At 63.3% G+C, this 452,341-nt stretch carries 399 protein-coding genes, 5 tRNA genes, 3 rRNA genes, 1 pseudogene and 1 riboswitch (2 of these 409 running past the window's edge); of the genes and pseudogenes, 239 read left to right on the top strand and 169 right to left on the bottom strand.

Translation table 11 applies throughout. The features are described 5' to 3' along the window. Both traD and AC5QPF_RS06480 read left to right on the top strand, forming a co-directional pair. On the top strand, positions 1–1,993 hold the 3' portion of the coding sequence (traD, locus tag AC5QPF_RS06475) for a type IV conjugative transfer system coupling protein TraD (RefSeq protein WP_494962500.1). Its footprint begins 164 nt before the window's first position; 1,993 of the gene's 2,157 nt are visible here — the last part of the coding sequence; its start codon lies off the left edge, out of view; it ends in the stop codon at positions 1,991–1,993. After that, a complete protein-coding gene (locus tag AC5QPF_RS06480; RefSeq protein ID WP_024889612.1) occupies positions 1,990–2,739 on the top strand; it encodes a TIGR03747 family integrating conjugative element membrane protein in 750 nt (249 codons plus the stop codon). The genes traD and AC5QPF_RS06480 overlap by 4 nt, the downstream gene beginning before the upstream one ends. On the opposite strand, the gene AC5QPF_RS06485 is transcribed toward AC5QPF_RS06480, so the two are convergent. The 3 genes from AC5QPF_RS06485 to AC5QPF_RS06495 form a co-directional block, all read right to left on the bottom strand. Further along, positions 2,736–4,154, bottom strand: a complete 1,419-nt coding sequence (locus AC5QPF_RS06485) for a UvrD-helicase domain-containing protein (protein ID WP_024889611.1) — start codon at positions 4,152–4,154, stop codon at positions 2,736–2,738. The genes AC5QPF_RS06480 and AC5QPF_RS06485 overlap by 4 nt on opposite strands. After that, positions 4,141–5,874, bottom strand: a complete 1,734-nt coding sequence (locus AC5QPF_RS06490; RefSeq protein WP_024889610.1) for an ATP-dependent nuclease — start codon at positions 5,872–5,874, stop codon at positions 4,141–4,143. Before AC5QPF_RS06490 ends, AC5QPF_RS06485 begins: the two co-directional genes overlap by 14 nt. Positions 5,875–5,967: 93 nt before the next feature. Further along, positions 5,968–6,327, bottom strand: a complete 360-nt coding sequence (locus AC5QPF_RS06495) for a helix-turn-helix domain-containing protein (RefSeq protein WP_494962501.1) — start codon at positions 6,325–6,327, stop codon at positions 5,968–5,970. Positions 6,328–6,474: 147 nt separating this feature from the next. Here AC5QPF_RS06495 and mads1 point away from each other — a divergent pair, with 147 nt between their 5' ends. The 17 genes from mads1 (at position 6,475) to AC5QPF_RS06580 (ending at position 32,109) form a co-directional block, all read left to right on the top strand. Continuing rightward, positions 6,475–6,681 (top strand): methylation-associated defense system helix-turn-helix domain-containing protein MAD1, encoded by a 207-nt coding sequence (mads1, locus tag AC5QPF_RS06500; RefSeq protein ID WP_024889608.1) that lies wholly within the window; start codon positions 6,475–6,477, stop codon positions 6,679–6,681. A 28-nt stretch (positions 6,682–6,709) separates the two neighbouring features. Further along, positions 6,710–8,713 carry a methylation-associated defense system DNA methyltransferase MAD2 gene (mads2, locus tag AC5QPF_RS06505; RefSeq protein WP_024889607.1) on the top strand — a complete coding sequence of 668 codons (2,004 nt, stop codon included), beginning with the start codon at positions 6,710–6,712 and terminating at the stop codon, positions 8,711–8,713. Further along, a complete protein-coding gene (mads2, locus tag AC5QPF_RS06510) occupies positions 8,710–10,728 on the top strand; it encodes a methylation-associated defense system DNA methyltransferase MAD2 (protein ID WP_494962502.1) in 2,019 nt (672 codons plus the stop codon). Before mads2 (AC5QPF_RS06505) ends, mads2 (AC5QPF_RS06510) begins: the two co-directional genes overlap by 4 nt. Further along, positions 10,725–12,140, top strand: a complete 1,416-nt coding sequence (mads5, locus tag AC5QPF_RS06515; protein WP_494962503.1) for a methylation-associated defense system restriction endonuclease subunit S MAD5 — start codon at positions 10,725–10,727, stop codon at positions 12,138–12,140. The genes mads2 (AC5QPF_RS06510) and mads5 overlap by 4 nt, the downstream gene beginning before the upstream one ends. After that, the gene (mads6, locus tag AC5QPF_RS06520) at positions 12,140–16,297 is read left to right on the top strand and encodes a methylation-associated defense system protein kinase MAD6 (protein WP_494962504.1); all 4,158 of its coding nucleotides are present in this window, start codon (positions 12,140–12,142) and stop codon (positions 16,295–16,297) included. Before mads5 ends, mads6 begins: the two co-directional genes overlap by 1 nt. After that, the gene (gene mads7 / locus AC5QPF_RS06525) at positions 16,281–17,924 is read left to right on the top strand and encodes a methylation-associated defense system protein MAD7 (protein ID WP_134235662.1); all 1,644 of its coding nucleotides are present in this window, start codon (positions 16,281–16,283) and stop codon (positions 17,922–17,924) included. Before mads6 ends, mads7 begins: the two co-directional genes overlap by 17 nt. Next, positions 17,921–23,380, top strand: a complete 5,460-nt coding sequence (mads8, locus tag AC5QPF_RS06530; RefSeq protein ID WP_494962505.1) for a methylation-associated defense system ATP-binding protein MAD8 — start codon at positions 17,921–17,923, stop codon at positions 23,378–23,380. Before mads7 ends, mads8 begins: the two co-directional genes overlap by 4 nt. A gap of 266 nt (positions 23,381–23,646) precedes the next feature. Next, positions 23,647–24,018, top strand: a complete 372-nt coding sequence (locus AC5QPF_RS06535; RefSeq protein WP_494962506.1) for an integrative conjugative element protein, RAQPRD family — start codon at positions 23,647–23,649, stop codon at positions 24,016–24,018. Continuing rightward, positions 24,015–24,248 (top strand): TIGR03758 family integrating conjugative element protein, encoded by a 234-nt coding sequence (locus AC5QPF_RS06540; protein ID WP_095377296.1) that lies wholly within the window; start codon positions 24,015–24,017, stop codon positions 24,246–24,248. Before AC5QPF_RS06535 ends, AC5QPF_RS06540 begins: the two co-directional genes overlap by 4 nt. A 23-nt stretch (positions 24,249–24,271) precedes the next feature. Beyond that, positions 24,272–24,631, top strand: a complete 360-nt coding sequence (locus tag AC5QPF_RS06545) for a TIGR03745 family integrating conjugative element membrane protein (RefSeq protein WP_494962507.1) — start codon at positions 24,272–24,274, stop codon at positions 24,629–24,631. 6 nt (positions 24,632–24,637) lie between these two features. Next, positions 24,638–25,048, top strand: coding sequence for a TIGR03750 family conjugal transfer protein (locus tag AC5QPF_RS06550; protein ID WP_494962508.1), 411 nt, complete (start codon positions 24,638–24,640; stop codon positions 25,046–25,048). Further along, on the top strand, positions 25,045–25,734 hold the full coding sequence (locus AC5QPF_RS06555; RefSeq protein ID WP_210568547.1) for a PFL_4703 family integrating conjugative element protein: 690 nt from the start codon (positions 25,045–25,047) through the stop codon (positions 25,732–25,734). The genes AC5QPF_RS06550 and AC5QPF_RS06555 overlap by 4 nt, the downstream gene beginning before the upstream one ends. Further along, positions 25,731–26,618, top strand: a complete 888-nt coding sequence (locus AC5QPF_RS06560; protein WP_494962509.1) for a TIGR03749 family integrating conjugative element protein — start codon at positions 25,731–25,733, stop codon at positions 26,616–26,618. Before AC5QPF_RS06555 ends, AC5QPF_RS06560 begins: the two co-directional genes overlap by 4 nt. Next, complete coding sequence (locus AC5QPF_RS06565; protein WP_494962510.1) at positions 26,608–28,029, top strand: TIGR03752 family integrating conjugative element protein; 1,422 nt, start codon at positions 26,608–26,610, stop codon at positions 28,027–28,029. Before AC5QPF_RS06560 ends, AC5QPF_RS06565 begins: the two co-directional genes overlap by 11 nt. Beyond that, a complete protein-coding gene (locus AC5QPF_RS06570) occupies positions 28,010–28,441 on the top strand; it encodes a TIGR03751 family conjugal transfer lipoprotein (protein WP_025513280.1) in 432 nt (143 codons plus the stop codon). The genes AC5QPF_RS06565 and AC5QPF_RS06570 overlap by 20 nt, the downstream gene beginning before the upstream one ends. Next, positions 28,441–31,320, top strand: a complete 2,880-nt coding sequence (locus AC5QPF_RS06575; protein ID WP_494962511.1) for a conjugative transfer ATPase — start codon at positions 28,441–28,443, stop codon at positions 31,318–31,320. Before AC5QPF_RS06570 ends, AC5QPF_RS06575 begins: the two co-directional genes overlap by 1 nt. 12 nt (positions 31,321–31,332) lie before the next feature. Then, positions 31,333–32,109 carry a thioredoxin domain-containing protein gene (locus AC5QPF_RS06580; protein ID WP_494962512.1) on the top strand — a complete coding sequence of 259 codons (777 nt, stop codon included), beginning with the start codon at positions 31,333–31,335 and terminating at the stop codon, positions 32,107–32,109. Between the two features lie 39 nt (positions 32,110–32,148). Here AC5QPF_RS06580 and AC5QPF_RS06585 read toward each other — a convergent pair whose 3' ends face one another. From AC5QPF_RS06585 to AC5QPF_RS06600, 4 genes are all read right to left on the bottom strand, one after another. Continuing rightward, the gene (locus AC5QPF_RS06585) at positions 32,149–32,565 is read right to left on the bottom strand and encodes a nuclear transport factor 2 family protein (RefSeq protein WP_494962513.1); all 417 of its coding nucleotides are present in this window, start codon (positions 32,563–32,565) and stop codon (positions 32,149–32,151) included. Positions 32,566–32,596: 31 nt separating this feature from the next. Next, complete coding sequence (locus AC5QPF_RS06590) at positions 32,597–33,190, bottom strand: biotin transporter BioY (RefSeq protein WP_114861715.1); 594 nt, start codon at positions 33,188–33,190, stop codon at positions 32,597–32,599. A gap of 64 nt (positions 33,191–33,254) precedes the next feature. Continuing rightward, complete coding sequence (locus AC5QPF_RS06595; RefSeq protein WP_279870433.1) at positions 33,255–33,713, bottom strand: PaaI family thioesterase; 459 nt, start codon at positions 33,711–33,713, stop codon at positions 33,255–33,257. Between the two features lie 4 nt (positions 33,714–33,717). Beyond that, a complete protein-coding gene (locus AC5QPF_RS06600) occupies positions 33,718–34,512 on the bottom strand; it encodes an enoyl-CoA hydratase/isomerase family protein (protein ID WP_279870432.1) in 795 nt (264 codons plus the stop codon). A gap of 200 nt (positions 34,513–34,712) precedes the next feature. Here AC5QPF_RS06600 and AC5QPF_RS06605 point away from each other — a divergent pair, with 200 nt between their 5' ends. From AC5QPF_RS06605 to AC5QPF_RS06635, 7 genes are all read left to right on the top strand, one after another. Beyond that, entirely contained in the window at positions 34,713–35,024 is a 312-nt protein-coding gene (locus AC5QPF_RS06605; protein ID WP_279870431.1) for a cupin domain-containing protein, read from the top strand. A 143-nt stretch (positions 35,025–35,167) separates the two neighbouring features. Next, on the top strand, positions 35,168–35,761 hold the full coding sequence (locus AC5QPF_RS06610) for a LysE family translocator (RefSeq protein ID WP_320524247.1): 594 nt from the start codon (positions 35,168–35,170) through the stop codon (positions 35,759–35,761). A 4-nt stretch (positions 35,762–35,765) separates the two neighbouring features. Further along, positions 35,766–36,158, top strand: coding sequence for a nuclear transport factor 2 family protein (locus AC5QPF_RS06615; protein WP_279870828.1), 393 nt, complete (start codon positions 35,766–35,768; stop codon positions 36,156–36,158). Continuing rightward, positions 36,155–36,556 (top strand): cupin domain-containing protein, encoded by a 402-nt coding sequence (locus AC5QPF_RS06620; protein ID WP_279870829.1) that lies wholly within the window; start codon positions 36,155–36,157, stop codon positions 36,554–36,556. The genes AC5QPF_RS06615 and AC5QPF_RS06620 overlap by 4 nt, the downstream gene beginning before the upstream one ends. Further along, positions 36,553–36,852: a DUF1330 domain-containing protein gene (locus tag AC5QPF_RS06625; RefSeq protein WP_024889585.1), complete on the top strand. Its 300-nt coding sequence runs from the start codon at positions 36,553–36,555 to the stop codon at positions 36,850–36,852. Before AC5QPF_RS06620 ends, AC5QPF_RS06625 begins: the two co-directional genes overlap by 4 nt. After that, entirely contained in the window at positions 36,845–37,807 is a 963-nt protein-coding gene (locus AC5QPF_RS06630; protein WP_494962514.1) for an alpha/beta fold hydrolase, read from the top strand. Before AC5QPF_RS06625 ends, AC5QPF_RS06630 begins: the two co-directional genes overlap by 8 nt. Next, a complete protein-coding gene (locus AC5QPF_RS06635; RefSeq protein ID WP_494962515.1) occupies positions 37,804–39,048 on the top strand; it encodes an MFS transporter in 1,245 nt (414 codons plus the stop codon). Before AC5QPF_RS06630 ends, AC5QPF_RS06635 begins: the two co-directional genes overlap by 4 nt. A 196-nt stretch (positions 39,049–39,244) precedes the next feature. Here the strand turns inward: AC5QPF_RS06635 and AC5QPF_RS06640 are convergent, their stop codons facing one another. From AC5QPF_RS06640 to AC5QPF_RS06650, 3 genes are read right to left on the bottom strand one after another with little or no spacing between them, the layout of a single operon-like run. Beyond that, positions 39,245–39,814, bottom strand: coding sequence for a peroxiredoxin (locus AC5QPF_RS06640; RefSeq protein ID WP_029578119.1), 570 nt, complete (start codon positions 39,812–39,814; stop codon positions 39,245–39,247). A gap of 4 nt (positions 39,815–39,818) precedes the next feature. Further along, positions 39,819–40,322, bottom strand: coding sequence for a GNAT family N-acetyltransferase (locus AC5QPF_RS06645; protein ID WP_052151668.1), 504 nt, complete (start codon positions 40,320–40,322; stop codon positions 39,819–39,821). A gap of 6 nt (positions 40,323–40,328) precedes the next feature. Further along, positions 40,329–41,243: a LysR substrate-binding domain-containing protein gene (locus tag AC5QPF_RS06650; protein WP_029578117.1), complete on the bottom strand. Its 915-nt coding sequence runs from the start codon at positions 41,241–41,243 to the stop codon at positions 40,329–40,331. Positions 41,244–41,424: 181 nt separating this feature from the next. Between AC5QPF_RS06650 and ilvE the strand changes: the two genes are divergently transcribed. Next, on the top strand, positions 41,425–42,402 hold the full coding sequence (ilvE, locus tag AC5QPF_RS06655) for a branched-chain-amino-acid transaminase (protein ID WP_009463302.1): 978 nt from the start codon (positions 41,425–41,427) through the stop codon (positions 42,400–42,402). Between the two features lie 65 nt (positions 42,403–42,467). On the opposite strand, the gene ptsJ is transcribed toward ilvE, so the two are convergent. After that, positions 42,468–43,769 carry a MocR-like B6 salvage transcription factor PtsJ gene (gene ptsJ / locus AC5QPF_RS06660; RefSeq protein ID WP_270173793.1) on the bottom strand — a complete coding sequence of 434 codons (1,302 nt, stop codon included), beginning with the start codon at positions 43,767–43,769 and terminating at the stop codon, positions 42,468–42,470. 70 nt (positions 43,770–43,839) lie between these two features. On the opposite strand from ptsJ, the gene AC5QPF_RS06665 reads away from it, so the two are divergent. From AC5QPF_RS06665 to AC5QPF_RS06685, 5 genes are read left to right on the top strand one after another with little or no spacing between them, the layout of a single operon-like run. Next, the gene (locus AC5QPF_RS06665) at positions 43,840–44,643 is read left to right on the top strand and encodes a YggS family pyridoxal phosphate-dependent enzyme (RefSeq protein WP_021205431.1); all 804 of its coding nucleotides are present in this window, start codon (positions 43,840–43,842) and stop codon (positions 44,641–44,643) included. Beyond that, positions 44,640–45,356 carry a glutamine amidotransferase gene (locus AC5QPF_RS06670; RefSeq protein WP_270173792.1) on the top strand — a complete coding sequence of 239 codons (717 nt, stop codon included), beginning with the start codon at positions 44,640–44,642 and terminating at the stop codon, positions 45,354–45,356. Before AC5QPF_RS06665 ends, AC5QPF_RS06670 begins: the two co-directional genes overlap by 4 nt. After that, positions 45,353–46,195, top strand: coding sequence for a PfkB family carbohydrate kinase (locus AC5QPF_RS06675; protein WP_494962516.1), 843 nt, complete (start codon positions 45,353–45,355; stop codon positions 46,193–46,195). Before AC5QPF_RS06670 ends, AC5QPF_RS06675 begins: the two co-directional genes overlap by 4 nt. Next, the gene (locus AC5QPF_RS06680; RefSeq protein ID WP_024889575.1) at positions 46,192–46,467 is read left to right on the top strand and encodes a hypothetical protein; all 276 of its coding nucleotides are present in this window, start codon (positions 46,192–46,194) and stop codon (positions 46,465–46,467) included. Before AC5QPF_RS06675 ends, AC5QPF_RS06680 begins: the two co-directional genes overlap by 4 nt. A gap of 37 nt (positions 46,468–46,504) precedes the next feature. Then, on the top strand, positions 46,505–47,413 hold the full coding sequence (locus AC5QPF_RS06685; protein ID WP_029578113.1) for a LysR family transcriptional regulator: 909 nt from the start codon (positions 46,505–46,507) through the stop codon (positions 47,411–47,413). A gap of 103 nt (positions 47,414–47,516) precedes the next feature. Here AC5QPF_RS06685 and AC5QPF_RS06690 read toward each other — a convergent pair whose 3' ends face one another. Further along, complete coding sequence (locus AC5QPF_RS06690) at positions 47,517–48,404, bottom strand: PhzF family phenazine biosynthesis protein (RefSeq protein WP_134552533.1); 888 nt, start codon at positions 48,402–48,404, stop codon at positions 47,517–47,519. A 61-nt stretch (positions 48,405–48,465) separates the two neighbouring features. Continuing rightward, positions 48,466–49,125, bottom strand: a complete 660-nt coding sequence (locus tag AC5QPF_RS06695; RefSeq protein ID WP_020649383.1) for a LysE family translocator — start codon at positions 49,123–49,125, stop codon at positions 48,466–48,468. A gap of 185 nt (positions 49,126–49,310) precedes the next feature. Between AC5QPF_RS06695 and AC5QPF_RS06700 the strand changes: the two genes are divergently transcribed. The 12 genes from AC5QPF_RS06700 to AC5QPF_RS06755 all read left to right on the top strand — a co-directional run bounded on the left by AC5QPF_RS06700 (position 49,311) and on the right by AC5QPF_RS06755 (position 59,869). After that, positions 49,311–49,922, top strand: coding sequence for an RBBP9/YdeN family alpha/beta hydrolase (locus tag AC5QPF_RS06700; RefSeq protein ID WP_134552537.1), 612 nt, complete (start codon positions 49,311–49,313; stop codon positions 49,920–49,922). Continuing rightward, positions 49,919–50,131, top strand: a complete 213-nt coding sequence (locus tag AC5QPF_RS06705; RefSeq protein ID WP_221886791.1) for a DUF1737 domain-containing protein — start codon at positions 49,919–49,921, stop codon at positions 50,129–50,131. Before AC5QPF_RS06700 ends, AC5QPF_RS06705 begins: the two co-directional genes overlap by 4 nt. Positions 50,132–50,144: 13 nt before the next feature. Then, complete coding sequence (locus tag AC5QPF_RS06710) at positions 50,145–50,780, top strand: LysE family translocator (protein WP_024889569.1); 636 nt, start codon at positions 50,145–50,147, stop codon at positions 50,778–50,780. Between the two features lie 12 nt (positions 50,781–50,792). Beyond that, a complete protein-coding gene (locus AC5QPF_RS06715; RefSeq protein WP_134552539.1) occupies positions 50,793–51,551 on the top strand; it encodes a sulfite exporter TauE/SafE family protein in 759 nt (252 codons plus the stop codon). A 214-nt stretch (positions 51,552–51,765) separates the two neighbouring features. After that, entirely contained in the window at positions 51,766–53,142 is a 1,377-nt protein-coding gene (locus AC5QPF_RS06720) for a CoA transferase (protein WP_024889567.1), read from the top strand. Between the two features lie 44 nt (positions 53,143–53,186). Beyond that, positions 53,187–54,407, top strand: a complete 1,221-nt coding sequence (locus tag AC5QPF_RS06725; protein ID WP_081770068.1) for an MFS transporter — start codon at positions 53,187–53,189, stop codon at positions 54,405–54,407. 1 nt (position 54,408) lies between these two features. Beyond that, positions 54,409–54,987, top strand: a complete 579-nt coding sequence (locus tag AC5QPF_RS06730; RefSeq protein ID WP_244239746.1) for an AAA family ATPase — start codon at positions 54,409–54,411, stop codon at positions 54,985–54,987. A 204-nt stretch (positions 54,988–55,191) separates the two neighbouring features. After that, the gene (locus AC5QPF_RS06735; RefSeq protein WP_024889564.1) at positions 55,192–55,629 is read left to right on the top strand and encodes a TIGR03757 family integrating conjugative element protein; all 438 of its coding nucleotides are present in this window, start codon (positions 55,192–55,194) and stop codon (positions 55,627–55,629) included. Beyond that, a complete protein-coding gene (locus AC5QPF_RS06740; RefSeq protein ID WP_024889563.1) occupies positions 55,626–56,576 on the top strand; it encodes a TIGR03756 family integrating conjugative element protein in 951 nt (316 codons plus the stop codon). The genes AC5QPF_RS06735 and AC5QPF_RS06740 overlap by 4 nt, the downstream gene beginning before the upstream one ends. Positions 56,577–56,587: 11 nt before the next feature. Further along, positions 56,588–57,985 (top strand): integrating conjugative element protein, encoded by a 1,398-nt coding sequence (locus AC5QPF_RS06745; RefSeq protein WP_009618111.1) that lies wholly within the window; start codon positions 56,588–56,590, stop codon positions 57,983–57,985. Further along, positions 57,982–58,332: a hypothetical protein gene (locus AC5QPF_RS06750; RefSeq protein ID WP_009618109.1), complete on the top strand. Its 351-nt coding sequence runs from the start codon at positions 57,982–57,984 to the stop codon at positions 58,330–58,332. The genes AC5QPF_RS06745 and AC5QPF_RS06750 overlap by 4 nt, the downstream gene beginning before the upstream one ends. A 13-nt stretch (positions 58,333–58,345) precedes the next feature. Further along, entirely contained in the window at positions 58,346–59,869 is a 1,524-nt protein-coding gene (locus AC5QPF_RS06755) for a conjugal transfer protein TraG N-terminal domain-containing protein (RefSeq protein WP_024889562.1), read from the top strand. Positions 59,870–59,883: 14 nt separating this feature from the next. Here the strand turns inward: AC5QPF_RS06755 and AC5QPF_RS06760 are convergent, their stop codons facing one another. From AC5QPF_RS06760 to AC5QPF_RS06770, 3 genes are read right to left on the bottom strand one after another with little or no spacing between them, the layout of a single operon-like run. Beyond that, positions 59,884–60,255 (bottom strand): DUF3742 family protein, encoded by a 372-nt coding sequence (locus AC5QPF_RS06760; protein WP_024889561.1) that lies wholly within the window; start codon positions 60,253–60,255, stop codon positions 59,884–59,886. Between the two features lie 56 nt (positions 60,256–60,311). Continuing rightward, positions 60,312–60,725, bottom strand: coding sequence for a putative toxin-antitoxin system toxin component, PIN family (locus AC5QPF_RS06765; RefSeq protein WP_020649368.1), 414 nt, complete (start codon positions 60,723–60,725; stop codon positions 60,312–60,314). Continuing rightward, positions 60,725–60,943: an AbrB/MazE/SpoVT family DNA-binding domain-containing protein gene (locus AC5QPF_RS06770; protein ID WP_021205410.1), complete on the bottom strand. Its 219-nt coding sequence runs from the start codon at positions 60,941–60,943 to the stop codon at positions 60,725–60,727. The genes AC5QPF_RS06765 and AC5QPF_RS06770 overlap by 1 nt, the downstream gene beginning before the upstream one ends. A 331-nt stretch (positions 60,944–61,274) precedes the next feature. Between AC5QPF_RS06770 and mobH the strand changes: the two genes are divergently transcribed. After that, positions 61,275–63,071: a MobH family relaxase gene (gene mobH / locus AC5QPF_RS06775; RefSeq protein ID WP_277887644.1), complete on the top strand. Its 1,797-nt coding sequence runs from the start codon at positions 61,275–61,277 to the stop codon at positions 63,069–63,071. 24 nt (positions 63,072–63,095) lie between these two features. Here the strand turns inward: mobH and pdxR are convergent, their stop codons facing one another. Further along, positions 63,096–64,619 (bottom strand): MocR-like pyridoxine biosynthesis transcription factor PdxR, encoded by a 1,524-nt coding sequence (gene pdxR, locus AC5QPF_RS06780; protein ID WP_024889559.1) that lies wholly within the window; start codon positions 64,617–64,619, stop codon positions 63,096–63,098. Positions 64,620–64,721: 102 nt separating this feature from the next. Between pdxR and AC5QPF_RS06785 the strand changes: the two genes are divergently transcribed. The 3 genes from AC5QPF_RS06785 (at position 64,722) to glyA (ending at position 68,575) form a co-directional block, all read left to right on the top strand. Further along, positions 64,722–65,963, top strand: a complete 1,242-nt coding sequence (locus AC5QPF_RS06785; protein ID WP_024889558.1) for a benzoate/H(+) symporter BenE family transporter — start codon at positions 64,722–64,724, stop codon at positions 65,961–65,963. A gap of 65 nt (positions 65,964–66,028) precedes the next feature. Further along, on the top strand, positions 66,029–67,261 hold the full coding sequence (locus AC5QPF_RS06790; RefSeq protein ID WP_494962517.1) for an acetylornithine/succinylornithine family transaminase: 1,233 nt from the start codon (positions 66,029–66,031) through the stop codon (positions 67,259–67,261). A 42-nt stretch (positions 67,262–67,303) separates the two neighbouring features. Continuing rightward, positions 67,304–68,575 carry a serine hydroxymethyltransferase gene (glyA, locus tag AC5QPF_RS06795; protein ID WP_024889556.1) on the top strand — a complete coding sequence of 424 codons (1,272 nt, stop codon included), beginning with the start codon at positions 67,304–67,306 and terminating at the stop codon, positions 68,573–68,575. A 66-nt stretch (positions 68,576–68,641) separates the two neighbouring features. On the opposite strand, the gene AC5QPF_RS06800 is transcribed toward glyA, so the two are convergent. Next, complete coding sequence (locus AC5QPF_RS06800) at positions 68,642–68,857, bottom strand: helix-turn-helix transcriptional regulator (RefSeq protein WP_020649361.1); 216 nt, start codon at positions 68,855–68,857, stop codon at positions 68,642–68,644. A gap of 188 nt (positions 68,858–69,045) precedes the next feature. Here AC5QPF_RS06800 and AC5QPF_RS06805 point away from each other — a divergent pair, with 188 nt between their 5' ends. After that, a complete protein-coding gene (locus AC5QPF_RS06805; RefSeq protein WP_020649360.1) occupies positions 69,046–69,669 on the top strand; it encodes a LysR family substrate-binding domain-containing protein in 624 nt (207 codons plus the stop codon). 27 nt (positions 69,670–69,696) lie between these two features. Here AC5QPF_RS06805 and AC5QPF_RS06810 read toward each other — a convergent pair whose 3' ends face one another. The 6 genes from AC5QPF_RS06810 to AC5QPF_RS06835 form a co-directional block, all read right to left on the bottom strand. Then, positions 69,697–71,625 (bottom strand): tyrosine-type recombinase/integrase, encoded by a 1,929-nt coding sequence (locus AC5QPF_RS06810; protein ID WP_500862557.1) that lies wholly within the window; start codon positions 71,623–71,625, stop codon positions 69,697–69,699. Positions 71,626–71,860: 235 nt separating this feature from the next. After that, a tRNA-Gly gene (locus AC5QPF_RS06815) sits at positions 71,861–71,934 on the bottom strand. A gap of 148 nt (positions 71,935–72,082) precedes the next feature. Further along, on the bottom strand, positions 72,083–72,964 hold the full coding sequence (locus AC5QPF_RS06820; RefSeq protein ID WP_494962518.1) for an alpha/beta fold hydrolase: 882 nt from the start codon (positions 72,962–72,964) through the stop codon (positions 72,083–72,085). Positions 72,965–73,288: 324 nt separating this feature from the next. Then, entirely contained in the window at positions 73,289–73,981 is a 693-nt protein-coding gene (locus AC5QPF_RS06825) for a pseudouridine synthase (RefSeq protein ID WP_494962519.1), read from the bottom strand. A gap of 195 nt (positions 73,982–74,176) precedes the next feature. Continuing rightward, entirely contained in the window at positions 74,177–74,398 is a 222-nt protein-coding gene (locus AC5QPF_RS06830) for a cysteine-rich CWC family protein (RefSeq protein WP_494962520.1), read from the bottom strand. Then, entirely contained in the window at positions 74,391–75,878 is a 1,488-nt protein-coding gene (locus tag AC5QPF_RS06835; protein ID WP_494962521.1) for a diguanylate cyclase, read from the bottom strand. The genes AC5QPF_RS06830 and AC5QPF_RS06835 overlap by 8 nt, the downstream gene beginning before the upstream one ends. Between AC5QPF_RS06835 and AC5QPF_RS06840 the strand changes: the two genes are divergently transcribed. Further along, the gene (locus AC5QPF_RS06840) at positions 75,877–76,014 is read left to right on the top strand and encodes a hypothetical protein (RefSeq protein ID WP_494962522.1); all 138 of its coding nucleotides are present in this window, start codon (positions 75,877–75,879) and stop codon (positions 76,012–76,014) included. The genes AC5QPF_RS06835 and AC5QPF_RS06840 overlap by 2 nt on opposite strands. Before the next feature lie 79 nt (positions 76,015–76,093). Then, a complete protein-coding gene (locus AC5QPF_RS06845; protein WP_494962523.1) occupies positions 76,094–76,531 on the top strand; it encodes a hypothetical protein in 438 nt (145 codons plus the stop codon). Positions 76,532–76,547: 16 nt separating this feature from the next. On the opposite strand, the gene dspII is transcribed toward AC5QPF_RS06845, so the two are convergent. After that, complete coding sequence (gene dspII, locus AC5QPF_RS06850; RefSeq protein ID WP_494962524.1) at positions 76,548–77,654, bottom strand: enoyl-CoA hydratase/isomerase DspII; 1,107 nt, start codon at positions 77,652–77,654, stop codon at positions 76,548–76,550. 129 nt (positions 77,655–77,783) lie between these two features. Between dspII and ung the strand changes: the two genes are divergently transcribed. The 4 genes from ung to AC5QPF_RS06870 all read left to right on the top strand — a co-directional run bounded on the left by ung (position 77,784) and on the right by AC5QPF_RS06870 (position 85,187). After that, entirely contained in the window at positions 77,784–78,476 is a 693-nt protein-coding gene (ung, locus tag AC5QPF_RS06855) for a uracil-DNA glycosylase (RefSeq protein WP_494962525.1), read from the top strand. Between the two features lie 173 nt (positions 78,477–78,649). Then, the gene (locus AC5QPF_RS06860) at positions 78,650–80,572 is read left to right on the top strand and encodes a hypothetical protein (protein WP_494962526.1); all 1,923 of its coding nucleotides are present in this window, start codon (positions 78,650–78,652) and stop codon (positions 80,570–80,572) included. A 215-nt stretch (positions 80,573–80,787) separates the two neighbouring features. Next, positions 80,788–82,713, top strand: a complete 1,926-nt coding sequence (locus tag AC5QPF_RS06865; protein WP_494962527.1) for a hypothetical protein — start codon at positions 80,788–80,790, stop codon at positions 82,711–82,713. Positions 82,714–83,210: 497 nt separating this feature from the next. Next, a complete protein-coding gene (locus AC5QPF_RS06870; protein ID WP_494962528.1) occupies positions 83,211–85,187 on the top strand; it encodes an autotransporter outer membrane beta-barrel domain-containing protein in 1,977 nt (658 codons plus the stop codon). A gap of 58 nt (positions 85,188–85,245) precedes the next feature. Here the strand turns inward: AC5QPF_RS06870 and AC5QPF_RS06875 are convergent, their stop codons facing one another. From AC5QPF_RS06875 to AC5QPF_RS06895, 5 genes are all read right to left on the bottom strand, one after another. Then, positions 85,246–86,292 carry an AbrB family transcriptional regulator gene (locus tag AC5QPF_RS06875; protein WP_494962529.1) on the bottom strand — a complete coding sequence of 349 codons (1,047 nt, stop codon included), beginning with the start codon at positions 86,290–86,292 and terminating at the stop codon, positions 85,246–85,248. Then, positions 86,285–87,799, bottom strand: a complete 1,515-nt coding sequence (locus tag AC5QPF_RS06880) for a tripartite tricarboxylate transporter permease (RefSeq protein WP_494962530.1) — start codon at positions 87,797–87,799, stop codon at positions 86,285–86,287. Before AC5QPF_RS06880 ends, AC5QPF_RS06875 begins: the two co-directional genes overlap by 8 nt. A 1-nt stretch (position 87,800) precedes the next feature. Beyond that, positions 87,801–88,259, bottom strand: coding sequence for a tripartite tricarboxylate transporter TctB family protein (locus AC5QPF_RS06885; RefSeq protein WP_494962531.1), 459 nt, complete (start codon positions 88,257–88,259; stop codon positions 87,801–87,803). A 145-nt stretch (positions 88,260–88,404) separates the two neighbouring features. Further along, positions 88,405–89,391 carry a tripartite tricarboxylate transporter substrate-binding protein gene (locus tag AC5QPF_RS06890; protein ID WP_494964132.1) on the bottom strand — a complete coding sequence of 329 codons (987 nt, stop codon included), beginning with the start codon at positions 89,389–89,391 and terminating at the stop codon, positions 88,405–88,407. A gap of 29 nt (positions 89,392–89,420) precedes the next feature. Then, positions 89,421–90,707 carry an OprD family outer membrane porin gene (locus AC5QPF_RS06895; protein ID WP_494962532.1) on the bottom strand — a complete coding sequence of 429 codons (1,287 nt, stop codon included), beginning with the start codon at positions 90,705–90,707 and terminating at the stop codon, positions 89,421–89,423. Between the two features lie 203 nt (positions 90,708–90,910). On the opposite strand from AC5QPF_RS06895, the gene AC5QPF_RS06900 reads away from it, so the two are divergent. After that, positions 90,911–91,582, top strand: a complete 672-nt coding sequence (locus AC5QPF_RS06900) for a response regulator (protein WP_494962533.1) — start codon at positions 90,911–90,913, stop codon at positions 91,580–91,582. Beyond that, on the top strand, positions 91,575–92,957 hold the full coding sequence (locus AC5QPF_RS06905) for a sensor histidine kinase N-terminal domain-containing protein (protein ID WP_494962534.1): 1,383 nt from the start codon (positions 91,575–91,577) through the stop codon (positions 92,955–92,957). Before AC5QPF_RS06900 ends, AC5QPF_RS06905 begins: the two co-directional genes overlap by 8 nt. Positions 92,958–93,031: 74 nt before the next feature. Here AC5QPF_RS06905 and AC5QPF_RS06910 read toward each other — a convergent pair whose 3' ends face one another. After that, complete coding sequence (locus tag AC5QPF_RS06910) at positions 93,032–93,835, bottom strand: HDOD domain-containing protein (RefSeq protein ID WP_494962535.1); 804 nt, start codon at positions 93,833–93,835, stop codon at positions 93,032–93,034. Between the two features lie 59 nt (positions 93,836–93,894). Beyond that, on the bottom strand, positions 93,895–94,824 hold the full coding sequence (gene ygfZ, locus AC5QPF_RS06915) for a CAF17-like 4Fe-4S cluster assembly/insertion protein YgfZ (RefSeq protein ID WP_494962536.1): 930 nt from the start codon (positions 94,822–94,824) through the stop codon (positions 93,895–93,897). Between the two features lie 144 nt (positions 94,825–94,968). On the opposite strand from ygfZ, the gene AC5QPF_RS06920 reads away from it, so the two are divergent. Together AC5QPF_RS06920 and AC5QPF_RS06925 are read left to right on the top strand one after the other, a co-directional pair. Then, positions 94,969–95,223, top strand: a complete 255-nt coding sequence (locus AC5QPF_RS06920; RefSeq protein ID WP_003252043.1) for an FAD assembly factor SdhE — start codon at positions 94,969–94,971, stop codon at positions 95,221–95,223. Then, positions 95,207–95,659: a protein YgfX gene (locus tag AC5QPF_RS06925; RefSeq protein WP_494962537.1), complete on the top strand. Its 453-nt coding sequence runs from the start codon at positions 95,207–95,209 to the stop codon at positions 95,657–95,659. The genes AC5QPF_RS06920 and AC5QPF_RS06925 overlap by 17 nt, the downstream gene beginning before the upstream one ends. Here the strand turns inward: AC5QPF_RS06925 and nadB are convergent. Next, positions 95,628–97,244, bottom strand: a complete 1,617-nt coding sequence (gene nadB / locus AC5QPF_RS06930; RefSeq protein ID WP_494962538.1) for an L-aspartate oxidase — start codon at positions 97,242–97,244, stop codon at positions 95,628–95,630. The two genes, AC5QPF_RS06925 and nadB, sit on opposite strands and share 32 nt — an antisense overlap. 457 nt (positions 97,245–97,701) lie before the next feature. Between nadB and rpoE the strand changes: the two genes are divergently transcribed. The 15 genes from rpoE (at position 97,702) to pdxJ (ending at position 116,956) form a co-directional block, all read left to right on the top strand. Beyond that, positions 97,702–98,283, top strand: coding sequence for an RNA polymerase sigma factor RpoE/AlgU (rpoE, locus tag AC5QPF_RS06935; RefSeq protein ID WP_003252049.1), 582 nt, complete (start codon positions 97,702–97,704; stop codon positions 98,281–98,283). Between the two features lie 31 nt (positions 98,284–98,314). Beyond that, positions 98,315–98,908 (top strand): RseA family anti-sigma factor, encoded by a 594-nt coding sequence (locus tag AC5QPF_RS06940; RefSeq protein ID WP_494962539.1) that lies wholly within the window; start codon positions 98,315–98,317, stop codon positions 98,906–98,908. 25 nt (positions 98,909–98,933) lie between these two features. Further along, positions 98,934–99,899, top strand: coding sequence for a MucB/RseB C-terminal domain-containing protein (locus AC5QPF_RS06945; protein WP_494962540.1), 966 nt, complete (start codon positions 98,934–98,936; stop codon positions 99,897–99,899). Between the two features lie 316 nt (positions 99,900–100,215). Next, positions 100,216–101,595, top strand: a complete 1,380-nt coding sequence (locus AC5QPF_RS06950) for a Do family serine endopeptidase (protein ID WP_494964133.1) — start codon at positions 100,216–100,218, stop codon at positions 101,593–101,595. A 200-nt stretch (positions 101,596–101,795) separates the two neighbouring features. After that, positions 101,796–105,818, top strand: coding sequence for an RCC1 domain-containing protein (locus tag AC5QPF_RS06955; protein ID WP_494962541.1), 4,023 nt, complete (start codon positions 101,796–101,798; stop codon positions 105,816–105,818). Positions 105,819–105,876: 58 nt separating this feature from the next. Beyond that, a complete protein-coding gene (locus tag AC5QPF_RS06960; RefSeq protein WP_494962542.1) occupies positions 105,877–106,758 on the top strand; it encodes an Ig-like domain-containing protein in 882 nt (293 codons plus the stop codon). 243 nt (positions 106,759–107,001) lie between these two features. Continuing rightward, positions 107,002–108,141, top strand: coding sequence for a hypothetical protein (locus tag AC5QPF_RS06965; RefSeq protein ID WP_494962543.1), 1,140 nt, complete (start codon positions 107,002–107,004; stop codon positions 108,139–108,141). 240 nt (positions 108,142–108,381) lie between these two features. After that, positions 108,382–109,509, top strand: coding sequence for a hypothetical protein (locus AC5QPF_RS06970; RefSeq protein ID WP_494962544.1), 1,128 nt, complete (start codon positions 108,382–108,384; stop codon positions 109,507–109,509). A gap of 16 nt (positions 109,510–109,525) precedes the next feature. Further along, positions 109,526–110,833 carry a hypothetical protein gene (locus AC5QPF_RS06975; RefSeq protein ID WP_494962545.1) on the top strand — a complete coding sequence of 436 codons (1,308 nt, stop codon included), beginning with the start codon at positions 109,526–109,528 and terminating at the stop codon, positions 110,831–110,833. A 174-nt stretch (positions 110,834–111,007) separates the two neighbouring features. Further along, positions 111,008–112,807 (top strand): translation elongation factor 4, encoded by a 1,800-nt coding sequence (lepA, locus tag AC5QPF_RS06980; RefSeq protein ID WP_494962546.1) that lies wholly within the window; start codon positions 111,008–111,010, stop codon positions 112,805–112,807. 6 nt (positions 112,808–112,813) lie between these two features. Next, positions 112,814–113,668, top strand: a complete 855-nt coding sequence (gene lepB, locus AC5QPF_RS06985) for a signal peptidase I (RefSeq protein ID WP_494962547.1) — start codon at positions 112,814–112,816, stop codon at positions 113,666–113,668. 171 nt (positions 113,669–113,839) lie between these two features. Further along, positions 113,840–114,529 carry a ribonuclease III gene (rnc, locus tag AC5QPF_RS06990; protein ID WP_042122669.1) on the top strand — a complete coding sequence of 230 codons (690 nt, stop codon included), beginning with the start codon at positions 113,840–113,842 and terminating at the stop codon, positions 114,527–114,529. Beyond that, entirely contained in the window at positions 114,522–115,427 is a 906-nt protein-coding gene (gene era / locus AC5QPF_RS06995; RefSeq protein ID WP_494962548.1) for a GTPase Era, read from the top strand. Before rnc ends, era begins: the two co-directional genes overlap by 8 nt. A 57-nt stretch (positions 115,428–115,484) precedes the next feature. Next, entirely contained in the window at positions 115,485–116,168 is a 684-nt protein-coding gene (gene recO / locus AC5QPF_RS07000) for a DNA repair protein RecO (RefSeq protein ID WP_494962549.1), read from the top strand. A 44-nt stretch (positions 116,169–116,212) separates the two neighbouring features. Continuing rightward, complete coding sequence (gene pdxJ / locus AC5QPF_RS07005) at positions 116,213–116,956, top strand: pyridoxine 5'-phosphate synthase (RefSeq protein WP_494962550.1); 744 nt, start codon at positions 116,213–116,215, stop codon at positions 116,954–116,956. A 101-nt stretch (positions 116,957–117,057) separates the two neighbouring features. On the opposite strand, the gene AC5QPF_RS07010 is transcribed toward pdxJ, so the two are convergent. The 4 genes from AC5QPF_RS07010 to cmoA all read right to left on the bottom strand — a co-directional run bounded on the left by AC5QPF_RS07010 (position 117,058) and on the right by cmoA (position 121,062). Beyond that, on the bottom strand, positions 117,058–118,437 hold the full coding sequence (locus tag AC5QPF_RS07010; RefSeq protein ID WP_494962551.1) for a heavy metal sensor histidine kinase: 1,380 nt from the start codon (positions 118,435–118,437) through the stop codon (positions 117,058–117,060). Beyond that, complete coding sequence (locus AC5QPF_RS07015) at positions 118,434–119,108, bottom strand: heavy metal response regulator transcription factor (RefSeq protein ID WP_494962552.1); 675 nt, start codon at positions 119,106–119,108, stop codon at positions 118,434–118,436. The genes AC5QPF_RS07010 and AC5QPF_RS07015 overlap by 4 nt, the downstream gene beginning before the upstream one ends. A 257-nt stretch (positions 119,109–119,365) precedes the next feature. After that, on the bottom strand, positions 119,366–120,322 hold the full coding sequence (gene cmoB, locus AC5QPF_RS07020; RefSeq protein ID WP_494962553.1) for a tRNA 5-methoxyuridine(34)/uridine 5-oxyacetic acid(34) synthase CmoB: 957 nt from the start codon (positions 120,320–120,322) through the stop codon (positions 119,366–119,368). Beyond that, the gene (cmoA, locus tag AC5QPF_RS07025) at positions 120,319–121,062 is read right to left on the bottom strand and encodes a carboxy-S-adenosyl-L-methionine synthase CmoA (RefSeq protein ID WP_494962554.1); all 744 of its coding nucleotides are present in this window, start codon (positions 121,060–121,062) and stop codon (positions 120,319–120,321) included. Before cmoA ends, cmoB begins: the two co-directional genes overlap by 4 nt. A gap of 234 nt (positions 121,063–121,296) precedes the next feature. On the opposite strand from cmoA, the gene AC5QPF_RS07030 reads away from it, so the two are divergent. Both AC5QPF_RS07030 and AC5QPF_RS07035 read left to right on the top strand, forming a co-directional pair. Beyond that, positions 121,297–122,508, top strand: a complete 1,212-nt coding sequence (locus AC5QPF_RS07030; protein ID WP_494962555.1) for an alpha-xenorhabdolysin family binary toxin subunit A — start codon at positions 121,297–121,299, stop codon at positions 122,506–122,508. Beyond that, positions 122,505–123,449, top strand: coding sequence for an alpha-xenorhabdolysin family binary toxin subunit B (locus tag AC5QPF_RS07035; protein ID WP_494962556.1), 945 nt, complete (start codon positions 122,505–122,507; stop codon positions 123,447–123,449). The genes AC5QPF_RS07030 and AC5QPF_RS07035 overlap by 4 nt, the downstream gene beginning before the upstream one ends. Here AC5QPF_RS07035 and AC5QPF_RS07040 read toward each other — a convergent pair. Then, complete coding sequence (locus tag AC5QPF_RS07040; RefSeq protein WP_494964134.1) at positions 123,446–123,838, bottom strand: protease inhibitor I42 family protein; 393 nt, start codon at positions 123,836–123,838, stop codon at positions 123,446–123,448. The genes AC5QPF_RS07035 and AC5QPF_RS07040 overlap by 4 nt on opposite strands. Positions 123,839–124,052: 214 nt before the next feature. Then, on the bottom strand, positions 124,053–126,473 hold the full coding sequence (lon, locus tag AC5QPF_RS07045) for an endopeptidase La (RefSeq protein ID WP_494962557.1): 2,421 nt from the start codon (positions 126,471–126,473) through the stop codon (positions 124,053–124,055). A 179-nt stretch (positions 126,474–126,652) separates the two neighbouring features. Here lon and AC5QPF_RS07050 point away from each other — a divergent pair, with 179 nt between their 5' ends. Continuing rightward, complete coding sequence (locus AC5QPF_RS07050) at positions 126,653–127,102, top strand: ubiquitin-conjugating enzyme E2 (protein WP_494962558.1); 450 nt, start codon at positions 126,653–126,655, stop codon at positions 127,100–127,102. 31 nt (positions 127,103–127,133) lie between these two features. On the opposite strand, the gene AC5QPF_RS07055 is transcribed toward AC5QPF_RS07050, so the two are convergent. From AC5QPF_RS07055 to AC5QPF_RS07065, 3 genes are all read right to left on the bottom strand, one after another. Further along, the gene (locus tag AC5QPF_RS07055) at positions 127,134–129,542 is read right to left on the bottom strand and encodes a membrane-bound PQQ-dependent dehydrogenase, glucose/quinate/shikimate family (RefSeq protein ID WP_494962559.1); all 2,409 of its coding nucleotides are present in this window, start codon (positions 129,540–129,542) and stop codon (positions 127,134–127,136) included. Between the two features lie 44 nt (positions 129,543–129,586). After that, positions 129,587–130,924: a carbohydrate porin gene (locus tag AC5QPF_RS07060; RefSeq protein ID WP_494962560.1), complete on the bottom strand. Its 1,338-nt coding sequence runs from the start codon at positions 130,922–130,924 to the stop codon at positions 129,587–129,589. A 240-nt stretch (positions 130,925–131,164) separates the two neighbouring features. Next, positions 131,165–133,168 carry a TonB-dependent receptor domain-containing protein gene (locus AC5QPF_RS07065; protein ID WP_494962561.1) on the bottom strand — a complete coding sequence of 668 codons (2,004 nt, stop codon included), beginning with the start codon at positions 133,166–133,168 and terminating at the stop codon, positions 131,165–131,167. A gap of 153 nt (positions 133,169–133,321) precedes the next feature. Here AC5QPF_RS07065 and AC5QPF_RS07070 point away from each other — a divergent pair, with 153 nt between their 5' ends. Together AC5QPF_RS07070 and AC5QPF_RS07075 are read left to right on the top strand one after the other, a co-directional pair. Next, entirely contained in the window at positions 133,322–133,555 is a 234-nt protein-coding gene (locus AC5QPF_RS07070) for a VF530 family protein (protein ID WP_458975491.1), read from the top strand. After that, positions 133,533–134,186, top strand: a complete 654-nt coding sequence (locus tag AC5QPF_RS07075) for a Pr6Pr family membrane protein (RefSeq protein ID WP_494962562.1) — start codon at positions 133,533–133,535, stop codon at positions 134,184–134,186. The genes AC5QPF_RS07070 and AC5QPF_RS07075 overlap by 23 nt, the downstream gene beginning before the upstream one ends. Positions 134,187–134,195: 9 nt before the next feature. Here AC5QPF_RS07075 and AC5QPF_RS07080 read toward each other — a convergent pair whose 3' ends face one another. The 4 genes from AC5QPF_RS07080 to AC5QPF_RS07095 form a co-directional block, all read right to left on the bottom strand. Then, a complete protein-coding gene (locus AC5QPF_RS07080; protein ID WP_494962563.1) occupies positions 134,196–134,963 on the bottom strand; it encodes a siderophore-interacting protein in 768 nt (255 codons plus the stop codon). Next, complete coding sequence (locus AC5QPF_RS07085) at positions 134,960–135,517, bottom strand: helix-turn-helix transcriptional regulator (RefSeq protein ID WP_494962564.1); 558 nt, start codon at positions 135,515–135,517, stop codon at positions 134,960–134,962. Before AC5QPF_RS07085 ends, AC5QPF_RS07080 begins: the two co-directional genes overlap by 4 nt. A 287-nt stretch (positions 135,518–135,804) precedes the next feature. Beyond that, a complete protein-coding gene (locus tag AC5QPF_RS07090; RefSeq protein ID WP_494960164.1) occupies positions 135,805–136,755 on the bottom strand; it encodes an IS110 family transposase in 951 nt (316 codons plus the stop codon). 263 nt (positions 136,756–137,018) lie between these two features. Next, positions 137,019–140,183, bottom strand: a complete 3,165-nt coding sequence (locus AC5QPF_RS07095) for a transglycosylase domain-containing protein (protein WP_494962565.1) — start codon at positions 140,181–140,183, stop codon at positions 137,019–137,021. 431 nt (positions 140,184–140,614) lie between these two features. Between AC5QPF_RS07095 and AC5QPF_RS07100 the strand changes: the two genes are divergently transcribed. Beyond that, a complete protein-coding gene (locus tag AC5QPF_RS07100; protein WP_494962566.1) occupies positions 140,615–142,036 on the top strand; it encodes an amino acid permease in 1,422 nt (473 codons plus the stop codon). A gap of 68 nt (positions 142,037–142,104) precedes the next feature. Here AC5QPF_RS07100 and AC5QPF_RS07105 read toward each other — a convergent pair whose 3' ends face one another. The 3 genes from AC5QPF_RS07105 to AC5QPF_RS07115 form a co-directional block, all read right to left on the bottom strand. Next, positions 142,105–143,229 (bottom strand): OpgC domain-containing protein, encoded by a 1,125-nt coding sequence (locus tag AC5QPF_RS07105; protein WP_494962567.1) that lies wholly within the window; start codon positions 143,227–143,229, stop codon positions 142,105–142,107. A gap of 143 nt (positions 143,230–143,372) precedes the next feature. After that, positions 143,373–144,989 carry a glutamate synthase-related protein gene (locus AC5QPF_RS07110; protein ID WP_494962568.1) on the bottom strand — a complete coding sequence of 539 codons (1,617 nt, stop codon included), beginning with the start codon at positions 144,987–144,989 and terminating at the stop codon, positions 143,373–143,375. Positions 144,990–145,149: 160 nt separating this feature from the next. Then, complete coding sequence (locus AC5QPF_RS07115) at positions 145,150–149,436, bottom strand: DEAD/DEAH box helicase (protein ID WP_494962569.1); 4,287 nt, start codon at positions 149,434–149,436, stop codon at positions 145,150–145,152. A gap of 89 nt (positions 149,437–149,525) precedes the next feature. On the opposite strand from AC5QPF_RS07115, the gene AC5QPF_RS07120 reads away from it, so the two are divergent. Then, positions 149,526–149,924: an NUDIX domain-containing protein gene (locus AC5QPF_RS07120; RefSeq protein ID WP_494962570.1), complete on the top strand. Its 399-nt coding sequence runs from the start codon at positions 149,526–149,528 to the stop codon at positions 149,922–149,924. Between the two features lie 125 nt (positions 149,925–150,049). After that, on the top strand, positions 150,050–150,688 hold the full coding sequence (locus AC5QPF_RS07125; protein WP_494962571.1) for a LysE family transporter: 639 nt from the start codon (positions 150,050–150,052) through the stop codon (positions 150,686–150,688). A gap of 28 nt (positions 150,689–150,716) precedes the next feature. Here AC5QPF_RS07125 and metR read toward each other — a convergent pair whose 3' ends face one another. Both metR and AC5QPF_RS07135 read right to left on the bottom strand, forming a co-directional pair. Next, positions 150,717–151,634, bottom strand: a complete 918-nt coding sequence (metR, locus tag AC5QPF_RS07130; RefSeq protein WP_494962572.1) for a transcriptional regulator MetR — start codon at positions 151,632–151,634, stop codon at positions 150,717–150,719. Between the two features lie 136 nt (positions 151,635–151,770). After that, entirely contained in the window at positions 151,771–156,948 is a 5,178-nt protein-coding gene (locus AC5QPF_RS07135) for a dermonecrotic toxin domain-containing protein (protein WP_494962573.1), read from the bottom strand. A gap of 231 nt (positions 156,949–157,179) precedes the next feature. Here AC5QPF_RS07135 and AC5QPF_RS07140 point away from each other — a divergent pair, with 231 nt between their 5' ends. Next, positions 157,180–158,175, top strand: coding sequence for an alpha/beta fold hydrolase (locus AC5QPF_RS07140; RefSeq protein WP_494962574.1), 996 nt, complete (start codon positions 157,180–157,182; stop codon positions 158,173–158,175). On the opposite strand, the gene aauR is transcribed toward AC5QPF_RS07140, so the two are convergent. From aauR to AC5QPF_RS07190, 10 genes are all read right to left on the bottom strand, one after another. Further along, positions 158,172–159,449, bottom strand: a complete 1,278-nt coding sequence (aauR, locus tag AC5QPF_RS07145) for a two-component response regulator AauR (RefSeq protein WP_494964135.1) — start codon at positions 159,447–159,449, stop codon at positions 158,172–158,174. The two genes, AC5QPF_RS07140 and aauR, sit on opposite strands and share 4 nt — an antisense overlap. Before the next feature lie 47 nt (positions 159,450–159,496). Then, entirely contained in the window at positions 159,497–161,404 is a 1,908-nt protein-coding gene (gene aauS / locus AC5QPF_RS07150) for a two-component sensor histidine kinase AauS (protein WP_494962575.1), read from the bottom strand. A gap of 63 nt (positions 161,405–161,467) precedes the next feature. Continuing rightward, the gene (locus AC5QPF_RS07155) at positions 161,468–162,202 is read right to left on the bottom strand and encodes an amino acid ABC transporter ATP-binding protein (protein ID WP_458975506.1); all 735 of its coding nucleotides are present in this window, start codon (positions 162,200–162,202) and stop codon (positions 161,468–161,470) included. After that, on the bottom strand, positions 162,199–162,870 hold the full coding sequence (locus AC5QPF_RS07160) for an ABC transporter permease subunit (RefSeq protein ID WP_494962576.1): 672 nt from the start codon (positions 162,868–162,870) through the stop codon (positions 162,199–162,201). Before AC5QPF_RS07160 ends, AC5QPF_RS07155 begins: the two co-directional genes overlap by 4 nt. Further along, positions 162,870–163,616 (bottom strand): ABC transporter permease subunit, encoded by a 747-nt coding sequence (locus AC5QPF_RS07165; protein ID WP_494962577.1) that lies wholly within the window; start codon positions 163,614–163,616, stop codon positions 162,870–162,872. Before AC5QPF_RS07165 ends, AC5QPF_RS07160 begins: the two co-directional genes overlap by 1 nt. A 97-nt stretch (positions 163,617–163,713) precedes the next feature. Beyond that, a complete protein-coding gene (locus AC5QPF_RS07170) occupies positions 163,714–164,634 on the bottom strand; it encodes a glutamate/aspartate ABC transporter substrate-binding protein (RefSeq protein ID WP_494962578.1) in 921 nt (306 codons plus the stop codon). 321 nt (positions 164,635–164,955) lie between these two features. Beyond that, positions 164,956–166,476 (bottom strand): glycerol-3-phosphate dehydrogenase, encoded by a 1,521-nt coding sequence (gene glpD, locus AC5QPF_RS07175; protein WP_494962579.1) that lies wholly within the window; start codon positions 166,474–166,476, stop codon positions 164,956–164,958. Positions 166,477–166,660: 184 nt separating this feature from the next. Next, positions 166,661–167,416, bottom strand: coding sequence for a DeoR/GlpR family transcriptional regulator (locus AC5QPF_RS07180; RefSeq protein ID WP_494962580.1), 756 nt, complete (start codon positions 167,414–167,416; stop codon positions 166,661–166,663). 126 nt (positions 167,417–167,542) lie between these two features. Further along, positions 167,543–169,042 (bottom strand): glycerol kinase GlpK, encoded by a 1,500-nt coding sequence (gene glpK / locus AC5QPF_RS07185; RefSeq protein WP_494962581.1) that lies wholly within the window; start codon positions 169,040–169,042, stop codon positions 167,543–167,545. 57 nt (positions 169,043–169,099) lie between these two features. Next, the gene (locus AC5QPF_RS07190; protein WP_494962582.1) at positions 169,100–169,951 is read right to left on the bottom strand and encodes an MIP family channel protein; all 852 of its coding nucleotides are present in this window, start codon (positions 169,949–169,951) and stop codon (positions 169,100–169,102) included. Between the two features lie 303 nt (positions 169,952–170,254). Here AC5QPF_RS07190 and ybaK point away from each other — a divergent pair, with 303 nt between their 5' ends. Next, entirely contained in the window at positions 170,255–170,725 is a 471-nt protein-coding gene (ybaK, locus tag AC5QPF_RS07195; protein WP_494962583.1) for a Cys-tRNA(Pro) deacylase, read from the top strand. 88 nt (positions 170,726–170,813) lie between these two features. Here ybaK and AC5QPF_RS07200 read toward each other — a convergent pair whose 3' ends face one another. Together AC5QPF_RS07200 and argF are read right to left on the bottom strand one after the other, a co-directional pair. Next, complete coding sequence (locus AC5QPF_RS07200; protein ID WP_494962584.1) at positions 170,814–171,899, bottom strand: ATP-binding cassette domain-containing protein; 1,086 nt, start codon at positions 171,897–171,899, stop codon at positions 170,814–170,816. Continuing rightward, a complete protein-coding gene (argF, locus tag AC5QPF_RS07205; protein ID WP_494962585.1) occupies positions 171,896–172,816 on the bottom strand; it encodes an ornithine carbamoyltransferase in 921 nt (306 codons plus the stop codon). The genes AC5QPF_RS07200 and argF overlap by 4 nt, the downstream gene beginning before the upstream one ends. Positions 172,817–173,261: 445 nt before the next feature. Between argF and AC5QPF_RS07210 the strand changes: the two genes are divergently transcribed. Then, positions 173,262–175,370 carry a molybdopterin-dependent oxidoreductase gene (locus AC5QPF_RS07210; RefSeq protein ID WP_494962586.1) on the top strand — a complete coding sequence of 703 codons (2,109 nt, stop codon included), beginning with the start codon at positions 173,262–173,264 and terminating at the stop codon, positions 175,368–175,370. A gap of 91 nt (positions 175,371–175,461) precedes the next feature. Beyond that, complete coding sequence (gene grxD, locus AC5QPF_RS07215; protein ID WP_494962587.1) at positions 175,462–175,791, top strand: Grx4 family monothiol glutaredoxin; 330 nt, start codon at positions 175,462–175,464, stop codon at positions 175,789–175,791. 823 nt (positions 175,792–176,614) lie between these two features. Here the strand turns inward: grxD and bfr are convergent. After that, entirely contained in the window at positions 176,615–177,091 is a 477-nt protein-coding gene (gene bfr, locus AC5QPF_RS07220; RefSeq protein WP_316919557.1) for a bacterioferritin, read from the bottom strand. A 208-nt stretch (positions 177,092–177,299) separates the two neighbouring features. After that, entirely contained in the window at positions 177,300–177,521 is a 222-nt protein-coding gene (locus tag AC5QPF_RS07225) for a bacterioferritin-associated ferredoxin (protein WP_042122752.1), read from the bottom strand. 231 nt (positions 177,522–177,752) lie between these two features. Between AC5QPF_RS07225 and AC5QPF_RS07230 the strand changes: the two genes are divergently transcribed. Then, on the top strand, positions 177,753–178,355 hold the full coding sequence (locus tag AC5QPF_RS07230) for a peroxiredoxin C (RefSeq protein ID WP_494962588.1): 603 nt from the start codon (positions 177,753–177,755) through the stop codon (positions 178,353–178,355). A gap of 62 nt (positions 178,356–178,417) precedes the next feature. Here AC5QPF_RS07230 and rnt read toward each other — a convergent pair whose 3' ends face one another. Both rnt and pyrC read right to left on the bottom strand, forming a co-directional pair. Further along, positions 178,418–179,092, bottom strand: coding sequence for a ribonuclease T (gene rnt / locus AC5QPF_RS07235; RefSeq protein ID WP_494962589.1), 675 nt, complete (start codon positions 179,090–179,092; stop codon positions 178,418–178,420). Next, complete coding sequence (gene pyrC, locus AC5QPF_RS07240) at positions 179,089–180,135, bottom strand: dihydroorotase (protein WP_494962590.1); 1,047 nt, start codon at positions 180,133–180,135, stop codon at positions 179,089–179,091. The genes rnt and pyrC overlap by 4 nt, the downstream gene beginning before the upstream one ends. Positions 180,136–180,265: 130 nt before the next feature. On the opposite strand from pyrC, the gene AC5QPF_RS07245 reads away from it, so the two are divergent. Together AC5QPF_RS07245 and AC5QPF_RS07250 are read left to right on the top strand one after the other, a co-directional pair. Beyond that, positions 180,266–181,237 (top strand): OmpA family protein, encoded by a 972-nt coding sequence (locus tag AC5QPF_RS07245; protein ID WP_494962591.1) that lies wholly within the window; start codon positions 180,266–180,268, stop codon positions 181,235–181,237. 128 nt (positions 181,238–181,365) lie between these two features. Continuing rightward, a complete protein-coding gene (locus AC5QPF_RS07250; RefSeq protein ID WP_009396513.1) occupies positions 181,366–182,583 on the top strand; it encodes an argininosuccinate synthase in 1,218 nt (405 codons plus the stop codon). A 29-nt stretch (positions 182,584–182,612) separates the two neighbouring features. On the opposite strand, the gene AC5QPF_RS07255 is transcribed toward AC5QPF_RS07250, so the two are convergent. Then, positions 182,613–183,131 carry a hypothetical protein gene (locus tag AC5QPF_RS07255; protein WP_494962592.1) on the bottom strand — a complete coding sequence of 173 codons (519 nt, stop codon included), beginning with the start codon at positions 183,129–183,131 and terminating at the stop codon, positions 182,613–182,615. Between the two features lie 465 nt (positions 183,132–183,596). Between AC5QPF_RS07255 and AC5QPF_RS07260 the strand changes: the two genes are divergently transcribed. Then, positions 183,597–184,223 (top strand): response regulator transcription factor, encoded by a 627-nt coding sequence (locus AC5QPF_RS07260; protein WP_042122760.1) that lies wholly within the window; start codon positions 183,597–183,599, stop codon positions 184,221–184,223. A gap of 65 nt (positions 184,224–184,288) precedes the next feature. On the opposite strand, the gene AC5QPF_RS07265 is transcribed toward AC5QPF_RS07260, so the two are convergent. From AC5QPF_RS07265 to metG, 7 genes are all read right to left on the bottom strand, one after another. Continuing rightward, complete coding sequence (locus tag AC5QPF_RS07265) at positions 184,289–184,468, bottom strand: PA3496 family putative envelope integrity protein (RefSeq protein ID WP_494962593.1); 180 nt, start codon at positions 184,466–184,468, stop codon at positions 184,289–184,291. Positions 184,469–184,572: 104 nt separating this feature from the next. After that, positions 184,573–185,211: an endonuclease III gene (nth, locus tag AC5QPF_RS07270; protein ID WP_494962594.1), complete on the bottom strand. Its 639-nt coding sequence runs from the start codon at positions 185,209–185,211 to the stop codon at positions 184,573–184,575. Between the two features lie 3 nt (positions 185,212–185,214). After that, on the bottom strand, positions 185,215–185,775 hold the full coding sequence (locus AC5QPF_RS07275) for an Rnf-Nqr domain containing protein (protein ID WP_494962595.1): 561 nt from the start codon (positions 185,773–185,775) through the stop codon (positions 185,215–185,217). Beyond that, positions 185,768–186,379: an RnfABCDGE type electron transport complex subunit G gene (locus AC5QPF_RS07280; RefSeq protein WP_494962596.1), complete on the bottom strand. Its 612-nt coding sequence runs from the start codon at positions 186,377–186,379 to the stop codon at positions 185,768–185,770. Before AC5QPF_RS07280 ends, AC5QPF_RS07275 begins: the two co-directional genes overlap by 8 nt. Then, positions 186,376–187,362, bottom strand: a complete 987-nt coding sequence (locus AC5QPF_RS07285) for an RnfABCDGE type electron transport complex subunit D (protein WP_494962597.1) — start codon at positions 187,360–187,362, stop codon at positions 186,376–186,378. The genes AC5QPF_RS07280 and AC5QPF_RS07285 overlap by 4 nt, the downstream gene beginning before the upstream one ends. Beyond that, positions 187,359–187,964: an Rnf-Nqr domain containing protein gene (locus AC5QPF_RS07290; RefSeq protein ID WP_494962598.1), complete on the bottom strand. Its 606-nt coding sequence runs from the start codon at positions 187,962–187,964 to the stop codon at positions 187,359–187,361. Before AC5QPF_RS07290 ends, AC5QPF_RS07285 begins: the two co-directional genes overlap by 4 nt. A 60-nt stretch (positions 187,965–188,024) precedes the next feature. Then, on the bottom strand, positions 188,025–190,061 hold the full coding sequence (gene metG / locus AC5QPF_RS07295; protein ID WP_494962599.1) for a methionine--tRNA ligase: 2,037 nt from the start codon (positions 190,059–190,061) through the stop codon (positions 188,025–188,027). Positions 190,062–190,214: 153 nt separating this feature from the next. On the opposite strand from metG, the gene apbC reads away from it, so the two are divergent. Beyond that, positions 190,215–191,309, top strand: a complete 1,095-nt coding sequence (gene apbC / locus AC5QPF_RS07300) for an iron-sulfur cluster carrier protein ApbC (protein WP_494962600.1) — start codon at positions 190,215–190,217, stop codon at positions 191,307–191,309. Positions 191,310–191,419: 110 nt separating this feature from the next. Here apbC and AC5QPF_RS07305 read toward each other — a convergent pair whose 3' ends face one another. Further along, the gene (locus tag AC5QPF_RS07305; RefSeq protein ID WP_028943495.1) at positions 191,420–191,629 is read right to left on the bottom strand and encodes a cold-shock protein; all 210 of its coding nucleotides are present in this window, start codon (positions 191,627–191,629) and stop codon (positions 191,420–191,422) included. A gap of 11 nt (positions 191,630–191,640) precedes the next feature. Between AC5QPF_RS07305 and AC5QPF_RS07310 the strand changes: the two genes are divergently transcribed. From AC5QPF_RS07310 to AC5QPF_RS07320, 3 genes are all read left to right on the top strand, one after another. Then, positions 191,641–191,835, top strand: coding sequence for a hypothetical protein (locus AC5QPF_RS07310; protein ID WP_494962601.1), 195 nt, complete (start codon positions 191,641–191,643; stop codon positions 191,833–191,835). A gap of 130 nt (positions 191,836–191,965) precedes the next feature. Then, positions 191,966–192,532 carry a dCTP deaminase gene (gene dcd, locus AC5QPF_RS07315; protein WP_042122772.1) on the top strand — a complete coding sequence of 189 codons (567 nt, stop codon included), beginning with the start codon at positions 191,966–191,968 and terminating at the stop codon, positions 192,530–192,532. Between the two features lie 99 nt (positions 192,533–192,631). After that, a complete protein-coding gene (locus AC5QPF_RS07320) occupies positions 192,632–192,856 on the top strand; it encodes a hypothetical protein (protein WP_494962602.1) in 225 nt (74 codons plus the stop codon). Between the two features lies 1 nt (position 192,857). Here the strand turns inward: AC5QPF_RS07320 and pdeM are convergent, their stop codons facing one another. From pdeM to AC5QPF_RS07355, 7 genes are all read right to left on the bottom strand, one after another. Next, positions 192,858–193,517 (bottom strand): ligase-associated DNA damage response endonuclease PdeM, encoded by a 660-nt coding sequence (gene pdeM / locus AC5QPF_RS07325; protein WP_494962603.1) that lies wholly within the window; start codon positions 193,515–193,517, stop codon positions 192,858–192,860. Beyond that, positions 193,501–195,987: a ligase-associated DNA damage response DEXH box helicase gene (locus AC5QPF_RS07330; protein WP_494962604.1), complete on the bottom strand. Its 2,487-nt coding sequence runs from the start codon at positions 195,985–195,987 to the stop codon at positions 193,501–193,503. Before AC5QPF_RS07330 ends, pdeM begins: the two co-directional genes overlap by 17 nt. 60 nt (positions 195,988–196,047) lie before the next feature. After that, the gene (locus tag AC5QPF_RS07335; RefSeq protein WP_494962605.1) at positions 196,048–196,812 is read right to left on the bottom strand and encodes an ATP-binding cassette domain-containing protein; all 765 of its coding nucleotides are present in this window, start codon (positions 196,810–196,812) and stop codon (positions 196,048–196,050) included. A 10-nt stretch (positions 196,813–196,822) separates the two neighbouring features. Beyond that, positions 196,823–197,938: a succinylglutamate desuccinylase/aspartoacylase family protein gene (locus AC5QPF_RS07340; RefSeq protein ID WP_494962606.1), complete on the bottom strand. Its 1,116-nt coding sequence runs from the start codon at positions 197,936–197,938 to the stop codon at positions 196,823–196,825. Positions 197,939–197,946: 8 nt separating this feature from the next. Then, the gene (locus tag AC5QPF_RS07345) at positions 197,947–198,657 is read right to left on the bottom strand and encodes a histidine ABC transporter permease HisM (protein WP_494962607.1); all 711 of its coding nucleotides are present in this window, start codon (positions 198,655–198,657) and stop codon (positions 197,947–197,949) included. Further along, the gene (locus AC5QPF_RS07350) at positions 198,654–199,382 is read right to left on the bottom strand and encodes a histidine ABC transporter permease HisQ (RefSeq protein WP_494962608.1); all 729 of its coding nucleotides are present in this window, start codon (positions 199,380–199,382) and stop codon (positions 198,654–198,656) included. Before AC5QPF_RS07350 ends, AC5QPF_RS07345 begins: the two co-directional genes overlap by 4 nt. Before the next feature lie 63 nt (positions 199,383–199,445). Continuing rightward, the gene (locus AC5QPF_RS07355; protein ID WP_494962609.1) at positions 199,446–200,228 is read right to left on the bottom strand and encodes a transporter substrate-binding domain-containing protein; all 783 of its coding nucleotides are present in this window, start codon (positions 200,226–200,228) and stop codon (positions 199,446–199,448) included. Positions 200,229–200,566: 338 nt separating this feature from the next. Here AC5QPF_RS07355 and AC5QPF_RS07360 point away from each other — a divergent pair, with 338 nt between their 5' ends. The 9 genes from AC5QPF_RS07360 to AC5QPF_RS07400 all read left to right on the top strand — a co-directional run bounded on the left by AC5QPF_RS07360 (position 200,567) and on the right by AC5QPF_RS07400 (position 209,965). Further along, positions 200,567–201,235, top strand: a complete 669-nt coding sequence (locus AC5QPF_RS07360) for a LuxR C-terminal-related transcriptional regulator (RefSeq protein ID WP_494962610.1) — start codon at positions 200,567–200,569, stop codon at positions 201,233–201,235. Positions 201,236–201,289: 54 nt separating this feature from the next. After that, positions 201,290–201,478 carry a hypothetical protein gene (locus AC5QPF_RS07365; protein ID WP_494962611.1) on the top strand — a complete coding sequence of 63 codons (189 nt, stop codon included), beginning with the start codon at positions 201,290–201,292 and terminating at the stop codon, positions 201,476–201,478. A gap of 214 nt (positions 201,479–201,692) precedes the next feature. After that, positions 201,693–203,123 carry an FAD-dependent oxidoreductase gene (locus AC5QPF_RS07370; RefSeq protein ID WP_494962612.1) on the top strand — a complete coding sequence of 477 codons (1,431 nt, stop codon included), beginning with the start codon at positions 201,693–201,695 and terminating at the stop codon, positions 203,121–203,123. Then, on the top strand, positions 203,120–203,965 hold the full coding sequence (locus AC5QPF_RS07375; protein WP_494962613.1) for a methyltransferase: 846 nt from the start codon (positions 203,120–203,122) through the stop codon (positions 203,963–203,965). The genes AC5QPF_RS07370 and AC5QPF_RS07375 overlap by 4 nt, the downstream gene beginning before the upstream one ends. Beyond that, complete coding sequence (locus AC5QPF_RS07380) at positions 203,962–205,230, top strand: aminotransferase class I/II-fold pyridoxal phosphate-dependent enzyme (protein WP_494962614.1); 1,269 nt, start codon at positions 203,962–203,964, stop codon at positions 205,228–205,230. Before AC5QPF_RS07375 ends, AC5QPF_RS07380 begins: the two co-directional genes overlap by 4 nt. Positions 205,231–205,248: 18 nt before the next feature. Beyond that, a complete protein-coding gene (locus AC5QPF_RS07385; RefSeq protein ID WP_494962615.1) occupies positions 205,249–205,584 on the top strand; it encodes a chorismate mutase in 336 nt (111 codons plus the stop codon). A 3-nt stretch (positions 205,585–205,587) separates the two neighbouring features. After that, positions 205,588–207,597: an aminodeoxychorismate synthase component I gene (gene pabB / locus AC5QPF_RS07390; RefSeq protein ID WP_494962616.1), complete on the top strand. Its 2,010-nt coding sequence runs from the start codon at positions 205,588–205,590 to the stop codon at positions 207,595–207,597. Between the two features lie 3 nt (positions 207,598–207,600). Further along, complete coding sequence (locus AC5QPF_RS07395) at positions 207,601–208,587, top strand: prephenate dehydrogenase dimerization domain-containing protein (protein ID WP_494962617.1); 987 nt, start codon at positions 207,601–207,603, stop codon at positions 208,585–208,587. Then, positions 208,487–209,965, top strand: a complete 1,479-nt coding sequence (locus tag AC5QPF_RS07400; protein ID WP_494962618.1) for an MFS transporter — start codon at positions 208,487–208,489, stop codon at positions 209,963–209,965. Before AC5QPF_RS07395 ends, AC5QPF_RS07400 begins: the two co-directional genes overlap by 101 nt. Before the next feature lie 52 nt (positions 209,966–210,017). Here AC5QPF_RS07400 and AC5QPF_RS07405 read toward each other — a convergent pair whose 3' ends face one another. Next, positions 210,018–211,676, bottom strand: a complete 1,659-nt coding sequence (locus AC5QPF_RS07405) for an ATP-dependent DNA ligase (RefSeq protein ID WP_494962619.1) — start codon at positions 211,674–211,676, stop codon at positions 210,018–210,020. Positions 211,677–211,814: 138 nt separating this feature from the next. On the opposite strand from AC5QPF_RS07405, the gene AC5QPF_RS07410 reads away from it, so the two are divergent. Then, on the top strand, positions 211,815–213,425 hold the full coding sequence (locus AC5QPF_RS07410) for a mechanosensitive ion channel domain-containing protein (protein WP_494962620.1): 1,611 nt from the start codon (positions 211,815–211,817) through the stop codon (positions 213,423–213,425). On the opposite strand, the gene AC5QPF_RS07415 is transcribed toward AC5QPF_RS07410, so the two are convergent. From AC5QPF_RS07415 to AC5QPF_RS07445, 7 genes are all read right to left on the bottom strand, one after another. Continuing rightward, complete coding sequence (locus tag AC5QPF_RS07415; protein ID WP_494962621.1) at positions 213,422–214,438, bottom strand: ligase-associated DNA damage response exonuclease; 1,017 nt, start codon at positions 214,436–214,438, stop codon at positions 213,422–213,424. The two genes, AC5QPF_RS07410 and AC5QPF_RS07415, sit on opposite strands and share 4 nt — an antisense overlap. 127 nt (positions 214,439–214,565) lie before the next feature. After that, positions 214,566–216,986, bottom strand: coding sequence for a penicillin acylase family protein (locus tag AC5QPF_RS07420; RefSeq protein ID WP_494962622.1), 2,421 nt, complete (start codon positions 216,984–216,986; stop codon positions 214,566–214,568). 114 nt (positions 216,987–217,100) lie between these two features. Further along, a complete protein-coding gene (locus tag AC5QPF_RS07425; protein WP_494962623.1) occupies positions 217,101–217,742 on the bottom strand; it encodes a glutathione binding-like protein in 642 nt (213 codons plus the stop codon). A 119-nt stretch (positions 217,743–217,861) separates the two neighbouring features. Beyond that, positions 217,862–218,068, bottom strand: coding sequence for an SEC-C metal-binding domain-containing protein (locus AC5QPF_RS07430; protein ID WP_494962624.1), 207 nt, complete (start codon positions 218,066–218,068; stop codon positions 217,862–217,864). Positions 218,069–218,074: 6 nt separating this feature from the next. Further along, positions 218,075–218,548: an LEA type 2 family protein gene (locus AC5QPF_RS07435; protein ID WP_494962625.1), complete on the bottom strand. Its 474-nt coding sequence runs from the start codon at positions 218,546–218,548 to the stop codon at positions 218,075–218,077. A 3-nt stretch (positions 218,549–218,551) separates the two neighbouring features. Further along, positions 218,552–219,028 carry a YchJ family protein gene (locus AC5QPF_RS07440; protein WP_494962626.1) on the bottom strand — a complete coding sequence of 159 codons (477 nt, stop codon included), beginning with the start codon at positions 219,026–219,028 and terminating at the stop codon, positions 218,552–218,554. A 4-nt stretch (positions 219,029–219,032) separates the two neighbouring features. Next, positions 219,033–219,527, bottom strand: coding sequence for a DUF6231 family protein (locus tag AC5QPF_RS07445; protein ID WP_494962627.1), 495 nt, complete (start codon positions 219,525–219,527; stop codon positions 219,033–219,035). A gap of 150 nt (positions 219,528–219,677) precedes the next feature. On the opposite strand from AC5QPF_RS07445, the gene AC5QPF_RS07450 reads away from it, so the two are divergent. The 4 genes from AC5QPF_RS07450 (at position 219,678) to AC5QPF_RS07465 (ending at position 222,304) form a co-directional block, all read left to right on the top strand. After that, the gene (locus tag AC5QPF_RS07450) at positions 219,678–220,379 is read left to right on the top strand and encodes a PA1041 family peptidoglycan-binding anchor lipoprotein (protein ID WP_494962628.1); all 702 of its coding nucleotides are present in this window, start codon (positions 219,678–219,680) and stop codon (positions 220,377–220,379) included. Positions 220,380–220,470: 91 nt separating this feature from the next. Beyond that, on the top strand, positions 220,471–221,193 hold the full coding sequence (locus AC5QPF_RS07455) for a PA1041 family peptidoglycan-binding anchor lipoprotein (RefSeq protein WP_494962629.1): 723 nt from the start codon (positions 220,471–220,473) through the stop codon (positions 221,191–221,193). A gap of 84 nt (positions 221,194–221,277) precedes the next feature. Beyond that, positions 221,278–221,553, top strand: a complete 276-nt coding sequence (locus AC5QPF_RS07460) for a DUF1145 domain-containing protein (RefSeq protein ID WP_494962630.1) — start codon at positions 221,278–221,280, stop codon at positions 221,551–221,553. Next, entirely contained in the window at positions 221,546–222,304 is a 759-nt protein-coding gene (locus AC5QPF_RS07465; RefSeq protein ID WP_494962631.1) for a collagen-like triple helix repeat-containing protein, read from the top strand. Before AC5QPF_RS07460 ends, AC5QPF_RS07465 begins: the two co-directional genes overlap by 8 nt. Before the next feature lie 87 nt (positions 222,305–222,391). Here AC5QPF_RS07465 and AC5QPF_RS07470 read toward each other — a convergent pair whose 3' ends face one another. Next, on the bottom strand, positions 222,392–222,856 hold the full coding sequence (locus tag AC5QPF_RS07470) for a CopD family protein (protein ID WP_494962632.1): 465 nt from the start codon (positions 222,854–222,856) through the stop codon (positions 222,392–222,394). A 99-nt stretch (positions 222,857–222,955) separates the two neighbouring features. Here AC5QPF_RS07470 and dinG point away from each other — a divergent pair, with 99 nt between their 5' ends. The 5 genes from dinG to pdxH all read left to right on the top strand — a co-directional run bounded on the left by dinG (position 222,956) and on the right by pdxH (position 230,478). After that, a complete protein-coding gene (gene dinG, locus AC5QPF_RS07475) occupies positions 222,956–225,100 on the top strand; it encodes an ATP-dependent DNA helicase DinG (protein ID WP_494962633.1) in 2,145 nt (714 codons plus the stop codon). Between the two features lie 98 nt (positions 225,101–225,198). Then, a complete protein-coding gene (locus AC5QPF_RS07480; protein WP_494962634.1) occupies positions 225,199–227,436 on the top strand; it encodes a beta-galactosidase in 2,238 nt (745 codons plus the stop codon). Positions 227,437–227,586: 150 nt separating this feature from the next. Continuing rightward, the gene (locus AC5QPF_RS07485) at positions 227,587–228,732 is read left to right on the top strand and encodes a serine hydrolase (RefSeq protein WP_494962635.1); all 1,146 of its coding nucleotides are present in this window, start codon (positions 227,587–227,589) and stop codon (positions 228,730–228,732) included. A gap of 87 nt (positions 228,733–228,819) precedes the next feature. Continuing rightward, positions 228,820–229,809, top strand: coding sequence for an OmpA family protein (locus AC5QPF_RS07490; RefSeq protein WP_494962636.1), 990 nt, complete (start codon positions 228,820–228,822; stop codon positions 229,807–229,809). 21 nt (positions 229,810–229,830) lie between these two features. Then, positions 229,831–230,478 carry a pyridoxamine 5'-phosphate oxidase gene (pdxH, locus tag AC5QPF_RS07495; protein ID WP_494962637.1) on the top strand — a complete coding sequence of 216 codons (648 nt, stop codon included), beginning with the start codon at positions 229,831–229,833 and terminating at the stop codon, positions 230,476–230,478. On the opposite strand, the gene AC5QPF_RS07500 is transcribed toward pdxH, so the two are convergent. Continuing rightward, positions 230,475–230,708 carry a hypothetical protein gene (locus tag AC5QPF_RS07500; protein WP_494962638.1) on the bottom strand — a complete coding sequence of 78 codons (234 nt, stop codon included), beginning with the start codon at positions 230,706–230,708 and terminating at the stop codon, positions 230,475–230,477. The genes pdxH and AC5QPF_RS07500 overlap by 4 nt on opposite strands. Before the next feature lie 145 nt (positions 230,709–230,853). On the opposite strand from AC5QPF_RS07500, the gene AC5QPF_RS07505 reads away from it, so the two are divergent. Continuing rightward, entirely contained in the window at positions 230,854–231,318 is a 465-nt protein-coding gene (locus AC5QPF_RS07505; protein ID WP_009398593.1) for an outer membrane lipoprotein, read from the top strand. A gap of 67 nt (positions 231,319–231,385) precedes the next feature. Here the strand turns inward: AC5QPF_RS07505 and nhaA are convergent, their stop codons facing one another. Next, positions 231,386–232,567, bottom strand: coding sequence for a Na+/H+ antiporter NhaA (gene nhaA, locus AC5QPF_RS07510; protein ID WP_494962639.1), 1,182 nt, complete (start codon positions 232,565–232,567; stop codon positions 231,386–231,388). A gap of 205 nt (positions 232,568–232,772) precedes the next feature. Between nhaA and AC5QPF_RS07515 the strand changes: the two genes are divergently transcribed. Continuing rightward, positions 232,773–233,867 (top strand): pyridoxal-phosphate dependent enzyme, encoded by a 1,095-nt coding sequence (locus tag AC5QPF_RS07515; protein ID WP_494962640.1) that lies wholly within the window; start codon positions 232,773–232,775, stop codon positions 233,865–233,867. Positions 233,868–233,918: 51 nt separating this feature from the next. Here AC5QPF_RS07515 and AC5QPF_RS07520 read toward each other — a convergent pair whose 3' ends face one another. The 7 genes from AC5QPF_RS07520 to AC5QPF_RS07550 all read right to left on the bottom strand — a co-directional run bounded on the left by AC5QPF_RS07520 (position 233,919) and on the right by AC5QPF_RS07550 (position 241,476). Continuing rightward, entirely contained in the window at positions 233,919–235,535 is a 1,617-nt protein-coding gene (locus AC5QPF_RS07520) for an FAD-dependent protein (RefSeq protein WP_494962641.1), read from the bottom strand. A 105-nt stretch (positions 235,536–235,640) separates the two neighbouring features. Further along, the gene (locus tag AC5QPF_RS07525) at positions 235,641–236,318 is read right to left on the bottom strand and encodes a COG3650 family protein (protein WP_494962642.1); all 678 of its coding nucleotides are present in this window, start codon (positions 236,316–236,318) and stop codon (positions 235,641–235,643) included. A 170-nt stretch (positions 236,319–236,488) separates the two neighbouring features. After that, positions 236,489–237,190: an ATP-binding cassette domain-containing protein gene (locus AC5QPF_RS07530; RefSeq protein ID WP_494962643.1), complete on the bottom strand. Its 702-nt coding sequence runs from the start codon at positions 237,188–237,190 to the stop codon at positions 236,489–236,491. Then, positions 237,191–237,958: a high-affinity branched-chain amino acid ABC transporter ATP-binding protein LivG gene (livG, locus tag AC5QPF_RS07535; RefSeq protein WP_042122838.1), complete on the bottom strand. Its 768-nt coding sequence runs from the start codon at positions 237,956–237,958 to the stop codon at positions 237,191–237,193. Continuing rightward, complete coding sequence (locus AC5QPF_RS07540; protein ID WP_494962644.1) at positions 237,955–239,211, bottom strand: high-affinity branched-chain amino acid ABC transporter permease LivM; 1,257 nt, start codon at positions 239,209–239,211, stop codon at positions 237,955–237,957. Before AC5QPF_RS07540 ends, livG begins: the two co-directional genes overlap by 4 nt. After that, a complete protein-coding gene (gene livH, locus AC5QPF_RS07545) occupies positions 239,208–240,131 on the bottom strand; it encodes a high-affinity branched-chain amino acid ABC transporter permease LivH (protein WP_494962645.1) in 924 nt (307 codons plus the stop codon). The genes AC5QPF_RS07540 and livH overlap by 4 nt, the downstream gene beginning before the upstream one ends. A 229-nt stretch (positions 240,132–240,360) precedes the next feature. Beyond that, entirely contained in the window at positions 240,361–241,476 is a 1,116-nt protein-coding gene (locus AC5QPF_RS07550) for a high-affinity branched-chain amino acid ABC transporter substrate-binding protein (RefSeq protein ID WP_494962646.1), read from the bottom strand. A gap of 364 nt (positions 241,477–241,840) precedes the next feature. On the opposite strand from AC5QPF_RS07550, the gene AC5QPF_RS07555 reads away from it, so the two are divergent. Continuing rightward, positions 241,841–242,146 carry a DUF2288 domain-containing protein gene (locus AC5QPF_RS07555; protein WP_458975571.1) on the top strand — a complete coding sequence of 102 codons (306 nt, stop codon included), beginning with the start codon at positions 241,841–241,843 and terminating at the stop codon, positions 242,144–242,146. 933 nt (positions 242,147–243,079) lie between these two features. Here the strand turns inward: AC5QPF_RS07555 and AC5QPF_RS07560 are convergent. Then, entirely contained in the window at positions 243,080–245,263 is a 2,184-nt protein-coding gene (locus AC5QPF_RS07560; RefSeq protein WP_494962647.1) for a hypothetical protein, read from the bottom strand. A 197-nt stretch (positions 245,264–245,460) separates the two neighbouring features. Between AC5QPF_RS07560 and AC5QPF_RS07565 the strand changes: the two genes are divergently transcribed. Beyond that, positions 245,461–246,351, top strand: coding sequence for an NAD(P)-binding domain-containing protein (locus AC5QPF_RS07565; RefSeq protein WP_494962648.1), 891 nt, complete (start codon positions 245,461–245,463; stop codon positions 246,349–246,351). Here AC5QPF_RS07565 and AC5QPF_RS07570 read toward each other — a convergent pair. Then, complete coding sequence (locus AC5QPF_RS07570) at positions 246,251–248,509, bottom strand: EAL domain-containing protein (RefSeq protein WP_494962649.1); 2,259 nt, start codon at positions 248,507–248,509, stop codon at positions 246,251–246,253. The two genes, AC5QPF_RS07565 and AC5QPF_RS07570, sit on opposite strands and share 101 nt — an antisense overlap. Before the next feature lie 279 nt (positions 248,510–248,788). Between AC5QPF_RS07570 and AC5QPF_RS07575 the strand changes: the two genes are divergently transcribed. Beyond that, positions 248,789–250,144, top strand: coding sequence for an MFS transporter (locus tag AC5QPF_RS07575; protein ID WP_494962650.1), 1,356 nt, complete (start codon positions 248,789–248,791; stop codon positions 250,142–250,144). 71 nt (positions 250,145–250,215) lie between these two features. Here the strand turns inward: AC5QPF_RS07575 and rapA are convergent, their stop codons facing one another. Further along, complete coding sequence (rapA, locus tag AC5QPF_RS07580) at positions 250,216–253,065, bottom strand: RNA polymerase-associated protein RapA (protein ID WP_494962651.1); 2,850 nt, start codon at positions 253,063–253,065, stop codon at positions 250,216–250,218. Between the two features lie 209 nt (positions 253,066–253,274). On the opposite strand from rapA, the gene AC5QPF_RS07585 reads away from it, so the two are divergent. The 3 genes from AC5QPF_RS07585 to ccoM all read left to right on the top strand — a co-directional run bounded on the left by AC5QPF_RS07585 (position 253,275) and on the right by ccoM (position 254,083). Then, positions 253,275–253,616 carry an aspartate-semialdehyde dehydrogenase gene (locus AC5QPF_RS07585; RefSeq protein WP_494962652.1) on the top strand — a complete coding sequence of 114 codons (342 nt, stop codon included), beginning with the start codon at positions 253,275–253,277 and terminating at the stop codon, positions 253,614–253,616. 44 nt (positions 253,617–253,660) lie between these two features. Beyond that, positions 253,661–253,831, top strand: coding sequence for a hypothetical protein (locus tag AC5QPF_RS07590; RefSeq protein WP_494962653.1), 171 nt, complete (start codon positions 253,661–253,663; stop codon positions 253,829–253,831). Positions 253,832–253,966: 135 nt separating this feature from the next. Next, the gene (gene ccoM, locus AC5QPF_RS07595) at positions 253,967–254,083 is read left to right on the top strand and encodes a cytochrome c oxidase subunit CcoM (RefSeq protein WP_489016769.1); all 117 of its coding nucleotides are present in this window, start codon (positions 253,967–253,969) and stop codon (positions 254,081–254,083) included. 111 nt (positions 254,084–254,194) lie between these two features. Here the strand turns inward: ccoM and AC5QPF_RS07600 are convergent, their stop codons facing one another. Next, positions 254,195–254,923 carry an SDR family NAD(P)-dependent oxidoreductase gene (locus tag AC5QPF_RS07600; protein WP_494962654.1) on the bottom strand — a complete coding sequence of 243 codons (729 nt, stop codon included), beginning with the start codon at positions 254,921–254,923 and terminating at the stop codon, positions 254,195–254,197. A gap of 100 nt (positions 254,924–255,023) precedes the next feature. On the opposite strand from AC5QPF_RS07600, the gene AC5QPF_RS07605 reads away from it, so the two are divergent. Beyond that, positions 255,024–255,845, top strand: a complete 822-nt coding sequence (locus AC5QPF_RS07605) for a LysR family transcriptional regulator (protein ID WP_494962655.1) — start codon at positions 255,024–255,026, stop codon at positions 255,843–255,845. On the opposite strand, the gene AC5QPF_RS07610 is transcribed toward AC5QPF_RS07605, so the two are convergent. Then, positions 255,809–256,567 (bottom strand): SDR family oxidoreductase, encoded by a 759-nt coding sequence (locus AC5QPF_RS07610; RefSeq protein WP_494962656.1) that lies wholly within the window; start codon positions 256,565–256,567, stop codon positions 255,809–255,811. The genes AC5QPF_RS07605 and AC5QPF_RS07610 overlap by 37 nt on opposite strands. Before the next feature lie 121 nt (positions 256,568–256,688). On the opposite strand from AC5QPF_RS07610, the gene AC5QPF_RS07615 reads away from it, so the two are divergent. Beyond that, positions 256,689–257,606, top strand: coding sequence for a LysR substrate-binding domain-containing protein (locus AC5QPF_RS07615; protein ID WP_494962657.1), 918 nt, complete (start codon positions 256,689–256,691; stop codon positions 257,604–257,606). Here AC5QPF_RS07615 and AC5QPF_RS07620 read toward each other — a convergent pair. Next, the gene (locus tag AC5QPF_RS07620; protein ID WP_494962658.1) at positions 257,545–258,759 is read right to left on the bottom strand and encodes an ATP-binding protein; all 1,215 of its coding nucleotides are present in this window, start codon (positions 258,757–258,759) and stop codon (positions 257,545–257,547) included. The genes AC5QPF_RS07615 and AC5QPF_RS07620 overlap by 62 nt on opposite strands. Before the next feature lie 201 nt (positions 258,760–258,960). Between AC5QPF_RS07620 and AC5QPF_RS07625 the strand changes: the two genes are divergently transcribed. Then, complete coding sequence (locus tag AC5QPF_RS07625) at positions 258,961–259,284, top strand: DUF2025 family protein (RefSeq protein WP_494962659.1); 324 nt, start codon at positions 258,961–258,963, stop codon at positions 259,282–259,284. Here the strand turns inward: AC5QPF_RS07625 and AC5QPF_RS07630 are convergent. Both AC5QPF_RS07630 and AC5QPF_RS07635 read right to left on the bottom strand, forming a co-directional pair. Further along, positions 259,256–261,844: an EAL domain-containing protein gene (locus tag AC5QPF_RS07630; RefSeq protein ID WP_494962660.1), complete on the bottom strand. Its 2,589-nt coding sequence runs from the start codon at positions 261,842–261,844 to the stop codon at positions 259,256–259,258. The two genes, AC5QPF_RS07625 and AC5QPF_RS07630, sit on opposite strands and share 29 nt — an antisense overlap. Positions 261,845–261,915: 71 nt before the next feature. Beyond that, a complete protein-coding gene (locus tag AC5QPF_RS07635) occupies positions 261,916–262,992 on the bottom strand; it encodes a diguanylate cyclase (protein WP_494962661.1) in 1,077 nt (358 codons plus the stop codon). Between the two features lie 144 nt (positions 262,993–263,136). On the opposite strand from AC5QPF_RS07635, the gene AC5QPF_RS07640 reads away from it, so the two are divergent. From AC5QPF_RS07640 to rrf, 6 genes are all read left to right on the top strand, one after another. Beyond that, complete coding sequence (locus AC5QPF_RS07640; RefSeq protein WP_494962662.1) at positions 263,137–263,307, top strand: hypothetical protein; 171 nt, start codon at positions 263,137–263,139, stop codon at positions 263,305–263,307. Positions 263,308–263,537: 230 nt separating this feature from the next. Further along, positions 263,538–265,074, top strand: a 16S ribosomal RNA gene (locus tag AC5QPF_RS07645). A gap of 77 nt (positions 265,075–265,151) precedes the next feature. Continuing rightward, positions 265,152–265,228, top strand: a tRNA-Ile gene (locus tag AC5QPF_RS07650). A 23-nt stretch (positions 265,229–265,251) separates the two neighbouring features. After that, positions 265,252–265,327 (top strand) — tRNA-Ala (locus AC5QPF_RS07655). Positions 265,328–265,562: 235 nt separating this feature from the next. Beyond that, a 23S ribosomal RNA gene (locus tag AC5QPF_RS07660) occupies positions 265,563–268,453 on the top strand. Between the two features lie 133 nt (positions 268,454–268,586). After that, positions 268,587–268,702 (top strand): 5S ribosomal RNA (gene rrf / locus AC5QPF_RS07665). The 16S, 23S and 5S rRNA genes sit together here with 2 tRNA genes alongside, the layout of an rRNA operon. Positions 268,703–268,804: 102 nt before the next feature. Here rrf and AC5QPF_RS07670 read toward each other — a convergent pair. Continuing rightward, on the bottom strand, positions 268,805–269,098 hold the full coding sequence (locus tag AC5QPF_RS07670) for a hypothetical protein (protein ID WP_494962663.1): 294 nt from the start codon (positions 269,096–269,098) through the stop codon (positions 268,805–268,807). 187 nt (positions 269,099–269,285) lie between these two features. Here AC5QPF_RS07670 and AC5QPF_RS07675 point away from each other — a divergent pair, with 187 nt between their 5' ends. From AC5QPF_RS07675 to AC5QPF_RS07745, 15 genes are all read left to right on the top strand, one after another. Continuing rightward, positions 269,286–269,789 carry a sigma-70 family RNA polymerase sigma factor gene (locus AC5QPF_RS07675; protein WP_494962664.1) on the top strand — a complete coding sequence of 168 codons (504 nt, stop codon included), beginning with the start codon at positions 269,286–269,288 and terminating at the stop codon, positions 269,787–269,789. After that, positions 269,789–270,742: a FecR domain-containing protein gene (locus AC5QPF_RS07680; RefSeq protein ID WP_494962665.1), complete on the top strand. Its 954-nt coding sequence runs from the start codon at positions 269,789–269,791 to the stop codon at positions 270,740–270,742. Before AC5QPF_RS07675 ends, AC5QPF_RS07680 begins: the two co-directional genes overlap by 1 nt. A 94-nt stretch (positions 270,743–270,836) precedes the next feature. Continuing rightward, a complete protein-coding gene (locus tag AC5QPF_RS07685) occupies positions 270,837–273,296 on the top strand; it encodes a TonB-dependent siderophore receptor (RefSeq protein ID WP_494962666.1) in 2,460 nt (819 codons plus the stop codon). Positions 273,297–273,715: 419 nt separating this feature from the next. After that, positions 273,716–274,837: a phosphoribosyltransferase domain-containing protein gene (locus AC5QPF_RS07690; protein ID WP_494962667.1), complete on the top strand. Its 1,122-nt coding sequence runs from the start codon at positions 273,716–273,718 to the stop codon at positions 274,835–274,837. Next, positions 274,827–275,585, top strand: a complete 759-nt coding sequence (locus AC5QPF_RS07695) for an HAD family hydrolase (protein ID WP_494962668.1) — start codon at positions 274,827–274,829, stop codon at positions 275,583–275,585. Before AC5QPF_RS07690 ends, AC5QPF_RS07695 begins: the two co-directional genes overlap by 11 nt. Further along, positions 275,578–276,675: a cysteine protease StiP domain-containing protein gene (locus tag AC5QPF_RS07700; RefSeq protein WP_494962669.1), complete on the top strand. Its 1,098-nt coding sequence runs from the start codon at positions 275,578–275,580 to the stop codon at positions 276,673–276,675. Before AC5QPF_RS07695 ends, AC5QPF_RS07700 begins: the two co-directional genes overlap by 8 nt. After that, the gene (locus tag AC5QPF_RS07705) at positions 276,672–277,652 is read left to right on the top strand and encodes an HpcH/HpaI aldolase/citrate lyase family protein (protein WP_494962670.1); all 981 of its coding nucleotides are present in this window, start codon (positions 276,672–276,674) and stop codon (positions 277,650–277,652) included. Before AC5QPF_RS07700 ends, AC5QPF_RS07705 begins: the two co-directional genes overlap by 4 nt. Before the next feature lie 29 nt (positions 277,653–277,681). After that, positions 277,682–278,272, top strand: coding sequence for a TerD family protein (locus AC5QPF_RS07710; protein WP_494962671.1), 591 nt, complete (start codon positions 277,682–277,684; stop codon positions 278,270–278,272). Next, positions 278,269–279,468, top strand: a complete 1,200-nt coding sequence (locus tag AC5QPF_RS07715; protein ID WP_494962672.1) for a TerD family protein — start codon at positions 278,269–278,271, stop codon at positions 279,466–279,468. The genes AC5QPF_RS07710 and AC5QPF_RS07715 overlap by 4 nt, the downstream gene beginning before the upstream one ends. A 50-nt stretch (positions 279,469–279,518) precedes the next feature. Further along, the gene (locus tag AC5QPF_RS07720; protein WP_494962673.1) at positions 279,519–279,968 is read left to right on the top strand and encodes a TerB family tellurite resistance protein; all 450 of its coding nucleotides are present in this window, start codon (positions 279,519–279,521) and stop codon (positions 279,966–279,968) included. 45 nt (positions 279,969–280,013) lie between these two features. Next, a complete protein-coding gene (locus AC5QPF_RS07725; RefSeq protein ID WP_494964136.1) occupies positions 280,014–281,012 on the top strand; it encodes a TerC/Alx family metal homeostasis membrane protein in 999 nt (332 codons plus the stop codon). Between the two features lie 34 nt (positions 281,013–281,046). Further along, the gene (locus tag AC5QPF_RS07730) at positions 281,047–281,625 is read left to right on the top strand and encodes a TerD family protein (protein WP_494962674.1); all 579 of its coding nucleotides are present in this window, start codon (positions 281,047–281,049) and stop codon (positions 281,623–281,625) included. A gap of 315 nt (positions 281,626–281,940) precedes the next feature. Then, positions 281,941–284,076: a catalase/peroxidase HPI gene (gene katG / locus AC5QPF_RS07735; RefSeq protein ID WP_494962675.1), complete on the top strand. Its 2,136-nt coding sequence runs from the start codon at positions 281,941–281,943 to the stop codon at positions 284,074–284,076. A 117-nt stretch (positions 284,077–284,193) separates the two neighbouring features. Next, positions 284,194–284,937, top strand: a complete 744-nt coding sequence (locus tag AC5QPF_RS07740) for a methyltransferase domain-containing protein (RefSeq protein WP_494962676.1) — start codon at positions 284,194–284,196, stop codon at positions 284,935–284,937. 125 nt (positions 284,938–285,062) lie between these two features. After that, complete coding sequence (locus tag AC5QPF_RS07745; RefSeq protein ID WP_494962677.1) at positions 285,063–285,929, top strand: SPFH domain-containing protein; 867 nt, start codon at positions 285,063–285,065, stop codon at positions 285,927–285,929. 141 nt (positions 285,930–286,070) lie between these two features. On the opposite strand, the gene AC5QPF_RS07750 is transcribed toward AC5QPF_RS07745, so the two are convergent. The 3 genes from AC5QPF_RS07750 to AC5QPF_RS07760 all read right to left on the bottom strand — a co-directional run bounded on the left by AC5QPF_RS07750 (position 286,071) and on the right by AC5QPF_RS07760 (position 288,336). Continuing rightward, on the bottom strand, positions 286,071–287,294 hold the full coding sequence (locus AC5QPF_RS07750) for a HipA domain-containing protein (protein ID WP_494962678.1): 1,224 nt from the start codon (positions 287,292–287,294) through the stop codon (positions 286,071–286,073). Next, positions 287,294–287,599: a helix-turn-helix domain-containing protein gene (locus AC5QPF_RS07755; protein WP_494962679.1), complete on the bottom strand. Its 306-nt coding sequence runs from the start codon at positions 287,597–287,599 to the stop codon at positions 287,294–287,296. Before AC5QPF_RS07755 ends, AC5QPF_RS07750 begins: the two co-directional genes overlap by 1 nt. 245 nt (positions 287,600–287,844) lie before the next feature. Then, on the bottom strand, positions 287,845–288,336 hold the full coding sequence (locus AC5QPF_RS07760) for a BRO family protein (protein ID WP_494962680.1): 492 nt from the start codon (positions 288,334–288,336) through the stop codon (positions 287,845–287,847). Positions 288,337–288,396: 60 nt separating this feature from the next. Between AC5QPF_RS07760 and tnpB the strand changes: the two genes are divergently transcribed. Further along, positions 288,397–288,756, top strand: a complete 360-nt coding sequence (tnpB, locus tag AC5QPF_RS07765; protein WP_256587665.1) for an IS66 family insertion sequence element accessory protein TnpB — start codon at positions 288,397–288,399, stop codon at positions 288,754–288,756. A gap of 18 nt (positions 288,757–288,774) precedes the next feature. Next, positions 288,775–290,307 (top strand): IS66 family transposase, encoded by a 1,533-nt coding sequence (gene tnpC, locus AC5QPF_RS07770; RefSeq protein ID WP_494962681.1) that lies wholly within the window; start codon positions 288,775–288,777, stop codon positions 290,305–290,307. 467 nt (positions 290,308–290,774) lie between these two features. Here the strand turns inward: tnpC and AC5QPF_RS07775 are convergent, their stop codons facing one another. The 3 genes from AC5QPF_RS07775 to AC5QPF_RS07785 all read right to left on the bottom strand — a co-directional run bounded on the left by AC5QPF_RS07775 (position 290,775) and on the right by AC5QPF_RS07785 (position 297,450). Continuing rightward, positions 290,775–292,955 carry a hypothetical protein gene (locus AC5QPF_RS07775; protein WP_494962682.1) on the bottom strand — a complete coding sequence of 727 codons (2,181 nt, stop codon included), beginning with the start codon at positions 292,953–292,955 and terminating at the stop codon, positions 290,775–290,777. A gap of 174 nt (positions 292,956–293,129) precedes the next feature. Continuing rightward, entirely contained in the window at positions 293,130–294,377 is a 1,248-nt protein-coding gene (locus AC5QPF_RS07780; protein WP_330075240.1) for a ribonucleotide-diphosphate reductase subunit beta, read from the bottom strand. A 169-nt stretch (positions 294,378–294,546) separates the two neighbouring features. Next, entirely contained in the window at positions 294,547–297,450 is a 2,904-nt protein-coding gene (locus AC5QPF_RS07785; protein ID WP_494962683.1) for a ribonucleoside-diphosphate reductase subunit alpha, read from the bottom strand. A 768-nt stretch (positions 297,451–298,218) separates the two neighbouring features. On the opposite strand from AC5QPF_RS07785, the gene AC5QPF_RS07790 reads away from it, so the two are divergent. Both AC5QPF_RS07790 and AC5QPF_RS07795 read left to right on the top strand, forming a co-directional pair. Further along, the gene (locus AC5QPF_RS07790; RefSeq protein WP_494962684.1) at positions 298,219–298,944 is read left to right on the top strand and encodes a response regulator; all 726 of its coding nucleotides are present in this window, start codon (positions 298,219–298,221) and stop codon (positions 298,942–298,944) included. Next, positions 298,941–300,551: an ATP-binding protein gene (locus AC5QPF_RS07795; RefSeq protein WP_494962685.1), complete on the top strand. Its 1,611-nt coding sequence runs from the start codon at positions 298,941–298,943 to the stop codon at positions 300,549–300,551. Before AC5QPF_RS07790 ends, AC5QPF_RS07795 begins: the two co-directional genes overlap by 4 nt. A 3-nt stretch (positions 300,552–300,554) precedes the next feature. On the opposite strand, the gene AC5QPF_RS07800 is transcribed toward AC5QPF_RS07795, so the two are convergent. Both AC5QPF_RS07800 and AC5QPF_RS07805 read right to left on the bottom strand, forming a co-directional pair. Next, the gene (locus AC5QPF_RS07800; protein ID WP_494962686.1) at positions 300,555–301,256 is read right to left on the bottom strand and encodes a 4'-phosphopantetheinyl transferase superfamily protein; all 702 of its coding nucleotides are present in this window, start codon (positions 301,254–301,256) and stop codon (positions 300,555–300,557) included. A gap of 114 nt (positions 301,257–301,370) precedes the next feature. Then, positions 301,371–302,159 carry a dienelactone hydrolase family protein gene (locus tag AC5QPF_RS07805; RefSeq protein WP_494962687.1) on the bottom strand — a complete coding sequence of 263 codons (789 nt, stop codon included), beginning with the start codon at positions 302,157–302,159 and terminating at the stop codon, positions 301,371–301,373. 132 nt (positions 302,160–302,291) lie between these two features. On the opposite strand from AC5QPF_RS07805, the gene AC5QPF_RS07810 reads away from it, so the two are divergent. The 4 genes from AC5QPF_RS07810 (at position 302,292) to AC5QPF_RS07825 (ending at position 306,693) form a co-directional block, all read left to right on the top strand. After that, the gene (locus tag AC5QPF_RS07810) at positions 302,292–302,894 is read left to right on the top strand and encodes a hypothetical protein (protein ID WP_494962688.1); all 603 of its coding nucleotides are present in this window, start codon (positions 302,292–302,294) and stop codon (positions 302,892–302,894) included. A gap of 80 nt (positions 302,895–302,974) precedes the next feature. Then, a complete protein-coding gene (locus AC5QPF_RS07815) occupies positions 302,975–303,652 on the top strand; it encodes a response regulator (protein WP_494962689.1) in 678 nt (225 codons plus the stop codon). Beyond that, positions 303,649–304,995 carry an ATP-binding protein gene (locus AC5QPF_RS07820; protein ID WP_494962690.1) on the top strand — a complete coding sequence of 449 codons (1,347 nt, stop codon included), beginning with the start codon at positions 303,649–303,651 and terminating at the stop codon, positions 304,993–304,995. Before AC5QPF_RS07815 ends, AC5QPF_RS07820 begins: the two co-directional genes overlap by 4 nt. A 369-nt stretch (positions 304,996–305,364) precedes the next feature. After that, complete coding sequence (locus AC5QPF_RS07825; protein ID WP_494962691.1) at positions 305,365–306,693, top strand: C4-dicarboxylate transporter DctA; 1,329 nt, start codon at positions 305,365–305,367, stop codon at positions 306,691–306,693. A gap of 91 nt (positions 306,694–306,784) precedes the next feature. Here AC5QPF_RS07825 and AC5QPF_RS07830 read toward each other — a convergent pair whose 3' ends face one another. Together AC5QPF_RS07830 and AC5QPF_RS07835 are read right to left on the bottom strand one after the other, a co-directional pair. Next, on the bottom strand, positions 306,785–307,279 hold the full coding sequence (locus AC5QPF_RS07830; protein ID WP_494962692.1) for a SprT family zinc-dependent metalloprotease: 495 nt from the start codon (positions 307,277–307,279) through the stop codon (positions 306,785–306,787). A gap of 132 nt (positions 307,280–307,411) precedes the next feature. Then, entirely contained in the window at positions 307,412–308,011 is a 600-nt protein-coding gene (locus AC5QPF_RS07835) for a Yip1 family protein (protein ID WP_330075251.1), read from the bottom strand. 270 nt (positions 308,012–308,281) lie between these two features. On the opposite strand from AC5QPF_RS07835, the gene ttcA reads away from it, so the two are divergent. Next, positions 308,282–309,106, top strand: coding sequence for a tRNA 2-thiocytidine(32) synthetase TtcA (ttcA, locus tag AC5QPF_RS07840; protein WP_494962693.1), 825 nt, complete (start codon positions 308,282–308,284; stop codon positions 309,104–309,106). A gap of 3 nt (positions 309,107–309,109) precedes the next feature. Next, entirely contained in the window at positions 309,110–309,781 is a 672-nt protein-coding gene (locus tag AC5QPF_RS07845; RefSeq protein WP_494962694.1) for a DNA-3-methyladenine glycosylase I, read from the top strand. A 51-nt stretch (positions 309,782–309,832) separates the two neighbouring features. Here the strand turns inward: AC5QPF_RS07845 and AC5QPF_RS07850 are convergent, their stop codons facing one another. The 3 genes from AC5QPF_RS07850 to arsC are packed head-to-tail and all read right to left on the bottom strand — an operon-like array spanning position 309,833 to position 311,197. Continuing rightward, a complete protein-coding gene (locus AC5QPF_RS07850; RefSeq protein WP_494962695.1) occupies positions 309,833–310,249 on the bottom strand; it encodes a DUF2069 domain-containing protein in 417 nt (138 codons plus the stop codon). Further along, on the bottom strand, positions 310,242–310,847 hold the full coding sequence (gene wrbA / locus AC5QPF_RS07855; protein WP_494962696.1) for an NAD(P)H:quinone oxidoreductase: 606 nt from the start codon (positions 310,845–310,847) through the stop codon (positions 310,242–310,244). Before wrbA ends, AC5QPF_RS07850 begins: the two co-directional genes overlap by 8 nt. Further along, positions 310,844–311,197, bottom strand: coding sequence for an arsenate reductase (glutaredoxin) (gene arsC, locus AC5QPF_RS07860; protein ID WP_494962697.1), 354 nt, complete (start codon positions 311,195–311,197; stop codon positions 310,844–310,846). The genes wrbA and arsC overlap by 4 nt, the downstream gene beginning before the upstream one ends. A gap of 86 nt (positions 311,198–311,283) precedes the next feature. Here arsC and AC5QPF_RS07865 point away from each other — a divergent pair, with 86 nt between their 5' ends. After that, positions 311,284–311,748 carry a redoxin domain-containing protein gene (locus tag AC5QPF_RS07865; RefSeq protein ID WP_494962698.1) on the top strand — a complete coding sequence of 155 codons (465 nt, stop codon included), beginning with the start codon at positions 311,284–311,286 and terminating at the stop codon, positions 311,746–311,748. Positions 311,749–311,805: 57 nt separating this feature from the next. On the opposite strand, the gene AC5QPF_RS07870 is transcribed toward AC5QPF_RS07865, so the two are convergent. From AC5QPF_RS07870 to AC5QPF_RS07885, 4 genes are all read right to left on the bottom strand, one after another. Continuing rightward, complete coding sequence (locus tag AC5QPF_RS07870) at positions 311,806–312,147, bottom strand: META domain-containing protein (protein WP_494964137.1); 342 nt, start codon at positions 312,145–312,147, stop codon at positions 311,806–311,808. Between the two features lie 59 nt (positions 312,148–312,206). Beyond that, entirely contained in the window at positions 312,207–312,644 is a 438-nt protein-coding gene (locus tag AC5QPF_RS07875) for a hypothetical protein (protein WP_494962699.1), read from the bottom strand. Positions 312,645–312,674: 30 nt separating this feature from the next. Then, positions 312,675–313,664: an NAD(P)-dependent oxidoreductase gene (locus AC5QPF_RS07880; RefSeq protein ID WP_494962700.1), complete on the bottom strand. Its 990-nt coding sequence runs from the start codon at positions 313,662–313,664 to the stop codon at positions 312,675–312,677. Positions 313,665–313,731: 67 nt separating this feature from the next. Beyond that, positions 313,732–316,485, bottom strand: coding sequence for a response regulator (locus tag AC5QPF_RS07885; protein ID WP_494962701.1), 2,754 nt, complete (start codon positions 316,483–316,485; stop codon positions 313,732–313,734). A 172-nt stretch (positions 316,486–316,657) separates the two neighbouring features. On the opposite strand from AC5QPF_RS07885, the gene AC5QPF_RS07890 reads away from it, so the two are divergent. The 7 genes from AC5QPF_RS07890 (at position 316,658) to AC5QPF_RS07920 (ending at position 324,905) form a co-directional block, all read left to right on the top strand. After that, complete coding sequence (locus AC5QPF_RS07890) at positions 316,658–317,371, top strand: response regulator (protein ID WP_494962702.1); 714 nt, start codon at positions 316,658–316,660, stop codon at positions 317,369–317,371. 46 nt (positions 317,372–317,417) lie between these two features. After that, complete coding sequence (locus AC5QPF_RS07895; protein WP_494964138.1) at positions 317,418–318,737, top strand: histidine kinase sensor domain-containing protein; 1,320 nt, start codon at positions 317,418–317,420, stop codon at positions 318,735–318,737. A gap of 94 nt (positions 318,738–318,831) precedes the next feature. Beyond that, positions 318,832–319,734, top strand: a complete 903-nt coding sequence (gene cysM, locus AC5QPF_RS07900) for a cysteine synthase CysM (protein ID WP_494964139.1) — start codon at positions 318,832–318,834, stop codon at positions 319,732–319,734. Beyond that, entirely contained in the window at positions 319,734–321,092 is a 1,359-nt protein-coding gene (gene rlmD / locus AC5QPF_RS07905) for a 23S rRNA (uracil(1939)-C(5))-methyltransferase RlmD (protein ID WP_494962703.1), read from the top strand. The genes cysM and rlmD overlap by 1 nt, the downstream gene beginning before the upstream one ends. Positions 321,093–321,187: 95 nt before the next feature. Continuing rightward, positions 321,188–323,428 carry a GTP diphosphokinase gene (gene relA, locus AC5QPF_RS07910; protein WP_494962704.1) on the top strand — a complete coding sequence of 747 codons (2,241 nt, stop codon included), beginning with the start codon at positions 321,188–321,190 and terminating at the stop codon, positions 323,426–323,428. 79 nt (positions 323,429–323,507) lie between these two features. Beyond that, positions 323,508–324,338: a nucleoside triphosphate pyrophosphohydrolase gene (gene mazG, locus AC5QPF_RS07915; protein WP_494962705.1), complete on the top strand. Its 831-nt coding sequence runs from the start codon at positions 323,508–323,510 to the stop codon at positions 324,336–324,338. Positions 324,339–324,365: 27 nt separating this feature from the next. Next, entirely contained in the window at positions 324,366–324,905 is a 540-nt protein-coding gene (locus tag AC5QPF_RS07920; protein ID WP_494962706.1) for a DUF2058 family protein, read from the top strand. 49 nt (positions 324,906–324,954) lie between these two features. On the opposite strand, the gene AC5QPF_RS07925 is transcribed toward AC5QPF_RS07920, so the two are convergent. The 4 genes from AC5QPF_RS07925 to purM form a co-directional block, all read right to left on the bottom strand. Beyond that, the gene (locus tag AC5QPF_RS07925) at positions 324,955–325,137 is read right to left on the bottom strand and encodes a hypothetical protein (protein WP_494962707.1); all 183 of its coding nucleotides are present in this window, start codon (positions 325,135–325,137) and stop codon (positions 324,955–324,957) included. Between the two features lie 181 nt (positions 325,138–325,318). Beyond that, a complete protein-coding gene (locus AC5QPF_RS07930) occupies positions 325,319–326,029 on the bottom strand; it encodes a DUF3108 domain-containing protein (protein WP_494962708.1) in 711 nt (236 codons plus the stop codon). Positions 326,030–326,037: 8 nt separating this feature from the next. Next, on the bottom strand, positions 326,038–326,691 hold the full coding sequence (gene purN, locus AC5QPF_RS07935) for a phosphoribosylglycinamide formyltransferase (protein WP_494962709.1): 654 nt from the start codon (positions 326,689–326,691) through the stop codon (positions 326,038–326,040). Next, the gene (gene purM / locus AC5QPF_RS07940; protein WP_494962710.1) at positions 326,691–327,749 is read right to left on the bottom strand and encodes a phosphoribosylformylglycinamidine cyclo-ligase; all 1,059 of its coding nucleotides are present in this window, start codon (positions 327,747–327,749) and stop codon (positions 326,691–326,693) included. The genes purN and purM overlap by 1 nt, the downstream gene beginning before the upstream one ends. A gap of 318 nt (positions 327,750–328,067) precedes the next feature. Between purM and AC5QPF_RS07945 the strand changes: the two genes are divergently transcribed. The 5 genes from AC5QPF_RS07945 to AC5QPF_RS07965 all read left to right on the top strand — a co-directional run bounded on the left by AC5QPF_RS07945 (position 328,068) and on the right by AC5QPF_RS07965 (position 332,537). After that, positions 328,068–329,114: a DUF8605 domain-containing protein gene (locus tag AC5QPF_RS07945; protein ID WP_494962711.1), complete on the top strand. Its 1,047-nt coding sequence runs from the start codon at positions 328,068–328,070 to the stop codon at positions 329,112–329,114. Between the two features lie 12 nt (positions 329,115–329,126). Continuing rightward, positions 329,127–330,200: an AI-2E family transporter gene (locus AC5QPF_RS07950; protein WP_494962712.1), complete on the top strand. Its 1,074-nt coding sequence runs from the start codon at positions 329,127–329,129 to the stop codon at positions 330,198–330,200. Positions 330,201–330,404: 204 nt separating this feature from the next. Continuing rightward, the gene (gene hda / locus AC5QPF_RS07955; protein ID WP_494962713.1) at positions 330,405–331,109 is read left to right on the top strand and encodes a DnaA regulatory inactivator Hda; all 705 of its coding nucleotides are present in this window, start codon (positions 330,405–330,407) and stop codon (positions 331,107–331,109) included. A gap of 117 nt (positions 331,110–331,226) precedes the next feature. Further along, positions 331,227–331,862: an NlpC/P60 family protein gene (locus tag AC5QPF_RS07960; RefSeq protein WP_494962714.1), complete on the top strand. Its 636-nt coding sequence runs from the start codon at positions 331,227–331,229 to the stop codon at positions 331,860–331,862. A 138-nt stretch (positions 331,863–332,000) separates the two neighbouring features. Beyond that, the gene (locus tag AC5QPF_RS07965) at positions 332,001–332,537 is read left to right on the top strand and encodes an NlpC/P60 family protein (protein WP_494962715.1); all 537 of its coding nucleotides are present in this window, start codon (positions 332,001–332,003) and stop codon (positions 332,535–332,537) included. Between the two features lie 68 nt (positions 332,538–332,605). On the opposite strand, the gene AC5QPF_RS07970 is transcribed toward AC5QPF_RS07965, so the two are convergent. Both AC5QPF_RS07970 and AC5QPF_RS07975 read right to left on the bottom strand, forming a co-directional pair. Beyond that, the gene (locus AC5QPF_RS07970) at positions 332,606–333,919 is read right to left on the bottom strand and encodes a PQQ-dependent sugar dehydrogenase (RefSeq protein WP_494962716.1); all 1,314 of its coding nucleotides are present in this window, start codon (positions 333,917–333,919) and stop codon (positions 332,606–332,608) included. Between the two features lie 231 nt (positions 333,920–334,150). Further along, positions 334,151–334,729, bottom strand: coding sequence for a hypothetical protein (locus AC5QPF_RS07975; RefSeq protein WP_494962717.1), 579 nt, complete (start codon positions 334,727–334,729; stop codon positions 334,151–334,153). 142 nt (positions 334,730–334,871) lie between these two features. Beyond that, positions 334,872–335,092: riboswitch (cobalamin riboswitch) on the top strand. Between the two features lie 124 nt (positions 335,093–335,216). On the opposite strand from AC5QPF_RS07975, the gene cobO reads away from it, so the two are divergent. From cobO to AC5QPF_RS08045, 14 genes are all read left to right on the top strand, one after another. Beyond that, positions 335,217–335,828: a cob(I)yrinic acid a,c-diamide adenosyltransferase gene (cobO, locus tag AC5QPF_RS07980; RefSeq protein WP_494962718.1), complete on the top strand. Its 612-nt coding sequence runs from the start codon at positions 335,217–335,219 to the stop codon at positions 335,826–335,828. After that, a complete protein-coding gene (locus AC5QPF_RS07985) occupies positions 335,825–337,120 on the top strand; it encodes a cobyrinic acid a,c-diamide synthase CobB (RefSeq protein ID WP_494962719.1) in 1,296 nt (431 codons plus the stop codon). Before cobO ends, AC5QPF_RS07985 begins: the two co-directional genes overlap by 4 nt. Further along, positions 337,117–337,767, top strand: coding sequence for a 5,6-dimethylbenzimidazole synthase (gene bluB, locus AC5QPF_RS07990; RefSeq protein WP_494962720.1), 651 nt, complete (start codon positions 337,117–337,119; stop codon positions 337,765–337,767). Before AC5QPF_RS07985 ends, bluB begins: the two co-directional genes overlap by 4 nt. Further along, positions 337,764–338,672 carry an adenosylcobinamide-phosphate synthase CbiB gene (gene cbiB, locus AC5QPF_RS07995; protein ID WP_494962721.1) on the top strand — a complete coding sequence of 303 codons (909 nt, stop codon included), beginning with the start codon at positions 337,764–337,766 and terminating at the stop codon, positions 338,670–338,672. Before bluB ends, cbiB begins: the two co-directional genes overlap by 4 nt. Then, entirely contained in the window at positions 338,665–339,657 is a 993-nt protein-coding gene (gene cobD, locus AC5QPF_RS08000) for a threonine-phosphate decarboxylase CobD (RefSeq protein ID WP_494962722.1), read from the top strand. The genes cbiB and cobD overlap by 8 nt, the downstream gene beginning before the upstream one ends. Beyond that, entirely contained in the window at positions 339,654–341,108 is a 1,455-nt protein-coding gene (locus AC5QPF_RS08005; protein ID WP_494962723.1) for a cobyric acid synthase, read from the top strand. The genes cobD and AC5QPF_RS08005 overlap by 4 nt, the downstream gene beginning before the upstream one ends. A gap of 2 nt (positions 341,109–341,110) precedes the next feature. Next, entirely contained in the window at positions 341,111–341,632 is a 522-nt protein-coding gene (gene cobU, locus AC5QPF_RS08010) for a bifunctional adenosylcobinamide kinase/adenosylcobinamide-phosphate guanylyltransferase (protein ID WP_494962724.1), read from the top strand. Further along, entirely contained in the window at positions 341,629–342,684 is a 1,056-nt protein-coding gene (gene cobT, locus AC5QPF_RS08015; RefSeq protein WP_494962725.1) for a nicotinate-nucleotide--dimethylbenzimidazole phosphoribosyltransferase, read from the top strand. The genes cobU and cobT overlap by 4 nt, the downstream gene beginning before the upstream one ends. Next, complete coding sequence (gene cobC / locus AC5QPF_RS08020; protein WP_494962726.1) at positions 342,681–343,247, top strand: histidine phosphatase family protein; 567 nt, start codon at positions 342,681–342,683, stop codon at positions 343,245–343,247. The genes cobT and cobC overlap by 4 nt, the downstream gene beginning before the upstream one ends. A gap of 136 nt (positions 343,248–343,383) precedes the next feature. After that, positions 343,384–344,112, top strand: coding sequence for an adenosylcobinamide-GDP ribazoletransferase (locus AC5QPF_RS08025; RefSeq protein ID WP_494962727.1), 729 nt, complete (start codon positions 343,384–343,386; stop codon positions 344,110–344,112). A gap of 55 nt (positions 344,113–344,167) precedes the next feature. Further along, positions 344,168–344,572 carry a MarR family transcriptional regulator gene (locus AC5QPF_RS08030; RefSeq protein ID WP_494962728.1) on the top strand — a complete coding sequence of 135 codons (405 nt, stop codon included), beginning with the start codon at positions 344,168–344,170 and terminating at the stop codon, positions 344,570–344,572. 61 nt (positions 344,573–344,633) lie between these two features. Beyond that, entirely contained in the window at positions 344,634–345,836 is a 1,203-nt protein-coding gene (locus AC5QPF_RS08035) for an MFS transporter (RefSeq protein ID WP_494962729.1), read from the top strand. Then, positions 345,833–345,955, top strand: a complete 123-nt coding sequence (locus tag AC5QPF_RS08040) for a hypothetical protein (RefSeq protein WP_494962730.1) — start codon at positions 345,833–345,835, stop codon at positions 345,953–345,955. Before AC5QPF_RS08035 ends, AC5QPF_RS08040 begins: the two co-directional genes overlap by 4 nt. 39 nt (positions 345,956–345,994) lie before the next feature. Continuing rightward, on the top strand, positions 345,995–346,543 hold the full coding sequence (locus AC5QPF_RS08045; protein WP_494962731.1) for a glutathione peroxidase: 549 nt from the start codon (positions 345,995–345,997) through the stop codon (positions 346,541–346,543). A 1-nt stretch (position 346,544) separates the two neighbouring features. Here AC5QPF_RS08045 and AC5QPF_RS08050 read toward each other — a convergent pair whose 3' ends face one another. Further along, on the bottom strand, positions 346,545–346,805 hold the full coding sequence (locus AC5QPF_RS08050; protein ID WP_494962732.1) for a DUF2798 domain-containing protein: 261 nt from the start codon (positions 346,803–346,805) through the stop codon (positions 346,545–346,547). Positions 346,806–346,923: 118 nt separating this feature from the next. Between AC5QPF_RS08050 and AC5QPF_RS08055 the strand changes: the two genes are divergently transcribed. Beyond that, positions 346,924–347,859 (top strand): LysR substrate-binding domain-containing protein, encoded by a 936-nt coding sequence (locus AC5QPF_RS08055; RefSeq protein WP_494964140.1) that lies wholly within the window; start codon positions 346,924–346,926, stop codon positions 347,857–347,859. A gap of 46 nt (positions 347,860–347,905) precedes the next feature. Here AC5QPF_RS08055 and AC5QPF_RS08060 read toward each other — a convergent pair whose 3' ends face one another. The 3 genes from AC5QPF_RS08060 to AC5QPF_RS08070 all read right to left on the bottom strand — a co-directional run bounded on the left by AC5QPF_RS08060 (position 347,906) and on the right by AC5QPF_RS08070 (position 350,310). After that, complete coding sequence (locus tag AC5QPF_RS08060) at positions 347,906–349,192, bottom strand: outer membrane protein transport protein (RefSeq protein WP_494962733.1); 1,287 nt, start codon at positions 349,190–349,192, stop codon at positions 347,906–347,908. A gap of 148 nt (positions 349,193–349,340) precedes the next feature. Further along, entirely contained in the window at positions 349,341–349,823 is a 483-nt protein-coding gene (locus AC5QPF_RS08065) for a hypothetical protein (protein ID WP_494962734.1), read from the bottom strand. A 262-nt stretch (positions 349,824–350,085) separates the two neighbouring features. Continuing rightward, positions 350,086–350,310, bottom strand: a complete 225-nt coding sequence (locus AC5QPF_RS08070) for a hypothetical protein (RefSeq protein ID WP_494964141.1) — start codon at positions 350,308–350,310, stop codon at positions 350,086–350,088. A 954-nt stretch (positions 350,311–351,264) separates the two neighbouring features. Between AC5QPF_RS08070 and AC5QPF_RS08075 the strand changes: the two genes are divergently transcribed. Both AC5QPF_RS08075 and AC5QPF_RS08080 read left to right on the top strand, forming a co-directional pair. Further along, on the top strand, positions 351,265–351,693 hold the full coding sequence (locus tag AC5QPF_RS08075; RefSeq protein ID WP_494962735.1) for a tetratricopeptide repeat protein: 429 nt from the start codon (positions 351,265–351,267) through the stop codon (positions 351,691–351,693). 200 nt (positions 351,694–351,893) lie between these two features. Continuing rightward, complete coding sequence (locus AC5QPF_RS08080) at positions 351,894–353,285, top strand: DNA recombination protein RmuC (RefSeq protein ID WP_494964142.1); 1,392 nt, start codon at positions 351,894–351,896, stop codon at positions 353,283–353,285. On the opposite strand, the gene AC5QPF_RS08085 is transcribed toward AC5QPF_RS08080, so the two are convergent. Further along, on the bottom strand, positions 353,257–356,733 hold the full coding sequence (locus AC5QPF_RS08085; protein WP_494962736.1) for a NahK/ErcS family hybrid sensor histidine kinase/response regulator: 3,477 nt from the start codon (positions 356,731–356,733) through the stop codon (positions 353,257–353,259). The two genes, AC5QPF_RS08080 and AC5QPF_RS08085, sit on opposite strands and share 29 nt — an antisense overlap. Positions 356,734–356,945: 212 nt before the next feature. Between AC5QPF_RS08085 and AC5QPF_RS08090 the strand changes: the two genes are divergently transcribed. Together AC5QPF_RS08090 and AC5QPF_RS08095 are read left to right on the top strand one after the other, a co-directional pair. Continuing rightward, a complete protein-coding gene (locus AC5QPF_RS08090) occupies positions 356,946–358,088 on the top strand; it encodes an SLAC1 family transporter (protein ID WP_494962737.1) in 1,143 nt (380 codons plus the stop codon). 98 nt (positions 358,089–358,186) lie between these two features. After that, entirely contained in the window at positions 358,187–360,061 is a 1,875-nt protein-coding gene (locus AC5QPF_RS08095; RefSeq protein ID WP_494962738.1) for an MFS transporter, read from the top strand. Positions 360,062–360,071: 10 nt separating this feature from the next. Here the strand turns inward: AC5QPF_RS08095 and sugE are convergent, their stop codons facing one another. Both sugE and rdgC read right to left on the bottom strand, forming a co-directional pair. Further along, positions 360,072–360,389 (bottom strand): quaternary ammonium compound efflux SMR transporter SugE, encoded by a 318-nt coding sequence (gene sugE, locus AC5QPF_RS08100; protein WP_494962739.1) that lies wholly within the window; start codon positions 360,387–360,389, stop codon positions 360,072–360,074. 220 nt (positions 360,390–360,609) lie between these two features. Beyond that, entirely contained in the window at positions 360,610–361,530 is a 921-nt protein-coding gene (gene rdgC, locus AC5QPF_RS08105; RefSeq protein WP_494962740.1) for a recombination-associated protein RdgC, read from the bottom strand. Positions 361,531–361,689: 159 nt separating this feature from the next. On the opposite strand from rdgC, the gene AC5QPF_RS08110 reads away from it, so the two are divergent. The 10 genes from AC5QPF_RS08110 (at position 361,690) to AC5QPF_RS08155 (ending at position 372,839) form a co-directional block, all read left to right on the top strand. Further along, a tRNA-Val gene (locus tag AC5QPF_RS08110) sits at positions 361,690–361,765 on the top strand. Between the two features lie 16 nt (positions 361,766–361,781). Continuing rightward, positions 361,782–361,858, top strand: a tRNA-Asp gene (locus tag AC5QPF_RS08115). Positions 361,859–362,176: 318 nt separating this feature from the next. Beyond that, positions 362,177–366,169, top strand: coding sequence for a molybdopterin-dependent oxidoreductase (locus AC5QPF_RS08120; RefSeq protein WP_494962741.1), 3,993 nt, complete (start codon positions 362,177–362,179; stop codon positions 366,167–366,169). Between the two features lie 271 nt (positions 366,170–366,440). After that, positions 366,441–368,999 (top strand): nitrite reductase large subunit NirB, encoded by a 2,559-nt coding sequence (gene nirB, locus AC5QPF_RS08125; protein WP_494962742.1) that lies wholly within the window; start codon positions 366,441–366,443, stop codon positions 368,997–368,999. After that, a complete protein-coding gene (gene nirD / locus AC5QPF_RS08130; RefSeq protein ID WP_494962743.1) occupies positions 368,999–369,358 on the top strand; it encodes a nitrite reductase small subunit NirD in 360 nt (119 codons plus the stop codon). Before nirB ends, nirD begins: the two co-directional genes overlap by 1 nt. Positions 369,359–369,454: 96 nt before the next feature. Next, positions 369,455–370,387, top strand: a complete 933-nt coding sequence (gene pcaQ / locus AC5QPF_RS08135; RefSeq protein ID WP_494962744.1) for a pca operon transcription factor PcaQ — start codon at positions 369,455–369,457, stop codon at positions 370,385–370,387. Positions 370,388–370,564: 177 nt separating this feature from the next. Next, positions 370,565–371,335: a BamJ family beta-barrel-assembly machinery protein gene (bamJ, locus tag AC5QPF_RS08140; protein WP_494962745.1), complete on the top strand. Its 771-nt coding sequence runs from the start codon at positions 370,565–370,567 to the stop codon at positions 371,333–371,335. Between the two features lie 253 nt (positions 371,336–371,588). Beyond that, positions 371,589–372,029, top strand: a complete 441-nt coding sequence (locus tag AC5QPF_RS08145; protein WP_494962746.1) for a DUF1232 domain-containing protein — start codon at positions 371,589–371,591, stop codon at positions 372,027–372,029. Between the two features lie 100 nt (positions 372,030–372,129). After that, positions 372,130–372,474 (top strand): helix-turn-helix domain-containing protein, encoded by a 345-nt coding sequence (locus AC5QPF_RS08150; protein ID WP_494962747.1) that lies wholly within the window; start codon positions 372,130–372,132, stop codon positions 372,472–372,474. After that, positions 372,471–372,839, top strand: a complete 369-nt coding sequence (locus tag AC5QPF_RS08155; protein WP_494962748.1) for a hypothetical protein — start codon at positions 372,471–372,473, stop codon at positions 372,837–372,839. Before AC5QPF_RS08150 ends, AC5QPF_RS08155 begins: the two co-directional genes overlap by 4 nt. A 43-nt stretch (positions 372,840–372,882) precedes the next feature. Here the strand turns inward: AC5QPF_RS08155 and AC5QPF_RS08160 are convergent, their stop codons facing one another. Together AC5QPF_RS08160 and AC5QPF_RS08165 are read right to left on the bottom strand one after the other, a co-directional pair. Beyond that, positions 372,883–374,640 carry an EAL domain-containing protein gene (locus AC5QPF_RS08160; protein WP_494962749.1) on the bottom strand — a complete coding sequence of 586 codons (1,758 nt, stop codon included), beginning with the start codon at positions 374,638–374,640 and terminating at the stop codon, positions 372,883–372,885. A 134-nt stretch (positions 374,641–374,774) separates the two neighbouring features. Next, on the bottom strand, positions 374,775–376,856 hold the full coding sequence (locus tag AC5QPF_RS08165) for a carboxy terminal-processing peptidase (protein WP_494962750.1): 2,082 nt from the start codon (positions 376,854–376,856) through the stop codon (positions 374,775–374,777). A gap of 140 nt (positions 376,857–376,996) precedes the next feature. Between AC5QPF_RS08165 and AC5QPF_RS08170 the strand changes: the two genes are divergently transcribed. Next, the gene (locus tag AC5QPF_RS08170) at positions 376,997–377,959 is read left to right on the top strand and encodes a zinc-binding dehydrogenase (RefSeq protein WP_494962751.1); all 963 of its coding nucleotides are present in this window, start codon (positions 376,997–376,999) and stop codon (positions 377,957–377,959) included. Positions 377,960–378,051: 92 nt separating this feature from the next. Here AC5QPF_RS08170 and AC5QPF_RS08175 read toward each other — a convergent pair whose 3' ends face one another. The 6 genes from AC5QPF_RS08175 to AC5QPF_RS08200 form a co-directional block, all read right to left on the bottom strand. Then, on the bottom strand, positions 378,052–378,705 hold the full coding sequence (locus AC5QPF_RS08175) for an HAD-IB family hydrolase (protein WP_494962752.1): 654 nt from the start codon (positions 378,703–378,705) through the stop codon (positions 378,052–378,054). A 22-nt stretch (positions 378,706–378,727) separates the two neighbouring features. Further along, positions 378,728–379,717, bottom strand: coding sequence for an ATP-binding cassette domain-containing protein (locus tag AC5QPF_RS08180; protein ID WP_494962753.1), 990 nt, complete (start codon positions 379,715–379,717; stop codon positions 378,728–378,730). A gap of 1 nt (position 379,718) precedes the next feature. After that, a complete protein-coding gene (locus AC5QPF_RS08185; protein WP_494962754.1) occupies positions 379,719–380,516 on the bottom strand; it encodes an ABC transporter permease subunit in 798 nt (265 codons plus the stop codon). Then, positions 380,503–381,345, bottom strand: coding sequence for an ABC transporter permease (locus tag AC5QPF_RS08190; RefSeq protein WP_330075314.1), 843 nt, complete (start codon positions 381,343–381,345; stop codon positions 380,503–380,505). The genes AC5QPF_RS08185 and AC5QPF_RS08190 overlap by 14 nt, the downstream gene beginning before the upstream one ends. Beyond that, positions 381,342–382,148, bottom strand: a complete 807-nt coding sequence (locus AC5QPF_RS08195; protein WP_494962755.1) for an alkaline phosphatase family protein — start codon at positions 382,146–382,148, stop codon at positions 381,342–381,344. Before AC5QPF_RS08195 ends, AC5QPF_RS08190 begins: the two co-directional genes overlap by 4 nt. Before the next feature lie 105 nt (positions 382,149–382,253). Next, positions 382,254–383,318, bottom strand: coding sequence for an ABC transporter substrate-binding protein (locus tag AC5QPF_RS08200; protein ID WP_494962756.1), 1,065 nt, complete (start codon positions 383,316–383,318; stop codon positions 382,254–382,256). A 343-nt stretch (positions 383,319–383,661) separates the two neighbouring features. Between AC5QPF_RS08200 and AC5QPF_RS08205 the strand changes: the two genes are divergently transcribed. Further along, entirely contained in the window at positions 383,662–384,375 is a 714-nt protein-coding gene (locus AC5QPF_RS08205) for a UTRA domain-containing protein (protein ID WP_494962757.1), read from the top strand. On the opposite strand, the gene AC5QPF_RS08210 is transcribed toward AC5QPF_RS08205, so the two are convergent. The 7 genes from AC5QPF_RS08210 to minC form a co-directional block, all read right to left on the bottom strand. Then, complete coding sequence (locus AC5QPF_RS08210) at positions 384,372–386,516, bottom strand: mechanosensitive ion channel domain-containing protein (protein WP_494962758.1); 2,145 nt, start codon at positions 386,514–386,516, stop codon at positions 384,372–384,374. The genes AC5QPF_RS08205 and AC5QPF_RS08210 overlap by 4 nt on opposite strands. 47 nt (positions 386,517–386,563) lie before the next feature. Next, positions 386,564–386,728: a hypothetical protein gene (locus tag AC5QPF_RS08215; protein WP_458975689.1), complete on the bottom strand. Its 165-nt coding sequence runs from the start codon at positions 386,726–386,728 to the stop codon at positions 386,564–386,566. 126 nt (positions 386,729–386,854) lie between these two features. Then, positions 386,855–388,144 (bottom strand): M18 family aminopeptidase, encoded by a 1,290-nt coding sequence (locus AC5QPF_RS08220; RefSeq protein ID WP_494962759.1) that lies wholly within the window; start codon positions 388,142–388,144, stop codon positions 386,855–386,857. A gap of 118 nt (positions 388,145–388,262) precedes the next feature. Beyond that, complete coding sequence (locus AC5QPF_RS08225; protein ID WP_494962760.1) at positions 388,263–388,898, bottom strand: RluA family pseudouridine synthase; 636 nt, start codon at positions 388,896–388,898, stop codon at positions 388,263–388,265. A gap of 92 nt (positions 388,899–388,990) precedes the next feature. Continuing rightward, positions 388,991–389,248 (bottom strand): cell division topological specificity factor MinE, encoded by a 258-nt coding sequence (gene minE, locus AC5QPF_RS08230; RefSeq protein WP_458975692.1) that lies wholly within the window; start codon positions 389,246–389,248, stop codon positions 388,991–388,993. A 3-nt stretch (positions 389,249–389,251) separates the two neighbouring features. Further along, complete coding sequence (minD, locus tag AC5QPF_RS08235) at positions 389,252–390,064, bottom strand: septum site-determining protein MinD (protein ID WP_075803762.1); 813 nt, start codon at positions 390,062–390,064, stop codon at positions 389,252–389,254. Positions 390,065–390,166: 102 nt separating this feature from the next. Then, positions 390,167–390,925 (bottom strand): septum site-determining protein MinC, encoded by a 759-nt coding sequence (gene minC, locus AC5QPF_RS08240; RefSeq protein ID WP_330075323.1) that lies wholly within the window; start codon positions 390,923–390,925, stop codon positions 390,167–390,169. 121 nt (positions 390,926–391,046) lie between these two features. Between minC and AC5QPF_RS08245 the strand changes: the two genes are divergently transcribed. Both AC5QPF_RS08245 and AC5QPF_RS08250 read left to right on the top strand, forming a co-directional pair. After that, on the top strand, positions 391,047–391,973 hold the full coding sequence (locus AC5QPF_RS08245; RefSeq protein ID WP_494962761.1) for a lipid A biosynthesis lauroyl acyltransferase: 927 nt from the start codon (positions 391,047–391,049) through the stop codon (positions 391,971–391,973). Between the two features lie 33 nt (positions 391,974–392,006). Further along, the gene (locus tag AC5QPF_RS08250) at positions 392,007–393,173 is read left to right on the top strand and encodes a patatin-like phospholipase family protein (RefSeq protein ID WP_494962762.1); all 1,167 of its coding nucleotides are present in this window, start codon (positions 392,007–392,009) and stop codon (positions 393,171–393,173) included. Between the two features lie 82 nt (positions 393,174–393,255). On the opposite strand, the gene AC5QPF_RS08255 is transcribed toward AC5QPF_RS08250, so the two are convergent. Both AC5QPF_RS08255 and AC5QPF_RS08260 read right to left on the bottom strand, forming a co-directional pair. Further along, positions 393,256–394,041, bottom strand: a complete 786-nt coding sequence (locus AC5QPF_RS08255; RefSeq protein ID WP_494962763.1) for an MlaA family lipoprotein — start codon at positions 394,039–394,041, stop codon at positions 393,256–393,258. Next, entirely contained in the window at positions 394,034–395,332 is a 1,299-nt protein-coding gene (locus AC5QPF_RS08260) for a serine/threonine protein kinase (RefSeq protein ID WP_494962764.1), read from the bottom strand. The genes AC5QPF_RS08255 and AC5QPF_RS08260 overlap by 8 nt, the downstream gene beginning before the upstream one ends. Before the next feature lie 239 nt (positions 395,333–395,571). On the opposite strand from AC5QPF_RS08260, the gene AC5QPF_RS08265 reads away from it, so the two are divergent. Continuing rightward, positions 395,572–395,931 carry a hypothetical protein gene (locus tag AC5QPF_RS08265; protein ID WP_494962765.1) on the top strand — a complete coding sequence of 120 codons (360 nt, stop codon included), beginning with the start codon at positions 395,572–395,574 and terminating at the stop codon, positions 395,929–395,931. A 106-nt stretch (positions 395,932–396,037) separates the two neighbouring features. Here AC5QPF_RS08265 and AC5QPF_RS08270 read toward each other — a convergent pair whose 3' ends face one another. Then, positions 396,038–397,585: a glycoside hydrolase family 17 protein gene (locus AC5QPF_RS08270; protein WP_494962766.1), complete on the bottom strand. Its 1,548-nt coding sequence runs from the start codon at positions 397,583–397,585 to the stop codon at positions 396,038–396,040. 332 nt (positions 397,586–397,917) lie between these two features. Between AC5QPF_RS08270 and AC5QPF_RS08275 the strand changes: the two genes are divergently transcribed. The 3 genes from AC5QPF_RS08275 to AC5QPF_RS08285 all read left to right on the top strand — a co-directional run bounded on the left by AC5QPF_RS08275 (position 397,918) and on the right by AC5QPF_RS08285 (position 400,926). Then, positions 397,918–398,766, top strand: coding sequence for a glycine betaine ABC transporter substrate-binding protein (locus tag AC5QPF_RS08275; protein ID WP_494962767.1), 849 nt, complete (start codon positions 397,918–397,920; stop codon positions 398,764–398,766). 193 nt (positions 398,767–398,959) lie between these two features. Further along, positions 398,960–399,271: a DUF485 domain-containing protein gene (locus AC5QPF_RS08280; RefSeq protein ID WP_494962768.1), complete on the top strand. Its 312-nt coding sequence runs from the start codon at positions 398,960–398,962 to the stop codon at positions 399,269–399,271. Beyond that, positions 399,268–400,926, top strand: coding sequence for a cation/acetate symporter ActP (locus tag AC5QPF_RS08285; protein WP_494962769.1), 1,659 nt, complete (start codon positions 399,268–399,270; stop codon positions 400,924–400,926). Before AC5QPF_RS08280 ends, AC5QPF_RS08285 begins: the two co-directional genes overlap by 4 nt. 64 nt (positions 400,927–400,990) lie before the next feature. Here AC5QPF_RS08285 and AC5QPF_RS08290 read toward each other — a convergent pair whose 3' ends face one another. After that, complete coding sequence (locus tag AC5QPF_RS08290; RefSeq protein WP_095155470.1) at positions 400,991–401,143, bottom strand: DUF3309 family protein; 153 nt, start codon at positions 401,141–401,143, stop codon at positions 400,991–400,993. Positions 401,144–401,407: 264 nt separating this feature from the next. Between AC5QPF_RS08290 and AC5QPF_RS08295 the strand changes: the two genes are divergently transcribed. The 3 genes from AC5QPF_RS08295 (at position 401,408) to csrA (ending at position 402,922) form a co-directional block, all read left to right on the top strand. Continuing rightward, positions 401,408–402,223, top strand: coding sequence for an SDR family oxidoreductase (locus AC5QPF_RS08295; RefSeq protein ID WP_494962770.1), 816 nt, complete (start codon positions 401,408–401,410; stop codon positions 402,221–402,223). A 48-nt stretch (positions 402,224–402,271) separates the two neighbouring features. Next, positions 402,272–402,607, top strand: a complete 336-nt coding sequence (locus AC5QPF_RS08300; protein ID WP_494962771.1) for a YnfA family protein — start codon at positions 402,272–402,274, stop codon at positions 402,605–402,607. A gap of 129 nt (positions 402,608–402,736) precedes the next feature. After that, positions 402,737–402,922 carry a carbon storage regulator CsrA gene (csrA, locus tag AC5QPF_RS08305; RefSeq protein ID WP_494962772.1) on the top strand — a complete coding sequence of 62 codons (186 nt, stop codon included), beginning with the start codon at positions 402,737–402,739 and terminating at the stop codon, positions 402,920–402,922. Here csrA and AC5QPF_RS08310 read toward each other — a convergent pair whose 3' ends face one another. From AC5QPF_RS08310 to mnmC, 5 genes are all read right to left on the bottom strand, one after another. Next, entirely contained in the window at positions 402,923–403,150 is a 228-nt protein-coding gene (locus tag AC5QPF_RS08310) for a YheU family protein (RefSeq protein ID WP_494962773.1), read from the bottom strand. 62 nt (positions 403,151–403,212) lie between these two features. Then, positions 403,213–404,397 (bottom strand): osmoprotectant NAGGN system M42 family peptidase, encoded by a 1,185-nt coding sequence (locus tag AC5QPF_RS08315; RefSeq protein WP_494962774.1) that lies wholly within the window; start codon positions 404,395–404,397, stop codon positions 403,213–403,215. Positions 404,398–404,411: 14 nt separating this feature from the next. Beyond that, positions 404,412–406,157, bottom strand: a complete 1,746-nt coding sequence (ngg, locus tag AC5QPF_RS08320) for an N-acetylglutaminylglutamine synthetase (RefSeq protein ID WP_494962775.1) — start codon at positions 406,155–406,157, stop codon at positions 404,412–404,414. Positions 406,158–406,160: 3 nt separating this feature from the next. Next, positions 406,161–407,948, bottom strand: a complete 1,788-nt coding sequence (locus AC5QPF_RS08325; RefSeq protein ID WP_494962776.1) for an N-acetylglutaminylglutamine amidotransferase — start codon at positions 407,946–407,948, stop codon at positions 406,161–406,163. Positions 407,949–408,171: 223 nt separating this feature from the next. After that, positions 408,172–410,160 (bottom strand): bifunctional tRNA (5-methylaminomethyl-2-thiouridine)(34)-methyltransferase MnmC2/FAD-dependent 5-carboxymethylaminomethyl-2-thiouridine(34) oxidoreductase MnmC1, encoded by a 1,989-nt coding sequence (mnmC, locus tag AC5QPF_RS08330; protein ID WP_494962777.1) that lies wholly within the window; start codon positions 410,158–410,160, stop codon positions 408,172–408,174. A 125-nt stretch (positions 410,161–410,285) separates the two neighbouring features. Here mnmC and pap point away from each other — a divergent pair, with 125 nt between their 5' ends. Both pap and AC5QPF_RS08340 read left to right on the top strand, forming a co-directional pair. Next, positions 410,286–411,776: a polyphosphate:AMP phosphotransferase gene (pap, locus tag AC5QPF_RS08335; protein WP_494962778.1), complete on the top strand. Its 1,491-nt coding sequence runs from the start codon at positions 410,286–410,288 to the stop codon at positions 411,774–411,776. A 236-nt stretch (positions 411,777–412,012) separates the two neighbouring features. After that, a complete protein-coding gene (locus AC5QPF_RS08340; protein ID WP_494962779.1) occupies positions 412,013–412,969 on the top strand; it encodes an EamA family transporter in 957 nt (318 codons plus the stop codon). A gap of 1 nt (position 412,970) precedes the next feature. Here AC5QPF_RS08340 and AC5QPF_RS08345 read toward each other — a convergent pair. Further along, positions 412,971–414,366, bottom strand: a pseudogene (locus AC5QPF_RS08345) (class II fumarate hydratase). A gap of 161 nt (positions 414,367–414,527) precedes the next feature. On the opposite strand from AC5QPF_RS08345, the gene AC5QPF_RS08350 reads away from it, so the two are divergent. The 7 genes from AC5QPF_RS08350 to AC5QPF_RS08380 all read left to right on the top strand — a co-directional run bounded on the left by AC5QPF_RS08350 (position 414,528) and on the right by AC5QPF_RS08380 (position 422,281). After that, positions 414,528–415,055 (top strand): DUF2059 domain-containing protein, encoded by a 528-nt coding sequence (locus AC5QPF_RS08350; protein ID WP_494962780.1) that lies wholly within the window; start codon positions 414,528–414,530, stop codon positions 415,053–415,055. A 12-nt stretch (positions 415,056–415,067) separates the two neighbouring features. Then, a complete protein-coding gene (locus AC5QPF_RS08355; RefSeq protein ID WP_494962781.1) occupies positions 415,068–415,367 on the top strand; it encodes a BolA/IbaG family iron-sulfur metabolism protein in 300 nt (99 codons plus the stop codon). A gap of 114 nt (positions 415,368–415,481) precedes the next feature. Continuing rightward, entirely contained in the window at positions 415,482–416,417 is a 936-nt protein-coding gene (trhO, locus tag AC5QPF_RS08360) for an oxygen-dependent tRNA uridine(34) hydroxylase TrhO (RefSeq protein ID WP_494962782.1), read from the top strand. A 3-nt stretch (positions 416,418–416,420) separates the two neighbouring features. After that, the gene (locus AC5QPF_RS08365; RefSeq protein ID WP_494962783.1) at positions 416,421–417,053 is read left to right on the top strand and encodes a DsbA family protein; all 633 of its coding nucleotides are present in this window, start codon (positions 416,421–416,423) and stop codon (positions 417,051–417,053) included. After that, on the top strand, positions 417,046–418,878 hold the full coding sequence (locus tag AC5QPF_RS08370) for an ATP-binding cassette domain-containing protein (RefSeq protein ID WP_494962784.1): 1,833 nt from the start codon (positions 417,046–417,048) through the stop codon (positions 418,876–418,878). Before AC5QPF_RS08365 ends, AC5QPF_RS08370 begins: the two co-directional genes overlap by 8 nt. Positions 418,879–418,979: 101 nt before the next feature. Continuing rightward, entirely contained in the window at positions 418,980–421,439 is a 2,460-nt protein-coding gene (locus AC5QPF_RS08375; protein WP_494962785.1) for an EAL domain-containing protein, read from the top strand. Positions 421,440–421,474: 35 nt separating this feature from the next. Next, the gene (locus tag AC5QPF_RS08380; protein ID WP_494962786.1) at positions 421,475–422,281 is read left to right on the top strand and encodes an iron-containing redox enzyme family protein; all 807 of its coding nucleotides are present in this window, start codon (positions 421,475–421,477) and stop codon (positions 422,279–422,281) included. Here the strand turns inward: AC5QPF_RS08380 and AC5QPF_RS08385 are convergent. The 4 genes from AC5QPF_RS08385 to AC5QPF_RS08400 form a co-directional block, all read right to left on the bottom strand. Then, a complete protein-coding gene (locus tag AC5QPF_RS08385) occupies positions 422,268–423,008 on the bottom strand; it encodes a YciK family oxidoreductase (RefSeq protein WP_494962787.1) in 741 nt (246 codons plus the stop codon). The genes AC5QPF_RS08380 and AC5QPF_RS08385 overlap by 14 nt on opposite strands. A gap of 83 nt (positions 423,009–423,091) precedes the next feature. Further along, complete coding sequence (mupP, locus tag AC5QPF_RS08390) at positions 423,092–423,763, bottom strand: N-acetylmuramic acid 6-phosphate phosphatase MupP (protein WP_494962788.1); 672 nt, start codon at positions 423,761–423,763, stop codon at positions 423,092–423,094. Between the two features lie 2 nt (positions 423,764–423,765). Then, positions 423,766–424,464 (bottom strand): bifunctional 2-polyprenyl-6-hydroxyphenol methylase/3-demethylubiquinol 3-O-methyltransferase UbiG, encoded by a 699-nt coding sequence (gene ubiG / locus AC5QPF_RS08395; RefSeq protein ID WP_042122517.1) that lies wholly within the window; start codon positions 424,462–424,464, stop codon positions 423,766–423,768. Between the two features lie 55 nt (positions 424,465–424,519). Then, complete coding sequence (locus AC5QPF_RS08400) at positions 424,520–425,851, bottom strand: TRZ/ATZ family hydrolase (protein WP_494962789.1); 1,332 nt, start codon at positions 425,849–425,851, stop codon at positions 424,520–424,522. A 110-nt stretch (positions 425,852–425,961) separates the two neighbouring features. On the opposite strand from AC5QPF_RS08400, the gene mtnA reads away from it, so the two are divergent. From mtnA to AC5QPF_RS08510, 22 genes are all read left to right on the top strand, one after another. After that, on the top strand, positions 425,962–427,041 hold the full coding sequence (gene mtnA, locus AC5QPF_RS08405; RefSeq protein WP_494962790.1) for an S-methyl-5-thioribose-1-phosphate isomerase: 1,080 nt from the start codon (positions 425,962–425,964) through the stop codon (positions 427,039–427,041). A 260-nt stretch (positions 427,042–427,301) separates the two neighbouring features. Further along, positions 427,302–430,076, top strand: coding sequence for a DNA gyrase subunit A (gene gyrA, locus AC5QPF_RS08410; protein ID WP_494962791.1), 2,775 nt, complete (start codon positions 427,302–427,304; stop codon positions 430,074–430,076). 69 nt (positions 430,077–430,145) lie between these two features. Beyond that, positions 430,146–431,231, top strand: coding sequence for a 3-phosphoserine/phosphohydroxythreonine transaminase (gene serC, locus AC5QPF_RS08415; RefSeq protein WP_494962792.1), 1,086 nt, complete (start codon positions 430,146–430,148; stop codon positions 431,229–431,231). Next, a complete protein-coding gene (gene pheA / locus AC5QPF_RS08420) occupies positions 431,231–432,325 on the top strand; it encodes a prephenate dehydratase (RefSeq protein ID WP_494962793.1) in 1,095 nt (364 codons plus the stop codon). Before serC ends, pheA begins: the two co-directional genes overlap by 1 nt. A gap of 68 nt (positions 432,326–432,393) precedes the next feature. After that, positions 432,394–434,601 (top strand): bifunctional prephenate dehydrogenase/3-phosphoshikimate 1-carboxyvinyltransferase, encoded by a 2,208-nt coding sequence (locus AC5QPF_RS08425; RefSeq protein WP_494964143.1) that lies wholly within the window; start codon positions 432,394–432,396, stop codon positions 434,599–434,601. After that, a complete protein-coding gene (gene cmk / locus AC5QPF_RS08430) occupies positions 434,598–435,287 on the top strand; it encodes a (d)CMP kinase (RefSeq protein ID WP_494962794.1) in 690 nt (229 codons plus the stop codon). The genes AC5QPF_RS08425 and cmk overlap by 4 nt, the downstream gene beginning before the upstream one ends. Before the next feature lie 120 nt (positions 435,288–435,407). Beyond that, entirely contained in the window at positions 435,408–437,081 is a 1,674-nt protein-coding gene (gene rpsA, locus AC5QPF_RS08435; RefSeq protein WP_042122503.1) for a 30S ribosomal protein S1, read from the top strand. Positions 437,082–437,304: 223 nt separating this feature from the next. Next, positions 437,305–437,598 (top strand): integration host factor subunit beta, encoded by a 294-nt coding sequence (ihfB, locus tag AC5QPF_RS08440; protein ID WP_494962795.1) that lies wholly within the window; start codon positions 437,305–437,307, stop codon positions 437,596–437,598. A gap of 20 nt (positions 437,599–437,618) precedes the next feature. Continuing rightward, positions 437,619–437,855, top strand: coding sequence for a DUF1049 domain-containing protein (locus AC5QPF_RS08445; protein WP_494962796.1), 237 nt, complete (start codon positions 437,619–437,621; stop codon positions 437,853–437,855). A 467-nt stretch (positions 437,856–438,322) separates the two neighbouring features. Beyond that, positions 438,323–439,381, top strand: coding sequence for a Wzz/FepE/Etk N-terminal domain-containing protein (locus AC5QPF_RS08450; protein ID WP_494962797.1), 1,059 nt, complete (start codon positions 438,323–438,325; stop codon positions 439,379–439,381). A 496-nt stretch (positions 439,382–439,877) separates the two neighbouring features. After that, entirely contained in the window at positions 439,878–441,176 is a 1,299-nt protein-coding gene (locus AC5QPF_RS08455) for a Wzz/FepE/Etk N-terminal domain-containing protein (RefSeq protein ID WP_494962798.1), read from the top strand. A 197-nt stretch (positions 441,177–441,373) separates the two neighbouring features. Further along, entirely contained in the window at positions 441,374–442,627 is a 1,254-nt protein-coding gene (locus AC5QPF_RS08460) for an oligosaccharide flippase family protein (RefSeq protein WP_494962799.1), read from the top strand. 70 nt (positions 442,628–442,697) lie between these two features. After that, entirely contained in the window at positions 442,698–443,705 is a 1,008-nt protein-coding gene (locus tag AC5QPF_RS08465) for a glycosyltransferase family 2 protein (RefSeq protein ID WP_494962800.1), read from the top strand. Between the two features lies 1 nt (position 443,706). Beyond that, complete coding sequence (locus AC5QPF_RS08470; RefSeq protein ID WP_494962801.1) at positions 443,707–444,717, top strand: EpsG family protein; 1,011 nt, start codon at positions 443,707–443,709, stop codon at positions 444,715–444,717. A gap of 34 nt (positions 444,718–444,751) precedes the next feature. Beyond that, positions 444,752–445,963 (top strand): glycosyltransferase, encoded by a 1,212-nt coding sequence (locus AC5QPF_RS08475; protein WP_494962802.1) that lies wholly within the window; start codon positions 444,752–444,754, stop codon positions 445,961–445,963. Next, positions 445,956–446,990: a polysaccharide biosynthesis protein gene (locus AC5QPF_RS08480; protein WP_494962803.1), complete on the top strand. Its 1,035-nt coding sequence runs from the start codon at positions 445,956–445,958 to the stop codon at positions 446,988–446,990. Before AC5QPF_RS08475 ends, AC5QPF_RS08480 begins: the two co-directional genes overlap by 8 nt. A 2-nt stretch (positions 446,991–446,992) precedes the next feature. Then, positions 446,993–448,111, top strand: a complete 1,119-nt coding sequence (gene wbjC / locus AC5QPF_RS08485) for a UDP-2-acetamido-2,6-beta-L-arabino-hexul-4-ose reductase (RefSeq protein ID WP_494962804.1) — start codon at positions 446,993–446,995, stop codon at positions 448,109–448,111. Between the two features lie 23 nt (positions 448,112–448,134). Continuing rightward, a complete protein-coding gene (wecB, locus tag AC5QPF_RS08490; RefSeq protein WP_494962805.1) occupies positions 448,135–449,265 on the top strand; it encodes a non-hydrolyzing UDP-N-acetylglucosamine 2-epimerase in 1,131 nt (376 codons plus the stop codon). Then, positions 449,250–450,539: a glycosyltransferase gene (locus AC5QPF_RS08495; protein ID WP_494962806.1), complete on the top strand. Its 1,290-nt coding sequence runs from the start codon at positions 449,250–449,252 to the stop codon at positions 450,537–450,539. The genes wecB and AC5QPF_RS08495 overlap by 16 nt, the downstream gene beginning before the upstream one ends. A gap of 48 nt (positions 450,540–450,587) precedes the next feature. Continuing rightward, a complete protein-coding gene (locus AC5QPF_RS08500) occupies positions 450,588–450,827 on the top strand; it encodes a hypothetical protein (RefSeq protein WP_494962807.1) in 240 nt (79 codons plus the stop codon). Next, a complete protein-coding gene (locus AC5QPF_RS08505; protein ID WP_494962808.1) occupies positions 450,824–451,834 on the top strand; it encodes an MraY family glycosyltransferase in 1,011 nt (336 codons plus the stop codon). Before AC5QPF_RS08500 ends, AC5QPF_RS08505 begins: the two co-directional genes overlap by 4 nt. A 59-nt stretch (positions 451,835–451,893) precedes the next feature. Beyond that, positions 451,894–452,341, top strand: the 5' portion of a protein-coding gene (locus tag AC5QPF_RS08510) for a polysaccharide biosynthesis protein (RefSeq protein ID WP_494962809.1). 1,577 nt of this gene lie beyond the right edge of the window; only the first 448 of its 2,025 coding nucleotides appear in the window; it begins with the start codon at positions 451,894–451,896; the stop codon falls past the right edge of the window.

The raw sequence follows: 452,341 nt of genomic DNA on the forward strand, positions 1-452,341 counted from the left end.
CGCGATTCGCCTGCGCGACGCCTGGGCCATCCTGCGGTACCGCCGCCACATCCGTCGTCTGCCTCGCTACGTGATGACGAGCCGTGACGTGCCAGTGAGCCAGTACCGTCTGTTCGTTGGGCGTGGCTTCCGCTGGGAGCAACGACACACCCATCGGCTGACGCAGACCTACAAGCCCGAGTTCCGGCGCTACGCCGAACCGACGACGTTCTACCGCCTGGCGCGCCGCCTGGAGGAGCGGCTGGAGTTCGCGCCGCCGCCGCTGCCTTGGCTGGCGCGGGCACTGGCCTGGGACAACCCGCTCAACCCGGTCCGGCCTTTGCCGCCAGTGGGTGGCATGCCGCGCCTGCATGGCATCGAGCCGCACGAGACCGACGTCACCCTGCCGCTGGGCGAGCGTGTGGGCCACACCCTGGTGCTCGGTACCACGCGCGTGGGCAAGACGCGCCTGGCCGAACTGTTCATCACGCAGGACATCCGCCGCAAGGTCCATGGCGAGCACGAGGTGGTGATCGTCTTCGATCCCAAGGGCGATGCCGATCTGCTCAAGCGCATGTATGTCGAGGCCAGGCGAGCCGGACGCGAGGGCGAAATGTACGTGTTCCACCTGGGCTGGCCCGACATCTCGGCACGCTACAACGCCGTGGGCCGGTTCGGGCGCATCTCGGAGGTCGCCACGCGCGTTGCGGGGCAGCTTTCCGGCGAGGGCAACAGCGCCGCGTTCCGCGAGTTCGCCTGGCGCTTCGTCAACATCATCGCGCGCGCCCTAGTGGAACTGGGGCAGCGGCCAGACTACCTGCTGATCCAGCGCCATGTCGTCAACATCGACGCGCTGTTCATCGAGTACGCCCAGCACTTCTTCGCCCGAACCGAGCCCAAGGCCTGGGAGGTGATCGTCCAGCTCGAAGGACGCCTCAACGACAAGACCATCCCGCGCCACATGGTCGGGCGAGAAAAGCGGGTGGTGGCACTGGAGCAGTACCTGTCGCAGACGCGAACCTATGACGCGGTGCTCGACGGCCTGCGCTCCGCGGTGCGCTACGACCGCACCTACTTCGACAAGATCGTCGCCTCGCTGTTGCCGCTGCTGGAGAAGCTCACCACCGGCAAGATCGCGCAACTGCTCGCGCCGAACTATTCCGACCTGTCCGACCCGCGCCCGATCTTCGACTGGATGCAGATCATCAGGAAGCGGGCCGTGGTCTATGTGGGACTGGATGCGCTGTCCGACGCCGAAGTGGCGGCGGCCGTCGGCAACAGCATGTTCAGCGACCTGGTGTCGGTAGCGGGGCACATCTACAAGCACGGCATCGACGATGGCTTGCCTGGAGCATCGGCCAATGCCAAGGTCGCCATCAATGTCCATGCGGACGAGTTCAACGAACTGATGGGCGATGAGTTCATCCCGCTCATCAACAAGGGTGGCGGTGCAGGCATGCAGGTCACGGCCTATACGCAGACGCTCTCGGACATCGAGGCGCGCATCGGCAATCGCGCCAAGGCCGGCCAGGTCATCGGCAACTTCAACAACCTGTTTATGCTGCGGGTGCGCGAGACCGCCACCGCCGAACTGCTGACACGACAACTGCCGAAGGTGGAGGTCTACACCACCACGCTGGTCAGCGGCGCCACCGACAGTTCCGACATCCACGGTCCGACCGACTTCACCAGCAACGCGCAGGACCGCATCAGCACGTCGAGCGTGCCACTCATCGAGCCTGCGCACGTGGTCGGCCTGCCCAAGGGGCAGTGTTTCGCCCTCATCGAAGGCGGTAACCTGTGGAAGGTCCGCATGCCGTTGCCTGCGCCCGATCCGGACGAAGCCATGCCCCGGGACCTGCAACAACTGGCCGGCTACATGCGCCAGCACTACGCCGAGGCGGGGGAATGGTGGGAGGGCAACGGGCTGCCCCGGTCGCACGACGACGCGTTGCCAGCGGATCTGGCCGAGGAAGTGCAAGAAGGCACGCCGGATGAAGAGGCGCCATCGTGAAAGAGCCCGCCGCGACCGCCGAGCGACAGCAGGCACGCCAGCGCGGCCTGGTCGCCAGCGTGGTCACGCTGCCATGGCGCCTGTTCGGCGTGTTGGTCGCCTCGCTGCTGCTGTCCATCGTCATCGAATGCGTCGGCATGCACCTGTTCTGGCCCGACCAGGGCTGGCGCCACGCGCAGGGCATGCTCGACTACGAACTGAACCAGCTCTCCACCCATTTCACCCGGAGCGCCGTTGTGCAGGAGCCGGGACGCACCGCGCGCTGGCTGGTGGAGAGCACCTACGAGTGGGTTTTCGTGAAGACGGGCTTGTTGGACTGGATGCGCGACGCCTCGGCGCAGGCTAGCGCACCTAGCCGAGGCGTGCACCGGGACTTCCGCTATTACCTCGCCCAGGTCTATGTCTGGACCGAGCGCTATCTGATTGCCGCCGGCTTCACCGTCCTGACATTCATCGTCCGCCTGCTGGTCTTGGTGCTCACGCTGCCGCTGTTCCTGCTCGCGGCCTTCGTCGGCCTGGTCGATGGACTGGTTCGCCGCGACATCCGCAAGTTCGGCGCGGGGCGGGAATCGGGCTTCGTCTACCACCGGGCGAAGGCGGCCTTGATGCCGCTGGCGGTGTTGCCGTGGGTGACCTACCTGGCGTTACCGGTGTCATTGCACCCTTTGATGATTCTGCTGCCTGCAGCGTTTCTGCTGGGACTGGCGGTGAACATCGTGGCGGCGAGCTTCAAGAAGTACATTTAGCCGATTGTTGGACCAGGACTACACACTACGACCTTCATCGACCCACGGGTCATGGCGACGTAAAGGTTCTGTGCGCTCATACCCTCGATATTTAGCAGCACCGCGACTTCGGCTTCCAGCCCCTTGAGCAACAGCGTGCTGCCGACGGCGCGTTTTGGTAGCGGGCGCCCCAACAGCCGGTTCTCTTCCCGCACGCGCCGGGCCGCTTCTGCCAGAGGGACGGCCCCCGACGAGGCTTCCCGGAGCGCCTTAAGCATCCCGTAGAGGATGACCGGCCGATGCACACGTACGTTCGGCAGTGCCCGCAGTTCCGACAACAGCGCGGCGGCCGCAGCGAGAGAGGGCGCGCGCCCGAACGCCAGTGCGCGGCTTTCTGCCTCGTTCGGAGGATTCCTTGCAGTTCCCTTTGCCAACGACTCCAGGCGCCGCGTCAACTCCGCCACGCCCACATTGGTCATAACGCTCTGCGCCAGCGCCAGTAACTGCGCGAGAGCATTCGGTGCCCCCGCATCAAAGTTGCTAGCGAAGGCGATGAGGTCTTGCAGATCGACGGCCTCGACCGTCGAAGCGCCCGGCGTCTGGCTCGCAAAGTTCTGCTGTGCTGCTCGGTTGCGGCTATCGGCGATGATGAGCACGCGCCCGTCAGCGGTTGGCGATGCCGTCCTCGCAGCGGCTAGGCGCTGGGCATGGTCGTTGGGTGGTACGGCCTGCATCCAGGTCACATGCTCCGGTGGCCCACTACGCAGATCCACCGACTGCCCTGCCGCCAACAACCGGCGGGCCTCCAACAACCATTGTCCCAGCGCTTCCGCGCCGGCGTTGCGCCATCGCCAGGGCGTTGCCAGTTCCCCGACGACAGGAAAATGCGCGCACACGTGCTGGTTCCAGTCGGCCAGCGTATTGCCCCGGAACCCGAAGATCGCCTGCATGGGGTCGCCCAGCACGCAGGTCGGCAGGATCAACGAGAGGAAATAGACGATGTAGTGCTGAGGCACCGAACAATCCTGGTACTCATCCACGATCAGATGCGCATACGAGGCTTTCAGCACCTCACTAACGTGCCCGGCCTGCAGGAGCTTCCAGGCGGCGTCGCGGATAGCCGGGTAGTCCCGCGCAGGTGCAGCCAGCCGCAGAATCTCTGGATCGTGGGCGCTGCGGCCCGGAAAGGTCGAGATGAGCCGGATAGCCCAGCCATCGATCGTGCTCAATCGATAGGCGCTGGCTGGCACACCGGCGCGGTCCAGCCGGCCACGCAAGGCCGCGACCCCGGCATTCGTGTGTGTCAGCACGAGAATGGGCTTGTTGCCCCGATGACCGGCAAGCGCGTGGGCAATCAGCTGTGTCTTGCCGCAGCCGGCCGGTGCGGTGACGGTTCCGCGTTGGATTGCACGAAGGTCGATTTCAACGTGGTCCATCAGTGGCCCACCCGAATACCTGGTCCATCAGAGCGCGGAATCCCTGATCGCAAAGATGCAGGTCCGGTGCAACGATGGTCCTCGCCACGTCCTCCATCCACGAGATTTGCTTGAACCAGCCAGCTTTTCGGATGCGCGCCGCCTGACCAAGAATGGCCCTGCGTTCGGCCGACAGGAGGCCGGTGTTCTGGATCTCGTCCCAGATCTGCTGGAAGGTGAGCGTGTTGTTCGAGACAGTGCGCAGGTGTTCGACGATCAGGTCGCCATGCAATTCGTTGGCGTAGCCGATCAGCCTCTGGCAGGCAACCGGCGTGAGACTTCCGAACAGCTCGTCCTCCAGCGCACGGCCCGCGCGGTAGGCGACGACGGTGCCACCGTTCTCGACAAAAGCCTGCTCGACCGCAGGTGTGGGCTTCTTGTCGTCGTCGCGCAGCACCATCACCCGGTAGCCCAGAGACTGGAATGCGGAGGCGCGCGCATACGGTCGATCCGGCTCCCCGCCACCGCAGTCGACGAGCGCCACGCCCAATGCAGCCAGTGACGCATTCCTCTGGTCAAGCCTGTATAAGTCCAGCCCGCGCAGCAGGCCTATCTCGCTGGCTCCCTCGCACACGACCACGGAGCCAGCCAGGAAGGCCTCGGGATAGAGGCGGATCGTGCTCTGGATGTCATTGTCGGCGCCGACCAGGCGAGCCTCATGGCCGAGGGGGCCGCGGCGCAATACGAAGAGCTGGTCGCCCGACAGTTCTCTCAGCGCCACGGGTGAGTGGGTGGTGAGGAACACCTGCAGCGGAGCAGCGGCCTCCTTGGCTCCGAGGGAGCCCAAGAACCTCGCGATGCGGTGCGGCTCCAGCCCGTACTCCAGTTCGTCCGAGAGCACGATTGACGCCTGACCGGCCGCCTTGCGCTGTAGGCCAGCGACAAGCAGACGCGTGGACCCGACGCCCAGGCTGCGAAGCGGGATGCCGCTTTCGTTGTGCAGGGAGATGGTGCCGCCACCGAACGACACCGAATGCGAATCCAGCAGCGCCTTGGCCTTGGCGCCGATGTTGACGCCCAGCTCCTGAGCAGTGGTGGTGACGATCCCCAGCGCTTCTCCCAACTGTTGTTCGGCCTGGTCTCCGAAGCCACTCCGCGCATCTCTGGCGGCCTTGACGAGGGCGGCCGAAGCGTCGGCTCGCTCTTCCGAGATGCGGTTCAGTACCGAGCCGCGCTGCCATCCCAGGTTGAAGTCCGTCAGCGCGCCGATGCGAGTGGGCGCCAGGGCGACGCGATCCTTCCATGCGAGCGTCTTGACGATGCCTTGCTGTGCGGCGCGGTCGGAGACGAGGGTCCACGAGGGCTCCAGGTCACTGGCGACCGTCAGGTTCAGGCAGAGCACAACCTCCGCGCCGGCAGAGGGCTCGTCTTCGACGACGCCAGTGTTGGCGTGGTATCCGCGCAGGAATGCACCAAAGCCCTCCAGCGTCCTCATGCTGTCATCGAGGTCGCCGAGCGTCAGCGTGATGCTGATTGGGGTTGTGATGTCCAGGCCGAAGAAGTCCGCATCCGAGAACTGGACATTGCGTCTGGCCCCCAGACATAGGTCGATCGCGTCCAGCACCGTGGACTTGCCGCTGTCGCCCGGACCGATCAGGCAGTTGATGCCAGGCGTCGGGCACCAGGTCAGCAGCTGGATGCCGCGGAAGTTGGCGATCTGGATTTTTCTGATTCGTGCCATGCGTATCCCCCGCGCATTGAAGCCGCTCCCACTGAAATCGCAACACCTCACTATCCACTCGGGCCGCCTGCTGCAGGCCTCCTGCCCAGTTCTCTACTTGGTAGGGCGAGACAGCGACTCGGCAAGCTCCAACAACTTTGCGACGTCCTCTGCGGGCAATGACGCCTCCTTGAGGTATCGCACTAAAGCCATCGCTTCAGGCTGCGTGTGCAAGTAGTCGACGACTTCAGGGTCAGTCGAAGGCGATAGGCGGAACAACACGTCGGGATCTGCCGCCAGCACCTTCGCTAGAGCTTTGATGACCTCAGGCCTAGGCGGAGACTCCTTACCACGCTCGATACGGCTCAAGTAGGCCGGCGAAATGCCGACTAAGCCTGCCGCCTCGCGTAAGCCAAGGCTCTGTGCCACCCGAAGGTCGCGAATCGTCTCTCCAAAGCTACTCATACTGCGCATCCTACCTCAGGTGTTTAGTGTTGTGCAACACTTAACACGCTTAGTAGACTACTCCATTGTTTGGTAAAGTTTGCTCTTTCCTGCCGATCTTGGGCCAGGACCATGCCGGCCAATCTGCCCACGTCGTCACTTTTCAGGAGCGAACAGATGCTTGGGGAAGAAGTGTTCACGGTTAAAGAGGTCGCCACGCTCTTAAAGGTCGGCGAGAAGACGGTCTACTCCATGGCCCAGGCTGGAGAACTACCTGCGTTCAAGGTGCGAGGTCAGTGGCGATTCGCCCGAAAGGACATCGATACATGGATAGAGCAGCAGAAACACACAACCCATGATTTCGGCGAGGAAGACCAGAAATGACCCCAGCCTCGGTGAGCGGAGTTTTTATATGAGCAGAAAGAAGAACAAGCAGGCCGAGAACACCATCCCAGCTGGATACACGCTCGACTACGTTTCCGGCAGACAGATCAAGGAAACGAAGAAAGAGCTCGTTCGGCAGCGGGTAGTTCGTGCCCTGATCCATGAATACGGATTCTCTCCGGAAGACATGGAGCTGGATTTCTCCATTGGCGGGCGCAAGAAGGTGGATGTGGCCATCTTCCACCACGGCAAGGACCACACAATTGAGAATCTCAGCCGCGCAGTGATTTGCCGCCAAGAACCGAACGTCGGCAAAAATGCCATGCGCATCCGCGATTACGAGCAGGCCGCCAAAGACCTCGAAGAGATCGAAACCATCATGCGCGAGGTCGATGCCGTTCAGTACGGCTTGTGGACCAACGGCCTGGAGTTCTTCTTTGTCGAGAAAGAGCAAAAGCGCTTCGAAACCAAGTGCAACCCCATCGGCGACTGGCCGATGGCCGAAGAGTCGGTCGGCACTAAGGAGGTCATCTCCGATGCCCATACCCGTGTCGCCGACAACGAGATGCTGAAGATCACCTTCCGGCGTTGCCACAACTTCATTCATGGCAACGAGGGCATGCCCAAGGACGCCGCCTTCTGGCAATTCCTGTACCTAATATTCTGCAAGATGCACGACGAGAACCTGCGTGCCAAGCAGCGGCAGGCCTGGCAGCGCCGTTTCTGGGCTGGACCCAAGGAGCAGTTCGAGCCACAAGGGCGCAAAGCCATCCGCGTCCGGATCGAGGAGCTCTTCACCGAGGTCAAGAAGCAGTACAAGAATATTTTCCGAGGCAACGAGGAGATCACTCTCTCCGACCGGGCGCTGGCCTTTATCGTTTCGGAACTGGCCAAGTACGACTTCACCCGAACTGACGTCGATGCCAAGGGCGTGGCCTACCAGGAGCTAGTTGGCGTTAACCTGCGTGGCGACCGGGGCCAGTATTTCACTCCTAGAGGCGTCGTGAAGCTGGTCATTGAGATGCTCGACCCCAAAGAGACCGAGACTCTGCTGGACCCGGCCTGTGGCACGGGCGGCTTCTTGGTCGCGACCCTGGGGCACATGCTGAAGAAGTTCCGCGAAGAGCAAAACATCCAGGCCGGAAACGAGAACACCACCGAGTTCCTGAACATCCACGAACGGCTGAAAGAGTATGCCGCCGCCAATGTCTTCGGCACCGACTTCGACCCGTTCCTGATCCGCGCCGCTCAGATGAACATGGTGCTGGCGGGCGATGGCCGTGGACATATCTACAACATCAACTCATTGGAGTTTCCGCTGGGGCATCTAGCCGACCTGCCCAGCGTCAAGAAGGAGATCCCGCTGGCGTCGGTGGATATCATCGCCACCAACCCTCCCTTCGGCTCCGACATCCCGATTACGGACAAGCACATTCTGGAGCAGTACGAGCTGGCTCATGGCTGGGAGCCGGACGGCGAAGGCGGGTTCCGCAACACCGGCGTCCTCAAGGGCAGCGTTGCCCCCGAAATTCTCTTTATCGAGCGCTGCATCAAGTGGCTCAAGCCGGGAACCGGCCGCATGGGCATCGTTCTTCCCGACGGAGTTCTTGGCAATCCGGCCGCGGAATACATCCGCTGGTGGATCATGCGCGAAACGCAGGTGCTTGCTTCCGTCGACCTGCCGGTAGAAGCCTTCATTGCCGAAGCCAACGTCAACATCCTCACCAGCTTGCTGTTCCTGCGCCGCAAGGACGACCAGGAGAAGCATCGCGAGGCCCTAGGTCGTGCCGAGGAATACCCAGTCTTCATGGCCGTTGCCGACAAGGTTGGCTTCGACCGCCGTGGTAACAAACTCTACAAGCGCACCCCGGACGGCGAAGAGATTGTCGAGCCCAAGCAGCATATCGAGCGCATCCGTATCGGCGGGCGCTTCGTGGAACGGACCCTGACCCGCAGTGAAAAGATCGAGGACAACGATCTGCCGGTCATCGCTGAGAAGTACCGCGAATTTCTCAAGGAGCAGAACGGGTGAGCGATCAAGACGACATCATCGAGACCCCGCAGGATGCTGCCGAAGAGAGCGGCCCGGATAACTTTTTCATCGACATCCTGACCGGCAACAAGGAAAGCGCCTCGGCCAAGAAGCTGCTGGTGCAGAAAGTTCTGCGCCAGCTCATCGAGAGCTATGGCTTTGACCGAAACGATCTGGAGGTCAACTACAACCCGCAGATCCCCGGCCAGGGGCGCAAGCGCATCGACATCGCGATTTTCCGCCCCGATGTCGAGCACAATAACGACAACCTGCAGCGGATCATCGTCTGCAAAAATCAGAAAAAGCGAGACAAGCTCCGCTCCATTGCCGAGGCCGACGCCGACCTGCGCGAGCTCAAGGAGCTGCTGGAACTGATCCCGGGCGCGACGCTGGGCATGTGGACCAACGGTCAAGAAGAGTTCCTGTTCCAGGTCGAGCGCACCCGTTTTGAAGTCCGGCCCAAACCGCTGGGTGTCTGGCCGGTTCCGGGCGAACGCACCTCCGATCTCGATCGCACCGGCGGTGTCATTCAGGTCAGCGCCGAAGCGGAAGATCTGGAAGACGCCCTGATGCGCTGCCGTCAATATCTGAACCGGAATCTTGGTCTCGATCACAAGGATTCCTTCAAGCAGTTGGCCGTGCTGATGCTGGCCAAGATCCATGACGAGACCCTGCCCACCGGTGAGCGCAAGTTCTGGATCAGGGGTGACGAGCCTTTCACCGAGGCGGGCCAACAGGCCATTGCCCAGCGCATCACCGAATCCATTGCCGCCGCCAAGGCCTGGCAACCGAACCTGCTGACCCGTGGCTGGGATCTGACGCTGGAACCCCACGAGACCGCCCGCGTGGTCATGGAGCTGGCCCGTTACTCACTGAGCGAAACCCAGCCACGTTACCGTACCGAGGCCTTCCGTGCGGTTGCCCGCAGCGTGATGGACGGCCGCGAGGGCCGCTACCCTACGCCGCTCAACGTGGCCGAAATGGCGGTGGAGATGCTCGACCCGCAACCCGGCGAACGCATCATGGACTGCTCCAGCGGCACCGGCACCTTCCTGGCCATGACCGCTGCGCACATCTTCAGGAAAAAGCTGGCGGCCGTGGGCACGACGCCTGAAGAGGCCACCAACGAACAGATCCGCCAGGCGCAAAACGAAACCGCCGCCTGGGCGGCCAGCAATGCCCTCGGCTGCGACATTGATCCCTTCCTGGCCGTGGCCAGCCGCATGAACCTGCTGTTCACCACCGGCAATCCCGGTCGTGTGTTCCGCATCGATGCTCGCACCTTCCCGGACGGCGATCTGGATGGCATTGAGGCCGCTCGCCCGGCCATGCCGCTGGGCAGCATGGATATGGTTCTGCTCAACCCCTGGTTCTCGACACAAGACACGGTCAGCGACACCTCCATCCTGGAGCGCTACGACCTGGGCAACAACTGGGAGCGCGACGAAGAAGGTGGATTCCGCAACACCGGCAATCTAAACATCGGCGGTGTGCCGCCCGAGGTGCTATTTATCGAACGCGCCCTGCAATGGGTGAAGCCTGGCACCGGCCGCGTGGGCATCCTGTTGCCCGATGGTTTGCTGGGCAATCCGGGCGATGAGCACGTGCGCTGGTGGATTCTGCGCCACTGCGAGGTCTTGGCCTCGGTTGACCTGCCGGTGGAGCCGTTCAAGGTCACGGTCAAGGAATATGGCCTGACGCCCGCCTTGCCCAGTCTCCTGGTACTGCGCCGCCGCAGCCAGGAAGAGCTCATCAATACCGAACAACCGGAATACAAGGTCTTCATGGCCGTGGTGGACCGGGCTGGTGTCGACGCCCGGGGCAATCTCCTGTTCCAGCGAGCCCCCGATGGAGAGGAACTGGTTTTCGATGAGGAAGTGATCGAGCGGGTTCGAGAAGGCGGTGAAGTAGAAATCCGTCGGACCACACGCCGTAACCGCCGTGTTCATGACGAGCTGCCGCTGGTGGCAGAGAAATACAAGGAATTCCGCGCAACCGGCGAGGTGACGTTATGAGCAGAAAGTTCCAATGTAAGGTTGTGCCAAGTATCTGGATTGAACACAACGGTCGCCGCCTTGACTGTGGGCCTTATGTGTCAGGAGCGATAGAAGCAAAAGAGCTTCTTAGTCAGATGAACACAACTCCGCTGAAGGATTTGACCACTGGGCATAAGGGCGGGATCTACAACGGCTCACCCTTTGTCCGGAACTATGTGGAAGATCCAGATCATGGCGTTCCATTTTTGACCACATCCTCATTGCTTCAGGCTGACCTGACCAATCTTTCGCTGCTGAGCAAGCGAGATGCCCGCTCCAGGCAGCTTAGTTTCCTCGAAATAAAGCCGGATATGACTCTCATTACCTGCTCTGGAAGCATCGGCAGAATGGCCTATGCCAGGTCAGACATGAAGGGAGTTTGGTCAAATCAGGACATCATGAAGGTTGTCCCAAATCCAGAATTAATTAAATCTGGATATCTCTATGCTTACCTATGCAGCAAGTTCGGAGTCCCTCTTATTGCCTCCGGAACATATGGCGCAATTATTCCACATATTGAGCCGCAGCATATCGCCGATCTCCCTGTCCCGCGCCTTGGCATCGTGGAAGATCAGGCTCATGAGCTAATTCAACAAGCCGCAAACAAACGCGTTGAGGCCAGCAGAATCATTGCGAGAGCTATCGCGCAATTAGAAATTGCCGCGGGCTTACAAGAGCTACCTTCCAGTAAGTCAGACGGCATTCCACTCAGCTTGAGTGTCACACCTTCTTCGAACCTGATGAAACGAATGGACGGTGCCTTTCATAGTTTGTTTCATCGTGATGCTGTAAGGGCTCTCGAAACCGCATCGGTTCCGACGACCACTGTAGCGAATAAGGCGGTATCCATAGTCGAGCCAAAACGATTCAAGAGAATCCAGATTGATGATCCAGAGTTTGGTATTCCAATGTTTGGAACATCGGCATTGATGTGGGCGGACCCACAGCCCAGCTATCTCATACCAAAAAACATGAGTGACATTGATGATCTGTTGGTAGATCAGAAGACTGTGCTCGTTCCTCGATCTGGGCAGATATCTGGCATTATCGGCACTGCCGTCCTTCCTTATGGCGCCATAATTGGATCTGCTGTCTCAGAAGATGCAATTAGAATTAATTGCTCGAATGAGATCATTGCCGGATTTCTTTTCATTGTACTTAGGTCCGAGTATGGGCGCCGCCAACTCAAAGCTCGCGCATACGGCTCCTCCATCCCGCATCTAGATGTTAACCAGATCGGGGAAACTCTGGTGCCTGACCTAGATGATGAGGTCATCGAGGAGATTGGTGCAATGGGCCTACAGAGCGCCAAACTTCGACATGAGGCCATTGAACACGAAAGCAAAGCCCGCCGCCTCGTAGAACGTGCAATCGAAGAGGGCGGCCGCTAATGGCAAAAGTCATACCCATCGGGCAGCCCGCGAACGAATCTGAGCGCCAGGCCATCGGTTTCCTTCGGGATCATCTCCCCGAGGGCTGGCTGATCTTCCACAACTTCGAGATGCGCCAAGGCCAGGAGGTGTTCGAAATCGACATCGCCATCCTCGCGCCTCATGCGGTGTATCTGGTGGATGTCAAAGGGACGCGGGGCAACATCGATGTGTATGGCTCCAAGTGGTATCCGCAGGGCCGGCAACCGTTTCACTCGCCCCTCGCGAAGCTTCGTCACCACGCGAAGGTGATGGCCAGCTTCATCCGCGATAGCAATCCCGGACAGATCGAGCTGCGCAAGGCTCATGTCCATGCCGCCGTGTTGCTCACTGCCGATGACGCCACCGTGTTCGATCAGGCGGGCATCGACAGCCCGGACGTGACCGACTTCAAGCACTGCCTTAAATACTTCCGCGACGCGAGCCGCATTCCTGACAACCGGCTGAGTAACATCACCCGCTTCCACTCCCAGATCGCCAAGGCGATCAGCGGCAACGCCAAGCCCAAGAGTGCGGCGCTGGTGTTCCGAGACTGGCAAGTGGAAGAGAAGCTGGGCGGCACCGACCGCTATACCGAGTACCGCGCCAAACACAACCTGTTGGGCAAGAGCGGCGGCATGGCCCGCCTGCGGGTCTACCTGGCCGACCCGTACCAGGACGAGGCTGCCCGCAAGGAAGAGTTCAAGAAGATCAGCAACGCCTATCGCGCCGTGGCGCACATGCCGACGCACGCCAATGTGCTGGCGGTGAAGGATCTGTTTGTCTCCGACGATGAAGACAAGGTGGTGCTGGTCACTGAGGATCTGCCTGTCCAGGCCCTGCGCCTGCACATCAACAAGGTCTCGATGGCGCTGACCTTCGATCAGAAGCTCCAAGTGATGCGCGACGTGCTGTCGGCCCTGGACCATGCGCACCGGCATGAGGTGATCCACCGCAACCTGACCCCGGACGCCATTCTACTGACCAAGGGCGGCCAGGCCCGGATAACCGATTTCGATTTCGCCAGGGTGGGCAAGAACCGCACCTCTACCATCGCCGATCAGGTGGTGGATGATCTGGATGCTGCCTACCAGGCTCCGGAGTGCTTCCAGGACCCGACCCAGGCCAGCATTGCCTCCGACCTCTATGCCGCCGGGCTGATCTTTTTTGAACTGCTGACCGGCGAGCTGCCCTTTGAAAGCGTCGACCAGATGATGGAGGCCGACGGCAAGTTCCCCATCAAGCCCTCGGAGCACAAGCCGGACCTGCCCAAGGGGATCGACGAGTGGTTGCAGAAGTTCTGCGAGTTCGACCCGGAGGAACGGCACACGAGCGCAGCCATCGCTCGCAAGGCCCTGGATGATCTGATTCTGCCAGAGGCCAAGAACGACTCAGGCCCGGATGTGAGCGGCCCGGCCATGGTCGTGCCACAGCTCCCAGATAACCTGATGAACTTGCCGCAGGATTTCATCCTGGCGGATCGCTTCCGCATTCAGAAGAAGTTGGGCAGCGGCGGCTTCGGCGTCGCCTACAAGGTGTTCGACTCCCTGGGCGATGTGGTCCGCGTCATCAAACTGGTGACCAAGGACCGCCGCAGCGTGTACGAACGGCTGCGCCGCGAGTACAAGACCCTGACCAATCTCCCCGAACATCCGCATGTGGTGAAGGTGATCTGGGCGGATCGCATGGCCGATGCTAGGCAGACGCCTTACATTGTCTTTGAGTATGTGGAAGGTTTGGATGTTTCCGATCTGATCGATGCCGAGGCGTTGTCGCTGGATGATGCCGTGCGCATCGTGCGCGAGGCCGCCGAGGGGCTGGCCCATCTCCACAAGCACGGCGTTTACCATCAGGACGTCAAGCCCTCCAATCTGCTTTGGACGGACAAAGGCGTCCGCATCATCGATTTCAACGTCGCGGTCTCCGAGAACGATGAGGTTCAAGGAGGTGGCGGCACGCGCCGTTACCTGCCGCCGGATTACGACTACTCCTCCGAGCCGGATGCTTCGGATCGAATGGATCGTGACCTCTATGCCTTGGGCATCTCCTTCTATGAGTGCCTGACCGGCAAGTATCCATTCGACGATCCCACGCCGCCGATCAAGACTCAGCCCAGGGACCCCAAGCAGTTCAAAGGCTGCGCCGACCTCAGCTCGTCGCTGGTCAATGTGCTGGCGAAAATGATCGCGCCTGAGCGCAAGGACCGTTTTGCGTCGGCGGAGGAGTTCTTGATTGCCCTGGCCGAGGTCAAGCGCCTGCGCTCGGTGCTGACGACCGGTGAGATTGGTGCCGGACCCAAGGTGGTGTCCAAGCTGGGTTTCGAGCCGACCAAGCCAAACACCAACCCCTTTGTCACCCACCTGCTGACGCTCTATAGCCAGAGCCAGGTGTCCAACGCAGGCACCCGTGGCCTCGACGAAGTTGGCAAGGCCACCTACGTGTCGACTTATCTGGACGAAAAGCTCAAGCCCGCGCTGCTCAAGGGCGAGTTCCGCTTGGTCATCATCAGCGGTAACGCCGGCGACGGCAAGACGGCCTTCATTCAGCAGTTCGAGGCCTTTGCCGAGAGCAAGGGCGCACAGATACAGCGCGGCGCGAACGGGGCTGTGTTCCAGCTCAAGGGGCATACCTACCAAAGCAACTACGACGGCAGCCAGGATGAAGGCGACGAGCGCAACGATGCCGTGCTTCAGAAGTTCTTCGCTCCCTTCGCGGGCAAGGATGCCTCCGACTGGCCCGAGAATCAGACCCGCCTAATCGCCATCAACGAGGGACGGCTGGTCGACTTCTTCCTTGAGCATGAAGAAGAGTTCCCGTTGCTTGCCAAGCAGATCCAGCAGGGCTTGGCCGGAGCTGCTCCGGAAGGCGGTATCGCGGTTATCAACCTCAACCTGCGCTCGGTGGTCGCCGAACCCGAGGAAGGTCAGCCTTCGATTCTGGAGCGGCTGATCGCCCGCATGACCCAGCAGGAATACTGGCAGGCATGCGACAAGTGCGATCTCAAGGGCAAATGCTACGCCTATCACAACGCCCGGACCTTCCAGGACCCGGTTGCCGGTCCCAAGGTGATCGAGCGCCTGAAGATGCTCTACACCATTACGCACCTGCGCGGCCGACTGCACATCACCATGCGCGACCTTCGTTCGGCGCTGGCCTTCATGCTGGTAGGCACCCAGGATTGCGACGGCATTCACCACCTCTATCAGAACGGCGGTGAAGAAACCCAGAATCGCATCCTTGACGGTTTCTATTTCAACTCGTGGCTTGGTGGGGCGGAAGGATCCAATGACCGGCTGATTGTCTTGCTGCGCGAAATTGACGTCGCCGAAGTCAGCAATCCCGATCTGGACCGCGAGCTTGGCTTCCTCAATCCCAAGACCAAGGCCATGAGCCGCTTCTCGTTCGCGGAGCGGGCTGGGTACGACGATGAACTTGTGGCGACGCTGTTCCGCAATCTGCCTCGCGATTACTCGTCGAAGAACCGTGCTCGACTGATCGCCAAGCACCGCAATTATTTATCGCATATGCGCCGTCGCCATTTCTTTGAGCGACGCGACACCGGCTGGAAGGAGATGCTGCCATATGGAAGCATCGATCCCTTCCTGGATGCCATTGAGCAGCCGGGAGCAAAAAGCACAGATGAGGTTACGGCCATTCTTCGAGCCATCAACCGAGGCGAAGGTCTGAGCGATCCGGCGCGTTTGGGCAACCAGTTGGCGCTGCGTGTTCGCCAAGTGGATAAGGGCACCATCCGCAGTTACCGTCTCTTTGACGGCGACCATTTCACGCTCCGCACCGCGCAGGAAACAGCGGCTCACCCTTTCCTTGAATACCTGTCTCAGGCGCTGGTGCTGCTTTACGACTCCGGCGACGGGCACAAGGCCAGCCTGCGCATCAACCTTGACATCTATGAAATGCTGATGCGGCTCAACAACGGCTACCGTCCCAGCATCGAGGAGCAGGAAGGTTTCCTGTTAAGTCTGGCGGTATTCAAGAACCTGTTATCTGCTGCACTCTATCAAGAAGTTCTGCTGACGGAAAATGGGCTCCGGTTCTACCAGATAAACAGAAAAGAGGATGGCGTATTGGCATTGGGTGTTTCTGAAAAGGGGGCTGAATATCATGTCAATCAAGGGTAGAGACAAGGAATTCAGAACACCTAAGGTCAGTTATTTGCATTGGCAGCACACAGAAATGGATCGTGTGCTGACCATGCTATTTCCTCGCCTCAAATTCAATGGCTATGGCAGTCGCAAACCGCCACGCGCAAATATTTTGCAGCCAGAAGAATTTGCAGATGAAATGATGCTGTCCGAAGAGGTTAAGCAGTATTTTGAGGGATTTGACGAACATCCCTCCATTGTCCACAAGTGGGTAGAGACCGAACTTCTTGATGTGGTAAATCGGGGCAAGTCGAATCAAGCTGTCGCCTCTCCGCGCCCGCTTCATGGAGAGACCTACAAATTTCGAAATTCGAAGCACTGCCGTGACTATGGGGCAGCCGAGCAGATTTATTGGATGCTCTACTATGCCCGCAAAGGCAAGGGCCAGGCCGCCCGAGACACGCTAAAACGCTTCTTTTTCCCTGGGATTGACCATGTAACCGGTAGGCATGAATCCGGCACGGTCGTCGATGTAGAAACCCAAGCGCTACTTCGCTTCGATTCTCAAGTTACTCAGGACACACAGGACTCCAAGGAGCCCGAGCGCTTTCCACCACTTCTAATCGATCAGGCCGACACCATGGCCGACGACATTCTGCGGCTATTGGCCTATGAGCCCCATATTCCCCGCTCGGTGCTGGTGGATTACCTCAAAACCCTGATGGCATTCCATCTGGCGCTCTACCACCTCAAGCTGTTGCAGATACTGCCCAAGCTGGTGAAGCAGCGCTCGGACAATGCGCTGGCGAGTTCACCTGATCCCGTGGCGCTGGTCGTGGATATGGGGGACGTCAATAATCCGCATATGGTCGAGCTGGCTCGCAAGTCCACTGACCGGCTCTATCGCCAGATTCCTGCCTTTGTGCAGGCCAATTTCGTCGTCAAGAAGCTCGATGAGATGGCGGAATACCTGAGCAAGAAGACGGGCAAGCTGACCGCTCCAGGGGCCGGCGTGTTTACCGTCGGCGATCTGGTTTCTCTACTGAAGCCCGAGCACGACGCCGAGCGGCAAGCCTACTTCAAGTTCCGCCTGGCCAGCCTGATCGAGGAGTCGGCCTCTGGAAACGAGGACATCGATCCGGAGATCCGGGACGTCACCGCCATGGGCCTTGGCGAGTTCGAATCCTTCATAGAAATCCTGATGGCATATCGCGGCAAGTATCACCGCCAGTACATCACTGAGTGCCTGGACTCACTGCTGCTGAAGAACAAGGAGAACGGCCTGTTGGCCCAATCCCGAACCAAGGGAAGTCCTCGGCGGTTTGTGCTGGGAAGCAAGCTTCTTGAGGTGCTCCTTCAGGTGGCTGTGCTCACTCAGGATGACGGGCGTTTCGTGACCCGCGAGGTTCGCATCGAAGAGTTGCTGGCCTTTTTGAGAAGCCGCTACGGCCTTCACATCGACCGGCTGCCGGAAGGAGCACAGGCCAACAGCAGCATCCTCGACAGACGCGCCCTGCGCCTCAACCTCGAAGCCTTCAAGCGTCGCCTGCGTGAAATCGGGTTCTACGAGGACCTGTCGGATGCCTACGTGACCCAGAAGGTATCGCCCCGCTATGCGATTGAGAGAAATGACGGAACAGATAAAAACGGGAGGCACGCATGAGTAATGCGTTCACCAAGCTTTCCCAGGACAAGTTGAATGCGGCGGTCGCTTGTCTGCTGTGCCCCCGTATCGAAGCGATCCTGGGTGACCGTGGCCCAGGCCACTGCATGCGGGTCACCGATCTCGATGACGAGGTAATGGAGTCGGTCTGCAAGGAACTACGTCGGACCCGACCCGACGGAAATATCTTTATCCTCGGCAGCCATGATCAGGAGGGCCAGCCCTTCCGAGTCACTTCCACCAAACTGGTGGAGTTGCGCAACCCGGACGCGAACGGCGAGCTGCGTCAGCCGTTGCTGGTCTTCATACCGACTTCGCTTCGCACCAGCGCCGAGGACTCTTTCGGTGTGGCGACCTTCGAGGAGCTGACCTTCGCCGGTATCTACGAGGACCTTATCGACTCGCTGCTTGATCGGCTCCCTACAACGCTGGTTGGCCATGCTCGCGATCTTCTGGGCATCCTCACCGACGAGGAGTGGCTGTTTGCCGACCATGTTTCCCGCGTGCGGTACCTGCTCACTGCGCTCGAAAACGGGATTGATGGAGAAACCCTCGGGGCCAGCCTGTATGAATTGACGTTGATTCCAGACTTCAAGCTCTTTGCCGATCCCGGCATGGTCAATGGCAAGATTCGCCGTAACCTCGGCAGCGTCCGCAGTCTGATGGCCTCGCACAAGTCGGTTCGTGGTCGTATCGCCGATCTGGGACTCAGCGACAAGGCATTGGAGTCGCGACTATTCACCTATTTTGAAAAATACGAAGTCCAGGAGCCCGAATCCTGGACGCCGCCCATCGCGACCGACAAGAGCTGGTGGAGCATTTCATTCGATAAATGGACGTTCCAGGAAGAGCTTTCGCTGGACAAGGTCCTGCTGACAGTACTGGAGACCGACTTGCCAGTCGTTCAGGAGGATGAGACCGACGACCAACTCTCCGGCCTCATCGGGCAACAGGTTCTGGTGCCGAACGACCGCCGCAAAATGAACGTGGTGTTCGAGGTTAGCCCTCACCCCGGCAAGGTAAGCGGGCTTGATCATTTTACGGTTCAGATCATTTCGCAGAATGACGGCCCGGTTGGAAAATCTAAGAAAGTCAAGGCCTGGACGCCGAACCGTCTGCAATGCACGACCAACTTGGCCAAGCTCAATAAGATCGAATTCGAGGAAGGATGGCATTTCATCCGTGTAATGCCTTGGACGGCCGATGGCGATCCGATTCCGCTGGAAGCGGATTCCGCCTCCGAGGGCGCAAGACGTTCCTACGAGAGCGAACCTTTCTACGTCCTGCCCGGTGGCAACATCGAGGAAGAACCACCGCAACGCGCCATACCCATTGAGCAGAGCCTGGAGCATGCGCGTTTCCGGCTGCAACTGACTGCCCTGGGCGATGAACGCGATCCCGATGATATCGCCATCAGTGGTGTCGCCTGGGCCGAGGGCGGTCGTTCCAAGAAGACCTCTCGCCAGGAAACCCTACACGCAAAATTCGGTCGTGAGGGCGCGGTTCAGATTCCGCTTTCGCGTATGCTCAAAACCATCGAGCAGCGCGTCTTGGCGGAGCCTAAGCACCCGTCAGGCTGGCGAATGCAGATCAATCTGGATACCGCCGAGCCGCCTTCCGAGGTTGGACTCACGCTGCCATCTTCCGCCGCGATGGCTTCCTTCTTGGCTGCCCGCGAAGAGTTTTTTGCAGCAGTGCGCAAAGACACTGCCGAGCTGATCATGCAGGGGCTTTCGTTCCGCGACTCGGAAAGGGAATGCCTCGCGTATGCTGAAAGCTACCTTGACTTGGTCAGGAACCTCATCCGTCAGGCCGAGACGACTTCTGGTGCCGAGCGTCAGCAACACTTGCAAGCGCTCAAAAATGTGCTGGCCGTCGATTCCATTCATGTCATCTTGACCGACTTCGGTGGAAGGCACCGGGAGGCTGTTTTGGTCTCCCCAACCCATCCGCTTCGTGCCTTGTGGCTGAGCAGTTGGGTCGCCCTGGGTAAGGATTGGATTGAGAAGATCAAGTCAGGCGGAAAGGATCACATTCCTCACGTCCGTTCCGCGCTGTTGGATGGCCTTGTGCCCTCTGCCTATCCGGTCGGTATTCCCGTCGAGGATGGCCGCATCTTCACTCCGGTGGACAACCTGAATGCTTTCTGGGCGCTCTACGCCCCGACGACCGAGGAAAATTCCCGTGGTCTGATGGCGGAAATCTGTTCAGCGCTCGGCTTGGCCGAGCCCTCTGCTGCGGGATCAGATATTTCCGGACAAGTCATTGCGGACAAGATCGAGCGCTATCTCTCTCAGCATCCCTATGTTCGAGAGTTATCACTGAACATCTTCAACCCTGGGGCCGGATCGGTGATTGCGGAGGCTCTGCTATCGCTCCAGCAGAAGCGCGAGCATGCCGATTTGCGCTATGACGTGCGGCTCTTTACCACCGATCCCGACTCACCTGTTTTGGGCGAGGCTCTTGAGTCGATGGTCCGTCCCGGAGCCACGGTAAACGAGGCCGCCGACGCATTTGCGACCTCAACGGGCAGCCATCTGTTCTCCAAACTGAACTTGGCCAAGCACCCCCTGAATGAATTCCATGCAAATTCCAAGGAGTTCCCGGCCCACATCAGTGTTCTTCTGGATGTGTTTCCCGCCGAGGAGCTTTCCATTGCAGAGAAGCCGATGGGCGTGACCCCACTGCATGGGCTGATACAGGACTTTGACACTGAATTCGTTGATGACGATTCGGGAACCTTCTGGAACAAGCGGCCGATTGTCGGGCGCTCCCTCGGCGCGGACAACCATGCGGCGTGCTTCGATTTGCTGTCGTCCCTGAGCCGACACCTCTGCTTTGCTACCTCAGCGGTTGCTGCTTCTGGTGCCAGCTTCAAAGCTGTGCCTGTGGTGACCCTTGGCCTCGATGTGGCCCAACGAGAGCTGATCTACGAGGTTCACCAGATCAGCGATTGGGTGTTCACCATCGACCGAAATATGGGGATTGAGTTCTTCGACCATGGCGGCCGGAAGAACAGACCGGACTATCTGATTGACTATGTGCCGGGAGCCAGCTCCCAGGCGACACACAACCTGATCATCTCGTCGCGCTCGAACGATGAACTGGAGGCGATGCTGAAGCCGGTGCTGCTTGAGCATGGCTTGTCCGCCGACGGCGAGCAGTCGGTTCAGATCCTGGCAAATCTGCGGTCGCTGTCCGGTCAACTAGCGCTCAAGCTGATTTCTGCTCGCACACAACAGGCGGAGGCACTTGGTCTGGCTTTGGCTCGGCTCTACCTCGAATATCAGGGCGCATTGAGCAATCAGGTCATTGTGCCGTTGGATGCGCACACGGACCTTTACCGCTCAAGCGGTGAGTCAGACGATGTCAATGATGCAATCAGTCTGCAACGCACCGACTTGGGATTGTTCGACTTGGATTTGAACACCAGAACGATCACTTGCAACCTGGTCGAGGTGAAATGCTATTCGCAAGTGGGCGACTTTGCGGCCTTCAACCAACTGAAGGAACGGATTTCCGCCCAGATCAATCAGAGCGAGCGCATCCTCCAGCGCCACTTTGACCCGGCCTTGAAGAAGCCCGACCGGCCGGATAGGTTGCTCAAGAGCCGGGAGTTGGCTCAGATCCTTCGTTTCTATCTAGAGCGCTCACTACGTTACGGGATCTTTGATGCGACTGCTGCGCAGGAAGCACGAGGGCTACTTGAATCCATCGAGCAGGGCTACTCGCTTCAGTTCAGACGCTGCGCCCTGATCTTCGACTTCGACAAGACCGGAACCGAGGCCCCCGACAACGAGGTTGGCATTGAATTCCACCGCATCGGTAAGGATCTCATTCGCGCCTTACTGGAGAACTGCCGCAAGCCTGTTTCCGTCGAGATTGAGGAAGAACCGACCACGCACCTTCTTAGCGAGCAGTTCATACCGAACGTGCCAAAACTTGAGACAGCGGCCTTTATCGCACCCAAGAGAGCGCGGTCAACGTCCTGGACGGTGGATGAGCTCTGGGACGATGATCCGGAGGTACCAATCACCGCGCCAGCACCCCCGGCCGCAGAGGGAGCACCTGCGCCTGCTCACCAAGAGGCAGAAGAACAGGCGAGCCCTGTCGAGCCAACCCCTCCGTCTTCTATCGCTTCGGAAGTCGAAAAGGATGACGAACAACCTGCCGTGGCTGCCCTACCGGAAGCGCATGCTGAACCAGAGCATGGAGGGCACCCGGCGTCCGAGCCTGTGCCTCAAGCAGAGGCCTGCTATGACATCATGCTCGGCGTCAATGGCGACTCGCCTCAGTACGGATTACTCGGAGAGGTCTCCGGTAGAAAGGTCGCGCTAGATCTCAACCACACCCACACGATCAGTCTCTTTGGGGTTCAAGGCGGCGGCAAGAGCTACACACTTGGAACGGTGATCGAGATGGCCTCCATGCCGTTCCAGCATATCAACGTGCTGCCAAGCCCGCTTGCCACGGTCATCTTCCATTACAGCCCGACGCAGGATTATGCGCCGGAGTTTACCTCGATGATCAATTCGAACTCGGTGGATGAGGAGATTCGCGTCCTTCGCGAACGTTACAAGGCCAACCCAGAAGCGCTGAAAGATGTGCTGATTCTTACCCCTGCGAACAAGGTGGATGATCGCCGGGCCGAATACCCGGATATCGAGGTTAAGCCGATTGCTTTCTCTGCCTCCGAGCTTAAGGCCGCCCACTGGAAATTCCTGATGGGTGCGATTGGCAGCCAGAGCATGTACATGCGCCAGATCAATCTCATAATGAGGGGGCTGCGCGACAACCTGACCTTGGACGCCCTACGAGCAGGCATTGATAACTCTGGCCTGTCCGATCACCTGAAGGAGCTGGCCCAGACGCGCCTGCTGTTCGCCAGTGAATACATCAACGATAACCAACGGCTTCAAGACCTGATTCGTCCGGGCCGCTTGATCATTGTGGATCTGCGTGACGAGTACATTGAAAAGGATGAAGCGCTCGGTCTGTTCGTGGTGATGTTGCAGATTTTCTCGGAAGCCACTTACCAAGGAGGCGCCTTTAACAAGCTCGTGGTATTTGACGAAGCCCACAAGTACATAGAGAACGATGATCTAGTTTCCGGATTGGTTGAAGTGGTTCGGGAAATGCGACATAAAGGCACCAGCATCATGGTCGCGTCCCAAGACCCGCCATCGGTTCCCGTTTCTCTAATTGAGCTGTCCTCACAGATCATCATGCACAAGTTCAACTCACCAGCCTGGCTTAAGCATATCCAGAAGGCCAATGCCGCCCTCGGAGAGTTGACTTCCGAGAAAATGAGTCACCTCGGTGCAGGCGAAGCCTATGTTTGGTCAAGCAAGGCCTCAGATGACTCGTTCACCCGCGGCGCAGTGAGAATCAAATGCCGTCCACGCATCACCCAGCATGGCGGCAGCACAAAGACGGCAGTTGCTAACCAGCAATAGCAATGCGAGCAGGCCTCACCAATCTGAACAAAACGAAGGCGACCTCCACCAAATGAGAACTCCCTTCCTGTGGTAGTGAGTTAGGCACTTCAGCCCCCTCCTGGAACCCATTTACGGACGGGGTGCGGCTCTCCTGCTCCCGCACCCCAACCGCGCCACGCCAACCACGAACGTAAATCCGGGACCCTGCCGATTCCGATTGTTTGCGGCAGGTTCCAGCCGACCACCGCAGCATTCCGCCATCCAGACGACTGCGGAATGGCGTGATGACGACCACAGGCAAACCAACGACCGACTGCCGCCGCGCGCCGGCATTGGCCCTAGTCCTAGCCGTCGCGCTGACCAATGCCACGCCCGCGTCAGCGGGCGATGCCTCCCCAGAGCATGCGCAGTTGGCGACCCTCGCGCGCCAGCTCGATCTGATCGACCGCCTCGCCGAGCACGCCGTCCATACCGCTCCGCAGCAGCGCGCCCGCTACCACTTCGACCATGCCCGCCTGCGCAAGGACCTCCAGCGCGTTCGGGCCGGCATCCAGGACTACCTGACGCCGCCGCGCGCCCAGCCGCGCGATCCGGTCGAGCTGGCCGGCGACTACCGCCAGTCCAGCCCGCCCTCCGACGAGGAGGCACCCCAATGAACGCCGCCCAGGTCAGCGCTTTCCAGGCCAATGGCGGCTTCGCCCCCGCCGCAGTGGCCACGGTGGTGCTCGGCCTGGTGTTCGCCGTCCTGCTCCTGTGGGGCGTGTGGGCGATGCGTACCGCCTACACCGGGTGGGCCGAGCAGCGCCTGTCCCAGCGCCAGTTCCTGGGTGTCGTCGTGCGCTTCGTCGCGACGTACCTGGTGCTGACCTATTTCCTCCTGTCCTGACCACCACGAAAGGCCCGACCGCCATGAAGACCCATACGACTCCCCATCGCGCTGCCACCACCATCCTCGCGCCACTGATGCTGCTCGGCTTGCCGCTTGCGGCCCAAGCGCAGGGCCTGCCGACCATCGAGGACCCCTCGCGCGGCCAGGGCAGCGGCATCATGCAGACGCTGCAGAACTACGGCTACGACATCGTGCTGCTGATCGCGCTCCTCGTGGTCGCCTCGATGTTCGTCGGTGTGTGCTACCACGCCTATTCGCGCTACTCGGAAATTCATACCGGTCGCGCCACGTGGGGCCAGTTCGGTCTCACCGTGGCCGTGGGCGCGATCCTGCTGGTGGTCGGCATCTGGCTGCTGACCAAGGCCACCGGCGTGCTCTGAGCGGCGATGGCTGCCTTGAACGATATCGCGCGTGACGGGCTGGTCACCTTCCTGCCGCACAGGCTGAACCGCCAGCCCGTGGTGGTGAGGGGCCTGACCGCCGACGAACTCTGGATCTGCGCCGGCCTGTCCGCGGCGGTGGGGTTCGTCGCCGGCGTGCCGCTGGCCTGGGCCACGCACAGCGTCGCCATGGTACCGACCCTGATCGTGGCCGGCGTGGCGGCTGGCGTGTTCGGTGGTGGCGGCTTCCTGCGCCGGCAGAAGCGCGGCCGCCCGGACACCTGGCTGTACCGGCAACTGCAGTGGCGCCTGGCGCTGCGCCATCCGCTGGCAGCGTCCTGGCTCGGTGGGCACCGTCTCATCACGCGTTCGGGGTACTGGACCACCCGGCGCTCACGCGGAGCAGCCGCCTCATGAGCCGTTTCAGGAACGAAGTCCATCATTTGCAGGCCCATGTGCGCACGCTGCGCCTGGGCGCCGGTGCGTTGTTCGTGGTGGCGCTGCTGCTCGGTTTTGGCTGGTGGAGTGCGCCGAGGCAACTGACGATCCACGTGCCCCCCGATCTGCGCTCGGGCAGCACCCGCGCCTGGTGGGACGTGCCGCCCGAGAATGTCTATGCATTCGCTTTCTACGTTTGGCAGCAGGTCCAGCGCTGGCCGACGGATGGCGAACAGGACTACCCGCGCAACCTCCACGCGCTGTCGGCGTATTTCACACCGGCCTGCCAGGCCTTCCTGCGCCAGGACTACGAGCACCGGCGCAGCAGTGGCGAACTGCGCCAGCGGGTGCGCGGCATCTACGAGATTCCGGGGCGCGGCTTTGGCGACAACCCCACGATGCGGGTAAAGACGGTTTCCAGCCGCGACTGGATCGTCACACTCGATGTCAGCGCGGACGAGTACTACGGCGCCGAGCAGGTCAAGCGGGCCTTGGTGCGCTATCCGCTGAAAGTGGTGCGGCTGGACGTCGATCCCCAGCACAACCCCTTCGGCCTTGCGCTGGACTGCTATGACGGCGCGCCGCAGCGCATCGAGGCACCGTCGCCGGCAGTGCCTCCGTCTGGCACGCCCGGCGGCGACCCTTCGCAGGGAGGCAATCCATGAAACACCACGTCTTCACCATCGCGGCGAGCCTGGCCCTTGGCTTCGGCCTGGTGCCGGACAGCCATGCCATCGAGATCCTGCGCTGGCAGCGGCTGCCGCTGGCCGTCCCGCTGGTCGTCGGCCAGGAGCGCGTGATGTTCATCGACCGCAACGTGCGTGTCGGCCTGCCCCCGAGCCTGGGCGAGCGGCTGCGCGTGCAGAGCGCGGGTGGAGCCATCTACCTGCGCGCCAGCGAGGCCATCGCGCCGACGCGGCTGCAACTGCAGGACGTGGAATCCGGCGCCATCGTGCTGGTCGACATCGCAGCCACGGACGCGCGGGAAGGCGAGCAGCCGCTGGAGCCTGTACGCATCGTCCTGCAGGACGCCGCCGCGGAGGCCAGCGGTGACACTGCCGCCGGTCCAACCCAAGCAGCGCAACCCGCGGGGAGTCGGCAAACGCCGATAACCGTTGTCCTGACGCGCTACGCGGCGCAGAACCTTTACGCACCGCTGCGCACCGTCGAGCCCGTGACCGGCATCGGGCGCGTGCCGCTGCGGCGCCCGCTCGCGCTGGACACACTGCTGCCAACGCTGCCGCTGAAGGCGCGGGCGCTGGCGGCCTGGCGACTCGAAGACCAGTGGGTCACCGCCGTGCGCCTGACCAACACCTCACCTCACCGTATCGATCTCGATCCAAGGGTGCTGCAAGGTGACTTCGTGGCCGCGACCTTCCAGCATCCCGACCTGGGGCCGGCGGGCGCTTCGACCGACACCACAGTGGTCTATCTGGTCACGCGCGGCCGTGGCCTGGCCGAGTCGCTGATGCCGGTGCTCAGCCCCATCGATGCCGGCACGAACTTGCCGCCGGCCGCCGCTGCGGGGAGGACGTCCGATGAGGAGTAATCCCCTGTTGAAGTGGCTGCTGATTCCGATGGCATTGTTGCTGGTGTTCGTCGGTGCCAGGTTGTTCTCGGGCAGTGACGCTGCGCCTGGCAAGCAGGATGTCCCGGGACAGCTCACTCCCGAAGAAATGAAGGCGCTCGGCATCGCGGGCGACACCCCGCGCGATACCGTCGCCACCCTGGTCGCGCAGGTCAAGCAGCTCCGCACCGAGCTGCAGACCGCGCTGAGCGACAACCGCCAGCACAAGGCGGAGAACGAGCGCCTGCGTACCCGCGAGGGTGCGATCGACCAGCGCATCCAGAACGCCCTCGACAGCGAACGCCGCCGCCTGGAACAGGAGCGAACCCAGGCCGCCAGCGACCGGCAGCAGACGCAAGGGCTGATGCAGGACTTGCAGCGCCGCCTGGACGGACTGTCCGGCAAGGGCGATGCCGCCGACCTGCCGATCGGCCTTGGACTGGACGGGCATGACGGCGGGCCGCTCAAGGATGGTGGCATGCGCTGGATCGAACCGGATGACGCCCGGCCCGATCCTAAGGGCGGTTCGGCCGGCGGCCAGCGCTTGCCGGGATTTCCCTCCAGCTTCGGCCCAGCCTCGCCGGGGCTGACGGCCGCGACGGAGGCCGTCAGCGACAGGCCGGCGCAGACCGTTGCCGGCACCACCCAGGCGGTCTATACGGTGCCCACCAACGCCACGCTGATGGGCTCGGTCGCCATGACCGCGCTGATCGGGCGCATTCCCATCGACGGCACCGTCAACGACCCGTTTCCCTTCAAGGTGCTGATCGGGGCCGACAACCTAGCAGCCAACGGCATCGAGATTCCCGACGTGGCCGGTGCGGTGGTCAGCGGCACGGCCTCGGGCGACTGGACGCTCTCGTGCGTGCGTGGGCAGGTCCGCTCCATCACCTTCGTGTTCAGCGACGGCACCATCCGCACGGTGCCGGAAGACGACGGCAAGCGCAGTCGAAGCCAGAACAGCACCAGTCTGCTGGATGGCCTGGGCTGGATCAGCGATCCCTACGGCATCCCGTGCGTCTCGGGCGAGCGCCGCAGCAATGCCCAGCAGTACCTGGGATCGCAGGCGTTGATCACCGCGGCCGGCGCAGGCGCCGCCTCGCTCATCAAGTCCGACAACGGCAGCGTGGCCGTGGTCGCCAACAACAGCGGTTCGCTGGGCACGGTCGGCATTTCGGGCAACGAGGCCATGGGCCGCATCCTGGCCGGTGGCGTGCGCGACATGGCCGACTGGGTCAACAAGCTCTACGGCCAGGCCTTCGCGGCGGTCTACGTGCAGCCCGGCGCCAGGGTGGCCGTGCACCTGGAGCAGCCGATCGCCATCGACCACGACGCCAAGGGGCGCCGGGTGAATCACCTCATGGGAGAAGCACATGCGTCGGACCTGGATTGACCGCCCCCTTGTCCTGCTCGCCGCCGCCGTTCTCGCAGGTTGTGCCACCAGCTCGGAAAAGCTGCTGCCCCGGGGCGAGCACACCATGCTGGACATCTGGCAGCACGAGACTGGCGGCTACAGCGGCGGCCAGGCCGGCCGCCTGCTGCTCGACGCACGCCAGGACCTGCGCCGTCCGCTGACCGACGCTGACACCCTCGCGGCGTCCGCCCGGAACGCGGCCTACACCCGCACGGCAGCGAACGAGATCCAGCGCCAGTTCCATCGACTGCCGAACCCCGATCTGGTGATGTACGTCTTTCCGCACCTGGCCGGCACCGACCCAGTACCGGTGCCCGGCTACAGCACCGTCTTCCCGCTCTACCAGCGCGTGCAGTACGCGATGCCCGGCGAGCGGCTGGAGGACTACTGATGGGCTGGCGACTGCCGTGGCCGCGTCGTCCGGCCCCCAGGCCAGTCCAGGCCGACATCGAGCCGGACGCCTGGACGCGGCATGTCGACCGCCTCGCTGCGCACGGCATCGACGCACCTGGCGCCGCCCTTGGGTCGAATCATCGGCGACCCGCGACGCGGGCCGACCACGCGGCGCTCTATGACGTGGCGCCGTCTTTCGCCGACCTGCTGCCCTGGGTCGAGTACCTGCCGGCCACGAAGAGCATGCTGCTCGAAGATGGCCAATCGGTGGCGGCGTTCTTCGAGTTGCAGCCGATCGCTACCGAAGGGCGCGAGACCGCCTGGCTGTGGCAGGCCCGCGATGCCTTGGAGAATGCGCTGCAGGACTCCTTCGACGAACTGGACGAGAACCCGTGGGTGGTGCAGCTCTACGCGCAGAACGAAGCCGATTGGGACCACTACCTGCGCACGCTGGGGGCGTACCTGCATCCACGCGCGCAGGGCAGCGCGTTCAGCGAGTTCTATCTGCGCTTCTTCGGGCACCACCTGCGCGCGATCGCGAAGCCGGGCGGCCTGTTCGAGGACACCACGGTCACACGCCTGCCGTGGCGCGGCCAGACCCGGCGCGTGCGCATGGTGGTTTATCGGCGCACCCCGGACGCCGCATCGGCCCGGCGGGGGCAATCGCCCGAGCAGGCCCTGGCGACGATTTGCGACCGCCTGGTCGGCGGCCTGTCGAATGCCGGCGTCAAGGCCCGGCGCCTTGGCGCGGCGGACATTCACGACTGGCTGCTGCGCTGGTTCAACCCGAATCCCGGCGCGCTGGGCAGCACGGCCGAAGACCGGGAACGCTTCTACGCGCTCGCCCGCTACCCGGAGGAACGGGAAGAAGGTGAGATCGAACTGGCCAGCGGCGACTTCGCACAACGCCTGTTCTTCGGTCAGCCGCGCTCGGATGTCGCCCGCGGCCTGTGGTTCTTCGACGGCATGCCGCACCGGGCTGTCGTCATGGACCGCCTGCGCTCGCCGCCCGCGACCGGACACGTGACCGGCGAGACGCGCAAGGGCGGCGATGCGATGAACGCGCTGTTCGACCAGATGCCTGAGGACACGGTGATGTGCCTGACTCTGGTCGCCACGCCGCAGGATGTGCTGGAGGCGCACCTCAACCACCTGGCCCGCAAGGCGGTCGGCGAGACGCTCGCCAGCGAACAGGCGCGCCAGGACGTGCAGCAGGCCCGCGGCCTCATCGGCAGCGCGCACAAGCTGTACCGGGGCACGCTGGCGTTCTACCTGCGCGGCCGCGACATGGCGCAGCTCGACGCCCGCGGCCTGCAACTGGTCAATGTCATGCTCAATGCGGGCTTGCAACCGGTGCGCGAAGAGGACGAGGTGGCCCCGCTCAACACCTACCTGCGCTGGCTGCCCTGTCTGTTCGACCCGGCGGCGGACAAGCGGCAGTGGTACACGCAACTGATGTTCGCGCAGCACGCGGCCAATCTGGCGCCGGTGTGGGGGCGCAGCCAGGGCACCGGCCATCCGGGCATTACCTTCTTCAACCGGGGCGGCGGCACGATCTCCTTCGATCCACTGAACCGGCTCGACCGGCAGATGAACGCCCACCTGTTCCTCTTCGGCCCCACCGGCTCCGGCAAGAGCGCCACGCTGAACAACATCCTCAACCAGGTCACGGCGATCTACCGGCCCAGGTTGTTCATCGTCGAGGCCGGCAACAGCTTTGGCCTGTTCGGTGACTTCGCCGCTCGGCTGGGCCTGAGCGTGCATCGCGTGAAGCTGGCACCCGGCGCGGGCGTGAGCCTGGCGCCATTCGCCGATGCCTGGCGCCTGGTTGATACACCGGGCCAGGTGCAGACGCTGGATGCCGACGCCCTGGACGAGGACGGCGACACCCATCCGGCCGACGACGGGGATGACCAGCGCGACGTGCTCGGCGAACTCGAAATCACCGCCCGGCTGATGATCACCGGCGGCGAGGACAAGGAGGAAGCGCGCATGACGCGCGCCGACCGCAGCCTGATTCGCCAGTGCATCCTGGACGCCGCCCAGCGCTGCGTGGCACAGGCGCGCGCGGTGCTGACCCGCGACGTGCGCGACGCGCTGCGCGAACGCGCCCGCGACGCCAACCTGCCGGATGCCCGGCGCGCGCGGCTGCTGGAGATGGCCGATGCGATGGACATGCTCTGCCAGGGCGCAGACGGCGAGATGTTCGACCGTCCGGGCACGCCCTGGCCCGAGGCGGACATCACCATCGTGGATCTGGCCACCTTCGCGCGCGAGGGCTACAACGCGCAGCTCTCCATTGCCTACATCTCGCTGATCAACACGGTGAACAACATCGCCGAGCGCGACCAGTTCCTGGGCCGGCCGATCATCAACGTCACCGACGAAGGCCACATCATCACCAAGAACCCGCTGCTCGCGCCCTACGTGGTCAAGATCACCAAGATGTGGCGCAAGCTCGGTGCGTGGTACTGGCTGGCGACGCAGAACATCGACGACCTGCCCAAGGCCGCCGAGCCCATGCTCAACATGATCGAGTGGTGGATCTGCCTGTCGATGCCGCCCGACGAGGTGGAGAAGATCGCCCGGTTCCGCGAACTTTCACCCGCACAGAAGGCGCTGATGCTGTCCGCGCGCAAGGAGGCGGGCAAGTTCAGCGAGGGCGTCATCCTGTCCAAGTCGATGGAAGTGCTGTTCCGCGCCGTGCCGCCCAGCCTCTATCTGGCCCTTGCGCAGACCGAACCGGAAGAGAAGGCCGAACGCTACCAGCTCATGCGCCAGTACGGCATCGGCGAACTGGATGCCGCCTTCAAGGTGGCCGAAAAGATCGACCAGGCGCGTGGCATCGCATCGCCGCCGCTGTCCCTGCCGAAATGACCGGAGCGCGTCATGTCCTCGAAGCAAACCACCTTGCCGAGCCGATCCCAGGCTATTCGCAAGCGCGCTGGGCGCCTGCCACGGCTGCCCTGGGTGGTCGCCGGCATCCTTGTAGCCGGCCTGCTGGGCTGGCTCCTGTACCGCACGCCCGGTGCGCCGGCACCACGCGCGGGGCCTGAGGCCGCGCAGGCGCATCCGGCCGGCCCACCCTGGCGTCACGGCCCAGCCGATGCGCGCTTCACGCTGACGCTGTACGCCGACCTGGAGTGTCCGTTTTGCAAGGCTTACTACCCGACCCTGATGGCCTGGATCGATGCCCATCCCGAAGCCAGCCTGCGGTGGCATCACCTGCCGCTGGCGATGCACGATCCCGAGGCGAGTCGGCTGGCCCGCGTGGCCGAGTGCGCAGGCGAAGCGCAAGGCCACGAGGCCTTCTTCGGTGCCATCGCCTGGCTCTACCAAAACACCCGGGGCGATGGCCAGGGGCTGCCCACCGATCAGGCCTGGCCAGGTCTGACGACCGCCATGCGGGCCTGCCTGGACAGCGATCGCCCCGCAGCCATCGTTCGCGCGCAGGCCGACGAGGCTGTGCGTAGCGGCATCAACGCCACGCCCACCGTGCGGCTTGACGACGGCCTGACGGGGAAATCGCTGCTGCTGCACGGTCCGGTCGAGGGCGATGCGCTGCTGTCGGCTCTGGACTTGGTCGCGTCGGAAGAAACTGTTGGACCCAAGGCATCCGAATCACCGAAAAGCGATGCCACTCTGACCGAGAGTCGAGCGAGATAGCATGATTGTCAAGGCGGCAACACTTCCCGCCCTGCCGGTTCATTCGCTGTTCTGCGGCTCGATAGCTGCGGCAATTCTTGCCAGTAGCTCGGAGCGGTCGAAATAGACCTCGTTGCGGCGAATCTTTCCTTGACCGTCCAGTTGCACCAGGCACACGCCAACCACGGTCAACACCTCACCGCCGACCGGGATTTCCGCGCGCCATTTGTTGAGGAAGCCATCCTCCATGGGGATGCCCTCGACCTGCGTCCAGACCCACGCCGGATTGCGCGCCAAAAGGCGCTCGAAATAGCCCAGCAACGCGGGCTTTCCCCGCAGCCCTTGGGGTACGGCAGGGTCGAGATAGAAGGCATCCTCGGAATAGAAGGCAGCCAGCCGCTGGGGATCGTTGCCGGTCCAGGCAGGCAGCCACGCCTGCGCAAAGCGCCGCGCTTGCCCCACATCGAGGGCGTTCATCGTGATGTATCGGGCCGGCCCGAGACGCGCGTCATCGGTGCGCCGCCTTGCGGGTACCGCTGTCGATGGCCTTGAGCAGCGCTGCACCAAGCACCGACTTGAGCACGCCGCCGATGACGAAGGGGGCCACGCCCACGGCGATGGCTTTCTGCACGCCAACCATCGCGGCCAGCCAGGCGCCGCCGAGCAGCAGGCACAGGGCATTGCCGATCAGCATCGCCGCGAAGGCCAGCACGACGCGCTCGCCTTGCCAGCCGCGTTCGACCAGCCAGCCGGTCAGCGCGCCGGCCACGGGAAAGGCCAGCAGGTAGCCACCCGTCGGTCCCAGGAAGCGCGCCAGACCTCCCGTGCCGCCGGCGAACACCGGCAAGCCGAGCGCGCCCTGGGCCAGCCAGACGAGGATCGTCAGGCCACCCAGGCGCCAGCCGTACAGTGCGCCGACCAGCGTAACGGCCAGCGTCTGCATGGTCATTGGCACCGGCACCATGGGCACGCTGACGTGGGACGACGCGGTGAGCACGAGGGTGCCGAACAGCACCGCCAGCACCTTGGTCGCGTTGGACTGTCCACGCAGCCAGCGGGTTGTGTCGAGGGGCCCGAGGGTTTGGGTCGAGGTTGGGGTCATGGGTTCTCCTTCATGAATGGCGGAACTGGCCGCCGAGCGCATCCTTGCGCGGACACCGGAAACGTCATCGATCCTGCTTGCCCTGCAGGCAGATCAGGGTCTGCTGGCCGAGCGCCACCTGGGCTCGTCCCTGTTCGGTGACGCCGAAGACTTCGAGCTGGCAGATGGTCAGGGTGCGTCCGGAGCGCACCACCGTACCGACCGCTTCAAGGTAGTCGCCCTGCGCGGGGGCGAGCAGGTTGATCTTGAACTCGACGGTCAGCACGGAGCTGTCCGGTGGAAACAGCGTGAAGCCCGCGTAGCCGCCGGCCGAGTCGGCGATGGCGCTGGTGCCCCCGGCATGGAAGTAGCCATGCTGCTGGGTGAGGGTTTCGCGGAACGGTAACCGGATGCTAACCCGTCCGCGCGCAACCTCGTGCAGTTCGGCGCCCAGGTGGTGCATCAGGCCCTGGCGGGCGAAGCTGTCGCGGACGATTCGCTCGACCTGGGGATCGAGCGGCAAGGAGGGAGCGGTTTGGTTCATGGCTCTAAGGTTCCTTTGCAGTGGAGAGGGGGTTGAATAGAGGTGGCCGCTTCTCCAGGAATGCCCGCATGCCTTCCTCTCGATCGGACAGCGAAAGGGTGCGGTGGAAGGCGGCCCGCTCGCGGCGCAGTCCTTCGTCCATGGGCAGGCTGGCGCTGGCACGCGCGGCCTGCTTGATCAGGACCAGCACCTCGCCCGACAGCGACGCCATGTCGGCGGCGAGCCGGCGGCCCTCTTCGAGCAGGTGATCGGGGGGCACGATGCGCGAGACCAGCCCGCTGCGTTCGGCCTCGCGGGCGTCCATGCGACGCCCGGTCAGCAGCAGGTCCAGCGCCTTGGCCATGCCGAGCAGGCGCGGCAGGCGCTGCGTGCCGCCCGCGCCGGGCATGGTGCCGACGCGAACCTCCGGGTGGCCGAACACGGCGTTCTCGGCCGCCAGCACGATATCGCACATCTCGACCAGTTCGCAGCCGCCGCCGAGCGCGAAGCCCTGCACCAGCGCCACCACGGGCTTGGGGAACGTGCCCAGCGGCGCGCAGCAACCGGCGAAGTCAGTAGCCCGCGCCTGCTCCGCGCTGATGCCCAGCATTTCCTTGAGATCGGCACCGGCCGCAAAGTGTTCGCCTTCGGCGCGCAGCAGGACCACCCGCACGGCGGCGTCGGCCGCCAGCCTGTCGAGGTGCGCGGCCATCGCATCGGTCAGTGAGCGGCACAGGGCGTTGCGGGCTGCCGGCCGGTCGATGACCAACTCGGCATAGCCGTCTGGGTGCGACGCGCATCGAATGAAATCGGAAGACATGGGTTCTCCTGCGAGGAACCGCCCGAAGTGCCGGGCCGTCATCGATTCGGCAGCGCCGGGCAGTACCCGAGAAGTCTGCTGCGCGATGACGCTTGCGGCCAAACGCGAATATCTCAGGTGGGACTGAAAATTTCTCGCTGGAGCAGTCGCCGACATCTTTGAAGAATGCCGGCCAACACATCGACAACGGAGGCGATTCCATGAAGGTTGTCCGTGGCCGGGAGGTCACCACCAGCAGACCCTGGGGTGCTGTCTCCATTGCCGAACTGTCCGGCCTATCCGTGAAGATTCACTGGACCGACCAGGCCTATCGCTGGCACATCAACGACGGCGAGGAGGTTTTCGTGGTCCTGGACGGCACGGTGGACATGCACCATCGAGTCGATGGGCGGGAGCAGGTGATTGAGCTGGGCGTCGGCGATGTCTTCTTCGCGGAAACGGGATGCGAGCACCGCGCGGTTCCTCGTGGCGAGGCACGCCTCCTGGTCGTGGAAAGGGTGGGCAGTCCGTAGGTGGCGTCGGGCGCCCACAGAAATCTCAACGCCGGCTGAAAAAAACTCGCTGGAGCCAACGCCTTGCCCGTCCCAGAATCGATTCGCGAACGGGCCTCGTCTTTCCCTCAACGCTCAGGTACTCCCCGTCCCAGCGAATTCCCATGGAACACACTGCCTTCGTGGCGCTGATCGTCTACGCCTTCGTCATGTCGATCACGCCCGGTCCCAACAACGTGATGCTGATGTCCTCGGGCCTGCTCTTCGGCCTGGGCCGAACCTGGCCGCACCTGCTGGGCATCCCCGCGGGCGTGATGGTGCAGCTCGGGATCACCGGCGCCGGCCTCGGTGCGGTGTTTGCCCTCGAACCTCGCCTGCAGGTCGCATTGAAGGTCGTGGGCAGCCTCTACCTGCTCTGGCTGGCCGCGCGCCTGTGGCGCGCGGCCGAACTGGAGGAGACCGAAGCCGGCCGGCCCATCGGCTTCATGCAGGCGTTGGCCTTCCAGTTCGTCAATCCGAAGGCCTGGCTGATCTCGGTGACGGTGGTGTCCACCTTCCTGCCGCCGGGCGAAGGCTACGCGCTGCGCCTGCTGGTGGTCAGCCTGGTGTTCGCCGCCATCGGACTGCCCTGCATGCTGGTCTGGGCCGCCTTCGGCGCTGGCCTGCGGCCCTGGCTGCGCGACCGCGCCGTTGCTCGCGCGATCAACCGTGCAATGGCGGCCCTGGCCGCCCTGACCGTTCTTCTCTTCTGGATCTGATGCCATGACGACACTCTCCCATGATCAACTCCGGGCCCATGCGCTGGCCTGGATCGACGACTGGAACCGGCGCGACGTGCCGGCGGTGCTGGCGGCCTATGCCGACGATGCACTGTTCGTGAGCGCGCTGGCGCAGCCCTATACCGGTGGCACGCGGGTACAGGGCAAGGACGCGCTGCGCCGCTACTGGCTGGCCGCGCTCGCCGACAGGCCGGACCTGCGGTTCGAACTCATCTCGGCCATCTGCGATGTCGAGGCGCAGACCGTCGTCGTCCATTACGTGGCGCAGGCCGACGGCAAGCGCACGCGCATGTGCGAGATCATGCGCTTCGAGAGCGGGCGGCAGGTCCATGGCGAGGCCCTGCACGGCGTCCCTGCCGAGGAGGGCACGCCATGACGGCACTGCTGCGCGCCGTCCAGACCGACGACGGCAACCGCTATGACTGGGGCGGGGTCTGCCTGGGCTGGCGACTGCTGGAACTGCAACACATGCAGGTGCGGCAGGAGTGGATGCCCGCAGGCGGCGCCGAAGCACCCCACTGGCACGCCAGGGCGCACCAGTTCTTCTACGTGCTCAGTGGCCACCTGCGCCTGAGCACGCCCGACCAGGACGTGCTGCTGGCAGCCCGTCAAGGCGTGCATGTCCCGGCCGGCACTCGCCACATCGCCGCCAATGGTGGCGACGAGGACGTGAATTTTCTGGTGTTCTCCAGCCCCAGCACGCAGGGCGACCGCATCGAATCGACCTCGGCCGCCGAACCGGATCGCCATCGCGACTCGGAGCCTGCATCATGACCGTTTTCGCCATTGCCCAACTCACCATCCACGACCGGACCGCCTACGACCGCTACCAGGCGCGCTTCATGGAGGTGTTCCGACACCACCGGGGACGTCTGCTGGCCGCGGACGAGCAGCCTCGCACCATCGAAGGCACCTGGCCGCACCAGAAGCTCGTGCTCATGTCCTTTCCCGACGAAGCCGCCTTCCATGACTGGGCGGAATCGGACGAGTACCAACGCATTGCCCAGGATCGCATGGCCGGCGCGCAGGCCGTGGTGCTGCTGGTCCAGGGTCTCGCTGTGAATGACTGAGCCCATCGACATTCGCGCCGCCGACGGCTATGCACTGGGTGGATTCGCCTGGCGCCGCCCCTGCGATCCACGACGCCCGCATCCGGTCGCGGTCATCAACGCTGCCACCTCGGTGCGCTGCCGGTACTACGGGCGCTTTGCCGACTGGCTCCACAGCCACGGATGGGACGTGGTGACCTACGACTACCGCGGCATCGGCGAATCGCGACACCGTGGGCTGCGTCGGCTGCAGGCCGACTGGATCGACTGGGGGCAGCACGATTTCGAGGGTGTGCTGCAGTACCTCGCCTGGCGATTCCCCAGCCAGCCGATCGACGTGGTCGGCCACTCCGCTGGGGGCTTCGTGATCGGGCTGGCCGCGTCCGCACACCGCGTGCGGCGCATCTTCACCATGGGGGCGCAGTACGCCTACTGGCGCGACTATGCGCCCGCCGCACGCCGCGCCATGTTCCTGCGCTGGCACGTGGCCATGCCGCTGCTGGCGCGGGTGCTTGGCTACGTGCCAGCCAAGCGCCTGGGATGGATGGAGGACACGCCCAAGGGCGTGGCACTGGACTGGGCACGCATGGGTCCCCGCTTCGAGGGCACGGTGCGCCGAGGTCGGGAGACACTGGAAGGCGAGCCCGAAGCCGAAATGCTGGCACGGCGCTTCGGCCAGGTGCGCGCACCGATCCTGGCGCTGGGCATCGAGGACGATCCGTTCGGCACGGTCCCGGCGCTGGACCGCCTGCTGGATTACTACACCGGCAGCGAGCGTCATCACCTGCGCTTGGCTCCCGCGGCCATCGAGCAGGCCGAAATCGGCCATTTCGCCTTCTTCCACGAGCGCTTCCGCGAGGCGCTGTGGCCCCTGGCGCTGGACTGGTTGCGTACCGGCGAGCCACCAACCCGCCCCCTCGGCGTACTGAAGCATCGACCTGCGGACGATCCGCAAGCAGCGGGAGCCACGACATGAACACGAACCCCGCCCCCTCGACAGCATCGGCAAACGAGCGCCGATCGCTCTGGATTCCGATCCTGGCCGGCGGACTGATCATGGGTTTGGCCCTCGGTGTACGGCACGTGCAAGGCTTGTTTCTGCTGCCGGTGACGATGGATCGCGGTTGGTCGCGCGAAATGTTCGGTTTCGCGATGGCGGTGCAGAACCTGACCTGGGGTCTCGCCCAACCCTTCACCGGGATGATTGCCGACCGCTACGGTTCGGCCAAGGTCATCGGGGGCGGGCTCGTGTTCTATGCGCTGGGGCTTTTCTTCATGGTTCAGGCGCACAGCCACGTGGCCTTTGTTCTGGGCGCTGGCGTGTGCGTCGGCATCGCGCTGTCGGGCACGGCATTCGGTGCAATCTACGGCGCGCTCAGCCGCCTCGTGCAGGCTGAGCGCCGCAGTTGGGCACTGGGGCTGGCCGGCGCCATCGGTGGCCTCGGGCAGTTCGCCATGGTCCCGGTTGCGCAGGCCTTGATCGGCGGTTGGGCCTGGACGGGTGCACTGCTGATTCTGTCAGTGGTCATGGCGTTGCTGCTGCCGCTGGCGTTCCCGATGCGCGACGCAAGCATCTCGAACGCGGTGGTCGGCACGGAGCTGTCGATGAAGGCGGCGATCGGTGAAGCCTTCCGCCACCGCGGCTTCTGGCTGCTGAACCTGGGCTTCCTGGCCTGTGGCTTCCAACTCGCCTTCATCGCCACGCACCTCCCAGCCTACCTGCTGGACCGGGGCCTGGCCGCCACCGATGCCGTCGCCGCGCTGGCGATCATTGCGCTGACCAATGTGGCCGGCACCTACCTGCTGGGGCTTTGGGGTGGCACGCTGCGCAGGAAGTACCTGCTTGCAGGCCTGTACCTGGCGCGCACGGTGGCGATGGCCCTGTTCGTCCTGCTGCCGCTCAGCACATGGGGCGTTTACCTGTTCGCTGCAGTGATGGGGTTCCTCTGGCTCGGAACGGTTCCGCTGACCAATGGCCTGGTGTCTCAGATCTTCGGCGTGCGCTACATCACCACATTGTTCGGTTTCGTCTTCTTCGGCCACCAGTTGGGATCATTCTTCGGTGTCTGGCTTGGTGGCCGCATGTTCGAGGCTACTGGGTCGTACCTGAGCATCTGGCTGCTGGCGATTGCGCTGGGCCTGCTGGCGACGGTTCTGCACTGGCCGATCGACGACAGGACCATCGTTCGCGCCGATCCACGGTTGGCGACTTCATGAGGCAAGGCCGCGAATGGTTGAAACGTTGGGCACCGCTGGCTGTGCTGCTGGCTGCGGGCGTGCTGGTGTTCCGCGCCTGGCTGTCGATGGAACTGCTGTGGGTGTGGTTGGAGCAGTGGTCCTTCTGCGGGTGAGCGGGACCTGACGAGAACTTCGCACGACCATGAGCGCTGATCGTGTCGCTGACTGGCCAAGGTCAAGTGGCTGGCTGTTGCCTCAACCACGCGACGACATCGTCGGCATTCCGGTCCGGCGGGAACACAGGATAGAACACATGCTCGATCACGCCATCGCGCGCAATCAGGGTCAGTCGCTTGAGCAGCGCCAGGCCTTGCACCTCGAAGACCGGCAGACCGAGCGCGGTTGCGAATGAAAGGCGATGGTCGGACAGCAACGGGAAAGGCAGGTGCAGGCGCGCCACCGCCTCGCATTGGTACGCGGTGTCCTGCGTGGACACGCCGAACAACTGGGCGGCGCCCAAGGACTTCAGTTCGGCGAAATGATCCCTGAAGGCACAGGATTGCGGGGTGCAGCCCCGTGCTCCTGGAATCTCGTCCCAGCCTGGAGGCAGTGCGACATCTGGCCGGCCCGTCATCGGGAAGAGATAAAGCACCGTGCGTCCGCGCAGGCGCGAAGGATCGACACGGCCACCATCCGTCGATGCCAGTTCAAGCGTGGGCAGGCGCATGCCCGTCAGGTGGCGGGCGCCGCCATCATCCTCCGGCTGCGGAAGACGCGACCAATCGACCTGCTGCAGGTTATTCATGGCTTCACCACCGCTCGCTACCGGCCAGCCAAAGCACGTAGCTCTTCCAGCCGGCGGGTTCGGCGAAGCGCGCGTAGGCCCGGATGGCATCGGGGTTGTCCTCGGGGACCAGCCAGCGCAGATGGATCCAGGCGCGTGATCGACCGGTATCGGCGATGGCCGCGATGAGCCGCTGAGCGAGTCGTTTTCCGCGCGCGGCGGGCAGGACGTACAGGTCGTCGAGCTGGCCCGACCGCCCTCCGGAGATCGCCTCGGGCAGATCGAAGAACACTGCGAAGGCGACGAGTTCGTCGCCGAGAAAGCCACCCAGCACTTCCGCGATCGGATCGGCGATCAAGGCATTGGCATGAGCCAGTGCATTCGCCCCGGCGCCTTGCCCGTGGCGCATCTCGTCGCCATAGGCGGCCAGCAGGGAGGCAAGCGCAACGGCTTCATGGGCAACGAGCCGTCGAAGCGTCACATCGTCATCCGGCGGTGCTTTCTGGTCTTTCGGATATGCGGTATTCATACGTGTCTATGCTGTCCGCGCTTCTGGGTTCCGAGTTCCGCTTTCCGACTGACATTGCTCGCGCAGCCAGCCGCGCAGGTTATCCAGCCGTCGATCCTCGGATAGCGCCTCGGGATAGACGAGCCAGAAGCCGACACCCGCGCTCACGGGGTGGTCGAAGACCGAGGCCAGGCGTCCGAGCCGGACGGCACTCTCGGCCAGTTCGCAGACGGCGATCGACACGCCAGCCCCATCGGCGGCCGCCTGCATCGTCAGGCCGCCCGAATCCACGCGGGTCACGACAGCCGGCTCGAACGGCCCGCCGGGCAGGCTGTCCATCCAGCGCTGCCAAGTGAGGCAATGCCGCGAAACGAACAGGTTGGCGCGCGCGACCTGCTTGAGGCGTTCCCGGCGCGAGCCGGTGGCAAAGCCCGGGCGCGCGTACAGATCGATGGTGGCCTCGAACAACAGGTCGGCCTGCAGGCCGGCCCACTGGCCGTCGCCATACCAGATGCCGGCATCGGCCACGCCGGCGGCCAGATCCACGTCGTCCTGCGTGGTGGAGATGTCCAGCGAGAAGCCGCGCCGCTCGAACGGATACAGGCTCAGGCGGGGCGACAGCCAGTTGGTCGCGAAGGTCGGCAGCATGTTCACGCGCAGGGGCCCGTCGCGCCGCTCCTCGCGCAAGCTGCTCACGCCCTCGGCGATCAGGGCGAAACCCTCGTTGAGGCTAGGTGCCAGCCGGCGGCCGGCGCTGGTCAATTCCAGCCGCGTACCGATGCGGCGCAGCAGTTCGACGCCGAGCATGTCCTCCAGCGTGCGCAACTGGTGGCTGACCGCCGAGGGGGTGACCGCCAGTTCCAGGGCCGCGTCCTTGATCGAGAGATGGCGCGCCGCAGCCTCGAAGGCGCGCAAGGCATTCAACGGGACAGGGATGCGCATGGGGGATTCACCCTCCTGGAAGTCATTGGTCGTTCATGGACTCATTAAACCGGAAATCGTCGTCTCCACGCTCGCCGACACGAGGACCAAAACTCAGCATCGTCTGAGATTTGCTCACTCGTGCCGACGGCGAACCGGCCGCACACTGACGCCATCGACAACCTGTACAGCGGTGCGCACCATGCTCAATTCCCTTGACGATCGCGATGGCCTGATCTGGCTCGATGGCGAGCTGCTGCCCTGGCGCGAGGCGCGCCTGCACGTGCTCACGCATGCGCTGCATATGGGCGGGGCCGTCTTCGAGGGCATGCGCGCCTATGGCGGTCATGTCTTCCTCAATGCGCCTCACCTGGAACGCTTCCAGCAGTCCGCCGCGCTGCTGGACTACCACCTGCCGTGGTCGCAAGGCGAACTGACACAGGCCATCGAGGCGGTGCTGTGGGCCAACCAGCTCGACGACGCCTACATCCGCCCGGTGGCCTGGCGCGGCGCGGAGAGTGTTTCCATCGCTTCGCCGCGCGCCCGCATCCACGTGGCGATCGCGGCCTGGGACTGGCCCACGGCGGCGTCCCAGGGCCGCGCCGAGGAAGGCATCCGGCTGCAGCTGGCGAGTTGGCGGCGTCCCCGTCCTGACACCGCACCCACCGCGGCCAAGTGCTCGGGGCTGTACATGATCGGTACCCTTGCGCGCCATGCCGCCGCAGCGGCGGGCTGCGACGACGCACTGCTGCTCGACAGCGAAGGCCGGGTCGCCGAGACCACGGCAACCAACCTGTTGATGGTCCATGACGGGGTGCTGGTGACCCCATTGCCGACCTGCTTCCTCGACGGCATCACCAAGCGGCACGTGATGGGACTGGCGCGCCAGCGCGGGCTGCGGGTCGAGGAGCGGACCGTGACGCTGGACGAACTGCGCGCCGCCTCCGAGGTATTCACCGCCGGCACCTCGGTCGAACTGCAGCCGGTGGTGGCGCTGGTCGAGGATGCGGCGACCACCGAATGGCCCGTGGGGCCGGTGACGCGACAACTGATCCGGGACTTTCGCGCGTCCGTGACCGAGGCGAGCCAGGTCGGCCGGACGCTGCGGGAACGGGAGACCGGCTTGTTGGAACGGCGCCCGTGGCCCGCTCGCGTCGCCTCCGCCTTGCAGGCGCCGTAGCGCGCCATGGACCGGTACGCAGACGGACCCGCGAGAGGACAGGCACGATGCCATGCAGACTGGCTTCATACACGCCCCAGACAGTCGCGCAGTTGCGCGGCAAAGCGCGCCGCGTCCCCGGGTTCGAGCGTCGAGACCGTGACTCGCAGCGCGGGGGCCGCGGGCGCGATCGCGAAGGCATCGCCGGTTCGCACGGCCCAGCCGCAGCGTGCGAGGCTTTGCGCGGTGCGGTGAACGTCACGGTCTTCCGGCAACGGAATCCACACATTGAACCCGTCGCAGGGCTGCCTGGCGGCGATGCCCACGGCGCCGAGTGCATCGATCAGGGCCTTGCGACGCATGGCGTAGGCGGTCTTGGCCGCATGCAGGCGCGCCGTGGCCGCGTCGGATCCGAGCAGGCCGCGCACGGCCGCCTGCAGCAGGTGGCTGACCCAGGTCGTGCCGGGAGCCAGTCGCATGCCGAGCCTTGCGGCGGTCCCCGCATCGGTAGCGATGAAGGCCAGCCGCAGGTCCGGGCCGAAGCCCTTGGACACGGAGCGCACCAGCGCCCGCCGCGTGGTGGCCGCGGGCGCGATAGAGAAGTACGGCGTCTCGGCCAGCAAGGCGAAGTGGTCGTCCTCGATCACCAGCACGTGCGGATGGCGGGCGAGCACGCGGCGCAGTTCGCGGGCGCGCTGCTCGCTCAGGCCGCAGCCGGTGGGGTTTTGCGCCCTTGGTGTGCACAGCACCGCCTGGGCGCCATTGGCCAGCGCCGCTTCCAGCGCCTGCGGGCGCATGCCGTTCGCATCCATGGCCACGGGCACCGCTGCCAGGCCCGTGCTGTGCAGGATGTTGAGGCTGCCGAGGAAGCACGGGTCCTCCACCGCCACCTTGTCGCCGGCGACGAGGTAAGCAGCCAACAGACGCTCGATCGCATCGACCGCACCATGCGCCAGCACCAGACCGTCACCCTCCCGGAGATCCGCTCCGAACCACTGCCGCGCCAGCCGTTCGAGTGCTGGGTCGAGTACAGGCTGGCCATACAGCGCGGGCCGGTAGCCGCTGGCTGCCAGCGCCTGCAATGGATCGGGCAGCCAGGCCGGGTCCGGATTGCCGCTGGCCAGATCCGCCAGCGCCGAGCCGGGCTGCAGGCCCTCCTGCTCACCGAGACGCGCCGCTGGCCGGATCACCGTTCCGTTGCGCCCCAGCGTCTCGGCAATGCCTGCGGCCACCAGCTTCCGGTACGCGGCGGCGACCGTGTTGCGGTTGACGCCCAGTTGATCGGCCATCTCGCGCACGGACGGCAGTGTCTGGCCCGCGGCAAGCTGGCCCGCATGTGCCTCGCGGCGAATGCGCTCAAAGATGTCCGATGCGGTCTTTTCTGCCATTCCCGTTTGTCCCGTGACAATGTATATTTTGTCCTATGACAATGTTAGCAGCACGGAGAACCCCTTGTCCATGAACGCGCAGACGCATCCCTGGCCCACCGCACACAGCGTCGAGGACTTTCGGCGCAATCTGGCGGCGGTGCATCGGCGCATCGCCGATGCCTGCTCCCGCGCGGGACGCGATCCGTCCGATGTGCGCCTGCTGCCGGTTAGCAAGACCGTGCCGGAGGAGCGCATCCGTCTGGCTTACGCCGCCGGCTGCCGCGACCTGGGTGAGAACAAGGTGCAGGAGGCGCAGCGCAAGGCCGAAGCGATGGTGGATCTCGCCGACCTGCGCTGGTCGGTCATCGGCCACCTGCAGACCAACAAGGCCAAGGTCGTGGCACGCTTCGCCAGCGAGTTCCAGGCCCTGGACAGCCTGCGTGTGGCGGAGGCGCTGGACCGTCGCCTGCAAGCCGAAGGGCGCGCACTGGATGTGTTCGTGCAGGTCAACACCTCGGGCGAGGCCAGCAAGTTCGGCTTGCCGCCTTCCGAGGTGGCCGGCTTCGTCCGGGCGCTGCCGGGCTTCTCCACCCTGCGCGTGCGAGGCCTGATGACACTGGCGCTGCTGTCGGCCGATCCGGCGCGGGTCCGTCCCTGCTTCGTGCTGTTGCGCGAACTGCGTGATCGGCTGCGCCAGGAGGCGCCGGCGGGCATCGGCATGGACGAACTGTCGATGGGGATGTCCGGCGACTTCGAGCTGGCCATCGAGGAAGGCGCCACCGTCGTGCGCGTCGGCCAGGCCATCTTTGGCGCTCGCGCGACGCCGGACAGCCATTACTGGCCCGACGACGACCGGGCTGCGACATCGACCGCATCGGAGCAGACCGCATGAAGACCGCCCTGGCCCTGCGCCACATCCATTTCGAAGACCTCGGCACGCTCGAACCGCTGCTGCGCGAGCGTGGATTCGACGTGCGCTACCTCGACCCCACGACGGACGACCTGGCCGGTGAGGAGGCCGCGGCAAGCGATCTTCTCATTGCACTGGGTGGGCCGATCGGCGCCTTCGACGAGCGGGCCTATCCCTTTCTTGCCGACGAACTGCGTCTGCTCGAACGGCGCTTGGCCAGCGGCCGGCCGCTGCTCGGCATTTGTTTGGGCGCGCAATTGATCGCGCGCCTGCTCGGCGCCGCCGTCGCCCCCATGGGCTTCAAGGAGATCGGCTTCGGCGCGCTGACGCTGACGGATGCGGGCCGCCGCTCGGTGCTGGCACCGCTGGCCGGCGTGCCGGTGCTGCATTGGCACGGCGACCGCTTCGAGCTGCCTGAGGGCAGTGAACTGCTGGCGAGCACCGAAAGCTGCGTGCAGCAGGCCTACGCGGTCGGCAACCGGGTGCTGGGTCTGCAGTTCCACCTGGAAGCCGATGCCAGCCGAATCGAACGCTGGCTGGTCGGCCATTGCTGCGAGCTGGGCCAGGCCGGCGTCGATCCGCGCACGCTGCGCGCGGATGCCGAGCGGCATGGGGCAACGCTGAAGGCTGCGGCCCACCGCACGATCGGCGCGTGGCTGGACCGGCAGCAGGACACGGGGGGGCGTCCTGAATGACGGTGACCCAACCTGTGCCCATCGATGTCATCAGCATCCAGTCCCAGGTGGTCTACGGGCGGGTCGGCAACAACGCGGCGATTCCCGCGTTGGAAGCCTGCGGGCTGCTTACGACCGCGGTGCCGACCGCGCTGCTCAGCAACACCCCGCACTATCCCTCGGTCCATGGCGGTGCGGTGCCCGACGCGTGGTTCGCTGGCTGGTTGGATGACCTGGAGGCGCGCGGCATCCCCGCGTGCGCTCGCGTTGTGCAGGTCGGCTTCCTCGGCGCGCCGTCGCAGGCACGGATCCTCGCATCCTGGTGGTCGACGATGCGCGAGCGCCACCCGCAACTGCGCCTGCACCTGGATCCGGTCATTGGCGACTACGACCAAGGCGTGTATGCGGCGGCTGGCATGGCCGAGGCCTGGCGCACGCTGCTGATTCCAGAAGCCCACGGCCTCGTCCCCAATCGGTTCGAGCTGGAACAGGTCACCGGCAGAACGCTGCAGGGTCTGGCGGATTGCCGCGAGGCTGCCCGTGCGCTGTTGCGCGGCCCCACCCAATGGGTGGCGGTGACCAGTGTCCAGGATGATCCTGAAAGCGCCGTCGTCCAGACGCTGCTGGAGACGCGAGAGGGGGTATCGCGCCTCTTCGAGCATCCCCGCGTGCCCTGCGTGGTGAAAGGGGCCGGCGACTACTTCGCCGCGCGCCTGACCGGCCATTGCCTGCTTGGCATAGAGATGCCTCAGGCCGTCGAGCGCGCCTGCGGCGAAACCGCCGAGCAACTGACCCGCACCCGGCGCCTGGGCTGGGAGGAAATGGCCATCCACGCTATGGCCGGGAGCGTCCGGCCATGAATGCCTACCGCCTCGTGATTTCCCGGCATAGCCGGCTGCTGGGTCAGTTCGACAGCGAAACGCCCTGGGCGGGCGACGCGATCCGCGACCTGCTACAGCGACTTCCCGAATGCGATGGCTATCGCACCGAACTGTTCGTCGCGCGCGAAGAGCGCCGATTGCTCGAAAGCGGTCCTGGCGGCCTGAAGGTCCTCGGCCGCGAGCTCTTGTTCCAACCCTTGCCGATCACGGCGCTGCTGTCTGGCACGGCGCCCGAGGAGCCGCTCGCGTGAATCAAGCTCCCGGCCTCATGTACGCGTAGGTGGCGCGATGGAGCTGCGACACCTGCGCTGTTTCGTGGCAGTGGCCGAGGAACTGCACTTCACGCGTGCGGCGGTGCGGCTCCATATCGAGCAGTCTCCGCTGTCGCGCACCATCCGGGAGCTGGAGTCTGACCTCGGCGCCACGCTGTTCGAGCGCAATCGGCGCGGCACCCAGCTCACCTGGGCGGGCCAGGTCCTGCTGGAAGATGCCCGCCGCGTGTTCGCGGTGCTGGAACAGGCACGAACCAACGTCCGGGCCGCCGCCACGGGCTATCGCGGCATGCTGCGCCTCGCGCTGTCGGACGGTATCGCGCAGACACGCCTCGCGGCACTCCTGGCCCTGTGCCGGGAGGAGGAGCCCGATGTGGAAATCCGCCTGTTCGAGACGCCGCTCGCATCGCAAGTGCGCGGGTTGCGCGACGACACTTTCGATGCCGGGTTTGCGCAGTCTGACGAGGCTGGAGAGGGCATCCTGTGCGAGGCGGTCTGGTCCGATCCCATCCTGGTGGCCATTCCGACGCGCCATCCTTTGCTGGCCTTCAGGCAGGTCCCTCTGGATGAACTGCTGCGCTATCCCCTGATCAAGTGCCACCCGGAAACCTGCGAGGGTGCGTACCGGCAGATCAAACGGCTGCTCCGGACGGCCGCCATCCAGCCCCGGATCGCAGAGCGGGTCGCGACACTGGAATTGATGCTGACGCTGGTGGCCGCGGGCTACGGACTGGGTTTCGCCACGGCGGCGCAGATTTCGGTCTGCCGTCATCCCGAGGTCATTGCGCGGCCCCTGTCGGACCCGTCGGCATGCATGACCACCTACTTGTTGCGGCCGGACAGTGAGCCCTCGGAACCGCTGCAGCACTTCATCGAACGCGCCATGCTCTCGCGCGACGACAGTCCCGCCGTCGATCCGATCTAGCCCTGGGCAACCGCGTTCCTCGCAGCGCAGACCTTCGTCGGGGACGCCGCGCAGGTGCCATGGCAAGCCATGGGCGACCGAGCGGCTGAACGTGCCGCCGCGTCTACAGATGCAGGGTGCCGCTGGCGACGGTCACGGCCTGGCCACCGACGCGCACCGTCAATTCGTCGCCGTTTCGGGTCCATTCGACGTGGATCAGGCCATCGCGTCCCATCTCGATGCCTTGCTCCGCAAGGTAGCCACCCTGGAGAGCCGATGCGTGCCGGTGCCTTGCCAGGAATGCCGCGACACACCCGTTTCCAGACCCGCAGACGGGGTCCTCGGCCACGCCTTCGCCTGGCGCAAACGTGCGCAGGCGCAAGCGTACCGGCGCGTCGGCCTCGTGCTCGGCAAAGACGGTCACGCCGACGGCACCCGATGCGCGGCAGCGTTCGGCGATGCGAGGCAGGTTGGGACGCAGCGACGCCAGGGCGGCGACGCTGCGCAGCTCGGCGATCAGCCACGGGATGCCGGTGGAGACGACTTCTACCGGCATCGCGGCCAGCATGTTCGCATCGCAGCCCAGCAGGGCCGACATTTCCCCAGGACCGATGGCCGTGTTGCGGAACTGCGGGCTGGCCTGGGTCATCCAGTAGATCGGCGAGCCCTCGGTCGGAACGACTTCGACAGGCACGATGCCGATGCCGCAGGCCTGCCGCAGCAGACTTGCATCGACCAGATCGCCACGGTGCGCACGCACCGCGCTCGCAGTGGCGATGGTGGGGTGCCCCGCGAACGGCAGCTCGCTGGAGGGCGTGAAGATGCGCACCCGATAGTCGGTGTCGGGCGATTCCGGGGCCAGCACGAAGACCGTCTCGGACAGGTTCATCTCGCGCGCGATCCGCTGCATGGTCCGCGCATCGAGGTCGTCGGCATCGAACACGACGGCAGCCGGGTTGCCCCTGAGCGGCTGGCTCGTGAACACATCGACTTGCAGGAAGGATTTGTTCATCGCTTCTCCAGGTTCGGTCGCACCGCCTGTGCTCGGTTGCGTGCGCGTGGCCGGGAATGAATCACGCGGCCAGGGCCTTGGCGCCGCTCGACGGTCTCCACAAAAGAATCCATGCGGCGAATCCGAGGAAGCCGATGCCCGCCAAGCGCGTGCAGCGCTGGCGCCAGACGGAAGTGCCCAATGCTCCCCGCACCCGGCTTGCAATGGCGGCATAGCCGGTCAAGGTGGCGCCGCTGAGGATCACGAAGATCGCGGTCAGGCCCATGAACTGAGGGATGAGCGCCTGGTCGGCCCGGATGAACTGGGGGAAGAAGGCGGTGAAGAAGAGGATCGACTTCGGATTGGATGTCGCCACCAGGAATCCTTCCTTCGCCAGCGCGAAGGCCTGCACCGGCCCTGCGTCATGGGCACCGGCGTCCGGCGGCCGTGTGTGTCTGCCCTGCACAAGCAGGCGAAGACCGAGGTACGCCAGGTAGGCGGCGCCGGCCAGCCGCAGTGCGGTCATCGCGTGGGCGGATGCAAGCAGGAACAGGCCGACGCCCCACGCGGCCGCCGCGGAAACCACGAGCAACCCCAACATGTTGCCCAGCGTCGACCACAGGCTCGCGACCACGCCCTGGCGAGCGCCATTGCGCATCGCCAGCAGGATGGCCGGGCCGGGCGTAAGGATGGACAGCCAGGCCGCCAGGACGTAGGAAATCAGGAGCGGGATATCGGACATGGCGAACTCGGGGGGCTTCTTCGTCGGTTGTGAAGGAAGTGCACTTCGACGATAGCCAAGGCCATTCCAGCTGACCATTGAGCTTTTCTCGACGCTTGCTGAGACCTTCTCACTCGGCAATTCGACGCATCGGTCTTAAGGTTTCCAGCCAGACAACCTCACCCCGGATATCCGCGCACGCCACCATGAGCCACCTTCAGACCGTTCGCCTCTTGATGCTTCCCGGTATCGGCAATTCCGGGCCGGAGCATTGGCAGACGCGCTGGGCGTCGCGCCAGGAGCATGGCCGGCGATTCCAGCCTGCCGACTGGGACAGGCCGGACCTGGCCGACTGGCTGCAGGCACTCGATGCGGCTATCGACGAGTGCGGTGCGCCCGTCGTCTTGGTCGCACACAGCCTTTCGTGCCTGCTCGTCGCGCACTGGGCATCGCGGCCGGGAATCGGAGAAGACATCCAGCATCGGATCGCCCAGGTCCGGGGCGCCTTCCTGGTTGCCGTCCCTGACCCCGGCGCACCGGCGTTTCCAGGCGAGGCGAGCGAGTTCGGCCCGCCACCGACCGAACCCCTGCCGTTTCCCGCACTGGTGGTCGCCAGCAGCGACGACCCCTATGGCTCGCCGGAGCACGCCCGGCGCATGGCCATGGGTTGGGCAGCGGGATGCTTGGAAGTCGGCGCCCTCGGGCATATCAATGCCGCCAGCGGCGTGGGCGACTGGGACACCGGCTGGCATCTGCTGCAGGCATTCGGAGCGGGGCTGCGCGTCCAGATGCCGGCATCGAATCGACGGGGAGCATGAGCATGCGCGCGTACCGCTACCTGACCGGCATCGACGACGCGGCGTTCTGCCACCGCGTCACCGCGGCCCTGAACAGCGGCTGGGAGCTGTATGGCGCGCCGAGCCTGACCTACGACGCGGCGCGTGGCGCAGTGATCTGCGGCCAGGCCATCGTCAAGACCATCGAATCGACGACGTACAGCGAGTCACTGGACTTGTCTGTGCTCTGACGGAGATCCCCCAATGGATGCATCGACTGCGATCCTGGGCTTCACGCTGACGGCGCTGCTGCTCACCTTGACCCCCGGCCTGGACACGGCGCTGGTACTTCGCACGGCCGCTGTGGAAGGGGGGCGCAAGGCGATGAGGGCGGGCGGCGGCATCGTGACCGGCGTGCTGATCTGGGGGCTGATCGCAGCCCTCGGGCTCGGCGCGGTGCTCGCGGTCTCCCGACTCGCCTACACCCTGCTGCAGATCGCGGGCGCGGCCTATCTGCTCTGGCTCGGCTGGAAGCTGATCTCTGGCGCGCTCAAGAGCCGGCCGACGCTGCCCGCAGACGATCCGCCGCTCGTGCGTGGCGAGCGCTGGTTCCTGCGCGGTCTGCTGACGAATCTGCTCAATCCCAAGGTCGGGGTGTTCTACGTGAGCCTCCTGCCACAGTTCGTTCCCGCCGATGTGCCGGTGGTCGCGTTCAGCGTGCTGTTGGCCGGCATCCACGCCGCGATGGGACTGCTCTGGTTCGCCGCACTGGTGCTGGCCACGCGGCCCCTGGCACGCTGGCTGCGCCGGCCCACGGTGATGCGCTCGCTCGATGCGCTCACCGGCCTGGCACTGATGGGGTTTGGCCTGCGTCTGGCCCTGTCCAGGCCGACGAGCTGAGGTGCGAGCGGCATGGACATCGGAACCTTCCTGCTGCTGGCCGGTGCCGGCATGATCGGCGGCATCTGCAATGCGGTGGCCGGCGGCGGCACATTCTTCACCTTTCCCGCGCTGCTGGCTGCCGGCGTACCACCCGTGGCGGCCAACGCCACCAGCGCGGTGTCGATCTGGCCGGGGCATGCGAGCAGTCTGCTCGGCTATCGCAGCGAACTCGGGCGCCACCGCGCCGCGTTGCGGCGCAGCCTGCCCGTGGTCGGTGCCGGTTCGCTGGTGGGCGCCGCACTGTTGGTGTTCACCGGAGATGCACAGTTCAGCCGTCTGGTGCCGTGGCTGATCCTCGTCGCGACCGTTCTGTTCGCCCTGGGGCCCTGGCTGCGCCAGGCCATCGAGCGGCATGCTCGCGGTCAGGTGCCGCACCTGGTGGCGGCGGGGGCGGAGTTCCTGACCGCACTCTATGGCGGCTACTTCGGCGCCGGCCTGGGCATCATGCTGATGGCGATCCTGACCTTGCTGGGTGTGCGCGATGTCCAGGAGGCCAACGCCGTCAAAAATGCGATGGCTACCGTCGTGACCAGTGCCGCGGTGATGCTCTTCGTCGCCACCGGGTCCATCGCCTGGACGCAAGGCAGTGCGGTCCTGCTGGGCGCGATCGTGGGGGGCTATACCGGCGCGCGGTTGGCGCGCTGGATTCCGCCGCTGGCGCTGCGTTGGACGATCGTGGCGACCGGCCTGGCGCTCTCTGCGTACTTCGGGCTGAAGGCGGGCGCATGATGGATCGCTTGCAGCGGGCGCGCGACGCCCACGCCTGTGCGAATACGGCGCTCCCCGGCATCGCCAATGGCGCGCGATGCTGCTTTCCGCGGTCCGCTGCGTTTGCGGACAACGCGGCGCCGACCCTGCCTCCCGCCTGGATCTGCCAACCCGACTCGGCCGACGGGGTAGCGTGTCGATTTAGTTGGCGAACTTTCTGTGAGGAGTCCATTCGATGAATCCACTCGATGCACTGACTGCGCTCTGGTCGCTGGGCGGGCTGCCGCCGCAGGCGCTGGCCGGGATCGCGCTGACGGGCAGCGACCCGGTGTTCCCCTCGTCCTTCGCCGTCGGCACCGCCGCGCAGACCAGCATTGCCGCGGCTGCGCTCGCCGCCTGCGAACTCGGCCATGAGCGGGGTGCTCCGCGCCAGCGTGTCGCCGTGGACATGGCTCACGCCGCCGCCGAATGCACCGGCTGGTTCACGCTCGACGGCCAGGAGCCCGAGCTGTGGGACCCGTTCGCCGGCCTGTACCGCTGCGCCGATGGCTACGTGCGTGTACACACCAACTTCCCGCACCACCGCGATGGCGCGCTGCGCCTGCTGGGCCTGGACCCCGCAACTGCCACACGCGCCGACGCAGAGCAGGCCCTGCGGGGTTGGAAGGCGCTGGACTTCGAGCAGGCCGCGGCCGACCACGCGCTGGTGGCCACGGCGTTGCGCAGCTTCGCCGAGTGGGATGCCACGCCCCAGGGTCAGGCGGTGGCCTCGCAACCCTTGATGACCATCACCCGAATCGCCGATGCGCCACCGCGCGCACTGCCGCCTCTGGCGGCCGATGAGCGGCCGCTCGCCGGCCTGCGCGTGCTCGACCTCACGCGCATCCTGGCCGGCCCCGTCGGTGGGCGGGCGATGGCGTCGTTCGGCGCGGACGTGATGCTGGTCAACTCACCGAACCTGCCCAACATCGCCGCTATTGCCGAAACCAGCCGCGGCAAGCGCTCGGCGCACATCGACCTGCGCAGCGATGCCGGGCGCGAAGCGCTGTGGCAGCTCCTGGAAGACGCCCACGTGTTCTCGCAGGGGTACCGGCCCGGCGGCCTGGCCGCGCTCGGCTTCTCGCCCGAGGCCCTGGCCGCGCGCCGGCCCGGCATCGTCGCCGTGTCGCTGACCGCCTACGGCACGCAAGGGCCCTGGGCCGACCGGCGCGGTTTCGATTCGCTGGTGCAGACGGCAATGGGCTTCAACCACGCCGAGGGCGAGGCGGCGGGCGACGGCAAGCCGCGCGCGCTGCCGATGCAGATCCTCGACCAGGCCAGCGGCTTCCTGATGGCTTTCGGCGCCGCCGCCGCGCTGTGGCGACAGTCGCGCGAAGGGGGAAGCTGGCACGTGCAGGTGTCGCTGGCGCAGACCGGGCACTGGCTGCGCGGGCTGGGGCGCATCGAAGAGGGTCTGCGGGCCGGCAGGCCGGACCTCAGCCCCTGGCTCGCCGACGAAGTCTCCGGCTTCGGCCTGCTGCGCGCCGTGCGCCCCAGCGCGCAAATGGCGCGAACACCGGCCGGCTATGCGCGACCGTCAGTGCCGCCGGGAACGGATCGCCCGAACTGGTGAGAGCTTGTCCGCAAGCCGAGAGTTGATACGGCCGGACCCCTTGAATGAGCAATATCCCAGGTCACCCCGGCGATGCATCGCGTGCCGCACCGATGCCTGCCACGTCAGCCTTGCCCTCCCATCTGCTGTGGACCATTGCCCTGGCGGCGGGCGCATCCGTGGCCAACAGCTACTACAACCAGCCGCTTCTCGGCGAATTGAGCCGGGAGTTCGCGCTCTCTGCGGGGACCGTGACCTGGCTGCCCGTGCTCACCCAGGCGGGCAATGCCCTGGGCGTGCTGTTCCTGGCACCACTGGGTGACCGCCTGGAGCGCAAGTCGCTCATCCTGCGAACGCTGGCGGCGCTGGTGCTCTCCCTGGTGCTGGCAGCCGCGTCCTCCGGCTTCGTTCAATTGGCACTGGCGAGCCTCGCCGTGGGTTTGTGCGCCACCGTGGCGCAACAACTGGTTCCCTTGGCCATCCACCTGGCACCCTCCCACCGCAAGGGGCAGGTGCTCGGCGTGGTGACGGGCGGCATCCTGATCGGCATCCTGGCGGCCCGTGTGGTGAGCGGCTGGATGACCGAGCTTTGGGGCTGGCGGTCCGTCTTCGGCTTTTCTGCGGCACTGATGCTGGTACTGGGCTTTCGGCTGGCATGGACGCTGCCGGTGGTACCACCGTCCTCCGATCTCGGCTATGGACGATTGCTGCTGTCGATGTGGCATTTGGTGCGCAAGCACGCTTCCTTGCGCCAGGCTGTGGCCGTCCAGTTCCTGCTGTTTGCCAGCATGATCGGCTTCTGGGCAACGTTCGCGCTCTGGCTGGAGCGGCCGCCACTGCAGCTCGGCGCGGTATCCGCCGGCCTGTTCGCGCTGGTCGGCGTGTGCGGCGCGTTGGCTGCACCGGCGGCTGGCCGGTTTGCCGACCGACGCGGACATGACGCAGTCGTTCGTGCAGGCGCGGTGGGAACCGCAACGGCATTTGCCGTGCTGTACCTGGGAGGCTCATCGATCCCCGCACTCGTCCTCGGCATCTTCTTGCTCGACGTGGCCGTGCAGTCGGCCCAGGTGGCGAACCAGACCATGGTCTATGCATTGGATGCGGGTGCGCGCAGCCGGCTGAACACCGTGTTCATGGGCACGATGCTGCTCGGCGGGGCCTTCGGCGCTGCTGCATGCGGGTGGGCCTTCACTGCCCATGGATGGGCCGGGGTCTGCGCCTTTGGCATGCTCAGCACCACCATTGCGTGGGGCCTGTCTCTTCGGCTAACCAATGATGACAAGTGAATTGACAAACCGTCTGCTGGTCGAAGAAAACCCTGACATGACGCCGATGCCACCTCAGGTGGTCATATCGGGGTGCTCCGGCGGCGGCAAGTCGACCCTGCTCGGGGAACTGCGGCGGCGTGGTCATGCGACCGTCGCCGAACCCGGGCGGAGGATCATCGCCGAGCAGATTCGACAGGGCGGCAACGCCCTGCCATGGACCGACATGGCGGCCTTTCTGCGCGAGGCGCTGAGCGTCGCCGCCATGGATCTCGAAGGCGCGGCACGGGACGCTGGTCCGGTTTTCTTCGACCGAGGGCTAATCGACGCAGCCGCAGCGCTTCAGCGACTGTTCGGTGTACCTCTGTCGGAAAGCCTGGGCGAATCCCGCCCCTATGGGCGGCTCGTGTTCCTCGCTCCGCCCTGGCCGGACATCTATTGCGCCGACGAGGCGCGGCGGCACGGCTTTCCCGAGGCTGAGGCGGAATACGCCCACCTGGATGCAACCTACCGGGCACTCGGCTACGAAGTCAGGTTGCTTCCGCGCGCCAGTGTGGCCGAACGGGCCGACTTCGTTCTCCAGGCGATTCATCGCCGCTGAAGGCGAGACCGACTTGTGGCGGCCGCCTTGGCTGTCGATCCGAACGCGGCCTTGTCGCAGGCGCACTCGCAGGCACCGTTTGGGGTGATCACGCGATGACAGGGATGGCGAAAACGGGATGAGGCGGTCTCCGGATTGTTTGTCGTGTCGAAGCCGGATTTCGGTTCGACTGTCACCGGATTGGCTTCCCTCCGGTGTTGTCTCATGGACTCTTGCGCTATTCCTCATGCCACTCGCACCCGCCCAGCATGGCTTGCTCCGGGCATTGCCATCCTGACGTTGGCCACCCGCGCCGCCGCAGCGGAAGTATGGGTCGTTACCGACTCGCATCATCCGGTCCTTGGCCAGGCTGACCGACACCTCATCTTGGACGCGGCCGCGGTGCTCGAAGCGGAGCTGGCCGACAACCTGCCCACCGATCCTGAGCGCGCCAGCGCCATCGTCCAGCAACGCCTGAAGCTGGGCGGTACAGACCTGCAGCGAAGGATCGGCACCGCCTACCAGGGCGTTGCCGATGCCTGGAGCCTTGGCGTCGCCAAGGTTCCGGCCATCGTGGTGGATCGCCGATACGTGGTCTATGGCGAGACGGACGTGGCCCGTGCGGTTTCCCGCATCGACCAATACCGGAGGACGCAGCCATGACGAGGCGTCCGTTCGCACCATCCCGGCGCCAGCGGTTGGCCATCGCAGCGCTGTTGCTGGGGTGTTCCGCATCGTCCTTTGCACTGAACACCGCCACCATCGTGACCTCCACCCTGTCGCCGGATTGCCTGGAGTACCGCGTCACCGGCATCTGCTACTGGCTCTATTGCACCTGGACGGGATGCACCGTGCGCACCTCGGTCAAGGTGCGCCACTACATCCCGGATGCCGTGGTGTCGAGCTACTCGAACACCGGCGAGAACCCTTGGGTCGAGGTGCGGGCGATGAGCCTGCCGAACCCGACCGCGAAGGCCGGCGGCGACGGCACCACCAACGAGGATCACGAGAACAACCTGGCGAAGTTCAAGAACGCCGACGTCATCGGCCATCCCGGTGGCCATGTGTTCAGCCAGTTCGCCAGCGCGTCCGGCTACACCTGCGAGGGCGCAGGCACCGCCTTCATGCCCTATCTGCTGAGCACGCTCGACACGCTGGCATGGCGCTACAACATCCCCGAGGCGCTGTATCCGGAAGCACTGATTCCCGGCCGGCGCGAGATCGGCACGCGCACGGCCATGAATCTCTGGGGCAACGTCTATCCGCGTGGCGGCTTCCTGCACCAGGTGGATGACCACAAGGCCGCAGCCGTGGTCGCCCAGCGCGCGGGTGACATCGTGACGCGCCGCAACCAGATCCACGTCTACCAACCGCTGCTCGCCAGTTCGCGCGATGGCTACTGGCCGGCCGGCGCCCTGATGGAAACCGATGCCGCCACGGGCAAGTGGCAGGAGCTGACCCCCACGCTGTCCAGCAGTTGCGCGGTATTCCCCCACGGCAATGCCAAGGTGCAGGCCCGGCAAGGCGACTACGCCTGGGCATTGTGGCGTCCTTATAGCTGCTGCCAGCGCCGCGGCCAGGTGTTCCTCGGCAGCGTCGATTTCCTGTGAGACCCGATGCCATGACGACTTCATTTCCGAGCGCCCGTCGATTTCTGTACGTCGCATTGGCCGTTGTCGCAGCGTTGTGCTACTCCAGCGCCGGGGCGCAGACCAGCGTCAACGAGTACGGCGTCCAGCATCAAGGCAGCGTGATAGGCGACGACGTGCTCTACAGCATTGGGGGCGGCCGCGCGGTGTCCATGAGCGGTGCGGCCAACATGCACTCCATCGGCGTTGGCGTCGGCTGGAACAGCAACCTGATCTGTGGCGACATGAGCATCACCACCACGCTGCAGAACCAGTTGAACGGCATCACCAATGGCTTCCAGGCCATCATGTCCTCGGTGATCCAGAACGCCACCGCTGCCGTGGCGTCGCTGCCCGCCTTGATCATCCAGCGCGCCGATCCAGGGCTGTACAACCTGTTGACCAATGGGGTGCTGCAAGCCAGGCTGGATTTCGATCGCAGCAAGCTGACCTGCCGTGCCATCGCCAATCGCATGGCCGACATGGCGGGTGGGCAGCTCGGCTGGGACCAGCTCGCCGAAGGCATGGCGCTGAAGCAGGCCGTCGCGAGCACCGATGCGGTCTCAGCGATCGACGACGCCGAGGCGAACCGTGGCAACAATGGCGTGCCGTGGGTCGGCGGAGACAACGCTGGCGGCGCGGGCCAACGTCCGGTGCGTGTGGTCGGCGACGTGACCCGCGCCGGCTACAACCTGCTCAATGGCCGTGGCGTCGGCGATGCCAGTTCGATTCCGCAAGCCAGTTGCAGCGGCAACCTGGCATGCCAGACCTGGAGTTCGCCCGATGCCGCCGCAGCCTGGGCCATTCGCGTGCTGGGCGAGCAGGAGCAGCGCACCTGCGATGCATGCACCAAGACCGTCACCACGCCGGGCGTTGGCCTGACCCCGCTGATTCAGGAGGAATACGAGGACAAGCTGCAGGCCCTGCAGGAGCTGGTCGCCGGCAGCCGTCCGACCACGGCGCAGAACCTGCAGGCTGCGAGTAGCGCGTCGCTGCCCATCACCCGTGGCGTGATCGAGGCGCTGCGCGACGAGACGGACCAGGACATCCTGGCTCGGCGCCTGGCCTCGGAGGTTGCGCTGGCCAGCGTGCTGGAGAAGGCGCTGCTGCTGCAACGCACGCTGCTGACCGGGCGCAAGGAGCCCAACGTGGCCGCCAACGAACTGGCCCAGAAGGCCGTCACCCACGAAAGCGACATCCTCGATCGCGAGATTCACAACCTGAAAGCAGAGCTGGAGCTGCGCCGCGAACTGGCCAGCAATTCGCCGATGGCGATCATCCAGCGCCACAGCACCCGCGCCGCCGGTGCGCGTGGCATCTACGAGGGTGACCCGGTGCGCAATCGGGTCGATGAACTGCAGCGGCCGCCGTCTGGCGGAAGCCATCCATGAATACCGTGGGGCGGTGCCTGCGCTGGCTGTCCAGCCGGCGTGCCATCCTGGTGCTGGTGTGGGCGGTGTCGCTGCTGATCGCCGCGACCGCCGTCAATGTGGTCGGCATCCGCATCGCGGGCGGCATCGAGGGCTGGCAGCGCTGGATGGCGGCGCAATCCGGGGCCTTCCTGGCCTGGCGGTTGTTGCTCTACGCCGCCACCGCCTGGGGTTGGCTCTGGATGCGACGTCGCCTGCGCGCGCGGGAACCGGAGCGCGCTGCCGGGCAACGGCTGCTGCGCGCGGAGGTTGCGGCCATCGTCGCCGTGATCGTGCTGGAAGCCAGCCTGCTGATGCAGGCACGGTAGCGCGAGGTTCGCCATGACGCTGTACACCACCGACTACCTGGAGTACTACCTGACGCTGGTGTCCTGGGTGGTCCACAACGGCATCTGGTCGGTGCTGGTCGCCAGCGGCGTGTTCGCCGTCCCGTTCCTGGCGATCGTCATCCAGGAATGGTTGAAGGCCCGCGCGGAAGGCGCGGACGAAGGCAACAAGGGCGTGCTGTCCTCGGCTCGCATCGAGAACCGCGTCTTCGTCGCCATCGTGGTGATCATGTTCGCGGGCATTCCCTTCATCGACGTCGATTTCAACACCATCAAGTACGACCGTTCGCGTTCGACCCAATGCCAAGTAAATGTCCCAGAGCCGACCGATACGGGCTGGTCGCAATCGTTTAGCACGATCAACAACCAGTCGGCCAAGGTGCCGGTGTGGTGGTTCGCCATGCACGCGATCTCGCGCGCGATCACCGGCGCTTCGGTCGCGGCCATTCCTTGCGGCACCGACCTGCGGCAGATCCGCATGGACATCGACGCGACCCGCATCGACGACCCGGTGCTGGCCCAGGAGATCAGCGACTTCACCCGCGACTGCTACGGCCCCGCCCGCGCCAAGCTGTTCATGACCCGGCCCAGCCTGAGCGAGGAGCAGATGCACGACGTCACCTGGATCGGCTCCAGCTACTTCGTCGGCACCGCCGGCTTCTACGACAGCTACCGCTCCAGGACTCCGCGCGATGCCTGGCCGTTCGACGCCACGCGCGACGCCGGCCTAGCCCAGGTGCCCGGCGGGGGCGGCTACCCGACCTGCCGGCAGTGGTGGTCCGACGGCGACCACGGCCTGCGGGCACGACTGCTGGCCCAGGTCGATCCCAGCCTGCTGACGCGACTGGTCGGCTGGGCGGGCTTCCTGAGCCAGTCCGAGGTCAACGACTCGGTGATCCGCGCCGTCGCAAGCCCTCGCCAGCAGAAGCTCAACCAGGGGGCGGTCTACACGGACTACGGTGGCCAGATCGACATGACGCTGCCCAATATCGTCACCCGCGCCGCCAGCGACGTGGGGCTGACCGTCGGATCACTGGGCTATTTCCCGGCGATGGACGTGGTGCGGCAGGCGCTGCCGATGGTGCTGTCCCTGCTCAAGATGGCGCTGGTCATCTGCATCCCGCTGGTGATGCTGACCGGCACCTATGACCTCAAGACCGTGGTCACGGTGAGCGTGGTGCAGTTCGCGCTGTTCTTCACCGAATTCTGGTTTCAGCTCGCCCGCTGGATCGACTCGACGATCCTCGATGCACTCTACGGCTGGGGGTGGGGCTGGAACCGGCCGCACACGAACTTCGATCCGCTGGTGGGCCTCAACAACACCTTCGGAGACATGCTGCTGAACTTCGTGATGGCCACGATGTTTTTGATCTTGCCCACGTTCTGGGTGGCGGCATTGGCCTGGGCTGGTATCCGTGCAGGCAACGTGCTTCAAGGATTGAGTACTGGCACGCGGGATGCCGGACAAGCCGGTGGCAGGGGCGGCGGCTTGATGATCGGTGCGGCCAAGCAGAAATAGCTCCAACCGCCGGTTCAATCGTCTTCGAATCGTGGATCTGGGTCATCGCTGTAGTTGATGGGGTCGTAGGCAAGGCTTTCGCGATGATCCAGCTCTTCGGCCTTGCGTCCGAGGAAATCATCGTCACCTTGCGGCGCTTGCTCCGCCATCCTGGCTGCCACAGCGAGAGCGACCAGCAACAGCGCCGCCCAGACCGAGACATACAGCAACACGCCGAGGGTCGCCAGCTTGACCCCCCAGATCAGCACCGCTGCACCGCCCGCCGGCAGTCCTTGCGCCATCAGCCATTGATGCACCCGACGCTCCGCGCGCAGGCAACCGCCCCATACACCGCCCAGCCAGCGGCCGAGTCGCGCTGCGGTGGTCATGCGTGCGGTGTGCTTCATGGTTGGCTACCTCATGGTCGTTCCACGGTCGTTGGGCAAGGCCGTGCCGGTTTCCTTCATGCCTGCCGCGCCGCGAATGCTTCGGCGGTCATGATCAAGCCGGGAAAGTCCTCTCGCATGGCGAGAATGTCCGCATCCCCCGTGATCAACGCATCCGCCTTGCCGACATGCGCGAGCACCAGGAACACCTGGTCCTTCTTGTCGCGGCAGACCGGCAGGTCTGGCCATGGCGCAGGCAGTTCCACCACATCGGCGTAGGGCAGAAAGTCCGCCAGCAACTCCTGCTGTTCCGAGGTCGACAGCTTGAACTTGGGATAGGCCAGGACGCGCAGGAGTTCACTGGCCGTCTCCCGGCAGACCAGCGGCTGCAACTGCTGGTGCTGCCAGGCGTGGCGTATCCAGGCCAGGCGTCCGGCACTGAAGATCAGCGCCGACAGCACGATGTTGGTGTCGAGGACGACCCTGCGCATCACTGCCGTGCCCAGGCCACGGCATCCTCAACGTCCTGCTCGGTGATCCCGAGTTGCTCCAGCTTCTCGCGCACAGCCTGTGCCTTCTGGACGCGCACGGGGGTCAGGACGATCCGACCGCCCTCGACGGTGACGTCGAAGTACTCCGCCGCATCCACGCCGGACACGGCCGCCTTGGGCAGCGTGATCTGATTTTTCGATGTGAGCTTGGCAAGCATGGGAGGCCTCCATAAGTTTCAAAGGAAATCTTACTTCCTTACTTCATTCTCGACAAGCATGCCTTCGGGCGCAGGGGTTTCAGGGCCTGCTGCGCTTTCAGCGCCGGTTGAAACGGACTGATCTGGTGAAAACACAGTGCCTGTTCCGCTCGATCCTGGAGCGCACCGGCTCCGCATTGATTGCGGCACACGAAGCCGACTGCCCCTATATCAAAGGGCTTGTCGAAGGCCAAAGGGCTGGGGATGGAGCAAGGGAGTGGCCTCAAGGGGAAAGGCCCTACCCGAAAAGGCCAAAAGGCTCCTCCGGCCAGCCCATCACCAGGATGTCGCCATGCTTTCGCTGTTCCAGCGCAAACGGGTGCCGCTGGCCACCGCCGCCGCGCCACCTCCTGCCGAGCCTGCCAAAGGGCTGACGCCACCGCAGTCGGCCGCAGCGCTGCTGGCGGAGCCGCGCCGGCAGCGGCTGCTGGAACACATCTGGCAGCGCACCTCGCTGTCGCGTCGGCAGTTCCGCTCGCTGTACCTCGCGCCGCTGGAGCGCTACGCCGAGCTGGTCCAGCAGTTCCCGGCCTCGGAGGCGTATCACCATGCATGGCCGGGCGGCATGCTGGACCACGGCCTGGAGATCGTGGCCTACGCGCTCAAACTGAGGCAGTCCCACTTGCTTCCGGCCGGCGCCTCGCCCGAGGCCCAGGCCGCGCAAGCCGAGGCCTGGACCGCCGGGACCGCCTACGCCGCGTTGCTGCACGACATTGGCAAGATCGCGGTCGACCTGCACGTCGAGCAGGCCGATGGCCTGGTCTGGCACCCCTGGCACGGGCCGCTGCGGCAGCCGTACCGCTTTCGTTACCGGACGGATCGCGAGTACCGGCTGCATGGCGCCGCCACGGGACTGCTCTACACCCGTGTGCTCGATGCCGGCATCCTCGACTGGCTGAGCGACTACCAGGACCTGTGGTCGGCGCTGCTGTACGTGCTGGCGGGCCAGTACGAGCATGCCGGCACGCTTGGAGAGCTGGTCGTCAAGGCTGACCAGGCATCGGTGGCCCTGGCGCTCGGCGGTGATCCGGCCAGGGCGATGGCGGCGCCGAAGCATGCGTTGCAGCGCAAGCTGCTGGATGGCCTGCGCTACCTGCTGCGCGAGGAATTCAAGCTGAACCAGCCCGGCGGCCCGTCGGATGGATGGCTGACCCCGGAGGCACTCTGGCTCGTCAGCAAGACGGTCAGCGACAAGCTGCGCGCGCACCTCCTGTCGCAGGGCATCGAAGGCATTCCATCGAACAACACCGCCGTCTTCACGGTGCTCCAGGACCATGGGATCGTGCAGCCCGCCCCGGATGGGAAGGCGATCTGGCGGGCCACCGTCACGAGCGGCACCGGCTGGTCGCACAGCTTTACCTTCCTGCGCCTGTCGCCGGCCTTGATCTGGGAGTCCGGCGAGCGTCCCGCACCGTTCGCCGGCACGGTCACGACGGAAGAGGCCCTCCCTGGCGATGAGGCAGCGCCGGCCTCCGCCGGCATCCCGGCCACCTCACCGTCCCCTGGGGTGGCGGATTCCCCGGCCGGGATCGCGGACCCGGTCTCCGATCTGCTGTCGATGCTTGATGCGTCCGACGCAGCCACCACCAGTGCATCGTCCGCCAGCGCGGAACCGCCATCACCATCCGCCGCCGCAACTGCGGCAGTGACTCATTTGTCGCCGACCAGTCCTGCCACCATGCCGGCTCCCACCAAGGCCACGCCGTCCGGGGAAGACTTCATTGCCTGGCTCAAGCAAGGCATCGAATCGCGCAAGCTCATCATCAACGATGCGAACGCACTGGTGCATACCGTCGATGGCACGGCGTACCTGGTCAGCCCCGGCGTTTTCCAGCGCTACGTGCAGGAACATCCGGAGATCCAGGTGCTGGCCCGGCAGGACAATCTGCACGACTGGCAATGGGTGCAGAAGCGCTTCGAGAAGCTGGGACTGCACCGCAAACAGGACAGCGGCCTGAACATCTGGACCTGCGAAGTCACCGGGCCGCGCAAGTCGCGGCGGTTGCACGGCTATCTGTTGGCGACGCCTTCGACATTGTTCGCGGAAGTCCCGCCGGACAACCCCTACCTGTCCCTGACGCGGAGCTAGCAGCACGAAAGGCGCCAGCGCGCCTCATGGTGATCGGCGACACAGCGCACGCAGCACGCTTGCCAGCTTCTTGACAGCGATCTCCAGTTCATGGGGTGCATGGGCAGCAAATCCCATGAGGAAACCGGCCCCATCCCTGCCCGATGCATGGCGGCGCGATGCATGCAGCGCGGTCAGCCCCAGCAGGTCGATGCCGACCCGCCGTGCCGATTCCACCGCCTCGCGCTCGGGAATGTCGCGGATGAACACGCAAGGCATCTGCATCCCGCCAGCGGGCACCCTGGGCTCCACGAAGTCGGCCAGGTGCTGGCGCACCAGCTGCGCCAGCACATCGCGGCGTTCCGCATAGACGGCCCGCATGGTTCGCACATGGGCTCCGAAATGCCCACCCTCGATGAAGCGAGCCAGGGTGAGCTGCGGGATCGGTGCGCTGTGCCCATCCAGCAGGGTGCGGGCCACGGTCATGGGCGACACCAGAGCCTCCGGCAGCACCATGTAGCCGATGCGCAGGCCGGGGAACAGCGACTTGGTGAAGGTGCCGATGTAGATCGTGCGGCCGTGGGGGTCGAGCCCCTGTACGCATGCGGTGGGCTTGCCTTCGTAGTGGAATTCGCTGTCGTAGTCGTCCTCGATGATCCAAGCCTGGTGCTGGCGGGCCCATTCGATGACGGCCAGGCGCCGGTCCAACGCCAGCGTAGCCCCGGTTGGGAACTGGTGCGAGGGCGTCAGGAACACCACCCGGGCGGCATTGCAAGGGGTCTGCGCCTTTGCCAGCAGGTGCGCTATCTGCATGCCTTGGTCATCCATCGGCACGGGCACGCAATCCAACCCGGCGGCGTCAAATGCCTTGCGCGCCCCGTGGTACACGGGGTCTTCGATGAAGATGCGCTCGCCAGCATCGAGCAGCACGGTGGCGCACAGGGTCATGGCCTGTTGGGAACTGGTCAGCACCAGCACGCGCTCGGGTGTGGCCTGCGCGCCTCGTTCGAGGTTGACGTAGGCGGCAATGGCGCGTCGCAACGGCTCCATGCCCTGCGGTGGGCTGTGCAGCAGCGCCAGGGTGCCGTACTCCTTCAACACCTGCCGCTGCAAGCGCTCCCAGGTTGGCAGCGGAAAGCTGCGCGTCTCCGGCACGCCGGGCGCGAAGGGGCGCGACATCAGGAAGTCGCGCACGCCGCCGCCCTGGAGCATGGCATCGCCGCGCCGGCTCAGGCGCAGGGGTGCGTTGCGATCCACGCTCGTGCGCCGTGGTCTGCCGCGCCCGGGCAGCCACCGGGCCTGCTCGGACACGAAGCTGCCACTGCCGACCCGCCGCTCAATGAAACCTTCGGCGTGCAACTGGCCATAGGCCGACTCCACCGTGTCGCGGGACACCCCCAGCGACTTCGCCAACGCGCGCGACGCGGGCAGGGGGCGGCCTACATCGAGCGCGCCATCCAGGATCAACTGGCGAATGGCCCGCTGTACCCGTGCATGCAGGGGCAAGGCGCCGTGCGCGGGGTCGCCGAGCCAGGCTTTGACGGATTCAAGTTGGGCATGCTTGAACAATTGGTAGGTACTTCATCTGGAAATTGGTAGGGAACATCATGCCATTACAAGTCTATCGTCTCATGGTCATTTCATCCCCATGCCAGGAGCCCAATTCAGATCATGCCGTCGGATCCTTCAGCTTCGCCCGTTCGTTGGAACGATCTCACCCATCCCGTCGTGGCCGGACTGATTTCGGTCATCGTCAACTATGGCGGCACTTTCATCCTGGTGTTCCAGGCAGCCAAGGTCGCGGGCCTGAGCCCGGAGCTGACGGCCTCGTGGGTGTGGTCGATTTCCATTGGCGTGGGCGTGACAGGCATCATTTTGAGCTGGGTATCCCGCGAACCGATCATCACCGCCTGGTCCACGCCGGCAGCGGCGTTTCTGGTCACAGCACTGGCAACCACACCTTATGCCGAGGCCGTCGGGGCATACCTGATCTCGGCTGCCGCCTTTGTGCTGCTGGGCCTGTCGGGTTGGTTCGAGCGCGTTATCCGTTTGATACCGCCAGGCGTGGCTGCCGGGCTGCTGGCCGGCATCCTGCTGCAATTCGGCACTGGCGCCTTCGGCGGCTTGAGCGTCGATCCGCTGCTGGCGGGACTGCTGATCGCCGCCTATCTGGTGTTCAAGCGCTTTTCCGCGCGCTATGCGGTGGTGGGCATCCTGGTGCTGGGATTGGTATTCCTGCTGGCGCAGGGCCGCGTCGATCTGTCGGGACTGAGCCTGAAACTGGCCGCGCCGGTGTTCACCATGCCCGCGTTCTCGCTCAACGCCTTGTTGAGCGTGGCGTTGCCGCTGTTCCTCATTACCCTGACCGGGCAGTACATGCCGGGCATGCTGGTATTGCGCAATGACGGCTTCAAGACCAGCGCCAACCCCATCGTGACCATCACGGGCCTGGGTTCGCTGCTGATGGCGCCGTTCGGTTCGCACGCCTTCAACATCGCGGCGATCACCGCCGCCATCTGCACGGGCCGGGAGGCACACGAAGACCCGTCCAGGCGTTGGATCGCGGGGATGGCCGCTGGGGTGTTCTACGTTCTGATCGGCGTGTTCGGGGTGACGTTGGCCGCGGTCTTCATGGCCTTCCCGGCGACCTTCATCACCACGCTGGCGGGCCTGGCCCTGCTGGGGACGATCGGCGGCAGCCTAGCCACCGCCATGTCCGATGCCAGGACCCGGGAAGCCTCACTGATCACGTTTCTGGCGGCCGCCGCCAACATCACCCTGCTGGGCATTGGCGGGGCGTTCTGGGGGTTGGTGCTAGGGCTGGCGGCGCATGCTGTGCTCAACGGGCGGGTGCTGCTGCGGGTACGTACATCGGTCATTACGCCTACGCCTGCAAACGAGAGGGTGAAGTGATGACCGAGGCTTTCAACACACGGACTGACGGTTGCGCCAACCGTGCCGAATTCGAGGAATCTCCCATGCAGACGACCGGCCCTCACCTGATGCGCGCCTACGCCCGCCAACCTGTCTCTTTCGTGCGCGGTAACGGCGCGCGGCTCTGGGACGATCAGGGTGTGGAGTACCTAGATGCCATTGCCGGTGTCGCGGTTACCAGCCTGGGTCATGCCCACCCGGAAATCGCGGCCGTCATCGCCGAACAGGCCGGGGCGCTGCTGCACACTTCCAACGTGTTCCGCATCGACTGGCAGGAGCAGTTGGGGGAACGCCTGTGTGCGCTGACCGGGATGGAAAGCGCCTTCTTCTGCAACTCGGGTGCGGAAGCCAACGAAACCGCCCTCAAGTTGGCCAGGCTGCATGCCCATCGCAGGCAGGTGGCACGACCGCAGATCCTAGTCATGGGCAACGCCTTCCATGGCCGCACGCTGGCCACGCTCGCCGCCACAGACAACGCGGCCAACCAGCAGGGTTTCGGGCCGTTGCTGCCTGGCTTTCTGCGTGCTCCCTACGGTGATATCAGCGCGGTACGCCAGGCGGCAGAACAATCCCCGGACATCGTGGCGGTGTTGATCGAATCTGTACAGGGCGAGGGCGGCATTCGGGTGGCCAGTGCCGAATACTTGCGCGAACTGCGCGCTTTATGCGACCAGAGGGACTGGTTGCTGATGCTCGACGAGATCCAGGCCGGCATGGGGCGCACCGGCGCGTGGTTCGGATACTCGCACGCGGGCATCTCACCGGATGTGGTGACCCTGGCGAAAGCGCTGGGCAATGGCTTTCCCATCGGCGCGTGCCTGGCGCGCGGTATTGCGGCAGACCTGTTCTCGCCGGGCCAGCACGGCTCGACCTTCGGCGGCAATCCGCTGGCTTGCCGGGTGGCCTGCACCGTCCTCGACATCATGGCCCGTGACAGGATGCCCGAGCGCGCCATGGTGCTGGGCGCTCGCTTGCTGGTGGGCCTGCGCAAGGCGCTGGCAGGTCACCCGCACGTCCTCGCCATTCGCGGCCTGGGACTGATGGTGGGTATCGAACTGGACCGGCCCTGCAAGGAACTAGTTGGGCGCGCGCTGGCTGAGCAGCGCCTGCTCATCACCGTGACCCGAGACACCGTGATCAGGCTATTGCCACCATTCGTTTGCGACGAGCGTCAGATTGACGACATCGTGGTGCGTGTAACGCGCCTGCTTTCATCGGACCTGGTTGATTGCGAGGTTTGGTCTGTTCCGGCTCAGCCGATGGACATCACCGTATGACGTCCAACCCCAACCGCTATCCGCCCGACCAGGACGCACACCATGTATGACACTTCTGTTGCCCTCGCCGATTTCGACCCGGAACTTGCCCTGGCAGTCCACCACGAAGCGCGCCGTCAGGAGGATCATGTCGAACTGATCGCCTCCGAGAACTACGCGAGCCCTTTGGTGATGGCCATCCAGAATTCGGTGTTCACCAACAAGTACGCCGAGGGTTACCCAGGCAAGCGCTACTACAGCGGCTGCGAGCATGTGGACGTGGCCGAACGCTTAGCCATCGAGCGGCTCAAGGTGCTATTCGACTGTGATTGGGCCAACGTCCAGCCCCATGCCGGCGCCCAGGCCAACGCAGCCGTGTTTCTGGCGCTGGCCAACCCCGGCGATACCGTGATGGGCATGAACTTGGCTCAGGGTGGCCACCTGACCCACGGTAACCCATCCAACTTCTCCGGCCGCCATTACAAGATCGTGCCTTATGGACTCGACCCCCTAACCGGGCTGATTGACTACGACGAGATGGAGCGCATCGCGATGCAGGCACGGCCGAAACTGCTGATCGGCGGCTTCTCCGCCTATTCGCGGCACAAGGACTGGGCACGCATGCGCGCCATCGCCGACAGGGCGGGTGCCATCTTCTGGGTGGACATGGCCCATGTCGCCGGCCTGGTGGCGACAGGCGAGTATCCTGACCCGTTGCCCCACGCTCACGTGGTCACCAGCACCACCCATAAGACCCTGCGCGGCCCGCGTGGCGGTATCATTCTCTCGAAAGGGCAGGACGAGGGCCTTTACAGAAAGCTCGACTCCGCCGTATTCCCCGGCGTCCAGGGCGGGCCGCTGATGCATGTTATCGCCGCCAAGGCGGTGGCGTTCAAGGAGGCGCTGCAACCTGCATTCAAGGCCTACCAGCGCCAGGTGGTGGCGAACGCTCGCGCCATGGCCGCCGTGATCCAGCAGCGCGGCCACAAAATCGTTTCGGGCGGTACCGACAATCACCTGATGCTGATCGACCTGTCCGCCAGGCCCTACACCGGTAAGGATGCGGACGCGGCGCTGGCCGATGCCTGGATCACCACCAACAAGAACAGCGTGCCGGGCGACCCGCGTTCGCCGTTTGTGACCTCTGGCGTGCGCATCGGCACGCCCGCCGTGACCACGCGCGGCTTCGGCGTGGCCGAGTGCGAGGAACTGGCCGGCTGGTTGTGCGACGTGCTGGATGCATTGGAAACCGGTGGTGTTGGATTAATTGCCGTGCGGGATCGAGTAAGACAGCAGGTGGCGGATCTGTGCCGTCGCCATCCCGTCTATCGATAGGTAATCACTGACGGCAATGCGGCGCCTGCGTACTACCTCGTTGTAGGTGAGAGGCGAAACGCCGACCTAGACAGCGTCTTCCTGTTTTTCGGACAGTTGCGCCTCGGTCGCAGCCATCAGTGCCGCGGCCGAGCAACCCAGCCCCTTCGCGATCCGCAGGATCAACACTAGCGTGGGCATGTGCTCGCCGCGCTCGATCTTGCCCATGTGCGATCGCGCGATACCCGCCTGTTCCGCCAGCACCTCCTGCGCCAGCGCCTTCGCGGACCGTGCCTCGCGCACGGCAACGCCGAAAGCGCGCGCTGGCTCGCTTTCATAGGTTCTTGTTCCCGCAGGTCTCCCGCGTTGCACTGATCGCTTCTGCATCAACAGAAGCGTCACGTTTCACGCGAATTTAAACCACGTTAAACTTATCTCATTGACCGATGGCACGCGGTTTTTTCCAGTGTCGGCGTTGTGCGGGTGACACGATGATCGCTTCCGATCCTTTGAACATTGCCCTGTCGGACTGCCTGGCCTATCCCAGGTTGTCGGTACCGATGGCGGTACACCGTCGGCGCTATCCGGACAACCCGATTCGTCTTCACGAAGAGCGCTTGGAGGATCAGCATCGAGGACTGCTCGCGGGGGCTTTCGAGGCAGGCCTCTGCCAATCGCCCGCAGCCCCTGAAGGCATCGATGTCCGACCCGTCTGGCGCGATGCGCTGGCATTGGCCGTGTCGGCCCATCACCCCTTGCTGGCCTTTGCGTCAGTGTCCCTGGAGCAGGCGGCCGACCACCATTGGATCGCCCTGGATGGGCGCGACTGTGTCGGCTACTGTGGGCAAATCGACTCACTGCTGACGGCAGCCGGCGTCGTCCCCTCGGCCGTCACGACGGCCACATCGTTCGGGTTGATGATGACCTTGGTGGCCGCCGGCTACGGTGTCTGCTTGGCACCCGCCACCCGCATTGAGGGCCATCGTTCCCTTGGCGTTGTCCAGCGTCCCTTGCAAGAGGGCGCGCTGACGCTCACCACGTACTTCCTGAGCCGTCGAGATACGGGCAGCGCCCGCCTGGAGCCGTTCTTCCACGCGCTCCAGGCAAGCGCCTGACCGAACTTCGGCGCGCCCCTGGCTTGATCAGTCTCCGGGCGCCACTTCGGCGGCATCGGCAGCGACGGCTTCGCGCACCAGCCGCTGCACGCTTTGCCGGACCTGCTCAGGGAACTCTGTCGTCACGACTGGCTCGCTCGCCTGCATGCACTGTGCGGCCACCAGCCGCGCGGCAAGGTGCAGGTTCGTTGGGTTGACGGCTTCGATGGCCGGCCGTGTCCCGAGAGCCTCGTACGAGCGCAGGAGTGCGTGGTAGATGTCCCAGGTGTCGACGCCCCGTGGCAGTTGCTTCAGGACAGACTGGACCAGCCTGCGCTTGAGCGGATCGAGCTGCCAGTCTGGCACGCGCTGCCCGCGGTGCCCCATGTGGATCGACAGCAGGTTGCCGGCCTGGATCTCGTAGGTGATCCAGCGGCGCGACTTGCCCGCGAGCTTGGCGTAGTCCGCCACCGAGAGGTTGTGCGGCGCCTCGAAGGTCTCCAGCACCTGCAGGCGTCCGCGCTGCACCTCCGACAGGCGCGGCCGCGCGTACTCGGGCATGCGCACGGCCGACAGCCGCTGCACCGATGCCGGCGCTTCGGGTTGGTTGGACGTCGGCGCGGTCACGATCAGCTGCGGCGCGGTGAGGTCGACCACCGGCGGCTGCACGGCCGCCTGGCCGGCGATGGTCGGCAGGCCCTGGAGCGTGATGGTCAGATGCCGGCTGGCAACCTCGACCTGGTTCTGCTCGAACAGGTCCAGGCGATCAGCCCAGTCCTGCATCATGACGCGGCGTTGCTCGACGTATTCGGCATGGTTGTAGGTCGCGCTGATCTTGTCTGGATCGGCATGCGATAGCTGGGCATCCACCCATTTCTTCGGGTAGCCGAGTTCGTTCAGCGCCGTCGAGATCGTCGCCCGGATGCCATGCCCCGTGAGCTGGTCCTCGTAGCCCATGCGCTTGAGCGCGGCGTTGAGCGTGTTCTCGCTGATCGGGTTCTTCAGGCACCAGTCGCCTGGGATGAGATGGACCTGGGCAGGCTTGCATTGGTCCAACAGGTGGCGAACGATCTCCTGCGCCTGCACCGACAGCGGCACGATGTAGGGCGGGATGTCGATGAGACGCTTGCGCTTCTTCTTGGTCAGCAGCGCGCGCTGCTTGAGCCTGGCCACCGGGATGACCCACAGGCCCCGGTCGAGGTCGAACTGATCGGGCGTGGCGAAGCGAAGCTCGCCGGTGCGCACACCAGTGAGCATCAGCAGCCGGATGCCCAACTGCGTGTTCAGGCGCCCGCGGTACTTGCGCAGTGTCTGCAGCATAACCGGCAGCTCGTGCATGCGCAGGAACGGGTTGTGTTCGACAGGCGGCAACGGCAGCGCGACCACTTCCAGGTCCCTGGACGGGTTATCGCCCATGTTGGGAATCGCCACCGTGGCGTAGGTGAACAACTGGGTGAACCAGGTCCTCAGCTTCTCGGCCACGGACAGCGAGCCGCGCTTCTCCACCTTGCCGATGATGTCCAGCAGGTGCGCGCGGGTGATTTCGTAGATGGTCAGGTGCCGTAGCGAGGGGAACACATCTTTCTTGAAGACGCGCCCGATCTGTTCCAGGCTGGTCTGCCGTCCTTCCTCCAGCGAGAGCCGGCGATGGGCCAGCCATTGCTCGTAGACGGCCATGAAGGTGTGCTCGCCGGCCAGGACGATCGCGTGCCGCTTGCGCTTGCGTTCGCTGTGGGGATTGACGCCCTTGGCGAGCAGCGAGCGGGCTTCATCGCGAAGTGCACGGGCGTCCTTCAGGGAAAGCGCCGGATAGTTGCCTAGGGTGATGCGCTCACGCTTGCCAAACCACGAATAGCGGAAGTGCCAAGCCTTGGTGCCGATGGCGGAAACGTAGAGATAGAGGCCGTCGAAGTCGGCCAGTGCGTATGGCTTGCCGGTGGACTTGGCCTGCCGGGCCATGAGGTCTGAAAGCATGATCCCAACTCCATGAAAGCGAGTTGAGTGCCATGTTTCCCATCGGACCTCGGCTCCTCCAGCAACAATGCGGCAGGGGAAGTTCGCGCATTGTTTGGGCCACTTTTTGTACCAGTTTGGGCCGGCCGTCAGTGGATTTCGCTGGACGTCACTGGAACGGCTTTTCTGGAAAAGCCGAACCGTGACAATGACTTGCAACACTCCATGGACGTCCTTGGAACACCATGGAAAGCTGAAGTGGAGCGGGTGAAGGGAATCGAACCCTCGTTATCAGCTTGGGAAGCTGGAGTAATGCCATTATACGACACCCGCTTGCAGGGCCACTTTGTACCAGAATCGCGAAACGATTTGAAGCCTTTATCGATCTTGCGTGCGTGCGACCCGTAGCGCCAGGGCGGTGATCTCGTTTGGCCGGGTTAGCCGTCGATCCCGCTGGCCGGGCTACAGGTGCCCGTTTCCTTCAGATGGCCAATGCATGCTGGCCTTGCACGTACTGGTAGCGCGGGCGGTGTTCACGCTGCGGCTTGAGGAAGTCGATCAGCACGTCGCGGGTGTCGCGGCAGGCGGATTTGTTTTCCATGTCCAGGAAGTGCCCGGCACCACGGATCTCGCGAAAGTGCGAATTGCGCACATGACGGGAGAACTGCCGCGCGTCTTCGATGGTGGTGTACTCGTCCAGGTCGCCATTGACGAACAGCACCGGGATATCGATGGCCCTGGCCGCGTGCAGTGCCTTCTCCAGGTCATGGTCGAGCACCTGGTGGATGTGGAAGTGCATCTGCGCGTATTCGTGGTTGTCCAGGCTGCTGACATGCCGGTAGTTGAAACGCTTGAACAGCGGCGGCAGGTACTTGCCGATGGTGTCGTTGACCAGGTTGCCGACCTGGTAGCGATCGCATTCGCTGAGGTACTTCGAGCCGCGCTCGAGGTAGTCGCGCATCGGTTCGTTGATCACCGGCGAGAACGAACTGACCACCGCCCGCTCGATGCGCCGTGGCTTGTGGGCCAGGGCCATGAGGGTGCAGGCGCCGCCCCAGGAGAACGACATGACCTGGTCGGCGGCGAAGTGGTCGATCAGCTCCAGGAGGATCTGCCCCTCGGTTTCCTTGCTCAGCAGGCGCTCATGGTGGTTGTGGGGCTTGGACTTGCCGGCGTACGGCTGGTCGTAGAGCACCACGTTGAATTGCGGATGAAGATTGCGCACCGCCTGGGCGAACGACGCCGTGGTGGCGAGCGAGCCGTTGATCAGGATGATCGTCTTCTCGGCTTCTTGCGAACGGTAGAACTCCGTGTAAACCCGGTACTGCCCCTGTATATCCAGCACAGCGATTTCTGGCCTCATGTCATCGACTCCTGGCGCAAAAAATGGGTATCCGTCCAAGCAAGCTTGCACGTTCTATGTGACAGGTAGGCATACGCCTTAGAGTGAATCGAGGGCCCCTTGTCGATCCGTTCACGCATGGTCGACGGGTATTGTTATAGGCGGGCGATTTCACCGGACGCCCGCGCTTCGAGGTGCGGGTCACCGGCAAAAAGGTGTCTTGGACTGCGGATGTGACCAATGAGTCACATGAAGACCGACGATTCGATTCAAGCAGTCGATCGCGGATGCCGCAAGTGCCGTTCGGGCAATTTGCGCAAATTTTTTACCCGACGGTCGGCGACGTCAGATCGGCAGGATTTCGTCGGAGCGCAGGGCGCGGTACTGGCCGGGGGCAAGCTGCGGGTCCAGTATCAGGGGACCCATGCTTTCACGATGCAGGCGCACGACCTTGTTGTCGTAGTGGCCGAACATGCGCTTCACCTGGTGATAGCGCCCCTCGACGATGCTCAGCCGGGCACTGTGGCTGCCCAGCGGAATCAGTTCAGCGGGCTGCGTGGTCAGGTCTTCGAAGGCGAAATAGAAACCCTCGCGGAAACGCTCGACGTAACCGGCTTCGATCGGCTGTTCGGTCTCGACGTAGTAGACCTTGGGCAGCTTGGTCTGCGGCTGGGTCAGGCGGCGCGACCACTGGCCGTCGTTGGTCAGGATCAGCAGGCCGGTGGTGTTGAAGTCGAGGCGCCCGGCGATATGCAGGTCGTCCTTGTCCGGCTCGTCGATCAGGTCGAGCACCGTCGGGTGCTCGGGGTCGCGGGTGGCGCTGACGCAGCCGGCGGGCTTGTGCAGCATGAAGTAGCGCGCCGGCCGTCCGGCTTGCAGCACCTGGTCATCGACCTCGACGCGGCTGAACACCCGCACCTCGTGCTTCGGATCAGCGACCGCCACGCCATCCACCCGCACGCGGCGTTCCACCAGCAGCAGACGCACTTGCTGGCGATTGAAGCAGGGCAGGTTGGCGAGGAAACGGTCGAGGCGCATGGCGAGGGGCAGAGCTGGAAAAATGGGGGGCAGTCTAGTGTGGTATTTCACAAATAACGACCATAACTCGCGGCGCTTTTTGCGCTCATGCTGCGTTGTCGCTCCTCGCCGTAGCTGGGCTACGACTCGTCGCGCCGCCTTGCCTGAGCGCAAAAATCACTCGCGACTTATTGGTCGTATTTGCAAAACACCACACTAGCGCTTCGGCGCGGTATCGGCAGCCTTCAGTTGCTCTTCGACCCGTGCACAGGACGGGCACAGGCAGGCGGCATTGCGTAGTTCGTCTGGCAGCGCTTCGAGCACCGCCGGATCGATGCTCACGCTGTAGCACCAACAGGCGCGGTCCGCGGTCCGCGGGTCGGCCAGGGTGCACTGGTTGCTGGCGCCACAGGCGGGGCAGCGGCGGGTGTCAGGCATGGGAATGACTCGTGGGTTCGCGGCAGACACGGTTGCGCCCGCTCTGCTTGGCGCGGTACAGCGCCTGGTCGGCGCGGGCGATCAGAGGCTGCAGGGTATCGCCGGGACCGAACGCGCTCAAGCCGATGCTGGCTGTCAGGGAGATCACCTTGCCCTCGTAGCTGAACTGGCGCTCCTCGGTGCGCTGGCGAATCTTCTCGGCGATGCTCAGGCCGCGAGCCGCGTCGGTGTCCTTGAGCAGCACGATGAACTCCTCGCCCCCCCAGCGACAGATGATATCCGCCTGGCGCAGGCTGCTTTCCAGCAGGCGGGCGAACTGGCGCAGGACTTCGTCACCGGCGAGGTGGCCGTGGGTATCGTTGAGTTCCTTGAAGTGGTCGAGGTCGATCAGCAGCGCGGTCAGCGGTTCCGGAGCGCGTTCTGCTTCGAGCAGGGCCTGGGCGGCGAGCAGGTCGAAGGCTCGGCGGTTGTGCAGGCGAGTCAGGCTGTCGAGGGTCGCCAGTTCCTGGATGCCGTCCTGGTGGCGGCGGATCATGCCGTTGATCAGCGTCAGCACCACCGCCGAGATGATCGCGCAGATCGCCAGGTTCAGGTACAGCGAGTGGCGCAGTTCATCAAGGCTGTCGCCGGCGGGCTTCTCGACGAACAGGTACAGGTCCAGTTCGGGAATGAAGCGCACGTTGAGGAAATGGCTTTCGCCGTCACGCTGGTATTCGCGGCTGCCGGTGCTCGGGGTCGGCATGCGCGCGATGAGTCCGGCCAGCGCTGGAACCTCCTGCAGCAAGGTGCCAGCGCGGGCGCCGTCGGGACCACCAGAGGCCCCGGTAAGGACGATTCGCCCGCGTGGATCGACGAAGTACACCGAGCGCTGGTAGCGCAACTGGTAGGTGTCGATCAGCTTGACCACCGCATCCACCGTCAGGCCCACGCCAGCGGCGCCGATGAAGTGCTCGTCGTAGTCGAACACCTTGTAGTTGATGAAGACGGTCAGGCGATCCTGGTTGGCCATGTCCAGGTCGACGTTGATCTCGTAGGGCTCCTGCATCTTGCGCACCCGGGCGTACCAGCGGTCGCGCTCGCTGTCGAGGTCGATGTGCTTGAGGATGCCTTTGGCCTGGTAATAGATGCCGCTGTTTTCCGAGACGAAGAACGCGGTGTAGGCCCGTTGCTGGCGAGCCACTTCGCCGAGGTAGCGGGTGACCTGCTCCGGGTCCCGCTCGCCGGCGATGGCCCAGTCGCGCAGGAAGGTGTTCTGCGCCAGCATCGCCGAGACGGTGATGGGCCGGATCAGGTCCTTCTGGATCTCCGAATAGACGGTATCCGAGGTCAGCGGCAGCTCGGTGTTGACGATGTTGTCGCGGATCGAGCCGAGGGAGGCGTAATAGCTGATCAGCGTGGTCGAAAGGAAGCCGCAGCCGAGTAGAACCAGCAGTGTCAGCAGCAAGGACCGTTGCGAAAACAGGGCGGAACGAAGGGGCATGGCAATCCCGGAGGGCGGCGAACCGATTGCCTCTATTCTAGAGGGGGCGGAAAAAAATAACTGGACGATTTTTAAGGATAAGATGCCTATTACAAATTGTTGCGGCATCGCACTGCACGACCTTTTTATTGTCTGATTCTGTGTCGATCAACGCTTGCCGATCGACGCCGACCAGCGCCGCTGGGAATGGCAGTTTCGCGGTCCAGGAGGCCGCCATGTATCGCCGACTTGCTCTGCTTGCCGTATTGGGTTCGCTGATCACCGCCTGTGTGCCGTATGGAGGGTCCAGCTACTACCGAACCGACGTCTATTCCGTGGACCGTTATTCCTATCCCGCTTATCCGTACAACCGTGGCTACTACGTAGTTCCGTCGCAGCCTCGCTACTACGCGCCGGCACCGCGTTACTACCGTCCCGCCCCGGTGCCGTACTACCGCCCGGCACCACCGGTTCGTGGTGGCTGGGACGCCCGCTACAACGGTCCGGGTCGTCCGGACAACCATGGCTGGGACCGCGGCCACGACCGGGGTGACTACCGTGGCGACAATCGCGGCGGCGACCGTGGTGACAACCGCGGCAATCGCGGCGACTGGCGCGGCCACCAGAACGGGCAGGGCGGCCAGGATGACCGCGGTGGCGGCCGTTATCACTGAGTGACCTCGACACCCCCTAGGCCAGGTCGGCCAGGGGGTGTCTTCCTTCCCATACCTTGCTGAAATGCGCCTCCACCACCGCCGCCGGCACCTGTGCCACTTCCGGCCAGTGCCAGCGCGGGCTGTTGTCCTTGTCCAACAGGCGGGCACGCACGCCCTCGCTGAACTCAGGGTGACGGCAGCAGTTCAGGCTCATCGCGTATTCCATCTGCAAAACCTGGCCAAGTGACAGGTAGCGCGCCCGTTCAAGCTGCTGCCAGACCAGATGGGCGGTCAGCGGGCAGCCCTTGAGCAGGGTGCGCGCGGCGCTGGCGAGCACGGTGTCCTCCTGCTGTGCCAGTTGGCCGATGGCGCGCCAGGCGCAGGCCGGGTCGCTGACGTCGAGGACCCGGTCGATGATCTCCCGGCGCGGCAGCCACTGCGCCGCCGGCAGGCTGTCGCGGGCATCCAGTTCCAGCGCCTTGAGCAGGCTGCCCAGTTGCATGGCGGTCTGTTCCTGCCAGTTCAATTGCAACAGACGGTCGATCATTTCGTCTTGCTGCTCCTCCTTCATGAAGCGATCTGCCAGGCCCAGGTCGAGGGCGTCTCGAGCGTTGATCGGCGCACCGGTCAGGCCGAGGAACAGACCGAGGCGCCCGGGCAGGCGCGAGAGGAACCAGCTACCACCGACATCCGGGTACAGGCCGATACTGATTTCCGGCATTGCCAGCCGGCTCGATGGCGTGACGATGCGTACGCCTGCACCCTGCAGCAGGCCCATACCGCCACCGAGCACATGGCCATGGCCCCAGCACAGCAAGGGTTTCGAATAATGGTGCAGCAAGTAATCGAGACGGTATTCGGCGGCAAAGAAGGTCGCCGCCAGTGCCGGTACTTCGCCGGGATGGGTGCGACAGGCCTCCACCAGCGCACGCACCTCACCCCCGGCGCAGAAGGCCTTGGCGCCGCTGCCGCGCAGCAGCACGCAGACGATCCCCGGATCCAGCGCCCAGGCCCGCAAGTGCGTGCCCAGTTGCTCGATCATCGGCAGCGACAGGGCATTCAGGCTGGCGGGTGCATCCAGGGTGGCGATGGCCAGGCGCGCGCCGTCGACACCGGTAAGCACTTCGAACTGCACGGACATGGACAACCTCGCTCATGAAGACCCGACAAGTATGGTCGCTGGGGCGGATCGTGCAGGTTGCCGGTCGGATCGATTGACAAGCGCGGACAGCTTTCCTAGTGTCCGCCCCATTGTTCAACGGATGGCCCCATGACCGACGACGACCGCATCAAGCTCGAACCCAGCTGGAAGGAAGCGCTGCGCGCCGAATTCGACCAGCCCTACATGCACGAACTGCGCGAATTCCTGCGCCAGGAAAAGGCCGCGGGCAAGGAGATCTATCCGCCGGGACCGCTGATTTTCAACGCCCTTAACACCACGCCACTGGATCAGGTCAAGGTCGTGATCCTTGGCCAGGACCCGTACCACGGGCCGGGCCAGGCCCACGGTCTGTGCTTCTCGGTGCAACCTGGGGTGCCCACGCCGCCGTCGCTGGTCAACATCTACAAGGAACTGCAGCGTGACCTCAACATCGAGATCCCGCGTCACGGCTACCTGCAGTCCTGGGCCGAACAGGGCGTGCTGTTGCTCAACACCACCATGACCGTGGAGCGCGCCAACGCCGCGTCCCATGCCAACAAGGGCTGGCAGTTCTTCACCGACCGGATCATCCAGGTAGTCAGCGAGCACCAGCCCAACACGGTGTTCCTGCTCTGGGGCTCCCATGCGCAGAGCAAGCGCAAGCTGATCGATGCCAGCAAGCACCTGGTACTGACTTCGGTGCACCCTTCGCCGCTGTCGGCCTATCGAGGCTTCCTGGGTTGCGGACATTTCAGTCGGACCAACAAGTTCCTCGAACAGAATGGATTGGCGCCGATTGACTGGCAGGTTCCGCCGATTTGAGGTGTTTTCCGAACACTTGAACGACCCGGCACACGCCGGGTTTTTTTATGCCTACCTGATATTTTTGTCAGTTTCGCAATTCCCGATCCGAGCTTTAAATAACCGAAGTGCTTGTTACCGCGACAGCCAACAGAAGTTGCGTGGTATGCGGATGGACTTCGAGGAACTGCATCATGGCGGGAATTGTGTGTATAGGGTGTTCGGCACGGGTGAACGCATTTCCAGCTCCGGACTTGCCGGACGCTTTGCCGCCGCTGCCTGGGGACACCGCCTGGCTGTTGCCGGTCGATTTCCAGGAGCAGCCGCTGGTGATTCAGGTGACTAGTCCATGGCTGGATTACGACAATGCAGAGACTACCTTCATTGATGTGAAGTTCATCCTGGACGACGATGACGATCCGGTGGCAGTGGTCAGAAAGTTGCCACCCTTCGACGCTTCAAGAGACTTTCCTGTCAGGGTTTCGATTCCCTCCGAAAAGTTCAACACGCCCGGTTTCAAATCGTTGAAGTTCCGCGTGGCCTACGACGACGCCAACGATGTCGAGTCGGCCGAAGTGGTCCTCGAAATCGATCACCGTGCGCCCAACGGCGACAATGCTGGCGCACCGCTGATATTCCCGGCCGATGTGATTCAGAACGGCGTGACCGAGGACTGGCTGGCGGACAATGACGATGAACTGCCAGTGACGGTGCCGCGCTGGCCGGCCATCGAGATTGGCGACAAGGTGCTGTTCTTCTGGGGCACGCCGTTCGAGCACGAGCCGGTGGCGGTGCTGGAGATCACCGCGGCGCACCTGCCAGACGGTGCCCTCATCAGCTTCGCCTACCCTGGCGATGTCCTGCGGGAAAAGGGCAATGGCACGCTGAATGGCTTCTACCGGCTTTCCGATCGTGCCGGCAATCTCAATCCCGAGTCCCCCCCGGTCCCCATTGACGTTATCGACCTGCCGGCCATCCCCGACACCTTCCCGGCGCCGGTCGTGCCGCTGGCCAGCACGGACAGGCTGATTGACCTCGACGACGCGCGCACCGGCGTGACTGTGGAAGTCGGTGAAATCGCCGAGGCTTCGGCCGGCGATACCGTGCAGTGTTTCTGGAATGACCGCCCCCTGCCTCTGGTAACCCTGCCAGCTAGCCCGCAATGGCCGCTGAGCCTGGCGGTGAGCTGGGACATCCTCTCGGGGGATGGTTTTGCCGCACCGGTGGCCTGTGAAGTGAAATACCACTGGCAGCGTGGTGCGGCGCCAGGCAAGGACTCACCCGTTACGCGCTTTACCGTCGATCTTTCTGTGGCTGGTCCCGACCCGGAGCACCCCGATCCGATCAACCCGGCGCTGGACCTGGTAGTGGTGAAAGGGCAGACCGGCGACAACGTCTTGTTGGCGCCGGATCGCGGCCTGGATGCGCGGATAGTGCTCAGGCTCTATGACAACCCGAAAGCCGGCGAAACCCTGGAGCTGCATTGGGGCGATCACCCGACAGTGGTCGACAGCTACCGCGTGATGCCCACCGATCAGCCCGGCCAGCAGATCGAATTCACAGTGTCCTGGGCTGTTATCGGATCGGTCGGCAACGGCCAGGCGGTACCGACCTGGTATTGGGTGTCCAATGGCGTCAACCGTCAGCGTTCCCGCGATACCTTGGTGCGGGTGTCGGTATTGCCGCTGGAGGGGCTGGAGCAGGTGTCGTTCCCGGATGCGTCGATCTACAACTACATCGCCTGTGAGGATGAGCCCTGGAATGGCATCCGCGTGAAGGTCCCAGGCAATGCCAACCTGCTCGAAGCAGGCGATGAAGTGGTGCTCAGCTGGCAACTGAGCCGGGGCACCCTCGGCAATGATCCGATCACCGAGCACGTGCTGTTTGCGCCGCACACCCTGACGGTGGAAGAAGCCCGGGACGGAGTGATCCTGCTGATGGATCGTTTCGTCGATCTTGTCCTGCCACTGCAACTCGAGGATGGCTCGGCCAATGTCACTTATCACTTGACCAAGGCTGACGGCACATCGGGTTTTGCACCGAACAAGGTGCTCAAGATATCCCTGGTCATTCCAGGAAATCCCTTCCCTTGCGACGGGACTAAAAAGACAAGCTAAGGCACTGAATCGCTTGGGGTTAATAGTGTTGAACGGCTTTTTCAAAGGCGGGGAAAGTTTCAGGTTGAAGTTGTAGTTCTTGCTTGAAATAGAAATTGCGCCTGCCTGTTATTTCTATCGGGGTGCATTTTTGACGGGGTGGATAATCGAAATCGAGGCCTGAAGTGAGGGTCTTTAAACTTTGATTCCTCAACTAAAGAATGGGAGTCAGCAATATGAACGATATGCAGAAACCGACTTCGGGCTCGGCCAGGATCGACACGCTTATTGCCAAGCAGGAAAACGCACGGAAAGTTCGTGAGCTCAAGCAGCGCAACCCGAGTGGTCCGCTGGAGGAAATTCCGGCGGTGAGGATCGTCAACGCTCTGCCGAATATCGCTGACGGACAGGTCAACACCTTGACCCTCGCCGAGGTCATGACGGGAAACATCACGGTCGAACTTACTGAATGGCCGAATATGGACGCGGCGTACTGGCTCTGGTTCAGACTCGGCACCGAGGAGGATTGGGGCGTGGAGCATGAGGTTCAGATCGGCTTCGGTTCGGCCGAGTTCGTTCTCCCCCTCGGCAACGCGGCTTTCGTCCATGGCGTCAATTCGGTCCTTTACTACGTCAAATCGCAGGACGACGTTAACGAAAAATACGGCGCACCTGGTGTGTTCTTCGTCGACCTCAGGGACCCCAACGGCGGGCAGCAGCCCGACAAGCCGATCCTGCCAGCGGACATGACCGGTAATGTGGTCAGTCCGGAGTATCTGGACCAGCACGGTGGAGTGACCTTCACCTTGCCGACGCCGCTGGACTCCAAGCCCGAGGATACCTACTGCTTCTATGTCAACGGCACGGAGATCACCACCGACCAACCGGCGGCGGCCCCGTTCGAGGTCACGATCAGCGCCGCGTTCTTCAATGGGTTGCTGGAGGGCGATTACGAGCTGACCTACACCCTCAAGGACCGGGCGGGTAATGAAAGCGTCGAGTCGTTCGATACCCTGATCAGGGTCGTCAAGACCTCGGTGCCGGTGCTGCAGTTGCCCCTTATTCCGGAGGGGCCGGCCATTTCCCTGGACGACGCCCGCGATGGCGTTTGGGTCGAGTGCGACTATGACCCGCAGAAGCCCGGCGATATCGTCACGGTGATCTGGCAAGGGGAGCGTGTCGAGTCGGTGTTGTATCCGGAAAACAGCGTGCTGGTGCCCTTCGACGTCGTCGCCAGGCCGGGGGAGGAATACGCTGGCAAGGTCAAGTATGAGCTGAATCAGGACAAGATCATCTATGAGTCGGGCGAGGTCGATGTCGACGTTGACCTGACGCTGATTGGCCCGCCCAACCCCGAAGGACCGGATAACGTGATCAACCCGGACCTGGAGCTTCTGACCCTGGAAAGCTCGACCCAGGAGGTTGATGCGATCGTGCCGGCGGACAAGGGCCAGCCCGCGACCATCACCGTGCCTCTGTACGACAACGCCAAGGAAGGCGACATGATTGCGATCTACTACGGCAGCCTCGAGGGGCTGGTTGGCAACCCGGTCGGGTTGACGGCGCAGAACGTCACGGACGGCGAAGTCTCGGTGCCGCTCCTCTGGCCCCAGATCTCGGCGATTGGCAACGGCAATATCCCGGCGTTCTATCGCATCTACCCGGAAGACAAGCCAGAGAACTCCCAGCAGTCCCTGGACACGATCATCGTCGTGACGGTCGCCAACATGGAGGATCTGCCGCTCGCGACCTTCCCCGATGCGGACCCGCTGGTGAACGTCATCAACTGTTCTGATCAGCCGTGGATCAGGGGGGTCAACGTGCGCCTGAGCTATCCCTCCTTCGAGGTCGGTGACATGGTCACCGTCCACTGGGTGCTGGACGAGACCTACACCACTCCCGGCGAGACGGAGCCTCCGACCGACGCCCCGCTGGAAGAAACCCGAAAGGACTTCCCGGACCGTGTGGACGTGGCGGATGTCGCGGCGGGCTACATCGACGTCAACGTGCCGTGGGGGCTGTGGCTGAGCGCGCTGATACGCGGGTCGATCGTGGTGTCCTGGACGCTCTTCCGGGATGAAAACACCTCGGGGACGTCGGACTTGAGCTTCGTTCGCTACAGCCTGCTTCTGGCCGGCGGCGGCACTTGCCGACCTGATTGACGATGAACGACCCGGGACGGAGTGTCCCGGGTCGTTCTGGTTTGGGGTGAGGTGGGACATGTCGGAATCCTTGTCGTTATTCCTTCGTGTCTTGTTGAAAATTCCTACATACGTTCTGTAGGACAAAACCTAATCTACGTGCCGCGTTTTTTTTAGAAAAAGTTACTTCTCGGTAAGTATTCTCAACTAGCAGCGTAGGTATATGAGTCATGACCATTCAGTCAGTTTCCATGAAGCGCCGGATCATAGGTGCGCTTCCCTTGCTTGTTGTTCTTCAGGTTTCAATTCAGTCAAGTGATGCCGAGGCCACTACGGTAGTGGATGGCACCCCGTTGAATATTGATTCCTCCACGGCAGTAGATAATTACGAAATCAAGAATGGCGGTGTTTTAAATTCCCAGGGTGCGACGACTAATGACATCGACGTTGCTAACGGGGCCGTGAATTTTTCCGGTGGATCCATTACCGCCCGGGCAGGTGAGACTTTTGCGCTCGATTTGAACGCGTCAACCGCGAGCCTCGATGGCGTCACGGTGCTCAACACCAGTGCTAGCGGGGTCGGTTTAGCGGTGGGTAGCATAGGTAGCAATGGTTCCCAGGCACAGATCGCCAACAGCAGTATCACCGGAGGCCTCTTCGGTGCCATTGTCAGTGGTGAAAGCACCCTCAATCTGGTCAACTCAACACTCACCAGCACGAGTGCCGGCAGCAGTGCCCTGAGCCTGATCTCCGGCACCGCCACCGTGCAGGGCGGCAGCCTGACCGGTGCGGGGGAGGGGATCACCATTCGCAAGGCCACCGATCCCTCCCTGGTTGGCGCCCTGGTGCTCGATGGTACTCAGGTCACCGGTCAGACCGGTTCGGCTATCGAGCTGTTGGCTGGCGCCACTGCCGATATCGACATCCTCAACGGCACTACCCTCACCGGCGGCAACGGCACCATCATCGACGTGTTGCAAGGCTCCACTGCCAACGTGAACGTCGCCCAAAGCACCCTCACCGGCGACCTCAAGGTCTCCGATACCAGCACCGGCCACTTCACATTCGACCAGGCCGGACTGACCGGCGATTTCATCGTCGAGCAGGGCGGTACCGGCACCATCGCGTTGAACAACGGTTCGCTGTTCACCGGACGTATGGAAAACGTCCAGGACGCCAGCATCGACGCCAATTCGCACTGGATGATGACAGGCGACAGCAGCGTCACCAACCTGACCATGAACGGCGGTCGCGTCACCATGGGCGACACCGATTCGTTCTACACCCTCAACCTCGAATCGCTGTCCGGCAACGGCACCTTCGTGATGGGGTCGAACTTTGCGACCAATGTCACCGACTTCCTCAATGTGACGGGCAACGCGACCGGCAACTACGATCTGTTGATCAGCGCCAGCGGCACTGACCCGGCGTCGGGCAACCCGCTGCATGTGGTGCACACTGGCGGCGGCGACGCGGCCTTTAGCCTGGTGGGGGGGCAGGTCGACCTCGGCGCCTATTCCTACAAGCTCAAGCAGGAGGGCACCGACTGGTTCCTCGACCCGGATACCCGCGAAATCAGCCCGGGCACCAAGACCGTCATGGCCCTGTACGGTGTCGCGCCAACCGTGTTCTACGGTGAACTCACCACCCTGCGTACCCGCATGGGCGAGTTGCGCTACAGCGACGGTCGCACCGCGGGTGTCTGGGCCCGTGCCCATGGCAGCCAGTACAACGTTGCCAACGCCTCTTCCGGGGTCGGTTATACGCAGAATCAGCAAGGCATGTCGTTCGGTGCCGATGCTCCGCTTCCCTACGGCGACGGCCAATGGATCGTCGGTGCGCTGGCGGGCTACAGCAAGTCGGACCTGAACCTCGCGCACGGCACCTCGGGCACCATCGACAGCTACTACCTGGGCGGCTATGCCACCTGGCTGGACGCCAAGACCGGCTACTACGTCGATACCGTGATCAAGTACAACCGCTACCAGAACAGTGCCAAGGTCGGCCTGAGCGACGGCACGAAGACCAAGGGCGACTACGACAACCACGGTATCGGTGGTTCGGTGGAAGTGGGTCGCCATATCAAGCTCGACGACGGTTTCTTCGTCGAACCGTTCGGGCAACTGGCTGGCACCGTGATCCAGTCCAAGGACTACAACTTCGACAACGGCATGCACGCCGACGGCGACGCCACCCGTTCGTTGCTGGGCAAGGTCGGTGCCACGGTGGGCAAGACCTACGAACTGGGTGAGGGGCGTATCGTCCAGCCTTACCTGAAGGCCGCGATGGCCCATGAGTTCGTCAACAACAACAAGGTCAAGGTCAACGACAACAGCTTCAACAATGACTTGTCCGGATCCCGGGGAGAACTGGGTGCTGGTGTCGCGCTGTCACTGTCCAAGGACTTCCAGGTCCATGCTGATTTCGAATACAGCAACGGCAAGAACATCGAAATGCCGTACAGCATGAACGTAGGACTGCGTTACCTCTGGTAAGGGATACGTTATGGGGGAGGGAATGAAGGATGCCCTGGCTTGGTCAGGGCATCCTTTTTTATTCGACCGAAGGCCGTTCCGCCTCGGCGTTCCAGTGACGGAACAGCGGTTCGGCGAGGAACAGCACGAACAACAGGCGCATCATCTGCAATGCCGTCACCAGTGGTACGGACAGTTGTAGCGTCTCCGCCGTCAGGCTCATCTCGGCGATCCCGCCGGGCATCATGCCCAGGGTCAGCGAACGCAAGTCGAGGTTGGTCGCCGCGCTCAGGGCCAGGGCGGCAATGCCGGCAATCAGCATGGTCAGCACCGTGGCAGCGAGAGTCCGCGCCAGGAACGACGGCGCGCGCCGGAAGAAGGCGCGGTTGAAGTGGCAACCCAGGCCGCTACCGATCAACCACTGCCCCACCTGGCTGGCGCCATCTGGCAGTCCCAAGTGCAGATTCCAGCCGATACTTGCCACCCCCGCCACCAGCAACGGTCCGAACAGCCAAGGATTGGGCTGCTTCAGGCGCTGCCAGGCCCACGCCACCAGCGCTCCCAAGGGAAACACCACGGCCAGCCAGCCCCAGTTCACCGCGCCTGCATGGCTCAGGGGTACACCCTCGCCGAGCAAATACTTGAACGCGGCCGGAACGCACAGCACCACCACCAGCACCCGCAGGCTCTGGCCGGCAGCGACCCGGCTGAGGTTGGCGCCATTGCGCGCGCCCAGGTTGACCATTTCCCCGGAGCCGCCCGGCATGCTGGAGAAGAACGCGGTAGCGCGGTCCTCGCCGGTACGCCGCAGCAGCCACACGCCAACCACACTGGAAAAACTGGTGATCAGCGCACCCACGAAAATCAAGCCGAAATGACTGGCGACCTGTTCGGCCACATGGGGCGTGAAGTGCAGACCAATGCCGATACCGACAATCCACTGCCCGCATTTGCGGCCCCCAGGTATCTCGGCGAGCTGCCACGGGGTGAGGCAGCGAACCAGGATGATCGCCAGCAGCGAACCGACCATGAACGGCAACGGCCAGCCGATGGCGCTGGCCGCGAACCCGCCGGCCAGGCCGACCAGCGGGGTTGCCCACCATTGCCTGAAGGACGACTCAGACATTGGCCAGGGCGCGGCGCTGCTGAACGCGACGACGCCAGATGCGGATCAGCGGCAGACTCAGCATCAGCGCGGTCAGCACCCATACGCCCAGGCTGATCGGGCTCGACCAGAGGATGTGCAGGTCGCCGTTGGAGATCGACAGCGCGCGGCGCAGGTTCTGTTCCATCAGGCCACCGAGGATGAAGCCCAGCAGGATCGGCGACAGCGGGAAGTCCAGCTTGCGCAGGATGTAGCCCATGATGCCGATGCCGACCATCAGGAACAGGTCGAAGGTGGTGGCGTGCACGGCGTAGACACCGATCGCGGTGATGATCGCGATCACCGGTACCAGCGCCCAGTTCGGTACGGACAGGATGCGGGTGAAGATGCGGATCATCGGGATGTTCAGGATCACCAGCATGATGTTGGCGATGAACAGCGAGGCGATCAGGCCCCAGACGATGTCCGGTTGCTGTTGGAACAGCAGCGGGCCGGGGGTGATGTTGTACAGGGTCAGGGCGCCGATCATCACCGCGGTGGTGCCGGAACCTGGGACGCCGAGGGTCAGCATCGGCACCAGGGCGCCGCAGCAGGAGGCGCCGATGGCGGTTTCCGGCGCGGCCAGGCCACGGGCGTCGCCCTTGCCGAACTTGCCGCTGGCACCGGCGATGCGCTTCTCGGTCATGTAGGCCACGGCGCTGGCCAGGGTCGCGCCGGCACCGGGCAGCACGCCCATGACGAAGCCGAGCAGGCCACAGCGGATGTTGACCACGAACACCGAGGCCGCTTCCTTCAGGTTGAACAGCATGCGTCCGGTGGCTTTCACCGCCTCGTGGCCGTGATGGGTCTTTTCCAGCAGCAGGAGGATTTCGCTGATGGAGAACAGGCCCAGTACCAGCACTACGAACTGGATGCCGTCGGCCAGGTGCACGCTGTCACCGGTGAAGCGGTACACGCCGCTGTTGGCGTCGATGCCGACCGCCGAGAGGAACAGGCCGATCAGCGCGGCAATGAACGTCTTCAGCGGCTTGTCGCCGGCCATGCCGCCGAGGGCGACGATGGCGAAGACCATGAGCACGAAGTACTCCGCCGGTCCGAAGGCGATCGCCCATTTCGCCAAGAGCGGCGCGAACAGGACCATGCCGCAGGTGGCGATCAAGGCGCCGATGAACGAACTCCAGGCTGACAGCGACAGCGCCACGCCGGCCAGGCCCTGGCGGGCCATCGGATAGCCGTCGAGGGTGGTCATCACGGTGGAGGCTTCGCCGGGGATATTCAGCAGGATCGAGCTGATCCGCCCGCCGTATTCGCAGCCCAGGTAGACCGCGGCCAGCAGGATCAGCGCCGACTCCGGCGGCAGGCCGAGGGCGAAGGCGATGGGAATGAGCAGGGCCACGCCGTTGATCGGGCCCAGGCCCGGCAGCAGGCCGACCACGGTGCCGATGAGGGTGCCGCTGAGGGCGGTGACCAGGTTGTACGGGCTGAGGGCCACGCCGAAGCCCTGGCCCAGATAACTCAAGGTATCCATGTCAATTCTCCAGAACGTCGAGCAGGCCGAGGGGCAGGGGTACATCCATGATGCGGTCGAAGAGCACGTACAGGGCGATGCTCATGCCACCGATGATCAGCGCGCTGGGCAGCCAGCGGCCGCCGTACAGGCGGGCCATGGGGACGCCGATGAGGATGCTGCTGACAATGAAACCGAGGGTTTCGAAGGTGGAGGCGAAGACCAGCAGCAGGGCGACGCAGATGCCGATCTTGGTCAGGGTCTCGCGGTCCAGCTCCGGTTCGTCCTCGCCGCGCACGATGGGCGTGGGGCGCAGCGCCAGGTAGAGCAGGGCCAGGCCCATCAGGCCGAGCATCAGCAGGGGGTAGGCGCGCGGGCCCACCGGTTCATAGGAAAACGCGGCCTGGTAGGGCAGGGCCATCACGGCCAGGGCGGCACAGACCGCCAGCAGGGCCAGGGCGAAGATGCGTTGCAGGATCATCAAGAAATCCTCTGGATGAGGGGGAAGTCAGGCACAGGTGTGCTGTCTTGAGGGCCTCATCGCTGGCAGGCCAGCTTCCACAGGTACAGTGCAAAACCCGAGAGCACTGCAATCCTTGTGGGAGCTGGCTTGCCAGCGATAGCGGTTACTGGATCAAGCCGAATTCCCGGGCCAGCGACTTGTAGTCGGCAACCTGCTTCTTGACGTAGGTGTCCAGCTCTTCCCCGGTCATGGCGAACGGGAACAGCTCGCGCTGGTCACGCAGCTTGGCGAAGTCGTCCGAGGCCAGCAGCTTGTCGAACGAGGCTTTCCACCACTGGTAGTCCTCGTCGCTGACCTTCGGCCCGACATAGAACCCGCGCACCACTGGCCAGACGATGTCGTAGCCCTGCTCCTTGGCGGTCGGGATGTCCTTCATCTCCGGCTCGTCCAGGCGCTGTTCGGCGAATACCGCGAGCAGGCGCATGTCGCCGCTCTGGATGTGTGGCATGGAGTCGGAAATGTCGGTACTGCCGACCTGGATGTGTCCACCGAGCAACGCGGTGGCGATCTCGCCGCCGCCTTCCAGGGCCACGTAGCGCAGGTCGCGCGGGTTGATCCCGGCGGCCTTGGCGATCAGCGCGGTCTGCATCCAGTCCTGGCTGCCGACGGTGCCGCCGGAACCGATCACTACCTTGCTCGGATCCTTCTTCAACGCCGCGACCAGATCGTCGAGGGTTTTGTAGGGCGAGTCCTTCTTCACTGCGATGGCACCGTAGCTGGTGCCCACCGCCGCCAGCCAGCGCACGGCGTTCTCGTCGAAGCGACCGAATTTGCCCTGGGCCAGGTTCAGCAGCGAGCCGCTGGACCAGGCCACCAGGGTCCCGGCATCCCCCGGGCGCTGGGCGACCACGGCGTTGTAGGCCACCGCGCCGACACCGCCGGGCATGTAGGTGACGCGCATCGGTTTGCTGAGGATCTTCTCGTTGACCAGGGCGCTTTGCACCAGCTTGCAGGTCAGGTCGAAGCCACCGCCCGGCGAGGCCGGGGCAATGCATTCAGGGCGTTTCGGTTCGGCGGCCAGCACCTGGCCGGCGAACAGCAGGCAGCCGGTGGCAAGGGCGATTCGGCGCAGTGAAAAGGTCATCGTCAGTCTCCGTAGCTTTAGTTGTTATAGGCGGATTACCACAGGGCCACGCTGTAGCTCACCAACAGCCGGACCTCGTCCGCATCGCGGGCGAAGTTCGAGCGATAGGTCGCGTTGCGCAGGCGTACGGCGACGTTTTTCAACGCACCGCTCTGCACCACGTACTTGAGCTCGGTGTTGCGTTCCCATTCTTTGCCTTCACTGCCGTTGGCCAGGCTGACGTTGTCCCCGTTGACGTAACGGGTCATGAAGGTCAGGCCTGGAACGCCCAGTTTGGCGAAGTCGTAGTCATAACGCACTTGCCAGGAGCGCTCGTCGGCGCCGGCGAAGTCGTTGATCTGGACGAAGTTGACCAGGTACGGGTCGCTGCCATCCACGTAGGGGAAGGCGCTGTCACCCGACATGCTCTGGTAGGCGGCGCTGAACTTGTGGCCGTTGAGGCCATAGCTGAGCATGCCGTTGAGCGAGGTGTTGTCGATCTTGCCGCCGCGGGCCTGGCCCTGGTCGTCGCTGAGCGCCAGGCGCAGGTCGGCGCCGAAGGTGCCCGGGCCGAACGGCTGGGTGGCGACCAAACCGGCGAAGTGCTGGCGGTAGACGTCGTCGAGCTGGGCGAAGTGATAGCTGCCGGTGATGCGGTCGGTGAACTTGTAGTCGACGCCGGCAAGGTCGAAGTGGTTGCCGGCCACGGTGCCGAGGAAGCGACCGTTCTTGTTGTTCAGTGCGATGTCTTCCTTGTTGGTGTCATCGCGGTCCTTGGCTTTCTCCAGGCGGCCGCCGGTGAAAGTCAGGTTCTTCAGCTCCTTGGAGGTGACCAGGCCACCTTCGAAGGTCTGCGGCAGGATGCGGCCGTCGTTGGGCTTGAGGGTCGGCAGTTCCGGGATCAGGGTGCCGATCTTCAGCTCGGTGGCAGAGATCTTCACCTTGCCGGTCAGGCCCAGCTTGGAGTATTCGTCGGCGGCGCGGCCGTCGTCGTGGGTCGGCAGCAGGCCGGTGCCGGTGCGGTCGGGGCTGGAGTCGAGCTTGACCCCGAGCATGCCCAGGGCATCGACGCCGAAGCCGACGGTGCCTTCGGTATAGCCGGATTCCAGGTTGAGCATGAAGCCCTGGGCCCATTCGTCGCGCTTGGATTGCTGCGCGCTGGTGCCGTCGCGGAAGTCGCGGTTGAAGTACATGTTGCGGGTTTCGAAGGTCGCCGAACTGTCCTTGATGAAGTCCGCATGGCTGAGCGGCGCGACACTGCAAAGGGCGATGGCACTGGCGATCTGATGGCGAGCGAAAGGACGACGGATAGGCGCGAGCGCCTGAGGCTGTGCTGACAGCATCGTGGAGTAACCCCGTTTATTGTTCTTATCGGTACGAACACTGCGGTTCGTTCATTCGGCTCCCGGAGAGGGCCGTGAAGCGATGCTAGGGGCTCAACCTTTCGCTAACCTTTCAATCGACTTTCATTCCTGCGGCGGCTTCACAGGGGGCTCTTCCTCTGTAAACTCCGCGCCACTGAACGCGATGCGACCGGGAGAAACCGATGCGAGTGCTGCTCGTCGAAGACCATCTGCAGTTGGCCGAAAGCGTGGCCCAGGCTCTGAAAAGCCAGGGCCTGACCGTCGATGTGCTGCACGATGGGGTGGCCGCCGATCTGGCCCTGGCCAGCGAGGACTACGCGGCGGCGGTGCTCGACGTAGGCCTGCCGCGGATGGACGGTTTCGAGGTGCTGGCACGCCTGCGCGCCCGCGGCAAGACCGTGCCGGTGCTGATGCTGACCGCGCGCAGCGACGTCAAGGACCGGGTCCACGGGCTCAATCTGGGCGCCGATGATTACCTGGCCAAGCCGTTCGAGCTGACCGAGCTGGAAGCGCGGGTCAAGGCCTTGTTGCGGCGCAGTGTGCTCGGCGGCGAGCGCCAGCAGCGCTGTGGTCCACTGGTCTACGACCTGGACACCCGGCGCTTCAGCCTGGGCGATGAACTGCTGTCCCTGACCTCCCGCGAGCAAGCGGTGCTGGAAGCGCTGATCGCCCGGCCCGGGCGGGTAATGAGCAAGGAGCAACTGGCCTCGCAGGTGTTCGGCCTCGACGAGGAAGCCAGTCCGGACGCCATCGAGATCTACGTCCACCGCCTGCGCAAGAAACTCGATGGCCATGCTGTGGCCATCGTCACTTTCCGCGGCCTCGGCTACCTGCTGGAACACCGTGATGCGTGATACCGGCAGCCTGCGCGCACGCCTGCTGGGGAACCTGGCGCTGCTGCTGGTGGTGCTGATGATTGCCAGCGGCCTGAGCGCTTACTGGAACGGTCGCGAAGCCGCCGACACCGCCTACGACCGCACCCTGCTGGCCTCGGCGCGGACGATCGCCGCCGGTCTGTCGCAGCGTGACGGCACCCTCAGCGCCGACGTGCCCTACGTTGCCCTGGACACCTTCGCCTACGACAGCGCCGGGCGGATCTACTACCAGGTCAACGACATCCACCAGAAGCTGATTTCCGGTTACGAGAACATCCCCGCGCCGCCGCCTGGCACGCCGCGCACCGACGACTACCCGGCTCTGGCGCGATTCTACGATGCACGCTACCAGGGCCAGGACGTGCGCGTGGTCAGTCTGCTCAAGGCGGTCAGCGAGCCGAACATGAACGGCATGGCCGAGATCCGCGTCGCCGAAACCGAGGAGGCGCGGGTGCGCATGGCTCGGGGCCTGATGGCCGATACCCTGCTGCGCCTGGGCATGCTCGCGCTGGGCGCATTGCTGCTGGTGTGGTTTGCCGTGAGTGCGGCGTTGCGGCCGCTGGAGCGGCTGCGCGGAGCGGTGGAGGAGCGCCAGCCCGATGACCTGCGGCCACTGCCGACCGTCGAGGTGCAGCAGGAACTGGGGCCGCTGGTACGGGCACTGAACCATTTCACCGAACGTCTGCGCGAGCAGTTCGAGCGTCAGGCGCAATTCATCGCCGACGCCGCGCATGAGCTGCGCACGCCGCTGGCGGCGTTGAAGGCGCGGGTCGAGCTGGGCTTGCGGGCGAAGGAGCCGGAAGTCTGGCATGACACCCTGCAGGCCACGGCGCAGAGCACCGACAAGCTGACCCACCTGGCCAACCAGTTGCTGTCCATGGCGCGTGTGGAAAACGGTGCGCGGGCGATTGCCGAAGGCGGTGCGCAACTGCTGGACCTGAGTCAGTTGACCCGCGAACTGGGCATGGCCATGGCGCCGCTGGCCCATGCCCGAGGGATTGCCCTGGCGCTGGAGGCGGAGGCGCCGGTGTGGGTGCGTGGCGAGCCGACCTTGCTCAATGAGCTGCTCAGTAATCTGGTGGACAACGCGCTGGCCCATACGCCCAAGGGTGGCAACGTGATCCTGCGGGTCAGTGCGCCGTGCGAGCTGGAGGTGGAGGACGACGGGCCGGGAATCCCGGCAGAGGAACGCGACAAGGTGTTCGAGCGCTTCTACCGGCGCGGTGCACAGGGGACGGGGTTGGGGTTGGCGATCGTCGGTGAGATCTGTCGCGCGCACCTGGCCGGGATCAGCCTGCATGACGGGGAGAACGGGGGGTTGAAGGTCAGGGTGAGTTTCAATCCTGCCTCCTGACTCCGCAAGGGCGCTGCGAACCCTGTGGGAGCCGGCTCCCACAGGGTTTTGTGTTCAGCTTCGAGATGCGGGATCTATCTGAACATCCGCTGCGCATCCGCCAGATCATCTTCCGAGAACAGCCCACCCTCCGGCACCTTCAAGTGATGGAACGCCGGCACCTCGCGCAACGGCCGCCCCTTGCTCTCGCTCAACGCCCGGGCGATCTGCACGATATCCACGTAGTCGAGCTGCGCCGACTGCCGCTCCAGGTTCTGCACTTCTCCTGGCAGGTTCGCCAGTCGCTCAGGGAACTCCCAGACACTGAGGATCTTGTCCCCCAACACCGGGTGGATCTGCTCGATTACATGGTTCAGGCACACTGGGTCGGACAGCAGTTCGTTGTGCTCTTCGGCATAGGTCAGGATCGGCAGCACGCCGATCTGGTGCACCAGCCCGGCCAGCGCCGCCTGGTCCGGCTTGAGCTCGGTGTAGCGCGAGGCCAGTTCATAGCTGACACCGGCCACCTCCAGGCTTTTCGCCCAGATTTCTCGCATTTTCTGCTCTACGGCTTCCGAGCGGGCATGGAAGATCTGCTCGATCACCAGGCCGATCGCCAGGTTGCAGCTGTAGTTGACCCCGAGGCGGGTAATGGCGGTCTGCAGGTCGGTGACTTCGGTGATCGCGCGCAGGAGCGGGCTGTTGACCACCTTGATCAGGCGTGCGGCCAGGGCCGCGTCGCGGCCGATGACCTTGCTCAGGGTGGCGACGCTGATCTCGGTGTCTTCCGCGGCTTCGCGGATGCTCATGGCGACCTCGGGCAGGGTCGGCAGGACCAGGTCGTCATTGTCGATGGCGCGCAGCAACTGCGTTTGCACCATCTTGGCCAGCGTGTTCATCGTGTCTCTCTCCCGCGTTCAGGGATGGCCCCGTCGGCATGCGGCGGGGCAGGGCGGGCTCAGCGCTGGATCTCGCGGTCGCGGTCCAGTTCGTACGGCAAGGTCAGCAGGTTCAGGCGCGGGCCTTCGAGGCTGCCCAGGTGCAGGTTGCCATCTTCCACGGAATCGGCGGTCAGCACGGCCAGCAACTCGCCACGGGCGGCGATCACTACCTCGCCGACCGACGATGCATGGGTCGGCGAGTAGATCTCGCTGCCCGGCGCCGGCATCTCGGCCTGGTCCAGCGACAGGCGATACAGGCGGCGCTTGAGCTTGCCCAGGTATTGCATGCGCGCGACGATTTCCTGGCCGGTATAGCAGCCTTTCTTGAAGCTCACGCCACCGACCGCCTGCAGGTTGATCATCTGCGGGATGAAGAGTTCGCGGGTCTGTTCCATCACCTGGCCGATCCCGGCGCGGATCTGTCCCAGCAGCCAGTCGTCCAGTTCGCCTTCCGGCAGGTGGGTGGCCAGTTGTGTACGCACGGCGTCGGCTCGTTCGGCGGGCACCCAGAGTTCGGCACGTGCTGGCGAAACGGTGATGGCGATCAGGTCGTCATGGCGCACGGTGGCACCGGCTTCGCCAGGCAGCTCGATGCCCAGCGCGGCCAGGGCGGCGTCGCCCTGATCCAGGCCGAAACGCACCCAGGCGGCGCTTTCGTCGGTCAGCTTGGCCTTGGAGAACACCGCGTATTTCTTCAGGTCCGCCAGTTGCGGTTCGAGCAGTTCGCGGGTCATGGCCAGGAGGAAGCCGTCGCCTTCGGGCAGGATGCGGAAACTCGACTGCATCCGGCCCTTCTGCATGCAGCGGGAGCCGAGACTGGAAGTGTGTTCGTTGAGATAACCGATATGGCAGGTCAGCTGACCTTGCAGGAACTTGCCAGCGTCGGAACCGCGGACGGCAAGGATGCCTTCATGGGACAGGGTGCAGAAAAAAGCGGAATCGGCCATGGTTCATCGCAGGTAATCAAGACTGGCGGCCATCATAGAGCGCCCTCGGCAAAATAGGTAGCAGACTCACAGACCTCTCGACCAACGCCGTGTGCCCATCGCCGGTTCGGTCTGTATACTGGCCGCCTATTCTCGGAGGGCCCCATGGTCGAACAAACTGAACTCAACCGTCTGTTCTGGCACAGCCGTCGCGGCATGCTGGAGCTGGACGTACTGCTGGTACCTTTCACCCAGGAGGTCTACCCGACCCTGAACGAGACGGATCGCGAGCTGTATGTGCGTCTGTTGAGCTGTGAAGACCAGGACATGTTCGGCTGGTTCATGGAGCGCACCGAATCGGAAGATCCAGAGCTGCAACGCATGGTTCGCATCATCCTGGACCGTGTCCAGCCCAAGTGATCGCTTCGAGTGTCGCTGGCAGGGCTCGAAGGTCCTGCTGGCGCTCTACCTTGCCTGTCTGGTACTTGCCCTCTCGGCCTTGGTGCTGCTGGCGGTACCGCTGCTGCTGTCCCTCTTTGGCCTGGCCTTGTGCCTGGTCCACGCCTTCTGGGTCATTCCCCGACACATTCTCCTGACCCACCCCGATGCCATCAGCGGTTTGCGCCGTGATGCCCATGGCTGGCACCTGTGGAGCGCCGCCGGTGGCTGGCATGCGGTGCAACTGCGCCCCGACAGTATGGCGTTGCCAGGGTTGGTCATCTTGCGCTATCGCCGCGCGGGGCAGTTCTTCGCCCGCAGCCAGTGCATCGGCCACGACGCGCTGGAGCCGGTACAGCACCGGCGCCTGCGCGTGCGCCTGAAGTTCAGTCGGAAAAGGTGGGCGGCTGCAGGATAGTATCCAGGGCCTCGGGCAGCAGGTCCGGGTAATCCAGGGTGTAATGCAGGCCGCGGGATTCCTTGCGCTGCATGGCCGAGAGAATCATCAGCTCGGCGACCTGGGCCAGGTTGCGCAGCTCGATCAGGTCGCGGCTGACCTTGTAGTTGCTGTAGAACTCGTCGATCTCGTCCAGCAGCAGGCGCACGCGGTGCTCGGCCCGCTGCAGGCGCTTGCTGGTGCGCACGATACCCACGTAATCCCACATGAATCGCCGTAGTTCGTCCCAGTTGTGCGCAATGATCACGTCTTCGTCGGAGTCGGTGACCTGGCTGGCATCCCAGCAGGGCAGGGCTTGGGGCATGTCCACCTGGTCCAGTTGGGCGAGGATGTCGGCGGCGGCAGACCGGCCATAGACGAAGCATTCCAGCAGTGAGTTGCTGGCCATGCGGTTGGCGCCGTGCAGACCGGTGAAGCTGGTTTCGCCGATGGCGTACAGGCCTGGCACGTCGGTGCGGCCGTCCTGGTCGATCATCACGCCGCCGCAGGTGTAGTGCGCCGCCGGGACCACCGGGATCGGCTGGCGGGTAATGTCGATGCCGAAGGCCAGGCAGCGCTCGTAGACGGTGGGGAAGTGGTTTTTGACGAAGTCCGCCGGTTTGTGGCTGATGTCCAGGTACACGCAATCGACGCCGAGGCGCTTCATCTCGTGGTCGATGGCCCGGGCTACGATATCCCGTGGCGCAAGTTCGGCGCGGGGGTCGAAGCGCTCCATGAAGCGTTCGCCGTTGGGCAGCTTGAGCAGGCCGCCTTCGCCACGCAGGGCCTCGGTGATCAGGAAACTCTTGGCCTGCGGGTGATACAGGCAGGTCGGGTGGAACTGGTTGAACTCCAGGTTGGCCACCCGGCAGCCGGCACGCCAGGCCATGGCGATACCGTCGCCGCAGGCGCCATCCGGGTTGCTGGTATAGAGGTAGACCTTGGCCGCGCCGCCAGTGGCCAGCACGGTGAAACGAGCGCCGTAGGTGTCGACCTCGCCGCTGGCGCGGTTCAGCACGTAGGCGCCGAGGCAGCGTTCGCCGGCCAGGCCCAGGCGGCGCTCGGTGATCAGGTCCACTGCTACCCGCTGCTCCAGCAGCTCGATGTTTGGCCGCTGCCGTGCCTGTTCCAGCAGGGTGGTGAAGATCGCCGCGCCGGTGGCGTCGGCGGCGTGGATGATGCGTCGGTGGCTGTGGCCGCCTTCACGGGTGAGGTGGAACTCGAAGCCGCCGTCGTCGACGCTGGCATGCTCGTCACGGGTAAAGGGCACGCCCTGGTCGATCAGCCACTGGATCGCTTCGCGGCTATGCTCGACGGTGAAGCGCACCGCGTCTTCATGGCAGAGGCCGCCGCCGGCATTGAGGGTGTCCTCGACGTGGGACTGCACGGTATCGGTATCGTCCAGCACCGCGGCGACGCCGCCCTGGGCCCAGAAGGTCGAGCCGTTGGCCAGGTCACCCTTGCTCAGGACGGCGATGCGCAGGTGCGGCGGCAGGTTCAGGGCCAGGCTCAGGCCTGCGGCACCGCTACCGATCACGAGGACGTCATGTTGGAATTGTTGGCTCATGTCTTGGATTTTCCGCGCGGGGCGACCACGTAGGACACTGGAATAAGGGCAGTGGTATCGGCACAATGGTCAAGCGTTTATGGCATTGTGAAACTATCGTGAATCTCGGTGGGCTGCCTTTATATCAGCCCGGACGCCCGGATTTCCATGCCGCGACGTGTACAGGCCTGCCAAGCGTGGGAACTTTCCGGGAATCGTGTGTATCCATAGGAGGTTGCCTTGTGAGTCAGCAGCCGTGGTGGCGGGAGGCAGCGGCCGTTTCGAGCGTTGCCAACGTATAGAAGACTGATTTACTGACGCAGCCGGCCAGCACCGTGCTGCGTTTTTCGTGCGAGCCGATCAAGGGCCGCCGGAAACTTGCCTGGAGGGGAGAACTTTTGCAAAAAGCCCGAGTCTATGGTTGCAAGCCGAAACGATGGCCGATGCGACCCTCCTCCAGGTTCATCGAGGAGTGTTCATGCTAACCCAGGAAGAGGATCAGCAGCTTGTCGAGCGCGTGCAGCGCGGCGACAGGCGAGCGTTCGATCTGTTGGTGCTGAAGTATCAGCACAAGATTCTCGGGTTGATCGTGCGATTCGTGCACGACACCCATGAGGCCCAGGATGTGGCGCAGGAAGCGTTCATCAAGGCCTACCGTGCACTTGGCAATTTTCGTGGTGACAGCGCGTTCTATACCTGGCTGTACCGGATTGCCATCAACACGGCGAAAAACTATCTGGTGTCCCGCGGTCGGCGGCCACCGGACAGCGATGTAAGTTCAGAGGATGCAGAGTTTTACGACGGCGATCATGGCCTCAAGGACCTCGAATCCCCCGAACGCTCGCTGTTGCGCGATGAGATCGAAGGCACTGTGCATCGAACCATCCAGCAACTGCCAGAAGATTTGCGTACGGCGTTAACTTTACGCGAATTCGATGGTCTGAGTTACGAGGACATTGCCAGCGTCATGCAGTGTCCGGTGGGTACCGTGCGCTCTCGGATTTTCCGCGCTCGGGAGGCCATAGACAAAGCCCTGCAGCCGTTGTTGCAGGAAACCTGAGACAGCGGCGACAGCCAAGAGAGGAACCGCCATGAGTCGTGAAGCTTTGCAGGAATCGCTGTCCGCGGTGATGGATAACGAAGCGGACGAACTGGAGTTACGTCGGGTATTGAGTGCCGTCGACGACCCCGAAACCCGTGCCACCTGGTCGCGTTACCAGGTTGCCCGTGCAGCGATGCACAAGGAGCTGCTGATGCCCAGGCTGGACATCGCTTCGGCAGTTTCCGCCGCGCTGGCTGACGAGGCCGCTCCGGCCAAGGTCGCTCGCGGTCCATGGCGCAGCGTAGGTCGCCTGGCGGTTGCCGCATCGGTAACCCTGGCCGTGTTGGCCGGTGTGCGCCTGTACAACCAGGACGACATTGCCGGTGCGCAACTGGCGGCTCAGCAACCGGCCCAGCAAGGCTTGGTGACGCCGCAAGTACAAGGCCCGGCAGTCCTGGCAGGCTATAGTGAAAGTTCCGAGCAAGCGCCTGGCCCGATGGCCAACGGTGTGCTGCAAGGCCAGAGCGGCTGGCAGGACCAGCGTCTGCCCGGCTATCTGCGCCAGCATGCCCAGGACGCTGCCGTGAAAGGCACTGAAAGCGCGCTGCCGTATGCCCGTGCCGCCAGCCTGGAAAACCGCTAAGGCGAAGAACACCTGAAGGAGGATCATGCGCGCGCTACCTCTCATACCGCTCTTGCTCAGCGGCTGCCTGACCTTGCCAGCATACGCTGCCAATTCGTCGACCGAGGCCGCTGACTGGCTCAACCGCATGGCGAAAGTCGAGCAGGAGCAGAGTTACCAAGGCACATTCGTTTACGAACGCAACGGCAGTTTTTCCACCCACGACATCTGGCATCGCGTCCAGAATGGCAAGGTCAGCGAGCGGCTGTTGCAGCTCGATGGCCCGGCCCAGGAAGTCGTACGTGTGAATGGCCAGACCCAATGCGTGAGCGGTGCCCTGGCCTCGGAAGCAGGCAATGCGACGCAATCCTCGGCGCGAGTGCTGGATCCTCTGAAACTGATGAACTGGTATGACCTGAGTGTCGCAGGACACTCCAGGGTGGCGGGGCGCGACGTGGTGATCATCACCATGCGTCCCCGTGACCAGCACCGCTATGCCTTTGAGCTGCATCTGGACCGGGAAACCGCACTGCCGCTGAAATCGTTGCTGATCAATGACAAGGAGCAGTTGCTGGAGCGCTTCCAGTTCACGCGGCTGGACATCCGCGATGTTCCCGACGACAACCAGCTTAAAGCCAGTGACAACTGCCGGCCACTGCCCCAGGCTAGTGTTCAGGCCCACGAAGCGGTGGTTGGCTGGCGTTCGGAATGGCTACCGCCGGGCTTCGAACTGGTCAGCAGCAGCGTGCGCAAGGATGCCGACGGCAAGCACAGCGTCAGCAGCCTGATGTACGACGATGGCCTGGCGCGTTTCTCGGTGTTCCTCGAAGCGCAGGACAACGAGGCGGGTTTCGATACCCGGGCGCAGTTGGGGCCAACGGTCGCAGTATCGCGGCAGTTGAACACGCCCAAAGGTGAAATGATGGTGACGGTGGTCGGGGAAATCCCCATTGGTACTGCCGAACGTGTGGCCTTGTCGATGCGCCCGCAGGACGCCCAGGCAAGCCAGTAATCTAATGGAGTTGCACCCGTACAAGGACGACGAAGGATGAAAGGCATGTCCCAGAGCCGCTGACATGATTGGTAAGCTATCAAGTTTGCAAATCCATCCAGATTTTTCTATAGGTCAGGTCTTTGCGGGTCTGGCCTTTCCTGCTGTTGCAGTATCAAGAAATGCCGATGTTTCAGGCCTGGTCGCAACCTTCCGGTTGTTGCCGGGCCTTTTTCGTTGGCAGGTCCCTAGTGCTTAAACCACGCTCGTTTGTGACGGGAGCCGTATGTCGATACCACGCTTGAAATCCTATCTATCGCTGTTCGCCGCCGTGCTCATGCTCGGCCAGATGGCGACTGCGCAAGCCGAAGCCCTGCCGGACTTCACCACCCTGGTCGAGCAAGCCTCGCCGGCGGTGGTGAACATCAGTACCAAGCAGAAACTGCCGGAACGCAAGTACGCCCAGGGCCAGATGCCAGACCTGGAAGGCCTGCCGCCGATGTTCCGCGAGTTCTTCGAGCGCAGTCTGCCGCAGCAGCCGCGTGCACCCCGTGGCGACCGCCAGCGTGAAGCACAGTCGCTGGGTTCGGGCTTCATCATTTCCGATGATGGCTACGTGTTGACCAACAACCACGTAATTGCAGACGCCGACGAGATCATCGTCCGCCTCTCCGACCGCAGCGAGCTGCAGGCCAAGCTGGTCGGCACCGACCCGCGCACCGACGTGGCCCTGCTCAAGGTCGAGGGCAAGAACCTGCCGACCGTGAAGCTGGGCGACTCGTCGAAACTGAAGGTCGGCGAGTGGGTGCTGGCCATCGGTTCACCGTTCGGCTTCGACCACTCGGTGACCAAAGGTATCGTCAGCGCCAAGGGCCGCACCCTGCCGAACGACACCTACGTGCCGTTCATCCAGACCGACGTGGCGATCAACCCGGGCAACTCCGGTGGCCCGCTGTTCAACATGAATGGTGAGGTCGTGGGTATCAACTCGCAGATATTCACTCGTTCCGGCGGCTTCATGGGCCTGTCGTTCGCCATCCCGATCGACGTGGCTCTGGATGTCTCCAACCAGTTGAAGAAAGATGGCAAGGTCAGCCGCGGCTGGCTCGGCGTGGTGATCCAGGAGGTCAACAAGGACCTGGCTGAATCCTTCGGGCTGGACAAACCGGCCGGTGCCCTGGTGGCCCAGGTCCTGGAAGACGGCCCGGCAGCCAAGGGCGGCCTGCAGGTGGGTGACGTGATCCTCAGCATGAACGGCCAGCCGATCGTCATGTCGGCCGACCTGCCGCACCTGGTCGGTGGCCTGAAGGATGGCGCCAAGGCCAAGCTGGAAATCATCCGCAACGGCAAGCGCCAGAACCTCGACGTCACCATCGGCGCACTGCCGGATGAAGACCAGGAAGTCACCACCAGCGCGAACGGCGCGGTCGAGCGCAGCAGCAATCGTCTTGGCGTGAGCGTCTCGGATCTGACCGCCGAACAGAAGAAGACCCTCGAACTGCAGGGCGGCGTGGTCATCAAGGATGTCCAGGATGGTCCGGCGGCGCTGATCGGCCTGCGTCCGGGCGATGTCATCAGCCACCTGAACAACCAGGCGATCACTTCGGCGAAGGAGTTCACCGAAATCGCCAAGGACCTGCCGAAGAACCGTTCGGTGTCCATGCGCGTGCTGCGTCAGGGCCGTGCCAGCTTCATCACCTTCAAGCTCGCCGAATAACCTTCGGTTCGTAGCAGAAAAAGGGCAGCTTCGGCTGCCCTTTTTCGTGAGCGCGGCAACCCCTTGAATTGCCTGGCTTTGCCCGGGTACCTGTTATTTCTGTCAGTTGTGCCGCCCAGGCACTTGGTTCTTCAATCAGCTCAACCTCATCCGTGCCACACGGCACATCCATCGGGTTCGACATGATTTGGAGAACGCCCATGAGCAGCAGCGAGAACACCTCCGAGCCCTCCGTGCTGGAGGCCAACATCCATCGCTATAACCAGCGCGCTCGCGACCTTGCAGGGGCGAAGGCCGGTGTCCGCAGCGGCGGTGTCCAGTCCATCGATCCGGTCTATATCCCCAACCTGATCACGCCGGTGCAGACAGAGGGGGCGTTCGGTGGCGTCAACAAAAGCATGCTGGATTCCAATGTCTCGGGATTGCTGGTCATCATCCAGCCCTACCAGAACATGCAGCAAGGCGACTGGATCAAGGTGTTCTGGGGCGATGACGGTACCCCGGTGGCGTCCGATGTAGTCTCGCCGGGGCAGGAAGGCGACAACTTCCCCATATTCGTTCCTTCCCGCCTGGTGCCGGAAGGTTTGCATGAACTGTGGTGCTCGGTGACCCGTGCCGGTGGCGGTAACGGCGGTGAGTCGGATCCGATCGGAATCCTGACCCGCACTGACGTTCCGGGTGGTATCGACCCCGAACCCGATGCGCCAGGCCACCAGAATCTCCTGCCACCGGAGGTCGATATTCCGGCCAGCGGTATCATCGACGAAGAAGCCGCCAAGGAAGGCATCACGGTGACCATCCCGGGTTACCCGAACATGCGGATCCATGACCTGATCACCCTGAGCTGGGGTGGTGTCTTGCTCGAGCACCAGGTCACCCAGGCCGAGGTGGGGGCCAGAGAAGCACGGATGCTGGTCACCGAATCGACCATCCTCGAAGCGGGCGACGCCGACGAACTGGTGGTGGTTTACAAGGTCATGGACGAGGTGCAGAACCAGTCCAGCGACTGGTCGATGCGGACCTTCGTGACGGTGGAGGTGGGTGAGGGCCTGTTCGACAGCCCGGTCATCCTCAATCCCGACGATGCTGCCGATCCCTATGACTTGATCGATCTCGACCTGTTGGGCGAAGACGACCTGCAGGTCGAAGTCTATGCCGCACGCGGAGGCGACCTGCAGGTCGGCGACGTGATCGCGGTGAGGTGGGTCGGTACCACCGCCCAAGGGGAGACCGTCATCGTCGAGCCGCCGGAGCAGGAATTTCTGCGGATTCCCATGGGCCTGTATTTCCCGATCCCCAATGCCGAGGTGATCAAGATGGCCCGCGGCCGCTGTGCCGCTTCCTACACAGTGACTCGCGGCGGTAACCCGGCGGGCCTCTCGAAACGCACGTTCGCCAGTTTCCTCGGCACGGAGTACCAACTACCGAAACCGATCGTGGCCGATGCCGTCGGCGGTACGCTCGACCCGACCCTGCCGCAGACCGTCGTCACCATCCCTGGCGGATCGCTGGGGGCGGGCGATCATGTGCTCCTGACCTGGCTTGGGACACGCGCCAACGGCAGCGCGCTGCTGCACAACGACGACCGTGGGGTGAGTGGCGGCAATGCGGGAAAACCGATGAATTTCACTGTCGACGGGACCAATATCGCACCGCTGAACGGTGGCAGCGTCACTGTTTCCTACAAGCTGGACAAGTTCAACGGGCCTTCTCTGGTGTCTGAGCACGAGTTACTGCAAGTGGGCGAAGGTCAGTTCGAATTGCCTGCACCCTTCACCCGTCCACCGGTAGACAGCGGGGTGCTTGACCCTGAAATGCTGCCCGGCGTGCTGGACGTCGTGGTGTCGCCATACCCGGGCATGAAAAGTGGCCAGACTGTGCACCTGGTGTGGAGTGCCAGCAACGGCGAGGGTTTCACCGACTTCATGCCGATTGGCCCGTCAATGGAAGGCAAGGAGGTGGAGTTCACCATCGAGCGCGCCACGGTCGAGGAATACCTGGGCCTGACCATCGAGCTGTCGTACCGGGTGGAAAGCCCCGGCGAGCCGGAGCGCATTTCGGCCATCACCACCTTCAGCGTCGGCGCCGCGCAGGAACACTTGCCGTTGCCGGAGGTGGTAGAGGCGCTGGAGGGCGTGCTCAATCCGGGTGATGTTCCCAATGGCGCGACGGTGCGGATTCCCGTCGAGGCGGGACTGGAAAATGGCGACGATGTCGAGGTGATCTGGCAGGGTAGCAAGCCGGGCGGTGTTACCCGTGTCAGCAGGGGGGTGTTCGAGGGGGACGTGGGCCAACCCTTCGACCTGATCATCGAGTACGAGTTCGTCGAGGCAAACAGCGAAGGCACCGTGGTTGTGTCCTACCAGGTATTCAAACTGAACGGCGAGAAGCCGAAGTCCGACACGATCACCATCAGCGTGCAGCGTTCTCTGCTGCCGCTTCCGGAAATTCTCGAGGCTGAAGGCGATCAGCTCAACCCGGACGACGTACTGCAGGATGCTACCGTGCGAATCGGAGCCGCCGCGCAATTGAAAGACCACGACATCGTGAACGTTATCGTGGCCGGCCGCGCCCCGGGCAGCAGCATCACCATTACCTATACAGTACCGACGGGTGGTGCCGGGCAACCTGTGCAGGTCAAGATTCCCTATGCCGTCATCAATGCCAGCACCGGCACTGACTTCGACCTGGCGTACGAGATTCAGCGGGCAGCGGGTGGGGCGGTGGAGCCCTCCGGCACCGTCACCTACCACGTCAACCGCGAGGTGGGCTCGGGACCGCTGCGGGTCATGGGTGCGCGCTTCAACGGCAATACCTACCGGGCGTCCAGTGCACCACGGATGATCAGCGTCTATCACGACGTCACCCTGCTGCCGATGCTCGCTGAATGGCGCTACGAGGACGAGGACCAGTGGACCGCGCGCTTCCATTGGTTCGACAACAAGCCGTGGCTGAAGCTCTATGTGCGTAGCGACATCCAGACCATCGAACTGCGCCCGTGCAATATTGTCGGTACCGGTCTCGATACCACTGCCAATGGTTCCGCAGCGTTCGCCTGCATGCGCGACGAGGTCAGGGTGGGGGTGGAGGACGAAGTGGACATGCGTGCCTGGGGCAATCCCGCCTTCGGCGGCAAGCTTTCGCCAACCCAGATCACCATCAAGAATGTGGTCGAGATCACTGCCAGCAGCAACGGTTGCGTGGCCCGTCTGCGCGACGGCTATGCGACGCGCTGGGATGCTGCGCCGGCGTTGGATGTCACCAGTGGCTTCACCCAGATCCGTTGTAACGCTCTGGCTTTCGTCGGTCGGTTGAGCGACGGTTCGCTGCACGCCTGGGGGCCTGCCACCCATGGCGTGCCGGTTACCGACGCCGTCAAGGCGCACAAGGATTATGTCGAAGTGATCGGGGCCGCCTCGGCCTTCGCCGCTCGGCGTGCCTCCGGGCATGTGGTGGCCTGGGGCGATCAGGCCATGGGCGGCAAGATGAAAGAAGGCCAGGAAACCTTCGGCAACATCAAGCAGGTGGTTGGCAACTACGGCGCCTTTGCCGCGCTGCGTGACGCGGGCGGTTCGAAGACGGTGATCGCCTGGGGCCACGACAGCTACGGTGGCAATGCCGAGAAAGTTGCCGGGCTGACCAATGTCAAGGCGCTGGGCGGTGCCACTGCCCAGGCCTTCAGCGTGCTGCTCGACGATGGCGGCCTGCAAGCCTGGGGCGCGGCTTCCCATGGTGGTAACCCGGATACCGACATCACGGCAATCAAGGACTACGTCGAGATCACCTGTACCTGGCATGCCATGTGCGCGCGGCGAGCCAACGGTCACGTCGTGGCCTGGGGCAATGCCCAAAACGGCGGTGACGTCGGCGAAGACATTCCCAAGCTATCGGACATTGTCTCGGTAGTCGGCAGCGCCTGGAGCTTCGCCGCGTTGCGGCGCAACGGCGAGGTGGTCGCCTGGGGCGCTCCGGCCACGGGTGGGGATACCTCGGCAGTGGCCTCGGAGTTGGTCAATGTGCGGGCGATCTACGCCAACAGCCATGGTTTCACTGCGCTGACCAGCGATGGCCGGGTAGTGAGCTGGGGTGTGGCGGCAGGTGGTGGCGATAACTCCAGCGTCGTGGCCGACCTCACCGGCAAGCTGACTTACTCCCGCGTGGTTCCGACGCAGGAAGCGGCACTGCTGGACCCCACCGCGCGCAAAGACCTGGGCAACGCCTGACGTTTCCGGCCATCGCGCCCCCGGCATGTGCCGGGGGCGCGGATAGAGGAGCACCTATATGAATTCGATCAGAATGGATCTTGCGGCGCCCAGCGTCGATGGCGTGATCAATGGCGAGCTGGATCCGAACGATGTCCCGGCGGGAGGCGCGCTCGCGCACGTTCTCGAAGTGCCCGCGCAATGGAATGGAGAAACCCTGACCCTGTACCTGCGCGACGAGGGCGGTGCCGTGCTGTTCGAACTCGACAGGCCGATCGGTCCCCATGGTCGTCCGATCAGTGTGCCGATTCCCAAGGCCGTACTGGTGGCCAACACCGGCCAGGACGTGGCGGTGAGCTATAGCGTGACCAACGTCGGCGACTCCTACACCTTTGAATTCACGCTCGGCCAAGGCTTCTCGGGCGTCGTGGAGTTCGACCTGTCACTGCACAACTATCTGGTTGCCTACACCCATTCCGAAGCTCGTCCGCCGGAAGAACTACCCGCCTTCACTCGCATGCAGCGAACACTGCCCGGTGCCACCGGCTACAGCAGCAGCGACGGCAAGGTGGCGACGGTGGACAGCCTCGGCATTGTCACCGCGCTGAGCAATGGCGTGGCCACCATCACCGCATCGGGTGCGCCTTCGGGGCCTGCCAGCTACCAACTGACGGTCAAGGGCATCGACGAGCTGCATGTGCTGAGCAGCTCGGCGACCTGGTCAGGCGCCGACCAGTTGTGCCGGGAAACCGGTCTGACCCTGCCCTCGCTGGCGGACTTCGCCCGTCTGAAGCTGTATTACCCCTTGCCGATCGGTTTCTACCTGAATCTGCCGGACTACCCGGTGTGGGGCACGGTCATCGGCGCGGGTACCGCCAACACCTTCGACCTGAATACCGGTGCGGCAGCAGGCATGGACGTCTCGGCGCTGCTGCAGGTGGTGGGTGTGCTGCATTACTGACGATCGATCTCTATCGCGGGTGCCCGTAATGATCTGACGTTCCGGGATCCGGGAGGCTGGAAAATGAACAGACTCTTGCTGCATTTATGCGGCACGCTAGCGTTTTGCCTGGCGTTTGCCTGCGGCGGGTTGCAAGCCCGCACGCTGACTGGCCCGGAAGTCGTTCAGCAGTTGAATCAGGCCTACGCCAGCACACCTGAACGTTGCGTGGGAAATCGACCGGCGTATTACTGCAGTGGTGTCATGTCCAAGCCGATCCTGAGCGACGATCCACAACCGTTCTGGCGGCACGGACCGGATGCGATTGGCCATGGCGCGGAGCGCTTCGACTTCCTGCGTCGCGATGTACTGCCAGGCAGTACGGTCGGTGAGCACGGCTATTTGTTCTCCAATCGATTCACGGCGATTGGTCAGGGCAAGGATTACCTGGTGGTGGGGGACGACGGCATGAACCGCCCGCCTGAGCTGCGGGTGCGCAACTGGGAAGAGGCGGCACCGTTGCAGTTGCCACTGATTGCCTTGTTTCATCGCCGTACCGCCGCCGGACTGGCGGCTGCGCTGCGCGACCAGCGCAGCTATTTCGAGGCGACGGGGCAGTGGCTGCCGATCGTGCGGTGGTCGCCGGACGACGAAAGCGGGCCGCTGTTCGGGTTCGATGAGCGGGAGCAATCCTACAGCGGCTATCAGGTCGCCGAGCGCCTCAACCAGCGTTATGCCGATACCACCACGACCTGCCGAGACGGGCGTTCGGCGATCTACTGTCGCGGCGTGCTGGTCCGCGGCATCGATTACAGCGAGGACTTTCACTCCTGGGACCCGAGCCCAGGCTCGGTGATTCGCGACGGCATCTCGTTTTCCTACGTAGGTGCGGATATCGGTGTCGACGAGCTTTATCAGAATCAGGGGCTGATCTTCCATGAGCTGGGCAGGCCGAGTGCCTTTGCGGTCAAGTTTCGCTGCGCGTATCCGCACAATGCCCAGACCTCGCTCACTGACTACAGCTGTCGGGCCACCTGTGCATCGGAAAACATCACCTCCGTGGCCGCCTGGCGTGCTTCCCGCTATCCAGCCAACCCTTCCGAAAGCTGTGCGTTCGGTGACACGCCTCAGGAGATCCAGCTCAACGCGGATGTCCGTCATGGCTATTCATGGACCCCAACGCGCAACGAACTGGTGTTCGCTGCCTGGCCTCCAGGCATTCCCAGTGAGTTGCCGATCGAGGCCTTCTATTGGGTGGTCGGCACGTCTGGACTGACCGGGGCCCGTTTCGTCCAGCACGACTACCTCACCGTCACCGGCCGCTTCATGCCCGTCGTGCGGGTCGAACTGACCGCAACAGCGGGATCGAAGTTCGTCTACGACCCCGCTGACCAGAACTACTGAGTGGTAGGCCATCAATCCATTGTGGGCCTGCTGACCGAGTGTCTGGCCCGGGAGGACGACATGTACGGATTTTTGCGGCGCTTGTCTGGTGTGTGTGGGCTTTGCCTGGTCCTTGTTCTCGGCGCGCTCCCGGCCCACGCGCTGACTGGACCGGAAGTGGCCCAGCGCTTGAACCAGGCATTCGTCAGCACGCCCGATCACTGTGTCGGCAAGCGAGCGGCGTATTACTGTAGCGGGATCATGTTCAAGCAGGTTTTGCCCGGTGATCCGGTGCCGTTCTGGAGTCACGGGCCGGATGCGATCGCTCGCGGTGCGGAGCGTTTCGACTACCTGCGCCGCGATATCGCAGCGGGGCCGCTGACCCAGGACAGTGGCTATATCTTCGCTGATCGCTTCACCGCCAAGGGACAGGACAAGGACTACGAGTTGCTGGGTGACGACGGCATGAGCCGTCCGCCGGAACTGTTGGTCGTCAATTGGGGCGCACTGTCGCCCACGCTGCTGCCGGTGCAGGCGCTGTACTACCGCTCCATGCCGGGGTTGAAGCTGGCGCTGCGCAATCAGCTCGACTGGTTCGAGGCCACAGGGGACTGGTTGCCGGTGCTGCGCTTCGATGCGGCTGCGAGTCCTGGCGAGCAATTCGGGTTCGAGCAGCGCGACCAGGTGTACAGCGGCTACCAGGTGGCGGATCGAATCAACCAACGTTTCTCGAATACCGCTTCGACCTGTCCCGACGGGCGTTCGGCCTTGTATTGCAATGGGGTGATCATTCGCGGTACCGGTTACGGCGACGCCTTTCATTCCTGGAATCCCAGTCCGAACTCGGTGGCGCGGGATGGCGTGTCGTTTTCCTATGTGCGCGGCGACGTCGGCACCGTTGGGGTGGTCGGCAATGAAGGGCTGATCTTTCACGAGCTGGGCCGTCCGTCCGCCCACAGCGTGAGGTTTCGCTGTGCCTACCCGGCCAATGCAGGCACTAATATCATTCCCAACAGCTGTCGGTCGACCTGTCGCTCGGAGAACATCACCACGGTGGCGGCCTGGCAGGCGCGCTATGGGGAGAGGCCGGGGGATAGCTGCACCTTTGGCGATACGCCTGCGGAGTTCCAGCTCAATACCGATGTGCGCGCCGGGCAGCCGTGGGCCAAGAACCACAACGAACTGATCATCGGCGCCTGGCCGCAGAACATCCCCTTGGAGTTGCCGATCGAAGCCTTTTTCTGGGAGGGAGGCGTCGGTCTGCCGGGCGCTCGTCATATCCAGAAAGACTTTCTCCAGGAGACCGGGCGTTTCATGCCCATCGTGCGCGTCGATCTGAATGCGTCGGGAAACAAGTTCACCTACGTACCGGCAGATCAGAGCTATTGAGCCAGAGGAGCAGGACATGGGCAGAGTTTTGCGAGAGTGCGTCGTTGCGCTTTGGTTGTGCCTCTGCATGCAGCCGGCACTGGCGCTCAATGGTCCGGAAGTGGCGCAGCGGCTGAACCAGGCCTGGAACAGCACGCCGGATCGTTGCGTGGACAACCACGCCCCCTATTACTGCAGCGGGGTGATGCTCAAGCAGGTGTTGCCCAGCGATCCAGCGCCGTTCTGGAGCCACGGACCCGACGCGATCGCCCGGGGGGCGGAGCGTTTCGACTATCTGCGCCGCGACATCACGCCGGGCCCTCTGGCGCAGATGAGTGGCTACCTGTTCGCCGACCGCTTCACCGCCATCGGCCTGGGCAAGGACTACCAGTTGCTTGGCGACGACGGCATGAATCGCCCGCCGGAATTGCTGGTGCGCAACTGGAACGCCGCGCCGCCCGGGCAACTGCCGATCATCGCCGTGTATCACGATGTCCGCCAGGCCAACGGCCTGGGTGCGGCGCTGCGCAACCAGCGCGCCTGGTTCCAGGCCACCGGTGAATGGCTGCCGGTGCTGCGCCTGGACAGCCGCGACGGTCAGCAGCCGTTCGGTTTCGATTTGCGCGAACAGGTCTACATCGGTTACGAGGTAGCAGCGCGCCTCAACCAGCGCTACCAGGATGACGAAGCGGCCTGTGCCGACGGCAAGGCCTCGCTGTATTGCAACGGCGTGCTGATCCGCGGCACCGTGTCCGGGCCGCCGCCGTCGTGGAATCCCAAGGACAATGCCTATGCCGACAACGGCGTGTCGTTCTCCTATCTGCGTCACGACCTGGGATCACGGCGTATCTTTTATGCCCAAGGCTTCATCGTTCGCGAGCTGAATTATCCCGCTGCCCATCCATTGACCCTTCGTTGCGAGTACGCGGGCGATGCCGGCACCGGCCCGCCCGACCGCTGCCGGGCCGATTGCAGCCTGAAGGGTATTCATACCCTGGCTGACTATCAGCGCCACTACCCCTCGGGTACCTATGCCCGTGATTGCAGTCTGGGGCCCAGTGCCCAGGCGTTTCATCTGAACAACCAGGTGCGCTTCAAGCAGAACTGGACGGCCAACAACTGGAACGAGCTGATCATCACGCCCTGGCCTCTGGACATTCCGTTGCAACTGCCGCTGGAAGCCTTCTTCTATAACTGGGAGCAGCCGGCCGGTCTGGCGGGTGCCCAGTACATCCAGCGCAACTATGCCCAGGTCACCGGCAAGTTCCTGGTCATCGTCCTGATCGATCTCACCAAGCCGCCTGGTGCGGTGTTCTCTTTCGACCTTGCTGCCCAGGCGCTGTAGGCCTGGCGACCGCCGGTCGCGCCGCCTGCCTGGGTGCCTCCCCGGCTTTCGGGCAGGCATCCTGGCGGCACTCGGTCCGGCGAATGGAATCTCCCATAACCCTCCGGCTTCAGGTACAATTCCCGGCTATTTTTCGGCGGGCGTCCGGCCCGCGGCCTTTTTGAGTGTTGATCCGTGAGTGATTTGAGTCATATCCGCAATTTCTCCATCATCGCCCACATTGACCACGGCAAGTCGACCCTGGCTGACCGGTTCATCCAGATGTGCGGTGGCCTGAGCGACCGTGAGATGGAAGCGCAGGTCCTGGACTCCATGGACCTGGAGCGTGAACGCGGGATCACCATCAAGGCCCACAGCGTTACCCTGCATTACAAGGCGGGCGACGGCAAAACCTACCAGCTGAACTTCATCGACACCCCCGGCCATGTCGACTTCACCTATGAAGTCAGCCGCTCCCTGGCCGCCTGCGAAGGCGCGCTGCTGGTGGTGGACGCGGGTCAGGGCGTCGAGGCGCAATCCGTCGCCAACTGCTACACCGCCATCGAACAGGGCCTGGAAGTCATGCCGGTCCTGAACAAGATGGACCTGCCGCAAGCCGATCCGGACCGCGTGAAGGAAGAGATCGAGAAGATCATCGGCATCGACGCTACCGACGCCGTGGCCTGCTCGGCCAAGAGCGGCATGGGCGTGATCGAGGTGCTGGAACGCCTGGTGCACACCATTCCGGCACCGGAAGGCGAGATCGATGCGCCGCTGCAGGCACTGATCATCGACTCGTGGTTCGACAACTACCTGGGCGTCGTGTCCCTGGTTCGCGTGCGCCATGGCCGCGTGAAGAAAGGCGACAAGATCCTGGTCAAGTCCACCGGCAAGGTGCACCTGGTCGACAGCGTCGGCGTGTTCACGCCGAAGCACACCCAGACTGCCGACCTCAAGGCCGGCGAAGTGGGCTTCATCATCGCCAGCATCAAGGACATTCACGGCGCGCCGGTCGGCGACACCCTGACCCTGTCCTCGACCCCTGAAGTCGAAGTGCTGGACGGCTTCAAGAAGATCCAGCCGCAGGTTTATGCCGGCCTGTTCCCGGTCAGTTCCGACGATTTCGAAGATTTTCGTGACGCCTTGCAGAAACTGACCCTGAACGACTCGTCGCTGCAGTACACCCCGGAAAGCTCCGATGCCCTGGGCTTCGGCTTCCGTTGCGGCTTCCTCGGCATGCTGCACATGGAGATCATCCAGGAGCGACTTGAGCGCGAATACGACCTGGACCTGATCACCACCGCGCCGAGCGTAATCTTCGAGGTCAAGCTCAAGACCGGCGAGACCATCTATGTCGACAACCCGTCGAAGCTGCCGGACGTGTCGTCCGTGGAAGACTTCCGCGAGCCGATCGTCGCCGCCACCATCCTCGTGCCGCAGGAGCACCTGGGCAACGTCATCACCCTGTGCATCGAGAAGCGTGGCGTACAGCGCGACATGCAGTTCCTCGGCTCGCAGGTGCAGGTGCGCTACGACCTGCCGATGAACGAAGTGGTGCTGGACTTCTTCGACCGCCTCAAATCCACCAGCCGCGGCTATGCTTCGCTGGATTACCATTTCGACCGTTATCAGTCGGCCAACCTGGTCAAGCTCGACGTACTGATCAACGGCGACAAGGTCGATGCCCTGGCATTGATCGTGCACCGTGACAATGCGCACTACAAAGGTCGCGCGTTGACCGAGAAGATGAAGGAACTGATTCCTCGGCAGATGTTCGATGTGGCGATCCAGGCAGCCATTGGCGGCCAGATCGTTGCCCGGACCACGGTCAAGGCACTCAGAAAGAACGTACTGGCCAAGTGCTACGGTGGCGACGTGAGCCGTAAGCGCAAGCTGTTGGAGAAACAGAAGGCTGGTAAGAAACGCATGAAACAGGTCGGCAACGTGGAGATTCCACAGGAAGCCTTCCTCGCCGTGCTCCGGTTGGATAGCTAGGTCTTTATGTCGCTAAATTTCCCGCTGTTGCTAGTCATCGCTGTCGCTGTCTGTGGCCTGCTGGGCCTCATCGATCTGCTGTTCCTGGCTCCGCGTCGGCGGGCGGCGATCGCCAACTACCAGGGCAGCGTCAGCCAGCCCGAGCTGTCGGTGGTCGAGCAGTTGAACAAGGAACCGTTGCTGGTCGAGTACGGCAAGTCGTTCTTCCCGGTGCTGTTCATCGTGCTGGTGCTGCGTTCGTTCCTGGTCGAGCCGTTCCAGATCCCTTCGGGGTCGATGAAACCGACCCTGGAAGTGGGCGACTTCATCCTGGTGAACAAGTTCTCCTATGGCATTCGCCTGCCGGTGATCGACAAGAAGGTCATCGAGGTCGGTGACCCGCAACGCGGCGATGTAATGGTGTTCCGCTACCCGAGCGACCCGAACGTCAACTACATCAAGCGTGTGGTCGGCCTGCCGGGCGACGTGGTGCGCTATACCAGCGACAAGCGCCTGTACGTCAATGGCCAGCAGGTCGCCGAGCAGCTGATCGGCGCCGAGCCGGGTACCCTGGGCAGCGCCGAGCTGTACAAGGAAAAACTCGGTGAGGCCGAGCACCTGATCCGCAAGGAGATGAGTCGCTACCGCATGCCGCCTGACCAGCAGTGGACGGTGCCTGCCGGGCACTACTTCATGATGGGCGACAACCGCGACAACTCCAACGACAGCCGCTACTGGGATGATCCGTCGATTCCCAAGGAGCTGCTGGGCATGGTTCCGGACCAGAATATCGTCGGCAAGGCCTTTGCCGTATGGATGAGCTGGCCGGAGCCGAAACTCAGCCACTTCCCGAGCCTGTCGCGGGTAGGGCTGATCAAGTAGCACCTTCACGGCGCTGTCCCTCGGGACGGCGCCGAATGCTTTTCTGGCATAGGCTGTATCGAGGGATCCCGCAGCGGGCTCCCGGCCAGCGGGCATGAATCCATATGTCTTTCAGGATCCGCATTTGAACAACGCTTTTCTGAACCACCAAGAACATCGCGTGGGTAAACCGTGAGCCCTTCCCTGAGTCGCCTCGAGCGCAAGCTCGGCTACACCTTCAAGAACCAGGAGCTGATGCTGCTGGCCCTGACCCATCGCAGTTTCGCCGGGCGCAACAACGAGCGCCTGGAGTTTCTCGGCGATGCGATCCTCAACTTCGTCGCCGGCGAAGCCCTGTTCGAACGCTTTCCCCAGGCCCGTGAAGGCCAGCTGTCGCGCCTGCGTGCGCGTCTGGTGAAAGGTGAGACCCTGGCCCTGCTGGCCCGCGGCTTCGAACTCGGCGACTACCTGCGCCTGGGCTCGGGCGAACTGAAAAGCGGCGGTTTCCGCCGTGAATCGATCCTTGCCGACGCCCTGGAGGCCCTGATCGGCGCCATCTACCTCGACGCCGACATGCAGACCGCCCGCGAGCGCGTGCTGTCCTGGCTGGCCGGCGAGTTCGACAGCCTGACCCTGGTCGACACCAACAAGGATCCCAAGACCCGCCTGCAGGAATTCCTCCAGTCCCGGGCCTGTGAACTGCCCCGCTATGAAGTGGTGGATATCCAGGGCGAGCCGCACTGCCGGACGTTTTTCGTCGAGTGCGAAGTGACCCTGTTGACCGAAAAGAGCCGGGGGCAGGGTGTCAGCCGGCGTATCGCCGAGCAGGTGGCAGCCGCCGCGGCACTGATCGCCCTGGGCGTGGAGAATGGCAATGACTGAAGAAATGAACACCACCCGTTGCGGCTACGTCGCCATCGTCGGCCGTCCCAACGTGGGCAAGTCGACGCTGCTCAACCACATCCTCGGGCAGAAGCTGGCGATCACCTCGCGCAAGCCCCAGACTACCCGCCACAACATGCTCGGGATCAAGACCGAGGGTGACGTGCAGGCGATCTACGTCGATACCCCGGGTATGCACAAGAGCAACGAGAAGGCGCTCAACCGCTACATGAACAAGACCGCCTCGGCGGCGTTGAAGGACGTCGACGTGGTGATCTTCGTGGTCGACCGCACCCGCTGGACCGATGAGGACCAGCTTGTTCTCGAACGCGTGCAGTACGTGCAGGGGCCGGTGATTCTGGCGATCAACAAGACCGACCGCATCGAAGAGAAAGCCGACCTGATCCCGCACCTGCAATGGCTGCAGGAGCAACTGCCGAACGCCGAGATCGTGCCGATCTCCGCGCAGCAGGGGCATAACCTCGACGCTCTGGAAGCGCTGATCGCCAAGCACCTGCCGGAGAACGAGCACTTCTTCCCGGAAGACCAGATCACCGACCGCAGCAGCCGCTTCCTCGCTGCCGAACTGGTGCGCGAGAAGATCATGCGCCAGCTCGGCGCCGAGCTGCCGTACCAGATCACCGTGGAAATCGAGGAATTCAAGCAGCAGGGTCATGTCCTGCACATTCATGCGCTGATCCTCGTCGAACGCGACGGCCAGAAGAAGATCATCATTGGCGACAAGGGCGAGCGCATCAAACGCATCGGTTCCGAGGCGCGCAAGGACATGGAAGTGCTGTTCGACGCCAAGGTCATGCTCAACCTCTGGGTCAAGGTCAAGGGCGGCTGGTCCGACGACGAGCGTGCCCTGCGTTCGCTGGGCTACGGCGACCTGTAATCCCTCCCCGGGCCCGATACCGTCCGGTATCGGGCCGACTTTCCTGCGAAGCCGTCCATGGATCAGCCAGAAGCCCTGCCGGCCTACGTCCTGCACAATCGCCCCTACCGCGAGACCAGCGCCTTGGTGGATTTCCTCACCCCGCAGGGCCGGGTCCGCGCGGTCATGCGCCGTGCCCGCGGCAAGGGCGGCAGCCTGGCGCGGCCGTTCGTGCCGCTGGAAGTGGAACTGCGCGGGCGTGGCGAGCTGAAGAACGTCGGACGCCTGGACACCCTTGGCGTGGCCTCGTGGCTCGTGGGGGACGCGTTGTTCAGCGGGCTGTACCTGAACGAGCTGCTGACCCGCCTGCTGCCAGCGGAAGATCCGCACCCCGCGCTGTTCGAGCACTACGCCGCGACCCTGCAGGCCCTGGCCGCCGGGCGCCCGCTGGAACCGCTGCTGCGCAGTTTCGAATGGCGCCTGCTGGATGAACTGGGCTACGCCTTCGCCCTCGACCAGGACATCAATGGCGACACCCTGGTCGCGGATGGATGGTACCGCCTGCAGGTGGATGCCGGGCTTGAGCGGGTCTACCTGCTGCAGCCTGGGCTGTTCAGCGGTCTCGAGCTGGCGGCCATGGCCGAGGCCGACTGGGATGCGCCGGGCGCCCTCGGCGCGGCCAAGCGCCTGATGCGCCAGGCGCTGGCCGTTCATCTGGGCGGACGGCCTCTGGTCAGCCGGGAACTGTTTCGCAAGCGCTGAGCACGTCGTATGCTGTCGGGCTCAACTTCCAGGAGAGCTTCTTCGTGACTCACAGCAACCGCATCCTTCTCGGCGTCAACATCGACCACGTGGCGACTCTGCGCCAGGCCCGTGGCACCCGATACCCCGACCCGGTCAAGGCCGCGCTGGACGCCGAAGAGGCCGGTGCCGACGGCATCACCGTGCACCTGCGCGAAGACCGCCGGCATATCCAGGAGCGTGACGTGCTGGTGCTCAAGGACGTGCTGCAGACCCGCATGAACTTCGAGATGGGTGTCACCGAGGAAATGATGGCGTTCGCCGAGCGTATCCGCCCGGCGCATATCTGCCTGGTGCCGGAAACCCGCCAGGAGCTGACCACCGAAGGCGGTCTTGACGTGGCCGGCCAGGAAGCGCGGATCAAGGCGGCGGTGGAGCGCCTGGCGCGGCTGGGTTCGGAAGTATCCTTGTTCATCGATGCCGACGAGCGGCAGATCGAGGCTTCGCGCCGGGTTGGCGCGCCGGCGATCGAACTGCATACCGGGCGTTATGCCGATGCACACACACCGGCAGAAGAAGCTGACGAACTGAAGCGCATCGCAGACGGCGTGGCGTTCGGTCTGAGCCAGGGCCTGATCGTCAATGCCGGGCATGGCCTGCATTACCACAATGTCGAAGCGGTGGCGGCGATCAAGGGGATCAACGAGCTGAACATCGGTCATGCGCTGGTGGCCCATGCGTTGTTCGTTGGCTTCAAGGGCGCGGTAGCGGAAATGAAGGCGCTGATCCTGGCCGCAAGCCGCGGTTGAATGGTTTTGGGGCCGCTATGCGGCCCTTCGCGAGCAAGCTCTCTCCCACAAAGATGATGTGTGTGCTTGTGGGCGCGAGTGCAAAGCAGGCCAAAAGCCAGTCAACCCGGGAACACCAGACTGAACCGGGTAGGCCCCTGTACCGCGCTGCTCACCTCCACCCGTCCGCCATGCACCTGCATGATCGAACGCACGATCGCCAGCCCCAATCCCGTTCCGCCATCCAGCCGCGACCTGCCACCCCCCACCCGATAGAACCGCTCGAACAGATGGGGCAGATGCTCGTTCGCAATCCCCGGACCATCATTTTCCACCCGGCACTCCAGTCCATCTTCCCGTGCGCCGATAGCGACCCGCACCACGCTGCCCTCCGGCGCATGCCGGATCGCGTTGCTCAACAGGTTCGACAGGGCCCGCTGCACCATCAACCGGTCACCCGGCACCGTGCCCCAGCCACTCACCTGCAACACCACTGCGCGGCTTTCCGCACTGATATCGAACAACTCCGCCACTTTCCGCGCTTCGTCAGCCAGGTTTACCGGAGTGAGCTGCAATTTCACCAGCGGTTGCTCGACCTGGGCGAGGAACAGCATATCGGTGATGATCCGGCTCAACCGCGTCAGTTCCTCGATGCTGTCCTCCAGTGCCAGCTTGTAGTCCTGAGCTGGTCGTTCGCGGCTGAGGGTCACCTGGGCCCGTCCCATCAGGTTACTGATCGGCGTGCGCAGCTCATGGGCCAGGTCATCGGAGAACTGGGAAAGCTGACGCACGCCGTTTTCCAGGCGATCGAGCATGATGTTGATGCTACGCGCCAGAGCTTGCAGTTCCTGTGGCAAGCGGGTTTCCGGCAGGCGATGGCCCAGGTCCTGGGCTGAGACCTGCTCGGCGATGCGGCGGAAACGGCGCAGCGGTGCCAGGCCACCCTGCACCAGTTTCCAGGCACAGACTCCGATCAGCAGCAACAGGAGTGGCAGGGCGAGCAGGGTCGAGCGCAGGTAGGCATGCAGCAACTCGATGTCTTCGCCGCGGTTTACCGTCAGCAGCACCTGGACCGCCGTACCGTCCTGCAAGCGCATGCTGCGGGCCGCAGTGAGCAGTTGATCGCCGCGGCTGTCGGTCCATTCGCTGAACGCCAGTTGCGGCCCGATGACGATGGGCTCGGATGGCGCTTCCAGTGTCGGCCCCAGGCTCAGCCGTGCCGGATGACGAGGGCTGCGTTCGATCACGCTCAGGCTCAGGTTGTCATGGCCCATGACTACGTCGAGCAGCGGATGAGCGCGGACGCTGAGATCGGCCACTTTGAGATCGACATTCAGGCTATGCTCGATCTGGACCATCTTGCGGTCCAGATGGTCGCGGGCACGTTGGTCCAGTTCGCGGTCGAGGGCGAATATCGCCAAGGCCGCCAGCAACAGCACCAGCGCTGCGCCCATGAGGATCACGCTCAGGCCCAGACGCAGCGACAGGCGAGTCGGTTTCATCCGCGTGCTTCCAGGACATAGCCGACACCGCGCAGGGTATGGATCAGCTTGTCTTCGAACGGATCGTCGATCTTTGCCCGCAGACGGCGGATCGAGACTTCCACCACGTTGGTATCGCAGTCGAAGTTCATGTCCCACACCAGCGAGATGATCTGGGTGCGCGACAGCACCTCGCCGCTCTGGCGCATCAGCAGGTGGAGCAGGGCGAATTCCTTCGCGGTCAGGTCGATGCGCTGGCCGGCACGGTAGGCACGGTGGCGGCCGGGATCGAGTTCGAGGTCGGCGACCTTCAGGGTCGAGGGTGCCAGCGCCTGCTCGCTACGCCGCAACAGGCTGCGCACCCGGGCCAGCAGTTCGGGAAACTCGAAGGGCTTGAGCAGGTAGTCGTCGGCGCCGAGGTCGAGGCCCTTGACGCGATCGGACAGGCGCCCGTGTGCGGTCAGCATCATGATTCGCGTGGCCGACTGCGCGCGCAGGCGCTGGAGCACGGTCCAGCCATCCATTTCCGGCAGGTTGACGTCGAGGATGACCAGGTCGTAGGTGTGCTGCAGGGCCAGATGCAAACCATCGGCGCCGGTGCGGGCGCAGTCGACCACGTAACCATTTTCGCTGAGGCCCTGTTGCAGGTAGTCGGCGGTGCGGACTTCGTCCTCGATGACAAGTAGACGCATGGGGAAACTCTGGATGAAGAAAGGCCGCGATTCTCGAGCCTGAAGTAGCTTCAGTGTCAAGCGAGAGGAGGGGTATGGTATGACAGGGTGTTGCGAGAGAGGGGAAGGTTACGGATTTGTAATGTTTCAGCCATTTGCGGGTTAGGTGAGCCTGAGGGCCTCATCGCGGGCAACGCCCGCGATGAGGCCCTCAGGTTTCGTGGCGCATGCGGTCCCTGTGGGAGCGGGCATTGCCCGCGATGGCCCTGAGGACCAACCTATTTCCTGGCCACCAGCACAGCCCGTCGCGGCGCCGGCAAGCCTTCGATGGTTCTGCTGTGATCGTCAGGATCGAGGAAATCACTCAGCGACTGGTACTTCATCCACTCGGTACTGCGCTGTTCCTCGACGCTGGTCACGCTGACATCCACGCACCGTACGTCTCTGAACCCTGCACGCCGCAGCCAGCGCTCCAGCGCCGGCACCGATGGCAGGAACCACACATTGCGCATCTGCGCGTAGCGATCTTCCGGCACCAGCACCTGGTTCTCGTCGCCCTCGATCACCAGGGTCTCCAGCACCAGTTCACCGTCCTTGACCAGGCAGTCCTTGAGCGCCAGCAGGTGCTCGATCGGCGAGCGACGGTGGTAGAACACGCCCATGGAGAACACCGTGTCGAAGCCTTCCAGCGCCGGTGGCAGGTCTTCCAGGGCGAACGGCAGGTGCCAGGCCGGCAGTTCCGGCAGGTAGCGCTGCACCGCCTGGAACTGGCAGAAGAACAGCCAGTTCGGGTCGATGCCGACCACGCTGTCGGCCCCGGCGCCAAGCATGCGCCACTGGTAGTAGCCATTGCCGCAGCCGACATCCAGCACGCGCTTTCCACGCAGGTCCAGATGCTGTGACACCCGCGACCATTTCCAGTCCGAGCGCCATTCGGTGTCGACATGCACGCCGAACAGGTCGAACGGACCCTTGCGCCATGGGGACAGGCCCATCAGCGCGGCACGCGCCTGCTCGCGGGTGGCGTCGTCGCAGGCGAAGTCCAGGCGCAGGCCGTTGACCAGGTCGACCTCGCTCGGGGTCAGCGTCGGCAGGCCATCCAGCGCGCTTTGCCAGCGCTCCAGGTCACCGTGGCCTTTTTCCAGCTTGGCATCGAGTTGGGCTTGCAGGCCTTGCGACCAGGAGGCCAGCGGGGTGCCCGCCAGGCGGCGGACCAGAGGAGACAGATCGATCATGGCAGGGCAATCATGGAAGCGAAGTTCAGGCACTGGAACCACGGCACCACCTTGGAGAAGCCGGCGGCCTTGAGGCGGGCGCGGTGTTCTTCGAGGCTGTCGGGTTTCATCACGTTTTCGATGGCACTGCGTTTCTGGGCGATTTCCAGTTCGCTGTAGCCGTTGGCGCGCTTGAAGGCGACATGCAGGTCGGTGAGCAGGGCATGCTCGCCTTCGTCTTCGAAGCGCAGTTTTTCCGAGAGGATCAGCGCACCGCCCGGCACCAGTGCCTGGCGGATACGCGTGAGCAAGGCCAGGCGTGCCGCCGGCTCGATGAACTGCAGGGTGAAATTCATCGCCACCACCGAGGCCGGCTGCAACTCAAGGGTGGTGATGTCGGCTTCCACCACCTGCACCGGGAGCAGCTCCTGGTACATGGCGTCCTGGGCCTTCAGGTATTCGCCGCAGCGCTCGACCATGGCCGCCGAGTTGTCCACCGCCAGCACCCGGCAGCCATCGCTGCGCACATGGCGGCGAAGGGCCTGGGTGACCGCGCCCAGGGAACTGCCGAGGTCGTAGAGCAGGGTGTCCGGACGGGCGAACTGCGCGGCGAGCACGCCGATGTTCTCGACGATGGTCGGGTAGCCGGGCACCGAACGCTTGATCATGTCGGGGAATACCCGCACGACATCTTCGTTGAAGGTGAAGTCGGGTACCTGGTCCAGCGCGGCGGCGAATAGGCGGTCGGGTTCTTGGCTCACGGTTTGGTCACGGGATGGTCGAAACGGGGCGCCATTCTAGCCAAGTGGGGAAGGGATGCCTATGTGTTGCCGGACGGACGCCCGGCTTCCACCGGTCTTGCCGGAGACGTCCGGCCTTGCACTGCGAAATGCGGCGACTTCGCGGGCCGGTCGCGGGGCTTAGGGTGGTTCGCCTGCCATGCCCGGCATGGTAGCGATCAGGTCCGGGAAGGGCCTTTTGACGAGGACTCAGCAATGACCACCCAAGAACAGAACTCATCGTTGCAGACGCTGGACGCGCAGCAGCGGGCCGAGTTCGTCCCGAAACAGTATTTCGATGTGATTTCCAACCGCGCCGACAACAACCGCATGCAACCGGCGCTGATCTTCACCGCAGACAACCTGAAGAGCATCAAGCGCTATGCGCACCATGTGGTGCGCTTGCCCAAGAGTGTCGAAGAAATCAGCGGCGCCCACGATTTTTCCCTGTTGGGCATCGATGTCACCCATGTCGATCGCCTCTACACCAACCTGCGGACCCACGTCGGCGCCTGGGAGGTGCTGGAGCGTGAGACCAAGACCCTCGGCACCCGCCTGGACCTGTTCGCCGGAACTTTTCTGGGCGAAGGCGAGCAGTTGCTCGACAAGCTTCGGGAGACGGAGGCTTTCCGTTCGTTGCGCGCGCGCTTGAGCGACGTGATCGACGAGGTCTCGCTGGCGCGGACGGGGTTCAGTGAAGTGGGCGAGAGCGATCGCCAGCAGATTGCCAACCTGGGTACTTACCTCAGCCTGATCCGCGAGGATATCGACGAAGTCAAGCTGCGCATCGGCGCGATCAAGGAGCGTGCGCAATGGTTCGCCGACGCTGTGGTCAAGCAGTTGCGCCCGGAGATCGATGCGTTGATGCGGCAGATCAAGGAGGTGAATCCGGAAAAGACCATCGACGAGTTGCGTGAGCAGATCGGGCCGCTGGACCGGGAAATCGAGCAGATGAATGCCGCCTACGACAAGTTGGTGGGCCTGGCTTTCACCGGCCTGGTGTTCGGCCCGATCGGCGTAGCCATCACCGGCGGCGTCTTCGGTGCCCAGGCCGAAGCGGTGCGCGCCACGCATCGGGAACTGAGCCAGCAGCGCGACCTGCTGGCGCGTCAGGTCGCTTCGATCAACCCGATGATCGGCGTCTTCGAAACCACCTCGGCGCAGATCGCCGACCTCAAGTTCCGTCTGACCGAAGTGCAGACAGCGGCGAAGAACCTGGAAGACGTGTGGAACATGCTGGGCGTGTATGTCGAGCAGTCCGGGGAGGACCTGGAGCAGATCGCCACGGATGTGCAATTGGCCACCTTCATCCTGCGTTTCGAGCGGGTGGTGCGCCCCTGGAAGAGCATTCGCGACATCTCTTCGCAGTTGTCGAAGATCTTCAACGAGACCATAGACGAGATCATCAAGCAAGGAGCGAACTCATGAGCCAGACCAGCCTGCGGACATTGCCGGACATCGGCAGGATGCACGATCTGAAGGAAGACTTTCTCAAGCAGTTGTACGGCACCACCCACGCCTTGCTGCCGGCACTTCGCGAGCAACTGAACGGGTTGTCCGAGCGGCTGCTCAACACCGACCGGTTGATGTCCGACCAGGTGCTCAGCGCGTTGGTGCTGATCGGTAACCACAAGTGGGATGCCTTGGGTACGGCGCCGGTGGAAACCTATCAGGAACTCGAACAGGACGCGCTGCGCGATACCCAGCGTCTGGAAGGCAAGGGGCGCGAAATCGCCGATGCCTTGAGCGCACTGGATCGGGTTCGGTTACCGGCGGTGGACGAACGCCTCGACAGCCTGAACGAGCAGAAAGCCACGTTGAGCCAGGCCATCGCCAACCAGCAGGCGCGCATCGGTGCGCTGGATGAGCAGATCACGGCCATGGCCGAGGTGATCAACGCCTTCGAGGCGCCTGATCTGCAGGCTCTCTTCAACCGCATGATTCCTACCGAGGCCGAGCTGGCGCTGATCCAGCAGACGCTGCTCAAGGGTGTCAGTCCGCAGATGCTGATCGCAGCGGCGCGGACCTTCGTCGAGAAACTCTCCGGCATCGTTGAAGGCCGCAAGTTCAGCGAAGTGGTCGCCACCCGTAGCCGCAAGGTGATCGAGCGTGGCGCCCTGGAGGATGAACTGTGTGCCTGGGAGAACCGTCGTCTTGGCATCGACCGCGAGTTAGGGCAATTGCCCAAGGTCGCAGTGATTGGCGGGGTTCGCGATCAGTGGCTGGAGCTGGCGCGAGGGCTGTCCGGTGACTGGGCAGAGCAGGTCGAAGCGATCAGGACGCAGACCACGTTGAAGGACATGGCCCAGGCCCTGTGCGAGATGGAAGGCTACCTGCTGGCAGTCAGGCGGCTCTATGAGGAGATCTAGCGCACTGTGATCGCACAGTCGAAGGTGCGTGCCGGCGGTTCCTCGGGGGCCCAGGGTTGCTGGTAGACCAGCACCAGATGGCCTTCGCCGGCGGTCCTGGCCTTGAAGCGCCAGGTCGACTGGCCGGCGCTGCCGACTACACCGTCACTGTCGTGGCTGCTGTAGACCTCCGGGCTGAGGACGCCGAGCACGGCGTTCGCCGGGTTCTGCAGCAGCCAGCGGTAGCCGGTGGTGGGGTTGCTTGGCAGGGTCAGGGTCAGAGCCTGGTCGACCGTCAGGTGGACCGGGCATTGGCTTTGTTTTTCCACCAGCACGGGTTCGTGGCGGCTGGCGTCATGGGAACAGGCGGCCAGCAGGCCGAAGCCCAGCAGCAGGGCGGGACGGCGGATCTTCATGCTTACTCCGGGTCGCAGCGTTGGATGCGGCTGGAGCTTAAACCGGATTCGGGGTGGGGTTCTAGCGCTGTGAGCGCTGCGTTGTCGTGCAGAGAACATAGGCCGAGAGCTCGACGCGGACCCTGTGGGAGCGGGTTCACCCGCGATTGCGATAGTGAATTCACCGACGCAATCGCGGGTGAACCCGCTCCCACAGGGACGGTGTGCCTCAGTTGAACAAGACCTTGGCCACATCCCCGAAGCGTTTGGCAAAGTGCACTGTCAGCCCCTGCTTCAGGTAATCCGGCAACTCCAGGAAATCACCGCGGTTCGCCTCCGGCAGGATCAGTTCGAAGATCTTCTGCCGCCGCGCCGCGATCACCTTCTCGCGTACCCCGCCAATCGGCAATACATGACCGGTCAGGGTCATTTCCCCGGTCATCGCCACGCCTTTCTTCGGCACCTGGTCCCGGGCCAGGGACAGCAGGGCGCTGGCCATGGTGATGCCGGCGCTGGGGCCGTCCTTCGGCGTGGCACCTTCAGGCACATGCAGATGGACGAAGGCCTCGTTGAAGAAGGTCGGGTCGCCGCCGTACTGCTTCAGGTGCGAGCTGACATAGCTGTAGGCGATCTCCGCCGATTCCTTCATCACGTCACCCAGTTGCCCGGTGAGCTTGAAGCCGCGGTTCAGCGTGTGGATGCGCGTCGCCTCGATCGGCAGAGTGGCACCGCCCATGCTGGTCCAGGCCAGGCCAGTGATCACACCCTTGCCGGCCAACACCTGCTCGCTGCGGAATACTGGCATGCCCAGGGCCGCTTCGAGGTCCTTGGGGCCGATCTTGATGGTCGCGTCCGGCTCGTCGAGCAGGCGTACCACGGCCTTGCGTACCAGTTTGCCGAGCTGTTTCTCCAACTGGCGCACCCCGGACTCGCGAGCATAGCCCTCGATCACCGTACGCAACGCGGCGTCGCTGATGCTCAGGCTGGTCTTGGCCACGCCGGCCTTTTGCAACTGCTTGGGCCACAGGTGGCGCTTGGCGATGGCCAGTTTTTCCTCGGTGATGTAGCCGGACAGGCGAATCACTTCCATGCGGTCGAGCAGCGGCCCGGGAATGGAGTCGAGGGTGTTGGCGGTACACACGAACAGCACCTTGGACAGGTCCAGGCGCAGGTCCAGGTAATGGTCGAGGAAGTCGACGTTCTGCTCCGGATCCAGGGTCTCCAGCAGCGCCGAGGCGGGGTCGCCCTGGTAGCTCTGGCCCATCTTGTCGATCTCGTCGAGCATGATCACCGGGTTCATGACCTCGACGTCCTTCAGCGCCTGCACCAGCTTGCCCGGCTGGGCGCCGATGTAGGTGCGGCGGTGACCCTTGATCTCCGCTTCGTCACGCATGCCACCGACGCTGAAGCGGTAGAACGGCCGGCCAAGGGATTCAGCAATGGACTTGCCGATGCTGGTCTTGCCCACCCCGGGCGGGCCCACCAGCAGGACGATGGAACCGCTGATCTCGCCCTTGTAGGCGCCAACCGCGAGAAATTCGAGGATGCGGTCCTTGACGTCATCGAGCCCGGAGTGGTGCTGGTCGAGGACCTTGCGCGCATGCTGGAGGCTGAGCTTGTCGTTGCCGTACACGCCCCAGGGCAGAGCGGTGGCCCATTCCAGGTAGTTGCGGGTGACGGCGTACTCCGGCGAGCCGGTCTCGAGGATCGCCAGCTTGCCCATCTCTTCGTCGATGCGCTTCTGCGCGGCAGCCGGCAGGGTCTTGCCCTCCAGGCGTTGTTTGAACTGTTCGAGGTCGGCGCTGCGGTCGTCCTTGGTCAGGCCCAGTTCCTGCTGGATGACCTTGAGCTGTTCCTTGAGGAAAAACTCGCGCTGATGCTCGCCGATCTGTCGGTTCACCTCGGCGGAAATCTCGTTCTGCAGGCGCGCGACTTCCACTTCCTTGCGCAGCATCGGCAGGACTTTTTCCATGCGCTTGAGCATTGGCACGCAGTCCAGTACTTCCTGGAGCTGGGTACCGGTGGCCGAGGTCAGCGCGGCGGCGAAGTCGGTGAGAGGTGACGGGTCGTTGGGACTGAAGCGGTTGAGGTAGTTCTTCAGCTCTTCGCTGTACAGCGGGTTGAGCGGCAGCAGTTCCTTGATCGCATTGATCAGCGCCATGCCGTAGGCCTTCACCTCGTCGGTGGGCTCGGGGCTCTGGTGTGGGTATTCGACTTCCACCAGGTACGGCGGGCGATGATGTTTCAGCCAGGTACGGATGCGCACCCGGGTCAGGCCCTGGGCGACGAACTGCAGCTTGCCGTTCTCGCGGCTGGCGTGGTGCACCTTGACCAGGGTGCCGTACAGCGGCAGGGCCGAGGTGTCGAAATGGCGGTGGTCTTGCGCCGGCTCGTCCATGAAGAACAGGGCCAGGGTGTGGTGGTCGGTCTTGGCCACCATGTCCAGGGTTTCCGCCCAGGGTTCCTCGTTGACGATTACCGGCAGCACCTGCGCCGGGAAGAATGGACGGTTGTGGATCGGTATCACATAGACCTTGTCCGGCAACTGCTGCCCCGGCAGCGCCAGGTGGCGGCCGGTGGGGTCATCGTCGAGATGCTCGACTTCGGCGTAGTCGTCGGGATGTTCCGGAAGATCCTGCTGGTCGCTCATGGGGCACCTGCGTGAATGACTATGGTGCTTAGATGGGGCGGTAGGAAGGTGGTTTCAATGCCTGACGGCTTTTGTCGGGAAGGCGTGTACTAAGCCGCGTTGATCCAGCGTAGTGCAAGGTCGCGGAGGATGATTGCCAAATGCTACTGTGGCGACTTCATCTGCGCAGGGAGTCACCCATGCCGTCGGCATTGAAACGCATTCAACTGGAACTGCAGGACTTCACCAAGCAACCGCCGCAAAATTGCAGCGCCGGGCCCATTCGCGATGACCTGTTCGACTGGCAGGCGACGATCATCGGGCCGGACCGTACGCCCTATGAGGGTGGAGTGTTTTTCCTTGAGGTGCATTTCCCCCAGGATTATCCGTTCAAGCCGCCGATGGTGAAGTTCGTCACGCGCATTCTTCACCCCAACATCGGTGAGGATGGCGAGATCGGGCTGGAGATTCTGCATGACAACTGGTCGCCGGCACTGACCCTGGCCAAGGTGCTGTTGAGCGTCACCGCGTTGCTGGCGGAGCCGGAGGCACGGGAGGCGTTGCGGCCGGAGGTGGCGGAGGAATTCTTGCGGGCGCGGGCGGAGTTCGAGAAGCGGGCGCGGGAGTGGACGGAGCGGTACGCGAAATGATCGGGGGCCGCAAAGCGGCCCCCGGTTCACCTCAATTCGGCAGCTTGTAGGCGATGATGTAGTCGCCCATCTTCGTCCCCAGCGAGCCATGCCCACCGGCGGTGACCAGCACGTACTGCTTGCCATCCTTGCCGGTGTAGGTCATTGGCGTCGCTTGTCCGCCGGCCGGCAGGCGCGACTTCCATAGTTCCTTGCCGGTATTGACGTCATACGCCCGCAGGTACTGATCCAGGGTGCCGCTGAGGAAGCCCAGGCCGCTGGCGGTGACGATCGATCCCCCCATGCTCGGTACACCGATCGGCAGGCCGATGGGGATCGGCGAGCTGTCGCGGCTGGTGCCGTTCTTGTGCTTCCACACCACCTTGTTGCTCAGCAGGTCGATGCCGGCGACATAGCCCCAGGCCGGCGCCTGGCACGGCACGCCCAGCGGCGACATGAACGGGTGCATGATCACCGCGTACGGCGCGCCAGTGTTCGGCTGCACGCCCGCGGTCTCGCTCTCGCGCTTCGCACCCTCGGCCACTTCGGCACGCGGCACCATCTTCGAGACGAAGGCCATGTAGTTCGGGCTGGTGAACAGCAATTGGCGCACCGGGTCCACCGAGACGCTGCCCCAGTTGAACACGCCGACGTTACCCGGGTAGACCAGCGAACCCTGCACCGACGGCGGGGTGTACTGGCCTTCGTAGCGCAACTCGCGGAACTGGATGCGGCAGAGCATCTGGTCGAACGGGCTGGCGCCCCACATGGCCTGTTCGGTGAGATCCGGGCCGAGCAGGTTGAGGTCGGAACGGGCCTGGGTCGGCGCGGTATGGTCGCCTTCCACCGCGCCTTGCGGCGCCGGGATCTCGCGGATCGGCACGATGGCGCTACCGTCGCGACGATCGAGCACGTACAGGCTGCCTTGCTTGGTCGGCGCGATCAGCGCCGGCTTGACGCCGTCGGCGGTCTTCAGGTCGAGCAGGGTCGGCTGGCTGCCGACGTCCATGTCCCACAGGTCGTGGTGGGTGAACTGGTAGTTCCAGCGCACCTTGCCGGTAGCGAGATCCAGGGCGACGATGCCGGCGCTGAATTTCTCCGCACCCGGGGTGCGGTCGGCGCCCCACTGGTCCGGGGTCTGGTTGCCCAGGGGCAGATAGATCATGCCGAGTTTTTCATCGACGCTGGCCAGCGACCACATGTTCGCCGAGTTGCGGCTGTAGGTCTTGCCCGGGGCCAGTGGCTTGGTGTCGTCCGGGTTGTTGCTGTCCCAGTTCCACACCAGGCGACCGTCATGCACGTCGTAGGCGCGGATCACGCCGGACGGCTCGTTGGTCGATTCGTTGTCGGTGACATGGCCGCCGATGATCACCAGGCCTCGGGTGATCGCCGCCGGCGAGGTGGAGTAGTAGCCACCGGCGGTGAACGGGCCGATGCCCTGGGTCAGGTCGATGGTGCCCTGGTTGGCGAAACCGTCGCAGACCTTGCCGTTGTCGGCGTTGAGCACGATCAGGCGGGCGTCGGCGGTGGGCAGGTAGAGACGCCGCGGGCAACTGCGGGCTACGGCCTGGCCGGCCTCGGAGATCTTCGGCGCGGGGCTGCCGTCGGTGTTCAGGTAGTTGTTTTCGTCATAGTAGGAAACGCCGCGGCAGGTCATGTGGGCGAAGCCCTTGAAGCTGCCGACAGGGCTCTTGATCTGCGGGTCGAAGCGCCAGATTTCCGCGCCGGTGTCCGGGTCCAGGGCCAGTACCTTGCTGTGGGCGGTGCAGGCGTAGAGCTTGCCGTTGACCTTGAGCGGGGTGTTCTGGTTGGTCAGCTCCACCGGGTCGTCGGCGCTGGGCATGTCGCCGGTGCGGATGCGCCAGGCTTCTTCCAGCTGGTAGATGTTGGTCGGGGTGATCTGGCGCAGCGGCGAGTAGCGGTCGCCGTACTCGGTGCGGCCGTAGGCCTGCCACTCGCCGTCGGGCATGTCCGGGGCGGTGTTGAACAGGGTAGTGGTGTCACGACCCAGCTCGCCCTTGATCTCGCCCGGGTGGGTGAACTGGCTGCCGATGGCGCTGGCGCCGGAGGCGAGCACGGCCACGCCGAGGATCGCCAGGTTGATGCGCGCCGGCTGGCCGGCCAGGCCGCGCAGCGGGCGGCGGGTCCAGGGCAGGAGGAGGATCACGCCGAGGGCGAACCACAGGGACAGGCGCGGCACCAGTTGCCACCAGTCCAGGCCCACTTCCCACAGCGCCCACGCGGTGCTGCCGAGCAGCACCAGGCCGTACAGGCCCAAGGCATGCTTGCGCAGGGCCAGCAACAGGACGCCGGACACGGCGAACCCGAACCCTGCGATCAGGTAATACAGCGACCCTCCGAGGTTCATCAGCTTGATGCCCCCGGCCACCAGGGCCATGCCCATCAGCAACAGCAGGACACCGAGCAGTCTCGGCAGCCAGCGGGTTCCTTCAGTGCGCATTGAATGTTCTCCGTCAGGTTGAAAGCGTCAGGCCCGCGGGCCGGTTAAAAGTGACTCTGGAGCTTGATGCCGCCGACCAGCGCGTCATCCACCTTGCCGACCCCGCCCGGATGGCGGATGTACTGCAGGTTCGGACGCACGGTGAGCCAGTCGGCCAGATGGAGGCCGTAGTACAGCTCGGCGCTGTACTCGGTGTCCTGGACCGGCAGGAAGGCGGGATCGTCGAAATCGTCGGTGCCGGCGGCACGGTTGTACGCTTCGGCATTCTTGCGGTAGGCGGGATTGACGTGCACGCGGGCGAGGGCGAAACCGATATCGTCCTTGCTCCGGACATCGAAGGGCCCCCGGTACACCACCCCTGCCTGAACATAGTTGTCGATGACATTGGTCTTCTTGTCGTGCAGCGTGGCATTGGCGAACAGGCTCAAACCACGGGAATGGTCGCTGGCCAACGATGTCACCTGCTGCTGTGCCCCCAGCCAGAAACCGTGCTTGCTTGAACGGCTGCGGTAGTCCTGGCCGCTCAGCGCGGCGGACTGGCCGTCGTCGTCGCGGTAAACATCCTTGGCATTGGCATTACTGTAGTAGTAGCCCGCTCGATATTCCCCTTTCAGGCCTCTGATTGCCGGGTTCCAGACCAGTTCAATCGGAAACATCGCGCCCTGGGTGCCGCTGCCGCTGAGCTTGAAGCCGTTCTGCCGCTCGAGGTTCGACGGGTTCTGCTCGAACGCGCCGGCCTGGGCATACAGCTCGGGCGTGAGGTTGTAGCGCACCCGCGCCGCCCACTGGCTGACCGGCCAGTTGTACCAGCTGTCGCCGACCCAGTTGCCCACCTGCGAGCCACAGAAGGCCAGGTTCTGGAAGTCGCAGGGGAAGCTGTTGAAGTCCTCGCCCTCGCCGAAGCGACCCAGTTTCACGTCCAGAGCGCCATCGAAATATTTCTGCTTGACCCACAACTGCGTCAGCCGCCAGGTCTGGCCACGGCCCCAGACTTCCTGGGCCGAGGTGAAGCCGCCGACCCGCGGGTCGTTGATGCGATCGTTGCTGATGTTGTTGCCGTGGCGCTCGGTGATGGTCAGCTGGAACTCGGTGTCGTGCCAGCCGAGGATCTTGTCCAGGTCCAGATGGCTGCCGAAGGCGAACTGGTCGCTGTAGCGCGCGGTGCGGTCGTGGTCATGCCCGCCGTGCAGGTTGCTGCCCATTTCGCCGGTGTAGTCGAGGCTGAAATCGTAGCCGCGTTCGGCCAGTTCGCTGCGGGTACCGTTCCAGTCGCCGAGCATCCACGGGGAGTCGGATTCGAAGGGGGCGGCGCCATGGGCGGAGGCAGTGAAGGCGCATAGCAGTGGCGCGGTGAAATGGCGAAGGGCAGGGAAACGTGGCATGAGATAGCGCTATCTTTTGATTGTGTGAGAAAACGGCAAATCTCCCGGCGTCGGGATGGCTCGCCAGGATGGGATGGATGGTTTGGGTAAGTGAAGCGTTTCAGCTTGCGGCGCGGAGGATACAGGGGGAAGGCGGGGAGGGGAAGGTTGGGTGTGGTGAGGGAGTGTTGTCGGATGGGTAATAATCGCTGGTCTTGAGGGGCCTCATCGCTGGCTTGCCAGCGATGGGCTTCACTCAGGTCAGAAGGTCGTGCGCAGACCAACCTCCACGCTACGACCCGGTGCCGGGGCGATATCCCGCAGGATCGAACTGGCATAACGCACGGTCTGGTCCGTCAGGTTCTCGCCGCGGACGAACGCCAGCCACTGGCTTTCACCGACATTGAAGTTGTAACCAACGCTCGCCCCCAGGGTGGTATAGCCATCGGTACTGGTCTCGTTGGCCGGCTTGCGGTGCTGCGACGCCGCATGCTGCACATCGATGCGCGCCTGCCACTTGTCCAGGTTCCACAACAGCCCGCTGTTCAGGCGCAGCGGTGCGATGCGCGGCAGGTCCTCGCCGTTGTCGAGGTTCTTCGCCCGGGTGTAGTCGCCGGACAGTTCCAGGGCCAGGTTGCCGTAAGGACTCTCCAGCAGTTTCCAGTGATCCTGCGCCTCTACCCCGTAGAAGCGCGCACGCACGCCGCTGTAGAGGAATTCAGGGATATCGCCGTCCTCACCGTCGCGCATCTCGCCACTGGCCAGCAGGCCGATGTAGTTTCGGAAGTGGCTGTAGAACACGCCGACGCTGCCCTTGTGGGTGTCATTGTCGAAGCGCAGGGCCAGGTCGCCGGACAGCGCCTTTTCCTTGGACAGGTTCGGATCACCCACTTCATAGCTGCCGGTGGCGACGTGGGCACCGTTGGCATAGAGCTCGTAGAAGGTCGGTGCCCGTTCGGTGTAGCCGAAGTTGGCGGCCAGCGACCAGACCGGCGTCAGTTGGTAGATGGCGCCGGAAGACAGGCTGGCGGCATTGAAGGTACTGGTGCCGCCGAGGTCGGCGAAGCGCTCGTTGTCCTTGCCGTCCGGATCGACCTTGGTGTGCTCCATACGCGCGCCGAGGCTCAGGTTCAGGCGTTCGGTAGCCTGCCATTGCTCCAGCAGGAACAGGGAGATGCTATCGGTATCGGTTTGCGGCACGAAGGCCTCTTCGCCCAGTGCCGAGAATTCGCTGCGGTTGACCTGCGCGCCGATCACCCCTTCCACCGGCCCCAGCGGCTGGTGGCGAGCTTCGATGCGGGCCTCGTAGCCCTTGTTCTTGAAGGTGGTGCCGACTTCGCCACCCTCCAGCTCACGGTGCTTGTACTCGGTGTAGCCGAGGTCGACCTTCACCGAACTGAACGGGCCTTCCAGGTCGCGGATTTCCGAAGCGAAGCCGTACTGGTCCTGCTGCATGTCGATGCGAACGTCAGGCTCGGCCACAGAGCCGTAGTTGGAGTCGTAACGGCTGTAGGACAGCCCGGTATAGCCGTGCTCCCAGGTGTAGGAGCCGCCGATGGCGCCGCCGTCCTGGCGCCCGTCGCTGTTTTCCAGGCGATGGCGGCTGCCGGGTTCGTCGGCATCGCGGACCTTGGTGCTTTGCGCGTAACCGGGAATGCGCAGGTCGTTGAACTGGCGGCTGTTGGCGTCCAGGTGCAGGGCGAAGGTACCGTCGCCGGCTTCCAGCTTGCCGGCGCTGCTGCGGGTGGTGTCGGCGCCGCCGTAGCGCAGTTCGCCGGCACCGTGGATGCCTTCGATGGCTTCGGTGGGGATACGGTTGTCGAAGGTGTTGACCACCCCGCCGATGGCGCTGCCGCCGTAGAGCAGGGCGGCCGGGCCGCGGACGATTTCCACGCGGTCGACGTTCACCGGATCCAGCGGTACGGCGTGGTCATAGGACAGCGACGAAGCGTCAAGCGCACCCACGCCGTTGCGCAGCATGCGGATACGGTCGCCATCCAGGCCGCGAATGATCGGCCGGCTGGCGCCCGGGCCGAACCAGGTGGAGGACACGCCCGGCTGGCTGTTGAGGGTCTCGCCGAGGCTGCCTTTCTGTTCCAGGGTCAGTTGGTCGCCTTCGAGCACGCTGCTCGGTGCTGCCAACTGTGCATTGCCCAGCGGGTTGGCGGTGATCACCTGGGGCTGCAATTCCACCGCGTGGCTCGGCGCGGACGCCAGCCACAGGGCGACGGCAAGGGGAGAAAGGGGAAGGGGCAGGTAACGCATGGAGGGTCCTTGGCAGATGTCATGTTTGGTTACACTATAACATTGCGATGAAGTCAAAATGCAATCCTCTCTCCGCGCAAGCCGCCGACTAGACTGCTGACAGCACCTGGCCACTGGGCTAAGGTGCGCACCTTCGTTTGGCTGGAGACAGGCATGAGTGCCGCTGACAAGAACCCGCTGCATGGCGTGACCCTGGAACAGATCGTCACCGCGCTGGTGGCTCACTACCAATGGGACGGACTGGCGCAACGCATCGATATCCGCTGCTTCAAGAGCGACCCGAGCATCAAGTCGAGCCTGACCTTCCTGCGCAAGACGCCCTGGGCCCGGGAAAAGGTCGAGGGCCTGTATCTGAAGATGCTGCGTGATCTCAAGCGCGCGCAGTAAGGCGCTGACTGGCGCCGCAGCCGTGCTTGGCTGGTTCGCCCTGGCGGTGCAGCTGTACCTGATCCTTATCGCGCGCTGGCAGGACCAGGCCAGCCTGCTGGGCGGGCTGGTGAACTTCTTCGGTTTCTTCACCGTGCTGAGCAATATGCTGGTGGCCACGGTGCTGAGCCAGGCGGCCTTTGGCCGGGAGTCGCGGGCGCGACGTTTCTGGCTGGAGCCGTGGGTGGCGGGCGGCGTGCTGGCGAGCATCCTTTTCGTCGCGATTGCCTACAGCCTGCTGCTGCGCCATCTCTGGCAACCCCAGGGCTGGCAATGGCTGGCGGACGGTTTGCTGCACGACGTGATGCCGGTGCTGTTCGCCGGGTACTGGTGGCTGCGGGTGGAGAAGGGCAGCCTGCGGCTCGGGCACCTGCTGGCCTGGTCGCTGTATCCGCTGGCTTACTTCGGCTATGCGCTGCTGCGTGGGGAGTGGATAGGTTTCTATCCCTATCCGTTCATCGATGTCACCGCGCTGGGCTATGCCCGGGTGCTGGGCAATGCGCTGGTGATGCTGGTGGCGTTCCTGCTGCTGGGCCTGGGCGTCATCGGCCTCGACCGTTGGCAGGGCCGGCGCCTGGCGTGCCGGCCCTGAACCCCCGGGTCATTCGTCGTCGTTCGGATCGAGACGCCAGTAGGCGGCGGCCTTGATACGGTCGTCGGCGATGCCTTTCTCTTCCAGCAGCAGCGCCTTGGCCTTGCGGGTCAGGGCCTTTTCCAGGGCGACCCAGGCGTACAGCTCGCCGCCCGGCAGGCTGATGTCGGCCAGCACTTTGAGCAGGTCCTGGCGATGCCGCTGGATCCAGATCACTTCGACATCGGCCTTGCTCGGCAGCGGCTGGCGTTCTTCTTCGTCCTCGATTTCGATCAGCGCCAGGACCTTGCGTCCGGCCGGCAGTTCTTCAAGACGGCGGCCGATGGCCGGGATCGCGGTTTCGTCACCCACCAGCAGGTAGCTGTCGAAAATATCCGGCACCACCAGCGAGCCGCGCGGACCGGCGATGTTCAGCGTGTGGCCGGGTTGGGCCTGGGCCGCCCAGGTCGACGCAGGGCCGTCGCCGTGGAGGACGAAGTCGAGGTCCAGCTCGTTGGCGACCAGGTCGATGCGCCGCGGCGTGTACTCGCGCATGGTCGGCTTGACGCCCTCTTTGGGCAGGTCGAGGGCGTCCATGGCGGCCTGTTCCTCGGCGTTGTTGGCGAACAGCAGTTTCACGTGATCGTCGCTGCCCAGGCTGATGAAGCCTTGCAGTTGCACCCCGCCGAGGGTGATGCGGCGCATGCGCGGGGTCAGGTCGATGACCCGCAGCACGCTCAGCTGGCGATGCTTGATCTGGTGCATCACGCGGTGAATGGTGTTTTCGCTAGCAGTCATTCGGATGGCTCCTGGGAAGGTTGATTTGCCGGGCCGGCAACGATGGCTTTCGCGGTTTCGTTGAGCAGGTTGCGCACCCGCTCTATTTCTTGTGGGGTCCAGCGCCCGCTGTGCATCTGCAGGGCATGGCGCAGGTTGTGGACGGCTTCGTGGATCTCCGGCGGACGGTCATGACCGCGCAGCGAGCGCTTGCTCACTTCGATGCGAGTACGCACGCCGTCGAGGGCCACGGCCTGTTCCTTGAGGAATTCACGACCGGCGTCGGTGGCCTGGTAGCGCTTCTTGCTGCCATGGGTTTCGCCGCAGATCAGTTCGCTTTCTTCGAGGAAGGTCAGGGTCGGGTAGATGACCCCGGGGCTTGGGCTGTAGTTGCCGTCGAACAGGGTTTCGATCTGGCGGATCAGGTCGTAGCCGTGACAAGGCTGGTCGGCCAGCATCGCCAGCAGGAGCAGCTTCAGGTCGCCCGGGGCGAACACCCGCGGACCGCGGTCGCCGCGTTCGCGACGGCGTTCGAAACCTTCGATTTCCCGGTGGCCGTGGTGGTGGTCGCGCATGGGGTGTCTCCTGGGTTACTTGCGATATGTCTCAAGATATTACTCAAGATATATCTTATTGCAAGTCGCAGAGATGACCAGGTCGGGTTGGTGTGGTGTTTTTGCGGGCCTCATCGTGGGCAACGCCCGCTCCCACAAAGACAGCGTGCACCGCCGCCGAACCTTGTGGGAGCAACTGTCTTTGAGGATTTATTTTCAAATGATCCCTTCAGACACGGCTTCGCCAGCGATACCGCGTAGCGGTGTCGCTGGCGAAGCCCGCTTTAAAAAATGGTCCTCGGTTTCTATCAGGCCGCGGATGCCTGAGCTTCCTGTTCTCTCCACTCCTTACCGTCTCTCAACATCGCATTGAGACGCACCAGGAGCTTGCGCATACATGCCACAACAGCGACCTTGGGAAGCTTTCCTCGCGCTCTCAAAGCCTGATACTCAGCTTTGACTTCCGGATCATGCCGGACCATCGACCAGGTCGACATATAGGTCGCGCCGCGGACTGCATAGCGTCCACCCTCGATCGATCTGGGGCCGTTCTTCTTGCCGCTGTCGTTGTTGTAGGGCGCCAATCCAGCCAAGGCCGCGATCTTGCGTCCCGTCACGGTTCCGAGTTCTGGCAGAAGCGCCATGAGCGTGCCGCACATGATGACCCCGATCCCTTTAACCGATCTCAAGCGCCTGGCTTTTTCCTTGTCCAGCACGTTCGAGGCATTTTCAATCGCCTTGTCCAAGGCCTTGATCTGGCCGTTAAGGTAAGCGATGTGATCGGTGTAAGTGGATACGGCTGTAGCGCAAGTGGTCTGTTTGATCCGGCGTTTGTCGCTGTCCCGACTCTTGACCAGGCTGCCTCGCAGCTTGATCAGTTCCCCCAACTCATCTCGGTCCTTGTTGGGCTCAACCTGGGGCACGTCCTCGAAATCTCTGGCAAACTTCGCCAGCATTTGAGCGTCGATCTTGTCGGTCTTGGCAATCCTGCCCATGGATTTCGCAAAGTCACGAGCGCGTTTGGGATTGACGCGGACTGCGTTCAGCCCGCCCAGCCGCAAGGCCCTGAATAGAGCCCTTTCATAACCGCCGGTGGCCTCAAGCAATACCCGCTCGACCTCAAGCTCATTCAAACAAGCGATCAACTGAGCGAAGCCTGCAGGGTCATTGCTGACTCGAAACTGTGAGATATTCGCGGGAAAGAAGCCCACGTCTACAGTCGCTTTCGAAACATCGAGACCAACACAGTAGGAAATCATTGCCAAGCCCTCTTACACTCAAGAAGTGAGAGCACTCTGACCTATCCCTAGCTTGTGATTTCGAGTTTCGTGGCTCATCCAACTGTTCGGGCTTCTGGTCAGAGTGAGAGGTGGATGGCGACTTGGCTCCCACTCGTGCTTTAGGCACCGCTGGCATTCAGTCTGCCATCCACTGCTCTCACCCCTTTGAGTTTAAGAGGACTTGAAGACACAAGCGGGCGTTGCCCGCGATGAGGCCCCTGAGGGCGATACAGAATCCGGAATCAATGCGCCTGGGTCACGCTCGACCCAGGCTCCGCCGTCAGCGGCACTGCGCACTGGGTGTTGCCACCCGGCTTGAGATACGGCAACAGCAGCGGTGCCATGCCCTTGAGCACCTGCACCGGCAGCGCCGAGGTGAACTTGAACGACTCCGCCGCACGCCCCGGTACGAAGGCAGTAAGGGTGCCGAAGTGGTTGTCGCCCAGGTAGAACACGAAGGTGGCGGTGCGGTTCAGCGAGCGCGAACCGATCAGGCGGCCACCGGCGCCGAAGCTTTCGATACGGTTGTCACCGGTCCCGGTCTTGCCGCCCATGGTGAGCACGGTACCGTCATCCAGCTTGAAGGTCCCGGCCACGCGCCGCGCGGTACCGGCGTCCACCACCTGCGACATCGCCCCGCGCAGCGCCCGTGCCACTTCCACGGTAAGCACCCGTTCGCCGCGATCCGGATCGCCGGCCAGGTTCACCTCATAGGGTGTGCCAGCGGCGAAATGCAAGGTGTCGATCCGCAATACCGGCAGACGCACGCCATCGTTCTGGATGATCCCGACCAGTTCGGCGAGGGCCGCCGGACGGTCGCCGGAACTGCCGATGGCGGTAGCCAGCGACGGCACCAGGTGGTCGAACGGATACCCCACGCGTTTCCAGCGCGCATGGATATCGAGGAACGCCTCCACCTCCACCAGGGTGCGGATACGGCTATCGCGGGCGCCCTGGTGCTTGCTCTTGAACAGCCAGCCATAGACTTCCTGGCGCTCGAAATGGCTGGCCAGCGTCGCCTCCTGGAAGCTGGCGCTGGGGTGCTTGAGCAGGTAGCCGAGCAGCCACAGGTCCAGCGGGTGGGCCTTGGCGATGAAGCCCTGGTCGGGCAGGTCGTACTTGCCCGGGCCGTAGGCGTAGTAGAGGGCGTCCAGGCGTTCGTCGCTGAGCGGATCCTTCTTGCCGCTGACCGGCTTGCCCACCAGCCCCTCTTTCTTCATGTGGGCACGGACGAAGGCGTTGAAGGTGGCCTGGTCGGCTTCCGGGAACAGGTAGCGGTGCACCGCGGCCAGGCGGATCGGCGTGACGCGCATGCCGTCGAGGAAGGTATCGAGGCGTTCCTGAGAGGTCTTGCGCTGGTACTTCTTCCAGAAGCGGCGGAGGAAGTCGGTGCCCTCGCGGTCGGCGAAACGGGCCAGGTATTCCTGGCGCCGCGGCTCGGCATCGTCCTTGAGCAGGGCGGCGCTGTTGCCCGGGGCCTGGTAGGTGCTGTAGCGCACCAGGTCGCGCATCAGGCGAATGAACGGCAGGTTGATGGATTCGCGCAGGGCGTCCTTCAGGCTAGGGATGCGGCCGTTGTCTTCTTTGCGGAAGTTGTTGAACACATGCAGCCCGCCACCGGTGAAGAAGGCCTCACCGGGACTGGCGGAGTACTTGCGCTCCAGCGCCGCGTCGAGCATCGCGTTGATGTCGCGGTCCTTGCTCTGGATCATCCAGTCGATGGCCCAGCGGGTGATGAAGTCCAGCTCGGCTACCGGGACTTTCTTCAGTTCCGGCACCGACATGTTGCCGTAGCGGTCGTGCAGTTCGTTGATGATCTCCAGGTAGCTGGTCAGCACCCGCAGCTTGGCGGTGGAGCCGAGTTCCAGCTTGCTGCCCTCGTTGATGTCGAACGGCTGGTCGGTGCTGTCGGTCTGCACCCGCACCCGCGAGCCGTCCGGGGTGCGTTCCATCAGGGTGAAGCTGTAGCGCACCTGGGTGGTGCTGGTAGGGGTCAGCAGGCGTTCGCCGAACAGGCCCATCTTCGACGCGAATTCCGGGTCGGCGAGGTGCTTGAGGTAGTCGCTGATCTGGTTCTGCAGATCCGACTGCAGGGTACTGGTGGCCGACAGGTCGAGGCGGTCGAGGTCGTACAGCGGCCGGTTGAGCATGCTCGACAGGCGACTGCGGGCCACGCTGATGCCCTTGTTGGTGACGATCGGCACGATGGTCGGTTGCGCCACCCAGTCGCGGTAGATGGCCTTGCTGGCCAGGGCGGCGTCGGCCAGCGGCTTGTCGATGATGTTGTTGGCGGCGAGCAGGCGTACATGACTGTCGGTCAAGTCGGCCAGTTCGTTGCGGCCCTTGGCCAGGAAGTGCGAGGGACGGCGCTGGGCGATCATCAGCGAGAGCACCTGGCGCAGGGCAAGACCGCGGGCGGCGAGGGTCTCTGGGTCGGTGGCAGTGGACGCCAGCAGGCGGTTGACCTCGGCGAAGTCGGCGCCGTACCAGACCCGCAGGCCCTCGGCCATGCCATGCACCTCACCATGTCCGGGCACTGCCGACAGCGGTACGCTGTTGAGGTAGTCGCGGACGATTCGCTGGCGTGCTTCCAGGGTTTGCGGGCCGTCCTGGTAGGCGCGCACGCTGGCGGAAATCATCTGGCGGATCTTCTCTGCGCCAGACACGGTAAGGCCGTCCGGTGAGTGGCGGTATTTTTCCAGTTGGGTGGCCAGGGTGCTGCCCCCCGCCGACTGGCCGGGCAGCGCCAGGTACTTGGCGACCTGGGTGTAGGCGGCCTTGGCGAAGCGTGGCCAGTCCACCGCCGGGTTGGCGTTGGGGTCGTTGGGGTCGAGCAGGTCGCGGTTCTCGATGAACAGCAGGCTGTGCACGATCACCGGCGGGATCGAGGTGAAGTCCGGGTACAGGTGCTGCGGATACTGGTACTGGTAGAGCGCGCCGCCGCTGCAGTCCGTAATGCTCAGGCCGCTCTGGATCTTCTCGGTGTAGGGTACGAAAAAGCCATGGTCGACGTAGTTCATCAGCGCCGGGGAAAAGCGTGTCTGGTTGACCACCACGTAGTCGCGTTTGAGCAGGCGCGGGATGAACTCGCCCAGCGCGCTGTAGCCCAGGCGCTTGTCGAACGGCCCTTCGCCGGGATAGACGATGGCGTCGCTCGGGCCCTTGTCCAGCGAGTAGGTGAGGGTCTTCGCCAGTTTGCTGAACTCGCGGGACTGCACGGCCGAGCTCTGCATCTCTTGATAGGCGGCATAGCTGAGCAGCGCCAGGGTGGCGAGCACGATCAGGACGATCAGCCACCACAGGTAGCGCAATGGCGAGCGGCGACGGGGTGTTGACGGCGACGGTTGTTCCGATGGCTCAGCGGGGGCCAGATTTTTTTCGTGATCCGAGTGCCACTGTGCGCCCATAGTCTTAAGCCTGATTTCGTTATTTCTCTTGCTTTGTCTGAAGCTTAGACGCTGGTCGGAAGTGATGAAAAAATTGTTGGAAGCTGCCAGTTATTTCATAAAACGATGTAGGAAGAGGCCGGATTTACCCTGTTTGCATGAGCGCCCCGATTGGGTGCTCGCGCCCCCGTAACGATTAGCTTTATGGGAAATGCCACTCCGCAAAAGGCATTTATGCCGGGACTTCTCGCCAAATATCCGCACTTTTATAGTGAAAATTCCTGCATCCGCCTCCCTATACTGCACGCCCTTCGCTCTGCTGGCACCTTGACTGCCTGCAGACGGATTCACCCACAAGGTCGAGTCCGGCGAGGTGCCGCGTCCTGCCTATCGGCGATGCGTGCGCCTGCGTGAATGCTCATATCCAATAACAAAATCTGAGGTTGTAGCTCATGCCAGTCGGCAATCCCTCCACTCACGACGGGACCGTTCAGGGCGGCCCGCTCAAACGTGAACTCGGCGAACGGCACATTCGTCTCATGGCCCTTGGCGCCTGCATCGGTGTCGGTTTGTTCCTCGGTTCGGCCAAGGCCATCGAAATGGCCGGTCCGGCCATCATGCTCTCCTATATCATCGGCGGCCTGGCGATCCTGGTGATCATGCGCGCCCTCGGCGAAATGGCCGTGCACAACCCGGTGGCCGGTTCCTTCAGCCGCTATGCCCAGGATTACCTTGGCCCGTTGGCGGGCTTCCTCACCGGCTGGAACTACTGGTTCCTGTGGCTGGTGACCTGTGTCGCGGAGATCACCGCAGTGGCCATCTACATGGGCATCTGGTTCCCCGATGTACCGCGCTGGATCTGGGCCCTGGCGGCGCTGGGCAGCATGGGCGCGGTGAACCTGGTCGCGGTCAAGGCGTTCGGTGAGTTCGAGTTCTGGTTTGCCCTGATCAAGATCGTCACCATCATCGCCATGGTCATCGGCGGCATTGGCGTGATCGCCTTCGGCTTCGGCAACGACGGTGTCGCGCTGGGGATTTCAAACCTGTGGAGCAACGGCGGCTTCATGCCCAATGGCGTGACCGGTGTGCTGATGTCGCTGCAGATGGTGATGTTCGCCTACCTCGGCGTGGAAATGATCGGCCTCACCGCCGGTGAAGCGCGCAATCCGCAGAAGACCATCCCGCACGCGATCGGTTCGGTGTTCTGGCGCATCCTGCTGTTCTACGTCGGCGCGCTGTTCGTGATCCTGTCGATCTACCCGTGGAATGGCATCGGCAGCGCCGGCAGCCCGTTCGTCATGACTTTCGAGCGCCTGGGCATCAAGACTGCCGCGGGCATCATCAACTTCGTGGTCATCACCGCGGCGCTGTCGTCGTGCAACGGCGGCATCTTCAGCACCGGGCGCATGCTCTACAGCCTGGCGCAGAACGGCCAGGCCCCGGCGATGTTCGCTCGCACCTCGGGCAATGGCGTGCCGCGCAATGCCCTTCTGCTGTCGATCGGTGCGCTGTTGCTGGGCGTGCTGGCCAACTACCTGGTACCGGAAAAGGTGTTCGTCTGGGTGACTTCGATCGCCACCTTCGGCGCGATCTGGACCTGGGCGATGATCCTGCTGGCACAGCTGAAATTCCGCGCCGGGCTGAGCACCGCCGAGCGTGATCGCCTGCAGTTCCGCATGTGGCTGTGGCCGCTGAGTTCGTACCTGGCGCTGGCCTTCCTGATCCTGGTGGTGGGCCTGATGGCGTACTTCGAGGACACCCGCGTGGCGCTGTATGTCGGGCCGGCGTTCCTGGTGTTGCTGACGGCCCTGTACTACGGGCTGAAGCTGGCGCCGAAGGATGAGGCTGCCGGGGTGGTGCGTTCCGCTTCCTGATCTTGTGTTGATCTTTCGGGCCCTATCGCTGTCTTGCCAGCGATGAGGCCCGGAAGAACATCACCAGTCTAGGCAGCCTGCACCGCCACCACCCGATTCAACCGCTTGTTCCAGTCCAGCCACAACGCCAGCCCCATCATCAGCCCGACCCCCGCCAGCGCCGTCAGCACCTGCATCGGCCACTGGTCGTCCCCCAGCGCATTGGCCATGTCCGCCAGCGGCGCCAGCAGCACGCCAAGACAGAACACCTCCAGCGAATAGCGCCCCATCCGGCAACTCTGCCGCGCCAGCCAGCTTTGCACCCACGGCCCGTTCGGCAACAGCCGCGCCGTGCAGTAGGCGAGGGCGAGGAAATGCAGCAACCGCGCCGGCGACAGGTTGGTCTTGCTGATGGGATACAACCACTCCGCCAGCACCTTGGGCATCAGCGCGTCATGCACCTCGGGCCAGCGCCACGACAGGGCGATCGCCGCACACACCAGCAGATACCCCGCCGCCAGCATGAACAGCGGCTGTCGCCACACCGGCCGCAGCTCCGGCACCTGTTCGCGCTGGGAGTGGATCGCCACCGCGCCGCCGAGGATGAACAGCAATTGCCAGGCCAGCGGATTGAAGAACCACACCCCGCCTTCCTGTGCCGCCAGGTTCCACTGGAACATCGGTGCCATCAGGTACAGCGCCACGGAAAAGCCCACCACGTACTCGGCCCGGCGCAGCATCAACGGCAGCACCAGCGGCAGGCCGAGCAGCAGGAGGATGTACAGCGGCAGTGGGTCCATCAGGTTGGGCTTGAAGCGCAGCAGCAGCTCGTCCACCAACGCCTGCTGCGGGTTGCCGAGGAAATAGTAGAGGCCCATTTCCTGGATCATGTCCCGGGTTTCCACATGGCTGTTGGCGACGAAGACAATACCCATCAGCAACACCAGCAGGAAGATGTGCACCACGTACAACACCCATGCCCGACGCAGGATGCGTACGCAGGCCACCACCCAGCCACCACGCTGCGCCACCTTGCCGTAGGCCAGCACCGCCGCGTAGCCGGCAAGGAAGACGAAGATTTCCGCGGCATCGCTGAAGCCGAAGTTGCGCACGGTGACGTTGGCCAGCGGGTTGCCGGGAATGTGGTCCCAGAAGATGAACACCAGTGCCAGCCCCCGGAAGAAGTCGATTCGATGGTCGCGGGCGTTGGTCATGGCGAAGGCTCTTGCAAAGGGTATTTCAGTAGAGAATCGAAGTCGGCGAGTGGGTTCCGCGCCGCTGGTCATTACCGATCAGTGGCGCGGAGGGTGGGGAGTTTTGCCGGATATTGCAAAGTGACGATGTTACTGGATGTCTCTCAAGCGGCCTCGTCCTGTGGCTCGAAGCTATCGGCCCGCGCCATGGCCCACATGCGCTGGTAGAACTCGCCGCTGACCTCGCCGCTGAGCAGTTCACCCGGCTTGAGGAACACATGGGTCTGGGAGAACAGTTTGATCTCGGTGGCCGACATGCGCCGCACCAGGTGCTTGGCCTCCAGTTGCGACGGATGTTGCAGGCCGGCGGCGGCGAGCATTTCGGCCAGGGCCTTGAGGGTGTTGCGGTGGAAGTTGTAGACCCGCTGGGCCTTGTCCGGAACCACCAGGGCGCGCTGGCGCAGGCCGTCCTGGGTGGCGACGCCGGTTGGGCACTTGTTGGTGTGGCAGCTCTGCGACTGGATGCAGCCGATGGCGAACATGAAGCCCCGCGCCGCGTTGGCCCAATCCGCGCCGATGGCCAGGACGCTGGCGATATCGAAGGCGCTGACGATCTTTCCGCTGGCCCCCAGCCTGATCTTGTCCCGCAGGTTCAGACCGACCAGGGTGTTGTGCACGAACAGCAGGCCCTCGCGCATCGGTACGCCGATATGGTCGGTGAACTCCACCGGCGCCGCGCCGGTGCCGCCCTCCTTGCCGTCGATGACGATAAAGTCGGGCAGGATGCCGGTCTCCAGCATGGCCTTGGCGATGCCCATGAATTCCCACGGATGGCCCAGGCACAGCTTGAAGCCCACCGGCTTGCCGCCGGACAGCTCACGCAGCTGCGCGATGAAGCGCATCATCTCGATCGGCGTGGTGAACGCGGTATGCGCCGACGGCGACACACAGTCCTCGCCCATGCTCACGCCACGGGTCTCGGCGATCTCGTGGGTGACCTTGTCCTTGGGCAGGATGCCGCCGTGGCCGGGCTTGGCGCCCTGGCTCATCTTGATTTCGATCATCCGTACCTGCGGGCTGCGCGCCTGCTCGGCGAAGCGTTGCGGATCGAAATGGCCGTCGGCGGTACGGCAGCCGAAATAGCCGCTACCCAGCTCCCAGGTCAGGTCGCCGCCGTGCTCGCGGTGGTAGGGGCTGATGCTGCCTTCGCCGGTGTCATGGGCAAAGTTGCCCAGCTTGGCGCCCAGGTTGAGGGCGCGAATGGCGTTGGCGCTGAGGGAGCCGAAGCTCATGGCCGAAATGTTGAACACCGAGGCCGAGTACGGCTGGGTGCATTGCGGGCCGCCGACGGTGATGCGGAACGAGTCGGGATCGCTCTTCGGTGCCGGGCGCATGGAATGGCCGATGAACTCGAAGCCGGACTGGTAGACATCGATCAGCGTGCCGAAGGGCTTGTCCGACTGCTCGTTTTTCGCCCGGGCGTAGACCAGCGAGCGCTGGGCGCGGGAGAAGGGCAGGGCGTCGCTGTCGGCTTCCAGCAAGTATTGGCGGATCTCCGGGCGGATGCCTTCCACCAGGTAGCGGATATTGCCGAGGATCGGGTAGTTGCGCCGTACCGCGTGGCGAGTCTGCAGCAGGTCGAAGAGGCCGATCAGGCTGAGTACCGCGGTGAGGACCGTGAAAGGCCACAGCCAGTCGTAACGCAGGAAAGGCAGGCTGGCGAGGGTGAACAGGACGCAGGCGACGAAGAAGGCGTAGCGGCTCAGGAGTGACAGGCTCATACGGATTCCTTGGTGGAGACGTCGGGCAAGCCGTTAACCATATAGCGGATGGGGGAATCAGGCCAGTCAGTTGCCCCGGACTATCTGCACAACTCTTGAAAGCTGTCGGTAAACCTTGTGGGAGCGAGCAAGCTCGCTCCCACAAGGTTTTGCGTCGACCCTACGCTCGGATCAGGCGCTCGCGCAGCACGGGTTCATCGTTCTCCGCCACCTCGGGCCAGAACTGCGCCGTCCCTGCCACCAGCGCCGCCACTGGCAAGCCGTCGCGATACAGCAGGCGATTGCCCGCCAGCGCCGGCACCTTGGCTCCGGGCAGCAGGCTGCCGCTGAGGTTGAGCGGATCGCTGCCGCTGACCAGCACCAGGTTGCCATCCAGTGGCCGACGTCTTACGCCGCGCAACACGGCGATGGCCTCGGGCAGGGCGAACTGCTCGCCGGCCAGGCCGCTGACGAAACGCCCGCCGCGAATCTCGCCCCGAGCCTCAAGCCGGTGGAAGGTGCGCAGCAGTTCGCGCCAGCTCGGCAGCCAGTCGGCCTCGCGCTCCAGCAGGCGCCAGAACACCACGCCATAGCGGCGCAGCAGGGTGCGGGCGATATGTTCGTAAAGCGCCTCGCGGTCTTCATTGCCGGCGGAACGACGCAACAGCGCCCAGCGCCCGGCATCGTCCATGCCGCCGAACAGCGGCCCGCGCCCGCGCCGGCTGTTGTGAGCCTGGCGCTTGCTCGTCGGGGTGATCAGGGCGCGCAGGCCGGCGAAGCTGTCGGCGCTGACCAGCCCGGCGGCCACCAGCTCCTGCAAGGCGTTCTCCAGTTCGGTGGGCAGCAGGCGAGCCTCGTCGCGCAGTTCATCGAAGAACAGCGCACCGTGCTGGCTCAGCGCGGCGTGGACCTTCTGTGCTCGGGGCGACAGCGCTTCGATAGCGAACGGCTGTCCCAGCCCCTGCCACAAGCCCAGGCGACTGCGCGGCAGCAGCACCAGCGGCGTGCTGCGCAGGGTGCTGGCGGCGGCCTTGCCGGACGGCGCCAGGCGCGCCCAGGCGAACTTGCCGGCGCGGCAGGCTTCGTCCAGCCAGCGCGGGCTGTAGTCGCCCAGCCGCGCGGGCAGCAGGTCGCTTTCCCAGGCGCTGGCGGCCGCGGCGTAGCCTTCGAACTGTTCCAGCACCTCGCCGAGGGCGGCATTGCCTTGCAGGCGACCGGCGCTGGACAGGTGCTGCCAGTCGAACAGGAAACGCATGAAGTCCTGCAGGCTGACCGGCTCGATTTCCCGGCGCAGGCGCTTGATGGTGTAGCGATGGATGCGCGCAAGCAGATGGCGTTCGCACCACTGCACCTTCATCTCGTCAGGATGGAACTGACCGCGCAGCACATAGCCCTCGCTTTCGAGGCGGGCCAGGGCCTGGTCGATCAGGGCAGTGCGCAATTGCAGCGGTGCAGCGATCTGTTGCGGCGTCGAAGGACCGAAACCGCCGAGGCGGGCGCGGATCAGTTCCAGTACCGCATCGTCTTCCCCAAGGCGTTCATCGAAGCCCGGCAATGGCGCCAGGTCCGGTTGCAGCGGGGCCTGCGGATAGACCGCGCGCAACAGGTTCAGTCGCTCCCGCGCCAGCCACAGACCGCTCTCGGCCAGTTGCAGGCGACAGGCGCGGCCACCCTTGGCCAGCGACGCGAGCCACTCGTACCAGCCCGGATTGGCTGCCACCTCGGCATCGGTGATCGTCGCCAGGGTCATCAGGGCCTCGTGCATCTCGTCGCTGCTGCCCGGCGTCGGCCAGGCTTCGGCGGCTACCGCCGCAATGGCATCGCGATCCAGGGCACCCAGCTCGTCGCCGCTCTGCGGCTCGCTCCAGCGCCGGTTGAGCACGGCCTGGGTGCGCCGTTCCTCCAGCGGTGCGTCATCGAGGAAGGCATAGGGCCGGGCATTGAGGATTGCCGCAGCCAGCGGCGAAGGCGCCGGCAGGTCGCGACAGATCAGGCGGATCCCGCCGCTTTCGATGCGCCGCAGCAAGGCCAGCCAGCCCTCGGCATCCATGGCCTCGTGCAGGCAGTCGTCGAGGGTCTGTTCCACCAACGGGTGGTCCGGCACTTCGCGCTCGCCGACGATATTTTCCAGGCAGGCCAGCTGGTCGGGGAATACGGCGGCGGTCAGGTCCTCGCTGCGCATGCGCTGGATCTGCGGGGCGATGCGCTTGCCGCCGGCGAAGCGCGGCAGGGCCAGGGCGACCCCGGCGTTCCAGCGCCAGCGCACGCCGAACAGCGGGGCGTCGAGCACCGCCTGGATCAGGATGTGCTCGGCCGTGGCGCTGGGCAGGTAGCGCCATACCTCTTCCAGGGGAAAGCTGTGGCCGGCGGACAGCGACAGGATGATCGCGTCCTCGCTGGCCGCCGCCTGCAGTTCGAAGTTGAAGGTGCGGCAGAAGCGCTTGCGCAGGGCCAGGCCCCAGGCGCGGTTGATGCGGCTACCGAACGGCGAATGAATGATGAGTTGGGTGCCGCCGGATTCGTCGAAGAAACGCTCCATCACCAAGGTGTCCTGGGAGGGCAGGGCGCCGAGGACCTGGCGGCTGCGGCCGAGATAATCCAGCAATTGCTCGGCGCTGTCCGGGCCAAGGCCCAGGGTTTCGGCCAGCCACTTCAGCAGCGGTCGTTCGCGGCCCTCGCTGTCTTGCAGGCGCTGGTCGATCTCGGCCTGAAGGCGTGCGACGGCGCGGGACAGGTCGTCGCTGCGACCGGGCGCCTCGCCGAGCCAGAACGGAATAGTGGGCGGCAAGCCCTGGGCATCCTCGACCCGCACCCGGCCTGGCTCGACCCGGAGGATGCGGTAGGACGCATTGCCAAGCTGGAAAATATCACCGGCGATGCTCTCCACCGCGAAGTCCTCGTTGACGCTGCCGATGTTCAGCGCCTGCGGCTCCAGCAGCACGGCGTAGTCAGCGTTGTCGGGAATGGTTCCGCCGCTGGTCAGGGCGGTCAGCTGGCTGCCACGGCGACCGCGCAGTTCGCCGCTGACCGCGTCGCGGTGCAGGTAGGCGCCGCGTACGCCCTGACGGCCGCTGTAGCCCTCGGCGAGCATGCGCAGCAGGGCCTGGTAGTGTTTTTCGTCGAGCCCGGCGTAGGGCTGGGCACGACGGAAAAGGTCGAGCAGGGCCTGTTCCGGCCAGGGCTGGCAACTGACTTCGGCGATGATCTGCTGGGCCAGCACGTCCAGCGGTGCTCGGGGAATCTGCACTTCGTCCAGCTCGCCGCGGCGCACGCAGTCGAGCAGGGCGACGCACTCGATCAGGTCGTCGCGGCTGGTGGGGAACAGGCGGCCCTTGGGCGTGCCTTCGATCTGGTGTCCAGAACGACCGACCCGTTGCAGGAAGGCGGCGATGGAGCCCGGTGAGGCGATCTGGCAGACCAGTTCCACCTCGCCGATATCGATGCCCAGTTCCAGCGAGGCGGTGGCCACCAGCACCTGCAGTTCGCCGCGCTTGAGCCGCTGTTCCGCGTCCAGCCGGGCTTCCTTGGCCAGGCTGCCGTGGTGCGCCGCCACCGCGTCACGGCCAAGGCGTTCGCTGAGATAGCGAGCCATGCGCTCTGCCAGGCGCCGGGTGTTGACGAAGATCAGCGTGGTGCGGTGTTCGCGGGCGAGCACGGCGAGGCGGTCGTAGACCCGCTCCCAGACATCGTTGGCCATCACCGCGCCCAGCGGTTGCGGGGGTACTTCGATGCCCAGGTCGCGGTGTCGGGCATGGCCGATATCGACGATGGCGCAAGCCCGTCCGGTACCAACCAGAAAACCCGCCACGCGCTCCAGCGGACGCTGCGTCGCCGACAGGCCGATACGCCGCAACGGCTTGCCGCACAGGGCTTCGAGGCGTTCCAGGGTCAGGCTCAGGTGACTGCCGCGCTTGTTGCCAGCCAGGGCGTGGATCTCGTCGACGATCACCGTGTGCACCGTCGCCAGGCCCTTGCGCCCGGACGCGGAGCCCAGCAGCACGTACAGCGATTCCGGCGTGGTCACCAGGATATGCGGTGCTTGCCGGCGCATGGCTGTGCGTTCTTTCTGCGGCGTATCGCCGGTGCGCACGGCGGTGCGGATGCGCGGCACCGGCAGGCCTTGCTGTTCCAGTTCGGCGCTGATCCCGGCCAGCGGATTCTGCAGGTTGATCTGGATATCGTTGGACAGCGCCTTGAGCGGCGAGACGTAGACCACCAGGGTTTCGTCCGGCAACTGGCCGTCGTTCGCCAGACCCTGTTCGAACAGTTCGTCGAGCACGGCGAGGAAGGCGGTGAGGGTCTTGCCGGAGCCGGTAGGCGCGGCCACCAGCAGCGATTCGCCCCTGTGGATCAGCGGCCAGGCCCGGGCCTGGGCCGCGGTGACCGTGGCGAAGCTGCGGCGGAACCAGGCGCGGATGGCGGGGTGGAAGGCGTCCAGTACCGGATGATCGAGGGCAGGGAGGTTCATGGACTGTTTATGCGTCCGTGCGCCGATGGTTGCAAGAGGCCACTGGTCAGGTGATGCTTGCCCGTCTTTTTTCGTTACGAGTCGCGTCCATGAGCAAGACCATCCGAATCGCCGCCGCCCTGTTGATCGACCCGCGTGGCCAGACCCTGCTGGTGCGTAAGCGCGGCACCCTGGCGTTCATGCAGCCGGGGGGCAAGATCGAGGCGGACGAACTGCCGGTGACGGCCCTGGCGCGGGAGCTGTTCGAGGAGCTGGGGTTGCGTATCGATGAGGACGAGGCGCAGTACCTTGGCAACTTCAGCGCGCCGGCGGCGAACGAGCCGGGGTTCGAGGTAGTGTGCGAGCTGTTTCGGGTGCAGACCGATGCGGCAGTAGTGCCGGCTGCCGAGATCGAGGAAGCGGTGTGGGTGGATGGCGATGCTGCGCTTGAGCTGGAGCTGGCGCCGTTGACTCGGGACAGTATCCTGCCGATCTATCGCGGTGCCTGATCCATCTATCGCGGGTAAACCCGCTCCCACAAGGATCGCGTACACCGCTAACCCTGTGGGAGCGGGTTTACCCGCGATGAGGCCCTCAATAACAACAAACAAATCACTGCAAAGGAGTGCCCCTGATGATCCCTCTCAACGACTGGCTGCTGTTTACCGGCGCCGCTTTATTGATGGTCCTCACCCCCGGACCGAACATGATCTACCTGATTTCCCGCTCCATCTGCCAGGGCCGCATGGCGGGAGTCACGTCGCTGCTGGGCGTGGTCGCCGGCTTTCTGGTGCACATGACTGCTGCGGCTGTCGGCCTCACCGCCCTGTTCATGGCCGTGCCCCTGGGCTACGACCTGCTGCGCTGGGCCGGTGCCGGGTACCTGCTGTGGATGGCCTGGCAGGCCGTGAAACCCGGCGCTCGCTCGCCCTTCGAACCCCGCGACCTGACCCCGGATTCGCCGCGCAAGCTGGTGCTGATGGGCTTTCTCACCAGCCTGCTGAACCCCAAGGTGGCGATGTTCTACCTGTCGATCCTGCCCCAGTTCATCACCCCGGAGCATGGCTCGGTCCTCGCCCAGAGCCTGATCCTCGGCGTTACCCAGATCAGCGTGAGCTTCACCGTCAACCTGCTGATCGCGCTGTTCGCCGCCGGGATTTCCGCCTGGTTCATGCGCTATCCGCTGTGGCTGATGCTGCAACGCTACGTGATGGGCTTTGTCCTCGCTGCCCTGGCGCTGCGCCTGGTACAGGAGCAGCGCAAGCTGGCCTGAACTGTCGGCCACGCTCCGAGAAGCAACGTCAGCGCACAGCGCTGACACCGTCGAGGGTGGAGAACGAAGTGTCCTTGGCCGTAAGCAGGAAGTCGCGCATGTACGGCGCATCCAGCATATCGGTGCGCACTGCGGCGTAGAGCGTGGCGAACAGGCCTTTCTCGCCGAGGCGCTTGGCCTTCACGTAGCCCCGCGAGCTGTACTCGTGCAGCGCCCAGTGCGGCATGCCGCAGACTCCGCGGCCGCTGGCCACCAGTTGCATCATCATCACCGTCAGTTCCGCCGTGCGCACCTGCGCCGGCTCGACGTCGGCCGGTTCGAGGAAGCGGGTGAAGATATCCAGGCGGTCGCGCTCCACCGGGTAGGTGATCAGGGTTTCCGTGGCCAGGTCGGTCGGCACCACATAGGGCTTGCCCGCCAGCGCATGCTGGTTGGCCACGGCAAGCATAGCCTCGTAGGTGAACAGCGGAACGTAGGTGATCCCGGCCAGTTCCACCGGATCCGAGGTCACCACCAGGTCGAGGTCGCCACGGGCCAGCGCCGGCAGTGGGGCGAAGGCGAAGCCGGAGGCCAGGTCCAGCTCGACTTCCGGCCAGGCATCGCGGAACTGATCGATGGTCGGCATCAGCCACTGGAAGCAGCTATGGCACTCGATGGCCATGTGCAGGCGCCCGGCAGTGCCGCCCACCAGCCGGGCGATATCCCGCTCGGCGCCGCGCAGTAGCGGCAGGGTCGCATCGGCCAGTTGCAGCAGGCGCAGGCCGGCGCTGGTGAAGCGGATCGGCTTGGTCTTGCGCACGAACAGCGGCATGCCCAGGCGTTCTTCCAGTTCCTTGAACTGGTGGGACAGAGCGGACTGCGTCAGATGCAGGCGCTCGGCGGCCTCGACCAGGCTGTCGGCCTCGCGCAGGGCGTGCAGGGTTTTCAGGTGGCGGATTTCGAGCACCTGGATTCTCCATGAGAGTAATTTGACGAAAACGGAATGTTGTTGAGTTTGTCTCATGCTGTGCGAGCTGTCGACTGCCGCGCACGCAGTAGAAGCCCGTGTCGCCGGATGCATCTGGCGACACGGGAGAGGACTGTCAGCTTTCGCCTGGCTGGCGGAAGAGGTCGGCGAAGTGCTTTTTCGCCAGCGGCTTGCCCAGGTCGCCACGCCAGATGCGTTCGGCAGTTTCCCCTTGTGCCAGTTGCCATTGCAGGCCAAGGCGGCGTTGCTCGGCAGACTTCAGGTGGGCCTTGGTAAAGCGGTCGAAGCCAGGCGTTGGACTCGGGTAATGGAAGTGCGCATACCAGCGAACAAACGGTGCGCCCTGGGTCAGGTCGCGGATTTCGTATTCGAGGAGGTAGTCCGCGCGTCCGTCGATACGCTTCGGCAGCTTGTTCAGCGTGCCGATCTTGCGGATATCCACGGCACCCTGCTCGATCAGGTAGTCCAGCATGCCTTCGTTGGGCGTACGGCTGGCTAGCGACTGGCGGATGCGCAGACTGCGCCCGCTGGCAATCAGTTCATCGGCCTTGCGCCGTAGCGCGGCGACCAGTTCCGCCTGTGGGGCCTGCTCGGCAATGCGCTCGGCGCGCACCCGCAGTTCGTTGGCCTCGCTGGCCAGCAAATGCTCCAGGTTACGCGGCAGCATGTCATGGCGAGCGTAGCCCTCGACCTTTTCCTGATAGGCGGGCAGCCTGTCCAGGCGCGCCCTGGCTTCTTGCAGCAGGCGCTCGATATCCACCGGCGTGGGGGCTACCGGGGTGGCGGGCTCCTTCAGGCGCCAGCGGCCGTTCTTGCCCGGTACATAGACCTCGGTACCGTTGTTGACACGGTTGATGGTGATGCGTCGCTGCGGACCGCCGGCATCCTGCTCGACACCGATAAAGAACTGGTTGTCTTCGGTTTCGAACAGTTTCCTGTCCACGGACGGACCCCGTTGGTTGACCGGCTTTACCGCCGACTCGGGAATCTTCTGTTTCCAGCGTTCGGCCAGGTCGCTGATCGACTCCAGGTGTTCCAGCAACGGCTCGACGAAGTCATGATCGAAGCAATGGGCGTAGCTGGCGGACCAGGCCCGCAAGTTGTAGCCGTAGCGTTCGAAGGTATCGATACAGGCTTCCAGCATGCGCTTGCGCTGCTCGGCGTTGCTGCGCACCTGGGGCAGGTGGAACAGGTTGTTGAGGCTGCGATCCACCTCGACTCGTGCCTTGCACACCGGAATTTGCAGGTAGAACCAGGATTCATCGGTCGCGGTTTCGTAGCGGTTGATCACTTCCAGGTAGTTGCGCACCTTGAGGATGTCGCACGTAGCCTGGTTGAAGTTGCGCCGGGCGAATTCGATGTCGGCGCTGACCTTTGATTTCTGCGTGGCGTTGGTGATGCGTTTGCCCCACCTCTCGATGGCATGGGTGTAGTTGGCGACCGCCTGGAGCTTGCCGATCACTTGCACCCGCAGGACCTTGCGCCGTTGCATGATCTCCAGGTGCCTGGTCACTTCGGTGGCCGGCGTGCTGGCGGTCTTCTCCACCAGGATGTCGATCTGGTCGAGTATTTCCGTGGCCCCGCGCTTGAGTCCGTTGAGCTCGTTGCTCAGGCGGTTGACCTGCAGCCATGCCACCCGGCTCATCAAGTCCTTGGCGCGGGTGCGGTTGTTGCCGGCACTCAGTTGTGCCAGTTCTTCCAGTTCCGGGTAGATCCTGTCGGCGAGTTGTCGTTCGTAGGCGAAATGGTTGGCCAGTTTCTCCGCCTGGCGGTAGCGCTGTTGCTCGTCGCTGATGCGGTTGAATGCGCGTTGTTCGATGGCAGTCTGCCGATTCAGCCGGTCCAGTTCGCGCAGTTGATAGTCGGTGCTGCTGCGCAGTGCACGCAGCCGGCGCAAACCCGGGTCGGTCCACCAGCGCGGCAGGCGCTCGCGAATCGCCGCCGGCCACAAGGGATCCAGGCCATCGGCGAGCACGCCGAGGACGCCGCCGCCGCCGCTGACCGGACTGATTATGTTGACGCCGTAGATCGCTCCGTGAGTATCCCACTGGCCGCTGTCGTCCAGCGCGATTGGCTGGCGGTAGCCGTTGCCACGACCGACCAGACGCCAGGTATGCCGGGCCTCGTCGAAGCTGACCTGGTAAAGGCGATCGTGAGCAAGGATGAAATCGCCTTCGGCGAGGCGGTAGACGTTGCGATGGATGCCCGTGCTACCGGGCATCACGCCCGCGAGGGAGAGGTTTGCGGTGTATTCATAGCCGCTGAAGCGCTGCTGCGCGGTGCGCTTGCTTCCCTGCACCGGCAGGCTGGCGAGTCGGCGCAACTGCCGCTGGTGGATGGCCTGGCGCAGTGCGGCCGGGTTGAGTCCGATGCCCGGCAGGATATCCATCATTGCGTCGATCACGCACATCAGCACCGACTCCAGGTGCTCCAGCGCCTCGGCGGGTTCACCGCGCTGCAGCGCATCTGCCACGCGATTGCTGGCGAGCCAGCCGTCGAACACGGCGATGGCGGCACCTACGAAGGGAATCGCGCCCAGGGCCATCTTGATGTAGTTGAACACCATGCCGCTCTCCAGAGCTCGACGCTCCATGAACAGGTCGTAGGCGCAGCGCGAGGAGGAGCGGTGCGCCACGATCAGTCGACCTTTGTGCGCGTCGCACAGGTGGCGGGCCAGCGAGGTGGTCGCCGGCCAGGCCAGTCCGACCCCGATGATGCCGTCGAACTGGCGGACACAGGCTTGCTCGATGCGACTGACGTGGGCGGCGACCTCACCCTCCAGCGCCAGGCGCCCCAGATACTCGGTCATCTGGCTGTCGAAGCAGAGGCGGAACAGTCCTTTGCGCGCGCTTTCCAGGTCATCGTATTGGCGCAGGAAATGGCCGTCCGGGCTATCCGGCAAATAGAGCAGGGTGACGTTGATGGCTGCCGAATGAATCAGGACGACCCCTGACAGTCCGCTACTGTGGCCTTCGGTGTCGTCGCCACCGCTGGTCAGCAACACGGGCAAGAGGCTGACCGCCAGGGCGTGGCGGTTGTATTGCTGGCTCGAACTCGCGTCGATGGCGAGGTCCAGCATGGCCCGGCCCTGTTCATCGATGCGCTGTTGCTGCAGGGCTGCCTCGCCCTGCATGCGCAGCATCAGGCGCAACGGTTCGAGCAGGCATTCTTCGCGGTATTCGGCGCTAAAGCGCGACTCGCCGGCGCGGCCCATGAAGGCTTCGATGATGCACTGCTCGTAGCGACCGGCCAGGTTCAGGTCGCTTGTCATCTCACGTAGCCAGGGCAGGGTCACGCCTGCCAGTACCCGGGGATGTTCGGCATTGTCGCCGCCGCTGACCAGGACCTGCATGAACACCAGGCGCTGATCCAGCTCGTCGTCGATCTGTTGCAGGGCCAGGTCTTCCAGGGGCATGCGGCTGCGTTCGACGCTGGGAACCAGCACGGCCTTGACCGGTGTGCCGGGGGCGCCTGAGCCAGGAATGATGTCGCGACTGCGGCGCACGGTGTCCGGCAGTTCGAGATGTACCTGCACATCGCTCTCCAGGGCGAACGCCTGGCGCAAGCGCAGCGCTACCTGTTGGCGAGCGAACACGGCGCGGGCGGGTAACGCCCCGCTCAGATATCGGCGGGAGCGCTGCATGGCGCTGCAGTACGCTTCGATCAATCGTTGGAAACGCCGCTGCTTCTGGCTGTCGAGGCGGCTCAACCAGGCTGGGGCTTGTTGCGCGGCTTGCAGGCCGTCCTGCTGTTCGCGCCATTGTCGATGGGCGAGGTCGCGGGCAGCGTGGACCGGCACCTGCAGGCGCTCGCGGGTGTCCTCGCGCAGTGCGGCCTCGTGTGCTTCCAGCGTCGGCCCGGCGTGTTGCTGGCGCAGCGCGCGCAGCCCGGCTTCGTACACCGATAATTGCCGGGCCAGGCTGTGGTCGAAGGCATCTTCGTCCAGTACAAGCAGGTGCAGGCTGCTCTTGCCGGGGGCGGCCTTGAAGAATGCCTGCTCCAGCGCCTGAAGCGAGGCGAAGCCTTGCAGGCCACCGCTCGTGCCCGGCCAGTAGAGCAGCAGCGGCTGGCGAGGCGCGAGGTCGCCCTCGCTGTCGCTGTGGCCGATCAACAGGATCCCGTCCAACTCATGCGCGTCTTCACCGGACAGCAGGTGCAGGGTGGCGACGCTGACGGGATCGTCGCGCTGTTGCGCCTTGGGTGCTTGCAAGACCGCGTCGAGCAGGGCGCGGTGTGGTGTATCCAGCAGGCCCAGGGCGTGCTGGATGTCCGCTTCGGCGCGCAGGCCGGCGATACGCGCCTGACGCAAGGTCTCGTAGTGGGTGCTGGTCCGGTCGGGAACTGCGCTGGCGAGCAGGGCGCAGGCCGCGGCAATGCTCTCGACCTGAGCATTGGCCAGGGCGTCGAGTGTCACCTGCAGAGTGTCGGGCAGTTGTCCCTGCGTGGCGCTGGCTTCGAAGGCGGCGAGTTGCTGACGAACCTTGTTCACCCGTGTGCTGAGCGGCAGGTCGCGGTACAGGCCGCCAAAGCCCTCCTCTGGTGTCCCCTCGTCATCGAGCCTTGCGGCCGCCGGAGCCTCGGCCAGCAAGGGCGTATGGGCACGCCAATGGTCGAATCCGGCGGCTTCATCCAGGCGCCGAATGCGCAGGGCGTTCATCAAGCGTTTGCCGGCGCTGTCCAGCGCAGCAGAGACGGCTTCGTAGTCGATACCGATACAGCCGGGGAGCAGTTCCTGATGCTGTAGCAGGTACTGCTCCAGGTCGGTCTGGCTGGAGAATGCCTGCAAGACCGGAGCGTGATTTGGCAGATACAGCAGGTGACAGTCGTCCTGGTCGATGACCAGAGCCCCGGGCAGCGCTTGCTGGCTGCCGGAGGGAAGGCGTCCGTGGGGAATGCGCGCGTGGTCGCGGTCTTCTTCGCTGAGCAGCCGGTGCAAGGCCTGGCGTTGCGCGATAGTCAACTGGCCCATGGCACAGGCCCACTGACAGGCGGCCTGGAAATGCAGGCGGTACTGCTGCAGGGCATCGGCCTGGCGTGACAACGCGGTACCGGGGGCACGGGCGGCCCAGTAGGCCAGCCATTCCTGATCGAGTTGCTCGCGCAGGCCAGGATCTGTGCTGTCGCGGGTCGCTGGCGCTTCGCGCACCAGCTCGAACAGGCGCTGGCGGCTCTGTTGCCAGGTGTGAATGGCGCTGAGGAAGAGGTTTTCATCTGCGGGGAGGAGGGCGTCGAGCGGGTGGGCGAGGTCGAAATCGACCACGTCCATGAGGGCTTCATCCGGAGTATCGAGCATTCGGCTTGTCCTTGCTGAGCGCGGCGGGGCGCCGCGGTGGGCGGATTTGAGGACAAGCGTCAAAGGGTGGGGCGGTAGATATCGCTGGGATCGAACATCGCTGTGACCAGCCGAGAATACTCAGTCCACTCAGCGGGGTTCACGAAATTGTCACTGAACTGTGGCAGCGCGACGGCACAAACATCATCACACTCGCGCTCTACTGGGGATTTCGTTTTCGGTGTTTCGTCCATGCGGTTCTATTTCTTTCTTTTCGCGCTGTTTTGCGCGTTTCCGTCGTTCGCCGCTGGGCGTTGCGACGTCCATGCGCCTGTCGAGCAGGCACAACTGAAGCAGGTCAGCCTGGCTTACCAGAGCGTTGGACGCAGCACTGATCCGGCGCTGTTGTTGGTCATGGGGCTGGGCGGTCAACTGATCCATTGGCCGGACGAGGTGGTCGAGGCCTTGTGTCGCCAAGGCTTCCGGGTGATCCGTTACGACAACCGCGATGTTGGTCTGTCGCGCTGGAACCAGCCTCCGGCGGACGCCAGCCTGACCTATGAACTGGTGCGCTATCGCCTCGGTCTTTCGGTGAGCGCGCCCTACACCCTTGAAGATATGGCCGAGGACGGCCTGGAACTGATGAACTACCTCGGCGAGACCCGCTTCCATGTGCTCGGCGTGAGCATGGGGGGGATGATCGCCCAGCATGTGGCGGCGATGGCGCCGGAGCGCGTCGAGAGCCTGACCCTGATCATGTCCAGCTCCGGCGCTCAAGGCCTGCCGGCACCGAGCCCGGCGTTGATCAGCCAGTTGGCCCGGCGCAGCGCGCCGAACCGTGAAGTGGCCATCGAGCAGCAGGCCGATTTGCTGGCCGCACTGGGCAGCCCGCAGGTGCACGACGATCGTCAGGTACTGCTGCAGCAGGCGGCGGTGTCCTACGATCGGGCGTTCAATCCGGATGGCGTGAAGCGGCAGATCATGGCGATCCTCGCCGAACCTAGCCGGGTCGAACTGCTCAATCGCCTGCGGGTACCGACGCTGGTGGTGCATGGCACTGCCGATCCACTGTTGCCGGTGATGCACGGCGTACATCTGGCGGCGCACATCCAGGGTAGTCAGCTGAAGCTGATCCCCGGCCTGGCCCATCGTTTCCAGGAACCGTTCAAGGCGGCACTGTTGGCGGCGGTGCTACCGTACCTGCAAGAGCACCGCGCCGACGATATCGGCCATATCGCTCAACGTTAACCCAGCCCGTATTTCTTCACCTTGTCGAACAGGGTGGTCTTGGCCATGCCCAGCTCCTGGCTGGCCTGGCTGAGGTTGCCGCCGGTGCGTTGCAGCGCGTCGCTCAGCAGGTTGCGCTCGAAGGCTTCCACCGCTTCGGCGAAACCGACGCCCTGCGAGGGAGCGCTGGCTCCGGCCTTCTTGAAAGCCGGCAGGCCGAGGGCAAAGCGTTCGGCGACATTGCGCAGCTCGCGCACGTTGCCCGGCCAGTCGTGGCTCATCAGCCGTGACAGGGTCTGGCTATCCAGTTGCGGTGCCTCACGGTCGAAGCGCAGCGACGACTGCTGGAGGAAGTACTCGAACAGTTGCAGGATGTCCTCGCGCCGCTCGCGCAGCGGCGGCAGTTCCAGGGTCACCACGTTGAGCCGGTAGTACAGGTCGCTGCGGAACTGGCCGCTCTGGCCGAGGGACTCCAGGTCGGATTTGGTCGCCGCGATCACCCGGCAATCCACCGGAATGCTCTGGTTCGAGCCGAGGCGCTCCAGGGTGCGCTCCTGCAAGACCCGCAGCAGCTTGATCTGCAGGTTGATCGGCATGCTCTCGATCTCGTCGAGGAACAACGTGCCGCCGTTGGCGTGCTCGATCTTGCCGATGCGGCGCTTGCCAGCACCAGTAAAGGCGTTCGCCTCATGGCCGAATATCTCGCTTTCGAACAGGTTTTCCGGCAGGCCCCCGCAGTTCAGGGCGACGAAAGGCTGGCCCTGGCGCCGGCTGAAATCGTGCAGGCAGCGCGCGACCAGCTCCTTGCCGGTGCCGGTCTCGCCCTCGATCAGCACGTTGGCTGAGGTATCGGCGACGTTGGCGATCAGCTCGCGCAGGCTCTGCATCGCCGGCGAGCGGCCGATGATGCGCCCTTCCAGGGTGCTGCGCTCGGCCAGTTGGCGGCGCAGGGAAAACACTTCCCGGGCCAGGCCACGCTGTTCCAGGGCGCGGCGCACCACGTCCACCAGGCGTTCGGGGGAGAAGGGCTTTTCCATGAAATCGTAGGCGCCGTTGCGCATGGCGCCGACCGCCATGTCGATATCGCCGTGACCAGTGATCAGCACCACCGGCAGGCTGCTGTCGCGGGCCTTGAGGCGGCTCAGCAATTCCAGACCGTCGATGCCGGGCAGGCGGATGTCGCTGACCACGATCCCGGCGAAGTCATCGCCGATCCGCTCCAGCGCTTGTTCGGCGCTGCTCACGCCTTCGCTGGCGATGTCTTCCAGGGCGAGCGCCTGCTGGCAGCCGAGCAGCACATGCGGGTCGTCTTCGACGATCAGGACGGTCAGGGGCGATGTGTTCATAGGGACTCGGCAGGTTCAGTAGGGGCGGGGGACCGCGGCAAGCTGATGACGAACGCGGTACCGCCGCTGGCGGGGTGTTCGACGCCCAGGCTGCCACCGGCGGCGGCGGCGAGGCTGGCGGACAGGGTCAGGCCGAGGCCCAGGCCATGTTCGCCCGGTTTGGTGGTGAAGAAGGGTTCGAACAGGTGCTTGCGCGCCTCGTCGTCAATGCCGTGACCGTTGTCGCGCACCCTCAGGCGGTACTTGTTCTCCTGGATTTCGCCTTCCAGCCACAGTTCTGGCAGCGGCACCGCGGCCATGGCGTCGAGGGCATTGCCGATCAGATTGACCAGGATCTGCTCCAGGCGGGTCTGGTCGATGGCCAGGGTCTGCTCGCTGTAGTTGCTGTGCAGCTTCAGGTGGCAGCCGTCGATGCGCGCGGCGAGCACTTGCAGTGCCGCGTCTATGGCTTTGCCCAGCGAGGCCTGGCCGCGGTCGTCGCCGCGTCGGGCGAAGGAGCGCAGGCTGGCGGTGATGCGGCCCATGCGGTCGATCAGGTCGTTCATGGTCAGCAGGTTGGCGCTGGCGATCTCCAGCGAGCCGCGTTCGAGGAAGCGCACGGTGTTGCCGGACAGGGTGCGCAGCGCCGCCAGCGGCTGGTTCAGTTCATGGGCAATGCTGGTGGACATCTGCCCGATGGCCGCCAGCTTTCCGGCCTGGACCAGTTCGTCCTGGGCATGGCGCAGGGTCTGCTCGGCCTGGCGTCGTTCGCGGATCTGCGCCTTGAGGCGTTCGTTGCTGGCGCGCAGGTCGGCGGTGCGCTCGGCGATCTTGCGTTCCAGCTGGTTGTTGGCTTCTTCCAGCGCCTCGCGGGCGGCCAGGCGCGTGGCGATCACCTTGCGCCGCTCGTTCCAGGCGATGGCGAGGATGGTCAGCAGGGCGAAGGCTACGGCCACCAGCACGCCCTGGATGATCGACTCGCGGCGCAGGTCCTGCAGCGGGGTGAGCAGGGTGAAGTGCCAGGGGGTGTCGTTCAGGCGCCGGGTCTGGGCCAGGTAGGCCACCTCGTGGGTGCCGTCGTCGAGCCGGGCGTTGGCCGGGAAGGTGAGTTTCTCCAGGCTGTCGCCGAGCTTTTCCCGCCCGAGCGGTTGCAGTTCGTTGAGCGAGAACCAGTAGTACTGCAGGCTGCGGGCCAGGCGCTCCTTGGTCTCCGGGGTCAGCGGCCGCACGGACTTCAGGCGCCGCGCCGGGTCGCTGGAGAGAATGATGATGCCGTTCTCGTCGCTGACGAAGGCTTCAAGGCGCGCGCGCTGCCAGCGTTCCTCGAGGTTTTCCAGGCGAACCTTGATCACCGCCACGCCAATGATCTTGCCGTGTTCTTCAAGCCCGTGGGCCAGGTAGTAGCCCGGCTCGCCGGTGGTGCTGCCGATGCCGTAGAAACGCCCTGGCTGGCCGCGCACGGCGTCCTGGAAATAGGCACGGAACGACAGGTCTTCGCCGAGGAAACTGTCGGCATCGCGCCAGTTGCTGGTGGCCTGGACCCGGCCGGTGGTATCGAGGACGAAGATCGCCCGGCTGCGGCTGCGTCGGTTCAGGCCCTCGAGGTATTCGTTGACCGCCTGGCGATAGTCGCCATCGGGTTCGGTGAGCAGCTTGGACACACTGTCTTCCAGCTCCAGCAGGCTGGGCAGGTAGGTGTACTTGCTGATTTCGCTCTCCACCGTGCGCGCGTGCAGTTCGAGCTGGCGCTCGCCGTTGTCGCTCAAGGTGCGGATGCCGTTGTGCTCGCTGACCATGAACCCGGCGACACCCAGGCCGATCGTCAGCAGCAGGATCAGTGGCGGGATGAGCAGTTGGCGGATCAGACGGGGTTTCACGGCAAGGGCAGGCTTGGCTGGGTGAAGGAGCGTGGGGTCGCATTTCATCACAGAGGCCTTGTAACGACCAGCGCCCTCCGCCCGACGAGGCGGGAGGAGGGCGCCAGTGGCTTAGTGTTGCAGGATCTTGCTGAGGAAGTGCTGGGTGCGCTCGTGGCGGGCCGACGGGTCGCCGAAGAAGTCTTCCTTCTGGCAGTCCTCGATGATGCTGCCCTTGTCCATGAAGATCACCCGGTTGGCGACCTTGCGGGCGAAGCCCATTTCATGGGTGACGCACATCATGGTCATGCCTTCGTGGGCCAGTTCGACCATCACGTCCAGTACTTCGTTGACCATTTCCGGGTCCAGTGCCGAGGTCGGTTCGTCGAACAGCATGACGATCGGGTCCATCGACAGTGCACGGGCGATCGCCACGCGCTGCTGCTGGCCGCCGGAAAGCTGGCCGGGATGTTTCTTGGCATGGGCGCCAAGACCAACGCGGTCGAGCAGGGCCAGGCCCTTCTTGGTCGCTTCCGCCTCGCTGCGGCCGAGGACCTTGCGCTGGGCGATGGTCAGGTTCTCGGTGATGCTCAGGTGCGGGAACAGCTCGAAGTGCTGGAACACCATGCCGACCCGGGAACGCAGCTTGGGCAGGTTGGTCTTCGGATCGGCGATCGAGGTGCCGTCGACGATGATGTCGCCCTTCTGGAAGGGCTCCAGGGCGTTGACGCACTTGATCAGGGTGGACTTGCCCGAGCCGGACGGGCCGCAGACCACCACCACTTCACCCTTCTTGACCTCGGTGTTGCAGTCGGTCAGTACCTGGAAGTCGCCGTACCACTTGTTGACGTTCTTGATGGAAATCATACGGTTATCCTTTTCTGCAGACGCTTGACCAGGAAGGAAGCGGAGAAGCTGATGACGAAGTAGACGGCGCCGGCGAAGACCAGGAACTCGTTGGAGCGTCCGATGATGTCGCCGCTGGCGCGGGCCGAGTTGAGGAAGTCCACCAGGCCGACGGTGTACACCAGCGAGGTGTCCTGGAACAGGATGATGCTCTGCTGCAGCAGCAGCGGGGTCATCTTGCGGAACGCCTGGGGCAGGATGATCAGGCGCATGGTCTGGCCGTAGGTCATGCCCAGGGCCTGTGCCGCGCCCATCTGGCCTTTGGAGATCGACTGCACGCCAGCCCGGACGATTTCGCAGAAGTAGGCTGCCTCGAACATCATGAAGGCCACGACGCAGGAGGTGAAGGCCCCGATCGGGGTGTCCTCGCCAGTGATCCAGCGCAGCACGAAGGGGACCGCCAGGTAGAACCAGGTGATCACCAGCAGCAGCGGGATGGAGCGGAAGTAGTTGACGTAGGCGCCGGCCACTCGTGCCAGGAGCTTGCTCGACGACAGGCGCATCAGGGCCAGGACGGTGCCCAGCGCGATACCGCCAATGACGCCCATGACCATCAGCTTGAGGGTCATGAGCATTCCGTTCCACAGGCCTGGCAGGGCGGGGGTGATGCCGCTGAAGTCCAGTTCCATCACTTACCTCCCACGGAAATCAGGCCCGGTACCGAGACCTTCTTCTCGACCATGCGCATGAGCAGCATCAGGCCCATGTTCAGGGTGAAGTAGATCAGCGTCGCCAGGGTGAAGGCTTCGAACAGGTTGGCGGAGAACTCGGCGGTCTGCTTGGTCTGCGCGAGCAGTTCCATCAGGCCGATCAGCGAGGCCACGGACGAGTTCTTGAAGACGTTGAGGAATTCCGAGGTCAGCGGCGGAATGATGATCCGGTAGGCCTGGGGCAGCAGTACGTTGCTGTAGATCTGCGGCAGGCTGAAGCCCATGGCGCGGGCGGCGGCTTCCTGGCCGCGGGGCAGGGCCTGGATGCCGGTGCGCACCTGCTCGCAGACGCGGGCGGCGGTGAACAGGCCAAGGCAGATGATTACGCTGATCAGCGCCGAGGTAGTCGGGTTGAGGTCTTGCTTGAACCATACCTGCAGGCCTTCGGGCAAAAGGTCGGGAACCAGGAAGTACCAGATGAACAGTTGCACCAGCAGCGGTACGTTACGGAAGAGTTCCACGTAGCAGGTGGCGATACCCGATACCACGCGGTTCGGCACGGTGCGCATCACGCCGAGCACGGAGCCCAGCAGCAAGGCGATGATCCAGGCGGCGATGGCGATGGCGATGGTCCAGCCCAGGCCGGTGATGTACCAGTCCAGATAGGTTTCGTCGCCTACGCCGGTGGACTTGAAGAATACGCCCCAGTCCCAGTTGTAATTCATCGGGGTCTCCCCTCGGATTGTCGTTTCACGGGCACCTTCGAGCATCCGGGGGCGCGAACGCCCTCGGATGAAAGGTTAGACACTAACTAGGTGGGGTTCAGGACTTCTTTTCGTCCGCAGCCTTGTCGGTCGGCTCGGCGATCAGCTTCTTCAGTTCGTCGCTCATCTTGAACTGCAGGTTCAGGCCTTTTGGCGGGATCGGCTGCATGAACCACTTGTCGTAGATCTTGTTGATCTCTCCGGACTTGTACAGGGCAACGATGGCGTCATCCACGGCCTTCTTGAACGCCGGGTCATCCTTGCGCACCATGCAGCCGTAGATCTCATAGGACTGTGGGGTACCGGTGATGACCCAGTCGGACGGCTTCTTGGCCTTGGCCATTTCGCCGGCGAGCAGGGCATCGTCCATCATGAAGGCCACGGCACGGCCGGATTCGAGCATCTGGAAGGATTCGCCGTGGTCCTTGGCGGAGATCACGTTCATTTTCATCTGCTTGTCGGCGTTCATCGCCTTGAGCAGGCGCTCGGAGGTGGTACCGGCGGTGGTCACCACGTTTTTTTCGGCCAGGTCCGGGAAGTCCTTGATGGGAGGCTGGCCGTTGGCCTTGGTCAGCAGGCGGGTGCCGACTTCGAAGATGCCCACCGAGAAGGCCACCTGTTGCTGGCGCTCGACGTTGTTGGTGGTGGAACCGCATTCCAGGTCGACGGTGCCGTTCTGCACCAGCGGGATACGGGTCTGGGAAGTGACGAGGTTGTACTTGGCATTCAGGTTCGGCAGGGACAGGTCCTTTTTCAGGGCCTCGACGACTGCCAGCTGGATGTCGTGGGAATAGCCGACCGGTTTGCCCGATGCGTCGGCAAAGTAGGAAAACGGAATGGAAGAGTCACGGTGGCCCAGGGTGATGGTGCCCGATTCCTTGATCTTCTTCAGGGTGCCGGTCAGTTCTTCGGCCATTGCCGGGGAAGTGATCACGGCAGCCGCGATGGCGGCGCCCAACAGATGACGAACGATACGCATCGAATGTTCCTCGTGGTTTGCTTGTTTTTTTTATGAGGCCGTTGGTCGGCCGTTCGTTCAGCGAGCCCGTGCTTTTCGGCACTGGCGCATCCGGGTTCTGAGTGTAGAGCATGAGTCGTGCCAGGCTGTGATTTCGATCACGAATGCCCGTAGTACAGGGGTAGCAGAGGTTTTTGACGGGGGGATGAAGGGGAGGTTCAGTCGGATGGCCGAATAGTGGCATTACCGGGTGTTCGGAAAACCGAATGAATAATCAGTGCCTGCTTTGCTTTCCCGCTCCCATCCCTGGCAAGCCAGCAATGGGAGCGACTCGGTTTAGGATCAGGCCGCGCGACTCAGTTCCCTGCGTTGCAGATAGACCTGCAGCACCTGCTGCTCCGCCTCGCTGAGGAACAGCCCCAGCTTGCTCCGCCGCCACAGGATGTCGTCCGCCGACACCGCCCACTCCTCGCGGCACAGGTAATCCACTTCACGGCTGAACAACCCGCCGCCAATGGCCTCGCCCAGGTCTTCCGGGCCCTGCACGCCCTCCAACAGGCGCCAGGTCCGGCTGCCATAGGTCAGCGCCCAGCGCTTGGCCAGCGCGCTTGGCAGCCAGCCATGGCGGGCGAGGATTTCGTCGCCCAGGGCTTGTGCCGTGCTCATGCCTTCACCACCCGGCAGCGGCGCGCTGGCGGTCCAACTGCCGGTCATCTGGGTGAACCACGGCGCCAGTTCGGTCATGGCCGACTCGGCCAGCTTGCGGTAAGTGGTCAGCTTGCCGCCGAACACTGACAGCAGCGGCGCCTGGCCGTCTTCCGAGGACAGCGCCAGGGTGTAGTCACGGGTCACCGCCGAGGGGTTGTCCGACTCGTCGTTGCACAGCGGGCGCACGCCGGAATAGGTGTGCAGGATGTCGGCACGGCTCAGTTGGTGATTGAAGTGCTGGTTGACCACGTTCAGCAGGTAGTCGGTTTCCGTCTCGGTGATCGCCACCTGGGCCGGGTCGCCGCTGTATTCGCGGTCGGTGGTGCCGATCAGGGTGAAACGCTCCAGGTACGGGATGCAGAAGACGATGCGCTGGTCTTCGTTCTGCAGGATATAGGCGTGCTCGCCTTCGTACAGCTTCGGCACGATCAGGTGGCTGCCCTGGATCAGGCGGATGCCGTAGGGCGCGTCGAGCTTGAGGTCGTCCTTGATGAATTTCGCTACCCAAGGACCGGCGGCATTGACCAGGGAGCGGGCCTGGATGCTGTGCTGGCTACCGTCGGCGCGTTCGACTTGCACATCCCACAGCTTGCCGTTGCGCCGGGCGCTGATACAGCGGGTACGGGTGAGGATATGCGCGCCACGCTCACGGGCGGCCATGGCGTTGAGCACCACCAGGCGTGCGTCGTCCACCGCACAGTCGGCATATTCGAAGCCGCGGCTGATTGCCGGCTTCAGCGGGTTGCCGGGGCCGAAGCGCAGGCTGCGCGAGGCACCGAGCTGCTTGCGCTTGCCGAGGTTGTCGTAAAGGAACAGGCCGGCACGGATCATCCACGCAGGGCGCAGGTGCGGGCGGTGCGGCAGGACGAAACGCATCGGTTTGACGATATGCGGGGCCTTGGCCAGCAGCACTTCGCGCTCGGCCAGGGCTTCGCGGACCAGGCGGAACTCATAGTGTTCGAGATAGCGCAGGCCGCCGTGGATCAGCTTGCTGCTGGCCGACGAGGTATGGCTGGCGAGGTCGTCCTTTTCGCAAAGGAACACCGACAGGCCACGTCCGGCCGCATCGGCGGCGATACCGACACCATTGATGCCGCCACCGATGACGGCGACGTCATAGACCTCGGCAAGGATGGGAGCGCTGGATTGGGACACGGCAAGGCCTCTCGAAAGTCGTTTTGATATCTTTTGTGAACATCTATGTTCGTATTCGAAAATGTTAGCCCAATGGAATGGCGACGACCAGTGACTTCTCATAGAAAATACTGATCGGATTACAAACAAATGAAAAAATACGAACATTCGCGCCGCCAGCCTTGCGCTGGCGGCGGACACGCGGTCAGACGACTTCGAGGCGAATCTTGTACTGGTTGAGCAACTGGGTGAGGGCGCTGACCGGCGCCTGGTCAGTCACCAGGCAGTCGATCAGGCTGATCGAGCCCAGGCGCACCATGGCGTTGCGCCCGAACTTGCTGGAGTCGGCGGCGAGGATCACCTGGCGCGCGTTGGCGATGATCGCCTGGGACACCCGCACTTCCTGGTAGTCGAAGTCCAGCAGGCTGCCGTCTTCGTCGATGCCGCTGATGCCGACCAGGGCGAAGTCGACCTTGAACTGGTTGATGAAGTCGACACTGGCCTGGCCCACCACGCCGCCGTCGCGACGCACGTTGCCGCCAGCCAGTTGCACCTCGAAATCGTCCTTGGCGCTGAGGATCGAGGCCACGTGCAGGTTGTTGGTGATGATCTTCAGGTGGTTGTGGTTGAGCAGGGCGCGAGCGATGGATTCGGTGGTGGTGCCGATATTGATGAACAGCGACGCATGGTCGGGGATCTGCCGGGCCACGGCTTCGGCGATGCGCTGTTTTTCGTCGCGCATCTGGTCGGCGCGCATGGCGTAGGCGGTGTTCTCGATGCTCGAGTCGTAGGCGGCGCCACCGTGATAACGGCGCAGCAGGTTGACCTCTGCGAGCTGGTTGATGTCGCGGCGGATGGTTTGCGGGGTGACGACGAACAACTGCGCCATTTCCTCGATACTGACGTAGCCACGCTCACGGACCAGTTCGAGAATTTGTTGTTGGCGGGGAGGCAGATTCATGGGCGTCCTATGGGGCGGCCGAAAAATGCTGCAATGATGCCGGAGGAAGGGGCGTCGGGCCAGTCTGAGGGCGGCATGGACGTAGCGCGGGACGCAGGCTGGAGGCCGCGCCCCTGAGCTGAAACGTTACTCCTCGTGAGGTTCCCAGTCGCGGGTGCGGTCGACGGCCTTGAGCCAGCCGCTGTACAGCTTCTCTTTCGCCGCTTCGTCGAGCTGCGGGGTGAACTCGCGCTCGATCAGCGCCTTGCCGCGCAGCTCGTCCAGGCCACTCCAGAAACCGCAGGCCAGGCCCGCCAGGTAGGCGGCGCCGAGGGCGGTAGTCTCGCGCATCTGCGGGCGTTCGACGCAGGTGCCGAGGATGTCCGCCTGGAACTGCATGAGGAAGTTGTTGGCCACCGCGCCACCGTCCACGCGCAGGGCGCTGAGGCGCTGGCCGCAGTCCTGCTGCATGGCGTCGAGGACGTCGCGGGTCTGGTAGGCGATGGATTCCAGGGCTGCACGGATGATGTGGTCGACCTTGACCCCGCGGGTCAGGCCGAACAGCGCGCCACGGGCATACGGGTCCCAGTAGGGCGCGCCGAGACCGGTGAAGGCCGGCACCAGGTACACGCCGTTGCTGTCCTTGACCTTGCTGGCGAAGTACTCGGTGTCGTGGGCATCGTTGACGATCTTCAGTTCGTCACGCAGCCACTGCACGGTGGAGCCACCGTTGAACACCGCACCTTCCAGGGCGTAGGCCACTTCGCCGCGGGGGCCGCAGGCGATGGTGGTGAGCAGGCCGTGGGACGACTGCACCGCCTTGTCGCCGGTGTTCATCAGCAGGAAGCAGCCGGTGCCGTAGGTGTTCTTGGCCTGGCCCGGTTCCACGCACATCTGGCCGAACAGGGCGGCCTGCTGGTCGCCGGCGATACCGGCGATGGCGATGTTGCTCTTGGTATGGCCGTAGATTTCCGAGGACGGACGTACCGGCGGCAGCATGGCTTTCGGAATGCCCAGGACCTCGAGCATCTTGTCATCCCATTGCAGGGTATGGATGTTGAACAGCATGGTCCGCGAGGCGTTGGTGTAGTCGGTGACATGGACCTTGCCGCCGGAGAACTTCCAGATCAGCCAGGTATCGATGGTGCCGAACAGCAGTTCGCCACGTTCGGCGCGCTCGCGCACGCCATCGACGTTGTCGAGGATCCACTTCAGTTTGGTCCCGGAGAAGTACGGGTCGGTGACCAGGCCGGTGGTCTCGCGGATGTAGTCCTGCAGGCCGTCGCGCTTGAGCTGCTCGCAGATCTCGGTGCTGCGCCGGCACTGCCAGACGATGGCGTTGTACACCGGGCGTCCGGTTTCCTTGTCCCACACCACCGTGGTTTCACGCTGGTTGGTGATGCCGATGGCGGCGACCTGGTCGTGGCTGATACCGGCCTGGGCCAGGGCTTCGACCATGGTCGCGCTCTGGGTGGCGAAGATTTCCATCGGGTCGTGCTCGACCCAGCCGGCTTGCGGGTAGTGCTGGGCGAACTCGCGCTGGGAGGTACCGACAACGTTTGCGTCACGGTCGAAGATGATGGCCCGCGAACTGGTCGTACCCTGGTCGAGGGCGATGATGTAGTTCTTGTTCTGACGGTCTGTCATGTCGTTGGCCTTGCAATGAAAGAGGTTGAGGTCAGGGCTCGGCGATCCGCGTGCGGATCAGGAGGTCTGGGTCTTGCCCTGAGCGGTGTCGTCGGTTTGTGCGCTGGTCGTAGCGGCATTGGGCAGGCTGCGGGCGAAGACGCCACGGTACAGGGCGGCACCGATGCTGGCTCCCATGATCGGCGCGAAAACCGGAACGAGGAAGTAGGGAATGTCACGTCCACCGGTAAAGGCAACTTCGCCCCAGCCGGCCAGGAAGGTCATCAGCTTGGGCCCGAAATCCCGTGCCGGGTTCATCGCGAAGCCGGTCAGCGGACCCATGGCGCTGCCGATCACGGCGATCAGCAGGCCGATCAGCAGCGGTGCCAGCGGGCCACGGGGCAGGCCGTTGTTGTCGTCGGTCAGGGCCATGATTACCGCCATGAGGATGGCGGTAATGATCACCTCCACCAGGAACGCCTGGCCGGTGGACAGCGCGGGGTGAGGGTAGGTGGAGAACACCGAGGCCAGTTCCAGGCTGGCCTGGCTGCCGCGAACCATGGCGTGAGTCTGTTCGTAATCGAAGAACAGGTTGCTGTACAGCGCGTAGACGAGCGCGGCGCCGCAGAACGCGCCGGCGACCTGGGCGAGGATATAGAAGGGCAGCTTGCCTTTCTCGAAGCCGGCGAAGATGCACAGGGCGATGCTCACGGCCGGGTTCAGGTGTGCGCCGGAGATCCCGGCGGTGAGATAGATCGCCATGCTCACGCCGACCCCCCAGATGATACTGATTTCCCACAGGCCGAAGCTGGCACCCGCGACCTTGAGCGCGGCGACGCAACCCGTGCCGAAGAAGATCAGCAGGGCGGTGCCGAAGAATTCGGCCATGCATTGGCTGGACAACGTCGGTTGTTGTAGAGCGTTTGTCATTCGATTACCTCGGTTCTTGTTGTTGTGAGGCGCTGTCAGCGCTCGACAGAAACCCGGCAGAAATCCCCATTTCGGCCAGGCGGACGGTGTGGGTGCACCTTATAAGGGCACCGCTATATTCAGATTCGAAAAAATATAGACAAGAAACGCTTATGTCAAAGGTCGAAAGCGAACCATCATTCACAAATTGACCAATGGCCCACACGCGGTCCCTCCTTGTCCGACAAGGCAATGGTTGCGGACTAGGATTTGCCCTACAGTAGCCAGCGAACGGAAACCGAACACAGTTGTTGGAGCCCCCGCATGACCCCTGCCTTGGATCTGTTGAAGAAAGTTCGCGCCGAACATCGCATCCACAGTTATGAACACGACCCCAAAGCCGCGTCCTATGGCCTTGAAGCTGCGGAAAAGCTCAACCTGAATCCAAGACAGGTGTTCAAGACCCTGCTGGCGGTGACGGAGAAGGGGGAGTTGCTGGTGGCGGTGGTGCCGGTGGTGGGGACGTTGGATCTGAAGGCGCTGGCCCAGGCGGCAGGGGCGAAGAAGTGCGAGATGGCGGATCCGGCAGCGGCGCAGCGTTCCACTGGCTACCTGGTTGGTGGAATTAGCCCACTTGGTCAGAAGAAACGTCTGAGGACATTTATCGATCAATCCTCACAGGCGTTCGAGACGATTCACGTCAGTGCCGGGCGGCGGGGGTTGGAAGTGGAGTTGGCGGCGGGGGTGTTGGCGGAGCATACCCAAGGGAAATTTGCCGCTATAGGAAAAGAGTAAGGCAAGAGCGACACGGTCCCACAGGGTCCGTGGTGTCTGGATGACCATTGAAAAAAAAGGCCGTCATGGATGTGACGGCCTTTCTATTTCAGGGGGCAGCGCTGTGCGGCAACCTTGCCTCGACGCTACCCGACGCCGCAAACAGCACCAGATGATCCGCCGCCACCGCGATCCCCACATCCTCCCCGACCGGGTAATCCAGATGACTCGGGAAGATCGCCTCAAGCTGCGAGCCGGTCGCCAGCTGCAGGCGATACAGGGTCGAAGCCCCCTGGAAGCTCTTGCCGCTGACCCGTGCAGTCAGCGCGCTGCCGGCGGCATGCACGATATCGTCCGGGCGCAGCAGCACATCCACCGCACCACCCACCGGCAAGCTGTAGGCACGATTGCCGCGCAGCTCACCAAGCTCGGTCTGCACCGACTCCGGGCTGAGCAACTGGCCGCGGATGAAGTATCCCTGGCCGATGAAGCTGGCCACGAAGGGCGTGGCCGGCTCGTGATAGAGGTTATAGGGGGTGTCCCACTGCTCCAGGCGGCCTTCCTTGAACACGCCGACATGGTCGCTGACGGCGAAGGCTTCTTCCTGGTCGTGAGTGACCAGGATCGCGCTGGTGCCGCGGCTCTTCAGGATGTCGCGGACCTCATGGCTGAGGCGTCGGCGCAGTTCCACGTCGAGGTTGGAGAAGGGTTCGTCGAGCAGCAGCAATTGCGGTTCAGGGGCCAGGGCGCGGGCCAGGGCCACGCGCTGCTGCTGGCCGCCGGACAGCTCGTGCGGGTAGCGCCCGCCAAGGCCGTCGAGCTTGACCAGCTCCAGCATGTCCTTGACCACATCCTGCTTGCGCGGGTGCTTGCCGAGGCCGAAGGCGATGTTTTCCGCCACGGTCAGGTGGGGAAACAGCGCGTAGTCCTGGAACACCATGCCGATCCGGCGCTTTTCCGGAGCAAGGGTGAACCCGGCTTTCGAAATGACCTCGCCGGCCAGCAGGATCTCGCCGTCATGCACCGGCTCGAAGCCGGCGATGGCGCGCAGGGTGGTGGTCTTGCCGCAGCCTGACGACCCCAGCAGGCAACCGATGTCGCCGGCATTGAGATGCAGGTTGAGGTTCTGGACGATGCGCGCCTCGCCATAGCCGCAGGCGAGGTTGCGCAGGTTGAGCAGCAGGGAATGACTCATGCGTGGTGGTAGGCCGGTTCAACAAGGAATTCGAGAAGTGCCTTCTGCGCGTGCAGGCGGTTTTCTGCCTGATCCCAAGCGACCGAACGTGGGTCGTCGAGCAGGTCCATGCTGATCTCCTCGCCGCGGTGGGCGGGCAGGCAGTGCATGAACAGGGCGTCAGGGGCGGCCAGGTCGAGCAGCTCGCGGGTCACCTGATAAGGCGCGAAACGCTCCAGGCGCCGCGCGGTTTCCTCTTCCTGGCCCATGGAGGTCCAGACGTCGGTGCTGATCAGGTGGGCGTCGCGTACGGCGTCCTTCGGATCACGGACGATCTGCACGCGGTCACCGGCCAGGGCGACGAACTTCGCGTTCGGCTCATAGCCCTCAGGGCAGGCGACGCGCAACTGGAAGTCGAACTGGATGGCCGCTTCTATATAGCTGTTGCACATGTTGTTACCGTCGCCGATCCAGGCCACGGTCTTGCCCTGGATCGGGCCGCGGTGCTCGAGGAAGGTCTGCATGTCGGCCAGCAACTGGCAGGGGTGCAGGTCGTCGGACAGGCCGTTGATCACCGGCACGCGGGAATTGGCTGCGAACTCGGTCAGGGTGCTGTGGGCGAAGGTACGGATCATCACTGCATCGAGCATGCGCGACATGACGATGGCGCAGTCACCGATCGGCTCGCCACGGCCCAACTGGGTGTCGCGCGGGGATAGGAAGATCGCCTGGCCGCCGAGCTGGATCATGCCGGCCTCGAAGGACAGCCGGGTACGGGTCGAGGACTTCTCGAAGATCATGCCCAGCACGCGATTCTTCAGGGGCTCGAAGAGTACGCCGCGGTTACGCAGGTCTTTCAGCTCGATCCCTCGGCGGATCACACTGACCAGTTCTTCGGCGGTGAAATCCATCAGGGAGAGAAAGTGCCTAGCGCTCATCATTGACTACCTTTTTGCAACAGACCGCAGATCAGCAACAACCGGTTTTCGGAAACACGGATGAGACCTGCGGCGTAAGCCGCACGGGGGCGACGAAATAGGGGAAGGCGCAATACTATAATTAAATGTCGCGTCTTACCAAGTGGGGTTGCGCCGTGACGCCGCTGGCGCAATGGAGGTCGCTTTGCGATCTCTTGGTGGCAAAGCCAGTGCCTACGGCGCACGCAGCGTGCCATTGGTCTGCTTTTTTCGCAGAGCAAGCGACCTTTGTACACCGCCCGCAAAGGGCTTTGCAATCGACGGGCAGGGCTTTGTCGTTCGATTGGGACCATCGTCCAAGCTAATGCCGGGGAATTCACGCGGCGAAGATCGCTGGCGACAGCGCCGGGTCGCGGCCATAGTCGGGGACGGCACTCCCCCCCGATTCGCAGAACAAGAGGCGGCCATGACCAAGACCGTGCACCACCGAGCCTGTCACCTGTGCGAGGCCATTTGCGGCCTGACCTTCGAGCTCGATACCGACGAGGGTGGCACACCGCGTATCGCCTCGATCAAGGGCGACCCGCAGGACAGTTTCAGCCGTGGCCATATCTGCCCCAAGGCGGTGGCCCTGCAGGATATCCAGAACGATCCCAACCGCCTGCGTGGTCCCGTCGTACGGGTCGGTGAGCAATGGCTGCCGATCTCCTGGGACGAAGCCTTCGAGATGGCGGCGCGCAAGCTGCACGAGATCCAGCAGCGCCACGGGCAGAACGCCGTGGCGGTGTACCAAGGTAATCCCAGCGTGCACAACTATGGGCTGATGACCCACAGCAATTACTTCCTCGGCCTGCTGAAAACCCGCAACCGTTTTTCAGCCACGTCCGTCGACCAGTTGCCCCATCACCTGAGCAGCTACCTGATGTATGGTCACGGCCTGCTGCTGCCGATCCCGGACATCGATCACACCGACTTCATGCTGATCCTCGGCGGTAACCCGCTGGCGTCCAACGGCAGCATCATGACGGTGCCAGACGTGGAGAAACGCCTCAAGGCCCTTCAGGCCCGCGGCGGCAAGCTGGTGGTGGTCGACCCGCGGCGTAGCGAGACCGCAGCCATGGCCGACCAGCACCTGTTCGTGCGTCCGGGTGGAGATGCGGCGCTGCTCTGCGGTGTACTCAATACTCTGTTCGAAGAAGGCCTGACCCGTGCCAGCCATCTGCCGGTCAACGGCCTGGATGAGGTTCGCACGGCGTTGCAGCCCTTCACCGCGGAGGTCATGAGCCTGCTCTGCGGCATCGAAGCGGGACTGATCCGTCAACTGGCGCGGGACTTTTCCGCCGCCGACAAAGCGGTGTGCTATGGGCGCATGGGCGTTTCCACCCAGGCCTTCGGCACGCTTTGCCAGTGGCTGGTACAACTGATCAACCTGGTCAGCGGCAATCTTGATCGCGTCGGCGGTGCGTTGTGCACCGAACCGGCGGTGGACCTGGTGGCGACCACCAGCGGTGGTCACTTCAATGTCTGGCAGAGCCGGGTTTCCGGGTTGCCGGAGTACGGCGGCGAACTGCCGGTGGCGGCCCTGGCCGAGGAAATGCTCGTCGAGGGCGAGGGCCAGGTTCGTGCTTTGGTCACCGTGGCTGGCAACCCGGCGCTTTCGACGCCCAACGGACGACAGCTGGAACAGGCGCTCGATGGCCTGGAGTTCATGCTCAGCGTCGACTTGTACATCAACGAAACCACGCGCTACGCCGACCTGATCCTGCCCTCCACTTCGGCGCTGGAGAACGATCACTACGACACCACCTTCAACCTGTTCGCGGTGCGCAACGTCAGCCGTTTCAACCGCGCCATCCTGCCCAAGCCGCCGGGCGCACTGCATGACTGGGAGATCTTCGTCGGCCTGGCCGAGGCTTTCGCGAAGATCGCCGACAAGCCGCTGAAACCGACCCTTGCGCCGGCGCAGATGATCGACTTGGGCCTGCGCAGCGGCCGCTACGGTGAAGGCTCACCGCTCAACCTGTCGCTCAAGACACTCGACCAGCATCCCCACGGTATCGATCTCGGCCCCTTGCAGCCGAACCTGGCGGCGCGTCTGAAGACCGACAGCATGGCCATCGAGGCGGCGCCGCCTGCACTGCTTGCCGACCTGCAGCGCTTTGCCGCGCAACAGCCGCCGAGCGCTGCGCAATTGCTGCTGATCGGCCGCCGCCACGTGCGCAGCAACAATTCCTGGATGCACAACTTTCACCGTCTGGTGAAGGGCAAGCCGCGCCACCAGTTGTTGATGCACCCGCAAGACCTTGCCGGACGCCAGTTGCAGGACGGCCAGCGGGTGCGGGTGACCTCGCGGGTTGGGAGCGTCGAGGTGGAGGTGCAGGCTAGCAGCGACATGATGCCCGGTGTGGTCAGCCTGCCCCATGGTTTCGGGCATTCCCGTCCGGGCGTGTTGCTGGATATCGCCAGCGCGCAGTCCGGGGTCAGTGCCAACGACCTGACCGACGAGCGCCTGATCGACGCGTTGTCCGGCAATGCGGTGCTCAACGGCGTACCGGTGGAAGTGGTGGCTGCTTGATTGTCGGCAAGGCCGAGCGTCCTGCTCGGCTTTCCGATACAATGCGTCACCGTGCCGACAACCAGGTCGGAAAGTTCAGCCGAGGTGCTTCATGGATATCATTGAAACAATCAAAGAGCAGATCGCCAACAACACCATTCTGCTTTACATGAAAGGTTCGCCGAATGCCCCACAGTGCGGCTTTTCGGCCAAGGCGGCGAAATGCGTGATGGGCTGTGGCGAGAAGTTCGCTTACGTCGACATCCTGCAGAACCCGGAAATTCGCGCCAACCTGCCGAAATACGCCAACTGGCCAACTTTCCCGCAACTGTGGGTAGCGGGCGAGCTGGTCGGCGGCAGTGACATCATGGCCGAGATGTTCGACAACGGTGAACTGCAGACCCTGATCAAGGAAGCTGCGGCCAAGGCTGCTGAAGCCTGATCGCCTGCCTGATACCGAAAAGCCCCGCGAATGCGGGGCTTTTTCATTTCTGCCAGGATCACTGGCTCCTACAGAGTTCGCGTCAGCTCTGGAGAATGGGCAAAAAAAGGTTCATCACGGAATACCGGGAAGCTTTGGGTTTAGTGGCGGTATCGGTATCGCGAGCTTATCCATTGCGGGCGGCGAAGCCACCGGCCCCTTCCGCCTCTACGGCGGGTCCATTTTGTCTTGGCAAAATAGACGAAAACCGCTTGCTCCTGCATCCGGCCCTGCGCTGCGCTCCGGGTCCCCTCCCTCCGGCGCCTGACGTCGCGAGTTACGGGTGACGACACGAAAGATCCATCTTCGAAAACAAGATCGGCATCGATAGCCCAACATAACAAGACGCCGCGCTCTTGCTTTTGCTCTTGGTGCGCGAAGGTTCAGACGCCGCAAATTGCGACCTCAGCCGGCCGAGTGGAGGTGTCTTGCGGAGGCAGGTGCGCAGCACCCTTCGGCGAAGCCGAAGCGCGAGGTGAAGACTTGCGAAGCAAGTCGTAGGCCGCGGGCCCACGCAAGGCGCCGGAAGGAGGGGACCCGGAGCGAAGCGCAGGGCCGGCTGTGGGAGCGGGCGGTTTTCGTCCATTTTGCCGCAACAAAATGGACCCGCCGTAAAGGCGGAAGGGGCCGGTGGCGTCACCGCCCGCAATGGATAAGCTCGCGACACCGACACCGACACCGACACCGACACCGAACATTCAACCCCCAAGTTTCCCGATATACCGTGAAGAACCAAAAAAAAAGCAGCGGCGACTGCCACTGCTTTTTTCTTGTAGCTTGAGGCTTACTCGCCGTCGCCCATCTGCGATTGCAGATAATTCTCCAGGCCGACCTTGTCGATCAGACCTAGTTGGGTCTCCAGCCAGTCGATATGCTCTTCCTCGGACTCGAGGATGTCTTCCAGCAACTCACGGCTGCCGAAGTCGCCAACGGTCTCGCAGTGGGCGATGGCGGCTTTCAGGTCGATCAGGCCTTTCTGCTCGATCTTCAGGTCGCACTCGAGCATTTCCCGAGTGTGCTCGCCGATCAGTAGTTTGCCCAGGTCCTGGACGTTAGGGATGCCTTCGAGGAAGAGGATACGCTTGATCAGTTTGTCAGCGTGCTTCATCTCGTCGATGGATTCTTTGTACTCGTGCTTGCCCAGCTTATCCAGACCCCAGTCCTCGTACATGCGCGCATGGAGGAAGTATTGGTTGATCGCGACCAGCTCGTTTCCGAGGATCTTGTTGAGATGCTGGATGACGCTTACGTCGCCTTTCATGGTGGGGTCCCGCCCTGTGCAGAGTGTCAATGAGCGGAAGTTTGAGCCTGACAACTTTCGCTGTCAAACCTAAGTTGTTGAATAATAAGTGAAAATTAATCGGAATAAGAATGTTTTTAGTCCGCGTTTTATACCTAACTAATTGAATTTCGGGCATAAAAAAACCGGGCACGAGGCCCGGTTCTTCAGAATGGAGGGAATTAATTTTTTACGCGGCGGTAAATTCCACCGGGTAGGGCAGGGCGGCCGCCTGGCTGATCTGGATCTCGGCGAGGGTTTCGCGGACCACCTGCTTGGCGACACACGCACACTTGCCACATTGGCTCGCCACATTGGTGGCAGCGCGGACTTCCTTGTAGCTACAGCATCCTTCATAGATCGCGTCGCGGATCTGTCCGTCGGTTACACCAACACAAAGACACACATACATAGAAGAAAACCATCAGGGCGTTAGGCTCGAATGCAGTGAAGCCTAATGGTAATGAGAATGCTTGTCAAAGGACTTTCTCCAAGGCGCGAGATAGAGCGACCGCCGGTAGGAAAAAGAGTCGATTCGCCATGACTCGGCGTCCCGCGCAGGGCCGTGTATGATGTTCAACCCATGTCAGACGGCTTCGGCCGCCTGCGTAGTCAGTTTCCAAAAACCATCAGGAGAAATCGAATGAGCGTGCTCGTTGGCAAAAAAGCCCCGGACTTCACCGTCGCCGCCGTACTGGGCAATGGCGAAATCGTCGACAGCTTCAACCTGGCTTCGGCTATCAAGGGCAAGTACGGCCTGGTGTTCTTCTACCCGCTGGACTTCACCTTCGTCTGCCCGTCCGAGCTGATCGCCCTGGACCACCGCATTCCTGAGTTCAAGGATCGCAATGTCGAAGTCATCGGCGTCTCGATCGACTCGCACTTCACCCACAACGCCTGGCGCAACACCCCGGTCAACAACGGCGGTATCGGCCCGGTCCAGTACACCTTGGCCGCCGACATCTCCCACGAGATCTGCAAGGCCTATGACGTCGAGTCCGAAGGCGGCGTAGCCTTCCGTGGCGCGTTCCTGATCGACACCAACGGCATCGTCCGTTCGCAGATCGTCAACGACCTGCCGCTGGGCCGTAACATGGACGAGCTGCTGCGTCTGGTCGACGCTCTGCAATTCCACGAAGAGCACGGCGAAGTCTGCCCTGCCAACTGGAAAAAAGGTGACAAGGGCATGACCGCTTCGCCAGAAGGCGTTGCTGCTTACCTGAGCGAGAACGCTGGCAAGCTGTAATTTCGCCAGATACAAAAAAACCGGCCCTGGTGGCCGGTTTTTTTGTGCGTTGAACAACGACCTCAGTCGTCGAAATCGTGCCAGCCGCCCATTTCCTTCCAGCGGTTGACGATGCCGCAGAACAGCTCGGCGGTCTTTTCCGTGTCGTAGCGGGCGGAATGCGCCTCGCGTCCGTCGAAATCGATGTCGGCGCTCTGGCAGGCCCGCGCCAGCACGGTCTGGCCATAGGCCAGGCCCGCCAGGGTCGCGGTGTCGAAGCTGGAGAAGGGGTGGAACGGGTTGCGCTTCAGGTCGTTGCGTGCCACGGCGGCGTTGAGGAAGCCGAGGTCGAAGCTGCTGTTGTGGCCGACCAGGATCGCCCGCTTGCAGCCGTTGGCCTTCAGCGCCTTGCGCACGCCACGGAAGATGTCGGTCAGCGCCGATTCCTCGCTGACGGCCATGCGCAGCGGGTGATCGAGCTTGATCCCGGTGAATTCCAGGGCCGCCTGTTCGATGTTGGCACCTTCGAACGGCTCGACACGGAAGAAGTAGGTGTGTTCCGGGAACAGGAAACCCTTCTCGTCCATGCCGATGGTGACCGCGGCAATTTCCAGCAGGGCGTCGGTGGCGCTGTTGAAACCGCCGGTCTCGACATCCACCACCACCGGCAGGTAACCGCGGAAGCGCGCTGCCATCGGATGACGAGGACCGCCACCGCCAAGACCTTCCTGGTCGTCGTCGAACTGATCGTCACTCACTTGCTTTCCTCCAGCAGGCGCCAGCGCAGTTTTTCACCGGCGCGCAGCGGGACCACGGTGTTGTCGCCGAACGGCAGGCTGTCCGGAGCGGTCCACTCCTCGCGGACCAGGGTGATGGTGTCGGTGTTCGCCGGCAGGTCATAGAAGGCCGGGCCGTGCAGGCTGGCGAAACCTTCCAGCTTGTCCAGGGCGTTGCGTTGCTCGAAAGCCTCGGCGTACAGCTCGATCGCGGCGAAGGCGGTGTAGCAGCCGGCGCAGCCACAGGCGGCCTCCTTGGCGTGGCGGGCATGAGGTGCCGAGTCTGTACCGAGGAAGAACTTGCCGTTGCCGCTGGTGGCGGCGTCGAGCAGGGCGATCTGGTGCGTGTTGCGCTTGAGGATCGGCAGGCAATAGAAGTGCGGGCGAATGCCGCCGACCAGCATGTGGTTGCGGTTGTACAGCAAGTGCTGGGCGGTGATGGTCGCGCCGACATTGGCCGGGGCTTCCTTGACGAACTGCGCGGCATCGGCCGTGGTGATGTGCTCGAACACGATCTTCAGGGTCGGGAAGCGCTCCACCACGCGACGCAGGTGCTCGTCGATGAACAGCTTCTCGCGGTCGAACACGTCGATCTCGCTGCGCGTCACTTCGCCGTGGACCAGCAGGAGCATGCCCACTTCGGCCATGGCTTCCAGGGCCGGGAAGATCTTGTCGATGCTGGTGACGCCGGAGTCCGAGTTGGTGGTCGCGCCGGCCGGGTACAGCTTGGCAGCGTAGACGAAGCCGCTGGCCTTGGCCGCGCGGATGTCTTCCGGCTGGGTACGGTCGGTGAGGTAGAGCACCATCAGCGGCTCGAAACGGCTGCCAGCCGGACGGGCATCGAGGATGCGCTGGCGATAGGCACCGGCTTCGGCGGCATTGCGTACCGGCGGCACCAGGTTGGGCATGATGATGGCGCGGGCGAAGGTGCGCGCCACGTCCCGGACGGTATGAGGCAGCACGGCTCCATCGCGAAGATGAATGTGCCAGTCATCGGGACGCAGGAGGGTCAGGCGATCGGACATTGGGCTTTCCAGGCGGTTCGAACTCTGGGCGAATGCTACCGGAAAAGCCTGTTCCGAGCACTCGCTATCAAGTTTTGCCAATGCTGTCCGATAGCCTGCAGGTAAGTGAGAGAATTTTGTGGAGCCGCCCGTGCGCCAGCGTTATCTAGCCCTGCTCAGTCTGTTCGCCAGCCTTCCCGCCACCGCGCTCACGTTCCAGACGCGCGTGGAAAATATCGAGTGGAAGGTCGAAGGCGATCAGTTCGAGTGTCGACTGATCCAGCCCATCGCCGATTTCGGAAGTGGCGAGTTCGTGCGCCGTGCCGGCGAGCAGGCGACTTTCCGTCTGCGCTCGACCAGCAACATGCTCGGCGCCGGTTCCGCGACCCTGCTGGCGGCCGCCGCGCCGTGGCAGCCGGGAAGGGGCGACATCAACCTCGGGTCGATCCGCATGGCGCGTAGTGGCGTGCTGTTCAATAGCTCCCAGGGCCAGGCCAGCCGCCTGATCAATGGTCTGATGGACGGGCGCAGCACGGTGGTGCGCAACTATGCCGGGGAAGCCGGGCAGACCATGGAAGTCCGCCTGTTACCGGTGAAGTTCAACAAGGCCTACGCTGACTATCAGATCTGCTCGGCCAAGCTGCTGCCGATGAACTTCGACCAGATTCGCCAGACCCGCGTCGGCTTCCCGGGCAATGGCATCGACCTGGATGCCGACGCCCGCGCACGGCTCGACGTACTGCTCGATTTCATCAAGGCTGACCCGTCGGTCAACCATATCGAGCTGGATGGCCACTCCGATAACAGCGGCAACCGCCTGACCAACCGCGACGTATCGCGTCGCCGCGCTCTGGCGGTGCAGGAATACCTCAAGGCTCACGGCGTGCCGGAAGAGAACATCGTCGTGCGATTCCACGGCGAGCGCTATCCGCTGGTGGCCAATAATTCCGCGGCCAACCGCGCGCGCAACCGGCGGGTGAACATCCAGCTTGACCGGGTCACGCCGGTCGAGAAGCCTGCCGCACCTGCCGTGCCAGTCACCCCGGCGCCTGCTGCAACGCCAGCGCCCGCTGCAGCCCCGGCGGCACAGGCCCAGCCAGGCAAGTCCACCGTCAAATCCTGAGTGCGACCGACCGTCGCGCCCACGACAGTTCCTGTCGCTTTGTCGTCACAAGCTGTCGCCCCACTGTAAATTTCACGGCGGGATCGGTAGACTCTACGGTTTTCCGTACAACCCCGTGGAGTGATGGCATGGCGGACGTAAAAAAGGTCGTACTGGCGTATTCCGGCGGCCTTGATACTTCGGTGATTCTCAAGTGGCTGCAAGATACCTATAACTGTGAAGTGGTGACTTTCACCGCCGATCTGGGGCAGGGCGAAGAGGTCGAACCGGCCCGCGCCAAAGCCCAGGCCATGGGCGTCAAAGAGATCTACATCGATGACCTGCGCGAAGAGTTCGTCCGAGACTTCGTGTTCCCGATGTTCCGCGCCAACACCGTCTACGAAGGCGAGTACCTGCTGGGTACTTCCATCGCCCGTCCGCTGATCGCCAAGCGCCTGATCGAGATCGCCAACGAAACCGGCGCCGACGCCATTTCCCATGGCGCTACCGGCAAGGGCAACGACCAGGTTCGCTTCGAGCTGGGCGCCTATGCGCTCAAGCCAGGCGTCAAGGTCATCGCACCATGGCGTGAGTGGGACCTGCTGTCCCGCGAGAAGCTGATGGACTACGCCGAGAAGCACGGCATCCCGATCGAGCGCCACGGCAAGAAGAAGTCGCCGTACTCGATGGACGCCAACCTGCTGCACATCTCCTACGAAGGCGGTGTCCTGGAAGATACCTGGACCGAGCACGAGGAAGACATGTGGCGCTGGAGCGTTTCCCCGGAAAACGCCCCGGACCAGGCTACCTACCTGGAACTGACCTATCGCAACGGTGACATCGTCGCCATCGACGGCGTCGAGATGACCCCGGCCACCGTCCTTGCCGAACTGAACCGCATCGGCGGCGCCAACGGTATTGGTCGCCTGGACATCGTCGAGAACCGTTACGTCGGCATGAAGTCACGCGGCTGCTACGAGACCCCTGGCGGCACCATCATGCTCAAGGCCCACCGTGCCATCGAGTCGATCACTCTGGACCGCGAAGTCGCTCACCTGAAGGATGAGCTGATGCCGAAGTACGCCAGCCTGATCTACACCGGCTACTGGTGGAGCCCGGAGCGTCTGATGCTGCAACAGATGATCGACGCCTCCCAGGTCAACGTGAACGGCGTCGTGCGCCTCAAGCTGTACAAGGGCAACGTCATCGTCACTGGCCGCAAGTCCGACGATTCGCTGTTCGACGCCAACATTGCGACCTTCGAGGAAGATGGCGGCGCGTACAACCAGGCGGATGCCGCCGGCTTCATCAAGCTCAACGCCCTGCGCATGCGCATCGCCGCGAGCAAGGGTCGTTCGCCGCTCTGATACGGCGACGCGACAGGAAAACCCGGCACTCAGTGCCGGGTTTTTTTTTGCTCTTCGGGGGGCGAATGATTCTGCGGAATCTCGGTCACGATGCAAATTCTTGTGCCTTGTTCCAGATTGTGCAGGACTGTCCTGCCGGCGCGGGTGGCCTGTAAGGCGTGACAGGCGACAACTTCCAGCAATGATTGGGAGTTGGGCCCGGAAATGATCACGGTAGATTGTTCTGTAATATGTGAGCAGGGAAGTGCAAGTGGTGGTGAAGTGTGCGAATTGTCACTTGTTTCTGGCAGCGCTGTATGACTCTGACTTGTCTCCGCTAGAGGGGGTTCATTGCCTTGCTCATCCGGGCCGTACAGGCTTTTGGTATTGAAATTCAAGGTAAGAAAGAAGAGCAGTGTAAGAAACGGCGGAAAACCAACCAGGAACCAAGTGTAGATACTTTGGCTGCTTTCATCGAGAAAGGGCAGCGACGCCAATGCAGAGGCTTCGATGATTCCGGCGAAGATGGCGATGATGGTCAGGGGGCTCTTCGGTTCTGGACTGCTCATGGGCGTGGTCTCTGTTCCGCGGTGTCTGGCAGCAGTGCCGCTCGCAGGAAAGGGTAGGGTATGCCGATAGTGTGCGACGTAATGGATCCAATCAGCACAGGGTGATGGCTCTTGATGAGGCGGTGTTTCCTCCATCGAGATTTGACCCTCTGAATATCTGCGAATGCATTCGGACTTATTTCGGGGTTATTAAGGATATTTCCTTCATATAATCAGCCACTATTCGTAGCGATATTTTCGATGTGCACAGCTAGCATCCTGATAGGCCTTATTGAATGAAAATAAGGCGAGCAACGATTTTCACCTGAACAGCCTGTAGGAGTGCTCTGTAGGAGTTTTCCTTTATTCGCGTAGTCCCTGTCTGAGCGTGTAAGTGTTGCTTGCAAGTCTCATGCAATGCTTCGGCTGAGTGGGCTATTGTGCGGGCTTCTAATAAGTCGAATAGTTTAAGAATGGATCTTGCCCATGAATAAAGTGCTGATCGTCGATGACCATCCGGTCATTCGCTTGGCCGTGCGCATGCTGATGGACCGGCATGGTTATGAAGTGATTGGGGAAACGGACAATGGCGTGGATGCCTTGCAACTGGCACGCGAACATCTGCCCGACATCGTTATCCTGGACATCGGGATTCCGAAACTGGATGGGCTGGAAGTGATTGGTCGTCTCACCGCCAACGGCATCGTGATCAAGGTACTGGTCCTGACCTCACAGGCGCCCGGGCATTTCTCCATGCGTTGCATGCAGGCCGGCGCGGCGGGTTATGTCTGCAAGCAGCAGGACCTCACGGAACTGCTCAGCGCGATCAAGGCGGTGTTGTCCGGTTACAGCTACTTCCCCAACCAGGCGCTGCACTCGGTGCGTTCCAACCTGGGCGGCTCCAGCGAGGCGGATATGGTCGGACGTCTGTCGGGGCGGGAAATGATGGTGTTGCAGCAGTTGGCGCGGGGCAAGTCCAACAAGGAAATCGCCGACGGCATGTTTCTCAGCAACAAGACGGTCAGTACCTATAAAACCCGGCTGTTACTCAAACTCAATGCACGCTCCCTGGTCGACCTGATCGAATTGGCACAACGCAACGGCCTGGTCTGAGCAGCACCCGCAACGCAAAAAGCCTCCGATAAAGGAGGCTTTTGTTTTTCCAGGCCCGAGAGATCTCAAAGATCGAAGTCGTAGTCAGCCAGTTGTCTTTGCAGACGACGTTCTTCCAGCAGATTGTCGATGGTCCGACGTTTGCTCAGATTGGTTTTCGCGGCTTCCGCCGGGCTATCCGATACAAATTCTTCGGACGCCGGAGGCTCATCATCGATATCAAGGTCTTCTTTATCAGTGCTCATGTGTCACTCCGTTCCAAGAGGGCCGTTGGCGCCCCTTATATCGATATTCCAGACACTGGTAAAAAAGATTTTTTCAATCAGCGGCGCAGGATTTCCCTATTTCATCAATCGTCAGAGGTCTTGTGCTTGTACTCGCACAAATCCTCGATCCGGCAACTTCCGCAACGGGGTTTTCGTGCCTGGCAAACATAGCGACCGTGCAGGATCAACCAATGGTGTGCATCCAGCAGATAAGCCTTGGGCACGAACTTGAGCAGGGCTTTTTCCACCTCCACGACATTCTTCCCCGGAGCAATACCTGTACGGTTGCTGACCCGGAAGATATGCGTGTCTACCGCCATGGCCAGTTGGCGGAAGGCGGTGTTCAGCACCACGTTGGCGGTCTTACGTCCCACTCCAGGCAGGGCTTCCAGCGCTTCGCGGGTTTCCGGTACCTCGCCGCCGTGCTGCTCGACGAGGATCCGGCAGGTCTCGATGACGTTCTTCGCCTTGCTGTTGTACAGGCCGATAGTCTTGATGTAATCGGACAGTCCTTCCACGCCCAGGGCGTGGATGGCCGCGGGAGTATTGGCTACCGGGAAAAGTTTGGCTGTGGCCTTGTTGACGCCGACATCGGTCGCCTGCGCCGACAGGATCACGGCGATCAGCAGTTCGAAGGGCGAGCTGTAGGCCAGTTCGGTCTTGGGTTCGGGATTATCTTCATGGAACCTGCGAAAAATCTCCAGGCGTTTGGTGGCATTCATCGATCAGCGGTTTCCTTCACGGTCTTGGGTGGCCTGTTTCGGACAGGCTCGTTTGATCAAGGCCAGCAGCAGGCCAAGCAGCAACAGGGCGCCCGGGGCCAGGCTGGCAAGGCGCAGGCCGGTTGTATCCGGCCTGCCAGCGAATGAGAGGTGCAGCGTGCCACTGGCCAGTAGCTCGCGGCTGGCGCCGAGCAGCAGGAACAGGACGCTGTAGCCGCCGAGCAGCAACGCCACCCGACGCCAGTCGGTGGGTTGGCCCAGGCCTCGTTCGAACAGCACGCAGCTTGCCGCGAGCAGTTCCGGGTAGATGCCCAGCGCCTGGTGCAGTTCCAAGGCCCAGCTTTGCAGGGCGAGGGTCTGGCAGGTGACCACGGCGGCGGCCAGCAGCAGGTTGGCGAGTTCTATGGCGGGAGGGCTCAGGCGCCTGCGCAAAGGCGTCATCAGGCCGCGGTGCACCAGCAGTGTCACGACACTGAGCAGCGCCATACTGGCCGCCTGGGCCAGCGTCTGGCTAGCGCCCAGCAGCAGCGCCAGACTGAGGACGGCCAGCGAGGATCTATTCATGGATGCCGTCTCCCTTCAGCCAGAGCTGTGCATGCCCGTCGAAATAGCGCAAGGCATCCTGGATAGCCTGGATCACCGCCCTCGAGGTGATGCTGGCGCCCGCCAATTGGTCGAACTGGCCATTGTCACGCTTCAGCGCCCAGGCGCCTTCCGGGGTATTGCCCTGGCTGCGGCCGTCGAACCGATGCAGCCAGGCTCCGTCCGGCTCCGCCAGGCGTGCGCCCAGCCCTGGGGTTTCCTGTTGTTGCAAGACCCGGCTGGCGATCAACCGACCCTCGCGATCGATGGCCATTAGCAGGTCGATCGGCCCCGCGTAGCCCTGGAAGCGGCTGTGCAGCACCACGGCACTGGGCTGGCCGTGCAGGGTGGCGAGATAGGCGGCCAGCAGGCGGCTGTGGGACAGGTCCGGATCGGGCAAGGCGAGTGGGTGTTGCAGCGGCTGGTTGTCATAGCGTTCCGTCGGCAGCACGCTGAGCCAGGTGCGGGCCTGCTGCTGTTGCTCTGCCTCGGCGATCCGCGGTGCGCAGTAGTGCTGCCAGGCACTGCTGATGCCCAGCGCGAGCACGGCGACAAGTCCCACCAGCACCCACTCGCGCGACCTCATGCTGCCTCCGCCTGACGGCGTTCGGCCCACCGATCCAGGGCGGGGGAGCAGAGATTCATCAGCAACACGGCGAACGCCGCTCCATCGGGATAGTTGCCCCAAGTGCGGACCAGATAGACCAGCACACCCACGGCGGCGCCGAACAGCAGGCGGCCCCAGGGCGTTTTCGCTCCGCTGACCGGCTCGGTGACGATGAAGAAAGCGCAGAGCATGGTCGAGCCGGCCAGCAGGTGCAGCAGCGGCGAACCGTTGGAGTCGGAACCGGAGCCGTTCCAGCACAGCAGGCTGACGACGAACAGGCTGGCCAGCATGGCCACAGGCGCATGCCAGCTGATCACCTTGCGTTGCAGGAGGAACAGGCCACCGGCGAGGAAGGCCAGGCTCGCCCACTCACTGCCGCGGCCGGCGAAATGGCCGAAGCCGGGATGGCTGGTGAACAGTTCTTCGACGGTCAGGCTGCGGTTCTGCCGCAGGGCGTCAAGCACCGTGGCCCCGGCCCAGGCGTCCGGGCGTTCGTCGACGCCGAGCAAGGCGCCGAGGCTTTGGCCGAAGTCCAGGGCCTGCGGTTCCGGCCAATGGGTCATGTGCACGGGGAACGACAGCAGGACCACCGCATAGCCCAGCATTGCCGGGTTGAACGGATTACGTCCGACGCCGCCATAGAGTTGCTTGCCCAAGGCGATGGCGCTGCTCGCGGCGATCATTGGCACCCACCAGGGCAGGTGAGCGGGCAGGGCGATGGCCAGCAGGCAGGCGCTGACCAAGGCGCTGCCATCGTTCAGCGCTGGCAGCACCGGGCGCTGTCGCAGGCACAGCACGGCTGCTTCGGTGAGCAGCGCCGCGATGGCAGTGCATAGCAGGTTGAACAGAACACCCCAGCCAAACACCCAGAAAAGCGTCAGCAAACCCGGCAGGCAGGCCAGCAGCACCAGTTGCATGGCGCTGCGCAGGCGAACGTCGGTTTCCACCGGCACTGGAGTCATGAGCTGAACAATCCGCTGAAACCAAGAAAGGCCATGGCCATGATTCCGGCGCCCATCAGCTCGATGGGCAGGCCGCGAAAGGCCAGGGGAACATCGTCATGCCTGCTGCGCTGGCGCAGGTCGTCGAACAGCACCAGCACCAGCCAGAATCCCAAGCCGCTGCCGAGGCCGATCATGCCGGCATGCAGCAGGCCTTGATGTTCGCCGCTCAATTGCAGGCACAGGCCAAGCAGTGCAGCGTTGCCGGCCAAGAGCGGCTGGAGCCCTGCGAACGGCCAGTCCTTCAGCCAGCGTTGCAGGCCGAGGAGAATAGGTAGCGGAGTCAGTACGCAAAGCGGAAGAAAGACGAACAGGCGCAGGTAGTCGAGTTGCAGGGGATGCAGGGTGTAGTGGTAGAGCAGTTGCCCGAGGATGCTGACCACAAGCATCGCCACCAGCGTCGCCAGGCCGAGGGCATGTACCTGTGGGCGATGCGCGAACCTTGTGGGAGCGGGTTCGCGTCGAGCAGGAGAACGCAGCAGCGGATCGACCGCCAGCGTGTGTAGAAGGGCGATGTTATTGACCAGGGCAGCGCCGATCAGGGCGAGGATCAGTTCGGTCATGGCATCCGGCACCCATGGTGAAAAGAGAACGCCCCGGCGGGTGAGGCCGGGGCGTCGGGCTTACTTGATGCGCTGACCCGGCTTGGCGCCGCTGTCAGGGCTGAGCAGGTAGATCTCTTCACCACCAGGGCCGGCGGCCATGACCATGCCCTCGGAGACGCCGAAGCGCATTTTCCGCGGTTTGAGGTTGGCGATCATCATGGTCAGGCGACCCTCCAGCTTGGCCGGATCCGGGTAGGCCGACTTGATGCCGGAGAACACGTGGCGCTGTTCGTCACCGATGTCCAGGGTCAGGCGCAGCAGCTTGTCGGCACCTTCAACGGCTTCGGCCTTGAGGATCAAGGCGACACGCAGGTCGACCGCAGCGAAGGCATCGAATTCGATTTCCGGTGACAGCGGATCCTTGGCGAGTTCGCCGTTGCCGGCAGGTGCGGCCTGGCTGGCAGCCAGGTCCTCCTTGGACGCTTCGACCATGGCGTCGACCTTGGCTGGCTCGATACGGGTCATCAGCGCCTTGAACGGATTCAGCTTGTGGTTTTCCAGGCGGGTCAGGTGGTCGTTCCAGGTCAGCGGGGCGACGTTGAGGAACGCCTCGGCATCGGCGGCCAGCAGCGGCAGCACCGGCTTGAGGAAGATCACCAGCTGGCGGAACAGGTTGACGCCTTGGGCGCAGATGGCCTGGACTTCGTCCTGCTTGCCTTCCTGCTTGTTCAGCGACCACGGTGCCTTGTCGGCGATCCAGGCGTTGGCACGGTCGGCCAGGGCCATGATCTCGCGCATGGCGCGGGAGAAGTCACGGGCCTCATAGGCTTCGGCGATGCCCGGGGCGGCGGCGAGGAAGGCCTCGGTCAGTTCCGGCGCGGCGTCGCCGGCGACCATCACGCCCTCATTGCCCTTGTGGATGAAGCCGGCGCAGCGACTGGCGATGTTGACCACCTTGCCGACCAGGTCAGAGTTGACCTTCTGCACGAAGTCCTCGAGGTTCAGGTCGAGGTCGTCGACGCCGCGGCCCAGCTTGGAGGCGTAGTAGTAGCGCAAGTATTCCGGCGACAGGTGATCCAGGTAGGTGCGTGCCTTGATGAAGGTGCCGCGGGACTTGGACATCTTCTGGCCGTTGACGGTCAGGTAACCGTGCACGTTGATCGCGGTCGGCTTGCGGAAGCCGGCGCCCTGGAGCATGGCGGGCCAGAACAGGGCGTGGAAGTTGACGATGTCCTTGCCGATGAAGTGGTACAGCTCGGCGGTGGAGTCCTTGTTCCAGAACGCGTCGAAGTCCAGTTCCGGACGGCGCGCGCAGAGGTTCTTGAAACTGGCCATGTAGCCGATCGGTGCGTCCAGCCAGACGTAGAAGTACTTGCCTGGCTCGCCCGGGATCTCGAAGCCGAAGTACGGCGCGTCGCGGGAGATGTCCCATTCCTGCAGGCCGGAATCCAGCCATTCGGCGAGCTTGTTGGCCACGGCGTCCTGCAGGGTGCCGCTGCGGGTCCACTCCTGGAGCATGGCCTGGAAGTCAGGCAGCTTGAAGAAGAAGTGCTGCGAGTCCTTGAGTACCGGGGTGGCACCGGAGATCGCCGATTTCGGGTTCTTCAGCTCCGTAGGGGCGTAGGTGGCGCCGCATTTCTCGCAGTTGTCGCCGTACTGGTCTTCGGCCGCGCATTTCGGGCAGGTACCCTTGATGAAGCGGTCGGCGAGGAACATCTTCTTGTCCGGGTCGAAGTACTGGGTGACCGAACGGGTGGCGATGTGGCCGGCGTCGCGCAGGGCCAGGTAGATCTGGTTGGAGAGCGCGCGGTTTTCTTCTGCGTGGGTCGAGTGGAAGTTGTCGAAGTCGACCAGGAAGTCGGCGAAATCGCCGGCATGTTCCTTCTGCACGCCATCGATCAGCTGTTCCGGGGTGATGCCTTCCTTCTCCGCGCGCAGCATGATCGCCGAGCCGTGGGCGTCGTCAGCGCAGACGTAGATGCACTGGTTGCCACGGTGCTTCTGGAAACGCACCCACATGTCGGTCTGGATGTACTCGAGCATGTGGCCAAGGTGGATGGAACCGTTGGCATAGGGCAGGGCACTGGTAACGAGGATCTGGCGTGGCTCGGACATGGGGGCTCGGCTACTTTATTCGGCTATCAAGGGAAAACGGTGATCGGCCACTATAAAGCGCCGGCAACTATTTTTCACCCCGTGGACGTCCCGGCGCTGACACACGGGTTAGCATAGCGGCCTGTTCCATCCAGTCTTTTATCGGGAGTCTCCATGAGCGCCGTCACTCGCGCAGCGGTTGAAGCCGTCCTTCGTCAATACACCGACCCTTACCTGAACCAGGACCCGGTCAGCGCCGGGTGCGTGCGCGCCATCGTCATCGAGGGCGATCGGGTCGGCGTGCTGTTGCAACTGGGCTATGCCGCCGACCTGTTCAAGAACGGCTGGGCGCAGGTCCTGCAGACCGCCATCGAAGGGCTGGATGGCGTCAGCGCCGCCAAGGTGACCATCGACTGCGTGATCGACGCGCACAAGGCCCAGGCCCAGGTGCCGGGGCTGTCCAACGTGAAGAACATCATCGCCGTGGCCTCCGGCAAGGGCGGCGTGGGCAAGTCCACCACCGCCGCCAACCTGGCCTTGGCCCTGGCCCGCGAGGGCGCGCGGGTCGGCATTCTCGATGCGGACATCTACGGCCCGAGCCAGGGCGTGATGTTCGGCATCCCGGAAGGCACCCGGCCGCAGGTCAAGGAACAGAAGTGGTTCGTGCCGATCAAGGCCCATGGCGTGGAGGTCATGTCCATGGCCCTCCTCACCGATGACAACACGCCGATGGTCTGGCGTGGTCCGATGGTCTCCGGTGCGCTGCTGCAACTGGTGACCCAGACCGCCTGGGACGACCTCGACTACCTGGTGATCGACATGCCGCCGGGCACTGGCGAAATCCAGCTGACCCTGGCGCAGAAAGTCCCGGTGGCGGGCTCGGTGATTGTCACCACGCCGCAGGACCTGGCCCTGCTCGACGCCAAGAAGGGCGTGGAGATGTTCCGCAAGGTCAACATCCCGGTGCTCGGCGTGGTGGAGAACATGGCGGTGCATATCTGCTCGAACTGCGGGCATGCCGAGCATCTGTTCGGTGAAGGTGGCGGTGAGAAGCTGGCGGCGCAGTATGGTGTCGAGCTACTGGCGTCGCTGCCGCTGTCGATGCTGATCCGCGAACAGGCCGACAACGGCAAGCCGACGGCTATCGCCGAGCCGGAAAGCCAGATTGCGATGGTCTACCAGGAACTGGCCCGTTCGGTAGGCGCACGCCTGGTGCTGCAGGAAGCGGCGGCGCCAGCGATGCCGAATATCACCATCAGCGACGATTGAGCCTGTAAGGGCCTTATCGCTGGCTTGCCAGCGATAAGGCAAACCCAGGCATAAAAAAACCCGCCAGAAGGCGGGTTTTTTTGAACGCTATGAAAGCGAATCAGCAGAAGTTAGATAACTTCGACTTCTTCAGCTTGCATGCCTTTCTGACCGCGGGTAGCGATGAAGGAGACCTGCTGGCCTTCTTTCAGGCTCTTGAAGCCGTCAGCCTTGATGGCTTTGAAGTGTACGAACAGGTCGTCACCGGATTGTGGGGTGATGAAGCCGAAGCCTTTCTCATCGTTGAACCACTTGACGGTACCGGTTTGGCGATTGGACATGGTCTGTCTCCTTGGACAAAGTTGTTAACGGCTCAGGAACGCCCTGGCCGGGACTGAGTGCAAAAAGACAGAAAATTCATGGATGGGCGATCGAAATCTTGCATCAAGTAGAGATTCTCAGTGACAACGTGCAGCACAGTGGCGGCACCATAACCCTTTTTTCCCAAGGTGCCAATGGTCTCGACGGCCTTTTGCGCAATTCATGACTGACGGCGCTGCATGCGGCTTCCGTCGGTCCCGCCAGGCAAATGGATACCGGCTAAATCTTTGAAGCCGGCGCGCGTCCCGGTAAGATGCGCGTCACCTTTTTCACCCCGCTATTTCAGGAACCCCGCCATGAGCATCAAATCGGACAAGTGGATTCGCCGCATGGCGCAGGAACACGGCATGATCGAACCCTTCGTCGAGCGTCAGGTGCGCAACGACGGCAACGACAAGCTGATTTCCTTCGGTGTCTCCAGCTATGGCTACGACGTGCGCTGCGCCGACGAATTCAAGGTGTTCACCAACATCAACTCGGCCACCGTCGATCCGAAGAACTTCGACGCCGGCAGCTTCGTCGACGTCAAGAGCGACGTCTGCATCATCCCGCCGAACTCCTTCGCCCTGGCCCGCACCGTCGAGTACTTCCGCATCCCGCGCAACGTGCTGACCATCTGCCTGGGCAAGAGCACCTACGCGCGCTGCGGCATCATCGTCAACGTCACCCCGCTGGAACCGGAATGGGAAGGCCACGTGACCCTGGAGTTCTCCAACACCACCACGCTGCCGGCGAAGATCTACGCCAACGAGGGCGTGGCGCAGATGCTCTTCCTCGAATCCGATGAAGAATGCGAAGTGTCCTACAAGGATCGCGGCGGCAAGTACCAGGGCCAGCGCGGCGTCACCCTGCCACGCACCTGATCCGACGAACCGGGGGGAATTCCCCCGGCTTTCGGCACTCCAACGAGATGAACCGTCCCGACGCGCACGAGGCGCGTCGGCTCTCGTCAGGAGTAGCCAATGAAACTCGACCCCCACATCAGCGCCAAGCTGGCCCTGCTGCAGCCCAACCAGATCGGGTTGCTGGCGTGGTCGTTGCTTGCACACCCGCCCATGCAGGCTGGCGGCGTGCCTGGTCAGCCCGATCCCGACACCCCGCAACCAGCGCAACCGGGTGACACCCCGCCGATGGAACCGGGTGAACCGACTCTTCCCGATGAACCACCACCCGCTCCGGTAGCCTGATTCAGCGCGCCAGCGGCCAGACCTGGCCGTCAGCCGCCAGGTAGAGGCGTGCCGGCGCATCCGGCGCGACCTCCCAGCCACCGGTGAACTCGCCGAAGGCCGGCAGCAGGCTGACCTGCTCGTCGATCACGAAACACGGCAGGCGCAACCGCTGTCGCGCCCGCCCGCGCAGCACGCAGACCGGGTGCACATGACCCGCCAGCACTGGCCGGGTCGCATCCACGGTGGGTTCGTGTTGCAGCGCAAAGGGTTCCAGCTCCCAGGGCTCTTCCCGTACCTCGATACCCAGTTCCGCTGGCGGATCCCCCGCGTGGCGGTCGTGGTTGCCGCGAATCAGGGTGATGCGCAACTTCCCATGACGCTCCCGCCAGGCCTGCAACAGCGCCAGGGTGGCCGGCGCCCGCCCCGAACGGGCATGGATGAAATCCCCGAGCACGATCATTTGCTCGCACGGGTAGGCCGCCAGCAACGCGTCCAGCCGCGCCAGCGTGGCCGCCGTGGTCCCCCGCGGCACCGGCTGGTGCAGGGCGCGGTAGCTGGCGGCCTTGCCGATATGCACGTCGGCCACCAGCAGGGCCTGTCGCGCAGGCCAGAAGATCGCGCGGTCGGCCAGTAGCCAGAGCCGGGTGCCGCACAGCTCGATTTCAACGTGGGCGGGCATGGCGCTCCCCCTTGTCCGCGGCCTTCTCCAGATCGGCGACCATCCGCGCGATGCGGTCGGCGAGCTTTTCCGTGCTCAGGGTCTCGCGCATGCCCTCGACCACCAGGGCGAAGGCCAGCGGGCCGGGGCGGCGCAGGTCGTGCAGGTCGAGTCGGCGACCGTTCATCTTCAGCAACTGGTGCTGCAAGCGCTCGATTTCCAGCTCTTCACGCAGCACTTCATCGCGAGCCTGGCCGAGCAGCAGGTTGTCGGCGTCATGCTTGCGAAACACCTCGAAGAACAGCCCGCTGGAGGCCTGGATCTGCCGGGTGCTCTTCTGCGCCGCCGGATAGCCACCGAACACCAGCCCGGCAATCTGTGCGATCTCGCGAAAGCGCCGCTGGGCCATTTCCCCGGCATTCAGGCTGGCCAGCACATCCTCCAGCAGGTTGTCCGGGCTCAGCGCCGTCGGCAGCAGCCGGGGCCAGTCCACGGCGGTCGGGGTGAGTAGTTCGAAACCGTAGTCGTTGACCGCGATGGATACGCTCAAGGGCTGCTCGCGGCTGGCGCGCCAGGCGATCAGGCTGGCCAGGCCGAGGTTGGCCATGCGCCCGGCAAAGGGGTAGAGGAACAGGTGCCAGCCCTGGCGCGAATGCCAGGTCTCGGCCAGCAGGCTTTCTTGCGTGGGAATCGCCGACCATGCCGCCTGCAGTTCCAGCAGGGGCCGCACCGCCTGCATTTCCGGCCCGCTGAAGCGCCCCGCAGCCGCGGCATCCAGCTGTGCCACCAGGGCATCCGCCAGTTCGCTGGAGAGCGGCATGCGCCCGCCGTTCCAGCGTGCCAGCGCGGCCTTGCGCGAGGTACTGCGACGCACGTAGGCGGTCATGTTCTCCACCCGCACCAGCTCCAGTACCCGGCCGGCGAAGACGAAGGCGTCATCCGGGCGCAGGCGGGCGATGAAAGCTTCCTCGACGCTGCCCAGGTGGGCGCCGCCACCGCCCTTGCTCCAGAACTTCAGCTGGATGCTGGCGTCGCTGACGATGGTGCCGATGCCCATGCGGTGCCGGCGCGCCAGGCGTTCGCTGGCGACCCGCCAGACACCGTCGGTATCGGGTTCGACGCGCTGGTAGTCGGGGTAGGCGGTGAGCGAGCTGCCGCCATGGCGGACGAAGTCCAGCGCCCACTGCCACTGGCTGTCCTGCAGGTCGCGATAGGCCCAGGCTCCACGCACCTCCGCCAGCAGTTCCGCCGGCCGGAAGCCGCTGCCCAGGGCCATGCTGACCAGATGCTGGACCAGCACGTCCAGGCACAGCCTTGGCGACCGGCGCGCCTCGATCTGTCCGTCCGCGAGGGCCTGCCGGGCGGCAGCGGCTTCCACCAGTTCCAGGCTGTGGGTCGGCACCAGGGTGATCCGCGAGGCCCGTCCCGGTGCGTGCCCGGAGCGTCCGGCGCGCTGCATCAGGCGCGCCACGCCCTTGGCCGAGCCGATCTGCAGCACCCGCTCCACCGGCAGGAAATCCACCCCCAGGTCGAGGCTGGAGGTGCAGACCACGGCCTTCAGCCCGCCTTCCTTGAGACTGCGTTCCACCCAGTCCCGGGTGCTGCGGGCCAGCGAGGCATGGTGCAGGGCGATCAGCCCGGCCCAGTCCGGCCGTGCCTCCAGCAGCGCCTGGTACCAGCGCTCGGCCTGGGCCCGTGTATTGGTGAAGACCAGGCAGCTGTGGCAGGCGTCGATCTCGCCCGCCACCTGGTCGAGCTGGCCCAGGCCCATGTGCCCGGCCCAGGGAAAGCGTTCGATGGCCTTGGGCAGCAGGCAGTCCACCAGCAGCCGTTTGTCCTGGCGGCCCTCGATCAGGCGGCCTCCCTGGGGCAGCAGCACGTCGAGGGCATGTGGCAGGTTGCCGAGGGTCGCCGACAGACCCCAGACCACCAGGTTCGGCTGCCAGCGTCGCAGCCGTGCCAGGGCCAGTTGCAACTGCACGCCGCGCTTGTTGCCGAGCAGTTCGTGCCATTCGTCGACCACCACCATGCGCAGGCTGGCGAAGTCGTTCTGCGCCTGGGCACGGGTCAGCAGCAGGGTCAGGCTTTCCGGGGTGGTGATCAGCGTCGAGGGCAGGCGTCGGGCCTGGCGTGCGCGTTCTGCGCTGCCGGTGTCGCCGCTGCGCACGCCGATGCTCCAGTTCAGCTCCAGGTCGTCCAGTGGCGCTTGCAGGGCGCGAGCGGTGTCTGCGGCGAGGGCGCGCATGGGCGTGATCCACAGCACCTGCAACGGCGAGGGCGGTGGGCGCCTGGCGGCGACCGCAACGGGCTTGTTGGCGAAGGCCCGCAGGGCGGCCAGCCACACCGCGTAGGTCTTGCCCGCGCCGGTGCTGGCGTGAAGCAGGCCGGATTCGCCACGGCCCACCGCCGCCCAGACCTGGCGCTGGAAGGCGAACGGCGTCCAGCCGCGGGCGGCGAGCCAGGCATCGGCGAGATTGGGCGTGACAGGCATGCGCGTGACCGGCTCGGTAAGGTCTGTGTCTTCACAGACCACCGGCCACAGGCATTGGTTTTATTTCAGATTGCCGCGCAGGAACTGCTGCAGGCGTTCGCTCTTCGGCTGGCCCAGTATCTCGGCCGGCGGACCCTGTTCTTCCACCAGGCCCTGGTGCAGGAACATCACCTGGCTTGAGACCTGGCGAGCGAAGGCCATCTCGTGGGTGACCATGATCATGGTCCGGCCTTCCTCGGCCAGGCCCTGGATCACCTTGAGCACTTCGCCGACCAGTTCCGGGTCGAGGGCCGAGGTGGGCTCGTCGAACAGCAGCACTTCCGGCTCCATGGCCAGGGCACGGGCGATGGCTACCCGCTGTTGCTGGCCGCCGGAGAGGAATGCCGGGTACTGCTCGGCGACCCGTGGCGCCAGGCCGACCTTGTCCAGATAGCGCCGCGCGCGTTCCTCGGCCTCCTGCTTGCTTACCCCCAGCACCCGACGCGGTGCCATGCAGATGTTCTCCAGCACGCTCAGGTGGCTCCACAGGTTGAAGTGTTGGAACACCATGGCCAGCCGCGTGCGCAGGCGCTGCAACTCGTCGGCGTCGGCCACGTGCATGCCGTGGCGGTCGTGGACCATGCGGATGTCCTTGCCATCCAGGGTCATGCGCCCGTCATCGGGCTGTTCGAGGAAGTTGATGCAGCGCAGGAAGGTACTCTTGCCCGAGCCGCTGGCTCCGATCAGGGCGATCACGTCGCCGCTTTTGGCTTGCAGCGACACGCCCTTGAGCACTTTGTGCTCGCCGTAGCTCTTGTGCAGGTCTTCGATGGTCAGTTTGTACACGCACGTTCCCTCATGGCGACAGCAGATAACCGCTACGGTAGGCCTCGCGCCCGGCGACATGGGCGATGACCATGCCGGCGGTGGCCATGCGCCGCAGCGAACGGGCGTAGAGCAGGCCGGCCTGGACGTTGTGCACCGGCGTGACGCGATCGCTCAGCGGGTCGATGACCTCGGCCACCAGTTGCCCGGCTTCCAGGTACTGGCCGGGGGCGACATGGAACACCAGCAGTCCGCCCAGTGGCGTCGCCACCGGCTCCACTGCGGCCAGCGGCGTGGCCGGGTAGAGCAGTGGCGGCAGCGGCGCCGGTTCGCCCTCGATGGCACCGAAGCGGGTCAGGTATTGCAGGATCGCCGCGCAGTCGGCCTCGGCCAGGGGATGGCTGACATCGCCCTGGCCACGCAGTTCGACGGTCACCGAAAAGCTGCCCATGGGAATCGGGAACTGCTTGCCGAAACGCTGCTGCAACTGCCACCAGACCAGGGTGAAGCACTCGTCGAACGACTGCCCGCCGGAATCGGTGGCGAGCAGGCTGGCCTGTACCCCGAGGTAGCGCGACAGCGGCTCGACCTGAGCCCAGGCTTCCGGCGTGGTGTAGAGGTGTTCCACCGCCTCGAAGTCGCAGTGCAGGTCGAGCACCATGTCGGCGTCGCAGGCCAGGCGTTGCAGGGTCAGGCGCTGGGATTGCAGCGGCGTGTTGGCGGGGTGGGCGTCGAGGCCGCGGCGCAGGTATTCGCGGATCAGTGCCAGGTTGTGCTGCGGGTCCTGGGTCAGGTGGCCTTCGATCTGGTCGCCGATCTGATCGGTCAGGTCGACGAAGCGGCGGTTGAAGTTCTCGCCGCTCTGCAGTTCGTAGCGACCCAGCGGCACGTCCATCAGCACCTGTTCCAGGCCCACCGGGTTGGCCACCGGGACCAGGACGATCTCGCGGCGCAGGCGGCCCTGGGCCTCCAGTTCGGCGAGACGCTGCTTGAGGTGCCAGGCCACCAGCATGCCAGGCAGTTCGTCGGCATGCAGCGAGGCCTGGATGTAGATCTTGCCGCCGGCCCGCGGGCCGAAGTGGAAACTGTGGATCTGGCGGGCGATGCCGGGCACCGGTGCCAGCAGGTCATGGGTCTTGTGGTGCATGTGAAGTCCTAGTGAGCGGGACCGAGGAAGGCCAGCCAGCGCCGTTCGGCGAGGCGGAACAGGCCGACCAGGGTGAAGGTGACGCACAGGTAGATCAGCGCCGCGATGCCGAACGACTGGAACGTGAGGTAGGTGGCCGAGTTGGCGTCCCGGGCCACTTTCAGGATGTCCGGCACAGTGGCGGTGAAAGCCACGGTGGTCGAGTGCAGCATCAGGATCACCTCATTGCTGTAGAACGGCAGCGAACGGCGCAGCGCGGACGGCATGATGATGTAAGCATAGAGCTTCCAGCCGTGCAGCCCATAGGCCTTGGCCGCTTCGATCTCGCCGTGGTTCATGCTGCGGATCGCCCCGGCGAAGATCTCCGTGGTGTAGGCGCAGGTGTTCAGGGCGAAGGCGAGGATGGTGCAGTTCATTGCGTCGCGGAAGAACGCATCGAGCAGCGGTTGCTCGCGTACCGCAGCGATGCTGTAGATGCCGGTGTAGCAGATCAGCAGCTGGATGTAGAGCGGCGTGCCGCGGAACAGGTAGGTGTAGAACTGCACCGGCCAGCGGATCCACGGGCGGCGCGAGACGCGGGCGATGGACAGCGGGATCGAGACGAGGAAGCCGAAGGCCAGCGAGGCGCTGAGCAGCCACATCGTCATGGCCAGGCCGGTGATGTTGGTGCCGTCGGTGTAAAGGAAGGCGCGCCAGTATTCCTGCAGCAGTTCGATCATCGCAGCGCCTCCCGGGTGCCGACGTTATAGCGCCGTTCCAGCCAGCCCAGGACCAGGTTGGAGACGCTGGTGATCACCAGATAGATCAGCGCCGCCACCACCAGGAAGTAGAACAGCTGGTAGGTGCTCTTGCCGGCGTCCTGGGCGGCCTTGACCAGGTCGGCAAGGCCGATGATCGACACCAGCGCGGTGGCCTTGAGCATGACCATCCAGTTATTGCCGATCCCCGGCAGGGCGAAGCGCATCATCTGCGGAAAGACTACGAAGCGGAAGCGCTGCATGCGCTTGAGACCATAGGCCGTGGCCGCTTCGACCTGGCCGCGGGGTACAGCGAGGATGGCGCCGCGGAAGGTCTCGGTGAAATAGGCGCCGTAGATGAAACCGAGGGTGATGACCCCGGCAGCGAACGGGTCGATCTCGATGTATTCCCATTGCATGTAGTCGGTGAAGCTGGTGAGCCAGATTTGCAGGCTGTAGAAGATCAGCAGCATCAGCACCAGGTCCGGGACCCCACGGATCAGTGTGGTGTAGAGCTGGGCCGGCAGGCGCAGCAGGCGGATCGGCGAGAGCTTGGCGCTGGCGCCGATCAGGCCAAGGCCCACGGCCACCAGCAGGGACATGAAGGACAGTTTCACGGTCATCCAGGTGCCCAGCCAGAGCAGCGGGCCGAAACCCTTCAGGCTGAGCGCGGAGAGCCCGAGCAGGGCGAGCAGGTCGTCGAGCATTGACGCGAACCCCAGGCAGGAAAAAGAAGTGCCCGCCGTGAGCGGGCGGGCACTGATTGGCAGTTACTTGCCGCTGTAGAGGTTCAGGTCGCCGAAATGCTTCTTCTGGATTTCGGCGTAGGTGCCGTCGTCGTGTAACGCTTTGATACCTTTGTTCAGGAGGGCCTGCAGCTCGGTGTTACCTTTGCGGATGCCGACCGCAGTCTTCGATGGCAGCAGCTCGCTGTTCACGGGTTCGCTGACTTCGTAGCCGGCGCCTTTCTCCGACTTGAGGAAGCCCAGCTCGGCCTGGAGCATGTCCTGGATCGAGGCGTCGAGACGGCCGGAGAGCAGGTCGGCGTAGACCTGGTCCTGGTTGGCGTAGGCCTGGGTCTTGACCCCGGCCTTGTCCAGCACGGCCTTGGCGTAGGCCTCCTGGATGGTGCCCTGCTCGTAGCCGACGGTCTTGCCTTTGAGCGATGCCGGATCGGCGCTCAGGCCGGAGCCTTTCTTGTACACCAGCGAGGTCGGCCCGGAGAACAGCTCGTTGGAGAAGTCGATCGCCTTCTGCCGTGCCGGGGTGACGGTCATGGACGAGATCACGCCGTCGAACTTGTTGGCCTTGAGGCCTGGAATCATGCCGTCGAAATCGCTCTCGACCCATTTGCAGGTGACTTTCAGCTCCTTGCAGATGGCGTTGCCCAGGTCGATGTCGAAGCCCACCAGGCTGCCGTCGGCGGCCTTGGATTCGAAGGGGGCATAGGAAGGATCGACGCCGAAGCGCAGCTCTTTGTATTCCTTGGCGAAGGTACTGCCGGCAGCCAGACACAGAGCAACAGCGGAAAGCGTCAGCCATGCTTTTTTCATCGTGTAGTCCTTGAGATGCGGCGAAAGATTGGGGTGGCCGTGCACCGTTACCGGTCGCGACCCGACATCACAGTGATAGCAAGTTCCGCACCAGTGTGCCTGGTGAGTTGCAGGGCTTGTGTGGTGCGGGGGGAGGAAGGTGGCGGTGTGCCCTGTCGCAGGGCGGTTGCTGGCGGGGTGTGCGAGATGACGGTGCACCGGGGTCAAATGATGAAACATTTGCTTCAGGGGTATTCTTGCCTGGGGTGGGCTAGGGTCTGTTTTTTGTCGCTCAGCCGCCCTCATCGCGGGCAATGCCCGCTCCCACAGGGTTTGCGGCATACATCAGGACCCAGCCAATGCCACAACCCCTCGATGCCCTGCAATGGTGGCTCGACAGCAACGCCACCTTCGACGACTGCCAGAGCCCGTCCGCACTGATAGAGGCAACCTCCCACCTGGTCCGCCAACTGGGCTTCGACTGCTTCGCCCATGGCCGGCGGCGTCCTGTACCGTTCACTCAGACGCGGATCAGCTTCTCCGGTACCTATCCAGCCGCATGGCGGGAGCAGGTCGACGATCACGGACCGTTACGCCCCGGCGGGTACCTGTGGGCCGGGCAGGAGCCGGTGATCGGCAATCTCCACGACTTCGGCTACGCGAGCGGCGCCACCTGCATTACCCGTAGCGGGGAGGGTGACTGGCATCTGCTATGTGTCGCCCGCCACAAGCGTCCGATCGATGTTGATGAGCGGCTGCCTATGAAACTGCAACTGCGCAGCCTCCTGGACATGCTCGACGAACACCTGCAACGGGTCGAGGGCAGCTATCCGGCGATCGTCCTCAGCGACCGAGAAACCCAGGTATTGCGCTGGCTTGCCGATGGCGAAGGCTCCAAGGGCATTGCCGCGCGGTTGAACCTGTCCGAACACACGGTCAACTTCCATATCAAGAGCATCCTGCGCAAATTCGACTCGCCCAATCGCACCCTGGCGGCGGCCCGGGCGGCGGCGCTGGGTCTGATCTGAACTGAGGTGGGGCTTATACCAGCCCCGACAAGCTCGCTCCCACAGGGTTCTGTCATGCCCTTGATTGATGTGAGGGTACCGTTCGTCGCTGCGGCGGCGCTGGAATCGCGCCTGTTTGGCATTCGCCAGGACGCAGTAAACAGCGCCGTTGAAGGGTTCTCGCAGAAGATCGTGCAAATAGCTTCCCCGATCGCGAAGCGTTATCCGAGATATTTCCTACACGCCTTTCCCTACCCATCCTGAGAGTTGTCCCTCCTTCCCCGACTCCCTAACGTCTTGGCCGTGCTGTCGAGTGGATGAACGGCGAGCGCGGGCAATCCCACCCTTTGCCCGTTCGCCCGCCGTTCCCCGTGACATTTCGGACGGGTTCGAGACAAGTCGGCAGCTTGTCTCCTGGCACTGCCCCCCGCGTGCCAGCCGTCCTGTTTTTTCGGTTTCGCTTTTGCTGGAGACAACCATGATCCATGACGTTGTTGTAGTCGGCAGTGGTGCTGTCGGCGCGTCCATCGCATTCGAACTGGCCAGCCGCGGGCTCAGCGTCTGTCGGGTCGGGGAGACCGCCCGGCGCCATTCGGCCTCGCGGGCCGCCGGGGCCATGAATGGCTGCTTCGGCGAGGTGACCCGCAGCCTGCTGGCCAGCGAGCACGGGCGCCTGAAACTGGCGATGGACATCCAGGCCAAGGGGCTGTGGGCGCAGTGGAACGAGCGCCTGACCCGCGCCAGCGGCAACCCGGCCGGCCTGCTCAGCGCCTGCGGCACCCATGTGATCCTCAACTCCGCCGGCATGGCCGAAGTCGACAGCGTCAACTACGCCGCCATCGAACAGGCGCTGCGTGACTACCAGACCTTCTACACCCCGGTGGCGCCCGACGAGCTGGCTTGGGTCAAGGCCAACGACCTGGTGCGGCCGATGCAGGCCCTGCTGATTCCCGACGAAAACGCCATCGACGCCCACCTGCTGCTGGACAAGCTTGACGCCGCGCTGCTCGGCTGCGGTGGCGAGATCATCGACGGCAATGCTCGCCGGGTCCTCAGTGAGGGCTGGAGCGCCACCGGCGTGGTCCTCGACGACGGTCGCCACCTGCCCGCGCGGCACGTGGTAGTGGCCGCCGGGGTCAACTCCCTGGAGCTGTTCGACGGTCTCGAGGAAATCCAGCGGCATATTCCGCCGCTGTTCGCCGGCTACGGCGTGTCCATCCTGCTGCGCCTGCGCCCCGGGCAGAAACCGCCGCAGACCGTGATCCGCACGCCTAACCGCGCCTTCGCCTGCGGCCTGCACTGCGTGCCGCGCGGCGACGACCTGCTGTACATCGGCGCCACCAACATCCTCAGCGAACAGCCACGGCGCCACGCCCAGGTGTCCGATGTGCAATTCCTCCTCGATTGCGCCGTCGACCAGCTCAGCCTCGATCTGCACGACGCGTCCATCGTCGACATCCAGGTCGGCAACCGGCCGATCGCCGCCGACGGCTTCCCCCTGATCGGCGCCTGCGACTACGACGGTCTTTGGCTTGTGACCGGCACTTACCGCGACGGCCTGCATCAGTCGCCGCTGCTGGCGACGTGGATTGCCGACCGCATCGAAGGCCTCGACAACAGCCTCGACCTGTCCTGCTTCACCCCGCTGCGCGCACCGCTGGCCGGCTTGCCGCGGGACGAGACGGTGGCGGAGACGGTGCGGCAGATGTTCGCCACCGGCTATGAATACCGCTGGAACATCAAGCCGTACTGGATGCCGTTGCTGGACCAGGGCATGAGCGAGAACTACACGCGGCTGATCACCTCGCTGCACCCGCGGCATACCCCGCCACCGGAACTGGTGGCCTTCTCTTGGCTGTACCGCTCGATGTACGAGCGGCTGGCCCGCTACTACGAGGCCTGGTCATGATTCTCAGTGCATTCGAACACCACCAGGCCATGGCCCTGCGCGATCTGAGCGGGGCCGGGCTATGGGATCCGGTCGGCGACCTGCGGGCGCTCACCGACAAGCATTTCAGTAGTGACCGGGCCCTCGATGCACGGCGCCTGGAAGCCTTTCGTGCGGATGTCGCCGAGCGCTGCACGCGCATTCCGCTGGGCCATGTGCTCGGCTACGTCGACTTCGGCGAGCAGCGTCTGCTGGTGGGTAGCGGCACCTTCGTGCCGCGTCGCCAGAGCCTGGCCATGGTCCGCTGGATCGAGCGCAATCTGGCGCTGAACGGCGACTCGACGGTCTACGACCTGTGTGCCGGGGTAGGCGCCATCGGCCTGGCGATCTGGGCCGGCAGCGGCGCGCGCACGGTCTGCGTCGACAGCGATATCACCGCGCAGGCCTACCTGCGGCGCAACATCCAGCGCCATGACGCGCAGCGCGAGGTCAGCCTGTTCGCCGCCGACATCACCCGACCGGAGTGTTTTTCCCCGGCGCGGCGTTGCGTCGATGTCGTGGTGAGCAACCCGCCCTATGTGCCGCCGGGCACCGAGCTGCTGCCGGAATGGAGCCGCCACCATCCGCCGGGTGCGATCTTTGCCCGCGAGCAGGGCGCAGAGCTGATTGCCGCCAGTGCCAGACTCGCCGCGACGCTGCTGCGCCCAGGCGGTGTGCTGCTGGTCGAGCATGGCGAGGCACAGCAGGAACAGGTGGCTGCGGTACTCGACGAGCATCGCTTCGAAGCGATCCGGCACTGCCAGGACGACGACTTCAGCGACGCGACGGGCGCCTCCGTCTTCACCGTAGGGAGAATGCCATGAACGATCAGCCGCACCTGCCGTCGGGCAGCACCAGCAACTGGATGGACCTCCGCCGCCAGCGCACCAGCGGCGTCCTCGACAGTGCCGTGGCCGAAGGCCTCACCGGTTTCGAGGTGGTGGCGCGCAATGGCAAGCAACTCACCTTGCTGGACGGCACCACGTGTACCGAGTTCGTCTCTTGCTCTTACCTGGGTCTGGAAAACCACCCGGCCCTGGTGCTCGCCGCCCAGGTGGCGCTGGAGCGCTTCGGCGTGCACCTGTCCGCCAGTCGCGGGGCCATGAGCCCGGTGTACCTGCGCCAACTGGAGCAACTGCTCGGTGAGATCTATGGCGGCTGCAGCGTCACCGTCTTCAGTTCCACCAGCAATGCCCACCTGGGGGTGTTGCCGCTGCTTGGCAGCGGCGGTATGGACGGCTATCCGACCCGGGAAGGCGGGGTGATGTGGCTGGTGGATCGTACCGCTCATGCTTCGATGCAGGTGCTGCGCGGCGTGCTGGCCCAGTTCGGCACGGTTCGCCGGGTCGATGTCGCGGACCGCGAGGGTCTTGACGAAGTCCTGGCCAGCTGTGACCGCGAGCGCCTGAGTCCGGTGTTGTTGATCGATGGCGTTGGCTCGATGTCCGGCCTGCTGCCGGTTGCCGAGCTCGCCGAACGCCTGCAGCGGCACAATGGTTTTCTCTACGTCGACGACGCCCACGGGATCTCCATTACCGGTCGCTACGGCGCCGGCTACGCCTTCGAAAGCCTCGGCCATCGCCTGCCGGGCAATACCCTGATCGCCGGCTCGCTGAGCAAGGCCTTCGGTGGCGCCGGTGGCTTCATCGTGCTCAAGCCTGGGGCCAACGCCGGGCAGTTACGGGCCCTGGCCAACCCGCTGGTGTTCGGTCACAGCATCCCGCTGCCACTGCAGGCGGCCAATGTCGCCGCCGCGCAGATTCACCTGTCATCGGAGATCCGGCCGTTGCAGCAGGCCTTGTGGCGCAACGTGCGGCGCCTCGATGAGCGGGTCGGGCAAGAGATGATGAATGCCGGCCTGCGCGCTCCCATCCGTGGCGTGCTGTTCGACAACGAGCGCCAGGGAACCCTGGCTGCCAGCGCCTTGCGGGCCTCGGGGCTGGTGGTGTTCCCGGTGTTCTATCCGATCGTGGAGAGCGGCAAGGCCATGCTGCGCTGCGCACTCTCGGCGGCCCACAGCACCGAGCAGGTCGACGAACTGGCGCGCAAGCTCAATCTGCAACTGAGCCGGACCCCCGGCCAGCGCTAAGTCGCGGAGGAACTCGCCATGCCACTCAACGCCAAGCAGGGCACGGTCGGGTGCAGCGATGTGCTGCAGCCCTACCGCGAGCAACTGGACCGGATCAACGAACTGCTGGTCGACCTGCTCGCCGAACGCATGCAGGTGTGCCGGGTCATCGCCCGGGTCAAGTCCGCCGACGGCATCCCGATGATGCAGCCGCTGCGGGTGACCTCCACGCTCGACCAGGTACGTGCCCTGTCCGGGCCCCGGCAATTGCGCGCGGAGTACCTGAGCGAACTGTTTCAACTGATCATCGAGGAAACCTGCGACGAGGAACTGCGGGTCATGGCCAGCCTCCAACCGCCGACCGTGGAGGACTGAGCGATGCGCACGCTGATCGTCGACAACTTCGACTCCTTCACCAACAACATCGCCCAGTACCTTTATGAAGTCTGCGGTGAACAACCTGTGGTGCTGCCCAATACCCGCAGCTTCGAGCAGCTAGACCTGGATCGCTTCGATGCCGTGGTACTGTCGCCGGGGCCGGGCCATCCGACCCGCACGGCGGACTTCGGCGTCTGTCGTGAGGTGCTGGAGCGGGCGCGGATTCCCTTGCTCGGGGTGTGTCTCGGACACCAGGGCATCAACTGCCACTTCGGTGGCAAGGTCGAACATGCGCCGCAGCCGGTGCATGGCTACCGCACGCGCATCCACCATGACGGCAGCGACCTGTTCGCCGGGATCGCCCAGGGTTTTGAAGTGGTGCGCTATCACTCGCTGGTGTGCACCGAGGTGCCGGACTGCCTGATGGTCACCGCACGCTCCGAGTGTGGCCTGGTGATGGGCCTGGCGCACCGCGAGCGGCCGATCTGGGGCGTACAGTTTCACCCCGAGTCCATCGATTCGGAACACGGCCGCCAGGTGCTGCGCAACTTCGTGCGTATGGTCAGCGAGCGGCGTGCCCACCGGCGCCAGATGGAGGTCGCCGAGGCCCTGCGTGCGGCCGGCGGGCCGTTGCGCCTGGGCTTCGACTGCCAGCCGCTGGCGCGCCTGCCTGACCCGCTGGACACCTTCGCCAGCCAGTTCGCCGATGCTGGCGCGGCCTTCTGGCTCGACAGCGAGCTGGCCGACCGCGGCCAGGCGCGCTATTCGCTGATGGGCGGCTGCGCACCCGGGGCGGCGCTGGTGTTCGCCTACGACGTGGAAAACCGGCAGTTGAGCATTGATGGTCCGCAAGGGCGCAGCGTGCTGAAGGGCGATTTCTTCGAGCTGATGGCGTTGGTCATGGCCCGCTTGCGTCCCGCACAGCGTCCCGACGCACCGTTTCCCTTTACCGGCGGTCTGGTGGGCTACCTTGGTTACGAACTCAAGGCCCTGACCGGCACCGACAACATCCACGTCTCGGCGCTGCCCGACGCGTTGTTCTACCTGCCGCAGAACCTGCTGGTGTTCGATCACCTGCGTGGCAAAGCCTGGCAGTGCCACCTGTGGGGCGAGCGGCTGATCCAGAAGCCGGCCCGCGAGGTCACTCGTCATCCGCCGACGCGCTTCTTTCCCGGAGCGGTGGCCGAGGCCGCGTTGGGCCTGGCCGACTGTGCCGCCACCTACCGCGAAAAGGTCGACGTCTGCCTGCGCCAGATCATCGATGGCGAGTCCTACGAGATCTGTCTGACCAACCGCGCCCGGGTGGCCTGCGCAGAGCCGCCGCTGGAGGTCTACCAGCGCATGCGGGCGATCAGCCCGGTGCCCTGCGGCGCGTTCATCGATACCGGTGACTTCGCCATCCTCAGTGCATCGCCGGAAACCTTCCTGCGCATCGACCTGGGTGGGCGCATCCTCTCCCGGCCGATCAAGGGCACCCGTCCGCGGGGCTGCAATACCGAGGTCGACCAGTCGCTGCGCCAGGACCTCGCCGACTCGAGCAAGGACCGCGCAGAGAACCTGATGATCGTCGACCTGGTGCGCCATGACCTCAATGGCATCTGCGTACCCGGCTCGGTGAAGGTGCCCCGTGCCTTCGCCATCGAGAGCTATTCCTCGGTGCATCAGCTGGTATCCACCGTGGAAGGCCAGTTGCGCGCCGACATCACCCCGTTCGCGGCGATCCGCGCCTGTTTTCCCGGCGGCTCGATGACCGGTGCGCCGAAACGCCGGACCATGGAAATCATCGACCGCCTGGAGTCCTCGGCCCGTGGCGTGTACGCCGGAGCCCTGGGCTGGATCGGCGTGGACGGTTACACCGACCTGAGCATCGTCATCCGTACTGCGGTGCTCAAGGACGGAACGGCCAGCTTCGGCATCGGCGGTGCCATCGTCGCTGCATCGGACCCGGCGGAAGAAATGCACGAGACGCTGGTCAAGGCCAGCGTGCCGTTCCACAGCATCAGGAGATAAGCCTTGGACAAGTATCTGATCGTTGGCGGCGCCGGCATCGTCGGGCGCTTTATCGCCGGCCTGCTGGCCGATGCCGGGCACGCCCCCATCATTATCGACCGTGAGCCAGCCGGACGGGCGTTCGACCAGCGGGTGATGGACGCCCTGGACCTGCCGGAGCAGGCGCCGGAACTGTTGCAGAGCGTCACCACCCTGGTGCTGGCGCTGCCCGAGGAGGTCGCCGTGCAGGTGTTGCGGCGCTACGCCCGCCTGATGCCTTCCCTGCGCTTGCTGGTCAACACGTGCTCGGTGCAGCAGCCGTTCCAGGAACATGCGGCGGTGCTACTGACTGGCGTGCCATCGTTGGGCATCAACCCGATGTTCTCGCCGACCCTGGACTGCCGCGCACGCCCGGTGCTGCTCTGCGAACGCAAGCCCGGCGCGGCGGGGGACTGGTTCGCCGTGCTGCTGGAGCGTCACGGTATGCGTGTCACGCGAATGCACCCGGAGGAACATGACCGCACCCTGGCAGTGTGCCAGACACTGCCTCACGCGGCGGTGCTGGCCTTCGCCTTCGCCGTGCAGCGCAGCGAATGCGATCCGGCGGTGCTCGCTGCCCTGGCGCCGCCGCCGATGCAGACCTTGCTCGCTCTGGCCGCACGGATCCTGCACAACCCGCCACAAACCTACTGGGACATCCAGCGTCACAACCGCCATGGCGCCCGCCAGCGTGAATACCTGGCCAGCGGTCTCGACCTGCTGCACCAGTTCTGCCGCCACGACACCCCGGATGCCTTCACCGCCGAGCTGGACGCGGTGCGCGACTGGCTGGGACCCGGCGTGACCACGCACGGGCGTACCTGCGCGCAGCTCTTCAATCTGTTGAACATGTTTCAGGGAGAGATAAACGATGTACGAAGCGGCAAGTCCTCTGTTGTCGATGCTCAAGGACCGCAGCAAGGGGGCGACATTACTGGTGATCATGTTGCCGGTTCTGCTGGTGACCATTGATAACACCATTCTCAACTTTGCTCTGCCGCGCATCGCTGCGGCCCTCAGCCCGTCCGCTGCTGCCCAGCTGTGGATGATCGATGCCTATTCGCTGGTGCTGGCCGGGTTGCTGGTGACCATGGGCGGCTGCGGCGATCGGTTTGGCCACCGGCGCCTGCTGTTCATCGGCTGCGGCGGCTTTGCCGTGGTCTCGCTGTTGCTGGCGCTGTCGCAACAGGACTGGCAACTGATCGCCGGGCGGGCGCTGCTCGGGGTGTTCGGGGCGATGATCCTGCCAGCAACCCTGGCGCTGATCCGCGGCGCCTTCGAGGACCGCGAGGAACGCCGCGTGGCGGTGGCGGTGTGGGCTACCTGCCTGACCCTTGGTTCGGCGCTGGGGCCGTTGCTTGGCGGGGTGTTGCTGCAGTTCTTCGACTGGCCGGCAGTGTTCCTGGTGGCGCTGCCGTTCCTGCTGCCGGTGTTGCTGCTGGCGCCGTCGATCGCCGAGACCGCGCGAGAGCAGGGCGCGACGGTGGATGTCGCCAGCATCCTGCTCAGCCTGGCAGCGATGATCGGCGTGATGCTCGCCCTCAAGCATGCAGCGACCAGTGGCTTCGACGCCCAGGCCGCGCTGTGCCTGTTGGCGGGGATCGCCTGGGGCATGGCGTTCGTGCGTCGGCAACTGCAGTTGGAGCAACCGTTGTTGGACCTGCGCCTGTTCCGGCGACGGGCATTCAGCGTGTCGATCCTGGTCAACCTGGTCAGTCTTGGGTTGTTGATCGGCTTCATCTTCTTCGCCACGCAGTTGCTGCAGTTGGTATTCGGCCTGTCGCCGTTGGCGGCTTGTCTGATCCTGGTGCCGGGACAGGCGCTGGCGATATTCGCCGGGATGGCCATCGTGCCGGTGGCGCAGCGGGTAGCGCCCAACCAGCTGATCAGCGGCTGCCTGCTGCTGGCGGCGGGGGCCTTTGCGCTGATGGCGCTGGTAGAGGCCAGTGTACTGAGCCTGGGGATTGCGTTTTTGCTGCTGAATGTCAGTGTGGCGGCGATTACCACGGTGTCCAACGACCTGGTGCTGAGCAGCGTGCCGGCGCACAAGGCGGGGAGTGCGTCATCGGTCAGCGAGACGGCCTATGAGGTGGGAGTGGTGCTGGGGACGACCTTGATTGGTGGGGCTGTCGCGGCGGTGTATCGGTTGTCGCTGGAGGTGCCGGAGGGGGTGTCCGAGGCGGTGGCGACTTTGGGGGGGGCGCATGCGCTGGCGGGTGGGGAGGCGTTGGTGCAGGCGGTGAATGGCGCGTTCCGGGAAGGGGTAAGCGTGACCAGCGGGGTTGTGGCGGGGTTGGTGGTGGTGTTTGCGCTGTTGGCTTTGCGTGGTTTGCGTGGGGTTCGTGTCTGATTCTGGACCGCTTGCGCGGTGCTCGGTCTTGAGAACGTGCAAGGCCGTCCTCCTAGCTCAACAACGCCTGCAGCGTCGCCAGATCATCCGCTTCCGCCACAGGCTTGTCCTGCCGCCACCTGAGCATCCGTGGAAAGCGCACGGCGATCCCGCTCTTGTGTCGCCTGGACAGGGCGATCCCCTCGAAGGCCAGCTCGAAGACCATGCTCGGCGTCACGCTACGCACGGGCCCGAAGGTCTCGACAGTGGTCTTGCGGATAATCCCGTCGACACTGCGCATCTGGTCGTCGCTCAACCCGGAGTAGGCTTTGGCGAACGGCACCAGGCTGCGTTCCGGGGTACCCGCCGGGGTATCCCACACGGCGAAGGTGTAGTCGCTGTACAAGCTGGCCCGCCGCCCGTGGCCGCGCTGGGCGTAGATCAGCACCGCATCCACGGTGAAAGGATCGATCTTCCACTTCCACCACACCCCCATATCCTTTGTCCGGCCAACCCCGTACAGCGCTTCGCGGGCCTTGAGCATCAAGCCTTCCACGCCTAGGCTGCGGGAGGCCTCGCGCTGGCGGGCGAGGTCGGTCCAGTCGCTGGCCTCCAGTAGAGGCGAAAGCCGCAGTACCGCAACCTCGCAGGCGGCCACCACGACCTCCAGCTGACGCCGTCGCTCGACCTGCGGACGGCTGCGCCAGTCCTCGCCGGCCCATTCCAGCAGGTCGTAGGCCAGCAGGACGACCGGCGCGTCGGCGAGGATCTTCTTGCCCAACGTCTTGCGCCCGATGCGCTGCTGGAGCAGAGCGAACGGCTGCACGGCAATGGCGTCGGTGCGCCCGTCCGGCTTCCACACCAGGATCTCGCCATCCAGCACCGTGCCATCCGGCAGGCTGGCGGCCAGGGCGTGCAGCTCGGGGAAACGCTCGGTCACCAGATCCTCGCCCCGCGACCAGATCCACAACTGGCCCTCGCGCTTGACCAGTTGCGCGCGAATCCCGTCCCACTTCCACTCCGCCTGCCAGTCCTGCACCGGGCCGAGCAATGCTTCGAACTGCTCCACCGGCTGTTGCAGGGCATGGGCGAGGAAGAACGGATAGGGCTGGCCGCCCCGTTGCGCATGCTCCTCGGCGCTGGGGGCGGCGATCAGGGCGCGGTAGTCCTGCGCCGTCGGGCGATGGCCGAGGTCGGTGTAGCCCACCAGGCGCTGCGCCACCTGCTTGGCATCGATTTCGCTCAGTTGGGCGATGGCGCGGGTCACCAGGAGCTTGGATACGCCGACACGGAAGCTGCCGGTGACCAGCTTCATGCACACCAGCAGGCTGTTGCGGTCCAGTTGCGCCCACAGCGGTGGCAGGCGCTCGGCCAGCACCTGCGGGGCCAGGCCGCGCAACGGCAGCAACTGTTCCTCGACCCAGAAGGCCAGGCCGGCATCGCTGCTGTGTTCACTTTCCGGCAACAGCAGGGAAAAGGTCTCGGCGAGGTCGCCCACCGCCTGGTAGCTCTCCTCGAACAACCACTCCGGCAAGCCCGACAGACGTATCGCCAGCTCCCGCAGCAGACGGGTCGGCACCAACTGGCGTGGACGACCGCCGGCGAGGAAATACACGGCCCAGGCGGCATCCTCGGCGGGGGCCGCGCGCAAATAGTCCTGCAGCGCCTGGAGCTTGGCGTTGCTGGAGGTGGTGGCGTCCAGACGCAGGTAGAGCTCGGCGAAGGCCTTCATGTGTGCGCCTCGTGAGGGGAAGTCCTGTTGTTGTGACCGGTGCGTGGCGGAAAAGTCCGATTCGCTTCGCTATGGTTAAGCCAGGCAGCCGTAATGCCGGTCCGGTGTTTGGGTTCGATTGACCAGGGAGCACTCACGATGAAGCGGTTGCCCAGGCTGTTGCTGTGGTTGTGCCTGATCCTGCCGGCACTGGCGCTGGCCGACCAGGCCGCGGAGCCGGTCGCGACGCCGGCCAGCGCCGACCTGCGGATCGCCAACCGTGTCCTCTTCACCTTCCGCGCCACGCTGCTGGGCGAAACCCCGGCAGCCCGGGCGCAGCGCGCCGAAGCGATCATCGAGGAAGCGCTGCACGGTGACGACGAGCCGCAGGTGAGCGTCGATCCGGTAATGAACAGCCAGCTCGTCCTGCTCGGTGGACGCCGTGCCTTCATCGTCTCGACCCACGACCTGGGCCCTACCGACGTCGATACCCGGGCCCTCGCCGAGCAGGCGGCGGGCAAGCTGCGCCAGGTCCTGGCGGAAACCCGCGAGGCGCGCAGCCTGCGCTTCCTCGGCAAGGCCGCGGCGTTCGCCGCGCTGGCCACGCTGGTCTACCTGCTGCTGCTCAAGGCCGCCGGCTACAGCCGGCGCAAGCTGGGCGCGCTGTTGCCGCGACTGATGCATGACCGCGCGCGGCAGATCAAGGTGGGGCAAATGCCGCTGTTCGACCTGCACCAACTGTACCTGCTGATGGACCGCCTGGTGGGGCTGCTCTACGTGCTGCTGCTGGTGCTGTTCACCTACCAGTGGCTGAGCTACGTGCTGTCGCGCTTCCCCTACACCCGGCCATGGGGCGAGAGCCTCAACACCTACCTGCTGGACATGCTGCGCTACCTGCTGCGCGGCATGCTAGACGCAATCCCCGGGCTGGTGGTGGCGCTGATGATCTTCTTCATCGCCCGTGGCATCAGTGGCTTCACCCGGCACCTTCTGGCGCGCTTGTCGCGGCCCGGGACCCTGGGCTGGCTGACCGCGGAAACCCTGCAACCCACCACGCGCCTGACGTCCCTGGCGATCTGGCTGTTCGCCCTGGTCATGGCTTATCCCTATCTGCCGGGTTCCGGCACCGATGCGTTCAAGGGCCTGTCGGTGCTGCTCGGCCTGATGATCTCCCTCGGCGCGTCGAGTGTGGTGGGGCAGGCGGCGGCGGGCCTGATCCTGACCTATTCGCGGACCCTGAAGAGTGGCGAGTACGTGCGGGTTGGCGAGCACGAGGGCACGGTCACCGAAGTGGGCATCTTCAACACCACCATCCGCACCGGCCTGGGCGAGGTGCTGACCCTGCCCAACTCGCTGATCACCGGTTCGGTGACGCGCAACTACTCGCGGGTGGTCAAGGGCGTCGGCTATATCGTCGATACCACGGTGACCATCGGCTACGACACACCGTGGCGCCAGGTCGAGGCCATGCTGATCGAGGCGGCGCGGCGTACCGAAGGTGTGCGCGACGAGCCGCGACCCCAGGTGTTCCAGACCGGCTTGTCGGACTTCTACCCGGAATACCGCCTGGTGGCCCAGGCCGTGCCCAGCGAGCCGCGGCCACGGGCCGAGCTGCTGAGCCTGCTGCACGCCAATATCCAGGACGTGTTCAACGAATACGGGGTGCAGATCATGTCGCCGCATTACTACGACGATCCGGCCAAGGAGAAATGGGTGCCCCGCGAGCAGTGGTTCACCGCGCCGGCGCGGGCGCCGGACAAGGAGCCCTAGACGTCCGCCTCGGTCTCCACGTAGAGGTTTTCATCGCCGGTCTCGGTGACGAAGCCGCGGGCGTCAAGGCCCTGTTCCCTGAGGTAGCGCACCAGTACCTGCACCGAGCCGTGGGTGACCATCACCCGCTCGGCGCCGGTCTGTTCGATGGCCCAGAGCAGGCCGGGCCAGTCGGCGTGGTCGGAGAGTACGAAGCCCCGGTCGACCCCGCGCCGCCGCCGGGTGCCGCGCAGGCGCATCCAGCCGCTGGCGAAGGCATCGCTGTAGTCGCCAAAGCGGCGCATCCAGCTGCTGCCGCCGGCCGACGGTGGGGCGATGACCAGGGCCTGGCGCAGCAGTGGGTCGTTACGCGGGATATCGCCGGCGTATTGGGTGGGCGGGATAGGCACGCCGCCTTCGCGGTAGACCCGGTTCAGCGGCTCCACCGCGCCATGGGCGAGGATCGGGCCGAGGCTGGCATCGATACCGTGGAGGATGCGCTGGGCCTTGCCGAAGGCGTAGCAGAACAGCACGCTGGCCTTGCCCTGGGTCTGGTTGTCGCGCCACCAGGCGTTGATCTGGTTGAAGATCTCGGCCTGGGGTTCCCAGCGATAGATGGGCAGGCCGAAGGTGGATTCGGTGATGAAGGTGTGGCAGCGCACCGGCTCGAAGGGCGTGCAGGTGCCGTCGGGTTCGACTTTGTAGTCGCCGGAGGCGACCCAGATTTCGCCCTGGTGTTCGAGGCGCACCTGGGCCGAGCCGAGCACGTGGCCGGCGGGGTGGAAGCTGAGGGTGACGCCGTGGTGGTCCAGGGTCTGGCCGTAGGGCAGGGTCTGCAGGTCGATGTCGGTGCCGAGGCGGGCGCGGAGGATGCCGGCGCCGGGTTCGGCGCAGAGGTAATGGCGGTTGCCTGGACGGGAGTGATCGCCATGGCCATGGGTGATGACCGCGCGCTCCACCGGACGCCAGGGGTCGATGTAGAAATCGCCGGGCGGGCAGTAGAGACCTTCGGGGCGGGCGATGACGAGGTCCATGGCGAGGGCCGGGGGTGGTGGGCTTGTAGCGGTAGAGCGGTGATTGACTGCAGAAGTTCGAATGACGCCGCGGACCCTGTGGGAGCGGGTCCGCGTCGTGCTTTCAGGGCTGGTCGGGACGGACGAATTACTTTCCGGGCACCAGTGTCAGACGCTTGCTGCCGTAAACGCGCTCATGGTTCTGTCCCTGCAACGGCACGCTCTGGTACTGCCCGCGGAACCAGGCATCCAGCCCGTTGGCGAACTGCGGACTGGCCGGGTTGCCGGACTGGCCGCTGCTGCTCAGCACCTGCAACGGCTCGACCTGGCCGAAATCCACCACCATGCGCTGCGCCGGCGCCAGGCTGGTCTTGAAGTTCTGGCCCCAGGCGAACGGCGAGGCGTTCAGGGTACTGTGGTCACCGCCAGTGGCCTGGGCTCGGCGATCATGCTTGTCGCCGATGCCGAACAGATTGGCCACCGGCCACTGGTACTGGTGCAGACGACCCCACTGCCAGCTGCGCCGGTCCGCGCCCATCTCCTTCTCACCCGCACTGATGGCCGCGGCCAGACTGCGGGCGAGGATGGTCGGCTTGTCTTCCAGCGCAGGCGTGCTGCGGTCATCCCAGAACGGGCTGTCGTCACGCCCCAACAGATGGTCGGCCTGGGCTGAATAGGACAGCCGCGCGTTGGCGACGAAGGCCTGCCACGCCGGTCCGGATTCCGGGCCCAGTTCGTCGAGGAAGGTCAGGCGCGTGCTTTCCTGCAGGAACAACTCGTAGATCGCTGCGTCCGCCGAGGTCTGGCTCAGACGGCCGTCGAAGGCCATCAGCCGCGTGTAGGCCTCGCGGGCCTTGGCCTTCTGCTCGGCTGGCAGGGCCTCGATGGCCTTCTTCAGCGCCTGGGCCATGCCCGGTGCCTCGAACATCGCCTTGAGCTTGCCGGCGAACAGAGTGGTCTGGTCGTTCTGCATGGCGATCAGGCTGCGCGCGTCATGCTTGCCATTGCCGGCCAACTGGGCAAGGCGCTCGGCACGCTCCGGGTAGGACCAACTGTTGGACAACTGCATGCCGTAGCCCCGTGGCGCACTGCGCTGGGCGGCATTGCCCAGCCAGCCTTGCGGCGGGTCCTGGTCGTAGGGGTGGAGCATGGCGTCGGCGTAACCGTCCCAGTCGTAGCGGCTTTCCCAACCCGGCGAGGGTACCAGGCCCTGGCCTTCGCGGCGGTTGGGGTAGCGCCCGGTCAGTTGCCAGCCGACATTGCTGGCATCGGCGAAGACCATGTTCAGCGGTACCGCGCCGATTTCCCGGGCAGCGTCGAAGGCGCGCTCGACGTTACGCGCCCGCGACAGGTCGAAGAATGCATCCAGGCTCTTGTCGCCCTTGAGTTCGGGCATCTTCAGGGCCAGGCCGAGACCGCCCTGGGCGCCGGTGAGCAGGGCGCCGTGGCCGGTTTCGTAGATCACCTCGCGCTGTGCGCCACGGCCCTTGATGAAATAGGTTTCGTTGCGTACCCGCGCATTTTGCCAGCGGCCGTCCACCTCGTACTGCACCTGGCTGCCCTGGCGCCGTAGTTTCTCCAGGTACAGGTCCTGGTTGTCGCCCATGGCAGTGCTGCCGCTCCAGGCCAGGGCGCCGTTGAAGCCGGAAAGGATCATCGGCAGGCCGGGCAGGCTGAAGCCGGCGGCCTGGTACCTGGTCGTGCGGATCTGTACCGGGCTGAGCGCCCAGGCACCCTGGTTGTCGCTGGCCAGCAGGCTCTTGCCACTGCGGCTGCGCTGCGGGGCTATGGCCCAACTGGCCGAATTGGCGCTGCCCAGCACATTGAACGCCGCCAGTTGTTCGCTGACCGCCGCCACTGGCGCCAGGCCAGCGAACTGATTGAGTGCGACGCCTTTGAGCTTGGCCGCCTCGGCCTCGTTGAGCGGTTCGTCCGGGTAGTTCGGCAGCAGCCAGGCGAGCTTGTCGGCACCGACCTTCTGCGCCAGGGTCAGGGCGCCGATCTCTTCCTGCAGGTTGACCGACTGGCTGAAGCTGTACAGGGCGAAGACCAGCGCCGAGTCCTCGGCCTTCCAGTATTCCGGACGGTAGCCGGCCACTGGCGACGGCAACTTGTCGCGGTAGCGGAACAGGTAGGCGTTGACGCCGCGGGCGTACACCTCGAAGAAGCGCTTCAGGCGTGGCGAGGCGTCGGCGTAGAGCTGGTTGGCGCTCTGGCGCAGGTTGGCGGCGCGCATGAAACGGTCGACTTCCAGCGCGTCGGCGCCGGCCATCTCCGACAGGCGCCCCTGGGCCAGCAGGCGCATGCCGAGCATTTGTCCGATGCGGTCGGAGGCGTGCACATAGCCGAGGGTGAACAGGGCGTCATGGAAAGAACTGCTTTCGATCAGCGGCAGGCCCTGAGGACTGCGCCGTACCGAGACGTTCTGCGCCAGGCCCTTGAGCGGCTGCACCCCGACGGTGGGCGGCACGCTGTCGGCGTAGTTGCCGGTCTGGCAACCGGCGAGGCCGAGCGCGGCCGCGGCGACGCCGAGGCGAAGACGGGAAAGGGAAAAGGCTGGCGAGGCCATGGCGAAGCTCCTGCAAGGGGGTGGCGGCGAAAGGCGCTACGTTAGTGAGCGCAATGGCACCACGCAAGCAGGGGCGGGCGCTTTATTTTCAAAGCGCCACACCGGTCGTCGGGCTTATTTCTGCGGCGGATTGATCTTGTCGACCAGCGCGTAGGCACGCTGGGTCGCAGGACGTGCCTGAATACGCTCGAACCAGGCCTTCAGATGGGGGAAATCGTTCAGGTCCTGCTGCTGGAAGCTATGCGGCACGATCCACGGATAGATGGCCATGTCGGCGATGCTGTAGGCCTCGCCGGCGACGAACGGTCGGTCGGCCAGGCGCTTGTCGAGCACGCCGTACAGGCGCGCGGTCTCGTCGACGTAGCGCTTGATCGCGTAGGGCACCTTCTCCGGCGCAAAGCGGTTGAAGTGATGATTCTGCCCGGCCATCGGGCCGAGGCCGCCCATCTGCCAGAACAGCCATTGCAGGGCTTCCTGGCGACCGCGCAGGTCCTGGGGCAGGAACTGTCCGGTCTTTTCGGCGAGGTAGAGCAGGATCGCGCCGGATTCGAACAGCGACAGCGGCTGGCCGTCCGCCGTGTCGTTGTCGACGATGGCCGGAATGCGGTTGTTGGGGGCGATCTTCAGGAAGTCGGCGGCGAACTGTTCGCCCTTGCCGATATTGATGGGGTGGATCCGGTAGGGAAGGCCGGTCTCCTCAAGGAACAGCGTGATCTTGTGGCCGTTGGGGGTGGTCCAGTAATACAGATCGATCATGAGGCGCTCCGTCAGGAGACGGCGGCACGTGTTGGGCCGCCGTCGGTCTGCCGCGCTCGGGCGCAGCGGTCAGCGTAATGGATATCACAAAGCCAGACCGCTGTTACAGGGCGACACACTCAGGCGCCGTGGCACTTCTTGAATTTCTTCTCGCTGCCGCACGGGCACGGATCGTTGCGGCCGACGTCCTTGAGGGCGTTGCGCACCGGCTCCTGGTGGCCGTGGTTGCAGTGCGGGCCATGCACGTGGCCGTGGTCATGGTCGTGGTGGTGATGGTCGTGATCGTGGTTGCAGTCAGGACCGTGGACGTGGGGTTGCTGGCTCATTGCGGGTTACTCCGGGACAAAATCGCCGGGGATTATCTCACCCCTGCGCGACAAGTGCAGGTCGCGGGCAAAGAATAATCCGGTGCGCAGGGTGCCTTCGAGACGGTAGTGCAGCGGTGTGTGCTGACGCAGCAGCCTGGCCAGTGGCTTGAGGTGCTGCCAGAGGTTGGTGCGTACCTCGACCTTGAAGGTACGCTGGTCGTTGGCGTCGACCTGGAACCACTGCTCGCTATCGCCTTCGGCCAGCAGCAGGTTCTCCAGGTGCACCGCGTAACTGAGGCCGCGGACCTGCAGGGTGCTGTCGTTGGGGTTGTCGAGACGGAAATGAAGGATGAAGCGCTGCTGCATCAGGCGCGCCTTGACCGTTTCCACCCGCACCAGATGCAACTGCGGTTCGCGCCAGTCGTCATCGAAGCTGCTGGCACAGCCCGCCAGGCTCAGCACCAGGCTGAGCAGGACAAGGCGCGCCAGCGTTGGCATGGGTCAGGCGCCTACATAGCTCGAACAGCACTTCTTGAATTTCTGCCCGCTGGCGCAGGGGCAGGGGTCGTTGCGGCCAGCCTTGAGGCCCACGGTCGGGTCGATGAAGTACCAGCGGCCCTGGTTCTGCACGAAGGCCGAGCGTTCGCGGTGGCTGTGCTCGCCGTCGAGGTCGTGCCAGCGCGCGGTGAAGGTGACGAAGGCATGTTCGGGCTGGCCACCGAACACTTCCGCCGATTCCACCTCGAGGCCGAGCCAGGTGCTCTGCGCGCTCCAGGCGGCGATGCCCTGGCGGTCGAGGCCGGCCTGTTGCACCGGCAGGGTGGTAGCCACCAGGTAGTCCACCAGGCCCAGCACGTAGGCGCTGTAGCGCGAACGCATCAGGGTCTGGGCGTCCGGGGCCGGATGGCCGGCATGATAATGCCCGCAGCAGGCGTCCAGCAGGTTGCCGCTGCCGCAGGGACAAACCGAAACACTCATCGCGTCACCACCAGTACTTGCCGAAGTTTTGCGGATTGGCCCAGAACTTGGCATTGAGCCAGTCCGGGACCTGTTTGTAGTCGCGCAGATCGTAGGTGTACAGGCCAAGCACCTGGTCCTCGCGCTGGAAACGTTCGTTGGCCTGCAGGGCCAGGGCGTAGAAGTCGGTGTCGCCCCAGCCGCTGGCAGCCAGGTCCGCGAGCACGGCGATCCGGCTGGCATTCAGGTTGCGGATGCCTCCCACCAGTTCCAGGCCGTTGCGCTTGGGCAGGTGCTCCAGGCAATCCACCAGCAGGGCCAGGTCGTAGCGCTTGCTGGCCAGCTCCGCCGGCAGCGGGCCGGGTGCGGCGACGTCGATGCTGGCCTGCGGGTGCGCCGCGGCGAAGGCGTCGAGGGCGGGAAAACGTGCACCCACCAGCAGCAGGCGTTGCGGGGCATGGTGTTCGAGCAGCGCCGCCAGGGCCTGTTGCGGCGTGCGCGAAGAAAAGCTTTCGGTCATCGAAATTCCTCATCTGATCCCGCCAAGACTAGCGGGCAACACGCCCAAGGCAAAGGGGCGTCATGGCTTATTGCTGGCGGAGATGGTTTCACGGGTCTTTACTGCGATTGATCGGTTTCGCACCGAATTCCCCCCATGGAGAAGCAACAGATGAGCATAGTTCGCACAGCTTTACCTCTGGTTCTGCTGACCAGCGTATTGACTGGTTGTGCAGGTTTGCAAAAAACCGACTGGCCGAAGTGTGCAGCCGTCGGGGGCGTCGGCGGCGCCGCGCTGGGCGCGATCGAGAGCAGCAGTTGGGCCGGTTGGGGCGCCGTTGTCGGCGGCACCATGGCCGCAGCGTACTGCTGGGTGCATGGCGACGGCGATGAAGACGGCGATGGTGTGCCGGACAGTCGCGACAAGTGCCCTGGCACTCCGCGTGGCGTCCAGGTCGATGCCACTGGTTGCCCGCTTGCGCCGCCAGCGCCGCCGCCTGTGGTAGAAGAAGTGGTGGTGGTGAAAGAGGAAACCATCGTCATCCGTGACGTGCACTTCCACTTCGATTCGGCCAAGCTGACCAAGAGCGACGAGCAGCGCCTGGACACCATCGCCGAGCGCCTGCGCAAGGAACAGTCCAACGTCCGCCTGACCGTGACCGGGCACACCGACAGCGTCGGTTCCGATGCGTACAACAAACGCCTCTCGGAGAAACGTGCGCATTCCGTTGTCGAGTACCTGATCCACAAAGGTGTGCCACGGGCGGAGTTCGTTTCGGTGACCGGCATGGGTGAAAGCCAGCCTGTGGCCGACAACAAGACGGCCGAAGGGCGTGCGCAGAACCGTCGTACCGAGATCACGATCGAGCGTTGAAAACCTTGCGGCCCGTGGCTTGTGAAGTGCCACGGGCCGGTCTTTACTCCTGTGGGACTGGTACAAGCCGGTAACACAGGAGCATTTCCCAATGACCGTACTTACCAAGGTCGCGCTGCCCATGTTGTTGGCGGCTGGCCTGCTCTCAGGATGTGCAACCCACAGCGACGGCAGTGCGCCGCTCAACCAGCACAACTGGCCGATCTGCAGCCTGCTCGGCGGGCTGGTCGGTGGTGGCCTCGGCGCCATCGAAAGCTCGGCTTGGGCGGGCGGCGGCGCGGCAGCCGGTGTCATCGCCGGTGGGTTGATCTGTTTTGCCCAGGATGGCGACGAGGACGGTGACGGGGTATTCGACCGCCGCGACCACTGCCCGGGTACGCCGAAGGGCACGCCGGTGGAACACAATGGCTGCCCGACGCCACAGTATCCGCCGGTCCAGCCGGTGGCCGAACCGGAGGCGACACCTGCCGAAGTCATTACCCTCAGTGACCAGGGCAACGTGCTGTTTGCCTTCGACTCCGCCGAACTCACCGCAGCCGCCCAGCAGCAGTTGCAGGGGCTCGTGGAAAAACTGAGCAACCCGCAGGTGCGCACCATCCGTGTGGTCGGGCATACCGACAGCAAGGGCACCGATGCCTACAACCAGGGGCTGTCCGAGCGTCGCGCGGCGAGTGTCGCCAAGTACCTGATCAATGCTGGCATCTCGCCGCAGAAGGTCAGCAGCGAGGGTCGCGGCGAGATGGAGCCAGTGGCCGACAACGAAACCGACGAAGGGCGTGCTCAGAACCGCCGGGTCGAGCTGCACCTCAATTGATCGACGGTGCGTCAGCGGCTATGGTGGCGGTCTGTCTCCGGGCGGGCTGCCACGGCTGACGCGAACCATTGAAGAGGTAAGGCAATGAAAGGCTTGCTGGGATTCTTCAAGGCCCTGACCGTGGTGTTCTGGTGGGTGGTGCTGGTCAATCTGCTGATTCCCGCAGAGCGACCCTTCCACCAGATGATCAATCTGGCCGGGGCGGCGTTGCTGGGGCTGCATGTGCTCGAAGTGCTGTTCTACAACGGTCGCCTGCGCGAGCGCAGCCACCGCTGGTTTGACCGCCTGCAGATTCTGCTGGTGGGCATCTTCCATATTCTTTCCATCCCCGCACCCCGCAAGGAAGTACCGCATGCGTAAGCTGATGCTGTTGACCGCGTTGTTCAGCCCGCTGGTGCTGGCCGATTCCCTGAGCGTGGCACCCCATTCGGTGCTGCGCCTGGCGAACAAGGCCAGTGTCGTTCACCTGGAGCAACTGGACGTGGCGGATTCCGCCACCCTGGTGCTGCCGGCCAGCCTGGTGGAACTGAAGGTCGACCAACTGACGCTGGGGCGTGATGCACGGATTTCCGTGGTGTCGGCTGATGATCCGCTGCGCATCGAAGTGGTCCGGGCACAACTGGCCGAGGGTAGCCTGATCACGGCGACCGGTTCGGCGGGCAACTACCAGCGCGCGGCCCGGCCGGGGCGCAGCCTGGACTTGCGTTTGCGTGCGTTGCAGGCGCCGCTGCTGAGCATCGATGCTCGAGGTGGTGCTGGTGCGCCGGGGTATGCCGGCCTGGATGGCGGCAATGGCGAGGCCGGTGGCTGCACCTGGGGTTCGGCCAGCCGCGGCGCCAATGGCGATGATGGTGGCAATGGACATGACGGTGCGGCGGGCGGTCGTGTGCATCTGGCGTTGCCGGCGGATTATCCGGCGGAGCAGATCAAGGTGCGTCTCGATGGCGGCGCGCCGGGTGTGGCGGGAGCGCCTGGCAAGGCGGGGCAGGGTGGGGCGAGCAAGGGCTGCCTGGTGTATCGCACCGAGGCCGGGGCGAATGGCCGGCCTGGGGTGGCGGGACAGCCGGGGATGGCGGGGGCGGCTGGAGAGTTGAGCGTTCAGCGCCTTTGATGGTGTTCTTCAGGGCCTCATCGCTGGCAAGCCAGCTCCCACACGAACCCTGTGGGAGCTGGCTTGCCAGCGATGAGGCCCTGAAGGTCAGAATGAAAGCCTGGAAGCCGCCACCAGCACCACGGCAATCCCCAGCAGCAGGTTGATCCCCACCATCTTGCGGATCCGCCCTAGTGCCGCAGCTCCCGCCGCCCAGTCACCCGCCTCCACCGCCTTGCGCAACTCCGGCAGCAACAGGCTCTGGATGCGCATGAACAGCGCGAACATCGCGATCCCGCCACCGATCATCACCTGTACATGGCGCGGCGCCGTGTCCAGGGTGCCGAAGTGCATATGCAACATGCCGACACCACTCACCGCCAGGACCAGGATCGAGATCCACACCCAGCTGAAAAAACGCGGAAACACTTCCAGCCACAACTGCAGGCGGGCCGGGCCTTCGAGCACCGTGGCGGCCGCCGGGCGCAGGACCATCCAGGCGAAGAACATGCCGCCCACCCACACCAGGGCGGCCAGGACATGCAGGCTATAAGGAAGGGCAAAGGCGGTCATCGGGCACTCCAGTCAGCGCAAAGGACAATTGGCGGGTATGATAGCCGCCTCATCGAAAACACTGAAAATATATCCAGCCCTCCACGGGCGCCCGAGACCATGATCAGCAACGAACTCAAGTCCCAGATTCAGGGCGCCTACTCGCGTTTTCTCGAAGCCAAGAGCCTCAAGCCACGCTATGGCCAGCGCCTGATGATCGCCGAAGTCGCCAAGGTGCTGGGCGACATCGACGTCGATGACGAAGGCCGGCGCAGCGGCGACCCCGCCGTGGTCGCGGTGGAAGCCGGTACCGGTACCGGCAAGACCGTGGCCTACAGCCTGGCCTCGATCCCCGCGGCCAAGGCCGCCGGCAAGCGCCTGGTGATCGCCACCGCCACCGTCGCCCTGCAGGAACAGATCGTGTTCAAGGACCTGCCGGACCTGATGCGCAACAGCGGTCTGAACTTCAGCTTCGCCCTGGCCAAGGGGCGCGGCCGCTACCTGTGCCTGTCCAAGCTCGACCTGCTGCTGCAGGAAGGCCATGCGCAGAGCGCCACGGCGCAGCTGTTCGAGGAAGAAGGCTTCAAGATCGAGGTGGATGAAGCCAGCCAGAAGCTGTTCAACAGCATGATCGAGAAGCTTGCCGGCAACCGCTGGGATGGCGACCGCGACAGCTGGCCCACGGCCCTGGAAGACCAGGACTGGGCGCGGGTGACCACCGACCACAGCCAGTGCACCGGCCGCCACTGCCCCAACTTCGGCCAGTGCACCTTCTACAAGGCCCGCGAAGGCATGGGCAAGGTCGACGTGATCGTCACCAACCACGACATGGTCCTCGCCGACCTGGCCCTGGGCGGCGGCGCCGTGCTGCCGGACCCGCGCGACACCATGTACGTGTTCGACGAAGGCCACCACCTGCCGGACAAGGCCATCGGCCACTTTGCCCACTACAGCCGCCTGCGCTCCACCGCCGACTGGCTGGAAACCACGGCGAAGAACCTGACCAAGCTGCTGGCGCAGAACCCGTTGCCGGGCGACTTGGGCAAGTACATCGAGCAGGTGCCGGAACTGGCCCGCGAGATCAAGAACCACCAGCAATTCATGTTCGCCGCGTGCGAACAGGTAGCCGACTTCCGGCCCGGCGAGGATGCCGAAGGCCGCGAGCGTCCGCGCTACCGCTTCGTCGGCGGGGTGGTGCCGGAGCACATCCGCGAGATCGGCATCGAGCTGAAGAAGGGCTTCGCCCGTCTCAACGACCTGTTCACCCGCCTGGCCGACCTGCTCAAGGAAGGCATGGATGGCGAGAACAACATCGGCATCGCCAGCCACCAGGCCGAGGAGTGGTACCCGCTGTTCGGCACCCTGCTGACCCGTGCCCAGGGCAACTGGGAGCTGTGGACCGCCTTCACCGCCGAGGACCCGGAAGACAGCCCGCCCATGGCGCGCTGGCTGACCCTGGCCGAAAGCGGCGCGCTGTTCGACATCGAGGTCAACGCCAGCCCGATCCTGGCCGCCGAGATGCTGCGGCGCAACCTGTGGAACGTGGCCCACGGCGCCCTCGTCACCTCGGCGACCCTGACCGCGCTGGGCACCTTCGACCGTTTCCGCATGCGCTCCGGCCTGCCCAAGGCGGCGGTCACCGCGGTGGTGCCGAGCCCGTTCCACCACACCGATGCCGGTGTGCTGCGGGTCCCCGACCTGCGCGCCGATCCGCGGGATGCCGCCGCCCACACCGCAGCGATCATCCGCGACCTGCCGGAACTGGTGGAAGGATCGCGCGGTTCGCTGGTGCTGTTCTCCTCGCGCAAGCAGATGCAGGACGTGTTCGACGGCCTTGACCGCGACTGGCGCAAGCAGGTGTTCATCCAGGGCAACCTGTCCAAGCAGGAGACCCTCAACAAGCACAAGGCGCGGGTCGATGGTGGCGATTCCAGCGTGCTGTTCGGCCTCGCCAGCTTCGCCGAGGGTGTCGACCTGCCGGGGGCCTACTGCGAGCACGTGGTGATCGCCAAGATCCCCTTCGCCGTGCCGGATGATCCGGTGGAAGCGGCGCTGGCCGAGTGGATCGAGGCCCGTGGCGGCAACCCGTTCATGGAGATCGCCGTGCCGGATGCCTCGCTCAAGCTGATTCAGGCCTGCGGCCGGCTGCTGCGTACCGAGGAAGACCGCGGCATCATCACCTTGCTGGACCGCCGCGTGGTTACCCAGCGCTATGGCAAGGCTATCCTCAACGCGCTGCCGCCGTTCCGTCGGGAAATTTCCTGAAGGTTCGTGCGCTCCCACATGCACAATCTTTTCCATTTGCTGCTGTCTATCACCGGAACCAAGGGCTTTCAAAGCCCCTCAAGGAGAACTCCAGCCCCATGTTGCGCCGTACCCTTCCTGCCGCCTTCCTGCTGATGCTCAGCCAGCCCCTGCTGGCCGCCCAACAGACGCTGTTCAACTTCGTGCGCCCGGCCTCGGTGGTCAACGTGGCGACCGGGGATGCCAGCCTGCCGCAGTACAACGCGGAGCAGACGGCCGAGGGCGAGGTGCTGCGCCGCGTGGTGTTCAACCCGGCACAGCGTCCCAACCTGCGCATGAGCCCGCAGACCGGCGTGTGGGACTGGTCGGCGCAGAAGGCCCTGACCCTGCGCCTGCAAAGCGGCATGGACTGGGCCCTGACGGTCAACGTCACGATTGAAAGCAGCGATGGCAAGACCCTCACCAGCCGCATCGACCTGCCCGCAGGTCCGGCGCAGACCGTGGTCATCCCGCTGCAGGCCAGTTCGCCGCTGAGCCACGGCATGCGCGCCGGCCCGCCGATGCCCTGGACCCATGAAGGCCAGCGGGTGCTGGTTGCCAGCAGCGGTGGCGAGCTGGACCTGAGCCAGGTCACCTCCGTGACCCTGTCGATGAACCAGCCCAACGTGGCCCAGAGCGTGCTGATCGAGAAGATCAACCTGCAGGACGACGACAACCTGGTGAATGCCGCCTACACCGGGCTGATCGACGGCTATGGCCAGTTCAGCCGCGGGCGCTGGCCGGAAAAGGTCGGCAACGACGAACAGCTGAAAAGTGCCGCCGGCAAGGAACAGCAACAGCTCAAGACCTGGCTGGCCGAGCGCCAGAAGCAACCGCTGGACCGCTTCGGTGGCTGGACCGGTGGACAGACCTTCGATGCCAAGGGCTTCTTCCGCACGGTCAAGCGCGACGGCCGCTGGTACCTGGTGACCCCGGAAGGCCATCCGTTCTATTCCCTCGGCGTCAACGCGGTGAACGACGAGCCCGGCCGCACCTACGTGGCCGGCCGCGAGACCATGTTCAGCGAACTGCCGGCCGCCGATTCGCCATTGGCGGCGTTCTACGGCGAGGGCAACAACAACGACGGCAATGCCTCGTCCAAGGGCCGCGGTTTCAACCAGGGCCGCTGGTTCGACTTCTATGCCGCCAACCTCGAACGCAGCTACGGCACGCCGTGCGCGAAAACCGCGACCGAGCCGTGCCCGGCGGTCAGCATCGATGCCACCCGCTGGCAGACCCACACCCTCGACCGTCTGCAGGCCTGGGGTTTCAATACCCTGGGCAACTGGAGCGAGCCGAGCCTGGAGAAAGCGCAGCGAGTGCCTTACACCCTACCGCTGGCCATCGTCGGTGATTACGCCAGCATCAGCACCGGTATGGACTGGTGGGGCGCCATGCCCGACCCGTTCGATCCGCGTTTCGCCATGGCCACCGAGCGTGCCGTGGCCATCGCCGCCCGCGATCACCGCGACGATCCGTGGCTGATCGGCTACTTCGCCGACAACGAGTTGGCCTGGGCTGCCCCCGGTGATGACCCCAAATCCCGCTATGGCCTGGCCTATGGCACCTTGCGCCTGACCACCGATGTCCCGGCCAAGCGCGCCTTCCTCAAGCAACTGCGTGACAAGTACCGCAACCAGGAAGGCCTGTCCAAGGCCTGGGGCATCCAGCTGAGCGCCTGGGAACTGATGGAAGACCCTGGCTTCGAGCCGCCGCTGCCGAGTCCGGAGCACCCGGAGATCGAGGAAGACTTCAAGCATTTCCAGCGCTCCTTCGCCGATGCCTACTTCAAGACCATCTCCGATGCCTTGAAATGGCACGCGCCGAACCACCTGCTGCTGGGCGGCCGTTTCGCCGTCACCACTCCGGAAGCCGTGGCGGCCTGCGCTCAGTACTGCGATGTGCTGAGTTTCAACTTCTATACGCCCAAACCCCAGGACGGTTACGACTTCGCCCAGTTGCGCGCGCTGGACAAGCCGATCCTGGTCTCCGAGTTCCACTTCGGCTCCCGCGATCGCGGGCCGTTCTGGCCGGGGCCGATGGAAGTCGCCCGCGAGGAAGACCGCGGTCCGGCCTACGCCGCGTTCCTCAAGGCGGCGCTGGCTGAGCCTGCCATCGTCGGCGCGCACTGGTTCCAGTTGTTCGACCAGCCGGCCAGCGGGCGCCTGCTCGATGGCGAGAACGGTCATTTTGGCCTGGTGGGCATCACCGATGTGCCGTACCAGGGCTTCATTGAGCAGGTGCGCAAAGCGAACCTGGCGGTCGAGAAGGAGATCGTCGGGACGGCGCACAAGCCGGAAGGCGAATCACCTGAGTGATCCCTCCTTTTCCTTGTGGGAGCGCAACCTGCGGGAGCCATGCTACCTACATGAATAGTGGTCATTGTCCGACCCGCGTCTGTTCCCAAATCCCTCGCGGGCTGAAACAATGCCCGCCACTTTTCAGACAGGTCGTTCAGGAGTCGCCGGGTGCAGATTCAGGGTCATTTCGAGCTCAAGTTCGAAGCGGTGCGCGAGGCCTTCGCGGCCCTCTTCGACGATCCCCAGGAGCGCGGCGCGGCGTTGTGCATCCAGGTTGGCGGCGAGACGGTGCTGGACCTCTGGGCCGGTACCGCGGACAAGGACGGCCAGGAGGCCTGGCACAGCGACACCATCGCCAACCTGTTCTCCTGCACCAAGCCGTTCGCTGCAGTCACCGCCTTGCAACTGGTGGGCGAGGGCAAGCTGCAACTGGATGCCCCAGTGGCCCGCTACTGGCCCGAGTTCGTCCAGGCTGGCAAGGACAACGTGACCCTGCGCCAACTGCTTTGCCACCAGGCCGGCCTGCCGGCGATCCGCGAGCTGTTGCCCGCCGAAGCGCTGTACGACTGGCAGGCCATGGTCGATGCCCTGGCCGCCGAGGCGCCATGGTGGACGCCCGGCACCGCCCATGGCTACGCAGCGATCACCTATGGCTGGCTGGTTGGCGAGCTGATCCGCCGCGCCGATAGTCGTGGCCCGGGGGAGTCCATCGTCGCCCGCACGGCCAAGCCGTTGGGCCTGGACTTCCATATAGGTCTGGACGATGCCGAATTCCACCGCGTCGCCCATATCGCCCGGGGCAAGGGCAACCTCGGTGATGCTGCGGCGCAGCGCCTGCTCAAGGTCACCATGACCGAGCCCCAGGCCCTCTCGACCCGCGCCTTTACCAATCCGCCGGCGATCCTCACCAGCACCAACAAGCCGGAATGGCGGCGCATGCAGCAGCCCGCAGCGAATGGTCACGGCAATGCCCGCAGTCTTGCCGGCTTCTACGCCGGCCTGCTCGACGGCAGCCTGTTGGAGTCGGACCTGCTCGACGAACTGACCCGCGAACACAGCCTGGGCGAGGACAAGACCTTGCTGACCCAGACCCGATTCGGCCTCGGTTGTATGCTCGACCAGCCTCAGGTGGCCAACGCTACCTTTGGCCTCGGCGCACGCGCCTTCGGTCATCCGGGGGCAGGTGGCTCGGTTGGTTTCGCCGACCCGGAACACGATGTTGCCTTCGGCTTCGTCACCAACACGCTGGGCCCTTACATCCTCATGGACCCCCGCGCGCAGAAACTGGTGCGGGTCCTGGCGACCTGCCTTTGATCGGCTGACCCTGTACTCGGGGCTAGCGTTGGCTATTCTGCAACCACTTCATTCATATTTTTCTTTCATTTTCATGGTGTATCGCTGATGTCTTCACATAAAACCTTAGCTCTTGCCCTGTGCCTGGCCATCACCGGCTGCGCCCAGCATCCCCAGAACGACAGCGCCGACAGCGGTAGCAGCTGGTGGCCATTCGGTTCGGACAAGGTCGCCGACAAGGAAGTGAAGGACGCCGTCAACGAGAAAGTCGCCAAGACCGAGGCCAAGGCAGAAGCCAAGTCCGAGGGCGGTAGCTGGTGGTGGCCTTTTGGTGGTAGCGATGACAAGGCCGGCGAGAAGACCGCCGCGGTGCCGAAGATCGACACCAAAGCCACCCAGGCCTGGCTGGACAGCTACGAACCGAAGCTGCGCGAAGCGATCAAGGACAGCAAGCTGGAGCTGGAGCGCCGCGAAGACGTGCTGGTGGTGACCCTGCCGGTGGACAGCGGCTACAACCCGGACCGCCCGGCGATGCTCCTGCCGATTTCCCTGGCGCCGATCACCCGGGTCGCCAAGCTGGTCGAGACCGACACCAAGACCGCCGTGCTGATCCTCGGCCATGCAGACAGCAGCGGTGCCGCTGCGGCCAATCAGAAGCTCAGCCTGGAGCGCGCGGCATCGGTCTCGGCGATCTTCCGCCTCAGTGGCCTGCAGCGCGACCGTCTGAACCTGCGTGGCATGGGCTCGGTGGCACCGCGTGCCGCCAACGATAGCGCGCAAGGCCGTTCGCTGAACCGTCGTGTGGAAATGATCCTGACCCCGCAAGCGACCATGGTCGCCCTGGTCGCCAAGTACCAGCAGCCGACGCCGAGCCCGGCCGAACTGGTCGCGGTGCAGGACGTCAAGCCGGCTGCGGCAAAACCAGTGGCCAAGGCGGCAGCCAAGGCTCCGGCCAAGGCCGCTACGGCGAAGAAAGCAGCCCCGGCGAAAACCGCCGCGGCCCCGAAAAAAGCGGCTCCAGCCAAACCGGCTGCGAAAAAAGCCGAGCCCGCGGCGAAGAAGGTCGCGGCCAACAACAGCCCTGCGAAGACCAACTGATCCTCTCAAGGAACGCTGTAGATGACTCAATCCCTGGCTGATATGCGCCGTGACTACACCCGTGATGGACTGGCCGAGGCGCAGGCCCCGGCCGAGCCTTTCGGTCTGTTTCACCAATGGTTCGCTGATGCGGTGAAAACCGAACAGGCGCCGGTGGAGGCCAATGCCATGACCCTGGCCACCGTCGACGTGCAGGGCCGGCCGCACTGCCGAGTCCTGCTGCTCAAGGGCCTGGACGAACACGGCTTCACCTTCTTCACCAACTATGAGAGCGCCAAGGGACAGCACCTTGAGGCCAACCCCTACGCTGCCATGACCTTCTTCTGGCCTGCGCTGGAACGTCAGGTACGGATCGAAGGGAAGGTGGTTAAGGTGTCGCCGGAGGAATCCGATGCCTATTACCAGGTGCGCCCGCTCGGCAGCCGCCTGGGCGCCTGGGCATCACCGCAGAGCCGGGTGATCGCCGATCGTGGCGAGTTGGAGGGCTTGCTCAAGGCCACCGAGCAGCGTTTCAGCGACAGCCAGCCACATTGCCCTGAACATTGGGGCGGTTACCGCCTGCTGCCGGAGCGCATCGAGTTCTGGCAGGGGCGTGCCAGCCGTCTGCATGACCGTCTCAATTACCGTCTCGATCAGGGGGCGTGGGTGCGCGAGCGTCTCGCCCCCTAAGTCCTATAGCCTGCGGCCTCGCGTTCCAGCCAGGCCGCCAGCTCCTTCCGTTTGACCTTCTGCGCCCTGGCGGCGTCCAATCGTTGCAGCATGAACGCGCGCTTGCTTTCGTCCTTGCCGGCAAAGGACAAGGCCAGGTCGCGGTCGGTCCAGCGACGGATCCGCACATACAGCCAACCGTGGAAATACAGGCCGGCCACGGTGGTGATGGCGATGATGAAGTAATCCATGTCTATTCTTGTTCCCAAGTCTTCTGAAGGTTCAGGGCCTGCCGCCTGTACTGAAGCTGAATGGAAGCAATTTTTCCCTGGGCGTATCGTGACAGTCGTCAATGCGCGCAGTCTAATGAGCACCTGTCTTTAAGGAGATGATCCTATGCGTAAATCTGTACTGCTGGTTGCATCGTTCACCACGATGTCGTTGCTGCTGGGCGGTTGTGCCTCCAACCTGTCCGGTGATTCCTATTCCCGGGACGAGGCGCGTCGCGTGCAGACCGTGCGCATGGGCACCATCGAATCCCTGCGTCCGGTGAAGATCGAAGGCACCAAGACCCCGATCGGCGGTGGCGCCGGCGCGGTCGTCGGTGGTGTCGCCGGTAGTGCCATCGGTGGCGGTCGCGGCAGTATCGTTGCGGCGGTGATCGGTGCGGTCGCCGGTGGCCTGGCGGGTTCCGCCGCCGAAGAAGGCCTGACCCGTACCCAGGGCGTGGAAATCACCGTGCGTGAAGACGACGGCAGCATGCGCGCCTATGTGCAGCAGGTTCAGGAAAACGAGATTTTCCGGGTCGGTGAGCGCGTGCGCATCATGACCGTCAACGGCACCAGCCGCGTCAGTCACTGAACGCTGGCGGCAACAACGAAAAACCCCGAGTCGGCTCGCGCCGCTCGGGGTTTTTTCTTGTCCGCGATCAGTTGGGTGGCTGTTTCGGGCTGGACATTGCGGTGATGGCGTAGCCGACGATCGCCGCGATGATCGAGCCGGTGAGGATACCCATACGGTCCATGCCGGCGTAATCGCTAACCCCGGGCTCGAAGGCCAGGGAACCGACGAACAGGCTCATGGTGAAGCCGATGCCACAGAGGATCGCCACGCCAAGGATCTGCCCCCAGTTGGCGCCGGCAGGCAGGGCGGCGAGGCCGAGCTTGATGGCCAGCCAGGTCAGGCCGAACACGCCGAGGGTCTTGCCCGCCAGCAGGCCCACGGCAATGCCCATCGGCACGGCATGGGTGAAGCTCTCCAGGGTGACGCCGGCCAGGGACACGCCGGCGTTGGCGAAGGCGAACAGCGGCAGGATGCCGTAGGCCACCCAGGGGTGCAGCGCGTGTTCCAGGCTAAGCAGCGGCGAGGTCTCGGCGTTGCGGGTGCGCAGCGGAATGCACAGGGCCAGGGTGACGCCGGCGAGGGTGGCGTGGACGCCGCTCTTCAGCACGCAGACCCAGAGGATCAGACCGATTACCAGGTACGGCCCGAGCTTGACCACGCCCATCCGGTTCATCGCCACCAGCGCCGCCAGGCACGCCGCCGCCAGCATCAGCGACAGGGGGGAGAGGGCACCGGAGTAGAACAGGGCGATGATGATGATCGCGCCGAGGTCGTCGATGATCGCCAGGGTCATCAGGAACAACTTCAGCGACACCGGCACGCGCTTGCCGAGCAGGGCCAGCACGCCGAGGGCGAAGGCGATATCGGTGGCGGTGGGGATCGCCCAGCCGGCGATGGCGGCGGGGTTGTCACGGTTGAGGAACCAGTAGATCAGCGCCGGCACCAGCATGCCGCCGATGGCGGCCGCGCCAGGCAGTACCACCTGGGACGGCTTGGACAGGTGGCCTTCCACAAGCTCGCGCTTGACCTCAAGGCCAATGAGCAGGAAGAACAGGGCCATCAGGCCGTCGTTGATCCACAACAGCAGCGGCTTGGCGATGCTCAGTGCACCGATCTGCACGGCCACGGGGACCTCGAGCAGGCCGTTGTAGAGCCACGACAGCGGTGAATTGTTGACGATCAGGGCCAGGACCGCGGCGGCGATCAGCAACAGGCCGCTGGCGGCTTCAAGCTGAAAGAATCGGGTGAAAGTGCTACGTAGAGGCAAGGTCGCTCCTCCATCGAATGACAAAAAGGCTGAACACCCTAACCCGAGGTGTTATTCATATAAATAAAAATTATATTCTTTTTTGTTATAAGCTGTTTCAATCTTGTTCGGGCTATCGGCTCCTGCTGGCATTCGCGCAGGTTTTTGCTTGTATGGACGGTAGTCGCTTTCGCAGTCGTTCGCTCCTCTTGCCCGAGAACCGCACATGAATCATCACCGCACCTGGGTCCGTGAAGCCATCCGCATCATCGAGGCCGATTTCCAGCGCAGCGCCGATACCCACCTGATTCCCTTGCCGATGGCCGGTTTTCCTGATGTCGATCTGTATTTCAAGGACGAGTCCAGCCACCCCACTGGCAGCCTCAAGCATCGCCTTGCCCGTTCCCTTTTCCTTTATGCCCTGTGTAATGGCTGGCTGCGTCCCGGTGCACCGGTTATCGAGGCGTCCAGCGGTTCGACGGCGATTTCCGAGGCGTACTTCGCCCGCCTGCTCGGCCTGCCGTTCATTGCGGTGATGCCGGCGACCACTTCGCGGGAGAAGATCGCCCAGATCGAGTTCTACGGCGGCCGCCCGCATCTGGTGCAGGATCCGACGCAGATCTACGCCGAGTCCGAGCGCCTGGCGCGGGAGGGTGGCGGGCATTTCATGGACCAGTTCACCTACGCCGAACGCGCCACCGACTGGCGGGCGAACAACAACATCGCCGAGTCGATCTTCAGCCAGATGCATTTCGAGCGGCATGCCGAGCCGGCCTGGCTGATTTCCAGCCCAGGCACCGGTGGTACCACGGCGACCCTGGGGCGTTACGTGCGCTATCGCCGGCATCCGACCCGGGTGTTGTGTGCCGATGCGGAGCGTTCGGTGTTCTTCGATTGCTATCGCAGCGGTGACCGTGCACTGCGCCTGGACTGTGGGTCGAAGATCGAAGGGATCGGCCGGCCGCGGGTCGAGGCGTCGTTCCTGCCGGCAGTGATCGATGCCATGGTCAAGGTGCCGGACGCGCTGTCGCTGGCGGCCATGCATTATCTGGCGCGGCGTTTGGGACGGCGGGTTGGGGGATCGAGCGGGACCAACCTGGTCGGTGCGTTGCAGGCGGCGCTGCATATGCAGTCGGCGGGGGAGTCGGGGTCGATCGTGGCTATCCTCTGCGACAGCGGCGAGCGTTATGCGACCACCTATTACGACGAGGCATGGCTGAAGGCTCAGGGCTTCGAACTGGAGCCGTTGATTGCGGTGGTGGCGGGCTGTGTAGAGCGGGGTGAGGCGTTGCCGGAGAGCGTATTGCGCGAAGGGATCTGATATCTGCCGTGGCCTCATCGCGGGCGTTGCTCGCGATGAGGCCCTGAAGGCTTACTCGGAAATCCCGAGCATGCTCTTGGCCACGGCCTCGGCGATACGAATGCCATCGACCCCGGCCGACAGGATCCCCCCGGCATAACCCGCCCCTTCACCCGCCGGGAACAATCCCTTCAGGTTCAGGCTCTGCAAGGTCTCGTCACGGGTAATCCGCAGCGGCGACGACGTGCGCGTTTCGATCCCGGTCAGGATCGCATCCGCCAGGCTGTAGCCCTTGATCTGCCGTTCGAAGGCCGGAATCGCCTCGCGCAGCGCCTCGATGGCGAAGTCCGGCAGGCTCGGTGCCAGGTCACCCAGGGTAATGCCCGGCTTGTACGACGGCTCTACGCTGCCCAGCACGGTGGAAGGACGCCCGGCCACGAAGTCACCCACCAACTGTGCCGGCGCCTGGTAGTTGCTGCCACCCAGCACATAGGCATGGGCTTCCAGGCGCTCCTGCAGCTCGATGCCGGCCAACGGACCGCCCGGGTAATCTTGCTCGGGAGTGATGCCGACGACGATGCCGGAGTTGGCATTGCGCTCGTTGCGCGAGTACTGGCTCATGCCGTTGGTGACCACCCGGCCCGGCTCGCTGGTGGCGGCGACCACGGTGCCGCCCGGGCACATGCAGAAGCTGTACACCGAACGACCATTCTTGGCGTGGTGCACCAGCTTGTAGTCGGCGGCGCCGAGTTTCGGGTGGCCGGCGTACTTGCCCAGGCGCGCTTTGTCGATCAGTGACTGCGGGTGCTCGATGCGGAAACCGATGGAGAACGGCTTGGCTTCCATGAACACGCCACGGCTGTGGAGCATGCGGAAGGTGTCGCGGGCACTGTGGCCGAGGGCCAGGACCACATGGCGCGAATGCAGCTCTTCACCGTTGTGCAGGACCACGCCGTTGAGCTGGCCGTCTTCCATCAGCAGGTCGGTGACCTTGTGCTCGAAGCGCACCTCGCCGCCCAGGGCAATGATTTCTTCACGGATGTTCTCGACCATGCCGGTCAGGCGGAAGGTACCGATGTGCGGTTTGCTGACGTAGAGGATCTCGTCCGGCGCGCCGGCCTTGACGAACTCGTGCAGGACCTTGCGGCCGTAGTGCTTCGGGTCCTTGATCTGGCTGTACAGCTTGCCGTCGGAGAACGTCCCGGCGCCGCCTTCGCCGAACTGCACGTTGGACTCGGGATTGAGCACGCTCTTGCGCCACAGGCCCCAGGTGTCCTTGGTGCGCTGGCGTACTTCCTTGCCCCGTTCGAGGACGATCGGACGCAGGCCCGCCTGGGCCAGGATCAGGCCGGCGAAGATGCCGCAGGGGCCGAAGCCGACCACGATCGGGCGCTCGGCCAGGCCACCTTCGGGCGCCACGCCCACCGGCTTGTAGCTGACGTCCGGGGCGACGACGACATTGTGGTCGTCGGCGAACCTGCCCAGCACGGCGGCTTCGTCACGGACCTCGAGGTCGATGGCGTAGATGAACAGCAGTTCGGTGTTCTTCTTCCGCGCGTCGTAGCTGCGCTTGAAGATGGAGAAGTCGAGCAGCTCAGCGTCGTCGATGCCCAGGCGTTGCACGATGGCCTCGCGCAGGGCCTCGTCGGGATGATCCAGCGGCAGCTTCAGTTCGGTGATTCGTAGCATGACAGGGTCCAGTATCCCGGCCATGGAAGGGCCGGCGGCTTTACACAAACCGCCAAGTATAAAGCTTTCGCCGGCCGGGCAGGCAGATTGAATGTGCGCCGGTGGTCAGTCGTTGCGCGAGCCGCCGTAGTAGCCGCAACCCTGCATGGTCTGGCCGTCCACTCGCAGTTGCGCACTCAGGTGGCTGACGCCGCCGGTGGAGACGTCGACGCAGCGTTGCGGGGCCAGCCACAGCTCGACTTTCTGGCCGTTGGCCTCGCTGCTGACACTGATGCCGCCGCCGGGCATCTGTTCTTCAAGGTAGGGCAGGGCCAAGGGTGGCTGTTCCGGGCGATTGAGGACCATGCCCTGGCCGCTGACGTTGAGGTTCCAGAAGGGCTCCTGGCCGTAGGCACGCAGGGTCAGGCGCTTGAAGTTGGGGTCGGTGCAGGCGCCGGCCGAGTGGTCGATGCGATACAACTGGTGCACGTTGAACTGGCCGTCTGTGCCTTTGCCTGGGTTGGCGGACAGGGTGCCGCGCAGGTCGGCGAAGAGGACACCGGGGGTGGCTGCGAGGGTTGCGGCCTCCTGCAGCAGGCCGGTGTTGCCGGCGTCGTTGACGACGAAGCGACGGCTTTCTGTGCACGGCTTGAACAGTAGTTGGCCATTGGCGGCGCTGAGCTCGCCTTGCAGACGGGTCATGCCGGCAGTGGAGACGCTGGTTTCCGGCTGCTCGTCGAGCAGGCTGCAACCGGCGAACAGCGGCAACAGGGCGGCGACGAACAGGGAGGGGGCGATACGCATCGAGGAAAACTCCGGGATCTCTGCCTGAAAAGTTTCCAACGGTATGCAGGGTGGAAGGGGATTACAAGTGAAGTTGCGTCAGGAAAATCTGCTGTTCTTGTAAGGTTCATCGCTGGCAAGCCGGCCCCCACCCTGTGGGAGCTGGCTTGCCAGCGATGAGGTCCGGGAGATCAACCCCCCAGGTAAGCGTCGCGCACTTTAGGATCGGTCAGCAGCGCTTCCCCGGTCCCCTGCATCACCACCCGCCCGTTCTCCAGCACATAGGCCCGGTCGGCGATCTTCAGCGCCTGGTTGGCGTTCTGCTCCACCAGGAACACGGTCACGCCATCACGGCGCAACTGTTCGATGATGTCGAAGATCTGCTGGATGATGATCGGCGCCAGGCCCAGCGACGGCTCGTCGAGCAGCAGCAGCTTGGGCTTGCTCATCAGCGCCCGGCCGATGGCGAGCATCTGCTGCTCGCCGCCGGACATGGTGCCAGCACGCTGAGCAAAGCGTTCCTTCAGTCGCGGGAACAGATGCAGCACCTTTTCCATCAGGTCCGGGATCTCGCGCTTGTCGGTGAAGAAGGCACCCATCGCCAGGTTTTCCTCGACCGTCAGGCGCGAGAACACCCGACGGCCTTCCGGCACCACGGCAATGCTCTTGCGCATGATGTGAGAAGAACTCTGGCCGACCAGCTCTTCACCCAGGTACTTGATGCTGCCGCTGTGGGCCTGCGGCGAACCGCAGAGGGTCATCAGCAGGGTCGACTTGCCGGCACCGTTGGCGCCGATCAGGGTGACGATCTCGCCCTGGCGGATTTCCACGTTGACCGAGTGCAGCGCCTGGATCTTGCCATAGAAGGTGGAAACGTTTTCGAACTGCAGCATTTACGCTTCCCCCAGGTAGGCTTTGATCACATCAGGGTTGTCACGGATCTGTTCCGGCGTGCCATCGGCCAGCGGCGTGCCCTGGTTGATCACGACGATATGGTCGGAAATGCTCATGACCAGCTTCATGTCGTGTTCGATCAGCAGCACGGTGACGTCGTGGGACTCGCGCAGGTAGGCGATCAGTGCCTTGAGGTCCTCGGTTTCCTTGGGGTTCAGGCCTGCCGCCGGCTCGTCGAGCATGATGATCCGCGGTTGGGTCATCATGCAGCGGGCGATTTCCAGGCGGCGCTGCTGACCATAGGCCAGTGTGCCGGCGGTGCGGTTGGCGAATTCGGTCAGGTTGACCTTCTCCAGCCAATACTGCGCCCGCTCCATGGCTTCCTTCTCGCTGCGGCGGAAGGCCGGAGTCTTGAACAGGCCCGCGAGGAAGTTGGTGTTGAGGTGGCGGTGCTGGGCGATCAGCAGGTTTTCCAGTGCGGTCATTTCCTTGAACAGGCGCACGTTCTGGAAGGTCCGCACCACGCCCTTGCGGGCGATCTGGTGACCGGCCAGGCCCTGGATCGGCTGGCCATCGAGGAGGATGGTGCCGCCGCTGGGCTTGTAGAAGCCGGTCAGGCAGTTGAATACGGTGGTCTTGCCGGCGCCGTTCGGGCCGATCAGGGCAACCACCTGTTTTTCCTTGACGGTCAGGGCCACGCCGTTGACCGCCAACAAGCCGCCGAAGCGCATGCTCAGGCCGCTGACTTTCAGAATTTCGCGGCTCATCGACGCAGCTCCATATGTGGACGTTGCATAGGCAGCAGGCCCTGCGGACGCCAGATCATCATCAACACCATCAGGGCGCCGAACATCAGCATGCGGTACTCGCTGAAGTCACGCATCAGTTCGGGCAGCAGGATCATCACGATGGCCGCGAGGATCACGCCGAGCTGGGAGCCCATGCCGCCGAGGACGACGATGGCGAGGATGATCGCCGATTCGATGAAGGTGAAGGATTCCGGGGTCACCAGGCCTTGGCGGGCAGCGAAGAAGCTGCCGGCGAAACCGGCGAAGCAGGCACCCAGGGTGAACGCCGAGAGCTTGATCACGGTAGGGTTCAGGCCCAGCGCGCGGCAGGCGATCTCGTCTTCACGCAGCGCTTCCCAGGCACGCCCGATCGGCATGCGCAGCAGGCGGTTGATGACGAACAGCGCCAGCAGGGCCAGGAGCAGGGCGACCAGGTAGAGGAAGATGACCTTGTTGATCGAGTTGTATTCCAGCCCGAAGAACTCGTGGAAGGTCTGCATCCCCTCGGCGGCCTTGCGTTCGAAGGTCAGGCCGAAGAAGGTCGGTTTCTCGATGTTGCTTATGCCGTTCGGACCGCCGGTGAGGTCGGTCAGGTTGCGCAGGAACAGGCGGATGATCTCGCCGAAGCCGAGGGTCACGATCGCCAGGTAGTCACCCCGCAGGCGCAGCACCGGGAAGCCCAGCAGGAAGCCGAAGGTGGCAGCCATCAGGCCGGCGATCGGCAGGCAGATCCAGAAGCTCAGGCCGAAGTAGTGCGAGAGCATCGCGTAGCTGTAGGCGCCGACGGCGTAGAAGCCGACGTAACCCAGGTCGAGCAGGCCCGCCAGCCCGACCACGATGTTCAGGCCGAGGCCGAGCAGGACGTAGATCAGGATCAGGGTGGCGATGTCGACCGCGCCGCGCGAGCCGAAGAACGGCCAGACCAGGGCGACCACGATGAGGCCGAGGATGATGTAGCGCTGGGTCTTGGGCAGGGTCAGCCAGTTGCTCACCTTCGGTGGCACCAGCGGACCGCGGTCACGGGAGCGCATAACCGAGCTCCACTGCTTGTCGAACAGCACGCGCAGGAACATCAGTACCGAACACAGGGCGATGACGCCGAGGGTGAAAGGCCCTTGGCCGTGCACTTCAAGGTTGATGCCGACGATGCTGAGTTTCAGGCCGAGCACCGGGAAGGCCACGGCCCAGACCAGCAGGGCGCTGAAGAACGCCGCTTTGAGGTGTCTGTTCATACTTTCTCAACCTCCGGACGGCCGAGGATGCCGGTCGGACGGAACAACAGGACGAGAACCAGCAGGCCGAACGCCACGACGTCCTTGTACTGGTCACCGAAGATGTCAGCGCCGAAGGCTTCGGCCACACCCAGCACCAGGCCACCGAGCATGGCGCCCGGAATGCTGCCGATGCCGCCGAGGACTGCCGCGGTGAAGGCTTTCAGGCCCACCAGGAAGCCGGCGTTGGGGTTGATCACGCCGTACTGCATGCTCAGCAGCACCGCGGCCACGGCGGCCAGGGCGGCACCGATGACGAAGGTCAGGGCGATGATGTTGTTGGTGTTGATACCCAGCAGGTTGGCCATCTTGATGTCTTCGGCGCAGGCGCGGCAGGCGCGGCCCAGACGAGAACGGGAGATGAACAGGGTCAGGCCGACCATGGCGATCAGGGTGACCACGAAGACCAGGATCTGCATGTAGGAAATCAGGACTTCCTCCGCACCGCCCGGACCGAAGGAGATGCTCCCCGGCAGCAGGTTGGGAATGGACTTGTCCTTGGAGTCCTGGGAAAGCAGGACAGTGTTCTGCAGGAAAATCGACATGCCGATGGCAGAAATCAGCGGGATCAGGCGGTTGCTGTTACGCAACGGCCGGTAGGCGACCCGTTCGATACTGTAGCCGTAGGCACTGGTAACCAGGATTGTCGCGATGAACGCGGCGGTCATCAGCAGCGGCAGCGAGTGGATACCCATCATGGCCAGTCCGGCAAGGACGATGAAGGCCACGTAGGAACCAATCATGTACACCTCGCCGTGGGCGAAGTTGATCATTCCAATGATGCCGTAAACCATTGTGTAGCCAATGGCTATCAAGGCATAGGTGCTGCCAATGGTCAGGCCATTAACCAGCTGTTGGAAGAAGTGATAGATCTCAGGCATTACAGCGCTCCTAAAAACCTGAATATGCATTTCGCTGGCGGGTGTATCACCCGGCATGGCCTTGCGGTCTTGGGCCACTTTGGCGCATGCGTTGCCAGGGAACCGCTGGTGACGGTTTTAAGATTTTCAGGTGAACCCGATCCCGGATCGCGGGAAACGAGTCCATGAACCTCGTAAAACAAAGCCCACTGCTCGCACAGTGGGCTTTTCGGTCATGTATCAGACGGTGTTACTGAGGGGAAACTTCGGTTTTCGGTTTGCCGAAATGCCATTCGTAGACCACGAACTTGAAGTCCTTCAGGTCGCCTTTGGCGTCGTAGGACAGCTCGCCGGTCGGGGTCTTGAAGGTACCGGCGTGGATGGCTGCGGCCACTTTGTCGGTGTCTTCGCTCTTCGCAGCCTTGATGCCCTGGGCGATCAGCTCGACGGCGGAGTAGGCAGGGAACACGAACGGACCGCTAGGATCCTTGCCGTCGGCCTTGATGGCGTCGACGATCTTCTTGTTCTCAGGATCGGCGTCGAAGGACTTCGGCAGGGTTACCAGCAGGCCTTCGGAAGCGTCCTGGGCGATCTGCGAGATGGAGTCGTTGCCGACGCCTTCCGGACCCATGAACTTGGCGTTCAGGCCTTTCTCTTTGGCCTGGCGCAGGATCAGACCCAGCTCCGGGTGGTAGCCGCCGTAGTAGACGAAGTCGACGTTGTTCTGCTTGAGCTTCTGGATGATGGACGAGAAGTCCTTGTCACCGGCGTTCAGGCCTTCGAAGACGGCAACCTTGGTGCCTTTCTTCTCCAGGGTCGACTTGACCGCGGTGGCGATGCCTTCACCGTACTGTTGCTTGTCGTGCAGGACCGCGACGACCTTCGGCTTGACGTGGTCGGCGATGTAGTTGCCGGCGGCCGGGCCCTGGGCGCTGTCCAGGCCGATGGTGCGGAAGATCAGCTTGTAGCCACGGGAGGTGATTTCCGGGCTGGTGGCAGCCGGGGTGATCATGATCACGCCTTCGTCTTCGTAGATGTCGGACGCTGGCTGGGTGGAGCTGGAGCACAGGTGACCGATCACGAACTTGACGCCGTCGTTGACCACCTTGTTGGCGACTGCCACGGCCTGTTTAGGGTCGCAGGCGTCGTCGTATTCCTTGGCTTCGAGCATCTTGCCATCGACACCGCCTGCAGCGTTGATGTCCTTGATGGCTTGCTTGGCACCGATGAACTGCATGTCACCGTATTGAGTCACCGGGCCGGTTTTCGGGCCGGCGATGCCGATCTTGATGGTATCGGCGGCGAAGGAATGGCTGGCGACGCCGGCCAGGACCATCGCGGCGAACAGCTTGGAAACTTTACTCATAATGCTCCACTCATTCTGTTGTAATTTTTATCGTCCTTGCGCCAGGCAGAGGACCCGACAGACCCGGTACGGCCACGCCGTATCGCAGCCTGACTTGCCGGTATCGCCCCCGGTGAATGCCCTGGCAACTGTACCGGTACAGTGTAGAGCGCCGCTTCATCGATTGAAAAGCGGGCCCGCCGAAGCAAAAACCGAGGGTGTCGCGTGGTCGACATAAAGATACAAAAAAGCGTCTTCACTTCATCCGGACGCGTCCGGAAACGTTTGGCTTCGTTGATCCCGTCGACCAATTACTTATTTGAAACTGGGTTTTTCTGCAAAAATAACGGCCTTCTTTTGAGCCGGACTATTTTTGGTGGAACCCATGACTGATGAACCAAGCACCCTCTATGCCAAATTGCTCGGCGAGACTGCGGTAATCGAGTGGAAGGCCTTGGAGCGTTTTTGGGCCAAGGGTGACCTGATTTGGGTCGACCCGACTCTGGACCTGATCGAAGTCGCACAGGCAATGGCCGAGAATCGCTCGGAAAGCGTGGCCCTGTGGCGTAATGCTGGCACTGTCGGGGCGGTCAGTTCCGAGCAGGCGTTTGACCTGCAGAGCCGCGATCCAGAGATATGGGCGGTGGTGGTGTCGCCGTTCATCGTGATCCAGGAACGGAAATCCGTGTAAGCCGGATCTTATTTGGTGCGCAAAATCGCACAGCCGAGCCATTTTGGTGCGCGAGTGCGTTCAGGAGGGTGACGGTTGGTAACAGGTGCCTGGGCGGGGTAACAGTTACTACGTCTGATGCGGATTTTGTGGGAGCGAATTTACCCGCGTTGACGTTGGTGAATTCACTATCGTAATCGCGGGTGAATCCAGCCTGCACAGGGTCCGTGTCGTGTTTTCGCTCCCAAACAAAAGGTTCATCACGGTATATCGGGAAACTTGGGGGGTGAATGTTCGGTGTCGGTGTCGGTGTCGCGAGCTTATCCATTGCGGGCGGTGACGCCACCGGCCCCTTCCGCCTTTACGGCGGGTCCATTTTGTTGCGGCAAAATGGACGAAAACCGCCCGCTCCCACAGCCGGCCCTGCGCTTCGCTCCGGGTCCCCTCCTTCCGGCGCCTTGCGTGGGCCCGCGGCCTACGACTTGCTCCGCAAGTCTTCACCTCGCGCTTCGGCTTCGCCGAAGGGTGCTGCGCACCTGCCCCCGCAAGACACCTCCACTCGGCCGGCTGAGGTCGCAATTTGCGGCGTCTGAACCTTCGCGCACCAAGAGCAAAAGCAAGAGCGCGGCGTCTTTTTATGTTGGGCTATCGATGCCGATCTTGTTTTCGAAGATGGGTCTTTCGTGTCGTCACCCGTAACTCGCGACGTCAGGCGCCGGAGGGAGGGGACCCGGAGCGCAGCGCAGGGCCGGATGCAGGAGCAAGCGGTTTTCGTCTATTTTGCCAAGACAAAATGGACCCGCCGTAGAGGCGGAAGGGGCCGGTGGCTTCGCCGCCCGCAATGGATAAGCTCGCGATACCGATTCCGCCACTAAACCCAAAGCTTCCCGGTATTCCGTGAAGAACCAAACAAAAGGGCGACCCTCATGGTCGCCCTTTTGTTTGCCATCCTGATCAGTAATCAACCTTCCCGGTATGGCTGTTGAGCGAAATGACCTTGGTCTTGCCAATACGGTGCCGGTAAATCTCGCGCAAGTATTTCACCGCCTTCTTCACACACTCTCGCGACAGGCGAATGTCGTTGATCGAGACGAACTTGCTCTTGTCGTTGATCAGTTCGCGGTATTTCTTCTCGTACATCGGCTTGATCGCATACCAGTTGGTATCGAGGATTTTCGCCGGGTTCTCGAATTCGCTGAGCAGATCGTCAATGCGCTCTTCCTCGAATTCCTCCTGGGTGATGAAGTCGAGAATGGCGTTGTCCAGGGTATCGTCGAACCGGTATGGCGCCCTGGCGAAGCAGCGCTTGATGAACGCCACGATCAACGTCAGGAAGTCGTCCGACAGACACGGACTCTTGGCGATCAGGGTGGTCAGCGACAGGTTGGCCGAGGCACCGATCACCAGGGCGTAGCGCTTCAGGGTGGTGTTGGGGAACAGGCTATTGAGGTGGGTCTTGAGCCGGTTCAGGTCCATGTAGGACAGCTTGTAGTCCTTGGGCAGCGAGACGATGGATACCACCGACGAGCAATTCTTGAAAAAATGCAGGTCATGCAGCGCCGCAGCATCGCAGCCGGAGTTGCGGTACTGCTCCAGTGCCGCGCGATAACGCTTGGACTCGATCGGCAGCAGGCTGATGCCCTCGATGGCTTGGGTGTCCTTGTTGAAGTGCGGCAGATCGATGGAACGGAAGAACAGATCGTCGATGTCCAGCCGCGGCGCCTCCTTCTCGAACACCTTGAAGCCTTTCTCCGAACTCTGCCCAGGGTTTTCCGGCACCACCGATTCGGCATAGGCGATCGCCACCGGGCCGGCCAGGCTCATGAACAGGTCGTTGGCATCCAGGCGGATGGTCTCGCCGATGTCGATGCCGGCACGACGGAAGTAGTTCTGGTCGTAGTCGGTGGTCACCGCCTGGGCGGTGAGGATGTTGAAGATCTGCTGGGAGATGTACTGGTTGGCGTGCTTCTCCATGGCGTTGACGTCGATGTTCTGGATGTTGCCGTCATCGCTTTCTTCGGCGTAGCGCATGATGTCGTTGGAGATCAGCATCATCGCGTTCCACGGGCGGATGCGCCCCATGACGCTGGCTTCGCTGCTGTCTTCATTGTCGAAGTTGTAGGAAAAGTCCCATTCCTCGGACAGGTATTTGCACAGCAGGCGTCCGGCGTTGATGTGCAGGGCTTCGGACATTTCGCTGCGATGGTCGGAGATGTTCGGCAGTACGCAGATGCCGCTGGTGAAGATCGGCTCGAAGACGAACGAATGCCCCGCCTCGCCGTCCTGCTCGTCGGCCGGCTTGGTGTCGAAGGTCTTGTTCATGTACGAGTACTGCTGGGCCAGGCCGAACTCCGAGGCCATGCCCGAACCGGTGCCGCCGCCGGCGCTGAAGATATAGAAGTACAGGCGTGACTGGTTGGCCTTGATCCCGCAGGAGTCGATCAGGTACGAGTGGATCAGCTTCCAGTCGGCGCTGGAGAAGCGGTGGGTTTCTTTGTTGAGGATGATCTTCGCCAGGTACTGGCCGAGGATCGGCGCGTTACCGGCGCCGCCGGCATGGACCTCGGACAGATCCATGATCTTCATCTTGCTGTAGTCGCGCAGGAAGCCGCTTTTTTCGCCCTTGCGCGAGAAACGGATGCGCCCGGCAATGTCCTTGTCCAGGTCGCCGAGCATCACCAGCGGTTCGACCAGGAACACCGGCTTGGCGCTCTTGGCCTGGACCAGGCGCAGGTTGTTGCGGATCCAGCGCGCCGGGTTGTAGCTCGGCTCGTTGCCCGCACGGTCGTCGTTGTTGAACTCGTTGAGGTAGAAGGTCCGGGCGTTGTAGACCAGCTCGGCGACATCCAGGGCGATGTTCGAGCCGCAACGGCCCAGGCCGATCAGGCACACCGAGGGGAACTGCTGGTCCAGGCGCAGCTGGGCATCGTCCTCGACATGCAGGCTCGGAGGAAACACCAGATCGCGCAGACCGTCGAGGTTGTCGAGGATGCGCTGCGTATCGGGCTCGGTGAAGTACAGGTATTGCTGGGGGCTCAGCGTGGGCTGGCTGTAATAACTGCGGGCCCCGTAGGAAGTGGGCGCGGTGGCTGAAAGCAGCTCGGAAATCACGGTGGCAGGAGTATTCTTAGAGGTCATTTTGCGCCATTTGCCTGGTGGGGAGGCCTTGAAACAGTCGATATCATTGAGCCATCCCTGGATAAGTGTCGCGACTGTATCAGCGCGTCTCTGGCACGAGCGATAGGGTTTTCCCTTATAAACCCTAAGGGTTTACCGCCGTGCTGGTTTCTGAATCGTCCAACCCGCCCACTTCTTTAATCTGCCTGGAGCTTTAGATGAGCCATTCACAGCCTTTGTCCCTGGGGTTCGCCGGTGTCGGCCTGATGGGCCTGCCCATGTGTCGCCGGTTGCTGGCGGCCGGCCATGAGTTGACTGTGTGGAACCGTTCGCCGGATAAATGCGCGCCGCTGGTGACCGCCGGTGCCCGCCAGGTCAAAACCCCGGGCGAGTTGTGCGAGGCGGCGGACGTAGTGATGTTGTGCCTGGCCGATACCGCGGTGGTGCGTGACGTGGTGTTCGGCGAGGCAGGTATCGCCAGCAAGGCCAGGACCGGTCAGTTGCTGGTGGACTTCTCCAGCCTGGAACCCACCGCCACGCGGGAAATGGCAGCGCAACTGAAAACCGCCACCGGTATGGGCTGGCTGGATACCCCGGTGTCCGGCGGTACGCCCGGCGCCGAGGCGGGCACCCTGGCAATCATGGTCGGTGGCGAGGCAGCGGACCTGGAACGGGTGCGCCCGGCATTGCTCTCACTCGGCCAGCGAGTCACCCATATGGGTGGGGTGGGCGCGGGGCAGGTAACCAAGGCCTGCAATCAGATGATTGTCGCCTGCAATGCACTGGTGATCGCCGAAGTGGTCGCGCTGGCCGAACAGTCCGGGGTGGATGCCAGCCTGATCGCCGAAGCATTGGCGGGTGGCTTTGCCGACTCGAAGCCGTTGCAGATCCTTGCCCCGCAGATGGCCGAGAGCCGTTTCGAACCGGTGAAATGGCATGTGCGGACCCTGCTCAAGGACCTCGACACCGCGGTTAAATTCTCCCGCGAGCAAGGCTCGGCGACGCCGGTCAGCGGCCTGGCCGCGCAGTTGATGCGTCTGCATGGCAGTCAGGGCTATCTGGAAAAAGATCCAGCGACGCTGATTGATCTGTATCGCAGCAAGCCATGAGGCTTTCCTCACGGTGATTCAGCCGGTTGAGCACTCCACGCAGGTCTTCCAGCGCCACCGGGCGGCTGAGCAGGTAGCCCTGGATGGCATCGCAGCCCAGGTGTTGGAGGAAGTCATATTGTTCTTCGGTCTCCACGCCTTCGGTTATCACCTTCAGGTGCAAGGTGTGGGCCATCACCATGATCGCCTGGACGATGTTGTTGTCCGCCCGCGAGTGGGGCACGTCCTGGATGAATGAGCGATCGATCTTCAGGGTGTCGAGGGGCAGGCGCTTGAGGTAGGCGAGGGAGGAGTAGCCGGTACCGAAGTCGTCGATGGACAGCGACACGCCCTGCTCGCGGATGCGCCGCAGCAGGGCGATGGTGCTGTGGATATTGGCCATCAGCGCGTTCTCGGTCACCTCCAGTTCCAGCCGACACGCTGCCAGCCCGGCATCATGCAGGGCGTCCTCGACTTCCTGGGCCAATTCGTCGCGGCCCAGGGTCAGCGCCGAGCAGTTCACTGTCACCTTGAGGTCACCGAAACCGTGCTCGCTCAGCTCCGCCAGATCGTGGCAGGCGCGACGCAGCACCCACAGGTCGAGGTCGGCGATCAGGCCGTTGGTCTCGGCGATGCCGATGAACCGGTCCGGACTGAGCAGGCCGTGCTGCGGGTGCTGCCAGCGGATCAGCGCTTCCAGCTTGCTCACTTTGCCGCTGACCAGGTCGTAGATCGGTTGGTAATGCAGGCGCAGTCCAAGGTCTTTGTGGAGGGCAACGCGTAGTTCCTCCTCCAGTTGCAGTTCGAGGGTGGCGCGGGTCTTGAGGTTGTCGCTGAAGAAGTTGGCCTTGTTGCGCCCGCTGCCTTTGGACTGGTACAGCGCCAGGTCGGCGTGCTTGAGCAGTTCATCGCAGGTGCTGCCATCGGTGGGGAACAGGCTGATGCCAATGCTGGTCGTCATGACCATGCGCCGCCCGGCCAGGTCGATGGGCTCGCGCACCTTGTGCAGGATGCGGTTGGCCAGGCCACGGGCCTCTTCGGCGTGCTTGAGGTAGAAGAGGATGCAGAATTCGTCGCCGCCCAGTCGCGCTACCACATCCTGAGCGCGGGTTGCCGTGCTGATGAGGTGGGCGATGGACTTGAGCAACTGGTCGCCGGCATCGTGGCCGAGGCTGTCGTTGATGCGCTTGAAGTGGTCGATGTCGAGGAACATCACCCCCAGCATGCCGCCGGCCTGGGCCCGTTCGGCCAGGCGCTCGGCGAATATCTGGTTGAAGCCGCGACGGTTGATCAGGTTGGTCAGGGCATCGTAGTGCGCCGCCTGTTGCAGCGAGACCCGGGCCTGGTCGAGTTGGCTGAGCAGGGTGTTGACCCGGCGCAGGTCCTGTTCCTTGCTTTGCAGCTTCTTGTCCGACAGCGCTGCGCTGATGCAACTGCCGCTGATCAGCAGAGTGATCACGGCGATGGCCAGGCTCAGTTGCAGGCTGTTGTCGGTGACCGGCAATAGCGGCGTGGCACCGTCGGGCAGGGTCAGGGTGAGGGCGCACATGCCGGTGTAGTGGGTGGCGATGATGCCGGCGGCCATGGTCACGGCCGCGCCGTACTTGAACAGTTGCGGCTGGCTGATACGCCCTTGGCGCAGGTGGCGGGCCATCAGCATCGACACGAGCGCCGCGACCAGCGCCACCACGATCGACGCCGTCACCAGGGTTGCGTCGTAGTGTTGCAGCGCGCGGGTGCGCATGGCGGCCATGCCGGTGTAGTGCATGACGCCGACCCCGGCCGCCACGCATAGCGCGGCCATGCCGTAATTCCGGATGGACGGCAACGGCTGGCCGAGAAAGCTCATGGCCAGTAGGGCAGCGAACAGCATGATCAGCAGCGACACGCCGGTGAGGAACATGTCGTAGTGCACTTCCAGTGGTATCTCGAAGGCCAGCATGCCGATGTAGTGCATGGCCCATACGCTGCAGGCCAGGCAGCAGGCACCGAGGACTTTCCAGCGGCGTCGCGCGCTGGCCTGTTCGGCGTCGCCGATGCGCTCGATGATGTCGAGAGTGGCGAAGCTGCCCGCGCAGATCACCAGGTAGGCGAGCAGGATCAGGTAGGGATTGTGGTGAGCCACGAGAGCGAGATGACCCGCCGGGTGTTCGGCGAGCAGCCTGTGGAGCCATTCCATAGCGCGCCTCTCAGTTCAGCCGAGTTTGCACTCGTCCCCCAAACCGCCTGGAGACTCTTTTGGTTTTGAGTATAGAAAGACCGAGTGGTGCCATCAGACTTAGTGGCAGATTGATTTCAATGATTGGATTGCCCCGTTATCGCCAGCGGCTCTAACGGTGCAAATGGTTACAATTACCTGCCATCAATGCCATGGATGATGGAAGACAGTGTCGGGATTGCCCTCTAGATTTTCAGCGGCGTGCAGCGCACTCCAATAAAAACGACGAGGGATCGAACGATGCACAGCCCCACCCAAGCGGCCAATGCCTGGCGCATTCTTTTCCTGCTGTTCCTGGCCAACCTGTTCAACTTCTTCGATCGCACCATTCCCGCCATCGTCATCGAGCCGATCCGCCTGGAATGGCACCTCAGCGATCTGCAGATCGGTCTGATCGGCACCGCGTTCACCCTGGTCTACGCCATCGCCGGCCTGCCGCTGGGACGCCTGGCCGATACCGGCTCGCGACGCAAGGTGATGGGCTGGGGCCTGACCGTGTGGAGCGGGCTGACGGCGGTCAACGGCATGGTTGGCAGCTTCTGGAGTTTCCTGCTGGTGCGCATGGGCGTGGGGATTGGCGAGGCCAGCTATGCGCCAGCGGCCAACTCGCTGATCGGCGACCTGTTCCCTGCCGAGCGCCGTGCCCGGGCCATGGGCATCTTCATGCTCGGCCTGCCGCTGGGGCTGTTGCTCGCGTTCTTCACCATCGGCGCGATGGTCCAGCATTTCGGCAGCTGGCGGGCGCCGTTCTTCATTGCGGCAGTGCCTGGGCTGCTGCTGGCGGTGTTCATGTTCTTCATCCGCGAGCCGGCGCGGGGTGCTGCGGAGGCCGTAGCCTCGTCGCAGGCTCCGCTGGACCGGCCACTGCGCCGGGTGCTGAGCATTCCCACCTTTGGCTGGCTTGTACTGGCGGGGCTGGCCTACAACTTCGCCACCTATGCCTGCAACTCGTTCATGGTGCCGATGCTGCAACGCTACTTTCAGTTGCCGTTGCAGCAGGCGGCGGTGGCCACCGGGGTGATCGTCGGGGTTACCGGGTTGATTGGCCTGACCCTGGGCGGCTTGATCGCGGACAAGATCCACCAGCGCCGGGCCAACGGGCGCCTGCTGTTCGGGGCCTTCAGCATGCTGGTGGCGACTCTCGGTACCGGGCTCGCCCTGGCGGTCGGGCGGGTGGAGATCGGTGTGTTCGTGGCCCTGTTCGGGATTGGCTGGCTGTTCGCCTACAACTTCTATACCTGCGTCTATACCGCGATCCAGGACGTGGTGCAGCCGCGCCTGCGGGCAACGGCGATGGCGTTGTTCTTTGCCGGGTTGTACCTGCTCGGTGGTGGGTTGGGACCGGTGGTGGTGGGCTCGTTGTCGGATCATTACGCCAGGTTAGCGATGGCGGAGGCGGGGGCGGTCGAGATGACCGAGGCGTTCAAGGCGGTGGGCTTGCATGATGCCATGGGGCTGATTCCGGTGGCGTTGCTGCTGACCCTGGTGTTCTTGCTGTTCGCGGCGCGGAGCTTTGTGCGGGATGCGCAGAAGATGAAGGCGGGGATGCTTGAGGAAGGGAGTGTGGAGGCAGGCAAGGCCGCTGAAGCCATTTAGTAAGCTGCGGACCCTGTGGGAGCTGGCAAGCCTCCCACAGGTTTTGTGTCGCTAGGGGAATCGGGCAGGGATCAACCGGCGACCAGGACCCGGATCGCTTCCAGCCGCAGCGCCGCTTTCTCAAGCATCGCCAGTCCATCCTCGCGCAGCTTGCGCAGTGCCACGATCTCGCTGTCACGCACGCTCGGGTTGACTGCCTGCAACGCGGTCAGGCGCGCCAGTTCTTCGTCGGTTTCCGCAGCCAGGCGGCGTTGCGCCTCGGCCACGCGCTCGTCGTGACGTGGCAGGACCTTGGCTTCGCCGGCGTTGATCTTCGGCGCCAGCACATCGCGCTGGGCCTGGATGAACTTGTTGGCGCTGGCCTTGGGCACGCTTTCCAGCTGGTCGGTGATGGTCTCGAAGGACACTCGCGCGGCCAGGTCGTTGCCATTGGCATCCAGCAGGCAGCGCAGCGCCGCCGGCGGCAGGTAGCGACCCAACTGCAGCGAACGCGGGGCGACCACTTCGCTGACATACAGCAACTCCAGCAGCACGGTGCCGGGCTTGAGCGCCTTGTTCTTGATCAGCGCCACCGCGGTGTTGCCCATCGAACCACTCAGCACCAGGTCCATACCGCCCTGCACCATCGGGTGTTCCCAGGTCAGGAACTGCATGTCCTCGCGGGACAGCGCCTGGTCGCGGTCGTAGGTGATGGTCACGCCTTCGTCGTCGCCCAGCGGGAAGCTGGCGTCGAGCATCTTCTCGCTCGGCTTGAGGATCAGGGCGTTTTCCGAATGGTCCTCGCTGTCGATGCCGAAGGCGTCGAACAGGGTTTCCATGTAGATCGGCAGGGCGAACTGGTCGTCCTGTTCGAGGATCGCCTCAACCAGTTCCTGGCCTTCGCCGGCACCGCCGGAGTTGAGCTCCAGCAGGCGGTCACGGCCGCTGTGCAGCTCGGCTTCGAGGCGCTCGCGCTCGCCACGGGCTTCGTCGAGCAGGGCTTGCCATTGCGCGTCGTCGGTGTCTTCCAGCAGCGGCAGCAGGCGCGGGCCGAACTGGTGCTGCAGGGCGTTGCCGGTCGGACAGGTGGCGAGGAAGGCATTCAGGGCCTGGTCGTACCACTGGAACAGGCGTTCCTGCGGGCTGTTCTGCAGGTGCGGCACGTGCAGTTCGATGGTGTGCTTCTGGCCGATCCGGTCGAGACGGCCGATGCGCTGCTCCAGCAGGTCCGGGTGGGCCGGCAGGTCGAACAGCACCAGGTGGTGGGCAAACTGGAAGTTGCGGCCTTCACTGCCGATTTCCGAGCAGATCAGCACCTGGGCGCCGAACTCTTCGTCGGCGAAGTAGGCCGCGGCGCGGTCGCGTTCGAGGATGCTCATGCCTTCGTGGAAGACCGTGGCCGGGATGCCGGAGCGCACGCGCAGGGCGTCTTCCAGGTCCATGGCGGTCTCGGCGTGGGCGCAGATCACCAGGACCTTGACCCGCTTGAGCATCTTCAGGGTGTCGATCAGCCAGTCGACCCGTGGGTCGAAGCGCCACCAGCGATTCTCTTCATCGCCGTCGCCCTGGGCCTGGAAGCTGACTTCCGGGTACAGCTCGGCGCGTTCACCGACCGGCAGTTCCATGTACTGGTCGGGGCACGGCAGCGGATAGGCGTGCAACTGGCGCTGCGGGAAGCCCTGCACGGCGGCGCGGGTGTTGCGGAACAGCACGCGGCCGGTGCCGTGGCGGTCCAGCAGTTCGCGGATCAGGCGGGCGCTGGCCTGGCTGTCGCCGTCGTTGACCGCGGCCAGCAGCGCTTCACCTTCGGCACCCAGGAAGCCCTGGATGGTGGCGTGGGCCTTGGGCGACAGGCGGCCGTTGTCGAGCAGCTCCTGCACCGCTTCGGCCACCGGGCGATAGTGCTCGCTCTCGGCGCGGAAGGCGGCCAGGTCGTGGAAACGGTTCGGGTCGAGCAGGCGCAGGCGCGCGAAGTGGCTGTCCTGGCCCAGCTGTTCCGGGGTGGCGGTGAGCAGCAGGACGCCGGGGATGACTTCGGCGAGCTGTTCCACCAGGGCGTATTCCGGGCTGACCTGGTCTTCATGCCAGACCAGGTGGTGCGCCTCGTCCACCACCAGCAGGTCCCAGCCGGCGGCGAACAGCGCGTCCTGGGCCTTTTCATCCTCGGTCAGCCATTCCAGGGCGACCAGCGCCAGCTGGGCATCCTCGAACGGGTTGCTGGCGTCGCTCTCGATGAAGCGCTCGGCGTCGAACAGGGCGACCTGCAGGTTGAAGCGTCGGCGCATTTCCACCAGCCACTGGTGCTGGAGGTTTTCCGGAACCAGGATCAGCACGCGGTTGGCGCGGCCGGAGAGCAGCTGGCGATGGATCACCAGGCCGGCCTCGATGGTCTTGCCCAGGCCCACCTCGTCCGCCAGCAGGACCCGCGGCGCGATACGGTCGGCCACTTCACGGGCGATGTGCAACTGGTGCGCGATCGGTTGCGCACGCACGCCACCCAGGCCCCACAGCGACGATTGCAACTGACGGCTGGTGTGCTCCAGGGTGTTGTAGCGCAGCGAGAACCACGACAGCGGGTCGATCTGCCCGGCGAACAGACGGTCGCTGGCCAGTCGGAACTGGATGAAGTTGGACAGCTGGGTTTCCGGCAGGGTGCGCGCCTGGTTCTGTGCGTCGAGGCCGTGGTAGACCAGCAGGCCGCCGTCCACCGTCTCGACTTCGCGAACGGTCAGTTTCCAGCCTTCGAAATGGGTGATCTGGTCACCCGGCGAGAAGCGCACCCGGGTCAGCGGGGCGTTGCGCAGGGAATACTGGCGGGTATCGCCAGTGGCCGGGTAGAGCACGGTCAACAAGCGGCCGTCCTGTGCCAGAACGGTACCCAGACCCAGCTCGGCTTCGCTGTCGCTGATCCAGCGTTGTCCCGGTTGATACTGCTGCGCCATACTGCCTGACTCCCGCCATGAAAAAGCTGGCTATCTTAACGGATAGCGACATCCAGGCCAAAGATTACGGCCATTCAACGAACGACCGGGCGTCGGTATCCGTCTGTCGATTCCCCGCAGCGCCCTGCAATATTGTCCGTGGACGCCGGTCCAAGCCTCAAGCATAGAGAGAACGAGCCGATAGAACGGGTGACAGGAGACCGAATGCCATGCTGCCACCGCTGATTCCGCTGAGCGCTGCCCCCATCACGCAGCAAATGGACCCGGTCAAGCCGACCCCGGATATAAAGCCCGTGGTTCCCGCACAACCGTCTTCCAATGAAAATGCCATCGACCTCAAGCACCGCGACCCGGAGCAGGCCGCCTTGCTGCTGCGTGAGGAACAGCGCCGCCGTCAGGGACAGGGGCATGGCCAGCACGCCGACGAGCAGGCGGATGACCCTTGCCAGCCGCTGCCTGGTGATGACCTCAATGCCGACAACACCGTGCCGGTCGCCCCGCTGATGGGGGGCGAGAACCGCCAGGGTCTGCTGGTGGACATCGAAGTCTAGTCGGCTTCATCATTGAGCCTTCGCTGTCCGCTGCCGAGCCCACCATGAGCCAAGACGACAACCTGATCGATTTCGGTGCAGAACGCGCCCGTCGCATCCACGACCTCAACGACAAACGCCTGAACGAAGTGCGCAAGGCCTTCGAGCAGGCCATGCCCATCGGCACGGTGAAGAAGTCGAAGAAAAAGCCCAAGGGCAAACCCGGCAAGCGCTGAAAAACTTGATGCAGGTCAAGCCTGCACCCTCCCTCCGGCGCCTGCTCAGGGCGCCATTGACTTCGGTCAATTTTCCCTCCCGGCTCATTCGCTACTGTTCACTCATCGGACAGGCACAGGCAAATGGAGGCCGACATGTTCTTCGATAATGTGGTTGTCGCTGGCGTCGTCACGGTCGGATTGATGTTTGTTTTCTTCGCCGGTTTCGGAATTTTCATCTGGAAGGACTCGCAGAAGCGCAAAGACCGCTGAACCTTCTCGATACAACGAGCACGCAAGGCATTTAGGGCGACTTCGGTCGCCCATTTTTTTTGCCTGGATTTTATGCACGCTCCCGAGGGCGACGCAGACCCCCGGCCCGAATCAGGGCTGTTGGCGGGTAGCGGCCAGCACGATCTCGCGGATGCACACATGCTGTGGCTGCTGGTAGGCATAGGCGATGGCATTGGCCACATCCTCCGCCGCCAGGACCTGGCCACCCATGTCCTGCTCCTTCCATTGCTGGTAACCCTGCTTGATGCCCTCGTCGGTGGTATGCCCAAGCAGCTCGGTCTCCACCGCACCCGGAGCGATGGTCACCACCCGTACATCGTGGGGCAACAGCTCTTCGCGCAGGTTTTCGGAAATCCCGTGTACGGCGAACTTGGTGCCGACATAGGCCACATGATTGGGGAACGTCTTGCGCCCCGCCACCGAGCTGACGTTGATCAGGGTGCCGTGGCGGCGCTCGATCATGCCGCCCACCAGCAGGTGGATGCCATTGAGCAGGCCCTTAACGTTGATGTCGAGCATGCGCTCCCACTGCTCCGGGTCCTGCTCGTGCATATGCCCGAGCAACATGACCCCGGCGTTGTTGATCAGTGCATCCGCAGGACCGTAGGCGGCCTCGGCTTCGGCCACGGCGGCGGCGAAGGATTCACGGTCGCGGATATCCACGGCACGGCACAGGGTGTTGGGCAGGTTCAGCGCCTCCATGCGCTCCAGGCGCCGGGCCAGCAGCAGGAGCGGGTGGCCGGCGGCGGCGAAAAGGCGGGCGCAGGCTTCGCCGATGCCGGAACTGGCACCGGTGATGATGATCAGGGGCTTGAGCAAAATGACCTCCAAGGCATAATCGATTTGAATGACTGAATTCTATTGAGCGCGAAAAGCCTTGAGAAACGGCTTATTCCGCTGACAGGCATCGGAAAAGACTATGGATATACGACACCTGAAGGCGTTTATCGCCGTCTTCGAGGAGCGCAACATCACTGCCGCGGCCCAGCGCCTGTATGTAGCGCAGCCGTCACTGTCGGTGACCATCCGGCAACTGGAAGACGAGCTTGGAGTCGAACTGTTCCTGCGCCAGGCCCGTGGCGTGGAGGTCAGCGAACAGGCGCGGGTTTTGTATCCGCAAGCGCAGCGTATGGTGGCAGAGGCCGAAGCCTTGAGCGGACAGTTCAGGGAAGGGCGGCAGCAGGTGGCGCTGCAACTGGGGATCGAGGTGGATATCGCGGCCGTGCAGGTGGAGTCTTTTATCCGCATGGTCAGCGCGGCTCTGCCGCAGTTGCAACTGACCTTGCTCGACGGCTGCGCGGGAGACGCGCGGCTGGGGGTGGAGACGCTGTGCTGCGAGGACGAATTGTTCCTGCCGTTGTGGGAAGAACCTTTCGTACTGGCGTTGCCGGCGGTGGGCTCGGTACAGCGCTGGATTACCTGTCCGCAGGACGCATCCCATCAGCGCCTGCTTGGCTTCTACGGTGACGCGGCCCAGGATGCGGCGGGGCAGGCGGCCACCTTGCAGCAGGCGGTCTATCTGGTGGCGGCCGGGCTAGGCCAGGCTTTGTTGCCGCAGTCCCTGGTGGAACACCATCCTGGCGTGCAGTGGCGTCCCTGCCTGGGCGCCGCGCTGAATCGCCGGGTGGGCTTGTGCTACGCAGCACAGGCCCTGCAACTACCGGCACTGGCGCAGTTGCAGGCGGCCCTGGACGAACCGGCTGCTCAGAGGAACATGCCGCCGGACACTTCGATGCGCTGACCAGTGACCCAGCCGGCACCGTCGCTGGCGAGCATGGCGATGGCCGCACCGATATCGTCCGGCAGGCCGACCCGACCCAGGGCGGTGTTGCTGGCGATAAAGGCGTTTACTCCTTCGTTGTCGCGCACCACGCCGCCGCCGAAGTCGGTCTCGATCGCGCCGGGGGCGAGGATGTTCACGCGGATGCCGCGGGCGCCCAGTTCCTTGGCCTGATAGCGGGTCAGCACTTCCATGGCGCCTTTCATCGCCGCGTACGCCGCGTAGCCGGGCAGGGCGAAGCGTGTCAGACCGGTGGAAACGTTGATTACCCGGCCACCGTCGGCGATCAGCGGTAGCAGGCGCTGGGTGAGGAAGAACGGGCCTTTGAGCTGGATATTCGACAACTGGTCGAACTGCGCCTCGCTGGTTTCGGCAAATGGCACGTTGATGCCGATGCCGGCGTTGTTCACCAGCACATCCAGGTGGTCGCGGCCGAACTCCTGCTGCAGGGTGTCCTGCAAGGCCGTGGCGAAGGCTTCGAAGCCGGCGCTGTCGCCCACGTCCAGTTGCAGCATGGCGGCGCGAGCGCCTGCTTGCTGCAGGGTGGTCACCAGGGTCTGCGCTTCGCCGGCCTTGCTATGGTAGGTGCCGATGATGTCGAAGCCCTGCCGGGCAAGGTGCAGGGCAGCGTTCTTGCCCAGGCCGCGGCTGGCGCCGGTGATGAGTGCGATCTTGCGGGACATGCGCTGTACCTCTGCGGGTGGCGTTGACGTTGAGAAAAGTCTATTGGTCGATAGACTTCTGATAAATCCACGGCTTTCGGAAATACTGTTCGTATCAAGCGAACAATGAGGCCATCGCCCCATGCTCAAGCCCGAACTGCTGCGTACCTTCATCCGGGTCAACGAACTGGCCAGCTTCACCCTCGCCGCCGAGCAGTTGGGGCTGCCGCGTTCGACCGTGTCGGAGCAGGTCCGCGCCCTGGAACATCAGCTCGGTGCACGCCTGTTCAATCGCTCGACGCGGCGGGTGCAGGCGACCCAGGACGGCCTGCAGCTCTATGAGCGTAGTAAGGAGTTGCTTTCGCGCCTGGAGGAAATCGAGGGCCTGTTCCGCGCCGATCCCGCCGACGTCGCCGGCTGCCTGCGGGTCGACCTGCCCACCCGCATGGCCCGGCGCATCATCCTGCCGCGCCTGCCGGAATTCCTCGCCCGCTATCCGGGGCTGAGCCTGGAAGTCAGCTGTACCGATCGCCAGGTCGACCTGCTGCGTGAAGGTTTCGATTGCGTACTGCGCATCGGCACCCTCAGCGACCTGGCGGTGGCAGCGCGGCCTCTGGGGCAACTGGCGATGGTCAACTGCGCCAGTCCCGCCTACCTCGAACGTCATGGCACGCCCGCTACCCTGGCGGACCTGGCCGATCATCACCTGGTGCACTACGTGCAGACCCTCGGCACGCGCAGCACGGGTTTCGAGTACCTGGCCGATGGCGAGACCCGTTTCGTGGAGATGGGCGGGGCGATAACCGCGAACAATACCGATGCCTATGAAAGCGCCGCGCTGGCCGGGCTGGGCATCATCCAGGTGCCCTATATAGGCGTGCGCGACTACCTGGCGTCCGGGCGCCTGCGGGCTTTTCTCCCCGGGTACCTGCCGCAGGCCATGCCGATTTCCCTGCTCTACGCCGGCCAGCGCTACCTGCCGCCGCGAGTGCGGCTGTTCATGGACTGGTTGACGCAACTGCTGGCGGCGCAGCTCGATCCAGCGGCAGATAAAGGCTGAAGAGGGTCCCGGCGTCGGCAGTCGAGCGCACTTCCATGCGTCCGCCATGGGCCAGGGCGATCTGCTTGGCGATGTACAGGCCAAGGCCCAGGCCGACTTGCGGGGCCTCCGAGGGCGAGTGGGAAAACGGTTCGAACATCTGCGCCATGATCGGCGCGGCGATGGGCTCGCCGGTGTTGTGCACGCTGAGGACGAACTGCTCGTCGCTGATCCGCGCACGAATGCGGATCGTCCCGTCCTCGTCGCCATGCTGCAAGGCATTGGCGATCAGGTTGGACAGGACCTGGCAGATCCGCTCACGGTCGCAGTTCATGCCGGACAGGTCACCGATATCCAGCTCGATCGACCGCTGCGGGTGAACCCGTTGCAGCTCGGCGGCCACATGCCGCAAGGCCTGGTCGAGGTCCGGGCAGGGCTGGATGTTCAGGGGGATGCCGTCACCGAGGCGACCGCGGGCGAAGTCCAGCACATCGCGTACCAATTGGGTGGCGCGGTGGCCTGAGGTGAGGATGTGTTCGGCGATGGTCCGCGAGCGTTGGTCGGTAAGGCGCTTGGCCAGCAGTTCGGCGCCTGCGGTGATGGCGAACAGTGGATTGCGCAGGTCATGGCCGAGAACGGCGATGAATTTTTCCCGCAAGACCGCGATTTCCCGTTCCTTTTCCAGGGCGATCTCGGTGCGCTGGGCGCTTTCCTCGCTTTCGATCTGGATCGACAGCAGGCGCGCGAAGGCTTCCATCATCGGCTGGATCGCGCTGCCCTTGAGGGCGCGGGGCTGGGGGTCGAGGGCGCAGATGGTGCCGAAGAAGCTGCCGTCGCTGCGAAACACCGGTACCGCGATATAGCTTTCGAATCCGTAGCGGCGCGGGGTCGGGTGGTCGCGGTAGTCGTCGTCCTCGCTGGCCTTGTCGATGACGATGGTGCGCTGCGCGGCGCGGATCTCGTTGCACAGGGTGGTGGAGGCTTCCAGCTCGCCGCCGACGGTCACGCCGAAACCGAAGGTGTCCAGTACCGCCAGGGCCGTCCAGCGCGCTTCGGTTACCCGGGCCACGGCAGCGAAACGCAGGCCGGTGGTCTCGCTGATCACCTGGAGAATGGCCGGGATCACGTTGATCCGGCCAATGGTAGCGCTGTCTGAAAGGGCGGCATTGATCATCTGTGGTTCGAACACCAAAACGCGAACGTGGATTCCTAGTGTAGCGAGCATCCGGGGCTTGGCAGAAAATTCGGCACAAGCGGTAGGCAATTTCCAGTACTCTTGGCGCAGTCGAGCCGTCCCGTCAGAGGACTGCCCATTTTCTTGCGTGCCAATCCCTTTCGACCTGCATCCAGACGGGTGTTTTCAGCGAGGTTTGACATGCACATCACTTCCCAGGACATCTGCGCCGCCGCCGAGCAGCTCAAGGGCTTCGTCGGTTTCCACCGCAAACTCGGCAAACACATCGTGCGCTTCAGCGAAGACTCGTTCGGCATGGACGTGCCCGACGACAGCATCACCCCCAGCAGCGAATTCGTCTGGCAGGCCGGCGAGGGCGAGGTCATGACCCTCAGCCGCGAACTGATCGATGTGCTGCTGGAGCAGAACGTCGACGACCGCCTGAATATCGGCGAGCCGCTGCGGGTCTACCAGCGGCGCCGCGACCTGCCGGAGATCATGGCGCAGCGCCGGCGCCTGGCTTAGCCGACCCGGTGGTACGCAGCAATGCCTCGAAGGCGTCCTGCTCCAGGGGCCGGCTCAGGTAGAAGCCCTGGACTTCGTGGCATTGCTCCATGCCGAGGGCGCGCAGTTGCTGCTCGGTCTCCACGCCTTCGGCGGTTACCGTCAGGCCCATGGCCTTGCCCAGGTTGATGATCGCCTGGACCACCGCCCGGTCGTTGCTGTCGCTGCTCAGGCCGGCGACGAAGCGCTTGTCGATCTTGATGCTGTCGAACGGGTAGGTGCGCAGGTAGCCCAGGGAGGAGTAGCCGGTGCCGAAATCGTCCATGTTCAGCCGTACGCCAAGCTCTTTCAGCGCGTTCATGGTGCCCAGCGCGCCTTCTATATCGTTGAGCATGACGTTCTCGGTGATTTCCAGCTCCAGGCGCTGCGCGGGGAAGCCGGTTTCCACGAGGATGCGGCGAACGTCGGCAACCACGTCGCTGCGGGAGAACTGCGCCGGTGACAGGTTGACCGAGACCAGCAGGGGCGCGGGCCAGTCGCGGGCGATCTCGCAGGCGCTGCGCAAGACCCACAGGCCAAGGGGCACGATCAGTTCGGTCTGCTCGGCCAGGGGAATGAAGGTGTCCGGGCCCAGCAGGCCTTCCACCGGGTGCTGCCAGCGCACCAGGGTTTCCACCGACACGATTTCCAGGGTTTTCAGACGGTAGCGCGGCTGGAAGTGCAGGACGAATTCGTGGTTCTTCACCGCCCGGCGCAGGTCGTTCTCCAGTTGCCGGCGGTACTGGATCTGCTGGTTCATTTCCACCGAGAAGTAGCGCCAGGTGTTCTTGCCCTCGGCCTTGGCCTGGTACAGGGCGATGTCGGCGCAGCGGATCAGCTCGCCCGCGTCGAAACCCTGCAGGCGGGTCTGCGAGATGCCGAGGCTGGCGCCGATGTGCAGTTGCTGGTCCTCGTACAGGATTGGTTGTTGCAGGTGATCGATGAGGCGGGCGCAGAAGCGGTCGACCTCGCTGCGGTTGTCCATGTTGGCAATCACCAGGATGAACTCGTCACCCCCCAGGCGCGCCACCAGGTCGCCATCCCGGGTGCTGTCGCGCAGGCGCGCGGCCACTTCCAGCAGCACCGCATCGCCGGCGGCATGGCCGAGGGAGTCGTTGATCGGCTTGAAGCTGTCGAGGTCGAGCAGGATCAGGGTCAACGGCGCGGCGTCCGGGCCCTTGAGCAGCGCCTGTTCGAGAAAGCGCGCGAGCTTGTTGCGGTTGGCCAGGCCGGTCAGGGCGTCGTGCATCGACAGGTGCTGGATGCGTGCGTGGGCGGCGACTTCGTCGGTGATGTCGCTGGCGGTACCGCGAAAGCCGGTGCGCTTGCCCTGGTGGTGGATCGGCCGCGCCGAGACCCGGCAGAAGCGCAGCAGGTCGTGCCGGTCGCGATAGGCGCAGCGCAGGTGCGAGGCCTGCTGGTCGGCGGGATCGTCGAGGTTGTCGAGCCAGGCGCCGAAGGGCGTGGTATCGCAGGTGAGCAGCAGGTTAAGCGGCTGGCCGAGCCATTCCCCTGTCGGATAGCCGGTGACGTCGACGAAGCGTTGGGACAGATAGGTCAGGCGCTGCTGTCGGTCGGTTTCCCAGATCCAGTCGGACGCGGCCTCGGCGACGGCACGGAAACGCTGCTCGCTGGCCTCCAGGGCCTGGTTGCTGGCGTGCAGCTCGGCCAGGTTGTCATCGATCTGCCGCGAGGTGCGCAGGGCGTAGCGGAAGAACCAGGCCATCAGCAGGCCCAGTACCAGCATGGCGCCGAGCAGGGGCGGCAGCATCGCCCAGAGCAGGCGATCGCCGGGACGTGGCGGGGTCCATTGCAGGGCATAGCCAATCGCGTCGAGGGGCAATGTCGGGGCACTGGCGGACGCATCCGCCTTGATGATGTGGACGCCGCTGAGGCCGGCGTCGTCGCCCAGGCTGTCGAGCTTGGCCTGGGTCAGCTGGTCGATGAACAGCATCACCGAGGTGGATTGCGGGTCGATGCCGAGAACCTCGTCGTCCGGCCGGATCGCCGCCGCGCTGAGCACCGCCGGCCAGCCATTGAACAGGACGTAGCGGCTCAGTTGCCCGCGTTCGGCAGCCAGGGCGCGGGCCTGGGCGATGATCGGCGCCAGCGGGGCATCGAGGTAGGCACTGACCGGGGCGTCGCTGAGCTGCCCCTTGAACAAACCGTACTTGGTGCGCTTATCGTCGACGACGAAGACCCCTTCATAGCCGCTGGCGGTGTACAGCGACTCGCCAACGTTCTTCTCTATATAGGCCCAGCGCTTGTCCACTTCCCCATCCAGGCGTTGGTAGGCGGCATTCCATACCGCGTAGCTTGAGAGAAACTGGCGCGAGGCCGCGAGGCGCTGCTGCAGGGCCTTGTCGGCGTAGAAGGCGCTTTTGTCGCTTTCGGTGCGATCGAGCTGGTGGGCGATCCTGAACAGGGCGCCCAGGGCGATCACGCAGGCGAGGCTGAACAGTATCGCGATGCCGATGATCAGTTTGCGTGCGTGCAGCCTGGGGCGTGAGGCGGGGGAATGGGCGCTGGCGTTCCTGTCCATGACGTGCCGATCCTGTGGAATGCGCCGCGCGGAAAGGGGGCCTGGCGGAAACAGGGCCGCGCGGGTGAGCTTCAATCAGGATAGGCGACTCTCGCGATTGCGCTGTCGGCATCGGCAACGCCGACCTGGTCGCGGCCATTGTTCTTGGCGGTATACAGGGCACGGTCGGCTTCGTTGAGCCAGGCGACGGGGTCGTCGAAGTCGGTGCGGCAGGTGGCCAGGCCTATGCTCAGGCTGATTCGCAGCTCCGTCAGGGACTCGTCGCGGTAGGCGGCGACCCGCTGGCGCAGGCGTTCCATGATGCGTGTGGCCTGCGGCAGGCTGGTTTCGGGAAGGATCACGCAGAATTCGTCGCCACCATAGCGGCCGGCCAGGTCGTCTTCGCGCAGGTTGGCCTTGATCTCCTTGCTCAGGTGACGCAGGACGGCGTCGCCGACCACATGGCCGTAGCTGTCGTTGATGCGCTTGAAGTGGTCGATGTCGATGATTGCGATCACCGCGCTGCGGCGTTGCTGCTGGCAGGTCTGGAACTTGAGTTGCAGCAGGTCTTTCCACGAACCATGGTTGAGCAGGCCGGTGAGGCTGTCGGTGCGGCTCAGGGCGCTGAGGCTGCGCTTGTGCTCGGCGAGCTGGATCGCCAGGCGGTAGCACACCCAGCCGAGGGCCAGGGGGTAGAGGGTCAGCATCGGCAGGCAGGCATAGACCTGCTGGGTGGTACTGACCAGTTGCATGCCTGGGCCGAAGATGGCCAGGCCGACCAGGATGCCGCTGACCTGGGCGAGGAATCCGCGCAGGAATAGGCGCTGGCCACCGGCGGCAACATTGTTCATGGTCATCATCGACAGGATAGTGATGCTCGGCAGCGGGTTGAACTGCATGGCCGCGGCCCAGAAGCCGCCGGTCATGGAGTCGATCAGCAGGCTGCGCTGTTCGGTCTGGTAGGGCGTCTGCGAGCACAGGCCCAGCACGTAGGCGACGTGGGGCCAGGCCAGGCCGTTGAAGAACATGGCGATCCACACCCAGGTCGGCGGGTCGAGAGGTGCCATGCCGGCGTACACACCGAGCAGGCCGATACCCATGCCGATGGTGCGCGGCGCATGGATCCTCCTGACAAATGAAAGTCCCTTGCCTCGTTTGTTGTCCGTCATGGTGTTCGTTTTTTCCGGGGGGCGCCGTTTATCGCATAAAACCGTAAACATTGTTGAACAATCACGCACCGCTCAAGAATGGCCTTGCGAGCCATTTGAAGGGCTGGGCCGTGCGCTCCTCTATATAGATAGGGATTTGTGTGCATGAAGGGTACCGAAACCAGTGTGCTGCAAGTTTCTGAAAATTTTCGAAATATTCCCTTGACGGGTGGTTTTGAATCGGTAGAATGCGCCCCCACAGACAGCGAGTCATCGCCGAAGTGGCTGAAGCAAGTGTTTGAAGTTGAACGAGAAATTCTGAAAACTTCAAAATAAACGCTTGACAGGCTTAGAGGAAAGCGTAGAATGCGCGCCTCGGTTGAAGCGAAACGCTTCACCAACCGCTCTTTAACAATCGAATCAAGCAATTCGTGTGGGTGCTTGTGATAATGGACTGGTAGTCAAAAAGATTATCAGCATCACAAGTGACTATGCGAGAAATCGAAATAGTTCATTTTGAGATTGCTGAGCCAAGTTTAGGGTTTTCTCAAAACCCAAGCAGTATTGAACTGAAGAGTTTGATCATGGCTCAGATTGAACGCTGGCGGCAGGCCTAACACATGCAAGTCGAGCGGATGAGAAGAGCTTGCTCTTCGATTCAGCGGCGGACGGGTGAGTAATGCCTAGGAATCTGCCTGGTAGTGGGGGACAACGTTTCGAAAGGAACGCTAATACCGCATACGTCCTACGGGAGAAAGCAGGGGACCTTCGGGCCTTGCGCTATCAGATGAGCCTAGGTCGGATTAGCTAGTTGGTGAGGTAATGGCTCACCAAGGCGACGATCCGTAACTGGTCTGAGAGGATGATCAGTCACACTGGAACTGAGACACGGTCCAGACTCCTACGGGAGGCAGCAGTGGGGAATATTGGACAATGGGCGAAAGCCTGATCCAGCCATGCCGCGTGTGTGAAGAAGGTCTTCGGATTGTAAAGCACTTTAAGTTGGGAGGAAGGGCAGTAAGTTAATACCTTGCTGTTTTGACGTTACCAACAGAATAAGCACCGGCTAACTCTGTGCCAGCAGCCGCGGTAATACAGAGGGTGCAAGCGTTAATCGGAATTACTGGGCGTAAAGCGCGCGTAGGTGGTTCGTTAAGTTGGATGTGAAAGCCCCGGGCTCAACCTGGGAACTGCATCCAAAACTGGCGAGCTAGAGTAGGGCAGAGGGTGGTGGAATTTCCTGTGTAGCGGTGAAATGCGTAGATATAGGAAGGAACACCAGTGGCGAAGGCGACCACCTGGGCTCATACTGACACTGAGGTGCGAAAGCGTGGGGAGCAAACAGGATTAGATACCCTGGTAGTCCACGCCGTAAACGATGTCAACTAGCCGTTGGAATCCTTGAGATTTTAGTGGCGCAGCTAACGCATTAAGTTGACCGCCTGGGGAGTACGGCCGCAAGGTTAAAACTCAAATGAATTGACGGGGGCCCGCACAAGCGGTGGAGCATGTGGTTTAATTCGAAGCAACGCGAAGAACCTTACCAGGCCTTGACATGCAGAGAACTTTCCAGAGATGGATTGGTGCCTTCGGGAACTCTGACACAGGTGCTGCATGGCTGTCGTCAGCTCGTGTCGTGAGATGTTGGGTTAAGTCCCGTAACGAGCGCAACCCTTGTCCTTAGTTACCAGCACGTAATGGTGGGCACTCTAAGGAGACTGCCGGTGACAAACCGGAGGAAGGTGGGGATGACGTCAAGTCATCATGGCCCTTACGGCCTGGGCTACACACGTGCTACAATGGTCGGTACAGAGGGTTGCCAAGCCGCGAGGTGGAGCTAATCTCACAAAACCGATCGTAGTCCGGATCGCAGTCTGCAACTCGACTGCGTGAAGTCGGAATCGCTAGTAATCGCGAATCAGAATGTCGCGGTGAATACGTTCCCGGGCCTTGTACACACCGCCCGTCACACCATGGGAGTGGGTTGCACCAGAAGTAGCTAGTCTAACCTTCGGGAGGACGGTTACCACGGTGTGATTCATGACTGGGGTGAAGTCGTAACAAGGTAGCCGTAGGGGAACCTGCGGCTGGATCACCTCCTTAATCGACGACATCAGCCGTATCATGAGCTCCCACACGAATTGCTTGATTCATTGAAGAAGACGGAAAAGCAGCTTATTGGGTCTGTAGCTCAGTTGGTTAGAGCGCACCCCTGATAAGGGTGAGGTCGGCAGTTCGAATCTGCCCAGACCCACCAATTAAGTTACACCGCCTCAGTCTGGGGCCATAGCTCAGCTGGGAGAGCGCCTGCCTTGCACGCAGGAGGTCAGCGGTTCGATCCCGCTTGGCTCCACCATAATCTGCATCCTGTTGAAAGCTTAGAAATGAGCATTCGGTTCGAATGTTGATTTCTAGTCTTTATAGACTGGTCCGTTCTTTAAAAATTTGGGTATGTGATAGAAATAGACTGAACGACACTTTCACTGGTGTTGATTCAGGCTAAGGTAAAATTTGTGAGTGACTCTTAAGAGTTTTGCAAATTTTCGGCGAATGTCGTCTTCACAGTATAACCAGATTGCTTGGGGTTATATGGTCAAGTGAAGAAGCGCATACGGTGGATGCCTTGGCAGTCAGAGGCGATGAAAGACGTGGTAGCCTGCGATAAGCTCCGGGGAGTCGGCAAACAGACTTTGATCCGGAGATCTCTGAATGGGGGAACCCACTCAGCACAAGCTGAGTATCTTGCACTGAATACATAGGTGCAAGAGGCGAACCAGGGGAACTGAAACATCTAAGTACCCTGAGGAAAAGAAATCAACCGAGATTCCCTTAGTAGTGGCGAGCGAACGGGGACTAGCCCTTAAGTTGATTTGAGATTAGTGGAAGGCTCTGGAAAGTGCCGCCATAGTGGGTGATAGCCCCGTACACGAAAATCTCTTGTCAATGAAATCGAGTAGGACGGAGCACGAGAAACTTTGTCTGAATATGGGGGGACCATCCTCCAAGGCTAAATACTACTGACTGACCGATAGTGAACCAGTACCGTGAGGGAAAGGCGAAAAGAACCCCGGAGAGGGGAGTGAAATAGAACCTGAAACCGTATGCGTACAAGCAGTGGGAGCCTACTTTGTTAGGTGACTGCGTACCTTTTGTATAATGGGTCAGCGACTTATATTCAGTGGCGAGCTTAACCGAATAGGGGAGGCGTAGCGAAAGCGAGTCTTAATAGGGCGCTTAGTCGCTGGGTATAGACCCGAAACCGGGCGATCTATCCATGGGCAGGTTGAAGGTTAGGTAACACTGACTGGAGGACCGAACCGACTACCGTTGAAAAGTTAGCGGATGACCTGTGGATCGGAGTGAAAGGCTAATCAAGCTCGGAGATAGCTGGTTCTCCTCGAAAGCTATTTAGGTAGCGCCTCATGTATCACTGTAGGGGGTAGAGCACTGTTTCGGCTAGGGGGTCATCCCGACTTACCAAACCGATGCAAACTCCGAATACCTACAAGTGCCGAGCATGGGAGACACACGGCGGGTGCTAACGTCCGTCGTGAAAAGGGAAACAACCCAGACCGTCAGCTAAGGTCCCAAAGTCATGGTTAAGTGGGAAACGATGTGGGAAGGCTTAGACAGCTAGGAGGTTGGCTTAGAAGCAGCCACCCTTTAAAGAAAGCGTAATAGCTCACTAGTCGAGTCGGCCTGCGCGGAAGATGTAACGGGGCTCAAACCATGCACCGAAGCTACGGGTATCACTTAGGTGATGCGGTAGAGGAGCGTTCTGTAAGCCTGTGAAGGTGAGTTGAGAAGCTTGCTGGAGGTATCAGAAGTGCGAATGCTGACATGAGTAACGACAATGGGAGTGAAAAACTCCCACGCCGAAAGACCAAGGTTTCCTGCGCAACGTTAATCGACGCAGGGTTAGTCGGTCCCTAAGGCGAGGCTGAAAAGCGTAGTCGATGGAAAACAGGTTAATATTCCTGTACTTCCGGTTATTGCGATGGAGGGACGGAGAAGGCTAGGCCAGCTTGGCGTTGGTTGTCCAAGTTTAAGGTGGTAGGCTGGAATCTTAGGTAAATCCGGGATTTCAAGGCCGAGAGCTGATGACGAGTTGCCTTTAGGCGACGAAGTGGTTGATGCCATGCTTCCAAGAAAAGCTTCTAAGCTTCAGATAACCGGGAACCGTACCCCAAACCGACACAGGTGGTTGGGTAGAGAATACCAAGGCGCTTGAGAGAACTCGGGTGAAGGAACTAGGCAAAATGGCACCGTAACTTCGGGAGAAGGTGCGCCGGCGAGGGTGAAGGACTTGCTCCGTAAGCCCATGCCGGTCGAAGATACCAGGCCGCTGCGACTGTTTATTAAAAACACAGCACTCTGCAAACACGAAAGTGGACGTATAGGGTGTGACGCCTGCCCGGTGCCGGAAGGTTAATTGATGGGGTTAGCTAACGCGAAGCTCTTGATCGAAGCCCCGGTAAACGGCGGCCGTAACTATAACGGTCCTAAGGTAGCGAAATTCCTTGTCGGGTAAGTTCCGACCTGCACGAATGGCGTAACGATGGCGGCGCTGTCTCCACCCGAGACTCAGTGAAATTGAAATCGCTGTGAAGATGCAGTGTATCCGCGGCTAGACGGAAAGACCCCGTGAACCTTTACTATAGCTTTGCACTGGACTTTGAATTTGCTTGTGTAGGATAGGTGGGAGGCTTTGAAGCGTGGACGCCAGTTCGCGTGGAGCCATCCTTGAAATACCACCCTGGCAACTTTGAGGTTCTAACTCAGGTCCGTTATCCGGATCGAGGACAGTGTATGGTGGGTAGTTTGACTGGGGCGGTCTCCTCCTAAAGAGTAACGGAGGAGTACGAAGGTGCGCTCAGACCGGTCGGAAATCGGTCGTAGAGTATAAAGGCAAAAGCGCGCTTGACTGCGAGACAGACACGTCGAGCAGGTACGAAAGTAGGTCTTAGTGATCCGGTGGTTCTGTATGGAAGGGCCATCGCTCAACGGATAAAAGGTACTCCGGGGATAACAGGCTGATACCGCCCAAGAGTTCATATCGACGGCGGTGTTTGGCACCTCGATGTCGGCTCATCACATCCTGGGGCTGAAGCCGGTCCCAAGGGTATGGCTGTTCGCCATTTAAAGTGGTACGCGAGCTGGGTTTAGAACGTCGTGAGACAGTTCGGTCCCTATCTGCCGTGGACGTTTGAGATTTGAGAGGGGCTGCTCCTAGTACGAGAGGACCGGAGTGGACGAACCTCTGGTGTTCCGGTTGTCACGCCAGTGGCATTGCCGGGTAGCTATGTTCGGAAGAGATAACCGCTGAAAGCATCTAAGCGGGAAACTTGCCTCAAGATGAGATCTCACTGGAGCCTTGAGCTCCCTGAAGGGCCGTCGAAGACTACGACGTTGATAGGTTGGGTGTGTAAGCGCTGTGAGGCGTTGAGCTAACCAATACTAATTGCCCGTGAGGCTTGACCATATAACACCCAAGCAATTTGAGCGGAAGCCAGATTGCGGTGTTGTGAAGATGAAGTAGCCGAAAGTTTGCAGCTCACAAACATCACATACCCGATTTGTCGTAGCGTCGAAAGACGAGACGGCACACAGAATTTCTTGACGACCATAGAGCGTTGGAACCACCTGATCCCATCCCGAACTCAGCAGTGAAACGACGCATCGCCGATGGTAGTGTGGAGCTTCTCCATGTGAGAGTAGGTCATCGTCAAGATTAAATTCCGAAACCCCTATCTGCGTATGCAGATAGGGGTTTTGTCTTTCCCGGGCCGAAAAGATCGATAGAAAATCGCGGGGCCAGGCCCCGCGAACAGGCTTACACGAAGGCCTGGGGTGCAACGCCCCGTGGCAGGCGGCAGCGATCAGGACGGCCCGCCAGGCGTACGCGCCAGCTGGCCTTGAAGCAGAACGGAGCGGCCTTCACCTGGCTCGCCTGGCGCTGCTTGCGCAGTTCTGCCAGCGACGGCGCCTTCTTTACCGGCGCGGTTTCGACCTTGGCCAGCGAACGTTGGCAAGACTTGCAATCCACTTCGGCCTCTACTGCGGAAGTGCTCAGGTTGTTGCCGACGCGACCACAGGCGACGCTGTCGCCGTTCGATGAGTAATGCATTACCAAAACTGTAAATCTCCACTGGTGAACAAAAAGCCGCGTATTTTCTCACAGCTCGGCGACCAGGTGCCGCGTCCCGTCGGTCAGTACTTATCTTGTAGCAATTGCCATCAGTCCTGACGCCCAGATAGAATTGATAGCAATTCTTAATTACATCCAGCCAACAAAGGCCGGTGTCCAGGTCCCTATGTCGTCGACCGATCGCGCACCTCATCTGCATATCGAATCCCTCTACTGTGAACACCATGGCTGGCTGCACGGCTGGCTCAACCGCAAGCTGGGCAACGCCAGCGATGCCGCGGACCTGGCCCACGACACCTTCATCCGCCTGTTGAGCAAGCCGACCCGCAGCTTTGGCAGCGAGCCCCGTGCATTGCTGACCCATATCGCCAAAGGCCTGGTGGTCGACCGCTGGCGGCGCCAGGATGTCGAGCGGGCCTATCTGGAAAGCATCGCCCACCTGCCGGAGCCGGAAGTCCCTTCGCCGGAAACCCGCTGGTTGATCCTCGAAGCCCTGTACCGTATCGACGCCATGCTTCGCGAAATGCCGGCCCGGGTACGCCAGACCTTCCTGCTCTCGCAGATCGATGGCCTGACCTATGCGCAGATCGCCGAGCAACTGGAGGTCTCGCTAATCACCGTCAAGCGCGGCATGCGCGAGGCCTTCCTGGCCTGCCTGAGCGTAGCCTGATGAATGCTCAGATCGATCCGCTGATCCTCGGCGAAGCCGCCGACTGGCTGGTGCAACTGCAGTCCGGTGCAGCCACCGAGGCCGATCATCGTGCCATCCAGCTCTGGCGCAACCGCAGCCCGCAGCATGCGCAAGCCTGGCAGCGTGCGGAGGCCCTGCTGGGCGACCTGCGCGCCGTCCCCGGCAACCTGGCCAGCGACACCTTCCAGCGGCTCGACCGCAGCAAGCGTCTCGGCCGTCGTCAGGCGTTGCATCGTCTTGGCCTGTTCCTGCTGGCCGGGCCGGCAGTGTGGATGGCGTATCGCGAACTGCCCTGGCAGCAGTGGAGCGCCGACCAGCGCACCGCCATTGGCGAGCAGAAGAACCTGACCCTGCCCGATGGCACCCGACTGCTGATCAACACCGGCAGCGCCCTGAACATCGTGTTAAATGCCCAGGAGCGGCGGATAAGACTGCTCGAAGGCGAAGTGCTGATCACTACCGCCAAGGACCCGGCACGCTCGTTCATCGTCGAAACCCGCCACGGCACCGCCCGTGCCCTGGGCACCCGTTTCAGCGTCCGGGTCGGCGAGCAGCGCAGCCAGGTGGCGGTAACCGAAGGTGCGGTGGAAATGCTGCCGCTCCATGGCCGTCAGGGTCTGATTCTCAAGGCCGGGGAGCAGAGCGCGTTCGGCAGCGACCTCACCGCAGCGGTACAACCACTGGACAGCGCGGCCCTGACCTGGGAGCACGGCATGATGGTCGCGCGCAACATGCGCCTGGCCGACCTGCTTTCCGAACTCGGTCGCTACCGCCCTGGCGTGTTGCGTTGCCACGACGCGATCGCCGGCCTGACGGTATCCGGCGCGTTTCCCTTGAACGACACCGACGCCAGCCTGCGCCTTCTGCAGGACACCCTGCCGATCCGCATCAGCAGCCTGACCCGCTACTGGGTCGCCATCGAACCGCGCTGATTTGCAAAAAAACGCGATTCCCCTGATACCTTTTTCCAACTCCTTCGGTGAGGAAGTGAATCCTCACTTTTCTTCGCGCCGACAGGAGCCACGAATGACGTCCAGGCCGTTGCAGTCCGTTTCCCGAATCAGCCCTCCACGCCTTGCCATGCAGACGCTGAGCCTGGCCGTCGCCCTGGCACTGTCGCTGCCGATGCACGCTGCCCTGGCCACCGAGACGGTGCAGAACAGCGCCGCCCGCAGTTACGACATCGCCCCCGGCCCGCTGGGAGACGTGCTCGCCCAGTTCGCGGCGCTGTCCGGCGTGCCGCTGTCGTTCGATGCCAGGCTGCTCAATGATCGCCGCAGCCCGGGACTGCGCGGCAGCAACACGGCGCAAAATGGTTTCGCCGTGTTGCTCCAGGGCAGTGGCTACACCCTGCAGAGCGCAGGTGGCAACGGCTATACCCTGGCGCCGGCGGCCAACGGCGATGCCCTGGAGCTGGGTGCCACCAACATCGACGCCAGCAGCATCGGCGCGGCCGGCGACACCTATGGCGGCGGCCAGGTGGCTCGCACCGCGCGCCTTGGCGTGCTGGGCAACCGCTCGATCACCGACGTGCCTTTCAGCGTCGTCAGCTACACCTCCAAGGCCATTGCCGACCAGCAGGCCCGGACCGTCGGCGATGTGCTGCTGAACGACGCCGCGGTGCGCCAGTCGGCAGGGTTCGGCAACTTCTCCCAGGTGTTCACCATCCGTGGCTTGCCGCTACAGAGCGATGATCTGGCCTTCAACGGCCTGTATGGCATCCTGCCGCGGCAGATCGTAAACACCGAGGCGGTGGAGCGGGTCGAACTGTTCAAGGGGCCCAACGCGTTCCTCAACGGCGTCGCGCCGCAGGGCAGCGGCATTGGTGGCAGCGTCAACCTGGTGCCCAAGCGCGCCGAGGACACTCCGACCCGTAGCGTCACCCTGGATTACGCCAGCGACACCCAGATCGGTGGTCACCTCGACCTCGGCCAGCGCTTCGGCGAGGACAACCGTTTCGGCGCGCGCATCAACCTGGCTCAGCGCGGCGGTGATACCGCCATAGACGACGAGTACAAGCGCACCTCGCTAATCGCCGTCGGCCTGGACTACCGTGGCGAGCGCCTGCGCCTGTCTACCGATCTCGGCTACCAGAAGCAGCGCATCGACAACGGTCGCTCGGTCATCTACCCCAATGGCACCAAGATCCCCAAGCCGCCATCGGCCAAGGACAACTATGCCCAGGACTGGACCTGGTCGGAGCTGGAAGACACCTATGGCATGGTCAGCGGCGAGTACGACCTGAATGACAACTGGACCCTGTATGCCGGCGTCGGAGCCAGGCATACCCGTGAGAACGGCATATATTCCTCACTCTATGTAGGAAGTGACGGCAGCGGTCGTACCGGTTTTCTCTACCCGCCCCATGACGAGGACAACAAGAGCGCCGTGGCCGGTCTGAACGGTCATTTCAACACAGGCGCGGTAACCCACCAGATGAACTTCGGTCTGTCCGGCATGTGGGGCGAGCAGCGTTCGGCGTTCGAGGCGATCCTGTCCGCCAATCGTCCCGTGGGCAACCTGTACGATCCGATCCAGGTAGCGCGTCCGACCAATACCTATTTCGGCAGCGATATCCACGACCCGCGCATCGTCGGCAAGAACCGCATCAAGAGCGTTGCACTGTCCGACACCCTGGGTTTCATTGACGACCGCGTCCTGCTTACCCTCGGCCTGCGTCGCCAGACCATCGAAGTGGATGCCTGGAACACCACCAGTGGCGCGCGTACCGGCAATTACGACGAGTCCATCACCACCCCGGTCTATGGCCTGGTGATCAAACCGTGGAAGCATGTGTCGGTCTACGTCAACCGCATCGAAGGTCTGGCCCAGGGCCCGACAGCACCGCTGACCGGAGTGACTAACCCCGGTGAGGTCTTCGCGCCCAAGCGCAGCAAGCAGACCGAGGCCGGGATCAAGCTGGACTGGGACAGCTTCGGCGCGACCCTCGGGGTCTACCGTATCGAGCAGCCGAACAACTCCACCAGCTACATCCCGGGCGTGGCCCTTGGCACCTTCAATGTCGATGGCGAGCAGATCAACAAGGGCGTCGAATTGAACGTCTTCGGCGAACCACTCGATGGCCTGCGCGTGCTGGCCGGTGCGACCTGGATGGACACCGAGCAGAGGAACACCGCCAACGGTGCTACCGACGGCAATCGAGCCGCCGGCGTGCCACGCTTCCAGTTCAACCTGGGCGGCGAGTGGGATGTGCCAGGCATCGAAGGTGCGGCGCTCAGCGCGCGTATGCTGAGAACCGGGGGTGAGTACGTGAACGCCACCAACACCTTGAACATCCCCGCCTGGACCCGGATCGACCTTGGCGCCCGCTATGGCTTCAAGGCTGACAACAAGTACGTCACCCTGCGCGCTAACGTCGAGAACGTAGCAAACAAGGCGTACTGGGCCTCGGCGTCAACGGCGAACAACTACCTGACCCAAGGGGAACCGCGGGCGCTCAAGGTGTCTGCTACCGTTGATTTCTGATCCAAACTCTCTGACCTTGCGTTGCCTTGCTGAAGCAGGCGAGCCTGCTTCAGCAAGGAAAGCGCAGCCCCCGGGCAGATCTCAGAACCCCGCGCTCAACGAAGCCGGCTCCCTCGCGTAGCTCTCCGAGCCGGTCCATCCCACTGCTTGCATTCAGCGACCTTCGAAGCCGCTCGCGGATCCGTTGCGCAGATGACGGATTACTATCTCGTCCTGAGTCCTTGATGAATTCGGTACCAGGCATCGTGTTGAGTGGACTTTCCCGGTTGCCGAGGAGGCTGTTCCCGAGCAAGTCCTCTTTTCGCTTCCGTATTGCGGAATCGTCCTACGACCGTCCCCAGGGCATACGGCTTACTCTTCCCGGCCCGGATGACGGTGCCGCCGTCGAGTCATTTTTTCGCTCCCTGCCAGGAAGCCGCATGAACACCAAAGCAGTCGCTCCCAGCCAGCGTGTTCGCCTCAAGCGAGGCGTACTGGAGGTCTTCGTCGATAAGGCCGTGCAGTCCCCGGAAGCTTTGTTCGGCTTTGCCGAGCGATGCAATCCGAAGCGCGCTTTCCTGTTCGTTTCCCGGGTGCTGGGCCGGCATGTTCCGGTGCGACCGTCGGTCATGGCTGCCAACTTCGACCGGTTGGCCAGCCTGATTCCATCCGACCTGCCCGGGCCGGTACTGGTCTTCGGCATGGCGGAAACGGCGGTCGGTCTCGGTGCGGGAGTCCATCGCGCCTACAGCGCGGATCGTCAGGATTGCCTCTATCTGGTCAGTACCCGTCATCCTCTGGGCAGCGAACTGCTCACCCGATTCGAAGAAGAGCACAGCCACGCCAGTGCCCATCTGGTCCATCTGCCCTTGGACCCCGAGCTTCGTGACGCGATGTTGTCCGCACGGTCGCTGGTACTGGTGGATGATGAAATCTCTACGGGCAATACCCTGCTCAATCTGCATCGGGCTTTGGTCGGAGCTGGCCTGTCGCGTATCGAACGAATGGTCGCCTGCGTGTTGACGGACTGGTCCGGTGGTGCGCTGGAGGCTGCGATCGGCGCCAGTACCGTATCGTTGGTGAAGGGGACGTGCCGTTTTCACGACGATCCATCGACTGCCCTGCCTGAGATGCCGCCAGTCGGTGCTGTGTCCGCTGGTCGGTGGCGGGTCGACCCGGCCAACGACTGGGGGCGTCTGGGGATCCGCGAGGTCGCGGACAGCCTGGCACCGGACCTGCAAGTGCGTCCAGGAGAAAGGGTAATCGTGGTTGGCACCGGTGAGTTCGTCTGGCGCCCCTTCCTGCTTGCCGAACGCCTCGAACGGGCGGGTGCCGACGTACACTTCGGTGCCACGACACGTTCGCCTATCGCCTTGGGCCATGCCATTGAGCATGCCCTGTCGTTTCCCGACAACCACGGCCTTGGCATTGCCAATTTCCTCTACAACGTGCAACCCGGCCAGTTCGACCGGGTCATCCTTTGCAGCGAGACACCTGAAGAGGCCGTGTCCGCAGAACTGGTAGAACGGCTCGGTGCCGAGGTCGTCATCGATGGTCGTTGAGCGCCCGCTGGTATTCGTCGATCTTGACGACACCCTGTTCCAGACTGCACGCAAGATGTCCGGACACGGCCCCCGCTTTGCCGTCACCCTGGATGGTAGGGGAGAGCCCAATGGCTTCATGAGCCCGGTCCAGAAACAGCTGATCGAATGGCTGCTGGCATCGGCCGACGTAGTGCCGGTCACCGCCCGCAGCATTGAAGCCTACCAGCGTGTCCGACTGCCCTTCAGCCATGGCGCGATCTGTGCCCATGGTGGAGTCATGTTGGATGCTGATGGCAGACTCGATGAGCACTGGCACGAGCAGATGAGCCAGGCCCTGGAGGATTTTCAGGAGCGTCTGCCGGCCCTGAGTGAAGCCATTCTGGATTTCGGTAAGCGATTGGGTCATCCATTGCGTGGCTGGGTTGTGGAAGAGGAAGGCTTGCGCCACTACGTGGTGACCAAGCACAGCGGGAGTGATGACGCTGTGCTTGCCAGAGTGTTGGCAGAGATCCGTCGGCGAGGCCTGCTGCACGGCATGCATGTCCACACTAACGGAAACAACCTGGCGTTCCTGCCTCGGCGCCTGGACAAGTCCTGCGCAGTCGGAGAATGGCTGCGTCGCGATCGTCAGCAGCATGGCGAACGTCCGGTCCTCGGGTTCGGCGACAGCCTTTCCGACCTGGGCTTCATGAGCTTGTGCGACCTGTGGGCGACCCCCGCGCGCAGCCAACTGGCGAAAGCAATGGCGGGCGTGCTCGATGACTGAAACCATCGCCACGCTGGATACCGTCGGCAGCGGCAGCTATCTCCCTGATGACGTGCATTTTCTCCTGCGCCGGGTGCGCATGGATGTCATTGATGTCGAAGAAAAGGAGCGTCTGATCCAGACGAACCGCAGGCACTATTCCGAAATGCTCGGCCGGGAGCACGCCCCGGCAGAAATCCACAAGCAACTCTATGCACGTGCACTTTCCCGCAACGGCAAGCGCATGGCCACCGAGGTTCAGGCCCTGGCCCATGCCTTGGACGAGGCCTGCGCCGGTCCTGCCATCGTTCTGGTTTCCTTGGTTCGTGCGGGCCTGCCTCTCGGTGTACTGCTGCGTCGTGCCCTGCGCGACCTGGGGCGCGAGGTCCATCACTATGGCATCAGCATCGTCCGGGATCGTGGGATCGACCGGGTGGCGCTCGAGGCCATCATCGAGGCTCATGGCGCAGCAAACATCATTTTCGTTGATGGCTGGACCGGCAAGGGTGCGATAGCCACCGAGCTGAAGCACACCCTGGCTGGTGATTCACGCTTCCCTGGAGAGCCCCGTCTGGTGGTGCTCGCGGACCCCTGCGGGCGAGCCTGGCTCTCGGCATCCGCCGACGATTGGCTGATCCCTTCTGGAATCCTCGGCGCGACGGTGTCTGGCCTGGTATCGCGTTCCATCTGGCCTGCTCGGGGAGGTCTGCATGGATGTGTCACGTACGACCACCTGCGCTCTCATGACGAGACTGGCGTGTTCATCGAGCGGATCGAAGCCGAGCGACATGGGTTGGAGAGGGTTGCGTCGGCAGTCCCCTGGACCTGCTCGCAGCGAAGTGCACTTCAGGCTGCCGTCGAGCCTGTATTGCGCCTGTTCGCCGAGCGTAATTCGATCAGAGACCCGAACAGGCTCAAGCCTGGCATCGCCGAAGCGACCCGCGCGGTGTTGCGTCGCTTGCCCGATCAGGTTCTGGTACGCGACCGTACTGACAGCGACGTACAACTGTTGCTGCACCTGAGCAAGCAGGCTGGCGTGGAGGTGGAGGAGGCAGGCGCTGCGCTGGGGCCCTATCGGGCGTTGACCTTGATCCGGAGCGCGGGCCTATGACCGGCCCATCACCTTTCGCCCTCGGCGCCACCCTGTACATGCCGGCCACCCGCGATGACATTCTTGACCTGGCCTGCGGTTCCCGGATTCCCGAGCTGCGCTCCCTGGTAGTGTGCCTGGAGGATGCCGTGGCGGCGACCGATGTCGACAACGCCCTGGTCAATCTCCATGGCTTGCTGGTGCGCCTCGACGCCCGTGGCGGGCGTCCGCGGCGGGCGCCACTGCTGTTCGTTCGTCCGCGAAATGCGCAGATGGCTGCGATGCTCAACGACTGGCCATTGATGAAGCACGTGGATGGTTTCGTCGTGCCCAAGCTGACCCTCGGAACCCTGCCGGCCTGGGCAGCGGCGGTCAGCAATCCTGCACTTGGCCTGATGCCCACGCTGGAGACGGCAGATGTCTTTGATCCAGGGGCGATGGTCGAGCTTGGCCTCGCCCTGAACGCCAGCCTGGCACAACGCGTCATCGCCTTGCGCATCGGCGGCAATGACCTCATGGGGTGCCTCGGCTTGCGCCGGGACCCGGCCCGCACCCTCTACAGCACGCCGATGGCATACGTGATCCCGATGCTCGCCGGAATCATGGGGGCACAGGGTTTCGCCCTCACTGCGCCGGTCTTCGAGCGCCTGGACACCCCTTGTCTGCTCAGGGAGGAGCTGGCGCTAGATCTGGCCCATGGTCTGGTAGGCAAGACCGCGATCCATCCCAGTCAGATCGGCCCGATCCAGGAGGCCTTGCGCGTGTCCCGCGAAGACCTCGACACCGCTCGGCGTATCGCCAGCAATGCGGCACCGGCGGTGTTCCTGCACAACGATGCCATGTGCGAGCCCGCCACCCACCGCAAATGGTCCCTGAACATCCTTGAGCGTGCGCGCTGGCATGGCGTCAGGCCCGGCGAGCCCCGGACTCACGAAAACCTGCCTGACTCAACAACGCTGGAAGCTCGGGACATAAGCCCGCTTCCGGTTTCGATATGAAAACCGATCACCAAGATGGAGCGTGAACAATGGCATTCACCCTGAGCAAGAGTCAGAGCATATCGCTGGAGAAGACAGCGGGTAGCGGTCTCGCTGTCGTCAGCCTGGGGCTGGGTTGGGATCCGGCAAAACCCGCTGGCTTCGTTTCGAAGATGCTTGGCGGCGGCAAACAGATCGACCTCGATGCTTCCTGCATTGTGCTGGACGGCAATCTGCAGAAGATGGATCTGGTGTGGTTCCGCCAATTGAGCTCTCGTGATGGAGCGATCCGCCATTCCGGGGACAATCTGACTGGCGAGGGTGATGGGGACGACGAAGTCATCCACGTCGACCTCCGGCGCCTGCCGGCCAGCGCTCAGCACCTGGTTTTTACCGTCAACAGCTTTCGCAGGCAGACCTTCGACCAGGTCGCGAACGCGTATTGCCGCATTCTCGACACAAACGGAAACCGGGAACTCGCACGCTTCGACCTGGCGGAAAAGGGCGGTCATACCGGTGTGGTGATGGCTTGCCTTAGCCGTGCCGGCAGTGACTGGACTTTCAAGGCCATCGGTCATGCCACTAACGGCCGGACCGCGGATGACCTGACCAGTCTGGCGATCCAGGCGGTGCGCGGATGACCACGCTGGCTCCAGGTGGCAACGCGGCGGTCGCCAGCGGAATACAGCAGGTCGACATTTGCTATATCCCGTTGCCGGGACTCGAGCTCGATGTCTCCGCTTTCGTCCTGACTAGCGCTGGCAAGGTTCGCGGTGATGGCGACATGTGCTTCTACGGACAGACCAGCGTACTTGGCGGTGCGGTTCAACTGATTGCCAGCACGCCCGGGCAGGCGACCTTCCGAATCGATCTCGAGCACATCGACCTTGTCGTGGACAGGATCGCGCTGACCGCGACCCTTCACGACAACAGGGCAAGTTTCGAACGTGTCGCAACCTTGGGCCTGACGGTCAGCGAAGGCATCGAGGCGCAGATCCCGACCCTGGGTATGAACGAGACCGCCTTGATTCTCGGCGAGTTCTACCGGCGCCAGGGCGCCTGGAAATTCCGCTGCGTCGGCCAGGGCTTCGCCGGTGGCCTTGAGCCGCTGGCCCGGCACTTTGGCGTCGATGTGGCCGCACCCGCACCCGCGCCGATACAGGAGTCACCTCCTGCTTCCGTGGCACCCTCGAAGTCGAGCGTCAGCCTGAACAAGATCACTCTCGACAAGACCCGTTCCAGCATCAGCCTCGAAAAGAATGCCGCGGGCTTCGGGGAAATCTGCGTCAACCTGAACTGGAACCAGCGCCGCGACAACGCAGGCGACACCGGTGGTGGTGGCTTCTTCGGCGGGCTGCTGGGGGGCAAGCGCAGCAATGCCATCGACCTTGACCTGGGCTGTCTGTACGAGCTGCAGGACGGCACGAAGGGCGCGATCCAGGCGCTGGGCGAGTGCTTTGGCGACTTGTCCGACGAACCCTACATCCAGCTGATGGGCGACGACCGCACGGGTTCCGTGATGGGGGGCGAGTGGCTGCACATCAACGGGCAGCAATGGAGCCGGATCAAACGGATCCTGATCTTCGCCTACATCTACGACGGCGCACCGAACTGGAAGGCGACCGATGGTGTGGTGACCATCCACGTCCCCGGCCAGCCCGATATCGAAGTGCGCATGAACGAGGAGGGGGGGCGCCACGGCATGTGCGCGATCGCTCTGCTGGAGAACGTTGGTGGGGCGGCCAGGGTGTCGCGTCAGGTCGACTTCCACAAGGGCCACCAGGATCTGGATCACGCCTATGGCTGGGGCATGCGCTGGCGCGCGGGCTCCAAGTAGGCAACTGACCGAGCGGGGCCGCAAGGTTCCGCCGTACCGAGGAAACAGCAATGCTCGAATGGCTCAGGACCAATGCGGTCAAGGCCCGCGAAACCCTGGCGACAGAGGTCGCCAGATACAGGAACCGGACGTTCATGGAGGCGCTCGCCAACGGTTGCGCCCTGATGTCCGCCGCCGATGGCGAGATCACGTTCGAGGAGAAAATGAAGATGGCCGGCTTCATCAACACCTCCACTGAACTCAAGGTATTCGACCTGGACGAGGTGACCCGGGTGTTCAACGACGCCTGCGCCAAGTTCGAGTTCGACTTTCAGATCGGGCGGGCCGAAGCCCTCAAGGCCATTGGCAAGGTCAAGGGCAAGGATGGCGAAGCGCGCCTGCTGGTGCGGGTGGTCTGCGCGGTCGGTGCGGCCGATGGCGACTTCGATGGTAAGGAAAGGTCGGTCGGTCGACTGATCTGCCTGGAGCTGGGGCTGAACCCGGCTGATTTTGAACTGTAAGGAACTCGAACCGTGGAAACGACACTGGGCTTCCCTCCGCTGACCATGGCGGTCTTCGTCGGACTTGCGCTCGCCGCCTTGCTGCTGGACATGGTCACCCACCGCGATGACAAGCCGATCACCCTGACCCGCGCTTCCGTCTGGTCGCTCTTCTGGATTGCCATCTCCCTGGCGTTCGCCGGCTTCCTCTATGTCCAGCATGGCCCGGACGTAGCCAGCCTCTTCGTCACCGGCTACGCCCTGGAGAAGGTGCTGTCGGTCGACAACCTCTTCGTGTTCATGGCCATCTTCGCCTGGTTCAAGGTGCCGGACGGTCTGCGCCATCGCATTCTGTACTGGGGCATCATCGGTGCCATCGTCTTCCGTGGCGTGTTTGTCGCGATCGGTACTGGTCTGCTGGCGTTCGGCCCCTGGGTCGAGATCGTCTTCGCGCTCATCGTGGCCTGGACCGCAGTGATGATGCTCAGAAGCGGCGGTGGTGATGACGTGGAAGAGGACTATTCCAGGCACGTCGCCTATCGCTTCGCGGAAAAACTCTTCCCCGTGTGGCCGAAGTTGCACGGTCAGAGCTTCTTCGTACGGCGCAAGGTGCTTGAAGCAGAACTGCAGAAGCCCGAGAACGCAGGCATGAGACTGGCGACCAAGGGCGGTCTGTTCGCCACGCCGCTGTTCCTCTGCCTGGTGGTGGTGGAATTCTCCGACGTGCTGTTTGCCTTCGATTCGGTCCCGGCGATTATCGCGGTCAGCCGCGAACCACTGATCGTCTACTCGGCGATGCTCTTCGCCATCCTCGGCCTGCGGACCCTGTACTTCGTCCTCGAAGCGCTGAAGCGCTACCTGGTCCACCTCGAAAAGGCAGTGGTCGCCTTGCTGTTCTTCATTGCCGCCAAGCTTGGCCTGAATGCCACTGACCACCTCTTCCACCATGGCGTCGGTATCGATCCGAACACCAGCCTGCTCGTCGTGCTGGTGGTACTGGCCATCGGCATCCTTGCCAGTGTGATCTTCCCGGAAAAGGAAGAAGCGCCAGCCGAACGTCCGTAATCGTACAACCCCACCCTCAACAAGGAAACACAGCATGGCTGTCAGTCTGTCCAAAGGCGGTAACGTCTCCCTTTCCAAAGAAGCCCCAGGCTTGAGCGAAATCATCGTCGGGCTCGGCTGGGATGCCCGGGTCACCGATGGTGCTGAGTTCGACCTCGATGCCTCGGTCTTCGTCACCGGAGAGAGCGGCAAGGTCCTCAGCGACGCAAGCTTCATCTTCTACAACAACAAGCTGTCCGCCGACGGCTCGATCGAACACATGGGCGACAACCGCTCCGGCCAAGGCGAAGGTGACGACGAGCAGGTCAACGTCAAGCTCACTGGCCTGGCCCCCGAGGTGAAGAAGCTGGTGTTCGCCGTCACTATCCACGACGCCGAGGCACGCAAGCAGTCCTTCGGCCAGGTGAGCAATGCCTATATCCGCGTGGTGAACAAGGCGGACGGCAAGGAGATCGCCCGCTACGACCTCTCGGAAGACGCCTCCAGCGAAACCGCGATGATCTTCGGTGAGCTGTACCGTCACAACGACGAGTTCAAGTTCAAGGCGATTGGCCAAGGTTTTGCCGGTGGTCTCAAGCCGCTGGCCGAAGCGCATGGTGTCAACATCGGCTGAACCGCTACACAAGAAAAGCCCCGGAGTAATCCGGGGCTTTTCTTTTTCTTACGGCTTGCAAGTCGCACGCCTGTCGCAACAGATCATCGCCTCTGCTTTACTTTCTTCCCGCACTCCAGCCGCTTGTCGAGTCTTCAGGCGGCAAAATGGAACTTCGGCTCAAGACTCACTTCCTCGCCGAAAGGCAAAGAAGAAAATGTCTATTGATCTAATAATATTCATAAATTTGTTCCATACAGAATGCCGTTTTAGTCTTTACCTATCGTCGGCTGCAATCAAAGGGCCGGTCTGCTGAGGAAAAAGGAGAAAGCAGTAATGTCGAACCAAGGTAAATGCCCGTTCCACAACACCGCCGGTAGCGGCACCAGCAATCGCGACTGGTGGCCCAATACCCTGCGTGTGGATCTGCTCAACCAGCATTCGGACCGTTCGAACCCGCTCGGGGAGAACTTCAACTACCGCGACGAATTCAAGAAACTCGACTATTCCGCCCTCAAGGCCGACCTCAAGGCGCTGCTCACCGATTCCCAGGACTGGTGGCCGGCCGACTGGGGCAGCTACGGCGGCCTGTTCATCCGCATGGCTTGGCACAGCGCCGGGACCTACCGCACCGTCGATGGGCGAGGGGGCGCCGGTCGTGGCCAGCAACGTTTCGCACCACTGAACTCCTGGCCGGACAACGTCAGCCTGGACAAGGCCCGTCGCCTGCTCTGGCCGATCAAGCAGAAATACGGCCAGAAGATTTCCTGGGCCGACCTGATGATCCTCGCTGGTAACGTTGCCCTGGAAGCCTCGGGCTTTCGTACCTTCGGATTCGGTGCCGGTCGTGAAGACGTCTGGGAACCGGACATGGACGTCAACTGGGGCGACGAGAAAGCCTGGCTCACCCACCGTGATCCGGAAACCCTGGCCAAGAATCCGCTGTCGGCTACTGAAATGGGCCTGATCTACGTCAACCCGGAAGGCCCGAACGCCAGTGGCGATCCAGCTTCCGCAGCCGCCGCGATCCGTGCCACCTTCGGCAACATGGCCATGGACGACGAGGAAATCGTTGCCCTGATCGCCGGTGGCCACACCCTCGGCAAGACCCACGGCGCCAGTGCCGCGAGCCATGTCGGTGTCGATCCGGAAGGCGGTGGCATCGAGCTGCAGGGCCTGGGCTGGAAGAGCGGTTATGAAAGCGGTGCCGGCGCCCACGCCATCACTTCCGGCCTGGAAGTGATCTGGTCGCAGACCCCGACCCAGTGGAGCAACAACTTCTTCGAGAACCTGTTCAAGTTCGAATGGACCCAGACCCGCAGTCCGGCGGGTGCCATCCAGTTCGAAGCGCTGGACGCCCCGGAGATCATGCCCGATCCGTTCGATCCGTCGAAGAAACGCCGACCGACCATGCTGGTGACCGACCTGACCATGCGGTTCGACCCCGGCTTCGAGAAGATTTCCCGGAAGTTCCTCAACGACCCGCAGGCGTTCGCCAATGCTTTCGCCCGCGCCTGGTTCAAGCTGACTCACCGCGACATGGGCCCGGTCGCCCGTTACCTCGGCCCGGAAGTGCCGAAGGAAGAACTGATCTGGCAAGATCCGCTGCCGAAGGCGATCCATAACCCGAGCGCCAGCGATATCGCCGACCTCAAGTCGCGCATCGCCGAAGCCGGTCTGTCGGTGGGTGAGCTGGTTTCGGTGGCTTGGGCCTCGGCCTCGACCTTCCGGGGTGGTGACAAGCGCGGCGGTGCCAACGGTGCGCGCCTGGCCTTGGCGCCGCAGAAGGACTGGGCGGTCAACGCCATCGCCGTCGGCACCCTGGATCGCCTCAAGGCGGTGCAGCAGGCGTCCGGCAAGGCATCCCTGGCTGACGTGATCGTGCTGGCCGGTGTTGTCGGTATCGAGCAGGCGGTCAAGGCGGCGGGTGTGAATGTGCATGTGCCGTTCACCCCGGGGCGTGTCGATGCGCGTCAGGACCAGACCGATGTCGAGTCTTTCGACTACCTCGAACCGCTGGCCGACGGCTTCCGCAACTACCGCAACAGCGACAGCCCGGCGACTACCGAGTCGCTGCTGATCGACCGCGCGCAGTTGCTGACCCTGACTGCGCCAGAGCTTACCGCGCTGGTTGGCGGCCTGCGGGTGCTGGGTACCAACTTCGACGGCAGCAAGCACGGCGTGTTTACCGCACACGAAGGTGCGTTGAGCAACGACTTCTTCGTCAACCTGCTGGACATGGGCACCGTGTGGAAAGCGGTGGACGGTTCCAGCGAACTGTTCGAAGGCCGTGATCGCAAGACTGACGAAGTGAAATACACCGCCACCCGCAACGACCTGGTGTTTGGTTCCAACTCGATCTTGCGGGCGTACGCCGAGGTCTATGCCAGCGAAGACGCCAAAGAAAAGTTCGCCCGTGACTTCGTCGCGGCCTGGACCAAGGTCATGAACCTGGACCGTTTCGAGCTGTAATCAGCGGTCGTTTCACGTAGCACCCAAGGCCTGGTGAAGTTCTGCTTCACCGGGCCTTTTTTCGTGGCAACTTCCAGATACAATGCCGCGCCCTCAACTTCCCCTCCCAGGTTTTCCATGTCCGGCAACGCGCTCTATACCGATCTGTCGGGCTATTACGACCTGATGTGCGCCGATATCGACTACCGCGCGCAGAGTCATTGTGTGCAGCGGCTGCAGCAGTTGTTCGGCAATGGCGGCAAGCGCCATCTGGACCTGGCCTGCGGGACCGGACCGCATGTGCGGCATTTCATCGATGCCGGGTTTCAGAGTGCCGGGCTGGACATCAACCAGCCGATGCTGGACAAGGCGGCGCAGCGCTGCCCCGAAGCGCGGTTTTCCCTTGGCGACATGTGCGGTTTCACCGTGGCAGAGCCGCAGGACCTGATCACCTGTTTCCTCTACTCGGTGCACTACAGCGGTACTGTCGAACGGCTCAAGGCCTGTATCGCCAGCGTGCATGCGGCGCTGGCCGAGGGCGGCGTGTTCTGTTTCAACGCGGTGGACAAGCGGCGGATCGACAATGACTCGTTCGTCTCCCATACCGCGGAACAGGACGGCGCCCGCTTCGTTTTTCGCTCCGGCTGGGGTTATCCGGGGGAGGGCGAGCGCCAGGCGCTGCGGTTGAGTATCGAACGTAGCCAGGGCGGTGAAACCCAGGTCTGGCATGACGAACACCCGATGGTGGCGGTGAGCTTCGACGAACTGCTCGGGCTGCTGGAGCTGCACTTCGAAGTGCAAGTGCTGGAGCATGACTACGACAAGCTGCTGACCTGGGATGGGGTCTCGGGCAATGCGCTGCTTGCCTGTGTGAAGCGCTGAAACTGTCGGCCTGAGCGCAAAGATGAGAAAAAGTCTCATCGATCGCGTGACCTGTCTCTTCATTCCATGAGTTACTTCCTCCTGACGCGTTGCCCTGAGCAGCGCGCTTGCACAAGGAAATGAACATGGAAAAGGTAAACCGCCGCTGGATGACGACGGGCGGCGCCGTGGTACTGGGACTGGTTGCGCTGAGCGTGGTGCTTGGCAGTTTCTATACCGTGGATGAAAAGGAGCGCGGGGTGGTCCTGCGCAATGGTGCATTCATCGAAGTGGCAGAGCCGGGGCTGCACTGGAAGCTTCCCTTCTTCGACACCGTCAAGGCGATCTCCATCCAGAACCAGGCCTCCAAGTGGGAAGGTCTGCAGGCCTACAGCCGTGACCAGCAGGCCGCGCAGCTGACGGTCTCCGTTTCCTGGCATGTCACTCCTGGCGAAGTGGCCGACGTCTACAAGGGCTACAGCGACCTCGACGGCCTGCTGTCCCGCGCCATCGCCCGGCAGGTGCCGACCCAGGTCGAGAACGTGTTCGGCCAGTACACCGCCGTCAACGCCGTGCAGAAGCGCGGCGAACTGGTTGCGGCGATTTCCCAGGCGATCAAGGCCAACGTCAGCGGCCCGGTGGTGATCGACAGTGTCCAGGTCGAGAACATCGACTTCAGCGATGCCTATGAGCGCTCCATCGAAGAACGCATGAAGGCCGAGGTCGCGGTGAAGACCCGCGAGCAGCAGTTGGAGACCGAGAAAATCCAGGCCCAGATCAGCGTCACCCAAGCCCAGGCCAAGGCCGATGCAGCGCTGGCGCAGGCCAAGGCCGAAGCCCAGGCGATCGAACTGCGGGGTAACGCCGAGGCAGCGGCCATCGAAGTCCGGGCCAAAGCGCTGGCCAGCAACCAGAACCTTGTCGAACTGACCAAGGCCGAGCGCTGGGACGGCAAGTTGCCGACCACCGTGCTGCCGGGTGGCACGATGCCGTTTATCGACGCGAGGAAGTGAGTTTTCGGGACCTGAACGGGATCGCGAGCGCGCTCCCGCAGGTCCCTGCAGAACATGGATCGAATGCCCTACCCGCTCCCATGCCTGCTTGCTACCACCCGTCTGGGCGAACGACCCGATCTGGTGGCTCCAGATGCCCTGTCATTTCAGCAGCTTGTCAGCACCCATCGCCGCCATTGCCAAGCGCAACTCAGGCTCCAGCAAATGTTCCCGATAATGCTGTTCAAGCTCTGGAGCCCAGCCAGCAACCTCATCGATCACTGCTGCCGCCTCTGCCTCACTAAATCCGAAGTGCTCCACCTGACTCAGCAAATTGCGTCGCGAAAGCTCATGCCCAAACCGGCCAATCCCCATGGCCAGGCGCGAGGGTGGCTGCCCTTCGGTGGTAGGTACCACGTCGTACAGGGGGGATAGGCGCCAACAGCCGTGCTTGAACACCACCGCCGTGTTTTTCGGATGATCGTCGTCATTGCCAACGAGAATGTTGAAGCAGATTCGCTTGAACAGCTCTTGCCGATCCGACTCCGGCACATTACGTCTCGCCATCTCGTTTACCAGGTAGCCGTAGTGCCATTCCTTGCCCCAGCTACCGGGTGAGTTCCAATCGCTGTCCAGCATCGTCAGGCTGCTTAGCATAGGGATGCGAGAGACTCGACCATCGCTTCCAATCTCCCTGTCGAAGCGCTCCACCAAGAGCGTGTTGACGCGTCCGCGATGCAGTTGCATGGCTGCACTGTTCAGTCCTTTCTCCGCTGCAAACGACATGCACGCGTACTCCAGCGCCGGAACGTCATAAGTGTCATGGCGGTCCCTGGGCTTGGCCAGGATCAGGCGTGCCTGATGGATCAAGGTGCATTTCGGGCGCGCGCCACCGAGTGATGAGCGCTGCTGCAGGGTGGCTCTGGTTGCCTTGTCAGCCCCGGGTGGAAAACCGCCTTGCACGCCATCGGCAAACTGAATGAAGTCGTCGAGTTGGGTGATGCTGCCGAGTCCGGCCTGACCGACACCCTCCGGCGGTGCTCGGTGTGTGCCAACCATGAGGTTGCCGGTTCGATCGTGGTTGGGAGACTTCAGCAGAAATCCCACCGCATCCAGTTCGCCACCGAACTCCCTGGTGGCCAGCCGTTCACCCCAACCATCCGGAGCCGCGTCCCGGATGAAGCCCGGGATACCGCGGTTCTTGGTGATGTTGCGATAGGGCTGTGGGTGCAGGGGATAGCGCAAGTCATCCGGCACCCAGCCTTTGACAGCTACCCAGTCAGGGTTGTAGACGAATTCACCGATCCCGTTTTTCACATCGAGGCGACCCAGGGTAATGACTTCGTTCGAACCCGGGGCTTGCATGTAGAGATAGACGGAGGCCATCAGAAGTCCTCTTCGGAAAATTTCTTCAGGCGTACGCGATGCTCCGTGACACGCAGTGCAACGGTGGGAACGCCGGGGTCCTGGAAAGCGTCATCCAGCAAGCCGAGATGCCACAGGGCGATCATGTAGCTGCGCATCTCGACGTTCGGGGCGCCGGATTCGATCTTGCCTAATGTCGCCGTGGACAACCCGGTCTGAGCGGCCAGATCTTTTTGTCGCAATTGCCGTTCAAGACGTCTGGTTTTTACCAGAAGCCCTATTTTCTCTAGCCTGTCGGAGCAGGCGAGGGGAAAAAAGCTCAACATAAGAACTCTTTTAAGCATGCTTAAGTGATTTAAGGCTGACTATAGCAGCTCTTATGAGTTGTACAGTGGCCGCCGACCAACGTGACTTTCATGCGGTGGCCTATCAAAGATCGCAGGAAGCCGCCTTGTGGAGCGGGTTTCCCGGCCAGCCGCAAGATCCAGGTTTGCAGCAGACCTTGTAGGAGCGAAGCTTGCTCGCGAAGGGCCGCAAAGCGGCCCCAAAACCTGATACCCCGAATCCCCGATCAAAACCGCAAAACCCGCTCAACCCACCCACGCCACCGAGCTTCCCGCAGCTCAGGCCCCACCTCGTCCACCACCACCGGCATATCCCGCAACCTCACCCAAGGCTCGCTCTGCCAATACAACAAACTCACCACCCGCTCCCCACCCCAGCGCATCTGGCCCAACCTCGGCCCATCATCCCCAGCCCCTTCCTGCCCATCCCGCAACACCGCCACCACCTCATGGGTCAGCCAATGCCGCAACGACCGATTCTCCGGCACATAGTGATGCGCCAGCAACGTATAGGCCCCGGACTCGCTGACCATCAGCGCCTCCACCTCCCGGCCATAGCGCAACAGCTTCAGGGTGCGCCACTGATCCGGATCGAGCCGGCCGATACAGCGCTCATCCACGAAACGGCCCATCAGACGGCCGAGTTCGCGGGCGCAGAACCAGGCCTGGGATTCGAGCCAGAGGGTGTGGAGAGGGTAACCGCTCCATGAACCCCACATTCAAAGCCCCTGCCTGAACCCGGATGCTGTGCTCCCGATTTCTTTCTGGAGCCCGCAGCCATGATGCGCCCCGACGCCAAAGTCGAAAAAGTCTACCTCTACCCCAAGCCCGTCGACTTTCGAAAATCCATCGATGGCTTGGCCGCCCTGGTCGAACTCGATATCAAGGTGGCGGTATTCGACCCCGTGCTTTTCGTCTTCCTCAACAAACCGCGCAACCGGGTGAAAATACTGTATTGGGAGCGCAACGGCTTCTGTCTTTGGCTTAAGCGCCTGGACTCGGAGCGATTCAAAACATCACCCGATCCTACCGACGAGGCCATCGTCCTGACCGTGCAGGAGCTTAACTGGCTGCTCGACGGTTTTGACCTTTGGCGCAATCGTCCACACCAGGTTTTGACGCCTCGATACGTCGCCTGATTCGGTATAATCCGCGGCATGATTTCCATGCCCGAAAACCTCCCCGACGATCCTGTTTTGCTCAAGCAACTGCTTGAGCAGATGATCAACGAACGCGCGTCTGACAAAGGCAAGATCGTTCATCTCGAAGAGGAAGTTGCGCTGTTGCGCCAGCGCCTGTTCGGACGCAAGTCCGAGCAGACAAACGACTCGGCGACGCCGCAGTTGCCGCTGTTCAATGAAGTGGAGAGTCTGGCCGAACCCGTCGATGAGTCCTCGGACGAAGAAGCTGTTGCACCCACCAAACGTCGTGGCAAACGCAAGCCACTGCCGGCCGATTTGCCACGCATCGAAATCGTCCACGAACTGCTCGAACATGAGATGACCTGTGCGTGTGGCTGCCGCAGACACGCCATTGGCGAAGAAGTTAGCGAGCAGCTCGAAATCGTCCCGATGCAAATCCGCGTCATCAAGCATATTCGCAAGGTATATGGCTGCCGCGATTGCGAGTCGGCGCCGGTAACCGCAGACAAGCCCGCCCAGTTGATCGAAAAAAGCATGGCCAGCCCCAGTGTGCTGGCCATGCTGCTGACCACCAAGTATGTGGATGGCTTGCCACTTCATCGTTTCGAAAAAGTGCTGGGCCGCCATGGTGTCGATATTCCGCGTCAAACCTTGGCGCGCTGGGTGATTCAGTGCGGTGAGCATTTCCAGCCGCTATTGAATTTGATGCGCGAGAACCTGTTGGGCAGTCGCATCATCCACTGCGATGAAACCCGGGTGCAGGTCTTGAAAGAGCCTGGTCGTGAACCCAGCAGCCAGTCCTGGATGTGGGTACAAACCGGCGGACCGCCTGATCGGCCAGTGATCCTTTTCGACTACGCCACCAGCCGAGCGCAGGAGGTGCCGACGCGCCTGCTTGAGGGCTATCGCGGCTACGTCATGACCGACGATTACTCCGGCTATAACGAATTGGCTGCGCAGGAGGGAGTCGAACGTTTGGGTTGCTGGGCGCATGCACGACGTAAGTTCGTTGACGCGCAAAAAGTACAACCCAAGGGCAAGACCGGCCGGGCAGATATCGCGTTGAACCTGATCAACAAGCTCTACCGAATCGAGCGTGATCTGAAGGACGCGAACGATGATGACCGCAAACTGGGCCGCCTGGAGCATAGCCTGCCGGTGTTGGCTCAGTTGAAGATCTGGATGGAGAAGACACAGCCCCAAGTCACCAGCCAGAACGCGTTGGGTAAAGCCATCGGCTACCTGGCGAACAACTGGAGCAAGCTGGAACGCTATGTCGAGCATGGCTACTTGCCGATCGACAACAACGCTGCAGAACGTGCAATCCGCCCGTTTGTGATCGGCAGAAAGAATTGGTTGTTCAGCAGCACGCCCAAAGGCGCAACGGCCAGTGCTCACCTCTACAGCTTGGTCGAGACGGCCAAAGCCAACGGCAGAGAGCCTTATGCGTGGCTGCGCCACGCACTGGAACGCTTGCCCCGAGCGTCCTCAGTGGAAGACTTCGAGGCGCTCCTGCCGTGGAACTGCACGCCGCGATCGCATAGCTGATCGCACTACGATCTTTGGCTTGGTGGGTTTTATGGAGCGCTCACTGGAGAGGACGGTTGTGACGGGTGAAGAGGCTGGGTTCGTGAAGGTCAGTCATGGCTGGCCCCGGGGGTGACAGGGCGGAGGGACGCGCTGGCGAGAGTCTCGCGAATGAGAGTTTCTTTAGACATTTCCATTACCTCTACGTGTTGTCAGCTTCTCAAGGCTGGGTGTCGGGAGCTGAGAAATCCCACGTAGCGGATCGGACGTATTCCCCTTTCGGGTCTTGTATTGGTCCGCTCCCGACATAACACGTATTTTTCGCGAGCAGGAGTAAACCACAGGCAAAAAAAAGCCGCATCTGTCGGGAGCGGATTTGCCGCTACGTGAGGCGTTTCTCAGGCGCCGCTTGGAATTAGAAATGTCGCCACCGAATTAGTCAATTTTTCACTTGTAGGAATTTTCTCTTTTTGGTTTGAGCTAGTGCTTTATTCGCTTCTAGAAAGCAATTTATATTCTTTTTCAGCTTTCGCAAAGTAACTATGAATATCTAGGCCGAATGACTTTATCTGTAGTTCTGACCCCTTGGGTAGTTTTATTGTCTTTACGTAGCCAATCATGCATTCGAATATGTCGTTTAAGTAAGACGATTCTGATAGGTACTTTAATAAATCGCTAATGTCAAAGCGTTCATGTTTCCAGATTGAATACTTCGATTGGTTGATTTCGATAAAGCCATTATTGAGAAGATTTAATAGCTCGTGTGCTTGTCTTACTGGGTGGGCGAGTTTTTGGTAGCCATTAAACAAGCGGTTTGCGGTTACTATGCATGTGTGTATTTTTGTAGTTTCATCCAGACGCCATTTTAGCGGGGTGACTATGTCTTTTCTTGTGTTTTCATTTACAAGCAAAGCCTTTATTCGATCCAGCTGAATCTCTGCTTTTTGGATGTGGTCGTAGCTGTTTCTTAGCTCTTGTGGCGAGCAAGGATGAAAAGCGTTTTTACATTCAATTGCGAATAGATGGCCTTCACGATAAGCTAATATGTCAATTTCAATATGTTGCCCATTGGCTTTTCTATTTATTTCGGATTCAACAAGGAATCCTTTGGATTTTAGTGCATGCTCTACAGCTTTTTGCATTGGGTCTTTTTTGTTTTTTGAGATCAAGCGTCGTTTGTTGTTGTTGTTGTTGTTGTTGTTGTGAAGTGCTCCGCGAACGATGTCGGTGCTTATAAATATTCCCATGGGTAAAACATATGCTTTCCCAACTTTCAGTATTGGCGTGTATTGGATGTCGAAATATTTGTTTTGAGCAGGGTCATGTGTCAGTAACTCAAGTATCGATGTTGTTTGGTCTGTCGTGAAGTATTCATTAAAGAGGGTGGTTAGGTCGGCCTTTTTGAAGACTGGAATTCTTGATCGCATGTCTAAAATATTAGTGTTTTCGGAAGTCTGGTCGAGGGCTTCGAAAAATATTGTTGACCATATTTTAAATATTCTTTGGGTTTGTATTAGGTCTTTAACTGCTATCTCGTGATGGGTTTCACTATTTATTAGGTCTTCTAATTCCGTGAACTCATCTTTTGCCATCTTTTCTAAGTATGTGATTTCTTCTTGGTATAGTTCTTCTTCTTTTATTATTTTTGCAAAAGCCGGGATTAGTGGGATGTTCATGGTGTAACGGTCGAGAGGAAGTCTTTTTCTAATTATTAATTTATCTCCGATTGCATTGTAGAGTCGAATGGCCTGTTTTTTCAGGTTGGTGCGATGCTTGTGAGTTTTAGTCGAGCTAACTTGGTTTACTCGAAACTGTTGTTCACTTTGTATGTAGCCTAGCTGAATTGATTTTTCGAGACTTTCCTCCTTAGGCTCAATTAGAACGCCTTCGGCTGTTTTTCTTGCTCTATAGGGGAAGCAGTCTAACAATATTTCCATCTCTCTTATTTTTATTAGTGTTACGGCTTTGTTGAGCAGATCTTTACATTTTTCTTCTATTATTAGGCTCTCATCTATAGCGTGTGTCATTTCGCTACTCAATCCTATGAGGCCGTGAAGCAATGTCGTTATTAACGATAGTGCCTCCGCATATTGCTCTCTCGTCACGTGATCAGGTGAACCATAGTTTTCTGCGTCGATTTCTGCTTGCGATATGTAATCATTTACAGAAGGTCTAAATTTCCTATCGACGTAAACCATGCAGGACTTGAGTATGGTTTTTTTATGTAGCTTCAGTGTTCGTAGCATTTGTGTGCGTAGTACTGATGCTTCAAAAGCCACTGTCGATAGGTTAAAAATCGAGCTTAGGTATTCTTTGCTCTCATCTGTTAGTGAGAGCTTTTGCTCTTCGGTCCTGAGATTCCTTATTAGTGCTGATATTTTTGATGAGTCGTAGTTGAGTTTCGATGGGCGCAGGCAGCCAGATCTTTTTATCTCTCGAAAGAATTTTTCTTGGTTTAAATATACACCTAGTATGGCTGAAGCTGTTGCTTGTCCTACTCTTCCTTTCTTCAATTCCAATGAGGTTAGTTCTGCTAGCTCGCGGTAGGGTTTCGAAGGGAGTGCTTTTAATTCGCCACTCTCTTTCAGTGAGGTTAGTACTTCATTCCAGTTTGGGGTTGCCTTGATTGCAGATATGATTTTTTTATATGGTGAATTAGCTGTGCTCATTTCCACGTCCTATGTGAAGCGTACTCGCTCAGTTTGAGTTGTAGTGGGTGGTGGTTTCGAAACGCTTACCTATTAAGCGCAATTGTCCGTGGTGCAGGATTGCTTGATTTTTTGCAAAAAAAAGGCCGCCTAACGGCAGCCTTAGATTTTAATAAAGTCGCATGTGAGCTTCTATCAATCCCAGCTCAACGCCCCACCAGTCTGATACTCGATCACCCGAGTCTCGAAGAAGTTCTTCTCCTTCTTCAAGTCCATGATCTCGCTCATCCAAGGGAACGGGTTGGTGGTCCCTGGATACTCTTCCTTCAGACCAATCTGCGACAGACGACGGTTGGCGATGAACTTCAGGTAGTCCTCCATCATCGCCGCGTTCATGCCCAGTACGCCGCGTGGCATGGTGTCACGCGCGTATTCGATCTCCAGCTGGGTACCCTGCAGGATCATCTGCGAGGCTTCTTCCTTCATCTCGGCATCCCACAGGTGCGGGTTTTCGATCTTGATCTGGTTGATCACGTCGATACCGAAGTTCAGGTGCATGGACTCGTCACGCAGGATGTACTGGAACTGCTCGGCCACGCCGGTCATCTTGTTGCGACGACCCATGGACAGGATCTGGGTGAAGCCGCAGTAGAAGAAGATGCCTTCCAGCACGCAGTAGTAGGCGATCAGGTTGCGAAGCAGCTCCTTGTCGGTCTCGACGGTACCGGTGTCGAACTCCGGATCCGAGATCGAACGGGTGTAGCGCAGGCCCCAGGCGGCTTTCTTCGCGACCGACGGGATCTCGTGGTACATGTTGAAGATCTCGCCTTCATCCATGCCCAGCGATTCGATGCAGTACTGGTAGGCGTGGGTGTGGATCGCTTCCTCGAAGGCCTGGCGCAGGATGTACTGGCGGCACTCAGGGTTGGTGATCAGGCGGTACACGGCCAGCGCCAGGTTGTTGGCAACCAGGGAGTCGGCAGTGGAGAAGAAGCCGAGGTTGCGCATGACGATGCGACGCTCGTCGTCGGTCAGGCCTTCCGGGCTCTTCCACAGGGCGATGTCCGCGGTCATGTTGACCTCTTGCGGCATCCAGTGGTTGGCGCAGCCGTCGAGGTACTTTTGCCAGGCCCAGTCGTACTTGAATGGCACCAGCTGGTTGAGATCGGCGCGGCAGTTGATCATGCGCTTTTCGTCGACCGCGACACGGGCGGCAGAGCCTTCCAGCTCGGCCAGACCTTCGGCGATGTCCAGTTCGTCCAGCGCGGCCTTGGCGCGGATCACCGCGGCGGAGTCAGCGGTGGTCACTGCGCGGGCTTCGAGGGCGGCGGCGCCACCGGCGCTGTCCAGCTTGTCGATGCCAGCAGCGGCGGATTGGCCTGCGGTGGCCGGTTTGGCGGCGGCTTCGCCGTCTTCTTTGTCGAATTCGTCCCAGCTCAGCATGGTGGGTCTCCTGCTTGAGGGCCATGTTCAGTATGGCCGGTGGATCTTGGTTGCGTTGCTTGCGTCGGGGTACAGCAGTGCACGCAAAATCTGGAGTGCCGGGGCGGCGTGCGCCCCGGTCTTTTTGTCGGTAAAGCAATGAGGCCCCCGCGGGGACCTCACACTGGCCTTACTGGCAGGCTTCGCAGTCCGGCTCGTCGATCGCGCAGGCCTTCGGCACTGGCGCTGGAGCGGGGGCCGCGGCCGGCTCGGCCTTGGCCTGGACCGGTGTGCTGCTGTCGCCACCACTGGACACGGCGTTGAGCTTGCCGGTGGTGATGGTCGACTTCTCGGTGCTGGTCGCGGCCAGGGCACGGAGGTAGTAGGTGGTCTTCAGACCGCGGTACCAGGCCATGCGGTAGGTCACGTCGAGCTTCTTGCCCGAAGCGCCGGCGATGTACAGGTTCAGCGACTGCGCCTGGTCGATCCACTTCTGGCGACGGCTGGCGGCGTCGACGATCCACTTGGTTTCCACTTCGAAGGCAGTGGCGTACAGGTCTTTCAGCTCTTGCGGGATACGCTCGATCTGCTGCACGGAACCGTCGTAGTACTTCAGGTCGTTGATCATGACCGAGTCCCACAGGCCGCGGGCCTTCAGGTCGCGGACCAGATACGGGTTGATCACGGTGAATTCGCCGGACAGGTTCGATTTCACGTACAGGTTCTGGTAGGTCGGCTCGATGGACTGCGACACGCCGGTGATGTTGGCGATGGTCGCGGTCGGCGCGATGGCCATGATGTTCGAGTTACGGATACCTTTCTGTACGCGCTCGCGCACCGGTGCCCAGTCCAGGGTCTCGTCCAGGTTGACGTCGATGTACTTGGCGCCACGGGCTTCGATCAGGATCTGTTGCGAATCCAGCGGCAGGATGCCCTTGGACCACAGCGAGCCCTGGAAGGTCTCGTAGGCGCCGCGCTCGTCGGCCAGGTCACAGGAAGCCTGGATGGCGAAGTAGCTGACCGCCTCCATGGAACGGTCGGCGAACTCGACGGCAGCGTCGGAACCGTAGGCGATGTGCTGCAGGTACAGCGCGTCCTGGAAGCCCATGATGCCCAGGCCGACCGGACGGTGCTTCATGTTCGAGTTGCGCGCCTGCGGCACGGAGTAGTAGTTGATGTCGATCACGTTATCCAGCATGCGCACGGCGGTGTGCACGGTGCGTTGCAGCTTGGCGTGGTCGAGCTTGCCGTCGACGATGTGGTTCGGCAGGTTGATCGAGCCCAGGTTGCAGACCGCGATCTCGTCCTTGTTGGTGTTCAGGGTGATCTCGGTGCACAGGTTCGAGCTGTGGACCACGCCCACGTGCTGCTGCGGGCTGCGCAGGTTGCACGGGTCCTTGAAGGTCAGCCATGGGTGGCCGGTCTCGAACAGCATCGAGAGCATCTTGCGCCACAGGTCCTTGGCCTGGATGGTCTTGAACACCTTGATCTTGTTGTACTCGGTCAGGGCTTCGTAGTACTCGTAGCGCTCTTCGAAGGCCTTGCCGGTCAGGTCGTGCAGGTCCGGCACTTCCGATGGCGAGAACAGGGTCCACTTGCCGTCTTCGAAGACGCGCTTCATGAACAGGTCCGGGATCCAGTTGGCGGTGTTCATGTCGTGGGTACGACGACGGTCGTCACCGGTGTTCTTGCGCAGCTCGATGAACTCTTCGATATCGAGGTGCCAGGTTTCCAGGTAGGCGCAGACCGCGCCCTTGCGCTTGCCGCCCTGGTTGACCGCGACGGCGGTGTCGTTGACCACTTTCAGGAACGGCACGACGCCTTGCGACTTGCCGTTGGTGCCCTTGATGTAGGAGCCCAGGGCACGCACCGGAGTCCAGTCGTTGCCCAGGCCACCGGCGAATTTCGACAGCATGGCGTTGTCGTGGATCGCGTGGTAGATGCCCGACAGGTCGTCCGGAACGGTGGTCAGGTAGCAGCTCGACAGCTGTGGGCGCAGGGTACCGGCGTTGAACAGGGTCGGGGTCGAGGCCATGTAGTCGAAGGACGACAGCAGGTTGTAGAACTCGATCGCACGGGCTTCACGGTCTTTCTCGCCCAGGGCCAGGCCCATGGCGACGCGCATGAAGAACACCTGCGGCAGTTCGAAGCGCACGCCATCCTTGTGGATGAAGTAGCGGTCGTACAGGGTCTGCAGGCCCAGGTAGGTGAATTGCTGGTCGCGCTCGTGGTCGATGGCAGCGCCCATGCGCTCCAGGTCGAAGCCGGCCAGGGCCGGGTCGAGCAGTTCGAATTCCACGCCCTTGGCGATGTAGGCCGGCAGTGCCTTGGCGTACAGGTCGGCCATCTCGTGGTGGGTGGCGGCATCGGCGACGCCGAGGAAGCCCAGGGCTTCGGCGCGCAGGGTGTCCATCAGCAGGCGGGCGGTGACGAAGGAGTAGTTCGGCTCGCGCTCGACCAGGGTACGGGCGGTCATCACCAGTGCGGTGTTGACGTCCTTGATGGCCACGCCGTCGTACAGGTTCTTCAGGGTTTCACGCTGGATCAGCGCACCGTCGACTTCGGCCAGGTTCTCGCAGGCTTCGGCGACAATGGTGTTCAGGCGGTTCATGTCCAGCGGCGCCAGGCTGCCGTCGGCCAGGGTGATGCGGATGCTCGGATGCGGTTGCACCACGGCGTCAGCGTTGCCACGGGTGGCGCGTTCCTTGGCACGCTGGTCGCGGTAGATCACGTAGTCGCGGGCGACTTTCTGCTCACCGGCACGCATCAGTGCCAGTTCGACCTGGTCCTGGATCTCTTCGATATGGATGGTGCCGCCGGATGGCATGCGGCGCTTGAAGGTGGCGGTGACCTGTTCGGTCAGACGCGCGACGGTGTCGTGGATGCGCGACGAGGCGGCAGCGGTGCCGCCTTCAACTGCGAGGAACGCTTTGGTGATGGCCACGGTGATCTTGTCGTCGGTGTAAGGAACGACAGTGCCGTTACGCTTGATCACGCGCAGTTGGCCAGGGGCGGTAGCTGCCAGATCCTGGTTCGAATCGGCGGCCTGCGGCGCCTTGGCCTGCGGGTTCTCGCGAGTTGTGTCGGTGTGCATGGGTGTCTCCACGTTCTCTATGTTTGTTCAGGCGCCGGGTGGGCGCCCACCGTTCCATCCAAATGTCCGACAGGCACCTGGCACGCGTGGCTCGAAAGCGCTCGCGCCGCGACAGGGCGTGTACCCGACTTCGGGACGGATCAGGAAAAAGGGGCATTCGCATGCCGCTCCCTGGCCGAAGTCAAAAGTCCTGGGTCGACGACCCAAAATCTGTTGCTGTCGGATGCGCGGCACTGGCCTGCTGCATCCATACCCGGAACAAGGCCCTCACAGGGCTTGCAACGGTCGCCTCCGCAGGAGCGGTTTGGCTGCTGAAATCACTTAAAGTTCACGCAAAAAAAACAGCCGCATAAGGGCTTGAGTTTGTTGCCTGACCTGTGCTTGGGTTTTTGATGAAAACCCAACATGTAGTGTTTTGTTGTGATTGAGATACAAGATAATGCGGTATCCACGCTATTGCAAGGCGGCCGCCTGTGGATAACTTGTGTGTAGTTTGTGTGTGAATCGGGACAAAACGCTGTAGGCCCCGTCCTGCCGCGATGGTGCCGCCTGTCATCCTTTTTTCATGTAGGAAAAGGCAACGGAGAGATTTTTGGGGGCGCGAACCCTATCACAAAAAACGCCGTCCACCGAGGCCGCTGGCAGGCAATTTGCCTTGCCCGATCAAGCGGTTGGCAGTCCCCGGGGCGCCACGTAGTATCCGGGGCCGATGTTGCCTTTTGGTGATGGCGGCATCGGGCCTAATAACAACAAGCAGGAGAGGGCACCGTGGAGCAGCAGCGTTGTCAGGTATTGATCGTCGAGGATGACCAGCGGCTCGCCGAGCTGACCCGTGAGTACCTCCAGGCCAACGGCTTCACCGTCGAGGTGGAGGGTGACGGGGCCGCCGCCGCGGCGCGGATCATCAACGAGCAGCCGGATCTGGTGATCCTCGACCTGATGCTGCCCGGCGAGGATGGCCTGAGCATCTGCCGCAAGGTGCGCCAGCGCTACACCGGGCCGATCCTCATGCTCACCGCGCGCAGCGACGACCTCGACCAGGTTCAGGGGCTCGACCTTGGCGCCGACGACTATGTATGCAAGCCGGTACGCCCGCGGGTGCTGCTGGCGCGAATCAACGCCTTGTTGCGCCGCAGCGAGACAGCGGCGGCGCCGGAAGAAGTACGCAGCGTGCAGTTCGGTCCGCTGCGGGTCGACAACACCCTGCGCGAGGCGTGGCTCGACGAGGTCGGCATCGAACTGACCGGCGCTGAGTTCGACCTGCTCTGGCTGCTGATCAGCAATGCCGGGCGCATTCTCTCCCGGGAAGAGATATTCACCTCCCTGCGCGGCGTCGGCTACGACGGCCAGGACCGCTCCATCGACGTGCGCATCTCGCGCATCCGCCCGAAGATCGGTGACGACCCGATTCACCCGCGCATGATCAAGACCATCCGCAGCAAGGGCTACCTGTTCGTCCGCGAAGCCGCTGAAGCCCTGGGCCGCAAGGCATGAATTCGATCTTCCTGCGCATCTACGGCGGCATGTGCGCCGTGCTGGTGCTGGTGGCGGTGCTCGGCGTGCTCAGCCTGCACCTGCTCAACGAGGTGCGCGCCGGCCAGTATCGCGAGCGCCTGGCCCACGGCACCTTCACCCTGATGGCCGACAACCTGGCGCGGATGAACAGCGTCGAACGCACCCGTGCCCTGGCCCTGTGGGAGCGCCTGCTGGGTATTCCGCTGAACGTGCAGAGCAGCGCCGAGGCCCACCTCGACGGCAGCCAGCGCACCCGCCTGCAACGCGGCCAGGTGCTGGTGGAACATCTCGGTCCGCACCGGGCCTGGGTGGTCAGTCAGCTCAAGGGCCGCGACCTGGTGCTGACCGGCGAAGTCCAGCAGATCAGCGAGCAACTGGCCCGTGCCACCATCTACCTGCTGGTAGACGAACTGGTGCGCTTCCCGGTGGCCGAGCAGGCCCGGCGCCTGGCGGAGCTTAAGGAGAGCAAGGGCTTTGGCTTCGACCTGCGCCTGCTGGCGCAGAACGATGCCGATATGGATGATGACCAGCGTCGCCGGGTGGAGGAGGGTGACACGGTAATGGCCCTGGGCAAGGACGGCGACTCGATCCGGGTCTTCGCCGGGATCGCCGGGACGCCCTGGGTCCTGGAAATCGGTCCGCTGTACCAGATGAACCCCTATCCGCCGCAACTGCTGGTGCTGATTGCCGCCCTTGGCCTGAGCCTCATCGGCCTGGTGGTGTACCTGCTGGTGCGGCAACTGGAGCGGCGCCTGTCCACCCTCGAAGCTGCCGCGACACAGATCGCCCAAGGCAGCCTGGATACTCGTGCGGCCGTCGCGGGTGCCGATTCGGTGGGGCGCCTGGCGGAAGCCTTCAACGGCATGGCCGAGCACCTGCAGCGCTCGTTGACCATTCAGCGTGAACTGGTCCGCGCGGTATCCCACGAACTACGCACGCCAGTGGCGCGCCTGCGCTTCGGCCTGGAGATGATTGCCAGCGCCGGCACCGAGCAGGCCCGGGAAAAGTACCTGGCCGGAATGGACAACGATATCCAGGACCTCGACAAGCTGGTCGACGAGATGCTCATGTACGCCCGTCTCGAACAGGGCGCGCCGGCCCTGCATTTCCAGCGGGTCGACCTGGATGCCTTGCTCGATCAGGTGATCGCCGAGCTGGCGCCGTTGCGTCGTGATGTGCAGGTGGTGCGTGGGGTGTCGCAGGTGGGCGGCGAGGGTGCCTGGGTCGAAGCCGAGCCGCGCTACCTGCACCGCGCTCTGCAGAATCTGGTGAGCAACGCCATGCGCCATGCCGAATCGCAGGTGTGCCTGAGCTACCAGTTGGGGCTGCAGCGTTGCCGCATCGATGTCGAGGATGATGGTCCGGGCGTGCCGGAAAGTGCCTGGGATCGCATCTTCACGCCGTTCACACGCCTCGACGACAGCCGCACCCGCTCATCGGGCGGGCATGGCCTGGGCCTGTCCATCGTCCGCCGCATCATCTACTGGCACAACGGTCGTGCGCTGATCGGCAAGAGCCAGCGCCTTGGCGGCGCCTGTTTTAGCCTGAGCTGGCCGCGGGAGCAGCCGGGGCCGAGCGGGGAGTAGGGATCAGACCGCGATCAGGCTCAGCACCTGGTCGCCCATCAGGCTGAACTGCCCTTCCAGCTCGCGGCCGTGGTGCCATTCCGGCGACAGATCGGCCAGCAGACGCAGGCGCGCGGAACCTTCGTCGGACCATTCCAGCACTTGCGCATGCTCGAAATAGAAGCGCTTGCGCACCAGCGGGTAGAGCGCCTTGAACAGGCTTTCCTTGAGGGAGAAGGTCAGGGTGACGGCGAGCGCCTGGCGTGCCGGGTCTAGGCTTTTCAGCTCATCGGGCGTGAGGATTTCCCCGGCCAGGCGCGCCGCGCGGTCGTCATCCAGGAGGTTTTCCTGATCCAGGCCCAGGCCCGCGCAGTCGGTCTTGTGCGCCACCACGGCGGCGGCCCAGCCCTTGCCGTGAGTGATGGAACCGGTGATGTCGGCTGGCCAGATCGGTGCGCGATCGTCGCCGGTGGCGGGTACGTAGTGGCGACCGTCCAGGCGTTGCAGGGCTGCGCGGGCGCAACTGCGGCCGGCCAGATATTCGGCCTGGCGTTTGGCTACCGAGCGTTGCAAGGCAGGCGTCTGCTCGATGGCGGCGCGCTGGAAGTCATCGCTGGCCAGTTGGGCCGGGTCGAAGGCGCAACTGACCAGCACGGCGCCGGGGATCGGGCGGGGCAGGGGCCAGTGGTGCTGGAGGGGGGAGCAGCAGGTGGGGAGTCGGTTCATGGCGGGTATTCTAGGGCCGACGCTGCAAGCCGCAAGCTTCAAGCTGCAAGAGAAAGCGGCGGTGATGCCAGTTGCTCTTTCTTGCCACTTGTTGCTTGAGGCTTGCCGCTGTGATCAAAAGATCTTCTTGAAGAACGCCTGCAGATCCGCCCAGGAGCTTTCATCTGCCGCCTTGTTGTAGCCAATGTCCGGCCCACCATGTTCACCATGGCTCAGGCGATCCGCATCCGGGTTGGTGAACCCGTGCTTGGCTCCCTGGATACTGACAAACTCATAGCTGGCCCCGGCGGCATCCATTTCCTGCTTGAAGTCCTGCACCTGCTGTGGCGTCACCATGCTGTCGGCCGCGCCATGCTCCACCAGGATCTTTGTTTTCACGCTGCCCGGTGTGGCCGGGGTACTGGTCACCAGCGCGCCATGGAAGCTGGCGACCCCGGCCAGCGGCTCACCGCGCCGCGCGGCATCCAGCACCACCTTGCCGCCGAAGCAGTAGCCGATCGCGGCGATGCGTTCCTTGTCGGTCTGCGGTTGCAACTTGAGCAACCCGACCCCGGCATCGAAGCGCTTTGCCGCCGCTTCCGGATCTTTCAGCGTGGCCTGCATGAACGCCATGGCATCCGCCGGGTGCTCGGTGTTCTTGCCGTCGCCATACATGTCGATGGCCAGGGCGCTGTAGCCCAGGGCGGCAAGGTCGCGGGCGCGGCGCTTGGCGTAGTCGTTCAGCCCCCACCATTCATGCACCACCACGACGCCGGGCACCGGGCCCTTTACCGCGTCGTCGTAGGCGTAATAGCCGACCAGACGCTTGCCGTCGGCGTCCTGGTAGGGAATTTCGCGGGTCTGCACCGCGGCCTGGGCCAGTCCGGCGGCGCCAAGCAGGGCGGCGGCTAGTAGAAATCGCATGATCGGTACTCCTGTCGACGAAACATTCGATGCATTCAGCCTGGGTTCAGGCGGGGTTCAGCGGCGGTTCAGGGCCGGCTTCTTAATCTAGCGCCATCAACCCAACCGCGCATCCTTGTGGAGAACATCAGTATGAAAAGCCTCAATACCTTGCTCGCCGCCATGACCTTCCTCGGCGCCAGCATGGCCGCTCAGGCCGCGGACGATACTTTCGCCGGCATCACCTACGGCCAGACCAGCGACAAGGTTCGCAAGTCCGGCCTGCTCGAGCAGAACGTCGGCAACCTCAACACCGACGGCATCGTCGGCAAGGACGATACCTGGGGCGTGCGCCTCGGCCGGATCAACGACAACAGTCGCTACTACGCCACTTACGACAATGTCTCCGGCACCCACAATGGCCTGAAACTGCGTCAGGAAAATCTGCTCGGCAGCTACGACCTGTTCTACCCGCTGGGCAACAGCACCAAGCTCTTCGGCGGCGCCAGCGCCGGTCTGACCAAGCTGACACAGGACTCTCCGGGCGCCAGCCGCGACAGCGACATTGGCTATGCGATCGGTTTCCAGGGTGGCCTGCTCCAGCAAGTCACCGACAACGCCTCGGTCGAGCTGGGCTACCGTTATCTGCGCAGCAACGCCAGTACCGAATTGTCCGAGCACGGCGGCGACAAGCTGGGCGCGCTGCGCCTGAGCAGCAGCGCCCAGACCTACCTGTCGGCCAACTACAGCTTCTGATCCGGCGTGACCTGAACCGGCCCCTGGAACGGGCCGGTTCGCTGTTATTCTGCTTACCTGCATCACATAAGGAGCGTTCGATGAAATTGCTGGTGGTCGAGGATGAAGCGCTGCTGCGCCACCACCTCCAGAGTCGCCTGAGCGAAGGCGGCCACGTGGTCGAAGCCGTGGGCGACGCCGAGGAGGCGTTGTACCAGGCCGAACAGTTCAATCACGACCTGGCGATCATCGACCTGGGCCTGCCCGGCATGAGCGGCCTGGACCTGATCGGCCGCCTGCGCGCCCTCGACAAGACCTTCCCGGTCCTGATCCTCACCGCCCGCGGCAACTGGCAGGACAAGGTCGAGGGGCTGGCCGCCGGGGCAGACGACTATCTGGTCAAGCCGTTCCAGTTCGAGGAGCTGGAAGCGCGCCTCAATGCGCTGCTGCGTCGTTCCAGTGGCTTCACCCAGGCCACCATCACCGCCGGACCGCTGCGCCTGGACCTCAACCGCAAGCAGGCGCTGCTCGACGAACAGCCGCTGGCGCTGACCGCCTACGAGTACCGCATCCTCGAGTACCTGATGCGCCATCACCAGCAGGTGGTGGCCAAGGAGCGCCTGATGGAGCAGTTGTACCCCAACGACGAGGAGCGCGACCCCAACGTCATCGAGGTGCTGGTCGGCCGCCTGCGGCGCAAGCTGGAGGGCGACTGCGGCTTCAAGCCGATCGACACCGTGCGCGGCCTCGGCTACCTGTTCACCGAGCGCTGCCGATGATCCGTTCGTTGCGGGTGCGCCTGATGCTCGCGGCTGCGGTGTTGGCGCTGCTGTTCATGCTGGCGTTGCTGCCAGCTTTGCAGAAGACCTTCAGCCTGGCGCTGCAGGAGTCCATCGAGCAGCGCCTGGCCTCGGACGTGACCACGCTGATTTCCGCAGCCCGCGTGGAAAACAACCGCCTGATGATGCCGGTGCTGCTGCCGGACGAACGCTTCAACCTCCCCGACAGCCGCCTGCTCGGCTACATCTACGACCGCGAGGGCCGGCTGGTCTGGCAATCGCGGGCCACTGCCAACGAGAACATCAACTACCAGCCACGCTACGACGGCCGTGGCAACGAGTTCGCGCGGATCCGCCAGGACAACGGTGAGGAGTTCTTCGTCTATGACGTCGAGGTCAAGCTGCTCGGCGGCAGGAGCGCTGCCTACAGTATCGTCGCCCTGCAACCGCTACGGGAGTACCAGGAAACCCTCAGCGGCCTGCGCGAGAAGCTCTATCTCGGCTTTGGCGCGGCCTTGCTGGTGCTGTTGCTGCTGCTCTGGGCCGGCCTGACCTGGGGCCTGCGCTCGTTGCGGCGGATGACCGTGGAACTGGACGAGATCGAATCCGGTGCCCGCGAAGACCTCAGCGGCGAACACCCGCGAGAACTGTTGCGCCTGACCCGCTCGCTCAACCGCCTGCTGCGCAGCGAGCGCGAGCAGCGCGGGCGCTACCGCGACTCCCTCGGCGACCTCGCCCATAGCTTGAAGACCCCGCTGGCGGTCTTGCAGGGCGTCAGTGAAGGCATGGCGCAGCGTCCGGCAGATCGCGAGCAGGCGTGGGTCCTGCAAAACCAGATCGAGCGGATGAGTCAGCAGATCGACTACCAGTTGCAGCGCGCCAGCCTGCGCAAGAGCGGTCTGGTACGCCATCAGGTGCAGTTGCGCCCGTTGCTGGAAAGCCTGTGCGGGACTCTGGCCAAGGTCTATCGCGACAAGCGGGTCGAGGTCAGCTTCGACATGGCCGCCGAGGCCCGTGTGCCGATGGAGCGGGGCGCCCTGATGGAACTGCTCGGCAACCTGCTGGAGAACGCATGGCGTCTGTGCCTGGGCCGGGTGGGCATCAGCCTGCACCACGTAGGTGGTGTCCTGGAACTGTGTATCGAGGACGATGGCCCCGGCGTGCCGGAGGACCAGCGCGAACGCATTCTCCAGCGCGGCGAACGCCTTGACCGCCAGTATCCGGGGCAGGGCATTGGCCTGGCGGTGGCCAAGGACATTATCGACAGCTATGACGCGAGCCTGACGCTCGGCGATTCGCCACTCGGCGGAGCGGCCTTCCGTATCCGTTTCCCTGTCGACTGACGGGACCGCTTTGCGGTCCTTTCGCGAGCAAGCTCGCTCCCACAAGGTTTCGGGCTGACCCGAGCACCGAGTCAGACTAATTCCTTCCTTTTTGTAGGCGGATATCCGCCAACCTGGTCTGGCGAAATCCCGCCCCGGGCGGAAATCCGCCAACCCCAAGCCCCGCGAATGCCACCGGATTGTGCAGGGAAACCCCGTAAACATGGGGCTTGCACCGCAAAAGCGCAAATTGGCACTGGCCTTGCTATGTCCTGAGCAGAGTTCTGCCACGCAGCTCGACACAACAAATCCCTCCAGTGCAGGAGGGTTCGCGATTCAGGTGCCACGCGTCCTGGGAAGGACCGGCCGGTACCCTTGAGGAACATAGCCATGACGACAACCCGTCAGCCACTGTACAAATCGCTGTATATCCAGGTGTTGGTAGCGATCACCATCGGTATCCTCCTCGGCCACTACTACCCTGAAGTCGGCGTCTCCCTGAAACCCCTGGGTGACGGCTTCGTCAAACTGATCAAGATGGTCATCGCCCCCATCATCTTCTGCACCGTGGTGAGCGGCATCGCCGGCATGCAGAGCATGAAGTCGGTCGGCAAGACCGGTGGCTACGCGCTGCTGTACTTCGAGATCGTCTCCACCATCGCCCTGATCATCGGCCTGGTTGTCGTCAACGTGGTCAAGCCGGGCGCCGGCATGCACATCGACGTCTCCACCCTGAACGCCAGCAGTGTGGCCGCCTACGCCGCCGCCGGCGCACAGCAGACCACCGTCGGCTTCCTGCTCAACATCATCCCGGCCACCGTGGTCGGTGCCTTCGCCAACGGCGATATCCTGCAGGTGCTGATGTTCTCGGTGATCTTCGGCTTCGCCCTGCATCGCCTGGGTTCCTACGGCAAGCCGCTGCTGGAAATGATCGACCGCTTCGCCCATGTCATGTTCAACATCATCAACATGATCATGAAGCTGGCCCCGGTCGGTGCCTTCGGTGCCATGGCCTTCACCATCGGCCAGTACGGCGTCGGTTCGCTGGTGCAACTGGGCTACCTGATGGCCTGCTTCTACATCACCTGCGTGCTGTTCATCCTGGTCATCCTCGGCGGTATCGCCCGCGCCCACGGCTTCAGCGTTCTGAAGCTGATCCGCTACATCCGTGAAGAGCTGATGATCGTGCTAGGTACTTCCTCCTCGGAATCCGCCCTGCCGCGCATGCTGACCAAGATGGAGCGCCTGGGTGCGAAGAAATCCGTGGTTGGCCTGGTGATCCCGACTGGTTACTCGTTCAACCTCGACGGTACCTCGATCTACCTGACCATGGCTGCGGTGTTCATCGCCCAGGCCACCGACACCACCATGGACATCACCCACCAGATCACCCTGTTGCTGGTGCTGCTGGTTGCCTCCAAGGGTGCTGCGGGCGTCACCGGTTCGGGCTTCATCGTTCTGGCCGCGACCCTGTCCGCCGTTGGCCACCTGCCGGTTGCGGGTCTGGCGCTGATCCTCGGTATCGACCGCTTCATGTCCGAAGCCCGTGCCCTGACCAACCTGATCGGCAACGCCGTGGCCACCGTCGTGGTTGCCAAGTGGGTCAAGGAACTGGACGAAGACAAGCTGCACAAGGAGCTGGATTCCGGCGGCTCGCCGCTGGCTGACACCCGTCCGGTCGACGACCTGGGCGTGGCGGAAGGTCCAGCCGTTCGCTAAGCCTTCGCGCTGATGCAAAAAAGCCCATCTTCGGATGGGCTTTTTCATGTCTGCCGGAATGAGCGGCGCAAACCATGTGGGGACGGGACCTCTATTCCTCCCGCACTTCCCCGGTAAACACCAGGGGCTGCCGGCACCGCCGACACAGATACCGCCGCCCCTTGCGCACCAGCCCATGGCGCTGCGCTGAAAACGGGAAATCACTCCCCGCACAGGGACAACGATAGATATAGCGGGTCATCGTCCGCCGATGCACCTCGTAGTTGTGGCAACGGTTCGGCGGCAGCTCGTACACCCCGCGCATGATCAGTTGCCATTCCTCGCCATGGGGCTGGATACGGTCACCGAACAACTGGTGGGCAATCATGTGCGCGACTTCGTGGGCCACGGTCTGGCGCAGGAAATCCTCGGCGTTCTCGCGGTACAGCTGCAGGTTGAAACGCAGCAGGTTCTCGTGCAAATGGGCGACGCCAGCCTTCTGTCCGCGCAGCTTGAAGCTGACGACAGGGCGGGTGAACGGGCGTTTGAAAAAGGTTTCGGCTTGTGTGTAGCAGTCTTCGACGCGGGATTTGAGCAGCTCTGGCATGCGGGACGGTACTCCTCAGAGCGGCCGATTATGCCGCATCCCTCTTGGTGCTGCCGAGACCACTGGTCCGCAAACGGAATCGGGCCGCCTTGCGGCGGCCCGAGGTGTTGCCCCTATGTCGGCATTGTCTTTCTAGTTGGTGTAGACGGGCCCCACGCCCAGTCCCCAGGTGATCACGGTGAAGGCCATGATGGCGACCAGCACCACCAGTCCCACCGCCAGTACCGAACTGGAGAACAGGAAGCCCTCGTCGGACGGAATGTTCATGAAGGTCGGCAAACCGACGTAGAGCAGGTACACCGTGTAGCAGATGGCCGCCGTGCCGACGATCATCCCCAGCCACAGGTGTGGGTACAGTGCCGCGAGACCGCCCACGAACAGCGGGGTGGCGGTGTAGGTGGCGAAGGCGATGCATTGCGCCAGACTCGGGTTGGCGTCGTAGGTACGTGCCATCCAGTGGATGAAGGCGCCCATGACGGCGACGCCGGCGAGCATTGCGAGGTAGGACATGATGGTCATCCACAGGGCGCTCTCCATGGTCAGCATGACCGGAGCGCGCTCGCCGATGACCCAGCCGACCTGGGTGGTGCCGATGAACGCCGAGACTGCGGGAATCGCTGCAAGAATCAGGGTATGGGTGAGGTACATGTGGCTGATGGATTCTTCCTCGCCACGGATTTCCCGCCATTCCTGGTCGGGGTGGGTGAACAGCCCTACAACGTGATGGATCATGCCAATCACTCCTACGTCGTTTCCAATCGCCCCCCGTTGGAGCGCTTGCTAGCCCACAAGGCACGGGCCGGACAGGACAGGCCGCTATGGGTGCGGTCTTATGTCGCAGTATAGGAAGGCGTTCGCCGCACAAAACCGCTTTTTTAGAGCAAATTGCGCTCTAAGCGGGTCGCTTGATTTCCTTGCAGTCTTTATCGGATGGGTCTGTGTCGCGCAGCGGTTTGTGCGTAAAATACGCGCCTTTTGTCACACCTCGCGGATTCAAGCGCCATGGGCACCCTTTCGGTCAACCAGAACAAACTGCAAAAACGCCTGCGCCGCCTCGCCGGCGAAGCCATCACCGACTACAACATGATCGAGGATGGCGACAAGGTCATGGTCTGCCTGTCCGGCGGCAAGGACAGCTACACCATGCTCGACGTTCTGCTGCACCTGCAGAAGGTGGCGCCGATCAAGTTCGAGATCGTCGCGGTGAACATGGACCAGAAGCAGCCCGGCTTCCCCGAGGAAGTGCTGCCGGCCTACCTGGCGACCCTGGGCATCGAGTACCACATCGTCGAGAAGGACACCTACTCGGTGGTCAAGGAACTGGTCCCGGAAGGCAAGACCACCTGCTCGCTGTGCTCGCGCCTGCGCCGTGGCACCCTGTACACCTTCGCCGACGAGATCGGCGCGACCAAGATGGCCCTCGGTCACCACCGCGACGACATCGTCGAGACCTTCTTCCTCAACATGTTCTTCAACGGCACCATGAAGGCCATGCCGCCGAAGCTGCGCGCCGACGATGGCCGCAACGTGGTGATCCGTCCGCTGGCCTACTGCTCCGAGAAGGACATCCAGGCCTACTCCGACATGAAGGAGTTCCCGATCATCCCGTGCAACCTCTGCGGCTCTCAGGAGAACCTGCAGCGTCAGGTGGTCAAGGAGATGCTGGTCGAGTGGGAGCGCAAGTCGCCGGGCCGTACCGACAGCATCTTCCGCAGCCTGCAGAACGTGGTCCCGTCGCAACTGGCCGACCGCAACCTGTTCGACTTCACCAGCCTGCGTATCGACGAGAGCGCCGCCCCGCGTTTCCTCGACGTGCTGAATATCTGACCCATGCGCGACTACCAGTGGCTGCATGAGTACTGCCTGAACCGCTTCGGCTCCGTGGCGGCGCTGGAGGCCTACCTGCCCCAGCCGAAGACCCCGGCGCAGCTGCGCGCCATCGGTGACGACCGCTACCTCTCGACCCTGGCCCTGCGGGTGTTCCGTGCCGGGCTCAAGCACAGCCTGGTGGACGCCAAATGGCCGGCGTTCGAGGAGGTGTTCTTCGGTTTCGATCCGCAGAAGGTGGTGCTGATGGGGGCCGAGCACCTGGAGCGGCTGATGCAGGACACCCGCCTTATCCGCCACCTGGGCAAGCTCAAGAGCGTGCCGCGCAATGCGCAGATGGTGCTGGATGTGGAGAAGGAGAAGGGCAGTTTCGCCGCGTTGATCGCGGACTGGCCGGTGACTGATATCACCGGGCTGTGGAAGTACCTGGCCAAGCACGGCAACCAGTTGGGCGGGTTGTCGGCGCCGAGGTTCCTGCGCATGGTGGGCAAGGATACCTTCATCCCCACTGACGACATGTCAGCGGCGTTGATCGCCCAGGATGTGATCGACAAGAAGCCCACCAGCCAGCGCGACCTGGCGGCGGTGCAGGAGGCATTCAACCAGTGGCATGCCGAGAGTGGCCGGCCGCTGTGCCAGTTGTCGGTGATGCTGGCGCATACCGTCAATCATTGAGGGTGTTCTTGAGGGCCTCATCGCTGGCTTGCCAGCGATGAGGCCCTCAAGTCAAACCGATCCTTCCCCTGCAATCCGCCGGTCGAACTGGAAGCGCCAGCGGATATACAGCAGCGCACTGACGAACAACGTCAGGCTGATCACCACCTCCAGCCAGCCGAACAACGCCCGGCTTGGGTCGAACGCGGCTTCCACCCCGGTGATGAAGTACAGGTTGAGCACGAAGCACATCCAGGCATGGGCACGGGCACTGCCGCCAATCATCCCCGGCGCCACCAGCGCCAGTGGCAGCAATTGCACACCCAGGATTACCCAACTGCGCGCGCCGTGCAGGTCGGTAAAGAACAGCGTGTTCGCCACCAGCAGCACCACCAGGCTGGCGAAGGCCGCCAGGCTTAGAGCGCGGGTCAGGCGCACCCGAGGTTCCAGCCATTGCAGCGGCGGAAGAATCTTCGGCTTCTTAGCCACGCCCGTTCTCCAGCCGCTTCGCGGTGTTCGCCAGGCGCTGGCCCAGAGCGCGGCAGAGGGCGATTTCGTCGGCGTCGAGGTCGCGCTTGCCATCAGCCCCGGCATGGTGGCTGGCGCCATACGGCGTACCGCCGCCCTTGGTCTCGATCAGCGCCGACTCGCTGTAGGGCAGGCCCATGATCAGCATGCCGTGGTGCATCAGCGGCAGCAGCATCGACAATAGGGTCGACTCCTGGCCACCGTGCAGACTGGCAGTGGAGGTGAACGCCGCCGCCGGCTTGCCCACCAGGCCGCCGCTCAGCCACAGGCTGCTGGTGCCGTCGATGAAGTATTTGAGCGGCGCGGCCATGTTGCCGAAGCGGGTCGGGCTGCCCAGGGCCAGACCGGCGCAGTTGCGCAGGTCGTCGAGGGTGGCGTACAAGGCGCCGGTCTCGGGGATCGACGGCGCCACCGCTTCGCATTCGGTGGAGATCGCCGGCACGGTGCGCAGGCGTGCCTCCAGGCCGGCCAGTTCGACGCCGCGGGCGATCTGCCGGGCCATCTCGCTGGTGGAACCGTGGCGGCTGTAATAGAGGATCAGGATGTACGGTTGGCTCACGGCAGGATCTCCAGCACCTTCTCCGGCGGACGACCGATCACCGCTTTGTCACCGACCACCAGGATCGGCCGCTCGATCAGTTTGGGGTGAGCGGCCATGGCGGCGATCAGTTGCTCGTCGCTCAGTGCGGTGTTGGCCAGGTCCAGCTCCTTGTATTCGTCCTCGCCAATGCGCAGCAACTGGCGTGCGCCGATGCCCAGCTTGCCCAGCAAGGCCTTGAGGGTGGCTGCATCCGGCGGGGTTTCCAGGTAGCGCACCACGTCGGGATTGAAGCCGCGTTCTTCGAGCAGTTCCAGCGCACCGCGGGATTTCGAGCAGCGCGGGTTGTGGTAGAGCGTCAGGTCGGTCATGTCAGGGTCGCATCCAGCTGTAAGTGGCGGGTATTCTAACCGCAGCGAATTGGCATTTTGCCTGAATCTTGAAGAAGGATTGACCCATGACAAGGCGTTTGGCAGCAGCCCTGGCCATCAGCATGAGCCTGGTGCTCGGCGGTTGCGGTGCGGACTACGGCCTCGACCAGAACGGCAACGCGGTGAAAGCCGAGCAACTCGACGGGCGCTGGGTGGTGCTCAACTATTGGGCCGAGTGGTGCGGTCCGTGCCGGGTGGAGATTCCCGAGCTGAACAACTTCTCCAAGGAGTTCCAGGCCCAGGGCGTGACCGTGGTGGGGGTGAACTTCGATGGCTTGCAGGGTGAGGAACTGAAGAAATCCACCGAGACCATGGGCATCGGTTTCACCGTGCTGGCCCAGGACCCGGCCGAACATTACGACCTGCCGCGTGCCGAAGGCCTGCCGGTGACCTACATCATCGACGACAAGGGCAAGGTGCGCGAGCAGTTGATGGGCGAGCAGACGGCGGCGGGGCTGGCGGAGAAGATCAAGGCACTGAAAGGCGCTTGAGCCGTTACGCGGACCCTGTGGGGTGAACCCACAGGGTTTTGTGTGGCGTTTGAGAAGTCAGCCTTCTTCGGGCCAGAACCGCAGCGGCTTGCCCTCGGCCGGCCAGAACCTGAACTGCTCGATCGGCGACACATCCCAGCGCTCCACCGTTGCCAGGGCCTTGAAGAAGCGCTGTTCCTGTTCCATCAGCGCCGGCGCGCACATTTTGCGAGTGCTACCGATAGCACCGAAGCTGAGCTTGTCGCCCTGCAGGCTGTACTGGGCGAACCAGTGGTTGCAGCCACCATTGCCATAGGCCCGGCCATCCTCGGCCAGGGTCAGGGTCAGGTGGCTGTAGTCCATCAGCGGACGTTCGCCGATCCACTCAAGCACATAGCCGCGCTCCTTCTGCAGCTTCATCGGCTCGGCCGCGCAGCCCGCCAGGGCCAAGAGCACCGCGCCGCTCACTACCCGCTTTTTCACTGCGCCTGCTCCCGGCATTTCGGGCACAGGTGTTTCTCACCCTTGGTCACCCAGCCCAGTTCGGCAATCCGCGCCACGGCGGCTGGTTGCTGGGCCTTCTTGCCCAGCTTGGCATCCACCGCGAACTCGAAGTCCAGCTCGGCAGCGCAGCCATTGCACTGCACTTGCCACTGGTGGATCGCCAGTTCGCCGAACACCGGGCCAGTGGCCACCGCGACCCATTGGCCGCGGGGATTGATCAGGTGGCGGACGCTGTCCACGGTGAGGCGCATGGACAGCTCCTTGCTGCCCTTGAGGGTGACCAGCAGGACGTCGGCTTTCTGGATCGAGCCGCCGTTGCCGGTGACCTGGTAGCGGCCCGGCACCAGTGCGCGGCATTCGATCAGGGTGTGTTGCGGGTTGAAGAGGGTGTAGCGGAAATCGTGTTCGACCATGGGGCCTCCAAATTTGCCGCGTATCCTACCTCATCCCTCCACCAGATTCTGCGGCTCGCCGACCATCCATCGGGCAATGTTGTCCAGGGTCGTGCCGGCGATGCCGGCTAGCGCCTCGCGAGTCAGGAAGGCCTGGTGGGCGGTGACGATGACGTTGGGGAAGGTCAGCAGCCGCGCCAGCACGTCGTCCTGCAGGGGCTGGTCGGAGCGGTCCTCGAAGAAGATCTGCGCTTCCTCCTCGTACACGTCCAGCCCCAGGTAGCCGAGCTGGCCGCTCTTGAGCGCCTCGATCAACGCCGGGGTGTCCACCAGCGCACCACGGCCAGTGTTGATCAGCATCGCCCCGGGTTGCAGGTCGTTGAGGCTCTGGATGTTGATCAGGTGCCGGGTCTGCGGGGTCAGCGGGCAGTGCAGGCTGATGATCCTGGACTGGCGCAGTAGTTCGTCCAGGGCGAGGTAGCGTGCGCCGAGGGCCAGCACCTCAGGATTGGGATACGGGTCATAGGCCAGTAACTGGCAGCCGAAGCCGGCCATGATGCGGGCGAAGGCCAGGCCGATCTGCCCGGTGCCGACCACGCCGACGGTCTTGCCGTGCAGGTCGAAGCCGGTCAGCCCGTGCAGGCTGAAATCCCCCTCGCGGGTGCGGTTGTAGGCGCGGTGCAGGCGCCGGTTGAGGGCGAGGATCAGCGCCACCGCATGTTCCGCCACGGCATGCGGCGAATAGGCCGGTACCCGCACCACGGTCAGGCCCAGGCGTTTTGCCGCCGCCAGGTCGACATGGTTGTAGCCCGCCGAGCGCAGGGCGATCAGGCGCGTGCCGGCGGCGGCCAGGCGCTCCAGCACCGGGGCCGAGAGGTCGTCGTTGATGAAGGCGCAGACCACTTCGTGGCCGGCGGCGAGGACGGCGGTGTCCTCGTTCAGGCGCGTGGCCAGGAAGTGCAACTCCAGACCGCCCACCGCAGGGGCGGCGCTGAAGCTGTCCTGGTCATAGGACTGGCTGCTGAAAAACAAGGCGCGCATGGTCGGGCTCCCGAACGATCGAAGCGCCAAGTGTAGCCACACCTGGCGCGTTCGGCCTTGCCCCAGGTCAGGCGCTCTGGCGCGCAGCGTGGGTCAGGCGGTCGATGGCCCGTTCCAGGTCATCCAGGGACTGCTGGGCTTGCGGGTCGTCTTGTTTCAGCAGGGTTTCGCTGCGCTGGCAGGCCGCCCGCAATTGCGGCACGCCGCAGTAGCGGGTGGCGCCGTTGAGGCGGTGCACGCGCTCGATGGTCGCGGCGCGGTCGCCGGTGTCGCGGGCCGCGCGGATCGCATGGCGATCGGACTCCAGCGAGGCCAGCAGCATCGCCAGCATGTCCGCAGCCAGGTCCGGCTTACCGGCGGCCAGGCGCAGGCCCTCTTCGGGATCGAGTACCTTCAGTTCGCTACCGCTATGAGGGCTGCTGGAACTGCGGTCGTCACGGGTGACAGTGACTGGCAGGCCGGTCCACTTCTGCACCACCTGAGCCAGTTGCCGGTCGCTGATCGGCTTGGTCAGGTAGTCGTCCATGCCGCTGTGCAGCAGGGCGCGCTTCTCGTTGGCCATGGCATGGGCAGTCAGGGCCACGATGGGCAGGGCCTGGCCGCCCTGGCCGGCTTCCCAGCGACGGATCTGCTCGGTGCATTCGCGACCGTCCATGCCCGGCATCTGCACGTCCATCAGCACCAGGTCGAAACTATCCTGCTGCACCGCCTTGAGCGCGGCCTTGCCGCTGTCCACTGCCAGTACCTCGGCGCCGAGGTCTTCCAACAGGGTCTGTACCAACAGCAGGTTGGCCGGGTTGTCATCGACGCACAGCACTTTCGGCAGACGCTGGCCCGGGGCCGGCTTGAATTCGGTCGGGCTGCGGGGTGGCTGGACCAGCTCCAGCAGCGCCCGGCGCAACTTGCGCGTGCACGCCGGTTTGGCATAGAGCTGACCGTGGGCGTTGGGCAGGTAGGGATGGTAGAGGGTCTGCTCGGTGGTCGGGCAGAGCACCAGCGCCAGGCAGGCGAACTGCTCCAGGCGCTGGATCAGCTGGCCGAGGCGGTCTGGCGGCAGGTCGTGCAGGTTGACCCCGAGTACCGCCAGCTCGAAGGGCTGCCCGGCCAGGTGCGCGGCTTCGACGGCGGTCAGCAGTTGTTCCGGCGAGCCGAAGGTGCTCACCGCCAGGCCGCAATCCTCCAGTTGGTGTTCCAGTGCCTGGCGCGCTAGTTCGTGGTTGTCGGTGATCGCCGTGCGCCGCCCATGCAGGGCCGGCAGCGGCTGGTCCTCGGTGGTGTCGCGGGCCTTGGGCAGGCTCAGGCTGATCCAGAACTGCGAACCTTCGCCCGGGGTGCTGTCGACGCCGATCTCGCCGCCCATCTGCTCGATCAGGCGCTTGGAAATCACCAGGCCCAGGCCAGTGCCGCCGGGCTGGCGCGACAGCGAGTTGTCGGCCTGGCTGAAGGCCTGGAACAGTGCCCGCACATCCTGCGCCGAGAGGCCGATCCCGGTGTCCTGGATGCAGATGCGCAACTGCACCGAGTCCTCGCGTTCGTCTTCGAGCATGGCGCGGGCGACGATGGTGCCTTCGCGGGTGAACTTGATCGCGTTGCTCACCAGGTTGGTGAGAATCTGCTTCAGCCGCAACGGATCGCCGATCAGCGACAACGGCGTGTCGCGGTACACCAGGCTGACCAGTTCGAGCTGCTTGGCGTGGGCCGCCGGGGCGAGGATGGTCAGGGTGTCCTGGATCAGGTCTCGCAGGTTGAACGGGATGCTCTCCAGCACCAGCTTGCCGGCCTCGATCTTGGAGAAGTCGAGGATCTCGTTGATGATCCCCAGCAGGCTGTCGGCGGATTTCTCGATTGTGCCGAGGTAGTCGTGCTGGCGCGGGGTCAACTCGCTTTTCTGCAGCAGGTGGGTGAAGCCGAGGATGCCGTTGAGCGGCGTGCGGATCTCGTGACTCATGTTGGCGAGGAACTCGGACTTGATCCGGCTCGCTTCGATGGCCTCCTTGCGCGCCATGTCCAGCTCGATGTTCTGGATCTCGATGGTTTCCAGGTTCTGCCGCACGTCCTCGGTGGCCTGGTCGATGCTGTGCTGCAGTTCTTCGTGGGCGCTGTGCAAGGTTTCGGCCATGCGGTTGATGCCGGCGGCCAGTTCGTCCAGCTCATAGCTGCCCATGGTCGGCAGGCGCTCTTCGAGGTTGCCGTCCTTGAGCTGGCTCACTGCGTGTTTGATTTGCCCGATCGGGCCGTTGATCGCCCGGCTCATGCGCAGGGCCAGCAAGGTAGTGGCCATCAGCCCGATCAGGATCAGCAGCAGGCTGGCGAACAGGCTGCGGTAGCCGCGCAGCAGGGTGCCGCTGTGGGAAATCTCGATTTCCACCCAGCCCAGCAAGCGTTCGGCCTCCTGCGGCACCGGATCGTCGGTGAGGTCGCGGTGATGACCGAATACCGGCAGCAGGTAGCGCGTGGCGTCGCTGCCGGAGCGTTGCAGCAACTGCGTGCCGCCACCGGCGGGCGGCATGTTGAGCATGCTCGGCCCGGCGTGGGCGAGGCTGGCGCGATCTGGGGCGAGGAAGGACACCGAGCGCACGTCGGCCTGTTCCAGCGTTTGCGCGGCGATCCGTTCCAGTTGCGCGCGGTCCTTGCGCGCCAGGGGCGAGCCGGCCAGTGGTGCCAGGCTTTCGGCGATCATCTGTCCACGTTGCAGCAACTGGCTTTGCAGCTCGTTCTGCTGTAGCCAGGTGAAATAGCCTCCAAGCACCAGGGCCATGGCTGCGGCGGGCACCACGGCGAGCAAGAGCACGCGGGTCCTGATTCCAAATCGATTCAGCACGCCCGGTCTCCTGTATCTGTGCGGCGCTGGGTGGGCAGCACGCTACCGCGACTGTCGCTGTATTGCACTCATTTGTCTCCGTTGCGTGGGGCGGACCTTGTACGCCTGTGCGGTTGCCTGGGGGAGGGTAATGCTCAATAATCGCGCAATTGAGAATTGCTAGCAGACGCCAATGAATCCCGCAGTGATCCGCAATCCCAACATCCTCGCCATCGAAGACGATCCGGTGCTCGGCGCTTACCTGTACGAGCAACTGGAGCGTAGTGGGTTTCTCGTGACCTGGTGCCGCAGCGGTCGCGAAGGCCTGGACCAGGCGCGCCAGCAGCACTTCGACGTGGTGCTGATGGACATCCTGCTGCCGGGCATGACCGGTCTCGATGCCCTGGTGCAATTGCGCGAGCGCAGCGGCACGCCGGTGATCATGATGTCGGCGCTGGGTGCGGAGGCGGACCGCATTACCGGCTTCGAACGCGGTGCCGACGACTACCTGCCCAAGCCGTTCAGCATGGCGGAACTGCGGGTGCGCATCGAGGCCATCCTGCGTCGGGTCGACCTGGAGCGACGTTATTCGCCGGCGAACAAGACGCCAAGCAGCGAGCTGCGCTTCGACGACGAGGCCAGCGATGTCTGTCATGGCGGCCAGTGGGCCGGCCTGACTCCCAGCGAGTACCGCTTGCTCGATACCCTGCAGCGCAGCAACGACGAGGTGCTGAGCAAGCCATTTCTCTACCAGCATGTGCTCCAGCGCGGTTACTCGCGCCATGACCGCAGCCTGGACATGCATATCAGCCAGATCCGCCGCAAGCTCAAGGCTATCGGTTACCACGAGCGTCAGGTCCGCACCGTGTGGGGCCAGGGCTATGTCCTGAGCGCCGGCGAGGATTAGTGAGTTGCCCAATCGTCACTCGCTGTTCTGGAAACTGGCGATCCTCATGGTGGGCTTCTGCCTGCTGCTGATCGGCCTGAGCCTGTCCTGGGGCCGGCACATGGAAGTGCGCAACGCCTACCTTGGGCAACAGGCGCGAGATCTGCTCAAGGGGTATGCCGCCGAGGCCGAGCACGCTCTGGAAAGCGGCGGCGGCGCGGGCATCGACCTGTGGCTGACCGGGATGCGCGATCGCGAAAGTGGCTTCATCAGCGTGATCGGGCCGGACCTGCAGCCCCTCGGCAGCCTGCCCCTGACCGACGCGCAACTGATACGCCTGACCAACCTGCGCAGCGTCGATCGTCCGATCAGTCGCCATTCCAGCACCGTGCCCTGGATGCGCGTGCCTTTTCCCAACGATTCCTCCCTCGGCAGCCTGGTGATCGAGCTGCCGCAACGACTGGTGCCCGACCGCTGGAACCTGATGTTCTGGCGCATGGTCACCAACGGCCTGATTCCCGGGCTGCTGACCCTGCTGTTCTGCGTCGGCCTGTACCGCATGCTGATCCGTCCACTGCACCAGTTGCGTGACCAGGCCAACGCCTGGCGTGCCGAGCGCCTCACCGCGCGGGTGGCCAGCAGTACCACCAGTCGCCAGGACGAATTCGGTGAACTGGGCCGCGCCTTCGACGACATGGCCGAGCGCCTGCAAGGCACCGTGGCGCTGCAGCAGCAACTGTTGCGCGACCTTTCCCATGAATTGCGTACGCCGCTGAGCCGCCTGCAGGTGGCCAGCGATAGTGAGCAAGACCTGAGCTGCTTGCGCGAACGTCTCAGCCGCGAAGTCGAATGCATGCAGCGCCTGGTGGAAGACGCGCTGCAATTGGCGTGGCTGGATGCCGAGCGGGCGCCGTTGCCCAGCGAGCCGATCCAGGTCGTGGCGCTATGGGAAATGCTCTGTGAGGACGCCTGTTTCGAAAGCGGCTGGCCCCGTGCGCAACTGCACTGCGAGCTGGGTGGCGACTGCTGGGTCCGCGGCAACCTCAACAGCCTGGCCCAGGCCCTGGAAAACATACTGCGCAACGCCATTCGCCATTCCCCTGCGGACGGCCAGATCCGCCTTGGCGGCCAGCGCCAGGGCGAGCACTGGCTGATCTGGCTGGAAGATGAAGGTGGCGGTGTGGACGAGGCTGAGTTGGAGCGGATCTTCGCCGCCTTCACCCGCCTCGACGGCTCGCGTCCCGGCGACGGCGGCTTCGGCCTGGGCCTGAGCATCGCCCGCAACGCCGTGCAACGGCAGGGCGGGCGCCTGTGGGCGCAGAACAGCGGACGTGGCCTGCGCCTGAATTTCCATCTGCGGGCGGCACAAGCGACGGTGCAGATATAGCGATCCGCTATAAGTCCCGCATATTGCGTGATATGGAGTGCGACGGTTTGCCGGTATGATAGGCGGCCCCGTGAGTCTGGATTGCGAAAACGCCATGACCGTGCAGTACCCCACCATTGCCGATTGCGTCGGCAACACCCCTCTGGTCCGCCTGCAACGCATGGCCGGCGAGACCAGCAATACCCTCCTGGTGAAACTCGAAGGCAACAACCCGGCGGGTTCGGTCAAGGACCGTCCGGCGCTGTCGATGATCACCCGCGCCGAACTGCGCGGGCAGATCAAGCCAGGTGACACGCTGATCGAGGCGACTTCCGGCAACACCGGGATCGCCCTGGCGATGGCCGCGGCGATCAAGGGCTACAAGATGATCCTGATCATGCCGGACAACTCCAGCGCCGAACGCAAGGCGGCGATGACCGCCTATGGCGCCGAGCTGATCCTGGTCAGCAAGGAAGAAGGCATGGAGGGCGCCCGCGACCTCGCCGAGCGCTTGCGCGACGAAGGCCGCGGCCTGGTCCTCGACCAGTTCGGCAACGGCGACAACCCCGAGGCCCACTACGTCAGTACCGGCCCGGAAATCTGGCGTCAGACCGGCGGCAGCATCACCCATTTCGTCAGCTCCATGGGCACCACCGGCACCATCATGGGCTGTTCGCGCTACCTCAAGGAGCAGAACCCGGCGATCCAGATTGTCGGCCTGCAGCCGATGGAAGGCTCGGCCATTCCGGGCATTCGCCGCTGGCCGCATGAATACCTGCCGTCGATCTTCCAGGCCGAGCGCGTCGATCGCGTGGTCGACATGGCCCAGAGCGAAGCCGAGGAAACCACCCGTCGCCTGGCCCGTGAAGAAGGCATCTTCTGTGGCGTGTCCTCCGGCGGTGCGGTGGCGGCCATGCTGCGCCTGTCCCGCGAAGTGGAGAACGCGACGATGGTCGCGATCATCTGCGACCGCGGCGACCGCTACCTGTCGACCGGCATTTTCGACGCGGATCGCTGATGTCCAAAAGCAAACGTAACGGCGGCTTGCGCTTCCAGCCGGCCGGCGGCAGCCGCGCGCCCCAGGTCCCGGTGGGCAAGAAGCAGCGCCTGGCGATCGAGCGCCTGGCCGGTGATGGTCGCGGCATTGCCTTCATCGAAGGGCGCACCTGGTTCGTCAGCGGTGCGCTGGCCGGTGAAGAGGTCGAGGCGCGGGTGTTGAACGCCCATGGCAAGGTGGTCGAGGCGCGCCTTGAGCGGGTCATCACCGCGAACCCACAGCGCCGTGAAGCGCCGTGTCGGCACTTCGACCGCTGTGGCGGCTGCAACCTGCAGCACATTCCCCATGCCGACCAGCTTGAACTCAAGCAGCGCCTGCTCGCCGAGCAGTTGCAGCGTGTTGCCGGGGTTGCTCCCGAGCAATGGGCGGCCCCTCTCAGCGGGCCGGAATTCGGCTACCGCCGGCGCGCCCGGGTTGCCGTGCGCTGGGACCAGAGGGTGAAGAAGCTGGAGGTCGGTTTCCGCGCCGAAGCCAGCCAGGACATCGTCGCCATCGACGACTGCCCGGTGCTGGTACAGCCCTTGCAGTCGGTGATGCGTCACCTGCCGCTGTTGTTGCAGAGCCTGGCCAGGCCGCAGTTGATCGGGCATGTCGAGCTGTTCAGCGGTACCGCCCTGGCCATGCTGGTGCGCCATACCGGCGCGCTGGGCGAGGCGGACACGGCGAAGCTGAAGGCGTTCTGCGCCGAAGCCCAGGTGCAACTCTGGCTGCAAGGCGAGGGCGCACCGGAGCCGGCCGAGGCAGGCCAGGAACTGGGTTTCGCCCTGGAGCCCTGGAAGCTGACCCTGGCCTATCGCCCGGGGGATTTCGTCCAGGTTAACGCCGGGGTCAATACCGCAATGATCGAGCAGGCCCTCGACTGGTTGGCGCCGAAAACCGACGAGCGCGTGCTGGACCTGTTCTGCGGCCTGGGCAACTTCGCCCTGCCGCTGGCCCAGCGCTCTGCCGAGGTGGTGGCTGTGGAAGGCGTGCAGGCGATGGTGGAACGGGCCGCGGCCAATGCTCGTAGCAATAATTTGAATAATGTTCGCTGTTTTCAGGCGGATTTATCCCAACCCTTGAGTGCGTCCGGATGGGCGGCGGAAGGGTTTTCTGCGGTACTCTTGGACCCACCGCGAGACGGTGCCTACGAGGTCGTCAGAAAAATCGCAGCACTAGGTGCCAAGCGGCTGGTCTACGTGTCGTGCAATCCGGCGACCCTGGCCCGCGATACGCTTGAATTGATCAAGCAGGGTTACCGGTTAAAAAGGGCCGGGATCCTCGACATGTTCCCGCAGACAGCACATGTCGAGGCCATGGCGTTATTCGAGGTGGGCTAGCGTTGCTGGCCGCCCGGTGCGGTTCCGGAACTGGCGGGACCGCACCCGAGTTTTCAAGCGCATCGCGCATGCGCCGTAGGGAAAGGTAAACAAAGATGGTACAGGTGAGAGTGCACCAGCCGGTCAACACCGACGGCAGTATCAATCTCGAAGCATGGCTGGATCACGTGTGCAGCGTCGATGCGGCGCTGAACCGCGAAGCCCTCAAGGTGGCCTGCGAGTTCGCCCAGGAAATCGAGAAGCAGGGCAACCAGGAAAAACATTCCTGGGCTGACGGTACCTCGAGCTTCCAGGCGGGCCTGGAAATCGCCGAGATCCTCGCCGACCTCAAGCTTGACCAGGACTCGCTGGTCGCGGCGATCATCTACCGCGCAGTGCGCGAGGGCAAGGTCACCCTGGCCGAGGTCGCCCAGCGTTTCGGTCCGGTGGTTTCCAAGCTGATCGACGGCGTGCTGCGCATGGCCGCCATCAGCGCCAGTATGAATCCGCGCCAGTCGCTGGTGCTGGGTTCCCAGACGCAGGTGGAGAACCTGCGCAAGATGCTGGTGGCCATGGTCGACGACGTCCGCGTCGCCCTGATCAAGCTGGCCGAGCGGACCTGTGCGATCCGTGCGGTGAAGAGCGCCGACGACGAGAAGCGCAACCGCGTCGCCCGCGAGGTCTTCGACATCTACGCGCCGCTGGCGCACCGCCTGGGTATCGGTCACATCAAGTGGGAGCTGGAAGACCTGTCCTTCCGCTACCTGGAACCCGACCAGTACAAGCAGATCGCCAAGCTCCTGCATGAGCGCCGGCTGGATCGCGAACGCTTCATCAACGACGTCATGGCGCAGTTGCAGAACGAGTTGCTGGCCACCGGCGTGAAGGCCGATATCAGCGGTCGGGCAAAACACATCTATTCCATCTGGCGCAAGATGCAGCGCAAGGGCCTGGAGTTCAGCCAGATCTACGACGTGCGCGCGGTGCGCGTGCTGGTTCCGGAAATGCGCGACTGCTACACCGCGCTGGGTATCGTCCACACCCTGTGGCGGCACATTCCCAAGGAGTTCGACGACTACATCGCCAACCCCAAGGAAAACGGCTACCGCTCGCTGCACACCGCGGTGATCGGCCCCGAGGGCAAGGTCCTGGAGGTGCAGATCCGCACCCACGCCATGCACGAGGAAGCCGAACTCGGCGTTTGCGCGCACTGGCGCTACAAGGGTACCGACGTCAAGTCCGGTTCCAACCACTACGAAGAGAAGATTTCCTGGCTGCGCCAGGTACTGGAGTGGCACGAGGAACTGGGTGACATCGGCGGCCTGGCCGAGCAACTGCGGGTCGATATCGAGCCGGACCGGGTCTATGTGTTCACCCCCGACGGCCATGCCATCGACCTGCCCAAGGGCGCCACGCCGCTGGACTTCGCCTACCGCGTGCACACCGAGATCGGCCACAACTGCCGAGGCGCCAAGATCAACGGGCGTATCGTGCCGCTCAACTACAGCCTGCAGACCGGCGAGCAGGTCGAGATCATCACCAGCAAGCACGGCAACCCGAGCCGTGACTGGCTGAACTCGAACCTGGGCTACGTCACCACCTCGCGGGCGCGGGCGAAGATCGTCCACTGGTTCAAGCTGCAAGCCCGTGACCAGAACGTTGCCGCCGGCAAGACCCTGCTGGAGCGCGAACTGAGCCGCCTCGGTCTGCCCCAGGTGGACTTCGAGCGTCTGGCGGAAAAAGCCAACCTGCGCACTGCCGAGGACATGTTCGCCTCCCTCGGGGCCGGCGATTTGCGCCTGGCCCACCTGGTCAACGCCGCGCAGCAACTGGTCGAGCCGGAGCGGATCGAGGAAATCGACCTGATCACGCGCAAGGCCACTGGCTTCAAGCCGGGCAAGCGCGGTGATATCCAGATCCAGGGCGTGGGCAACCTGCTGACCCAGATGGCCGGCTGTTGTCAGCCGCTGCCGGGCGACGCAATCGTCGGCTACATCACCCAGGGCCGCGGTGTGACCATACACCGCCAGGATTGCGCCTCGGTGCTGCAACTGGCCGGGCGCGAGCCGGAGCGGATGATCCAGGTCAGTTGGGGCCCGGTGCCGGTGCAGACCTATCCGGTGGACATCATGGTCCGCGCCTACGACCGTCCGGGCTTGCTGCGTGACGTCTCCCAGGTCCTGCTCAACGAGCGGATCAACGTGCTGGCGGTGAACACCCGCTCGAACAAGGAAGACAACACCGCACTGATGTCGCTGACCATCGAGATCCCCGGCCTGGACGCCCTCGGGCGCTTGCTCGGGCGCATCTCGCAACTGCCCAACATCATCGAGACCCGGCGCAACCGAACGCCATGACCGAGGCCAGCCCGTCGCCACCTCATGGTGGCGACGGGTCTATCCTGCAACGAACGACGGCCTCTGACGAGAATCCCCGATGTACACCCTGGACGACCTGCTGCACCTCATGGCCCGGCTGCGCGACCCGCAGTATGGCTGCCCCTGGGACCTCAAACAGACCTACGCGACCATCGTCCCGCACACCCTTGAGGAGGCCTACGAGGTGGCCGACGCCATCGAGCGTGGCGACTTCGAGCACCTGCAGGGCGAGCTCGGCGATCTGCTGTTCCAGGTGGTCTACTACAGCCAGTTGGCCCTGGAAGAGGGCCGCTTCGAATTTTCCGGGGTGATCGACAGCATCACCCGCAAGCTGATCCGTCGTCACCCCCATGTGTTCCCCACCGGCGAGCTATACGCGCCGCTGGACACCCCGCGGCTCGACGAAGAACAGGTCAAGCACCGCTGGGAGCAGATCAAGGCCGAGGAACGTGCCGAGAAAAGCACCCCGCAACAGCTGTCGCTGCTCGATGACGTGCCGGCAGCGCTGCCGGCCTTGTCCCGCGCGGCCAAGTTGCAGAAACGTGCGGCCCAGGTCGGTTTCGACTGGCCCGGCCCGCTACCGGTGCTGGACAAGGTCCGCGAAGAGCTGGATGAAGTGCTGGAAGCCATGGCCGACAACGACGCTGCGGCGCTGGCCGATGAGGTCGGTGACCTGCTGTTCGCCACGGTCAACCTGGCCCGGCACTTGAAGATCGACCCGGAGAACGCCCTGCGTGCCGGCAACGCCAAGTTCGAACGACGCTTCCGTTTTATCGAGCAGGCATTGCGCGACAGCGGGCGTCCGATCGAAGATTGCACCCTCGAAGACTTGGACGCGCTCTGGGGCGAAGCCAAGCGTCAGGAAAAGAACCTGCCCAGCTGCGGCTGAGCGTGATGCATAAGTGAGTGAACACCAATGAGCCTTTCCCTTCGCGACCAATTGCTCAAAGCCGGTCTGGTCAACCAGAAGCAGGTCAAGCAGGTCAACAAAGACCAGAAGAAACAGAAGCGCCTGGAGCAAAAAGGCCAGGTCGAGGTGGACGACAGCCAGCAGCGTCTGGCCAAGGAAGCGATGGCCGAGAAGGCCGCGCGCGATCAGGAACTGAACCGTCAGCAGCAGGAAAAGGCCGAGCAGAAGGCCCGTGCCGCGCAGATCAAGCAGTTGATCGAGGTGTCGCGCCTGCCCAAGCTGAATACCGAGGACTACTACAACTTCGTCGACGACAAGAAGGTCAAGCGCATCTCGGTCAACGCCCTGATGCGCAGCAAGCTGAGCAGCGGCTCGCTGGCCATCGTCGCCCATGGCGGCGGCTACGAGATCATCCCGCGAGAAGCCGCAGTGAAGATCCAGGAACGCGATCCCCAGCGCATCCTCCTGCTCAACACCCAGGTGGAAGAGCCGGATGCCGACGACCCGTATGCCGCCTACGTCATTCCTGACGATCTCATGTGGTAACAAACGACAAACCCCGCCTCGGCGGGGTTTGTGCTTTCAGGGCTGCGGCTCAGGACTTGGCCTGGCGGGTCTCCCAGACTTCCAGTTCCATGCGGTAGCGGTGGGCTTCGTGTTCAGTGTGGAACATGCCGACCAATTGGCCCTGCTGGTGCACATCCCAGATGCGTACGCCGGCGGCGACACCTTCGTGGGACAGTTTCGATTCGTCGCGCTCAGTTACTTTGACAGTCATGTGCAAACTCCAAATCCGATTAACTGCGGCACTCTGTCGCAGGCCTCTTTTATAGAGTTTGTTAGCTGGCTAAGTAAATTAAAACAGCGATGAAAGATCTTTCATGGTTGGCCTTGAGGCCCTTGCAGGCAAAAGAAAACCCCGCCGATGCGGGGTTTCTTTTGCTACGCAAAGCAGCGTCTCAATTGCCCTTGACCGACCTGCCATCCACCGTGCCGTCCTGCAGCACGATCACGTATTCCTTGCCATCGGTTTCGACCTGGCGCAGTTGCACCAGCAGGTAGTCCCAGTCCTTGGCAAACCACAGCTCGGTGATGCGCTTGCTCTGGCTCGGGTCGCGTACGCGCTCGACCTTGACCGCATCGACCTGGCCGTTCTTGGTATTGACCTTCTCCGTGCCCAGCACGCGGAAGTCGTAGGTATCGATCTCGTCGCCATCGACCACCTGGTAACTCACGCTTTTCTTTCCGGCAGCGACGTCATGCTGCAGTGCCAGCTGGTAGGTCGATTTGTCCAGCACGCCGCGGTTGAGCGGCAGCTTGACCGCATCGCCCCGGTCGCTGCCGGTGATGACCTTCTGCGTCCAGTCGAAGGCCAGGTCGACCTTCTTCGCCTTGCCCAGGCCGCCGCGCTCGAAATGGTAGGTCTGCGGCAGCAGGGTGTCCTTGTCCAGTTTCAGCGTGCTCTGCTCGGTCAGGCTGGCGATCATCATCGACGCCTTGAAGTTGAGGTTCCAGGTGCCGTTGGCACCTTGTTCCAGGCTGCGCTCGGCGGTGCCGCTCATGGGCAGTTGCTTCCAGTCGGCGGTGTAGCTGGCCGAGAACGGTTTCAGGTCGGCTGCCTGGAGCGGCAGTGCGAGCACGGCAAGAGCGAGAAGCAGGGCGCGACGCATAAAATCTCCTAGGGTCGAATCAAGTGGCCGCTGGCCGCCAATGTCTGGCCATCCAGTAGAGCACCGTGTTCGCCCAGGCGCAAACGGCCTTCGGCGAACCAGCGCACCGCCAGCGGGTAAATCTGGTGTTCCTGGCCGTGAACCCTCTGCGCCAGGCTTTCTGGCGTGTCATCCGGGGCCACCGGAATGATTGCCTGTACGACCAGCGGCCCGCCATCGAGTTCCTCGGTGACGAAGTGCACGCTGCAGCCATGCTCGCGGTCGCCGGCTTCCAGCGCGCGCTGATGGGTGTGCAGGCCTTTGTACCTGGGCAGCAGGGAAGGGTGGATATTCAACAGGCGGCCTTCGTAATGGCGAACGAAGTCGCCACTGAGGATGCGCATGAAGCCTGCAAGTACCACCAGTTGCGGCGAGAAGGCATCGATCTGCTCGACCAGGGCCTTGTCGAAGGCTTCACGACCGTCGAAGGCCTTGTGGTCGAGCACAGCGGTGTCGATGCCTGCGTCACGGGCACGCTGCAGCCCGTAGGCGTCGGCGCGGTTGGAAATCACGGCGCGGATCCGTACCGGGGAGTCCCCGGCACGGGCGCTGTCGATCAGGGCTTGCAGGTTGCTGCCGGAACCCGACAGCAACACCACCACATCGCACTTCGTCGTGGGCATCAGTGCGCCTTGACGTTCTTCAGCTCGACCTGGGCGGCGCCTTCGGCGGCAACGCCGATCTGGCCGATGACCCATGGCTGCTCACCTGCAGCGCGCAGGGTATTCAGGGCCACTTCGACCTGGTCCTGGGCGACGCAGATGACCATGCCGACGCCGCAGTTCAGGACGCGGTGCATTTCGTGCTCGTCGACGTTGCCTTGCTCCTGCAGCCAGTTGAACACGGCCGGACGCTCCCAGCTCGCCACGTCGACGATCGCCTGGGCGCCTTTCGGCAGCACGCGAGGGATGTTGTCCAGCAGGCCGCCGCCGGTGATGTGGGCCATGGCCTTGACCGCGCCGGTGTCCTTGATCAGCTTCAGCAGCGGCTTGACGTAGATGCGGGTCGGAGCCATCAGCAGTTCGGTCAGCGGCTTGCCGTCCAGTTGCACCTGCTCGATGTCGGCGCCTGAGACTTCGATGATCTTGCGGATCAGCGAGTAGCCGTTGGAGTGCGGGCCGGACGACGGCAGGGCGATCAGCGCGTCGCCGGTGGCGACTTTCGAGCCGTCGATGATCTCGGCCTTCTCGACCACGCCGACGCAGAAGCCGGCCAGGTCGTAGTCTTCGCCTTCGTACATGCCTGGCATTTCCGCGGTTTCACCGCCGACCAGCGAGCAGCCGGCCAGTTCGCAACCGGCACCGATGCCGGTGACCACGGTGGCGGCCACGTCGACGTTCAGCTTGCCGGTGGCGTAGTAGTCGAGGAAGAACAGCGGTTCGGCGCCGCAGACCACCAGGTCGTTGACGCACATGGCGACCAGGTCCTGGCCGATGGAGTCGTGCTTGTTCAGGTTCAGCGCCAGGCGCAGCTTGGTGCCGACGCCGTCGGTGCCGGAGACCAGGACAGGCTGCTTGTAACCGGCCGGGATTTCACACAGGGCGCCAAAACCGCCCAGGCCGCCCATGACTTCCGGGCGCGCGGTGCGCTTGGCCACGCCTTTGATGCGTTCGACCAGTGCTTCGCCGGCGTCGATGTCTACACCGGCGTCCTTGTAGCTCAGGGAGGGTTGCTTGCTCATGTGATCCAGGCCTTTAGGAGGGAGGGATTCGGGGGAATCGACCGTGACCTGTCAGGCTGCGGGGAAGTGGATCCGCCTGCCCGACCGTCAGCGGTCTGCGAAGGCGCGCGATTTTATCAGGGTTGCCCGGCAGCGGCCATCCTCAGGCCGACGGGCAGGGCCTGAATCCGAGGAAAAAACGCGAATCGCGGCGCGCGGGTGGTTGCCGGGTCACGGCCTGTATAAGGTATAGGAGGTGAAACAGCGCCCTTGAGTGAATTTTGCGCTGTGGCGGGAGTCTTGGCTTTCGCTACTTTCTTATCTGGACAGGAATCCTCCATGCGTTTGCGTTCATATCTGTTGGGTTGCTGCGTTGCCTTGTTCGCCATGACGGCCCAGGCCGAAACCGTTTCCGGGTTGTACCAGGTCCGCGAGCCGGTGACCGGGCAGGACGCCGAAGCCAAGGCCCAGGCCACCCAGGCTGCGCTGGACACTCTGGTCCTGCGCCTCACCGGCGACCCCAAGGCGCCGCAGAACCCGGGGCTTGCCGAGTTGCGCAAAGACCCGCAGCAGATCATCAGCCAGTTCGGCTTCGAGGCCGGCCCGCCGGAAACCCTGCTGGTGGAGTTTGACCCCGGCAGCACCGAGCGCGCCCTGCGCAAGGCCGGCCTGGCCCTCTGGGGCAGCAACCGCCCGGCGATCCTCGGCTGGTGGCTGAACGACAGCACCGAAGGTTCCAGCCTGGTCGGCGACGGCCAGGCCAGCGCGGACGTGCTGCGCCGTGCTGCCCAACACCGTGGCCTGCCGCTGCGCCTGCCGCTGGGTGACCTTGAAGAGCAACTGGTGGCCACCGCGAAGAACCTCGAGGGCACCGATCCGGCACCATTGCAGGCCGCGTCCGGGCGCTATGCCGCCGATGCGCTGCTGGCGGTGCACGCCAGCGAAGCCGATAGCAAGTGGAGCGGCATCTGGCGCTTGTGGCTGGGCGACCAGCGCGAGCAGGGCAAGGTCGAGGGCGCCGACCAGGCAGCGCTTGCCGATGCGGTGATGCTCGCGGTGAGCCAGCGCCTGGCGCCGCGCTTCGTGGTCAAGCCCGGGGCCAGCGGTGAGCAGCTATTCCAGGTGCAGGGCATGAATCTGGAGCGCTATGCCGAGCTGGGCCGGGTGCTTGAGCCATTCGCCGGGCGGGTGACCGAGGTGCAGGGCGACATGATGACCTGGAAGGCGTCGGGCAGTGCCGAGCAACTGCGTGCCCAACTCGGCCTGGCGAAGCTGCAGGAGCTGCCGGCCGAGACCGCGCCGCCGGCCCCGGTTGCCCCGCCCGCCGAGGGTGTCGCCCCGGCACCGGCTGTCGCGCCGTTCAACGGCCTGCGATTCCGCTGGTAAGGAGCCATGGCGATGATCGATACACGCCGCTGGATCGCCTTGGGCGCACTGGTGTTGCTGGTGGTGCTCCTGTATTTCCTGCACGGGATCCTGTCGCCGTTCCTGGTCGGCATTCTCTTGGCTTACCTGGCCGATCCGCTGGTGGATCGCCTTGAACGCATGGGGCTGTCGCGTACCGCCGGGGTAGTGGTGGTCTTCGCCCTGTTCAGCCTGATCCTGCTGGCCATGCTGCTGGTGCTGATCCCGATGCTGGCCAAGCAACTGGTGCGCCTCTACGAGCTGGCGCCGCAGATGCTCGACTGGCTGCAACACGTGGCCTTGCCCTGGGCCCAGGCGAAACTGGGCCTGGCCGATGGTTTCTGGAAGTTCGACAAGGTCAAGGCCGCTATCGGCGAGCACATGGGCCAGACCACCGACATCGTCGGAGTGGTCCTGTCCCAGGTCACCGCGTCCGGGCTGGCCCTGGTCGGCTGGCTGGCCAACCTGGTGCTGATCCCGGTAGTAGGCTTCTATCTGCTGCGCGACTGGGACCTGATGATGGCCAAGCTGCGCAGCCTGCTGCCGCGCCAGCGCGAGCCGCAGGTAGTAGAACTGGCAGGGGAGTGTCACGAGGTGCTCGGCGCCTTCGTCCGCGGCCAGTTGCTGGTGATGCTGGCGCTGGGTGTGATCTACGCGAGTGGGCTGATGTTGGTGGGGCTCGAACTGGGCCTGCTGATCGGCCTGCTGGCGGGGCTGGCGGCCATCGTGCCGTACATGGGCTTTATCATCGGCATTGGCGCGGCAATGATCGCCGGGCTGTTCCAGTTCGGTGGCGACATCTACCCGCTGCTGGGCATCGCCGCGGTGTTCATGGTCGGCCAGGCGCTCGAGGGCATGGTCCTGACGCCGCTGCTGGTGGGGGATCGCATTGGCCTGCACCCGGTCGCAGTGATCTTCGCCATTCTTGCCGGTGGCGAGCTGTTCGGCTTTACCGGTGTGTTGCTGGCCCTGCCGGCAGCCGCGGTGATCATGGTGCTGCTGCGCCATGCCCATGACTTCTATAAGAAGTCGGACATGTACGGCGAAGAAATCGATCCTGAACTCTAAAAAAGGCTGCAAGCCGCAAGCCATAAGCGGCAAGAAAGAGCGGTCCGCGTCGCCACCGCTTTTTCTTGCCGCTTGAAACTTGTAGCTTGCAGCTGCTCCAACCCTTTGATTTCCTTCGCTCATTGTGCGACTGGCGTCGCGGGTATAGACTTTGCAAACTTTTACCAAGGGCCCTTTGCGGTTCTTCGCAACCGCCCAGCCAGCATGAAACCGATCCAGTTGCCCCTGGGTGTGCGTCTGCGCGATGACGCCACCTTCATCAACTACTATCCGGGTGCCAACGCCGCCGCATTGGGCTACGTCGAGCGACTCTGCGAAGCCGACGCCGGCTGGACCGAAAGCCTCATCTACCTGTGGGGCAAGCAGGGGGTCGGGCGTACCCACCTGCTGCAGGCGGCCTGCCTGCGTTTCGAGCAACTGGGCGAACCCGCGGTGTACCTTCCTCTCGCGCAACTGCTCGACCGTGGTGTCGAACTGCTGGATCACCTCGAACAGTACGAGCTGGTGTGTCTCGACGACCTTCACGTCATCGCCGGCAAGCCGGAGTGGGAAGAGGCCATGTTCCACCTGTTCAACCGCCTGCGCGACAGCGGCCGGCGTTTGCTGATCGCTGCCTCGGCGTCGCCGCGGGAACTGCCGATCAAGCTGGCGGACCTCAAGTCACGCCTGACCCTGGCCCTGATCTTCCAGATGCGCGCCCTGACCGATGAAGACAAGCTGCGCGCCCTGCAACTGCGTGCCTCGCGTCGTGGCCTGCACATGACCGATGAGGTCGGGCACTTCATTCTCACCCGCGGCACCCGCAGCATGAGCGCGCTGTTCGACCTGCTGGAGCGTCTCGACCAGGCCTCGCTGCAGGAAAAACGCAAGCTCACCATTCCCTTTTTGAAGGAAACATTGGGCTGGTAAACCCCGTCCTTGACCCACGGCACATAAAAGTCACATTTTTTTCGATTGAATTTGCAAATCGAATCGATAGAAGGCATAGTCGCGGCTTCATTCGAATCCAAAGACACGGTCGTGCCCATGCTGAATCGCTTCGCACCCCTCGTGCCCCTCGCACTCGTGACGCTGCTGGTTGGCTGCGCGGCCCAAGGCCCGGTCCAGCAACAGCAGGATCACTATTCCGTTTCCGCCAAGACCGCTCATAAAACCGCCACCATCGCCGATGATTCGGTGTTCGAGGAAGAGCTGGCCACCGAGCAGGATCTGGAAGCCTTCTCCAGCAGCAAGTCCTACCAACTGCCAGTCCTGGCCGACAGCATTCTCGAGCGTGGCATGGCCCTGATCGGTACCCGCTACCGCTTCGGTGGCACCTCCGAGCAGTCCGGCTTCGATTGCAGTGGTTTCATCGGCTACCTGTTCCGCGAAGAGGCCGGCATGAACCTGCCGCGCTCCACCCGCGAAATGATCAACGTGGATGCCCCGCTGGTCTCGCGCAACAACCTCAAGCCGGGTGACCTGCTGTTCTTCAGCACCAACGGCCGCGGTCGCGTCAGCCACGCCGGTATCTACCTTGGCGACAACCAATTCATTCACTCCAGCAGCCGCCGCAGCGGTGGTGTGCGCATCGACAGCCTGGGCGATCGCTACTGGAGCAAGACGTTTATCGAAGCCAAGCGCGCCTTGGCCATGGCACCGACCCAACTTTCGAGCAACTAAGCGCTCCAGGGTAGTGTCACAAGACACGGCGACGATGCTGAAAAGCTAGTCGCCGTGCGTGTTTACAGAAAACGTCTAATCTTGATTCTCACTAATTTTCCGGCCTGAGCCGGACCCTTTCAGACAGGATGTTCTGAGATGACGATAATGGCGCGCCTAGCGGTATTGTCCCTGGCGGCACTCCTCAGTGCCTGCTCCAGCCACGCCCCGACCCCGCCTCCGGTGGTCCAGCCGGCCTACGTTCCTACGCCTCTTACCTACTCGCCAGCCGCTGACGACGTGCTTTTCCGCGCGTTGGGCCTGGTGGGCACGCCGTATCGCTGGGGTGGCAACACGCCGGATTCGGGGTTCGATTGCAGCGGGTTGATCGGCTATGTCTATCGTGACGCGGCGGGGATCGCTCTGCCGCGTTCGACCCGCGAGCTGATCGTCATGCGTGCCCCGGATGTGCAGCGCGATGCCCTGCAATCGGGGGACCTGGTGTTCTTTGCGACGAACGGTGGCAGCCAGGTGAACCATGCCGGTATCTACGTGGGCGAGGGGCGTTTCGTGCATGCGCCGTCCACGGGCGGGACAGTGCGGCTGGATTACCTGTCGAACAACTATTGGCAGCGGTCGTACCTGAATGCCAAGCGGGTGCTGAAGGCGCCTGAGCATCTGGCGCGTAACCCGTAGTCTTCCGCTGGTGCTGATGGCCTCATCGCGGGTAATGCCTGCGATGAGGCCAGTGGAAACACCCTCGCTTAACGAGCCTTGCTCACCCGCCAGACCACATTCCCCACATCATCCGCCACCAGCACCCCGCCACGCTGGTCGGTCACCACGCCCACCGGCCGCCCCATCGCCTTGCCGTTGTCATTCAAAAAGCCCGTCAACAGGTCGATCGGCTTGCCCGCCGGCTTGCCTTCGCTGCTGAACGGCACGAACAGCACCTTGTAGCCGCTATGGGGCTTGCGGTTCCACGAGCCATGCTGGCCGATCAGCGCACCCTGGTCGAACGGCGGCGGCAGCGTCCCGTCGGCGAAGGCCAGGCCCAGCGAGGCGGTATGCGGGCCTACCGCGTAGTCCGGCACCAGGGCCTTGGCCACCAGGTTCGGGTCGCCAGGCTGGACGCGCACGTCGACATGCTGGCCGTAGTAGCTGTATGGCCAGCCATAGAACCCGCCGTCACGCACCGAGGTTATGTAGTCCGGGACCAGGTCGCTGCCGATCTCGTCGCGCTCGTTCACTGCGGTCCATAGTTGTCCGCTATGGGGCTCCCACGCCAGGCCGTTGGGGTTGCGCAGGCCGGAGGCGAACACCCGGTGCTGGCCCGTGGCCGGATCCACTTCCCAGATCGCTGCGCGCTCCTTCTCCTTGTCCATGCCGTTCTCGGCGACGTTGCTGTTGGAGCCGACGGTGACGTAGAGCTTCTTGCCGTCGCGGCTGGCGATGACGTTCTTGGTCCAGTGGTGGTTGAGCGGACCACCCGGCAGGTCGGTGACCGGCTCACCCGGTCCCTCCAGCGAGGTGGCGCCGTCCTGGTACTTGAAGCGCAGCAGGCGGTCGGTGTCGGCGACGTACAGCTCGTTGCCGACCAGGGTCATGCCGAACGGCGAATTCAGGTCCTTGAGGAATACCGTGCGGGTTTCCGCGACGCCGTCCTTGTCGGCATCGCGCAGCAGGGTGATGCGGTTGGGGCTGGGCACGCCGGCGCCGGCCTTGGCCATGACCTTCTTCATTACCCAGCCGCGGATGCCCTTGCCGTCCTCGGGTTTCTCCGGTGCATTGGTTTCCGCCACCAGCACGTCGCCGTTGGGCAGCACGTAGAGCCAGCGCGGGTGGTCCAGGCCGTCGGCGAAGGCCGCGACCTGGGTGCCTTGGGCGGCGGTTGGCTTGGCGCCACCGGCCCAGCCCACGGCCGGGGCGATGTTCACCGTGGGGATCAGGGTCTTGTTCGGTTCCGGCAGTTGCGGCGACGGGCCGCTGCCATCGGTGACCTGCAGGCGCGCGGATTCGCCACAGGCGGTCAGGCCGGTGGTGAGGGCCAGCAGCACGGCAATGCGCAGTGAGGACATGCTCGACTCCTTCGCGTAACGGTGGGGGCGTTACAGGTCAGAGGTGGGGCGGGGGAGGGTGGTTCAGTTGGATATGGGGTGGGGGCTGTATGAATCCGGATGCTTGGTTTGGGAATGTATCAGGGCTTGCAGGTGCTCGCCTTGAGCCTTGTAGCGTCCTTGAGATCGAGCGCCGCGCGGGCGGCGCTCGATCTCAAGGACGCTACAAGGCTCAAGACAGGCATTTCAGGGTCAAACCTGCTTCAACAACAACGCCACCCCAGGATAGTACTGCCCGAACTCATCATGCAGCTTGCGATACCCATACGGGAAACACCAGGCAATGGCACAGGCATTGTGCTTCTGCAGGTCATCCACCATGTCCTGCAACTCTTCCGGGCTGGCATGCTTTTCCAGCTTCACCGGGCTGACGAACAGCGCCGCGAGCTTCAGCTGGCTCGGATAGGCGATGCCTTTCGCCACCGCGCCGGTTTCCTGCAAGGCACCACTGAGGTCCAGGCGTCCCACCTTCGGCCAGCGCTGCTCGGCATGCAGGTAGGCCGATTCATCACGGCTGGCGATCAGCAGGTCGCAGTGCGCGCCGCGTTCGCCTTCATCGCGCTGCTTCTTGCTCTGGTAGCCCTGCAAGGTCACGAGTTCTGCCTGCCAGATGGCTGCGGATAGCGTGCCGAGGTTGGCTTGGACGCCTTGCCAGTAAGGACCTTCGCCATCACCCAGGACCTGGTTGAAGCGCTCGATGGATTCGCCCCAACGCTCCAGCGCCGGACGCAGGAATTCAAGCCGAGGGTTGTTGAGAATCAGGCCTTGCATGCTGCTCTCCTTTCGTAATTGTTGTACGAGTACAGCGAAAACCATGGCGATTTGATATCACCATGGCACAGCCTGCGGATAGTGCCATTGGTCCGGGCTGTGACCGCCGTCTCCAATTGACGCTCCGGATGCAACCCTCTAACCTTCGCGACTTGTTTCAGGTGCTCTGTGACCTCGGCGTCGACAGGGTGAAACAGGGAAGCCGGTGGGCACGCAAGACGTGCGATCCCGGCGCTGCCCCCGCAACGGTAGATGAGCCAAGACCGCGCAAGGCCACTGGGTATCCACCCCGGGAAGGCGCCCGGTCGGGACCGTGAAGGTCCACTCATGAGCCCGGAGACCGGCCTGCAAACAGTCAACGGCATCACGGAGGGTGATGCGCGGTTTGCCGGGCCCTGTCGCCCGACGCCTGCGCCTGTCCCCCCGTGGCCACCTTTCCAGCTGTCGTCGCTTCCCGCCTGTCGACAGTGGCCCGCGGAGACCCCCGATGAGCGAATCCCCCGAACGTGACGAACGCCACCTGGCGCGCATGCAGCGCAAGAAAGCGGTGATCGACGAGCGCATCGCCAATTCCCCCCACGAATGCGGCCTGCTGCTGGTGCTCAGCGGCAACGGCAAGGGCAAGAGCAGCTCGGCCTTCGGCATGCTCGCCCGCGCCCTCGGCCACGGCATGCAGTGTGGCGTGGTGCAGTTCATCAAGGGCCGCAACGCCACCGGCGAAGAGCTGTTCTTCCGCCGCTTCCCCGAGCAGGTGCGCTACCACGTGATGGGCGAGGGCTTCACCTGGGAAACCCAGGACCGCCAGCGCGACATCGCTGCCGCCGAAGCGGCCTGGGCCGTGTCGCGGCAACTGCTGCAGGACCCGAGCATCGGCTTCGTGGTGCTGGACGAATTGAACATCGCCCTCAAGCATGGCTACCTTGACCTGGATCAGGTGCTCGGTGACCTGCAGGCCCGTCCGCCGATGCAGCACGTGATCGTCACTGGCCGCGGCGCCAAGGACGAGATGATCGAACTGGCCGACACCGTCACCGAGATGGGCATGGTCAAGCATGCCTTCCAGGCTGGCATCCGTGCCCAGAAGGGCGTCGAACTATGAGCGACACCCGGCACTGCCCGGCGGTTCTGATCGCGGCTCCGGCCTCCGGCCAGGGCAAGACCACCGTGACCGCAGCTCTGGCCCGCCTGCATCGCAATCAGGGGCGCAAGGTCCGCGTGTTCAAATGCGGACCTGACTTCCTCGATCCGATGATTCTCGAACGTGCCAGTGGCGCGCCGGTGTACCAGCTCGACCTGTGGATGGTCGGTGCCGAGGAAAGCCGCCGCCTGCTCTGGGAAGCCGCCGCTGAGGCGGACCTGATCCTGATCGAAGGGGTCATGGGACTGTTCGACGGCACTCCGTCCAGTGCCGACCTGGCCCGCCATTTCGGCGTGCCGGTGCTGGCGGTGATCGACGGTACGGCCATGGCCCAGACCTTCGGCGCCCTGGCCCTGGGCCTGGCGCGCTACCAGCCTGACCTGCCGTTCGCCGGCGTGCTGGCCAACCGCGTCGGCACCTTGCGCCATGCGCAACTGCTGGAAGGCAGCCTCACTGAAGGCCTGCGCTGGTATGGCGGCTTGTCCCGGGAGACCGGGATCGAACTGCCGAGCCGCCACCTGGGGCTGGTCCAGGCCAGCGAACTGACCGATCTTGACCTGCGCCTCGACGCCGCCGCCAAGGCCCTCGGTGACAGCTGCCAGTCGTCCCTGCCGCCGCCGGTGGCGTTCGCGGCCCCCGAGCCGCGTGCCGTCGAACCGCATTTGGCCGGCGTGCGCATCGCCGTGGCCCGCGACGAAGCCTTCGCCTTCACCTACGGTGCCAACCTTGATCTATTGCGGGCGATGGGCGCCGAGCTGAGCTTCTTCTCGCCGATTCATGACTGCGAACTGCCGACGGCGGACAGCCTGTACTTGCCCGGCGGCTACCCCGAGCTGCACCATCACGCTCTGGCCGCCAACACGCCGATGCTGGTGGCGATCCGCGCCCATCACCAGGCCGGCAAGCCGTTGCTCGCCGAGTGCGGCGGCATGCTCTACCTGCTCGACGCCCTGACCGATGTTGCTGGCGAGCGCGCCGAACTGGCGGGCCTGCTGGCGGGCGAGGCGACGATGCAGAAGCGCCTGGCGGCCCTGGCCCTGCAGGCCGTTGAACTGCCGGAAGGCACCCTGCGCGGTCACACCTATCACCATTCCCTGACCAGCACCGAACTGGAGCCGATCGCCCGCGGCCAGAGCCCTAACGGCGGACGCGGCGCGGAAGCGGTGTACCGCATTGGCCGCCTGACCGCCTCCTACGTGCACTTCTACTTCCCGTCCAACCCCGACGCGACGGCGGCGCTGCTGGCGCCATGAGCGAACACGCCTATAGCGAGGCCGAACGCGCGGCGATCTATCGCGCCATCGGTGAGCGCCGCGACATGCGCCATTTCAGCGGCGGCGAAGTCGCCCCGGAACTGCTCGCCCGCCTGCTGGAAGCCGCGCACCAGGCACCCAGCGTCGGCCTGATGCAGCCCTGGCGCTTTATCCGCATCACCCGCCGCGACCTGCGCCAGCGCATCCAGGCCCTGGTCGAGGATGAGCGCCAGCGCACCGCGGAGGCACTGGGGCAGCGCTCCGACGAATTCATGCAACTCAAGGTCGAAGGCATCAACGACTGCGCCGAACTGCTGGTGGCGGCGCTGATGGACAAGCGCGAAGCGCATATCTTCGGCCGCCGCACCTTGCCGGAAATGGACCTGGCCTCGCTGTCCTGCGCGATCCAGAACCTCTGGCTGGCTGCTCGCGGCGAAGGCCTGGGCATGGGCTGGGTGTCGCTGTTCGACCCGCAGGCCCTGGCCGACCTGCTGGGTATGCCGGCCGGGGCCAAGCCGCTGGCGATCCTCTGCCTGGGGCCGGTGCGCGAGTTCTACCCGGCGCCGATGCTCGCCCTGGAAGGCTGGACCACGGCGCGACCGCTGGCCGACATGCTGTTTGAAAATCATTGGGGAGAAAACGAATGAGTGTGGCCCTGCTGACCGTGGCCGGGGTGGCGCTGGATGCGCTGCTGGGCGAGCCGCGGCGCTGGCATCCGCTGGTGGCTTTCGGCCGCATGGCCGGGCGCCTGGAGCAACGTTTCAATGCGGGCGGCCGCGGCTGGCGCAGCCACGGCGTCACCGCCTGGTTCCTCGCCGTGGTGCCGCTGACCCTGCTGGCCACCGCACTGTCCTGGCTGCCGTACATCGGCTGGCTGGTGGAAATCCTCGCCCTGTACTGCGCCCTCGGCCTGCGCAGCCTCGGCGAACACGTGCAGCCGGTGGCCGATGCCCTGCGCGGCGGCGACCTGGACGAGGCGCGCAAGCGCGTCGGCTATCTGGTCAGCCGGGAAACCCGCGAGCTGGATGAAACCGCCGTGGCCCGCGCCGCCACCGAATCGGTGCTGGAGAACGGCAGCGACGCGGTGTTCGCCGCGCTGTTCTGGTTCGCCATTGCCGGTGCGCCGGGAGTGGTGCTCTATCGCCTGTGCAATACCCTCGATGCCATGTGGGGCTACCGCAACGAGCGTTTCGGGCGCTTTGGCTGGGCCGCCGCGCGCATCGATGATGTCCTCAACTACATCCCGGCGCGCCTGGTGGCGCTGACCTATGCGCTGCTGGGCAAGACTCGTCTGGCCCTGAAATGCTGGCGCCAGCAGGCGCCGAAATGGGACAGCCCGAACGCCGGCCCGGTGATGGCGGCAGGTGCAGGGGCCCTCGGTGTCGAGCTGGGTGGCCCGGCTGTCTATCATGGTGAATTGCATGAGCGCGCGCGCCTGGGCGAAGGCCCGGCGGCCGACGCCGGAGCCATCGAGCGTGGTTGGCGCCTGGTCTGCCAGGGTGTCTGGCTATGGCTGTTGCTGCTGTGCCTGGGAGCTGAACTCTATGCTTGAACACGGTGGTCGCCTGCAGCGGGCGGTCGAATGCTATGGCATCCCTCGCGAAGCGTGGCTGGACCTGTCCAGCGGCATCGCGCCCTGGCCGTTCCCGGTGCCGGACATCCCGGAGCGCGCGTGGGCACGCCTGCCGGAAACCGAGGATGGTCTGGAGCAGGCTGCCCGTGCCTATTACGGCGTCAGCGAGCTGTTGCCGGTGGCCGGCTCGCAGGCGGCGATCCAGGCCCTGCCGCGCCTGCGTCCGCGCGGTGTGGTGGGCGTGCTGTCGCCGTGCTACGCCGAGCACGCCGAGGCCTGGCGTCGCGCGGGGCATCAGGTGCGGGAGCTGAACGAGACCGAGGTCGAAGGGCAACTGGACGACCTCGACGTGCTGGTGCTGGTCAACCCCAACAACCCCACCGGCCGGGTGCTGCCGCGGCAGACCCTGCTGGCCTGGCTGGAGCGCCTGAAGCGCCATGGTGGCTGGCTGCTGGTGGACGAAGCCTTCATGGACAACACGCCGGAGCAGAGCATCGCCGCCGACAGCCAGCGGCAAGGGCTGATCATCCTGCGCTCTTTCGGCAAGTTCTTCGGCCTGGCCGGGGTGCGTCTTGGTTTCGTCCTGGCCGAGCCGCTGTTGCTGAGGGCGCTGGCGGAAGACATCGGGCCCTGGTCGATCAGCGGGCCGACGCGGATCCTGGGCGCCGCCTGCCTGAGCGATCGCGCCACGCAGCAAGCCCAGCTTGAGCGCTGCACCCGCGCCAGCGCCCACCTGGCCGCGCTGCTGGCCGATGCCGGCCTGACTCCCGACGCCGGTTGCGATCTGTTCCAGTACCTGCGCCATCCCGACGCCGCAGGCATCCACGACTTCATGGCCCGGCGCGGAATCCTTCTGCGCCTCTTCGAACACCCCGCCGGCCTGCGCGTCGGCCTGCCTGCCTGCGAGGCCGACTGGCTGAAGCTGGCGGCGGCGCTGGACGACTACCGCAAGGAACCGCAATGACCACGCTGATGGTGCAAGGCACCACCTCCGACGCCGGCAAGAGCACCCTGGTGACCGCGCTGTGCCGCTGGCTGAAACGCCAAGGCGTCGCCGTGGTGCCGTTCAAGCCGCAGAACATGGCGCTGAACAGCGCGGTGACCGCCGACGGCGGCGAGATCGGCCGGGCCCAGGCAGTTCAGGCCCAGGCCTGCGGGCTGGAGCCGCACACCGACATGAACCCGGTGCTGCTCAAGCCCAACAGCGACACCGGCGCCCAGGTGATCGTCCACGGGCGCGCGGTCACCAGCATGAACGCCGTGGCCTATCACGACTACAAGGCCATCGCCATGCAGGCCGTGCTGGCTTCGCACCAGCGCCTGGAGGCGGCGTATCCGGTGGTGATGGTGGAAGGCGCGGGCTCGCCCGCCGAGATCAACCTGCGTGCCGGCGATATCGCCAACATGGGCTTCGCCGAGGCGGTGGATTGCCCGGTGATCCTGATCGCCGACATCAATCGCGGCGGCGTCTTCGCCCATCTGGTGGGCACCCTGGAACTGCTGTCGCCAAGCGAGCAGGCGCGGGTCAAGGGCTTCGTCATCAACCGCTTCCGTGGCGACATCGCCCTGCTGCAACCCGGGCTCGACTGGCTGGAGCAGCGCACCGGCAAGCCGGTGCTCGGTGTGCTGCCCTACGTGATGGACCTGCACCTGGAAGCCGAGGACGGCCTCGACCGGCGCCAGGGCGACAAGCTGGACCAGGTACTCAAGGTGATCGTCCCGGTGCTGCCGCGGATCAGCAACCACACCGACTTCGATCCGCTGCGTCTGCATCCCCAGGTGGATCTGCAATTCATCGGCCCGGGCGAAGTGATCCCGCCGGCCGACCTGATCATCCTGCCCGGCTCGAAGAGCGTGCGCGGCGATCTCGCGCAACTGCGCGAGCGCGGTTGGGAACAGGCCATCGCCCGGCACCTGCGCTATGGCGGCAAGCTGGTCGGCATCTGCGGCGGCCTGCAGATGCTTGGCCAGGTCGTCGATGATCCGCTGGGGCTGGAAGGTGCCGCCGGCAGCAGTCCGGGCCTGGGTCTGCTGGACTACGCCACCGTGCTGGAAGCGGAAAAGCAGCTGCGCAACGTCAGCGGTAGCCTGGCCCTTGAGCAGGCTGCGATCAGTGGCTATGAAATCCACGCCGGGGTCACCCGTGGTCCGGCGCTGGACAACCCGGCCGTGCATCTGGCCGATGGCCGTAGCGACGGTGCCATCAGCGCCGACGGGCAAATTCTCGCCACTTACCTGCACGGCCTGTTCGAATCGCCGCAGTCCTGCGCCGCGCTGCTGCGCTGGGCCGGTATCAAGGACGTCGAGCCGATCGACTACCACGCCCTGCGCGAGCGGGACATCGAGCGCCTGGCCGACCTGGTGGACAAGCACCTGGACGGCGACGTTCTCCGCCAACTCTGTGGACTCACCTGACCATGCTCAACCTGATTCTCGGCGGTGCCCGCTCCGGCAAGAGCCGCCTGGCCGAACAACGCGCCGTGGCCAGCGGCCTGGCGGTGACCTACATCGCCACCAGCGAACCGCTGGACGGTGAAATGAGCGCGCGGGTGCAACTGCACCGCGAGCGTCGGCCGGTCGAGTGGGGGCTGATCGAGGAGCCGCTGGCGCTGGCCCGGGTGTTGCGCGCCGCAGCTGCGCCTGACCGTTGCCTGCTGGTGGATTGCCTGACCCTGTGGTTGACCAACCTGCTGATGCTCGATGATCCGGCGCGCCTGGCCGCCGAGCGCGACGCGCTGCTCGATTGCCTGGCCGAACTGCCGGGAGAAATCATCCTGGTCAGCAACGAAACCGGCCTGGGCGTGGTGCCCTTGGGCGAACTGACCCGTCGTTATGTCGATGAAGCCGGCTGGTTGCACCAGGCCGTCGCCGAACGTTGCCAGCGGGTGATCCTCACTGTTGCGGGCCTGCCGCTCTACCTTAAAGGAACCGAATCATGACCCAGGCCTGGTGGCTGGAAACCTGCCGCGTCGCGGACGAGAACGTGCGTGAACAAGCCTTTGCGCGCCAGCAGCAACTGACCAAGCCGGCCGGCTCGCTGGGCCGCCTGGAACAGGTGGCGGTGGAGTTGGCGGCGTTGCAGGGGCAACTGAAGCCGAGCCTGGACCAGGTCTGGATCAGCATCTTCGCCGGCGACCACGGCGTGGTTGCCGAAGGCATTTCCGCCTATCCGCAGGAAGTCACCGGGCAGATGCTGCTCAACTTCGTCAGCGGCGGCGCGGCCATCAGCGTCCTGGCGCGACAGCTGGATGCGCGGCTGGAAGTGGTCGATCTGGGCACGGTGAACCTGGCCCTGGACCTGCCGGGCGTGCGCCATGAGCGCATCGCCGCAGGTACCGCCAACTTCGCCAAAGGGCCGGCGATGAGCGAGGAGCAGGGCGTACGCGCCTTGCAAGCTGGCCGCGACAGCGCCTTGCGCGCGTTGGCGGCAGGGGCGCGCCTGTTTATCGGTGGCGAGATGGGCATCGGCAATACCACGGCGGCCAGTGCGCTGGCCTGTGCCTTGCTGGACTGCCCGGCCAGCGAACTGAGCGGCCCCGGCACCGGCCTGGATGCTGCCGGGGTGCGACACAAAGCTGAGGTGATCGAGGCGGCGCTGCGTCTGCACGAGTCAGCCAAGGGCGATCCGCTGCAGGCGCTGCTGCGGGTCGGCGGGCTGGAAATCGCCGCGCTGGCCGGCGCCTACCTGGCCTGCGCCCAGGAAGGCGTGGCGGTGCTGGTGGATGGCTTCATCTGTTCGGTGGCGGCGTTGCTGGCGGTGCGTCTGAATCCGTCGTGCCGGCCTTGGCTGTTCTTCGGCCATCGCGGTGCGGAGCCCGGTCATCGCCGAGTGTTGGAGGCGCTAAAAGGCGAGCCACTGCTGGAACTGGGCCTGCGTCTCGGCGAGGGCAGTGGTGCCGCACTGGCGGTACCGCTGCTGCGCCTGGCTTGTGATCTACACGGGCAGATGGCGACTTTCGCCGAAGCGGCGGTGGCGGATCGTCCGGCATGATCCTTGACCTGTTGCGCCACGGCGAGACCGAGCTGGGTGGCGGCTTTCGCGGCAGTCTGGACGATGCCCTGACCGAGCAGGGCTGGGCGCAGATGCAGGCGGCGGTGGTAGGCGGTGGGCCCTGGGATCGCCTGGTCAGCTCGCCGTTGCAGCGTTGTGCGCGGTTCGCCGAGCGTCTGGCCGGGCAACTGGATCTGCCGCTGGCGCTGGAGCCGGGACTGCAGGAGCTGCATTTCGGGGATTGGGAAGGGCGTAGCGCTCTGGAACTGATGGCCGATCACGAGCAGGCGCTGGGGCAGTTCTGGAATGATCCTTATGGCTTCACGCCGCCTAATGGCGAGGCGGTAGAGGCGTTTTCCGGACGTGTGCTGGATGCCCTGACGCGGTTGCACGGGGCCCATGCCGGCGAGCGGGTGCTGCTGGTGACCCATGGCGGGGTGATGCGCCTGTTGCTGGCGCGGGCGCGGGGGTTGCCGCGGGAGCAGTTGTTGCAGGTGCAGGTGGGGCATGGGGCGATGCATCGCTTGCAAGTCGATGCCGATAACCTGCAAGAAATCTGCTGAACGACGCCGAACCCTGTGGGAGCGGGTTTACCCGCGATTACGATAGTGAATTCACCGACGCAATCGCGGGTGAATCCGCTCCCACAAGGATCGCGTCGAGCTTCAGCTTGTTGTTTCTTTCATGAAGGACCGGCCAATGCTGCCATTCTGGATCGCCCTGCAATTTCTCAGCAGCCTGCCGGTAACCCTGCCAGGCATGCCCGAACCCCGGCAGACCGGTCGATCTCTGCTGTTCTATCCTGCGGTCGGCCTGTTCTTCGGTCTGCTGTTGTGGGCCCTGGACAGCCTGCTTCAAGGCGCCCAGCCCCTGCTCCACGCTGCCTTGCTGCTCAGCGCTTGGGTCCTGCTCAGCGGCGGCTTGCACCTGGACGGCCTGGCCGACAGCGCCGACGCCTGGCTTGGCGGCTTCGGCGACCGCGAGCGTACCCTGCTGATCATGAAGGACCCGCGCAGCGGGCCGATCGCCGTGGTCACCCTGGTGCTGGTGCTGCTGCTCAAGTTCTGTGCGCTGCTGGCCGTTGTCGATGCGGGGCAGGGCATGTTGCTGGTGCTGGCCCCTGTCGTGGGTCGGGCTGCGATGCTGGCCCTGTTCCTCACCACGCCCTACGTCCGCCCCGGCGGACTCGGCCAGGCCCTGGCCGAGCACCTGCCGCGCCATGCCGCAGGCTGGGTACTGGCACTGACGGCAGTCGGCTGCCTGTGGCTGGGTGGCCTGTGGCCCCTGCTCGCCACCGTTATCGCCTTTTATGCCTTGCGCCGTTCGATGCTGCGCCGCCTCGGCGGCACCACTGGCGACACCGCCGGGGCCCTGCTGGAACTGCTCGAACTGGTGGTTCTGCTGAGTCTCGCCCTGTCCTTCGGTTGAAATATTCTGTAACTGCATCTTGCGTCGCGACAGACGCGGGTATATACACGCATTCATGTTGACCAGTACCTGCATCTGCACCCATCTGCGTCGCGCTGCCCGTGGGGTGAGCCGGCATTACGACGAAGCCCTCGCCGGCTTCGGCATCAATGTCGCCCAGTTTTCCCTGCTGCGGCACCTGCAACGCCTCGACAAGCCGAGCATCTCGATCCTGGCCGAGGCCATGGGCCTGGACCGCAGCACCTTGGGGCGCAACCTCAAGGTGCTGGAGGCCGAAGGACTGGTGGCCCTGGCCGAGGGTGACGACCTGCGCAACCGCGTGGTGTTGCTCACCGAGGAGGGGGCGGAGCGCGTGCGCATCGCCGCACCTGCCTGGGAAAAGGCCCAGGAAAGCCTGGTGGACAACCTGGGTGAAGAACAGCGGGATGAACTGGTCCGCTTGCTGAAACAGTTGGCCTGAGCGTTTACCGACCTTAAGCGGGTATATACCCGCAAACCTTGCGGAACGGGAGAGAAGAAAAATGACATCCGTATGGCGTACCAGTGGCTGGATACTCCTGGGCGCGGCGCTGATTCTCGCCCTGTCGCTGGGCGTGCGACACGGCTTCGGCCTGTTCCTGGCACCGATGAGCGCCGAGTTCGGCTGGGGCCGTGGCGTGTTCGCCTTCGCCATCGCCCTGCAGAACCTGATGTGGGGCCTGGCCCAGCCGTTCGCCGGGGCCCTGGCCGACCGTCTCGGCGCTGGCAAGGTGGTGATCATCGGCGGGGTGCTGTATGCCGTCGGCCTGGTACTGATGGGGCTGTCGGATTCGCCGGTGACCTTGTCCCTGAGTGCTGGCCTGTTGATCGGTATCGGCCTGTCGGGCACTTCGTTCTCGGTGATCCTCGGCGTGGTCGGCCGCGCCGTGGCTCCGGAGAAACGCAGCCTGGCCATGGGTATCGCCAGCGCCGCCGGCTCCTTCGGCCAGTTCGCCATGCTCCCCGGCACTCTGGGCCTGATCAACTGGCTGGGCTGGTCGCTGGCCTTGCTGGTGCTGGGCCTGATGGTGGCCTTCATCGTGCCGTTGGTGGGCCTGCTCAAGGACCGTCCTCTGCCCGCGCAAGGCCATGACCAGACACTCGGCGAAGCCCTGCGCGAGGCCTGTTCCCATTCCGGGTTCTGGCTGCTGGCCCTGGGTTTCTTCGTCTGCGGATTTCAGGTGGTGTTTATCGGCGTGCACCTGCCGGCCTATCTGGTCGACCAGCACCTGCCGGCGACCACCGGCACCACGGTGCTGGCCCTGGTCGGCCTGTTCAATATCGTCGGCACCTATACCGCCGGCTGGCTCGGCGGGCGCATGTCCAAGCCGCGCCTGCTGACTGCCCTATACCTGCTGCGGGCGGTGGTCATCGTGCTGTTCCTGTGGGCGCCGATCACCACCTTCAGCGCCTACCTGTTCGGGATCGCCATGGGCCTGCTGTGGCTGTCCACCGTACCGCTCACCAACGGCACCGTGGCCACCCTGTTCGGCGTGCGCAACCTTTCCATGCTCGGTGGCATCGTCTTCCTCTTCCACCAGTTGGGGGCGTTTCTCGGTGGCTGGCTGGGCGGGGTGGTTTACGACCAGACCGGCAACTACGACCTGGTCTGGCAGATCTCGATCCTGCTCAGCCTGCTGGCGGGCGCCTTGAACTGGCCGGTGCGTGAGCGTCCGGTGGCACGCCTGCAGGCCGCCTCGGCATGAGTCGCTATCGGGGTTGGCTCACCGGGCTGGTGCTGGCGGCCGTGCTGCTGGCCCTGGCCTGGTGGGGCTGGCAGCGCGGCGGCCTGGCGCTGATGCAGTTGGGCATGGGCGTCTGTTAGGGGTAGTCTGATTCTTCGTACAACGAATGGAGAATCGTCATGCATTCACGCCTGTTGATCGCCGCCATTGCCCTGGGCTTCAGTGGCCTGGCCCTGGCTGATGGCTGTCCGGCCCTGCTTCAGGGCGATTTGCCCAAGCTGGGCAACAAGAAACCCATCGACCTGTGCCAGCAGTTCGGCGGCAAGCCGCTGGTGGTGGTCAACACCGCCAGCTACTGCGGCTTCGCCCCGCAGTTCGAAGGCCTCGAAGCGGTCTACAAGGAGTACCACGGCAAGGGCCTGGAAATGCTGGGCGTGCCGTCCAACGACTTCAAGCAGGAAGACGCCGACAGCGCGAAGACCGCCAAGGTCTGCTACGCCAACTACGGCGTCACCTTCACCATGACCGAGATGCAGCCGGTACGCGGCGCCGATGCCACGCCGCTGTTCAAGGAACTGGCGCGGCAGAGCGCGGCGCCGAAGTGGAATTTCTACAAGTACGTGGTCGATCGCCAGGGCAATGTGATTGCCCAGTTCTCCAGTCTGACCAAGCCGGACGACCCGGACTTCCGCGCAGCCATCGACAAAGCCATCGCTTCGCGGCCCTGACTCAGTCCGCCGGGTGCACGGTCCAGGCCACCAGCTTGACCACGATCGGCCGCACCACCAGCACGCAGGCGAAGGCCACCGGCATGGCTAATTGGTAGGCCTTCAGCACGTTGCCCAGGTAGTTTTCGTCGATCCCGCTGTTGGCAGCGGTGATCACGAAGCACATCAGCATCGCCATGATCGATGACATGTAGAAAGCGAAGACGAAGGGTGTGGCGCGAACACCGAGTTTCAAGATGCGACGGGTTGCCCGTGACTCCATGGGGATTCCTTGGGTGATGGGGGAATGGTGCAGGTTAACAACGCGCCGGCGAGGCAAGTAGACGGGCAGGGGTTAGGTCTTTATAAAGGAAAACTTACGAATCCCCTGGAGCCTGATGGTGAATCTGCTCGGCCTGATCAAGAGTTTCATCAAGGTGGTCGAGGCCGGCAGCATTGCCGGTGGCGCACGCAGCCTCGGTCTCAGCGCCGCAGCGGTGAGTCAGAACATCGCCCGTCTGGAGGCGCACCTACAGGTGCGCCTGCTGGCGCGGACCACCCGGCGCATGGTGCTCACCCCCAGTGGCAGCCTTTACTACGACAAGGTCCGGCATATCGAGCGCGACCTGGAAGCGGCGCAACTGGCGATTACCACGGTAGACAGCGAGCCACGCGGCCGCCTGTGCATTGCCAGTACCTCGGCGTTCGGTCGGCATGTGCTGGCGCCGTTGATTCCCGAGTTCAGCGCGCTTTATCCCGGTCTTTCGATCGAGTTGCTTACGAGTGACAACCGTGTCGATCATGCCCGACAAGGCGTGGACGTGAGCCTGCGCATCACCCCGCAACTGGAAGACGGCCTGCTCGCCCGGCAGATCGCCCGGGTCCCGTTCATCTGCTGCGCGTCCCCCGGCTACCTGGCTCGCGAGGGCTGGCCGCAAAGCCCCGAGGAACTCAAACTCCGTCGCTGCCTGGTATTCCGTTATCCGGTGGATGGGCGCTTTTTGCGCTGGGGCTTCGTCCGCGAGGGCCTGCGCTTCGATGCCGAGTTCGGCGACGTGCTGATCAGCGACGATATCGATGTCCTGGCGCAGATGGCGGCGCGGGACGGAGGGATTACCCGGCTTGCCGAGTTCGTCGCGCGGCCGTTCCTGGAGCGGGGCGAGCTGGTGCCGTTGTTCGAGGATGCTGGCGGGAGCCGGGCCTATGCGCAGACCGAGCCGATGGATGTCTACCTGTGCGTTAGCGAGCGCTTCGCCCTGACGCCGAAGGTGCGGGCGTTCATGGCGTTTCTGCAGGCCAGCCTCGGCGAGCAGTGGGCGGTGAAATCCCGGGCATGAAAAAACCGCCCGGGAGGGCGGTTTCTTCATGCAGCCAGTACGGAAATCAGAAGCGGTAGGTCAGGGATGCGCCCAGGCCGTGTGCACTGTTTTCGTAGGTGGCGGCGTACGAACCTTTGAAGTGCGCAGGGTCGCTCACCGAGGTGGACTGGTTGATCTTCGCGTCTTCTTCCCACAGGTAGGAGTAGGCGACGTCGATGGTCATGTCGTCGCTCGGGCTCCAGCCTGCACCGATGCTGAAGATCTTGCGATCGCCAGTCGGGATGCGGGGCGAGCGGTTGACGTTGTTGGTCGGCGACTGGTCGACGGTGAAGCCGGTACGCAGGGTCCATTCCTTGTTCAGCTTGTAGGACGCACCGATGGCGTGGGCCCAGGTGTCATGCCAGTTCTGCTCTTCGCTGATCTGGCTCAGTGCAGGAGCCAGGTCTGCCGGCACGCCGTCGTTGTTGACGGTGATGGCTTCCAGGCGGCTCCAGCGGGTCCAGGTACTGCCTGCGTAGAGGGTCCACTGGTCATCCAGTTCGTGGGTGACGGAGAAGTCCACCGACTCGGGGGTCTTGATCTTCAGCGAGGCGTCGTACTTGCTGCCGCTGTAGAAGCTGAAGCCGGAGCCCTGGATCTTGGTCTTGCCTTCGAGCTTGTAGTCGACCTTCGAGTGGTAGGTCAGGCCGAGGCGGGTGCGGTCGGTGGCCTGGACCAGGACGCCGACGTTGAAGCCGATGGCGGTGTCATCACCGGAGATCTTCACCTTGCCATCGTTGAGGCCCGGGGTGACGCGGTTCAACGCCGCGGATTCCAGGGTGCCGTCGATGCGGTTGATGGTCGGGCCGAAACCGATCGAGACCTTGTCGTTGAAGGCGTAGCTGACGGTCGGTTGCAGGGTCACGACCTGTACTTCGCTCTTGCTGCCGAAGTAACGGCCGGCAAAGCCGTTCTCGTAGTCGGTGACCAGGCCGAACGGCACGTACATGCCCAGGCCAACGGTCCAGTTGTCGTCCAGTGGCTTGACGTAGTAGCCCATCGGCACGCCTACCACCGGGACCATGTCGCCGTCGTTGCTGCCACCGAAGGTGCCACGGGCGTTCTTGATGTCGGTCTTGGCGATCACGGCAGCGCCGCCGACGGTAACTTGCTCGCGTTTCAGCCGCGACATGCCGGCAGGGTTGCCGTACACGGTACTGGCATCATCGGCGGCTGAGGAACGACCGGCAAAACCGGTGCCCATGCCGCTGACGCTTTGTTCGTTGAGTGCGAAACCACTGGCAAGCAGGTTGGAAGAGGCCAGGGTCACCGCGAGGGCGAGGGTGCTTTTGATGAGTGTGACTTTTTTCATTATTAGAAACTCCAGGGGATCACCGTGGCGCAAATTACCAACATTTTCTGGCACGCGCTATAGCCTCAATCGCAGGAGATAGAGCGTTTTTGTAGGACAATCCGACCAGAATTGGCAATTTATTCCGTTTTTGTTTGTAGGTATTTTCCTAACATGCCTGATGTTCCACGGGCGCGATGCAGGCCTGCCAGGCCCGGGTGAAGTCGCGCAGCCGGCCTTGCGGCTGGAAAATCTGACGCCAGATTTTTGCCAGTCCGAGCAGGTCGTCGGCTTCCGGCAAATGGGGCGCCTGTTCTTCGATCAACATCCATGCGATGGCGGTGGCGTAGCGCAGGTTCACCGTCAATTCCAGATGAGGGCCATTGAGAAAAGCATGCTGACTAGCCAGACCGCGGACTAGGCTCGCCAGTTCCGGATCTCGGGCGAGAAAGTGGTCCCAGACCGATTGGTGACGTAGTTCGGCAATTCGGTACAAGCCGTGACCGCGACGATCATGAAGGGCCGCGCCAAGGGCCGACTGGCTGGCCGCCACGCCGAGCAGCAGGGCTTCGGCGCAGGGGCTGTGGCGATTCAGGTAGATCAGCGTCGGCCGGATTACGTATTGGCTCAACTCGCTCGCGGCGATACCCATGATGCCCTCGAACTGGAAGATGGCCGGCGGGACGCTGGTGCTTGGCAGCAGTGTGGATCGGGATCAGGCCCGCCGGAAGCGGACAAGGCCGCTTGACTTGAAGTGTAGTGTCATATTCCGGCTGTAAAGGGCTGTTTTTAAATCATTTCCGGCATTTCGTTATAGGTCATATGCCGATCGGTGCTTAGCGGCGGAGCGGGGAAAAAGGGTCAAGCAGATAGCGAAAGCCCCTCTGGCGAGGGGCTTTGGAGTGAGTGGTCCATCAGGCGACCAGCGCCTGACGGGTCCGGTCGATTACCGCCTGCAGTGGCTCGGCACGTGAGTATTGCTCGGGGTACAGGCGTTCGCTGTGCTGGGCGATACCGTTTTCATCGACCAGGGTGAAGCTGAAGCTGTTCTTGCGAGAGGCGAGAATGATGCAGTTCAGCGGCGCGAAGGCCTGGGACAGGGTGCGGATGGCCGCTTGGGTATGGGTGTTGTAGTTCATCATTGTTGGACGTTCCTGCATGAGATACGGCAAGTTTGAGCCGTATATATTTCAAACGTTCCAGTGACGCGGGCCTTTAGAGGCAAAATGCGGCAGAACCTGTCTGGAACAGGGCAGCCAGTGATCGAGCGCAATATAAGAGTGGCGCCTTGGGCTGACTGGTAGGTACTTCGGAAGACGGGCAACACGCCAGGGCAATAGGTTCTGCGCCTCTGGGTGAGGATCCTGTTCAGTCTGCTGGTGTGGGCTCTGCGGGGCGAGTATGGGGTTGCCCGGGGAGCTTTGCTTTGGCGGGTCCTGGTTTCAGCAGGATGGCCCTTGGGGGAGGGCGATGCTGCAAGGACCGCTTTGGCCAGAATTGACTTTCAGCTTGGTACTAACGGCGGCGAAGATACCGGTTTCCGTGCTTGTGTGCAAGTTTTTTCATCTCTCTTGCGGCGAGCCGACCATTATGTCCATTTCGACCCTTCCTGGGAAGCCCCGTTTTTCGCTGCGAACGGCCGCGATGGTGCAGTGGATCGCCTCGCTTTGGGGCGCTTGTGCACACGTGGGGCGACCTGTGTCACAACTTTGTAACGCCCCTGTAGAGCTCACCCATTGACCGGTCCGCACTGACAAGTCAATGAAAAAAAACACTTTTTTTAGCTGGTGAAAAAATCGTCAGTTTGACTGGAGGCCCCATTCTACCGGGGTTTGCGGGGTGTCTTGAGCGGTTGTCCACTGAGTTATCCACAGCTTCTGTGGATTGTCCCAAGCGGTTGCTCTAGGACGGGCGTGCCAGCAGGTCGGAGGCTGTCGGACAATTTTCCGGTGAGGTAGTACTGGCTAAAAAATCACCTCGGAAAGATCAAGAAAAAAGATGAGAAATTTCTGAAAAAATTTCAGAAATGACCAAGGCGGTCGTCGGAAAAATCGGGTAGAGTGCGCGCCCCAAGAAGTGTCCTGCCCGTTTTTATGAAGTTTCGCGGTCGATCCTCCGATTCAAATCCTCCCTCGACACCTGTTTCCGAACCCCGGCGCCTGTCGCTGAAGGTGGCCTTGTGGCTGCTGGACAGCCCGCGTCTGGGTGACAAGCCCCAGGTCAAGCATTTCGCCGGGCGCCTGCTCAAGCAGCCGGCTCGCGAAGGAGTGGTGGTGGCACAGAGCCGCCTGGGGCAGATGCTCTGCCGCGACTGCGGCAATGCTCGCGACCGGCGTATCGGCCACGATCTGCTGCGCCAGGCTGCGCGCGCGGGTGATCGCCGTGCCCAGCTGGAATATGGCCGCCTGTGCAGTCGGCCGGAGGTCAACGAGCCCGAGCAGGCCCGCCATTGGCTGGAGCAGGCTGCGGCCAAGGGCTCGGCGGAGGCGGGGCGTCTGTTGCAGCAATTGCCGCGCGGGTAGCGCGGTAGACAGGGGGTGTATAAATATCCAGCCCTGGACTGGTAAGCTCAGCGGGATTTTTTCCGGGGGTGAGCATGCTTTCGATGGTTGCAATGGATCTGACCAGCCTGGTGCTGGGTATGTTGCTCGCGGCCGTGCCGGCGACGGTGGTGCTGGTGCGCTGGCAGCGCCAGCATAGCGAGCGCCAGGCGCAACTGGTCTTGCAGCAAGAGCGCCTGAGCGGCGCCTTGCTGGCCCAGGAGGGACTGCAGGCGCAACTGGACGCCAGTCGTGACGAAATCAGCGACCTGAGCCAGGCCAACAGCGCCAAGCAGGCCAGTCTCGCCGCCCAGGCCCGCGAGCTGGATCTGCTGCAGATCGACCGCGACAACGCCCGCGATGCGGCCCACGCCTGGAGCCTCGAACGCAGCGCCCGCGAAGCCGAACTGCGCCGCCTCGATGCCCGTTGCGCCGCCCTCGACGCCGAACTGCGCGAGCAGCAGGACAGCCACGCCCAGCGCCTCGCTGACCTGCAGGGCTCTCGTGATGAGCTGCGCGCCCAGTTCGCCGAAATGGCCACGAAGATCTTCGACGAACGCGAGCAGCGCTTCGCCCAGACTAGCCAGCAGCATCTCGGCCAGCTTCTCGATCCCCTCAAGGAACGTATCCAGGCGTTCGAAAAACGCGTGGAAGAAAGCTACCAGCAGGAATCGCGCGAGCGTTTCTCCCTGGGCAAGGAGCTGGAGCGCCTGCAGCAGCTCAACCTGCGCCTCAGCGACGAAGCGACCAACCTGACCCAGGCGCTCAAGGGCCAGAAGACCCAGGGCAACTGGGGCGAACTCATCCTGGAGAAAGTCCTGGAGCACGCCGGCCTGGAAAAGGGTCGCGAGTACCAGACCCAGGTCAGCCTGAAGAGCGCCGATGGCGAGCGCTTCCAGCCCGACGTGCTCATCATGTTGCCGGGTGACAAGCAGGTGGTGGTGGATTCCAAGGTCAGCCTGACCGCTTACCAGCAGTTCATCGGCGCCAGTGAGGAGGATGTCGCCCAGGCCGCGCTGAAGCAGCACGTGCATTCCCTGCGCAGCCACGTGAAGGGCCTGTCGAGCAAGGACTACAACCGCCTCGACGGCCTCACCAGCCTGGATTTCGTCCTGCTCTTCGTGCCTATCGAGGCGGCCTTCTCGGCAGCGCTGCAGGCCGAGCCGAACCTGTTCCAGGAAGCTTTCGACCGGCAGATCGTGATCGTCAGTCCGACCACCCTGCTGGCCACCCTGCGGGTCATCGACAGCCTGTGGAAGCAGGAGCGGCAGAGCCAGAACGCCCGGGAAATCGCAGAGCGTGCCGGTTGGCTGTACGACAAGTTCGTGCTGTTCATCCAGGACCTGGACGAGCTGGGCAACCGCCTGCAGCAGGTGGACAAGGCCTACTCGGCGGCGCGCAACAAGCTCTGCGAAGGGCGCGGCAACCTGATCAGCCGCAGCGAGCAGCTCAAGCTGCTGGGTGCCCGCGCCAGCAAGAGCCTGCCCGGCGACCTGCTGGAAAAGGCCATGGCTGCCGGCGGCGGTAGCCCGGTTAACGATGGCCTTATTGCACCAGACTCAGATGCCGATTGAGCAGGGCGCGCAGAGCCGCTGGCTTGACCGGCTTGCTCAGGTAGTCGAGACCGGCGGCATGCACCTTGGCCATGGTCTCGCCATGTCCGTCGGCGCTGATCACTACCCCTGGCACCGGCTCGCCGAGGCGGGTGCGTAGCCAGGCCATCAGCTCGGTACCGATCTCGCCGTCGTCGAGGTGATAGTCCACCAGCGCCAGGTGCGGGCGCAGGCCTTTTTCCAGCAGCGCCGCGCATTCCTCGCGGTTACGCGCAGTCCATACCTGGCAGCCCCAGCGACTGAGCAGGCTGTTCATGCCGATCAGGATGCTGTCCTCATTGTCCACGCACAGTACCTGCAAGCCGGCCAGTGGCTGGCTTGCCTGTTCCGGGGACTTCACCGGCTCCGGCGCGAGGGCACTGGCCAGCGGCACGCTGACCCGGAACACGCTGCCCTTGCCGGTCCACGAACGCACTTCCAGCGGATGGCCGAGCACCTTGCACAGGCCGTCAGCGATCGCCAGGCCCAGGCCCAGGCCTTTCTCGGCGCGGGTCTGGTGGCTGTCGAGGCGTTTGAATTCCTCGAAGATCACCTGCAGCTTGTCGTCGGCGATGCCCGGCCCGCGGTCCCAGACTTCCAGCCACAGGTTGCCGTGGTCGCGCCGTACGCCGAGCAGGATCGGGCTCTTGCCGTAGCGGAAGGCATTGGTCAGGAAGTTTTGCAGGATCCGCCGCAGCAGCTTCATGTCGCTGTGCACTCGCAGGCGGCTGCCGCGGACGCGGAAGTCCAGGCCGTGCTCGCGAGCCAGTACGGTGAACTCGGCGCCAAGGGTGTCGAACAGTTCGTTGAGGGCAAAGGGCTTGGCGTCCGGTGTGATCTTGCCGTTCTCCAGGCGCGAGATGTCCAGCAGGTCGCTGATCAGCTCTTCCGCCGAGCGCAGCGAACTGTCCATGTGCTGTACCAGTTGCTGGGCCTCCTGCGAGAGACCCTCGGCCTGGTGCGACAGCGCCGCAGAGAACAGCCGTGCGGCGTTCAGTGGCTGCATCAGGTCATGGCTGACGGCCGCCAGGAAGCGGGTCTTGGACTTGTTCGCGGCCTCGGCATGGCTCTTCGCCTCGGTCAGCGCCAGGTTCAGTTGCGACAGCTCGCGGGTGCGCTCGGCAACCCGTTGTTCGAGGCTTTCGTTGGAGTCCTTGAGCACCTTCTCGGCCTCGCGGAACGGGGTGATGTCAGTGAAGCTCATGACGAAACCGCCGCCGGGCATCGGGTTGCCGATCAGCTCGATTACCCGGCCGTTGGGGAACAGGCGCTCGGACGTGTGCGCGCGGCCCTGGCGCATCCAGTGCAGGCGCCGCGCCACATGGACCTGAGCCTCGCCGGGGCCGCACAGGCCGCGCTCGGCGTTGTAGCGGATGATGTCGGCGATCGGCCGGCCGACGCTGATCAGTCCGTCCGGGTAGTTGAACAGTTCCAGGTAGCGCCGGTTCCAGGCCACCAGGCGCAGCGACTGATCGACTACGCTGATGCCCTGGCTGATGTTCTCGATCGCCCCTTGCAGCAGGGCGCGGTTGAACTGCAGCACCTCGGAGGCTTCGTCGGCGATGCGCACCACGTCTTCCAGCTGCATGTCGCGGCCTTCGATGGCCGCCTTGACCACCGCCCGGGTCGACGAGGTGCCGAGCACGCCGGCGAGCAGGCGCTCGGTGTGTTCGATCCATTCGCCGTCGGCGTTCTGGTTGGGGTTGAAGCCCTTGCCCTGGCGATAGGCGAAGCGGATGAAGCTCTGCCGTGCGCGCTCCTCGCCGACGAAGCGCGCGGCGAGGTGCAGCAGGTCATCGATCTGCACCGCCAGCAGCGAGCGGTTGCTCGGCCGCGCGCTGCTCTGCTGGCCAATGAAGCGCCCGGCCTGCCAGTGTTCGGTGACCCGGGTGCGAGAGAGGATCGAGACCCAGGCGAAGACAATGAAGTTGCCCGCCAGGGACAACACCACGCCCTGGGTCAGTGGGGTGATCGGCAGTCCCAGCGGATTGCCGTGCAGCCAGTCCAGGCCGGGGAACACGGTCAGTGGCCAGCCCAGGCTGTGGGCGGCGATTGGCAGGACCAGGGTGTAGAACCAGAGGAAGGTGCCGGTGGCGAGGCCGGCGAAAACGCCGCGGCGGTTGGCTTGTTTCCAGTACAGCGCGCCGAGCATGGCCGGGGTCAGCTGAGTCACAGCGGCGAAGGCGATCTGGCCGATGGTCGCCAGGCTGGCGGTGGAGCCCAGCAAGCGGTAGCTGACGTAGGCCAGCAGGAGGATGACCACGATGGTCACCCGGCGCACCGTGAGCATCCAGTGGCGGAAGGCTTCGAAGGGGCGCTCGGCGTTGTTGCGGCGCAGCAGCCAGGGCAGCAGCATGTCGTTAGAGACCATGGTCGACAGCGCCACCGCCTCGACGATGACCATGCCGGTGGCCGCCGAGGCGCCGCCGATGAAGGCCAGCAGGGCCAGGCTCGGATGGGCCTCGGCCAGGGGCAGGCTGATGACGAAGGAGTCGGAGATCACCGCGTCGGGCAGGAGCATCTGCCCGGCCAGGGCGATCGGCACCACGAACAGCGCGGCGAGCACCAGGTACAGCGGGAAGACCCAGCGCGCCAGGCGCATGTCCTGAGGTTCGATGTTCTCCACCACGGTGACCTGGAACTGCCGCGGCAGGCAGATGATCGCCATCATCGCCACCCCGGTCTGCACCACCATGGACGGCCAGTTGATGGTCTCTTGCCAGTAGCTGTCCAATGCCGGCGCGGCACGGGCCTGGCTGAGCAGGTCGTCGAAGCCGTCGTACAGGTTGAACACCACGAAGGCGCCGACGGCGAGGAAGGCCGCGAGCTTGACGATGGCTTCGAAGGCGATGGCCAGGACCATGCCGCGGTGGTGTTCCGTCACGTCCAGGCTACGGGTGCCGAAAACGATGGAGAACAGCGCCAGCACCAGCGACACCACCAGCGCGGTGTCCTGCACGCGGCTGCCTGTGGCGTCGGCATTGGCGCCGATCAGCAGGTTGACGCCGAGGACGATGCCTTTCAGTTGCAGGGCGATATAGGGCAGCACGCCCACCAGGCAGATCAGCGCCACCACCACCGCCAGGGTCTGTGATTTGCCATAGCGCGCGGCGATGAAGTCGGCGATGGAGGTGATGTTCTCCTGCTTGCTGATCAGCACCATCTTCTGCAGCACCCAGGGCGCGAACATCATCAGCAGCACGGGGCCCAGGTAGATCGGCAGGAACGCCCAGAGCTGCTCGGCGGCCTGGCCGACGGCGCCGAAGAAGGTCCAGCTGGTGCAGTACACCGCCAAAGACAGGCTGTATACCCAGGCCCGCAGGCGCGGTGGCAGGGGCGTGCCGCGGCGGTCGCCGTAGAAGGCAATGGCGAACATGATGGCCATATAGGCCAGGGCGACCACCGCGATCAGCCCGCTGGACAACGACATGATGACTCCGACGCAAATAACTGTTTACCACCACGATCAGTCAGTCTGGCACGTCCCTGAGGCTTCGTCAGCGCCGACCAAGGTCGCAGCGGCAGGGCGTCGCAGGGTTATATCTGCTGAATCGATAACAGATAGAGAAAATAACCGTTATATGGATATTCCTTTTGGTTGTAGGGTGGATTCACCTCATGAGAGGACAGGAGACAACCACCATGCCTTGCCAGACCGCCACCCATCCCTTGCGCCCCTTCAACCAGCTGGCGCACCCCCGTGAAGTGATCCGCCAGTTCACCCCGAACTGGTTTGCCGTGGTCATGGGCACCGGGGTGCTGGCGCTGGCCTTGCCCCAGGCGTTCCCCGGCCTGCACGGCGTCGCCGAGGCGCTGTGGTGGCTGGCGATCGGCCTGTTCGTGCTGTTCAGCGTGCTCTACGGTGCGCGCTGGGTGCTGTTCTTCCATGAAGCGCGGCGGATCTTCGGGCATTCCACCGTCTCGATGTTTTTCGGCACCATTCCCATGGGCCTGGCCACGCTGCTCAACGGCGCGCTGGTATTCGGCCTGGCGCGCTTCGGTGATGGCCTGCTGCCCTGGGTGGAAGCGCTGTGGTGGATCGATGTGGCGATGGCGCTGCTGTGCGGCGTGGCCATTCCGTTCCTGATGTTCACCCGCCAGGAACACAGCATCGACCAGATGACCGCGGTCTGGTTGCTGCCGGTGGTGGCGGCGGAAGTGGCTGCGGCCAGCGGTGGCCTGCTGGCGCCGCACCTCACCGACACCCTGCGGCAGTTCCAGGTGCTGGTCACCAGCTATGTGCTGTGGGCGGTGTCGTTGCCGGTGGCGTTCAGTATCCTGACCATCCTGATCCTGCGCATGGCCCTGCACAAGCTGCCGCCGGCGCACATGGCGGCGTCGAGTTGGCTGGCGCTGGGGCCGATCGGCACCGGGGCGCTGGGCATGTTGCTGCTGGGCGGTGATGCCCCGGCGATCTTCGCCGCCAATGGCCTGGCCGGGTTTGGCGAGATCGCCCGGGGGATTGGCCTGATCGCCGGGATCGTGTTGTGGGGCTGCGGATTCTGGTGGTTGCTGACGGCGGTGCTGATTACCTTGAAGCACATGCACCAGGGCATGCCGTTCAACCTTGGGTGGTGGGGCTTCACCTTTCCGCTGGGGGTGTATGCCCTGGCCACGCTGAAGCTGGCGAGCTGGTTGGGGCTGGGGTTCTTCCAGGGCATGGGGGCACTACTGGTGCTGGCGCTGGTGGGGTTGTGGGTGATGGTGGGGTGTCGGACCCTTTGCGGTGCCTGGCGGGGGGAGCTATTTGTTTCTCCCTGCATCAAACAGGCTTGCCAGCGATAGGGCCATAGGGCTGGCCGCAGGGAAAGGTTATCCGGCAAAGTGTGGCTTTTCCCGCCCTCGGCGCCTCAAATCACAAAGCCCGACCAGGTACACGGACGATGAGCCACACCTCGCAGTTCACCTTGCTCAGGAAGCGCCGCTTCCTGCCCTTCTTCATCACCCAGTCCCTGGGTGCCTTCAACGACAACCTGTACAAGCAATCGCTGATCCTCGCCATCCTCTACAAGCTGAGCATCGGCGGCGATGGTTCGATGCTGGTCAACCTCTGTGCCTTGCTGTTCATCCTGCCGTTCTTCCTGTTCTCGGCCCTGGCCGGGCAGTTCGGCGAGAAGTACGCCAAGGATGCGCTGATCCGCACCATCAAGCTGGCCGAGGTGGCGATCATGGCCATCGGCGCCGTCGGCTTCCTCTATAACCAGCTGTGGCTGATGCTCCTGGCGCTGTTCGCCATGGGTACCCACTCGGCGCTGTTCGGCCCGGTCAAGTACTCGATCCTGCCCCAGGCCCTGCACGAGGAAGAACTGGTGGGCGGCAATGGCCTGGTGGAGATGGGCACCTTCCTGGCGATCCTCGCCGGGACCATCGCCGCCGGGGTGATGATGTCCTCGGCCTCCTATGCGCCAGTCGTCGCCTGCGGCATCGTCCTCACCGCAGCCCTGGGCTATCTCGCCAGTCGCTTCATCCCCCGCGCCGCCGCCGCGTCGCCGGAACTCAAGCTGCAATGGAACATCTTCGCCCAGACCGCTGCCACCCTGCGCATGGGCCTGGGCCAGACCCCGGCGGTATCCCGCTCGATCGTCGGCAACTCGTGGTTCTGGTTCGTCGGCGCCATCTACCTGACCCAGATCCCGGCCTACGCCCAGGTCTGGATGCACGGCGACGAAACCGTAGTGACCCTGATCCTCACCCTGTTCTCGGTGGGCATCGCCCTCGGCTCGCTGCTGTGTGAACGCCTCAGCGGGCGCAAGGTGGAAATCGGCCTGGTGCCGTTCGGCTCCTTCGGCCTGACCCTGTTCGGCCTGCTCTGGTGGTGGCACTCCGGGGATATCCCGGCGGCGGCCGCGCCTTACGACTGGTTGGCCCTGCTGGGCATGGCCAAGGCCTGGTGGATTCTGCTGTCGATCGTTGGCCTTGGCGTGTTCGGCGGCTTCTATATCGTGCCGCTGTATGCGTTGATCCAGGCGCGCACGCCGGAAGACCAGCGGGCCCGGGTGATTGCCGCGAACAACATCCTCAACGCGCTGTTCATGGTGGTCTCGGCCATCGTCACCATGCTCCTGCTCGGTGTGGCCGGGCTGGAAATCCCGCAGCTGTTCCTGGTGGTTTCGCTGCTCAACATCGCGGTCAACGCCTATATCTTCAAGATCGTTCCCGAGTTCAGCATGCGTTTCATGATCTGGCTGCTGAGCCACTCCATGTACCGGGTCAAGCATCGCGACCTGGAACGGATACCCGACGAAGGTGCGGCGCTGCTGGTGTGCAACCACGTGTCGTTCGTCGATGCCCTGTTGATCGCCGGGGCAGTGCGCCGGCCAATGCGTTTCGTCATGTACTACAAGATCTACAACCTGCCCGTGCTGAACTTCGTGTTCCGCACCGCCGGGGCGATTCCCATCGCCGGGCGCAACGAGGACCGGGCCACTTACGACCGTGCCTTCGAGCGGATTGCCGAGTACCTGGAGGAGGGCGAGCTGGTGTGCATCTTCCCCGAAGGCAAGCTGACTCTGGATGGCGAGATCGACGAGTTCAAGGGCGGCGTGCGGCTGATCCTCGAACGCACGCCGGTGCCGGTGATTCCGTTGGCGTTGCAGGGGTTGTGGGGGAGTTTCTTCAGCCGGGACCCGGCCAAGGGCTTTTTCCGCCGCTTCTGGTCGCGGGTGACCCTGGTGGCCGGCACCGCGATTCCGGGGGAACAGGCGGAGCCGGCGCTGTTGCGCGAGCGGGTAGGGGAGCTGCGCGGGGAGGTACGGTAAATAAAGAAGGTCAGCTTGCGCTGACCTTCAGGCCCACCAGGCCGGTGATGATCAGCGCAACGCTGACCAGGCGCACCAAAGCCATGGATTCACCGAACAGGATGATCCCGGCGATCACCGTGCCGACGGCGCCGACGCCAGTCCAGATGGCGTAAGCGGTGCCCAGCGGCAGTTCCTTCATGGCCAGGCCGAGCAGGCCGAGGCTGATGGCCATGGCGGCGACGGTGAGGACGGTGGGCAGGGGGCGGGTGAAGCCGTCGGTGTATTTCAGACCGACGGCCCAGCCGACTTCGAAGAGGCCGGCGAAGAACAGGATGATCCAGGACATGGCGGGTACTCCATCAAGTGATGGGGCCGTCCCCGGATGTTCACGCGGTGCGTCGCGAGGTCGTCCTCGCAGTGCGCACTATAGTGCACATCTTTGATGCCCGGATCAAATTTCCCGGACCGACGCGCACCCTGTGGGAGCGGGTTTACCCGCGATTGCTATGGTGGGCTCACTACCGCAATCGCGGGTGAACCCACTCCCACAGGGTTGGCGGTGCTCGTCAGATCCCCTGCGGAATCTCTTCCCCGCCCAGCGCCTCGAACAGCGCCGGCAGGAACTCGGTGAAGGTCAGCATCATCAGGGTGAAGCTGGCATCCAGCTGACCCAGCGCCTCGTCACCGCCGTCTTCCTCGGCCTGGTCCTGCAGCAGTTCTTCGAACTTCAGGCGCTTGATCACCGTCTTGTCGTCCAGCACGAAGGACAACTTGTCCTGCCAGGCCAGGGACAGCTGGGTGACCTGCTTGCCGGTGCCCAGGTGCATCTGGATTTCGTCGCTGGTCAGGTCCTGGCGCTTGCAGCGGACGATGCCACCGTCTTCGTGGGTGTCGCGCAGTTCACACTCGTCCAGTACATGGAAGTCCGGCGCGGCCTGCTGGTTCTTCACCCAGTCGGTCATGGTCGCGCTTGGCGCGATTTTCACCGTCACCGGACGCACCGGCAGCGAGCCCATCACTTCACGCAGGGTCGACAGCAGGTCTTCGGCACGCTTGGCGCTGGCCGAGTTGACCAGGATCAGGCCCAGCTTAGGCGCGATGGCGGCGAAGATCATCGCCCGGCGAATGAAGGCGCGGGGCAGGAAGGCCTGGACGATCTCGTCCTTGATCTGGTCGCGTTCCTTTTTATAGACCTTGCGCATCTGCTCGGCCTCGATCTCCTCGACCTTCTCCTTGACCGCATCGCGCACGACGCTGCCTGGCAGGATACGCTCTTCCTTGCGCGCGGCGATCAGCAGGAAGTCACCACTGACGTGCACCAGCGGCGCGTCCTCGCCCTTGCCGAACGGCGCGACGAAGCCATAGGTGGTCAACTCCTGGCTGGCGCATGGGCGGGCTGGCTTGCTGGCGAGGGCCGCTTCCAGCGCCTCGGCGTCGAACGGGATGTCCTGGGTCAGGCGATAGCTCAGCAGGTTTTTGAACCACATGGGGCGAATCTCTCCTCATTACATAAGGGGGGCATTATTCTCCGAGCGACGCTTCCAGGCCAACCCCGCTAAGTCGTTGGAACGCCTGAAAATTTTTTTTCAAAAAGTGCTTTACAGACCTTGGGGTGCTCCGTAGAATGCGCGCCACACCGAGACGATGGGTGATTAGCTCAGCCGGGAGAGCATCTGCCTTACAAGCAGAGGGTCGGCGGTTCGATCCCGTCATCACCCACCAAATCTCAGTGTTACGCGCAGCGGTAGTTCAGTCGGTTAGAATACCGGCCTGTCACGCCGGGGGTCGCGGGTTCGAGTCCCGTCCGCTGCGCCATATTCGCTTCCAGGGCCCACTGAACACCCGGAAGCAACAGAAAAGCGACCTTCGGGTCGCTTTTTTTATGCCTGCGATTTCTTCCCCGCGCTGCGTTGGTGCGTGACTCACCACGGCGGTGCATCGATCGCCTCCCTTGATCTCCTCCTGCTCCCTGAATCCGGGCTTGCGGCCGTTCTGGCGCGTCCCTTGCTTTGCCCTGCCCATCAGGCAATCAACGTCGATTGCCCCATTCACGACAAAGGCGCCGTGTCGCTCCCCTGTTCATTCAGGCCGGAGCGGCAGGCGCCTTTTTGTTTTTGCGAGGGAGTCAGGGTCATGGCCAGCACGACGGTGCGCAGTGTCTGTCCGTATTGCGGTGTCGGTTGCGGCATCGTCATGAGCGTGGTGGACGGCAAGGTCATCAAAATCAGTGGTGACAAGCAGCACCCGAGCAATTTCGGCCGGCTGTGCACCAAGGGCCTGAGTTGTCACCAGCCGCTGAGCGAGTCCGGACGCATGGGGCACGCCTGGCTGCGCGACCAGCGCCAGCGCGATCCGGTGCGTTTGGGCATGGATGTGGCCATCGAACAAACTGCCCGGCGTTTGTGCGACATCATCGACAAGCATGGCGCGGACGCCGTGGCGCTGTATGTGTCCGGGCAGATGTCGCTGGAAGCCCAGTACCTGGCCAACAAGCTGGTGAAGGGCTACATCCGCAGCCGCCATATCGAGTCCAACTCGCGCCTGTGCATGGCCAGCGCCGGCAGTGGCTACAAGCTGTCCCTGGGCGCCGACGGGCCGCCGGGCAGCTATCAGGATTTCGACCAGGCCGAGGTGTTCTTCGTTATCGGCGCGAACATGGCCGACTGTCACCCGATCCTTTTCCTGCGCCTGCTCGACCGTCTCAAGGCCGGCGCCCGGCTGATCGTGGTCGACCCGCGGCGCAGCGCCACGGCGGACAAGGCTGACCTGTTCCTGCAGATCCGTCCCGGCACCGACCTGGCGCTGATCAATGGCCTGCTGCACCTGCTTCACGAAAACGGCCATGCCGACAACGCCTTTATCGAGCGCCATACCGAAGGCTGGGACGAGATGCCGGCCTTTCTCGCCGACTACACCCCGGCGCGGGTGGCGGACATCACCGGGCTGGACGAAGCCGCCATTCGCCAGGCCGCCGCCTGGATCGGAGGGGCAAAGGACTGGATGAGCTGCTGGACCATGGGCCTGAACCAGAGCATCCATGGCACCTGGCACACCAATGCGCTGTGCAACCTGCACCTGGCCACCGGGGCGATCTGCCGGCCGGGCAGCGGACCCTTCTCGCTGACTGGTCAGCCCAATGCCATGGGCGGGCGGGAAATGGGCTACATGGGGCCCGGTCTGCCGGGGCAGCGCTCGGCGCTGGTGGCGGCGGACCGGGCCTTCGTCGAGAGGTTGTGGGACATCGCCCCCGACAGCCTGCGGGCCGAGGCGGGCGAGGGCACCATCGGCCTGTTCGAGCGGATGGCGGCTGGCGAGGTAAAGGCCTGCTGGATCATCTGCAGCAACCCGGTGGCCAGCGTCGCCAACCGCCAGCGGGTGATCGACGGGCTACGCGCGGCCGAACTGGTGATCAGCCAGGATGCCTTCCTCGACACGGAAACCAACCGCTATGCCGACATCCTCCTGCCCGCCGCGCTGTGGGCCGAGTCCGAAGGCGTGATGATCAATTCCGAACGCAACCTGACCCTGACCGCCAAGGCGGTGGAGGCGCCCGGCGAGAGCCTGCCCGACTGGCAGATCATTGCCCGTGTCGCCTGTGCCATGGGGTATGCGCAAGGTTTCAGCTACAGCAATGCCGAGGAAGTCTTCGACGAAATCCGCCAGGCCTGGAACCCGGTCACTGGTTACGACTTGCGCGGCCTGAACTACGCAGATCTACGCGTCGGCCCACGGCAATGGCCCTGTGAGCCGGGGCGTGAGGATATCCGCAGCCCGCTTCGCTATCTCAATGACGGCTTGAGCCAGACGCACAGGGCAGATGTCGGGGATATCGTCTTTCCCACCCCCAGCGGCAAGGCACGTTTCTTCGCCCGTCCCTGGCTGCCGCCGGCAGAACTTCCGGACGAAGCCTACCCCTTGGTTCTCAACACCGGCCGCGTCCAGCACCAGTGGCACACCCTGACCAAGACCGGCAAGGTCGCCAGTCTCAACAAGCTCGAACCCGGTCCCTTCCTGGAAATCCACCCGGATGACGCCGCCGCTCTCGGCATTGCCGAGAAGGACCAGGTCGAGGTGCGTTCGCGGCGCGGGCAGGCCGTGCTGCCGGCGCGGATCACCACGCGGATGATGCCCGGCAACTGCTTTGCGCCGTTCCACTGGAACGACCTGTATGGCGAGCACCTGGCGATCAACGCGGTGACCTGCGATGCGGTCGATCCGCTGTCGCTGCAACCTGCCTTCAAGCACTGCGCCGTGGCCCTGACCCGGGTCGGCGGCGAACGCCTCGATGTCCTGCAACTCGATCCCGCCATTCCCGAGGAGTCCCGCTCGATGCCCATCGATACCCTGCGCCAGGTTCTTGGCCTGGGTGCTACGCCTGCACTGGCCCTGGCCGAAGGCGAGCACCATTACCTGCAGGGGTTCCTGCTCGGTCTGGGCGCGGCCCACCGTGACGGTGTGCCCACCTTGCCGGCCAGCGCTCCGCTGGCCCCCTCGCGGCGACTGTTCATCGACGGTGTGCTCGCGGGCCTGTATTCCCGCAGTACGAGCGGGCCCTTGGCGGTGCCCGTCGAGGCGCCGGCCGCGCCGCTGCACTGGGTGCTCTGGGCCTCGCAGACCGGTAACAGCGAGGCCCTGGCCGAACGCTGCGCCGCGCATTTGCGCGAAGCCGGGCTGGCGGTGCAACTGGACTGCATGGAAGCTGCTCAACCTGCGCGGATTGGCGAGGCGGCAAGCCTGCTGCTGATCACCAGTACCTTCGGCGATGGTGACGCACCGGATTGCGGCGCGACGTTCTGGCAGGCATTGCAAGGCGAGCCCGGCGACTGGGCGAAGCGGCCCTACGCGGTGCTGGCGCTGGGAGATTCCAGCTACGATCAGTTCTGCGGCTTCGGTCGCAAGCTCGACCAGCGCCTTGCCGAACTGGGTGGCCAACGTCTGCTGGAACGGGTCGAGTGCGAGCCGGATTTCGACGAACCCTTCGCCGGCTGGTTGCAGGCGTTGACGGCGAAGCTGGCGCAAGGATCGGTGCCGGTGGCCGAAATCGAGAAAGCTGCGTTCAGCCGGCAGGCGCCATTGCCCGCGCGACTGCTGGAAAACCGCCTGCTCAACGGGCCCGGGGCGAGCAAGGAAACCCGGCAGATCGTCTTCGACCTGGGTGACAGTGAGCTGTCCTACGAAGCCGGCGATGCCTTGGGCGTATGGCCGCGCAACTGTCCGGCGCTGGTAGAGGAAATCCTCGAGTGCAGCGGGTTGGACGCCGATGCCGAGGTCTCGCTCAAGGGCCTGGCGCCGATGACGCTACGCGAGGCGCTGGGTGGATACCTGGAGATCAGCCGGGTCACGCCGCAGTGGCAGGAACGCTTTGCCGCCGCGCATCCGGCGTTTCCCAGGGACAAGGACGCCCTGTGGGGACGGCAACTGGCGGACCTGCTCTGCGAATTCCCGCTGTCGTTGTCGTTGGCGGATTGGCTGGAGCTGCTCAAGCCCCTGCAGCCGCGGCTGTACTCCATCAGTTCCAGCCCGCGCCAGCATCCGCGCCAGGTACACCTGACGCTATCGACGGTGCGCTATGGCCAGCGCAAAGGGGTGTGCTCGACCTTCCTCGCTGATCGTGCTGGCGAGTTGCAGGTGGCGATCTTTCCCCAGCCGTCGGCGCATTTCCACGTGCCGGAAGACGATAGCCGGCCGGTGATCATGGTGGGACCGGGGACGGGGATCGCGCCGTTCCGTGGCTTCCTCCAGGAGCGCGAGGCGCGGGGGGCGAGCGGGCGCAACTGGCTGTTCTTCGGCGAGCAGCGGGAGGCCTGTGATTTCTACTACCGCGAGGAGTTGCTGGCGTGGTGCGAGAGCGGTTTGCTGACCCGGCTGGATACGGCGTTTTCGCGGGACCAGGAGGAAAAGGTCTATGTGCAGCAGCGCATGCGTGAGCATAGGGCAGAGTTGTGGCGCTGGTTGCAGGACGGGGCTTGCTTCTATGTCTGCGGCGATGCGGGGCGGATGGCGAAGGATGTCGATATGGCGCTTAAGGACGTGGTGGCGGAACAGGGCGGGATGAGTGCTGCGGAGGCGGCCGAGTATGTCGCGCAGATGGGGCGGGACAGGCGGTATCTGCGGGATGTGTATTGAGCTTGCGGATGAGGTCCCTGCATCAACGTGCTGCAAACCTGTGACTTCTGCACCAGCTTGGTTCAATTAAAACCACTGAAAATCTCTGGGGCCCTTGATCCCAGGCTAATCCCGCACCTGGCACACAACCTGCTTTTAACTCCGCACAACGTCCAGGTGGTCAACGTCGATCACCCCAACGGACCATAACGATACAGAACCAGGCAAAGGCGCCTGGAGCTTCGGCTCCAGGCGCCTTTTTTTGTGCTTTTCATACCGTGAGGATCCAGGCATGAACGCCATCGCGTCCATCGAACAACGAGAAAGGCTGGTCATCGTCGGCAACGGCATGGTCGGTCACCACTGCGTCGAGCAACTGATCGAGCGCGGCGCCCTGGCCCGTTTCGAGGTGCGGGTGTTCGGTGAGGAACGCCAGCGCGCCTATGACCGCGTGCACCTGTCCGAGTATTTCAGTGGCAGCGATGCCGAGGCGCTCGCGCTGGGCGACGCCGACCTGTATGCCACGCCGGGGGTGACCCTGCATCTGGGCGAAGCGGTGCTGGAACTCGATCGCGAGCGTCGCGAAGTGGTCACTGCCAAGGGTCGCTATGCCTACGACCGGCTGATCCTCGCCACCGGTTCCTATCCCTTCGTGCCGCCGATCCAGGGTTCCGAAGGCGCGGCCCGGCTGGTCTATCGTACCCTCGACGACCTCGATGGAATCCGCGCCGCCGCAGCCAGTGCCCGGCGCGGCGTGGTGGTCGGCGGTGGCCTGCTCGGCCTGGAGGCGGCCAACGCCCTGAAGTCCCTCGGCCTGGAAGCCCATGTGGTGGAGTTCGCCCCGCGCTTGATGCCGGTGCAACTGGACGGCGAGGGCGGTGCCGCGCTTCGGGCGCGGATCGAGGCGCTGGGTGTCGGCGTGCATGTGGCGCGGGCGACCCAGGCCATCGTCGCCGGTGACGATTATCGCTACCGGATGAATTTCGATGGCGGCGAGTTCCTTGAAACCGACCTGATCGTGTTCTCCGCCGGCATTCGCCCGCAGGACTCCCTGGCCCGCGCCTGTGACCTGGAGGTGGCGCCTCGTGGCGGGATTGTGATCGATGGTGACTGCCGCAGCAGTGATCCGTATATCTACGCCATCGGCGAATGCGCGTCGTGGAACGGCAGCGTGTTCGGCCTGGTCGCCCCCGGCTACGCCATGGCGCGCAACCTTGCTGCGGCGCTGGCGGGGCAGGTGGCCACGGCGTTCACCGGTGCCGACATGTCGACCAAGCTCAAGCTGCTCGGCGTCGATGTCGGTTCCATCGGCGATGCTCACGGCGCCACCCCGGGCGCCCGCAGTTATCGCTTCATCGACGAGGGCGGCAGCAGTTACCGGCGGCTGGTGCTCGACGCCAGCGGCAAGCGGGTGATCGGCGCGGTGCTGGTGGGCGACAACAGCTACTACGACACCCTGCTGCAATACGTGCAGAACGGCATTGCCGTGCCAGCCGACCCGGCCGCGTTGATCCTGCCGCAGACCGGCGGTGCTCCGGCCCTGGGCGCGGATGCCCTGCCGGACAGCGCGACCATCTGCTCCTGTCACAACGTCAGCAAGGGCGCGGTGTGCGCCGCCATCGACGGTGGTTGTGGCGACCTGGCGGCGTTGAAGAGCTGCACCAAGGCAGCCACCGGCTGTGGCGGCTGCGCAGCACTGCTCAAGCAGGTCTTCGAGCATGAATTGAGCGCCCGCGGGGTCAGCGTCGACAAGAGTCTGTGCGAGCACTTCGCCTATACCCGCCAGGAGCTCTACGCGCTGGTGCGGGTCGAAGGCATTCGGGATTTCGCCGAGTTGCTCGCCAGGCATGGCAAGGGGCATATCGGCTGCGCTATCTGCAAGCCTACCGTCGGCTCGATCCTTGCCTCGTGCTGGAACCAGCCGATCATGGACCCTTCGCTGGTGCCGCTGCAGGACACCAACGACACCTTCATGGCCAACATGCAGAAGAACGGCACCTACTCGGTGGTGCCGCGGATTCCCGGCGGCGAGATCACCCCGGACAAGCTTATCGTGATCGGCCAGGTGGCGAAGAAATACGACCTTTACACCAAGATCACCGGTGGCCAGCGCATTGACCTGTTTGGCGCGCAACTGCACGAGTTGCCGCTGATCTGGGAAGAGCTGATCGCCGCCGGCTTCGAGACCGGGCATGCCTACGGCAAGTCGACGCGCACGGTGAAGTCCTGCGTTGGCAGTACCTGGTGCCGCTATGGCGTGCAGGACAGCGTGAAGATGGCCCTGCTCCTGGAGGACCGCTACAAGGGCCTGCGTTCGCCGCACAAGCTCAAGTTCGCTGTGTCTGGCTGTACCCGCGAGTGCGCCGAGGCGCAGAGCAAGGACATCGGCGTGATCGCTACCGAGAAGGGCTGGAACCTGTATGTCTGCGGCAACGGCGGCATGCGTCCGCGTCACGCCGAGCTGTTCGCCACCGACCTGGATGACGAAACCCTGGTGCGCCTGATCGACCGCGTGCTGATGTTCTACATCCGCACCGCCGACAAGCTGCAGCGCACCTCGGTGTGGCGCGAGGGCCTGGAGGGCGGGCTCGACTACCTCAAGCAGGTGGTCATCGACGACAGCCTGGGCCTCGCTGCCGAGCTGGAAGCGCAGATGCAGCACGTGGTCGACCGCTACGAATGCGAATGGGCCAATGCCCTGAAGGATCCGGAAAAGCTCAAGCGCTTCCGCACCTTCGTCAACGATCGGCGTGGCGACCCCGGCGTGCACTTCGTCCGCGAACGCGGGCAGCGCCGGCCGATCGCGGCGGCGGAACTTCATTTGATCCCGACGACCGAGGAGGTGCTCTGATGAGCCTGTCGAATGCTGCTGTGAAATCGCCGTGCGTCTGGACGCCGGTGTGTGCCGAAACCGACCTGGTGGCGAGCTCCGGGGTGGTGGTCTGGCATGACGGGGCGCAGGTGGCGCTGTTCCATGTGCCGGGGGCGCAGACCGAGTTATACGCCGTCGACAACCATGACCCGCGCTCGGGGGCCAACGTGATCGGGCGGGGGTTGATTGGCAGCGTGCAGGGTGAACTGGTGGTGGCGGCGCCTTTGTACAAGCAGCATTTCCGGTTGCGAGATGGGCAGTGCCTTGAGGATGAGGGTCAGGTGTTGCGGGTGTGGCCGGTGCGGGTGAACGAAGGCCGAATCGAACTCGGCAACTAGGAGGCATCTGCAAGCCTCAAGCTACAAGCTGCAAGAAAGAACAGTCGGCGGCGCCGAGACTTCCTCTTGCAGCTTATAGCTTGTAGCTTGTTCCTCATGAATCTCGACACCCGCATCAAGTTCCGCCACCTGCTGTGCTTTCTCGAAATTGCCCGCCAGGGCAGTTTCGCCAAGGCCGCCGACGCCGTGGCCATCTCCCAGCCAGCGATTTCCAAGACCCTCAAGGAACTGGAAGACCTGCTCCAGACCCGCCTGTTCGAACGCGGCAAGCAGGGCGTCGAACTGACCCCGGCAGGTGTGCGCTTCATGCGCTACGCCGGCCCCTGCGTGCAGGCCCTGCGCGAAGGGGTGAGCACCTTGCGCGGCGAGGAGCACGCACCGCCACAGGTGCGCGTCGGCGTGCTGTCGACCGTGGAAAGCCTGCTGATGCCGGAAGTCATCCGCCGCTTGCACCAGCGTCATGCGGCGCTGGTGGTCAGCGTCGCCACCGGCCCCAGCGCCCACCTGCTGGCGCAACTGCATGTCGGCGAACTGGACCTGGTGATCGGGCGCATGACCGACAGTCCGCAGATCCAGGGCCTGCTGTTCGAGCACCTGTACAGCGAGTCGATGTCGCTGGTGGTGCGCCCGGGCCATCCGTTGCTCGCCAGTCAGCCCCTGGAGCGCGCTCGCCTCGGCGACTACCCGCTGGTCCTGCCGCTGGCCGGCACCACCATCCGCAAGCATGCCGACAGCCTGTTCGTGCAATGCGCCATCGAGCAGCCGCGGCAACGCCTGGAAACCCTTTCGCCGGCCCTCAGCCGTCGCTATGTGCAGGGCAGCGACGCGGTCTGGGTGGCGCCCCGGGATGCGGTGCGGGTCGACCTCGACCGCGGCGAACTTCACGAACTGGACCTGGGCGTCAGCGAGCCCGGTGGCTCGGTGGGCATCTGCAGCAACGCGGCGTTGCCGTCGCCGCTTCCGGCACAGTGGCTATGCGAAGTGTTGCGCGAAGTTGCAGCGCAATACCGGGATGGCGACTACCCTTGAACGCGGTTGCGCCGCCCCTGCTGGCACTGTGCCGGAGCCGCATATGAAGAACTCTTCATATCGCTGAACTTATGGGACTTTTCTCGTTCCTATTGCCGGTAGCCATTGGTCGTGGCCGCCTGATATTCTCGCGGCTTTACCCAGAATGCCCCATTGGCGCATGAACAAGGAAATAGCATGAAACAGCATCGGTTGGCGGCTGCGGTTGCCCTGGTTAGCCTGGTACTGGCGGGTTGCGATTCGCAGACCAGCGTCGAGCTGAAGACCCCGGCACAGAAAGCCTCCTACGGCATCGGCCTGAACATGGGCAAGAGCCTGGCTCAGGAAGGCATGGACGATCTCGATTCCAAGGCTGTGGCCCAGGGTATCGAAGACGCCATCGGCAAGAAGGAACAGCGCCTGAAGGACGAAGAGCTGATCGAAGCCTTCGCCGCGCTGCAGAAACGCGCCGAGGAGCGCCTGACCAAGCTGAGCGAAGAGTCCGCAACGGCTGGCAAGAAGTTCCTCGAAGAAAACGGCAAGAAGCCTGGTGTCGTCACCACCGCTTCCGGCCTGCAGTACGAAGTGGTGAAGAAGGCCGATGGCGCCCAGCCGAAGCCGACCGACGTGGTCACCGTTCACTACGAAGGCAAGCTGATCGACGGCAAGGTGTTCGACAGCTCCGTCGAGCGCGGCGCGCCGATCGACCTGCCGGTCAGTGGCGTGATCCCTGGCTGGGTCGAAGGCTTGCAACTGATGCACGTCGGCGAGAAGGTCAAGCTGTTCATCCCGTCCGACCTGGCCTACGGTGCGCAGAGCCCGAGCCCGATGATCCCGGCCAACTCGGTCCTGGTCTTCGACCTGGAACTGATCGGCATCAAGGACATGTCCAAGCTGGAAGCGCCTGAGGCCGATGCTGCGCCTGAAGCGGCTGCCCCGGCAGCGGAAGAAAAGGCACCTGCCAAGTAATCAGGCCGTCGCTGTTGTCCAACGCCCCGTAGCCACGGGGCGTTGTCGTTTCTGCGGCAGGCTGCGCCGCGGCGTGACAGGCGTCACAAAAGCTTCTGCAAAACGATTACGCAATGAAACAAGTGTGTAAAAAACGCCCGATTCGACCCCGGCCCTTGCCTGCCGGGAGCCTCGGGCCGGAAACGAAGCTCTGTTCACAAGGTTATCCACAATTAATGTGGATAACCTTCCCGGCACCACCGATGGAGGACTCATGAAAGCACCGTGGAATTTCGCCCGCTTCCTGCCTCTCGCCGAGCGCCTGCTCAGCCGTGGCCGCTTGCCGGCGCTGCTGTTCGCCGTAGCCCGCAAGGGCCCGCGCCTGGGCCAACTGAAAGAGGACGTGCGCGTACTGCAAGCCCTGTGCGTGGCCTGGTGGCGTGGCGAGTACCGGGACATCAGTCCGAAGGCGCTGGTGACGATCGTCGCCGGCCTGCTGTATTTCGTCAGCCCTCTGGACGCGATTCCGGACTGGCTGCTGGGCGTCGGCCTGCTTGACGACATCGCCGTGCTCGGCTGGGTGCTGAAGACCGTCAGCGACGAACTGGAGGCCTTCCGGGCCTGGCGCCAGCGCCAGTCGCCGGAAAAACTGCAGGTGGTCGAGCGTCTGCCGGACACGCCTGAGGCACTGCGCCTGGAGCAAAATCGCAGCTGACAAGCGCAGCGTGCTGCAATTCCCCCGTTGGCTGGTAATATTATTGGCATAACGATTATGCCTACAGATTACATGCGAGAAGTCCGACAAGGGGGTTGTAATGGCTATTCAGGTTATCAGCCGAGATGGTCAACCCGAGTACGCGGTTGTTCCCTGGGATCAATATCAGGCGTTACTCAAGGCGGCAGGCCAGCCGGAGGCGGTTGCCGCCAGCGTTGAAGCCAGCACCGAAACGTCCACCACCGCGGCCAGCGCGCCAGCCTTGAGCGAGCTGGCCGTGTTGCGTGAGGCCAAGGGCATCGCCGCCGAGCAGTTGGCGCGCAAGGTCGGGATCAGCCCGGTGTACCTGGCGATGATCGAAAGCGGCGAGCGCCTGCCCGACTCGGCGATTCGCCGCAGCCTCGCGTGGGAGCTGGGATTACCGGGCTGGAGCGATCCGTCATGAGCGCCGTGCGGATCAGCCGGCAGCACTGGGAAGGGTTGCTTGGTGAGCTGGATGTCGCCCGCCGGCAACGCCATCTGCTCACCTACCGCGCGTTACTGGAGCGCCTGCAACTGCCGAGCCCGGCGATGCAGACCTTGACCGCCGCCCTGGAGTACCTCGCAGTGCTGGATGCGCGGGCCGAGCAGCCGTTGCGCAGTTCATTGGTGATCAGCCAGGGGGCGAGCCGGTTACCGCGGACCGGGTTCTTCGAATGCGTGGAGCGGCTGGGGCGGTTTTCCGGGCCGTCGGATGGCATGGCGGCGGCATCGTGGCATGCCTCCGAGGTGGTGCGGGTGTTCGAGTATTCCTACCCCGAAGAAGATTGAGACTTCTCGGGCCTCATCGCTGGCAAGCCAGCGATGAGGCCCTTCAGGCTGCCGCCGTATCGATCAGGTACACACTGGCCCCCGCCACCTCCTTGGCATGGTGCTTGGCCTGTGACGCCAGGTCCGCCAACTGATCCGCATCGAGTTGCGTGCACGCCTCCGGGCGCAACTGCACCACCCCGATCGACAACGACAGCAGTGGAAACTCCTGGCGCTGTCCCAGCCGGTTGTGAGCGATGAAGCATCCCGCCTCCAGGTGCTCGGACCGGTAGAAACGTCTGCACTGCTTGGCGAACGCGTCAAGCAGTACGTTCAGGCGCTGCTCCCAGTCCTGGGAGCCCAGCACCAGCATGAAATCGTCCCCACCGATATGCCCGACGAAATCCCGGCTCGGATCGACCCGTTCGTTCAGGCATTGCGCCAGGCACAACAGCACCTCGTCGCCACGGGCATAACCGTAGATATCGTTGAAGGGCTTGAAGCTGTCGATGTCCACGTAGCAGATCACCGCCTTGCGCTGCTGTTGCAGCAGGCGCGTCAGGCACTGCTGGATCGGCACGTTGCCCGGCAGCAGGGTCAGCGGGTTGGCGTAGCGGGCCTGCTGGATCTTCTGTTCGGTAATCAGCTTGAGCACGTCGATCACCCGGCCCAGGCCGATATAGCGGCCCTGGTGGGTGATGATGAAATCTTCCTCGATACGCTGCCGCGCTCGACTGGTAAGCAGGCGGCTGACGGTCTGCAGCGACTGGGTCAGCTCCACGGCGAGAAAGTCGTCGCTCATCAGCCGGCTTATCGGCTTGCGCGCGAACAGGTCGGTGGCGAAGGGCTTGAGCAGGGCATCGGACAGTGAATGGCGGTGGACGATGCCGCAGGGCCGTTCCTGCTCATCCAGCACCGCCAGCGAGTTGAGATTGGCCTGGCGGCGGAAGGCCTCCAGCACCAGTGGCGTGGCGGTGTTGCCGGTGACTGCCGGTTGTTCGATCAACAGCGCGCCCAGATCGGAAACCTCTTCGGCGAGCACCGGCAGCGTGCTTGGCACCGGGCCCGGGAGTAATTGGCTGGCATCTCGCGGCGGATGTTCCTGTGGGCGGCAGATCAGGTAACCCTGCACCAGGTCCACGCCCATTTCGGTGAGCACCACGAGCTCCTCAGCCAGTTCGATGCCTTCGGCGATCACCTGGGCCCGGGAGGCCTTGGCGATCTGCAGGATGGAGCCGACGAACTCGCGCTTGACCGGGTCGAGGTGGATACCGTCGATGAAGTGACGGTCGATCTTCACGTAGTCCGGACGCAGCTCCGACCACAGGCGCAGGCTCGAGTAGCCGGCACCGAGGTCGTCGAGGGCAATGGAGAAGCCCATGTCGCGGTAATGGTGCAGCGCGTTATAGAGCAACTGGAAATCGTCGGTCGGGGTCTGCTCAGTCAGCTCGATGACCACCTGGCTGGCAGGGATGCCCAGGTTGTGCAGCAACTTGATCGTTTGCCCGGACTGGTACTGCGGCTCCAGCAGCGACTCGGGCGAGACGTTGAGAAACAGCTTGCCGTCGAGGGTCTGCTGGCTGAAGCGCCGGCAGGCACTTTCCCGGCAGGCGATTTCCAGCTCGGTCAGGCGACCGGCGTGGCGGGCTACGGCGAACAGGTTGATCGGCGAATGCAACGGGCTGTTGGACGGACCGCGGCTCAGAGCCTCATAGCCGAGAATGCGCCGCTCGGAAAGGCAGACGATAGGCTGGAACAGGCTGTGCAAGCCGCCTTGAGTCAGGATGGAACTCAATGCGCTGAGCTGTTCAGTCATGGTCATATCGTTACTACCTTGAAAAAAAAGGGACTGAGCGAGGTACGCTCAGTCCCTTATTTCACGACAGTTTGATGACTGTTTAATGACTCAATGCCATCGGGCGATGGTATTTCGCCATTAACGATTCAGCGTTGCTTTCAGTGCTTGGCCACCGCCGAATTGAGGCTCAGGTAGTCAAGCAGGATGCGCCCGGTCTCGCTCAGGTAGGCGTCGTCCTCCGGCTTGCTGTCATCCTGCTCGGCCGGGATTGCGTCCTCGTCTTCCTTCTTCAGTTCCTTCAGCGGCTCCTCGCCCTTGGCTTTGCGGCGGATGTTCTCCAGAGCCAGTTGCTTGCCTTCGATATCGGTGTGCTGGGCGCGGCGTTCTTCCTCGTTGAGGCTGACGGTCTTCTCGTTCATCAGCTTCTGGGTCAGGGCCAGGCGGTCACGGATGTAGACAAACTCGGCATCCTTGGCGCTGCGCTGGTCATGACGTTCCTTGAGCTGAGCGAGGAACGGTTTGAACGGATCGCTGGCCGGCTTGATCGCAGCGCGGATGGTGTCCCATGGCATCGCTTCGGGCAGAGCGCTTTCGCCGATTTCCTTGGTGTCGATGATCGACGGGTAGTCGATGTCCGGCAGTACGCCCTGGTGCTGGGTGCTCTGACCGGAAACCCGGTAGAACTTGGCCAGGGTCAGTTTCAGCTCGCCATGGTTGAGCGGCTGGATGGTCTGCACGGTGCCTTTGCCGAAGGTCTGGCCACCGATGATCAGGGCGCGGTGGTAGTCCTGCATGGCGCCGGCGAAGATCTCCGAGGCCGAGGCGGACAGGCGGTTGACCAGCAGCGCCAGCGGGCCTTTATAGAAGGCGCCGGTGTTCTCGTCTTCAAGCACGTCGACACGGCCGTCGCTGTTGCGCACCAGCACGGTCGGGCCCTTGTCGATGAACAGGCTGGTCAGCTCGGTGGCTTCCTGCAGGGAGCCGCCGCCGTTGTTACGCAGGTCGATGACCACGCCGTCGACTTTTTCCTTCTGCAACTCGGTGAGCAGCTTCTTCACGTCGCGGGTGGTGCTCTTGTAGTCCGGATCACCGGCGCGGTAGGCCTTGAAGTCGAGGTAGAAGGCCGGGATCTCGATGATGCCGAGCTTGTAGTCGCGGCCATCCTGCTTGAGGTTCAGCACGGATTTTTTCGCCGCCTGTTCTTCAAGTTTCACGGCTTCGCGGGTAATCGAGACGATCTTGCTGGTCTGGTCGTTCGGCGCGTTGCTCGCCGGAATCACTTCCAGGCGTACCACCGAGCCTTTCGGACCGCGGATCAGCTTGACCACTTCGTCCAGGCGCCAGCCGATCACGTCGACCATTTCCTTGTCGCCCTGGGCGACGCCGACGATCTTGTCGGCGGGAGCGACCTGCTTGGTCTTGGCTGCCGGGCCTGCCGGCACCAGGCGGACGATCTTGACCTGGTCGTTGTCGCTCTGCAGCACAGCGCCGATGCCTTCCAGCGACAGGCTCATGTTGATGTCGAAGTTTTCCGCGTTGTCCGGCGACAGGTAGTTGGTGTGCGGGTCGTAGGACTGGGCGAAGGTATTGATGTAGGCCTGGAAGATGTCTTCCGAGCGGGTCTGGTCCAGGCGCGCCAACTGGTTCTTGTAGCGCTTGGTCAGCAGCTCCTGGATGGCCTTGGGTTCCTTGCCGGCGATCTTCAGACGCAGGACTTCGTCCTTCAGGCGTTTGCGCCACAGGTCGTCGAGGTCGGCCTCGGTCTTGATCCAGGGGGCGTCCTTGCGGTCCACCAGCAGGGTTTCATGGGTGGTGAAGTCGATCTTGTCGACGCCCTTGTCCAGCTCGGCCAGGGTGAAGTCGAGACGGGACTTGACCCGGTCCAGGTAGCGCTTGTAGATGTCGAAGCCCGGCTGCAGGTTGCCGCTCTTGAGGAAGTCGTCGAACTGGGTCTTCCACTTGTCGAACTCGGCGATGTCGCTGGCCAGGAAGTAGCTGCGCGCCGGATCCAGCAGCTTGATGTAGCTGTCGTAGATGATCACCGAGCGGGCGTCGTTCAGCGGCGGCTTGCTGTAGTGGTGGCGCTTGAGCAGCTCGACCACGTTGAGGCTGGCGACCACCTGATCGCGGTCCGGTTGCAGCGAATCCCATTTGTTGGCGGCCAGTGCATTGCCTGCCAGGGGCAGGCTGCCAAGGCCGATCAACAGGGCCAGAGCGGTAGCGGGGAAAAATTGCTTCATGCCGATTCGACGCAGGGACAATTGATAACGCATAGTGGGCCGTCTTTGATTGGCCGGTTCCAGAAGAGCCGGTCGCAAAATGCAAAAAGCCTGACGCTACAAGCGCCAGGCTCGGTCTTGACATCAACTATGGAGGCACTGTGAAGGCATTGCAAGGCGTTGACGGACATGTGGAGTGGGTTGAGGCGACAAGTCCAACCTGCGATGTAGGTCAAGTACGAATTCGTGTAGCCGCTGCCGGCCTCAACCGTGCCGACCTGTTGCAGCGTGCCGGGCTGTATCCGCCGCCGCCGGGGGCCAGCCAATACCTGGGACTGGAGTGTTCCGGGGTGATCACCGAGGTGGGCGCGGGTTCTTCCTGGCAGGTGGGCGACCGGGTCTGCGCGCTGCTCGCCGGCGGCGGCATGGCCGAGGAAGTGGTGGTCGATGCCCGCCATGTGCTGCCGGTGCCGGAAGGCCTGAGCCTGCACGAGGCAGCGGCGGTGCCGGAGGTGTATGCCACGGCCTGGCTCAACCTGTTCCAGCTGGGCGGCCTCAAGCCAGGCGAGAAGGTTTTGCTGCATGCCGGGGCCAGTGGCGTTGGTTCGGCGGCGATCCAGCTGTGCAAGGCGTTTGGCAGTCCGTGCTGGGTCAGTGTCGGCTCGGCCGATCGACTGGCCTACTGCGAAGCGTTGGGTGCCAATGGCGGCGTGCTGCGTGGCGAGGACCTGGAGGCGCTGAACGACTTTGCGCCGTTCGACGTGGTACTCGATCCGGTGGGGGCCAGCTACACCGAGCTGAACCTGAAGTTGCTGGGACGGGATGGACGCTGGGTGATCATCGGCTTGATGGGCGGGCGCAAGGCGGAGCTGGACCTGGCCCTGGTGCTGGGCAAGCGCATCCAGGTGACGGGCTCGACGTTGCGTAACCGGGATGACCAGTTCAAGGCGGATCTGTTGAGTGATCTGCACCAGCAGGTCTGGCCGTTGTTTGCAGAAGGCAGGTTGAAGCCGCAGTTAGTGGGCAGCTATCCGGTGGCGGATGCGCAGTCGGCGTTCGAGGAACTGGCGGGGAACCAGGTTTCCGGGAAGCTGGTGTTGGTTATTGATCCAACCCTTGTGTGATGTTTGAGGGCCTCATCGCTGGCAAGCCAGCTCCCACAGGCGGACCTTGTGGGAGCTGGCTTGCCAGCGATGAGGCCCTCAAGGACGAAGCATCAGGTCCAGGCCAGGACCGGCCAGCCATTCTTCTGCGCATGCTCGCGCAACACCGGATCCGGGTTCACCACATGCGGGTGATCCACCTTCAGCAGCAACGGCAAGTCATTGCGCGAGTCGGAATAGAAACTCGCTCCTTCCAGGTTCTCTTCTTCCTGATCCAGCCACTCCAGCAAGCGGGTGATCTTGCCCTCGCGGTAGGTCAGCACGCCTTCGGTACGCCCGGTGTAAACCCCGTTCGCCACTTCCAGGTCGATCGCCAGGAATTCATCGATCCCCAGCCGCGCCGCGATCGGCCCCACCAGGTGATTGCCCGAGGCGGAGATCACCAGGATGCGGTCGCCTTGCCGACGGTGTTCGGCAATCACCCGGCAGGCATCGCTGAAGATGATCGGCTCGATGACATCCTCGACCCACGGCTCCACCAGATGCTCGACTTCCTCCGGCGAGCGCCCTGCCAGCGGTTCCAGGCTGAAGGCCATGTAGTCCTCCATGGCCAGGTGACCCTTGCCGTAGGCCTCCATCAGATCATGGTCGCGGCGCAGGAAGGATTCGCCGTCGACCCAGCCCAGGCGGGCCATCTGCTCGCTCCACAGCGAGGCGCAGTCGCCGTGGATCAGGGTTTCGTCGAGATCGAAGATCGCTAAAGCCATTCAAGAAAACTCCCGTTCACCCCTACGCGACTTCGCGCAGGGCAGTTGGATCGATCGACAAGGATACCCGTTGTCCGTCCGGATAGAGATCGGCAGAAGAGCGGTTGAGCACGTCCACCAGCAATTCCACGCCGCGGGCCTCGACCCGGTAGCGAATGATGTTGCCGAGCAGGCTGTGGCTGCGCACCTGGCCGTCCAGCGTGCCGGAAAGGCTCAGGGCGATGGCTTCCGGGCGGATCGCCAGGCGGCTGTGTACCGGGCGCTCCAGCAGACGGCTGGCACTCTCGGCATCGAGCAGGTTGTAGTTGCCGATGAAGCCGGCGGCGAAGGCATCCACTGGTGCGGTGTAGAGGGTCTCGGCGTCACCGCTCTGGACGATCTTGCCCTGGTTCATCAGGAAGATGCGGTCGGACATGGTCAGTGCTTCTTCCTGGTCATGGGTGACGAACACCGTGGTCAGCCCCAGCTCGCGCTGGATGCCGCGGATCTGCTCGCGCAGGTGCTTGCGGATACGTGCGTCGAGGGCCGACAGCGGCTCGTCGAGCAGCAGCAGGCGCGGGCGGGTCACCAGCGAGCGGGCCAGGGCCACGCGCTGGCACTGGCCGCCGGACAACTGGTGCGGGTAGCGGCTGGCGAAGTCATGCAGTTCGACCATGCGCAGGGCCTCGTCGACCCGGGTGTGGCTGTCCTGGCCAGTGACCTTCTGCATGCGCAGGCCAAAGGCGACGTTCTGCGCCACGGTCATGTTGGGGAACAGCGCGTAGCTCTGGAACACCATGCCGATCCCGCGTTTCTGCGGGCTCTGCGGCACCAGGTCGTGGCCGTCGAGGAGGATCTGGCCGCTGTCCACCGGGGTCAGCCCGGCGATGCAGCGCAGCAGGGTCGATTTGCCACAGCCGGACGGGCCGAGCAGGGTGATGAACTCGCCGCGGGCGATGGTGAAGTTGATGTCCTTGAACACCGGGCTGCCGGCGTAGGTCTTTTCCAGGTTCTGGATGCTGACGAAGCTCATTTCAGGTCTTGTCCTTGTTCAGGCGGTTGGCTGCCCAGGTCAGCACCAGCACGAAGAGGAAGTAGGAAATCACCAGGGCGCTGTTGAAGTGCCCGCTGCTGTTGCGCATGTTGTTCAGGTACACCTGCAGGGTCTCGTAGCGGGTGCCCACCAGCAGGTTGGCGAAGACGAACTCGCCGAAGAGGAAGGAGAACGACAGCAGCAGGGCCACCATCAGGCCCTTGCGCAGGTTCGGCAGGACGACCAGGAATGCCGCCTGCCAGGTGCTGGCGCCGAGCAGTTGGGCGGCGTCCATCAGGTCGCGCAGGTTGATCGCCTGGAGGTTGTTGGTGATCGCCCGGTACATGAACGGCAAGGCCACGGTGAAGTAGCAACCGATGAGGATCCATGGCGTGCCGACCATGGCCATCGGCCCGGAGCCATAGAGTTGCAGCAGGCCCACCGAAGACACCACCGGCGGCACCGCGAAGGGCAGCAGGATAAGGATGTTCATCAGTCCGTCGAGCTTGGGGAAGTGGTAGTGCACGACGAACAGCAGCGGCAGGATCAGCACCACCGACAGCAGCAGGGCGCCGACGCAGACCAGCAGCGACTGGGCGAAGGCGGTGAGGAAGCGCGGGTCGCTCCACAGCGCCAGGTACCACTTGAAGGTCAGCCCGCTGGGCAGCAGGCTCGCCGACCAACTGGTGGCCAGGGAATAGAGCAGGGTGCCGGCCAGCGGCAGGAGCAGGATCAGGAACAGCACCCACACCACCAGGCGGTGGTACAGGGCGCTGCGGCCAGGTTCAGCGCGCGACATGGTAGCTCCTCTTCAGCAGCCATTGGTGGACCAGGGTCACCAGGGTCATCAGGCCGACGAGGATGATCGCCAGGGCGCTGGCCAGGTTCGGGTCCAGGGAAATGTCACCGGCCACCAGGGCGGCGATGCGGATCGGCAGCACGTTGAAGTTGCCGGTGGTCAGGGCGTAGACCGTGGCGTAGGCGCCGAGAGCGTTGGCCAGGAGGATGACGAAGGTACCCAGCAGCGCCGGGGTCAGCACCGGCAGGCCGATATGGCGCCAGTATTGCCAGGCATTGGCGCCGAGCAGCGCGGCGGACTCGCGCCAGTCTTCGCGCAGGGCGTCGAAGGCCGGGTAGAGCAGGAGCACGCCGAGGGGAATCTGGAAATAGGTGTAGAGGATGATCAACCCGGTCTTGGAATACAGGTTGAAGTCCTCGATCAGCCCGGCCTGCTTCAGGGCCATGGTCAGGGCGCCGTTGAAGCCCAGCAGGATGATGAAGGCGAACGCCAGCGGCACCCCGGAGAAGTTGCTGGTCATGTTGGCGAAGGCGTTGACGAAGTCACGCAGGCGCGAGTCGACCCGTTGCAGCGAATAGCTACCGAGCACCGCGATGAGGATGCCGAACAGGCTCGACCAGAAGCTGATCTCCAGGCTGTGCTGGATCGCCTGGCGGTAGAACTTCGAGGCGAAGATCTTGCTGAAATTGTCCAGGCCCCAGCCGCTCTCGGCCTGCAGGCTGTGGATCGCCACCCAGGCCAGCGGGGCGATCTGGAAGATGATGAAGAATACGGCGAAGGGCAGCAGGCACAGCAGGGCCAGCCATTTGCCACGGGAAAACGGGTTCACGAGAGCAGCTCCCGGCAGACGGGTTTGTCATGGGCCACGCCGAGCAACTGGCAGATAGTGCCGCACAGGTCGGTTTGCAGGGGCTTGGCGTTGGGGTCGAGGCTGAAGCCGTCGCCGAAGACGAACAACGGTACGTCGCGTTCTTCAGGCAACAGGCCGTTGTGCGAGCGGTCGTTGTTCATGCCGTGGTCGGCGGTGACCAGCACCTGGTAGCCGTCGGCGAGCCAGGTAGCCAGGTAGTCGGCGAGGAGGATGTCGGCGCTGCGCGCGGTGTTGCGGTACTGGCTGCTGTCCAGGCCGTGGCGGTGCCCGGCGTCGTCGATGTTCATCGGGTGCACCAGCATGAAGCCTGGGCGGTATTTGCGTCGCAGGTACTCGGCATCGGCGAACAGGTGCGAGTCCGGGTAGTGGTCGGCGTAGTAGAACAGACCGTGCTGGATCGGCAGTTTCGGCGCGTGGGTATGGCGGTCGCGCACCGGGTCGAACGGCGTGCGGTTGTACAGTTCGCTGACCCAGTGGTAGGCCGCCGCAGCGGTGCCGATTCCGCCCTCGCGGGCATAGTGGAAGATGCTGCGCTGGTTGGACAGGCGCGACACCTGGTTGTGCACGATGCCGCTGTCGATCGGCGGCACGCCGGTAAGAATGCATTCGTACAGCGGGCGGGACAGGGCCGGCAGTTCGCATTCGAGGCGATACAGGGCGGCGCGGTCGGCCTCGACCCAGGCGTGCAGGTGGCCCATGGCGTGGTGGGCGACCTGGTGGTTGAGGCCGTCGAGCAGGACCAGGATGACTTTGTGGTTCATGAAGGGCTCCGGGGACCGTGTGTGCAGCATCGCTGGCAAGCCAGCTCCCACAGGGATCGCGTGCACCGCCGAACCTGTGGGAGCTGGCTTGCCGGCGATTGGGCCTCACTCCATCTCGATGATGACCTGCTCCTGCCACTTCTGCGGCAGTGCCTTGGAGGTCGCTTCCCACGCCGCCGCATCCTTGATCGGCTGGGCTGCGCGGTACTGCTCGTTCGGCAGCAGCTTGGCCTGTACCTCGGCCGGCAGCTTCAGGTGTTCGGCGCGGATCGGGCGGGCGTGACCGATGGCCAGGTTGGTCTGGCCAGCATCGCTGAAGATGTACTCACGAGTCAGCTTGGCCGCGTTCGGGTGCTTGGCGTACTTGTTGATGATGGTGGTGTAGCCGGAGATCACCGAGCCATCCGACGGGATCAGTACTTCGAAGCGTTTCGGATCGATCTGCTCGCGGTAGCTCAGGCCGTTGAAGTCCCAGACCACGCCGACTTCCACTTCACCTTTCTCCAGGGTCTGGATGGTCGGGTTGGCCAGCGACAGGCGCTTCTGCTGGGCCAGCTTGGTGAACAACTGAAGGCCCGGCTCGATGTTCTTCTCGTCGCCCTTGTAGGCGATGGCTGCGGCCAGTACGCCGTTGGCGGCCTGGGCAGCGGTACCGACGTCACCGATGGCGACCTTGTACTTGCCCTTTTCCAGGTCATGCCAGGTTTTCGGAATGTCTTCTTCTTTCACCAGTTGCTTGTTGACGATGAAGGCGATGGTGCCGGTATAGGCCAGCGCCCAGTGACCGTCCTTGTCCTTGGCCCAGTCCGGGACCTGGTCCCAGGTGCTCGGCTTGTACGGCTGGGTCACGCCCTTGCTCACCGCGATCGGGCCGAAGGCGGCGCCGACGTCGCCGATATCGGCGCTGGCGTTGTCCTTCTCGGCGTCGAACTTGGCCACTTCCTGGGCCGAGCTCATGTCGGTGTCCATGTGCTTGAGGCCGTATTTGCTGGCCAGGTCGGCCCAGGTCCCCTTCCAGTTGGCCCAGGCGTCAGGCATGCCGACGCTGTTCACGGTGCCTTCCTTGCGGGCGGCGTCTTCCAGGGCTTTGAGGTCGGCATCGGCGGCGAACGCCGAGTGTGACAGGGCAATGCTCGCGCCTAACAGAGAGGCCAGGAAAAGCTGTTTCATCCGAAGCTCCTTAATGGGTGCCTTGCACAACATGAGAGGTGGGGCGTGTTGTTTTCGGTTGGTCTAGGTCAGCAATACCTGAGCCAAGGTAGGCGTCTTGCGTGACAGTTTGATGTCGATGAACGGCGTCCCGGCTCGCCAACTGACCCTGGAAATACAGCGTAGTCCACCCTGAACAGCCCGGAGGACGGGGCTTTCGCCGTTACAAAAGGTGACCGTTCGGCGCCCGTGTCATCTGGCGTTCATCTGCGTTGCCTAAGCTCAAGGGGTTTTTCCGGCACGGCATTTGCGCACCATTGCGGTACCGATGCGAAGCTGGACTAGTCCAGAAAGGAAACCTTTGATGCACGCACTGGCGCCCCGCGCAGTTACATCGATCTGCCATGCCCTGCAGGAGCAGATCGAGCACGGCCTGCTTCCGCCGGGAGGCAAGCTGCCGGCTGAGCGCAAGCTCAGCGAAGTGTTCGACACCACCCGCATCACCCTGCGCGAAGCACTGGTGCAACTGGAGGCCCAAGGCCTGATCTACCGCGAGGAACGTCGTGGCTGGTTCGTCGCGCCGGAGCGCCTGACCTATGACCTGATCCAGCGTAGCCACTTCCACGCCATGGTGCGTGACCAGGGCCGCACGCCGTCCACCGAACTGCTTTCTGCGCGGCTGCAGCCGGCGGCTGCGGCGATCTGCGCGCGGCTGCAACTGCCGGCGCTGTCCAGTGTGATCCAGATCTGTCGCCTGCGGCGCATCGACGCGCGCGCGGTGCTGTACGCCGAGCACTACCTGAATCCGGAGTACTTTCCCGGCATCCTCGACCACGACCTCGGCCAGTCGCTGACCGAGATCTATGACCGCCATTACCGGATCCAGTACGGAAGAGTGCGTTTCGAGATTCTGCCGACCGCCTTGCCGGTGGCGGCGGCGTCGGCGCTGAAGGTGTCGCCGGGCAGCGCGGGCCTGCACATCACCCGGGTCAACAGCGACCAGGATGGGCGCCTGATCGACTGCGACCTGGAGTACTGGCGGCACGATGCGATCCGCATCCGTGCCGATGCCGGTTAACCCTTCTCGCTGCCGCCCCCGGCAGTGATCACCTGCACTGAAAGGCGAGGGGTGGCGAGGTCCAGGCCGGCCTCGTCGAGCTGGCGCTTGAGTGCCAGATTGAAGGCCCGCGACACTTCCCACTGCTTGATCGGTGCGGTCTTGAAGCGTGCGCGCAGCACCGCCGAGCCGGACTCGAAGCTTTCCACGCCCTGGAACTCCAGCGGCGACCAGATATTGCGTCGCTGCAACGGGTCGCTGCGCATCTTTTGCCCGACATCGCGGACCAGGGCGATGGCCTGGTCGATGTTCATGGTATAGGGAATGGCTATGCGGAAGATCGCGTAGCCGAACTCGCGGGAGTAGTTCTTGATGCTCTTGATCTCGCTGAACGGGATGGTGTGCACGATGCCGTCGATGTCGCGCAGGCGCACGGTGCGGATGGTCAGGCCCTCGACGGTGCCCAGGTGGCCGCCGACATCGACGTAGTCGTCGATGGCCAGGGAGTCCTCGATGATGATGAACAGCCCGGTGATCAGGTCGGCCACCAGGGACTGTGCGCCGAAGCCGATGGCCAGGCCGATGACGCCGGCACCGGCGAGCAGCGGGGTGACGTTCATGCCCATGTTGGCCAGGGCGACGATCAGGCCGATGATGAAGATGGCCACGAACAGCACATTGCGGATCAGCGGCATCATGGTCTGCGCGCGGGCGTTGGCCAGGCCCTTGCGCGAGCGGGTCAGGGCGTGATGCACGGCGGTGTCGGCGAGGATCCACACCAGCCAGGCGGCGATCAGGGTGCCGGCGAGCCCGGCCAGGCGCATCGCCACTTCATGGCCTTCGCCCTCGGCGAAGCCGACCAGCGAGAAGCCCCAGACCCGCAGGCCCAGCTCGATGAACGCCAGCCACACTGACAGGTGCACCAGGGTGTAGGCGAAGCTGCGCAGGCGTTCGGCGTAGACTGCCTGGCGCCGATTGGCGCGGCGCGGCTTGAGCGCGTGGCGGCGCACCAGGCCGTTGATCACCATGCACAGGATCACCAGCACGGTGCACATCAGCGACTGGCGCAGCGCGGTGCTGGTATCGCCGGCGGAGACGAAGGTGGCGAACAGGGAGATGGCCACCAGCACCAGGGCCGGCAGGTACCAGAAGGTGCCGAGGACTTCGATGGTGTCGCTCAGGGCGCGGCGCTTGAGGCGGTGGGCCAGCGGCTGGTTGCGGATCAGGTGGGCGATGGGGCGGCGGAAGCGCAGGATGAACAGCGCCGTGGACAGCGCCGCCAGCACGTTGGCCAGGGTCGCCAGGGCGTGGGCCAGGTGGGTACCGAGGGCGAGGTACAGGCGTGGGTCGTTCATCGCCTCGCCGAAGGCGGCGAAGCTGCCGATCAGCCACAGCGGACGGAAGGCCTGGTGCCGCAGGATATGCAAGGCGCGATGGCGGTGCGGGCCGTCGAGCAGGGAAAAGGCGATCACGCAGATGGCCGAGAACAGCGTGCCGACCACCAGTGCATAGGCCAGGACCATGGCCATCGACTTGCCCAGCGACGAGGGCAGGGCGAAGCTCAGGTACACGGTGATCACCAGCGCCACCAGCCAGGGCCCGAGCTTGCGCAGGGCGAAGCGCACCAGGTCCCAGGTGCGCGGGTGCTGGGGCAGTTCCTCGGTCAGGCCGAACTTCACCCGCAGGCGATGGCTGGCCCAGTTCAGGGCGTAGGCCAGCAAGCTCCACAGGGCGATGATGGCGATGAAGCCGAAGAGCAGGCCCGGTAGCTGCTGGACCGGTACCTTGAGTGCGGCCAGCTCGATCTGCGCCAGCTCCATCTCGTCGGACCAGCGCTTGAACGGGCTGGCCTCGCCGCTGAACTGCTTTTCCAGCTCGGCGAGGGTGCCGCCGATCAGGCCCAGTACGCCCTGTTCCGGCGTCGGCTGGGCCTGGCGGGTGCTGTCGCGGAGTTTCTTCAGGTCGTTGAGCAGGCGCGTGCGCTGCTGGTCGTTTTCCAGGGTGGTGATGACTTCGTCGAGTGACTTGCCCAGCGGTTCGCTGGCTTGCGCCTGGGCCGGGGCGCTGCCGCCGAGCAGGCTGGGCAGACCGGCGGCCTGGGCCTGGGCGGCGAGGCCGGAAAGAAGCAGCAGAAAGGCGAGAACACGCAGGAAAGCAGGCACCGGACGATCAACCTCGAACACATGATCGGCGCAGTGTAGAGCATTTCTCAGGCAAGTTTTTCCAGGATCTTCCACACCATGATGCCGAGGATCGACAACATGCCGAGCCACATCAGCAGCACGCCCCAGTTGCGCTCGCGGTTGCTGAAGCCGATGGTCAGCAGGATCAGGCCGGCCAGCACCGGGAGGAACATCGATTGAAACGCAGACATGCGCAAGGTCCTTCTTCTTCCTCGGAAAGGTCACGCAAGAGCATAGGCGCAAAACGAGCGAAGCGGCTTGATCGGCATCACGGATCGGGAAAAGGGCGGGGGCTGCAAAGCAGCCCCAAACCTGACTTACGGCAGCTCGCGGCTGCGATAGAAGGCGGTCAATACCTTGACCAGGTGAGCGAGGTCCTGGCTGCCGCACAGCTCGCGGATCGAGTGCATGGCGAAGGTCGGCAGGCCTATGTCGACGGTGCGCACGCCGAGGTGGCTGGCGGTGATCGGGCCGATGGTCGAGCCGCAGCCCATGTCGCTGCGCACCACGAAGCTCTGTACCGGGACTTCCTCGGCCATGCACAGGTGGCGGAAGAAACCGGCGGTTTCGCTGTTGGTGGCGTAGCGCTGGTTGTTGTTGACCTTGATCACGGGACCTGCGTTGAGCTTGGGCCCGTGGTTGCCGTCGTGCTTGTCGGCGTAGTTGGGGTGCACGCCGTGGGCGTTGTCCGCCGAGACCAGCAGCGAGCGCTGGATGGTGCGCACGTACTCGTCGCCGTCCGGCAGCAGGCGCTGCAGGGTCTGTTCCAGCATCGGGCCGTCGGCACCGCAGGCCGAGCAGGAGCCGACTTCCTCGTGGTCGGTACACACCAGCACGCTGGTTTCGTCGCTGTCGGCAGCGAGCAGGGCCTGCAGGCCGGCGTAGCAGGACAGCAGGTTGTCGAGGCGCGCGCCGGCGATGAACTCGCCGTGCAGGCCGACCAGGGCGGCGTCTTGTGTGTCGTAGAAGCTCAGTTCGTAGTCCAGCACCACGTCGGCGTTGAGGCCGTGTTCGCGGGCCAGTTGCTCGGTGAGCAGGGCGCGGAAATCGACGCGCTCGTCGCCGGCGACCTGGGCCAGGATCGGTGGCAGTTCGGTCTGCGGGTTGATCGCCCACCCTTCGTTGGCGGTGCGGTTGAGGTGGATCGCCAGGTTGGGGATCACAGCGATCGGCAGCTTGAAGTCCACCAGGGCGCTTTCCACCTTGCCGTCACGGCGGAAGGTGACACGGCCGGCCAGCGACAGGTCGCGGTCGAACCACGGTGCGAGCAGGGCGCCGCCGTAGACTTCCACACCCAGTTGCCAGAAACCATGGCGTTGCAGCTCTGGCTGCGGCTTGACCCGCAGGCACGGACTGTCGGTGTGGGCGCCGACCAGGCGGATGCCGTCGAGCAGCGGGGAATGGCGGCCGAGCTTGATGGCGATGATCGAGGAATCGTTGCGGGTCAGGTAGTAGCGACCACCGGGCACCGTGGCCCAGCTGTCGCGCTCGTCCAGGCGCTGGTAGCCGGCCGCTTCGAGGCGCTGGGCCAGGCTGGCGGTGGCGTGGAAGGGCGTTGGGGAGGCTTTGAGGAATTCAATCAGGCCTTGGTTCAGGGCGTCGCGCATAAGTCACTCCAGACAGCAGTGGGCGCGAGTTTAGCGCAGATGGTCTGGGAGCGACATGGCCGGATCCGAGGGTGATGCTGATGGCCTAATCGCTGGCAAGCCAGCGATCGGGGTCACCTCAGAACGGCGCCGGGCACTCGAACTTCAGGCGCTCACCCGTCACCGGGTGGGTGAAGCTCAGCATCGAGGCATGCAGGCACAACCGCTCATGGGCCGCCAGCGCCTCGGGATTGGCGTACAGGCGATCACCCAGCAACGGATGCCCGATCGACAGCATATGCACGCGCAACTGGTGCGAGCGCCCGGTGATCGGTGTCAGCTCGACTCGGCAATGATCGCCACGGCGCTCGACGATGCGCCAGAAGGTCAGGGCATGCTTGCCCTGCTCGTGATCCACCACATGCCGTGGCTTGGTCGGCGGGTCGTAGCGCAGCGGCAGGTCGATGCTGCCGCTGTCCCGCGCCGGTTGGCCCCAACACAGCGCGGTATAGGCCTTCTCGGTCTCGCGGTCGTGGAACTGGCGCGACAGCTCGCGGTGGCTGTCGGCGTCGCGGGCGAGGAGGATGATCCCCGAGGTTTCCCAGTCCAGGCGATGGACGATCAGGGCGTCGGGATAACCGTTTTCCTGCAGGCGGGTGATCAGGCAGTCCTTGTTGTCCTCGGCCCGGCCGGGCACGGAGAGCAGCAGGGTGGGTTTGTTGATCACCAGGATGGCGTCATCCTGGTACAGGATTTCGACGTTGGACAACGGCATTGCGTGTTCTCTGCAAACGCCAACGGCGACGGTCAGGTCCAGGCTCTGCAGCCTGGCCCCGGCCGTCGCCGTGGCAGGTGACCCGGGACGCTTCAGGTGCGTTCGGGCAGGGTGATGTTGAGTTCGAGAATCGAGCAGCTGCCCTGGTTCTCCAGCGCCACCTGCACGTCATCGTTGCCGATGTTGACGTACTTGCGGATCACTTCCAGCAGTTCCTGTTGCAGCGCCGGCAGGTAGTCCGGGGTGCTGCGCTGTCCGCGCTCGTGCGCCACGATGATCTGTAGACGCTCTTTCGCCACCGACGCGGAACTCTGTTTTTTGCTGGCACGAAAGAAGTCAAAAAGGTTCATGGGTCAATTGCCTCCAAACAGGCGCTCGAAGAATCCCTTCTTCTGTACGTCGAGGAACCGGTGTTCCACGGTTTTGCCCAGCAGGCGGTCGACCGTGTCGCTGTAGGCCTGGCCAGCATCGCTCTGGTCGTCGAGGATGACCGGGACGCCCTGGTTGGAGGCCTTGAGCACGGCCTGGGATTCGGGAATGACACCCAGCAGCGCGACGGAGAGGATTTCCTTGACGTCTTCGACGCCCAGCATCTCGCCCTTGCTCACGCGCTCGGGGTGGTAACGGGTGATCAGCAGGTGTTCCTTGATCGGGTCTTCGTTGCGCTCGGCGCGGCGCGACTTGCTGGCCAGCAGGCCGAGCATGCGGTCCGAGTCACGCACCGAGGAGACTTCCGGGTTGGTCACGACGATGGCTTCGTCGGCGAAGTACATCGCCAGGTGCGCACCCTTCTCGATGCCGGCGGGGGAGTCGCAGACCACGTAGTCGAAGGTTTCCTTCAGTTCCATCAGGACCTTCTCGACGCCTTCCTGGGTCAGGGCGTCCTTGTCGCGGGTCTGGCTGGCTGCCAGTACGTACAGGTTTTCCAGGCGCTTGTCCTTGATCAGGGCCTGCTGCAGGTTGGCTTCGTTGTTGACGACGTTGACGAAGTCGTACACCACGCGGCGTTCGCAGCCCATGATCAGGTCGAGGTTACGCAGGCCGACGTCGAAGTCGACGATCACAGTCTTGTGCCCGCGCAGCGCGAGGCCGGTACCGATGGCGGCACTGGTGGTGGTCTTGCCCACACCACCCTTGCCGGAAGTCACCACGAGAATCTTGGCCAAGGTGTATCACCCCTAAAAATGATGAAAATGGACGCGTGGTCCCAAAATACAAAAAACGGCAACTAACTGATGAAGTTGCGCGGAAAATGGCGGCAGTATCCGTTAAAGGCGGGTGATGTTCAACACGTCACCGGACAGGCTGACCTGCACCCCGGCGCCCCACAGCGGATCGCGTCGCAGGTCTTCGGATACCTTGTACTGCCCGGCGATGGAGACCAGCTCGGCGGTCATCTGCTGGCAGAAGATCCGCGCCTTGGTATTGCCTTTTATGCCCGCGAGGGCGCGACCGCGCATTGGCCCGTACACATGGATGTTGCCATCGGCGAGAAGTTCCGCGCCCGGGCTGACCGCCGACACCACGACCAGATCGCCTCCCTGAGCATAGATCTGCTGGCCGCCGCGTACAGGCGAGGTGATGATCTTTGTCGGGCGCACCGTCGGCTCAGGCGGCGGAGGCGGTGGCGCGGGTGCCGGCTCGGGCTTTTTCACCGGCTCGATTTCCACCGGGTCCACCGGCCGTTCGCGGGCGCCGGATGGCGGCAGCACCGGCAGGTCGATGGCGATGGCGGCGGCGATGTCCTCGATGCGGCTGGCGCGGATGGCCAGGGTGCGCAGGCCGTGCTGGCGGCAGATGCGCATCATGCCGGGCAGGTCGACGCTGCCTTCGCCGGCCGGCAGCTTGTCCAGCGCCAGCACCAGCGGCGTGTTGCTGAAGAAGTTGGGCGCCTGGGCCACCTTGGCCGCCAGCTGCCGGTCGAGTCCATCGAGGTCGTTCCGGGCAAGCTCCAGCACGGTGATGGCGAGCATGCTGCCCTTGAGCTGGAACACGGGGGCTTGGTCTGGCGTCTGGCTTTGGCTCATGGTCTGCGTCGAGGCGGCTTTGTTGCGAAAAGTGCCCAGACTTATAACGAGAACGCCGGTTAGCCGCAACCCACGTGGAACCGTTGTAGAATGCCCGGCCTTTTTCTTTCCGGAATCTTTAATGGATCGCCCGCGTTTTCAACCTCGTTTCCTGCACCCGCGTTTCTGGCCACTGTGGCTGGGGCTCGGCTTGCTGTGGCTGATCGTGCAGCTGCCATACCCGGTTTTGCTGGGGATCGGTCGTGCCCTCGGTGCCGTGATGTACCGCGTCGCCGGTTCCCGGCGGGCAATCGCGGCGCGCAACCTGGAACTGTGCTTCCCGGAGTTGCCGTCCGTCGAGCGGACCCGCCTGCTCAAGGAAAATTTCGCCTCCACCGGCATCGCCTTCTTCGAAATGGCCATGAGTTGGTGGTGGCCAAAGGCCCGTCTGGCGCGTCTGGCGCACATCGAGGGCCTGGAGCACCTTCAGGCGGCGCAACGTGATGGCCAGGGTGCCATCCTGATGGCCTTGCATTTCACCACCCTGGAGATCGGCGCGGCGCTGCTCGGTCAGGTGCACACCATCGACGGCATGTACCGCGAGCACAAGAACGCCCTGTTCGACTGGGTCCAGCGCCGCGGTCGCGAGCGCCACAATCTCGACTCGCTGGCGGTGGAGCGCGAGGATGTGCGCGGCATGCTCAAGCTGCTGCGTTCTGGTCGCGCCATCTGGTACGCACCGGACCAGGACTACGGCGCCAAGCAGAGCCTGTTCGTACCGTTGTTCGGCATCCAGGCGGCGACGGTCACCGCCACCACCAAGTTCGCCCGCCTGGGCAAGGCTCGGGTGATTCCTTTCACCCAGGAGCGTCTGGCCGACGGTAGCGGCTATCGCCTGGTGATCCACCCGCCGTTGGCGGATTTCCCCGGTGAGACCGAGGAAGCCGACTGCCTGCGCGTCAACCAGTGGATCGAGCAGGCCCTGCGCGAATGCCCCGAGCAGTACCTGTGGGCGCACCGGCGCTTCAAGTCGCGCCCGCCCGGGGAGCCGAAGCTGTACAAGAAGTAGCCACGGTTCATCGTCAATCCAGGGAGTACGCGCATGGCAGCAGCAGAACCGGTCACCGGCCTGATCCTTTCCGGCGGCGGTGCCCGTGCCGCTTATCAGGTCGGGGTCCTGGCGGGCATCGCCGACCTGCTGCCGCACGGCGCGGCCAATCCCTTCCCGGTGATTGTCGGTACCTCGGCCGGAGCGATCAATGCGGTGACCCTGGCCAGTGGCGCGTTGCAGTTCGCCGAGGCGATCCGCCGCCTCACCGCGTTCTGGCAGGGCTTTCGCAGCCACCAGGTGCTGCGCAGCGACTGGCCCGGCGTGGTGCGCCAAGCCAGTCGCTTCGTCGGTCACAGCCTGCTCGGCCTGGGCCGGCAGGTGCCAGTGGCGTTGCTCGACAGTTCGCCGTTGCGCGGCCTGCTCACCGAGCATCTGGACCTCGGCGGGATCGGCCATGCCATCGAGCAGAAGCACCTGCGCGCGGTGGCGGTGACCGCGTTCGGCTACGAGTCGGGGCAGGCGGTGACCTTCTATCAGGGGCGTGGCGCCATCGACCCCTGGCTGCGTCATCGCCGCATTGGCCTGCCGACGCGGCTGAGCATCGAGCACCTGTTGGCCAGCTCGGCGATCCCGCTGCTGTTCGCGCCGGTCAAGCTGGGGCATGAGTACTACGGGGATGGCGCGGTGCGCCAGTCGGCGCCGATCAGCCCGGCGCTGCATCTGGGGGCCAATCGCATCCTCGTGGTAGGGGTCAGCGGCAACCCGCGAGGGCCGGCGGACACCATGCCCCATGCGCGGGTCTACAGTGGGCAGCCGCCGAGCCTTGCGCAGATCGGCGGACACCTGCTCAACAGCACCTTCATTGACAGCCTGGAAGATGACCTGGAGTTGCTTCAGCGGCTCAATCACCTCAGCCATCTGATCCCCACGCAGGAACGGCCGCAGCGCCTGGGGCTGGCGCCGGTGGAGGTGCTGGTGGTCGCGCCGAGCCAGCCACTGGACGAGATCGCGGCACGTCATCGGCGCGAGTTGCCGGCGGCATTGCGCCTGTTCCTGCGCGGGCCGGGGGCGACGAAGACGAGTGGGGCGGGGGTGCTCAGTTACCTGTTGTTCGAGGCGGGGTATTGCAGCGAGTTGATCGAGCTGGGACGGCGGGATGCGCTGGCCAAGAGTGCCCAGCTTCGCGGGTTCCTGGGCTTACCGGGAAACCACGCCTGAATCGTGATGCGTTGTTGTCTGGCCTGACGTAATCGCTGGCTTGCCAGCGATGGCGATGGTGAATCCACCATCGCAGCGTCAGTCACTCGGCAATCTGCAGCTTGCGCGACTCGGTATAGACGTACCGCACCTTCTCGTACTCGAACGGCGAGTTCATCTGTCCATAGCGGAAGTTGGTGGTGTAGCGCTTGTCGATGGCGCGCAGTACCCAGATTTCCGGGTGGTCGCTGCTGACCTCGGCGACATTGAGGAAGTTGATCTGGTTCTCCGCACCGTAGTCCACCACCAGCCCACCGGTATCACGCAGGTTCGACGGACCGAGGATCGGCAGCACCAGATACGGCCCCGCTGGCACGCCATAGACCCCCAGGGTCTGGCCGAAGTCCTCGTTCTGCTTGGGCAGGCCCATCTTCGCCGCCGGGTCCCACAAGCCGAACACGCCGATGGTGGTGTTCAGCAGCAGGCGTCCGGTGATCTCCATGGAGCGCTTGCCTTTGAATTGCAGCAGGCTGTTGAGCAGGTTGGGCACATCGCCCAGGTTGCTGAAGAAGTTGCTCACGCCACTGCGCAGGAATTCGGGTGTGACGTAGCGGTAGCCGTTGACCACCGGCAGGAACACCCATTGGTCGAAACGGTAGTTGAAGTGATAGACCCGGCGATTCCACGACTCCAGCGGGTCGTAGACTTCGAGCGCGTCGAGGGTCGCCCGCTCGAACTCGCGCTGGTCCAGCCCGGGGTTGAACTTGAGCTCCTTCAGTGGCTCGGTGAAGCCGTCGGTGTCGAGGGCACTGGCCGCCGGGGCGGGCTCGTCGGCGAAGGCCGGCGCAGCGGCCAGCAGCAGGGCGGTGATCAGCAGGCGTTTAACCACGGAAGAACTCCAGCATGGCGTCGCTGTTGACGCGGTAGTTGAGGTTGCCGCAATGGCCGCCATGGGGATAAAGGGTCAGCCGGTCGCCGAAGGTCTTGCGCAGGAAACCGATGTCGCCGGGGCCGAGGATCACGTCGTCGGCGTTGTGCATCACGGCGATCTTCGGCGTCTTGCTCAGGTAGTCCTGCAGAGCGTAGAGGCTGACCTGGTCGATCAGTTGCAGCAGGCTGCCGCCATCGGTGCGGGCGCGCCACATGGGAATCACCTGCTCGGTCAGGTAGCAGTCGAAATCGCATTGCAACGCGCGTTTGAAGAACGGCGTGAGGCTGCTGCCCTCGGTGATCGGGAATTTCGGCGGAATGATCAGGCCGCGGCGGTTGATCAGGTCCGAGGTAAAGGCGATGTCGGCGGCGGAGAAGCGGAACGAGCTGCCAATGAGCATGGCCATCTGTTCGTTGGACAGGTGCTGGCGGGACTGCTGGAAGTCGTAGAGCAGGGCGTCATTGAGGTCGATGTAGCCCTTCTGCTGGAAGTAGCGGGTCAGCTTGTTGAGCACCAGTTCGTAGAAGTTGGTGTGGCTGTTGACGCCCTTGACCTCGGTCTGCACCAGGCGGTCGAGGTTGGTGATCGAGGTGTACAGGTTCACCGGCGGATTGAGCAGCAGCACGCGCTTGAAGTTGAAGCTGCGCCGGGTCTCGTCGAGATGGGCGACGAAAGCCGCGTCGAGAGCGCCGAGGCTGTAGCCGCTGAGGTAGAACTCCTTTACCGGCAGGCGCGGATGCTGGGCGCGCACGCCTTGCATGACCCGGTACAGGTCCTCGGCGTCCTCGCTGCTGATCCCCGGTGTGGCGAAGCGCGAAGCGGCGCTCATAAAGTCGTAGCTGGTCGGTGAGGACAGCTGCACCACATGGAACCCGGCCTTGTAGTAGAGGCGCTTGAGGTACTCGTTGATGCTCGCGTTGTACGGTGCGCCGGTGCCAGCGATCAGGAAGATCAGCGGCGCCTCGTGGTCCTGGCGCGCCAGGCGGTAGGTCAGCTTCTTCACTGGCCAGAAGTTGTCCGGCAGGATGAATTCGCGCTCGGGACGCATGTTCAGGGTGTAGTCGTTCTGGGTGATGTCATCGTCCGTGGGCAGCTCGGGACGCAGGTCCGGCGGCGTGGTGGCGATGGTCGCCTCGAAGGGGTTGGTCAGTGGATAGCCATAGGTGGCGGCATCGATATCCGCCGCCGCCGCGGCCGCACTCAGCAGTAGGCTGCCCAGCAGGGCAGCGAGGCGCAGTGGTCGAAACATGACGGATCCCCGGAAAAAGACAAAAAACGCATTGCACCCTAGGACACTTGTGTGACGGAAGAAGTTGCCAAGTGCCACTGTCTTTGTTGTCCCGGATGTTGCCGCGCCCGACGCAAAGGCTGCAACAACGGGTTGCATTTCTCTCCGGGTTAAAAATAGTCGAGGTGGGCGCTTTCGCCTTGCGCAGACGGCCTGAGGGATTATGCTGGCCACCGATTTTTCTGACTTTGGAGTACCCCATGTCCCAGCGTTTGCCGCTGATCGCCTTGCTGCTGTTCATTCCGCTCTGGCTGGCCGCCAGCTATGGCGTGCGCTACGGCTTCATGGAGGACCCGCAGTGGGTCGGGGTCTGTGCGGGGCAGGTGCAGGTTTGGGAGTGCGGGGTGCGCTCGACCCTGGGGTTGACCATTCACTTCCGCATTCTGGCGTGGGTTGCCCTGGGGCTGGCCGTGGTCGCCAGCTTCGTGCCGCGGCGGCCGGGGTGGTGGCTGGCGGTGCTGGCGCTGGTGGCGGGGATTCCGGCGTTGGTGCTGTATACGGCGAGTATCGCGGTGTTCGCGGTGGTGCTGGCGGGGTTGAGGCTGGTCCGGAAGGCTTGAGGGTGACCTTGCTGGCCTCATCGCGGGCAACGCCCGCTCCCACAGGTTTTGTGTCCGACGCGGACATTGTGGGAGCGGGCGTTGCCCGCGATGAGGCCCGAAAGACTTACCGGGTCCTCAGGCATCTCCACAAGGCCGCAGCCATCGCCACGCTGACCACCGCCCACATCCAGGCCTGCTGGTTCTGTAACCCTTCCCGGTACAACTGCGGCGCAATCCCCACACCGACGATGAAGGTCAGCAACGCCACCTCCGCCCGAGGCACCCTTACCGGTCTTAGCAGATACACCAGCGCCGGCACCACGAACGCCGCACTCGGGAAGCTGCGATAACGCGGATCGAATACCAGCGCCAGCACGCTGACCGCCGCCGCGAAGCCTGCCGCCATGACCCACCAGCCCGCCCGCGCCTCCAGCCAGCCAAACACCCGCTCACGCCAGCCCTCGCGATACGCCAGGGCCAGTGCGCCATGGGCCAGTACCAGCAGGTTCAGCCCCACCAGCACCGCCACCCACAGCCATTCACCCATGAAGCGGCTGTTGGTCCGCGCCAGTTCTCCCCACAGGCCGAGGCTTGCCGCACCGATCGCCGCCAGCAGCGGCAGGGCCAGTGCATTGCGTGTCCCCCTTACCGGCCCGGCCAGCACCAGTACGCCGATAAACAGCGCCACCCCGGCGGTCAGCCACTGCGGCCACAGCGGCAGGTTGCTCACCGGCCCTTCGAGTACGCCCTTGTCCTGGCGATCTGCGTCGTACAGTCCCCAGTAGCCGCCAACCGCACCTTCGCTGGCGCGCTTCCACGGCTGGTCGAAGGCTTCGATCAGGTTGTAGTGCCAGCCATTCTTTTCGGCCATGGCCACGAAGCCACGGATGAAGCGCGCTTCGTTGACCCGGCTGGGCAGGGCGGTCTCGCGCTGGCGACCTTCGCTGGGCCAGCCGGTCTCGCCAATGAGGATGTCCTTGGGCGCGAACTTGTTGCCGAACACCTGGCGGATCTCGCCGACATGGGTCAGGGCATCGTCGATGCCGCGCGGATCGTCTTCCCAGTACGGCAGCAGGTGGATGGTCAGGAAGTCCACCGCCGGGGCGATCTGCGGATGCTGCAACCAGAATTCCCAGACATCGGCGTAGGTCACCGGCACCTGGACCTGGCTTTTCACCTGGCCGATCAGCTCGGCCAGGCGATCGCCGGTGACTTCCTTGCGCAGCAGTGTCTCGTTGCCGACGATCACCGCACGGACCACGTCCGGGTTGGCGTTGGCCGAGGCGATCAGGGCCTTGATCTCCTTGTCGGTATCCACCGGGTTGCCGTTGACCCACGCCCCCAGCATCACCTTCAGCCCGTACTTGCGGGCGATGGCCGGGATACCTTCGAGGCCGGTCATGGAATAGGTGCGGATGCACTCGAAGCGTTTCGACAGCAGCGCCAGGTCGGCGTCGATGCGCTCCGGGCGCAGGGTGAAGGGTTGGTCGAACGGCGACTGGTCCTTGTCGAACGGGGTGTAGGAGGCGCACTGCAGCTTGTGCGTGGCACTGGCGGCGTCGGGCAGCACTACCGGTTTGCCGAGCCCGTACCAGAGCCCGGCGAGGGCGAACAGGCCGAGCAGGCAGGCGAACAGGTAGGGCGGCAGCGCAAAGCGGGCAGTCGAAGGCATGGAGCGGTCCGGTGAGGCAACAAAGCCGCCAATACTACCTGCAAACGCCTGCGGATTTTTCCTTGGCATGCAAAGTTCGGACAGCTTTTGCGCAAGGCCCGGTGAACCGGGTAGATGCTGGCCAGACGGTGTCGTTTCTCGATGTTTCGAGGTCGCTGACAGAGCAGGATCATCGCGTCCCGGGGTTGATGATGGACGCCATCAGTACTCCGCTGATGCGGTCCTGGTCCAGGCTTTATGGCGTGAAGGGGGCGCCGTGCACCAGAACAAGACGTAGCCCGATCTGCGTCGGGCGCTTGACTCTATCCGTGAAGCGACAAGGGGAAGCTTTGATGAAAATGCGACGACTCCTGGGGGCGGGCACCGCCCTGGTATTGGCATTCAGCGCCGCGCAGGCGATGGCCAAGGAAGTGAGTATCGGTTATGTCGATGGCTGGTCCGATAGCGTGGCGACCACTCATGTGGCGGCCGAGGTCATCAAACAGAAGCTGGGGTACGACGTGAAACTCATGCCGGTGGCTACCGGCATCATGTGGCAGGGTGTCGCCACCGGCAAACTCGACGCCATGCTCTCCGCCTGGCTGCCGGTCACCCACGGCGAATACTGGGCCAAGAACAAGGACAACGTGGTCGACTACGGCCCCAACTTCAAGGACGCCAAGATCGGCCTGATCGTCCCTGAATACGTCAAGGCCAAATCGATCGAGGATCTCAAGACCGATACCAGCTTCAAGCAGAAGATCGTCGGCATCGACGCCGGTTCGGGTGTGATGCTCAAGACCGACCAGGCGATCAAGGACTACGACCTGACCGGCTACAAGCTGACGGCCAGTTCCGGTGCAGCGATGACGGCCGAACTGGGACGTGCAGTGAAGAAAAACGAATCCATCGCCGTGACCGGCTGGGTTCCGCACTGGATGTTCGCCAAGTGGAAACTGCGCTTCCTCGAAGACCCGAAAGGCGTGTACGGCGCCGCCGAAACCGTGAACAGCATCGGCAGCAAGGAACTGGCAACCAAGGCTCCGGAAGTCGCCGAATTCCTGAAGAAGTTCTCCTGGCAGTCGAAAGACGAGATCGGCGAGGTCATGTTGGCCATTCAAGAGGGCGCAAAGCCTGAAGCCGCCGCCAAGGACTGGGTTGCCAAGCACCCTGAGCGCGTCGCCGAATGGACCGCAAAATAATGGCCTGATGCCTCTATCCTGAACCTTTCAGGGCCGCCCCCCGGTTTTCCGGCGGGCGGCCTTGTCGTTTCCGGGTTGTTACGGCGTTCGCAAAACACTTTTACATCTAAGACTAAGGTCGTCTGGAGCGCGTTCATGGGCAGCATAAAGTGGTGACGGGTTCTACCTAATCTGTGCTGCGAGGACAAAAACAATGAACGACAGCATTTACCTCTCGATACAAAACAGCCCGCGGTTCAAGGAGCTGGTGTCAAAACGTGAGCGGTTCGCCTGGATTCTCTCGGTGATCATGCTCGGCCTGTACTCTGCCTTCATCCTCCTGATTGCCTACGGTCCCCAGTTGCTGGGCACCAAGATCAGTGCCGGCTCTTCGATCACCTGGGGCATTCCCCTCGGTGTGGGCCTGATCCTCTCGGCATTTGTGCTCACCGGCATCTACGTACGTCGTGCCAACGGTGAGTTCGACGAGCTGAACAACGCAATCCTCAAGGAGGTTCAGCAATGATCCGGCGTGTACTGGCAACCCTGGCCATCGGCGCGTTCGCACCCGCCGTCTGGGCCGCCGACGCCCTTACCGGCGAGGTACAGAAACAACCGCTGAACGTCGCGGCGATCATCATGTTCGTCGCCTTCGTCGGCCTGACCCTGTGCATCACCTACTGGGCCTCGAAGAAAAACAACTCGGCATCCGACTACTACGCCGCCGGCGGCAAGATCACCGGCTTCCAGAACGGCCTGGCGATCGCCGGCGACTACATGTCCGCGGCGTCCTTCCTGGGGATTTCCGCGCTGGTGTTCACCTCCGGCTACGACGGCCTGATCTACTCGATCGGCTTCCTCGTCGGCTGGCCGATCATCCTTTTCCTGATCGCCGAGCGCCTGCGCAACCTGGGTAAATACACCTTCGCCGACGTGGCCTCGTACCGCCTCGGGCAGAAGGAAATCCGTACCCTGTCCGCCTCCGGCTCGCTGGTGGTGGTGGCCTTCTACCTGATCGCCCAGATGGTCGGCGCCGGCAAGCTGATCCAGTTGCTGTTCGGCCTCGATTACCATGTCGCGGTGATCCTGGTGGGTATCCTGATGTGCCTGTATGTGCTGTTCGGCGGCATGCTGGCTACCACCTGGGTACAGATCATCAAGGCAGTGCTGTTGCTCTCCGGTGCCAGCTTCATGGCGCTGATGGTGATGAAGCACGTCAACTTCGACTTCAGCCAGCTGTTCTCGCAAGCCATCGCCGTGCACCCGAAAGGCGAGGCGATCATGAGCCCCGGCGGCCTGGTGAAGGATCCGATCTCGGCCTTCTCCCTCGGCCTGGCGCTGATGTTCGGTACCGCCGGCCTGCCGCACATCCTGATGCGCTTCTTCACCGTGAGCGACGCCAAGGAAGCCCGCAAGTCGGTGTTCTACGCCACTGGCTTCATCGGTTACTTCTACATCCTGACCTTCATCATCGGCTTTGGCGCGATCCTGCTGGTCAGCACCAACCCGACCTTCAAGGATGCGGCTGGCGCTCTGATCGGCGGCAACAACATGGCGGCGGTGCACCTGGCCGACGCGGTAGGCGGCAGCATCTTCCTCGGCTTCATCTCGGCCGTGGCCTTCGCCACCATCCTCGCGGTAGTTGCCGGCCTGACCCTGGCCGGTGCCTCGGCGGTGTCCCATGACCTGTACGCCAGCGTATGGCGCAAGGGCAAGGCCAACGACAAGGACGAGATCCGCGTGTCGAAGATCACCACCATCGCCCTGGCGGTACTCGCCATCGGCCTGGGCATCCTCTTCGAAAGCCAGAACATCGCCTTCATGGTCGGCCTGGCGTTCTCCATCGCGGCCAGCTGCAACTTCCCGGTGCTGCTGCTCTCGATGTACTGGAAGAAGCTGACTACCCGTGGCGCCATGATCGGCGGCTGGATGGGCCTGATCAGTGCCGTGGCGCTGATGATCCTCGGCCCGACCATCTGGGTGCAGATCCTGCATCACGAGAAGCCGATCTACCCGTACGAGTACCCGGCGCTGTTCTCGATGCTGATCGCCTTCATCGGTATCTGGTTCTTCTCGATCACCGACAAGTCCAAGGCTGCTGAAGACGAACGCGCGCTGTTCTTCCCGCAGTTCGTCCGTTCCCAGACCGGCCTGGGCGCCAGTGGTGCGGTTTCCCACTGATCGCTGATCCGCAATGAAAAAAGACGGCCCTTAATGGGCCGTCTTTTTTTATCCGCAGGTCAGGTCATATGTAGCCGAGCAACAGCAATATCAGCAGGACGATCAGCACCGTGCCGATGATCCCCGACGGCCCGTAGCCCCAGCTTCTGGAGTGCGGGAAGACCGGCAGGCCGCCGATCAGCAGGAGGATCAGGATGATGATCAGGATTGTGCCCATGACGGATTCCTCTGGTTTCGGTCGGATGGGCAGACCTGCTGTTCAGGTCCGCTTGTTGTTGTGATTGTCGCCGGGAGCAGAAAGTTTAATCGGTGTGTCTTCGAGGGCCTCATCGCTGGCTTGCCAGCGATGAGGCCCTCGAAGACACACCGAAAAACCTCGAGGCTTTGCCCCCGCCATTCAGCAACCTGATAGCCCTCCAGCCCCCGCAAACCCTTCGCTACACTGCCCCTCACCATCACGAAACACACAAGGCAACCGTCTATGCACAACCGCATGATGATCACCGGCGCCGGCTCCGGACTGGGGCGCGAGATCGCCCTGCGCTGGGCCCGCGAGGGCTGGCAACTGGCATTGAGCGACGTCAGCGAGGAAGGACTGCGCCAGACCCTGGCCATGGTCCGCGAGGCCGGGGGCAGCGGCTTCGTGCAGCGCTGCGACGTGCGCGACTACAGCCAGCTGATCGCCCTGGCCCAGGCCTGCGAGGAGCACCTGGACGGCATCGACGTGATCGTCAACAACGCCGGTGTTGCCTCCGGCGGCTTCTTCGCCGAACTGTCCCTGGAGGACTGGGACTGGCAGATCGCGATCAACCTGATGGGCGTGGTCAAGGGCTGCAAGGCCTTCCTGCCGCTGCTGGAGAAGAGCAAGGGCAAGATCATCAACATTGCCTCCATGGCTGCGCTGATGCAGGGGCCGGCCATGAGCAACTACAACGTGGCCAAGGCCGGCGTGGTCGCACTGTCGGAAAGCCTGCTGGTGGAACTGCGCCAGCTCGACGTGGGCGTGCACGTGGTCTGCCCGTCGTTCTTCCAGACCAACCTGCTGGACTCCTTCCGCGGCCCGACCCCGGCCATGAAGGCCCAGGTCGGCAAGCTCCTGGAAAGCTCGCCGATCAGCGCCAGCGACATCGCCGAGTACATCTACCAGCAAGTGGCCCGCGGCCAGTTCATGATCCTGCCCCACGAGCAGGGCCGCATGGCCTGGCACCTCAAGCAGCATGACCCGCAGGCGCTCTACGACGAGATGGCCAGCATGGCGGAAAAGATGCGCGCCAAGGCCCGCCCCGGGCAATCCTGAGGCCGTCGATCGGGTATCCTCGGTGTTTTGCCAGTACCGGGGATACCTGTGACCAACTACCTGCTGTTCTTCCTCGCCGCGGTCTTCGAGATCGCCGGCTGCTACGCCTTCTACCTGTGGCTGCGGCTGGACAAGAGCGCCTGGTGGATCGCCCCGGCGCTTCTCAGCCTGACCCTGTTCGCCCTGCTCCTGACCCGCGTCGAGGCGGCCTACGCCGGGCGCGCCTATGCCGCCTACGGCGGGATCTACATCGTCACCTCGCTGCTGTGGCTGGCCTTCGTCGAGAAGGGCCGTCCGCTGGCCAGCGACTGGCTCGGCGCGCTGTTCTGCGTGATCGGCGCGACGGTGATCCTGCTGGGGCCGCGGTTTCACCAGGCGGGCTGAGTTTGTAGGTCGTTTCCGTAGGTCCTGTCTGGCGGGTCTGTAGGACGCCTCTATTTGTCGATCAGAGCATTGAAGCGGACTACACCGACGGCCAGTCTCCGATTTCATCTTGAAACGGAGGATTCGGGAATGCTGGTCATAGGACGCGAGATTGGCGAGGTCATCAACATTGGCAACGACATCAAGCTCAAGGTGATCGCCGTGGACGGCGGCACCGTGCGCTTCGGCATCAGCGCGCCGCGCAACGTGGAGATCCATCGCGCGGAGATCTATCGGCGGCTGGAGGAGGAACTGCGCAAGCAGAAGGCTGGCTGATCAGTCGAACAACTCCTTGGGTACCTCGTGCCTGGGCAGCAGCTGGCATTGCTGGCTGTCCAGGTCGAAGAGGATGAACGCCTGCCCCTTGGCCAGTGCCTGGCGCACCCGCAGCACGCGGGTTTCCAGCGGGGTGTCGTCACCGTTGTCGGTGCCGTCGCGGGTGACGAAGTCCTCGATCAGGCGGGTGAGGGTTTCGGCTTCGAGCTGGTCGTAGGGGATGAGCATGGGGCTAGGTCTGCTTTGAATTGATGGCACATGCTACCTGCTTTGTTGCCCTCAAGATCACATCAATCTTTCCTGCCAAGCACCTCATCCACCGTCGGCACCCGGGTATCACTCTCCATCTGCGCATCATGCTCCAGCTGATGACTGAAGCGCTCCAGCGAACTCCCCGCCGGATGCGAATCTGCGGCGAACACCGGCGGGCTTAGCAAGTAAGCACCAAGCAGCCGGCTCAAGGCCGCCAGGCTGTCGATATGGGTACGCTCATAGCCATGGGTCGCATCGCAGCCGAACGCCAGCAACGCCGTGCGGATATCGTGCCCGGCGGTGATCGCCGAATGCGCATCGCTGAAGTAGTAGCGGAACAGGTCGCGCCGAACCGGCAGCTTGTGCTCGCCGGCCAGCTTCAGCAGGTGGCGCGACAGATGGTAGTCATAGGGCCCTGACGAATCCTGCATCGCCACGCTCACCGCATGCTCGCTGGACTGCTGCCCCGGCGCGACCGGGGCGATGTCGATGCCGACGAACTCGCTGACATCCCAGGGCAGGGCACCCGCCGCGCCGGAACCGGTTTCCTCGGTGATGGTGAACAGCGGGTGACAGTCGATCTGCGACTGCTGGCCGCTTTCCACCACCGCCTTGAGAGCCGCCAGCAATGCGGCGACCCCGGCCTTGTCGTCCAGGTGACGGGCGCTGATATGCCCGCTCTCGGTGAACTCCGGCAACGGATCGAAGGCGACGAAATCCCCCACGTTGATGCCCAGCGACTCGCAGTCGGCGCGGGTCGCGCAATAGGCGTCCAGGCGCACCTCGATGTGTTCCCAGCTCACCGGCATCTGGTCGATGGCGGTGTTGAAGGCGTGCCCGCTGGCCATCAGCGGCAGGACGCTGCCGCGCAGCACACCGTTGTCGGTGAACACGCTGACCCGGCTGCCCTCGGCGAAACGGCTCGACCAGCAGCCCACTGCTGCCAGGCCAAGGCGGCCGTTGTCCTGCAGGCAGCGCACGCTGGCACCGATGGTGTCGAGGTGGGCGGAAACGGCGCGGTCGGGGGAGTTGCGCCGGCCCTTGAGGGTGGCGCGGATAGTACCGCGGCGGGTCAGCTCGAAAGGGATGCCCAGTTCTTCCAGGCGTTCGGCGACATAGCGCACGATGGTGTCGGTGAACCCGGTCGGGCTGGGGATCGCCAGCATTTCCAGGAGGACTTTCTGCAGGTAGTTCAGGTCCGGTTCGGGTAGTGGTTCGGACATGGGCACTCCTTGAGTCATAGCGTCGGCCGGCTGTGTGGGAACAGCAGGTCGATGAAGCGTTCGGCAACGGGTTGCGGCTCGTGGTTGGCCAGGCCGACCCGTTCGTTGGCTTCGATGAATACGTAGTCCGGCTGGTCGGCGGCGCTAACCATCAGGTCGAGGCCGACCACCGGGATATCCAGTGCGCGGGCCGCCTGGACCGCCGCCTCGGCCAGCACCGGGTGCAGGCGCGCGGTGACGTCTTCCAGGCAGCCGCCGGTGTGCAGGTTGGCGGTGCGCCTGACTGCCAGGCGCTGCCCGGCCGGCAGCACGCTGGCGTAGGTCAAGCCTGCGGCCTGCACCGTGCGCAGGGTCTCGTCGTCCCGCGGGATACGGCTTTCCCCGCCGGTGGCGGCCTGGCGCCGGCGGCTCTGCGCCTCGATCAACTGGTCGATGCTGTGCAGGCCGTCGCCAACCACTTGCGCCGGATGACGGATCGCCGCGGCGACCACTTCGAAACCGATCACCACGATGCGCAGGTCGAGGCCCTCGTGGAAGCTTTCCAGCAGCACCCGGCTGTCGAAGCGGCGGGCCTGCTCGATGGCCTGGTCGAGCTCTTGCGAGGTGCTCAGGTTGACCGCCACGCCGTTGCCCTGTTCGCCATCCACCGGCTTGACCACCACGGCGCCATGCTCTTCGAGGAAGGCCAGGTTGTCGTCGGTCTCGCCCGCGAGTTGCTGCGCTGGCAGGCGTAGTCCGGCGCCAGCCAGGGTGCGGTGGGTCAGTTGCTTGTCCTGGCACAGGGTCATGCTCACCGCGCTGGTCAGGTCGCTCAGCGACTCGCGGCAGCGCACCCGGCGCCCGCCGTGGTTGAGAGTGAACAGCCCGGCATCGGCATTATCCACCTGCACGTCGATGCCGCGCCGGTAGGCTTCCTCGACGATGATCTGCGCATAGGGATTGAGCCCGGCTTCCGGGCCCGGGCCAAGGAACAGCGGCTGGTTGATGCCGTTCTTGCGCTTGACCGCGAAGGTCGGGAGGTTGCGGAACCCCAGCTTGGAATAGAGACGCTTGGCCTGGCGGTTGTCGTGCAGCACCGAGAGGTCGAGGTGGCTGAGACCGCGGCTCATGAAGTGTTCGATCAGGTGGCGCACCAGGACTTCACCGACCCCTGGCCGGGTGGTGTTGGGGGCCACCGCCAGGCACCAGAGGCTGCTGCCCAGTTCCGGGTCGTCGAAGGCTTTGTGGTGATTGAGGCCCATGACGCTGCCGATCACCGCGCCGTTGTCCTCGTCCTCGGCCAGCCAATACACCGGTCCGCCGAGGTGTCGCGGGGTGAGCAGGGCGGTGTTCACCGGGAGCATGCCGCGGGTCTGGTACAGGGTGTTGATTGCCTGCCAGTCCTCGTCGCTCTGCGCGCGACGGATACGGAAGCCGCGAAACACCCGGCTGGCCGGGCGGTAGTCGCTGAACCACAAGCGCAGGGTGTCCGACGGGTCGAGGAACAGCTGTTGCGGGGCGTGGGCCAGCACCTGTTGCGGTGCGGCCACATACAGGGCGATATCCCGTTCACCGGGACGTTCTTCGAGCAGCGCGGCGGCCAGTTGCGCAGGCTCCGGCCAGGTATGCCCGATCAGCAGCCGGCCCCAGCCGCAGTGCAGGGCACGCGGCTGGTCGCTGGGCTCGTTGCCTTCTCCGGCCAGGCGCGCCTGCAGACGTTCGTAGGAGGGCGACTGGCCGCGCAGCAGGCGCTGGCCGTAGGCGGTTGCGTGGGCTTTCATCGGTCAGATTCCTTGCTCGCTGAGCCACAGGTTGAGGGCCGCCAGTTGCCACAGCTTCGAACCGCGCAGCGGGGTCAGCTGGCCATGCGGGTCGCTGAGCAGACGGTCGAGCATCGCCGGGTTGAACAGCCCGCGGTCCTGGCTCGGGTCCAGCAGCAGGTCGCGCACCCAGTCCAGGGTGGCGCCTTGCAGGTGCTTGAGGCCGGGCACCGGGAAGTAGCCTTTCTTGCGGTCGATCACCTCGCTGGGGATCACCAGCCGTGCGGCTTCCTTGAGCACCTGCTTGCCGCCGTCCGGCAGCTTGAAGCGTGCCGGAATGCGTGCCGACAGTTCCACCAGGCGGTAGTCGAGGAACGGTGTGCGGGCTTCCAGGCCCCAGGCCATGGTCATGTTGTCGACCCGCTTCACCGGGTCTTCCACCAGCATCACCGTGCTGTCCAGGCGCAGGGCCTTGTCCACCGCCTCGCGGGCGCCGTGCTCGGCAAAGTGCTGGCGGACGAAGTCGCCGGCGGCGTCGTGCTCCAGCAGCCAGGGCAGTTGCACGGTGTCGCGGTACTCGGCGTGGCTGCGGTCGAAGAACGCCGCGCGGTAGGCCGCCACCGGGTCGGCGGCGCCGTCCACCTGCGGGTACCAGTGGTACCCGGCGAACAGTTCGTCGGCGCCCTGGCCGCTCTGCACCACCTTGCAGTGCTTGGCCACTTCCCGTGACAGCAGGTAGAAGGCGATGCAGTCGTGGCTGACCATCGGCTCGCTCATGGCGCGGAAGGCGGCTGGCAACTGGGTGATGATCTCGCGTTCGTCGATGCGCAACTGGTGGTGGCGAGTACCGTAGTGTCTGGCGATCAGGTCGGAGTACTGGAACTCGTCGCCGCGCTCGCCGCCGGCATCCTCGAAGCCGATGGAGAAGGTCGACAGGTCATCCACGCCGACTTCCCGCAGCAGGCCCACCAGCATGCTGGAGTCGACGCCGCCGGAGAGCAGCACGCCGACGTCCACCGCCGCGCGCTGACGGATGGCCACGGCCTGGCGCGTGCTGTCGAGGACGCGGTCGCGCCAGTCTTCCAGGGTCAGGTCCTGTTCATCGGTGTGGGGGCCGTAGTGCAGGCTCCACCATTGTTGCTGTTCGGCGCGGCCCTGAGCGTCGATGCGCATCCAGGTGGCTGGCGGCAGCTTCTCGATATTGGCCAGCAGGGTACGCGGCGCGGGGACCACGGCGTGGAAGTTCAGGTAGTGGTTGAGCGCCACCGGATCAAGTACCGGGTCGATGTCGCCGCCTTGCAGCAGGGCGGGCAGGGTCGAGGCGAAGCGCAGGCGTTCATTGGTACGCGACAGGTACAGCGGCTTGACGCCGAGACGGTCGCGGGCGAGGAACAGTTGCTGCTTGTCGCGCTCCCAGATGGCCAGGGCGAACATGCCATTGAGGCGCGGCAGCAGTTGCTCGCCCCAGGCGTGATAGCCCTTGAGCAGGACTTCGGTGTCGCCCATGGAATGGAAGGTGTAGCCGAGGTCTTTCAGCTCGCGACGCAGTTCGGGGTAGTTGTAGATGGCGCCGTTGAAGGCCAGGGCCAGGCCCAACTGGTTGTCCACCATGGGCTGGGCCGAGGCGTCGGACAGGTCCATGATCTTCAGGCGACGATGACCGAGGGCAATCGGGCCTTGGCTGAAAAAGCCCCAGGCATCGGGGCCGCGAGGGGCCAGGTGGTGGGTGATCCGCTCAACCGCGGCGAGGTCCGCCGGGCGCGATGGGGTGGCTACAGGGGTGAAACGAAACTCTCCAGCTAATCCGCACATAAGTCCTTACCGGTTTTGCCGTTGGGGAAGGTGCCCGAACAAGGGGCACTCAGGAACTGACCGGTGGGGATTGTGGGAGTTTTAGATCGATATGGAATAAGGGCTGGTGCAGGGTCGGGAAGGTGTGGTGTGTCTGATGGCCCCATCGCGGGCAACGCCCGCTCCCACAATGTCCGCAGCGACACTGAGCCTTGTGGGAGCGGGCGTTGCCCGCGATTGGCCCTCAAGCCTTGCCGCGCTTGAGCTCGCGCAACATGAACCGGTTCGGATGACAGGCCTCGGCCATGTCCCGGGGCACCGGCAGAGGGTCGCCATTGATCCACGCCGCGACCAGCTCGCCACACAACGGCGCGGTAATCAGTCCACGCGAACCATGTCCGCTGTTGACGTACAACCCTTTCAGCCAAGGACAAGGCACGTCCGGCACCTGCCGCGCATTCTTCGCCAGCGCGGCATAGGCCTCGGCGAACGGCGCGGCATCCGCCACCGGCCCCACCAGCGGCAGATAGTCCGGACTGGTGCAACGAAACGCGGCCCGCCCTTGCAACCGCTGCGGATCAAGATGATCCACCGCCAGGCGCTCGGCCAGGTCCGGGGAAATCTCCCGCAGCAGGTCGAGGTTGCTGCGGTGTTCCTCCACCGTCGGCATCAGCTCGGTGGCATGGAAATCGAAACTGGCGCCCAGGGTATGTTCGCCATGTCGCGGCGGCGCCACGTAGCCATCGGCACAGACCACGGTCTGGAGAGCCTGGCTCGCTACCGTCACCGGCAGGCGGGTGATCTGCCCACGGATGCGCTTGAGCGGCAACCCTGCGCCCCCTTCGAACCGGCGGATTTCCGCAGCGCCAGCAAGCACGACGACCGGTGCTTCGGCCAGCACCCGCTCTCCATCAAGGGCCTGCCACTGGCCATCGACCCGGCGCAGTTGCAGCACGTCATGGTGTGTGAGCAGGTGCACATTCGCCTGACCCGCCTGCCAGTGGCACAGCGCCGGCGGATGCACCCAGCCACCTTCCGGATAGAACAGGCCGCCGCTGGGCAGGGTCACCCCGGCCACGGCCTCGGCCTGCTGGCGATTCAGGCGTTGCACCAGTTCCTCGCTGAAGGCCCCGGCAAGTAGGGCCTGGTGCTGGTCTTCCTTGTCGTCGAAGGCCAGTTGCAGCACGCCGCAATCGTCCCAGTCGCTACCCCGCTGCAGGCGCTGGAGCAGGCGCCGGGTATGGCCGAAGCCGCTGACGATCATCCGCGACAGCACCGTCCCGTGGGCGGAGAGCTTGAGGTACAGCACGCCCTGCGGGTTACCCGAGGCTTCCTCGGCGATGCCTTCGTGACGCTCCAGCAGGGTGACCTGCCAGCCACGGGCGGCCAGGCTGGCGGCACTGGCACAACCGGCCAGGCCGGCACCGATCACCAGCGCCTGGCGCGGGCCGTCGACGGGCGCCGGACGCCGATACCACGGCTCGGCGAGCGGCAGCGGCGGTTGTTCGGCAGGCCAGCCTTCGAAGCGACCGCGCAGGACTTCCCATTTCTTGCCGATGCCCGGGATGCGCTTCATCTTGAAGCCCACCGCGATCAGTGCCCGGCGCACCCAGCCGGTGCTGGTGAAGGTGCCGAGGGTGGCTTGTGGCGCCGACAGTCGTCCGAGCTGGGTGAACAACTCCGGGGTCCACATGTCCGGGTTCTTCGCCGGAGCGAAGCCGTCGAGGAACCAGGCGTCGATAGGGCCGTCGAGTTTCTCGAACTGCTCGCGGGCATCGCCGATCATCAGGGTCAGGCTGACCCGGCCATCGTCGAACAGAAACTGCTGGTAGCCCTCGTGCACCGCCACGTACTGCTCCAGCAGGGCTTTGCCCTGGGCAGCCAGTTCGGGCCACAGGGCCAGGGCGCGGTGCAGGTCGGCGCGGGCCAGGGGAAATTTTTCGGCGCTGATGAAATGCAGGCGCGTGCCGGGTGTGGCGCATTCGTTGAACAACTGCCAGGCGCAGAGGAAGTTCAGCCCGGTGCCGAACCCGGTTTCACCGATCACCAGGCATGCGCCCGGGGCCAGTGTGCTGAAGCGCTGGCGCAGATCGTTCTGCACGATGAACACATGATGGGTTTCCTCCAGGCTCTGGTCCTTGGAGAAATAGATGTCGTCATACTGCCGCGAATAGGGGCGGCCCAGTTCGTCCCAGTCGATCTGGGCGTGGCGTGGGGCAGGGGTGTCGGTCATGAAAGGGCTCGGCAACAGCGGATCGCACATTCTAGCCGATCGCCGAAGCGCCGTTTGATCTGGCGCAACCCGGACAAAACCAATGGCAATCCGCTAGTCTTGCTTATCCAAGAAGGGAGCCTGGTATGTTCGAATCCGCTGAAATCGGTCACTCGATCGACAAAGAAACCTACGACGCCGAAGTGCCCGCCCTGCGCGAGGCGCTGCTCGATGCCCAGTTCGAACTCAAGCAGCAGGCGCGTTTCCCGGTCATCGTGCTGATCAACGGCATCGAAGGTGCCGGCAAAGGCGAGACCGTCAAGCTGCTGAACGAATGGATGGACCCACGCCTGATTGAAGTGCGCACCTTCGACCAGCAGAGCGACGAGGAGCTGGCACATCCGCCGGCCTGGCGCTACTGGCGGGCACTGCCGGCCAAGGGGCGCATGGGCGTGTTCTTCGGCAACTGGTACAGCCAGATGCTCCAGGGCCGGGTTCATGGGCATTTCAAGGACGCGGTGCTGGACCAGGCCATCAGCGGTGCAGAGCGTCTGGAGCAGATGCTCTGCGATGAGGGAGCGTTGATCTTCAAGTTCTGGTTCCACCTGTCCAAGAAACAGATGAAGGCCCGCCTCAAGACCTTGAAGAAGGACCCGATTCACCGCTGGCGCATCAGCCCGCTGGACTGGGAGCAATCCGAGACGTATGACCGTTTCGTGCGCTTCGGCGAGCGTGTGCTGCGCCGTACCAGCCGCGAGTACGCGCCGTGGCACGTGATCGAGGGTGTCGACCCGTATTATCGCAGCCTGGCGGTGGGCAAGATCCTTCTTGAAGGCCTGCAAAACGCCCTCAAGGCCAAGAGCATCAAGGTGCCGACGCCGATCGCGCCGCTGAGCGAGAGTATCGACCAGCTCAGCCTGTTGCAGGCTCTCGACCTCAGCGTGCACCTGGACAAGCACGACTACGAGGAGCAGTTGCTTACCGAGCAGGCCCGTCTGGCCGGTCTGCTGCGCGACAAACGCATGAAGCATCACGCCCTGATGGCGGTGTTCGAGGGCAATGACGCCGCAGGCAAGGGGGGGGCTATCCGGCGAGTAGCCGCAGCGCTCGACCCGCGCCAGTACCGCATCGTGCCGATCGCTGCACCTACCGAGGAGGAGCGTGCGCAGCCGTACCTGTGGCGCTTCTGGCGGCATATTCCGGGGCGTGGCTTGTTCACCATCTTCGACCGTTCCTGGTATGGCCGGGTGCTGGTGGAGCGGGTCGAGGGATTCTGTTCGACCGCCGACTGGATGCGTGCCTATGGCGAGATCAACGATTTCGAGGAACAGCTGAGCAACGCTGGGGTAGTGGTGGTCAAGTTCTGGCTGGCGATCGACCAGCAGACCCAGCTGGAGCGTTTCCAGGAGCGCGAGGAGATTCCGTTCAAGCGTTTCAAGATCACCGAAGAGGATTGGCGCAACCGCGACAAGTGGGATGCCTACGCCCAGGCGGTGGGTGACATGGTTGACCGCACCAGCACCGAGATCGCGCCGTGGACCCTGGTGGAAGCCAATGACAAGCGCTGGGCGCGGGTGAAGGTGCTGCGCACCATCAACGAGGCGCTGGAGGCGGCGTTCCGCAAGCACAAGAAGTAGATCTTCGAGACGACACGGACCCTGTGGGGCGGGTTCACCCGCGATTGCGGTGGTGAAATCACCGACGTCATCGCGGGTGAACCCGCTCCCACACCGACCGCGTCGTTTCAGGCTTCGATACACAGGTCCATGTCCTCCCCAGACCAGCACAGTTATTTCCCCAACTGTCACTGTGTAATCCCTTTCCTACTCCCTAGACTCAAGCCATCCACCACCCCGGGATTTTCGAGGCCATCATGCATACCACCTCCGGACGCTGGTCGTACGGGTTGTTCCTCGCCGTCTCCACCGCCGTGCTCTGGGGCATCCTGCCGGTCAAGCTGAAGCAGGTGCTGCTGGTCATGGACCCGATCACCGTCACCTGGTACCGCCTGCTGGTCTCCGGCGGCCTGCTGTTCGCCTGGCTCGCGGCGAGCCGCCGGTTGCCGTCCTTCGCTCCGCTGGGCCGGCGTGGCAAGGGTCTTGTGGGGCTATGCATCTTCGGTCTGTTGGGTAACTACGTGCTGTACCTGATCGGCCTCAAGGTGGTCAGCGCCGGTACCGCGCAACTGGTGGTGCAGATCGGTCCGGTACTGTTGCTGGTGGGCAGCGTGCTGGTGTTCAAGGAACGTTTCAGCTTGAGCCAGGGCTTTGGCCTGGCCTTGCTGCTGGTGGGCTTCGGCCTGTTCTTCAACCAGCGCCTGGAAGAACTGCTCACCTCGCTGAGCGAGTACACCACCGGCGTGCTGGTGATCCTCCTGGCCTCGACGGTCTGGGTGTTCTACGCCTTGGGCCAGAAGCAGTTGCTGACGGTATGGAATTCGATGCAGGTGATGATGGTGATCTACCTGTTCTGCGCCTTGCTGCTGACCCCTTGGGCACAACCGCTGGAGGTGCTGCAACTGAGCGCGACCCAAGGCTGGCTGCTGCTCGCCTGCTGCCTCAACACGCTGGTGGCATACGGCGCCTTTGCCGAGGCCCTGGCCCATTGGGAGGCTTCGCGGGTCAGCGCGACCCTGGCCATCACGCCGTTGGTAACCTTCGTCGCCGTGGCCCTGGCGGCCTGGAAATGGCCGGACTTCGTCAGTGCCGAGCAGATCAACGGTCTCGGCTACCTCGGGGCGCTGGTGGTGGTGTCGGGATCGGCGCTGACCGCCCTGGGGCCATCGCTCAGCGCCGGCTGGAAGGCCAGGCGCGCACGCCTGGCCGGTTGACTCAGCCCTTGCCACCGGCTTCGAGCATCTGCTCGGGGCGTACCCACTGGTCGAACTGGGCGTCGGTCAAGTAGCCAAGGGTCAGCGCTGCCTCGCGCAGGGTGGTGCCCTCCGTGTAGGCCTTCTTGGCGATTTCCGCCGCCTTGTCGTAGCCGATGTGCGGGTTGAGCGCGGTCACCAGCATCAGCCCGCGCTCCAGGTGTGCGGCCATCTGTTGCGGGTCCGGCTCGATGCCGGCCACGCAGTGCTGCTGGAAGTTGCGACAGCCGTCGGCGAGCAGTTCGATGGACTGCAGCAGGTTGTGGATGATCACCGGTTTGAACACGTTCAACTGCAGGTGGCCCTGGCTGGCCGCGAAACTGATCGCGGTGTCGTTGCCCAGCACCTGGCAGGCCAGCATCGACAGGGCCTCGCATTGGGTCGGGTTGACCTTGCCGGGCATGATCGAGCTGCCCGGCTCGTTGGCCGGCAGGCGCACCTCGGCCAGGCCGGCGCGGGGGCCGGAGCCCAGCAGGCGCAGGTCGTTGGCGATCTTCATCACTGCCACGGCCAGCGTCTTGAGGCCGCCGGCGAGGCTGGTCAGCGGCTCATGCCCGGCCAGGGCGGCGAACTTGTTCGGTGCGGTAACGAACGGTAGCCCGGATAGCGCCGCCAGTTCCGCGGCAATTGCCTCGGCGAAGCCATGGGGCGCGTTCAGCCCGGTGCCCACCGCCGTGCCGCCCTGGGCCAGCTCGCACACCGCCGGCAGCGAAGCGCGGATGGCACGCTGGGCGTAGTCGAGCTGGGCGACCCAGGCTGAAACCTCCTGGCCGAAGGTGATGGGCGTGGCGTCCATCATGTGCGTACGCCCGGTCTTGACCAGGTGCATGTGCCGCGCCGCCAGCTCGGCCAGTCCCGAGGACAGCTCGGCGATGGCCGGCAGCAGTTGGGCCTGCACCGCCTGCGCGGCGGCGATGTGCATGGCGGTGGGGAAGCAGTCGTTGGAGCTCTGCGAGCGGTTGACATGGTCGTTGGGGTGCACCGGGTCCTTGCCGCCGCGGCCCTTGCCGGCCAGTTCGTTGGCGCGCCCGGCAATCACCTCGTTGACGTTCATGTTGCTTTGGGTGCCGCTGCCGGTCTGCCAGACCACCAGCGGGAACTGGTCGTCGTGCTCGCCCGCCAGCACTTCGTCGGCGGCCTGTTCGATCAGCCTGGCGATATTGGCCGGCAGGTCGCCGTTGCGGTCGTTGACTCGCGCGGCGGCCTTCTTGATCAGCGCCAGGGCGTGCAGGACCGCCAGAGGCATGCGTTCCTTGCCGATGGCGAAGTTGATCAGCGAACGCTGCGTTCTGGGCGCCCCAGTAGACCTGGTCCGGAACTTCGACCGGGCCGATGCTGTCAGTTTCGATGCGGCTCATGTGCTACCCACTCCTTATGCAAGATGCCAGGTTTGACCAGACAGTTTAGGCGCCGATTCGAAAGGTCGGTTCCATAGCCCACTCGCCCTATTGAGCGGCTGTCGCCGTCGGCGCAGAATGCTCTACTCTGGAAACACTCACTTACTCTTTAAGGAATTCCAATGACCCGTCTCCGCGCCCTTTGCACGGCCGTCGCCCTGGTTTGCGCAAGCGGCCAGGTGTTCGCCGCTACTCCAAGCCACGATGCTGCGGCAGAGAAGTTTCTGACCCTGGCGCACGCCGACAAGCTCGGTACTCCGGTCTACATGCAGGTGCAGCAGATGTTCGCCCAGCGCTTCGAACAGACCAAGGCGCCTGCCTCGAAGAAAGCCGTGCTCGACAGCTACCAGGCCAAGGCCAATGCGGCCCTGGACAACGCCATCGGCTGGAACAAGCTCAAGCCCGACATGATCAAGCTGTACACCAACACCTTCAGCGAGCAGGAGCTGAAGGACCTGGTGGCCTTCTATCAGTCGCCGCTGGGCAAGAAAGTCCTGGAGAAGATGCCGGTGGTCACCCAGCAATCCGCCCAGATGACCCAGCAGAAGCTGGAAAGCGCGGTACCGGTGGTCAACAAGCTGCTGGCTGACATGACCAACGAACTCGACCCGAACGCCGGCAAGGCCGCCGCCCCGGCCAAGAAGCCGTAAGCGGAGCCGCCGATGTCGATGCAACAGAAGATCGAACAGAGCCTGGGCGCCCTGGCGCCCTCGCATCTGCAGGTCCTGGACGAAAGCCACATGCACAGCCGCGGGGTGGAAACCCACTACAAGGCAGTGCTGGTGAGCGAGCAGTTCGAAGGCCTGAACAGCGTCAAGCGCCACCAGAAGGTCTACGCCACCCTTGGCGACCTGATGGGCCAGTTCCATGCGCTGGCGCTGCACACCTATACCCCGCAGGAATGGGAAAAGACCGGCGTCGCGCCGGCCTCGCCGACCTGCGCCGGAGGCAGCAAGCACTGATTTCACCGTCGGTTTTTGCTAGACTCCGCACCCGCGCCGCTTGTCGGCGCGTTTTTATTTGTATTTCTGACCCGGTCCGCCCTTTGCGAGGGTGACCACTGGAGAGTTGCAAGCATGACCCAATCCATCGTCGTGGCGGCGTTGTACAAGTTCGTCACCCTCGAAGACTACGTCGAACTGCGCGAGCCGCTGCTGGCCTGCATGGAAGCCAACGGCGTCAAAGGCACCCTGCTGCTGGCTGAAGAAGGCATCAACGGCACGGTTTCCGCTACCCGCGAAGGCATTGACGGCCTGCTCGCCTGGCTGCGCAACGACCCGCGCCTGGTGGATGTCGACCATAAAGAGTCGTACTGCGACGAACAGCCGTTCTACCGCACCAAGGTCAAGCTGAAGAAAGAGATCGTCACCCTCGGCGTGCCGGGCGTGGACCCGAACAAGGCGGTCGGCACCTATGTCGAGCCGCAGGACTGGAATGCCCTGATCAGCGACCCGGAAGTGCTGCTGATCGATACACGCAACGACTACGAGGTGGCCATCGGCACCTTCGAGGGCGCCATCGACCCGAAGACTACCTCCTTCCGCGAGTTCCCCGACTACATCAAGGCTCACTTCGACCCGTCGAAGCACAAGAAGGTGGCCATGTTCTGCACCGGTGGCATCCGCTGCGAGAAAGCTTCCAGCTACATGCTCGGCGAGGGGTTCGAAGCCGTCTATCATCTTAAGGGCGGGATCCTGAAATACCTGGAAGAGGTGCCTCAGGAGCAGAGCAAGTGGCAGGGCGACTGCTTCGTCTTCGATAACCGGGTCACCGTGCGTCACGACCTCAGCGAGGGCGACTACGACCAGTGCCATGCCTGCCGCCATCCGGTGAGTGTCGAGGACCGGGCCTCGGAACACTATTCGCCAGGCATCAGCTGCCCGCATTGCTGGGACAGCCTGAGCGAGAAGACCCGCCGCAGCGCCATCGACCGGCAGAAGCAGATCGAACTGGCCAAGGCCCGCAACCAGCCGCACCCGATCGGGTTCAACTACCGCAAAGCCGAGGTGTGATGCATGACCGCTCGCCTGCTCTACGTCATGGACCCCATGTGTTCCTGGTGCTGGGGGTTCGCGCCGGTGGCTGCGGCCCTGATCGCCCAGGCCCGGCAGGCGGGCGTCGACACCCGCCTGGTGGTGGGTGGCCTGCGTACCGGCAGTTCGGCGCTGGACGCCTCGACCCGGCGCTACATCCTCGAACACTGGCAGGCGGTCAATGACGCCACCGGCCAGCCGTTCCAGTTCGATGGCGCCATGCCCGACGGTTTCGTCTACGACACCGAGCCGGCCTGCCGAGCCCTGGTCACCGCGCGCAGCCTCGACGGCGAAAAGCTCTGGGACTTGCTGGCGCGGATCCAGCAGGCCTTCTACCAGCAGGCTGAGGACGTCACCCGGGCGCAAGCCCTGGTCAACCTTGCGGAGCAAGCCGGCTACGACCGTACCGCCTTCTCTGCAGCTTTCACCAGCCATGAGCAGCGCAGCGCCACCGCCGCCGATTTCACCTGGGCACAGGACCTGGGCATCGCAGGTTTCCCCACGCTGCTGGCCGAGCGCAACGGCCAGCTGGCCCTGCTGACCAACGGCTACCAGCCGCTGGAATCCCTCGAACCCTTGCTCGGTCGCTGGCTGGAGCGCGCGGCTTATGCTTGATCTGCCAGGCTCGCCCGACCCGGTCCCCGGGCCTGCGGCGGCGTCTGCCGATCGCTTGAGCTGGGCGGAAATCCGCCGCCTGGCGCTCCATCACAAGAAAGCCCTGTGGATCGCCAACGGCGTCGCCGTGCTGGCGGCGTTGTGCAGCGTGCCTATTCCGCTGCTCTTGCCGTTGTTGGTCGACGAAGTGCTGCTGGGGCACGGCGATGCCGCGCTGAAGTGGATGAACCAGTTTCTTCCACAGCACTGGCAGGTGGCGGCGGGCTATATCGGCCTGATGCTCGCGGTGACCTTGGTGCTGCGCTGTTCGGCGCTGGCCTTCAACGTGATCCAGGCCCGATTGTTCGCCGGGCTGGCCAAGGACATCGTCTACCGTCTGCGCATCCGCCTGATCGAGCGGCTCAAGCGGATTTCCCTGAGCGAGTACGAAAGCCTCGGCAGCGGTACTGTCACCACCCATCTGGTGACCGACCTGGACACTGTCGACAAATTTGTCGGCGAGACTCTCAGCCGCTTCCTCGTGGCCATGCTGACCCTGACCGGCACTGCGGCGATCCTGATCTGGATGCACTGGCAACTGGCGTTGCTGATCCTGCTGTTCAACCCGCTGGTGATCTTTGCCACGGTGCAGTTGGGTAAGCGGGTCAAGCATCTGAAGAAGCTGGAGAACGACAGCACCTCGCGCTTCACCCAGGCGCTGGCGGAAACCCTCGATGCGATCCAGGAAGTCCGCGCCGGCAACCGCCAGGGCTATTTCCTCGGCCGCCTCGGCCTGCGGGCCCAGGAAGTGCGCAACTACGCGGTCGCCTCGCAGTGGAAGAGCGATGCCAGCAACCGCGCCAGCGGCCTGCTGTTCCAGTTCGGCATCGATATCTTCCGCGCCGCGGCCATGCTCACCGTGCTGTTTTCCGACCTCAGCGTCGGTCAGATGCTCGCGGTGTTCAGCTACCTGTGGTTCATGATTGGCCCGGTGGAGCAGTTGCTGAACCTGCAATATGCCTATTATGGCGCGGGCGGTGCGCTGAGCCGGATCAACGAACTGCTCGCGCGCGGCGATGAGCCGCAGTACGCCGGTGGCGCCGACCCGTTCCAGGGCCAGACCACCGTCGGTATCGAGGTGCGCGGGCTGCGCTTCGGCTATGGCGAGGAACCAGTACTGGACCAGTTGAACCTGTCCATCGCCCCGGGTGAGAAGGTCGCCATCGTCGGCGCCAGTGGCGGCGGCAAGAGCACCCTGGTGCAACTGTTGCTTGGCCTGTACAGCGCCCAGGCTGGAAGCATCCGCTTTGGCGGCGCGACCTTGCAGGAAATTGGTCTGGAAACCCTGCGGGAAAACGTCGCGGTGGTGCTGCAGCATCCGTCGCTGTTCAACGACACGGTGCGGGCCAACCTGACCATGGGGCGGGACTGCACCGACGAAGAGTGCTGGCAGGCGCTGGCCATTGCCCAGCTCGACGAGACCATCGGTGCCTTGCCGCAAGGCCTGGACAGTGTGGTCGGGCGCTCCGGCGTGCGGCTGTCCGGCGGTCAGCGCCAGCGCCTGGCGATCGCGCGGATGGTCCTGGCCAAACCCAAGGTGGTGATCCTCGACGAGGCCACCTCGGCCCTCGACGCCGCCACCGAGTACAACCTGCACCACGCCTTGGCGCGCTTCCTCAGTGCCCGTACCACGCTGATCATCGCCCACCGTCTGTCGGCGGTAAAACAGGCCGACCGCGTGCTGGTGTTCGATGGCGGCCATGTCGCCGAGGATGGCGGGCACCAGCAACTGATCGCCGAAGGGGGGTTGTACGCCAAGTTGTACGGGCATTTGCAACAGAGCTGATCCCGCGATTGTGAGAAATCACTTATCCGCATGCAGGCAAATGGCCTAGTCTGTATCGGAACAGAGTGAGGTAACTCACCGGCGCAGTTGCAAGGGACTTCATGAAGGGAAAACGGACGCTCGAAACGCCCAGGCTCCTGGGGATCATCTGGCCATTTATCGCCGTGGTGCTGTTTCAGGCGCTGCTCGGCGGCATGAGCCTGTACGCGATGTCGGCGATGCGCGCCTACGTGGGTGGGGAAAGCCTCTGGTCCAAGGGCCAGAAGGACGCCATCTATTACCTGAACCTGTACGTCGACAGCCGCGACGAAGAGAACTTCCGCAAATACCGCGAGGCCATCGCCATTCCTGAAGGCAGCCATCGCTTGCGCCTGGCCCTCGACCTCGATCCGCCTGACCTGGAAGCCGCGCGCCAGGGCATACTCGCCGGGGGCAACCACCCGGACGATGTCGCTAGCGTGATCTGGTTTTACCTCAACTTCCGTCATGTCAGTTATCTGCAGAAGGCCATCAGTCGCTGGCAGGTGGGTGACAGCTTCCTTCAGGAACTGGCGACCCTTGCCGACGAGATCCATGCCGGTATCGCCGGCAATCGCGCCACGCCCAGCGACCTGGCCGAATGGAAACGCCGCATCGTTTCGATCAACGACAACGTGACCCCGGCCGCGCGGGCGTTCAGCGATGCCCTCGGGGAGGGCTCGCGCGTGCTCCTGCGCCTGTTGTTGCTGATCAACCTCGCCACTGCGGTCTTTCTCATTGCCCTGGCCTGGCTGCGTTCGAGCAAGCTACTGGCCCAGCGCCAGGCCTTCGCCAGTGCCTTGCAGGTGGAAAAGGACCGTGCGGAGATCACTCTGGCCTCCATTGGCGATGGGGTCATTACGACCGATGTCGACGGCAGCATCGTCTACATGAACGCGGCCGCCGAACAGCTCACCCACTGGGACGCTCTCCACGCCCAGGGCCTGCCGCTGGCGGCTCTGTTCAGCCTGCTTGACGACAACGCCGAAAAGGACAGCCTGACCCTCACCGAGCATATTCTCAATGGCGCCCTGCGCGGTGGCTCCGAGCATGTGCGGCTGATCCAGCGGCTGGATGGCAGCACCGTGTCAGTGGCGCTGGTCGGCGCGCCGATCGTCACCGAAGGGCGGGTCAGCGGCACCGTGCTGGTGCTGCACGACATGACCCAGGAGCGCCAGTACATCGCCAACCTGTCCTGGCAGGCGACCCACGACGCCCTGACCGGGCTGTCCAACCGCCGAGAGTTCGAGTATCGCCTGGAGCAGGCGCTGAACGAGCTGGCCCGCCAGCATGGCCGGCATTCGCTGATGTTCCTTGACCTCGACCAGTTCAAGCTGGTCAACGACACCAGTGGTCATGCCGCCGGTGACGAGCTTCTTCGGCATATCTGCGCGGTGCTGCAATCGGCGCTGCGCGAGGGCGACGTGTTGGCCCGCCTGGGAGGTGACGAGTTTGGCGTGCTGTTGCTCGACTGTCCGCCGGAACAGGCCGAACGCATCGCCGAGAATCTGCGCCAGGAAGTGCAGAGCCTGCACTTTGTATGGAAGGGACGGCCGTTCATCAACACGGTGAGCATCGGCCTGGTGCACCTGAACCAGGCGCCGGACTCACTGGAAGGCGCGTTGCGCGCCGCCGACATGGCCTGCTACATGGCCAAGGAGAAAGGCCGCAACCGCGTGCAGCTGTACCAGGCCGACGATACCGAGCTGTCGGTGCGCTTCGGCGAGATGGCCTGGATCCAGCGCCTGCACATCGCCCTGGAGGAGAACCGCTTCTGCCTGTACTCCCAGGAAATCGCCGCCCTCGACCCCGGGGAGCGCGGAGGCGGGCACCTGGAAATCCTCCTGCGCCTGCACGACGAGAGCGGGCGGATCATTCTTCCCGACAGTTTCATTCCTGCCGCCGAGCGCTTCGGCCTGATTACGGCGCTCGACCGCTGGGTGGTGCGTAGCGTCTTCTCGGTGATCCGCCAGTGCCTGGACGAGGGAGGCAAAGGGCCGCTGGCGATGTGTTCGATCAACCTTTCGGGCAACAGCATTGGTGATGACAAGTTCCTTGACTACCTGCGCCGGCAGTTCAGCGACTACGGTATCCCGCCTGAATTGATCTGTTTCGAAATAACCGAGACCAGCGCCATCGCCAATCTTGGCAGTGCCATTCGTTTTATCAACGAATTGAAAGGATTGGGTTGCAAATTTTCCCTTGACGATTTCTGCGCCGGAATGTCGTCGTTCGCGTATTTGAAACATTTGCCTGTAGACTTCCTGAAGATCGACGGAAGTTTCGTCAAGGATATGCTCGACGACCCGATTAACCGGGCGATGGTCCAGGTGATCAACCATATTGGCCACGTCATGGGTAAGCGCACCATCGCCGAGTTTGTCGAGACGCCGTTGATCGAGCAGGCCTTGCAGGAGATCGGTGTCGACTACGCCCAGGGTTTCCTGATCGAGCGGCCCCAGGTCTTTTCCTGTGCCAGCCTTCAGCGTCAGCGCGACGCCGCCAGGCCATTGCTGTTCGGATCGCCGGGGACGCTTCGCTGACGCTCTTTCCAAATCACAAGGACAAGGAGCTGACAGTGATTGACGCATATACCCGGACTGGTCCATTGATGGACGCCACCAGTTACCCCCTCTGGGCCCAACGCCTGATCCAGGAATGCAGCGCGAGCAAGCGCCGTGTTGTTGAACACGAGTTCTACCAGCGGCTGCGCGACGGCCTCGTCAGCAGTCGCACCATGCACCAGTATCTGGTCGGTGGTTGGCCGGTAGTGGAGCAATTCTCCGTCTACATGGCGCAAAACCTCACCAAGACCCGTTACGCCCGCCATCCCGGCGAGGACATGGCGCGTCGCTGGCTGATGCGCAACATCCGTGTCGAGCTCAACCATGCCGACTACTGGGTGCACTGGTGCGAAGCCCATGGCGTCAGCCTCGAAGACCTGCAGGCACAGGACGTGCCGTCGGAGTTGCAGGCGTTGAGTGATTGGTGCGTGCACACCTGTGCCGCGGATTCGTTGGTGGTGGCCATGGCGGCGACCAACTACGCGATCGAAGGGGCGGTGGGTGAGTGGTCGGCGGTAGTCTGTTCCACCGACACCTACGCCGAGGGCTTCCCCGAGGAAGGCCGCAAGCGCGCGATGAAATGGCTGAAGATGCACGCCCAGTACGACGATGCCCACCCGTGGGAAGCGCTGGAGATCATCTGCACCCTGGCCGGCAACAGCCCGACCAAGGCCCTGCAAGCCGAGCTGAAGCGGGCCATCTGCAAGAGCTACGACTACATGTTCCTGTTCCTTGAGCGCTGCATGCAGCTGGAACAGCAGGAGTCGCACCAGGGCTCGCGCCTGCGCGGCGCCCTGGCGCAGGGGCTTACTGGGCGTTGAAGGCCTGACCGTTGACCCCGGTGCTGTCCGGGCCCATCAGGTACAGGTAGACCGGCATGATGGCTTCGGGCAGCGGGTTGTCCTGCGGGTTTTCCGCAGGATAGGCCTGGGCGCGCATGCTGGTACGGGTGGCGCCCGGGTTGACGCTGTTGGCCCGCACCGGGGCGACGCCTTCCAGTTCGTCCGCCAGGGTCTGCATCAGGCCCTCGGTGGCGAACTTCGACACGCCGTAGGCACCCCAATAGGCGCGCCCCTTGCGTCCAACGCTGCTGGAGGTGAACACCACCGAGGCGTCTTCCGACAGCTTGAGCAGCGGCAGCAGGGTCTGGGTCAGCATGAACATGGCGTTGACGTTGATGTGCATGACACGCATGAAGTTTTCGCCGCTCAACTGCTCCATCGGGGTACGTGGACCGATGATCGAAGCGTTGTGCAGCAGGCCGTCGAGACGGCCGAAGGCGTTTTCCACCATCACCGCCAGTTCGTCGTACTGGTGCGGCAGGGCGGTTTCCAGGTTGAACGGGATGACCACCGGTTGCGGATGACCGGCGGCTTCGATCTCGTCATACACCGTGGTCAGGTTGGCTTCGGTCTTGCCCAGCAGCAGGACGGTGGCACCATGGGCGGCAAAGGCCTTGGCGGCCGCCGCACCGATGCCGCGACCGGCGCCGGTGACCATGATGACCCGGCCCTTGAGCAGGTCGGGGCGGGCGGAATAATCGAACATGAGGGTTGCCTCGAGAAGGAAATGGCTTCAGGCGCCAGCAGGCCGGCGTCGACGCCGGCCCGGCATGGCCAGTGGCGGCGCGGTCAGCAGCCGCACAGGGCGCTGTCGAGCACCTTGCGCAGCTCCAGGGGATGGTCGACCACGACGTCCGCACCCCAGTTGTTGGGGTTGTCCTCTGGATGAATATAGCCATAGCGCACGGCGGCTGTGCGGGTGCCGGCATCGCGGCCGGACTCGATGTCGCGCAGGTCGTCGCCGACGAACAGCACGCTGGCCGGGTCCAGGTCGAGGGTCTTGCAGGCGAGGATCAGCGGCTCTGGGTCGGGCTTGCTGTTCTTCACGTGGTCCGGACAGATCAGCAACGAGGAGCGCTCGGCCAGGCCCAGGCGCTGCATGATCGGTTCGGCGAAGCGCACCGGCTTGTTGGTGACCACGCCCCACAGCAGCTTGCCGCGCTCGATGTCCTGCAGCAGTTCTTCCATGCCGTCGAACAGCTTGCTGTGCACCGCGCAGTCGCGCTGGTAGCGCTCGAGGAACTCAAGGCGCAGGGGTTCGAACTCGGGGGATTCTGGATCGATCTCGAAGGTGGCCGCGACCATCGCCCGGGCGCCACCGGAGATCACGTCGCGTACGGTCTTGTCGGCTACCGGCGGCAGACCGCGGTCGGCGCGCATGGCCTGGCAGATGGCGATGAAGTCCGGCGCCGTGTCGAGCAGGGTGCCGTCCATGTCGAAAAGTACTGCTCGCAAACGCATGTTCATTCCTCGCGCAGGGTCTGGATCATGTAGTTGACGTCAACGTCGGCGGCCAGCTTGTAGTGCTTGGTCAGCGGGTTGTAGGTCAGACCGATGATGTCCTTGACGCTAAGGCCTGCCGCGCGGCTCCAGGCGCCGAGTTCGGAAGGGCGGATGAATTTCTTGAAGTCATGGGTGCCGCGGGGCAGCAGCTTCATGATGTATTCCGCACCGATGATGGCGAACAGGTAGGCCTTCGGGTTGCGGTTGATGGTGGAGAAGAACACCTGGCCACCGGGCTTGACCATGCGGAAGCAGGCGCGGATCACCGAGGACGGGTCCGGCACGTGCTCGAGCATTTCCAGGCAGGTGACCACGTCGAACTGCTCGGGCATTTCCTCGGCAAGGGCTTCGGCGGTGATCTGCCGGTATTCGACGTTCACCCCGGACTCCAACTGGTGCAGTTGGGCCACCGCCAGTGGTGCCTCGCCCATGTCGATGCCGGTCACGGTGGCGCCGCGCAGGGCCATGGCCTCGCTGAGGATGCCGCCGCCGCAACCGACGTCGAGGACCTTCTTGCCGGCCAGCTTGACCCGCTCGTCGATCCAGTTGACCCGCAGCGGGTTGATGTCGTGCAGTGGCTTGAACTCGCTCTCGCGGTCCCACCAGCGATGGGCCAGGGCCTCGAACTTGGCGATTTCGGCGTGGTCGACGTTGCTCATTGAACAATCCTCTGAAGCTGTGAAAATTCGGTGCGGCAGCGCGGCTGCCGGCAGGTCATTCGGTGTGTCCGGCGATGCGCTGGCCCCAGGCCACGGCGGCGGCGTGCAGGGCCTGCTCGTCGAGGCGGGTCAGGCGGCGCTCGTCCAGCAGGGCCTTGCCGGCGACCCAGACATGCTTCACGCAGTCGCGGCCGCTGGCGTAGATCAGTTGCGAGACCGGGTCGTAGACCGGTTGTTGGGCCAGGCCGCTGAGGTCAAAGGCGACCAGATCGGCAGCCTTGCCGAGTTCCAGCGAGCCGGTGATGTCTTCCAGGCCCAGGGCTCGCGCGCCGTTCAGGGTGGCCATGCGCAGCGCGCGATGGGCGTCGAGGGCGCTGGCCGAGCCGGCCACGGCTTTCGCCAGCAGGGCGGCGGTGCGGGTTTCGCCGAGCAGGTCCAGGTCGTTGTTGCTGGCCGCGCCGTCGGTGCCCACGGCGATATTGACCCCGGCCTGCCACAGGCGCTCCACCGGGCAGAAGCCGCTGGCCAGCTTGAGGTTGGATTCGGGGCAGTGCACCACGCTGGTGTTGCTTTCTACCAGCAAGGCCAGGTCGTCATCGCTGATCTGGGTCATGTGCACGGCCTGCAGGCGCGGGCCAAGCAGGCCGATGCGGGCCAGGCGCTGCAACGGACGCTCGCCGTACTGCTCGAGGGCGTCACGGACTTCCCCGGCGGTCTCATGGATATGCATGTGCACCGGCGCGTCCAGCTCGTCGGCGACCACCCGGACCTTCTCCAGGTTCTCGTCGTTGACCGTGTACGGCGCGTGGGGGCCAAGGGCGACGCTGATGCGAGGATGATGGCGCAGGTCGCCGAACAGCTCGACGGCGACGTGCAGGCCTTCGTCGAAGGTGCGCGCGCCGGGGATCGGGAAATCCAGCAGGGGTACGGAAATCTGCGCCCGAATGCCGCTATCGTGCACGCATTCGCTGGCGATCTTCGGATAAAAGTACATGTCGCTGAAGCAGGTGATTCCGCCCTTGAGCTGCTCGGCGATGGCCAGATTGGTGCCGTCGCGGACGAATTCCTCGTCGACCCAGCGGCCTTCGGCGGGCCAGATGTGCTCCTGCAGCCATGTCATCAGCGGCAGGTCATCGGCCATACCGCGGAACAGGGTCATCGCGGCGTGGCCGTGGGCGTTGATCAGCCCTGGCGCAAGCAGGCAGCCGGGCAGTTCGCGGACCTCGCTGGCGGCGAAGCGCGCGGTCTCGCTACGAGGGCCGATGAAGGCGATCCGGCCCTGATGGATCCCCAGGGCATGCTCCTTGAGCACCACGCCAGCCGGTTCGACGGGCACCAGCCAGGTCGGCAGGAGCAGCAGGTCGAGAGGGGCGGGAGGCTTGGGCATGGACACGGATTTCCCTGGATCATGGGGTGGTGGCGAAGTATACCCGAGCGTCCGCGCTTGGGGCTCGTTATAATCGCCGGTTTTTGATGTCCGAATGACGGGGTGAGGGAATGCGCGATCGACTTCTGGCTGCAGAGAAAGTAAGGGCCATCGATTGGCGTGATGGCACCCTTTACTTGCTCGACCAGCGCGCGTTGCCGTTCGAAGAAACCTGGCTGGCCTACCGCGATGCCGCCGGTGTCGCCGAGGCGATCCGCTCCATGGTGGTGCGCGGGGCCCCGGCCATCGGCATCAGCGCCGCCTACGGGTTGCTGCTGGGGGTGCGCCAGCGCCTTGTCGAGGGCGGTGACTGGCGTGCAGCGCTGGAGGCGGATTTCAGCGTGTTGAGCGAGGCGCGGCCGACCGGGGTCAATCTGTCCTGGGCCCTGAACCGCATGCGCGAGCGCCTGCAGCGGCTGCGTGAGGGCGACGATCCGTCGCAGGTGATGGAGGCCGAGGCTCAAGCGATCCAGGACAGCGACCGTGAGGCCAACCTGAACATGGCCCAGCTGGGCATGGAGCAGATCCGCAAGTACCAGGGCAGCGAGCAGGCCGTGCTGACCCACTGCAACACCGGTGCCTTGGCCACCGGCGGCTTCGGCACTGCGCTGGGGGTGATCCGCGCGGCCTGGCTCGACGGCATGATCGAGCATGTTTACGTCGACGAGACTCGCCCCTGGCTGCAAGGCACCCGCCTGACCGCTTGGGAGCTGGCCAACGAGGGCATTCCGGTGAGCGTCAACGCCGATTCGGCCGCCGCGCACTTGATGAAGACCAAGGGCATCACCTGGGTCATCGTCGGCGCCGACCGTATCGCCGCCAACGGTGACGTGGCGAACAAGATCGGCACCTACCAGTTGGCGGTGAATGCCATGCACCATGGCGTGCGCTTCATGGTGGTGGCGCCGAGCTCGACCATCGACATGAGCCTGGCCAGTGGCGACGAGATCGTCCTGGAGGAGCGTGATGGCAACGAATTGCTGGAAGTTGCCGGAAGTCGGGTGGCGCCGGACGGTGTGTCGGCCTGTAATCCGGTGTTCGATGTGACGCCGGCAGACCTCATCGACGTGATCGTGACCGAGAAGGGTGTCGTCGAGCGCCCGGATACCGCCAAGCTGGCGCAACTGATGTGCCGCAAGCGCCTGCATTGAACCGTTCTGTGACGGGCCGCCCGGGCCCGTTTTCCCGCGCGCCAGGCGGCGCTTTGCCATACTCCCATGCCCCCGGCGACTGTGATAACATCCGGCGGTTTCCAAGGCCGCCCTGCGGGGTGGTCTTCACTACGCAGATCCATGGCTTAACTCGTTGATTTGTCGTAAGTCGTTGCGGGAGAGAACTTCCGCGGCGGCGAGCTTCGTTCGTCCCATATGGATGTGACGAAGTTTCACCCGAAAAAGGAATCAGGCTTCTCATGGGCGAACTGGCCAAAGAAATCCTCCCGGTCAATATCGAAGACGAACTGAGACAGTCCTACCTCGACTACGCGATGAGCGTCATTGTCGGGCGTGCACTGCCCGATGCGCGTGATGGCTTGAAGCCCGTGCATCGCCGCGTTCTGTTTGCGATGAGTGAACTGGGGAACGACTGGAACAAACCGTACAAGAAATCCGCCCGTGTGGTCGGTGACGTCATCGGTAAGTACCACCCCCACGGTGATACCGCCGTGTACGACACCATCGTGCGCATGGCCCAGCCTTTCTCCCTGCGGTACCTGCTGGTCGACGGTCAGGGCAACTTCGGTTCGGTCGATGGCGACAACGCCGCGGCGATGCGATACACCGAAGTGCGCATGGCCAAGCTGGCCCACGAACTGCTGGCCGACCTGCACAAGGAAACCGTGGACTGGGTGCCCAACTACGACGGCACCGAGCAGATCCCGGCGGTCATGCCGACCCGTATTCCCAACCTGTTGGTCAACGGCTCCAGCGGTATCGCCGTGGGCATGGCGACCAACATTCCGCCGCACAACCTCGGTGAAGTCATCGACGGTTGCCTGGCGCTGATCGACAACCCGGAAATCTCGATCGACGAACTGATGCAGTTCATCCCGGGACCGGACTTCCCGACCGCTGGCCTGATCAACGGCCGCCAGGGCATCATCGAGGCTTACCGCACCGGTCGTGGCCGCATCTACATGCGCGCCCGCTCCACCGTCGAAGACATCGACAAGGTCGGTGGCCGCCAGCAGATCGTCGTCACCGAGCTGCCTTACCAGCTGAACAAGGCGCGTCTGATCGAGAAGATCGCCGAGCTGGTCAAGGAAAAGAAACTCGAAGGCATCACCGAGCTGCGCGACGAGTCCGACAAGGACGGCATGCGCGTGGTCATCGAGCTGCGTCGCGGCGAAGTGCCGGAGGTTGTGCTCAACAACCTCTATGCCCAGACCCAGCTGCAAAGCGTGTTCGGCATCAACATCGTTGCCCTGATCGACGGTCGTCCGCGCCTGCTCAATCTCAAGGACCTGCTCGAAGCCTTTGTCCGTCACCGCCGCGAAGTGGTGACCCGGCGCACCGTGTTCGAGCTGCGCAAGGCCCGCGAGCGTGGCCATATCCTTGAAGGACAGGCAGTCGCACTGTCCAACATCGATCCGGTCATCGCCCTGATCAAGGCTTCGCCGACGCCGTCCGAGGCCAAGGAAGCACTGATCAGTACGCCGTGGGAATCCAGCGCTGTGCAGGTGATGGTCGAGCGCGCAGGCGCCGACTCCTGCCGCCCGGAAAGCCTCGACGAGCAATATGGTCTGCGTGATGGCAAATACTACCTGTCGCCGGAACAGGCCCAAGCCATTCTCGACCTGCGCCTGCACCGCCTCACCGGGCTGGAGCACGAGAAGCTGCTGGCTGAGTACCAGGAAATCCTCAACCAGATCGGCGAACTGATCCGCATCCTCAGCAGCGCCGAGCGCCTGATGGAAGTGATCCGCGAAGAGTTGGAGCTGATTCGTGCCGAATACGGCGACGCACGCCGCACCGAGATCATCGACGCGCGCCTGGATCTGACCCTCGGCGACATGATCCCCGAGGAAGAGCGCGTGGTGACCATCTCCCACGGTGGCTACGCCAAGACCCAGCCGCTGTCTGCCTACCAGGCCCAGCGCCGCGGTGGCAAGGGCAAGTCGGCCACGGGGGTCAAGGACGAGGATTACATCGCTCATCTGCTGGTCGCCAACAGCCACGCCACCCTCCTGCTGTTCTCCAGCAAGGGCAAGGTGTACTGGCTCAAGACCTACGAGATTCCCGAGGCTTCCCGTGCAGCCCGCGGCCGGCCGCTGGTCAACCTGCTGCCGCTGGAAGAGGGCGAGCACATCACCACGATGCTGCAGATCGACCTCGAAGCCTTGCAGCAGAGCATCGGTGCCGATGAAGAGCTGGACGATGCCGAAGAGGGCGTGATCGAAGGCGAGATCGTCGAGCCGGAAGAGATCGACGAGGAAGATGGCGATACGCCTGAGCTAGTGGCCGAGCCGACCGGTGCCTATATCTTCATGGCCACCGCTTCCGGTACCGTCAAGAAAACACCGCTGGCGCAGTTCGCCCGTCCTCGCTCCAGTGGCCTGATCGCCCTGAAGCTGAAGGAAGGCGACACCCTGATCGCGGCGGCCATCACTGATGGTGCCAAGGAAGTCATGTTGTTCTCCGATGCTGGCAAGGTGATTCGTTTCGCTGAGAGCGTCGTCCGCCAGATGGGCCGTGGCGCCCGTGGGGTGCGTGGCATGCGCCTGGGCAAGGAGCAGCAACTGATCTCCATGCTGATCCCGGAATCGGGGGCGCAGATCCTCACCGCTTCCGAGCGCGGCTTCGGCAAGCGCACGCCGCTGAGCAAATTCCCGCGGCGTGGTCGGGGTGGCCAGGGCGTTATCGCCATGGGTACCAAGGGGCGCAACGGCAAGCTGATCGGCGCCATCCAGGTTCAGGAAGGCGAGGAAATCATGCTGATCTCCGACCAGGGCACGCTGGTGCGTACCCGGGTCGGCGAAGTCTCCAGCCTGGGCCGCAATACCCAAGGCGTGACCCTGATCAAGCTCGCCAACGACGAGACCCTGGTGGGCGTCGAGCGGGTCCAGGAGCCGTCAGAGGAAGAGGTCGATGACGAGTTCATCGGCGACGTTGCCGATGGCGAGGACGTGGCAGCGGCGGTGACCCCGGCAGACGATGCGCAAGCCGACGAAGAGGCTTCGCAGGAGTAAGCAGCGCAACAACCCGAGCGGGGCGGCCAAGGTCGCCCCGCTGATCTTAAGAGCAGAGCGAGAGTGGATGTGAGCAAACGAGCCTTTAACTTCTGCGCAGGCCCTGCCGCGCTCCCCGACGCTGTCCTGCAGCGTGCCCAGGCCGAAATGCTGGACTGGAACGGCAAAGGCCTTTCCGTCATGGAAATGAGCCACCGTAGCGACGACTACGTGGCCATTGCCGCCCAGGCCGAGCAGGACCTGCGCGACCTGTTGTCCATCCCCTCCAACTACAAGGTGCTGTTCCTGCAGGGCGGCGCGAGCCAGCAGTTCGCCGAGATCCCGCTGAACCTGCTGCCTGAGAACGGCACCGCCGACTATGTCGAGACCGGCATCTGGTCGAAGAAGGCCATCGAGGAAGCGCGTCGCTTCGGCAATGTGAATGTCGCCGCTTCGGCCAAGCCTTACGACTACCTGGCCATTCCTGGCCAGAACGAGTGGAAGCTGACCCCGGGTGCCGCCTATGTGCACTACGCCTCCAACGAAACCATCGGCGGCCTGCAGTTCGACTGGGTCCCGGAAACCGGTGACGTTCCGCTGGTGGTCGACATGTCTTCGGACATCCTCTCGCGGCCGATCGATGTTTCCCAATACGGCTTGATATACGCCGGCGCGCAGAAGAACATCGGCCCCAGTGGTCTGGTGGTGGTGATCGTTCGCGAAGACCTGCTGGGCCGTGCCCGCAGTGCCTGCCCGACCATGCTCGACTACAAGATCGCTGCCGACAACGCCTCGATGTACAACACCCCGGCCACCTATTCCTGGTATCTGTCCGGCCTGGTCTTCCAGTGGATCAAGGAGCAGGGTGGCGTTGCCGCCATGGAGCAGCGTAACCGGGCGAAGAAAGACCGTCTGTACGGCTTCATCGACAAGAGCGATTTCTACTCCAACCCGATCAGCGTCAACGCCCGTTCGTGGATGAACGTGCCGTTCCGCCTGGCTGACGAGCGCCTGGACAAGGCCTTCCTCGCCGGCGCCGATGCCCGCGGCCTGCTCAACCTCAAGGGGCACCGCTCTGTAGGTGGCATGCGCGCTTCCATCTACAACGCTCTGGGCCTGGATGCCGTGGAGGCACTGGTGGCCTACATGGCTGAATTCGAGAAGGAACATTCCTGATGTCGGAACAGGAACTCAAGGCCCTGCGGGTGCGCATCGACAGTCTCGATGAGAAGATCCTCGAACTGATCAGCGACCGTGCCCGCTGTGCCCAGGAAGTCGCGCGGGTGAAGATGGGTTCGCTGGCCGAAGGCGAGGTGCCGGTGTTCTACCGGCCCGAGCGTGAAGCGCAGGTGCTAAAGCGGGTCATGGAGCGTAACCAGGGTCCCCTGGGCAATGAGGAAATGGCCCGTCTGTTCCGCGAGATCATGTCCTCCTGCCTGGCGCTGGAGCAGCCGCTGAAGGTCGCCTACCTCGGTCCGGAGGGGACCTTCACCCAGGCGGCGGCCATGAAGCACTTCGGTCACGCGGTGATCAGCAAGCCGATGGCGGCGATCGACGAAGTGTTCCGTGAAGTGGCCGCCGGTGCGGTCAACTTCGGCGTGGTGCCGGTGGAGAACTCCACCGAAGGTGCGGTCAACCACACCCTGGACAGCTTCCTCGAACACGACATGGTCATCTGTGGCGAAGTCGAGCTGCGCATCCACCACCACCTGCTGGTGGGCGAGAACACCAAGACCGACAGCATCAGCCGCATCTACTCCCACGCCCAGTCCCTGGCCCAGTGCCGCAAGTGGCTGGACGCGCACTACCCGAACGTCGAGCGCGTCGCGGTTTCGAGCAACGCCGAGGCGGCCAAGCGGGTCAAGGGCGAGTGGAACTCCGCTGCCATCGCCGGCGACATGGCGGCCGGCCTGTATGGCCTGACGCGCCTGGCCGAGAAGATCGAGGACCGTCCGGACAACTCCACCCGGTTCCTGATGATCGGCAATCAGGAAGTCCCGCCGACCGGCGACGACAAGACCTCGATCATCGTCTCCATGAGCAACAAGCCGGGCGCGCTGCACGAGCTGCTGGTGCCGTTCCACGAGAACGGCATCGACCTGACGCGTATCGAGACCCGTCCTTCGCGCAGCGGCAAATGGACCTACGTATTCTTCATCGACTTCGTCGGCCACCATCGCGATCCGTTGATCAAGGCCGTCCTGGAGAAGATCAGCCAGGAAGCGGTTGCCCTGAAAGTGCTGGGTTCCTACCCGAAAGCGGTGCTCTGAGGCGATGGGTGATGTTTTGAACAGGGTCCTGCTCCGTGATTGAAGTCGAAACGCAAAAGAGCGGGCCCGTGGTCGGCCGGCTGGTGGTCGTGGGCCTGGGCCTGATTGGCGGGTCCTTCGCCAAGGGCGTACGTGAAAGTGGCCTGTGCCGCGAAGTGGTCGGCGTCGACCTGGATCCGCAGTCGCGCAAGCTGGCGGTGGAACTGGGGGTGGTCGACCGCTGCGAGGAAGACCTCGAAGCCGCGTGCGTCGGTGCCGATGTCATCCAGCTGGCGGTGCCGATCCTGGCCATGGAAAAGCTGCTGGCGCGCCTGGCCGGCATGAGCCTCGGCCAGGCCGTGCTGACCGATGTCGGCAGTGCCAAGGGCAACGTGGTGCGCGCGGCCCGTGCGGCCATGCCGGGGCGGCTGGGGCTGTTCGTCCCCGGTCACCCGATCGCCGGCTCCGAGCAGAGCGGGGTGGAGGCCTCCAATGCCGCCCTGTTCCGCCGGCACAAGGTGATCCTCACGCCGCTGGACGAAACCGATCCCACGGCGCTCGCCGTGGTCGACCGGTTGTGGCGCGCGCTGGAAGCGGATGTCGAGCACATGCAGGTCGAGCGGCACGACGAAGTCCTCGCCGCCACCAGCCACCTGCCGCACCTGCTGGCCTTCGGCCTGGTCGATTCCCTGGCCAAGCGCAATGAAAACCTGGATATCTTCCGTTACGCTGCCGGCGGATTCCGCGATTTCACGAGAATCGCGGGAAGCGACCCGGTCATGTGGCACGACATCTTCCTCGCCAATCGCGAGGCGGTCCTGCGCACGCTGGATACATTTCGCAGCGACCTCGACGCCTTGCGCGACGCGGTCGATGCAGGGGACGGGCATCAACTGCTGGGCGTGTTCACCCGCGCCCGCGTGGCCCGCGAGCATTTCAGTAAAATCCTGGCCCGTCGGGCCTATGTGGACGCTATGAACTCCAACGACCTGATTTTCCTGGCACAACCTGGTGGCCGTCTGTCCGGGCGCATTCGCGTTCCCGGCGACAAGTCGATTTCCCACCGCTCGATCATGCTCGGCTCCTTGGCTGAGGGCACCACAGAAGTCGAAGGCTTTCTCGAAGGCGAGGACGCCCTGGCGACCCTGCAGGCCTTCCGTGACATGGGCGTGGTGATCGAAGGTCCGCACCACGGTCGCGTGACGATTCACGGTGTGGGCCTCAACGGCCTGAAACCGCCGCCCGGTCCGATTTACCTGGGCAACTCCGGTACCTCGATGCGCCTGCTGTCGGGCCTGCTGGCCGCGCAGAGCTTCGATACCGTGCTGACCGGCGACGCCTCGCTGTCCAAGCGTCCGATGAACCGTGTCGCCAACCCGTTGCGGGAAATGGGCGCGATCATCGAGACCGGCGAGCAGGGCCGTCCACCGGTCACCATTCGTGGTGGCCACAAGCTCAAGGCGCTGAACTACACGCTGCCGATGGCCAGTGCCCAGGTTAAATCCTGTCTGCTCCTTGCGGGCCTGTATGCCGAAGGTCAGACCGTCGTCACCGAGCCGGCACCGACCCGTGACCACACCGAGCGCATGCTGCGTGGCTTCGGCTATGAAGTGAATGTGGAAGGTCCGACCGCTTCGCTAGTCTCTGGCGGCGAGCTGACCGCGACCCATATCGAAGTCCCGGCGGATATCTCCTCGGCGGCCTTCTTCCTGGTGGCGGCGTCGATCGCCGAAGGTTCCGAGTTGGTACTGGAGCACGTTGGCATCAACCCGACCCGTACCGGCGTGATCGACATCCTGCGCCTGATGGGCGGCGACATCACCTTGGAAAACCAGCGTGAAGTCGGCGGCGAGCCAGTGGCTGACCTGCGTGTTCGCGGCGCGAAGCTGAAAGGCATCGAGATCCCCGAGCACCTGGTGCCGCTGGCGATCGATGAGTTCCCCGTGCTGTTCGTTGCTGCTGCCTGTGCCGAAGGGCGCACCGTGCTGCGCGGCGCCGAAGAGCTGCGGGTCAAGGAATCCGACCGTATCCAGGTCATGGCCGATGGCCTGCTGGCCCTGGGCGTGAAGTGCGAGCCGACTGCCGACGGCATCATCATCGATGGCGGCGTGATCGGTGGTGGCGAAGTCCATGGTCATGGCGACCACCGCATCTCCATGGCCTTCAGCGTCGCCTCGCTGCGCGCTACCGCGCCTATCCGCATCCATGACTGCGCCAACGTCGCCACTTCGTTCCCGAACTTCCTGGCGTTGTGCGCCGAAGTCGGCATCCGCGTCGCCGAAGAGGGTAAATCGTGAACACGCAAGCGCCGGTCATCACCATCGACGGGCCGAGCGGCTCTGGCAAGGGCACGGTAGCCGGCCTGCTGGCTCGCCGCTTGGGCTGGAATCTGCTGGATTCCGGCGCCCTGTACCGGCTGCTGGCGTTCGCTGCCAGCAACCACGGTGTCGACCTGACCAACGAAGAACTGCTCAAAGCCCTGGCCGCCCACCTGGACGTGCAGTTCCTTGCGGCAGAAGAAGGCCAATTGCAGCGCATCATTCTCGAAGGCGACGACGTCAGCAATGACATCCGCAACGAGCATGTCGGTGCCGGCGCTTCCCGGGTCGCCGCGCTGCCGGCGGTGCGCGAGGCGCTGCTGCAGCGCCAGCGCGCTTTCCGCGAAGCGCCGGGACTGATCGCTGACGGTCGGGACATGGGCACAGTGGTGTTTCCCGATGCGCCACTGAAGATTTTCCTTACCGCCAGCGCCGAGGAGCGGGCGCGTCGCCGTTACCTCCAGTTGAAGGCAAAAGGCGATGATGTTAGTCTGTCGAGTCTGCTAGATGAGATACGTGCGCGCGATGAGCGTGACACCCAGCGATCTGTGGCCCCGCTAAAGCCGGCGGTCGACGCTATTCAGCTGGATTCCACGGAGTTGTCCATCGAGCAGGTGCTTGAACGCATTCTGAGTGAAGTCGCGCTGCGCGATATCGCCGGATGACCAGGGAGGCTGCAGGATCACCAGTCAACGTCCTGCAGACCGACCTTACTTTGAACGAACCCACATTGTCTGGAATGTGGCTGATGGGCGTTTTCTCCGCCCGAATCTACAGGAATTAAAATGAGCGAAAGCTTTGCAGAACTTTTTGAAGAAAGCCTGAAAACCCTCAACCTTCAACCAGGTGCGATCATCACCGGTATCGTTGTCGATATCGACGGTGACTGGGTTACTGTCCACGCTGGTCTGAAATCCGAGGGCGTCATCCCGCTCGAGCAGTTCTACAACGAAGCTGGCGAGCTGACCATCAAGGTCGGTGACGAAGTTCACGTTGCGCTGGACGCGGTGGAAGACGGCTTTGGCGAAACCAAACTGTCCCGTGAAAAAGCCAAGCGCGCCGAGTGCTGGATTGTTCTGGAAGCAGCTTTCGCCGCCGAAGAAGTGGTCAAGGGCGTTATCAACGGTAAGGTTAAGGGCGGCTTCACTGTCGACGTTAACGGTATCCGTGCGTTCCTGCCGGGCTCCCTGGTTGATGTCCGCCCAGTGCGCGACACCACCCACCTGGAAGGCAAAGAGCTGGAATTCAAGGTCATCAAGCTGGATCAGAAGCGCAACAACGTTGTCGTTTCCCGTCGCAGCGTCCTGGAAGCCGAAAACAGCGCCGAGCGCGAAGCTCTGCTGGAGTCGCTGCAGGAAGGCCAGCAAGTCAAGGGTATCGTCAAGAACCTCACCGACTACGGCGCATTTGTCGACCTGGGCGGCGTGGACGGCCTGCTGCACATCACCGACATGGCTTGGAAGCGTATCAAGCACCCATCGGAAATCGTCAACGTTGGCGACGAGATCGATGTCAAGGTTCTGAAGTACGATCGCGAGCGCAACCGCGTTTCGCTGGGTCTGAAGCAACTGGGCGAAGACCCATGGGTTGCTATCAAGGCTCGTTACCCAGAAAGCACCCGCGTCATGGCGCGCGTCACCAACCTGACCGACTACGGCTGCTTCGCTGAGCTGGAAGAAGGCGTTGAAGGTCTGGTGCACGTTTCCGAAATGGACTGGACCAACAAGAACATCCACCCGTCGAAAGTCGTTCAGGTTGGCGACGAAGTGGAAGTCATGGTTCTGGACATCGACGAAGAGCGTCGTCGTATCTCCCTGGGCATCAAGCAGTGCAAGTCGAACCCATGGGAAGACTTCTCTGGCCAGTTCAACAAGGGCGACAAGATCTCCGGTACCATCAAGTCGATCACCGACTTCGGTATCTTCATCGGTCTGGACGGCGGTATCGACGGTCTGGTTCACCTGTCGGACATCTCCTGGAACGAAGTCGGCGAAGAAGCCGTACGTCGCTTCAAGAAGGGCGACGAGCTGGAAACCGTCATCCTGTCGGTTGACCCAGAGCGCGAGCGTATCTCTCTGGGCATCAAACAGCTGGAAGACGATCCGTTCTCCAACTACGTTGCTGTCAACGACAAGGGCGCTATCGTCAAGGGTACCGTCAAGGAAGTCGACGCCAAAGGCGCCGTCATCACCCTGGCCGACGACATCGAAGCTACTCTGAAAGCTTCCGAAATCAGCCGCGACCGCGTTGAAGACGCGCGTAACGTCCTGAAGGAAGGCGAAGAGATCGAAGCCAAGATCATCAGCGTTGACCGTAAGTCCCGCGTCATCAACCTCTCCATCAAGTCGAAAGACGTTGAAGAAGAGAAAGAGGCTATCCAGCAAATCGCCAAGGCTCCAGAAGCCGCTGGCGCTACCCTGGGTGACCTGCTGCGCGCGGAAATGGCCAAACAGAACTAAGTTCTGCTTGATCAAAAAAAGGCGACTTCGGTCGCCTTTTTTTATGCCTGAAATTTCAGGTGGTTAAGCGTAACCCCCGTAGTTATGGGCTTTCCGGCATAAAGTGCCAGTATTCGATTCTGGATTTTTCTTTCAAGTCAATAAGCGCACTGTTCAAATTCACAAAGCCATGCTAAAACCAATGGAGGCAATGACCTAGCTGCTTGATACAGAAGGGAAAAACATGACGAAGTCGGAGCTGATCGAACGTATTGTCACCCATCAGGGTCTACTCTCATCCAAGGATGTCGAGTTGGCCATCAAGACCATGCTCGAGCAGATGTCCCAGTGTCTGGCCACTGGGGATCGCATCGAGATTCGTGGTTTTGGTAGTTTTTCGCTGCACTATCGTGCTCCCCGTGTGGGGCGCAACCCGAAAACCGGACAGTCTGTAGAGCTGGATGGCAAGTTCGTACCGCACTTTAAGCCTGGAAAGGAGCTGCGGGATCGAGTGAATGAAGATGAGCATCCGATCTGAAGAGGCAAAAAGAGAAGAAAATGCGTAGTCTCAAAACGCTGCTACTCACGATTTTCGTATTGCTGGTCGGGGCTTTCTTCCTGTTCTTCGTGTTGGAAAACGCTCAGCCCATCTCATTGTTGATCATGGGGTGGAGCGCTCCCGCCATACCACTTGCTGTTTCTTTGCTGGGAATGTTGGTGTTGGGGATGCTCATGGGCGTAGTGGTGGGGATATCTTGCTTTCGAACTAAACGCATTGGCGAGCAGCGCAATTGAGTTTGGGTCTTGAAGTAGTCGAGGTTTTTCGTTGCTCAGAGATTTCCTACGCGCTTCTCGGATTTTTCTTCAGGATCTGAGTTTTATTATATGCGGTAATAGTCTTGGTCAAAGCATTCTCGACTAGCGCAGCTCTCCCGTAATTTCTACGTCTTGCGTCCGTTTGCTCTGGATGCATTTCGCCATGCCGTGTCAATCGTGTGTCCATTTTCTCCTATCTCAGCGAGCATGATGATTGTTGAGTGAGGGAACTTGTGTTGTCGGGGGTAATCTATAAGAGGTACTCGGAGGATTGGAAATTTTAATGAAAGAAGGGTGGGGGAATAGAAGCAATGTCATGAGAGGCAAGCTAATCTTTTTCAAATGTAGACGGTCATGTTATAGCTAATGGTTGTCATTTGTATTTGTTTGGAATTCGCTGCTTTATGAAGCGTTAACGAAGGCGGGCACAAGGAAAGCTGACATAAATGCGCAACGATCTGAAGCGCTTAAGCTCTAGTGATGAGATTGATCTTTTTGAAGTGTTTGAAAACCTGTGGAAGCAAAAGCTACTCATTGGGTGCACAGTAACCACCTTTTTTCTCGCTTCTCTACTCTATCTTTACAAATCAATCCCAGTTTACGAGGCGCGTGCGTTTGTTCAGCCTCCCGTTCAAGGCTCCATTACACCTCTAAATTATGGGCGCGGTCCAGGTACTGGTCTAGAGGTGGTGTCGATAAAGTACGCTTATGAGCGCTATATGATGGTGCTTCGTTCTGAAGCGCTTCGGCGAGAGATGTTTCGTGATCTATATCTTCCCTCTTTAGGTGCGGCTCAGAAATCGCTTTCTCAAGATGATTTGTATGAGCGGTTCAATTCTTTGTTGGCAGTTGTTCCGGCTAATAAGGAAAATCCTGATAGATATATGATCTCGGTAAAATTTTCTGATCCCTCTGTTGCGGTCGATTGGTTGGCGAGATATGTAAAGCTGGCCGGCGAGCAGGCAAAGGAGGGGATGATCAAAGATATGAAGGATGAGGCGAAAGCTAAAGCCGACAACCTCCAGCGTCAGGTCCATACGGCACAGGAAAGTGCAAGAAAGGAGCGGGAGGATGAGATTACCCACCTGAAAGAAGCGTTAGCGATTGCAAGGTCCATCGGGCTTGATCGGCCTGCTGTCATATTGGGGGATCGCTCTGTAGAAATATCTGCGAATATGGAAGGAGACTTGACTTATATGCGTGGAAGCAAGGCTCTTGAGGCCGCTATAGAGAACCTGGAGCGCCGATCCTCAGATGATCCCTTTATTGCCGATTTACGCAAGCAGCAGGCCGCACTCAGTTTTTATCGGACGTTAGATATTAATCCGGATGTGGTTTCACTGTACCTTCAGGACGGTACAATCGAGACGCCGGACAAGGCGATCAGACCCAGAAAGTTAATGATATTAGGCCTTTTCGTCGCCGCTGGTGGTGGGGTGGGGCTCATGCTTGCGTTGTTCCGCTGTTTCATTGTTCAGAGGGCTAGAGTCAGGTCATCGGCCTAGGTAGAAACTGAAGTGGTCCCCAGGTTTCCAGTGCTTGGTCATTGACGCTTCTCGAAATTGGCAGCCGTTCAAGGCTTGGATAAATTCGCCTCATAACCTTCCATTTTCTGCTGAAGGGCAGCAGCCTGACAGATGACTTGGCCTTTCCCGGTTTCTCCACGCTGCTAAGAGCGGTATAGCCCGCGACAGTTCAAGCCACGCTGTAGGCACCATGTACCCGTTTGTCGATCCCGGTGACGTCCGCGGGGGGGGGGGGGGGGGATTCGGTCAAACTCTTCCAAGACAAGCTTTGGGCGTCATAGTGCCGGCGTCATAAAATATTCGGGCGGCAGGAGATCTGGGTGGCTCCCGATGCCAGAAAATGCAAAAATGACAGTTCGTCGTCTGACGACAGGGAAGCTTCTGCGAGATAAGTCGGCTCGAACGTCGATGGGGAGTGCCAATTTCTGTCGTTGTCGAATTTTTCGTCTTCTTTCCACATTGACAGGCTGCCGCAGTGACCAGCGTATCCCGCATTTCAACAGTTCTAGCTCATGATGAAATCGATCTGTTTGCCGTGATACAGGCTGCCTGGCGGCAGAAATTCATGATTGCTATCGTGGCTCTGCTGTCAGGTGGCGTTGCCGCTATATATGCCTATTCCGTGACGCCCGAATACGAAGTAGGTTCTGTTCTTCGTCCGGCGGCGTTGAACGATCTGGATAAGCTGAATCGATCGGAGATCTACTCTCTCCCCCCAGCGCAAGCGCTGATCAGAGTGGGGGCTGCTCTGGATTCCTATGATACCCGCCTGGCGTACTTTCGCTCCAATCCGGATATGATCAAGGCGTTCGGCAAGCCCGGGCGTACGTCCGAGCAGGCCTTCGAGGACTTCAACAGCAGAGCTCTGAAACTGGTTCAGCCAGACCCGAAAAGGGCCGATTTACTCAGCGCGTTCATCGGTCTCGAGATGACCTATCCGCAAGGTGTCAAAGGCGACGAGCTTCTCAATGGCCTTGTTCAGTTTGCAATTGAAGCTGAACGTAAACAGATTACTGCAGATCTGGAAGTCATTGTGGCTAACCGATTGACCGAGATTGACGAAAAACTGAAAGCCGCACGTAATGCGTACGATACTGACAAGGAAAGCGAGATCGCAGCATTGCTCGAAGCTGATAACCTTAAGCGTGCTGAATTACAGGACGAACTAAAGGCATTGCGAGTGCAGCTTAGGGCGCAGCGTGAAAGCCGCATTGCTCAGTTGAACGAGGCGATCAGTATTGCAAGCTCCCTGGGACTGCAGAAGCCATCTACACCGTCGGCTATGGCAAATGAGGGCAGTGGCTCGGGAAATGTATTCCGCACAGAGGTTAACAACCAGCAGATCCCCTTGTATTTCATGGGTACCGAAGCGCTGGAAGCGGAAAGAAATGTATTACGCCAGCGCAAGTCGGATGATTTCTCTGATCCTCGTATTGCTCAGATTCATCGAGAATTGCAATTATTGGAAACCAACCGCAAGGTGCAGGTGCTCAGGGGGCGGCAGAATGAAGAGCTCTTTCTTCGAGGAATCGAAGCGCTCCGTGCCGAGCAGGTCAGGCTAAAAGGTATCAACACAGATATGAGTGGACTGAGTCTGGTCAGTATTGACCGCAGGGCTGTTGAGCCTGTTAGCCCGATAAAACCAAAGAAAAAACTTATTGTTCTTCTGGGGATCCTGCTTGGTGGAGTTTTGGGTATAGCCTGCGCTGCGCTGGGTGGCACTCTGTTTGCTCATAAAAAGACTCAGGGGCGGGATGTCACGTTATCATCATGATACTTCAGCAAGCAACTTATATAATAGGAAGTCATTTGCAGTGATGTGCGGTTTCGTTTCGGTTGAGCTTCCAGGGGTAGCGGTTCGGGTGCTGGCGAGTACGATTTATTAACCACTGGTTTGGTGTTTGCGAAAGAGGTTGGATGCATGATTAATGTTCGAGCGCTCCAGTTTAAGCGTGTGGACTGTATGCTTTCATGGTGAACTTCACCGAAATCAAGGGTCTTTATCAGAAGGGCCGCTCTGTTGTCAGCAATTATCTGCATATGACAATCTTGCAGGTCGCCAACTCGTTTTTCTATCTATTGATTTACCCTTTTGTGATCAATGCAGTTGGCACTGAGAGCTTCGGGCTCTTTGTTTTTGCCAGCAGTATCGCCGCATATTTTATGGTTTTTGTTAATTTTGGCTTCGATATTCACTGTGCCAAGCTGGTTTCATTACATCCGGAGGATGGCAGCTATCACGCTTCTTTACTCTCCACTGTGACGCTGGCAAAGCTTGGGTTTGAGATTGTTTCGCTATTGGTTTTCTCGCTCCTGGTGTTGATGATCCCATTTATGTCCGAGCACCGGGAACTATTCTGGCTATGTTTCTGTAATACACTGTCTAGCGTTTTTCTGCCTATGTGGTATTTCCATGGGCGACAGAAAATGAAGGTGCTGACTATTGTTCAATTGGCTTTTAAGTTGTTATCTCTCCCTGTTGTTTTCGTGATGATAAATGATGCCAGTGATATAGATGTATATGCCTCAATCGTTGTGGGTGCAAACGTACTGTCCTCGATGGTTGCCTTCTTGATAATGATCCGTCTGACTGGAGCGACTATGCGGTGGCCTGGGGCTCGCGCGCTAAGGGCGATTGTTGTTGAGGTTCAACCATTTTTTTGGTCGACGGCTACAAATACTCTGAAGCAAAGAAGTGTTGAGATAATAATAGGATCTCTGTTTGGCATGAAGGAAGTTGCTATTTATGATCTGGCCAACAAGATTTTTTCTGTGCCAAGCCTTCTTGTCTCCAATATTAATGCTGCGCTATTTCCCATGATGGTAAAGGTCGCGAAGAGGGATCTTGTCGGGAAGATAATAAAGATAGAGCTTTTCATGGCTTTACTTTGTATTTTGTCCGTTGCGCTTTTCGGGAATTGGGTAGTCGAGCTGGTTTCGGCTCCCGGCATGGGGGGGGCATATTACATTGCGATGCTTTTGAGTCTCAATATAGTTACTTTCTTGGTAGTGGGTAGTCATATCTATTTTATATTTGTTCCGCAGCAGCGTTACGACTACGTGCTGCGTAATCAAGTGGTATCTGTGATTTCCTTCTACTTATTCTGTGGCTTGTATCTGGCGATGAGTTGGAGTATCTACTCGGTTGTACTAGCGCTAGTGACTTCTGCATTGTTGGAGATCGTCTACAGCTACTCCTTGGTCAAAAAGATGGAGGGGTATTGATGGCGTCGGCTGCAGTCAATGTGGGCGTGGATCATTCCTCGATGAAAAATTACGGCGCGAGGCCTTTTAAATGACTAGCTTCAATATTCCTGTCGTGTTGTTCTTGTTCAAGCGCATCGACAAGCCGTTGGAAGTCATCAGACAAATTGCCAAGGTCGCTCCTGCAAAGATTTATTTGCTTTCTGATGGCGGGCGCAATGATGAAGAGCGAGCGTTGGTAGCGCGCTGCCGGCAGGCCATCGAGGCGGAGATTACCTGGGATTGCGAAGTCATCCGAAAGTATGAAGAAAGCAATGTAGGTGTCTACGCTAACATTGGCGAGGGTGCCAAGTGGGTTTTCCAGCGTGAAGAATTTGCAATTTTTCTAGAGGATGACAATTTTCCAGAGCTGAGCTTTTTCAGGTTCTGTGAGGAAATGCTGATCAAGTACAGAAAAGATAATAGGGTTCTATGGATCTGTGGGACAAATTATCTAAAGGAGTATGAGCCAGAGGACGGTTCGAGCTATATATTCACTAAAAATATGATGCCTTGCGGTTGGGCGTCATGGGCAGAAAAGTTTACTCGATTCTATGATGGTGAGTTGCTCTTGTGGCAAAGCGAGTACGTTCGCGAGCGAATCAGGAAGGACTATGCATACGAACCTTTGTATCATCAGGATCGCTATAATATTGAATACGAATTTGATGCCAAGGCAACACGAGGAAGATTTTATTCCTGGGATTATCAAATGAGTTTCAGTATGCGTGCGCACAATGTCTATGCCATTTGTCCTAAGTACAATCAGATCAGAAATATTGGTGTGGATGACGACTCGACTCATGGCAATAATAATGCTCAAGATATCATGGTCGCGCGATTCTGCGGTTTGAAGACCCGGCCGATGGAGTTCCCGTTGCGCCATCCGCAGGCGTTCCTTTTGGATCTGCCTTATGAGAATGCTGTTGCTAGGATCATTCTAAATCCTGGATTCTTTTCATTGAAGTCTCGTCTGTCAAGAATGCTTCGGCGGATCTTCAAAATTAATCGTACCGAAAGTATTTCCCAGTTTTTGAAGAAAAAAATAGCTGGGAGATAATATGCACATTAGAAAGCAGTTGTCGATATTTCTCGCCTTTTTTGTATTTCTAGGGCTGTGGGTTTTGTATGGCTGGAACTACTGGAACGGCGATCGAGAAATTTATGAGTTGTACTATAGTCGAGAGACGGTGGAAGGGTGGGGAGGCGAACTAGGGTACGGTTATCTCAATCTCTGGGCGCACCAGGCCGGCTTTTCATTTCAGAGTTTTCAGATATTCACTTCCTTTGTAACCCTGCTGTTGTTGTTTCGGTACGTAGTTAAGCGAACGCTTTCGCCCTTGCTGTCCTTGTTTATTTATGCCTTTTGTTTTTTTGCGCTGGATTATGTGTTGGTCAGGAATTTTCTAGCGTTCACGATATTGCTTCAAGCCTTCATTGTTCTGTTTGAAGGTAAGCCGTTCAGTCGCCTCAAGTACGCTCTCCTGCTTGCATTGGCGACGACTGTTCACCAGTCATCCTTTGTTTTTATTGTGTTTATGATAATGCCAATGAATCGTGTTTTCCCGCTGAGTCGATTCTTCGCTATATGGATTTGCTTTTTGGCAACTTATTTTGTTTTGCGAGCGACGGTGCCGCTGCCGGAGAGCTTGGCGAGTCATTTCGATTACTATGGCGCCTCTCTGAAGAGTTCATTGTTCAATGCGGCGGTTCATGTTTCTTCAGTGTTGGCCATGATTGTTGTTGTCATATTTGAGCGTAAGAGTGTTTTTCGGGTTTCCTCTGGAGGGGAGCGAGATCGGGAGTTGTTTTTTATTTTAAATATTAACCTGCTTTCATTGTTTTTTATTGTTCTTTATTTTGAGTCGGAGATTTTCATTCGCTTGCTCAGAACTATATTTTTTCTAAATATTATGCACTGTGTTAGTTCGTTGTTTTTACGGCGACAGACTTCGCTGTTCCTTTTTCTGTATATATTTTTTTTTGGTGCTTATCTTGTATTGTTTTTCCTGTTGCCGGTGGCAGATCTTTCGGTAATTCCATTGTTTCAGAATAATCTGTTGCTTGGGTAGGGGCGTAGAGATTCGCTTTTTGAGAGGTTACTAGATGAACTTGATTTTTTTGGGTGGTATCTTCAGTGATGGTGAAAAGGATATAGTGCTGAAGAAGTCTCGTGGCGGCATCCAATCCGCGGCCGATACCTTGCAGAAAAACTATATCAGCGGTTTTTCGCAAAATGCATTGGTCAAGGATATTGTTGTGGTCAACTTGCCGTTCGTTGGCTCATATCCAAAGCGTTACACTGATTTTTGCTACAGGCCCGAGAGGTCTGTGGGGAAATTTGATCGTGCTACGCTGATCAATGTCGGATTCTTAAATCTTGCCTTCGTCAAGAATATTCACCGTGTCTATCTTGCGGTGCGTGAGGTGCTCGGGCAACTGAGGCAGCGCCAAGGCCAGGAGAACTATCTTGTCTGTTATTCGATGCACCTGCCTTTCATGTTGGCTTGCTACATCATAAAGCGGTTGCGAAAGGATGTTCATCTCTGTGTAATCGTTCCCGACCTTCCTGAGTACATGGATGCTCGTACTGGTATGATGAAGCTGATTTTTTCAGCAATGGCTCGATTGTCTTATTATTCGGTTAACAAAGCTGAATCGGTAGTCGCAATTACAAAGCCTATGCTGGATAAATTCAAGAGCAATATCACCAAGCTTGTTATCGAAGGTATTGCTGATCCTGGATACATTTCGCTATCAGAAGTTGTTGAGCGGAAAAAATATTTTCTTTACACCGGTACGCTCGACGCTCGTTATGGAATCAGAAACCTTCTGGACTCTTTCGTAGAGGCTGGGAGTAATGAATACGAGCTCTATATTTGCGGTGATGGAAATGCTCGGGGTTACGTAGAGTCGGTAGCGGCCAGTAATGGTCGTGTAAAGTATCTGGGGCAACTGGATAGATCTTCGGTGCTAACGCTGCAGCGGAGTGCGTCTTTATTGATTAATCCGCGTGACAATGATTCTGAATATACTAAATACTCATTCCCGTCGAAAATTATCGAGTATATGTCATCCGGGGTGCCTGTTCTTATGTATAGACTTGACGGTATACCTCAGGAATATTATGATTTCTGTTTTTTGATCCGGCCTGGGCGGGGTCAGCTGGCCGCCAGTCTGCGTGAGCTTTCCGGCCTTCCAGAAGAGGTCCTGGTGGCAAAAGGGGCGGCAGCAAAGCGGTTTATTGTCGAAAGCAAGATGCCTGCCATGCAGGTGAGCAAGCTGTTAAGTGCTATTAAGGGACGCGAGCATGTTTGAAGGTAAAAAGCTGTTAATCACTGGTGGCACTGGCTCGTTCGGCAATGCCGTTCTGAAGCGCTTCCTCGACACTGATATTGCGGAAATCCGGATTTTCAGTCGTGACGAGAAAAAACAGGATGACATGCGCAAGCGCTATGGTAGTGCGAAGCTGAAATTCTACATCGGTGATGTCCGGGATTACCAAAGCGTGCTGAATGCCACTCGAGGCGTTGACTATATTTTTCACGCTGCCGCGCTCAAGCAGGTTCCGTCGTGCGAGTTTCATCCGATGGAAGCGGTCAAGACAAACGTGCTCGGTACCGAAAACGTACTTGAGGCGGCTATCCAGAACGAGGTCAAGCGTGTCGTGTGCCTGAGCACCGACAAGGCTGTATACCCTATCAATGCGATGGGTATCTCCAAAGCCATGATGGAGAAGGTCATGGTTGCCAAGTCGCGCAATGTCGATGAGGCCAAGACCGTAATCTGCGGGACACGTTATGGCAATGTAATGGCATCTCGTGGTTCGGTGATTCCACTCTTCATCGATCAGATCCGTGCCGGGCAGGCGCTGACTTTGACTGACCCGAACATGACCCGCTTCATGATGACCCTGGCCGATGCAGTGGATCTCGTTCTCTATGCGTTCGAGCACGGCAATAATGGTGATCTTTTCGTCCAGAAAGCTCCGGCTGCGACTGTCGAGGTTCTTGCCAAGGCTCTGACCGATCTGGTTGGGAAGCCAGAGCACCCTATTCGAGTGATCGGTACTCGGCACGGGGAAAAACTCTACGAGGCGCTCTTGAGTCGTGAAGAGATGGCATGTGCTGAGGACATGGGCGACTACTTCCGCGTACCTCCGGATTTGCGTGATCTCAACTACGCCAAGTTCGTCGAGCAAGGCGAGACCAAGATATCTCGTACCGAGGATTACAATTCACATAATACCGAGCGTCTTGACGTAGCCGGAATGCAGCGTCTGCTCTTGAAGCTCGAGTTCATGCGGGCTATTCAGCGTGGCGAGCACGCATCTCCCGAGGAGTGATCATGAAAGTCCTGATTACGGGAGCCAGCGGTTTTATCGGCAAGAATCTTGTTGTTCAGCTTGGCGAGCGAGCTGATGTAGAGATTCTGCGCTTCACTCGCGACGATTCGCTGGAAGCTCTACCTGGGTTGGTTGCGGCGGTCGATTTCATTTTTCACTTGGCAGGAGTCAATCGTCCGCAGGACCCGAAGGAGTTTCAGGCCGGTAATAGCGATCTGACCCAGGTGTTGTGTAATGCCGTAGTGACAAGTGGTCGGAAAATTCCGATTTTGTATACCTCTTCCAGTCAGGCAGAACTTGATAATCCTTATGGCAGCAGTAAGCGTGGGGCCGAAGATTCACTGCTGGAATTGAACGCATCGCATCGTTCAGCGGTGCATTTATTTCGTTTGCCGAATGTCTTTGGCAAGTGGGCGCGCCCAAACTACAATTCAGCGGTCGCTACTTTTTGTCATAATATTTGCTCCGGTTTGCCGATCAATATTCATGATCGTGAGGCACGGATCAATCTGGTTTATATTGATGACGTTGTTCGGCATTTCATCGATGTAATGGATGGGCGTCTTCGCGGTGAGCCCTATGTAACTGTCGAACCCCAGTACAGTATTACCGTGGGTGGTCTCGCTGATCAGTTGTATGCCTTCCGTGATAGCCGTTCCAGTCTGATTACTGAGCCTGTCGGTAGCGGTTTGGTCAGGGCGTTGTACTCTACCTATCTGAGCTACGTTTCGCCTGATCGATTTACTTATGAAATTCCCAAGTACGGCGACCCGCGAGGTGTCTTCGTCGAGATGCTCAAGACCAAAGACTCCGGGCAGTTTTCCTATTTTACCGCGCATCCAGGTATTACACGGGGTGGACATTACCATCACTCGAAGACCGAAAAGTTCCTGGTGATCAAGGGGCGAGCGTGCTTCCGCTTCCGGCACGTGGTCTCCGGGGATTTTTATGAGCTATTCACTGATGGCGAAAAGCCAGAGATCGTTGAGACTGTTCCCGGATGGACGCATGACATTACCAACGTCGGTGAAGATGAGATGATCGTGATGCTTTGGGCCAATGAGATTTTCAATCGCGATCTTCCGGATACATACGCCCGCCCGGTAGGCACTGAGGCCTGATTCGTCGTTTACAGGACACAGCAATGAAGAAGTTGAAAATTGTCACGGTGGTCGGCACTCGCCCCGAAATTATCCGTCTTTCCCGAGTGATGAGCGCGCTCGATGAGCACTGCGAGCACGTTTTGGTGCATACCGGCCAGAATTACGACTATGAACTGAATGAAATTTTCTTCCAGGATCTGGGGATTCGCAAACCTGATCATTTTCTCAATGCGGCTGGTGCTACCGGTGCCGAAACCATCGGCAATGTGATCATCGCTGTGGATCGGGTGCTCGCTGAGGTGCTGCCGGAGGCGCTGCTGGTATTGGGTGATACCAATAGCTGCATGGCCGTTTTGCCCGCTAAGCGCCGGAAAATTCCTACTTTCCATATGGAAGCTGGTAATCGTTGTTTCGATATGCGCGTACCGGAGGAAATCAACCGCCGAATCGTCGATCATACGGCCGATATCAATCTGACCTATAGCACCATCGCACGTGATTATCTTCTGCGCGAGGGATTGCCGCCCGATCGCGTGATCAAGACCGGTAGCCCGATGTTTGAGGTACTGACTCATTATCGTAGCGGCATCGAACAGTCTGACGTATTAGTGCGCTTGGGGCTTGAACCAGGAAAGTTCTTCGTGGTCAGTGCTCACCGTGAAGAAAATGTCGATTCGGACAAAAACTTCCTCAAACTTGTTGATGTGTTGAACACCCTCGCTGCTGAGTTCAGGCTCCCAGTCATCGTGTCGACCCACCCCCGTACGCAGAAACGTGTGGACGCGATGGGCATTGTATTCCATGCCAATGTCCGCCTGCTGAAGCCCTTGGGATTCAAGGACTACAACAAGCTTCAGCTCGAGGCGAAGGCGGTGCTGTCCGATAGTGGCACCATCAATGAGGAAGCGTCGATTCTTAACTTCCCGGCGCTGAATATACGTGAGGCTCATGAACGGCCAGAGGGTATGGAAGAAGCCGCAGCCATGATGGTTGGCCTCGAGACCGAGCGGGTCATGCAAGGGTTGAGTATTCTCGAAACTCAGTCTCGCGGAGATCTGCGCTCAATGCGTCTGGTCGCCGATTACAGCATGCCGAACGTGTCGGAAAAAGTAGTTCGTATTCTTCATAGCTATACCGATTATGTAAATCGTGTGGTATGGAAGCGGTATTGAGTCGAGTGTCGAAAGTGGCCGAGAAAAAGATGAGAGTTCTTCTCGTTACGCAGTATTTCTGGCCGGAAAATATGCGGATCAATGATATGGTCCGCTATTTTTCTGAAAAGGGGCATGAGGTAACGGTCCTTACAGGCCTACCGAATTACCCTGAAGGTGAGGTATACGAAAGTTATCGAAAGGAACCCGAGCGTTTTCAGTCTTACTATGGGGCTGATATCGTACGTGTTCCTCTTGTCCCACGTGGCACAAACAAGATTGGATTGGCACTGAATTATCTTTCGTTCTTTATCAGTGCGTCCACACTCGGCGCCTACAAGCTTCGCGGACAGAAATTCGACGCGATTTTCATGAATGCCGTTTCGCCCATCATGGCGGCAATTCCTGCGATAGTTTTAGGGCGACTGAAGCGTACGCCAGTCTTCGTTTGGGTTCTGGACCTATGGCCTGAGTCCCTGAATTTCGTGGGTGTTGTAAAAAATCCTCGTCTGCTGGCGATGGTTGGAAAGATGGTTTCGTGGATCTACAACAATACTGACTACCTGCTGGTCCAGTCGCGGGCCTTTCTTGAGGATGTCAAGAGATACTGCACGAAACCGACTCCTGCAGGGCGGTTGATATACTTCCCGAGTTGGGCTGAGGACGATTTTTCGTCCAGGAGGCATGTAATGCCCTCTACATTGATCCGCAACCAGCCTGGCGTGTTCACTATTGTCTATGCCGGTAACCTTGGAGAAACTCAAGGTTTCCCCGCCATTCTGGATGCTGCCGAATCGCTTCTGGGTATTATCGCAGTGCGTTGGGTCATCGTCGGAGATGGGCGAATGGGGGAGTGGATTGCAGAGCAGGTTGCGGTTCGTGGGTTGAAAGACGTCCATCTGTTGGGAAGACACCCTCTTGAGGCCATGCCAGGCCTTTTTGCTGAAGCAGATGCGTTGCTGGTCTCGCTCAAGGCCAATGAAATCATCGCCAAAACGATACCCGGAAAAGTGCAGACATATCTCGCATCAGGGCGACCTGTCCTTGGGGCCGTAGATGGAGAAGCGGCGAAGGTGATCAACGAGTCCGGTGCTGGTCTGTCGTGTCCATCAGGTGATGCCGTCGCGCTCAGCGAGATTGTTCGCACCATGGCATCGATGACGCCTGAGCAGCGTGAAGCGATGGGGCGTGCGGGCAGACAGTACTACGAGGAGCATTTTGAAAGGGACAAACTCATGAGCACGCTCGAGTCTCTGATGCGCACGGCAACGCTACGTAAGAACGAGACTAGATGAGGTGCGCTGCTTTTCTTGCGAGAGCGGGTATTTCTGCAGGTAATGCGTTTGGCAAGTATGAACTCCTTTCCCCTGCTGGCAGTCTTTGATAGTTCCTTGCACGGACCCATCAAGACTGCTGCTGCATTAAGCGACGGTACAAATCCTGGATGTCAACGCGGTTTTGAGAATCGTTTTCACGTTGATCCATCAAGGATTCAAACTTTATTGGAACGGGTGCCTTTCGCAGGCGCCAAAGCCGCGCTGGAAGCAGCCGTTGGCTATTATCAGGAAGAGCAAAGAAAATGACGCTATGGTGGCTGGCTCCGCTGGTGGTGCTTGTATCTATGCTGTTGACAGGCGCGCTGCGACGCTACGCATTGGCAAAGAGCATCATTGATGTTCCGAATGCAAGAAGTTCCCACATGGTTCCCACTCCTCGTGGAGGGGGCGTTGCGATTGTGCTGGCATTTGTGCTCGCGACCGTTTTCGCTGGTCTTATTGGACTGATCGAGGCTTCTACGGTGTTTGCGCTTGTCGGTGGGGGAGGGATAGTTGCTGTTATCGGATTCATGGATGATCACGGGCATATAGCTGCGCGCTGGCGCCTGCTCGGGCATTTTTTAGGTGCCGGATGGGCATTGTTCTGGATCGGCGGGTTGCCGCCACTGCAGATTTTTGGCTGGCAAATCGATTTTGGGCTGTCAGGGGCAGTGTTAGCGGCTGTTTATCTCGTCTGGATGTTGAATCTATACAATTTCATGGACGGTATCGACGGACTGGCCAGCGTTGAGGCAATTTCTGCCTGTCTCGGTGCCTCCTTGCTTTATTGGCTGACTGGTTTTGAACATCTGATCGTCCTCCCGCTCTTGCTGGCCACTGCCGTTTCAGGATTCCTGTTCTGGAATTTTCCGCCCGCTCGCATATTCATGGGGGATGCTGGCAGTGGCTTTCTAGGTGTCATCCTTGGGGTTCTGGCCCTGCAGGCCGCCTGGGCCTCCCAACAGTTGTTCTGGTGCTGGTTGATTCTTCTAGGCGTCTTCATCGTCGATGCCACTTTCACGCTCATGCGGCGTCTCGTCCGGGGGGACAAGGTTTACGAGGCACACAGGAGCCACGCTTATCAGTTCGCTTCCCGGCGCTACGGCAAGCACCTTCCGGTCACTCTTGGGGTAGCTGCGCTCAATCTGTTCTGGTTGTTGCCTGTGGCCTTGTGCGTCATGCTGCTGGGTATCGATGGTTTCTCGGCCTTGTTGGTTGCCTATGCACCGCTGGCGGGGTTGGCGCTGTTCTACAAAGCGGGCAGTATCGAATAGCCTGGTCAATGGGTTAGCTGCGGAACCTCAGTGGTTGTCAGGTGTAAAAGAGATTCAACATGGGAGCGGTACCGGTGTTCGATAGGATTTTCGATGGCGTGCGAGCGTCGCTGCTTGGTTTGCCTCGGCGCCAGAAGCGGTTGGTGCAGGTCGTGACTGATGTCATTCTGGTCTGGGCTGCCCTGTGGCTGGCATTTGTGGTTCGTCTTGGAATAGATGACCTGGCCAATCCTGTAATGGATCATTTGTGGCTCTTCCTGTTTGCACCTGTCATCTCCATTCCGCTGTTTATTCGTTTTGGCATGTACCGAGCGGTCATGCGTTATTTCGGAAATGACGCGCTGATCACCATCATCAAGGCTGTCTCTCTTGCCTCCCTGATTCTCGGTGTCGTTGTCTACTGGTACAGCGGACACCAGAATCTGGTCCCACGCTCGATCATCTTCAACTTCTGGTGGCTCAGCCTGATCATGGTCGGCGGGTTGCGTCTTGCAATGCGGCAGTACT

It is taken from the genome of Pseudomonas sp. Con_6, from assembly GCF_059379395.1.

What these genes read in the sequence shown, in the direction of transcription:
- AC5QPF_RS07710 (WP_494962671.1), top strand. Translation starts at nt 277,682, where the DNA reads ATGGCATTCACCCTGAGCAAGAGTCAGAGCATATCGCTGGAGAAGACA.
- AC5QPF_RS07445 (WP_494962627.1), bottom strand. Translation starts at nt 219,527, where the DNA reads ATGACCGAAAGCTTTTCTTCGCGCACGCCGCAACAGGCCCTGGCGGCG.
- AC5QPF_RS07845 (WP_494962694.1), top strand. Translation starts at nt 309,110, where the DNA reads ATGCGCGACTACCAGTGGCTGCATGAGTACTGCCTGAACCGCTTCGGC.
- AC5QPF_RS07155 (WP_458975506.1), bottom strand. Translation starts at nt 162,202, where the DNA reads ATGATTTCCATCAAGAACGTCAACAAGTGGTACGGCGACTTCCAGGTA.
- pabB (WP_494962616.1), top strand. Translation starts at nt 205,588, where the DNA reads ATGCGCACGCTGATCGTCGACAACTTCGACTCCTTCACCAACAACATC.
- AC5QPF_RS07375 (WP_494962613.1), top strand. Translation starts at nt 203,120, where the DNA reads ATGATTCTCAGTGCATTCGAACACCACCAGGCCATGGCCCTGCGCGAT.
- AC5QPF_RS07115 (WP_494962569.1), bottom strand. Translation starts at nt 149,436, where the DNA reads ATGAACCTCCCTGCCCTCGATCATCCGGTACTGGACGCCTTCCACCCC.
- cobT (WP_494962725.1), top strand. Translation starts at nt 341,629, where the DNA reads ATGACCCAGGCCTGGTGGCTGGAAACCTGCCGCGTCGCGGACGAGAAC.
- AC5QPF_RS07370 (WP_494962612.1), top strand. Translation starts at nt 201,693, where the DNA reads ATGATCCATGACGTTGTTGTAGTCGGCAGTGGTGCTGTCGGCGCGTCC.
- pheA (WP_494962793.1), top strand. Translation starts at nt 431,231, where the DNA reads ATGTCGGAACAGGAACTCAAGGCCCTGCGGGTGCGCATCGACAGTCTC.
- AC5QPF_RS07015 (WP_494962552.1), bottom strand. Translation starts at nt 119,108, where the DNA reads ATGCGTCTACTTGTCATCGAGGACGAAGTCCGCACCGCCGACTACCTG.
- AC5QPF_RS07800 (WP_494962686.1), bottom strand. Translation starts at nt 301,256, where the DNA reads ATGAACCGACTCCCCACCTGCTGCTCCCCCCTCCAGCACCACTGGCCC.
- AC5QPF_RS06720 (WP_024889567.1), top strand. Translation starts at nt 51,766, where the DNA reads ATGAATCCACTCGATGCACTGACTGCGCTCTGGTCGCTGGGCGGGCTG.
- AC5QPF_RS07925 (WP_494962707.1), bottom strand. Translation starts at nt 325,137, where the DNA reads ATGACTGTCAAAGTAACTGAGCGCGACGAATCGAAACTGTCCCACGAA.
- AC5QPF_RS07830 (WP_494962692.1), bottom strand. Translation starts at nt 307,279, where the DNA reads ATGCCAGAGCTGCTCAAATCCCGCGTCGAAGACTGCTACACACAAGCC.
- AC5QPF_RS08050 (WP_494962732.1), bottom strand. Translation starts at nt 346,805, where the DNA reads ATGGAGTCACGGGCAACCCGTCGCATCTTGAAACTCGGTGTTCGCGCC.
- pyrC (WP_494962590.1), bottom strand. Translation starts at nt 180,135, where the DNA reads ATGTCCGATCGCCTGACCCTCCTGCGTCCCGATGACTGGCACATTCAT.
- AC5QPF_RS07350 (WP_494962608.1), bottom strand. Translation starts at nt 199,382, where the DNA reads ATGCTCGACGACCTGCTCGCCCTGCTCGGGCTCTCCGCGCTCAGCCTG.
- dinG (WP_494962633.1), top strand. Translation starts at nt 222,956, where the DNA reads ATGATCAGCAACGAACTCAAGTCCCAGATTCAGGGCGCCTACTCGCGT.
- AC5QPF_RS07515 (WP_494962640.1), top strand. Translation starts at nt 232,773, where the DNA reads ATGAATCATCACCGCACCTGGGTCCGTGAAGCCATCCGCATCATCGAG.
- AC5QPF_RS07460 (WP_494962630.1), top strand. Translation starts at nt 221,278, where the DNA reads ATGAAAGGCTTGCTGGGATTCTTCAAGGCCCTGACCGTGGTGTTCTGG.
- AC5QPF_RS07810 (WP_494962688.1), top strand. Translation starts at nt 302,292, where the DNA reads ATGAAAAGCCTCAATACCTTGCTCGCCGCCATGACCTTCCTCGGCGCC.
- AC5QPF_RS08400 (WP_494962789.1), bottom strand. Translation starts at nt 425,851, where the DNA reads ATGCCCAAGCCTCCCGCCCCTCTCGACCTGCTGCTCCTGCCGACCTGG.
- mads5 (WP_494962503.1), top strand. Translation starts at nt 10,725, where the DNA reads ATGAGCAGAAAGTTCCAATGTAAGGTTGTGCCAAGTATCTGGATTGAA.
- AC5QPF_RS06805 (WP_020649360.1), top strand. Translation starts at nt 69,046, where the DNA reads ATGATCGCTTCCGATCCTTTGAACATTGCCCTGTCGGACTGCCTGGCC.
- rlmD (WP_494962703.1), top strand. Translation starts at nt 319,734, where the DNA reads ATGTCCAAAAGCAAACGTAACGGCGGCTTGCGCTTCCAGCCGGCCGGC.
- AC5QPF_RS06545 (WP_494962507.1), top strand. Translation starts at nt 24,272, where the DNA reads ATGAAGACCCATACGACTCCCCATCGCGCTGCCACCACCATCCTCGCG.
- metG (WP_494962599.1), bottom strand. Translation starts at nt 190,061, where the DNA reads ATGTCCGAGCCACGCCAGATCCTCGTTACCAGTGCCCTGCCCTATGCC.
- AC5QPF_RS07030 (WP_494962555.1), top strand. Translation starts at nt 121,297, where the DNA reads ATGACCACCCAAGAACAGAACTCATCGTTGCAGACGCTGGACGCGCAG.
- AC5QPF_RS06785 (WP_024889558.1), top strand. Translation starts at nt 64,722, where the DNA reads ATGCCGTCGGATCCTTCAGCTTCGCCCGTTCGTTGGAACGATCTCACC.
- AC5QPF_RS06670 (WP_270173792.1), top strand. Translation starts at nt 44,640, where the DNA reads ATGAAGACCGCCCTGGCCCTGCGCCACATCCATTTCGAAGACCTCGGC.
- pcaQ (WP_494962744.1), top strand. Translation starts at nt 369,455, where the DNA reads ATGAATCTCGACACCCGCATCAAGTTCCGCCACCTGCTGTGCTTTCTC.
- AC5QPF_RS08245 (WP_494962761.1), top strand. Translation starts at nt 391,047, where the DNA reads ATGGATCGCCCGCGTTTTCAACCTCGTTTCCTGCACCCGCGTTTCTGG.
- AC5QPF_RS08325 (WP_494962776.1), bottom strand. Translation starts at nt 407,948, where the DNA reads ATGTGCGGATTAGCTGGAGAGTTTCGTTTCACCCCTGTAGCCACCCCA.
- AC5QPF_RS08365 (WP_494962783.1), top strand. Translation starts at nt 416,421, where the DNA reads ATGACCGCTCGCCTGCTCTACGTCATGGACCCCATGTGTTCCTGGTGC.
- ybaK (WP_494962583.1), top strand. Translation starts at nt 170,255, where the DNA reads ATGACCCCTGCCTTGGATCTGTTGAAGAAAGTTCGCGCCGAACATCGC.
- AC5QPF_RS08175 (WP_494962752.1), bottom strand. Translation starts at nt 378,705, where the DNA reads ATGGCTTTAGCGATCTTCGATCTCGACGAAACCCTGATCCACGGCGAC.
- AC5QPF_RS08480 (WP_494962803.1), top strand. Translation starts at nt 445,956, where the DNA reads ATGTTTGAAGGTAAAAAGCTGTTAATCACTGGTGGCACTGGCTCGTTC.
- gyrA (WP_494962791.1), top strand. Translation starts at nt 427,302, where the DNA reads ATGGGCGAACTGGCCAAAGAAATCCTCCCGGTCAATATCGAAGACGAA.
- AC5QPF_RS07120 (WP_494962570.1), top strand. Translation starts at nt 149,526, where the DNA reads ATGAGCAAGACCATCCGAATCGCCGCCGCCCTGTTGATCGACCCGCGT.
- AC5QPF_RS07575 (WP_494962650.1), top strand. Translation starts at nt 248,789, where the DNA reads ATGCACAGCCCCACCCAAGCGGCCAATGCCTGGCGCATTCTTTTCCTG.
- AC5QPF_RS07965 (WP_494962715.1), top strand. Translation starts at nt 332,001, where the DNA reads ATGACGATAATGGCGCGCCTAGCGGTATTGTCCCTGGCGGCACTCCTC.
- AC5QPF_RS07465 (WP_494962631.1), top strand. Translation starts at nt 221,546, where the DNA reads ATGCGTAAGCTGATGCTGTTGACCGCGTTGTTCAGCCCGCTGGTGCTG.
- AC5QPF_RS08355 (WP_494962781.1), top strand. Translation starts at nt 415,068, where the DNA reads ATGTCGATGCAACAGAAGATCGAACAGAGCCTGGGCGCCCTGGCGCCC.
- AC5QPF_RS06705 (WP_221886791.1), top strand. Translation starts at nt 49,919, where the DNA reads ATGAGCATGCGCGCGTACCGCTACCTGACCGGCATCGACGACGCGGCG.
- AC5QPF_RS07265 (WP_494962593.1), bottom strand. Translation starts at nt 184,468, where the DNA reads ATGAGCACTGATAAAGAAGACCTTGATATCGATGATGAGCCTCCGGCG.
- AC5QPF_RS08370 (WP_494962784.1), top strand. Translation starts at nt 417,046, where the DNA reads ATGCTTGATCTGCCAGGCTCGCCCGACCCGGTCCCCGGGCCTGCGGCG.
- AC5QPF_RS07695 (WP_494962668.1), top strand. Translation starts at nt 274,827, where the DNA reads ATGGTCGTTGAGCGCCCGCTGGTATTCGTCGATCTTGACGACACCCTG.
- AC5QPF_RS07190 (WP_494962582.1), bottom strand. Translation starts at nt 169,951, where the DNA reads ATGACAAACGCTCTACAACAACCGACGTTGTCCAGCCAATGCATGGCC.
- AC5QPF_RS08450 (WP_494962797.1), top strand. Translation starts at nt 438,323, where the DNA reads ATGCGCAACGATCTGAAGCGCTTAAGCTCTAGTGATGAGATTGATCTT.
- AC5QPF_RS07720 (WP_494962673.1), top strand. Translation starts at nt 279,519, where the DNA reads ATGCTCGAATGGCTCAGGACCAATGCGGTCAAGGCCCGCGAAACCCTG.
- AC5QPF_RS08385 (WP_494962787.1), bottom strand. Translation starts at nt 423,008, where the DNA reads ATGTTCGATTATTCCGCCCGCCCCGACCTGCTCAAGGGCCGGGTCATC.
- AC5QPF_RS07945 (WP_494962711.1), top strand. Translation starts at nt 328,068, where the DNA reads ATGCGTTTGCGTTCATATCTGTTGGGTTGCTGCGTTGCCTTGTTCGCC.
- AC5QPF_RS08250 (WP_494962762.1), top strand. Translation starts at nt 392,007, where the DNA reads ATGGCAGCAGCAGAACCGGTCACCGGCCTGATCCTTTCCGGCGGCGGT.
- AC5QPF_RS07425 (WP_494962623.1), bottom strand. Translation starts at nt 217,742, where the DNA reads ATGATCGATCTGTATTACTGGACCACCCCCAACGGCCACAAGATCACG.
- AC5QPF_RS07540 (WP_494962644.1), bottom strand. Translation starts at nt 239,211, where the DNA reads ATGAACAGACACCTCAAAGCGGCGTTCTTCAGCGCCCTGCTGGTCTGG.
- AC5QPF_RS08195 (WP_494962755.1), bottom strand. Translation starts at nt 382,148, where the DNA reads ATGAACCACAAAGTCATCCTGGTCCTGCTCGACGGCCTCAACCACCAG.
- AC5QPF_RS07520 (WP_494962641.1), bottom strand. Translation starts at nt 235,535, where the DNA reads ATGCTACGAATCACCGAACTGAAGCTGCCGCTGGATCATCCCGACGAG.
- AC5QPF_RS07775 (WP_494962682.1), bottom strand. Translation starts at nt 292,955, where the DNA reads ATGAGCACAGCTAATTCACCATATAAAAAAATCATATCTGCAATCAAG.
- AC5QPF_RS06535 (WP_494962506.1), top strand. Translation starts at nt 23,647, where the DNA reads ATGACGACCACAGGCAAACCAACGACCGACTGCCGCCGCGCGCCGGCA.
- tnpB (WP_256587665.1), top strand. Translation starts at nt 288,397, where the DNA reads ATGATGCGCCCCGACGCCAAAGTCGAAAAAGTCTACCTCTACCCCAAG.
- katG (WP_494962675.1), top strand. Translation starts at nt 281,941, where the DNA reads ATGTCGAACCAAGGTAAATGCCCGTTCCACAACACCGCCGGTAGCGGC.
- AC5QPF_RS06710 (WP_024889569.1), top strand. Translation starts at nt 50,145, where the DNA reads ATGGATGCATCGACTGCGATCCTGGGCTTCACGCTGACGGCGCTGCTG.
- AC5QPF_RS06940 (WP_494962539.1), top strand. Translation starts at nt 98,315, where the DNA reads ATGAGTCGTGAAGCTTTGCAGGAATCGCTGTCCGCGGTGATGGATAAC.
- AC5QPF_RS07160 (WP_494962576.1), bottom strand. Translation starts at nt 162,870, where the DNA reads ATGGAACTGGACTTCAGCGGCATCACCCCCGCCCTGCCAGGCCTGTGG.
- AC5QPF_RS07090 (WP_494960164.1), bottom strand. Translation starts at nt 136,755, where the DNA reads ATGATTTCCTACTGTGTTGGTCTCGATGTTTCGAAAGCGACTGTAGAC.
- AC5QPF_RS08205 (WP_494962757.1), top strand. Translation starts at nt 383,662, where the DNA reads ATGCACGCACTGGCGCCCCGCGCAGTTACATCGATCTGCCATGCCCTG.
- AC5QPF_RS07340 (WP_494962606.1), bottom strand. Translation starts at nt 197,938, where the DNA reads ATGCACCACAAGACCCATGACCTGCTGGCACCGGTGCCCGGCATCGCC.
- AC5QPF_RS08445 (WP_494962796.1), top strand. Translation starts at nt 437,619, where the DNA reads ATGCGTAGTCTCAAAACGCTGCTACTCACGATTTTCGTATTGCTGGTC.
- AC5QPF_RS08260 (WP_494962764.1), bottom strand. Translation starts at nt 395,332, where the DNA reads ATGTTTCGACCACTGCGCCTCGCTGCCCTGCTGGGCAGCCTACTGCTG.
- lepB (WP_494962547.1), top strand. Translation starts at nt 112,814, where the DNA reads ATGTCGCTAAATTTCCCGCTGTTGCTAGTCATCGCTGTCGCTGTCTGT.
- AC5QPF_RS06570 (WP_025513280.1), top strand. Translation starts at nt 28,010, where the DNA reads ATGCGTCGGACCTGGATTGACCGCCCCCTTGTCCTGCTCGCCGCCGCC.
- lon (WP_494962557.1), bottom strand. Translation starts at nt 126,473, where the DNA reads ATGAGCGACCAGCAGGATCTTCCGGAACATCCCGACGACTACGCCGAA.
- AC5QPF_RS07975 (WP_494962717.1), bottom strand. Translation starts at nt 334,729, where the DNA reads ATGCAAGGCCTGATTCTCAACAACCCTCGGCTTGAATTCCTGCGTCCG.
- AC5QPF_RS08095 (WP_494962738.1), top strand. Translation starts at nt 358,187, where the DNA reads ATGAGCCACACCTCGCAGTTCACCTTGCTCAGGAAGCGCCGCTTCCTG.
- purM (WP_494962710.1), bottom strand. Translation starts at nt 327,749, where the DNA reads ATGAGCAAGCAACCCTCCCTGAGCTACAAGGACGCCGGTGTAGACATC.
- apbC (WP_494962600.1), top strand. Translation starts at nt 190,215, where the DNA reads ATGAGCGCCGTCACTCGCGCAGCGGTTGAAGCCGTCCTTCGTCAATAC.
- AC5QPF_RS07500 (WP_494962638.1), bottom strand. Translation starts at nt 230,708, where the DNA reads ATGGATTACTTCATCATCGCCATCACCACCGTGGCCGGCCTGTATTTC.
- AC5QPF_RS08035 (WP_494962729.1), top strand. Translation starts at nt 344,634, where the DNA reads ATGACATCCGTATGGCGTACCAGTGGCTGGATACTCCTGGGCGCGGCG.
- AC5QPF_RS07105 (WP_494962567.1), bottom strand. Translation starts at nt 143,229, where the DNA reads ATGACCAACGCCCGCGACCATCGAATCGACTTCTTCCGGGGGCTGGCA.
- AC5QPF_RS07170 (WP_494962578.1), bottom strand. Translation starts at nt 164,634, where the DNA reads ATGCGTATCGTTCGTCATCTGTTGGGCGCCGCCATCGCGGCTGCCGTG.
- AC5QPF_RS07705 (WP_494962670.1), top strand. Translation starts at nt 276,672, where the DNA reads ATGACCGGCCCATCACCTTTCGCCCTCGGCGCCACCCTGTACATGCCG.
- AC5QPF_RS06540 (WP_095377296.1), top strand. Translation starts at nt 24,015, where the DNA reads ATGAACGCCGCCCAGGTCAGCGCTTTCCAGGCCAATGGCGGCTTCGCC.
- AC5QPF_RS07620 (WP_494962658.1), bottom strand. Translation starts at nt 258,759, where the DNA reads ATGATCAATGCCGCCCTTTCAGACAGCGCTACCATTGGCCGGATCAAC.
- AC5QPF_RS08270 (WP_494962766.1), bottom strand. Translation starts at nt 397,585, where the DNA reads ATGCCTTCGACTGCCCGCTTTGCGCTGCCGCCCTACCTGTTCGCCTGC.
- AC5QPF_RS07780 (WP_330075240.1), bottom strand. Translation starts at nt 294,377, where the DNA reads ATGCTGAGCTGGGACGAATTCGACAAAGAAGACGGCGAAGCCGCCGCC.
- AC5QPF_RS07470 (WP_494962632.1), bottom strand. Translation starts at nt 222,856, where the DNA reads ATGACCGCCTTTGCCCTTCCTTATAGCCTGCATGTCCTGGCCGCCCTG.
- mupP (WP_494962788.1), bottom strand. Translation starts at nt 423,763, where the DNA reads ATGCGTTTGCGAGCAGTACTTTTCGACATGGACGGCACCCTGCTCGAC.
- AC5QPF_RS07550 (WP_494962646.1), bottom strand. Translation starts at nt 241,476, where the DNA reads ATGAGTAAAGTTTCCAAGCTGTTCGCCGCGATGGTCCTGGCCGGCGTC.
- AC5QPF_RS06750 (WP_009618109.1), top strand. Translation starts at nt 57,982, where the DNA reads ATGAATACCGTGGGGCGGTGCCTGCGCTGGCTGTCCAGCCGGCGTGCC.
- AC5QPF_RS07635 (WP_494962661.1), bottom strand. Translation starts at nt 262,992, where the DNA reads ATGACGGACAACAAACGAGGCAAGGGACTTTCATTTGTCAGGAGGATC.
- AC5QPF_RS07950 (WP_494962712.1), top strand. Translation starts at nt 329,127, where the DNA reads ATGATCGATACACGCCGCTGGATCGCCTTGGGCGCACTGGTGTTGCTG.
- AC5QPF_RS06585 (WP_494962513.1), bottom strand. Translation starts at nt 32,565, where the DNA reads ATGAACGCCCTCGATGTGGGGCAAGCGCGGCGCTTTGCGCAGGCGTGG.
- bamJ (WP_494962745.1), top strand. Translation starts at nt 370,565, where the DNA reads ATGAAACAGCATCGGTTGGCGGCTGCGGTTGCCCTGGTTAGCCTGGTA.
- AC5QPF_RS06770 (WP_021205410.1), bottom strand. Translation starts at nt 60,943, where the DNA reads ATGCTTGCCAAGCTCACATCGAAAAATCAGATCACGCTGCCCAAGGCG.
- AC5QPF_RS07930 (WP_494962708.1), bottom strand. Translation starts at nt 326,029, where the DNA reads ATGCGTCGCGCCCTGCTTCTCGCTCTTGCCGTGCTCGCACTGCCGCTC.
- AC5QPF_RS08045 (WP_494962731.1), top strand. Translation starts at nt 345,995, where the DNA reads ATGCATTCACGCCTGTTGATCGCCGCCATTGCCCTGGGCTTCAGTGGC.
- AC5QPF_RS07630 (WP_494962660.1), bottom strand. Translation starts at nt 261,844, where the DNA reads ATGGACAGGAACGCCAGCGCCCATTCCCCCGCCTCACGCCCCAGGCTG.
- AC5QPF_RS08090 (WP_494962737.1), top strand. Translation starts at nt 356,946, where the DNA reads ATGCCTTGCCAGACCGCCACCCATCCCTTGCGCCCCTTCAACCAGCTG.
- AC5QPF_RS07585 (WP_494962652.1), top strand. Translation starts at nt 253,275, where the DNA reads ATGCTGCCACCGCTGATTCCGCTGAGCGCTGCCCCCATCACGCAGCAA.
- ttcA (WP_494962693.1), top strand. Translation starts at nt 308,282, where the DNA reads ATGGGCACCCTTTCGGTCAACCAGAACAAACTGCAAAAACGCCTGCGC.
- AC5QPF_RS07165 (WP_494962577.1), bottom strand. Translation starts at nt 163,616, where the DNA reads ATGAATTACAACTGGGACTGGGGCGTATTCTTCAAGTCCACCGGCGTA.
- purN (WP_494962709.1), bottom strand. Translation starts at nt 326,691, where the DNA reads ATGCCCACGACGAAGTGCGATGTGGTGGTGTTGCTGTCGGGTTCCGGC.
- AC5QPF_RS06735 (WP_024889564.1), top strand. Translation starts at nt 55,192, where the DNA reads ATGGACTCTTGCGCTATTCCTCATGCCACTCGCACCCGCCCAGCATGG.
- AC5QPF_RS07890 (WP_494962702.1), top strand. Translation starts at nt 316,658, where the DNA reads ATGAATCCCGCAGTGATCCGCAATCCCAACATCCTCGCCATCGAAGAC.
- AC5QPF_RS07880 (WP_494962700.1), bottom strand. Translation starts at nt 313,664, where the DNA reads ATGCGCGCCTTGTTTTTCAGCAGCCAGTCCTATGACCAGGACAGCTTC.
- AC5QPF_RS07290 (WP_494962598.1), bottom strand. Translation starts at nt 187,964, where the DNA reads ATGACCGAACTGATCCTCGCCCTGATCGGCGCTGCCCTGGTCAATAAC.
- AC5QPF_RS07565 (WP_494962648.1), top strand. Translation starts at nt 245,461, where the DNA reads ATGAGCCATTCACAGCCTTTGTCCCTGGGGTTCGCCGGTGTCGGCCTG.
- AC5QPF_RS07680 (WP_494962665.1), top strand. Translation starts at nt 269,789, where the DNA reads ATGAATGCTCAGATCGATCCGCTGATCCTCGGCGAAGCCGCCGACTGG.
- AC5QPF_RS07280 (WP_494962596.1), bottom strand. Translation starts at nt 186,379, where the DNA reads ATGAGGTCGCGCGAGTGGGTGCTGGTGGGACTTGTCGCCGTGCTCGCG.
- AC5QPF_RS06790 (WP_494962517.1), top strand. Translation starts at nt 66,029, where the DNA reads ATGCAGACGACCGGCCCTCACCTGATGCGCGCCTACGCCCGCCAACCT.
- AC5QPF_RS07605 (WP_494962655.1), top strand. Translation starts at nt 255,024, where the DNA reads ATGGATATACGACACCTGAAGGCGTTTATCGCCGTCTTCGAGGAGCGC.
- AC5QPF_RS07200 (WP_494962584.1), bottom strand. Translation starts at nt 171,899, where the DNA reads ATGAGTCATTCCCTGCTGCTCAACCTGCGCAACCTCGCCTGCGGCTAT.
- AC5QPF_RS06830 (WP_494962520.1), bottom strand. Translation starts at nt 74,398, where the DNA reads ATGCCTGACACCCGCCGCTGCCCCGCCTGTGGCGCCAGCAACCAGTGC.
- AC5QPF_RS08375 (WP_494962785.1), top strand. Translation starts at nt 418,980, where the DNA reads ATGAAGGGAAAACGGACGCTCGAAACGCCCAGGCTCCTGGGGATCATC.
- AC5QPF_RS07035 (WP_494962556.1), top strand. Translation starts at nt 122,505, where the DNA reads ATGAGCCAGACCAGCCTGCGGACATTGCCGGACATCGGCAGGATGCAC.
- AC5QPF_RS06565 (WP_494962510.1), top strand. Translation starts at nt 26,608, where the DNA reads ATGAGGAGTAATCCCCTGTTGAAGTGGCTGCTGATTCCGATGGCATTG.
- AC5QPF_RS08220 (WP_494962759.1), bottom strand. Translation starts at nt 388,144, where the DNA reads ATGCGCGACGCCCTGAACCAAGGCCTGATTGAATTCCTCAAAGCCTCC.
- nadB (WP_494962538.1), bottom strand. Translation starts at nt 97,244, where the DNA reads ATGAGCCAACAATTCCAACATGACGTCCTCGTGATCGGTAGCGGTGCC.
- AC5QPF_RS08265 (WP_494962765.1), top strand. Translation starts at nt 395,572, where the DNA reads ATGTCCCAGCGTTTGCCGCTGATCGCCTTGCTGCTGTTCATTCCGCTC.
- AC5QPF_RS07110 (WP_494962568.1), bottom strand. Translation starts at nt 144,989, where the DNA reads ATGAGCCTGTCACTCCTGAGCCGCTACGCCTTCTTCGTCGCCTGCGTC.
- AC5QPF_RS08060 (WP_494962733.1), bottom strand. Translation starts at nt 349,192, where the DNA reads ATGAAAAAAGTCACACTCATCAAAAGCACCCTCGCCCTCGCGGTGACC.
- AC5QPF_RS07740 (WP_494962676.1), top strand. Translation starts at nt 284,194, where the DNA reads ATGTCCGGCAACGCGCTCTATACCGATCTGTCGGGCTATTACGACCTG.
- AC5QPF_RS07435 (WP_494962625.1), bottom strand. Translation starts at nt 218,548, where the DNA reads ATGCCAACGCTGGCGCGCCTTGTCCTGCTCAGCCTGGTGCTGAGCCTG.
- pap (WP_494962778.1), top strand. Translation starts at nt 410,286, where the DNA reads ATGTTCGAATCCGCTGAAATCGGTCACTCGATCGACAAAGAAACCTAC.
- AC5QPF_RS06700 (WP_134552537.1), top strand. Translation starts at nt 49,311, where the DNA reads ATGAGCCACCTTCAGACCGTTCGCCTCTTGATGCTTCCCGGTATCGGC.
- AC5QPF_RS07875 (WP_494962699.1), bottom strand. Translation starts at nt 312,644, where the DNA reads ATGGTCGAACACGATTTCCGCTACACCCTCTTCAACCCGCAACACACC.
- nirB (WP_494962742.1), top strand. Translation starts at nt 366,441, where the DNA reads ATGAACGCCATCGCGTCCATCGAACAACGAGAAAGGCTGGTCATCGTC.
- AC5QPF_RS08350 (WP_494962780.1), top strand. Translation starts at nt 414,528, where the DNA reads ATGACCCGTCTCCGCGCCCTTTGCACGGCCGTCGCCCTGGTTTGCGCA.
- AC5QPF_RS07320 (WP_494962602.1), top strand. Translation starts at nt 192,632, where the DNA reads ATGAAACTCGACCCCCACATCAGCGCCAAGCTGGCCCTGCTGCAGCCC.
- AC5QPF_RS06755 (WP_024889562.1), top strand. Translation starts at nt 58,346, where the DNA reads ATGACGCTGTACACCACCGACTACCTGGAGTACTACCTGACGCTGGTG.
- AC5QPF_RS06745 (WP_009618111.1), top strand. Translation starts at nt 56,588, where the DNA reads ATGACGACTTCATTTCCGAGCGCCCGTCGATTTCTGTACGTCGCATTG.
- AC5QPF_RS06555 (WP_210568547.1), top strand. Translation starts at nt 25,045, where the DNA reads ATGAGCCGTTTCAGGAACGAAGTCCATCATTTGCAGGCCCATGTGCGC.
- AC5QPF_RS07785 (WP_494962683.1), bottom strand. Translation starts at nt 297,450, where the DNA reads ATGCACACCGACACAACTCGCGAGAACCCGCAGGCCAAGGCGCCGCAG.
- AC5QPF_RS08215 (WP_458975689.1), bottom strand. Translation starts at nt 386,728, where the DNA reads ATGTCTGCGTTTCAATCGATGTTCCTCCCGGTGCTGGCCGGCCTGATC.
- mads7 (WP_134235662.1), top strand. Translation starts at nt 16,281, where the DNA reads ATGTCAATCAAGGGTAGAGACAAGGAATTCAGAACACCTAAGGTCAGT.
- rpsA (WP_042122503.1), top strand. Translation starts at nt 435,408, where the DNA reads ATGAGCGAAAGCTTTGCAGAACTTTTTGAAGAAAGCCTGAAAACCCTC.
- grxD (WP_494962587.1), top strand. Translation starts at nt 175,462, where the DNA reads ATGGATATCATTGAAACAATCAAAGAGCAGATCGCCAACAACACCATT.
- AC5QPF_RS07210 (WP_494962586.1), top strand. Translation starts at nt 173,262, where the DNA reads ATGACCAAGACCGTGCACCACCGAGCCTGTCACCTGTGCGAGGCCATT.
- AC5QPF_RS06680 (WP_024889575.1), top strand. Translation starts at nt 46,192, where the DNA reads ATGAATGCCTACCGCCTCGTGATTTCCCGGCATAGCCGGCTGCTGGGT.
- AC5QPF_RS07795 (WP_494962685.1), top strand. Translation starts at nt 298,941, where the DNA reads ATGAATTCGATCTTCCTGCGCATCTACGGCGGCATGTGCGCCGTGCTG.
- AC5QPF_RS06840 (WP_494962522.1), top strand. Translation starts at nt 75,877, where the DNA reads ATGGCAATCCCGGAGGGCGGCGAACCGATTGCCTCTATTCTAGAGGGG.
- AC5QPF_RS07065 (WP_494962561.1), bottom strand. Translation starts at nt 133,168, where the DNA reads ATGCGTTACCTGCCCCTTCCCCTTTCTCCCCTTGCCGTCGCCCTGTGG.
- nirD (WP_494962743.1), top strand. Translation starts at nt 368,999, where the DNA reads ATGAGCCTGTCGAATGCTGCTGTGAAATCGCCGTGCGTCTGGACGCCG.
- AC5QPF_RS06665 (WP_021205431.1), top strand. Translation starts at nt 43,840, where the DNA reads ATGAACGCGCAGACGCATCCCTGGCCCACCGCACACAGCGTCGAGGAC.
- AC5QPF_RS07480 (WP_494962634.1), top strand. Translation starts at nt 225,199, where the DNA reads ATGTTGCGCCGTACCCTTCCTGCCGCCTTCCTGCTGATGCTCAGCCAG.
- AC5QPF_RS07125 (WP_494962571.1), top strand. Translation starts at nt 150,050, where the DNA reads ATGATCCCTCTCAACGACTGGCTGCTGTTTACCGGCGCCGCTTTATTG.
- AC5QPF_RS07010 (WP_494962551.1), bottom strand. Translation starts at nt 118,437, where the DNA reads ATGAAACCGACTCGCCTGTCGCTGCGTCTGGGCCTGAGCGTGATCCTC.
- AC5QPF_RS07405 (WP_494962619.1), bottom strand. Translation starts at nt 211,676, where the DNA reads ATGAAGGCCTTCGCCGAGCTCTACCTGCGTCTGGACGCCACCACCTCC.
- AC5QPF_RS08065 (WP_494962734.1), bottom strand. Translation starts at nt 349,823, where the DNA reads ATGGGTATCGCCGCGAGCGAGTTGAGCCAATACGTAATCCGGCCGACG.
- mtnA (WP_494962790.1), top strand. Translation starts at nt 425,962, where the DNA reads ATGCGCGATCGACTTCTGGCTGCAGAGAAAGTAAGGGCCATCGATTGG.
- nth (WP_494962594.1), bottom strand. Translation starts at nt 185,211, where the DNA reads ATGAATGCCACCAAACGCCTGGAGATTTTTCGCAGGTTCCATGAAGAT.
- rpoE (WP_003252049.1), top strand. Translation starts at nt 97,702, where the DNA reads ATGCTAACCCAGGAAGAGGATCAGCAGCTTGTCGAGCGCGTGCAGCGC.
- ptsJ (WP_270173793.1), bottom strand. Translation starts at nt 43,769, where the DNA reads ATGGCAGAAAAGACCGCATCGGACATCTTTGAGCGCATTCGCCGCGAG.
- AC5QPF_RS07805 (WP_494962687.1), bottom strand. Translation starts at nt 302,159, where the DNA reads ATGCGATTTCTACTAGCCGCCGCCCTGCTTGGCGCCGCCGGACTGGCC.
- AC5QPF_RS06645 (WP_052151668.1), bottom strand. Translation starts at nt 40,322, where the DNA reads ATGAATACCGCATATCCGAAAGACCAGAAAGCACCGCCGGATGACGAT.
- AC5QPF_RS07960 (WP_494962714.1), top strand. Translation starts at nt 331,227, where the DNA reads ATGCTGAATCGCTTCGCACCCCTCGTGCCCCTCGCACTCGTGACGCTG.
- AC5QPF_RS07820 (WP_494962690.1), top strand. Translation starts at nt 303,649, where the DNA reads ATGATCCGTTCGTTGCGGGTGCGCCTGATGCTCGCGGCTGCGGTGTTG.
- cobU (WP_494962724.1), top strand. Translation starts at nt 341,111, where the DNA reads ATGCTCAACCTGATTCTCGGCGGTGCCCGCTCCGGCAAGAGCCGCCTG.
- AC5QPF_RS06635 (WP_494962515.1), top strand. Translation starts at nt 37,804, where the DNA reads ATGAACACGAACCCCGCCCCCTCGACAGCATCGGCAAACGAGCGCCGA.
- AC5QPF_RS07815 (WP_494962689.1), top strand. Translation starts at nt 302,975, where the DNA reads ATGAAATTGCTGGTGGTCGAGGATGAAGCGCTGCTGCGCCACCACCTC.
- csrA (WP_494962772.1), top strand. Translation starts at nt 402,737, where the DNA reads ATGCTGGTCATAGGACGCGAGATTGGCGAGGTCATCAACATTGGCAAC.
- AC5QPF_RS07330 (WP_494962604.1), bottom strand. Translation starts at nt 195,987, where the DNA reads ATGCCTGTCACGCCCAATCTCGCCGATGCCTGGCTCGCCGCCCGCGGC.
- AC5QPF_RS06825 (WP_494962519.1), bottom strand. Translation starts at nt 73,981, where the DNA reads ATGCGCCTCGACCGTTTCCTCGCCAACCTGCCCTGCTTCAATCGCCAG.
- AC5QPF_RS08185 (WP_494962754.1), bottom strand. Translation starts at nt 380,516, where the DNA reads ATGTCGCGCGCTGAACCTGGCCGCAGCGCCCTGTACCACCGCCTGGTG.
- AC5QPF_RS07400 (WP_494962618.1), top strand. Translation starts at nt 208,487, where the DNA reads ATGTACGAAGCGGCAAGTCCTCTGTTGTCGATGCTCAAGGACCGCAGC.
- pdeM (WP_494962603.1), bottom strand. Translation starts at nt 193,517, where the DNA reads ATGCCCGCCCACGTTGAAATCGAGCTGTGCGGCACCCGGCTCTGGCTA.
- sugE (WP_494962739.1), bottom strand. Translation starts at nt 360,389, where the DNA reads ATGTCCTGGATCATCCTGTTCTTCGCCGGCCTCTTCGAAGTCGGCTGG.
- AC5QPF_RS07380 (WP_494962614.1), top strand. Translation starts at nt 203,962, where the DNA reads ATGAACGATCAGCCGCACCTGCCGTCGGGCAGCACCAGCAACTGGATG.
- AC5QPF_RS08290 (WP_095155470.1), bottom strand. Translation starts at nt 401,143, where the DNA reads ATGGGCACAATCCTGATCATCATCCTGATCCTCCTGCTGATCGGCGGC.
- AC5QPF_RS06615 (WP_279870828.1), top strand. Translation starts at nt 35,766, where the DNA reads ATGACGACACTCTCCCATGATCAACTCCGGGCCCATGCGCTGGCCTGG.
- AC5QPF_RS07590 (WP_494962653.1), top strand. Translation starts at nt 253,661, where the DNA reads ATGAGCCAAGACGACAACCTGATCGATTTCGGTGCAGAACGCGCCCGT.
- AC5QPF_RS07985 (WP_494962719.1), top strand. Translation starts at nt 335,825, where the DNA reads ATGAGCGACACCCGGCACTGCCCGGCGGTTCTGATCGCGGCTCCGGCC.
- AC5QPF_RS08070 (WP_494964141.1), bottom strand. Translation starts at nt 350,310, where the DNA reads ATGAACTACAACACCCATACCCAAGCGGCCATCCGCACCCTGTCCCAG.
- minC (WP_330075323.1), bottom strand. Translation starts at nt 390,925, where the DNA reads ATGAGCCAAAGCCAGACGCCAGACCAAGCCCCCGTGTTCCAGCTCAAG.
- AC5QPF_RS06550 (WP_494962508.1), top strand. Translation starts at nt 24,638, where the DNA reads ATGGCTGCCTTGAACGATATCGCGCGTGACGGGCTGGTCACCTTCCTG.
- AC5QPF_RS06590 (WP_114861715.1), bottom strand. Translation starts at nt 33,190, where the DNA reads ATGACCCCAACCTCGACCCAAACCCTCGGGCCCCTCGACACAACCCGC.
- AC5QPF_RS07135 (WP_494962573.1), bottom strand. Translation starts at nt 156,948, where the DNA reads ATGCTCGATACTCCGGATGAAGCCCTCATGGACGTGGTCGATTTCGAC.
- AC5QPF_RS07750 (WP_494962678.1), bottom strand. Translation starts at nt 287,294, where the DNA reads ATGGCCTCCGTCTATCTCTACATGCAAGCCCCGGGTTCGAACGAAGTC.
- minE (WP_458975692.1), bottom strand. Translation starts at nt 389,248, where the DNA reads ATGAACCTTTTTGACTTCTTTCGTGCCAGCAAAAAACAGAGTTCCGCG.
- AC5QPF_RS07560 (WP_494962647.1), bottom strand. Translation starts at nt 245,263, where the DNA reads ATGACCTCTAAGAATACTCCTGCCACCGTGATTTCCGAGCTGCTTTCA.
- AC5QPF_RS06715 (WP_134552539.1), top strand. Translation starts at nt 50,793, where the DNA reads ATGGACATCGGAACCTTCCTGCTGCTGGCCGGTGCCGGCATGATCGGC.
- AC5QPF_RS06970 (WP_494962544.1), top strand. Translation starts at nt 108,382, where the DNA reads ATGTTCAAGCAGGTTTTGCCCGGTGATCCGGTGCCGTTCTGGAGTCAC.
- AC5QPF_RS07530 (WP_494962643.1), bottom strand. Translation starts at nt 237,190, where the DNA reads ATGCTGCAGTTCGAAAACGTTTCCACCTTCTATGGCAAGATCCAGGCG.
- AC5QPF_RS08495 (WP_494962806.1), top strand. Translation starts at nt 449,250, where the DNA reads ATGGAAGCGGTATTGAGTCGAGTGTCGAAAGTGGCCGAGAAAAAGATG.
- AC5QPF_RS08315 (WP_494962774.1), bottom strand. Translation starts at nt 404,397, where the DNA reads ATGTCCGAACCACTACCCGAACCGGACCTGAACTACCTGCAGAAAGTC.
- AC5QPF_RS07230 (WP_494962588.1), top strand. Translation starts at nt 177,753, where the DNA reads ATGAGCGTGCTCGTTGGCAAAAAAGCCCCGGACTTCACCGTCGCCGCC.
- AC5QPF_RS07725 (WP_494964136.1), top strand. Translation starts at nt 280,014, where the DNA reads ATGGCGGTCTTCGTCGGACTTGCGCTCGCCGCCTTGCTGCTGGACATG.
- AC5QPF_RS08085 (WP_494962736.1), bottom strand. Translation starts at nt 356,733, where the DNA reads ATGTCGTTGTCCAGCGGGCTGATCGCGGTGGTCGCCCTGGCCTATATG.
- cobD (WP_494962722.1), top strand. Translation starts at nt 338,665, where the DNA reads ATGCTTGAACACGGTGGTCGCCTGCAGCGGGCGGTCGAATGCTATGGC.
- AC5QPF_RS06880 (WP_494962530.1), bottom strand. Translation starts at nt 87,799, where the DNA reads ATGGATACCTTGAGTTATCTGGGCCAGGGCTTCGGCGTGGCCCTCAGC.
- relA (WP_494962704.1), top strand. Translation starts at nt 321,188, where the DNA reads ATGGTACAGGTGAGAGTGCACCAGCCGGTCAACACCGACGGCAGTATC.
- cbiB (WP_494962721.1), top strand. Translation starts at nt 337,764, where the DNA reads ATGAGTGTGGCCCTGCTGACCGTGGCCGGGGTGGCGCTGGATGCGCTG.
- AC5QPF_RS06975 (WP_494962545.1), top strand. Translation starts at nt 109,526, where the DNA reads ATGGGCAGAGTTTTGCGAGAGTGCGTCGTTGCGCTTTGGTTGTGCCTC.
- tnpC (WP_494962681.1), top strand. Translation starts at nt 288,775, where the DNA reads ATGATTTCCATGCCCGAAAACCTCCCCGACGATCCTGTTTTGCTCAAG.
- AC5QPF_RS07410 (WP_494962620.1), top strand. Translation starts at nt 211,815, where the DNA reads ATGAAGCGGTTGCCCAGGCTGTTGCTGTGGTTGTGCCTGATCCTGCCG.
- era (WP_494962548.1), top strand. Translation starts at nt 114,522, where the DNA reads ATGACTGAAGAAATGAACACCACCCGTTGCGGCTACGTCGCCATCGTC.
- AC5QPF_RS08165 (WP_494962750.1), bottom strand. Translation starts at nt 376,856, where the DNA reads ATGAAGCAATTTTTCCCCGCTACCGCTCTGGCCCTGTTGATCGGCCTT.
- AC5QPF_RS08005 (WP_494962723.1), top strand. Translation starts at nt 339,654, where the DNA reads ATGACCACGCTGATGGTGCAAGGCACCACCTCCGACGCCGGCAAGAGC.
- AC5QPF_RS07250 (WP_009396513.1), top strand. Translation starts at nt 181,366, where the DNA reads ATGGCGGACGTAAAAAAGGTCGTACTGGCGTATTCCGGCGGCCTTGAT.
- AC5QPF_RS08475 (WP_494962802.1), top strand. Translation starts at nt 444,752, where the DNA reads ATGAACTTGATTTTTTTGGGTGGTATCTTCAGTGATGGTGAAAAGGAT.
- AC5QPF_RS06595 (WP_279870433.1), bottom strand. Translation starts at nt 33,713, where the DNA reads ATGAACCAAACCGCTCCCTCCTTGCCGCTCGATCCCCAGGTCGAGCGA.
- AC5QPF_RS07050 (WP_494962558.1), top strand. Translation starts at nt 126,653, where the DNA reads ATGCCGTCGGCATTGAAACGCATTCAACTGGAACTGCAGGACTTCACC.
- AC5QPF_RS07085 (WP_494962564.1), bottom strand. Translation starts at nt 135,517, where the DNA reads ATGCGCGACCACCACCACGGCCACCGGGAAATCGAAGGTTTCGAACGC.
- AC5QPF_RS06895 (WP_494962532.1), bottom strand. Translation starts at nt 90,707, where the DNA reads ATGCTGTCAGCACAGCCTCAGGCGCTCGCGCCTATCCGTCGTCCTTTC.
- AC5QPF_RS07275 (WP_494962595.1), bottom strand. Translation starts at nt 185,775, where the DNA reads ATGAATAGATCCTCGCTGGCCGTCCTCAGTCTGGCGCTGCTGCTGGGC.
- cmoB (WP_494962553.1), bottom strand. Translation starts at nt 120,322, where the DNA reads ATGATCGATCTGTCTCCTCTGGTCCGCCGCCTGGCGGGCACCCCGCTG.
- AC5QPF_RS06580 (WP_494962512.1), top strand. Translation starts at nt 31,333, where the DNA reads ATGTCCTCGAAGCAAACCACCTTGCCGAGCCGATCCCAGGCTATTCGC.
- AC5QPF_RS07180 (WP_494962580.1), bottom strand. Translation starts at nt 167,416, where the DNA reads ATGAATCTGCCTCCCCGCCAACAACAAATTCTCGAACTGGTCCGTGAG.
- AC5QPF_RS06610 (WP_320524247.1), top strand. Translation starts at nt 35,168, where the DNA reads ATGGAACACACTGCCTTCGTGGCGCTGATCGTCTACGCCTTCGTCATG.
- AC5QPF_RS06675 (WP_494962516.1), top strand. Translation starts at nt 45,353, where the DNA reads ATGACGGTGACCCAACCTGTGCCCATCGATGTCATCAGCATCCAGTCC.
- AC5QPF_RS07505 (WP_009398593.1), top strand. Translation starts at nt 230,854, where the DNA reads ATGCGTAAATCTGTACTGCTGGTTGCATCGTTCACCACGATGTCGTTG.
- AC5QPF_RS07670 (WP_494962663.1), bottom strand. Translation starts at nt 269,098, where the DNA reads ATGCATTACTCATCGAACGGCGACAGCGTCGCCTGTGGTCGCGTCGGC.
- AC5QPF_RS06765 (WP_020649368.1), bottom strand. Translation starts at nt 60,725, where the DNA reads ATGCGCAGGGTCGTCCTCGACACCAACATCGTGCTGTCGGCGCTGATC.
- AC5QPF_RS06605 (WP_279870431.1), top strand. Translation starts at nt 34,713, where the DNA reads ATGAAGGTTGTCCGTGGCCGGGAGGTCACCACCAGCAGACCCTGGGGT.
- AC5QPF_RS08155 (WP_494962748.1), top strand. Translation starts at nt 372,471, where the DNA reads ATGAGCGCCGTGCGGATCAGCCGGCAGCACTGGGAAGGGTTGCTTGGT.
- AC5QPF_RS07525 (WP_494962642.1), bottom strand. Translation starts at nt 236,318, where the DNA reads ATGCGTATCGCCCCCTCCCTGTTCGTCGCCGCCCTGTTGCCGCTGTTC.
- AC5QPF_RS08275 (WP_494962767.1), top strand. Translation starts at nt 397,918, where the DNA reads ATGAAAATGCGACGACTCCTGGGGGCGGGCACCGCCCTGGTATTGGCA.
- ubiG (WP_042122517.1), bottom strand. Translation starts at nt 424,464, where the DNA reads ATGAGCAACGTCGACCACGCCGAAATCGCCAAGTTCGAGGCCCTGGCC.
- AC5QPF_RS07420 (WP_494962622.1), bottom strand. Translation starts at nt 216,986, where the DNA reads ATGGCCTCGCCAGCCTTTTCCCTTTCCCGTCTTCGCCTCGGCGTCGCC.
- AC5QPF_RS06945 (WP_494962540.1), top strand. Translation starts at nt 98,934, where the DNA reads ATGCGCGCGCTACCTCTCATACCGCTCTTGCTCAGCGGCTGCCTGACC.
- AC5QPF_RS06600 (WP_279870432.1), bottom strand. Translation starts at nt 34,512, where the DNA reads ATGTCTTCCGATTTCATTCGATGCGCGTCGCACCCAGACGGCTATGCC.
- AC5QPF_RS06695 (WP_020649383.1), bottom strand. Translation starts at nt 49,125, where the DNA reads ATGTCCGATATCCCGCTCCTGATTTCCTACGTCCTGGCGGCCTGGCTG.
- AC5QPF_RS07895 (WP_494964138.1), top strand. Translation starts at nt 317,418, where the DNA reads ATGGTGGGCTTCTGCCTGCTGCTGATCGGCCTGAGCCTGTCCTGGGGC.
- AC5QPF_RS06885 (WP_494962531.1), bottom strand. Translation starts at nt 88,259, where the DNA reads ATGATCCTGCAACGCATCTTCGCCCTGGCCCTGCTGGCGGTCTGTGCC.
- wecB (WP_494962805.1), top strand. Translation starts at nt 448,135, where the DNA reads ATGAAGAAGTTGAAAATTGTCACGGTGGTCGGCACTCGCCCCGAAATT.
- AC5QPF_RS07745 (WP_494962677.1), top strand. Translation starts at nt 285,063, where the DNA reads ATGGAAAAGGTAAACCGCCGCTGGATGACGACGGGCGGCGCCGTGGTA.
- AC5QPF_RS08225 (WP_494962760.1), bottom strand. Translation starts at nt 388,898, where the DNA reads ATGCCGTTGTCCAACGTCGAAATCCTGTACCAGGATGACGCCATCCTG.
- AC5QPF_RS06650 (WP_029578117.1), bottom strand. Translation starts at nt 41,243, where the DNA reads ATGCGCATCCCTGTCCCGTTGAATGCCTTGCGCGCCTTCGAGGCTGCG.
- cysM (WP_494964139.1), top strand. Translation starts at nt 318,832, where the DNA reads ATGACCGTGCAGTACCCCACCATTGCCGATTGCGTCGGCAACACCCCT.
- AC5QPF_RS07385 (WP_494962615.1), top strand. Translation starts at nt 205,249, where the DNA reads ATGCCACTCAACGCCAAGCAGGGCACGGTCGGGTGCAGCGATGTGCTG.
- AC5QPF_RS07285 (WP_494962597.1), bottom strand. Translation starts at nt 187,362, where the DNA reads ATGACTCCAGTGCCGGTGGAAACCGACGTTCGCCTGCGCAGCGCCATG.
- argF (WP_494962585.1), bottom strand. Translation starts at nt 172,816, where the DNA reads ATGAGCGCTAGGCACTTTCTCTCCCTGATGGATTTCACCGCCGAAGAA.
- AC5QPF_RS06725 (WP_081770068.1), top strand. Translation starts at nt 53,187, where the DNA reads ATGAGCAATATCCCAGGTCACCCCGGCGATGCATCGCGTGCCGCACCG.
- AC5QPF_RS07865 (WP_494962698.1), top strand. Translation starts at nt 311,284, where the DNA reads ATGACAAGGCGTTTGGCAGCAGCCCTGGCCATCAGCATGAGCCTGGTG.
- AC5QPF_RS06960 (WP_494962542.1), top strand. Translation starts at nt 105,877, where the DNA reads ATGAATTCGATCAGAATGGATCTTGCGGCGCCCAGCGTCGATGGCGTG.
- AC5QPF_RS06690 (WP_134552533.1), bottom strand. Translation starts at nt 48,404, where the DNA reads ATGAACAAATCCTTCCTGCAAGTCGATGTGTTCACGAGCCAGCCGCTC.
- AC5QPF_RS08120 (WP_494962741.1), top strand. Translation starts at nt 362,177, where the DNA reads ATGGCCAGCACGACGGTGCGCAGTGTCTGTCCGTATTGCGGTGTCGGT.
- AC5QPF_RS07615 (WP_494962657.1), top strand. Translation starts at nt 256,689, where the DNA reads ATGCTCAAGCCCGAACTGCTGCGTACCTTCATCCGGGTCAACGAACTG.
- AC5QPF_RS07760 (WP_494962680.1), bottom strand. Translation starts at nt 288,336, where the DNA reads ATGTGGGGTTCATGGAGCGGTTACCCTCTCCACACCCTCTGGCTCGAA.
- AC5QPF_RS06835 (WP_494962521.1), bottom strand. Translation starts at nt 75,878, where the DNA reads ATGCCCCTTCGTTCCGCCCTGTTTTCGCAACGGTCCTTGCTGCTGACA.
- AC5QPF_RS08310 (WP_494962773.1), bottom strand. Translation starts at nt 403,150, where the DNA reads ATGCTCATCCCCTACGACCAGCTCGAAGCCGAAACCCTCACCCGCCTG.
- AC5QPF_RS07920 (WP_494962706.1), top strand. Translation starts at nt 324,366, where the DNA reads ATGAGCCTTTCCCTTCGCGACCAATTGCTCAAAGCCGGTCTGGTCAAC.
- AC5QPF_RS06490 (WP_024889610.1), bottom strand. Translation starts at nt 5,874, where the DNA reads ATGGCACGAATCAGAAAAATCCAGATCGCCAACTTCCGCGGCATCCAG.
- AC5QPF_RS08150 (WP_494962747.1), top strand. Translation starts at nt 372,130, where the DNA reads ATGGCTATTCAGGTTATCAGCCGAGATGGTCAACCCGAGTACGCGGTT.
- AC5QPF_RS07430 (WP_494962624.1), bottom strand. Translation starts at nt 218,068, where the DNA reads ATGAGCCAGCAACCCCACGTCCACGGTCCTGACTGCAACCACGATCAC.
- ccoM (WP_489016769.1), top strand. Translation starts at nt 253,967, where the DNA reads ATGTTCTTCGATAATGTGGTTGTCGCTGGCGTCGTCACGGTCGGATTG.
- recO (WP_494962549.1), top strand. Translation starts at nt 115,485, where the DNA reads ATGGATCAGCCAGAAGCCCTGCCGGCCTACGTCCTGCACAATCGCCCC.
- AC5QPF_RS08200 (WP_494962756.1), bottom strand. Translation starts at nt 383,318, where the DNA reads ATGAAACAGCTTTTCCTGGCCTCTCTGTTAGGCGCGAGCATTGCCCTG.
- rdgC (WP_494962740.1), bottom strand. Translation starts at nt 361,530, where the DNA reads ATGTGGTTCAAAAACCTGCTGAGCTATCGCCTGACCCAGGACATCCCG.
- AC5QPF_RS07675 (WP_494962664.1), top strand. Translation starts at nt 269,286, where the DNA reads ATGTCGTCGACCGATCGCGCACCTCATCTGCATATCGAATCCCTCTAC.
- AC5QPF_RS06625 (WP_024889585.1), top strand. Translation starts at nt 36,553, where the DNA reads ATGACCGTTTTCGCCATTGCCCAACTCACCATCCACGACCGGACCGCC.
- AC5QPF_RS08040 (WP_494962730.1), top strand. Translation starts at nt 345,833, where the DNA reads ATGAGTCGCTATCGGGGTTGGCTCACCGGGCTGGTGCTGGCGGCCGTG.
- AC5QPF_RS06685 (WP_029578113.1), top strand. Translation starts at nt 46,505, where the DNA reads ATGGAGCTGCGACACCTGCGCTGTTTCGTGGCAGTGGCCGAGGAACTG.
- ygfZ (WP_494962536.1), bottom strand. Translation starts at nt 94,824, where the DNA reads ATGGCCGATTCCGCTTTTTTCTGCACCCTGTCCCATGAAGGCATCCTT.
- AC5QPF_RS07140 (WP_494962574.1), top strand. Translation starts at nt 157,180, where the DNA reads ATGCGGTTCTATTTCTTTCTTTTCGCGCTGTTTTGCGCGTTTCCGTCG.
- AC5QPF_RS07570 (WP_494962649.1), bottom strand. Translation starts at nt 248,509, where the DNA reads ATGGAATGGCTCCACAGGCTGCTCGCCGAACACCCGGCGGGTCATCTC.
- livH (WP_494962645.1), bottom strand. Translation starts at nt 240,131, where the DNA reads ATGCCTGAGATCTATCACTTCTTCCAACAGCTGGTTAATGGCCTGACC.
- dspII (WP_494962524.1), bottom strand. Translation starts at nt 77,654, where the DNA reads ATGTCCGTGCAGTTCGAAGTGCTTACCGGTGTCGACGGCGCGCGCCTG.
- AC5QPF_RS07365 (WP_494962611.1), top strand. Translation starts at nt 201,290, where the DNA reads ATGCCCTTGATTGATGTGAGGGTACCGTTCGTCGCTGCGGCGGCGCTG.
- AC5QPF_RS06740 (WP_024889563.1), top strand. Translation starts at nt 55,626, where the DNA reads ATGACGAGGCGTCCGTTCGCACCATCCCGGCGCCAGCGGTTGGCCATC.
- AC5QPF_RS07095 (WP_494962565.1), bottom strand. Translation starts at nt 140,183, where the DNA reads ATGGGCGCACAGTGGCACTCGGATCACGAAAAAAATCTGGCCCCCGCT.
- hda (WP_494962713.1), top strand. Translation starts at nt 330,405, where the DNA reads ATGAAACCGATCCAGTTGCCCCTGGGTGTGCGTCTGCGCGATGACGCC.
- AC5QPF_RS08145 (WP_494962746.1), top strand. Translation starts at nt 371,589, where the DNA reads ATGAAAGCACCGTGGAATTTCGCCCGCTTCCTGCCTCTCGCCGAGCGC.
- AC5QPF_RS07440 (WP_494962626.1), bottom strand. Translation starts at nt 219,028, where the DNA reads ATGAGTGTTTCGGTTTGTCCCTGCGGCAGCGGCAACCTGCTGGACGCC.
- AC5QPF_RS06865 (WP_494962527.1), top strand. Translation starts at nt 80,788, where the DNA reads ATGAACGATATGCAGAAACCGACTTCGGGCTCGGCCAGGATCGACACG.
- AC5QPF_RS08160 (WP_494962749.1), bottom strand. Translation starts at nt 374,640, where the DNA reads ATGACCATGACTGAACAGCTCAGCGCATTGAGTTCCATCCTGACTCAA.
- cobO (WP_494962718.1), top strand. Translation starts at nt 335,217, where the DNA reads ATGAGCGAATCCCCCGAACGTGACGAACGCCACCTGGCGCGCATGCAG.
- AC5QPF_RS07715 (WP_494962672.1), top strand. Translation starts at nt 278,269, where the DNA reads ATGACCACGCTGGCTCCAGGTGGCAACGCGGCGGTCGCCAGCGGAATA.
- AC5QPF_RS07835 (WP_330075251.1), bottom strand. Translation starts at nt 308,011, where the DNA reads ATGATCCATCACGTTGTAGGGCTGTTCACCCACCCCGACCAGGAATGG.
- mobH (WP_277887644.1), top strand. Translation starts at nt 61,275, where the DNA reads ATGCTTTCGCTGTTCCAGCGCAAACGGGTGCCGCTGGCCACCGCCGCC.
- AC5QPF_RS06820 (WP_494962518.1), bottom strand. Translation starts at nt 72,964, where the DNA reads ATGAGGCCAGAAATCGCTGTGCTGGATATACAGGGGCAGTACCGGGTT.
- AC5QPF_RS08505 (WP_494962808.1), top strand. Translation starts at nt 450,824, where the DNA reads ATGACGCTATGGTGGCTGGCTCCGCTGGTGGTGCTTGTATCTATGCTG.
- bfr (WP_316919557.1), bottom strand. Translation starts at nt 177,091, where the DNA reads ATGAAAGGCGACGTAAGCGTCATCCAGCATCTCAACAAGATCCTCGGA.
- mads2 (WP_024889607.1), top strand. Translation starts at nt 6,710, where the DNA reads ATGAGCAGAAAGAAGAACAAGCAGGCCGAGAACACCATCCCAGCTGGA.
- trhO (WP_494962782.1), top strand. Translation starts at nt 415,482, where the DNA reads ATGACCCAATCCATCGTCGTGGCGGCGTTGTACAAGTTCGTCACCCTC.
- AC5QPF_RS06560 (WP_494962509.1), top strand. Translation starts at nt 25,731, where the DNA reads ATGAAACACCACGTCTTCACCATCGCGGCGAGCCTGGCCCTTGGCTTC.
- AC5QPF_RS07555 (WP_458975571.1), top strand. Translation starts at nt 241,841, where the DNA reads ATGACTGATGAACCAAGCACCCTCTATGCCAAATTGCTCGGCGAGACT.
- AC5QPF_RS07415 (WP_494962621.1), bottom strand. Translation starts at nt 214,438, where the DNA reads ATGGACCTCGTCATCGCCCGCCCCGAAGGTCTCTACTGCCCGCCCGGC.
- AC5QPF_RS07610 (WP_494962656.1), bottom strand. Translation starts at nt 256,567, where the DNA reads ATGTCCCGCAAGATCGCACTCATCACCGGCGCCAGCCGCGGCCTGGGC.
- AC5QPF_RS07640 (WP_494962662.1), top strand. Translation starts at nt 263,137, where the DNA reads ATGAAGGGTACCGAAACCAGTGTGCTGCAAGTTTCTGAAAATTTTCGA.
- ngg (WP_494962775.1), bottom strand. Translation starts at nt 406,157, where the DNA reads ATGAAAGCCCACGCAACCGCCTACGGCCAGCGCCTGCTGCGCGGCCAG.
- AC5QPF_RS07305 (WP_028943495.1), bottom strand. Translation starts at nt 191,629, where the DNA reads ATGTCCAATCGCCAAACCGGTACCGTCAAGTGGTTCAACGATGAGAAA.
- AC5QPF_RS07360 (WP_494962610.1), top strand. Translation starts at nt 200,567, where the DNA reads ATGCCACAACCCCTCGATGCCCTGCAATGGTGGCTCGACAGCAACGCC.
- AC5QPF_RS07970 (WP_494962716.1), bottom strand. Translation starts at nt 333,919, where the DNA reads ATGTCCTCACTGCGCATTGCCGTGCTGCTGGCCCTCACCACCGGCCTG.
- AC5QPF_RS06950 (WP_494964133.1), top strand. Translation starts at nt 100,216, where the DNA reads ATGCTCGGCCAGATGGCGACTGCGCAAGCCGAAGCCCTGCCGGACTTC.
- mnmC (WP_494962777.1), bottom strand. Translation starts at nt 410,160, where the DNA reads ATGACCGACACCCCTGCCCCACGCCACGCCCAGATCGACTGGGACGAA.
- AC5QPF_RS07070 (WP_458975491.1), top strand. Translation starts at nt 133,322, where the DNA reads ATGAGTGCCGCTGACAAGAACCCGCTGCATGGCGTGACCCTGGAACAG.
- AC5QPF_RS06495 (WP_494962501.1), bottom strand. Translation starts at nt 6,327, where the DNA reads ATGCGCAGTATGAGTAGCTTTGGAGAGACGATTCGCGACCTTCGGGTG.
- ung (WP_494962525.1), top strand. Translation starts at nt 77,784, where the DNA reads ATGACCGACGACGACCGCATCAAGCTCGAACCCAGCTGGAAGGAAGCG.
- AC5QPF_RS06620 (WP_279870829.1), top strand. Translation starts at nt 36,155, where the DNA reads ATGACGGCACTGCTGCGCGCCGTCCAGACCGACGACGGCAACCGCTAT.
- AC5QPF_RS08295 (WP_494962770.1), top strand. Translation starts at nt 401,408, where the DNA reads ATGCACAACCGCATGATGATCACCGGCGCCGGCTCCGGACTGGGGCGC.
- AC5QPF_RS07755 (WP_494962679.1), bottom strand. Translation starts at nt 287,599, where the DNA reads ATGTTGAGCTTTTTTCCCCTCGCCTGCTCCGACAGGCTAGAGAAAATA.
- livG (WP_042122838.1), bottom strand. Translation starts at nt 237,958, where the DNA reads ATGAGCCGCGAAATTCTGAAAGTCAGCGGCCTGAGCATGCGCTTCGGC.
- AC5QPF_RS08280 (WP_494962768.1), top strand. Translation starts at nt 398,960, where the DNA reads ATGAACGACAGCATTTACCTCTCGATACAAAACAGCCCGCGGTTCAAG.
- AC5QPF_RS06955 (WP_494962541.1), top strand. Translation starts at nt 101,796, where the DNA reads ATGAGCAGCAGCGAGAACACCTCCGAGCCCTCCGTGCTGGAGGCCAAC.
- AC5QPF_RS07225 (WP_042122752.1), bottom strand. Translation starts at nt 177,521, where the DNA reads ATGTATGTGTGTCTTTGTGTTGGTGTAACCGACGGACAGATCCGCGAC.
- AC5QPF_RS08465 (WP_494962800.1), top strand. Translation starts at nt 442,698, where the DNA reads ATGACTAGCTTCAATATTCCTGTCGTGTTGTTCTTGTTCAAGCGCATC.
- ilvE (WP_009463302.1), top strand. Translation starts at nt 41,425, where the DNA reads ATGCTCAATTCCCTTGACGATCGCGATGGCCTGATCTGGCTCGATGGC.
- wbjC (WP_494962804.1), top strand. Translation starts at nt 446,993, where the DNA reads ATGAAAGTCCTGATTACGGGAGCCAGCGGTTTTATCGGCAAGAATCTT.
- AC5QPF_RS06910 (WP_494962535.1), bottom strand. Translation starts at nt 93,835, where the DNA reads ATGAACACGCTGGCCAAGATGGTGCAAACGCAGTTGCTGCGCGCCATC.
- AC5QPF_RS07260 (WP_042122760.1), top strand. Translation starts at nt 183,597, where the DNA reads ATGAATAAAGTGCTGATCGTCGATGACCATCCGGTCATTCGCTTGGCC.
- arsC (WP_494962697.1), bottom strand. Translation starts at nt 311,197, where the DNA reads ATGACCGACCTGACGCTCTACCACAACCCGCGCTGCTCGAAATCCCGC.
- AC5QPF_RS07625 (WP_494962659.1), top strand. Translation starts at nt 258,961, where the DNA reads ATGCACATCACTTCCCAGGACATCTGCGCCGCCGCCGAGCAGCTCAAG.
- AC5QPF_RS07100 (WP_494962566.1), top strand. Translation starts at nt 140,615, where the DNA reads ATGCCAGTCGGCAATCCCTCCACTCACGACGGGACCGTTCAGGGCGGC.
- AC5QPF_RS07690 (WP_494962667.1), top strand. Translation starts at nt 273,716, where the DNA reads ATGAACACCAAAGCAGTCGCTCCCAGCCAGCGTGTTCGCCTCAAGCGA.
- AC5QPF_RS06900 (WP_494962533.1), top strand. Translation starts at nt 90,911, where the DNA reads ATGCGAGTGCTGCTCGTCGAAGACCATCTGCAGTTGGCCGAAAGCGTG.
- AC5QPF_RS06965 (WP_494962543.1), top strand. Translation starts at nt 107,002, where the DNA reads ATGTCCAAGCCGATCCTGAGCGACGATCCACAACCGTTCTGGCGGCAC.
- AC5QPF_RS06640 (WP_029578119.1), bottom strand. Translation starts at nt 39,814, where the DNA reads ATGAATAACCTGCAGCAGGTCGATTGGTCGCGTCTTCCGCAGCCGGAG.
- AC5QPF_RS06875 (WP_494962529.1), bottom strand. Translation starts at nt 86,292, where the DNA reads ATGTCTGAGTCGTCCTTCAGGCAATGGTGGGCAACCCCGCTGGTCGGC.
- AC5QPF_RS06920 (WP_003252043.1), top strand. Translation starts at nt 94,969, where the DNA reads ATGGTCGAACAAACTGAACTCAACCGTCTGTTCTGGCACAGCCGTCGC.
- AC5QPF_RS08340 (WP_494962779.1), top strand. Translation starts at nt 412,013, where the DNA reads ATGCATACCACCTCCGGACGCTGGTCGTACGGGTTGTTCCTCGCCGTC.
- AC5QPF_RS08025 (WP_494962727.1), top strand. Translation starts at nt 343,384, where the DNA reads ATGCTGCCATTCTGGATCGCCCTGCAATTTCTCAGCAGCCTGCCGGTA.
- AC5QPF_RS06905 (WP_494962534.1), top strand. Translation starts at nt 91,575, where the DNA reads ATGCGTGATACCGGCAGCCTGCGCGCACGCCTGCTGGGGAACCTGGCG.
- glpK (WP_494962581.1), bottom strand. Translation starts at nt 169,042, where the DNA reads ATGACAGACCGTCAGAACAAGAACTACATCATCGCCCTCGACCAGGGT.
- ihfB (WP_494962795.1), top strand. Translation starts at nt 437,305, where the DNA reads ATGACGAAGTCGGAGCTGATCGAACGTATTGTCACCCATCAGGGTCTA.
- aauS (WP_494962575.1), bottom strand. Translation starts at nt 161,404, where the DNA reads ATGAAATGCGACCCCACGCTCCTTCACCCAGCCAAGCCTGCCCTTGCC.
- AC5QPF_RS06760 (WP_024889561.1), bottom strand. Translation starts at nt 60,255, where the DNA reads ATGAAGCACACCGCACGCATGACCACCGCAGCGCGACTCGGCCGCTGG.
- AC5QPF_RS07255 (WP_494962592.1), bottom strand. Translation starts at nt 183,131, where the DNA reads ATGAGCAGTCCAGAACCGAAGAGCCCCCTGACCATCATCGCCATCTTC.
- dcd (WP_042122772.1), top strand. Translation starts at nt 191,966, where the DNA reads ATGAGCATCAAATCGGACAAGTGGATTCGCCGCATGGCGCAGGAACAC.
- AC5QPF_RS06485 (WP_024889611.1), bottom strand. Translation starts at nt 4,154, where the DNA reads ATGGACCACGTTGAAATCGACCTTCGTGCAATCCAACGCGGAACCGTC.
- bluB (WP_494962720.1), top strand. Translation starts at nt 337,117, where the DNA reads ATGAGCGAACACGCCTATAGCGAGGCCGAACGCGCGGCGATCTATCGC.
- AC5QPF_RS08460 (WP_494962799.1), top strand. Translation starts at nt 441,374, where the DNA reads ATGGTGAACTTCACCGAAATCAAGGGTCTTTATCAGAAGGGCCGCTCT.
- AC5QPF_RS06845 (WP_494962523.1), top strand. Translation starts at nt 76,094, where the DNA reads ATGTATCGCCGACTTGCTCTGCTTGCCGTATTGGGTTCGCTGATCACC.
- glyA (WP_024889556.1), top strand. Translation starts at nt 67,304, where the DNA reads ATGTATGACACTTCTGTTGCCCTCGCCGATTTCGACCCGGAACTTGCC.
- AC5QPF_RS07685 (WP_494962666.1), top strand. Translation starts at nt 270,837, where the DNA reads ATGACGTCCAGGCCGTTGCAGTCCGTTTCCCGAATCAGCCCTCCACGC.
- AC5QPF_RS07825 (WP_494962691.1), top strand. Translation starts at nt 305,365, where the DNA reads ATGACGACAACCCGTCAGCCACTGTACAAATCGCTGTATATCCAGGTG.
- pdxH (WP_494962637.1), top strand. Translation starts at nt 229,831, where the DNA reads ATGACTCAATCCCTGGCTGATATGCGCCGTGACTACACCCGTGATGGA.
- AC5QPF_RS08075 (WP_494962735.1), top strand. Translation starts at nt 351,265, where the DNA reads ATGAAGTTTCGCGGTCGATCCTCCGATTCAAATCCTCCCTCGACACCT.
- AC5QPF_RS07490 (WP_494962636.1), top strand. Translation starts at nt 228,820, where the DNA reads ATGTCTTCACATAAAACCTTAGCTCTTGCCCTGTGCCTGGCCATCACC.
- AC5QPF_RS07060 (WP_494962560.1), bottom strand. Translation starts at nt 130,924, where the DNA reads ATGCCACGTTTCCCTGCCCTTCGCCATTTCACCGCGCCACTGCTATGC.
- AC5QPF_RS07055 (WP_494962559.1), bottom strand. Translation starts at nt 129,542, where the DNA reads ATGCGCACTGAAGGAACCCGCTGGCTGCCGAGACTGCTCGGTGTCCTG.
- AC5QPF_RS08030 (WP_494962728.1), top strand. Translation starts at nt 344,168, where the DNA reads ATGTTGACCAGTACCTGCATCTGCACCCATCTGCGTCGCGCTGCCCGT.
- mads6 (WP_494962504.1), top strand. Translation starts at nt 12,140, where the DNA reads ATGGCAAAAGTCATACCCATCGGGCAGCCCGCGAACGAATCTGAGCGC.
- AC5QPF_RS06575 (WP_494962511.1), top strand. Translation starts at nt 28,441, where the DNA reads ATGGGCTGGCGACTGCCGTGGCCGCGTCGTCCGGCCCCCAGGCCAGTC.
- AC5QPF_RS07355 (WP_494962609.1), bottom strand. Translation starts at nt 200,228, where the DNA reads ATGAAAAAAGCATGGCTGACGCTTTCCGCTGTTGCTCTGTGTCTGGCT.
- mads8 (WP_494962505.1), top strand. Translation starts at nt 17,921, where the DNA reads ATGAGTAATGCGTTCACCAAGCTTTCCCAGGACAAGTTGAATGCGGCG.
- AC5QPF_RS07450 (WP_494962628.1), top strand. Translation starts at nt 219,678, where the DNA reads ATGAGCATAGTTCGCACAGCTTTACCTCTGGTTCTGCTGACCAGCGTA.
- AC5QPF_RS08470 (WP_494962801.1), top strand. Translation starts at nt 443,707, where the DNA reads ATGCACATTAGAAAGCAGTTGTCGATATTTCTCGCCTTTTTTGTATTT.
- AC5QPF_RS08180 (WP_494962753.1), bottom strand. Translation starts at nt 379,717, where the DNA reads ATGAGCTTCGTCAGCATCCAGAACCTGGAAAAGACCTACGCCGGCAGC.
- AC5QPF_RS06860 (WP_494962526.1), top strand. Translation starts at nt 78,650, where the DNA reads ATGGCGGGAATTGTGTGTATAGGGTGTTCGGCACGGGTGAACGCATTT.
- mads1 (WP_024889608.1), top strand. Translation starts at nt 6,475, where the DNA reads ATGCTTGGGGAAGAAGTGTTCACGGTTAAAGAGGTCGCCACGCTCTTA.
- AC5QPF_RS06630 (WP_494962514.1), top strand. Translation starts at nt 36,845, where the DNA reads ATGACTGAGCCCATCGACATTCGCGCCGCCGACGGCTATGCACTGGGT.
- AC5QPF_RS07700 (WP_494962669.1), top strand. Translation starts at nt 275,578, where the DNA reads ATGACTGAAACCATCGCCACGCTGGATACCGTCGGCAGCGGCAGCTAT.
- mazG (WP_494962705.1), top strand. Translation starts at nt 323,508, where the DNA reads ATGTACACCCTGGACGACCTGCTGCACCTCATGGCCCGGCTGCGCGAC.
- AC5QPF_RS07345 (WP_494962607.1), bottom strand. Translation starts at nt 198,657, where the DNA reads ATGATCGAACTGCTGCAGGAATACTGGCGCGCCTTCCTTTACACCGAC.
- AC5QPF_RS07730 (WP_494962674.1), top strand. Translation starts at nt 281,047, where the DNA reads ATGGCTGTCAGTCTGTCCAAAGGCGGTAACGTCTCCCTTTCCAAAGAA.
- cobC (WP_494962726.1), top strand. Translation starts at nt 342,681, where the DNA reads ATGATCCTTGACCTGTTGCGCCACGGCGAGACCGAGCTGGGTGGCGGC.
- AC5QPF_RS08285 (WP_494962769.1), top strand. Translation starts at nt 399,268, where the DNA reads ATGATCCGGCGTGTACTGGCAACCCTGGCCATCGGCGCGTTCGCACCC.
- AC5QPF_RS07455 (WP_494962629.1), top strand. Translation starts at nt 220,471, where the DNA reads ATGACCGTACTTACCAAGGTCGCGCTGCCCATGTTGTTGGCGGCTGGC.
- AC5QPF_RS07870 (WP_494964137.1), bottom strand. Translation starts at nt 312,147, where the DNA reads ATGAAGCTGCAGAAGGAGCGCGGCTATGTGCTTGAGTGGATCGGCGAA.
- AC5QPF_RS07080 (WP_494962563.1), bottom strand. Translation starts at nt 134,963, where the DNA reads ATGACTGCTAGCGAAAACACCATTCACCGCGTGATGCACCAGATCAAG.
- rapA (WP_494962651.1), bottom strand. Translation starts at nt 253,065, where the DNA reads ATGGCGCAGCAGTATCAACCGGGACAACGCTGGATCAGCGACAGCGAA.